Genomic DNA, 452,275 nt, shown 5'->3' with positions numbered 1-452,275 from the left:
GAAGCCGTCGATTGTTGCGACAAATCGCTCCCGATATTGCAAGAACAATCGACAAGAACAATAGAACAGGGAGTGACGTCGATGATTTACGAAACCCGGATTTATCGCTGTCTGCCGGGCCGGCTGCCGGCGCTGTTGAAGCGCTTCGAGAACACCACGCTGAAACTGTGGGAGAAGCACGGCATCCGGCCGGTCGGGTTCTTCACCACGCTGGTTGGCGAATCCAATCAGGAGCTGACCTATCTGCTGGCGTGGGAATCTCTGGCCGAGCGCGATAAGAAGTGGACCGCCTTTCAGACCGATCCGGATTGGATTTCGGCCCGGGCGAAGACCGAGGAAGATGGCCAGATCGTCGGCAACATCGTCAATCAGCTGCTGGTGCCCACCGCCTTCTCGGCGCTGAAGTAGCAGACGCCCCCCGCGCATAACCTCAGGTCCTCAGCCGGAATGCCCCACGGGCTCGACCACATCGTGCACGCCGTCCGCGATCTCGACGTGGCGGCGGACATGTATCGCCGCGCCGGCTTCACCGTCGGCGCGCGCAACCGCCATCCCTGGGGCACCCACAACCGCATTGTGCAGTTGAAGAACTGTTTCATCGAAATCCTGACGGTCGCCGAGCCGGACAAGATCCCGCCGCACGGCGCGCGCTCGTTTTCGTTCGGCGCGTTCAATCGCGACTTTCTGGCCGCGCGCGAAGGTTTGTCGATGCTGATTCTCAACAGCCGCGATGCCCGCGAGGATGCGCGTTCATTCGAAGCTGCCGGCATCGGCGGCTTCGAGGTGTTCGAATTCGCCCGCGAAGGGAAGAAGCCGGACGGTACGCCGGTCAAGCTCGCATTCTCGCTGGTGTTCGCAACCGATCCGGCATCGCCCGATGCGGGCTATGCCGCGTGCCAGCATCATTTCCCCGAGAATTTCTGGAACCCGGCGTTTCAGATCCACGCCAACGGCGCCATCACCGTGCCCGGCGTGGCAGTCGTCGCCGACAATCCGGCCGGCCATCACATCTTCCTCAAGGCCTTTACCGGCGTGAGCGACCTGCATGCGAGTTCGATCGGTGTCCGGGCCTCTACCGAAAACGGCGACATCGAGATCATGGAACCGGTGGCGTTTCGCGACCGGTTCGGCGTCTCGCCTGAGGTGAGGGGCGAGGGGATGGCGTTGCACGGCTTGCGCTTCGCCGTCACGGACATCGCGCCGGTCGAAGCGCTGCACCGGCAGAACGGAATTGCCTCGCAGCGCCATGGCGGGGCGCTGGTGGTGCCGCCGGATGCCGCTCATGGCGCAACCCTGATATTCGAGGGCGCGAAATAGGGTTGATCCCTCTGCCGCTGCCCGGCATGGTCGCGTCGCAAATTAAGGAACATGTCTTGAACGCCAACATGCGAGCTGCGCCGGTCGTCGCCGCCGGATCGGTCAAATTCGGCAATGATCTGCCGATTTCGATCATCGCGGGCCCGTGCCAGCTCGAGAGCCGCGCGCACGCGCTCGAGGTGGCGAGTGCGCTGAAGGAGATCGCGGCGCGCCTCGGAATCGGCATCGTCTACAAAACCTCGTTCGACAAGGCCAACCGCACCAGCGTATCCGCGGCGCGCGGCATCGGCTTGAAACAGGCGCTGCCGATCTTTGCCGAGATACGCTCGTCGCTGGGGATGCCGGTTCTCACCGACGTCCATGAGGCCTCGCAATGTCCCGAGGTAGCGCAGGCCGTCGACGTGCTGCAGATCCCGGCGTTCCTGTGCCGGCAGACTGATCTCCTGCTGGCGGCGGCGGCCACCGGCAGGGTCGTCAACGTCAAGAAGGGGCAGTTTCTGGCGCCTTGGGATATGGCGAACGTGGTCGCCAAGATCACCGGCGCGGGAAACCGCCATGTGCTGGTCACCGAGCGCGGCGTGTCGTTCGGCTACAACACGCTGGTCTCGGATATGCGGGCGCTGCCGATCCTGGCCCGCACCACCGGCGCGCCCGTGATCTTCGATGCCACCCATTCGGTGCAGCAGCCGGGTGGCCAGGGGACATCATCGGGCGGGGAGCGCGAATTCGTGCCCGTGCTGGCGCGCGCCGCAGTCGCAGTCGGCGTCGCCGGCGTGTTCATCGAAACCCACCCCGATCCGGACCGCGCGCCGTCGGACGGGCCCACCATGGTGCCGCTGCGCGAGTTCGAAGGCCTGGTGCGAAAGTTGATGGCGTTCGATGCGCTTGCCAAGGGCACGGTGCGTTGAAGCCGCAAGCAGGACCGGCGCCACACGACCAGCGTATTCCACCGGCCATCAACGTTATTGCGCTCGCCAGCTTCTCCGCCAGCCTGTCGGCGCGGGCGCTGGATCCGGTGCTGCCGCACGTTGCCGAAGATTTCAGCGTCACCATTGCGACCGCGGCGGGCTTCTCGGCCGCCTTCGCCTTCACCTTCGCCATCATCCAGCCGGTATTGGGCGCGGCCGCGGACTTGTTCGGCAAGGCGCGGCTGATGGTGGTTTGCCTGGTGCTGCTAGGGGTTGCGAATGTTCTCGGCGCGCTGTCGACCTCGTTCCCGCTGTTGTTTGCGACGCGGATTCTCGCAGGCATCGGCTCGGGCGGCGTGTTTCCGATCGCGCTCAGCCTGACCAGCGATCTGGTCGGCGCCGAAAAGCGGCAGATCGCGATCGGGCGCACCCTGGCCGGCGCCATGACCGGCAACCTGCTGGGCGCGTCCGCCTCGGGCCTGATCGGTGACTTGCTGGGCTGGAGAGGGGTGCTTGCGGTGCTTGGCGTGCTGGTGATCCTGGCCTCGGTCGCCGTCGCGCTCGGTTTTCGGGGCGCCGCACTGGCGCGGCCGCCGAAGACCAACCTGTCGGCGCTCAAGCACGGCTACCGCACGATCTTCTCCAATCCCAACGCCCGCATCTGCTACTCGGCCGTCTTCATCGAGGGCTGCTGCGTGCTCGGATTGTTTCCATTCGTGGCGGCATTCCTGTTCGATCTCGGCGAAACCAGCCTGTCGATTGCGGGAATCGTGATCGCGGGCTTTGCGGTCGGCGGCCTGTTCTACAGCATGAGCGTTTCGCGCTTCCTGCCGCGGCTCGGTGTCAGGGGCATGATGATCGCGGGCGCCGCGCTGGTCGGCTTGCAGCTTGCCGTGGTGGCGTTCGGGCCGGGCTGGAAGATTCAGGCCCTTAGCCTGCTGTTCATGGGCTGGGGTTTCTACATGATGCATGGCTGCCTGCAGGTATTTGCCAGCGAGCTTTCAGTGGAAGCCCGCGCCACCGCGCTGTCGCTGCACTCGTTTTTCTTTTTCATGGGGCAGACTGTCGGTCCGATCGCGTATGGATTCGGCATCGAGAATCTCGGCAAGCTGCCGACCTTGCTGATATTCGCGGCCGTGATGGTTGCGCTGGGCTTTACCTGCGCGCGGCTGCTGCGGCAGACAAGGCCGGCGGATGCAAGCCCGGCCTGATGAGAGTACGGCATTCTCACCGAATGGATTGATGGCGACTGGCTTGGCGAACGGAGAGTGCAATGATTGAAACGCCTGTCTTGCTGATCGTTTTGTTCGCCGCCGCGCTTCACGCGACCTGGAATGCGTTGGTGAAGGGGGCATCGAACCAGCTGATCAGCATGACAGCCGTCGTTCTCGGTCACGTTCCGTTTGCCGTGCTGGCCCTGCCGTTTGTGCCGCTTCCCGACGCCGTGTCGCTGCCTTACGTCGTTGCGGGCGCGGCGCTTCACGTCGGTTATCAGTTGTTTCTGTTCTGGGCCTATCGGCAAGGCGATCTCACCCAGGTCTATCCGATCGCCCGCGGCACCGCGCCGCTGATCGTGGCCGGGTTTTCCGTGCTGGCCTTCCGTGAGACTCTGTCGACGATGCAGCTTGTCGCTATCACGACGATCGGCTGCGGCATCATGAGCCTTGTCCTGGTTCGCGGCAGCCAGGGACTGCACAATCCGCGTGGCGCTACGCTTGCGCTCGTCACCGGCTTTTTCGTGGCGGGGTATTCGATGGTGGACGGTTATGGCGCCCGGGCCGCCGGAACGGCCGTCGGATTCTACGCCTGGGAGACGATCCTGAATGCGCTCGCGTTTGCCGCGATCGTCGCGGTGGCCTCGCCCGGCGCGTTGCAGACGACCATCCGGAACCACAAGAGGATCATGGCGATCGGCGGCGGAGCGTCCTTTGCGGCCTACGCCCTTGTGGTCTGGGCGTTTACGCAGGCGCCGATCGCCGTCGTCACGGCGCTGCGGGAAACCAGCATCGTGTTCGCGCTTCTGATCGGGGTCTTCTTCCTCGGGGAGCGGCTTAGCCTGCTGAAACTGGCGTCGGCAATGTTCACGATGCTGGGAGCGTTGATGCTGCGCTTCTCGAAATGACAGAAATCCAAACGTCGGCTGGGAGGCGGTCGAGATAGGGCTCGCTGCGGCAGCAACGTGAAAGCGCAACCCGGCCGCCCCACGGGCGCGACGGGATCAGCTTGCGGCTGCCATGAGGTATTCCATTATCGTGACAACCGCCACATAGGACAGCGCGCCGATGGCCAACAAGGCGACCGCAAACCAGACCCATAATGGCGACGATTCCCTGATCCGTTTGACGACCATTGGATTTTCCCTTTCGATCGCAGCGGCTGCTTTGGGATGCGTGTCAATTTCCCCGGCCATGCTACCGCAAAGTCAAGCAATTCGGGTGCCATTCGCGGGGCAGATAGCCAGATAGCGTCAGGATGACGCACGACTGCGGCTTCATCCGGGCTGCTGTTATGGCATGCGGATTGCTTAGCAATTTCGATTGAACAAGGAAGAAATCGTGGACGCCCAAGTTACCCGTCCGACCAGCGCCAATTCCCAAACCAGAAATGCCGGATACGCCACGCAGCCGCCGCTGCAGCGATTCCTGGCCAGTTGCCACGAGGAATTCAAGGCGGACGATTCAGGGAATGTCGCCGACTATATCCCCGAGTTGAAACGAGCCGATCCGTCGCATTTCGGGATAGCGCTCGTAACCATCGATGGTCATATCTATGAAGTCGGCGACAGCGCCGTGCCTTTCACCATCCAGTCGGTTTCCAAGGCGTTCGTGTTTGCGCTTGCGCTCGAAATGGTCGGGGAGGAGCGCGTTGCTGCGACGATCGGCGTCGAGCCGAGCGGAGAGGCCTTCAATTCGATCCGCCTCACCAGCGACAACCGGCCGTTCAATCCCATGGTCAATGCGGGCGCGATCGCCTGCTCCGGACTGATCCACGAGGTCGATGGTGCCGATGCCTTCGAGCGCATCCGGGAAAAGCTGAGCCAGTTTGCCGGCCGTCAGCTCGGGGTCGACGACGCCGTGCATCAGTCCGAAGTCATCACCGGCAACCGCAATCGCGCGATCGCCTGGCTGTTGCGCAATTACTCGGTGATCCAGGGCGACGTCGATGCCGTGCTGGATACCTATTTCCGCCAGTGCGCGGTGCTGGTCACCGCGCGCGATCTCGCCGTCATGGCGGCTACCCTGGCCAACCGGGGCATCAATCCGGTGACGGGTGTGCAGGTCATCGCGCCCAACGTCGTCGCGCGCACGCTTTCGGTGATGACGAGTTCGGGCATGTACGATTACGCCGGCGAATGGGTCTATCGCGTCGGCATGCCGGCCAAGAGCGGCGTCGGTGGCGGCATCGTCGCAGCACTGCCTTCGCAGATCGGGCTCGGTACGTTCTCGCCCCGGCTCGACAGCCATGGCAACAGCGCGCGAGGGCTCAAGGTATGCGAGGCGCTGTCCTCGCGGTTCGATCTGCACATGCTCAACCGCAGCGCCGACGTGCGCACCTGCGTCATCGCCGACTACGACCTGTTCGGCATTTCCTCCCGGCGCAGCCGCCAGCCGCATGAACAGCAGATCCTGGACGAGCACCACAGCGATATCCGGGTGATCGAACTCGTCGGTGCGCTCAATTTTGCGGCGATCGACTACGTCACGCGTCGGCTCGCTGGCGAGCCGCCGAACGCGCCGCTCCTGGTACTCGATTTCCGCCGCGTGCCCGACCTCACCTCGGCGGGAGCGCAGTTGCTTGGCGAGAACCTCACCATCCTCGGCAATGCCGGCGTCACGGCGATCCTGACGGGCATCGAAGCGACTTCGGCGGTGTGGCTGGCGATCCGTGCGCGCACCGGCGAACCGCACAGGCTGCGGCGCTTCGCCCTGCTCGACGAGGCGATCGAATGGGCCGAGGACCAGATCGTTTATCGGTATGGCGGCTTCACTGTTTCGAAGGAAACCTCGCATCTCGGCGAGCAGGCGCTGCTGGCGGAATTGACGCCCGATGAAATCGCAGCACTCGCCGATCTGTCGACCGCCCGGCGATACGAGGCCGGCCAACGCATCATCAGCGCCGGCGAGCCGGCCAACTCGCTGTTCTTTCTGCAGAACGGCATGGTCAGCGTGAAGCTGCCGAGCGGCGTCCGGCTCGCTTCGCTCGGACCCGGCATGGAATTCGGCGAGATGGCGATCATCGAGCAGAGGCGCAGCGCCGATGTGTGGGCCGACACGCAGGTCAAATGCCTCGAACTGCCGCTCGACAGCTTTGCCGATTACCGCCAGCTCCACCCGCAAATCGCGATGAAGATCATGCGCAATCTGTCTGCGCTGCTGGCGCGGCGTCTGATCCTCGCCAACGCCAAGGTCGATCTGCTCAGCGCGTATTAGACGTCAAGGACGGAACAGCATCAACCCCGGCCGCGATAGGGCGCGACGCCCTGATCGGGAATCCACATGCCCTTCGGCAGCTTGCCGGTTTGCCAGAACACGTCGATCGGAATGCCGCCGCGCGGATACCAGTAGCCGCCGATGCGCAGCCATTTCGGCTTGATCTCGGCCGTGATCCGCTTGCCGATGGCGACCGTGCAGTCTTCGTGGAACGCGCCGTGATTGCGAAAACTCGCGACATAGAGTTTCAGCGATTTCGATTCCAGCAGCCATGGCCCCGGCACATAGTCGATCACCAGATGCGCGAAATCCGGCTGGCCGGTGACCGGGCAGAGTGAGGTGAATTCCGGGGCGGTGAAGCGCACCAGGTAATTGGTGTCCTTCTGCGGGTTGGGTACGCGGTCGAGCTTCGCCTCGTCAGGCGTCCCGGGCCATTCCACGGCGCGGCCGAGCTGCAATGATTTTCGAGCCATCTTCGTTGTCCTGTGCGAGCGTTGACATGGACGCAAGCGGGCGTCGCCGTCAACCGTCAGCGCGACGCGGGGTCGGCCGGAAAGCGCACCAGCGCGCCGCGCTCGGCCGCATCCGGCGGCGGCCGGGACGCCGCCGGGATCGCGAGCAGCAACAGGAATGGGAACACTCTCACGCGGTGGTCTTGATCATAACCAGCCGGTCGGTGCCGGATTCGCCGCCCCAGGCTTCGCCCGGCCTGCCGGCCATCTGCCTGATATTGGCGCCGGGCTTGTCGCTGGGGAACGCGTTGAATTTCTCCGTCGCGGGATCGAAGCGCACGATCGCATTGGCCGCGAAATCGGTCAGCCAGACCTTGTCCTTGTCATCGACATAGACCGAATAGGTGCGGGGGGCGCTGCCCGGCAGTTTCCAGGCCTTCCAGGAACCGTCGGCAGGATCGTGCACCGACACGTTGCCGCTGTTCCATTCGCTGACCCAGAGCCGGCCTCTTGAATCCGACCACACCCGCCGCGCGCCCTGATGCGGCGTCGGCGGCTCGACCACGGATGCGTTGCCGGTCGACGGATCGATTTTGGCGATGTGATTGCCCGCGAGCGAGGCGTACCAGACGTCGCCCTTCGGTGTCACCGTGATGCCGTAAGGTCCGTGGCCGCGCGGCGCCTTGAACACGGTCATGTCACCCGACTTCGGTTCGAGCCGGCCGTAGATGCCGGACTGGCCGGTGAACCAGTACACACCGCTCTTGTCGAACGCGCCGGTGTTGAGGTTGGCGTAGGCTTCCCTTTCGGGCAGGCGGAACAGCGTGACCCTGTGATTGCTGGGGTCGACGCGGGCAATGGCATTCTGCCCGCCCTCGGTCACCCAGAGCGCCCCATCGGGGCCGATGACGACCCCGTGGGGGGCGGCGCCCTTGCCGAGATCGACCAGTTTGAACGAGCCGTCCCGCGGATCGAGCCGCCCCAGGGCGCCATTGTGCTGGCCGCAGAACCAGACCGCGCCATCAGGGGCGGGCGCGACGTCGCGCGAGCCCATGCCGGCGGCGACCGGATAATATTTCACCCGGAACGGGCCTTCCTGGGCGAGGGCCCCGCGCAACAGCGCCGGCGCGGCGAAGATTCCGGCGGCGGTTGAAACGAGAAACTGACGGCGATTCATTGCGTTACCTTGGGCTCATAAGAAGGAAGGTTTGGACGCTAAGATCAACCTTTAGGCAGCATAGCCCGACCATGTCCCCCCGTCAGGGCAAGCCGCGGGGCAAGCGTTCACATTTGCTTGCGCGCCGTGTAAGACGCGCCCCAACCAAGCCAGCACTATCAAGGGAAGCACAGGACATGACAGCCATCGTCGACATCATCGGCCGCGAAATTCTCGACAGCCGCGGCAATCCCACGGTCGAAGTCGATGTGGTGCTGGAAGACGGCTCAATCGGCCGCGCAGCGGTACCGTCGGGCGCGTCCACCGGCGCGCATGAGGCGGTCGAACTGCGCGACGGCGACAAGGCGCGCTATCTCGGCAAGGGCGTGCAGAAGGCCGTCGCTGCCGTGAACGGCGAAATCTTCGAGGCCCTGAGCGACATGGCGGTCGAGGAGCAGATCCAGATCGACCAGATCATGATCGATCTCGACGGCACGCCGAACAAGAGCCGGCTGGGTGCCAACGCGATTCTCGGCGTTTCGCTGGCCTGCGCCAGGGCGGCCGCCGAATCCTTCGACATGCCGCTTTATCGCTATGTCGGCGGCACCTCGGCGCGGACGCTTCCGGTGCCGATGATGAACATCATCAACGGCGGCGTGCATGCCGACAACCCGATCGACTTCCAGGAATTCATGATCATGCCGGTGGGCGCTGCGACGTTCGCAGAGGCGCTGCGCTGCGGCTCGGAAATCTTCCACACCCTGAAGTCGGAGTTGAAGAAGGCCGGCCACAACACCAATGTCGGCGACGAGGGTGGCTTCGCGCCGAACCTGCCGTCGGCGGACGCCGCGCTCGAATTCGTCATGGGCGCGATCGGCAAGGCCGGCTACAAGGCAGGAGGCGACGTCATGCTGGCGCTGGACTGCGCCGCCACCGAGTTCTTCAAGGACGGCAATTATGTCTATGGCGGCGAGAAAAAGACGCGCTCGCGTTCGGAGCAGGCCAAATATCTCGCCGATCTCGCCTCGCGCTATCCGATCGTCTCGATCGAGGACGGCATGTCCGAAGACGACATGGACGGCTGGAAGGAACTGACCGGTTTGATCGGCAGCAAGTGCCAGCTGGTCGGCGACGACCTGTTCGTCACCAACGTCACGCGGCTTGCCGACGGCATCAGGAACGGCCGTGCCAATTCCATCCTGGTCAAGGTCAACCAGATCGGCACGCTGACGGAAACGCTTTCCGCCGTCGAGATGGCCTACAAGGCCGGCTACACCGCCGTGATGTCGCATCGTTCGGGCGAGACCGAGGATTCCACCATCGCCGACCTCGCGGTCGCCACCAATTGCGGGCAGATCAAAACCGGCTCGCTGGCGCGCGCCGACCGCACCGCCAAGTACAACCAGTTGCTGCGCATCGAGCAGGAACTGGGCGGACAGGCGAAGTATGCGGGCAGGGCAGCGCTGAAGGCGCTGGCGTAGCGCCTTCCGCAAATCGTCAGATCGTTCGCCCCTTCGACGATCTTGCGACGACCGGCCGTTTCGCTGCTGTTGGTTTGACGTGCGCGGCCTGCCGGACGCGCTTCTTCACATCCGCGTCCGCGGTCTTCGCTCCGCCGCGGCGCGAGGCGTATTCCTGGCCGTCGATCGGCCCCACATGCGGGGGATCGCGACCGAGATACGGTCGGCCGATTCCGAACTGCTTCCCGTTCGCATCGACCCATTTCCAGAGGATTTCGGTCGAAGCCCAGCGTTGCGCCCGGTTTGTGCCGTTGACGCTCACGATGTCGGCCGCAAGCCCGCGGCCATAACCGCCGCGGAAACTGCCGCCATGGTACGACCTGTCGCTCGCCGCTTTCAGGCCGCTTGCGATCGATTGACGATAGTCGTCGCGGAACGCGCTGGTGATGCCGGGTTGCAGTCCGGCGGCTTCCGCGGCGTAAAGCGCATGAAACAGCTTCATCTTGAAGCTGCGATCCATGCCGCCGATCACGTAGTCCATCATCGACATGCCGGCTCGCTCCGCCGCTTTGGGATCCTTCCACGTGAAATCGTTATCGACCAGTCTGGTAAAGCTTCTGGTGACAGTCACCAGTTTGCCCTTCCTCTTGACGGTTACCTTCCGCTTCTCGATCTCCTTGATGGTGTCTTCCTTGGGTGTCCGCTGGTAGAGCGCCCAGAGGAACTGGTCGATGCAGGGCTCGGCCACCAGGCACTCGCCGACAATTTCAATGCGGCCGGCTGTTGTCGCGGCGTCCTCGGGCGGCGCATCGGCCGTGCTTGCGGCGGGCGCCTGCGCGGGCGGGATTTCCGGAGGCAGAACTTCCGCCGGATCGGTCAGTGCGGCCACCACGACCGGTTGCGGTTCTTCCAAAGCTGCCGTCTCGGAGACCGGCCTTGCCAGGAATTCGTCGGCTGTCGCAACATCTGACTTGCCGACCGCGGCGTAGCCCATGGCAGCTGGCTGCGGAGCGGCCGCCAGTTCGACGTTGGCGGCCAGAGACGGCGCAAGCCGTTCCACGACGTGCGCCGCACCGGAGGCCTCGATACGAGTTGAACCAATGCCGCCGAGGCTGACGACAGCCCAGCCTGCGATGACGACGGTTGGATAAAACGCCGCTGCTACGGTTGCCGATCGTCGCGGGTTCATGGTTCTAGCCCCAGAGGCTCCAAGCGAGCCAGGTTGCACATAGCCAAGCATCCGACGCCTGCGAGTTTCGGGTCACAATGTGGACGCGCAAGGGCGAATTCATCAAGTCATGACTGTTTCCGGGAATGTGTTGCCAGAGTGCAACGCGTCTCCGTGGCCGATTTTGGGGCGCGCTTCGCAGAGCGGATCGCCGGGAGCCGGGAGAACATACGGCTGGACATCATTGCCGACCGAGACCATACCGCCGATGGTTCTGGACAAGCTAAGCACGGATCGGCAACAGGAAGCTGGACCGCAGGCAGGGAGGAAATGAGTATGGGTGACGGCAAGACCGGGCTGCAACTGCGCTCGCTGCTGAAGAAGAGCGGCGAACTCGAACTGTCGCTGGTGAATATCCCGACGCCCGAACCGGCCGACGACGAAGTCGTGGTCCGTGTCGAGGCCGCGCCGATCAACCCGTCCGATCTCGGGCTAATGATCGGCCCCGCCGACATGTCGACCGCCAAGGCTTCAGGCACCAGGGACGCTCCCGTCGTGACGGCCAGAATGCCGGACGCGGCTATGAAGATGATGTCGCCGCGGCTCGATGAATCGATGCCGGTCGGCAACGAGGGCGCCGGCGTGGTGATCAAGACCGGATCGTCGGATGCCGCCAAGGCGCTGATGGGCAAGACGGTGGCGATGATCGGCGGCGCCATGTACACGCAGTACCGGGTCCTGAAGGTCAGGGACGTGATGGAGCTGCCGGCCGGCGCTTCGCCTGCCGACGGCGCATCATGGTTTGTCAATCCGCTGACCGCGCTCGGCATCACCGAGACCATGCGGCGCGAAGGTCACAAGGCGCTGGTGCACACCGCCGCCGCATCGAACCTCGGCCAGATGCTCAACAAGATCTGCATCAAGGACGGCATCGGCCTCGTCAACATCGTGCGCAGCAAGGAGCAGGCCGACATCCTGCACAAGATCGGCGCCAAATATGTCGTCGATTCAACCGCGCCGACGTTCATGGACGACCTCACCGGCGCGCTGGTGGAAACCGGCGCAACGATCGCGTTCGACGCCATCGGCGGCGGCAAGCTGGCAGGCCAGATTCTCACCTGCATGGAGATCGCCGCCAACAAGACGGCGAAGGAATACAGCCGCTACGGCTCGAACGTGTACAAGCAGGTCTATATCTATGGCAGCCTCGATAACCGTCCGACCGAATTGAGCCGGGCGTTCGGTTTGACCTGGGGGGTCGGCGGCTGGCTCCTGACGCCGTTCCTGCAGAAGATCGGCCCGGCCGAAATCGGCAGGCTGCGCCAGCGCGTGGCTTCCGAACTCAAGACCACCTTCGCCAGCCATTACACCCAGGTGGTGTCGCTGCAGGAGGCGCTGCAGCTTTCCCACATCGCCATCTATAACAAGCGCTCCACCGGCGAAAAGTACCTGATCAATCCGAACAAGGGCGGTTGAGGACAGCTGATTCCGGCGCCGTCGAATTCGGTGATTTGATCGGAACTCGCGGGATCTGAAACGACAGGCTGTCCCGGGTGGGGCAGCCTGTTTGCTTTCGGGCGGCGCTCCCCTCACTCGTTCAGATTTGATAATTCATGCACTTGCATCTTTATACGAGATAGCTAGGCTGGGGCCGAGCCGTTCCGGCACCCTGCGTCAAAAGGAAATTCCATGGCCACCCCGTTCAACGTCGTCGTTATTGCCGGCAGCCTCCGCAAAGAGAGTTTTTCACTCAAGATCGCCAACGCACTGGCCAAGCTCGCGCCGGCGACGCTCAAGCTCGACGTCGTCACCCTGCACGACATTTCGTTCTTCAATCAGGATCTGGAAGCCGCCCCCCCGGCCGACTGGGTGGCATTCCGCGAAAAACTGCAGAAGTCGAACGGGGTGCTGTTCGTGACGCCGGAATACAATCGATCGATCCCCGGCGTGTTGAAGAACGCCATCGACGTCGGATCGCGCCCTTATGGCAAGAGTTCGTTCCTCGGCAAACCGATCGGCATCGTCGGCAACTCACCGGGCGCGCTCGGCGGCGTCGCCGCCGTCAAGCATCTGCAAAACATCCTTCCGGGCATTTGCGGCCCGATCATGGGACAGCCGGAAATCTATCTGAACGGCGTCGGCGATGCCTTCGACGACAAGGGCAATCTCACCAAGGAATCGGCGCAGAAGGTGCTGCAGCAATATATCGACGCCTTTGCGGTGTTCGTCGAAAAGCAAAACAAATAGGCAAGCGCGGGGGCGGCGCGGGCGGGTATTAGTTTTCCGTTAACCGCGCCGCCGCATGGTATGTGCCATGGTCTCGCGCTCCCGACTCAAATCCCTGCTGACCGGGCTTGCCCTCTACACGATGGCGGCGGCCATGGTCGGTTATTTCGGCGTCAACGCCTATACCGGCAAATACGGCCTGAATGCGCGGCAGGAACTCGACCAGGAGATCATCGCGTTGACGTCGGAGCTGGCGCGGTTGAAGCGCGAACGCGCCGAGGGCGAGCAGCGGGTATCGCTGCTCAGGTCCGATCGGGTCGACCCCGATATGCTGGACGAGCGCGCGCGCTACCAGCTCGACTACGCCAATCCGCGCGATCTGGTCCGGACCGTCCACCCGAAGTAATCGTCATATTTCAAAATCCATCGAAATCGGTTTCGAAAATGTCGCATCGCATTGCACTGCGGCATAGCGAATTATTCGCCGCGTCACGCAATCCTTTCATGGCGGTTTGAGTTGGGATAGAGAGGGCTATTCGTTCTCTCATCCGGAATTGCCATGGCCGCACCGAAGAAAAGCGTCACGAAGGAAACGGGACAGGAAAAGGCTAACGGCTCGCCTCCGGAATTCACCAGGCAACAGGAACTCAGCGCACTGCGCGACATGCTGCTGATCCGGCGCTTCGAGGAGAAGGCCGGCCAGCTCTACGGCATGGGCGCGATCGGCGGCTTCTGCCACCTTTACATCGGCCAGGAAGCCATCGTCGTCGGCATGCAGATGGCCCTGAAGAATGGCGATCAGGTCATAACCGGATACCGCGACCACGGGCATATGCTGGCCTGCGGGATGGAAGCCAAGGGCGTGATGGCCGAATTGACCGGACGCCATGGCGGCTATTCCAAGGGCAAGGGCGGCTCCATGCACATGTTCAGCAAGGAGAAGAATTTCTTCGGCGGCCATGGCATCGTCGGCGCGCAAGTGTCGCTCGGCACCGGACTTGCCTTTGCCAACCGCTACCGCGGCAACGATAACGTCAGCCTCGCCTATTTCGGTGACGGTGCCTCGAACCAGGGCCAGGTCTACGAAAGCTTCAATATGGCGGAGCTGTGGAAGCTCCCGGTGATCTACATCATCGAGAACAACCGCTACGCCATGGGCACCTCGGTGACGCGGGCCTCCGCGCAAACCGATTTTTCCAAGCGCGGCATCTCCTTCAACATTCCCGGCAAGCAGGTCGACGGCATGGACGTCCGCGCGGTGAAGGCCGCCGGCGACGAAGCGGTCGCCTGGTGTCGCGCCGGCAACGGGCCCTACATCCTGGAAATGCAGACCTACCGCTACCGCGGCCATTCGATGTCGGATCCCGCGAAATACCGCACCCGCGAGGAGGTCGAAAAGGTCCGCCAGGATCAGGATCCGATCGAGCAGGTCCGCAACCGGCTGCTGGCGGCCAAGATGAGCGAACAGGACTTGAAGGCGATCGACGCCGAGGTGCGCGAGATCGTCAATGCATCCGCCGACTTCGCGCAGCACGACCCCGAGCCTGATGCGTCCGAATTGTGGACCGACGTTTATCGCTGAGCGCAGTTGAGAGAGCGAATTTCCTGGAGTTACCATGCCAATTCAAGTGCTGATGCCTGCGCTGTCGCCGACCATGGAGAAGGGCAACCTTTCGAAATGGCTGAAGAAGGAAGGCGAGGCGATCAAGTCGGGCGATGTCATCGCCGAGATCGAAACCGACAAGGCGACGATGGAAGTCGAGGCCACCGATGAGGGTACCCTCGGCAAGATACTGATCCCGGAAGGCACCGAAGACGTCGCCGTCAATACGCCGATCGCGACCATTCTGGCCGACGGCGAGACAGCAGCCGACCTCGGCAAGGCGCCGGCGCCGAAGGCCGCTCCCGTCGCGCAGGAAGTGGTCGAGTCGCGCCCGCCGGCCGGCGAAGGCAAGCCGGTGATGTCGGCCCCCGCCGTCTCCGTTGCTCCCGCGGCTGTTGCCGAACCCGACCCCGAAGTGCCGGCCGGTACCGAGATGGTGACCATGACCATCCGCGAAGCACTGCGCGACGCGATGGCCGAGGAGATGCGGCGCGATCCCGACGTCTTCGTGATGGGCGAGGAAGTCGCCGAGTATCAGGGCGCCTACAAGGTCACGCAGGGACTGCTGCAGGAATTCGGCGCCCGGCGCGTCATCGATACCCCGATCACCGAACACGGCTTCGCCGGCATCGGCGTCGGCGCGGCGATGGCGGGCCTGAAGCCGGTCGTCGAGTTCATGACCTTCAACTTCGCCATGCAGGCGATGGACCAGATCATCAATTCCGCGGCCAAGACGCTATACATGTCGGGCGGCCAGATGGGTTGCGGAATCGTGTTCCGCGGCCCGAACGGCGCCGCCGCCCGCGTCGCCGCCCAGCACAGCCAGGACTACTCGGCCTGGTATTCGCAGATTCCCGGCCTCAAGGTGATCGCGCCGTATTCGGCCGCCGACTACAAGGGCCTCTTGAAAGCCGCGATCCGCGATCCCAACCCGGTGATCTTCCTCGAAAACGAAATGCTGTACGGCCACACCGGCGAGGTGCCGAAGCTGGACGATTACGTGATCCCGATCGGCAAGGCGCGCGTGGTGAGAACGGGCGGACACGTTACCCTCGTGTCGTGGTCGAACGGCATGAGCTACGCGCTGAAGGCGGCCGAGGAACTGGCGAAGGAAGGCATCGAGGCCGAGGTGATCGATCTGCGCACGCTGCGTCCGATGGATACCGAAACCATCGTGGCGTCCGTGAAGAAGACCGGCCGCGCGGTGACGGTGGAGGAGGGCTGGCAGCAGAACGGCGTCGGCGCCGAGATCGCCGCCCGCATCATGGAGCACGCGTTCGACTATCTCGATGCGCCGGTGGCGCGGGTGTCGGGCAAGGACGTGCCGATGCCCTATGCTGCCAATCTCGAAAAGCTGGCGCTGCCCTCCGCGGCCGAAGTGGTCGCGGCCGCCAAAGCCGTTTGTTACAGGTAGGCCATGGCCGGGCCCAGGGAGCAGCCATTGCCTCCGGACGTCATGGGCCGCGATGACGCCACGGAGGTGTTGCGCGCCTTCGTCGTCGACGGCGGATTGTCCATCGCGTTCCAGCGCGCGTTCGAGGAGCCGGATATGTGGGGCCTGCTTCTCGTCGATATCGCGCGCCATGCCGCGCGCGCCTATGCGCGCGAGAGCGAATACACCGAGGAGGATGCGCTGGCGCGCATCGTCGACATGTTCGAATCCGAAATCGCGCGGCCGACCGACCTGGGCAGCACCACGCCGCGGTCGCAACAGGGTCACTGACAATGCCAATCAATATTCTGATGCCTGCGCTGTCGCCCACGATGGAGAAGGGCAACCTTGCCAAGTGGCTCAAGAAGGAGGGCGACAGGGTCAAGTCCGGCGACGTCATCGCCGAGATCGAGACCGACAAGGCGACCATGGAAGTCGAGGCGGTCGACGAGGGTACCATTGCGAAAATCCTGGTGCCCGAGGGCACGCAGGATGTGGCGGTCAACGACGTCATCGCGGTGCTGGCCGGTGACGGCGAGGACGTGAAGTCGGCGGGGGCAGGGGCCGCCGCCGCGCCGAAGGCGGCACCCGCCGCGAAGCCGGCGGCACATCCAGCCGCCTCATCCTTCGAGACGCCCGCGGCGCGGGCTCCTCAGGATGAGGCTCGAACCGCGAGTCCCGCTCCTCGCCCTGAGGAGGGCGCGAATGCGCCCGTCTCGAAGGGCGTGCAGCAGAGCAACGGCCATGCCCGCACGTTTTCGTCGCCGCTGGCGCGCCGGTTGGCAAAAGATGCCGGCATTGAACTCGCGCGCATCAGCGGAACGGGACCGCGTGGCCGCATCGTTGCGCGCGACGTCGAAGATGCAAAGTCCGGCAAGGGACTGAAGGCGCCTGCTGCCGCGCCCGGTGTTGCGCCGTCCATCGCTCCGTCGATGTCCGACAAGCAGATCCTGGCGTTGTTCGAACCGGGCAGCTACGAAGTGGTCCCGCACGACGGCATGCGGCGCACGATTGCGCAGCGGCTGACGGCGTCGGTGCAGACCGTTCCGCACTTCTACCTGACCATGGACTGCGACATCGGCAAACTGCTCGCCGCCCGCGAGGAGATCAACGCCGCCGCGCCCAAGGACAAGGAGAAGAAGCCGCTCTACAAGCTCTCGGTCAACGATTTCGTCATCAAGGCGATGGCGATCGCGCTGCAGCGGATCCCCGACTGCAATGTGAGCTGGACCGACAGCGGCATGCTCAAGCACAAGCATTCCGACATCGGCGTTGCGGTCGCAATGCCCGGCGGCCTGATCACCCCGATCATTCGCAAGGCCGAGACCAAATCGCTGTCGACGATCTCGGGCGAGATGAAGGATTTTGCCGCGCGCGCGAGGGCGCGCAAACTCAAGCCGGAGGAATATCAGGGCGGCACCACGGCGGTGTCGAACCTCGGCATGTACGGCATCAAGGATTTCACCGCGGTGATCAACCCGCCGCATGCGACGATCCTGGCGGTCGGCACCAGTGAGGAGCGCGCGGTGGTGCGGGGCGGCAAGATCGAGGCCGCGCACATCATGAGCGTGACCCTGTCCTGCGATCACCGCGCGGTCGACGGCGCGCTCGGCGCCGAGCTGATCGGCGCCTTCAAGATGCTGATCGAAAATCCCGTCATGATGATGGTGTGAGAAGCACGCCGGCACAGGGGGCAACGTTGAATGTCCGAACGCAGTGGCCCTGGATATCGATGCTGCTCGCAGGCATTGTTGCGCTCAATCCGCTTGGGCTCGACGTGATCCACGCCGCGTTCCTTTCAGGCGAGGCGCTGTCGCGAAACATCTGGGGACCGATTGCGCTGACCGGCATGGCGGTCATGGCTGTGGTCGTGCTGCTGGAATGGCGGATACGAACGTTCATCCTCAATCGTGGTGCGCGAGACACGACGACCACCTGAGTTAGACGGGAACCCATATGGCCGACACCTCCTTCGACATCATCATCATCGGCTCCGGCCCCGGCGGCTACGTCACCGCGATCCGCGCAGCCCAGCTCGGCTTCAAGACCGCGATCGTGGAGAAATCCTATCTCGGCGGCATCTGCCTGAACTGGGGCTGCATCCCAACCAAGGCGTTGTTGCGCTCGGCGGAAATCTATCACTACATGCAGCATGCCAAGGACTACGGGCTGTCGGCGGAGAAGATCTCTTACGACCCGAAGGCGGTGGTGCAGCGCTCGCGCGGGGTCTCGAAGCGTCTGAACGACGGCGTCGGCTTCCTGATGAAGAAGAACAAGGTGACGGTGATCTGGGGCGCGGCCTCGATCGACGCCCCCGGCAAGGTCACCGTGAAGAAATCCGCAGTCGAGGCGCCGAAGGGCGCTTTGGGCGAGGGTGCCTACCAGGCCAAGCACATCATCGTTGCCACCGGCGCGCGGCCGCGGGTGCTGCCGGGGCTCGAGCCCGACAAGAAACTGATCTGGACCTATTTCGAGGCGATGGTGCCGGAGAGAATGCCGAAGTCGCTACTGGTGGTCGGCTCCGGCGCGATCGGCATCGAGTTCGCGTCGTTCTTCCACACCATGGGCGCCGACGTCACCGTGGTCGAGGTGCTGCCGCAGATCCTACCCGTCGAGGACGCCGAGATCGCCGGCCTCGCGCGCAAGCGCTTCGAGAAACAAGGCATCAAGATCCTCAGCGGCACCAAAGTCACGAAACTCGAGAAGAAGAGCGACAGCGTGGTCGCCACCATCGACGACGGCAAGGGCAAGCCGCAGACGGTCGAGTTCGAGCGGGTGATTTCGGCGGTCGGCGTGGTCGGCAACATCGAAAATCTCGGGCTCGAAAAGCTCGGGGTCAAGACCGACCGCGGCTGCGTCGTGATCGACGGCTACGGCAAGACCAACGTGCCGGGCATCTACGCCATCGGCGACGTCGCTGGCCCGCCGATGCTGGCGCACAAGGCCGAGCACGAGGGCGTGGTCTGCGTCGAGGCCATCAAGGGCCTGCATCCGCATGCCATGGACAAGAACCTGATTCCCGGCTGCACCTATTGCCATCCGCAGATTGCCTCGGTCGGCCTCACCGAGGCCAAGGCGAAAGAGGGCGGCCGCGAAATCCGGGTCGGGCGCTTTCCCTTCGTCGGCAACGGCAAGGCGATCGCGCTCGGCGAGGACCAGGGGCTGGTCAAGGTGATCTTCGACAAGAAGACCGGCCAGTTGCTCGGCGCGCATATGATCGGCGCTGAAGTCACCGAATTGATCCAGGGCTACGTGGTGGCCATGAACCTCGAGACCACGGAAGAAGAGTTGATGCACACCGTATTCCCGCATCCGACGCTGTCGGAGATGATGAAGGAAGCGGTGCTGGATGCCTATGGCCGGGTGCTGAACGTCTAGCTCGTCATGCGCGGGCTTGACCCGCGCATCCATCGCGCTTCACAAGAGTCTTCAGTTATTGATGGATTGCCGGGTCAAGCCCGGCAATGACGAGATGAAAAGAAAGAATAATCCGTGAAAGACAATGACAATCTGACCGCCGAACGCCCGACCTTCGTGACCCATCTCGAATGTGCGATGGAGGGCGATCATTATCCCGCCGACCAGATTCACAACCTTTCCAGGGCCGGCAAGCCGCTGCTGGTGCGCTACGATCTCGCCAGCGTGAAGAAGGCGTTGACCAAGGACGCGCTGGCGCAGCGGCCGGCCGATCTCTGGCGCTACCGCGAGATGCTGCCGGTGCGCAAGGCGGCCGACGTCGTCAGCCTCGGCGAGGTGACGACGCCGCTGATCCGGCTGCCGAAACTGGCGAAGAAGATCGGCGGCGGCGAGATCATCGTCAAGGACGAGGGCCGGCTGCCGACCGGCTCGTTCAAGGCACGCGGGCTTGTCATGGCGGTGTCGATGGGCAAGGCGCTCGGCATCAAGCACATGGCGATGCCGACCAACGGCAATGCCGGCGCGGCGCTGGCGGCCTATGCGACCTCCTGCGGCATCAAGACCACGATCTTCTGCCCGGCCGATACGCCGGAAGTGAACGTCAGCGAGATCGAGCTGCAGGGCGCCACCGTCTATCGCGTCAATGGATTGATCGACGATTGCGGCAAGATCGTCGGCGAGGGCAAGGCCAAGGCCGGCTGGTTCGACACCTCCACCCTGAAGGAGCCCTACCGGATCGAGGGCAAGAAGACGATGGGCCTCGAACTCGCCGAACAGCTCGGCTGGGACGTGCCGGACGTGATCTTCTATCCGACCGGCGGCGGCACCGGCCTGATCGGCATGTGGAAGGCGTTCGCCGAACTCGAAGCGATCGGCTTCATCGGCTCGAAGCGGCCGCGCATGATCGCGGTGCAGGCGGCAGGCTGCGCGCCGATGGTGCGCGCCTTCGAGGCCGGCACCGAGCACGCGCCGCGCTGGGAGGATGCCCACACCATTGCATCGGGGATCCGCGTGCCGCAGGCGATCGGGGATTTTCTTATCCTGCGCGCGGTGCGCGAGAGCAAGGGATTTGCGATCGCGGTCGATGACGAGAAGATTTCTGCCGCGCTCAACGAAGTCGCGCGTGAGGAAGGCCTGTTGCTGTGTCCGGAGGGTGCTGCAACCTATGCCGCCTACAAACAAAGCCTGGCCGATGGTCGCGTGACGAAAAATGACCGGGTGATGCTGTTCAATTGCGCGACAGGGCTTAAATATCCGCTGCCGCCGGTCACGCGTACGCTCGATCGCCACCAGCCGATCGACTACGCTAAGCTGTAATCCGTCGTAAGAGCCGTAATCCATCGTCAGAATGGTGCGGCGCAAGGGGAGGGTGTGATGCGAAGAACAATCCTGACTGCTTTGATCTCGATGCTGTTATTCGGTGGCGTCGCGCGCGCCGATAATTTCCCGTCGCATCCCGTCACCATCGTGGTGCCGTTTGCCGCCGGCGGTCCGTCCGACGTGATGGCGCGGATACTGGCCGAGCGAATGAAGACAACGCTCGGCGAAACCGTCCTGGTCGAGAACGTGACCGGTGCGGGCGGTTCGATCGGAGTCGGGCGCGCATTGCGCTCGCCGCCCGACGGCTACACCATCAGTTTCGGCCATCTCGGCACCCACGTCGCCAACGGCGCGATCTACAAGCTCGGCTACGACCTCGTGGCCGACCTCGAGCCGGTGGTGCTGCTGCCGAGCAACCCGATGATCGTCGTCAGCAAGAATGCGGTTCCGGCCAAATCGCTTGGCGAATTGATCGCGTGGCTGAAGGCGAAGCCAACCCCCGCCGCCGCCGGCACGGCGGGAGCCGGTTCGGGAAGTCACATCGCGGGGCTCTATTTCGAGAACGTCACCGGCGTCAAACTGCAATATGTGCCGTATCGCGGTACTGGGCCGGCGATGAACGATCTCGTCGCCGGACAGATCGATCTCATCGTCGATCAGCTTTCCAACTCCATCAACCAGGTGCGCGCCGGCAACATCCGCGGCTATGCCATCACCGACACCAAGCGCGCTGAATCGGCGCCGGATATTCCGACGACCGACGAGGCAGGCCTGCCCGGATTCCACATGACGTTATGGTCGGGCATGTGGGTGCCGAAGGGGACGCCGAAGGATATCGTGACAAAGCTCAACGCCGCGGCGGTCGATGCGCTGAACGATCCCGCGGTGCGCAAGCAGCTGGAGAATCTGGGGCTGCAGATGCCGCCGAAGGACAAACTGTCGCCGCAGGCGCTCGGTAGCTGGCAGAAGGCCGAAATTGCAAAATGGTGGCCGATGATCAAGGCCGCCGACGTCAAGGTGAACTGAACCGGCGAATTGCCGACCTCGCCATGAGGTTACAAAGCGGTGAGTAGTCCTTACGGCGGTGCCGCTGCGGCAAATTAACCCGACGGGCAAAGTATCGCTTAACCTGTCGGGCAAATCACACTTACAAATTCGCCCGTCTCACCCGACAAGAGGGGCGGCTCGAGATCGTCACGAACGCGGGTTGAGATGCGGTGGACGCGGCAGCGTCGGGCGTGCAGGTGATCGCAGGGCGGATTTGCATAAGATCTGTGAGCGATCGGACGTCGCGCAGACGAACGGCGCTTATGCGTACGGCAAAACCGTGTGGTCCTGGCATCCGTTGCTGATGTCAAATTGGCGGAGGCGCGTCGGCCCAACCGGGCTTAGACAACCCATATCCGCCGATGACGGTGACAAGACGAATTCGTCGCCGAGGAGAGCGCGGCATAAGCTGTAGAACCATTGCGCAGGGAAGGCCGGAGTGTCTCCGCTGAACCTGTATGCTCGTGTGCGGTTTTTTCGCACAATTTTGCGAGACCGCGGGTGCAGCGCGCACCCGGTCTTCTCCACACCTCGGGCGGCTCGCGCCGCGGGAAGACACATCCTGTGGATGCATAACGAGCCACGCTCACTGGAAGCGATCAGCTCCGCAATGGTTGCCGATGCGCCACGATTGTTGCTTGGCCGCAACAGTCAGCGAAGATTTAACCGTCATGGCAGCAAGCGCTTGCGCGCGCCGCTATTTGGCCACACCCCTCAATGAAATCATTCCTTCGTAGGCTTATAGCCACGGCGCTCGCGAAGGCGAAGGGAACTTGCTCAATTCCCGGGTCTGACAAGAGTTGGCCGGGGAAACAGGTTCGCGATGGACGCCAGGACCGACATCAAGAAGCGACTGCCGAGCCGTCATGTGACGGAGGGCCCGGAGCGGGCACCGCACCGGTCGTATCTTTATGCCATGGGACTGACGACCCAGCAGATCCACCAACCGTTCGTCGGCGTGGCGTCGTGCTGGAACGAGGCCGCGCCCTGCAACATCTCGCTGATGCGGCAGGCCCAGGCGGTCAAGAAGGGCGTCGCCTCCGCCGGCGGCACCCCCCGCGAATTCTGCACCATCACCGTCACCGACGGCATTGCCATGGGCCATGACGGCATGCGCTCGTCGCTGCCTTCAAGGGAATGCATCGCCGATTCCGTCGAATTGACCATGCGCGGCCACGCCTACGACGCCCTCGTCGGGATCGCCGGCTGCGACAAGTCGCTGCCGGGCATGATGATGGCGATGGTCCGGCTCAACGTGCCCTCGATCTTCATCTATGGCGGCTCGATCCTGCCCGGCAATTTCCGCGGCCAGCAGGTCACGGTGCAGGACATGTTCGAGGCGGTCGGCAAGCATTCGGTCGGCGAAATGTCCGATGCCGATCTCGATGAAATCGAGCGGGTGGCCTGCCCGTCCGCTGGCGCGTGCGGTGCACAATTCACCGCCAATACCATGGCAACGGTTTCCGAAGCCATCGGGCTGGCGCTGCCGTATTCGGCCGGGGCGCCCGCGCCCTATGAGATCCGCGACTCGTTCTGCATGACCGCGGGCGAGAAGGTGATGGAGCTGATCGCGCTGAATATCCGGCCGCGGGACATCGTCACCCGCCGCTCGCTGGAAAACGCCGCGGCCGTGGTGGCGGCCTCCGGCGGCTCGACCAATGCTGCACTGCACCTGCCGGCGATCGCCCACGAATGCGGCATCAAGTTCGACCTGTTCGACGTCGCCGAAATCTTCAAAAAAACACCATATGTCGCGGATTTGAAACCGGGCGGCCGTTATGTCGCCAAAGACATGTTCGAGGTTGGCGGCATACCGCTTCTGATGAAGACGCTGCTCGATAATGGCCACCTGCACGGGGATTGCTTGACCGTCACGGGCCGGACGATCGCCGAAAACCTCAAAAGCGTGAAATGGAATCCGCACCAGGACGTGGTGCGTTCCGCCGACAAGCCGATCACCGTCACTGGCGGTGTGGTCGGCCTGAAGGGGAATCTCGCGCCCGAGGGCGCGATCGTGAAGGTCGCGGGCATGTCGAATTTGAAATTTACCGGGCCGGCCCGCTGCTTCGATCGCGAAGAGGACGCCTTCGAGGCCGTCCAGAAGAAGACCTACAGGGAAGGCGAGGTCATCGTGATCCGCTATGAGGGGCCGCGCGGCGGCCCCGGCATGCGGGAAATGCTCTCGACCACGGCGGCGCTGACCGGGCAGGGCATGGGCGGCAAGATCGCCCTCATCACCGACGGCCGGTTCTCCGGCGCGACCCGCGGGTTCTGCATCGGCCATGTCGGGCCGGAGGCGGCGATCGGCGGGCCGATTGCGCTGCTGCGGGACGGCGATATCATCGAAATCGACGCCGATGTCGGGACTCTTAACGTAAAGTTGACCGACGCCGAGCTCTCCGAACGTAAGACCAAATGGCAGCCCCGAGAGACCAATCATACATCGGGTGCGCTCTGGAAATATGCCCAGCAGGTTGGGCCGGCGGTGGATGGCGCTGTAACCCATCCGGGCGGTGCGCACGAGAAGCAGTGTTATGCGGACATCTAGGCGTATCATTCTTGCGTTGATTTTGGGGGCCGCCCCGGTGGCGGCTCCGGCGCTCGGATTCGACGGCGCGCCGGTCAACGCGGATACGGCTATTCCGGTGGTTTCGGCTCAGCCCGGCGCCGCAGCGGCCTTGAAGAAGGCGGTTCCGCCGGCGGCCTCGACCACTTCGCTGACTTCGCTGCAATATGCCGCCGAAGGCGGCCACCCGATCGCGCAATGGAAACTGGGCCGGATGTACGCCGACGGCGATGGCGTCGCCCAGGACGACCTGCGCGCCTTCGAATATTTCAGCCGCATTGCCAACCAGCACGCCGAAGACAGTCCGTCGGCGCCGCAGGCGGGGGTCGTTGCCAACGCCTTCGTGGCGCTCGGCCGCTACTACCTCAAGGGCATTCCCAACTCGAAGATCAAGTCGGATCCGGACCGGGCGCGCGAGATGTTCTCGTACGCCGCTTCATATTTCGGCAATGCCGACGCGCAATACGATCTGGCCCGGCTCTATCTCAAGAGCGCCGGCTCGTCGCGGGACGATTTCCGCTACGGCGCGCGCTGGCTCGGCCTTGCCGCCCAGAAGGGCCAGCACCAGGCGCAGGCGATGCTCGGCCAGATGCTGTTCAACGGCGATCAGATGCCGCCTCAGCGCGCCCGCGGATTGATGTGGCTGACGCTGGCGCGCGACAGCGCAGCCCCCGACGAGACCTGGATCAAGGAAAGCTACAACAAGGCGATTGCCAGGGCGTCCGAGAACGACCGGGCGATGGCGCTGCAGATGCTCGAGCACTGGGTGCAGGGCCGCAAGGACTGACGTCGAACTCAGTTGACGTCCATCTCAGTCCGCGGCGCGGCGAGACGTGCCCGGCAATCCCCTCAAATCGCTGCCGTCAGGCCGGCTCCAGATCCAGGTCGATCCAGACCGGCACGTGGTCCGACGGCTTCTCCCAGGCGCGCACATAGCTATCGATGCCGGCGTCGATCAGCCGGTCGCTGGCCTGCGGCGACAGCAGCAGATGATCGATGCGCAGGCCGTGGTTCTTCTGCCACGCTCCTGCCTGGTAGTCCCAGAAGGTGTACTGGCCGGGGGCATCGGTGACCGCGCGCAGCGCGTCGGTCAACCCGAGGCCGAGCAGCGACTGGAAGCTTTCGCGGGTCTGCGGGCGGAACAGGGCATCGTTGACCCAGGCGGCGGAGTTATGGACATCCTGCGCCGCCGGAATGACGTTGAAGTCGCCGGCCAGCACCAGCGGCTCCTCGGCTTTAAGCCGTTGCTTCGAATACTCAAAAAGTCGCGACATCCACTTGAGTTTATAGGGATATTTCTCGGTCTCCGGCGGGTTGCCGTTGGGCAGATAAAGGCAGGCGATCCGCAACACGCCGCGTTTCAGCGGGACCACTCCCTCCAGAAACCGGGCGTGGGCATCCTCGTCGTCGCCGGCCAGGCCCGATTTGGTTTCGTCGAACGGCAGCTTGGACAGCAGCGCCACCCCGTTGAAGGTCTTCTGGCCGTGGGTGACCACGTTGTAGCCGAGTGCTTCGATTTCCAGCCGCGGAAACGCCTCGTCGACGCATTTGATCTCCTGCAGGCAGACGATGTCGGGCGCGCAGTCCTTCAGCCAGACCAGGAGATGGTCGATCCGCTGCCGGACCGAATTGACGTTCCACGTGGCAATACGCATCAGGGGTTTCCGGGCAGGTAACGACAAATTTTGGGTTCACTGGCATACCATGCGCGGCGGCGCTGTGATAACCGTTTAGAACAAGGCCGAAGGTCGCCATCAAGGGGCAGGAACGGACCGTCCCGGTCGCCGTGGACCGGCTGACGTGAAATGCGATGAAAAAACGAAACCTCATGATTCTGGCGGGCGCGCTCGGTATCGCGGCGCTGGCGGCCTATGTAACCCGTACGGCGTGGATGAGCGGTGGCGGCAGTGTCCAGGGACCGCCCCGGGCCCGCGTGGTGTCGGTTGAAGTGGCCAAGGCCGAGCGCAAGCCGGTGCCGGTCGATGTCGATTCGATCGGAACGGTAACGCCGATTTCCAGCGTGGCGCTGAAATCGCGGGTCGAAACCACCATCGTCTCGGTCCACTTCGAGGACGGCGCCAAGGTCAACAAGGGCGATCTGTTGTTTACGCTCGACGCGCGCCAGATCGACGCCCTGATCGAGCAGGCCGAAGGCGTGCTCGCCAAGGACCAGGCGCAGCTCGAAGCCGCGCAACGGGATGTCCGGCGCTACGGCGACCTGATCGGCAAGGGCGCGACCACGCAGGTTAACCTCGATAACGCCAAGACCCAGGCCGATATCCTGACCGGAACCATCAAGGCGGACCAGTCTGCGTTGGACAATCTGAGGGTCCAGAAGAGCTATACCACCATCCGCGCTCCGTTTTCAGGACGGATCAGCGCCGCCAATGTAAAGGTCGGTAATTTCGTCCGGCCCGCCGATACGGCGCCGCTCGCCGTCATCAATCAGATGGCGCCGGTCTATGTGACCTTTGCCATCCCGCAGCGCGCCTTGGTCGAGCTGCGCGATGCCATGGCGGCCGGGGGCTCCAAGGTGACTGCCACCATCCCGGGCCACCAGCGATCCGAGGACGGCAAGGTGGCGATGGTCGAAAACACGGTCGATGCCACCACCGGCATGGTCACCGTGCGCGGCATCATGAACAATGAGAACGAGACCCTGTGGCCGGGGACGCTGGTGAACACCAGGCTCATCATTCGCACCGAGGACGGCGTGACGGTGCCCACGGCCGCCGTGCAGCGCAGCCAGAGCGGCAATTTCGTTTTCGTCATGAAGGACGGCAAGGCCCACGTTCAGCCGGTGACGGTCAGCCGCACCCTTCAGGGATTTTCCGTGATTGCGAGCGGGCTGTCAGGCGGCGAGGATGTCATCGTCGATGGGCAGCTGTTGTTGTCGGAGGGGACTCCGGTCGCGCCGCGCGGCGCCAAGGCGGGGGCCTGACCGATGACCCTGTCGGAGCTCTGTATCCGCCGCCCGGTCATGACGGCCCTGATGACGGCTACGATCATCGCTTTCGGCGTGTTCGGCTTTCGGCTGCTGCCGGTCTCAGCGCTCCCCAAGGTGGATTTCCCGACCATCGCGGTGACCGCGACCCTGCCGGGCGCCAGCGCCGACACCATGGCGGCTTCGGTTGCCGGTCCGATCGAGCGCCAGCTCTCGACCATTGCCGGTATCTCGTCGATGTCCTCGACCTCCTCGCAGGGCACCACCGCGATCATCATTCAATTCGATCTCAACCGGAACATCGACGCCGCCGCGCTGGATGTGCAGACCGCGCTGACCATCGCGCAGCGCCGGCTGCCGATCGAGATGATCATTCCGCCGACTTTCCGGAAGGTCAATCCGTCGGAATTCGCAGTGCTGTTCATTTCACTGAGGTCGGAAACGTTGCCGCTGTCCGCGGTCAACGAATATGGCGACATCACCATCGCGCAGGCGTTGTCGCAGATTCAGGGCGTCGCCCAGGTGGTGATTTTCGGCAGTCAGAAATTCGCCGTTCGCGTGCAAGCCGATCCGGAAGCCGCCGCGGCGCGCGGCCTGACGCTGGACGATATCAGGACCGCGGTCGCGCGCGCCAATTCTTCCACGCCGGTCGGCACGCTGAACGGGCCGAAACAGGACGTGGCGCTTCAGGCCTCCGGCCAGATGGCCAATGCGGCCGACTACCGGCATGTGATCGTCGCCTGGCGCAACGGTTCGCCGGTGCGGCTCGACGAGGTGGCGCGCGTCTATGACAGCGTCGAGAACGACAAGATCGCAAGCTGGTTCAACGGCACCCGTTCGATCGTTCTGGCCATCTACAAGCAGCCGGACGCCAACACGGTAGCCGTCGTCGACGGCGTGCTGGCGAAGTTACCAGCGTTGCGCGCGCAGATTCCGCCATCGGTGACGATCCAGGTCGCGATGGATCGTTCGCAGTCGATCCGGCAATCCGTCGCCGACGTCGAAGAGACCCTGCTGATCGCCATTGGCCTCGTGATCCTGGTGATCTTCCTGTTCCTGCGCTCGGCGTCTGCGACCTTTATTCCGGCATTGGCGGTGCCGATCTCGCTCTGCGGCACCTTCGCCGTGATGTATGTGCTGGACTTCTCCGTCAACAACATGACGCTGCTGGCTCTGACCTTGTCGGTCGGTTTCGTGGTCGACGACGCCATTGTCATGCTGGAAAACATCGTCCGCCACATCGAACACGGCATGCGACCGTTCGAGGCGGCCCTGAAGGGCGCGCGCGAGGTCGGCTTTACCATCATTTCGATCACCTTCTCGCTGATCGCGGTGTTCATTCCGGTGCTGCTGATGGGCGGCATCGTCGGCCGCGTGTTCCGCGAATTCGCGGTCACGATCGCGGTTGCGATCATGGTTTCCGGATTCGTTTCGCTGACGTTGACGCCGATGCTGTGCGCGCGCGTGCTGAAGGCCCACGACGAGACCAGGAAACCGAACATCGTGCTGCGGGTGTTCGAGCGGATGTTCGATTCCTGGCTTCGTGCCTACGAGTGGTCGCTCGACTGGGTGCTTGCCCGCAAGCCGATGATGCTGGTGGTGACGCTGGCGACGCTCGCCGGCACCGTCGCGCTCTACGTCGTCGTGCCCAAGGGATTCTTTCCCCAGGAAGACACCGGCTTCCTGTTCGGTACGACCGAAGCCGCGACCGACACGTCGTTCGAGGCCATGACGGTACGCCAGAAGGAACTGGCCGATCTTCTCAGCAAGGATCCGGCGGTACAGTACATCAACAGTACCGTGGGCGCGGGCGGCCCGAACACGACGACCAATTATGCGCGACTGTTCATCGCCCTGAAACCGAGGAAGGAGCGGGAAGCCGCCCCGGTGGTGATGGCGCGCCTGCGCCAGAAGGCGGCCGAGGTGCCGGGGATGCAGGCGTTTTTCCAGAGCGTCCAGAACCTCAACATCGGCGGCCGGCTGTCCAAGAGCCAGTACCAGTACGCCCTGCAGAGCGGCGATACGGAATCGCTGTACCGGGTGGCGCCGGAAATGCGCGACAGGATCGCCAAGGTCCCCGGGCTGCTCGACGTCACCACCGATCTCTACATCAAGAATCCGCAAATGACCGTCGAGATCGACCGCGAGAAGGCCGCGGTCTACGGCATCACCGTCGATCACGTCCGCAACCAGCTCTACAACGCCTATGGCGGCCGGCAGATCGGCACCATCTATATGCCGTCGAACGACTATCAGATCATTCTCGAGGTGCAGCCGCAGTTTCGCGTCGACCCCTCGAACCTGTCCAAGCTCTACATGAAGACCGCCAACAACCAGACCATCCCGCTGGATGCGGTGGCCAAACTGGTGCCGACGGTCGGCCCGCTGCAGATCAATCACCAGGGCCAGCAGCCCGCGGTGACGGTCTCGTTCAACCTCGCGCCCGGCTATTCGCTCGGCTACGCCGTGAACGAGATTACCAAGATCGAGCAAAGCTCGAATCTTCCCGCCACCATCGCCACCGGCTTCTCCGGCACCGCGCAGGTGTTCCAGGATTCCTTGCGCGGGCAGGGGGTGCTGATCCTTGCGGCGGTGTTCGCGGCCTTCGTGATCCTCGGCATTCTCTACGAAAGCTTCATTCACCCCATCACGATCATTTCCGGCCTGCCGTCGGCCGGCATCGGCGCGATCCTGACGCTGATGGCGTTCAGCATGGAACTGTCGGTCATCGCCATGATCGGCATCGTAATGCTGGTCGGCATCGTCAAGAAGAACGCCATCATGATGGTGGACTTCGCGCTGGAGCGCCGCCGCGTCGGGTTGAGCGCCGAGCACGCCATTCGAGAGGCCGCGTTGCTGCGGTTCCGCCCGATCATGATGACGACGTTCGCGGCGATCTTCGGCACGCTGCCGATCGCGATCGGCGCCGGCGCCGGCGCCGAGCTGCGCCAGCCACTCGGCATTGCCGTGGTCGGCGGGCTCTGCGTCTCACAGCTGCTGACGCTGTTCATCACGCCGGTGATCTACATCTATCTCGACCGGATCGACCGCCGGCTGAAGCGCCGTCTCGAACCGCAGATCGAGGAGGGCGACAATGTCGAGCGGCCGCATGTCGCCGCGGCGGAGTAATGACGCCGGGCCGAAGATGACGCCGCACCGTGTGGCGGCTCTGATCGTGGTGAGCCTGCTCGCCGGCATGGCCGAACGCGTGCTGGCCGACGAGCCGATCGAAATCTTCGACGCGCACCTGCACTACAACTGGGAACCGAAGCCGTACTACCAGCCCGATGAGGTGCTGGCGCTGCTCAAGAAAAATCGCGTGACCGGTATCCTCGCCACCAGCCGCCCCAACACCGGCACCCATGCGCTGATGGATGCCAAGGCCGAGGGCCTGCAGGTGGTGCCCTTCATCAGGCCGTACCGGGTGCGTCCCGATATCCAGACCTGGTTCAAGGACCCCGTCATCTTCGAACTGGTGCAGGACGAGTTCAAGCGCGGCTATTATCGCGGCGTCGGCGAGTTTCATCTGTCGGGACAAGCTGCCGACACCGAGGTGGTCAGGGACACCGTCAACTTTGCCGTGGCGAACGATCTCTATCTGCACGCCCATGCCGATGAGGCCGCGCTCGAGATCCTGATGCGGCACAATCCCAAGGCGCGGATCATCTGGGCGCATACCGGCTTTGGCATCCCCGGCGAGCGCGTCGCCGCGATGCTGGCCAAATATCCCAAGCTGTGGGGTGAATTGTCGTACCGCAGTGGCATCACCGACGGGGCGGGGAAACTGACGCCGGAATGGCGCGCGTTGTTCGAGCGCTATCCCGACCGTTTCCTGCTCGGTTCGGACACCTGGGTCCCGGAGCGCTGGGCAAGCTACGGTGAAATCATGGCCGGCTATCGCGCCTGGCTGGCGCAATTGCCGCCCGATGTCGCCCGGCAGATCGCGCACGGCAACGCCAGGGCGCTGTTCGCAGGCCGCTAGATGTTCTCAGATCGAGAAGCTGGTGCCGCAGCCGCAGGATGCGGTGGCGTTCGGATTGACCACCCGGAACGAGGCGCCGATCAGGTCGTCGACGAAATCCACTTCGGAGCCGGCCAGGAAGGGCACCGAGGCCGGATCGACCAGCACCACGGCGCTGTCGCGCTCGATCACCAGATCATCCTCGGCCTTCGCGCGCTCGACGTCGAATTTGTACTGGAAGCCCGAGCAGCCGCCGCCTTCGACGCTGATCCGCAGCATGGCGCCGTCACCCTCGGTCTTGAGGATCTCTCCGATGCGGCGGGCGGCCCGCTCGCTGATGGTGACGGCAGTCGTCATGTGAGGTCTCCGGTCGCCGGTGCCATAGCCAATTTATTTGGTATCCGGCGCTCACCATAGTTAAGTGCGCCGGCCACGGGAATCAAACCATCAGGGGATCAATACATCGTGTCGGTCGGAATGGCTGCTCCTCGCTCGGTCTATGCCTGCGACCCCGACCGCAGCCGCGGGCGGCTGTTCGGGGAGCCGCCGAGCCAGACCCGCAGCCCGTTCCGCCGGGATTGCGACCGGGTGATCCATTCCACCGCCTTTCGCCGCCTGAAATACAAGACCCAGGTCTTCGTGTTCCACGAAGGCGATCATTACCGCACCCGGCTGACCCACAGCCTCGAGGTGGCGCAGATCGCCCGCGCGCTGGCCCGGCAGCTCGGCCTCGATGAGGACCTCACGGAAACCCTGGCGCTGGCGCATGATCTCGGCCATCCGCCGTTCGGCCACGCCGGCGAGCGGGCGCTGGACGCCTGCCTGCAGGCCCATGGCGGGTTCGATCACAACGCGCAGACCCTGCGCGTCGTCACCGCGCTGGAGCATCGTTATCCCGATTTCGACGGGCTCAACCTGACCTGGGAATCGCTGGAGGGCATCGTCAAGCACAACGGCCCGCTGACCGACCGCGGCGGCGCCGCCGTCGGGCGCTATCGCGACCGCGGCGTTCCCGCAGGGATATCCGACTATGTCGGAACCTATGACCTGGAACTGTGGAGCTTTGCCTCGCTGGAGGCACAGGTTGCGGCGATCGCCGACGACATCGCCTATGACGCCCATGATATCGACGACGGCCTGCGCGCCGGGCTGTTCGGGGTTGACGACCTCAAGGTGATGCCGCTTGCCGCAGACATGATCGCGGAGATCGCGCGGCATTATCCCGATCTCGACGACATCAGGCGCGGCGCGGAACTGGTTCGCGAACTGATCTCCTATCTGATCGGGGCCGTGGTCGCGGAAGCGCGCCGGCGTCTGCAGATCGCCCGGCCGCAATCGGTCGACGACGTCCGCAACCATGGCGAGGTCTTGATCGCGTTTCCCCCCGGCGTCGCGCAGGCGGAAGCCGAGATCAAGGCGTTCCTGAAGCGGGGGATGTACCGCCATCCCCGCGTCATGCGCGTGATGGGCGATGCCGAACAGATCGTGTCCGACCTGTTCGCACGCTATCAGCGCGTGCCGGGCGACCTGCCGGCGGAATGGCTGCCCGACGCTGCCGGCCATGAGACCGAAACCGGGCGCGCGCGGCGGATCGGCAACTTTATCGCCGGGATGACCGACCGCTTCGCGCTGACCGAGCATCACAGGCTTTTTGACTCGACCCCGGATTTGCGTTAGGCGGCGGCCTCAAGCCGCATGCGCGGCGCAATCCCCGGTCCAGTCACGCCCATGGTCGATTCCAGACAGCCGCAGCATCTTTTCGCCAACGTGCTCGCGCGCGTCCATGCGGTTTGCGGCGCGCTCGCATCCGAAGGCGGCTGGCCCGCCAATATCGACCTGTCGCGCGTCGTGGTCGAGCCGCCGCGGGATGCCTCGCACGGCGACATGGCGACCAACGCCGCGATGGTATTGGCCAAGGAAGCGAAGGCAAAGCCGCGCGATCTCGCCGAACAAATCGCCGCAAAACTGCGTGCTGACAATCTTATTGCGTCCGTCGATGTCGCCGGTCCCGGCTTCATCAACCTCACCCTGAAGGCGTCGGCCTGGTCGGATGAACTGCGCACGGTGTTGCGTGAGGGGGCGTCCTACGGGCAAAGCGCGATGGGCGCGGCCGAGAAGGTCAATGTCGAATATGTTTCGGCCAATCCCACCGGGCCGATGCATGTCGGACATTGCCGCGGCGCGGTGTTCGGGGATGCCTTGTGCAGCCTGCTGCAGTTCGCGGGCTACGATGTCACCCGCGAATACTACATCAACGACGCCGGCGCCCAGGTCGATGTGCTCGCGCGTTCGGCCTTTCTGCGTTACCGCGAAGCGCTCGGCGAGAACATCGGCGAGATTCCGGAAGGGCTGTATCCCGGCGACTATCTGAAGCCGGTCGGGCAGGCGCTGGCCGCCGAATATGGCGACAAGCTCACGACGATGCCGGAGGGCGCGTGGCTGCCGGCCGTGCGCGACAAGGCCATCGCCATGATGATGGACGAGATCAAGGGCGATCTCGCCGCGCTCAACATCCGGCATGACGTGTTCTTCTCGGAGCAGTCGCTGATCGAGAATGGCAACAACAAGGTCACAGAGACCATCGATTTTCTCCGTTCCAAGGGCGACATCTACGAAGGCCGACTGCCGCCGCCCAAGGGCGGCGCGCCGGTCGAGGACTACGAGGATCGCGAGCAGACGCTGTTCCGCGCCACCGCCTATGGCGACGATGTCGATCGCCCGCTGATGAAGTCGGACGGCAGCTTTACCTATTTCGCCTCCGATATCGCCAACCACAAGAACAAGTTCGACCGCGGCTTTGCCAACCTGATCGACGTGTTCGGCGCCGATCACGGCGGCTACATCAAGCGCATGCAGGCGGCGGTCAAGGCCGTCACCGCGGGCAAGGCCACGCTGGACGTGAAGGTGGTGCAGCTGGTGCGGCTGCTACGCCATGGCGAGCCGGTGAAGATGTCGAAACGCTCCGGCGATTTCGTCACCCTGCGCGAGGTGGTCGACGAGGTCGGTTCCGACGCGGTGCGGTTCATGATGCTGTTCCGCAAGAACGACGCGGTGCTGGATTTCGACCTCGCCAAGGTGATCGAGCAGTCCAAGGACAATGCGGTTTTCTATGTCCAGTACGGCCATGCCCGCGGGCATTCGATCTTCAAGAACGCCCGGGAGACGATCCCCGGCCTGCCGGAAGATACGCGCGCGCGCGCCGCATTCCTGGACGATGCGGCGGTGGAACGGCTGACGGACCCCGCGGAACTCAGCCTGCTCAGGCTGCTGGCGCTCTATCCCCGCATGATCGAGGCGGCGGCGGTCGCGCACGAACCGCACCGAATCGCGTTTTACCTGTATGATCTTGCCAGCGAATTTCACGCGCTGTGGACGAGGGGCCGGGATTTGCCCTATTTACGCTTCATTATCAATAATGATGCAGAGATCACTAAGGCGCGGCTGGCGTTGGTCCAGGGCGTCGTCTCGGTCCTGGCATCTGGGCTCGCCGTTCTCGGCGTCCATGCTCCGGACGAGATGCGATAGGCGGGACGCGAAGCCCCTCACATGGGGACCTGTGAGGGCATCCAGCAGGGGCTGGTTCGTTTGTACCTGGTTCGTTTGTAAGGGCGGGTTGGCAGCTTTCCCGAAGGGGACGCATCATCACGATGGCTGATCGATATCAGGACAGACCTTTTTCAGCGGGCGATGACTACGATCGCAGCGCAGACCCGCACGCGCAGCCGCCGAGGGCCGAGAGCGATCCGCTGGCCGAGTTGGCGCGGCTGATCGGCCAGACCGACCCGTTTGCGATGGGCAGGGCCAATCAGCCGGTGCAGCCGCGTGGCGTCGAGCGCGCGCAATATCAGCCGCCGGCGCCTGTCGACCATGAGCCTCCCGCGGGCCCGCCGCCGTGGATGCGGCGAGCCACCCCGCAGCCGGCGCCAGCCCCAACTTCAGCCCCGGCCCCGCAGGAAGATTACGCCGAGGATTACCCGAGCGCCGTGCATCCGCTGCATCGCTACGCAGCCCAGCATGCCGCGCCGGAACCGGACTACCAGCAGCCGCCAGCCTACGCCGAAGCCGACTACCAACCCGATCCGTCGCGCTATGACGATGCGCTGTACGGTCAGCTCGATCCCGGCGCGCAGCAGGCCCAGCACGATCCGGCCTATGCCGACGATGCCTATGGCTATCAGGACGGCTACGACGATGGCATCGAAGACGATCCGGTCCGGAAGCGCGGCGGCGGCATGGTCACCGTTGCGGTGGTGCTTGCGCTGGCCGTAGTGGGAACGGGGGCTGCCTTTGCCTATCGTACCTATGTCGGATCGCCCCGCAGTGGCGAGCCGCCGATCATCAAGGCCGACAACAGCCCGACCAAGATCGTTCCGGCCCCATCGGACGGCACCGCCAAGGTGCCGGACCGCATGGCGACCGGCGATGGCGCCGAGAAGATCGTTCCGCGCGAGGAGGCCCCGGTCGACGTCAACCGATCCGGCCCGCGCGTGGTGTTTCCGCCGCTGAATCCGAATAGCAGTCCGCCGCCGGTCGCGAGCGTCACGCCCAGCGGCCCGCCGCCTGCGGGCACCGGCAATGGCACGCTGTCGAGCAGTGAGCCGCGCAAGATCAAGACGCTGGCCGTCCGCGGCGACCAGGCCGATGCAGCCGCGGTGCCGGTCAATGCACCGCCGCCGGCCAAACCGGTTGCCGCGCCCAAGGCAGCTGCGCCGGCCACGCGAAACCCGCCATCATCGGCCAATGCCAGCGCCAATGCGCCGCTGTCGTTGACGCCGCAGGGCGGTCCGCCGGCTCCGGCCCCCGGAACCCGGGTTGCGGCCACCAATCCCGTGCAGACCGCGCCCAGCGGTGGCGGGGGATACATGGTCCAGGTCGCCTCGCAGAAGAACGAGGCGGATGCGCAGGCCTCCTATCGGGCGCTGCAGAGCAAGTATTCGTCCGTGCTCGGGTCGCGCTCGCCGGTGATCAGGCGCGCCGACCTCGGCGACAAGGGCGTCTATTACCGCGCCATGATCGGTCCGTTCGGGTCCGCGGATGAAGCGTCGCATTTCTGCAGCAATCTGAAGACTGCCGGCGGGCAGTGCGTCGTCCAAAGGAATTAACGGCCGTTTCCTTGACCCCTGGGCGGCGCGCGGGCTAATCGGCCCCATGGGCAGCCGCGCATTCATCACAGGCGTATCCGGATTGGAACTCAGCGCCGCCGAGCGCGAATTCATCCGTCAGGAGCGGCCCTGGGGCTTCATTCTGTTCAAGCGGAATATTGAGACGCCCGCACAAGTCACTCAGCTTGTTCAGGAGTTGCGAAATGCCATCGGCGGTGCGGATGCGCCGGTCCTGATCGATCAGGAAGGCGGCCGGGTCCAGCGCCTGGGGCCGCCGCATTGGCCGGTCTATCCGCCCGGGGCCGTCTTCGGGGCGCTGTACGACCTCGATCGCGCGGCCGGCCTGTCCGCGGCCCGCCTGAGCGCCCGGCTGATCGCAGCAGACCTGACGGAACTCGGGATTACCGTCGATTGCCTGCCGCTGGCGGACGTCCCGGTTGAAGGCGCCGATGCGGTCATCGGCAACCGGGCCTATGGCACCGAGCCGGCCAAGGTCGCCGCGATCGCTCGCGCCGTGACCGAGGGGTTGGTGCAGGGCGGCGTCTTGCCGGTTCTCAAGCACATTCCCGGCCATGGACGGGCCACCGCGGACACCCATTTCAGGCTCCCGGAGGTCGATACGCCGAGGGGGGAGCTGGAACGGACCGATTTCGCCGCATTCCAACCGCTGGCGGACCTGCCGATGGCCATGACCGCACATGTTGTGTTTAGCGCGCTGGACCCCGCCCATCCGGCGACGACTTCTGCGACAATCATCGAACAAGTGATTCGCGGCGTGATCGGGTTCCAGGGTTTGTTGATGAGTGATGACGTGTCCATGAACGCTTTGGCCGGATCGATTGCCGAGCGGACCCGGGACATCGTCGCCGCAGGCTGCGACATGGTTCTGCATTGTAACGGCAAGCTCGACGAAATGCGCGAGGTCGCCCGTGAGACGCCTGAATTGTCGGGTAAGGCGCTGGAGCGCGCCGGCCGGGCGCTGGCGTCGCGCGGGGCGCCGCGGCCGCTGGACCGGCTGGCGGCACGGGCTGAACTGGACGCATTGATCAATCGGGCAGGGATGGCGGGCGCATGAGCGCGGAAATTCTATCGTTTGAAACCGGCCGGCCAGCCGAACTCGCCGACGATGAACCGTCGCTCGTCGTCGATGTCGAGGGCTATGAGGGGCCGCTCGATCTGCTGCTGGCGCTGGCGCGGCAGCAGAAGGTCGACCTGCACAAGATCTCCATTCTGGCGCTGGCCGACCAGTATCTGGTGTTCATCGAGGCGGCCCGGAAGATCCGCCTCGAGCTTGCCGCCGACTACCTGGTGATGGCGGCCTGGCTGGCGTTTCTGAAATCGCGGCTGCTGCTGCCCGAACCCGCCACAGCGGACGGGCCGAGCGCCGAGGAAATGGCGACCGCGCTCGCCAACAGGCTGCGTCGGCTCGAGGCCATTCGCGAAGCCTCGAACCGGCTGATGAACCGCCCGCAATTGATGCGGGACATCTTTCCGCGGGGAAATCCGGAATCGATCGCGGAAATCAGGCATCCCAAGTTTACCGCGACGCTGTTCGACCTGCTCACCGCCTATGCCGCGCAGCGCCAGCAGCGGGTGTTGGCGACGGTGCATCTGGCCAAGCGGACGGTGTGGTCGCTGGCGGAGGCGCGCGCGTCGCTGGAGCGCCTGGTCGGGATGGCCGAGGATTGGAGCTGCCTCGGCGAATATTTGCTCAATTACGTCGTCGATCCCTCGCAAAAGGCCACGGTCTTTGCGTCCAGCTTTGCTGCGGCGCTGGAACTGGTCCGGGAAGGCGAGATGGAACTGCACCAGAAGGAGGCGTTCGCGCCTTTGTTTTTTCGAAAGCGTCCGCCGCAACCAGTATCCGACGCGATGACCGCGCCGGATCTGCCGGCTGAGTAAGTGGAAGAAGGAGACCGAGCCATGGCAAGCCTGGCGGAAAAACGCGTAGCGGATGCCGAGGAGCCTTCTATGGACCCGCAAGCGCGCCCCGAGGAACTGCGGTTGCTCGAAGCTCTGCTGTTCGCTTCTTCCGAGCCGCTCGATCAGGCCGCGCTTGCCAAGCGGATGCCCGACGGCGTCGACATCAAGGCGGCGCTGGCGCAGCTGCAGGCGGACTACGCCCCGCGCGGCGTCAATCTGGTTCGCGTCGCCAACAAATGGACCTTCCGCACCGCCGGCGATCTGTCCTGGCTGATGACGAGGGAGAGCACCGAGACGCGGCGGCTGTCGCGTGCGGCGATCGAAATGCTGGCGATCATCGCCTACCACCAGCCGGTGACGCGCGCGGAGATCGAGGAAATCCGCGGCGTCATCACCTCCAAGGGGACGCTGGATGTGCTGCTGGAGACCGGCTGGATCAGGCCGCGTGGCCGTCGCAAGACGCCGGGACGTCCGCTGACCTTCGGCACCACCGAGGCCTTCCTGTCGCAGTTCAGCCTGGAGGCGCTTGGCGACCTGCCGGGCCTCGAGGAGTTGAAGGGCACGGGCCTGCTGGATTCGCGGCTGCCTTCCGGCTTCAGCGTTCCGACGCCGTCGGACGACCCCACCTTGCGCGATGACGAAGATCCGCTCGAGGTCGGCGATCTGGAACTCGCGCTGGCGCCGGCGGTCGAGCCGGAACGGGACGGCGAAGGCTAGCGCCGGCCGAAAGCTGCGACAGGTCGGCGTCGACGTGCCGCGCCGGTTAACGGTAGTGCGTTAACGCCGATTTGACGCGGCTTAAGTCCTTGTTTTTGACACCTCCTGAGCCTACTTTCCGGACAGATTGGGCCGGGTCGCCGGCCGCGTGTTTGGAGGGATGCAGGATGGGTTCGCTTAGCATTTGGCACTGGATCGTGGTGATCGCAGTGGTCCTGCTGCTGTTCGGTCGCGGCAAGATTTCGGACCTGATGGGCGACGTCGCGCAGGGCATCAAGGCCTTCAAGAAGGGCATGCAGGACGATGACAAGACGGCTGAAAAGCCGGCCGAGCCCGTGAAGACGATCGATCACAATGCCGCGCCGTCCGCGGCACGCTCGGATGTCGGCAGCAAGGCTGTCTGAGCTAGAAGCCGGTTGAAGAAGGACGCGGGCAGCCCCAATCTTGGCTACAGGGATTGGGGCGGGAATGCCTCGCGTGAGCGGAAGTTTTCATGTTCGACATCGGGTGGAGTGAACTGGTCGTTATCGGCATTGTCGCGCTGATCGCGATCGGCCCGAAGGAACTGCCGGGCGTGCTTCGCATGGTCGGACAATGGATGGGCAAGGCGCGCAAGATGGCCTCTGAATTCCAGGGCCAGTTCCAGGAAGCCATGCGCGAGGCCGAAATGGCCGACCTCAAGAAGTCCTTCGACGAGGTCAAGGATGCCGCCACCGGCTTCACCACCGACAACGTCATGACCTCGCTGCAGAAGGACGTCGGCGACGCCCTCAAGATCGACGACATCGACAAGCCGGCGGCGATCGAACCGCCGGTGACCGCGACGTCGGATGCCGACGTACCGGTGCCGCCGACGCCGCAGAGCTTCGTCGAGGCGGAAGCCCACACCGCGGCAGCCGAGCCGCTCGTGATTACCCGCGAGGCGTCTCCGGAGCCGGAGCGCCTGGGTATCATGCCTGAAGATGCCGACGTCCTGAAGGACGCCAAAGCGTCATGAGCGCCGAAGACATCGAGGCCAGCAAAGCGCCGCTGATGGATCACCTGATCGAGCTGCGCTCGCGGCTGATCAAGGCGCTGCTCGGATTCGGCATCGCCTTCATCTTCTGCTTCTTCTTCGCCAAGCAGATCTACAACGTGCTGGTATGGCCGTTCGTCTGGGTGGCGGGACCGGAGAATTCGAAATTCATCTACACGGCGCTGCTGGAATACTTCCTGACCCAGCTGAAGCTGGCGCTGTTCGGCGCAGGGTTCATCTCGTTCCCGATCGTGGCGACGCAGATCTACAAGTTCGTGGCGCCCGGCCTCTACAAGCACGAGCGCGGCGCGTTCCTGCCGTATCTGATCGCGACGCCGTTCTTCTTCGCGCTGGGATCGATGCTGGTGTACTTCGTGGTGCTGCCGATGCTGGTGCGGTTCTCGCTCGGCATGCAGCAGGTCGGCGGCTCCGAAACCGCCCAGATCCAGTTGCTGCCGAAGGTCGGCGAATATCTGTCGCTGATGATGTCGCTGGTCTTTGCGTTCGGTGTGGCGTTCCAGCTGCCGGTGATCCTGACGCTGCTCGGCCGGATCGGCATCATCACCTCGAAACAGCTGCGCGAGAAGCGCCGCTATTTCATCGTCGTCGCCTTCATCATCGCCGCCATCCTGACGCCGCCCGACGTCATCAGCCAGGCCTCGCTCGCGCTGCCGCTGCTGCTGCTCTACGAAGGCTCGATCATCGCGGTCGCCATGGTGGAAAAGAAGGCCGCTGCCGCCAAGACCGCCGCCGGCACCCCGCCGTCGGCGAGCCCGCCGCCGCCCGAGGCCAATCCGGCGGAGTAGGGGCAGGCAGCCCGGTTTCCTCTATCGTCGCTCCACGTTGCCCATGATTCGTCATGCCCGGGCTTGACCCGGGCATCCACGACTTGTTCTAAGGCAGCAAAGACGTGGATGGCCGGGATTTTGGGTAAAGACGCGCTTCGCGCTTTTGCCCGGCCATGACGGGAAAACTGCCATGCACGACATCAAATCGATCCGCGACAACGCCACCGCTTTCGACGCCGCGCTGAAACGGCGGGGCCTGCGGCCGCTGTCGCCGTCGTTGCTGGCGATCGACGAAAAGCGCCGCGCGGCGATCCTTAAATCGGAGCAGGCGCAGGCGCGGCGCAATTCCGCATCGAAGGAAATCGGTGAAGCCAAGAAGGCCAGGGATGAGGCTCGCGCCGCGGCGCTGATGGCTGAGGTCGCCGAACTGAAGACCACCATGCCGGAACTCGAATTGGCAGCGAAGGAAGCGGATGACGAACTCGCCAGGGAGCTCGCCGCGATTCCCAACCTGCCGGCGGACGATGTGCCCGAAGGCGCCGACGAGCATGGCAACGTGCAGCGCCACGTCTTCGGCGCGGTGCGGAACTATGCATTCGCACCGAAGCCGCACGACGATCTCGGCGGCGCGCTCGGCTACATGGATTTCGAAGCGGCGGCGAAGCTTTCCGGCGCGCGCTTCGTGGTGCTGAAAAAGGGCCTCGCCCGGCTCGAGCGCGCGATCGGGCAGTTCATGCTCGATCTCCACACCGGCGAGCACGGCTACACCGAAATCAATCCGCCGCTGCTGGTGCGGGACCACGTGATGTTCGGCACGGGGCAGTTGCCGAAGTTTGAAGACGATCAGTTCTGGGCCGTCAAAGGCGAGTTGCTGACAGCGGGCGATGCAGACGCCGTGGGCAAATTGAGGAGCGAACGTCTCGGCCTGATCCCCACCGCCGAAGTGCCGCTTACCAATCTTGTGCGCGAATCCATTCTCGACGACAAGGAATTGCCGATGCGCCTCACCGCGCTGACGCCGTGTTTCCGCGCCGAGGCGGGGGCCGCCGGCCGTGACACCCGCGGCATGATCCGCCAGCACCAGTTCACCAAGGTAGAGCTGGTCTCAATCGCGACGCCCGAGAACGGCAAGGACGAGCACGAGCGCATGCTGGCCTGCGCAGAGGAAGTGCTGCGGCGGCTCGACCTGCATTACCGCGTGATGACGCTCTGTGCCGGCGACATGGGCTTTTCGGCGCAGAAGACCTACGACATCGAGGTCTGGATGCCCGGGCAGGGTGAGGGCGGCGCTTACCGCGAAATCTCGAGCTGCTCGCTGTGCGGCGATTTCCAGGCCCGCCGCATGGACGCCCGCTATCGCGGGGCGGACGGCAAGCCGCGCTTCGTGCATACGCTGAACGGCTCCGGTACCGCGGTCGGCCGCGCGCTGATCGCGGTCATGGAAACCTACCAGCAGGAAGACGGTTCGATCGCCGTGCCCGAGGTGCTGCAGCCCTATATGGGCGGGCTGAAGGTCATCGCGCGCGATCGGTAGTCCCAGTTTATTGACCACAATCCGCGCGCCCGCTGTTGCCTGCGCGGCAGCGCCGGATATCTTCGTTTCAGCCGGCGGCGAGCCTCCGAAGGAAACGAATACCGACAATGGCGTTGCATCGCGACATCTTCTGGGTTGGCCGGCAGTGGGCCGTCACCGGCTATGGGGTGCAGGCGGTCGATCCGAAGTTGAAGGGCCAGTTCGATATCGAGGTCTCCCGGCTATGGGACGACGGCCTTGCGGACAGCCTGCATCGCGATGGATGGCTCAATCGCGGGGATTTCGACAAGGCGCTTTCGGTGGCGCGGGCGCGATATCCGGAGCCGCCGCGAAAGGCCGCGCCGCCGGTGCCGCCTGCGCCACTTGGACCGCCCGCGGCATCCGGACCATCACCCGCGCCGCCTGAGCCGAGTGCCTCGCGCGTGATTGAAAGCGCCCCGGCTGAACCGCCGAAACCTGTGGCTCGGGAATTCGCCATGCGGGTCCAGGGCTGGCCGGCGAAATTCGTGCGCCCGTGGCGCGCGCGTGTCCGGCGGTAGCGGCGTTTGGCCCGCAACATTGGCGGCCTGAAAATTAACCGGCAATTTGAATTGAAGTGTTGCACGGCCGGCATCAATCCGTTCACCCTGCTCATTCATGTTTTGCAACCTGCGCGGCTTTGGCCTCGGCATGCACAGCTGGAAGCGGTATTCTTGGTTGTAATGCGGCTAGACCAGCGCGGGGGGGGGGCGCGCATGCCCGAATACCAGCCGGTATCGTCACCGCTCATTTGGGCCGTTGAACGGCCACGCTGCCCGAATTGCGGGCGTGACCGCATGTTGCCGTCGAAGTTCGAGGCGAGCCACCACCGCTTTGAGTGCCAGAATTGCGGTCGCGTCGAAATGATGGTGGTCGAGAGCGACCCCATGACCTCAGGCGCGCTCGGCTGGCTTGCCGGTGAACTGAAGCCACCAACTTGAGGTGCTGCGCGACCCCTGCGCGGCCCGCTAGATCACGCCTTCGACGCCTCATGGATATGCGGCAGAAGGGCGATTTCGCCTGCATTTTTCCGGGTTTGCCTCAGTGGCGATAGCCGGATAAAGACTGCGCAAGCGTTATGGAATCGACGCAGGAGGCGACCAGGCGGATGCGAATTCTCTGCACCAATGACGATGGCATCCATGCCCCCGGCCTGAAAATCGTCGAGGAGATCGCGCGCGCGCTGTCGGACGACGTCTGGGTGGTGGCGCCGGAACTGGACCAGTCCGGGGTCTCGCATTCGCTGTCACTGAATGATCCGTTGCGGCTGCGCGAGGTCGGCCCGCGGCATTTCGCGGTGCGGGGAACGCCGACCGATTGCGTGATCATGGGCGCGCGCCACATCCTCGGTACCACCATGCCGGATCTGGTGCTGTCGGGCGTCAACAAGGGCCGCAATGTCGCCGAAGACGTCGTTTATTCCGGCACCATTGCCGGCGCGCTGGAAGGCACCATTCTCGGACTGCCGTCGTTCGCGCTGTCGCAGGAATTCAGCCTGGAGACCCGCAATGCGCCGCTCTGGGAGACGGCGCTGAAATTCGGCCCGCAAATCCTGCGCAAGGTGATCGCCGCCGGCGTTCCCAGGAACACCGTGATCAACGTCAACTTTCCCGCCTGCGCGCCCGAGCAGGTCGCGGGCGTGCGCGTGACGCGGCAGGGCAAGCGCAACCTAGGCTTCCTCAAAGTCGACAAGCGCCACGACGGCCGCGGCAATCCCTACTTCTGGATCGGCTTCGAACGTGCGGCGATGATGGACACGCCGGCCGAAGGCACCGACCTCGCGGCGCTGGCGGCGCGCTATGTCTCGGTGACGCCGCTGCGGCTCGACCGCACCGACGAAGCCTTTTCGGATGCACTGACGGCGACGCTGAAATGACGCGTCATCCTCCGCGAAAGCGGGGGATTCAGTACGCAGCGGCTTCACGGTTCCATGACGGCGTCTTTATGCGGGGAGAGCCACGCTAAACCGTCGCGCTCTTCAGCGCGGTGTCGATCATCTTCGCGAGCGTCTCGAGCTGGAACGGTTTCTGCAGCGCGGGACGGTCGCGAAATTCCTGCGGAAGCCCCGAAGAGCCATAGCCGGTCGCGAAGATGAATGGGCGGTTGCGCGCCTGGATCAATTCGGCAACCGGCGAAATCACCTTGCCGTTGACGTTGACGTCGAGAATGGCGAGGTCGAATTCGGTGCACTGGGCCAGCCTGATCGCCTCGTTGATCTCGCCGGCCTCGGCCACGACGCTGTAACCCAATTCCTCCAGCATGTCGGCGACCATCATCCGGATCATGACCTCGTCCTCGACGAGAAACACTGAACCGCCTCGCGGCCTCGTCGCAATCATGACGATGTCCTTGCCCATCCCTTTGGTAAAGATCGCAAATAGCGCTATCAGGCGCAATGTCAAAGTAGACCGGTACGCTACCTGCGCCGTTGCGGGCGAGCGGCCGGAACGCCAGGCTGGACGCCGGGTTCCGTTGGAGGGAACCTGGATTCGAAAAGGTATTCTGCGTTCTTTGATTCAAACTGTCCGGCCGGGGCGCGCTAGGGTGCGTCGGTGGAGATTGCGAGGCCGAAATGCATGCCGCTCAAAATCCGCCCGAAAAGATGATGTTTCAGCTCAACCTGCGGCGCCGCGGGATCAGCGATCAGGCGGTGCTGCGTGCCATGGAGGAGATTCCGCGCGACGCGTTCGTGGCGCCGGCCGATCGCGCCGATGCCTATCGCGACAGCGCGCTCGGCATCGCCTGCGGACAGACCATCAGCCAGCCTTTCGTGGTGGCCTATATGACCGAGCAGTTGCAGCTGCAGAAGCACCATCGCGTGCTGGAGATCGGCACCGGCTCCGGTTATCAGGCCGCCATCCTGTCGCGGCTCTGCGGCCATGTGCTGTCGATCGAGCGTTACCGGACGCTTGCCGACAGCGCCCGGACGCGGCTTGAGAAGGTGGGATGCGACAATGTCGAGGTGATGCTGGGGGACGGCTTCGAGATCCCGGCCGGCGGCGGCGATTTCGACCGCATCATCGTCACTGCCGCGATGGAGCAGATTCCGGAAAGCCTGACGCAACGGCTCGAGCCTGGCGGTATCCTGATCGCGCCGATCGGTCCGCACCATGGCGTCCAGACTCTGGTCCGCCTGGTCAGGACCGACGCCGGTTTCGAGCGCAAGGAGCTGGTGGAGGTGCGTTTCGTGCCGGCGCTGCCGGGTATCGCCCGGGAACTGTAGAAATCCGGATCGGCTGTTCCGCCAACGTCTTATTCCCAGGGTTAAGCGGTTGTTTACTGGGGAGGTGTTTACTCAAAACAGTAATTTGTTGCGTACGAGTGAGTAACCATGTCCCGTGTCGTCGAGTTGCTTTGCTCGCGTCGCGTACCGCACGTCGCGGCGCTGGCGCTGATGTCATTTGGTTTCGCCGGCTGCAGCGCCGACATGTCGACGCGGCTTTCGCAGAGTTCATATTCCAATCCCTTTGCCTCGCAAGAAGCTACCGGCTCCGTGCGGACCCCCGCGGTCGAGCGCCGCGAACTGCCGCAATACGCCCGCCCGCATTCGCAATACCAGTCGCAGCCCTTGCCACCGCCGATCGCGGCGCCGCAGTCCTATCCGGCCGCGAACGCCGGCGTGTCCGGAGGAGGGCGCGGATTGGCTTCTTACGCTCCGCCTGCCCATCCGCCGATCGAGACCACCGGTACCGTGCCGCGCTCGGTCGCGGCGACCCGTACTCCGGGGCAGGGATCGTCTCATGGCGGGACCACGATCATCGTCGGCACCAGCGATACGCTCGAAACATTGTCGCGCCGCTACAACGTTTCGTCCGCCGCGATCCTGCAGGCCAATGGTTACAAGGGGCCGCGCGCGCTGTCGCCGGGCCAGCAACTGATCATTCCGCGTCCGACCACGGCCGCTGCCGTGCCCGCCTTGGCGGCGCCCGCCAGCAAGCCCGTGGCCGCTGCGCCGACGGTTCATGTCGTCAATCGCGGCGACACCCTGCTCAGCATCGCGCGCCGCAACCATGTGCCGGTGGCGGAACTGGCAAGGGCCAACAGCCTGGATGCCTCCGCCAAACTCAAACTCGGCCAGAAGCTCACGGTGCCCGGCGCAAAGACCGCGGCTGCCGCACCCGCTGCGCAGCCGTCGGCTCAGTCCGCTGCAGTGTTGACGCCGCCCGCTACCCGAACGGCTGCCCTGGCCGGTTCGCCTCCGCAGAGCGCGCGGCTCGCACAGGCCACCGCGAAGGTCGAGGAGGCTCCGGCAACGGCCGAGGCCCCGGTCAAGGCCAGTGAAGCCACCGGCGCGCTGCCGACCTTCCGCTGGCCGGTGCGTGGCAAGGTGATCACGAGCTATGGCGCCAAGACCAACGGCAAGTCGAATGACGGCATCAATCTGGCCGTCCCGGAAGGCACGCCGGTGAAGGCGGCGGAGGACGGCGTCGTTGCCTATTCAGGGAACGAACTCAAGGGTTACGGCAATCTGGTTCTGGTTCGGCACTCCAACGGTTACGTCACCGCATATGCCCATGCGAGTGAACTGCTGGTGAAGCGCGGCGACACCATCAAGCGCGGCCAGATCATTGCCAAGTCGGGTCAATCGGGCGAGGTGGGGTCGCCGCAGCTCCACTTCGAGATCCGCAAGGGATCTTCTCCGGTTGACCCGCTGCAATTCCTCAACGGGGCGTGAAGCCGCGTTGCGAGGCACGGTTAGTCCATACCTCTGACTCCGATCGCCCGGCCTGGTGTTTGGCCGGGCGATCCCGTCTTCCGGCTCAGTTGCGATTGAATCGCGCGAGGCGGGTTACCGTCGTCTCTCCCGGCCGTGCACCTGACCAAAGGTGTACATTGTCGCCCCGGTCGGCTATTTCCCCAGGACGTTTTTTGTCGGAGTAGATTTCAGGACGCTCGGTTTGCGTTGCACGCAGCAAATCGCGTCTGGCGCCCCGCGTGAGACCATGCTGCGCGACGTAAAATGATCTGGCGGACCACCAAGGCAACAGTCGCCACCTGGTTCGGTTTCGTCCTGATGTGCCTCGGCATGTTCATGGCGATCCTCGACATTCAGGTCGTTGCGACGTCACTGCCGACGATCCAGGATGCGCTGGCGATATCGCCTGACGCGATGAGCTGGATTCAGACCGCCTATCTGATCGCTGAAATCACTGCGATTCCGCTGACGGGCTGGCTGACGCGGGTGCTCACTTTGCGCTGGCTGTTCGTTCTGGCCATCATCGTGTTCACCCTGACATCGGTCGGCTGCGCCTTTAGCAGCACCTTCGCGTCCCTCGTCAGCTTTCGCATCTTGCAGGGGTTTTCCGGAGGGACGCTGATCCCTGCGGTGTTCTCCGGCATCTTCCTGTTGTTTCCGGCGCGCGCTCACCCGTTCGCGGGCACCATCGCCGGCATCATGGCCGTGCTTGCGCCGACGGTCGGACCTGTGGTCGGCGGCTGGATCACGCACCATTATTCCTGGCCGTGGCTGTTTCTCGTCAACGTCATCCCCGGCGTCATCGCCGCGATCGCCACGCCATTCCTGCTGCCGCGCGGCAGGCCGCGGCTCAACAGTCTGAAGAATTTCGACGGGTTCTCGCTGGCGCTGATGGCGATGGCATTGGCGAGCCTGGAGATCGGCTTGAAACAAGCCCCGCAGCAAGGCTGGTTCTCCGCAGTCTGTTTTGGGCTGTTCGCGCTCTGCGCGGTCATGACGGCTCTGTTTTCGATCCGAACGCTGAAGGCCGTGCAGCCGGTGGTGGAACTCGCAACGCTGAGGGTGCGGCCCTTTTCCGTCGGCTGCGCGCTCAGTTTTTGCCTCGGCGTCGGATTGTTCGGGGCGGTCTACCTGATGCCGGTGTTTCTCGCCTATGTCCGGCAGCACGACGCGCTGCAGATCGGCTCGATCATGCTGGTGACTGGCGCCGCCCAACTGGTGGCCGCGCCGATCGCGGGCGCGCTGGAGAGCCGGCTGGATCCACGCTGGCTGTCGGCGTTCGGATTCGGTCTGTTCGCCATCGGACTGGGCTTGAGCGCGTTCGAAAGCCGCACCGCCGATTTCGACGAGATGTTCTGGCCCCAGGTCCTGCGCGGCTTCGCCGCGATGTTCTGCCTGCTGCCGCCGACGCGGATGGCGCTGGAGACCTTGCCGCACAAGCAGGTGCCGGACGCCAGCGGCCTGTTCAATATGATGCGAAACCTCGGCGGCGCGGTCGGCATCGCGCTGATCGATACCATCCTCTACGGACGCATGTCGGGACATGCCGAAGCCATCCGTCAGCGCCTGATCGCGGGCGATGCGACCGCCGCGCGGGCGATCGGGCTCGACCGGATTCCTCCCGATCTATCGGCGGCTCGTTCCATGATCGAGCAGGCCGCGCTTGCCACCAGCGTCAATGAAGCCTGGGCGCTGCTGGCCTCGGTGGCGCTGCTCGGACTGCTGCTGATTCCGCTGGCGAAGCCGCCGCGCACGGATGCCGCCGCCGGCTGAAGCGTTCAGTTCGGCTTGAGCCTGACCCCGAGGCGCCCCGCCAATTCCTGCGTGAACTGCCAGGCGACACGGCCGGAGCGCGATCCGCGCGTAGTCGACCATTCCAGCGCTTCGCGCTCGAGTTCTTCCTCGGCGAGCTTGATGCCGAAATGGCCGCAATAGCCCTTCACCATGGCGAGGTACTCATCCTGGCTGCAGCGGTGAAAGCCGAGCCAGAGACCGAACCGGTCCGACAGCGAGACCTTCTCCTCGACCGCTTCGCCGGGATTGATCGCGGTCGAGCGTTCGTTCTCGATCATCTCGCGCGCCAGGAGATGCCGGCGGTTGGAGGTCGCGTACAGGATCACGTTGTCGGGACGTCCCTCGATGCCGCCCTCCAGCACCGCCTTCAGCGACTTGTAGGAGGCATCGTTGCCGTCGAACGACAGGTCGTCGCAGAACACGATGAAGCGGAATTCGGAGCTGCGCAGCATGTCCATCAGCGCCGGGAGGCTTTCGATGTCCTCGCGGTGGATCTCGATCAGCTTGAGGCGGTCCGCCGGCTTGCGGCTGACGTTGAGGCTGGCATGCGCCGCCTTCACCAGCGACGATTTGCCCATGCCGCGGGCGCCCCACAACAGGGCGTTGTTGGCGGGCAGGCCGTCGGCGAAGCGCTCGGTGTTCTCGATCAGGATATCGCGCATCCGGTCGATGCCCTTGAGCAGGCCGAGATCGACCCGGCTGACGCGGGGCACCGGCGCCAGCCGGCCGTTCGGGTGCCAGACGAAGGCGTCGGCGCCGGCAAACGAGTTGGCGGCGTCCGCGGCCGGCGATGCCGCGGACAGGTGGGAAGCAATGGCCTCCAGCGCGCGCGCGATCCGCGCCGCACTATCGTTCTTGGGCGCGGCGGCCGGACGTTTTGTCGCGGCTGTTGCGGGCTTGCGCGCGGCCACCCTGGAGGCGGCCCGGGGCCCGGTTTTTTTGGCTTTTTTCGACATTTGTGAAGTTCCTGATCCTGCAGCCATATCGGCCCTTTGAACGTCCCGCAAGCGGTGTAAATGAGGGGGCTGGCAGCGTTGCAATTGGGGCGCTGGTCGCTATAGTCCGCGCGAATTTGCCCGAACCGGCCTGACGCCGTTGGGTTGCCGGTTTACCCCCGTTTCACGAGGATTGTCCGAATGCTGATTACTCCTGCGTTTGCCCAGGCCGCGGCCGGCGGCGATACCAACAGCATGTTGATGTCGTTGCTGCCGTTCGCGCTGATCTTCGTGATCATGTATTTCCTGATTCTGCGGCCGCAGCAGAAGAAGGTGAAGGACCATGCCGAACTGGTGAAGAACATCCGCCGCGGCGACACCGTCGTCACTTCGGGCGGCCTCGTCGGCAAGGTGACGAAAGTGGTCGACGACGACCAGATCGAATTCGAAATCTCCGACGGCGTGCGCGTGCGGCAAATGCGGCAGATGATTTCGGGCGTCCGCGCCAAGGGCGAGCCGGCGAAGGAAAAGAGTGAGCCCGCCAAGGACGAGACGTCCGCGAGCTAGCTTCCTGCGCGCCGCTCTTCCCCAGATCTGACGGGTCAACTCGATGTTGTATTTCACGCGGTGGAAAGCGCTGGCGATCATCCTCACGGCGCTGGTGGTGTGCCTTTGCGCCGTTCCGAACTTCTTCCCGGAAGCCAAGGTCAAGACCTGGCCGAAATGGGCGCAGCGCCATCTCGTGCTCGGCCTCGACCTGCAGGGCGGTTCGCACATCCTGCTCGAGGTCGATTCGAACTCGGTCAAGAAGGACAAGCTCGACCAGGTCCGCGACGACGTTCGCCGGACGCTGCGCGATGCGAAGATCCCCTATACCGGGCTTGCCGTGCGCAACGACAATGTCGAAGTGCGCATCACCAAGGACACCGACCTGTCGACCGCGCTGTCGAAACTGCGCGAGCTGTCGCAGCCGCTCGGCGGCTTGCTCGGCTCCAGCGGCCAGCGCAGCCTTGAGATCAGCGATGCCGGCGGCGGGCTGATCCGGCTCAACGTGCCGCAGGCCGCGATCACCGAACGCGTCCGCCAGTCGGTCGAACAGTCGATCCAGATCGTCGAACGTCGTGTCAACGAACTCGGTACCGTCGAGCCGCTGATCCAGCGCCAGGGGGTGGACCGCATTCTGGTGCAGGTGCCGGGCCTGCAGGATCCGACCCGACTGAAGGAATTGCTCGGCAAGACCGCCAAGATGGAATTCCGGATGGTCGACCTCACGGTGCCGCCCGACCAGGCGGCGAGCGGCCGTGTACCGCCCGATTCGGAATTGCTGCCGAGCGCCGAAGCGTCAGGCGCGCCCCAAGTGATCAAGAAGCAGGTTCTGGTCTCGGGCGGCGATCTCACCGACGCCCAGCCGGGATTTGACCAGCGCAACGGCCAGCCGATCGTGTCGTTCAAATTCAACACATCGGGCTCGCGCAAGTTCGCGCAGGCGACGACGGAACACGTCAAGGAGCCGTTCGCGATCGTGTTGGACGGCAAGGTGATCTCGGCGCCCGTCATCCAGGAGCCGATCACCGGCGGACAAGGACAGATTTCCGGCAATTTCACCGTTCAACAGGCCAACGATCTGGCCATTCTGTTGCGTGCGGGCGCGCTGCCGGCGCCGTTGACCATCATCGAGGAGCGCACCGTCGGTCCCGGCCTCGGCCAGGATTCGATCGAGAAGGGCGAACTTGCCGCCTATGTCGGCTCGATCCTGGTCATCGTGTTCATGCTGGTGACCTACCGGCTGTTCGGCGTATTCGCCAACATCGCGGTCGCGATCAACGTCGCCATGATCTTCGGCGTGCTGTCGCTGCTCAACGCCACGCTGACCTTGCCCGGCATCGCCGGCATCGTGCTCACTGTCGGCATCGCGGTCGACTCCAACGTGCTGATCTACGAGCGCATCCGCGAGGAATTGCGCGGCGGGCGCAACGCGATCTCGGCGATCGACGCCGGCTTCAAGCGGGCGCTGTCGACGATTCTGGATTCCAACATCACCACCTTCATCGCCGCGGCCGTGCTGTTCTATATCGGCACCGGACCGGTGCGCGGCTTTGCCGTGACGCTCGGTATCGGCATCATCACCACGGTTTTCACCGCGTTTACGCTCACCCGGCTGATCGTCGCGACCTGGGTCAGGTGGAAGCGTCCGCATAGCGTGCCGATCTAGGGCATGATCCCGAAAAGTGGACACCGGTTTTCGGAACAGATCATGCCCCTACAAAATAACGGGACCAATATGATCCAGCGCAGCTCGATCATGTTCCAGGGAATGCGGAGCCGGCTTTGACACAACTCGTTCTCATCGGACTCGGCGTCCTGATTGCCGTGCTGACGGTCGTCAGCTGCTTCGGCTGGCTGCCGTCGCTGCGGATCGTGCCTGACGATACGCACTTCGATTTCACCCGTTTTCGCCGCATCAGCTTTCCGATTTCGGCGTTGCTCTCGATCTTCGCGATCGTCCTGTTCTTCACCCACGGGCTGAATTTCGGCATCGACTTCAAGGGCGGCACGCTCCTGGAAGTACAGGCCAAGTCCGGCACCGCCGACATCGCCGCGATGCGCAGCACGCTGGGCGGTCTCGGTCTCGGCGACGTGCAGCTGCAGCAGTTCGGCGGACCCGCCGACGTCCTGATCAGGGTCGCCGAACAGCCGGGCGGCGATACCGCCCAGCAGGCGGCGGTGCAGAAGGTGCGCGGCGCGCTCGGCGACGCCGTGGAATACCGCCGCGTCGAAGTGGTGGGGCCGCGCGTCTCCAGCGAACTGCTGGCTTTCGGCATGCTCGGCCTGATGCTCGCGATCTTCGCGATCCTGATCTATCTCTGGTTCCGGTTCGAATGGCAGTTCGCGCTCGGCGCCATGATCGCCAACGTCCACGATATCGTGCTGACCATCGGCTTCATGTCGATCTCCCAGGTCGATTTCGACCTGACCAGCATCGCGGCGCTGTTGACGATTCTCGGCTATTCGCTGAACGACACCGTCGTGATCTACGACCGGATCAGGGAAATGCTGCGGCGTTACAAGAAGATGCCGATGCCGCAACTGCTCAACGAGTCCATCAATTCGACGCTGTCGCGCTCGATCATCACCCACGTAACGGTGACGCTGGCCCTGCTGGCGCTGCTTTTGTTCGGCGGTCACGCCATCCACAGCTTCACCGCGGTGATGATGTTCGGCGTGGTGCTGGTCGGCACCTACACCTCGATCTTCATCGCAGCGCCGATCCTGATCTATCTCGGCGTCGGCACCCACCGGGATGCGCCGGAAAAGCCAGCCAAGAAATAGCCATGGCGGATCGCTCGGACGCCCCGCATCTTCCGAGGTCGGCGCCGATCGAGGCCTACGGCAAAGGCGGTTTCGCCTTCGCCGGGATGTCGCATCGCGGCTCGCTGTTGTGCCTGCCGGATGCGATCTGGGCCTGGCCGGTCGAGAGCGCCGCCGGCATCGATGAAGCATCGCTGCAACGGGTGTTCGCCGCCGCGCAAGGCATCGATACGTTGATCGTCGGCACCGGCAATGAGGTCTGGCTGCCGCCGCCCGGCCTGCGCGAGGCGTTGCGCGCCGTGAAGGTGGTGCTGGATCCGATGCAGACGGGACCGGCGATCCGAACCTACAACATCATGATCGGCGAGCGGCGGCGCGTCGCAGCCGCATTGATCGCGGTGCCATGAGCAGCATGGACGGCAACAAGGAAGATGCGGCCTTTTGCGCCGATCTGGTGCGGACCCATGATTTCGGCCGCTACGCTTCCGCGCTGTTCGTCCCCGCCGGCCAGCGGCGTGCGCTGCTGGCCTTGTTTGCCTTCAATGTCGAGATTTCCCGCGTCCGCGAGCAGGTGAGCCAACCGCTGCCCGGCGAAATGCGCCTGCAATGGTGGACCGACATGCTGGCGGGCGCCGGCCATGGCGGCGTCGAGGGCAACCCGGTCGCCGCCGAACTGAAGCTGGCGATCCGCAACCATCGTCTGCCGGTCGAGCGGCTGTCGCGCCTGATCGACGAGCATCAGTTCGATCTATACAATGACCCGATGCCGACCATGGCGGCGCTGGAAGGCTACATCGACGACACCTGCTGTGCGCTGCTCTCGTTCGGTGCTGCGATCGCCGGGCGGCAGTCCGGTGACGTCGAGCACCTCGCGCGCCACGCCGGGCTGGCGCAGGGCATAGCCCAGGTGATCGCCGCATTGCCGCTGGATGCCTCGCGGCGGCAGCTGTTCGTGCCGCTGCAGCTGCTGGAGAGCCACGGCTGCGGAATGGAAGAGGTGTTTGCCGGCAAGCAAACCCCGAAACTGCGCGCGGCGCTGGATCAGCTGATCGCCGAGGCGCGGGGGCACCTGAAGACCGCGTTCGCGCTGCTGGCGAGCGCGCCGCCGGAGGTGCGGCAGGTATTTCTGCCGCTGGCGCTGGCGCGCAGCGACCTGCAGCGGATGGCACGCGCGGACAATGATCCGTTCGTGCCGCAGGTCAGCTCGAGATTCCGGACGTTGTGGACGTTGTGGCGGGCATCCAAGTCGCGGGAGTTTTCGTGAGGCCGGGCAACCGCCCGATCTGAGGTCGTCATACCCGCGAAAGAGAGTGGTACGACGCGGCCTCTCGACTGAATCTCGAATGCCTCTGGAATACCGGATCACCCGCCTTCGCGGGTGATGACGCCGGTTGGCGCCGGCGGCACGGTCGCCTCGAAATTGAACCGGTCCCGCAAGTTCTTCCGCGATTCCAGAATGCTCTTGAGGAAAGCTCGATCCGTCTCGCTGCTCATCATCGGCTCGATCAGGTCGAGCTGGTTCATCGCGACCAGTTGCAGAATCTCGGTGCGGGGTTTGCCGGCCGCGTCGCGCGGCAGGGCCTGCACCACCTGAATATGCTCCGGCGGTTTCGGACCCTTCGCCGCCGTAAGGTCGTTGCGCAATCGCGCTTCGAGCGCGGTTTGGTCGGCCTCGACGAAGGCATAGAGCCCGACTCCGCTGCGCCGGTCGGCAAACGCGACGATGGCGACGTCGTGGACGTCAGGGTTCTTCCGGATCAGTTCGATCAGGGCGGGGGCGTCGTTGACCAGCCGCCGGCCGCCGCCTTCGCGGTCGGTGAAATTGAACAGGCCGCGGGTGATGGCGCGGTAGACCTTCTTGCCGGTCATGAGCCAGACGCTGGCCACCAGCGACTTGCGCGCGAGGATCTGGCGTTCTTTCGCCGTCAGCGCCTGCGGCGCATAGCTGCGCTTGTGCTTCAAGAGATGCCGGAGGTCCTCGTATGCCGCGATCCGGAACAGCCGGCCGCGTGTCTTGAAACAGTGCGCAAGCTGAAAATCGGTGAGATAGGCGCGGCCGTCATTGCCGCGCAGCCAGTTCTGTTCCTTGGCAAGGTCGTTGTGGCAGATGCCGGCCCGGTGCAGCTTGCGTAGCGCAGTCTTGGCGGAACGGAAATAGGCGAGGTCGCCGTGCGGCTTGGCCAGATGCAGCGCCACGCCGTTGATGAAGCCGCGCACCAGCGCCTGCTTGCCGGCCCACAGCAGTTCCGGCCCGACATGGAGGTCGCGCGCCAGCGCCAGCGCGCGGCGTTCGCGTTCGAACAGATGGCGGGCCGGGATGTAGGACCACCACGGCACCTGATCGAGCCGGCGCAGAACCGCATCGACCTCGCCGGCATCGCTGCGAAAACGGCCGCGTTCGACGGTCGAGAACACGTCGCGCTTCAGGAGCACGCCTTCGGTCCATCGCGCCGACAGCGCTGCTGCGTCGTCTCTTGGCAGGCTCATGAAACGCTCACGCCGCCGCTGCAACGCGCAAATGATCGGCGATCCAGCGGTCGAGATCGGACAGCGCGCGGGCGCTCATCGCCTGTTTCCTGGCCACGGTCTTTTCGTTGCCGCGCAGTCGCGTGCCGTCGGGCTTCCTGGTGGGCGGACTGGTGAGCGGAGGAAACAGCCCGAAATTGATATTCATCGGTTGGAACGAGCGCGGCCCGGCGTCGATGGTTTCGATATGGCCGCCGGTGATGTGGCCGAGCAGCGATCCCAGCGCCGTGGTCGCGGGCGGCGCCGCCAGAGCCGTTCCGCGTGCATCGGCGGCGGCATAAAGGCCGGCGATCAATCCGATGCTGGCGGATTCCACATAGCCTTCGCAACCGGTCATCTGACCGGCAAAGCGCAGTCTCGGTTGCGCGCGCAACCGCAACTGGTTGTCCAGCAGTTTCGGCGAATTCAGAAAGGTGTTGCGATGCAGGCCGCCGAGCCGCGCGAATTCGGCGTTCTCGAGCCCGGGAATGGTGCGGAAGACGCGCTGCTGGGCGCCGTGCTTCAGCTTGGTCTGGAAGCCGACCATGTTGTAGAGCGTGCCGAGCTTGTTGTCCTGGCGCAGCTGCACGATGGCGTAGGCCTTCACGGTGGGATCGTGCGGATTGGTCAGCCCGACCGGCTTCATCGGCCCGTGGCGCAGCGTCTCGCGGCCGCGCTCGGCCATCACCTCGATCGGCAGGCAGCCGTCGAAATAGGGCGTATTGGTCTCCCAATCCCTAAAGTCGGTCTTCTCGCCGGACATCAGGGCATCGACGAAGCCGTCATACTGTTCTTTGGTCATCGGGCAGTTGATGTAATCGGCGCCGGTGCCGCCGGGACCCACCTTGTCATAGCGCGACTGAAACCACGCCTTGGACATGTCGATCGAATCCTTGTGCACGATCGGGGCGATCGCATCGAAGAACGCCAACGCGTCTTCGCCCGAAAGCGCCCGGATCGCGTCCGCCAGCGGCGCTGAGGTGAGGGGGCCGGTCGCGACGACGACATTGCTCCAGTCCCCAGGCGGCAGGCCCGCGACTTCGCCGCGGTGGATCTCGATCAGGGGATGGTCCTGCAGCGCTCTGGTGACGGCGGCGGAAAATCCGTCGCGGTCCACCGCCAGCGCCCCGCCCGCGGGCACCTGGTTGGCGTCGGCGGCGCGCATGATCAGCGAGCCCAGCCGTCGCATCTCGGCGTGCAGCAGGCCTACGGCGTTGTTGGCGGTGTCGTCGGAGCGGAAGGAATTGGAGCAGACGAGTTCGGCGAGGCCGTCGGTGCGATGGGCCTCGGTCATGCGGTCGGGGCGCATCTCATGCAGCACCACGCGAATGCCGGCGCTGGCGGCCTGCCATGCGGCTTCCGAGCCGGCGAGGCCCGCGCCAATGATGTGGACGGTTTCCGAGGACGATTTTTTGGCTGTCATGGCGAGACAGGTAGCGCTTTTCCGTCCCGAGTGGAATGCGCCAGAAACGACAACGCCCGCAGCGAGCGGGCGTTATCCGTTCGTCAGTCGGCTGAAAACAGATCAGCCGTTGTAGGTACCGGCTGCAACGCGCGGAATGTCCGAGCGATCGAGGCCGATATCGGCCAGCTCGCGATCGCTGAGCTGGGACAGTTCGCTGACATTGCGCTGATAGTCCCGGAACGCCTGGATCATGCGGATGAGCGAGAGCAACATGGGTAGTCTCCTTGTATTGACGATTCAGCCCTTGGAGGAAGCCTCATCGTTAAAATGAATATAGGGAAACATACCGCAGTGCAGAAGTTCCGATGTTGCGATGCAGCTAGGTAGAAAACGCATGGCAAGTGTAAGAATCGATTAACCTTTCGGGATAGCTCTCGAGACCGCAGCCGATGAAGCCCCGTCGTGACGCCATCACGCAAAAAATGGCCGTACAATCGCAGGATTGTCGGAATGGCGACACATCGGTTTACGGGAATTGAGATGGCCTCGAAGGCGTTTGTTTCAAGGGTGGACCGTAAAATCTGGATCATTCTGGGCTGCGCATATCCAATCACGCATGCGTGATTCGCATGCAACAATCAAGACAAAATGAATAGTAATTCATTATATGGCGATTCCGCTCGGTATGGGGAGCCGGAGGCTGGTCTGTTCAGGGCGCGCGCGACAACTGGCTTGCGAAATGAGCGATCGTCTTCGAATAGACCTCGCTCTTGTTCCATTGCTGGATCACGGCGAAGTTGGCGCTGCCTGGCTCCCAGTCCTTGCCGCGCTGCCAGCCATGGCCGGCGAGGTAATTGGCGGTCGACGCCAGCACGTCAGGCGCGCTGCGCAGCAGGTCGCGGCGGCCGTTGCCGTCGAAATCGACCGCGTATTTGATGTAGGACGACGGCATGAACTGGGTCTGCCCGAGTTCGCCCGCCCAGGCGCCGCGCATTTCCGACGGCGCGAGATCGCCGCGCTCGACGATACGCAACGCGTCCAGAAGTTCGGCCCGGAACATCTCCGTTCGCCGGCAGTCATAGGCCAGCGTCGCCAGCGAACGCAGCGTCGAAAATTTTCCGATGTTGGCGCCGTAGTCCGTCTCCAGCCCCCAGATCGCCACCAGCACCTCGCCCGGCACGCCGTAATCCTTCTCGATGCGCGAGAGCACCGAGCCGTATTGCTTCAGCATGTTGGCGCCGCGTCCGAGGCGGGGAGGCACCATGCGGCCGGAAAATTCCTCAAAGCTCTGGCTGAACACGCGCTGCGAATGATCGCGCGAGAGCACGCTCCGGTCCAGGGTCACGCCGCCTAGTCCCGCGGCAATTGCGGTTTGCGAAATTCCCTTGGTCGCGGCTTCGGTCTTGAAGTCGTTGAGCCACGCCTCGAAACTGCCGGTGCCGCAAGGCGCTGCAAATGCCGATGCCACAGGCGTCGTCAGGACAGCGCCGATCGCGATCGCTCTGAAGAGAGATTGCAGACTCATGCTGCAAAATGTCAGCGCCAACCGCGGCCAAAACAAGGCTCGCGCGGGCGCCGATCGATCGCAACTTCGCGTGATGAAAAGCTCGGCGGCCGGATGAGGCGGCGAGGGCGTTCGGGATCGGTGATGTCAAATTGACTCAATTCGTCTTTGCGTAACACCTGCGCGAACCAGCGACCGCCGGTCGACAGGCAACCGACGGTCGGATCACAATAGCGCATTGAGCGGCCTTCGCGCGCGTTACGCGTCGGTCTTGCGACGCCACGGGAACAGGTTGGCCGGGAAATCCGCAGCCGGACGCCGCTCGCGATGCGGCCGGGGAGGCAGCGGTTGCGGATTGAGTTCGGGCGCGATCACCTTGCGATAGAGATGCCAGGTGGCGTGGCCGAGCAGCGGGATGACGACGGCAAGCCCCAGGAACAGCGGCAGCGATCCTGCGACCAGCAGTACTGCGACGATCAATCCCCATGCCGCCATCGGCACCGGATTCTGCGCCACCGCGCGGAGCGAAGTGACCATGGCGTCGCCGACGCCGGCGTGACGGTCGAGCATCAGCGGGAACGAAACCACGCTGACGCACAGCGCCACCAGCGCAAACAGGAAGCCGGTGCCGCAGCCGACCACGATCAGCCACCAGCCCTGCGGCGTGGTCAGAACGCGTCCGGCAAAGTCGGGCATTCCGGCCGCCGTTTCGTACCCGAACGCCGCGACATAGATCGCCTGTGCGGTCGCTACCCAGGTCACGAACAGCGCGAGCAGCAGCGTGCCGAGCCCGAGCATGGCGCCGAAGGACGGCGAGCGGAACACGTCGATGGCGTCAAATGCGGAGGCAGGTTCGCCTCGCTCGCGGCGCCGGCTCAATTCATAGAGGCCGAGTGCCGCGAACGGGCCGAGCAGGGCGAAGCCCGCCGCCAACGGAAACAGCAGCGGCAATACCGAATAACCCAGCACCGTGCGCGCCAGCACCAGCCCGAGCACGGGATAGATCAGACAGAGCATGATGGCGTGGCTGGGTATGGCTTTGAAGTCCTCCCAGCCGAGTTGCAAGACCCGGTGCAGATCGGAAAGCCCGATCTTCCGTATGATCGGAGCTGCCGCGCTGTCTGGCGCGGGTTGAGCGAGTTGAGTGACATTCCCAGGAAAGGTGGCCATGGTCGTCGTCTCCCTTGCCGCAACGACCATTTTCGCGCCGGTTGCGGCGCGAAGGCGATTGCGGAAACGATCACGATCAGACCAGACGACAGGAAACCAAAGCTGGCCGTGTCGCGAACTGAGTATGTCATCGTAGCGTAATCAGCCGATGCCATTGCTCACGGTTCGGTGAATGCCGCATTGGCAAGCCTCGGCGAGGAGGTTAAGGTCCGGATGGGGTCATTACGCGGTGTGAAACGTCCATTGGAGAGAGAACGATGAGCATTTTCGGAAAAATCATGAGCGCGATCTTCGGCACCAAGGCCGACGCGGCCCCGGCAGCCGGCGGCGGCGCGGCAGGCACCGCATCGGGCGGATCGACGCCCGCGGCCACCGTCGATGTAGCGCCGATTCTCGACGCGGCGGTGAAGGCCAAGGGCGAAAAGCTCGAATGGCGCACCTCGATCGTCGATCTGATGAAGGCGCTCGATATCGATTCCAGCTTCACCGCGCGCAAGGAGCTTGCCAAGGAGCTCGGTTACACCGGCGACAGCAACGATTCCGCGAGCATGAACATCTGGCTGCATAAGCAGGTGATGACGAAATTCGCCGCCAACGGCGGCAAGCTGCCGCCGGAGATCAAACACTAGGCGGCCGGCGACAGACCGATCGTCAGCCGAAATCAAAGGGCCCGCCGGACGGCGGGCCTTTTTTTCCGATCCGAAGTGAAGCCTGTCCTGGTCGCGCGCGCCCGCGCCCCGCGAGGGCGGTTATTTCCGGGGCTCGGCCTCGAAAATGCGGAAGATCGCCGTCGCCGTGACCAGCAGTCTGTCACCCGCGAAAGCCTCGGCGTCGACGAAGGCAAAGCTGCGGGTCAGCTTCTTCACCGTGGTGCGGCCGCCGACCCATTCGCCCGGCGCCGCCGTGCCGATGAACCGGCTGTCCAGCGAAATGGTGGCGCAGGGCCGCTGCGTGCCCGTGACCACCGCGTGGCCGAGGATGGTGTCGAGAAAGCTCAGCACGGCGCCGCCATGCAGGACGCCATTGGGGTTGCCGTGCCGCTCGTCGGTCTGGAAGCCGAATTCGAGCTGGCCGGTGGAATCCTGACGCCAGTAATACGGGCCGTTGTGCCCGATGAAGCCGTCGGTCACCCCGAACGGCTGAAACCCCGCCGGGGGTGAATCGGTCATCGCCGGATTGTCCCTGAAACGTTGCTGCCCAGGGGAAAGTGAGTGCCACACGGCGTCATCGAGGGCAACGGGCCGCGGATTTCAGCTGCTGTCATTCGTTCACCCGGCCAGATCGGCAAACGCCGGATTCTTGTGCAGGTAATCGACCACGAAACTGCAGCCGGCGATCACCTTCAGCCCATCGGCGCGGATCAGCTGCAGCGCGCCATGCACCAGTTGCGAGGCGATGCCGCGGCCGCGCAATGCACGCGGCGTTTCGGTATGGGTGATGATGACAGCCGAGGGCGTCAGGCGGTAATTCGCGAACGCCAGCGTGCCTTCGACATCGAGTTCGAACCGGCTCTGCGCCTTGTTGTCGCGAACGGAAGCTGCAGCCATGCCCAAAACTCTCTCGAAGCGATTCCAGGAGGTCATTTAGGCGGGTGAACCCGCCGATGCAAACCTGCGACCAAGCGAAGTGGCGCATGGAGACATCGAAATATGCATATTTGGACCGGCCTGACCGCAGCTCTGCTCGGCGCAGCATTGACGCTCTCGTACCCCACCACCGGTTCTGCCCAGGCCGACCAGACATGGCAGGCTTGCATCGGCAGGACGTCAGCGCCGGATGACAGGATATCGGCCTGCTCGGCGGTGATCGACGCCAAGGCGGAGACCGGCCGCAGGCTGGCTGCGGCCTACTGCAACCGCGGCCACGGCTTCACTGAAAAGCGCGAACTCGACCGTGCGCTGGCCGATCTCGACGAGGCGGTCCGCCTCGACCCGGCCTATGTCTGCGCCTATACCAACCGCGGCCGCGTCTATGCCTTCAAGCGCGACATCCAGCGCGCGATGGCCGACTATGACGAGGCGATCCGCATCGACCCCACATTCGCGCTGGCCTACAACAACCGCGGCGACGCCTGGCTCGGCAGGGGTGACATCGAGCGCGCTTTGGCCGATTTCAATGCGGCGATCCGGCTCGACCCGGCGCTGGCCATCGCCTACGGCAATCGCGGCTATACCTATTATCGCAAGCGCGACATGGCGCGCGCGATCGAGGACTACACCATGCAGATCAAGCTCAGGCCCGATCTGCTCGCCTACATCAACCGCGGCAATGCCTGGCGCGATTCCGAACAGCTCGACCGCGCCGCCGCCGACTATGCCGAGGTGATCAGGCTGGCGCCGACCGACGCGCGCGGCTGGCGCAATCGCGGCATGATCCGGCTGTACAAGGGTGACAACAAGGGCGGCCTCGCCGACTACGACAAGGCGCTGCAATATGATCCCGCCGATGTGTTCTCCTGGAACAACCGCGGTCAGGCCAGGTTGCGGCTTGGCGACAAGGCCGGTGCGATCGCCGATTTCAGGAAAGCCCTGGAGCTTCGCCCGGATCTCGCGACGGCGCGCGCCAGCCTGCAGAAGCTTGGCGTCACGCCGTAGCTGCAAAATTGCTGGTCCGGGGCTTGCAAGAGCCGGGGCCTTCCCCACGTCTTTGAACAGACATACGCCCCCGATGCGGCCGGACCGGTCGTTTGACAGTCGGAGTGTCAGGCTCGCCAGCCGCTGACGTATGCCTCTTTTAATGGGAGGTTTACTATGTCGGACTTTCGGTTTTTTGGCATTCATCGAACATGGGAGGACTGGTGCGGCATGCTGCTTGGCGTGCTGATCGTGCTGTCGCCGTGGCTTTCCACGCAGACTGGCCAGGAAACTGGCGGCGCGGAGCGTAGCTACGTGATCCTGAATACGCTTACGATCGGCATCCTGGTGTTCGGCCTCGCCCAGCTTGAATATGTGGCGCTGCAGCGTTGGGAGCAGGTGGCGGAGGTCGCCGCCGGTCTTTGGCTGATCGCCTCCCCTTACATGTTCGGCTATTCCGGCGAGGGTGCACTGCGGTTCTGGCATTCAATCCTCGGCGGATTTGTCGTGCTGCTGGCGGCCCTGCAGCTGTGGCAGGACTGGGACCTGAACGATCAGGACATGCTCAAGCACGGGCAATAGCGCAAACGGGTCTGCCGGCCTCGCAACGGGCCGGCAGGCTGCCCGCCCCTCAGGGGATGCCGATAGCGTCTAGCGTCGCGTGCATGGACCATGGCCGGCCCTCGGCCGCGCCCCCTGATATCGCCGATCTTCCAACCGCGACCTTCACCCACGAAATCATAACGCCGGTGGAAATCGCCCGTCCGGCGGGTGATCATGCGGCTCCTGAATCCGTCTTGAGTCGACTTATGAGGGGCATTCCGCCGCCGGTTGATGCTAAGGCGTAGCCGAGCACGTCCATTTCCGGCGCGCTGGTCTGGAGGCGATCATGGCCAATGACAAGGGCCCCAACATCAAGAAGAAGCAGAAATGCAAGAATTGCGAAGGCAAGGGCTTGCTGAAGAAGGGCGACAAGGTGGTGAAATGCCAGCGCTGCGGCGGGACCGGGTTGCGCTGACTTATCCTCCGTGTCGCATGAAGCATGGCGCTCGCTCAGGGCTACTGGGCATTGAGGCGCGGCCGCTGATAGACTTCATACAGCGCGTTATCGATAGAAGGTGGTCCATGCCGGATGGTTTGACAGGAATTGCGATGGGGTATGCGGGGTGACCGAGGCTGTCAGCACAATCGCGCCGACGGGCGGCGTGGCGCGGATGTCGCGCCGGGTCATGAACCTCGCGCATCTCTTGACGCAAAATGCCCGCCGCCACGGCGACCGGCCCGGGTTGATCTGGGGCGACAAGTCCTGGAGCTGGCGCGAGATCGACGCCCGGGTTTCGGCGCTGGCGGCGGCGCTCGCCGAGCGCGGCATCGCCAAGGGCGACCGCATCCTGGTGCATTCCAAGAATGGCGACGAGATGTTCTGGTCGATGTTTGCAGCCTTCCGGCTCGGCGCGGTCTGGGTACCGACCAATTTCCGCCTGATGCCGGACGAGGTCGCCTATCTGGCCACGGCATCCGGCGCCAAAGCGTTCCTGTGCCATGGCGACTTTCCGGACCACGTGGCCGCGGTGAAGGCCGCGAGCCCGGCGCTCGAATTCACCTGGCGGATCGGCGAGGGCGCATTCGGCGAAAGCTCTGTGAGCGAAGTGATCGCGGCTCATGCGGGTGCGAAGTTCGGGAACACAGCGGTCGATTATGACGACCCCTGCTGGTTCTTCTTCACCTCCGGCACCACGGGGCGATCCAAGGCGGCGGTGCTGACCCATGGCCAGATGGCGTTTGTCGTCACCAACCATCTCGCCGACCTGATGCCCGGCACCACGGAGAAGGACGCATCGCTGGTGGTGGCGCCGCTGTCGCACGGCGCCGGCGTGCATCAGCTGGTGCAGGCCGCGCGCGGCGTGCCGACCATCCTGCTGTCGACCGAGCGCTTCGATATCGACGAGGCGTTCCGGCTGATCGCGACCCACCGCGTCAGCAACATCTTTACCGTGCCGACCATCTTGAAGATGATGGTCGAGCATCCCGCCATCGATCGCCACGATCATTCCTCACTGCGCTACATCATCTATGCCGGCGCGCCGATGTATCGCGAGGACCAGAAGGCGGCGCTGAACAAGCTCGGCAAGGTGCTGGTGCAGTATTTCGGGCTCGGCGAGGTCACCGGCAACATCACGGTGCTGCCGCCCGCACTGCACGACCCCGAGGACGGTCCGCAGGCGCGGATCGGCACCTGCGGCTTCGAGCGCACGGGCATGCAGGTCTCGATCCAGGGCGACGACGGTCAAGAATTGAAACCGTTCGAAACCGGCGAGATCTGCGTGATCGGTCCCGCGGTGTTCGCCGGCTACTACGATAACCCCGAGGCGAACGCCAAGGCGTTTCGTGACGGCTGGTTCCGCACCGGCGACCTCGGCCACATGGACGAGGAGGGGTTCGTCTACATCACCGGCCGCGCCTCCGACATGTACATATCGGGCGGATCCAACATCTATCCGCGCGAGGTCGAGGAGAAGATATTGACCCATCCCGCGATCGGCGAGGTCGCGGTGCTCGGGGTGCCCGACCCGTTCTGGGGCGAGGTCGGCGTCGCCGTCTGCGTCGCGCGCGAGGGCGCAGGCGCAGTGACCGAGGCCGAGATGGCCGCGTTCCTGGCGCCGAAGGTGCCGCGCTACAAGATGCCGAAGCGCTTCTTCTTCTGGGATGCGCTGCCGAAATCCGGCTATGGCAAGATTCCAAAACGGCTGGTGCGCGATGAGCTGGAGGCGCGGGGACTGCTCGACCTCACGAAGCAAGCCGATGGCGGTCGCTGAGAAGATGCGAAGCATCCAGCAACCCGGCCCGCCCGTGGCCGCGCGCATCCAGTGGGTCGAGGCGCGCGGCCGCGCCTTTTCCTTCACGCTGCAGGCGGGCGTGCCGCTGCTGGAGGCCGCGCGCCGCGGCTTTGCGGCAGAGGGTTTTGCCGGCGGCACCTTGAACATCCGGGGCGGGGCGCTCGGCCCGTTCGCCTATGTGATGCCGGCCCTGTCGAAGACTGGCGAGAATGCCGCCTTCTACAGCGACACGTTTAGGCCCGCCGGCGTCACCCGCCTCAAGATGGGCGCGATGACGCTGGGTAGCCGCGACGGCGCGCCGTTCTTCCATTGCCACGCGCTGTGGGTTGAGGCCGACGGCCGCGCCGGCGGCGGCCATATCCTCCCCGAGGAGACTATGGTCGCCGAGCCGTTCGAGGTGGAGGCGTTCGGCATCGACGGCGCGCTGTTCATGGCGGAGCTCGATCCCGAGACCAACTTCAAACTGTTCGGGCCGGTGCCCATAGCGTTTTCGAGCGAAGTGGGTACCGGTTCGCGTGAAGAAAACGCGTCAAGAGATGCGGCTGCAGGTGCGGAGACAACGAGCCGCGCCTTCGTGCTGCGGCTGCGGCCGAACCAGGACTTTGCCGGCGCGCTGGAAGCGTTCTGCCGAGAGCGCGGCATCACGCGGGCGAAGCTGCATGGCGGCGTCGGCAGCACCATCGGCGCCCGCTTCACCGGCGGCGGCATCGTCGAGCCGTTCGCGACCGAGTTGATGATCCGCTCGGGTGTCATTTCCGCCGGGGCAGGCGGCGCGCTCGAAGCGGAGCTGGACATAGCCCTGGTCGACTACACCGGCGGCCTCGCCGAGGGCCGGCTCGAGCGCGGCGACAATCCGGTCTTGATGACGATGGAGCTGGTGGTTGAAGTGCTTGACGGCTTTTAGGGCGGGCAAGAGCGCCTCGCGCCGTCCCCACCATCACGCCATGCTCGCCCCAAACTAAAATGTCGAAAACAACCCCATGCAAAGTAAGAATTGCCGGGCCGGGGACGATTTGAGAGATCCTGCGAAAACATTTTGACACGTCGGGCAAATCACCGGCACTATTCCATTATTCCGCAACTTGTAGAGCGCTGCCGGAACCTGATCTTCAGAGAAGCACGGGCAAGCGATCCGTCTTGACGGGATGGCCGGGGACGTCAGCCGTGCAAGACGCTACCCTTTGAATTCAATTCACGGCACCGTCCGGGCAATGCGACACTCGATCCACCATACATCGTTCAGAAGGTGCATTGCCGGGTTGACGCTCGGTCGATTGCAGCGGTTCGCCAGGTTGTCCCGGACCTCATCCCCGCGCAACGGCTTCGCCGTTGTCGCTGGAGGAGCCCGGCTTCGCTACGCCTCGCCGGGCTCCTCAGAGTCTGACTGAAAAAGTAGCCGACGAAATAGGCATCTCAAGCAAAGCTCGTCATGCCCGGCCAAAAGCGCGAAGCGCGTCTTCGCGCTAGACGTGCCGGGCATCCACGTCTTAGCCGCGTCTAGCAAGTGAGACGTGGATGGCCGGGACGAATCCCGGCCGTGACGGAAAGTGAATCATCTTGGTCGGACCTGCAGGGCCAGTACGAAATTGGCGTAGTCGAGCGGGACAAGGGCGCCGTGATCGCCATGCGGGTCAGGCCGGCGGATGCGGTTTGAGCGGACAAACCCGGCCAAGACCGCACTTCCATATGTATCATGTTCCTGTTATGTTCTAGATTAGGAAAGCGACGTCTTAAGGTCTCAACAGAGCGGTGCGGAGCGGGGGCATGAGTTCGAAACGAAAGCGCGACATCAATCTGCCTGCGCCGTATCTCAGGCGCGTCTGGCTCGAGCCGTCGCGCATCGCCGACCGCGAGGCCTATCCGTTCTGCCTGCCGTTCCTGGGCGATGAGTTCGAGCTGAGTTTCGATCGCGCCATCACCATCATCGTCGGCGAAAACGGCACCGGCAAATCCACCTTTCTCGAAGGCATCGCCGTGCTCGCCGGATATGACGAAGCCGGCGGCGGCAAGGGCTACCGGCCGGTCGATCATTCCATGGCGCTGGAGAAGATGGGCGGGCAGCTTTCGAAAGCGCTGCGCGCGAGCTGGCTGCCGAAGATCACCAACGGCTGGTTCTTCCGCGCCGAGAGCTTCTTTTCGGTCGCCAGATATCTCGACGAGGCCGCCCGAGGCGGCGGCGGTATGCCGCCCGACTTCCTCTCCCATTCCCATGGCGAGGGCTTCCTGCGCTTCTTCGAAGAGCGCTGCCAGCGTCAGGGCATCTTCATCTTCGATGAGCCGGAATCCGCGCTGTCGCCCTCGCGCCAGATCGAGTTTCTCAAGCTGATGCGGCGGATGGAAAATTCCGGCCATTGCCAGATCATCATGGCCACGCATTCGCCCATGCTGATGGCCTATCCCGATGCGCGGCTGCTGCGGTTGACCAAGGACGGGCTGGAGCCGGTGACCGTGAAGGACACGGATCACTACAAGGTCATGCGGGAGTTCTGCGATGATCCGGCGGGGTTTGTGGAGGCAGTGATGGAGGAGTGATCGCCCTGATTTTGCGTCCCGCGCTATTTCGGCAACAATTCCGGGGTATATGCGCGCGGCCCCGATTTAGCGGCTTGTGAGTATACATGCCGCCAAGTAGCGTAGAGACAATATACAACCTCGGGGCGGGTCCGATGCGCAAGTTGGGGTTTGTTGTCGCGGCGTCGCTGACGCTTGCGGGATGCGTCTCGCCGTACCTGATCGCTAAGACCGGCAGGATCGGCGGTTCTGTCGTCACCATGTGGGTCGGCGCGGATAAGTTCGTTTACGTGCCGGGCGGTGAGGGAAAGAATTTCGCGTTCGAGACGGCATCGACCGGACGCGTGATCGCTCCTGGCTTGATGTACACCGATGGCGGTTCAATTCCGCGCATCGCCCAGATTTTCAACGGCCTTTCGCCCTGGGGTTTTGGCCCGGCCTATATCGTACATGACTGGATTTTTTTACGGTCGCAACTGCTACGTCGACCAAGAGCCCGCAAAATACAACGACGTGGTGCGTTTCGACGACGTGAACGGCAAGGATGGATCGAAGCCGATCGAGTTCGACGAATCCGCACTCATCCTTGCAGAAGTCATCAAAACGCTGGTCGACTATGGACAGGTTCGCGAACAGGCGCTCGCCGCGGAAATCATCAGCAGCGGAGTCGACGGCCCGATTGCGGCTGGGTTGTGGAACCGGCAGGGCAATTGCGGCGCGCACCGCGTCACCCCGTTCCATATAGCGGTGGTGTGGCTAAGCAACTTCGGTGAGAATGTAACGCCGCCGAAGACATGGAAATTGTCGGAATGGGAAAAGGCGGAAGCGCGCAAGGAATTTCCCCGCGCTTGGCAACATATCAAGTCATTGAGCCAGCAGCAGCCGCCGCCCGACAGAAAACGCAAATTGCTGGGTGACACCATGGTGAGGAGCTAGCGCGGCGCAAAGTATCGCTACCAGCCTACTCCGCCGCCTCGCTCGCCCCGCTTTTCCGCGGCTTCCCCGCCTTCGCCAGCACCGGCGCCAGGAACTTGCCGGTATAACTCCGCGGCGCCTTGACGATATCCTCCGGCGGGCCCCAGGCGACGATTTCGCCGCCGCCGTCGCCGCCTTCGGGGCCGAGGTCGATCACCCAGTCGGCGGTCTTGATGACCTCGAGATTGTGCTCGATCACCACCACGGTGTTGCCCTGCGACACCAGCTCGTGCAGCACTTCCAGGAGCTTCTTGACGTCGTGGAAATGCAGGCCAGTGGTCGGCTCATCCAGGATGTAGAGCGTGCGGCCGGTGGCGCGCTTTGACAGTTCCTTCGCCAGCTTGACGCGCTGGGCTTCGCCGCCGGACAGGGTGGTGGCCTGCTGGCCGACATGGATGTAATCGAGGCCGACGCGGTGCAGGGTCTTGAAGGTTTCGCGTACCCGCGGCACCGCCTTGAAGAAGTCGGCGGCTTCCTCGACGGTCATGTCGAGCACGTCGGCGATGCTCTTGCCCTTGAACAGCACTTCCAGGGTTTCGCGGTTGTAGCGCTTGCCCTTGCAGACGTCGCAGGTGACGTAGACGTCGGGCAGAAAGTGCATCTCGATCTTGATGACGCCGTCGCCCTGGCAGGCTTCGCAGCGGCCGCCCTTGACGTTGAAGGAAAACCGGCCGGGCTCGTAGCCGCGCGCCTTGGCTTCGGGCAGGCCGGCGAACCATTCGCGGATCGGGGTGAAGGCGCCGGTATAGGTGGCGGGATTGGAGCGCGGGGTGCGGCCGATCGGCGACTGGTCGATGTCGATGATCTTGTCGATATGCTCGAGCCCCTCGATGCGGTCGTGCGGGGCGGCGCCCTCGCTGGCGTTGTTGAGTTTGCGGGCGATCGCCTTGTACAGGGTGTCGATCAGCAGCGTCGACTTGCCGCCGCCGGAGACTCCCGTGACGCAGGTGAACAGGCCCAGCGGAATCTCCGCCGAGACGTTCTTCAGATTGTTGCCGCGGGCGTTGACCACCTTGATGGTGCGGCGATGGTTCGGCGGCTTGCGCTCGGGGATTTCCACCGATAACTCGCCGGTGAGATATTTTCCGGTCAGCGATTTCGGATTGTTCATGACGTCGGCAGGCGTGCCCTGGGCGACGATGTTGCCGCCATGGACGCCGGCGCCGGGGCCGACGTCGACGACGTAGTCGGCCAGCCGAATGGCGTCCTCGTCATGCTCGACCACGATCACGGTGTTGCCGAGGTCGCGCAGCCGCTTCAGGGTTTCCAGCAGACGCGCATTGTCGCGCTGGTGCAGGCCGATCGAGGGCTCGTCCAGCACATAGAGCACGCCGGTCAGCCCGGAACCGATCTGCGAGGCGAGGCGGATGCGCTGGCTTTCGCCGCCGGAAAGCGTGCCGGAGGCGCGCGCCAGGGTCAGGTAGTTGAGGCCGACGTCGAGCAGGAACGACAGCCGCTCGCGGATTTCCTTCAAGACGCGGCCAGCGATCTCGTTCTGCTGCGCGTTCAGCGCCTTCGGCACGGTCTCGAACCATTCGCCGGCGCCGCGCACCGACATTTCCGAAATCTCGCCGATATGCTTGCCGCCGATCTTGACGCACAGCGCCTCCGGCTTGAGCCGGTGACCGTGGCAGCCTTCGCAGGGAACGTCGGAGAAATATTTTGCGAGTTCCTCGCGGGCCCATTCGCTCTCGGTCTCGCGATAGCGCCGGTTGATGTTGGTGACGACGCCCTCGAACGGCTTTTTGGTGTCGTAGGAGCGCACGCCGTCTTCATAGGAGAACTTGATTTCATCCTCGCCGGAGCCGTGCAGCAGCGCCTGCTGCACCTTCTTCGACAGGTCCTTCCACTTGGTGTCGAGCGTGAACTTGTAGAACTTGCCGAGCGCGGTCAGGGTCTGGATGTAATAGGGCGAGGACGATTTCGCCCACGGCGCGATCGCGCCCTTGCGCAAGGTCAGTTCCTTGTCGGGAATGACCAGGTCCTCGTCGATGTGCTGCTCGACGCCGAGGCCGCCGCAGGCCGGACAGGCGCCATAGGGATTGTTGAACGAGAAAAGTCGGGGCTCGATTTCGGGAATGGTGAAGCCGGAAACCGGGCAGGCGAATTTTTCCGAAAACAAAATCCGCTCCGGCCCGCTCTTGTCGTGGATCTTTGCGACTTTCTTTGTCGCCTCCTCACCCTTCGAGACGGCGCTACGCGCCTCCTCAGGGTGAGGGAGAGAGCCCCGCTTGGTTGCCTTCGATCGTCGCGCTCCGTCCTCATCCTGAGGAGCGCCCGCAGGGCGCGTCTCGAAGGATGATGGCTGAGGAGCCGGCGCGTCGGCATATTCGATCACCGCGAGGCCCTCGGCGAGCTTCAGCGCAGTCTCGAAACTTTCCGCCAGCCGCTGGCCGATGTCCGGCCGCACCACGATGCGGTCGACCACGACATCGATGTCGTGCGGGAATTTCTTGTCCAGCGTCGGCGCTTCCGAAAGCTCGTAAAACGTGCCGTCGATCTTGACCCGCTGGAATCCCTTCTTGAGATAGTCGGCGAGCTCTTTCCTGTACTCGCCCTTGCGGCCGCGCACGACCGGCGCCAGCAGATAGAGCCGGGTGCCCTCGGGCAATGCCAGCACCCGGTCAACCATCTGCGAGACGATCTGGCTTTCGATCGGCAGGCCGGTGGCCGGCGAATAGGGCACGCCGACGCGGGCCCACAACAGCCGCATGTAGTCGTAGATCTCGGTGACGGTGCCCACCGTCGAGCGCGGATTCTTCGAGGTGGTCTTCTGCTCGATCGAGATCGCCGGCGACAGGCCGTCGATCTGGTCGACGTCGGGCTTCTGCATCATCTCCAGGAACTGGCGCGCATAGGCCGACAGCGACTCGACGTAACGCCGTTGTCCCTCGGCATAGATGGTGTCGAAGGCGAGCGAGGATTTGCCGGAGCCGGACAGGCCGGTGAACACCACGAGCCTGTCGCGCGGGATCTCCAGGTCGACGTTCTTGAGATTGTGCTCGCGAGCGCCGCGGATCGTTATCGCGCGCGTGGCGGATGCGGCGTTCTGTTGGCGCTTCGCCCTGATCACTTCATCCATATCGGATTCCCAGGCGCGTTGATCGCGCCGCGTTCAGGCGCGCATCTTCCGGAAGCCGGGGATCGGACGCCAATGGGTGAGTTCGGAACATAGGAAGAACGCGCAGCGATTTCCAGTGTTCCGTGCAGGCCATCAACGGATAGTTTTGCAATCAACCGCAATGGCAGCAGCTGGCAGCGTCCCGCAAACAAGCAGCGTCCCGCCAACAAAAAGGCCGGCGCGAGGCCGGCCTTTCGTAGCTCAATCGGGAAGCGGTCGAGAAGATCAGTACTTCGCGACGACCGGGCCACCCCAACGGTAGTTGATGCGGGCGGTGACGATATCCAGGTCCTGACCGATGCGGTCGACCGGCGAAGCAACCGGGGTGATCTGGTTGAAGGTGATGTCACGACCGCCCATGAAGGCGTGATCGTACTCGATGCCGACCGACCAGTTCGGAGCGAAGCCGTACTCGAAGCCGACGCCGACCACGCCACCCCAGCGGGTCTCGGAAGCGGTGCCGTTCACGGCGCCGCCGGTCAAACCGTAGCTGTACTTGTCGCTGACGACAGCGGCGCCGCCCTTGACGTAGAGCAGGGCGTTGCTGAAGGCGTAGCCGACCTGGCCGGTGAAGAGACCGAACGCTTCGACCTTGGTCTTGTTGGTGATGGTGGGGAACACGAGGCTGACATTGGAGCCAGTCAGGTCAGCCCAGTTGCCCTGCGCTTCCAGGCCGAACACCCAGGAAGCAGCCTGCCAGCGATAGCCGATCTGTCCGCCGACGGTGCCGCCGGTTGCATCATGGCAGCCTTCCGCGACGTTGGTGGCAAGGCGCGCAGTGGCCTGGCCGGAGAAATCCCAGCACTTGTGGCTCCAAGCGCCGCCGCCGTTGACGCCGATGTAGAAGCCGCTCCAGTCATAGACTGCGGCGATCATCGGGGGGGCCTTGGCGTAGGGGCGGGCAGCGAGATCGGCGGCCGATGCCGGAGCCGACAGGCTCAGCGCCACCAGACCAACAGTACCCAGCAAAATCTTCTTCATCGTAGTCTCTCCAGTTTTGATCCGCTAACTTTGGTCCCGAAGCGGTTTTGAATAATCGGTGCGAGCGCCCAAGCGATCTAAGTTCCTGCATACCTATACCCGATTCCGCGCAAAAAGCCGTCTCCCAAATGCAACACTCGCCAGCGAAGTGAATTGTGGCAAGTTAGTGATTTGTTTACCGAATTCCGGAGCCGGCAGGGAACCCAAGGTAACTGCGACCGCTGCCGGTGCTGATGGCGCCGCCAGAGTAGAGTATGGTTTGTGCTCTGCAGCACAAGAACAAAACTGGAACGCGCGATCCGGGAATGCTATAATGTGGATAACCGGGGATCGCCGGGCTCGCGGGACCGGTGAGCGTATAGGGTCGTCCCCAATGTGGCCCCGAGAGATCTCGAAGGCGCGGCGGCGGCTCAGCCGGCGTCCGGATCGGGCGGGGCTTGTGGTTTTGCCAGTGGATTCGAAGAGTGGAGAGCGGCGATGGCGGGAAGCGTGAACAAGGTGATTCTGGTCGGTAACCTCGGCAAGGATCCGGAAATCCGGCGGACCCAGGACGGGCGGCCGATCGCCAATCTGAGCGTGGCGACCTCCGAAAGCTGGCGCGACAAGGCCACCGGCGAGCGCAAGGAAAAGACCGAGTGGCACCGGGTGGTGATTTTCAACGAGGGCCTTTGCAAGGTCGCCGAGCAGTATCTGAAGAAGGGCGCCAAGGTTTACATCGAGGGCCAGCTGCAGACGCGCAAATGGACCGACCAGAGCGGTGTCGAGAAGTACTCCACCGAGGTGGTGCTGCAGGGCTTCAATTCGAACCTGACCATGCTCGACGGCCGCAGCGGCGGCGGGGGCGGCAATTTCGGCTCCGATGATTCCGGCAGCGATTTCGGCTCCAGCGGGCCCTCGAGCGCCGCGCCCCGGCGCGCGGTTGCGGCGGCCGGCGCGCGCAACAGCGACATGGACGACGATATTCCGTTCTGACGGCTCCGGCGAGGGTCGCCGGCAGGCGGCCTTCGCCGGCGGCGCGGAGAGGGCGGAACCGTGCGGCGATTGATCTTGACATTGGAAAGATAGATGTAAATACTCCTTACATTGATCTTCCGGCCATGACGCGTGGTTTCAGATGGCCTCTGAGGTGTCCCGAATGTCGCTCGCACCGCTGTTGAATGCTGCTCCCGAAGTCCAGATTCACGCCTTTGCCGCGATGGCGGCCTTTGCCCTCGGCGCGGTCCAATTGGCTGCGCCGAAAGGCACGCTGCCGCACCGGACGCTGGGCTGGATCTGGGTGGTGCTGATGCTGGTGATCAGCGGATCCTCGTTTCTGATCCACGGCATCAAGATGTGGGGACCGTGGAGCCCGATTCACCTGCTGTCGGTGGTCACGCCGATCATGCTGGTGGCCGCCGTGCTGGCGGCCCGCGCCCACCGCGTCCGCGCTCACCGGATCGCGATGACATGGATCTTTGCCGGTGCGCTGCTGCTCGCCGGGCTGTTCACGCTGGTGCCCGGACGGATCATGCACGACGTCCTTTTCGGCTCATAGGGAGCCCGCCAGGGGGAGTGGGGCGCCTTGCGGCTTTCGGCCGGTTTGGGAGCTGGATTCTCGGGCCCGGCGGGGCCCCGCGCTGGTGCCATAAGTCCATGAAAAAACAAAGGGAAAAACCTCTGGCGTAAACCACTTAAGGGTGGTTTGAAGGCGTTTGAACTGCTATATGATTCGAAGCCAAAACTGACCGGATTTCCCCTTTGTCTGACCCTGAAGATACGAAGCCCGGCGAGCCGCCGGCGCCTTCGGATATTCGTCCCGTATCCATCCTCGACGAGATGAAGCGCTCCTACCTCGATTACGCCATGAGCGTGATCGTGGCGCGTGCGCTGCCCGATGCGCGCGACGGCCTGAAGCCGGTGCATCGCCGCATTCTCTTCGCGATGTACGAGAACGGCTTCGAATGGAACAAGCCGTATCGCAAGTCGGCGCGCACCGTCGGCGACGTCATCGGTAAATACCATCCGCACGGCGACCAGTCGGTCTACGACGCGATGGTCCGCATGGCGCAGGAATTCTCCATGCGCGTGCCGCTGATCGACGGCCAGGGCAATTTCGGTTCGGTCGATGGCGATATGGCCGCCGCGATGCGGTACACCGAATCCCGCCTGACCAAGATCGCGCAGTCGCTGCTCGACGACATCGACAAGGACACCGTCGATTACCAGGCCAACTACGACAATTCGGAGAAGGAACCGTCGGTCCTGCCGGCCAAGTTCCCGAACCTGCTGGTCAACGGCGCCGGCGGCATCGCGGTCGGCATGGCGACCAATATCCCGCCGCACAATCTCGGCGAAGTGATCGACGCCTGCGTGGCGCTGATCGAAAATCCCGCGCTCACCATCGACGAACTCATCAACATCGTTCCGGGTCCTGATTTCCCGACCGGCGGCATCATCCTCGGTCGCCAGGGCATCCGCTCCGCCTATCACCTCGGCCGCGGCTCGATCGTGATGCGCGGCAAGGTTTCGATCGACACCATCCGCAAGGACCGCGAAGCGATCATCATCTCGGAAATTCCCTACCAGGTGAACAAGGCCACCATGGTCGAGCGCATCGCCGAACTGGTGCGCGAGAAGAAGATCGAGGGCATCTCCGACCTGCGCGACGAATCCGACCGCGACGGTTTCCGCGTCGTCGTCGAGCTGAAGCGCGACGCGATGCCCGACGTGGTGCTGAACCAGCTCTACCGGTTCACGCCGCTGCAGACCAATTTCGGCGCCAACATGGTGGCGCTCGACGCCGGCCGCCCGCTGTTGATGAACCTCAAGGATCTCTTGACGCTGTTCATCGCCTTCCGCGAACAGGTGGTCACGCGCCGTACCAAGTTCCTGCTCAACAAGGCCCGCGACCGCGCCCATATCCTGGTCGGCCTTGCGATCGCGGTGGCCAATATCGACGAGATCATCCGCGTCATCCGGACTTCGCCCGATCCCAACACCGCGCGCGACACCCTGATGTCGCGCGACTGGGCGGCCAAGGACGTCGCGGCGATGATCACGCTGATTGACGATCCGCGCCACCGGCTCAACGCCGACGGCACCGCGCGGCTGTCGATGGAGCAGGCCAAGGCCATTCTCGACCTGCGGCTGCAGCGGCTCACCGCGCTCGGGCGCGAGGAGATTTCCGAAGAGCTGGACAAGCTGGCGGTGGAAATCGCCGATTACCTCGAGATCCTGCGGTCGCGGGCCCGGGTCCAGGCCATCATCAAGACCGAACTGGCCGATGTGAAGTCGGAATTCGCGACCCCGCGCAAGACCGTCATCGTCGAGCAGGAAGGCGAGGTCGAGGACGAGGACCTGATCCAGCGCGAGGACATGGTGGTCACGGTCTCGCATGCCGGCTACGTCAAGCGCGTGCCGCTGTCGGCCTATCGGGCCCAGCGCCGCGGCGGCAAGGGCCGCGCGGGGATGCAGACCCGCGACGAGGATTTCGTTTCGAGGCTGTTCGTGGCCTCGACCCATACGCCGGTGCTGTTCTTCTCGTCGCGCGGACAGGTCTACAAGGAAAAGGTCTGGCGGCTGCCGATGGCGGCGCCGAACGCGCGCGGCAAGGCGATGATCAACATCCTGCCGCTGGAGCAGGGCGAGCGCATCACCACCATCATGCCGTTGCCCGAGGATGAATCCTCCTGGGGCAATCTCGACGTGATGTTCGCCACCACCGGCGGCAATGTCCGGCGCAACAAGCTGTCGGATTTCGTCGACGTCAGGCGTTCCGGCATCATCGCCATGAAGCTCGACGACGACGAGGCGATCGTCGACGTGCAGATCTGCACCGAACGCGACGACGTGCTGCTTACCGCCGCCGGCGGCCAGTGCATCCGCTTTCCCGTCACCGACGTGCGGGTGTTTTCCGGCCGCACCTCGATGGGTGTTCGCGGCATCGCGCTGTCCGGGGGCGACAGGCTGATTTCGCTCTCGATCCTCAGGCATGTCGAGGCGACGTCGGACGACCGGTCGGCCTATCTGAAGATGCGCCGCGCCGTGGCGGGCGAAGCTGTGGCCGAAGAGGGCGCGGAAACCGACACCGAGGAAACCTCGGGCGCCATCCAGCTCAGTTCCGAGCGTTATGTCGAGATGTCGGCGCAGGAGCAGGTGGTGCTCACGGTGTCGGTCAATGGATACGGCAAGCGCACCTCGTCCTACGAATACCGGACCACCGGCCGCGGCGGCAAAGGCATCGTCGCGATGTCGGTCAACAACCGCAACGGCAAGCTGGTGGCCTCGTTCCCGGTCGAGGATGGCGACCAGATCATGCTGGTGACCGACAAGGGCCAGCTGATCCGCTGCCCGGTCGAGGGCATCCGGATCGCGGGCCGCTCGACCCAGGGCGTCATCGTGTTCGACACCGCCGAGGACGAGCATGTGGTGTCGGTCGAGCACATCGGCGAGGACGCCGAGAACGGTAATGGCAGCGCGAGTGGCGATTGAGCGAATGGCGAATAGCGAGTGGCATTCCAATTCGCTACTCGCCATTCGCCTCGCCAGAATCAATGAGACCCTCGGGGGGCATCCCGAGGGTCTCAATCCAGAGCAACCTGGCAGACTAAATCGGTATGGGCGGCGCCGTTATGGCGTGCGGTCGGCGGTGACCAGCCGGGCTTCCCGGATCACGGTCTTCTTGCCGGCGACGCGCAGGCAGGAGGCCTCGAAATTCGGCCAGGCCTGCTGCGAGCAGCTGGCGCCGACCGGGCGGATGTCGAGGCGGTCGCCCTTGGCGAGGGCTTGCGGCACGCTGGCTTCGACCTGCGGGGCAAAGCCGGGCAGAACGGTCAGTCCTGCTGCAATAAGCGCAGCGATAGCGATGGCTGAAAATGCCTTGATCATGACGGTCCCCTGTCATTGGGCCTTCTTGGCCCGCCGTTTCGTTGGTTAATGGATAGCCAGCGCCGGTTTCCGGACGTCTTCGCGGCTATCGAAAATGGTTTCGTCCGGCCGGAGTTTTGTTTCGTGGCCCGTCCGGGGACGAAACATTGCCGGCCCGCCCAATGAGACGCCGCGACGGCGGGGGTGGTTCGGTGGCCGACCTGAAATAGAACCCGCATCCGTGGGGAACCGCCCGGCTTGCCCGGTCGCCCGGGGCGGGGTAGACGGGGTTTATGCCCCGCATTGCACTGTATCCCGGCTCATTCGACCCCGTTACCAATGGCCACCTGGACGTGGTTAGCCACGCCGTCGGGCTGTGCGACCGCCTGATCGTCGCGATCGGCGTCCATCCCGGCAAAAAGCCGCTGTTTTCGATCGAGGAGCGCCTGAACATGGTCCGGGCGGTATTCGAGCCGGTGGCCCGAAAGGCCGGCTGCGCGTTCGACTGCACCACCTATGACAACCTCACCATCACGGCGGCGCAGAAAACCGGGGCGGCGATCATGATTCGGGGCCTGCGCGACGGCACCGACCTCGACTACGAGATGCAGATCGCGGGCATGAACGAGACCATGGCGCCCGGGGTGCAGACGGTATTCGTTCCGGCCTCGGTGGCGGTCCGCCCGATCACCGCCACACTGGTGCGCCAAATCGCAGCCATGGGGGGCGACGTCTCGGCGTTCGTCCCGCCGGCGGTCGCGGCCGGCCTCAAGACTAAATTCGCCACCTGACCCGCTTTCTCTGATCCGGAGTTTTCATGATCCGAATTCTTGGCCTGATCGCCGCGCTGATCCTTGCGGCCCCCGCGGTCGCGCAACCGCTGCCCGCCAATCTCGACAAGGCAAATGCCGTTGTCATCGATACCACCAAGGGCCGCATCGTCATCAAGCTGCGCACTGACCTCGCTCCGCAGCATGCCGAGCGGATCAAGCAGCTTGCGCGAGAAGGCTATTACAACAACGTGCCGTTCCACCGCGTGATGGATGGCTTCATGGCGCAGACCGGCGACGGCCAGAATTTCAACGGCACCGGCGGTTCGAAATACCCCAACCTGAAACAGGAATTTTCCAAGGTGCCGTTCACGCGCGGCATCGTCGGCATGGCGCGGCGCGGCGACAGCGTCGATACCGCGAACTCGCAATTCTTCATCATGTTTGCCGATGGCTCCGGTCTCAACGGCCAGTACACCGTGATCGGCGAAGTGGTTTCGGGAATGGACGTGGTTGACAAGCTCAAGAAGGCGCCGCCGGGCTCGAGCAGCGGCGCGGTCACCGACCCCGACAAGATGGTGAAGGTGCAGGTCGCATCCGACATCAAGTGAACCATGGCGCCGCCGCGCAGCAAGCCGGTTCTCTGGTTTGCCGCGCTGCTCCTGCTGCTGCCGCTGTCGACCGCCCCGGCGCAAGGCCGGCCAGAGCGGCTCGACACCATCAGGGACGTGTTTGCAAGGCTGCATTCCTGCTGGAAACCGCCGCCGGCCTCGCGCGCCAATCCGATCGACATCACGGTGATCGTCAGCTTCAACCGCGAGGGCGCCATCCTCGGTCACCCCAGGATTACCTATGAATCGGCAAACGCCACCGACAAGGACCGTCTGGCGTACCGCATCGCCGTCATGGAGGCGTTGCAACGCTGCACGCCATTGCCATTTACCGAAGGACTGGGCGGCGCCGTAGCCGGCCGGCCCTTCGCGGTTCCATTCAGATACCGTAAGAAAACCCCACTCAAACCCGCAGAGCAGAGAGCATGGCTGACACCGAAAATACTTTGATCCTCGAAACCACCCAGGGGCCCGTCACCATCGAGATGCGTCCCGATCTTGCACCCGGCCACGTCGCCCGGATCAAGGAACTGGTGCGCGAGGGCTTTTACGATGGCATCGTGTTCCATCGTGTGATCGAGGGCTTCATGGCGCAGACCGGCTGCCCGCAGGGCACCGGCACCGGCGGTTCCGGCAAGAAGCTCAAGGCCGAATTCAACAAGGAGCCGCATGTGCGCGGCACCACCTCGATGGCGCGCGCCGCGAGCCCGGATTCCGGCGACAGCCAGTTCTTCATCTGCTTCGACGACGCCTCGTTCCTCAACGGCCAGTACACGGTCTGGGGCAAGGTCACGTCAGGCATGGAGAACGTCGACAAGATCAAGCGCGGCGAGCCGGTGCAGAACCCGGACAAGATCGTCAAGGCGCGCATGGCGCTCGACGCGGCGTGATATAAACCGTCATTCCGGGGCATGCGAAGCATGAACCCGGAATCTCGCGCTAACAACCTCTAGATTCCGGATTGCCGCGCTCATGCGCGGCCTCCGGAATGACGTGCCAGGCTCATGCGCACCGATCTCTTCGACTTCGAACTTCCCGCCGACAGCATCGCGCTGCGCCCGGCGAGTCCGCGCGATTCCGCACGGATGCTGGTGGTGCAGGGCGACGGCGTGTTGCGCGACCGCATCGTCGCGGATCTTCCGCAATGGCTCGAGCCCGGCGATCAGCTGGTCGTCAATGACACAAGGGTGATACCGGCCCAGCTGCGGGGCCGCCGCATCGGCCGCGATACCGAACCGAAGATCGAGGCGACGCTGATCAAGCGCCTCGACGGCTCGCGCTGGCAGGCGCTGGTCAAGCCGGCCAGGAAGCTGGCGCCGGGCGACGTGATCCGCTTCGGCAATGAGGGCAAGGTCTGCCTGCTCGGCCATCTCGACGCCGAGGTCGAGGCCAAGGGCGAGGAGGGCGAGGTCACGCTTTCCTTCTCCTTCCACGGGCCGGCGCTCGACCAGGCGATATCGGATCTCGGCAGCCCGCCGCTGCCGCCCTATATCGCCTCCAGGCGCGCGCCCGACGAGCGCGACGCCGCTGACTACCAGACCATGTTCGCGGCCAACGAGGGCGCGGTCGCGGCCCCCACGGCAGGGCTGCATTTTACCGACGCGCTGCAGGCAGGCTTGCGCGAGCGCGGCGTCGGGATCCACCGCGTTACCCTGCATGTCGGGGCAGGGACCTTCCTGCCGGTCAAGGTCGAGGACACCGCCGGGCACAAGATGCACTCCGAATGGGGCTCGGTGTCGCGGGATACCGCCGAGGCGCTGAATGCGGCTCGCGCCGATGGCGGCCGCATCGTCGCCGTCGGCACCACCTCGCTGCGGCTCTTGGAAAGCGCCGCCGCGGAAAACGGAACGATCCAGCCGTTCGAAGGCGAAACCGCGATCTTCATCACGCCGGGCTACCGGTTTCGCGCGGTCGATATTCTCCTGACCAATTTCCACCTGCCGCGTTCGACGCTGTTCATGCTGGTGTCGGCGTTCTCGGGCCTCGACACCATGAAGCGCGCCTACGCCCACGCCATCAAAACCGGCTACCGATTTTACTCCTATGGCGACGCCTGCCTGTTGTTTCGCTCTCGTGACTAGGGCCATTTCCACTTCAGATGCTCCATCCTTCGAGACGCATCGCTTCGCGATGCTCCTCAGGATGAGGTCTCAGTCCCTCATGGTGAGGAGCGCGTCTTCGCGCGTCTCGAACCATGAGGCCCCGCGAGAAGCGTACTGGTTCGGGCAAGCTGGAAAACGCTCTAGCGATTGCGCAGCGCTATCCGACCGACAACAGATCAGAGCGCGCCGAGGATGGCCCATCGGGGATCGCAGAACTCCCTCACGGCCGCGGTGACTCCGCTGCTGATGATGTCCCGGCGTTCAGGCGAGTCCATCTTGAGCTCTTCGTCCCGATTGATGATCGAGCCCGCCTCCAGGAGAACGGCAGGCATCCGGGTCGTTCGCAGCACGACGAGCTCATCGTAGCTGTAGACGCCGGTTTCCTTGTTCAGCAACGGACGCCGGTGCCGGCCCATGATGGCCTGGCTGTATTGCTCGGCATATTGCAGGCCCTGCGCCTTCATTTCCTTGCCGAGCAGTTCGGCGAACGAAAGGCTCGTCTTGAAGTCCGGATTTCTGCGCGAGACGAAGACGGAATAGCCGCTGAAGCGGTCGCTGAAACGGCTTTTCCTGCCTTCGAACTCCCATTCCTCGAGGAATTTGTTGGGCACGGAATCGTGGTGGATCGACAGGAAGAGATTGGCCTGCAGATCGTTGGCCGCGGCGACGCGCTTGACCAGGCTGCGCCTGGCCTTGCCCTCGGTCAGTAGCAACATGGTCTCGGCAAAGCCTTCGGCCTTCAATTTCTGCTCGATCCGCTGCGCAAGGCGATGATTGAAGACGAACTCGGCGACGTTGCGGGCGCTCATCGCGCCTTCCGACTCGGCGGTATGTCCTACATCGAGAACGATCCGGAATTTCGAGGGATCGCATGTTGGTGCGCCCGGCCTCAGGGCGGAAGGGCTCAAGGTGACCGGACCCAGGGCGGCAAGCCTCACATTGCGGGGCTTTGACGAGGCGGCAGGCTTCGCCGGGGCAGTTCGCTTCACCAGGGCGGCTCGCCTTGGCGAGGTGGCGTGCTTTGGCGAGGAATGATGCTTGGGCGATTTACCGGGCTTTGCCGAGCTTTTGAAGACATCCGACAGCCAGCCGGCATCGCTGACCTCGATGGGCAAAAGCGCCAATGCGGCCATCGCGGCGATGATGGTGCGGCGGCGGTGCCGGACGCCAAAGCCTGACCCGGTGAATTTTCTCGCTAGCGACAGCAATCCCTGCTTTCCCCCGGAGCGATGATCTGTTCGCGCCTCATGACGGCGTGGCGGCCCTGGACGAATTCCAGCAGGAATTATGAACCATGAACGGCTGAAAACCTATTGCGCGCCGGATTGGGGCGGATGGGTCAAGAAAACCTCTTTAAGAGCAAATAGATATCGCTCCTGCCGGGCGCGCTTTTTCGCCCCTGCCGGATTGGCGCCGGCCGACTTCAACCCCTTGAGCCCTTCTTGATCTCGTCGAATTCAAAAAGCGCTCGTTCAAACTTGGCGTTGAAAAGCCACATCGCATCGAGAATTTCGAGGAAGGTCGCGGATGTTCGTGCCCGGTCGGCCTGTCCGAAGGCGAAGACGCTGTTGTTTCGCAGATACCCCATGATCGTCGGGTCGGAAATTCGATAGCTGAGCAGGTCGCCTGACCTCAGTGCGGACCTGGTCGGGGTCGGAATGATCTGGATCAGTTCAAACAGCTTCATTTGATCGATCGGACCTGGCAGCGTCTTCACGATTGCCGGAACTTGCGGGAAAATATCCGCGTGTGCGTTCATGAGGGCGTCCCGCACGGCGGTCCAGTGGTTGAACCGATGGTCCAGATGGTCAACCCGCGCCTCTTCCTTGTCGTCGCGAAGGCTCAGTGCGGGATCAAGGGCTGCGATCGATTGCTTTATTGCTGCCCACTTCCTTCGGCCATTTTGATCTTCGGATGGGCCGGTTTGAAAACTTCCCTTGTATTTGTTCGAGCGCGCATTCCCCACGTTCTGATGGCCATTCGTCTCGGCAAAGAACAGCCCCAGGGCGATACGGCCTGCGGCTTCGGCATTCGCCGCATCGAGGCCCTTGGCTCGCGCAATGACCATTGCCAGATCGACAACGTCCTTGAACGGCGTATCTGATTTCTGCGCGTTGCCGGGCGGCGCTTCCATGTGGTCGAAAAGCTTCCTGTACTCGTCGATCAAGGGCTCGTTGCCGGCGTCAAAGTACGCCGGAGGGATTCCGAATTTGTTGGGCCGTCCGATCCTGGACGGAAGCACGTCGGTGAGGTCCTTGTAGGCGCTCATCATGCCGTTGCGTGCAAGATAGAGAGCCTGTCCCGGCAAGTTCGGCAGCCCTTGTCTTGCGTTGATCTGCGCGCGCCGCTGGCCCAGGATCGACTCGAAGTTTTTCAGTGTGTTGTCGTAGGTATTGAGCGCGTCCGATTGCTTTTTTGTCAGTGCGCCCGGCTGCGCCATGGCAGGGGACATCAAGCCGAGATTGCCGATGGCGATGGAAACCGCCGGCGTGAACAAAAGTCCGAGCGCGAGCGCTGCCGCGGGCGCAGCGGTATGACTTCTTGTCTCCATGGCAATCTCGCAATGCCTGTGTTTCACCGGATACCACTCATCGGATCGTAGACAACGAACGCGCCGCTTGGCGAGGCCAAAGCCCCCAAATCCGATGCAATGTCCGCTATTGGGCGCGAACCGGAGGTGACGGGCGCGCTGCCGGCGAGTGGCGGATCACGCTTCGCTGATCCGCCCCACGGACTGCTTTGTGTAGAATTGGCGGTGCCTTGCATCAGTTACATCACACCGCGGTACAGTATCCATAGATGCGTCGTGCCATCTCTGAGCCTATCGATGGCTCGGTGAGCGGCGATCTCATCACGCGTCACGCCGATGTCCTTCAACTCCCTGTCACTCAGGTCGTGCAAGCTGGCTCGTAACCTATGGCGTTGACGCTGCTCCTGAAACGCACGCCAATATCCCTTGAGCAAGCTCAAGACGCTCCGCGTCGATGCGGCCGGTGGTCCAGCCGCTTCCTTTTCCGACAAGGCGTCTCTCAGCGCCACGATGGACGCATCGGGGCGCGCCGCTGCCAAAGCTTCGCCCATCGCGTCTTTCACCAACGCGATGGAGAGGTCGGGGCCGAGCCCTGCGGCATCGCGCCCGATCTCGGATGTGAGGTTCGTCTGTTGGGGTGGCATCGGATGCTCCTGCTGTTGCGCCGGCAGGGAGCGTGGCCAAACAAAAGGCCCCGTCCGATGCCGGCGGGGCCTGGTGAAAAGATCGCGTCGTCGAATTCCTAGCGCACGACTCCTTCCACGGCCCAGCAAACGCGGGACGTGTGTTGACGGCTGACGATGCGCACTGATCTAATCATGAGACGCAGATACCACGGACATCGCGCAAGATCAAGGGATGTGGCTGGCGTTGCTCACATCCTCAAGGCGAGCTCTCCTGAGCTGACTCGAAGTCTCCCTCGGGGTCATATGGTCAGAGGATCTGGCGAGGCAGTTCCTGCGAGCTTTCTTTATCGCTTCCTGCGTCTTTGGAGGGAATGGAACGTCGGGCAGGTCCGGAATTGGCACTAAGCGGAACTCCCGCCGTGCCCGACGAGAGTCCGCAATGCTCAGCAAAACGGACATCCGTCAACGCCATGGACTGATGAGTTCACGCCCTAAGAGTCTGACCGAAAAAGCAGTCAATATTTTCAGACTCTTTCCAAGCAGTTGAAAACGATTCACTTTCCGTCATGGCCGGGCTTCGTCCCGGCCATCCACGTCTTACTTGCCTAGATGCAGCTAAGGCGTGGATGCCCGGCACATCTAGCGCGAAGACGCGCTTCGCGCTTTTGGCCGGGCATGACGACCTTTGCTTGAGAAGCCTATTTCATTGGCTACTTTTTAAGTCAGCACCTCACGCCGTCACGCGCTGCGGCAGCAGTTCCGCGATCTGGACCGCATTCAGTGCGGCGCCCTTGAGCAGCTGGTCTGCGGATACGAACATCGAGATCGAGTGGCCACTGGGGTCGCTGAGATCCTTGCGGATGCGGCCGACCAGGACGTCGTCCTGGCCCGACGCGTCGATCGGCATCGGGAAGTAGTTCTTCTGCCGGTCGTCCACGATCCTCACGCCGGGCGCGCCCGACAGGATCTCGCGCACTTCCTGCTCGGTGATCGGTTTCTCGCATTCGAAGGTGATCGCCTCGCAATGGGCGCGCAGCACCGGCACCCGCACGCAGGTCACGCCGATGGCCATGCGGTCGTCTTCGAAAATCTTTCGCGTCTCCTTGATGACCTTGGTCTCTTCGTCGTTGTAGCCGGTCTCGGGATCAACAGCCGTGTTGTGGCTGAACACGTTGAAGGCGTAGGGATGCGGGATCACCTTGGGCGTGAAGGGCCGCCCGTCGAGGCTGGCGCGGGTCGATTCCAGCAGTTCCTCCATCGCTGCCGCGCCGGCTCCGCTGGCGGCCTGATAGGTCGACAGGATCACGCGCTTGATGCGGTTCGCCTTGTGGATCGGCCACAGCGGCACCAGCGCTGTAATCGCCGAGCAGTTCGGATTGGCGATGATGCCTTTGTGGTCGCGAATCCTGATAGCGTTGATCTCGGGGATCACCAGCGGCACGTCGGGATCCATCCGGAACGCCGACGAATTGTCGACCACGACGGCGCCGGCCTTGACCGCGATCGGCGCGAACTTCCTGGAAATGCCGCCGCCGGCCGAGAACAGCGCGATGTCGACGCCGTCGAAGGAGCGTTCGTTGAGCTCCTCGATCAGGATCTTCTGCCCGCGGAAGTCGACGGTCTTGCCGGCCGAGCGGGCGCTCGCCAGCGCCTTCAGCCGGCGAACCGGAAATGCGCGCTTGTCCATGGTGGCGATGAATTCGGCGCCGACGGCGCCGGTCACGCCGACAATGGCAACAACGGGTTCGTTCTTCACATGTATCTCCATTTATTTGAGCATGCCCTCCGCGCAAACGCTTCGCGTTTGTCGCTGGGAAAACCGGTGCCCACTTTTCCGGGGCATGCTCCAGGCAATAAAAAAGCCCCGGTCCTTTTCAGGCGGGGCTTCGGTTCAAGATGATGCGGTGGTGTACCTACGTGCGCACGTCTCCCGAAGCCCGGCAGGGCTTGGTGGTTTTCGCGGTGCGTTTGGTGGTGGTCGTCATGGGGCGGGCTTATGCGGGAGATTTCTGACGGCGTCAACGCCTTTCGCACCGAAAATCTGATGCAACGAGGTTGAACAGGGCGTCCCTGTCACGCCATAAGCTGACGCATGAGCCTTGCCAATCACTTCGACCTCATCGCGACCGACGGCGCCGCGCGCACCGGCAGGCTGACCACGCCGCACGGCGTGGTGCGGACGCCGGCGTTCATGCCGGTCGGCACCGCGGGCGCCATGAAGGGGATCCACTGGCGCGAGGTGCGCGACGCCGGCGCCGACATCGTGCTCGGCAACACTTATCATCTGATGCTGCGGCCGGGCGCCGAGCGCATCGCCGCGCTGGGCGGATTGCAGCGCTTCACCGGCTGGAATGGCCCCATGCTGACCGATTCCGGCGGCTTCCAGGTGATGTCGCTGTCCGAGCTGCGCAAGGTCACGGAAAACGCCGTGACCTTCCGCTCGCATCTCGATGGCGCCAAGGTCGAATTGTCGCCGGAACGCTCGATCGAGGTGCAGCGGCTGCTCGGCTCCGATATCGCCATGCAGATGGACGAATGCGTGCGGCTGCCGGCCGAACGCGCCGACATCGAACGCGCCATGCAGCTGTCGCTGCGCTGGGCCGAGCGCAGCAAGCGCGCCTTCGAGAGTGCTGCGCCCGGCTACATGCTGTTCGGCATCGCGCAGGGCGGCGACGTGCCCGAACTTCGCCATACCAGCGCACGCGGCCTGGTCGAGATCGGATTCCACGGCTATGCGATCGGCGGCCTCGCGGTCGGCGAACCGCAGGCGGTGATGCTTGCCATGATCGAGGAGGTAGCGCCGATCCTGCCCGAGGGGCGGCCGCGCTATCTGATGGGCGTCGGCACCCCCGAAGACATGCTGGAGGCGGTCGCGCGCGGCATCGACATGTTCGACTGCGTGATGCCGACCCGCAACGGCCGCCACGGCGTGGCGTTCACGCGGTTCGGCCAGGTCAATCTGCGCAACGCCCGCCACGCCGACGATCCGCGGCCGCTGGATGAGGAAAGCGAGTGGCCGTCGACGCGCGATTGCGCGCGCGCCTATTTGCATCATCTCGTGAAGTCGGGCGAAACCTTGGGCGCTATGCTGTTGTCGGAAATCAACGTCGCCTATTACCAGCGCCTGATGCAGGACATCAGGGACGCGATCGCGAAGGGAACGTTCGAGGAGTTTCGTCAGCGCACCCGCGCCGATTGGGCGCGCGGCGACATCGCGCCGCGCTGAAAGGTGAGCGCATAGAAAGTCTTCGAGCGAGGTGGGACCCGGTCCGCGTCAAGCGAACGCGTCAAACAAGGCCCTAGTTACAGGCAAACCTCTTGACCGAATGCCTGGTGACGAAGCCGTAGCCGCAGGTGTCGCAGGTCCAGAGATAGCTGATGACGTGGTCCGACAGGTAGGCGGAAGCTTCGGCGGCCACCATGGAATCGGCGCAGACAGGGCAGCTCGGTAAATCACAGCCGCGCGGGGCGGGGTTGGACGCGACGGTCGGCAGGAATTCAGCGACTGCTGGCATCGTGACCTCCTTGCGATCTGGACCTCTTGGGCGCTCTGAAATTAGATTGCTGCACTCTCAAATTAGACTTTAGCATATACCGATCTGTTTGACGATGTCGCAACAGAAATGCGTTGGTTTTATGCTGTTTGGCCGCGCTTCTGTTTTGCAATGCAGCGAAACTCTGGCGCAGCCAGTTCCGGCTTGCATGCCGCCTCAAGCTCACCCTAATGAGGGAACAGCTTCTATCTTCATACACATTGCTTGCACAGGAGTTTGCCATGGACGCCTCGTCAGCCACGAGTGCAGTGCACCGTCCCGGCCGGGGCCGGGTTTTCGACTCGATCGTCGATGCGGTCGGCGACACGCCGATCGTTCGTCTGCGCAAACTGCCGCAAGCCCATGGCGCGCACGCCACCATCCTCGCCAAGCTGGAGTATTTCAACCCGGCGGCGAGCGTGAAGGACCGCATCGGGGCGGCGATGGTCATCGCGATGGAGAAGGCCGGCCTGATCAACGCCGACACCGTGCTGATCGAGCCGACGTCGGGCAATACCGGGATCGCGCTCGCCTTCGTCGCCGCCTCGCGCGGCTACCGGCTGAAACTGGTGATGCCGGAATCGATGTCGATCGAGCGCCGCAAGATGCTGGCCTTCCTCGGCGCCGAGATCGTGCTGACGCCGGCCGCCCAGGGCATGAAGGGCTCGATCGCCACCGCCGAAGAACTGGTGCGCACGACGCCGAACGCGGTGATGCCGCAGCAATTCAAGAACCTCGCCAACCCCGAGATTCACCGCCGCACTACGGCGGAGGAAATCTGGAACGACACCGGCGGCAATATCGACTTCTTCGTCGCCGGCGTCGGCACCGGCGGCACCATCACCGGCGTCGGGCAGGTGCTGAAGCCGCGCAAGCCCGGCTTGCGGGTGGTCGCGGTGGAGCCGGAGGAAAGTCCGGTGCTGTCGGGCGGACAGCACACCCCGCACAAGATCCAGGGCATCGGCGCCGGATTCATTCCCGACATCCTGGACCGCTCCGTGATCGACGAGATCATAAAGATCAACAGCGCGACCGCGATCGAGACCTCGCGCGCGCTGGCGCGCAACGAGGGCATTCCCGGCGGCATTTCCTCCGGCGCGGCGATCGCAGCCGCGCTGCAAATCGCCAAGCGGCCGGAGAACGCGGGCAAGACCATTCTTGCGATCGTGCCGTCATTCTCCGAGCGCTATCTGTCGACGGCGCTGTTCGAGGGGATATAGCGCCATGGCGGATCAGCCGAGACGGCCGCGAACCCTAAACGACGCACGCACCGAGGCGGAGGCGGCGTTCAAGAAGACCACCACCAAGGTTCCGGAGGCGCCGCCGAAGAGGGCCGCGCTTCCGGGAGTGAAGGAACTGGTGTCGCTGCGGATCGATCAGGACGTGCTCGAGCACTTCCAGGAGGATGGACCGGGCTGGCAGGATCGCATCAATGACGCCTTGCGAAAGGCCGCGGGCAAATAGGCTGCGCTTTGCCGCGACGCCTGCTCGGAAAGCGACCATGCGCCGGCGCCCGGCCGACCGACAACCGGTTCCGCTCGTCGCGCTGTGGCTCGGACTTGGCCTGCTAGGGCCCGGCCTGCTGACGGCGCCGGCGCTGGCCGAACCGGTGCCGTTCTCCTGCGTGATCTTGCCGGGTGACGAGATCGCCAGCATCACGCTGACGAATTCGCTCGCCGGCGACGCCTCCTGCATCGTGACCTGCAGGTTCCAGACCACCAAGTACAACAACAATCCGCAGATTACCTGCGCCAAGCCGGTTCCGGCCGGCAAGGAAGTGCAGATGTGCCGGCTGACGTCGGGCGGCGGCGACAAGATGGTGAAGCTGCGGGAAGGGCACGCCGAGTGCACGAGATTGCCGCGAGCCGTGAACTAAAAAGCCTGGCACGAGCCGGGCTTTTTGCTGGTTGATGTGATGGCCCTGGACCGGACGATCAGCGACGGAACATGCCGCCCACCATGCCGCCGACCACGCCGCCGACGAAGGCTGCACCGGGATCGCCGCCGCTACGCTGCGGGGCGGGGGCGCTGCCTCCGCTGCTCCGCTGCGGCTGCGCGCGGCGGACCGGCTTCTCATCGGAATCGCTGGAGGCGGTCGGCACCGCGGCGACGATTTCCGTCAGCAGCGCCTTGTGCTGCAACCTGTTGAGGTAGCCGCTCTTGGGATAGCCGCGGGCGGCCTGCCAGCGCGTGATCACCGCGCGGGTCGAGTCGTCGAACTTGCCGGTCACCTTGGTGTCGAAGCCGAGACCGTTGAGCCGGCGCTGCACGTCGCGGCGCTGGCCCTTGTCGAGGCCGATCTGGTCTTCGGTGGTCTGATTGGCTTCGTCCTTGAACGTTGCGGGATCGATGCCGGCGGTGAGGTTGCGGGTCGCCGTCGATGAACTGTCCTTCAGGGAGGCGATCCGCGCCAGCGCCAGCGACCGGAATTGACCATTCGGATAGCTGCTCAGGTAGGCGTTGAGCTCTTCGGGCTTGTTCGATTCCCGCACCGAGCGCCAGAACTCGACTTCGACGTCCGAATTGCCGGAGGAGGCAACGGCAGCGGGCGCCGACGAAGCCGCGGCCGTGGCCGCCGGCGCCGCAGCCCCGTTCAAATAGACCGCGCCGATCAGGTTGGTGTGTCCCCAGGGCAGTTGGCCCTTGTTGGTTTCCTCGTTGACCTGGGCGCGGACCTTGGTCATCGCCTGCTGGATCTCGACGCCGGGTGTCGTGATGTTGGCGATCAGCGCACGGGTGAACGGGCTGTTGGTGCCTTCCTTGCCGTCGAGCGCGGTTTGCCCGGGACCGGTTGCGAATGCGATCAGCGTGCCTTCGCCGGATTTCATTTCCGCAAGACCGGTCTGCACGTTGACGCTGCGGGTCGCGGCATTCGACTTGATCTTGGCGGCAAACGGGTTGTCGCGGCAGGCGTCGAGGAACACCAGCTTGACCTTGGCGTCGCCCATGGTCTGTTCGAGCGTCAGGTCGATATTGATGGCGGCGCCGAGCTTGACGTCCATTTCCGATTTGATGTCGGCGTCGATCGGCAACAGATAGTTGGTGCCGCTGATGGCGATGCCGTGGCCGGCATAGAAGAACACCGCGACGTCGGCGCCTTGCGCCTTCTTGCCGAACTCGAGCAGCCGCTCGGTCATCTTGTCGCGGGTCAGATTGGTGCCTTCGACAACCTCGAAGCCGACATTGCGGAGCACGCTCGCCATCGACTTGGCGTCGATCGCGGGATTCGGCAGCGGCTGGACATTTTTGTAGACGCCGTTGCCGACGACAAAGGCGACACGCCGGTCGGCCTTGGCCGACTGGGCGGCGAATACCATGCAAATCAGGGAAAGAATCAGGGTGAGGTAGCGCATCAAAAATCCCCCAGTGGAATCGGGCGTCTCAGGCAGCGACGCGCCGTGCAAGTTTACACGAAAAGACCATGCTTCGTGCCACAAAAAATTGAGCCCTTGCCCAATTTTCGGCGATGGTCGTCCGGCGGAATCAACGGTAGCAAGCCGGCATCCGCGCTTGCGTGATCTAGATCACAATCCGGCGCGAGCGGTCCGAAAAAAGCACCGGCCGGCGCTGAACCGCTCAGGTTGCGCGCGCGGCAACCGATGCTGGCGCTTTCAGGTTCAACAGATTGCCGGCGAGGATCAGCGAGGCGCCGAGCACGGTGAACATGTCGAGCCGCTCCGAATAGATCAGCCAGCCGGCGGCGGCGGAAAGCGGCACCCGCAGGAAATCCATCGGGATCACGACCGTCGCATCGGCGTGCAGCATCGCGCGCGCCATGCAGTAATGTGAGAACGTGCCGCAGAATGCGATCACCACGATCCAGCCCCAGGCCCAGGCCGACGGCCAAATCCAGACATGGATCGACGGCAAGAATCCGGCCGCCGACTGCACCGCCAGCATCCAGAAGATGATGGCGAGGGTATTTTCGGTGCGGGTCAGCGACTTGACCATGGCGATGGAGATGCCGAATCCGACCGCCGCGGCGAGCGCGATCAACTGGCCCGGATTGATCTCGCCGGTCGAGGGCCGCACGATGACGATGACGCCGACGATCCCGAGCACGATGGCGGCCACCTTCCACACCGTCATGCGCTCGCCGAGAAAGGCCGCGGCGAGAATCGCGGTCCAGATCGGCATGGTGAATTCGATCGACACCACCTGACCGAGCGGAATCAGCGTCAGCGCGAAGAACCAGCCGAGCTGCGCGCCGTAGTGAATGAGATTGCGCGCGACATGCTGCAGCGGCCGCGACGTCTTCATGGCCGCAAAGCCGCCGGCGCGGCGGATCAGCGGGTACAGCATCAGGAAGCCGAGGACCGAGCGCACCTCCATGATCTGGAACACGTTCAGTTCGCGCGTCGTCTCGCGGCCGGCCACCGCCACGATCAGCATCAAAGCGAGCCATCCGGCCATCCACAGCGCGGCCCTTGGTATGGAAGGGGTTCGGTCCATCGTTATGTGATTGCCAGGCATCCCGCGCGGCGCGCGGCGCATAGAGACGGTGAGGGCAGGCCGGTATCGGCGACATCTGGCGAATATGCAACGCGCAAATATGCCGATGCAGTGATGCGCGGCGCCGAAATCGGGGGTGGGAGAGCCCGCATAAACGGTGCTAAGGAGCGGGTGAAATCAATTCCGGGGGAACTCTTCATGCTCACCTTGCAACCGGCCGAATGGTCGAAGCCACGCGGCTTTTCGCACGGCGTCGCCGTCGATGGTCCGGGCCGATGGATCGTGCTGGCCGGCCAGACCGGTGGCGACGAGAAGGGCGACTATGCGCCCGACATGGCCGCGCAGGTCGGCACGGCGTTGCGACGCATCGTCAAGCTGCTCGGCGAGGCCGGCGCGGGACCCGAGCATATCGTCCGGCTGACCTGGTACCTGACCAGCCGCGAGGAATACCAGGCTGCGGGAGCGGGAATCGGCGCGGCCTGGAAGGAGACGCTCGGGCGAAATTTCCCGCCCTCGACGCTGCTCTACATCTCGGGCCTGGTCGATGAGCGCGCCAAGGTCGAGATCGAAGTCACCGCATTCGTACCGAAGGCTTGAAGGAAAATCCCAAGATGACAAAGCGATCCACATCCGCAGACTATGTGACGGCCTTCGCCACCGGCTGGCCCGAGCAGCAGCCCGATATCATGGTGCTTTCGCTGACGACGCATAAGGGCGTTCAGGATTTCGCGATGAACAAGGAACAGGCCCTGCTGATCGCAAAGACCATGAAGGAAACCGCCGCCCGGCTGGTGGTGCCCAAAGGCGGCAAGACCAGCTAGATCTGGGCCTCATGGTTCGAGACGCGCGAAGACGCGCTCCTCACCATGAGGGACTGAGACCTCATCCTGAGGAGCATCGCCAACGGGTCGCGCGAATGCGCGCCCGATGACAGGCTCCGCGATGCGTCTCGAAGGATGGAGCATCTGAGGTGGAAATGGCTCTGGCTGGGCCGATCGCGGCGAGGCAAGGCTATCTGCGGGACAGCGAAATCGATGTCACCCGGAACGTGCCCTGGGAGCGGATCACGACGGATTGCTTGTTGCCGCGCGTCGTCAACGCAATGCTCGCGGTGAATCCGGGGCCGCTGGCCATGACCTGAAAATTGCCGCCGCCACCGCGGCCGTCGAGGTTGCCGCTGACATTGCGAATGCTTTCGCTCCAGGTCCCGGACAGCGTGCCGGCCTGGGCGATGACGTTGCTGGCGAGATTGAATTTGTAGCTGTCGCTGGCGCAGGTCAGGGACTGGTTGAGACCGTTGCCGCCGGCGCCGACGGCATAGCTGGCGCGGCACCTGATACGCTCGGTCGATCCGTCGTCCAGCGTGATGGTGCCGCCGCCGGACCAGTTGCCGGCCATCCCGGCGAACGGCCCGGACTGCGCATAGCCGGCGGAGCCGGACGCTGCCACCAAGAAAAACGCGACGGCTGCGAATGTCAGCCGTCGCGTGAGCGCGAAGAATTCCGTTGTTGGGTTCGGCTTATTGCCGCGATGCTTCCCAGCGACCGCTGCACGGTACACCCGCGGATGCCCCATTCCACTTCCCCGATCCGGTCTTGCCGCTGAGCTGGCCGTTGGCATATGCACCATTGATCGAGACTCGCACAAGACCCTCGCGGCCGACGGTTCCGGCGGGCGCGCCACCGGCGGAGACCTTGCCGTCCGACACGGTCAGGGTGGAGCTGGTGCTCGGCTCGCAGCTGCCGCTCTTGGTCACAACCGTGACATTCCAGAGCCCGTCATATGAGTTGTCGGCGGCCGTGGCCGGAGCGGCGCCGAGGGCGCCTGCAGCGGCGAAGGCGAAAAAAGCGGCGCGAATGCGATTGTGGCGCATAAATCAAATCCCCGTGTGTGTGATGAGCGGCTTATTCACGTACAATGTGTTCAAAATTTGCTGCATCGCGATAGTGAAAAAATTACCAATTATATCAGATGGTTAATGGACGGATTTATTCCGCTGCGGGAGCGGAATTTGTTCCGAATGGCCACCGTTGCCGGTAAAATATTACTTTGGTAGATTCGGGGCGTTGGTCGCGAACTGCTCGTCCTGCGGTTTGGCCGGCAGGGCGTGGTGGGCCTTGGCGTAGTCGATGACCTCGGCCAGCAGCTTCTGGCCGAGCGGCGCCAGGGCGCGTTCCCACAATTCGCGCGCCGTTTCGCCCTTTTTGACGAAGCACCATTCCTGCGCGGCGATCGCACCGGCGTCCATGCGGTCGGCGAGATGGTAGACGGTGCCGCCGGCGATCGGATCGCCTTCCCGGATGGTCCATTCGACCGCGGCGATGCCGCGGTGCCGCGGCAGCAGCGAGGGGTGGTAGCCGATGCCGCCGAACCTGGCCGCGGCCAGCGCGTCCTCGCCGATGCGGGCGTGGCTGTGCGCGGTCACGATCAGGTCGGTACCCGCTGCGATCTCCGAGGCGACCACGAGCCTGGGATCGGCCTGCACGATGACCTCGATCCCCGCCGCCTTGGCGGCGGCGGCAAGCCGGTCCTCGGCATCGGCGACCACCACCCTGACGATATCGACGCCGTGCTGGCGCAGCATGTTCAGGGTCGTGACGCCGAAATGGCGGGAGCCGACGAGGGTAATCCGCATGGTGTTCCGTTCCGTCCTTTGCAAAGGCGCCCCGTCGATAACACGTCGCAGCCCACTGTCACCCCGCCCGCATCGGGACGGTCGGGTTATCAACAGGCCGGGGGATCCCGACGGATTGCCCAACTCCTCACAAAAACATCATTCGCAGGCGGCTTGCACCGCGCAACGCCGCGGGATTACGCTGATTGCATTGCGGGCCGGGTCAATGTTGGAGTTTTTTCCATGCAAAGAGCTTCCCTTGTCGCAGTACTGATTGCTTTCGCATCCTTGCCGGCCGGTGTGGTGCTGGCCCAGACCTCATCCGGCAGCGGCACGGGGGCGACGACGACAGCACCGGCGGCCGCAACAACGCCACCGCCTGCCGCAACGACGACACCGGCGCCCGCGGCCACAACGACGACGCCGCCCGCGGCATCGACCACGCCACCGGCTGCCGCCTCAAAGGATGCGACGACGACCGAACCGGCCAAGACCAAGAAGAAGGCCGCAAAGAAGGAAACCAGGCAGCAGGAGATCGACAGGTCGATCGACCAAGGCACCGTCCCCTCGCGCTATCGCAGCCAGGTGCCGAAGGAGTACCAGCAATATATTCCGTTCGATAAGCGGTAGCCGGCGCGGTCGGCGGGCACTCCGCAATTCAGCCACAGAGCCGCGATCAAAACCGGTCTGCACCTTGAAGCGAGGCTGTCCAGATGCCGAAAAAGGGAATTACCGGACACGACGAATGGGTTGTCACGGAAGCCTTGGCCACGGCGCTGGTCGCGCTGGAACAGCTGCCGCCGGTCAACCAGCCGCGCGCCCACATGGAAGATGTCAAGAAGCTGCTGGCCGCGGGTTGCCAGCCCGGCAGCGTGAACCTGCATCTGGCGCAGGCGAAATGCCGATTGTTTCCCGACCGCGATCCGCTGACGATCTATCGGGAGTACGGGCTGGAGGACGGGCAGGGGTAAAGAGCGATTCCACCGTGAGGTCCGCAACGCCTTTGCCGCCGCATCGGACCCGTGCGGTCTCCTCACGCCGTACCCAGGAGATCGCCGGGGAGGGATTTGAGAAAGCTGCGGAACGGTCGCGTCGTGCCCACGCCGCGTGAGAAAACCAGACTGCCCTGAAGCATCATCACGCCGCGTTCGGCGCGTTTTCGCGCAATCGTCCTGTTCACGCCGGCGTCGGTCAACACGGTGGTCAGCGCATCGATCCAGGCATCGAAGGTCTGCCGGATCAGGTCGGTGAATGGCCCGTCGTGAATCCGCGCCGATGACAACATGTTGAGCAGGCAGGCCTGCTTGCCGCCGGAATAGAAGGCGTCGAGTTGCCGGACCATGTCGCCGATACGGTCTTTCGGCGCGCCACCGCCCTTGAGCGGCGACAGGATGTGTTTGTCGAGCCAGGCTCCGGCGGTCTGCAGCACTTCGCGGGCCATCTGCTCTTTGCCTCCGGGAAAGCGATGGTAGAGGCTCGCCTTCTTCAGGCCCGACGCCTCCGCCAGCAGGGTCAGCGACGCGCCTTCATAACCGACATCGCGAAACACCCGGCCCAGCCGGTCCATCAATTCCGCGTCTTCGACCGCTACCTTGCGTCCCATCGGGATCACTGCTCCGCTTCGTTCAAATCATTGTAACCGAACGACCGTTAAAATGGAACTTGACAGGGGCGCCCCGCGACTGCCAATTGTATTATACCGAACGTTCGGTAATTATACAATCGATCAACAGGAGCTCCCATGTCGAAAACAGCCATCTTCATCTATTCGGACCCCAAGGCCGGCTCCGACGAGGCGCTGGGCCGCCTCTTCAATGCGATGTTCGTCGCCTACGAACTTCAGGAGAAGAAGCAGGAGGTCGCGCTCATCTTCCAGGGGGCGGGGGTGCGCTGGGTGAACGAGGTCGTCAAGCTCGACCACCCCGCCCATGCGCTCTACGACGCCGTGAAGGATACGGTGGTCGGCGCCTGTCGCGGCTGCGCCGATGTCTTTGGCGCCACCGACGGCGTCCGGGCGGCGGGGCTGTCGCTGATCGACGAGAAGGCGATCCCCGGCACATCCGGCATCGTTGACGTCTCCAAGTATCTCGACGCGGGCTACCGTGTCCTGACGTTCTGAGCCGTCGTCACGGCCAGAGGTGCCGCATCCTGATGCGGCACCCACGTCGCGGCGAATACGACGGCGGCGTCGCAAACCGTCGCGTCAAGCCGCATCTCCGCGAACTGTCGGAGCAGCAAGCGGTCCTCGAGCAGGTATCGCTGCCGGGCTTCGGCGATAGGCGCCCGGGGAGACTCCAAAACTGCGCTTGAATGCCTTGCTGAAGGCTGCCACCGAGTCATAACCGCAACGTTCGGCCACGCGGTCGATGGTCATGCCCGATTCCTTCAGCCATTGGGCGGCGATCTGCATTCGCCAATCCTTGAGGTATTCGACCGGCGAAGCCCGATCAATTTCCTGAATTTGTCAGTCAGCACGGTCTTCGACAGTCCGACGCGGGTGCAGAATTCGGCGATCGTCCAGGGATGCCATGGCTCCTGGTGAATCAAGTGCAGCACGGTCGCCAGCCGTCGATCCTGCATCGCCGCGAACACTCCCTGCCTAACCAGATTTGCTTCGATGCAATGGCGGATGACGAGGATGAAGAGACTGTCGCATAGCCGCTCGATCACCGAGTCGCTGCCGAAACGCGGGCTCGCCGATTCCGCAATGACGAGTTCGATGAGCCGCGCCGATGTTTCGCCGGCTTCGGTTTTCCGGATGACGATCTCGGCGGGTAGCGTGCGCCACAGCGGGGACTGCGGTACGGCCAGTTCGATTTCCCCGCAGACAAAGCCGGCCTCGCCTTGATCAAAGTTGGTGAGGCGCGTGCCCTCCATGTCGCCGGGAAGGTGGGCCGGGCTGTAGGAGAGGAAGTGTTGCGCGGCGTGCGGCAGAAACAGGATCAAATCGCCGTCCGCCAATTCCAGCGGCGCCGCCCATGCCGGCGAGTGGACCCAGCCCCGGCCCTTGCTGACGAGATGAAACCAGATCGACTTGTCGGAGTTGTGGTCCATCAGCCATTGCCCGCACACGCCGCCGGCATAGACCAGCTTCGCCCGCAGATTGAGACCGTTCGCCAGCGCCGTCAGTGCGTCCAATTTCATCCTCCGAACTTACGGACATGAATTCCGGAATCTCGCGCATGGTCGCGCGCGTCAGGCTGCATTAGCTCTGCCTTACTGTCACGCAGACATGCAGAGCAATCGGCAAGCTGGATCTGCTTCCTTCCCGACGCCCACCAGGAGAGCCAACACCATGACTGAGATCGCAAGACTGACGCTGGAGAAGAAGAGCCGCGACAACGCCGAGCCGCGCGCGAAGGCCGCTCTCGAGGCCGTGCAAAAGGGCCTCGGTTTCGTCCCGAACATGTATGCCAACATGGCAAACTCGCCGGGCGCGCTTGAAACGTATGGCGTCGGCTATGGTTTCTTCCGCGGCGAGGGCGGCTTCACGCCGGCGGAGCAGGAGGTCGTGTTCCTCACGATCAGCCATGAAAACGGCTGCGAATACTGCATGGCCGCGCACAGCATGGTCGGCGAGAAGATGTCCGGGGTCCCGGCGCCCGTTCTTCATGCATTGCGTTCGGGTCTGCCGCTGCCGGATGCAAAGCTGCAAGCGCTGTCCGTCTTCACGCGCGTCATGGTGGCGAGCCGCGGCAAACCGACCCGCCAGGACCTCCAGCTGTTCCTCGCCGCAGGCTTCAGCGAACGGCAGGTGCTGGAAATCATTCTCGCCATCGCCGTGAAAACCATCAGCAACTACTCGAACCACGTCTTCCATACCGAAGTCGATCCGGTATTCGCGGCGTATCGCTGGGAAACGCCGAAGGCGGCATAGCGCCGGAAATCTGCAGTTGGCGCGCGTGCCGGACGGTCTACCGCTCCGGCACGCGCCTGGTTTCCGCGCCGCCGTGCCCGGGATCAGGCTTCCAATGACGTTGCGCGTTGCGTAATCGATAGCAACGATGCAATCCGGGGGACGTCTCGATGAACAAGCTCACTGGGATTCGCGCCTGCGTCTTCGACGCCTATGGCACGGTGTTCGATTTCGCCACCGCTGCCTCGCGCTGCCCGGATATTCCGGAACAAAGTCGCGCCGCCCTGACGACGCTTTGGCGCGACAAGCAGCTTCAATACACCTGGCTGCGGACGCTTCAGGGCCGCTATGTCGATTTCTGGCAGGTCACCGGCGACGCCCTGGATTTCGCGCTGGATAGTCTTGGAATTCGAAAACCGGGTCTGCACGAAACGTTGATGGAGCTCTATCGCACGCTCGCCGCCTTCCCGGAGGTATTCGACGTGCTTCGTTCCCTGCGCCAGTCCGGCTTTTCGACGGCCATCCTCTCCAACGGATCGCCGGCGATGCTGGAGGCGGCCGTCGCCGGCGCCGGGCTCGGCGGGCTGTTCGATGCCGTGCTCTCCGCCGATGCGGTCGGCGCATTCAAGACCCATCCCAAGGTCTATCAATACGCGCTGGATCGACTGGGAGTGCCTGCCTCCGCCGTATCGTTCCAATCCTCCAATGGATGGGACGCCTATGCGGCCTCGGATTTCGGCATGCGGGTGGTCTGGTGCAACCGCTACGGACAACAGCGCGAACGATTACCGGGCGCGCCGGATCATGAAATCCGCACGCTGGCTGAACTGCCTGCGCTGCTGTCCCGGGCGGGGGACTGACCCCGAGAGGCCTGCGACCATCTGTACCGGCGGCCGGGCATCGCATGTCGCGGACGGATGATTATCTGGGAAACTTCGACGTCAGGAGTCTCCCATGCGCTGGATCGCCGCGGTATTCGCAGCGCTGCTCGTGCTGCTGCTGGTGTATGCGGGCTCGGCTTACGTCTCGCTGAACGGGTTGGTCAAGGCCGCACGCGCGGCCGATATCGACGAAGTCATGGCCCGAACCGACCTGGAGCGAACAAAGCGTTCGCTGGTCGATCAGATCGTCGGCGCGTACCTGAAGCGACTGGGCGAAAAGCGGCCCGTTAAGCCCCTGGAGCGAATGGTGGCCCATACCTATGGCGCGTCGATCGCCGACGCTCTCGTCGGAAAAATGCTGACCAAGGAAAATCTGGCCTCGTTGCTGCAAGATGGCAAAGTCAGAGGTGTCGACGGGGTCACGAACCTATCGCTGGAACCGCTGAAAACGATCGAGCTGTCGGACCTCGGCCAAGTCATCCGCAGGATCTCGTTGGTGAAGCCAGTCGAGTTCGCTATTCGACTCGGAGACGCCGAAGATGCCAGCGGAATCAGCCTTCATTTCAACGGCGCGGGATGGCAACTCTCCGGAATCCAGCTGCCCGCGAAGGTCGCCCAAACGCTCGCGGCGACGCTGCCGGTGAGATAGAGGGCGCGACGCGCCGCCATTGCACTTGATCAAGCTGACGAGCGGCCACGAAATCACGCCGTAGCTTTGGGTAAATCCGGACAGGAGAGGTGAGGCCGGTCCGGAAAATTCCGCGTACTAGTCACACATCACCACTGAGCCGTCGCGGATGTTTGACCCACAGGGTTTTGTCCAGGTTCCCCTGAAGCCGTCATCTGTTTTTTCCCCCGAGATTCGGCCGCCCCCGGCGTTGATGCCAACATCAGCTTTTTCGGGCCTGTCCGGCTTCTCGACTGGCCCAGTCGCGAACCGGGAGCAAAACAGTCCACTTGGAAGGGCTGTTTGGGCTTCACGCTGGTGCAGGTAATCAATTCGGACGATGCTAACGCTTCGAAAGCTCTTGATATGGGCTAAGCCATTTGACACTCTTTGGGACGGGAGTGTCCTGAGATCGAGGGCTATCATGCAAAGATCATTGATTGGCGCCGCTGCCTTTTCGATTGTCGTCCTTTGTAGCAGCAGCGCATACTGCGGACCTTATCCCTTCGGCGATGAACCGTACCGGCTGAACTGGGGATACGATCCCGAGATCCAATCGGGCTGCTGGAAGTGGAATTGGCAGCAGCATCATTGGGACAACTACTGTCCTGTCTATGTTCATCCCAAAGCATATATGTACCCGCGCTCATCGCGCGTGGTGTTGCGAACCAGAGGTTGACGGTCAGCTGCTAAGGGCGAGGCTACGCTCGCGTGGCCTCGAGATTTGGTGTCAGGAATGCTGAATCGTACAGGCGACCTGGGTATGCTTGCCGAAATTCAGTAGTGCATTCTCGCGGAAGCCGTCCAACCAGACCCCTCGGCCGGCGTAGCGATAACCCACACCCATCGGTACAAGCCGAACGTGCATCGCATTGCGAGGCGACGTGAAGAGGGAGGCGGTAACAATCTCCCCGACGACGCTGACGGCGATCGGACAAAGCGGATACTGCCGGCCGTTTTCGCAAGTGAAGACAATCTCGGAACAGCCGCCTTGGCCCGACGTCATCAGGCCGAGATCCGCCGCAGCACTCGGCCGCGAAGCGGCGCCAATGGCAAATCCCATGAAGGCTGCGATCAAAATAAACTTGCGAAATCCCGCATGCATGGCCGCCCCCAAGGCTGATGTAATGTCCGTTATCAGAGCAAAAATGGCCTACAAGGTCAAACAGATATTGAGCGGATCAACTGGTTCGAGAGGTAGCCAAAAGGGCCTAATCGGGCGCAGTTGGGCCGGCGACTTCTGCCGGCCCGTCAAAAAACGATAAGGCGTTACACCCTTCGAAAATCGCGGTGAGCTTAATTGGCGTCAGCCACTTCGCAGGCAACGCTTGGGCTACTCCCGACGGGTCCAATATTGACGCGAGAAAACTGTCGCACTTCGTGAGCCAAGATCGGTCCCGGGCTCGGCCAAACCATTACCTTTGTTCCTCCTGTTCGGTCTTCGCCGACCCAACAGATCAGTTCGATAGAATCTATCGCCTTGTCCGTATTGTTTGAGATTTTGAAACTTGCGATGCCATTGTCGTCCTCGCGCCTCTGCCACTGGAACGAACTAATCGGGACTTGCTCGGCAATGCCAGCCGCGCCCGCCGCTGGCGGCGTTGAGGTCTGGCAGATCGCGGGACCGATCAGGCCAACCAGGGAAATTGCGGCTGCTATGAACTTCATTTCGGCCGTTCCCCAGCTCAAGAATGAAATCATTCCGCAGTCCGCGATACCGCGCAAGGGTTTGGAGGTCGTCACTTCCCGCGCGCTCCCAAGCCCCTGCTTGGCGGCGTCTGGCCCGCACGGGCCGGTCGCGATGCAATTGAGAGTGGATCGCAAAGACCTTTGTGCTTTGGCGCGGTTTTCGATTCGGTCGCCTTTGTTAATCCTTGATTCAGTGGAAGACACCTTTAATGCTGGGTCGCTGAGTCACCAACGACGAGCGAGGGGCGCGACAGGGTGGTTCGGGCAAGGACGGGGGGAAGTTCAGGAATGTCGTTCGGGGATCGTGTGACTAATTCAAGAATATCCGCTCGATGCCTTTGCCTCGTAATCGCATTGGTCGCAGTCGGGCCGCTTGCATCCCGAGCCAGCGCAGAGGCGCTCGAAGGTCCCACTTTTCGAAAGGGGATGTGGCACTTTGTAAGGACGCTCGAGCTGGTTGTGTCCTCGAAGATCAGGCATAAATTGCTGGCGCGAGAAATGACGCGCTGTGTTGATCCCACACAGGCCATGAAGGTCACTTTTTCGCAGGCCCCTGTTGGAAGCTGCGTTTCGGCAAAGCCGGAAAAGTCGGGCAATAAGTACACCTTCTCCAATCGGTGCGACTATATGGGGCCGGTCAGCACCGTCATAACCGTTCACAGCGATGAATCTTACACCGAAGCCAACGAACTCACCGTCGGCAAGATTCCGAGGTCGGAATTGGTCGTGGCGCGGAGGGTAGGGGATTGCGACGGTGATGCAGGAAATTCCGGCCGGCAGGCTGTCTTGTCACACTGACCGCGGGGTTTGGGGCAGATCCGAAGTATTTGACGGAAGCCCCGATCGCCTTCCTGCGCGGAGGGGCGACCGGTAAGCGACTTCTCGGGGTTGGTGGGTCGACGTAGTCCGTAAATGTCTTAAAAGGTGCATTTGTCGAAAGGTGCACCTTTGACGAGATTTCCTGCAAGGCAAGAGGCGTACTTCTGCCTCTCAAATGGCGGCGATCGTTCCGTCGACCAGGACGGTGCTAGATCTTCTGCTGGGCTCCGGCTCCAGCAACTTTAACGGTGATTTTCTGGATTTCCGTGCGTCCGCCCGGGTATTTGACCTCAATCGTCAGAACGTCATCGCCCAGGAATTCCGGCGGCGACTTATAGAACGCAATATAGGCCGGCACTTCCAGAGCCAGGCATGCCTTGTAGTTGGTAGCTTTCACCTTGGCGGTCTTGACCACAACCTTGCCGGAGGTGGGCGGCTTGGCCAGCCGGATGGTCGGGAGTGGGCCGGACGTACAGTCGGGCAGCACGTTGAGGTAGACACCTATTCGGGTGTCCTGGTTTGGCACGGCCTTGACCGAGCGTTCCACCATCTGGGTCTGCGCATTCGCCGCGCCTGCCCAGCCTGCGCATGCGGCTACCCCAAAGACCAGCAAAACCCCCCTCATTAACGGCTCCATTCAGCAACGACGCCTTTGGCAGGGCTCGGATGCGAGTGCCAAGCCATGCCTAAGGGCAGGCCATCCAATTGACCTTTCCTCATCCGACTCCGCCCTGTCCCCCCTTTACCACATTGGCGCTGAAAGCATTGATTAACCAAACACTTTTCTTGACCCCCCTTGGGGTTAACAATACTTTAACTCGAAATTTTGCAGCAAATTTGATGGGCAGTTGATTCAACAATTCCAGTCGGCGGAGACAGATTATGAACGCGCAATTTCAGATAGCTCAGGCCACCGGCACCGGCACTGGAAATTCCGCTAGCGCAGCAAAGCCGCGAATCTTCAAGCTGACGAAGCCGCTGACCGATCAAGCGGTCATCATCAATCTCGGCTACGACCAAAAAGTTCAAGTCGACTTCTCGTCGATCGCCAATGAGAAAATCACGCTCGTCCACGTCGGCGAAAAGCTGATCATCCTGTTCGACAACCAGTCGACCGTGACGGTCGAGCCGTTCTTCGATTCTAGGCACGATGCGCAGCAAAATCTTTCGATCGAAGTGGCGCCGGGCCGCCAGGTTACGGTCAATGAATTTGCCAGCCTGTTTCCGATCACCACCGATCAATCCGTGTTGCCGGCAGCCGGCACCGAAGGCGGCAACGCGCAGGCGAGCGGCGCGAACTTCAGCCCTTACGAAGTGGACCCGTTGCCGCCTGTCCCAACCAATAAACTGGCGCCCCAGGAAGCGCTGGGCAATTTTGTCCTTACCCCGGAGACCTTCGCGGGCGTGCCGACCGAAGAACCAGCGCCACCAGCCGGCCCGACAATCGTGGCGGGCATTGGGCTGCCTCTGTCGGTGGATGAAAGCTTCATTCCAGTCGTCGGATCGCAGCAGGCGCCGGCCGGATCGAATGTCGATACCGAGGCCTTTGCGTCAGCGTTCACGGTGGATGCGCCGGCCGGCGTACAGTCGGTGACCTATGCGCTGACGATCAACAACCCGACGACCAATTTGATCGATTCGATCAGCGGCGAGCAGGTGCTGCTGTCGCTGAATGGCGCCATGGTCGAGGGGCGGACGGCGATCGGCGGCGACCTTGTATTCACGCTTACGGTCGACGCCGCCGGCAACGTGACGTTCACCGAGCTGCGCGGCGTGCATGAGGGCACACCCGGCGATTTCAACGAAGGTATTTCACTGACGTCAGGATTGGTTTCGCTGACCGCAACGGTGACGGACGTTAATAACGTCAGTGCGAGCGCGAGTATCGATCTTGGGCCGCAGATTACGATCAATGACGACGGTCCGCATGCGGTAGCGGATACCAATTGGACCGTTGAGGACTCGGCAGGTTCTATTGTCGGCAACGCTCTTCTGGATATTTCGCATTCTGGCGATCCTTCCCCCGTGCTTGATTTCGCCGATGTCGGCGACATTGTTGGTGCGGATAGCGGCTTTGTTACGGGGATCGCCGCGGGTGCGGGGTCGCCGGTGGTCGTTCCATCTGGACTCGGCGGTGTGGACATCACGGGTGCATACGGGCACTTGGTTATCCATGAGGATGGATCTTATAGCTATTCGCTTGGTGGAAGCGGAGTAGACACGGCGGCCGTACAGGCGTTGGACGATGGAGATGTGCCGCTTCTGGACGTCTTTACCTATACGGTCACAGATGGCGATGGAGATGCATCCTCTGCTTCATTAACTATTTCGGTGTTCGGCACCAACGACGCGCCGGTTGCCAATGCGGACACCAACTGGGCGCAGGAGGACACCACGAATGCGACCGGCAACGTGCTGCAGACGATTGCGCATGCGGGCGCGCCGTCGGGCATCTTCTCGGACGTTGCGGATACCGATGTCGACATCGAGACGCTGACGGTCACCAATGTCTCGGACACCAACGAGAACCTGGCGGTTATCGCCGGGACGACGTCGGCGAACGGCACGGTGATCGTTGGCCAGTACGGCACGCTGACGCTGGGTGCGGACGGCTCGTACAGCTATGTGGTCGACAACAGCAATGCGGCGGTGCAGGGGCTGGATACCGGCGAGTCGCTGGTGGACAACGCGTTCACCTATACGGTGACGGACGGCACGACGACGACGACGGCGACGCTGACGGTGACGGTGTTCGGCACCAACGACGCGCCGGTTGCCAATGCGGACACCAACTGGGCGCAGGAGGACACTACGAATGCGACCGGCAACGTGCTGCAGACGATTGCGCATGCGGGCGCGCCGTCGGGCATCTTCTCGGACGTTGCGGATACCGATGTCGACATCGAGGCGCTGACGGTCACCAACGTCTCGGACACCAACGAGAACCTGGCGGTTATCGCCGGGACGACGTCGGCGAACGGCACGGTGATCGTTGGCCAGTACGGCACGCTGACGCTGGGTGCGGACGGCTCGTACAGCTATGTGGTCGACAACAGCAATGCGGCGGTGCAGGGGCTGGATACCGGCGAGTCGCTGGTGGACAACGCGTTCACCTATACGGTGACGGACGGCACGACGACGACGACGGCGACGCTGACGGTGACGGTGTTCGGCACCAACGACGCGCCGGTTGCCAATGCGGACACCAACTGGGCGCAGGAGGACACCACGAATGCGACCGGCAACGTGCTGCAGACGATTGCGCATGCGGGCGCGCCGTCGGGCATCTTCTCGGACGTTGCGGATACCGATGTCGACATCGAGGCGCTGACGGTCACCAATGTCTCGGACACCAACGAGAACCTGGCGGTTATCGCCGGGACGACGTCGGCGAACGGCACGGTGATCGTTGGCCAGTACGGCACGCTGACGCTGGGTGCGGACGGCTCGTACAGCTATGTGGTCGACAACAGCAATGCGGCGGTGCAGGGGCTGGATACCGGCGAGTCGCTGGTGGACAACGCGTTCACCTATACGGTGACGGACGGCACGACGACGACGACGGCGACGCTGACGGTGACGGTGTTCGGCACCAACGACGCGCCGGTTGCCAATGCGGACACCAACTGGGCGCAGGAGGACACTACGAATGCGACCGGCAACGTGCTGCAGACGATTGCGCATGCGGGCGCGCCGTCGGGCATCTTCTCGGACGTTGCGGATACCGATGTCGACATCGAGGCGCTGACGGTCACCAATGTCTCGGACACCAACGAGAACCTGGCGGTTATCGCCGGGACGACGTCGGCGAACGGCACGGTGATCGTTGGCCAGTACGGCACGCTGACGCTGGGTGCGGACGGCTCGTACAGCTATGTGGTCGACAACAGCAATGCGGCGGTGCAGGGGCTGGATACCGGCGAGTCGCTGGTGGACAACGCGTTCACCTATACGGTGACGGACGGCACGACGACGACGACGGCGACGCTGACGGTGACGGTGTTCGGCACCAACGACGCGCCGGTTGCCAATGCGGACACCAACTGGGCGCAGGAGGACACCACGAATGCGACCGGCAACGTGCTGCAGACGATTGCGCATGCGGGCGCGCCGTCGGGCATCTTCTCGGACGTTGCGGATACCGATGTCGACATCGAGGCGCTGACGGTCACCAATGTCTCGGACACCAACGAGAACCTGGCGGTTATCGCCGGGACGACGTCGGCGAACGGCACGGTGATCGTTGGCCAGTACGGCACGCTGACGCTGGGTGCGGACGGCTCGTACAGCTATGTGGTCGACAACAGCAATGCGGCGGTGCAGGGGCTGGATACCGGCGAGTCGCTGGTGGACAACGCGTTCACCTATACGGTGACGGACGGCACGACGACGACGACGGCGACGCTGACGGTGACGGTGTTCGGCACCAACGACGCGCCGGTTGCCAATGCGGACACCAACTGGGCGCAGGAGGACACTACGAATGCGACCGGCAACGTGCTGCAGACGATTGCGCATGCGGGCGCGCCGTCGGGCATCTTCTCGGACGTTGCGGATACCGATGTCGACATCGAGGCGCTGACGGTCACCAACGTCTCGGACACCAACGAGAACCTGGCGGTTATCGCCGGGACGACGTCGGCGAACGGCACGGTGATCGTTGGCCAGTACGGCACGCTGACGCTGGGTGCGGACGGCTCGTACAGCTATGTGGTCGACAACAGCAATGCGGCGGTGCAGGGGCTGGATACCGGCGAGTCGCTGGTGGACAACGCGTTCACCTATACGGTGACGGACGGCACGACGACGACGACGGCGACGCTGACGGTGACGGTGTTCGGCACCAACGACGCGCCGGTTGCCAATGCGGACACCAACTGGGCGCAGGAGGACACCACGAATGCGACCGGCAACGTGCTGCAGACGATTGCGCATGCGGGCGCGCCGTCGGGCATCTTCTCGGACGTTGCGGATACCGATGTCGACATCGAGGCGCTGACGGTCACCAATGTCTCGGACACCAACGAGAACCTGGCGGTTATCGCCGGGACGACGTCGGCGAACGGCACGGTGATCGTTGGCCAGTACGGCACGCTGACGCTGGGTGCGGACGGCTCGTACAGCTATGTGGTCGACAACAGCAATGCGGCGGTGCAGGGGCTGGATACCGGCGAGTCGCTGGTGGACAACGCGTTCACCTATACGGTGACGGACGGCACGACGACGACGACGGCGACGCTGACGGTGACGGTGTTCGGCACCAACGACGCGCCGGTTGCCAATGCGGACACCAACTGGGCGCAGGAGGACACTACGAATGCGACCGGCAACGTGCTGCAGACGATTGCGCATGCGGGCGCGCCGTCGGGCATCTTCTCGGACGTTGCGGATACCGATGTCGACATCGAGGCGCTGACGGTCACCAACGTCTCGGACACCAACGAGAACCTGGCGGTTATCGCCGGGACGACGTCGGCGAACGGCACGGTGATCGTTGGCCAGTACGGCACGCTGACGCTGGGTGCGGACGGCTCGTACAGCTATGTGGTCGACAACAGCAATGCGGCGGTGCAGGGGCTGGATACCGGCGAGTCGCTGGTGGACAACGCGTTCACCTATACGGTGACGGACGGCACGACGACGACGACGGCGACGCTGACGGTGACGGTGTTCGGCACCAACGACGCGCCGGTTGCCAATGCGGACACCAACTGGGCGCAGGAGGACACTACGAATGCGACCGGCAACGTGCTGCAGACGATTGCGCATGCGGGCGCGCCGTCGGGCATCTTCTCGGACGTTGCGGATACCGATGTCGACATCGAGACGCTGACGGTCACCAACGTCTCGGACACCAACGAGAACCTGGCGGTTATCGCCGGGACGACGTCGGCGAACGGCACGGTGATCGTTGGCCAGTACGGCACGCTGACGCTGGGTGCGGACGGCTCGTACAGCTATGTGGTCGACAACAGCAATGCGGCGGTGCAGGGGCTGGATACCGGCGAGTCGCTGGTGGACAACGCGTTCACCTATACGGTGACGGACGGCACGACGACGACGACGGCGACGCTGACGGTGACGGTGTTCGGCACCAACGACGCGCCGGTTGCCAATGCGGACACCAACTGGGCGCAGGAGGACACTACGAATGCGACCGGCAACGTGCTGCAGACGATTGCGCATGCGGGCGCGCCGTCGGGCATCTTCTCGGACGTTGCGGATACCGATGTCGACATCGAGACGCTGACGGTCACCAACGTCTCGGACACCAACGAGAACCTGGCGGTTATCGCCGGGACGACGTCGGCGAACGGCACGGTGATCGTTGGCCAGTACGGCACGCTGACGCTGGGTGCGGACGGCTCGTACAGCTATGTGGTCGACAACAGCAATGCGGCGGTGCAGGGGCTGGATACCGGCGAGTCGCTGGTGGACAACGCGTTCACCTATACGGTGACGGACGGCACGACGACGACGACGGCGACGCTGACGGTGACGGTGTTCGGCACCAACGACGCGCCGGTTGCCAATGCGGACACCAACTGGGCGCAGGAGGACACTACGAATGCGACCGGCAACGTGCTGCAGACGATTGCGCATGCGGGCGCGCCGTCGGGCATCTTCTCGGACGTTGCGGATACCGATGTCGACATCGAGACGCTGACGGTCACCAACGTCTCGGACACCAACGAGAACCTGGCGGTTATCGCCGGGACGACGTCGGCGAACGGCACGGTGATCGTTGGCCAGTACGGCACGCTGACGCTGGGTGCGGACGGCTCGTACAGCTATGTGGTCGACAACAGCAATGCGGCGGTGCAGGGGCTGGATACCGGCGAGTCGCTGGTGGACAACGCGTTCACCTATACGGTGACGGACGGCACGACGACGACGACGGCGACGCTGACGGTGACGGTGTTCGGCACCAACGACGCGCCGGTTGTTGTCAACACGCACAACTGGATGTCCAGCGATCCGGCCCAACAGACTGCCACTTCACCAAGCTACCCGAACGGATATCCACTGCTCGTTACTATTCCGACCGACGTCGATGGGGAGAATCTTGTCGTAACTGCAAATACCGTTCCGGGCGGTGTTTATTATTTCGACGGGATAAATTATGTGCCGGTCGTGGCAGGCGTCACCGTGTTGTATGACCCTTCATCGGGTATCAATTTTCTCGATGATCTTGTCTATCGGCCGACGGTCACTGTGGACGATACGCTGAATGCGAGCCTGGTTCTGAATGTCACCGATGGAACGGCGACGGTCCAGCAAACGGTTTTCATCCATGAGGTTCCGCCGAACAGTTTGCCGACTGAAGTCCACACAATCGGAAACGGAAGTAGTCCTCTGAACTTTGGCAACGCTCAAACCCTGCCGATCACACTTTCGCAGGCAACGGTGGACGGCATTCTTAATGATCCGTTCAGTAGCACCATTCGTGTTTCTACCGATTTTCAAGAAGCTCCGTTTGTGGTCCCCATTCCAGTGGCTGAGCGAAATCCTGGCGTATTCCACGACCACAGCGCCGGCTCAGAACGCGAGGAGGAGGTGCAGGTCGAGATTGTGATCGGAACCAACCATTTCGTTATTGTAGAAGACGACCTGACCGCCGCAACTTTTGAGCAAAGCTGGACTTATAACTCTCTAACCGGTCTAATGGAGGCCACAGTCAGCTATGGCAACATCTTCTTGCTTGATTCCCTGGGGAACGCGACGACAACGTCGCTGGCTGATTATCTGATCCTCCATCCACCCTCTGTGGGCGACACCTGGACGCTTTCGTATAGGGACAATGACGGCGGGAACTATCAGGCTCGTCTCGCCCAATTTGATTTCTTCACGAATAATCCGGGGGACCCTGGCATTGTCGTCAACGGTGACACCAATCTGCCAGACCAGATTTACGGTACCTCCGGCAACGACAACTTGTCCGGAAATGGGGGTGACGACATCATTCTCGGCCGCGGTGGCAATGATCTCCTTAGTGGCGGCCTTGGCGACGACACGTTGGATGGCGGGACTGGAACCGACACTGCTAGTTATTCAAGCGCAAGCGTCGGCGTCGTTGTCGACCTCAACGTTGTCACTCCGCAGAATACTGTTGGAGCGGGTATTGATACGCTCTTGAATATCGACAATCTCATCGGCTCTGGATCTGCGGATACGTTGACAGGCAACGGTAACGCCAACTCCTTGTCCGGAGGAGGCGGCGACGACATCTTGGTCGGAGGAGGAGGTATTGATACTCTGACAGGCGGCGCGGGGGTTGATCACTTCCAGTATAACGCGACGTCGGAAGGGCTCGATCACATCATCGACTTCAGCGGCCATGGTGGCCAGCTCGATGTGCTAGAGTTTGACAACGCTGCCTTTGGAAGTCTGGGCGTGGGAACGCTCGATGTGTCTCACTTCGCTTCGAACGCGTCGGGCACAGCGACGGCGGCAACGGCGCAGTTCGTGTATAATACTACCTCGCACACGCTTTCCTATGACTCGGACGGTACGGGAGCGGCGGCTGCCATAGCCATGGCGGTTCTCGAGAACGGTTTTGCTCTCAACAATACGGACATTCGCATCGTCTAAGTCGAGCACCCACGAAAACATGGCCCGCCGGACAGCCGGCGGGCCGTTTTGTTACATCAGGAGGGGCAGCGTGAAGAGCTGAAAGCTGCCGTCGCTCGATGCCTCCGCGCCGGTCCATTCCGTGACGTCGCCGCCTGCCGCCGCCGGTGCTGCCTCGACTTCGTCTGCCAGTAGCGGTCGTTTCGCATAGGGCGCCGCGAACAGATGCACGCCCCGCTGGTTGATAGCGAACAACGGCGTAAGGCTCGAGGCATCGGAGTCCTCAACCAGCGTGGAATGCCGGCTGTCTAGGATCAGCCAGCGGCCGTCGAGGCGTGCGGCCAGCACCGCATGATCCTGACGGACCGCGCGATCGCGAACCAGCACCAGCTGGAGATCTTCACGGGGAAAGCCCGCCTCGCTCAAGGCCACATATTTGGCAATTGCGTAGTCCTCGCAGTCACCTTTCGCGGTCGCAAAAGTCGCGAGCGGCGTGCTCCATCGATCCGCTTCACCATGCAAGGCATAGTCGCTGACATAGCGGATCGCCGTGTTGACGGCGCGATTGGCCTCGTCGAGTTGGACGCGGCCGGACTTTGACTTGACGGCGTGGATCAGCCGCATGAATTGCGCGGCGTACGACGGGCAGTTCCCGGCATCCGCCCGGCATTGATCCAGAACGGCTTGCTCCTTCGCCATGGCGGCTTCGACGCCGCGCCACTTGCGCCAGAGCAGGCCTTCGGGCGCGCGAAACGTGAACAAGCCAAAGGGATCTTTGCCGGCCGGCGCAGTTTCCCTCGACGCGGGTTGCGCGTCCGTCGCGGAATTCGACGGGGGAGTGAGCGAGGCCAGACGAATGGCACCAGGTCCGCGGCCGCGCTGCTGGTCGTGTTTCGCGAGGACGGCGTTGATACTGAAAAACGTTGCAGGAGGGCGCATCGACGTCCGGTCGGCGCCGGGGCTAAAATCAGCGGCAGTTTCGGCGACGACGACTTCCTCGGCCGCGAATGAACCGGAGGTCGCACATGCGATAATCGAAACAGTGAGCCCCGCAACAAACGCAAACGAGCGAAGCACCCGCAATTCCAAACGCGGCGTCATGACGTCCCCTTGTCCGGAACGTCAGCCAACGTCTTTGCGTCGATCTTCCGTCCCAATCTGTTATCGGGACGGAGCCTGCGGCCTCTGCTGCTTATGCGGAGTTAAGAGGGGGCAGGGGACGGCGGTAATGTCGGAAAGGCGGTCAATTGCCGGTTTGCAGGACCATTCAAAATTGAACGATCGAAAATGACGGTTTGTTAAGCAAACCGCCGCGCGCTCAACGTTCGCGCAGGGCCTCGTCACGCAAGGTGCGGGCAGGCCTGAGCAGGTAGTCCAGGACCGATTTCTCACCGGTGAGGATTTCGACCGTGGCGACCATGCCGGGAATGATCGGCAGTGAATTCTTGGCTGTCCCAAGATGGTTCTTCTCGGTTCGAACCATCACCCGGTAAAAAGTCTCCTGGCGCTCCGATTTCTCGGCCTTTTCGTCGACGATGGTGTCGGCGCTGATGCGCTCGACCTTGCCTTTCAGCGAGCCATAAACCGAGGGATCATAAGCAGAAATCTTGACCACCGCGTCCTGGTTGGGGCGAATGAAGGCGATATCCTGCGGGCGGATCCGGCCCTCAACCAGCAATGAATCGTCGAGCGGAATGATGTCCATCACGTTGGCGCCGGGCTGGACCACCGCGCCGATCGTGGTCACGTTCAATTTGTTAACGATGCCATGTACCGGGGCCTTCAGGTCGGTCCGTCGCACGCGGTCCTGCGCAGATTTGATGTTTTCATCCAGGACGGCCAGATCCCCTTTCGACTTGGCGAGATCCTCATCCGCCTGCGATCGGAAAGACGTTATGGCGTAATTGATTTTTGATTGAGTCTCGGCGAGTTGGCCTCTCATTTCGGTCGCCTGGCGGTCCAGCCGCAGCATCTCGATCTCGGGGACTACCTTCTGTTCGTAAAGCTTGCGGGTGAGGGCGAGTTCGCGGTCCAGCAATTTGAGAGTGCCGGTGAGCCGGGTTACCTGCTGGTTCAACACGTCGACGTCTTGCGACAATTTCTGCGCGCGCATCTTGAACACGCTGGTTTCGGTAGCGACCGAAGCCGGCACTACCTTATCGAGTTGGTCGGGAAACGTGACATCGTTTCGTCCGCGCGCCTCCGCCTCGAGCCGGGCAACACGGGCAGCCATCGCCGCGCGCCGCTCCCTTATTTCACCGAATTCCGAAGCAAATTTGGTGTCGTCAATCCGCATCAGGGACTGACCTTGCTGAACGATGGCGCCTTCCTGCACAAGGATATCGCCGACAATGCCACCCTCAAGGGTCTGGACAACCTGGGTCTGGCGTGACGGCACGACCTTGCCATTGCCGCGTTTGACCTCGTCCAGAACCGCGAAGTGGGCCCACACCAGAAACGACATCAGGAGAGCCAGGAACGTCAACAACAGCATGCGTGACGTCCGCGGCGTCCGCAGCGCCGCCGCCGCCCGGATGTCGTTGGCGAAGGCAAAGTCAGATGGCGGCATTAGGCTTTTGCACCAAAGTTGCTCTTTGCGTGGGATTAGGCTGGGCCGCTTTATCGGCAGGTGGCGCAGCATGTTTCCCTTGGAGGAGGGCCAACACCTTGTCGCGCGGCCCGTCGGCGACCAAGCGGCCGTTGTCGAACAGCAACAGTCGATCCACCATGCTGAGGAGCGAAAGCCGGTGCGTCGAGATGATGATGGTCATCCGCTCACCACCGATCGCTTTCAGTCGCTCCAGGAATTCGGCTTCACTGCGGACATCAAAATGCGCAGTCGGCTCGTCCAGGAACAGCACACGTGGCTTCCTGATCAGTACGCGGGCCAGTCCAATGGCCTGTTTCTGGCCGCCGGACAGACTGCGACCGCCCTCCGAGATAGGCATATCGTACCCCATCGGATGTCCGGCGATAAAACTCTCTACGCCCGAAAGCCGCGCAGCGGCGAGAACTTCTTCATCGGTCGCGTCAGGCTTGCCCAACGCAATATTGTCGCGCAATTTTCCGAAGAACAGGTCGGTATCCTGCATCGCAAATCCGATGCCGGTACGCAGATCCGAAGGATCATATTGACGCGAATCGACGCCATCGATCAGGATTCGACCTTCTTGGGCTTCATAAAAACCGAGCAAGAGCCGGCCGACTGTCGTTTTCCCGGACCCTACACGTCCGATAATGCCGATCCGTTCGCCACCCTCGATTTTGAAGGAAACTTTCTCCAGCGCCTTGGCAGGGGCGTCCGGATAGGAAAAGCTGACGTTCTCGAAAGCAATCCGTCCTTGGTCGATTTTCCTCGCGACGTAAGCGCGCTGCGGCGATCGTTCGCGCTCCAATGACATAATGCGATCGATCGCCTTCAGCGCTGACAGGGTCTGGGTCCCGCGCGTAATTACCGATGCGATGCCCGCGATCGGCGCCAGAACGCGCCCCGCCAGCATATTGGCGGCGACCAGAGCGCCGACAGTCAGTTTTCCGTCGAGGATGAGAAAGACACCGATAATCACCAAAAGGAGGCTGGTGAGCTGCTGTGCAGCGTTGGCGCTCGTCAATGTAAGCGAGGCCCAGAAATGCACGTCTTCTCCCGATCGCGCGGTCGCGGCAACCGAGCGCTCCCATGCGGTCTGCATGCGGGCTTCAGCGCCAGTCGCACGAACCGTTTCCAGACCGGAAAGGGACTCCACGAGAACGCCGTGACGTGCTGCTGATTCAGCCTGCAGCCGCTTCATTGCGCGATCGAGCGGACGCTGCATCGTCAAGCCGAGCGCGATCATGATCGGCAACATGGCGAGCGGAACCCACGCCAACGGTCCCGCGATAATGAAGAGAACACCCACGAACAGGATGGCGAAAATCAAATCCGTCGCGGATACCACGCTACCGGAAGTGAAAAACTCGCGAACCGAATCAAAGTCGCGGAGCTGATTTGCGATGATGCCGACAGAAGCCGGCCGCTGCGCCATCTTCACCGCCATTACGTGTTCGAAAATATTTGCCGCGAGAACGACGTCTACGGTCTTGCCGGTCATGTCAATCATGCGGCTTCGTACCGTGCGCAGCACAAAATCGAAGACAATGGCGAGGCCCATCCCGATCGATAATGCAATCAAGGAAGGAATGGCGCCGTTCGGTATGACCCGGTCGTAGACGCTCATGATGAACAATGGTGTCGCAAGCGCGAGCATGTTGACCAGGAAAGCGGCGAGCGCAATGTGTCCGTAACTGCGCCAGTGCACCTTGACGACGGACCAAAACCAGTGGTTTCGCGGGAGGTCTCCAGCAGCGACTGCGCGCGCATCGGATTCAGCCGCAGCCCTGACCAGAAACGCGTAGCCCGTATAATCCGCTGTCACCGCATCGACGCCCGCAATTCGCGGAGTGCTCGGCTTCACCGTGGGGTCGAGGATCTTGACGCTCTGGTTATTCGCATCAATCCCGAGGAGAATGAGCGCAGTCCCGTTTTTCATAATCAGAACGGCGGGAAGAACCATCGCTGGAATGTCGGTAACGGCTCGCTTGATGGCCTCGGTTTCGAGACCAGCGCGCTTGGCCGCCCGGTCATACAATGCTACCGATAGCCGCCCATCAAGGATGGGAAGGCCCCCGAGGAGAGCCTCGCGACTTATCGCCCGGCCATGGTGTGCGGCCAGATAGGTTAGAGAGGCGGCCAGTGGATCGTGTCGAGGAGTGTTCGTCTCAGGCGGCGCAACGATCTTCCGTTCCGGCTCATCCTTGGATGGCAGGCCCTTAGCCGACTTGCGTCTCCGGAACAGCAAAATCCAAAGCCTCTGATCGTAAGTGGACAAGACCTGCGGAAATATCGGACGCAGGAGCAATAACTCTTACAATACAGCAATTTGCGACCCGAATCATTCGCTCTGTCGGATATCCCGCCGGACAGTTAATCGGGACGGCGTGCTAACCGTCTTCCCGCGGCAGCCATCCTGGCACCGGTCGGCAGTCCCGGAGGTTACTTTGGCGCGAAGGCCGTCAGCAGCCAAAATGGCTTGCCCTTATCAGCCGCAGCATAGGACATAGCTCGCTGCTCCGTCGGGTCTACATGCGCGACGGCGGACTCGGGACTGCGGCCCTTTTTCTGGGCGAACCATTCTGGCGCGCCCAGCATCCTCGCCGCGAACGCCCAGTGCGGCCAGCGATCCCTGAAACCATCCTGAGGCTCGACGGCGGCATAGGCATTGGCACCGGCCGAAGCTCCACCAATGGCAGCGTCGGAGACGCGGAGCGGCTCCGATCCGGTCTGCGGTAACGTTACTCGGATCGTGGGGAACTTGTACGGGACAAAGCCGCCCGCAAGCGTATCAAGCGGAGCAGCATCCACCGGCGGAGGGGCCTTGAGGTATTCAAGAAGCGTCCCCATGGCGGCCAGCAACTGGTAGTCGGCGAACACGATCACGCCGCGCGAGGAGGTGAGCGAAACGGCCGCATTGAAATACTGGTTTTGCGCATTCAGAAGGTCAATCAGGGAGCGCTGACCAAGTTCGTATTCCTTATCGAAAGCGGCGATGGTCTTCCGGTCCGCCTGCAGTTGCCGCGTCAATGCGGCGACCCGAGTTGCGGTAATGGTACGCGCCGACCAGGCCTTGTCGATCGACTCGAGCGCGTCGCGCTGCAATCGAGCATGACGCATCGTTGTTTCGGTATGACGCTCGGCCATTTCCGAACGGCGCCAAACGTCCTGTCCGCCACGGAAGATATCCCAGGACATCACCACCTTGCCGCTATAGTCGTCGTGCGTGACGCCCAGATAGGGATAGGTATTGTCGTTGTGAGTTGCGCGGGCTTCGAGCGAGAACGTCGGGACAAACGCGCCATCCGTTACCCGAAACGCATGCTTCGCCGCGTCAGCATCTGCCTGGGCGGCCTGAATGGTAGGGTTGAAGCGAATCGTCACGGCAAGGGCTTCATCCTTTGAGCGCGGCAATCCGGCGAGGGGGCCTGGGAATCGCAAATTGACCGGCTCCAGCCCTACAACTTTGCGATACTTTGCCCGGGCGTCATCAAGGCTCTTGCGAAACTCCGCAAGCGTAGCGCGAGCGTTTTCGACTCGCTCCCGGGATTGTTCGAGGTCACCCTCGCCGGCTCGCCCGCCGGAAAATCGCGAATTCACATTCGAGAATATCTTCTCGTGATTGGCTACGTTTTGCTCGCTAAGGCCCACCAGCCGCAAATACCGCACGACATCGACGTACGCCTCAGCGGCGTCCAGTGCGATCAATTCCGTTCGCTCGCGAACGCGAAACGCGGCAGCATTGACCCTGGCGGATTGGCGCCAGATATCGTGGATTGACGCAAATCCATCGAAAAGAATTTGCCTGACAACCACGGATTCCTGCGAACCGTTCCGCCAGGCGCCATTTCCCACAACAGGAACGGGCAGGGCACTGGAGCTGCCTACAGCCGCGCTCTGGTCGAACTTTTCGGGACCGTACCGAGCCTCTATCCGTACTTGGGGAAGCAATGTGCTTTGAGTCTGTCGAAGCTCGGATTCAGTGGCGCGGCGGTTCGCCGAAGCCTCACCTACGCCCGGATTGGTCTGTACAGCTTGTTTGAGCGCCTCATTGATCGAAAAAGGTTCGGCCGCCAGAGGGCTGGCGACCAATACGAGACCGGCGATCGCAAAGTATGCGGATTTCATTTGCCCCGTCCCATTACAATACCAAAATGCACTCGCGACCAATTCTCAAAAGAACAAAGGGAAGCGTAGCAAAGGGGCACCACATCACCTATGACATTTCGGCCACAGGTCTCGGCGCATTTATCTATTGTTAACAAAGTGACCTCAGTCGGTGAGAAGTGTCATATTACCATCATAGGGCTAGCTGGCTGGTCTGCCGACGCGCCAGTTTTGCTGCTCGTGCAGGTTGCGGAAATCACAGGGTTTTCAGGGCCTGGGGGACGATGAATTATCAAGCCTTCACAAATGACAGCCTCACCATGATGTACGAGGGCATCCGCGGGGCGCTAGCGGCGGATGACGGACGCAGCGGTCTTGGCGAGGAGCCAAGATTTCGTGTTCGGGAGACCGCCGAGTGGAAAACGCATGCCGCAGAGATTGAGGCGGAAATGCTGAGGCGCGGGATGTTTTTCGAGGTTATCGACTGGTCCGAGGATCAGGCAACGCTGCCCTTTGAATGAACCGTTCGTCCTGCGTGGTCTCGGCAAACTTAGCCGCGCGCGTGTCCGCGTCGGTTTATCGGGCAAGGTGGCATCAGGCGTCGGTGTGACCAGATTTTTCGAGGCCATGCACGGCTGAAGCAGTTCAGCCCAAGAATTTGATGCCTAATGTCCTCCCATGACGCCAAACAACTTCGCAACGCCGCTTGGGTGCGTGGGGCACGAGAGTAATGTCGAACTGACTTCCAACTTCTGCGGCAACGCCAGTTATCTTCGCGCCGCCTTGTGAAACATCCGCGACCCAGCATTCGCGATCTGTTGCCTCGCCGTCGAACGTGATCCAGGCCGATTGACGGCGACGCCTGCGAATCTGCTGACGCTCTTGCTGGAGCCGTGATCTGTCCTTGAGCATGCCGAGTATTCTTGCCGCTGAACGGTTAAGCTTCGTTCATCACATTGCGTAACTTTGTGCAGATCGGACCTTGAGAGGAATACCTCAAGCGGCTGGCGGTCGCCTGCGGGTTGAGCCGCTTGATAGCGGCTTTGACGCTGCCGGCGTCGGCAGCAACCCGGAGAACCAGCTCTTTGAAATCACCGAACGTCATCATGTCATCGCCGTGCCGAACCGCAACTTCTAACATTAGGCGGGACACCTCGCCGATATGTCGCCGAGTATCGAGCACGACTCGGCAATCGACGGCGTCGATCCTCACCTCGGCGTCATCGCGAACAGCATGCGGGCGATACTGGCGGACTGTCCGCCAGCGTCTCATGACTCGAACTCATCACCAGCGGATGCAGGCAGCGGGGCTGACACTAGTGGGCCGTCAAGGTTACCCCTGACGGCTCGTTGACTTGAGGTTAGTCGCGTCAGTCGGGTGTGGCTCTGAGCCGCACACCACGTGAAGACGACGAAACCTCGGCGCGCCTGATGCGTTGCCATTGTTGATCAGGGGAGAGATCGGCTTGGCGTATGCAAGACAGGGATACTGACGGAAAATGAACTATGTTCGGGGCTCGAGAGACGTCGGTTGCGTGCTCTTCATCCCACGTCAGGATCCAATGCGAGTAGTCTTTAGTCTCGACATCAAGCCGCTGATGCAGACCGCCTTGCAGGGCGCTCAAGGTCGTCGCGCGCCCATCGAGATTGGCTGAAATAGTCGAAATGAGTTTCGCAAGTTGGCAATGCGATCCTGCTCAGCGGACCAGCTCCCGAAGATGAGTCCGGGATCCAGATGATATTCATGGATTTCGTCCACGCTGAAAACGCCGACGGGACAGATATCGGACAGCGCTGCGCGAACGTCATTTTCATCGAGCACGCGGGGGTCTTTTCCGTTCTGGAACGGAGTTGAGAAAGTTGCACCACTAGCCGGAAGTCTGTGTGCACAGTGTGCGCAAGCGGCAAAATAGCGGCCGAAATGCGGGGACAAGATCACGCCTAAGCTATTGATTTGATTTTGTCATGGTGAGCGCGGAGGGACTCGAACCCTCGACCCCATGATTAAAAGTCACGTGCTCTACCACCTGAGCTACGCGCTCACTGCCGCGCTGTGTAGGGGGCGGCTGGATGCGGGTCAATAGCGCGGCGAAGCGCAAGTGCCCCGTTGGGGACGGCCCGGATTTCCCAGCCGGTACCGGCCGTTAGCGGCAATTCTTCATGCCCCGCGGATGCCGGAAAACTGGCTCCCGTCAACTGGCTTCGCGGCGAACCTCCGACGCCACCGGCTGCGAGGTGCCGGTGACCGTCGGCATCGCCACCGGGCGCAGCCCGATCAGTTCGGCGCTGCGCACCCCGGCATAGCGCCAGAACTCGAACGAATTGATCCGCGAACTCTCGAGAATGGCGATCGCCACCGCCGACAGGAACGGCAGGCTTTCCAGCACCAGCACGGCCGCGAATATATAGATTTCGCGGACTTCCTTCTGGCTGTTGGTGACGACCAGGACCGCGGCGCCGACCAGCAGCAGCACGCCGATCACGGCTTCCCAGAACGCCTGGAATTCGATCGACATCCGCGACAGGCCGCCCTTGGAGGTGCGGGCGAAGGGCAGGTGTTCGGTGATCAGGCCGTTGGCGACCGCGCGCGACACCGTCCACTGCACCGACATCGCCGCGACCATGGCGCCCAGCATCTGGCCCCATTTCACCGGCACCCGCAGCCGGTACAGGATCATGAAGTGCAGCAGCGAGACGACGAAGGCGGCGATGATCGGCAGCGTCAGGATCTTGTCGGGAATGGCGATGCCGGCAAACGCCACGATCGGCACCCAGATCAGGTTGAGGATCGCGACCAGCACGCCGAGGCTTTCGGCGCCGAGCCAGTTCAACCAGCCCAGCGAAAATTCGCGTTTTTGATCGGGCGAGAGCCGGCTCGCGCCCGGCAGGAACCGCCGCCAGTGCTTCTTGACGATCTGGAAGCCGCCATAGGCCCAGCGATGGCGCTGCTTCTTGAAGGCCTCATAGGTGTCGGGCAGCAGGCCGTGACCGTAGCGGTGGTTGGTATAGTGCGTCAGCCAGCCGTGCTCGATGATGGCGAGGCCGAGATCGGTGTCCTCGCAAATGGTGTCGCCGGCCCAGCCGCCGGCCATATCCATCGCCGCGCGCCGGATCAGGCACATGGTGCCGTGGACGATGATCGAGTTGGCCTCGTTGCGCTGGACCATGCCGATGTCGAAGAACCCGGCATATTCACCGTTCATGATGTAGTGCATCAGCGAGGTATCGCCGTCGCGATGATCCTGCGGCGCCTGCACGAGGCCGACGCGCGGATCGGCGAACACTGGCACCAGGTCCTTCAGCCAGTCCGGCTGCACCACATAGTCGGCGTCGATGATGCCGATGATCTCGGCGTCCACGGCGGTGCGCGCCATCGCGATACGGAGCGCGCCGGCCTTGAAGCCCTCGACCTTCTCGGCGTTGATGAACACGAAGCGCTCGCCGAGCGCCCGGCAGTGATCCTGGATCGGCTGCCAGAATTCCGGATCCGGCGTGTTGTTGATGATGACGACGCATTCGAAGTTCGGATAGTCCAGCCGCGCCACCGCATCGAGCGTCTGCTTCAGCATCTCGGGCGGTTCGAAATAAGCGGGGATGTGGATCGATACCTTGGGGAAGGAGATGTTCTCGCCGATCGTCGCCGGCGCTACGGGGTCGCCCTTGACGATCAGCCGGCGCGGCTTGCGGCCGAAGGCGATGGCCGCGATTTCCTCGATCCGCGCCATCGCGATCAGCACCAGCGGAATCAGCAGGATCAGTCCCAGCGTCAGCGCGAAGGCCGAACCGAACACGAAGTAATGGCCTTCCCAATAGGCGAACACGGTGGCGGCCCAGGTGCCGACGCCGGCGGACGCCGCCGACAGCAGCAGCGCCTGCATCACGGTGGGTTGGGCGAGCCGCAGAATCGGCAGCGACAGCAGGATGCCGACCAGCACCGCTATCGTCGCGAGTTTCCAGTAATTCTCGTTCACGACCGGGCCGGTCCAGGCGAATTTGGGCTCCCGGGCTGCGTTGAGAATGCCCCAATAGGGCCCGACGCCGCCTTCGAAGAACTTCCAGGGCTGATCGATCGCCTCGACGATGTTGTATTCCATGCCGATGGCTTCGGCGCGGGTCACGAAGTTGCGCAGCACCACGGCCTGCTCGAAGGTGCCGGGTTCGGCGTTCTTCAGATTGTAGCCGGCGCTGGGCCAGCCGAATTCGGCGATCACGATCCGCTTGCCGGGAAACTGTTCGCGCAACAACCCATAGAGATAAACGGCCTGATCCACCGCCTGCTTGTCGGTGAAGTTCTCCCAATACGGCAGCACGTGCGCGGCGATGAAGTCGACCGAGGAGGCCAGCTTCGGATTGTCGCGCCAGATATTCCAGATTTCACCTGTTGTAACAGGGACATTGACCGATTTTTTGACCTGCTTGATGAGCTCGATCAGGTCGTCGACCTTTTGCTCGCCGCGGTAGATCGTCTCGTTACCGACGACGACGCCGTTCACATTGCTGTTCCGCTTGGCGAGGCTGATCGCGGCCTGGATCTCGCGCTCGTTGCGTTCGGAATTCTTGTCGATCCAGGCGCCGACGGTGACTTTCAGTCCGAATTCCGCGGCGATCGGCGGCACCAGTTCGACGCCTCCGGTCGAGGAATAGAGCCGGATCGCCCGCGTCGTCCGCGACAATGTCTTGAGGTCGGCGCGGATTTTCTCGACGCTCGGAATGTTGTCGACGTCGGGATGCCCGGTGCCTTCGAACGGCGCGTAGGAGACGCTCGGCAGGATGCCCTTGAAGTCCGGGGCTTGCTGCTTGTCCCGCAGCAGCCCCCACATGGCAGCGTGAACGGCAGTCACAAACAACAGAACGGCGACGACGGCGCGCATCGCGACTAAACCATACGGGGCCTGCATTGAAAAGAAAGCGAACCCGTCCCCTAGGTCCGACCGACACGGCGGCATCTCAAAGGATAATCCTGCCACGCGATTTAACAACTGGTATGACGCCGTGGCGTTTTAAGGGCGCAGCCGATTCAAAATCGCGGGAAGAAGGTCTGGTTGGGTTTCGGTTACTTCGCCGGCGCGGCGGCCGGTGCGGGTGAGGCCGCCGGTGCGGCGGCCGCACTTCCGGCCGTCGTGGCGGCCGGAGCCGTCGTTGCCGCCGCTGCGGCCTGCGGTTGCGCCGCGGGATTGATCCAGCAGGCGTGAATGCGGCCGGAAAGCGACTCCGGAACCTTCGAATCGATCGACGCGCCGAACCGGGTCAGGCAGCGGAAGGTCGCCTGGATGTGGCCGCCGGGGCAGCCGAAACGGTCGTAAAGATCGAGATGGCGGAAGGCGGTATCGAGATCGTCGAGCCACATCAGGCGCACCATGCGGCGGCCGAGCCAGACGCATTCCGGGTTTCCGGCCGGGCCGTTGATGGCCTGCGACGCCTCGACGAACTGGTCGGTCTTGCGCTGGTCGTCCTTGGCGGTATCGGCGGGATTGGCGGCGGGCGCCTTGGGGTCCTGGGCGCGGGTATCGCCGCTCTGGGCGAGGGCGCTGCCGACACCGATCAGGAGGGCGAGCACGGGAATGGCGAGGTGGCGCAAAACCGCATTTCTACTCTGAAGCACCCGTCGACGCATAGATTCCCCGATGTGTTGCCCGTCCGCGCTCGGTCCGGACGGCTGGTGTGATGCCGCCTAAATGGGTCCCCAATGCGGCGGCGACCCTGCCGGATTCCCATGACGGACATTTCAGATTTTGTCCAGCAAACTCACAACTTTATCGCGCCGTTTCGAGCCGCCCGCATCGGCGGGTCCCGAATTGCGTCCATCCTGCCGCTATCCTGCTCTTGGCAGACGGCCGGTGACAAGCTAATCGACGGTCCCGGCCCGGAGGATGGAACCGATTTCTCTTCGTACGCCACTGGCGCTTCTCCTGATATCCCTGAGTGCGATCGCCGCCACCTGGTGGTGGTTGGCCACGCCTATCAATCTGGCGCGCGCGCCGATCGACCCCAACGCCAAGCTGTTGTGCGTGTCCTACGCGCCGTTCCGCGGCGACCAGACGCCGCTGGTGCAGACCACCCATATCGCGCCGGAACAGATCGCCGAGGATCTGGCGCAGCTTGCCAAGATTTCCGACTGCGTGCGCACCTATTCGATCGAAAACGGCCTCGACCAGGTTCCGGCGCTCGCCGCCAAGGTCGGGCTGAAGGTGATTCAGGGGATCTGGCTCGGCAGCAACCGCCTGAAGAACCAGGCGCAGATTGCGACGGTGGTGGGGCTTACGAAGGAATATCCCGGTGTCATCACCTCGGTCGTGGTCGGCAACGAGGTGCTGCTGCGCGGCGAGATGACCACCTCCGACCTCGCCGCCATCATCCGCTCGGTCAAGGCGCAGGTCGCCGTTCCCGTCACTTATGCCGACGTCTGGGAATACTGGCTGCGCAACCGCGAAGTCTATGACGCTGTCGACTTCGTCACCATTCACATCCTGCCTTACTGGGAAGACTTCCCGATCCGCGCCAAATATGCCGCGATCCACGTCGACTCCATCCGTAAGCGGATGGCGGTGGCGTTTCCCGGCAAGGAAATCCTGATCGGCGAGACCGGCTGGCCGAGCGCGGGGCGGATGCGCGAGTCGGCGCTGCCGTCGCGCGCCAACCAGGCGCGCGTGGTGTCGGAGATCCTGGCGCTGGCGAAGCGGGAGAACTTTCGCGTCAATCTGATCGAGGCCTACGACCAGCCGTGGAAGCGCCAGCTCGAGGGCACCGTCGGCGGCTACTGGGGCCTGATCGATTCGGTCAAACGCGCCGTCAAGTACCCGCCGGGCGAAGCCATCACCAACTATCCGTTCTGGAAGCTGCAGATGGGAGGCGGAATGGCGCTGGCCGTCGTCGTGTTCGGCGCAGCCTGGCTGACGCTGCGCCGCCGGCCCTGGACGCCCCGGCCGGCAGCCTGGATTGCGGTTGCCGTATCCGCCACCACGGCCGGCATCCTGCTCGGGATCGCCGGGGACAAGCTGGTTTACGAAAGCTACGGCATCGGCGGCTGGCTCAAATGGGGTGCACTGCTGGCGGCTGGCATCGCCGCGCCCCTGCTTGCGACCAACGCCTTGATGTCGGGGCGTTCGCTGCCGACCTTCCTGGAACTGCTCGGTCCGCGCGACGACAATCCCCGCCCACTCCTGGGCACGCTGCTCGCCGTGGTGCTGGCGATCACCACGCTGATCGGCGCCGAGACCGCGCTCGGCTTCGTGTTCGACCCGCGCTACAAGGATTTTCCCTATGCGGCGCTGACCATGGCGGTGGTGCCGTTGTGGACGCTGATGGCGCTGAACCGCCCGCAGGAGGGCGCCCGCCCGATCGCGGAGGCCGTGTTCGCCGGCCTCCTGGCGGCTGCCGCGCTCTACACCGGGTTCAATGAGGGCAGGGACAACTGGCAGTCGCTGTGGACCTGCGCGATGTACTTCCTGCTGGCGATCACGCTGTGGCGGGCGCGGGGCGTGCAAAGCCCAAAATGAGCAGGCCGATCGCCAGCCCTGACAGGCTGATATTGTAGAGCACGATCCCGAACCCGGCGGCGACCAGCCCGCCGGTCAGCAGCACGATCGACGGCCGGATGACGTGAAGTGCTGCGATGATCAGCGCGACGATGCCGAACACCGAATTCTTGAACAGCGACGTCACCAGCGTCCGGGTCTTGCACAGCATGGTGTGCAGGCCGGCATCGCAGGCCAGCGCCACGGTGGAAAACTCGATCGCGAGATAGCGCAGATAAAGCGCATAGCCGACGGTGACGAAGCCGACGACCAGAAGCCATTGCACCTGATAGGGCGTCAGCCGGAACGGGGTCTTTTTCATTTCGCGAATATGCTCGGGAACGCGTTGCGGGACAACCCGGCACAGGCCGTCAGGCGGCCAGCCGCGCGAAATCGCATCAAGAATCGGATACAACACATTGTTATTACACGATTTATTGACTGCGTCGGGTGAACATCGACGTCAGCATCGAGGAGGATTCCGGCTTCTTGGCCGGCTCCTCGACCGCCGCCACCGGCCGCTTCGGGCTGGCGCGCTTGCGCGGCGCGGGCTTGACGGCGGCAGCGGGCGGCTCGCTGCCCGTCAGGGCCAGACGCTGGCCGTCGAACACGGTGGTCTCGCAGGTCCGCTCGTTCTCGATCATGACCGCGCAGATTTTCGCCGCGGCGGCGGCATCGCCGAGCGGACCTGCGACCAGCCGCAGCTGCATGCCGACCCCGCCGCTTCCTTCCTTCACCACGATGATCGGCCGCAGCGCCGCCAGCGGCGCGTTGGACTTCGACTTCAAGAGGCCGCGCCACAGCGCGCGCAAGCCGCCGACCGTATTCGCACGCCCGACATCGACGCCGAATTCGGTGCGCTGCACCGCGAGTTTAGCCGCCGCCGGCGCGCCCGGCTCGGCGTCGGCGGCGACCGACGCCACTTCCGGCATCGGCGCAGCGGTGACGGCCTGCTTCGACGCCTCGGGTTCGATCAGTTTTCCTGCCGCGGCATCGGGCGGAGCCATCATCGATTTCGCCGGCATCAACGGCGTTGAAGTGCCTGCCGCCGGCGGATTCAGCGTTTCCCTGGCAACCGACGACACCGTGGTCGGCACGGGCTCGACCGCCGCCATGGCCGTGCGCGCCTTGTCGGTTGCGGCCGCAGCCGTCGTCGCCACGGGTGCTACAACCGGGGGCGGACTTGCCGGCACCGCGGCCGTCTCGGCCGCCGGCCAGGCGGGAACCGGCGGCATCGTGGCGCTGTTCTGCCGTCCGATCGAGCCGGTGACGGTATCCAGTCCCTGTTCCAGAACGGTGACGCGGGTATAGAGCCGGTCGCGATCGCCGTTCAGCGTCTCGATCGCGGACGCCAGCCGCCTAGCCTCGCTGTGGCTTTCCTTGGCGACCGACTGAATCTGCTGCTGCGCCTGCCGCGCCAGATCGGCGGCGGCGACCTGCTCGCGCCGCGATCCGATCGAGGACTGGTTGACGATCACAGCGAGCACGAGGGCGCCGACCGAGGCGACGCCCCACGAGCCGAGCCGCCACAGCGTGCGGCGGTCGAATTCGTCTTCCTCCGCCAGAAAACCCGACAGCACGCCGCCGGTGTTTTCGGCCTCGAAGCCGTCAGCCAGATGGTCGGTATTCTTGGCCATACGAAATTGCCGGCCCTCCCGAGGCCCACCCGAATCACACGGCAAACATTAACAGGAAATACGTCCTCATCTTGAATCCCCCCGGTTGGCCTGACGGCGAATCGGGTTTCCAAGAGGGAGCAAAACGCTCTAAGAGGGCGGCGGCGCTGGCGTCAGCCGCCATTGAACAGGGAACAGGATGACTGCTCGTTCCAGCCTTACCATCGTGCTCGCAGCCGGCGAGGGCACGCGCATGCAATCCTCGCTGCCGAAGGTGCTGCATCCCGTGGCGGGCCAGTCGCTACTGGCCCATGTGCTCGGCGCCGCCCCGAAGGGAGCGGGCGCCACGCTCGCCGTGGTGATCGGCCCCGACCACGAGGCGGTCGCCGGCGAGGCCCGACGCGTTCGTCCCGATGCCGCCACCTTCGTGCAGCGCGAGCGTCTCGGCACCGCGCATGCGGTGCTCGCCGCACGCGAAGCGCTGGCGCGCGGCGCCGACGATCTCCTGGTGGTGTTCGGCGATACGCCGCTGATCTCGGCCGAGACGTTTTCGCGCCTGCGCGCGCCGTTGAAAAATGGCGCGGCGCTGGCGGTGCTGGGCTTTCAAGCCGCCGACCCCACCGGCTACGGCCGGCTGCTGGTCGAGGATGGGCGGCTGGTGGCGATCCGCGAGCACGCGGACGCAACGCCTGCCGAACGCGCGATCACGCTCTGCAATGCCGGCGTGATGGCCTTCGATGGCCGCCGGGCGCTGCAAATCCTCGACCGGATCGGCAATGCCAACAGCAAGGGCGAATATTATCTGGTCGATGCAGTGGCCATCAGCCGGGACATGGGATTGGAGGCGGTCGTGATCGAAACCAGCGAGGACGAAGTGCGGGGCATCAACACCAAGGGCCAGCTCGCCGAGGCCGAACAGGTCATGCAGGCGCGGTTACGCAAGGCGGCGCTCGAGGCCGGCGTGACCATGATCGCGCCCGACACGGTCTATCTCACCGCCGACACCCGCTTCGGCAAGGACGTGACGCTCGAGCCGTTCGTGGTGATCGGCCCCGGCGTTTCCATCGCCGACGGCGCGGTGATCCACTCGTTCTCCCACATCGTGCAGTCCTCGATCGGCAAGAACACGTCGGTCGGCCCCTTCGCGCGGCTGCGGCCGGGGACCTCGCTCGGCGATGGCGCCAAAATCGGCAATTTCGTCGAGACCAAGGCGGCGACGCTGGAGGCGGGCGTCAAGGTCAATCACCTCTCTTATATCGGCGACACCCATGTCGGCGCCAAGGCCAACATCGGCGCCGGCACCGTCACCTGCAACTATGACGGCTTCTCCAAGCACAAGACCACGATTGGCGAGGGCGCCTTCATCGGCACCAATTCGTCGCTGGTGGCGCCGGTGAAAATCGGCGCCGGCGCCTATATCGGTTCGGGCTCGGTGATCACCAAGGACGTGCCCGACGACGCCATGGCGGTGGAGCGCAGCCCGCAGACCAACCGCGAGGGCGGGGCGAGGCGGTACCGCGAGTTGAAGACCAAGGCCAAGACGCCGAAGGCTTGAACCTGCCGCGGCGTGATGGGGAACGCTGTTGGCGCGAGCGCACTACTCGTCGTCGGCGAATTCCGAAAAGATCGCGCGGGTCAGCCGCCAGCCGCGCGGTTTGGCGCGCTGGACCGGCTCGCCTGGCTGGTGCTTCACGAGTACGGGCTTCGATTCCTGCCCGCGCATCGGCGGCGGCCAGTGGGCCAGGTGGGTGCCTGCGGTCTCGCTGGCCTGCACATGCAGGGAAGCAAGGCCTCGGTCGCCTGGTCTGTGGTCGCGCGTGTCTGTCACGATCCTGTCTCCGGATCGCCTAGCCTTCCGAAAAACAGTTGATCTCGGGTTAACGTGCTGTCCCGATCCGGAAGAAACGGGTATTCCGCGGGCTCCGCGGACAGGCTTGTTAAGGCTTACACTTTACCCTGTCGCAATCCGCAATAATTATTGAGTATCTGGGAACAGGCGATTTTCGTTAAGAGGGTCGCGCGCTGTTTGCGAAATCTTTCGACGATTTGGGGATATTGATCCGCATGTGCGGCATTGTCGGCATTCTCGGACGCGCTCCGGTCGCGGAGCAATTGGTGGATTCGCTCAAGCGCCTTGAATATCGCGGCTACGATTCCGCCGGGGTCGCCACGCTGGAAGGCGACCATCTCGAGCGCCGCCGCGCCGAAGGCAAGCTCAAGAATCTGGAAGCCCGGCTGCGCGCCGAACCGCTCGGCGGTCATACCGGCATCGGCCACACCCGCTGGGCCACCCACGGCAAGCCGACCGAGAACAACGCCCATCCGCACGCCACCGACAACGTCGCCGTGGTTCACAACGGCATCATCGAGAATTTCCGCGAATTGCGGCAGATGCTGGAAAAGCAGGGCGCGAAATTCACCAGCGAGACCGACACCGAGGTGGTGGCGCATCTGGTCAATTCCTACATCCTCAAGGGCGCGTCGCCGCAGGACGCGGTGAAGGCGTCGCTGCCGCAGTTGCGCGGGGCGTTCGCGCTGGCGTTCCTGTTCCGCGGTCACGGCAATCTGATGATCGGCGCCCGCAAGGGCTCACCGCTGGCGATTGGCCATGGCGACGGCGAGATGTATCTCGGCTCGGACGCGATTGCGCTGGCGCCCTTTACCGACACCATCAGCTATCTCGAGGACGGCGACTGGGCGGTGCTGACCCGCGAGGTCGGCGTGATCTATGACGAGCACAACACGGTGGTGAATCGCGAAGTGCTGAAATCCGGCGCCTCGTCGTTCCTGGTCGACAAGGCGAATTACCGGCACTTCATGGCCAAGGAAATCCACGAGCAGCCGGAAGTGGTCGGCCATACGCTGGCGCGCTACGTCGACATGGCGACCGAGCGCATCGCGCTGCCGGTGAAACTGCCGTTCGACTTCAAGGACATCCAGCGCATCTCGATCGTCGCCTGCGGCACCGCGAGTTACGCCGGTTACGTCGGCAAATACTGGATCGAGCGTTTCGGCCGCCTTCCGGTCGAGCTCGATGTTGCCTCCGAATTCCGCTACCGCGAGGCGCCGTTGCGCAAGGGGGATCTGGCGATCTTCATTTCGCAGTCCGGCGAGACCGCTGACACGCTGGCCGCGCTGCGCTATGCCAAGGCGGAGGGCGTGCACACGCTGTCGGTGGTCAACGTGGCGACCTCGACGATCGCCCGCGAAAGCGAGACCGTGCTGCAGACGCTGGCCGGCCCCGAAATCGGCGTCGCCTCGACCAAGGCCTTCACCTGCCAGCTGATGGTGCTGGCCGCGATCGCGGTCGCCGCCGGCAAGGCACGTGGCGAATTGTCGGACGCCGACGAAAACAGGCTCGTGAAAGGGCTGGTGGAAATTCCACGGCTGATGGCGGCCGCACTTTCGACCGAGCCCCAGATCGAGAAGCTGGCGCGCGAGATCGCCAAGCACAAGGACGTGGTCTATCTCGGCCGCGGCACCAGCTATCCGCTGGCGCTGGAGGGCGCGCTGAAGCTGAAGGAAATCTCCTACATCCACGCCGAAGGCTACGCCGCCGGCGAGCTCAAGCACGGCCCGATCGCGCTGATCGACGAGAACATGCCGGTCGTGGTGATCGCGCCGCACGACAAGGTGTTCGAGAAGACTGTCTCCAACATGCAGGAGGTCGCCGCCCGCGGCGGCAACATCATCCTGATGACGGACGCCAGGGGTGCGGCGGAGGCGACCGTGGACTCGCTGGTGACCATCGTGCTGCCCGATATGGGCTCGGCCTTTACGCCGATGGTCTATGCCGTTCCGGTACAGTTGCTGGCCTATCATACCGCCGTGGTCATGGGCACCGACGTCGACCAGCCGCGCAATCTGGCGAAATCGGTGACCGTGGAATAGGGGACCGGGGAACAAGTGTCACACCTCAGGCGGTGGTCGCGGTCTTCAAAAACCTGCTAGGATGGCTTAGCTGGCACTGTACGGTAGCCGCTCCGACCAACCTGGAACCCTGATGAATTCAGACGATTTGCCTCCGCCCGTGCCCACGGACGAAGTCCCGCCGGAAGTCCACAGCGGCCTGATGGCCCGATTCCGCAACTACTTCCTGACTGGCCTGATCGTGGCCGGTCCGGTCGCGATCACCTTCTATCTGACCTGGTGGTTCGTCACCTGGGTCGACGGCATCGTCCGGCCGTTCGTTCCCCTGGCGTACCGGCCGGAAACCTATCTGCCGTTCGGGCTGCCGGGCTCCGGGCTGATCGTCGCCGTGTTCGCGCTGACACTGCTCGGCTTCCTCGCCGCCAACCTGATCGGGCGAACCCTGGTCGATCTCGGCGAGCGGCTGCTCGGCCGCATGCCGGTGGTGCGCGCGATCTATCGCGGCCTCAAGCAGGTGTTCGAGACGCTGTTCTCGGGGCAGGGATCGAGCTTCCGCAGGGTAGGCCTGGTCGAATTCCCTTCGCCCGGGATGTGGTCGATCGTGCTGATCTCGCAGTCGCCCAGCGTGGAGATCGCCAACAAGCTGCCGGGCCAGGAGGAGCACATCTCGGTGTTCCTGCCCTGCGCGCCGAACCCGACCACCGGCTTCTTCTTCTACGTGCCGAAGAGCAAGATCGTCGATATCCAGATGAGCGCGGAAGACGCCGCGACCCTGATCATGTCCTGCGGCGTGGTGCAGCCCGGCTCCGACCAGCAGAAGAAACTTGCTGCATTGGCGGGCATGGCGAACGCCGCACGGGTGGCGAATTCAACCCCGCTGCAGCCGGAACCGGCGAAGGTGGAGTAGGCTTCGCTACAGTCCTCAGCCTGAGGAGCGGCGCTTGCGCCGCGTCTCGAAGGATGCGCCGCAGGCGGGCTTCATGGTTCGAGACGCCGCTTCGCGGCTCCTCACCATGAGGGACAGGAGTTACCCCGCCCCGATCAGCGGTATCGCTTCATCGCGTTCGAACAGATAGAGCAGGCAGCGCAAGGCTTCGCCGCGGTCGCCTTTCAGCTTCGGATTGTCCTTCATGATACGCAGCGCCTCGTCGCGTGCTTGCGTGATGAGCTGGCCGTGCACTTCGGAGCGCACGATGCGGTAGCCGGGCAGGCCGCTTTGTCTGGTGCCCAGGACGTCGCCTTCGCCGCGCAGTCGCAAGTCTTCTTCGGCAATCCGGAAACCGTCGGTGGTTTCGCGGATCACTTTCAGCCGTGCCGTCGACATCTCGTTGAGCGGTTCCTTGTAGAGCAAGAGGCAGGTCGAGGCTTCGGAGCCGCGGCCGATCCGGCCGCGCAACTGGTGCAGCTGCGCAAGCCCAAAGCGTTCGGCGTTCTCGATCACCATGATGGTGGCGGCGGGCACGTCGACGCCGACCTCGACCACGGTGGTCGCGACCAATAGCCCGATCTCGCCGGCGGCGAACTGCTCCATGACGCGGTCCTTTTCGGCGCCCTTCATCTGGCCATGCACCAGGCCGACGCGGCCGCCGAAGCGCTCTCGCAGGCTTTCGAACCGTTCGGTCGCGTTGGTCAGATGTTCTGTGCCCTCGGCTTCGGATTCCTCGACCAGCGGGCAGATCCAGTACACCAGCTTGCCCTTGTCGAGCGCGCGGCCGACGGCCTCCATCACCTCGTTGAGGCGACTGTTCGGCACCGCCCGGGTATCGATCGGCTGGCGTCCGGCCGGCTTCTCGCGCAATTCCGAGACGTCCATGTCGCCAAAATAGGTCAGCACCAGCGTGCGCGGGATCGGGGTTGCGCTCAGCACCAGCACGTCGACGGCGTCGCCCTTGTTGGTCAGCGCCAGCCGTTCGCGCACCCCGAAGCGATGCTGCTCGTCGACCACGGCCAGCGCCAAAGCCTTGAACACCACGTCGTCCTGGATCAGCGCGTGGGTGCCGACCAGGAAATCAATCTCGCCGGCGGCGAGCCGCGCCAGCAGTTCGCGCCGCTCCTTGCCCTTTTCGCGCCCGGTGAGGATCGCGACCCGCAGGCCCGCGCGTTCGGCCAGCGGCGCAATCGTCTTGATGTGCTGGCGCGCCAGGATTTCGGTCGGCGCCATCAGCGCGGCCTGCTTGCCGGCCTCGGTGACGGCGGCCGCCGCCAGCAGCGCCACCACGGTCTTGCCGCTTCCAACGTCGCCCTGCAGCAGCCGCAGCATACGCACCGGCTGACGCAGATCCTCGGTGATGGCAGCGACGGCTTCGCGCTGCGACGTCGTCAATGCGTAAGGCAAAGCGTCGATGATCCGGCTGCGCAGGTGACCATCGCCGACGTGGCGGTCGCCGGCGGGACGGCGCAACTGCGCGCGCACCAGCGCCAGCGCCAGTTGCCCCGCCAACAATTCGTCGAAGGCCAGCCGCGACCAGAACGGCCTGTCCGGTAGGATATCGGTGAGCTCGACCGGCACGTGCACGCGATGGAGCGCTTCGGCGATAGCAGGAAACTTGCAGCGGCGGATCACTTCCGGGCTGATCCACTCGGGAAGATCCGGCAGCTTCTGCAGCGCCTGCGCCATCGCACGCCGCAGCGAGCCCAACGCCAGCCCCTCGGTCAGGGGATAAACGGGATCGATGCCCGACAGCTTGGCGAATCCCTCTTCATCAACGACGCGGTCGGGATGCACGATCTGCGGGACGCCGTCATACATCTGCAGGGTGCCGGAGACGTAGCGCTTGGCGCCGACCGGCAGCAGCTTCTCGACGTAGCCCGGTTTGGCCCGGAAGAAGGTCAGCACCACGTCGCCGGTGTCGTCGCTGGCATAGACGAGGAACGGTGCGCGCGCATTGCGCGGCGGTGGCGGGCGGTGACGGTCGACGGTCACCTCCAGCGTGACGATGGTTCCCTGAGCGGCGTCCCGGATTTTCGGCCGCGCCCGGCGGTCGATCACGCTCGCCGGCAGATGCAGCAGCAAATCGACCAGCCGCGGCGTCTCATGGCGGTCGAGCAGATAGCGAAACAGCCTGTCCTGCTTCGGCCCGACGCCGCTGAGGGTCGTGACCGGCGCAAACAAGGGATTGAGCAGAACAGGGCGCATCGGGAAATCTAAGTCCGTTCCTGTTCGTCATGCCCGGCTTTGCACAGCTTTGCACCTGGCATCCACGGCTTTTTTCGAAGGCGACGTTGCAGGCAGGACGCCGCCCGCCGGAATATCCGGCGCGACGACGGGCTGAGACCATCAACCCGCCCGACGGGTTTGCGCCAAAAAACGAATTTGTTGAAGCCGGATCATGACGGTGGCAAGAAAGCCCGGTCGCTGGGGAGCGCGGAGCAAGCAGCAAAACCATTGCGGCTCGGCGAAATCCGGGACAGCGAAATCCGATATGCCTGCACTGCAGGCGAAACACCGGGGCTGACATTCGCCACAACGAACGCTATATCAACCCCGCCCGGCACGTCCGGGCTTTTGGCGTTCGGATGGGAATCGGAAAATGACGGGATCGGCACGATCGAGCGAGGGCCTGGACGACCGCCGCAAGCGGCTCTTGTTTCGCTGCTGGCATCGCGGCATCCGCGAGATGGACCTCATTCTCGGCCGGTTCGCGGACGCCGAGATCGCGAATCTCTCGGATGAGGAACTGACTCAATTCGAGTATCTGATGGATGTGCCCGACCCCGATCTCTATGCCGCGCTGACCGGCCACATGCCGCCGGCGCCGGAATATGCCAACCGCCTGTTCGACCGCATCCAGTCGTTTAGCTCGGCGGATCACGGCGCATGAAATCGCCCGTTCGATCGCCGGCTGAATTGCTGTCGCCCGGGCGGGCGCTGACCTTTGCCAACGTCGCCGAGGGCGCCGAAGGGCTTGTCGTGTCGGATCTGGCGCGCGCGGTGGCGGCGCGCCCCAGACCATCGGCGGTCAGCCTCGCCGTGGTCTGCCGCGACGGCCCGCGCATGCAGCAACTGGCGCGCGCGCTGGAATTCTTCGCACCCGATTTGCCGGTCATGCAATTCCCGGCCTGGGACTGTCAGCCCTATGACCGGGTGTCGCCGCATGGCGGCATCCTGGCGCAACGGCTGACCACGCTGGCGCGGCTGTCGCGGCTTGCCGGCAGCGACAAGCCGCTGATCGTGCTGACCACGGTCAACGCCGTCGTGCAGCGGGTGCCGGCGCGGGAAACCGTCGCGGCGCAAGCGCTGTCGGTCGCTCCCGGCCACGTCGTGCCGATGGACTCGATCGTGTCGTGGCTGGAGCATAACGGCTACAACCGCTCTTCCACCGTGCGCGAACCCGGCGAATACGCCGTGCGCGGCGGCATCCTCGACCTGTTTCCGGCCGGGCTCGATCAGCCCGTCCGCTTCGACTTCTTCGGCGACAGCCTGGAATCGATCCGCACCTTCGATGCCGAAACCCAGCGCACGCTGCTCGACATGCGCGCGCTCGACCTTGTGCCGGTCTCGGAATTCCAGCTGGTCACCGAAACCATCCGCCGCTTCCGCATGGGCTATGTCGCAGCCTTCGGCGCGCCGGAGCGCGACGATCCGCTGTACGAGGCGGTCAGCGAAGGCCGCCGCCATCCCGGGATGGAGCATTGGTTGCCGCTGTTCCAGGAGCGGATGGATACGCTGTTCGATTATCTCGACGGCGCGCCGATCGCGATCGAGCCGCAAAGCGAGGACGCCGCGCGCGAGCGCTTCAAGCAGATCGCCGACTACTACGACGCGCGGCGCGAAGCGCTGGAGCATCCCGGCGGCGGCGCGATCTACAAGCCGTTGCCGCCGGACCGGCTTTATCTGACCGAGGACGAGTGGACCAGGCGGCTGGAGCAGTCGGCGCTGGCTCGTCTGACTCCGTTCGCCATGCCCGACGCCGGCGCCGGCGTGGTCGATGCCGGCGCGCGGCAGGGACGCAACTTTGCGCCGGAGCGCACCGATACTTCCGTCAACGTGTTCGAGGCTGTGGTCGCACATGTGCTGGCGTTGCAGGCCCAGCGCAAGAAAGTGGTGATCGCGCTGTGGAGCGAAGGCTCGCGCGACCGCATGCGCAGCATGCTGCAGGACCACAAGCTGGTCCACCTCACCAGCGTCAACAGCTGGCGCACGGTGCAGGCGACGCCGCGCAACGAGGCCATGCTGGCTGTGGTCGGCATGGAATCCGGTTTCGAGACCGACCACGTCGCCGTCATCAGCGAGCAGGACATTCTCGGCGACCGGCTGGTGCGGCCGCGCAAGGCCAGCCGCAAGCTCGACAATTTCATTTCCGAGGTCACCAGCCTCGCCAGCGGCGATCTCGTGGTGCATGTCGAGCACGGTATCGGCCGTTTCGTCGGACTGCAGACGCTCGAGGTCGCCGGCGCGCCGCACGACTGTCTGGAGCTGCATTACGCCGCCGACACCAAACTGTTCCTGCCGGTGGAAAACATCGAACTGCTGTCGCGCTACGGTTCCGACCACGCCAATGTCGAACTGGACCGGTTGGGCGGCAGCGGCTGGCAGGCGCGCAAGGCAAAGCTCAAGAACCGGATCCGCGAGATCGCCGGCGAACTGATCAAGATCGCCGCCGAGCGGCATCTGCATGAAGCGCCGAAGCTGCCGGTGCAGCCCGGGCTGTACGACGAGTTCTGCGCGCGCTTCCCCTATGATGAAACCGAGGACCAGCTTGGCGCCATCAATGCCACGCTGAAGGATCTCGAAAGCGGCCGGCCGATGGACCGGCTGATCTGCGGCGATGTCGGTTTCGGCAAGACCGAGGTGGCGCTACGCGCCGCTTTCGCGGTCGCGCTCGACGGCAAGCAGGTCGCCGTCGTGGTGCCGACCACGCTGCTCGCGCGACAGCACAGCAAGAATTTTGCCGAACGGTTCCGCGGCTTCCCGGTCAATGTTGCGCAGGCGTCGCGCCTGATACCGGCCAAGGAACTGACGCAGGTCAAGAAAGGTCTGGCCGACGGCTCGGTCGATATCGTCATCGGCACCCACGCGCTGCTCGGCAAATCCATCAAGTTCAGGGATCTCGGCCTGCTGATCGTCGACGAGGAGCAGCATTTCGGCGTCAGCCACAAGGAAAAGCTCAAGCAATTGCGCGCCGAGGTGCATGTGCTGACGCTCTCCGCGACCCCGATCCCGCGCACGCTGCAACTGGCGCTGACCGGTGTGCGCGATCTCTCGATCATTGCCTCGCCGCCGGTCGACCGTCTGGCGGTCCGCACCTTCGTGGCGCCGCACGATCCCCTGATGATCCGTGAGGCGCTGCTGCGTGAACGTTACCGCGGCGGGCAGGCGTTCTACGTCGTGCCGCGGATCGAGGATCTCGCGGGAGTAAAAGACTTCCTCGACAAGAACGTGCCGGAGATGACGGTCGCGGTCGCGCATGGCCAGATGCCGCCGACGGTGATCGAGGACATCATGTCGGCGTTCTACGACGGCAAATACGACATCCTGCTTTCGACCACGATCATCGAGTCCGGGTTGGATATCCCGACTGCCAATACCCTGATCGTGCACCGCGCCGACATGTTCGGGCTGGCGCAGCTCTACCAGCTGCGCGGCCGGGTCGGGCGCTCCAAGCTGCGGGCTTACGCGCTGTTCACGCTGCCGGCGCAGCAGAAGATCACGGCGCAAGCCGAACGCCGGCTCAAGGTGCTGCAGTCACTGGAAACGCTGGGAGCCGGATTCCAGCTCGCCTCGCACGATCTCGACATCCGCGGTGCCGGCAATCTGCTCGGCGAGGAGCAGTCCGGCCATATCAAGGAAGTCGGCTTCGAGCTTTACCAGTCGATGCTGGAGGAGGCGATCCTCAACCTAAAGGCCGGCGTGGTCGAGCCCGCCGCCGACCGCTGGTCGCCGCAGATCACCGTCGGCATGCCCGTCTTGATCCCCGAGGATTACGTCGCAGACCTCTCGGTGCGGCTGTCGCTGTACCGGCGGCTCGCCGATCTCGATACCGACGACGAGATCGACAATTTCGCCGCCGAGCTGCGCGACCGCTTCGGCGTGCTGCCGGACGAGGTGCGCTATCTCTTCAAGATCGCCGCCATCAAGGGCTATTGCCGGCGCGCCAATGTCGAGAAGGTCGATGCCGGGCCGAAGGGCGCGGTCATCACCTTCCGCGACAACAAATTCGCGCAGCCGGACCGGCTGGTCTACTTCATCCGTCAGCACGGCCAGGCGGCGAGGGTGCGGCCCGACATGAAGGTGGTGTTCTTCCAGGATTGGCAGACGCCGGAGGAGCGGCTGATGGGCACCACCGAGATCTTGCGGCAGCTTGCCAATCTCGCCGAGGACAGGAAGGCGGCGTGACGTTCAGGACGCGGCGCGACGCGCTTGCTCGTAGAGCCGCGTCAGCAACGACTTGGCCGAATCGTTCGGCATCAGGCTCGCGACCGTCACGGCCGGCTCCGATCGCGGGTCGCGTTTGCCGTAGCTGGTATGGCGCATCACGCTGGAAAGCCGCCGCGCGATCATGTGGGCGGTGCGCAGATCGGTATCGGCGAAAGCCACGATGACCGATCCGTCCGGCTGGGTGGCGCCGAAATCCATCTGCCGCATCAGCCGGCTCAGTATCCGAGCGCCATCGAGCTGGGCGCGGGGGTGGGCGGGATCGAAGGCGAAGCGCGCCACCGACAATCCGCCGCCGCGCGACAGCGTTTGGTAGACCGATGTCGCGAAGTCGCGGCTGAACGCTTCCGGCGTCAAGAGGCCGGTCCGCGGATCGAGCAGGCCCTCGGCGTCGATCGATTTGAGGGTTCGGGTCAGATGGGCCTCGAAGGCATGCTGACGGATCAGCGGCAGCGCATTGGCGGCAATATACGCGGGTTCGCCGGATATGATTTCGAGATTGGGCAGCTCATAGTCCGGCGCCAGTCCCTCCGACGTCACCACGACCGGCAGGCTGCGGAAGCGCGCATCCTCGGCCAGTACCGTGAGGAACGCGTCTTCAACGCGCGGGGTAAAGCCTTCGCCGAGCACGATGCCGTCGATGTCGCGGGTGTTGAGATGCTTCGCCGCGGCTTCGATCGAGAGCGCGCCGACCACCCCCATCCGCTCGCCGAGCGATACTGAAAGCGCGGGGTAAGCGGCGCCGCGGCCGATCAGGAGCACGGTGGCGTCGCGGGTGGGATCGAAGTCGGGCAGCGCGGTTCGCGCCAGCGGCGCGCCGTCGAGCCTGCGCATGACCGTGATGTGCAATGTCCGCACCCGCAAGCTGGCCCGTAGTCGCGCGATCAGGCGGTCGTAATTGCCGCCCGTCTGCGAGAAAGGCAGGGCGGTTTCCGGCAGGCGCGTCGTGGGATCGACCGCGATCAGCGGCAGATATGGCTGCAGCAGGGCGATCCGTTTGGCCAGCGCGTCGAAACCGGGTTCGGCGGTCGCGGACGTCGCAACCAGAACCGCGGCCGGGTGCATCTGTTCGACTGCGCGTGCGGCATCGGCCAGGCCGGTATCGATGACCGGGAAAATCCTGGCATCGTCCAGCGCGCTCGCGAACGGCGGCCGCCCGGCGGTCGATACGACGATGATCGGGCCTTGCTGGGACATCTGATACTCGGATCGGCGCTCTGGGATGAGCGCAGAATCCTAGTTGGGCGGTCTTAATGCCGCGTCAACGGAGCCCCCGGATTTCTATCAAGCCTGACTTGCCCGATCGCGAAACGCTTCCACCATCAACGGGTTAAGGCCGAGTTCGGCAAGCGCCTCGCGGGCGCGGGCATTGTCCTGGGCGCGTCCGGCAAGCCGGTGACCGCTGAGCCGGTCGGGCAACGCGGTCAATAGCGCGCCCTGGCCGAGCCGCCGGGCCCACTCCTGCAGGTCCTGCGACAAGAACCGGTAGCCGCCGACCGCCATGGTGCCCGAGGGCGGCGCAGTAATGCAGATCGTGCCGGTCGAACGGTCGAGCCGAGCGGCGTAGTCGGTATCGACGTAATCGCGCGGCGGCTGCGCAATCAAAGAGTCACTCGACGGCGGCGGCGGCGCGTAAGCCGACGGGGATATCATCGGTCCGCGCAGGGCCAGCGTTCCCCGCGGCGTCAGAAAGATCTCGCCTGAAATCGACGAGCCCGGAACCTCCCGCGGAGCGCTATGCGGCCCCGGCAGGATCGCCGCGGGCGAGCCATCGGCCGCGGTTCGGCGCGCCCCGAACAATCCGGCTTCACCGAACAGATAGACGTCGGTCAGCGCGGCGTGTTGCGGTGTCCAGGCCGGACTCGATGCGACCTGTTCCGGCGCGCGCCACAGGCCGATCACATTGCGCAAGGCCGGCAGCCGCGACGCCATGTCGATCTCGGCCAGCCGCAACGCCAGTTGCGCGGGCGCCACCAGGGTATCGCAGCAATGCTCGACGATCTGCTGTTCGAGCGCGTCGCCGTCGTAGGGATGATGCAGCGCCAGCGTTCCGCCCGACAACAGCCAGATCACCAGCGACGAGGTCAGGCCCGCAAACGACGACGGCGCGAATGCCGACATGATCGTCGCGCCCTGCGGCACGTCGCTTTCGAGCGACAATGCGAGGCCGCCGGCGATCAGATTGAGATGCGTGCGCGGCACCGGGCGAAAGCCGTCCGAGGTCACGTCGAAGGAGATCACCGCCGCCTTGCGGCCGTCCTGCACGACCGCGCGCGACGTGGTGGAGCCATTCGACATTGCCAGATCGAGCGAGGCCATGCCTTCGGGCAGGTCGGTGCCGAAGCCGCAGACGTGGCGGATCGAGAAGGCCTCGGCCGCGGCGTTCATGGCGAGATCGGCGTGAACCACTCCGTCGATCCTGCTTGACGTCACGATCGCACGCGCCCCGGTGCGATTGAGCGCGACGGTCAGTTCCGCCTGCCGCCACAGCAGCGGAAACAATGCCACCACCAGGCCGGCGCGATGCGCGGCAAGCACCGTCAGCGCGAACTCGACCGTGTTCGGCAATTGCACCGCGATCACGGAATTGGACGGCAATCCGGATTCGATGAAATGCGCCGCCAGCGCCGTTATCGCCCGGTCGGCCTCGGCGAAGGTCAGGCGTTTCGGCGGCTGGCCGGTGACGCGCGGCTTGTTGACGGGATCGAGCAGCGCCGGCGCGTCCGGCTTGCGCGCCAGGATCCGCTTGAACAAGACGTCGAGCGTCGGCGATGCGTTGGTCTGGATCACGGGATCACTTCGCTTGCGGGGCCGGCTTCTGCCACCAGGTCTCCGGGAGGTAACCCGTCAGCGCGGTAGCCTTTGGCCGTTCTATCCGATTCCACCGCGCGATCCATTGCTCTTGAACGTTAAACAGCGGAATCGCGTAGAAGCCGGACATCAGGGTTCGGTCCAGCGCCCGCACCGCCGAGACGAAGCCGGGATGCTCGCGCGCCTCGAGCAATGCCGCGATCAGGACGTCGATGGCGGGGTCCCTAGCGCCCATGTAGTTTCGCGTGCCTTGAATTCCGGCGGCCTCGCTGCCCCAGTAGAACGACTGCTCGTTGCCGGGCGACAACGATTGATCCCAGCGGTTCTGGAGCATGTCGAAGTCGAAGCCGAGACGGCGCTGGTCGAACTGAACGGCGTCGACCGCACGCACCGAGGCCTCGATGCCGGCGCGCTTGAGATCGCGCTGATAGGCCAGCGCGATCCGTTCCTGGTCGCGCGTCGTCACCAGGATTTCGAAGGTGAGGGGAGCCTTGGTCGAACGCTGCCGCAGCACCGTGCCGTCGAGATCGTAGCCGGCCTCCGACAACAGCGTCAGCGCGCTGCGCAGCGTGGCGCGGTCGCGGCCCGAACCGTCGGTGACGGGAAGGCGGTAGCTGCCATCGAGGATATCCGGCGGCATGTGCGACGCGAAAGGTTTCAGCAGTTCCCGCTCGCGCCCGTCGGCGGGACGGCCGTAGGCCGACAGTTCGGAGCCGGCATAGAAGCTCGCCGAGCGCCCATAGAGCCCGAAAAAGTAATTGCGGTTGATCCATTCGAAATCGAACAGCAGCGTCAGCGCCCGGCGCACGCGGATGTCGGAAAATACCGGACGCCGGGTGTTGAACACCAGGAATTCGGACGGCTGCGGCATTCCGGTCTTGATCGCATCGCGGATCACCTCGCCACTGCGGGCTGCGGCAAAGTCATATCCGTCGTGCCAGCGCAGCGGCTCGGTCTCGACCCGGAAATCATAGAGGCCGCGCTTGAACGCTTCGAACTGGCCGTTGGCCTCGCGATAGAAGTCGAGCCTGATCTCGTCGAAATTCCACAGGCCGCGGTTGGCCGGCACGTCGCGGCCCCAATAGTCGGGATTGCGCGTCAGCGTGACGCTGGCACCGGGTTTGACCGCCGTGACGCGATAGGGGCCCGAGCCGATCGGCGCCGCCATCGAGGTTTCCTCGAAGGTCGCGATGTCGACGGCGTGCTTGGGTAGCACCGGCATCAGGCCGAGGATCAGCGGCAGCTCGCGGTCGTTGGCGCCTGCGAGGTCGAACCGCACGGTCAGCGTATCCGGCGCTTCGGCCCTGGCGACTTTCGAATAATACTGGCGATGATTGGGACGCCCCTTGTCGCGCAGCAGGGCCCACGAAAACAGCACGTCCTCGGCCCGCACCGGCTGACCGTCGGAGAAGCGCGCTCTGGGATCGAGATGGAAGGTGACATAGCTTCGGCTGTCGTCCGTCTCCACGCTTTTGGCGAGCAGGCCGTACAGCGTGAAGGCCTCGTCATTGCCCCGCGCCATCAGGCTTTCGACCACGAACCCCCTGATCTGCTGCACGGCAAGGCCCCTCACGATCAGCGGGTTGAGGCTGTCGAAGGCACCGAGCATCCCCCACACCAGGCGGCCGCCCTTCGGCGCTTCGGGATTGGCATAGGGCATGTGGACGAAATTGGCCGGCAGGGCAGGGGCGCCGTGCATGGCGATGGCATGGCTCGGCTCTGCCCGGAGCGGGTCATCGGCCGCGAGCAGGAAGCCGCCAAACAGGGTGAGGAAAGCACAGAGGCAGGCACGAACGCGCGAGCACCGGGAAATTCGCAACGCAGCGCTCGATTTTGATTCGATATTGGTCACAGGCGCATTTTACCATAGCGGCCGCATCCGGTCCCGGCAGGTGGCAAATATGCCTGTCGGCATTGATCTTTTCGCCCGCCGCTGTATTGAAGGCGGGCAATTGACCAAGACGGCAGGGCCTGTCACGTATCCGCCTCAATTGGCACAGAGACAGCCGCCCCAACGGCTAGGTGTCGGTACCTGCAGCGGTTTCGGCCGTCTCCGTTCAGAAAGGGTTTTCCGCAATGAATTTCCGTATCTTGGCCGCGACGGTTTGGCCGCGTGGGCGGGTTATCGCCCTGCTCGCGGCGACCGCACTGTCCGCCTCGTTGCTGGCTCCCGGCGCCCAGGCCCAGCAGCCGGCTCCGGCCCCCGGAGCCCCCAAGGCGGCGCCCAAGGCCGCACCGAAGGCTGCGCCGAAGGCGCCAGCCCCGGCTCCGCAGGCCCAGCAGGCACCCGCCGCCCCGCCGGCAGGCGCTGCACAGCCCGCCGACCAGCAGGTTCAGCTGATCTATGCGCCGTGGACCAAATTCTGCCTGAAGGGCCAGGATGCCGGCGCCAAGCAGGTCTGCTTCACCGGCAAGGACGGACGTATCGAATCCGGCCAGCCCGTGATCGCCGCCGTCATCATCGAGCCGGAAGGCGAGCCGAAGAAGATCCTGCGTGTCACGCTTCCGCTCGGCATGCAGCTCGTTCACGGAACGCGTGTGATCGTCGACACCAATGCCCCGCTGCAGAGCCCCTACGTCATTTGCTTCCAGAATGGTTGCATGTCGGATTACGAGGCATCGCCGGAATTGATTGCCAGCATGAAGAAGGGGCAGAATCTGGTGGTTCAGGCGATCAACTCCAACGGCGCGCCGCTCACCTTGCCGCTGCCGCTGGCTGGCGAATTCGCCAAGGCCTTTGACGGCCCGCCGACCGACCCGAAGGTGTTCGAGGAAACCCAGAAGAAGCTGCAGGAAGAGCTGCAGAAGCGCGCCGAGGAAGCGCGCAAGAAGCTCGAGGCCAACCCGCCCGCCGGCACGCCCGCGGCCAATCCGGCTGCGAAGTAACAGGCAGGGCGGTCCTGTCGACCAGCAAAAAGGCGCCCGGATCGGGCGCCTTTTTTTGATGGGTAACAACTTTAATGGGCAACAACTGGCGGCGGCGCTAGTTCAGCGACGAATTGCGCGGGCGATAGCCGCCCGATTTGTCCTTCACGAAAATCTCGGCGACCTGCGAATGCCGGATCGGCTCGCCCGACTCGTCGGGCAGCAGGTTCTGCTCGGAAACGTAGGCGACGTATTCCGATTCAGAATTCTCGGCGAGCAGGTGATAGAAGGGCTGATCCTTGCTCGGACGTACTTCCTCGGGGATCGACAGCCACCATTCCTCGGTATTGTTGAATACCGGATCGATATCGAAGATCACGCCCCGGAACGAAAAGATCCGGTGACGGACGATCTGTCCGATCTGAAACTTGGCGGTCCGCGCTTTTATCATAGCTCGTCGAATAGACCATGATTGTGGCCGATGCTAGAGGCAACGGGCGAATTAACCTTTGCCGTGCCGGTCCGTTCAGGGTGCCGATCGGGGCCAACCATGCTGAAAAAGACGCCACCTGATGATCGACATTCTCAATCTCGCGTTACCGTATTTCGGCTTGATTTTCATCGGGTTCGCCTGCGGCAAGGCCAAGGCGATTCCCGAGGGCGGCCTGGCGTGGATGAACTTCTTCCTGCTCTATGTTTCGCTGCCGGCGCTGCTGTTTGGAATCATGGCAAAGACGCCGTTTGCCGAACTCAACAATCCGCCGTTCCTGATCGCGACCACCCTCGGCACCATGAGCGCCTTCGCCATTGCCATGGCGGTGGGTCGCGGGATCGGCCGGCTGTCGTTGCGTGAGGCGACGCTGGCGGGGCTGTCGGGCGGCTACGGCAATATCGGCTATATGGGCCCGGGCCTGGCGCTGGCCGTGCTCGGCGCCAAGGCCGCGGCGCCGACCGCGTTGATCTTCTGCTGCGACAGCATCTTCCTGTTTTCAATCGTGCCGCTCTTGATCGCGCTCACCGATCGCGAACACCAGTCACTGCTGCACACGCTCGGCCAGGTGGTCCGACAGATCGTCCTGAATCCGCTGATCATGTCGGCGGTCGCCGGGGCGCTCGCGGCTGGGCTCCATATTCATCCGCCGGTCGCGATCGACAATACGTTACTGTTTCTGCAGAACGCCGCTGCGCCAGTGGCGCTGTTCGTGCTCGGCGTGACGGTCGCGCTGCGCCCGTTCGAACGCATGCCGTGGGAAGTCCCCGGTGTCATCGCGGTCAAGCTCCTGGTCCATCCGCTGGTCGTTTTCGGATTGATGCTGCTGTTCGGCCCCTTCGCGCAGCCCTGGGCGGCGACCGCGGTGCTGATGGCGGCGCTGCCGCCGGCGCTGAATGTGTTCGTCATTTCCCGGCAGCACGATACCTGGGTCGAGCCCGCGTCCGTCGCCGTATTGATTGGAACCTTCGCGTCGGTCGTCACGCTCACCAGCGTGATGTGGTTCATTCAGATCGGTCGGCTTGCGTTTCCGTGAGATAGCGTTTTCGAGCGAAGTGGGTACCGGTTCGCGCAAAGAAAACGCGTCAAACAAAAAAACTTCTAACTGTGCCTGGATGACCGCCACGACGGCGCCAGGCCCTCGCGCATGGCGAGACGGCGGAGCGGGCCGACCGAGCCGATCAGATGCATTCCGGCCGCGCGCAGCGACTGCACGGGCAGGAAATCGCTGAGCAACGAACGGTTCGCCAGATCGATCGCGAAAGTGCGGCTGGTCACATCGGTGCGCCGGGCTGAGTCGTAGCGCGTGAGCACCTGCGGCGCGCCGGGATCTTCGCCTGACGTCATCGCCTCCCGCACGATATCGGCGATGTCGGCGGCGTCGCGCAGACCCATGTTCAGGCCCTGCGCACCGATCGGCGGGATCACATGCGCGGCTTCGCCGACCAGCACGATACGGGCCTTGGCGAATTGCCGGGGCTGCTCGATGCCTAGCGGAAACACGTACCGTCCCGGTTCGACCGCGATGCGGCCGAGAATGGAATGCGATTGCCGTTCCGCGGCCTCCGACAGTTCGTCATCGCTCAGCGCCCTCAGCCGTTCGGCCTCCTTCGGTGCGGTGACCCACACCACACTGCTGCGGTCGCCCGGCAGCGGCACGAATACGCACGGGCCATGCGGGGTGTGAAACTCCGTGGAGATATTTCGATGCGGCCGCGAATGGCTGATATTGAAAGTCAATGCGGCCTGATTCAGATTGCGGCGCGTAACCTCGATGTGGGCGGCTTCCCGGCACAGCGATTGCCGCCCGTCGGCGCCGACGACGAGGCGGGCCGCTAGCGAATTTCCGTTGTGCAACCGGATCGCAACAACGGCGTCGCCAGGGTCGATCGCATCAGCTTCATCGTCGAACCGGGTCAGACCGGGAAGCTCGGCGGCGCGTTCCTCCAAGGCGATCATCAGCGCGCGGTTCTCGATGTTGTAGCCGAACACCTCGAGACCGATTTCGTCGCAGGAGAACCGGACCTCCGGGGCCCGGATCAGCCGGCCGGTATCGTCGACCAGCCGCATCACATGCAGGGCCGCCGCCTTGTTCTTGCAGCGAGGCCAGACTTCCAGCTGTTCGAGCAGATCGATGGAGCCGCCCAACAGCGCCGTGGTGCGATTGTCGGCATAGGGGACGCGGCGGGCCACCAGGGCCGTGTTCGCGCCGGTCTCCGCCAGCGCGACCGCCGCCGCGAGCCCCGCAGGGCCGCCGCCGATCACGACGACGTCGTAGGTACCGGATCCATCATTCATACCGGGACAATTGACGTTCCCGGCAGCATTTTCAAGGCACATCATGGAGTAAATGTTCCGGCGATTTGCGCGACCGAACGCCGCAAGCATGGATGTGCAAATCACAGCGATTCCTGATAGCAGTGCGGTCCGATGGACCAGTCGAACCAGCCAATTTCTCCACCGGCATCGCCGGCCACGCGGGCGGCTGCATTTTCCGTGCATGTCTTCACGGCGATGGGAGCGGGCATTGCCCTGATCGCATTGCTGGAGGCAGTGCGCGAGCACTGGGCGGCGATGTTCGCCTGGCTCGGGCTCGCGCTGGTGGTCGATGCGCTCGATGGCCCGATCGCGCGCCGGATGGATGTCGTGCGCGTGCAGCCGAACTGGTCGGGCGAGGTGCTCGATCTCGTGGTCGATTTCGTCACCTATGTTTTCGTGCCGGCCTATGCGATCACCGCAAGCGGCCTGCTGTTGCCGCTGGCCGCGCCGATCCTGGGCGCCGGCGTAGCCATATCGGGCGCGCTCTATTTCGCGGATCGCCGCATGAAGACGTCGGACAATCATTTCCGCGGTTTCCCGGCGCTGTGGAATGCGGCGGCGTTCTATCTGTTTCTGCTGCATCTGCGGCCGTGGCTGTCGAGCCTCCTGGTCGCGGCCCTCATCGTGCTGACCTTCGTGCCCTTCAACGTGCTGCATCCCTTCCGCGTCGTGCGAATGCGAGGGCTGACCTTGTCGCTGATCGGGATCTGGGCCGTGCTCGCGATTGTCGCGCTGGCCAGCGATTTCGCCGTCAGTGCGCCCGTAACCATCGGACTCTGCGCGATCGCCATCTATATCGTGGCGAGCGACGCTGCCATCCGTATCGTGAGGTCCTTCAAAGCATGATCGAATTGTTAACCAGTCCGGAAGCCTGGGCGGCGCTGTTGACCCTGACGGCGCTTGAAATCGTGCTCGGCATCGACAATGTCATCTTCCTGTCGGTGATCGTCTCGCGCCTTCCCGAACTGCAGGCGAAGCGCGCGCGGCAGATCGGGCTTGCGCTGGCGCTGGTGTTCCGCATCCTGCTGCTCAGCGTTCTGGTGTGGCTGATTGGTTTGACGCAGCCCGTCCTCACCGTGAGGGATATCGGGTTTTCGTGGCGCGACATCATCCTGATCGGCGGCGGGCTGTTCCTGATCGCGAAGGCGACCCACGAGATCCACGGCGAAGTGGAGGCGCGCGACCACGAGGACGGTGGCACGCCGACGGCCAGCGCGTTCTTCTGGGTGATCGTCCAGATCATCATCATCGACTTGGTGTTCTCGCTGGACTCCATCATCACCGCGATCGGCATGGCGCAGGATCTCGAGATCATGATCGCCGCGGTCATCATCGCCGTAATCATCATGTATGTATCGGCTAACCCGGTCGCGCGGTTCGTGGCGGAGCATCCGACCACGAAAATGCTGGCGCTGGCGTTTCTGGTGCTGATCGGCGTCGCGCTGGTGGCGGATGGATTCCAGTTTCATATCCCGCGCGGTTACATCTATTTTGCCATGTTGTTTTCGGCGGCGGTCGAAGCCTTCAACGTGCTCGCCAAGCGCAACCGCAAGAAGGCCGTCAAATAGCCCGTCGGCGATGCTCCCTCTCGCCTCGAGTTGACAACGCGGCCTCGATGGCTATCGCTTGAGTGCTAAGAAATGAAGGAGAGCCTGAGATGACCATGGCCGTGCGCGTGCACAAGGTAGGGGGCCCGGAAGCCCTAGTCTACGAAGCCGTGGACGTGGCTGCGCCGGGACCCGGCGAAGTCCGCATCCGCCAGCATGCCGTGGGTCTGAACTTCATCGACGTGTATTACCGCACCGGCCTCTACAAGGCGCCGGGGCTGCCATTCATCGCCGGCAATGAAGCCGCCGGCGAGGTTCTGGCAGTTGGGTCCGGCGTGACCAATTTCCATCCCGGCGATCGCGTCGCCTATTATTTCAATCTCGGCGGTTACGCCACCGAGCGCAACATCCCCTGGGACAAGCTGGTCAAGCTGCCCGACCATATCACCTACGAGCAGGGCGCCGTCCTGATGCTCAAGGGTCTGACGGTCTGGTATCTGCTGCACAAGACATTCCAGGTCGAGCCGCACCATCGGGTGCTGATCCACGCCGCTGCCGGCGGCATCGGCCTGCTCGCGTGCCAATGGGCGAGGGCGATGGGCGCGCATGTCATCGGCACTGTCGGCTCCAGGGCCAAGGCCGATCTTGCCCTCGCCAATGGCTGCGATCATGTCATCCTCTACAATGAAGAGGATTTCGTCGCGCGGGTGAAGCAGATCAGCCGCAACGAGCTTTGCGACGTCGTGTACGACGGGGTCGGCAAGACCACCTTTCCGGGTTCGCTGTCCTGCCTCAAGCCGCGCGGCCTGTTCGTGAGCTTCGGCAATGCGTCGGGCCCGGTGCCGCCATTCGCGATTGCCGAACTCAACAATCACGGCTCGCTGTTTGCGACCCGGCCGAAGCTCAACGACTACATCGCCAAGCGCTCGGACCTGCTGGAAGGCGCCGACACATTGTTCTCGGCCGTTATCAACGGCAAGCTGCACGTGCCGATCAACCACGCCTATGCGCTGAAGGATGCGGCGAAAGCACATATCGACCTGGAGAGCCGGGCCACGACCGGCGCGTCGATCCTGAAGCCGTAGAAGGGCACTGTCATTCCGGGCTGGTGCGCTAGCACCAGACCCGGAATGACGCGAGACTTCGAACTACGCCACCCGCCGCGCCGCGCCCATTCTGGTCAGGATCTCGTCCAGACAATCGATCATCAGGGCGATCTCCTCGCGCGTGACATTGAGCGCCGGCATGAAACGCAGCGCGTCGGGCTGCGGCGAGTTCAGCAGCACGCTGTCAGCCCGCGCTTCCGCAACAATGGAGGCGCCGATCGGGTGCTTCAGGTCGAGCGCCAGCAACAGTCCGCGGCCGCGGACCTCGCCGAGGCCGTGCCGGGCGGAGATCCGCTGCAACTCGCTCTCCAGAAACAATCCGGCATCGGCGGCCGATTTCAGGAAGTCCGGTTTGCTGACCTCGGCCAGAACGGCGAGCCCAGCCGCGCACATCAAGGGATTGCCGTTGAACGTGCCGCCCTGGTCGCCATGCTCGAAACAGGAAGCTTTGTCGGTCGCCAGCAAGGCCGCCAGCGGCACGCCGCCGCCGATACCTTTGCCCAGCGTCATGATGTCGGGTGTGATGCCGGCATGCTCATAGTGAAACAGCTTGCCGGTGCGGCCCATGCCGGTCTGGATTTCGTCTGATATCAGCAGCAGGCCGTGCTCCTTGGTCAGCGCCCGCAACTCCCGGAGGAATTGATCGGTCGCCGGCCAGACGCCGGCTTCGCCCTGGATCGGCTCCAGCATCACGCCGACGGTCTTGTCCGAGATCAGCCGCTTCACCGAGTCGAGGTCGTTCAGCTTCGCCTTCGGGAAGCCGGAGACCTTCGGCTCGAACAGCGGCTCGAACGCCTTCTTGCCGGATGCCGACATGGTCGCGAGCGTGCGGCCGTGAAAACCGCCTTCGAAGGTGATGATCTCGTAAGCGCCGCCTCTGTGCAGGGCGCCGTACTTGCGGGCGAGCTTGATCGCGCCCTCGTTGGCTTCCGCGCCCGAATTGGCGAAGAACACCTGATCGAAGCAGCTGTGCTCGGTGAGCGCCTTGGCGAGCTGGAGGCTGGGGCCGTTGTAGAATGCCGGGCTCGGCGTCAGCAGCAGTTTGGCCTGCGCGGCCAGCGCTTCGGCGACCTTAGGCGGCGAGTGGCCGAGACAATTGACCGCCCAGCCCTGGATGAAGTCGAGATAGCGCTTGCCGCTGTCGTCCCACAGATAGGAGCCTTCGCCGCGGACGAAAACGGTCGGCGGCCGCGCGGTGATTTCCATCAGCGCATCAAACGGATGGGTGGCGATGTTCATGTCGAATTCCTTGCGGGTTGAGGTTGAGGAAGCGGGCCGAAACGCAAGAAGGCCGCACTTTTCAGGGTGCGGCCTTCTCGAAAACGTTGCTGATCTATCTGTTCAGCGTTGTCGTCGGACACGGCGCGACCCATCATCGTCGACAGAGCGACGACGGAAAGCTGCGCGGCGGATGGTCCGGTTCAACATCATGACGCCGCCATACAGCCGAAGGGCGCGGGCTGTCAAGAGCCTTAGCCAAGTCAACAACCTGACGATGGGGCGAGGGTGCCCAGTTCAAATATCAAGGAGGGTTGCTTCCGATGAACGTAGCCGACGCCGAAAGGTATCGATTGTTGGAAAGTGTATGCGTTTTCGAAGTTCCATCAAGATCACCCACAGGCAAGCCAACCCAACAAGAAAACCCGCAACGGCTTTCGTCACCCTCTTTCCAACACGCCTCGAGCATCAGCGGTTGAGCCTGCGGCTCGTGAAGGGGAGAAAATCCGGCGTCCGGCTTCTGCGTCTTGTTTCTTATCTCATTAGGCAAAAGGATCGCCGTGGCTTCTCCCAACTTCTCGTTTTTCTTCCAGACGACAAGTGGCTTAACTTTGTTCCAAACATCAAACACGCCTAGTTCAAGATAATCAGGTGTATCGCGGACAAGCTGCCGTTCGCCAAGGACGTCGCGTGCTTGCTGAACAACGTGGCGAAGAGGGCTTCCTTTTGGACAACCGGTCAAAAGGGCCTGAATGGCCTTTGATTTTGCTTCTGGCTGTAAATGAGTAATGCGAACGCCAAAGAAAAACCGCTCACTGCTGGCGAATTCAAACAGGGCCTCGAAAGCAATATTGTTGGTCGCCTGTTGGTCGAGCCAGCGCTGGATCCGTACTGCAGCCCGATCCGGTGAATGCTCAAAGAAAATACGCTCCGCTCCATCCCAATCACCGTCGGCTGCAAACTGCCAGCCTATCAGGCCAGCTTCCCCGAAAGCTTCTTCAACTCTGGAAATCGGATCCTTGTCATCAGACATCTAGGTTACCAGATCGATCCACTTGAGACCGTCCCGCGCCGGGCCGTGCGCAGCAAGTGCGTCAGAACCCCGCGACGCTGCCGTGGAGATCGTATTCGTCCGAGCGTTCGATCTTCGCGGTGACGATTTCGCCGACCTTCAGCGGGCGACGGCTCGACAAATAGACCGCGCCGTCGATCTGCGGGGCGTCGGCTTTGGAACGGCCTTTGGCCACTGTCGGACCGACCTCGTCGATGATGACCTGCTGCCGCGTGCCGACCTTGCGCTTCAAACGGCGTGCGGAGATCTTCTGCTGCCGCGCCATCAGCGCGTTCCAGCGTTCCTGCTTGATCTCTTCGGGCACGGCATTGGCAAGCGCGTTCGACGAGGCGCCGGCGACCGGCTCATATTTGAAGCAGCCGGCGCGATCGATCTCGGCTTCCTCCAGCCAGTTGAGCAGATAGGCGAAATCGGAATCGGTCTCGCCGGGAAAACCCACGATGAAGGTCGAGCGCAAGGTGAGATCGGGGCACTGCTCGCGCCAGTTCTTGATCCGCGCCAGCGTCTTGTCGTGCGCCGCCGGGCGCTTCATCGCTTTGAGGATTTCCGGGCTCGCGTGCTGGAAGGGAATGTCGAGATAGGGCAGCACCTTGCCTTCGGTCATCAGGCCGATGACCTCGTCGACATGCGGGTAGGGGTAGACATATTGCAGCCGGACCCAGGCGTCGAGCTCGCCGAGCTCTTTCGCGAGGTCGAAGAATTTGGCGCGGACCTCGCGGTCTTTCCACGGACTGGCGGCATACTTCATGTCGACGCCGTAGGCCGAGGTATCCTGCGAAATAACCAGCAACTCCTTGACGCCGGCGCTAACCAGCTTTTCCGCCTCGCGCAGCACGTCACCTGCCGGCCGCGACACCAGGTCGCCACGCAACTTCGGGATGATGCAGAAGCTGCAGCGGTTGTTGCAGCCTTCGGAAATCTTCAGATAGGCGTAGTGCCGCGGCGTCAGCTTGATGCCCTGCGGCGGCACCAGGTCGAGGTGGGGATTGTGCACCGGCGGCAGCGCGCGGTGCACGGCGGCGAGCACGCTCTCATATTGCTGAGGCCCCGATATCGACAGCACGCCGGGATAGGCGGCCTCGATCTGCTCGGGTTCCGCGCCCATGCAGCCGGTGACGATCACCTTGCCGTTCTCGGCCATGGCTTCGCCGATGGCGCCCAGCGATTCCTGCTTGGCGCTGTCGAGAAAGCCGCAGGTGTTGACGATCACGAGATCGGCGCCGTCATGCTTGCGCGCCAGCTCATAGCCCTCGGCGCGCAGCCGGGTGATGATCCGCTCGGAATCCACCAGCGCCTTGGGGCAACCCAAGGAAACAAAGCTGACTTTGGGCGCGGCGGCCTGTTGCATGTTTGATTTGCCTGATTGATGGGCAGGAGCTAGTCCCAATTGTCCACAATTACAAGACTTTGAGGCAGGCTGGAGCGTGGTAAGAGGTGTTTTGCCGGAATGCGAGTGACCGATGGGCGCCGAGTCGTCTCCTAAGATCGTCATTGTCGACGAAAGCCCGATCCGCGCGGCCATCCTCGAGGAGGGGCTGCGGGAAGCGGGCTTTATCGGCGTCACTCACATCAGCGAGATGCACAATCTGCTGGCCCGGATCTATTCGCTCGATCCCGACGTCATCCTGATCGACCTCGAAAACCCCAGCCGCGACGTTCTGGAACAGATGTTCCAGGTCAGCCGGGCCGTGCGCCGGCCGATCGCGATGTTCGTCGACCAGAGCGATGCCGCCTCGATCCAGGCGTCCGTCGATGCCGGCGTCTCCGCCTATATTGTCGATGGGCTGAAGAAGGAGCGCATCAAGCCGATCCTCGATCTCTGCATCTCCCGCTTCAACGCCTTTTCCAAGCTGCAGGGCGAACTCGATCGCGCCAAATCCGCACTCGAGGACCGCAAGGTGATCGATCGCGCCAAGGGCATCCTGATGAAGCTGAAGGGGCTCACCGAAGACGAGGCCTACGTCCTGCTGCGCTCCACCGCGATGCGCGAGAAAAAGAAAATCGGCGAGATCGCGCAGTCGATCCTGACCGCTTCGGAGATGCTGAAATGACCACACCGCTGCGCATAGGCTTCATCCCGCTGGCCGACGCCGCGGCCCTGATCGTCGCCGTCGACAAGGGTTTCGCCGCCGCGGAGGGACTCGATGTGACGCTGGTCCGCGAGGTGTCGTGGTCGAACGTTCGCGACAAGCTCAACATCGGCATATTCGATGCAGCACATCTGCTGGCGCCGGTCGCGATCGCCTCCAGCCTCGGGCTCGGGCACGTCAAGGTGCCGATCGTGGCGCCCTTCAATCTCGGCATCAACGGCAACGCGATCACGGTATCGCCGGCGCTGCATACGGCGATCATGGGCGAGATCGAAGGCGATCCGTTCGATCCGATGGCGACGGCGCTGGCGCTGTCCCGCGTGGTGGCGGCGCGGCGCAGGAGCGGCGCCGAGCCGCTGACCTTCGGCATGACCTTTCCGTTCTCGACCCACAATTATCAGCTGCGGTTCTGGATGGCGGCCGGCGGCGTCGATCCGGATGAGGACGTTCGCCTCGTGGTGCTGCCGCCGCCCTATATGGTGGACAGTCTCGCCAACGGCCATGTCGACGCCTTCTGCGTCGGCGCGCCCTGGAACTCGGTCGCCGTCGACCTCGGCGTCGGCCATATCCTGCATTTCGTCGCCGACATTCTGGTGCATGCGGTGGAGAAGGTGCTGGCCGTCAGACAGGACTGGTCGGAGAAGAATCCGCAAGTACTGGCCGCGCTGGTGCGGGCGCATGATCGCGCCGCCGACTTCATCGAGCAGCCGCAGAACCGCGCCGAGGCGGCGCGAATCCTCGGCGCGCCGGAGCGGATCGGGATCGATGCCGAGGTGATCCGGCGGACGCTGGATGGCCGCCTCAAGATTTCACCCGATGGAACCATGCGCGAAAGCAGCCGCTATCTGCTGGTGGGACGGGAAGGCGCGGCGCGGCCCGACCCGGTGCAGGCCGCCTGGCTCTACGCCCAGATGGTGCGGTGGGGGCAGACCACGATCAGCCCCGAGGCGCTCAAGACCGCCATGGCGGTGTTCCGGCCCGATCTGTATGACGCAGCGCTGGGGCGGGAGGCGACCGCCCGGGCTCCCGACGCCATCGGCGCGTTCGCCGGCCCGGCGTTCGACGCCAACGACATTGCCGGCCATTTGGCGGCCTTCAAGATCGGACACTGGAAGGCCTGACACCGAAGCCCTGACGGAAATCCCTTGGACAATCGTTGGGCAGCTACCTAGAGTGGCTAATTCCTAGGCAATTTGCTTGAAATTGGCGGTGGCGTCCGCCCATCGAGTTCCCACTCAAAAACATAACCAATTGAAAGAGATAAACTTTTTATTGATATCGGCGTGGCACGCAACTTGAATGTTGCAGTGCGGCCGGCCGTCGCAGATGCCGCTGGCCTACGTCCAAGATGGATTTCCGCTGCAACGAAGCTGGGCGGACCGCTTCCTTTGGTTTGAGCGGGTCGTATTCCCTTTCCGTTGAATGCCACCAGTCGTGGCCGCAGGAGTTTCGTCGCGCACCATGAAAATCGAAAGTCTCTCATTCGACTTTACCGACGAGCAGAAGCGCTATCTCGAAGGGTTCACGACGGGCCTGCAGATCAGCCGGGTCGGGCGAGGCCTCGGCGCCGCGGCCGCCGGCAAGACCACGAGCCATCCGATCGGACCCGACGCCGCGCATTTCAAGGCGCAGGACAAGGTCATCGCGTCCGGCAAGAAACTGGCCGACCCGGAGAAATTCAAGCGCGAGGAGCATCCGTTCGACGCCTATTCGCGGCTGAAGGAGCAGGCGCGCACCAACGCGCCGCCGTCGACGGCGGATAATTTCCGCTGGCGCTATTACGGCCTGTTCTATGTCGCGCCGGCGCAGGATTCCTACATGTGCCGCTTGAGGATCCCGAACGGCATCCTCAAGCATTGGCAGTTTTCAGGCTTGGCCGACCTGATCGAACCGCTGTGCGGGCCGTTCTGTAATGTCACCACCCGCGCCAACCTGCAGGTGCGGGAAATTCCGCCGAAGAATGCCGTGGCCCTGATCGAGGGCATCCAGGACCTCGGCCTGTGCTCGCGCGGCTCCGGCGCCGACAACATCCGCAACGTCACGGGCACGCCGACCGCCGGCATCGATCCGCAGGAATTACTGGACACCCGCGAGTATGCCCGCGAATGGCACTACCATATCCTCAACGACCGCTCGCTGACCGGGTTGCCGCGCAAATTCAACGTCGCCTTCGACGGCGCCGGCAGGATCGCGGTCCTCGAAGACACCAACGACATCGCGTTCGCCGCGGCCGAGGTGAGGGATGGTTTCGGCGCCGAGCCCGGGGTCTGGTTCCGGCTCGGGATCGGCGGCATCACCGGCCACAAGGATTTTGCCAAGGAGACCGGCATCATCGTCAAGCCTGATGATGCGACCAAGGTCGCCGACGCCATCGTCCGCGTCTTCATCGATCTCGGCGACCGCACCAACCGGCTCAAGGCGCGGTTGAAATACGTTATCGACAGCATCGGCATGGAGAAGTTCCTTGACCTGGTCGAGGAAAGGCTCGGCTACGCCTTCACGCGGGTGCCGCCGGAGGCGCTGGCGCCACGCCCGGCTTTCGACCGCATGGCCCATATCGGCACGCACAAACAGAAGCAGGCCGGCCTGAACTGGATCGGCGTCGCCCTGCCGCTCGGCAAGGTGACCTGCGAGCAGATGCGGGGCCTTGCGAAAATCGCGCAGGATCTCGGCGACGGCGATATCCGCCTCACGGTCTGGCAGAACCTCTTGATCTCCGGCGTGCGCGACGACAACGTCGAACTCGCGGTCGCCGCGATCAAGAAGATCGGGTTGGCGGTCGAGGCCTCGCAAATCCGCGCCGGACTGATCGCCTGCACCGGCAACGCCGGTTGCAAGTTCGCGGCGTCCGACACCAAGCGGCACGCGGCTGCGATCGGCGACTGGTGCGAACCGCGGGTCGAACTCGATACCCCGCTCAACATCCATCTCACCGGCTGCCACCATTCCTGTGCGCAGCATTACATCAGCGACATCGGCCTGATCGCCGCCAAGGTGCCGGTGGGCGAGGAGGACGACACCGTCGAGGGCTATCATCTGTTCGCCGGCGGCGGGTTCGGTCCGAATGCGGATGTCGGGCATGAGGTCTATCACGACCTCAAGGCGGAGGATGCGCCGAAGACGGTCGAGAAGCTGTTGAAAGCCTATCTCGCGCATCGCGCCTCACCTGACGAAACCTTCCTGACATTCGCGCGCCGCCACGACGGCGAGACGCTGCGCAAGCTTGCCGAGGCTTCCACATGAACCAGATGACACCGCCTCCGAAGATCGAGATCATTCCGTCGAGCGCACCGTTTTCCGAAGCGCAGCGTTCCTGGCTCAACGGCTTCTTTGCCGGGCTGTTGTCGACCGAGGGCCCGACGGCGCTGTCGGCGGAGCAGGGCGCCGCCGTTCTGCAAGGCCCTGCCGGCGACGGCGATGACGGCGAGGCGCCCTGGCATGACCAGACCATGCCGATTTCGGACCGCATGAAGCTCGCCGCAGGCCGACCGTTGCGGCGGCGGATGATGGCAGCGATGGCACAGCAGGATTGCGGCCAGTGCGGCTACAACTGCCATGACTATTCGGAAGCGATCGCGGGCAAGACGGAAGCGCGTCTCAACCTCTGTGTCCCCGGCGGCAAGGAAACCGCTCGGATGCTGAAGACGCTGCATGAGGAACTGGAGAAGGCGCCGGCCTCAACGGGTCTGGCGGCCGCGCCCGCGGCAGCTGCGCCGGCCGTCGCGGCGGAGCCCGGCCGTTCGCGGGACAATCCGGTGACCGCGACCTTCGTCTCGCGGCGGCTGCTCAACAAGCCCGGCTCGGAAAAAGAGACCTGGCATATCGATTTCGACCTCTCGGGCGCCGGTCTCGATTATGTCGTCGGCGATTCCTTCGGCATCTTTGCCCGCAACGATGTCGGCCATGTCGATCAGATCATTGCCCTGCTCGGCGCGTCCCATACCACCAAGGTGAGAGGCAGGACGCTGCGCGAGGTATTGATCGACGACGTCTCGCTGGCGCCGGCCCCCGACAGCCTGTTCGAGCTGTTGTCGTTCATCGCCGGCGGCGCGCTGCGCGAAAAGGCGCGCGCGCTGGCGCAAGGCGAGGATCCCGACGGCGACGCCGCAACGCTGGACGTGATGGCGGCGTTGCAGAAATTTTCCGGCGTCCGTCCGCATCCCGAAGCCTTCGTCGAGGCGCTGGAGCCGCTGCAGCCGCGGCTCTATTCGATCTCCTCGTCGCACAATGCGACGCCCGGCAAACTGTCGCTGACGGTGGACTGCGTGCGCTACGTGATCGGCAAGCGCAAGCGCCTCGGCCTGGCTTCGACCTTCCTCGCCGAACGCATCAATCCCGGCGACGAGGTCAAGGTCTATGTGCAGAAGGCCCATGGCTTTGCACTGCCGCGGGATCCGAATACGCCGATCATCATGATCGGGCCGGGCACCGGCGTGGCACCGTTCCGCGCCTTCCTGCTCGACCGCAAGGCGACCGGCGCGCCTGGCAGGAACTGGCTGTTCTTCGGCCATCAGCGCAGCGACTGCGATTTCTTCTATGCCGACGAGCTCAACGCCCTCAAGACCTCGGGCGTGCTGACGCGGTTGTCGCTGGCGTGGTCGCGCGATGGCGACAGGAGATTCTATGTGCAGGACCGCATGCGCGAACTCGGCCGCGAGGTGTGGACGTGGCTCGCCGACGGCGCGAACCTCTACATTTGCGGCGACGCCAAGCGGATGGCGAAGGATGTCGAACGCGCGCTGGTCGATATCGTCGCGCAGTTCGGCGCGCGTTCGACCGACGAGGCGGTGCAGTTTGTCGCCGATCTCAAGAAGAAGGGACGGTTCCAGCAGGATGTCTACTGATCGGGTTCCAGACCGATTCAATTCGAACGAATAATATTCTCGTCCGAATTCGCTGCAGAGAATTTTTGACTGCAATCGGAGTCTGTCGAGGCGTTCACGTCGCTATTTTCGGGGACGGTCTTGCATCCGGCAGCGAACGGCCTTTCATTATGCCCTCATGCTGCGTTGGAGATCGACCATGCGCGAACTATCGGCGGAAGCCCGCCTGCACCTTTACGCGCGTTCGCTGTCCAGGCGAAACGGAACCGGATTTCACGCAACCGCCCTCTACGGCGCCTTCGCGGTCATTGCCGGCATCCTGTTGGGTACGCTCTCGGTCCACCCGTTCTAGGGCAACTCCCTAATTCGCCTTCTTGAACGGCGCCACTTCAATCCCCCCGGCCTTCAGCGCTTGCCTCACGCCGCGCGCGATATCGACGGCGCCGGGCGTGTCGCCGTGAATGCACACCGTGTCGGTGCGCATCTTGATCGCCTTGCCCGTCACCGAGACCACGGCGCCGTCCTGCACCATCCGCACCACGCGATCGGCGATTTCCTTGGCGTCATGCAGCACCGCGCCGGGCTTGCGGCGCGACACCAGCGAGCCGTCGTCTTCATAGGCGCGGTCGGCGAACACTTCGTGCACCATCGGCAGGTTGGCGGCTTCGCCGGCCTGCACCAGTTTCGAATTGGCGAGCACCACGAAGACCAGATTGGGATCGACCGCCTTGATGGCTGAGGCAATCGCCTTCGCGGTCATGTCGTCCTCGCAGGCGACATTGGACAGCGCGCCATGCGCCTTGACGTGGGTGACCTTGTGACCGGCCGCAGTCGCGATAGCCTGCAGCGCGCCGATCTGGTAGGCGACCAGGTTTTCGATCTCCGACGATTTCAGGCCGACCATCGGCCGCCGGCCGAAGCCGTGCAGGTCGCGGTAGCCGGGATGGGCGCCGATGCTGACGCCGCGCGCTTTCGCAAGTTCGACCGTCCTGCGCATGATATCGGCATCGCCGGCGTGAAAGCCGCAGGCGATATTGACCGAGGTGGCCAGTTCGATCATGGCGGCGTCATTGCCCATTTCCCATGCGCCAAATCCTTCGCCGAGATCGCAATTCAGGTCGATGGTCTTCATGATGTGTCCGCTTCGCGTGAGTGGATCTTGAATTCGTCGTGCGCCGGCTAGTCCGGAACCTCGACATCCGCAGCCGATGGCGCATGCCAGGTGCCGGCATCGACCGCGCTGACGGCGGCGCCGGCGACATTAGCACCATGCAGGGCTTCGATGTTGAGATCAAAATTTTCGATCGGCTGGAGCCGGTCGGGCAGGGAGCGCAGCAATTCTGCGGATTTCCGCAGTTCCGCCTGGGCTTCCGCCATGCTGACGGCCTTGAAGCGGAAAACCTTTCCCGCCGGAATCTGCGCGAACCGCCCGAGATCGGCGGAGATGACGGTTGCGATCTTCGGATAGCCGCCGCTGGTGCCGCGGTCCGGCATCAGCACGATCGGCTGGCCGTTGCCCGGGACCTGGATGCTGCCGTTCACGGTGCCGTCGGAGACGATGTTGTGGCCGTGCAGATGCTTGATCACGGGGCCTTCCAGGCGGTATCCCATGCGGTCGCTGGTCGCCGATATCTTCCATTCGCCGTCGAGAAACAATTTGGTGGCGTCGCCGAACTCATCGTCCTGCGGGCCCATCACCACCCGGATCGGCGCGTCCGCCGCCGCAGGCAGATCGAGCCGCCGCTCGGCCGCGCCGCTTGCCGGCGCGGTCTGCAATTCGTCGCCGGCCTGCAGCGGCCGCGGATAGGGACTGCCGAGGCCGGCCCGGGCGTTGACCGCGAGGCTGCCGAACATCGGCTCGCCGGCAATGCCACCCTCGATCGCGAGGTAGCTGAACGAGCCGCCGCGTGCAAAGCCCAATGTCAGCGTCTCGCCGTCCGCGAGCGTCATCGACGTATTGAATGCGACTGCGCGGCCGGAGATGTCGGCGTTACGCGAGGCGCCGGCGAGCGCGACGCGAACCGCGCCGCCGCGCGCCTTGAACGCCGCGCCGAACGGACCGATTTCGATCGCCGCGGCCAATGGCGGGTTTCCGGCCAGAACGTTCGCTGCCGCCAGCGCGAGCATATCCATCGCGCCGCTCGGCGTCAGGCCGTAGCGCTGGGTGCCGTGGCGGCCGCCGTCCTGCACCGAACTCGCAGGGCCGATCGTTGAAATGACGAGCTTGCTCATGCGGCGATCAACTCGGCGACGATTTCGCCGGCTTCAGCAGCGCGATCCTGCTCGGCGAAGGTCTTCGCATCGATCGCCGAAAACGTCACGTGATCGCCGGGCTCCAGCAGAAAGATCGGATCGCGATGCAACTGATAGGTCCGGACCGGCGTCCGCCCCAGGAGGTGCCAGCCGCTCGGACCGGCCAGGCACTGCACGCCGGTCTGCACGCCGCCGATCGAGACCGTGCCGGCCGGCGTCAGCAGGCGCGGGTTCTGCCGCCGCGGCAGATGCAGCGACGGATCGAGGCCGCTGAGATAGGACCAGCCCGGCGTGAAGCCGATCATGGCGACGCGGTAGTCGCCGGCGACGTGCCGCGCCACGATCTCGTCCGGCGTCGTGTTCAGCGCCTTGGCGACGTCCTCGAGGTCGATGCCGTGCTCGCCGCCGTAAACCACGGGAATCCGCCAGCGCCGGGCTTTTGCCGTCGGCGGAACCGGCAGTTGCGCCAGCACAACCAGCTTCTCGCTCAGCGCGTCGAAGCCGATCTGCAGGGGATCGTAATGCACCAGCAGGGATCGATAGGTGGGTACCGTTTCGGTCACGCCGGCGACCGGTTCACGCGCAAGAATGCGATCGAGCGCCAGCACCCGCCGGTTTGCGGCGTCATCGATGTTGCGGCTGAATTCGACCGTGATGGCGCTGTCGCCACTCGGCAAAATACGGGGAGGGGAGAGTGTCGCGGCCATGGCCTCACAAATTCATCGGCGGACACCAAGCTGTAACGTGTTTCGCGGCGAAGTGGAATTCGCTTTGCGCAAATGGGCCTGCAAATTCAATAAATTAATCAGCATACTGGTGATAAGGGAATTTGATTGCACTTGGCGATGCATCCCGCCCGCTCGTGGGCTAGTGTCGCCCCTTGACGCGATGCCCGCGCGCCGCAAGATGCGCGCCCAATTCATCCCCCACCGGAGCCACCTTTTCGATGTCCCTCACCCCCGAAGCGATTGCGACCCTGTCCCGCGTGTCCACCGCCACGATCACCACGGTTCTGCTCAAGAAGGGCCTGCGCAACGTCTGGATGCGGGGCTCGCGCCCGCTGCGACCGGGACAGCCGCGGCTGGTCGGATCGGCCTTTACGCTCCGCTTCGTGCCGGCGCGGGAGGATCTGGCGACGCCGGAATCCTGGTCGTCGCCGATATCGACCCGCACCGCGATCGAGGCCATGCCGGCGGGCTGCATCGCCGTGGTCGATGCGATGGGCGTCAACGATGCCGGCATCTTCGGTGACATCCTGTGCGCGCGCATGGTCAAGCGCGGCGTGGCGGCGCTGGTGACCGACGGCGTGGTGCGCGATCTCGAAGGTGTGCTCGGCACCGGCCTGCCGGTGTGGTGCGACGGTTTTGCCGCGCCGCCCTCGGTCGCCGGGCTGACTTTTGTCGGCTGGGGCGAACCGATCGGCTGCGGCGGGGTGGCGATTTTTCCCAATGACGTCATTGTCGCCGACCAGGACGGCGCCGTGGTGATCCCGCAAGCATTCCTCGACCTCATTCTGGCCGAAGGCGCCGAGCAGGAGCGGATGGAAGCCTGGATCGTTGAAGAGGTGAATGGCGGTGCTGCGCTGCCTGGACTCTATCCGATGAATGCCGAGACCAAGGCACGTTACGCCGCCACGAAGAAATAGCCGCGCTTCAGCGGCGCTGCGTCCGCAGCAAGGAGGACTTCATGGATATCCATCTCGCCGGGTCACGGCCGACACGCCGCGCGCCCCAAGAGTATTTCGTCGGCACGGTGTGGCAGGATCCGATCATTGCCGCCGAACCGCCGGCACGGATCGTCTCGACCCGCGTCTCCTTCGAACCGGGCGCGCGGACGAATTGGCATTCGCATCCGCTCGGCCAGACGCTGTACGTGATTTCGGGGGTGGGGCGGGTTCAAACCGCGGGCCAGCCGGTGCGCGAGATCCGGCCGGGCGACGTGGTCTGGATCCCGCCGGGCGAAAAGCATTGGCATGGCGGTTCGCCCAGCAATGGCATGACCCATATCGCGATGCAGGAATCGCTGAATGGCAGCTATGCCACCTGGATGGAGCCGGTGAGCGAAGCGGACTATTCGGCCAGGGTCGGATAACGGTTCATCGTTTGGTCAAATCCGCTGCGCCGTCCAGGTGCCGGAGCACATGGCGCCGCGCCACGTGCCCGATCCCGACGTGGCGGTGAGTCTGCCCGAGCCGACCGCCCGCTTCATGCCGCTCGAGAGCGTGACGCTGATGGTGCCGGCGTCGGCGACGCGGCCTGACGCGGTAACCGAGGCGTTGTTGGACTCGACATGACCGTTGTTGATGTCGATCGAGACGCTCGTCCCGCTGGGGCAAGCCGCGTTGCTCGAAGCAATCTGGACATTCCACGCGCCGTCAAATGTCGACGCCGCAGCCGGTGTGACGGCCGACATGCCGGCGAGGATCAGGATTCGGCTGGCAATAAGCATCTTGCGAAACGGTTGCATGGCGCGACCTCATGGTTGGACGCCGGCATGGTTACAGAGGCCTGAGCCGGGGAATGTGATGGCAGTCACCCGATTTTGCCGTGAACGCCGCGCGGTCCCGGCCCGACGTGACGTGCCGCACACCCAAAGGTTAATTCCGGACCGATGGCACGATCCTCGCAAACCTCCGATCGGCAGGAGGCCGGCTGTTCCGGGACGACACAGCCCTTGCCCAAAAGGATACGACCGATGATCAGATCGCTAGCGGCACGTAATTTATCGGCACGGCAGAAATCGAGCATTCGCAACATCGCCTACCGACTGGGCGGCTATACCAGGCGCCCGGTAGAGGTTCTGGTGGAAGACGTGGTGCTGAATGACGGCGCGCGGACCTTTCTGCAGATCGGCGCCAATGACGGCTATCTCTCCGATCCGCTCAACCTCGCGATCTTCCGCCACAGGTTAACGGGCACCTTCGTCGAGCCGCAGTCGAATTACTATCGCGAGCTGCAGCGAACCTATCGCAATTTCCCCGGTATGGTCTTTCTGCAATGCGCCATCGCCGCGGAGAAGGGCGCCATGACCATGTACACGCTCGACTGCAGCGGCGGCCGGCTGCCCGGCTGGGCCCATGGCGTCGGTACGCTTTCGCACGAACAGATCCGCAAGTTCGGCGACCAGATCGACAATATCGAATCCTACATCCGCTCCGACGAAGTCCAGTGCATCACGGTTGCCGATCTGCTCGATCGCGCCGCGCATCGCGACCCTGATGTCATCGTGGTCGACGCTGAAGGCTTTGATCACCTGATCCTGTCGCAGTTCGATTTCGCCCGGCTTTCGACCAAGCTCGTGATCTACGAAACCGAAAGCATGACCAAAGCCGATGCCGCCGACTTGGCGCGGAAGCTGGAGGAGGGCGGCTTTGCGATCTTCGAAGCCGAGCAGGACACCATCGCGCTGAAGCGCGATACCGAAACCTTTCGCAGGAAGAACGCGGCCGGCAGCAGGGCGGCATAACCCGTCCTGGCCTTGGTCGTTTAGAAGTCCGCACTCGCGAAAACGGCGCCGTTACCGGCGCCGTTTTGCCGACGACTGCGATGAAAGACGCGACCTCGAGCATGCTTCAATCGAATTGAATCATGCTCCTCGTCCATGTTCTTGTTTGCGCATGATCTTTTCGGAAAACCGGTTCCCACTTTTCCGGATCATACTCTAATTCAGCCGGCTCCAGGTCTGACCGCCGCAGAACATGCCGCCGAACGCGCAGCCCTGAACGCGCAGGCTGTCATTGCCCTTCAGCGCGATCGTCGAGTCATAAGTGCTGCCGGAATTCGGGTCGAGGATTCGCCCGCTCCATTTGGAATCCTTGGTGGGCTTCATATTGATCAGAACCTGCTCACCGTTCTGGTTCGACCTGGCGTCCACGGAATATCCGCAGAGATTGGGACCGCATTGCTCGATCCGGACCTTGCCTTCCTTCTCCTCGGTCAGCCAGACGCCGAGCGGCGAGTTGGCCGCCGCGGGGGCGGGTGCCTGCGGTTTCGGAGCGGGGACTGCTGCCGGCGCCGGGGGAGCCGTCGCCACGACCGGAGCCGGGGCGGGTTGGGCAGCCGGCGCGGGTGGCGCAGCGGGTGCCGCATTCTGCTGAGGCTGCGTCGCGGGCGCGCTGGCTGGAGGTTGGGTCGCAGGGGCGGTACCCGCCGGTGCGACATTCGCGGTTGCCCTGGAAGGCTCGGCTGAAGGCGCGGCTGCCGCAGGGGCTTGTTGAACGGGCGCAGGCGCGGGCTCGACGACAGGCGCCTGCGGATCATTCTTCGCCTGTTGCGGCGCCTGCTTGGGCGTACGGTCCGTGTCCTGATCGTCGCGCGGGCGCTTGGCCTTGCGTCCGGTGTTGTCGTAGACGCCCGGGATCGAAACCGTGCCGCGATCCGGATCGATGCGGATGGTGCGTCCGCCATATTCGAAGGTGTACTGGGCCTGCGCGGCCGTGCTCGCCAGCAACAGCGCCGCGACAGCAAAAAGCTTCTTCATCATGATCCCCTGAGCAGTGAAATCTCAGTGTCGACCGTACGTTGCCGTGGTGTTCCGCAACGTGATCCAGGTCACTTTCATGGCTATGAGTCGTGTGTCCAGCGAGTTTGGTTCAAAAGCGTCCCTGCAAGTCAGGCCAATTTAGGATCGCAAATCACATTTCGCCGCTATCTCTCCGGAGCAGGTTGGCGGCTGCGGCGCGTCCCGCCATTTCGCTTCGAAGCTGTTCGAACCGCTGCCGCGCCTCGCTTGCGCGATCGTCCACCAGCCTGATGGCGGCATCGGCGGGCAGCGGCCCGGTGACGACAGGTACGGAACTCTCGCCGATCGTCTCATGTACATAATATTCGCCATCGTCGTCGCGGCGAACGGTCCATTTGAAGCGGAGCGCCGCCATCGGACCGGGACCGATCTTCGAATAGCCATCGGCTTCTACTGTTACGGGCGCGACAGGCTTCTCCTCGACCGCGGCTTTCTCCTCCGGCTCGCGATGAGGCTCCGGGTGATCGAGGATGCTGGCAATGGCCGCCAGCGCATGATCGGTCGGGTCGCTCTGGCTCACTATTCGCCTCCGGATAAAAATTCCGTCAGCGGAATCGGTGTCCCCGTTACCGTGCCGGTGGCTTTTCTTCGCGCGCGAATGAGGCTGAGTTTTGTCCGTGGCAAGTGCGCGCTTACGCGCATACCGGCGGCAATTTGTCCTTCCAGGGCCGCGCCTGTTCGAGTTGGCCCGCCAGACGGAATAAAGTTCCCTCGTCGCCAAATCTGGCGGAGAACATCATGCCGAGCGGCAATCCGGCCGCATTCCATGCCAGCGGCACCGACATCGCGGGCTGGCCGGACATGTTGAACATCGCGGTGGCCGGCATATAGCGCCGCAGGATCGGAGCGATGTGCGACAGATCCTCCGACATGGTGTTCAGTTCACCGATCCGCAGCGGCGGCGAACACAGCGTCGGACACAGGAACACATCGCAGCTCTCGAAGAAGGTGGCCAGCGCCCGCGAAATCTGGAACGCGCCCAGCTGCGCGGCCACATAATCGGTTGCGGTCGCCTTTTGCGCGTTGTGGGCGCTCGCCAGCGTCAGCACCTCGAAATCATCTGCCGTCATCGCGCGCTTGAAGCGCTGCTCGGCAAACCGCACGTTCAGCGCGGTGTTGGCAGCCACGATGGTCGACATCACGACCGCCGGATCGGCGGCGAGTGGCGGCGCCCGTTCCTCGACGTGATGGCCGAGGCCGGCGAGCAGCGCCGCGATCTCGCGGGTGGCTGCGGCGATTTCCGGATCGATGGCGTCACCATAGGGCGACTTGTCGGTGAAAGCGATGCGCAACCGCCCGGGATCGCGTCCGGCCTCCTCGAGGAATGGCCGCGCCGGCGGCGGCGCCACATAGGGACTCGACGGTTCAGCCCCGTGGACCGCGTCCATCATTGCGGCGCTGTCGCGGACACTGATGCTCACCACATGGCCGCAGGAAAATCCGCCCCAGCCTTCGCCGCGATCGGGCCCGAGCGGATTGCGCGCCCGGGTCGGTTTCAATCCGAACACGCCGGAGGCGGAAGCGGGAATGCGGATCGAGCCGCCGCCGTCGCTGGCATGCGCGACGGGAAGAATACGCGCAGCAACCGCAGCGGCGGCGCCGCCGGACGAACCGCCCGAGGAATGCGCCAAATTCCACGGATTCCGGGTGGGGCCAAACAGGCGCGACTCGGTGGTCGGCATCAATCCGAATTCGGGACTGGCGCTCTTTCCAAAGATGGTGACGCCGGCGGCGAGGAAACGCTGGGCGAGGGTGCCGGTATGATCGGCGACATCGTCCTTGAATACGCTGGCGCCGAAGGTCGTCCGCGTGCCCTCCAGGATATCCAGATCCTTCAGCAGAAACGGCACGCCGGTGAAGGGCCCGTCCGGAAGCCCCTTGTCGATCTGCCGCTTCGCATAGTCGTAATGCTTGACGACGACGGCGTTGATCTGCGGATCGACCTTGGCGGTGCGGGCGATCGCCTCGTCCAGCAATTCGCCGGGGCTGACCTGCTTGTTGCGGACGAGATCGGCAAGACCGGTCGCGTCATAGCTGCCGTATTCCTTGAAAGCCATCTTGATACCCGTAAAGCCGCTGAAGGGGTCTGGTGCCGCCAAGTCGTGCCGGCCGGCGAGGTCTCGGGCTCAGCCGAGCACATCCTGATTGATGACGTTCTGGCGTATCGGCTGGCCGTCGAGCGCGCTCAGGATATTGCGCGCAGTCTGCTCGCTCATCCGGTCGACCGCTTCCCGCGTCACCCCCGCCACGTGCGGCGCCATGATGACATTGGGAAGCTCGAACAGCGAATGCCCTGACGGCGGAGGCTCCTGCTCGAATACGTCGAGACCGGCGCCCGCAAGCTTGCCGGACGTCAACGCGTCATACAGCGCCGGCTCGTCGACGATACCGCCGCGCGCGGTGTTGATCAGGTAGGCGGTCGCCTTCATCCGTTTCAGCCGCGCCGCATTGAACATCCCGACCGTTTCCGGGTTCTTCGGGCAGTGGATGCTGACGAAATCGGCGCGCGGCAGCGCGGCATCGAGATCGGCGACCGGCTCGCAGCCGGCCGCCTTGATTTCGGCGGCAGGCTTGTAGGGATCGTAGACCAGCACGTCCATTTCCATGGCCAGGCAGCGCTTGGCGGTGCGGGTGCCGATGCGGCCGAAGCCCACGATCAGCACGGTCTTGCCGAACAGATCATAAGGCAGCATGCCGAGCCGGCTGGCCCATTTGCCGTCCTTGACGATGGAATGCATTTCGACGGCGCGCTTGGCCAGCGTCAGCATCATGAACAACGCCTGTTCGGCGACCGACGGCGAATTCGCGGTGCCGGCGACCATCAGCGGCACCTTGCGGCGGCTCAGCGCCGGAACATCGACGGCGTCGTAGCCGACGCCGATCCGGGTCACCACCTTCATGTCCCTGGAGGCCTCGAGCTCCGGCTCGCCGAACCGGGTGGCGCCCAATGCCACGCCATGTACCGGCGCCTGCTCCTTGAGCATGGCTTCGAAATCCCCGGCGGATATCATATTCGGGAATTCGACGAGGTCGATGTCGTCGCGTTCCCGTAGCAGAGCTCGTCCCGATTGCGAAAACGATTCAGTGATGAGAATTTTCTTCTTGTTCGTCGCCATTCCGGAGCCCCCGGTCCTTTTCTTGTTATGCGGCCGTCACAACACGGCGCCGGTGGCCTCATTTAGCAGGTGCATATTGTTGAGGTCCACTGCCAATCGGAGCGGGGCGCCATCGCGCGCGCCGGCATTGGGATTGACCCGTCCGCAGATCTGCGCGCCTTCCATCGTGAAATAGATCAGCGTCTCCATGCCCATCGGTTCGGTGACGTCGAGCATGGCCTCGAAGGTTTCGACGCCGGGCTCGGCATGCGCGCTCGCTTCGGTAATGTGCTCGGGCCGCAAGCCGAGCTGCAGCTTCTCGTTTCGCGGGACGCCCTGATACCTTGCCGCGCGAGCCGGCGGCAGCGGGAAGGCGAGGCGGTCGGTCAGGCGGATGTGCAGCTTGCCGGCGATGTCTTCGATGCGGCAGGGCACGAAATTCATCGCCGGCGAGCCGATGAACCCGGCGACAAAACGCGTTGCCGGGTGGTGATAGAGCTCGTTCGGCGTCCCGATCTGTTCGATGCGGCCGTGGTTCATGACCACCACCCTGTCGGCAAGCGTCATCGCCTCGACCTGGTCGTGGGTGACGTAGACCGTCGTGGTGCGTACCTTCTGATGCACCTTCTTGATCTCGATCCGCATCTGGACCCGCAGCTTGGCGTCGAGGTTGGACAGCGGTTCGTCGAACAGGAACACCTTGGGGTTGCGCACGATGGCGCGGCCCATGGCGACGCGCTGGCGCTGGCCGCCCGACAATTGCTTCGGCTTGCGGTCGACCAATTCGACGATATCCAGCATGCGGGCGGCCTCGTCGATCCGCGTCTTGATCTCGGCTTTCGGATAACGCTTCAGGCGCAGTCCGAACGACATGTTCTCCGCGACCGTCATATGCGGATAGAGCGCGTAATTCTGGAACACCATCGCGATGTCGCGGTCCTTCGGCGGCACGTCGTTGACGACGTCGCCGCCGATCATGATGTCGCCGTCGGTGATGTCCTCGAGCCCCGCGATCATCCGCAGCGTGGTCGATTTCCCGCAGCCCGAAGGCCCCACCAGCACGACAAACTCATGGTCGGCGATGTCGAGATCGATGCCGCGCACCGCCTCGACCTCGTCATAACGCTTGATAACCTTGCGCAACGTGACGTCAGCCATTGATATCAACCCTTTGTCGCGCCGGCGGTCAGGCCGGCAATGTAGTAGTCCATCAGGAACGCGTAGATGATCAGTGGCGGCGCAGCCCCGAGCAGGGCGCCGGTCATGATCTGTCCCCAGGCGAACACGTCACCCTTGATCAAGGAGGTGATGATACCGACCGGCAGCACCAGTTGGTCGGTCGAGGTCGTGAACACCAGTGGATAGAGGAACTGCGCCCACGACACCGTGAAGGCGAAGATGGTTGCCGCGATCAGGCCGGGCAGGGCGACCGGGATGAAGATGCGGGTCAAGGTCTGAAACCATGACGCGCCGTCGATGATGGCGGCCTCGTCGAGCTCCTTGGGAATGGACGCGAAGTAACCGATCATGATCCAGGTGCAGAACGGCACGGTCAGCGTCGGGTAGACGATCAGCAGCACGTACCATTTGTTGATCAGCTGGATCCCGGTCAGTTCGCCGAACATCGCGAACATCTTGAACAAGGGGAGAAACAGCAGCGTCTCGGGGATAAGATAGGTCAGAAACACCCCGGTCGCGAGCGTTGCCGAGCCCCAGAATCGCATTCGCGCCAGCGCAAATGCGGCAGGCACGCTGATCAGCATGGTGATTGTCACGACGAAGATCGAGACCAGCGCCGAATTGCGAAAGAAGGTCAGGAACTGGTTCGATGTCAGCAATTCGACGTAGTTTGACAGCGTTGGATGGAATATCCACCAGGGATTTGTAGCCGCGGAAATCTCTGCGCTGGTCTTCAATGACGTGATCAGCATGTAGAGCGGCGGCACCAGCGAGAAGATCGCGTACAAGGTGAGAAAAAAGTACGACCACTTGAGCGCCCAGGCGCGGTCACGGCTCATGCTGCCATATTTGACCGTGCGGGTCGGCGCGGCCTTGTCTGTCACCACGGTGCTTGTCATCAGGCTTCATTCCCGCGGTTGTTGATGTCGCGCAGGATGAAGATCGCTGCGATTGCGAGGATCGGGAACATGAACAGCGACACGCTGGCGCCGAGCGGGATGTCGCCGCCCTCGATACCCACGCGGAACGCCCAGGTCGCGAAGATATGGGTGTGATCGAGCGGACCGCCCGAGGTCAGCACGCGCACAATATCGAAATTCGCAAACGTCACGATCAGCGAAAATAGCGTGGTGATCGCGATGATGTTGCGCATCATCGGCAGCGTCACGTACCAGATCCGCTGCCACCAATTGGCGCCGTCGATGGCTGCGGCTTCATAAAGCTGGTCGGGTACCGACTTCAGCGAAGCCAGATACATGATCATAAAGAACGGAGCGCCAAACCAGATATTCACCAGGATGACCGAGAACCGGGCCCAGCCGGCCTCGCCGGTCCAGGGAATCCGGTCGACACCGATACCGGCCAGCAAATAATTGAAGGCGCTGTACGACGGATCGAACAGCCACAACCACGCCAGCGTGCTCATCGCCGGCGGAATGACCCACGGCACCAGCAGCATTCCGCGCCATTTGCGCTGGCCTTTGGTCGGAATGTTGTGGACGAAGTGAGCGACGATGAAGCCGATCAGCGCCTTGAAGACCACGGCCGTGATCGCGAAAATGCAGGATTGCTGGACTACAAGCCAGAACGTTTCGCGCGTGAACAGGAACTGGAAGTTCCCAAGCCCGACAAAACGTTGCATCGACTTGTTCAGCGTTGCCAGGTGCAGCGAGTAGAAGGCGGGATAGATCACCAGGAGCACGATCAGCAGGATCAGCGGCAGCGTCATGAGAAACGCCGCAGTGGATTTTCGCTTCAACGCGGTCCGCAAACTGGCGCGTTTCCTCGCCGTTCGTGGACCGGCAGCGCTGTTCGGCTGAACCGCGACATCAACCATAATGCATCTTCCTCGCGTGTTTCAAAGGGAGCCGGCAACCGGTCAGTTCCGGATGTTTCAACCGGAAGCCGGCGCAGGGCCGGCCGCCAATCGTGTTGACCGAAAAAGGGTCATTCGGAGTTTCATCGCAGCGGCCACGCAAGCAATTTGCGTGGTCGCTGCGCAAAATCCGCCGCTTCAGCTCCGCATGAAGCCTTCCAGCTCGCCTTGTGCCCAAGACAGCGTCTTCTCCATGGCTTCGCCCTGGTAGTAGCGCACGCACATCTTGGTCAGGGTCGCCTGCGTGTAGATTTGCTGGGCGATCTTCGGCGGGGCCGGAGACGCCGAGATCGACAGGATCTGGTGCTTGTGCGGATTCGGATAATGATAGAGCGTCCCCTTCGGCGGGGCTTCCTCCGCCCAGGTCTTCAGGGTCGTGAGCTTTTCGTACGCCGGCAGATCGTAGCCGCCGCTCGCCGCGACTAATTTCTCGACCGCCGCCGGCTGCGACATATGGGTGAGCAGACTCTTGGCCGCTTCCTTGTTCTTGGAGAAATTCCACACGCCCCAGAAATAGGGAAGGAAGGGCGCAAAGCGGCCCTTCGGACCCACCGGGAACCCATGCGTCCAGCATTGCTCGGCGACTTGCGGCGCGTCACGCTTGGCCACCGCCCATGCGCTCGGCGGATTCATGATCAGTGCGCCTTTGCCCGAGATCAGCCACCTGTTGTTGGATCCATCGTCCCAAGCCGGCGCGTCGGGCGGCAGGAATGCCATCAGTTTCTTGTAGTATTCGAGAACCTGCCGGACGTTGTCGTTCTTCACCACGACGTTGCCCTTGATATCGACGACCTCCGCGCCAAAGGCGAGGAAGAACGCGCCGACGGTATCGACGGAGTCGCTGGTCTCGCCGAGACCGATGCCGAAGGGAACGCCGCCCTTGTGGCAGGCCTCGGCCGCCTTCAGGAAGGCATCCGTGGTCCAGGCGTCGGCTTGCGGCGGCGCACCCGCGGGGTACATCGCCTGGACGTCGATGTTGGCGTGCTTCTTCATCAGGTCGATGCGGGAGCAAGGCCCTTTGATCTGGCTGCCGATGCAGGTCGGGACGGCCAGCCACTTGTCGCCGGATTTGCCGAGGTATTTGACGGTCCCGTTGACATCGCCGTTCTGCTTGATGAGCGGCTCGACAACGTCGTTCATCGGCTCGAGCAGGTCGGCTTGCGAGTGCGGCCACCATGACGCCATCGCGAGAATATCGTGCCCGGACTTTGCCTGCGCTTCGGCTGCGATGGTTATCTCGTTCTTCCTGCCCTGGCTCGGGATGTAGTCGATCGAAACCTCGACCTTCTCTTTGGCGGCCCATTCGTTGACCAGCTCGGTTGAGGTCTTGTTGGCGCCGGGCACCCAATGATCCCAGAAACCGATGCTGAGTTTGCCGGCGGCATTGGCCGATCGAATATACGGCGCTGATATCAGCGCCGCGGAAGACAGTGCGGTAGCAGCTACGAATTGTCGTCGAGAAAGCTTGTTCCGTGACATTACGTTCTCTCCCTGGTGAACCAATCGCGGTGCGAGGCTGGTCTCGTTGTTGTTTTTTATTCGCCGCCAGGCAGGCCGAGATGGCGTTGCAAGACGTCGCAGAGACCTTCGTTATTGACGATCAGAGCAGAATTGCCGGCGTCTGTCGAGAAATCAGGTGGCGCCATCTATAGAACTAGCGTTGTGCTCAAATCGGCGGCAGGAGATTGTCTATGATCCGCCAATGATTGCAGAGCCCGTGGCGCGTGGCCGACCTGCGCGGCCTGGGGAAGCATATTGCGCCGCACACATGCCGTGCGCGCTGTGATCGAGGGGCGCGCAATAGGCGCAGGTTCCGTCGCGGTTTTGCTCTTGCAATGAGCGGCTCTGATCGAGACGCGTCACTTTGCGGCGGTAGACTAGCTTGATGCGAAAACGATAATGTCCGATTCAACGTGAGCACTGCCAGATTCCCCGCCAGCCCGTCGAAATCATCATGGAGAGCGACGAATGATCAACCCGACACCAGCAGCGCGTGCGCGATTGTGCTTTGCGCTTGGCGCAGTTGTTGCGGTGCTTCTCTGCGCTCCCTCTGCTGCGGATGCACAAGTGGTTGAGGGCGTTCAAAAAGGCGCCCGCGAAGGCAACAAGGCCGCCGGACCGGTCGGTGGCGTGTTGGGCGGCGCGATCGGCGGCGTGGTCGGCGTGTTCACCGGCGTCCTCGGCGCCGGGAAGAGCGCATCGACGCCGCCAGCCAACGACAAGCAAGGCAGCTCGGCCAAACCCGCAAAGGGCGCCAAAGGCGCGAAGGGAACCAAGCAAAACGCCGTGCTCACCCAGGATGGCGCTCCGCAGCTGACGGCCGAACAGATCGTCGCCAACAGCGATGCCAACATCGAACGGATCAAGACCGAATTGAAACTGACGCCCGAGCAGGAGAAGCATTGGACCGGCTTCAACAGCGCCATGCACTATCTCGGCCACAATGGCGCCGACCGCCTCAACCTGCGAATTGCCCGCGCCAAGCGCGACCCGCCGGACGATATTATCGAGCAGATGCGCAACGAAGCCCAGTTCCTCAACGATCGCGCGGTGGACCAGCGCAATGTCGCGGACTCCGCCGAACCGCTGTTCGCCAGCCTCGACGACAGGCAGAAGCAGATTTTCATCAATGAAATGGTGCGGCTCAGCCGCGAACGCGGGCTGGATTAGCGCGTATCCGACCGATCAAGCTCCTCAGACATTCGCGGCGGCCGCCGCGAATAGCCGGGCACACGTGCCCTGGGGTAGGTTGAGAGGCCCGGTACCCGGCTATCCTGCCGCAGCGGCGCGGCCCTTCCAATCGTCATGCAATGATGAAGAAACCCTGTCCGACTCGCGCCCGACTGATGGCGCAGTCGGGGCCTTGTAGGGAATGCCTGTTTTTCCCATCCAGGTGTTGCGCGGATACATCGTTTGCGCTCGGCACGGCGTAGCGCCGGCGCGCGGCGCGCGAGCTTGCACAGGTCGGCTTTGGACGGCGCGATCGAAGATTGCGACAATCGCAAAGCGCGCGCTCAGGTCGCTTCGGCACCGCGCCCGATGTCCGCCTTCGCAGGCGCGAAACGCGATGGAGCCCTTTATTTAGGGTTTGGCGCTAGGCTTTCCCGCAGCTGCCAGCCAAGGCCGACGTCGATGGAAGAAAAGCGAAAATATCCGCGCTCCGAAATCAATGAACCCGCCTACGTATCGTCGGGCGGCTCGGTCATGAGCTGCACCGTCCGGAATATCTCGCCCGAGGGCGCCGCCATCGATGTCGAGAACGCGGCTTTCGTGCCGGCGCACTTTCGTCTGGTGATGGCCAACGACTCCTCGGTCCGCGAGTGCCGGGTCGTCTGGATCCAGCAAAACCGGATCGGCCTGACCTTCGTTGCAGTGCCGTAAGGACAGCTCGCACCACGCGCAGCCGTCAGCGCTTCAGCAGCGATTTGACCTTGGCTTCCAGTTCCTCGAACGACATGGCGCCCTTCAGCCTCTCGCCGTTGACGAAGAAGGTCGGGGTTGAATCGACCTTCACCGCGTCGAGAGCGAACCGTTGGTCGGCGGCGAGCTTGTCGAGCAGGGTCTGATCCTTCCCGCAGGTCTCGACGGCCTGTTCGCTCAGCCCGGCCTGCCTTCCGATCAGCATCAGAGTATCCTTGGTCTGCGCCATCAGCCGCTCCTGCTGCTGGAACAAGAGCTGGACGGTGCCGAAATATTTCTCGGCATCGCCCTCGGCGATGCAGCGCGCCAGCATCGAGGCCGCCGCGGCCTTGATGTCGAGCGGGAATTCCCGGAACACGAAACGCACCTTGCCGGTGTCGATATATTTCGATCGCAGCATCGGAAAGACGTTCTGGCCGAAGGCGGCGCAATGCGGGCAGCTCATCGACGAATATTCGGTGATGGTCACCGGCGCTTTTGCCGAGCCGAGCACCATGTCCGGCAGCGACACCGGCCTGGCCACAAGCACGGCGAAGGCGTCCTTGGCCTTGGCCTCGCCGACCGGAGCGGCGGACATCAACCCGAACAGAGAGGCAAGGCCGGCCAGCAGCAGCGCGGCGGCGTAGTTCCGATGTGGAGCGGTCAACTGAAAACTCCGAACCCGCAAATCAGTTCTTCGATATGCCGAGAATGCTGGCCACCGCTTTCGTTGTGACGGCAAGCCGCTCGGAGGTAATCTCGGTTTGCAGCCTTTCCCTGGCGCGCTCTTCGATCAACAGGTCGATAAGGGCGAGCCGCGTGGGCTCGTCGACCGCTTCAGCCAGCAGCTTTCGATAGCGATGGAAATCGTATCCCGCATCCGGCTTCGCCATCCCACGCCCCCACAGCGCGTATTCCCGACTAAATTGTTTCTCAACCTGCGGACGAGTGCAATAGCCTGACGCGAAGAGGGTCAGTTGCCGTTTTCGCCAACGCCGCCGCGGCGGCAGCCGAGACAGACGAACCGGCGAGGGTGGCGATCGCGACGCGCCATAGGGACTGAAGGGACGACGGATATTCCGAGTAAGGTTCCGTTAACCATGCGCGTGCCCTAAACTGGTCCAGGCATTCAAGATTCGCCGAGGCGGCTATGAATACTTCGGGTCGATCAGTTGTTGCGTGGGTTGCACTGCTGGCGGTCACGGGGAGCGGGCCCGCGTTGGCCCAGTCCTGGACTGGACCTTTCGTCGGTTTGACCGCGGGCTATGGCAGCGGCCACTCCGACCAGACCGACTCCGGCATCCCGCCCGCGATCGTACCGCTCGGGGACGGCAGTTTTCGCGTCAGCGGCGGCCTCGCCGGCGCGACCATCGGCTACAACTGGCAACAGGGCTCCTGGGTTCTCGGCCTCGATGGCGATTATTCGTGGGCCAATATCAGCGGCAGTTCGCCGGTTTGCGCCGCCAACACCGCAACGCCTCACCCCTGCGGAACGAAGCTGGACGCACTCGGCACGCTTCGCGGCCGGGTAGGCTATGCAATGGGGCCGTCGGGCTCGGTGCTGCCATACATCACGGGTGGCCTCGCGGTCGGCAACATGCAGGGTTGGGATAGGCTGACGCCGTCGGAAGGAAGCGGATTCCGCGCCGGCTGGACCGCGGGCGCCGGCATCGAGGCGCGGATCGCGCCGCAATGGACGGCGAAGCTCGAATACCTTCACGTCGATCTCGGCCACAGCGTGCTGTTCGATGTGGTTCCGCTGGTGCCGGAAACCGTCAGCTTCCGCGCCGATATCATCAGGGTCGGCCTCAACCGAAGTTTTGGCGATCCGGTCGTCGCCGCGCCCGCGCCGATGTACACCAAGGCCCATGCGAAAGCGCCGGTGCTCGCGCCCGCCGCCTACGACTGGAGCGGCTTCTACGTCGGCGGCGATATCGGCGGCATGGCGCAAACCGGCTCAGGCACCTCCGACTTCTTCCAGAACGATCCGGACCCGGCGTTCGCCAATAATGTCCAGGCGCAATCGCCCAGCTCCAGCAGCTTCATCGGCGGCCTGCATGCCGGTTTCAACTGGCAATTCGCGCGGTCGCTGGTGGCGGGCGTGGAGGGGGATTGGCAATGGATGAAGGCGCACTACCTGTTTTGCCGCCAGACCGACATCGCGGGCGTTGCCTGCGCCGATAACGGCCGCGGCTTCGTCTATGGCAGCAGCGAAGCGAAATCGCTGGCGACGATCAGGGGACGACTGGGCCTTACCTTCGATCGCCTGATGTTCTACGGCACCGGCGGCATTGCGTTTGCCGAGGTCAATTCGTCGCTCGGAACCAATTGTCTGGTCAACGGCTGTGCCGACCAGGGCGGCGCCAGCGCGGCGCTGTCGAATTACGCCACCAAGAAGACCGGCTGGGTCGCCGGCGGCGGTATCGAGTGGATGCTCGACGCCAACTGGGTGGTGCGCGGCGAGTACCTGCACGCCGACCTCGGCAACGTGACCAACCTCCTGGTCCTCGACCCCGTCAACAGCTGTTTCGCCGGCGGGCCGTGCGGGGCGACATTCTCGCGCGAGGTCCGCTACGACATCGTGAGGCTGGGGGCGAGCTACAAGTTCGGCGGCCCGGTGGTGGCGCGGTACTGAGGTGGCGGGCCACGAACGACGATGATGAGCAGTATTTCTACGCCATAGCACTATGGCAGCCATCAGCCTCGGGCTGGGATAGAGACTGGGAAAGAGAGGCGAGGGCGGTTCGAATGCCGGTCCCTCCGCCTTACCGGCGTCGGGTGCTGCGCTAAGATTTCCGGCATGGGGAACATCAAGGTCAGGCCAGAGGAAGAAATCAGGGCGCGGTACCGCAAGCTGGCGAAGCGGGCCAAGAGCAAGCGCGGCCCGCAAAGCAAGAGCGTCCGGGCCATTTCCTGAGGGTTGCCAAGTCTCGGCAAGCGCCGCTGACCGGGCGAGCGCCGGTCATACCTCCATCACTGATTCGGTACGGTTCCATCTCCACAGCCCGAAAAGAGCTTTCCAAGGCGCGCGCTGGGCATTCTGCGCGCTCGACCCCGCCAATGGCATGACTCAACCTAGCCGGGCGCTATGTTCGGCTGAATTTGGGCTAATGTGATATTTTCGTTACAGGCACGCCGCAGCGGTTGAGTTAAAGATTCGTGTGCCAGCTTAAATTGCACCACAGGAACCGCCATGAAGAAAATCATCGTCGCGACTGTCGCAACACTGGGATTCATGGGCCAATCGTTGGCCGCCGATCTGCCGGCGAGAATGCCGATGAAAGCAGCGCCGATGGTGGCGCCCGCATACAACTGGAACGGCTTCTACCTTGGTGCCAATGTTGGCTACGGCTGGCTCAAGTCCGATAACGACGCGTTCGACAATGCGGGCGTATTCATACAGAACACGAAAACCGATGCGGCGGGTATCTTTGGGGGCGGTCAAATCGGCTACAATTGGCAGTTTGCGCCAAACTGGCTTCTGGGCATTGAAGCCGATGCGCAGGCAAGCGACATTAAGGGGTCGAGCCTAAATTGTTCGGCGACAGGCTGCGCATCGAGCGATGGAAAAACCGATAGATTCGGCACCGTTCGGGGCCGAATTGGATATGTCGCGAATAATGTGCTGTTGTATGGAACGGGAGGCTGGGCTTGGAACCACGGTACGACCGACCGCACGATTACTGCGGCTCCTAATGCCCCAGCTCTCGTAGGTCTGGTTGCGAATTCCTCCGGTACTCACTCAGGCTGGACGGCAGGTGCTGGCATCGAATGGGGCTTCCTGCCCAACTGGACCGTCAAGGTCGAATACCTGCACTTGCAATTCGACAATGTTGGACGGGACTTTACCTATGCTGGTTTCCCGGCGGCCTTTCGACATGTGAACGCGAATGTCAGCATAGATACGGTGCGCGTTGGCGTGAACTATCTGTTCAACACCGGGCCGGTCGTCGCGCGATACTGATTTCCACGTTCTACTCCAGCAAACCTAAGCCCCGGCATCGTCCGGGGCTTTTTTGTGCCGCATCGATCCGAGACTATGACGGCTGAACCCGTCGGATATGGTTGGGTCACGTCTGCGCTTGGCAGAAAGTGTTGCAAGAGTCCCAAAAGGCGCTGCGGAAGTGGGTGCGGGAGCCGTCGGTTGTGATATCCCCTTTTTGCACTGGGTCGAGGAAAGCCCTTGACGTCCCCAGCAGGGCGGATGGCCTCGGATAACGCCCGACCTTAAGCTTGATTTTCGGCTCCGGGGCAGATGCAGACCTAAGATGGCAAGATTTGTAGATATTGAAGCGCTTGTTTCCGATCTATTCCGACAGCGCTGGGCAGCATTGGACCGCGAGGCACTGGCCCGGCCTGATTTGATCTATCCCGGCGTCTACCTTCTGGCCTTCACGTCCGAGAAGATTGCGGGCGAAACGGTGAAGCCGGATCAGGTGCTCTACGCTGGGATGTCTAATTCAGCGGGAGGCGTTCGCGCCCGCCTTAAGCAATTCATCAAGGGCATCGAGAAGAACGATTTTCACAGTGGCGCAATGCGCTTCTATCGTGAGTACTGCGGCGGCAAGCCATTCTCGCAACTCAGGACGCGCAGGCGGCTCTACGTCGCGGCGCTAGCGATCGAATGCAAAAGCGACAAGGTCGATGCCCAGCCCGATGACCTCAGACTGATGGGGCATGTCGCCTGCCTCGAATATTACGCAATCGCCCGGATAGCGCAGAAGACCGGCAAGAAGCCCGCGCTCAACAAATACGGCCCACGGGAGGCGGCTTAGGAGGCCAACGCGTGGGATCGGCTCCAATCGGGGCAGCCCCCGCCGCCGAATGACTTCGGGAACGGCAACGGCGGGATTCCCATCTGCCGGGCCGCACAGCATCACCATGCGCTGCCCGGCTTCCTCGGATCATGGCGGTGCAGAGCGCCAGCCGGGAATTTGAAATTGAGATGGATACCAGCCGCGCCGTCGGCGATTGTGGCGGAAGGGGTGTCCGTAATTTTCATGTCCAGCACCGTCCGATAGAATTCAAACTAGCCCCGATTCTACGGGGCTTTTTTACATCTGCATAGTCCGAAACTGTCCGTTGCAATTCGGTATAATCCAGCGCATATTTGTGCGTAGGATCGTACATAGGGGATATGCGATGGCCCGCCCGAACAACAAGCTTTCCGTCAAGTTCACCGAAAAAGACGACCTGAAGCCCGGCCTCTATGGCGACGGCGGCGGGCTCTATCTGCAGGTCAGCGACTTCAAAACCAAGGCCTGGGTGTTTCGCTACATGATGGCCGGCCGCGCCCGTAAGATGGGCCTGGGTGACTTCGATCTCGTTTCCCTCAAGGATGCCCGCAAGAAACGGGATGCGGCCTACGGGCTCGTTGTGGACGGTATAGACCCCATTGAGGAGCGGAAGGCCCGGAAGGCTGAGCAGGCCGTTGAAACCGCAAAGGCCGTGACCTTCAAGGAATGTGCCGAACGGTACATCAAGGCGCACAAAGCCGGATGGAAGAGCGACAAGCACGCCGGCCAATGGGAAGCGACCCTCAAGACCTATGCCTATCCCGTGGTCGGCAATCTGCCGGTGGCGGCGATCGACGTCGGGCTGGTGCTCAAGGTCATTGAACCGATCTGGACGACCAAGACCGAGACGGCCAGCCGCGTCCGCGGCCGGATCGAGACGGTTCTGTCATGGGCGAGGGCGAGGGGCTACCGCAAGGGTGAAAACCCGGCGACGTGGCGCGGGCATCTGGATCAACTCTTGCCAGCCCGTTCCCAGGTGGCGCCGGTCGACCATCATGCGGCTTTGCCCTACAGCGCATTGCCGGCGTTCATGGCGAAGCTTCGCGCCAATGCCAGCATCAGCGCGCGGGCACTGGAATTTACCATCCTGACCGCAGCCCGAACGGGCGACACGATCGGCGGCAAGTGGCCTGAGATCGACAAGGCAGAGAAGCTTTGGACGGTGCCGAAAGAGCGGGTGAAGGGAAAGAAGGGCGCCCGCAAGCGGGACCACGTTGTACCGCTCTCGAAACAGGCGATGGCCTTGCTCGAGGATCTTCCGACAGAAGGCGATTATCTTTTCCCCGGCGGCAAAAAGGACGCCGGCCTGTCAAACGCGGCCATGTCGGAATTGCTCAAGGGCATGGGCTATGCGCCGGACGTCGCGACCGTGCACGGCTTCCGATCAACGTTCAAAGATTGGTGCATGGAACAGACCGCCTACGGTGACGAGCTCTCCGAAATGGCGCTGGCGCACACCATCAAGGACAAGGTGAAGGCCGCCTATCACCGCGGCGACATGCTGGAAAAGCGCCGGCGGCTAATGGCCGATTGGGCGAGCTATTGCGATCGGCCGCCGATCGTGGCCGGCCAGAACGTCACCGCGATACGCGAAGCGAGGGCGTGAGATGCTGCCGCATCTCGACAAGCAAATCGCAGCCCACGAGCGCGCGGCGCGGCGGTATGGTCTGGCCACGGGAAAGCAGCTGCTGAAAAGGCCAGGAAAATATCGATGGGATCTGATCGATCGCGACATTCGGACGTTGCTCGCTCGAAAGCGCGATCTGCCCGCCGGCCGGCCCGGCTCGATTCCGCAAAAGGTTGTGGATTACATGGCGGGCCGCTACCTCTCGTGCGCAGCGATAGAGGGCGTTCCGGTTTCGGAGCCGCTTCTACATCTGATCTGTCAGCAGCTGCAGGTAGCTTCCTTCGGAATTCGCGGCGCCGCTCAGAAGCGTGACGCAATCGAGGAGGCGCGCGAAATGTTCGAGAACGATCCCGCGATCGCCGACAAGGAAGTCGCGCGTCGGGTAAAGGTCACGCCCAAGGCAATCCGCAATTGGCGAAAAGAGGGACAACTGCCGGCCCGGGGAGGGGGCGACGCAGAAAGTTAAGTCCCCCGCTTAACGGGTCGATCGAAGCATGAACTTATCCGAGCAACGCCGAAACGGTTCGGCATTGCTTGGAGCGACACACAATGGCTGAAAGATTCCTGCGGCTGCGCGACGTCATCGAAAAGACCGCGCTTTCCCGATCGACCATCTACGAAAAGATGCACGCCGGCACGTTCCCGAAATGCTTCCAGATATCGACCGGCCGCGTCGCCTGGCGCGAATCCGACGTTGAGGTCTGGCAGCAAGCGCGTCTGCGGGAAGCCGGCAAGCTGGATGCCGCTTGATCGGGGCGAGCAATGGCAAACCTGCCGAAATCACTGAGGCCGAGCGATCCCGACGAGTTCACGCCGCTCGGGGATCAGACGGATTTGCTGGCCGAACTCGGCCGGCAGCTTGAAAGGTTCAATGCGTCGATGGCCGCGGACGCGGTGACGTTGCGGGCAATGACGCTTGATGAAATCGGAAAGGTGACAGCCGCGAAGTCCGCGGACAGCGCCCGCGAAAGACGCTTCGAGGATTTTGCCAAGAAACACTGCCCGCCGACAATGGGCCTGGAACAATTCGTTCAAGAGCTTCGCGAACTTCGCGCGCTTGCCGTCGAATGGAAACAGTACGAGGAACTGGCGCTAAACGGCCCGCGGATAACATCGGCCGGGGAATATTTCGATGATGGCGATATGGCGTTTCTGCATCAGATCGTCGATCGACCATTACGCAGCGGGACGAGCCGAATCGTTATCGACAAAGCCACCGCGCGGCTGATGCGCCGCCGCATGAAGCGGATGGGCCGCGACAACGCCGCCGGCGCCCTGGCCGAATACATCCCGAGAGATAGTAGGCCGCGCAAATGTTCGGCGCAGGCCGTGTGCGACCGAATGCGAATTTTTGCGAAAACGATTTTGAAGCATCCGCATCGGCGCCGCAAAACCGAAAGCCTGAATGAGTTTCACCGGATCCTGATCGACGATTTTTATGACGGCCCGTTGATCGAACTCAAGAGCGATCGGCCAAGCGTCAGGATGTCGAAAAGGTCGGAAAGCCGCATTGCAAAATACTGTGACGACTTATGTGCGCCAACTCGATCTGGCGAGCCTTCAAAATGGAGCGCACGAGCCTGAAAAACGAACGCCGCCCCGGGCGGGAGCGGCGCCGTCAACCCAAATCGCGAAAGGCGCAGGGCTAATGCGCAACACTGAAATAGGCCAAGGGGCCGAATCCGTCAACCGCAACCGGTTGCCGAACCGGCGGGCCAGCGAAACCATCGGCTTCAAGCGCGGCAATCTGCATTTTTGCATGACGGTCGGCACCTATCCCGACGGCCGGCCCGGCGAAATCTTCCTGAATGCCGAGCATTCGAATTCGTTTCTGGACGCCCTGACCCATGACGCGGCAATCCTGGCGAGCCTCGCCCTGCAGCACGGCTGCACGCTGGAAACCATCGCTCACGCCTTGAAGCGGGATGCCCAGGGCATCGCGGCCAGCCCGATCGGCGCCGCGGTGGATCTCATCACATGACCGAGAAACCGTCACCGCTCGCCGAGCCGATCGAGATCGTCAAATTCTGGAAAAATCGCCGCCGGGGCGAATCCATTCACGTCACCCTGAGCGAATACGAGGGGCACGCGCTGATCAATGTCCGCGTGTACGCCACCGGCGCCGACGGGATCGACCGCCCGACACCGAAGGGCGTCGCGATGGGCATTCGCAAACTGCCCGAGCTCGCCGCGGGCATCACAAAGGCGATGGCAAAGGCGCGGGAGCTCGGGCTGATCGACGACGACGCGAGCGCCGACGAGGCGGGGAGGGCAACCCAAGATGCATAGCGTCGCCGCTGAAAACCTCGAATCCGACGAGCCACCGCCGATCGACATTGATCCGCGACCCTGCAACGTATGCGGGCAGACGATCGACAGGCATATTCGGATCGATACGCCGGAGGGCCCCGAGTTCGAATGCGACCCGGCCGAGCTCGAAATTCAGGCCGCCGCCACCGCAACACGGCTGCGGATGGAATTGAGCGATCCGCGCGACCGCGATCTTGCCCGCCTTGAGATCGGCATCACCAGCGGCACCGAACCGCCAGCGCCTGAGAGCCTGGCCGACTATGGCCTGGCCGACGGCGTGCAGGACTTCGAGCCGGCTCCCGTGGTTGCAGCGCCGCCGCTCGCCCTCGTTACCCCGCCGGCCTGGCGTGGCGTGCCGCTGCCGCCGATGCGATGGCTTGCCACGCACCGGATCCCGGCGGCCGACGTCACGATCCTTTCGGGCGACGGCGGGGGCGGCAAAACCACGGTCGCGCTGCAGTGCGGCGTTGCGGCCGCATGCGGCCTTGGCGATTGGCTCGGCACCGTTTGCGAACCGGGCCCTGTCATTTTCGTCAGCGCCGAGGAGCCCGAACACGAAATGCGCCGGCGCCTGGAGCGCGTCGCCCGAAAGCGCGGGATAGAGCCGGACACGATCGAACGCCTGCACTTCCATTTTGCCAGCCCCGAAAACTGCCTGCTGGCCGTGGCGCGTGCCGATGGCACCATGGCGCCGACACCGCTATTCGAATCGCTGGCGATCGCCGCGGCCACCATCCGGCCGGTGCTGATCATCGTCGACAGCATCGCCGCGACGTTCGGCGGAAACCAGAATGACCGCACGCACGCCCGAACCTTTGTCAGTCTGTTCCGCCGGCTCGCCCAGGACGTCGACGCCGCAGTGCTCCTGCTCGACCACCCGAGCCTGTCCGGCATCACCAGCGGCACCGGGCGAGGTGGGTCAATGGATTGGCAAAACGCGACCCGGGCGCGTCTGCACCTCGAAACCGTGACCAACGACGACGGCACCACCGGCCGCGTGCTCGAGATGAAGAAATCGAACTATGGCCCCGCCGGCGAGAAGGTCACGCTGCATTGGGAGGATGGTTGTTTCGTCATGGAGGGCAGCGCGCCAGCGCCGCAGCTGGCCGCAGCCCAGGCCGGCGCGGATCAGCGTTACCTCGAATGCCTGGACGCGATGACTGCGCAGGGCCGCAACGTCTGCCCCGCGCCTGGCCGCGGCTACGCTCCGAAGGCATTCGCCGCCATGCCGCAGGCGAACGGGATGACCGCCCGCGCATTCCAGCAAGCCCAGGAGCGGCTATTCGCTGCCGGCGTGATTGCCGTCGTGCCGTATGGACCCGCCTCGAAGGGTGCCAAATGCATCGCCCGCAAGGCCTGACAACAGCCTGCTATCCCCCTGCTATCCCGGTCGATCACCCTGCTATCGGCCTGCTATCGGGGTGGGTATCAGCCTTCGATCCGCCTGCTATCCCCTGCTATCACCCTGCACCTTTCCCCCCTTATACCCCCGGGGGATAGAAGCGCCTCGCGCGCATTCCTAGCCGTGCTCCGACCGGCTGCGCTGGCGCTCCGCTCGGTCGAAACACTCCCGAGGGATCAGGGCCAGTCGGGAAGTGGGCCAGGAAGGAGACGGGTCAGGGACCATGACCTATCATGGGTGCAGATCGGGAAGGGGCGGGGAAGTACCGGAGCCCGATTGTGTGTGTTTGTGGCGATCGGGACGGGGTTGCCGGCTGGGACCGGCCTCGATCGTGGGGTTTCGTGGCCCGTGGGTTGCCCGGGCCGACGCGCCGGCGGATGCATTGTCCGCCCGTCGTCAGCCTAAGCGATTGCAACGCCTCTCATTTTCGTTGTGAACATGATGCACTCACAATCCTACGCACAAATGAGGATGGTTGTGGATGGCATGGGAAGGCGATGCTTCGCGCCTGGATGCCTGCCGGACCAGGCCGATCGCTACCATCAGGCCGTGACCGAGCCCCCCGGGCCACCCCCTGGCGCCCGCGGGATCGTGTTCTAGTCCATCCATACCAACTCCGCGCACCCCTGAAGTTGCCCCGCCTGTGAGCCGATCGCCACGGCGGTGGCGCGGGTTGGTTGCACCGGCAACTTTCCGCGGTGCTCCGCCGCCATAGCACCCGCCGTGACGACTTATGTACCGCCGCGCCGGGTCGCCTCGTCCCATTGTGGGCGCATGAGCGACAAAGACGACACAGACAGTGCCCCATCGAAGTCCGTTGCCCCGCGGTCGCACACCGATGTCGATGCAATCATTGCCGAGGGGCGCGCGCAGCAAGGCGGCGACTTCGATGCCTGGAAGGTTGGCCGCTCGCTGGGGATGAGCGACCAGAAAATCCGGATGGGCATCGGCCTTCTTACCGGGATGAACGCGACGGCGGCGGCGAAAGCGGCTGGCTATCTGGGCGAGGGGAACGCCCTTCGATCGGCTGCGAGCAAGACGGCGCGCTCGAAGGGGATGCAGAGTTTCCTCAAGGCGGCCGCGGATCACCGGGCGGGCAAGCCGGACGCGCCGCTGACGGATGCGGAAAAGCTGAAAGAGCTGGCGCGGCTGGCGCGCTCGAACAATCCGCAGATGCAGGTTCGGGCGATCGAGGCACATACGCAGCTGCAGGAAGACATGGGGATGCGGGAAAAGGCCCCGGTCGACCATGACCCGGTGAACACCTTGCGCGAGATCGCGGCGCTTAGCCCGCTCTGCGCGGTGGTCGCGGACGAGCTCGCACGAATTCACGGGATCAATTTTTCATCGGCTCAAACGCTGGCAATGCCGAGCGCGGAGGCCAAACAGCAAGACGCGGTTATCCCGATCAAAGCCCATTCCCTGAATGGAGCGGCGAGCGGCGACGCGCGGGGAGTCGGACAATGATGTTTCCGGGACGTCAAACCATTGGAGGTGAATTGATGACGAATGAAGGAATTGCGCCGGTTCAACCGAGCCACGCCAAAACGTCACACGACGGCTTGCCGTGGCCGGGCGGCCGGACGCTGGGCAACGTTGCGCCGGGCGAGTTCACAAGCGCGCTGATGGCCTGGGGCATTCCCGGCGCCAGTCATGCGAACGGCCGCAGCGCGAATGCGGAAGCCTACGCGAAGCACATCCAGCGGATTCGCACCGAGGGCGCCCAGGCGGCCGAAAACGCCTTCATGGCAGAGGCGGCGGCGAAATGATGAAGCCTGGCGAGATGCGCGACGAAATGCGCGACGAGATGTCCGACGGCAAAACCAGTTTGGCGGATGTGTCGGACGCGCTCCAGCGCCTGGCCGATGACAAGCACAGCGAAGCAAGGCTGAATTTTTCGGAACTGCCCGACCACCGCAAGGTCGCGGACTTGTCGCGGGATGAACTGAACGCGGCACTCAAGGGACTGAAGATCCCCGGCGCGTCGACCGGGAATTCGCTTGAGGCGAGCGTTGCGCTCTATGAGAGATTTCTGCAGCGCATGGAAGACGACGACGGCGGCGAATTGGCCGTTCTGTTGTGGTTCCTCGATCACGAAGACGACGAGCCGGACGATTCCGAAAAGGACGACGACCGATGACGAACTACATCCAGCGCGACGTCGACCGGAAAAATCTGTTGCTGCCTGATGGGCAGCGCGCGGACCAACTGCGCATCACGCCTTTGCGGAAAGAACTGATCCGGCTCGGCGTCCCCGGGATCAATCACGAGATGGGCAAATGCGCCTTGCTCGATCAATACGCGGCGCACGTTTCGGCCGTTGCTGATCGCCTGCCGAAATCCGGCGGGATGCAGGGCCGGGACATTTCCCAGACCGTGGCGAAACAGGCCGCCGCACTCATTGCGCAGCAAGCCGCGGGAATCGATACGTTGTCCCCGCCCGGGCCGTCCGCGCCAATTGCAACGATGAGGGTGTGATGGCCGATCGGTTGGAAGCAATGATCGCGGCGGCAATGGACGACGTTTTCGGCGATCGGTTCGAAACCGCTGATAGCGGGAAGCCGCCCTACAACAGCGATCCGCATTTCCTGCACATGCTGACGGTTGCCGGCGACCAGGACGACGACGCTTGCGAGCTGATCGAACGTCATCTGACGATGGAATCCGAGATCACCGGCTTTCGGGATTCGATCGCGAAGCTGATGACCGAGCACGACGACGACGAAAATTACAAGGCGCGGTGTCGCAAGGCATTCAAAGCGCGCGCCGATCTGATCGGCCTGCAGCAGCGAATGTTGCTCTTGGATTGGTGGCCCGGCCTTCGACACGCCGGCCGGCCGATGTGAACCCCACGAACAGAAAAGGAAACGACATGGCAAAGAGCGATCTCGAGCAGCGGTTGGTTGAACTTCCCGAAGATCAGTTTGCGCAGGCCGCGCAGGCGTTCGAAGCGGCGAAGTCCGCGCGCCGCACCGGCGGGAATGATCCCGAACAGAGCAAAAAAATCGCGATCCTGACGGCAGGCCAGTTTCAGGCCCTCAAAGACAAGCTGATGGGCTGATGGAGTTGCAACCGATGGCATCGGAAAGCGATCCCTTCTCTGGTGGCGACAATGGCGGCGGTGCACCGGCGACACCATCGGACAATTCAGCGCCGACGCCGGCAAGCCATGAAGGCGGCGCCGCGAGCGGTGCCGGCACTGTTGACGATATCGATTCGCATATCACGCTTGATTCGCTTATCGCGGAGTTTGAAGCCCGCGTTCCCCTCAAGGCGCCGGCAACCGATGCGCCGGCGGCCGGGGATCAGGCCGCGCCCGCGCGAATCAACCTGAATGACATCAGGGGATTTTCCGACGACGATATTCTGAAACTGGCGATGCAGAACGATCAACATCGCGTCGTCCTGGACTCGTTTTTGCAGCATCAATATCAGCAGCAATTGCAGCAGCAAGAAACGGCCGATTTCGACATGATCGTTGGCCTGGCCAATGATCACCTTGAAGGCCTGCCGGTCCCGGACGATTTCGCAAAACGCTATCTGGCGGCGGAATATCAGATGAACCCGGAGCTCAAGAAGGCCTGGGATGAGCGGCGCGCTAGTCCGGATCACGATGAATATGCGACGCGCGTCATCAAGCGCGTCCTGAAGCAAATGCATAAATCGGCAAGCCGGATTCCCGATCTGCAGGCGACGGAGGATCGCGCCGCAGTCACCGCGGCCGTGCGCGGCGCATCGCGCGCGGCGCCCGAACCGGCGCGCCCGAATTACAACCGAATGACCGACAACGAGTTCTCCGCGGAGAAAGACAGGCTGTTCCGATGACTTCCCAATCAACCGATATTGTCCGCACGGAATGTGCGTGTGTACTTGGCGAAGCCGGTCTTGCGGACGTGGAGGCGTATTGCGCTGCCAATGGCATGACTTTGGCCGACTACCTCGAGGCGATAGCGACGGCGCCTGGCGGTGCCTGTGACATGTTTGGTGTCCATGTCGACGAGGCCACGGCCCCACGGATTGCAATGGTTCTGAGGTCCGCCCGCATGTTGCGGATGGCCAAAACGCTCCAGTCCGTGTTTTCCAAAAATCCCGGGGCAGTGTTCGACAATCCGAGAGAGGCGTGACATGGCCGATCCATACAGTGGCGTATCCATTACCGGATACAATTCGAACCCGCCGGTTGACGACGGCACCGCGACGGAAGCGAACCGGGTCAAGTGGTCGACGATCAAGTCCAAGCTGAACGATCCGGTAAAGGACCGGCAGGACTCGATCAATACGGCGCTGATCGCTGCGTTCGGAAAAATTGACGGCGGCGTAACGTCGACCGGGATCAGCTACACCGTGATTTCGACGGACCAGGGAAAGCTGGTTCGTGGCACGGCGGCCGGCATCACGATTACGTCGCCTGATGCAACAGATGTCGATGCGCCGTTCGTATTCGGCCTGCTGAATGACTCGACGGGCGATATCACGTTCGACGGTTCCGGGTCGCAGACCATCGACGGCGACGCCAGCGTGACGGTACCGGCCGGTGCCGGCTTCCGGGTGCGAACCGACGGGACCAACTGGTTCACCGAAGGCCAGAATTTCCAGCGCACGCTGGTTCAGCCGCAGGGCTATCTGACGCTGGTCTCCGCAGCTACAGCTCCGCTTTCGCCCGTTCCCGCATCCGACCAGTCCGCAAAGACGTCGGTCTATTATCGACCGTACAAGGGAAACCTGATCCCGATCCCGAACGGCACGCTGTTTTCCGTCCGTGAATTTTCCGAATTAACGCTGTCGCTGAATGCTAACCACGTTGCGAGCAGCATCTATGACGTGTTCATTTTTGCGGACAGCACGGGCGCGATCACAATCGGCACAGGCCCGGTATGGTCCGTCGTGACGGCCGGCAGTTGCGCGCGGGGCACCGGAGCCGGAACGACGGAACTTGATATTCTCAAGGGCCTTCCCGTCAACAAGGTTGCGATGACCGCCCGCAACGGCGCGACGACCTACAGCGTAGCGGCAGCTTCAGCCGTGTATGTCGGATCGATCTTCATTGACAGTTCTGCGGGGCTGATCACCTGTCACGTCGACTGGGGCCAGTCTCGTAAATGGGGCGTCTGGAACGCCTTCAACCGCGAGCCCATCATGTTGAAGTGCGGTGATTCCACCAGCTCGTGGTCTGACACTCCGACCACATGGCGGCAATCTCAAGGGGACGCGAATAACTTCATCCATGTGTTCAGTGGCCTTGCGGAAGAATTCTACAATCTCGACTTCGAGCAGACCCTGAAAACGAGCATCAACAACGATACGTCCAATTCGCAAATTTCCATTGGCTACAATTCCACGACGACGGAATCAGGACGTGTCGGGAAGCTGATTTTCAGCTCCGCTGCCGCTGGCTTGTCCAGCATCACACAATCCATTCGGGCCACCCATATTGCGCCTCCGTCAATCGGCATCAATAAGGTGAATGCGATCGAGCAGGCTCCGTCCGGGACCACGAACAACACTTATACGGGCACGCAGAGCGACATGATCCTCAGCGCGAAGTGGCGCGGCTGACATGGCGTCATTTCTCGACAACTGCGACTTCAACGCGACATCGACCGGCACGGGTGATTTCGTTGTCGCGTCTGCAATCACCGGGCATCAGACGCCGGCGAGCGCTGGCGCAGTCAACGCCGCAGTCTATCGATATTTTGCGAGAAGCGCCGACCTCTCGCAGTGGGAGGTCGGATACGACGCCTATACGTCGGCATCCGTCACGCTTGGACGAACCAACGTTCTTTTCAACTCTGCCGGTACCGGGACAGGATCTGGACAGACCGGGGCAGGTAGCAAGGTCAATTTTTCGACCGTACCGAAGGTCGCAATCGTTCCTCTAGCAGAGGATATGATTTTCCCACCTGCAAGCACGACAGACAATGCGGCGCTACGGGCAGATGGGACCGGCGGCAGGACATACCAAAACTCTGCGCTCATTATCGCGGATACGACGGCCGCGCTTTCGCGGTCTGGCGGCGGAGGCGTTCCTGTTGAGGGGACAAACACCAACGACGATGCGGCGTCTGGCTATGTCGGAGAATATATCGTTGCAACTCTTGGCTACGCCAGCCGGGTCACGCTCACGAATACGACTGGCGTCAGCCTCACCAGCATTTCACTGGGCACGGGCGACTGGGAGGCATCGGGTACCGGCTACACCGAAGTGACCGGCAGTCCGGCCAACAACAATTACAACATCGTCAGCCTTTCAACGACCAACAACACGCTGGACACTACCGAAGGGCTTTACATCTACATGGCCCCGATGACGATCTCGGCAACGGTTGCAAATGGCGTCGGGCCGGCGCGCAAATCTCTGAGCGGAACCACGACGCTCTATCTCGTGTCGCAGTCGGCATTCACCGCAGGCACCTTCAAGGCGTGGGGTCAGGTCAGGGCACGGAGGCCGCGCTAGCATGACGCCGCAAGACGCAAAGACGCTGATAGAAAATTTCGTCTCCGGAACGCTTGCGAACCGGTCTGATAAATCCTGGATCCCGCGCTTGTTCGCTTCGGCTGATATCGCTGAGCTTTGCCCTACGATCGGCGGCGAGAGCGTGGAAGCTGATCCCGACTTGCAGGGAGCGATCGAGATCAGGCTGTCAGTGGACGATTTCACGAGGATGCGCGTTGAAAGCCCGCTTCATGTCACATCGAATGTGGCGGCGAAGTTGGAAGGTATCCGGATCAATAACCTGGCGCCTTGAATTCAAGTCAGCAAAGAAAGGGAAGCACGAATGCGCGGCGCTATCGTTCTTTTGAATACGCTTCAGCAGATTCCGAATTCTCACAATGATGGGGCGTGGCAGCAACTCACGTTCGATCCCGCTGCTCTTTATGACAGTGACGGCATTTACGATACGATCGGTCGCAAGAAGCTGATCATCCCACCCGCACTCGATGGTAAGTGGGGGATTGTCAAAATATCGGTTCGATGGGAAGGCGGAAAGCCAGGCAAGTGGGTGCAGATCCTGCCCGGCTACTACAACGCTGCGAACAATTCCTACGCCGCATCAGGATACGCCGCCTGCGACCCCGACAACCGGCCCGTGATCTTCAACACGACCACTGACCACGGCAGCGAAACCCATCCGATACAGTTTCACACGGGGGATTATTTCGTCGCCGAAGCGTGCCAGCAGCAGACGACTGGAGACCCGGTGACGCTTGGCGTCATGGCGGGGACATTCTCACTGCGAGTGCTGGGCTAGGCGGCGCAGCCATCACTGGGCCTTAAACCCCCCGGGCCAAGCATTCGCGATGAGGGCTGCAATCACGATCAGCCCCATGCAGATCAGCGTCCCCGGCGCCCGCCGCGGTTCATGGCGCGAGAATAGCCGGTAGCCCGGCGGCGGTAAGCCTTATCTTCCAGCCAATAAATACCGAGCAGCACGCCCGATCAGCCAGACGATCACCGCCGGCGCAAACACGAAGACAATAAACCCCGGTCGACGGTCACCAGTCTCCAGCAACACCCAGCCGGCGCCGATCGCCAGCACACCTGCAATCAGTAGGCCGCCCCAGTAAAGCACATCCGCTAGCCGCGCGAGCATATTGGATGCCCTTGTTCGCGGGAGACGGGCCCCGCGTATCGTTTAAGCATGTCCGCCAGACGGGTGCCTCTCAGAGTATCATACCGCTGGTTGAGGAAACGCCAAGGCGCCCCAGAAGGGGGAATTGTTTTTTAAGCAAATCAGGCGCAGCATGTCCGTGGGTGTAGGAACCCGGACCGAAATAGGCTGGCCGTCGATTCATTCGACCGCTGCCGAAAGCGCAAACAGCCTTGGCGGGCTGTCTAGGCGCTAAGGAGCGCCTTGGCGGGCGCGCCGTTCTGGCTTTATGCCGGGGGCGTTGCGCCATGTCCAGAGCCGCGAGGCTTAAAAGCGCAGCGACCTGTCTTTCGGCAGGTTCCTACCCCCCGGCTGCCCGGTCCGTTTCCGGGTATCGGCTGTAGGAAGCCAAACCGAAAGCGACAAACCCATGACCATCGAAAGATCCATGTTCCCGCCCCGTAATGCAACGCGGCGCGGTTTCCTGACCGTTATTGCCGGCGGCGCTGCAGCCGCTGCGACCGTATCGCCGCAACCGGCCCTGGCCTTCGCAGGGAGGCCGCTGGATTCGTCCAAGGCCAGCCCCGCGCTCCGAGCCGCCGTCATTGCGTTGGCCGAATCCAGCGAGGCCGTAGAGGCCGCAAAAGCCCTCGTCGTCGCCGACGATGCCAAGATCAAAGCTTGGGTTGCCGAGAACCCGAGGCCGCATAGTCGACGGGGTAAGAAACGCTGGCAGCGCAAGTATGGCGATGCGCGGTTTTCGATCATGGAAAAAAGCTGGGACGCGCGGATGAACGCGGAAACCGATTTTCGGAAAAAGCAAATGGCGGTTGCCGAGATCCAGGCGGCCGATATGGACGAACTCGGATTTATCGCAGCGGTGGCGGCGGTCTATGACCGGACGGAGCTCGCCACCGGCGCGAGGCCCATAATCAGCTACAGCGTGGCAATGGACTTCCTGCGGTTGAACCTGCCGCAAGAGGTGCGGTCATGAACGTCGTCAATTTCCCCGCCCCCGCCATTCCGCGCCCCGAGATCGCCGCCGGCGCCGCCGAGCAAGCGGCAGATTTTCGCTCACGCGATCTGGTAGCCCATGACATTCGCCAACACGAAGCCGCTCGAGCGCATTATGCCCAGGCCGTGGCATGGACCGCAGCGGCGGAAGAATCCAACCTGCCGCCGGCGCAGATAGAGGATGCGCGCAAAGCGGTTGTGGAAGCCTTCGAGGAAATGAACTGGCGCGGCCGGTGCCTCGTCGTTTCCATGCCGACCGACCTTCGCGGGCTGGTCGACCTGACGATGTATCTGGAAAAGCACTTTTCCATTTTGCCGCCGGAAGTCGGCGGTAAATCGCTGGCGCTCGAATTGCTGAAAACCATGCGGCTATCGTTGCGCGCCGTCGCTAAGTACGGGAAGCACCGAAGAGACACCGAGGAGGGCGCGCTGTGACGGTCCTCAAATTCCCCTATGACGCTTCGCGCCGCCTGCACTCACGAAAGCCGCGGCGATCGAGAAACGGAACACCGGCCGAGCGCGCGGCCAAGGCCGCCGCAGAGGTAGGGACGCCGGCAACCGTCGTCACCATGCCGAAGGCCGCAGCGCCCAGGCTGACTTACACAACCCGCGAATTGATGCAGAAACTCGAAACGCTCACCGGGCCAAACCGGCTATATTTGGAGGGCTATATTCAGGGCCTCGTCGACGGGCAAAAATGCAAATAGCTGGATAGCTGACCTGACCTCGAAGCCCGCCGGCTCACCACCGGCGGGCTTTTCGTGCCGCCGGCCGCGCCAGCAGACTCGCCAAGGCGCTGGCGCCGATCGGCCCGGCACCCGTGGCCCCGAAAGTCAAAACCCGCATCAGCGGCCTTCCCTGAGTCATGCAGGGGCGGTCCCGTCGGTTCACCCCGGCGGGGTTTTATCTTTGACTATTTGTGCCTTCAATTGTGCGCAGGCCCAATCAAAAATAATAAATGCTGTAAAACGTAGTACTTTCAAATACTTAATTACAGACCTGGCGGAAGGGGTGGGATTCGAACCCACGGTACCCTTGCAGGCACGCCGGTTTTCAAGACCGGTGCCTTAAACCACTCGGCCACCCTTCCATCCGTAGAGATCAGCGACTTAGCAGGGGCATGCGCCCGGGGAAAGCATCAATTGCCGGTCGAACGGGCCCGGCGGACGCGCTCGATTTGTCGATGCGCCGAATAGCGCTGAGTCCGGGAGTTCTGAGCTGGCCTGCCCCGACTAGGTGAACGCGAAAGCGAGCAGACTGGAGCACAGCAGTGCAAAGCCGGCCGCTGTCAGTGCGAGGAACCCGTCGGAGACCAAGTCATGATTGCGCATGTTACACCTGCCACTTTCGATGCTCGCCCGAATTAATTAAGGCTTTCGGAATCGGCTTCCCTGAAAGAGGTGCTGCTCTCGCAGGCTTCAGGCCCTCGAGCGAAAACCCTCGAAGGCGTGGGCCAGGAAAATGCCCGCGCTAAACAGACCCAAACACGCTGTAACCGTCTCAATCATCGCAAATATCCTTGCGCCCCGGCTCCGACACAACGATACGGCACCGCGCACAGTCAAAGGGATTCCTTGCCGGAATCGAAAATCGGGCCGGAGTGATGCTTTCGCACAACAGATTCGTTAACGGCGCGCCGCGGACGAGCATGCGACGGCTACGGGTGAGGGCTCTACCCCGCAAGAGCCCGGGACAATCCACGGGCACTGCCCCGGCAACCATTGATTCACCACCTCGGCGCTCACCCCATTTCCGCCGCGTTCGGGATGCGATATCGTTATTGCTCGGTGCGGAGGTGGGCTGCATCGGGGCGGACCGGCGGCGCCGTGACGTAGGCGTGTGACCGGTGAAATGGTATTTTGGGCGGATGGGGATTCGACTGTCAGATCCAGCGGTACGGGTGGCGCGAAGCGCCGCTGCCGTGGCTGTATGCTTCGTCCTCGCCAACTGCGCCTCCTCGGGCAAGTTTGCCAGCCGGGTAGATCCCAAATACGGCGTTTCCAGTAGCCCCCGGGTGGTGGCGCTGGGTGAACCCGTGCCGAAGGGCGGCGGCACCTACCGCGTCGGCAAACCCTATACCGTGGCGGGACGGGTGTACGTGCCGGAGGAGGACCCCAACTACCGCGCCGAGGGGATCGCCTCCTGGTACGGCGACGATTTCCACGGCCGGCTGACTGCCAATGGCGAAGTGTTCGACATGACCTCGCTGACCGCCGCCCACCCGACGCTGCCGATCCCGTCCTACGCGCGGGTGACCAATCTCTCCAACGGCAAATCGCTGATCGTCCGTGTCAACGACCGTGGCCCATACCATGGCAACCGGCTCATAGACGTCTCGAACAAAGCTGCCGAACTGCTTGAATTCAAAGGCCATGGCGTGGCCCGCGTGCGGGTCGAATATGTCGCCCGGGCGCCTCTCGAAGGTTCCGACGACCGTCAACTGGTAGCGACCTTGCGCACCGGGGTGCCGGCGCCATCGCCGTCGCTGGTCCGGGTCGCCTCGGCCCGTCCGTTCGTTCCGGAAACGTCGAGCCGCGCGATCCGCGGCGAGGTTCCGATGCCGGAGGGGCGGCCCTATAGCCTCGGCAATACGTCCCAGGATCTGGCGTCGATCAACGCGACCTCCGAGCTGTCCGCCTCGAGCCGCGCCCGTCCAGCCGGACGCGCGATCGAAAATCCCCGCGCCGTTTCCTATGAGAACGACGCTCGCTATGCCCCCAATGTCAGGCCGGTCAGCGCCTATGCGCCGGTCGACCCGCGCGGCCCCAGCGAACTGCTGAGCGGGCGCGGGCTCTACTGAATCCACCCGATCCTGAAAAACGTCAGCTAACCCGCATTCGCTTTGAGGAAAGCGACCAGGGCGGCGTTGACCTCGTCGGCGCGTTCCTGCTGGATCCAGTGACCGGCGCCGTCGATGATGAGTTTTTGCCTGAGGTTTGGCAGCACCCGTTCCATATCGGCCACCCGTTTGTTGCCGATCAGCCCGGTGATGACGGAATCCCTGGAACCCGCAATGAACAGCGACGGCTGACGGATCTGCGCGCCCTGCCACGGCGAGGTCAGCTCCCAGTTGCGATCGATGTTGCGGTACCAGTTCAGTCCGCCGCGGAAGCCGGATTTCCGGTAGGCCTCGCTGAAATAGACGAGGTCGGCCTCGCTAAGCCAACCCGGCAAGGGCAAATCGGCGCGCGGATTGCCGAGAAATCCCTTGCCGTCCTCGACGAACATCGAAGCCGAGGGATCGGAAAATCCGCGTCCCAGCAGGGTTCGCATCGACAAATTGACGTCGCGCTCGAACTCGGCCTCGGCGACGCCGGGCGTCTGGAAATACTGCCAATAGAAATTGCTGATGCCGCTCTCGCGCAAGGTATCGAGCGGCCGGCCGCGGCCCCGAAGCGGCGGGGGCACACTGAGGCCGGCAACGGCAGTGAAGATATCGGGCCGGAACAGCGCCGCGTGCCAGGCGACCGGCGCGCCCCAATCGTGGCCGATGATCACCGCCTGCTTTTCGCCGAGCGCTTCGACCAGCGCGACCATGTCGCCGACGGTGTCGAAAATGGTGTAGGCGCCGATGTCGGCGGGCGCGCTGGTCTGCCCGAAACCGCGCATATCCGGCGCAGCGACCCGGAAGCCTGCCGCCGCGATCGCGGGAATCTGGTGCCGCCAGGAATAGGACAATTCCGGCCAACCATGGCAAAGCACGACGAGCGGACCCTGGCCCTGTTCGCGCAGAAAGATATCGATCCCATTGGCGGAAACTGTACGTGACGATGGCATCGCTTTTCCGCCTTGTTTCGGGGATTTTGTTTGAGCAAACCGGCAAAGCCGCACGATAGGGTCGTTTGAATGGCACCGCAATCCGACCGGACCGCGGCATCGGCCAAAACCCGTGTTGTTTGCGATACTTCCAACTGGTAGAACGCCGGCTTCAAGGCATTACCGATGGCAGTCGAAATCTCATCCTCCCGGAAGCCCGGCTCCTCGACGGGACGCTGGTGGCGCCGCCTGATTGCGGCTGCGTTCGCCGGCGCCATTGCAGTCACCCTGGGGTGGAGCGGCGTGGTCTACGCCGCCAACAACAGCGTGCAGGGCGCCAAGAAGGAAGTGGAGGGCGGCTTCGACGGCGACGCGCCGACCGCGATCCTGATCGAAGCCAGCAGCGGCAGCGTGCTGTTCGAGAAGAACGCCGACGAGCTGCGGGCCCCCTCCAGCATGATGAAGCTGATGACGGCCGAGGTCGTCTTCAACGCCATCAAGAAGGGCGAGATCAAGCTCACCGACGAATACCGCGTCAGCGAAAATGCCTGGCGCAAGGGCGGCGCCCCCTCGGGTGGGTCGACGATGTTTGCGGCGATCCACAGCAAGATTGCCGTCGACGACCTCTTGCGCGGGGCCATCATCCAGAGCGGCAACGATGCCTGCATGGTGCTGGCGGAAGCCATGGCCGGCAATGAACGTATCTTCGCCGCGGAGATGATGACCAAGCGCGCGCGTGAGATCGGTTTGGAGAAATCGACCTTCGGCAATTCCAACGGGCTGCCCGATCCCGCCAACAAGATGACGGTGCGCGAACTCGCCAGGCTCGCCCGCCACATCATCCAGACCTATCCCGATTTCTACAAACTGTTCGGTGAGCGCGAATACACCTGGAACAAGATCCGGCAGCAGAACCGCAATCCGCTTCTGACCTCGCTCGAGGGCGCCGACGGGCTGAAGACCGGCTTCACCAAGGAGGGCGGCTACGGCATGGTCGGCTCGGCGGTGCAGAACGGCATGCGGCTGATCGTGGTCGTCAACGGCCTCAACGATCCCGACGACCGCGCTTCCGAAGCCAAGAAGATGCTGGAATGGGGATTCCGCAATTTCGAAGCGCGCACGCTGTTTGCGGCCGAGCAGCCGGTCGGCTACGCCAGGGTGTTCGGCGGCGAGAGCCGCTCGGTCAAGCTCGCCAGCCCCGAACCGATCAAGGTGATGGTGCCGAAGAACGGCAGCGAAAAATTGATCGCGCGCATTGTCTACAGCGGGCCGGTGCGCGCGCCGATCGAGTCCGGTCAGCGGGTCGGGGTCGTCAAGGTGTGGCGCGGTCCGAACGTCGCGATGGAAACGCCGGTCTATGCGGCCGAGCCGGTCGCCAGGGGATCGACGATGCGGCGGGCGATCGATGGCGCGAGCGAACTCGTGATCGGGATGTTTCGCGCCGGCGCCGAGAAACTCTGACGATGTCCGAGGCAGCGGTCAAACGAACTTCCGGGCGCGGACGATTCATCTCCTTCGAGGGCGGCGAAGGATCGGGAAAATCCACCCAGATCAAGACCCTCGCGGAACGTCTCAACGCGGCCAAGCTGCGCACCCTCGTCACGCGCGAGCCCGGCGGATCGCCCGGTGCCGAAATCATCCGGCATCTGGTCCTGTCCGGCATGGGCAAGCTGCTCGGTCCCGAAGCGGAAACGCTGCTGTTTGCCGCGGCGCGCGACGACCATGTGCGCACGGTGATCGAGCCGGCCCTCAAGCAGGGGATATGGGTGCTGTGCGACCGGTTTTCGGATTCGACGCGCGTCTATCAGGGCAGGCTGGGGCAGGTGGCTCCCGAGGTCCTCAACGCCATGCAGCGGGTCACCATCGGCGACCTCAGGCCCGATTTGACCATCATCCTCGATGTGCCCGTCGAGATCGGGATGAAACGCGCAGCTATGCGGCGCGGCACCGGCGCGCCGGACCGGTTCGAATCGGAAGACCTCAAATTCCATCAGGACTTGCGCGAGGCCTACCGGCAGATCGCAGCCGAAGATCCGCAGCGCTGCGTGCTGATCGATGCCAACGCTGACGCAGCGACCGTCGCCGCCAGCGTCTGGGCGGCCTTGCGCGACCGCTTCTTCAGGGTCGATGCCGGCAGCATGGCCAATCTCGCATGAGCGCCCGCAAGGTCGAGCCCGAGGTCGCTGTGCCTCATCCGCGCGAAACCACCGCGCTGTTCGGCCACCACGACGCCGAAATGGCGCTGCTGAACGCCTATCGCAGCGGGCGCATTCCGCATGCCTGGCTGGTCGGCGGCGCGCAGGGTATCGGCAAGGCGACGCTGGCCTACCGGATGGCGCGGTTCGTGCTCGCTCATCGCAATCCGCTTGGCCCGGAGGTGCAGCGCGCCGGGACGCTTCAGATCGATCCGTCGGATCCGGTCGCGCGCCTAGTCGCGGCCGGCGCCCATGGCAGCCTGCTCACGCTCGAACGCAGCCTCAACGACAGGGGCGTGTTGCGCACGGTGATCACCGTCGACGAGACCCGGGAAACGATTTCGTTTTTCGGCTCGACCGCGGCGGTGGAGGGCTGGCGGGTCTGCATCGTCGATACCGTCGATGAACTTAATCCCAACGCCGCCAACGCGCTGTTGAAAATTCTCGAGGAGCCGCCGCAGCAATCGCTGTTCCTTCTCGTCAGTCATGCGCCCGCGCGCGTGCTGCCGACGATCCAGTCGCGCTGCCGCAAATTGCCGCTGCGGCCGCTCTCGACCGATGACGTCATCCGTGCTGCCGCTGCGGCCGCCAATATCCCGATCGACGATCCCGCGCTATCGGAGGCGGCGGAAGCTGCGGAGGGCAGCGTCGCCCGCGCGCTGACCCTGCTCGGCGGCGACGCCCTGAAACTCCACCAGCGCACCGCTGCGCTATTGGCGACCCTGCCGCGGGTCGATCCGCGCGAGCTCCATGCCCTCGGCGATGCGCTCGGCGGCAGCGACCGGGTGGCGCTGGCGGCGTTCATCGACAGCGTCGATCGCTGGGTCAGCGCGCGGCTGCGCGCCGATGACGCCAACGCCAATGCGAACCTGCCCCGCCTTGCACGGCTGGCGGAGGTGTGGGAAAAGATCAACCGCGCCGCGCGCGACACCGAATCCTATAATCTCGAGCGAAAACCGCTGGTTTTCTCGGTGTTCGGGATGCTTGCGGAAGCAACGCGATAAGCGTTCCCGGCAACTATCATCCCCCGGCATTCCGGTTTGAGCCAAAAAGGAAATTGTGGTGGCGACACCTAAGAAGAAAACTTCCAGCAAGCGAAAAACGAAGAAGGTTCGCAAGACCTCCGGGGCCAGCGCCGCCAAGGCTGCGGCCGCGAAAAAGCGCGCCAGGGGCACGGTGAAGAAAGCCAGGAAGGCCGCCCGGAAAACGGCGAAGAAAGCGGCCAAGAAGACGACGAAGAAAACGACGAAGAAAACGGCAAAGAAAGCCCGAAAGCCGGCTGCGAAAAAGCCTGCCAAAAAGTCGGCGAAGCAGTCCGCCAGGAAGGCAAAATCAAACACCGTTACGACGCCGAAGCAGCTGCCCGTTGCCAAAGAGATTGCCAGGAAACCCGCCGCCGGCAAGGTGAAGAAGAAGGCCGCCCCGGTCGCGATCAAGCCGGCTTCGAACGGCAGGAACAGCTTCTACATCACGACCGCCATCGCCTATCCCAACGGGGTGCCGCATATCGGCCACGCCTATGAGGCGATCGCGACCGATGCGCTGGCGCGTTTTCAGCGGCTCGACGGCAAGGACGTGTTCTTTCTCACCGGCACCGACGAGCACGGCCTGAAGATGGTGCAGACCGCGCAGGCCGAAGAACTTCCGACCATGGAGGTTGCGACCCGCAATGCGCAGCGGTTCAAGGACATGGACGAGCGCCTCAACGTCTCGTTCGACCGCTTCATCCGCACCACGGAAGAACAGCATCATCGCTCCAGCCAGGAGATCTGGAAGCGGATGGCGGCCAATGGCGACATCTATCTCGACAGCTATGCCGGCTGGTACTCGGTGCGCGACGAAGCCTATTACGCCGAGGACGAGACCGTCGTCGGCGAGGACGATGTGCGGCGCGGGCCGCAGGGCACGCCGGTCGAATGGGTCGAGGAGAAGAGCTATTTCTTCAGACTGTCCGCCTATCAGGACAGGCTCCTCAAGCTGTACGAGACGCAGCCGGATTTCATCGGGCCGGACTCGCGCAAGAACGAAGTGATCAGCTTCGTCAAAAGCGGACTGCGGGACCTGTCGATTTCGCGAACCACGTTCGACTGGGGCGTCAGGGTTCCCGGCGACCCCGAGCATGTGATGTATGTCTGGGTCGATGCGCTCACCAATTACATCACCGGCGTCGGCTTTCCGGATGAAAACGATGCCAACTGGCGCTACTGGCCGGCCGACGTTCATATCATCGGCAAGGACATCATCCGTTTCCACGCGGTGTACTGGCCGGCGTTCCTGATGTCGGCGGGCATTCCGGTGCAGAAGCGCGTCTATGCCCACGGCTTCCTGTTCAGCCGCGGCGAGAAGATGTCGAAGTCGCTGGGCAACGTCGTCGACCCCTTCAATCTCGCCGACCAATACGGCGTCGATCAAGTGCGCTATTTCTTCCTGCGCGAGGTGCCGTTCGGGCAGGACGGCAACTACAATCACGAGGCGATCGTCGCGCGCATCAATGCCGATCTCGCCAACGATCTCGGCAATCTGGCGCAGCGCTCGCTGTCGATGATATCAAAGCAGCTCGACGGCGTGCTGCCGGAGCCGGGCGCCTTCACCGACAACGACAAGGCGATCCTGGCGCAGGCCGACGGCATGATTGCGCTGGCACGCACGGCGATGGCGACCCAGCAGATCCACCAGGCGCTCAATGCGGTCTGGGCCGTGGTGGCGGAAGCCAATCGCTATTTCGCGGGCGAGGCGCCTTGGGCGCTGGCCAAAACCGATCCGGCCCGTCAGCGCACGGTGCTGTACGTGACCGCCGAAGTGGTCCGCCAGATCGCCATATTGGCGCAACCGGTGATGCCGGCATCGGCGGCGAAGCTGCTGGACAGTCTCGGGGTGCCCGCGGAAGCGCGCAACTTCGCCGCACTCGGCGGCGCGACGCGGATCAAGCCAGGTACCAAGCTGCCGGCGCCGACGGGCGTATTCCCGCGTTACGTCGAACCGACCGCCGGCTGAACGGTTGGATTGCGATGCTCGTCGATAGCCACTGCCATCTCGATTTTCCCGATTTCGCCGAGGATCTCGACGGCATCGTCGCGCGCGCGGAAGCGGCCGGGATCGGGCGCATGGTCACCATCTCGACGCGGGTGAGGCGCCTTGCCGGATTGCTCGAGATCGCCGAGCGGTTTCCGAACGTCTATTGCTCGGTCGGTACCCATCCGCATCACGCCGACGAGGAAGACGGCATTCCGGCCGCCGAACTGATCGAACTGACCAGGCATCCGAAGGTGGTGGCGCTCGGCGAGGCGGGGCTGGATAATTTCTACGACAACGGCTCGCCGGAAGCGCAAGAGCGCGGCTTTCGCGCCCACATCGCCGCGGCGCGGGAGACCGGCCTGCCGCTGGTCATTCATACCCGCGAGGCCGACGAGGCCTGCGGCCGCATCCTCGAAGATGAAATGGCCAAGGGACCGTTTCGCGCCGTGCTGCATTGCTACACCGGCGGGCGCGATCTGGCGATGAAGGCGATCTCGCTCGGGCTTTCGATTTCGTTCACGGGCATCCTGACCTTCAAGAAATCGCAAAGCTTGCGCGAGCTCGCGGCCGAGCTTCCCGCCGACCGCATCATGGTGGAAACCGACGCGCCGTATCTCGCGCCGGGAAAGTTCCGCGGCAAGCGCAACGAGCCTTCTTACGTGGTCGAAGTCGCCAAGGTGCTGGCGGAAGCGCGCGGCGTCTCGTTCGAAGAGATCTCGCGCCAGACCACCGAAAACTTCTTCCGCCTGTTCTCCAAAGTGCCGGCGACGAAAGCTGCGGCATGACGCTGACCCTGACAGTGCTCGGCTGCGGTTCTTCCGCCGGCGTGCCGCGTCCCGCGCTCGGCTGGGGCGCCTGCGATCCCGGCAACCCGAAAAACCGGCGCCGTCGCTGTTCGCTGCTGGCCGAGCGGGCATCGGAAGACGGGATCACCCGGATCGTGATCGATACCGCGCCCGACCTGCGCGAGCAGCTGATCGACGCCAATGTCGATCATATCGACGCGGTGTTCCTGACCCATGAGCACGCCGACCAGACCCACGGCATCGACGATCTGCGTTCCGTCGTGATGCACCAGCGCCGGCGCATTCCGGTCTATCTCAACCGGTCGACCGCCGACCATGTCCTGCTGCGGTTTTCCTACTGCTTCGTGACGCCGCCGGGCAGCGAGTATCCGCCGATCCTCGACCAGCATGGAATCGAGGCCGGCGAAAGCCGCACCGTCGAAGGGAGGGGCGGTGCCGTGACGCTTTCGGCATTTCTCCTGCAGCACGGCAATATCCAGGCGCTTGGCTACCGGATCGGCGACGCCGCCTATACGCCCGACCTCAGCGACATTCCGGCCGAGAGCTGGCCGTTCCTGAAGGATCTCGATCTCTGGATCATTGACGGGCTGCGCTATGCCGGCCACCCCAGCCATTTCAGCGTCAACGACGCGCTGGCCTGGATCGATCGCTTCAAGCCGCGCCGGGCCGTCATCACCAACATGCATTCCGACCTGGATTACGAAGTGCTGCGGCAGAGCCTGCCCAAGGGCGTGATCCCGGCCTATGACGGGTTGCGGCTGACGGTGGAGCAGCCGGGCTAGACTGGATGTGAGCTCTCAATAGAGAGGGCTCCACATCCAGGGCGCGATAGAGATCGTCCTACTTCTTATAGGCGGTGATCACGGCTTCACCATCGGAGCCGGCCTTTTTCGACCAGTCGGCCGTCAACTGCTCGCCGATCTTCTCGAGGCCAGCCTTCAGCGCCGGAGGTGGCGGAAGCACCTTCATCTTGTTGGCCTGAAGCTGTTCGAGATACCACTTCGCCTTTTCTTCCGCGAGCTTCCAGCCGCGTTCTTCGGCGACAACAGCCGCCTTGAGGACCGCATCCTGAGTCGGCTTGTCGAGCGCGTCAAAAGCCGCCTTGTTCACGAAGGTCACGTTCTTCGGAATCCAGGCCTGCGTATCATAGAAATGCGTCATGGTTTCCCAGGCCTTGCTGTCATAGCCGGTCGAGCCTGAGGTCATGAATGCGTTCACAACGCCGGTCGCCAGCGCCTGCGGCAATTCCGCCGCCTGGATGGTGATAGGCTGCGCGCCGACAAGTTCGGCGATGCGCGAGGTACCGACATTATAGGCGCGCCACTTCAAGCCTTTCATGTCCTCAACGGTGTTGAGGTCTTTCTTGGCATAAATGCCCTGCGGACCCCACGGCACCGCAAACAGCAGCAGCAGCCCCTGCGATGCGAGCTTCTTTTCGATCGCGGGTTTCGACGCCAGCCACAGCTTCTTGGCCGCCGGATAGCTCGTCGCCACGAACGGGATGACATCGACGCCGAAAAGCGGGTCCTCGTTCTCATGCAGAGAGATCAGAACCTCGCCCGCCTGCGCCTGCCCGGTTGCGACCGCGCGCTTGATTTCCGGTGCCTTGAACAGCGAAGCCGCGGCATGCACGGTGATTTGCAGCTTGCCGCCGGTGGCATCGGCAACGTCCTTGGCGAACGCAATCAGATTCACCGAATGCGGATTGTCCGCCGGATAGGCCGCCGGAAGATTCCATTTTGTCTGCGCCATCGCGGGAACGACAAGTGCGGGGACGGCAAGCGCCGCGACGCAGGCAGCCATTGCGCAGGTTTTAACAAGCCTCAACATGACAACACCTCTCTCTAGCCAGGGAACGCTATCCGCGGCAGCACCATCACGATATCAGGAAACACCGTGATGATGGCAACCGCCAGAACGAGCAAAAAGAAGAACGGCAGGGCCGCTTTGGCGACCGTGTTGGAATCCTTGCCGCTCATGGTCTGCAAGACAAACAGATTGAATCCGACGGGAGGAGAGACCTCAGCCATTTCCACCACCAGGACCAGGAAAATACCGAACCAGACGAGATCGAAGCCGGCCTGCTTCACCATCGGAATGACGATGGCGGTAGTTAGCACGATCATGGAAATGCCGTCGAGTGCCGTACCGAGCACGATGTACATGACGGTAAGGGCGGCGATCAGCGAATAGGGACTGAGCTGGAGGCTGTTCACCCAGTTCGCGAGCGCCGATGGGATGCCGGTATAGGCCATCGACGTGCCCATGTAGGAGGCGCCCGCCAGAATCAGCAGGATCATGCAATTGACCCGCGTTGCGCCCATGACGCTCGCCCAGAACGCCGACCAGGTCAGCGCGCCTTGCCACCAGGCGATCGCGAGCGATCCCAGCACGCCCCAGGCTGCGCATTCCGTCGCCGTCGCCCAGCCCATCAGCAACGATAGAAAGACGAAAGCGATCAGCAGCAGACAGGGAATGAGATTGAGCGATTCCGCGATGCGCTTGCGGAGACTCATGGGCGGATCGGCCGGCGGCGTCCGCTTCGGATTGGCAAGCGACCAGGCCGCGATGTAGCCGGAATAAAGCGCCATCACCAGCAAGCCCGGCAGAAATCCAGCGAGGAAGACCTGAATGATGGAGACGTTGGCCTGGACGGCGTAGACCACCATGGTGATCGACGGCGGAATCAGAATGCCGAGCGTGCCCGCACCGGCCAGGGAGCCGAGGCTCAAGCCTTCGTCATAGCCGCGCTTCTTCAGTTCGGGCAGGGCGATCTTGGCAACCGTGGCGCAGGTCGCGGCTGACGATCCGGAGACCGAACCGAACACGCCACAGGCGAGCACATTGACATGCATGAGCCGGCCCGGCAGCCAGTTCAGCCAGGGCGCAAATCCGCGAAACATTTCCTCCGATAACCGCGTGCGGAAGAGAATCTCGCCCATCCAGATGAAGAGCGGCAAGGCTGCCAGCGACCACGAAGCGCTGTTGCCCCACACCGTTGTCGCAAGCACGCTGCCCGCCGGAATGCCGCCGGCGGCGAATTGCATGCCGGCCCATCCCGTCGCCATCAAGGCGACGGCGATCCAGACGCCGGCGCCAAGCAGCAGCGCAAGAAATCCCAGCAGAATCGCGGCGATGGAGAGCAGCTCCATGTCAGACCCCGCTCTGTATGGCGCGCTCGACGATTTCCTCGGCACTCTCTGGTTTTGGCAATTCGTAGCGCGGGGCGAAGCCGCGCAGGACATGGACCAGCTCATCCACAAAAGCGATGAAGAGAATCACGAGGCCGCTGCTGTAGCCGAGCTGCGGAATCCACAGCGGCACCGCGATGACGCCTTGCGAAATGTCGGAGAATTTCCACGACTGCCAGGTCATGATCGCGGCATGCCAGGCGAAAAAGCCGATGAAGCCGGTGCCGACGAGGAGTGCTGCGATCTCTACATAATGGCGGACGTTGTCGTTGAGGCGGTCGATCAGAAGACCGACCCGGATCATCTCGCCGTGCTTGAACGTATGCGCGAGCCCGAGGAAAGCCGTTGCCGCCATGCACCAGGAGATGAAATCGTCGCCCGCCGGAATATTGATGCCGAGCGGCCGGCCGGCCGAAAGCAACATCATCAGCACAAAAATCGCAATGAGGAAGACTCCGGCGAGATAGCCGGAGAAAAGGTAGATTCGATCGAGAAACAGGCGGATCATAATGTGTCTTTCCCCCTCACACACGCATATTGCCCGGAAGCAATAGACGTACCACTTCCGGTAACGGTCCCCCTTCCGGAAAGGGCCTGTCGATCCCGGCCGCGCCGAAAACGGGCTACCTGAAATCAGTCCGGTAGAAGGGACAGGTTTTGCTCGGGACCGTCAAGGCAAGGGAGGAAAATCCTGCAACTCCCGCGTCAGGCCTGTCGCGAGCCGACGGTTGATTCAATTGCGACCGGGCCCGCCGCCGGATCGGTGACGCCCGGACCGCCGCCGAGGCGCCGGCCAGTTCATTTGAACGCGTGCGCGCTGACGATCCCGGCGAGCAGTATGAGAGCGATGGCGCTCGCCCGGTAACCGATACTGGGAGGAATCACTCCACGTAAGCCGCGCCTCAACCAAGCGCCGGTAGCGATCCAGGCGCTACCGATCGCAACTATCTGAACCGCCAGCGCGGCAAGCCACGGACAAAGCGGCAGAAGGTCGATCCCCTGCGGGAGAAGCGTAAACGCAAAGATGATCGCTTTGGGATTCAGGAGTGTGGTCACGAAGACACGCGAAATCGTAACGGGGCTGGACCCACTAATCTCGGCCGCTCCGTGCAGCCAAAGCTTGGCCGAAAGATAGAGCAGGTACAACACCACGGCTGTGCGCAGGAGAATTTCGAACGCCGGGATCGCGGCGACAACCGGCCCGACCAGGACCCGAAGCAGCGTTATCGCAGTCATGTAGCCGCATAGCTCGGCGGCAAGCAGGGGGATCGACCGGCGAACGCCGATGGCGGCACCGGATGTGGCAAGCAGGGTGTTTGTCGGCCCTGGTGTTGCAAGGAGCGCTACGCTGGCGGCGACGAATGCTATGGGTTCCATAAATAGACCATGGAAGCGCCAGAGCGCGACAGCATTGATCTGAATCAGGGTCGAAGGCACCACCGGTGCGCAATCACTCCGTCACGCCGATATTGCCTTCGCGCCGAAGCGCCACAGTACCGCCCGCCGGCCGGGCGGCGCGTCTGATCATGGCGCGCAGCGCGGAATTTCGTCCACGATGGCGCGGTCCCGCATGATCGTGCGCAGATCGACATCGCGCGCCAGCGTGACATAGTCGCCAGTCTCAGCCGTTCGCAGGTATGTGGTGAAATAGACGGGGCCGTTGGGCAGTTCTCCTGCCTGGCAGGCCTGCGGCTGTACCGAGATCGAAATCGAGCCGCCCTGGCCGCTGTTCTTTTTCGCGATCAGTTCAGCACGAAACGTGGCGAGGCGGGTGAGGTCAGTCTCGTCGATGCGGTAGGCAAAGACGTGGACGTTGCTGCCGGCTTCGCGCGTCAGCTCGGGCGGCGCGGGAATTTCCCGCAACATAAAATCGCGCGCCTCCTCCGGCGCGCGTCCGACCCGCACGGCGATGCGGAGCAACACGCCATTCGGCCTCGGCCGCAAGCCCGGCGGCAATTTGATCGCGGCACGCAGTTGCGCAGGATCCGAGGTCTCGAAATCGACCCGCGCGAGCTTCACCATTGACGTCACCGGCATATGGCCGCAGCCGGCGAGTCCGATCGTGACGCAGGCGCGCAGGAAAACGTGCAGCAGGAGTTTGGGAGGCATGTGGAATCAACCATCTTGACGATAATAATTTATCGTATTACGATAATTATATCTCGCGTCAATAGCAGGATACGACCATGACCGCTTTCGCCCATTCGGACCGCTTGCGTCGCTTCTCCAACGCCATGGTGATCGTCACCACACTCGGCATCGTGCTGATCGCGGTTGCGATGTGCCTGGTGTTTCTGGTGCCGGAATGGACGCGCAATCTGCTGCTGGCGCGGCTGGGCGAGGCCGGCCGCGACCTCGCACTGACGCCGGGGCGCCTTGCCGCCGGCGCCGTCATATCAGCCGTTCCCGTCGGCGTGATGCTGTTCGGGCTATGGCAGGTGCGGGCGCTGTTTGCGGATTTCGCTGCCGGTCGCGTGTTCACGCTGAACAGCGCACGGCGGCTGCGCGATTTCGCTGCATGCGTGCTGGCGCAGGCGATCCTCGGTCCGATCTCCTCGACCGCACTGTTGCTTGCGTTCACGCTCAGCAATCCGCCGGGCAGCCGCCAACTCGGGATTTCGCTGTCGGTGAACGACTATCTTGCCCTGATCGTCGGTGGCGTGCTGCTCGCGGTCGCCTGGGTCATGGTAGAGGCGACACGGATCGCCGACGAACACGCCTCCTTCGTGTGAGCCGCGCCATGCCGATCGTCGTCAATCTCGACGTCATGCTGGCACGGCGCAAGATGCGCTCCAAGGAGCTCGCCGAGCGCATCGGCATCACCGAGCAGAACGTCTCGCTGTTGAAGAGTGGCAAGGTGAAGGGCGTACGCTTCGACACGCTGGCGCTGATCTGCGAGACGCTCGACTGCCAGCCCGGCGACATCCTCGAATATCGCGACGAGGTGGCCGGCACCGCGCCGGTTCGGGCGCGGGCGTAAAGCCAGAACCGTCATTCCGGGGCACGTGAAGCGTGAACCCGGAATGACGAAAGTGGATCAGGCCGAAATCGCCTTCGCCGAGTCCACCTGGTTGCGCAGCATGAACTTCTGGATCTTGCCGGTGGATGTCTTGGGGATCGGCCCGAACACCACGGCCTTGGGCGTCTTGAAGCCGGACATGTGACTGCGGCAGAACGCGATGATCTCGGCTTCGGTCGCGCGCGCGTTTTCCTTCAGTTCGACGAAGGCGCAGGGCACTTCGCCCCATTTTGAATCCGGCTTCGCCACCACGGCGGCGAACAGCACGGCGGGGTGCTTGTAGAGGATGTCCTCGACCTCGACGGAAGAGATGTTCTCGCCGCCGGAGATGATGATGTCCTTGGAGCGATCCTTGATGATGACATAGCCGTGCTGGTCGAGCACGCCGAGGTCGCCGGTGTGGAACCAGCCGCCGGCGAAGGCCTCCTGGGTGGCCTTCTCGTTCTTCAGATAGCCCTTCATCACGATGTTGCCGCGGAACATCACTTCGCCGATGGTCTCGCCATCGCGCGGCACAGGCTGCATGGTTTCGGGATCGAGCACGGTGACGGCTTCCTGCAGCGGGTAGGGCACGCCCTGCCGCCGCTTCAGCTGCGCACGCTGATCAGCGGGCAGGTCGTCCCAGCCCGGCTGCTCGGCGCAGACCGACGCCGGGCCATAGACTTCGGTCAGGCCATAGACATGGGTCAGCTTGATGCCGATGCTTTCGGCGCCTTCCAGCACCGCGACCGGGGGCGCTGCGCCCGCGATCAGTCCGACCACGGGACGCGCCTTGCCGCCCTTCGGCGCATCCGGTGCGTTGATCAGGGTGTTGTAGACGATCGGCGCGCCGCACATGTGGCTGACGCCGTGCTTCGGGATCAGCTCGAAGATCTTCGAGGGATCGACCTTGCGCAGGCAGACGTTGACGCCGGCGGCCGCGGCCACCGTCCAGGGAAAACACCAGCCGTTGCAGTGGAACATCGGCAGGGTCCAGAGATAGACCGGATGCTGGCCGAGTTGGCCTGCAAGGATGTTGCTGACGGCATTAAGGTAGGCGCCGCGGTGATGGGTCACGACGCCCTTGGGATTGCCTGTGGTGCCCGAGGTGTAGCTGAGCGCAATGGCGTCCCACTCATCTTCCGGCAGCTGTGCGGCGAAGCTTTCATCGCCTTGCGCCACCGCGTCCTCGTATTCCAGTTCGCCGATCCGTTTTCCGCCGGCGAACGAGGCATCGTCGACGTCGATGACGAAGGGTTTCGGGCCTTTCATCAGGGTGAGCGCCTCGCTGATGACGCCTGCAAATTCCGGGTCGACCAGGATGATCCTGGCGCCGCCGTGATCGAGCTGGAAGGCGATCGAAGGGGCATCGAGCCGGATGTTGAGTGCGTTCAGCACCGCGCCCGCCATCGGCACGGCAAAATGCAGCTCGTTCATCGCGGGGATGTTCGGCAGCATCGCCGCCACGGTGTCGCCGCGGCCGATGCCCCGGCCGGCAAGGTAGGACGCGAAGCGGCGGCAGCGTGCATAGGTCTGCGACCAGGTGAAGCTGCGGCCCTCGTAGACCGCGCTGAGGTGATCGGGATAGACCGCGGCAGTGCGCGCCAGGAAGCTCAACGGCGTCAGCGCCACGTAGTTGGCGGGCGTCTTGTCCAGACCGATACTGTATTGATTCTGCGCAGCGCTCATGGGCGTTCATCCACTTCGCGAGATTATCGTTACAAGAACCCGATCGAGATCCATGGGAATATCGCCACGACGATCAGTCCCACCATCAGGGCCAGCAGATAGCCCCAGATCGGCCTGATCCCCTCGGCAGGATCGACGCGCCCGATGGCGCAGGCGGCATAATAGCCTACTCCGAACGGCGGCGCGAACAGTCCGATGCCCATCGCCAGGATGACGATCATCGCATAATGGACCTCGTGAACGCCAACGGCCCGGGCGATCGGAAACAGCAGGGGACCGAACAGCACGATTGCCGGAATCCCCTCCAGCACGCTGCCCAGAATGGTGAAAGCCACGATCGATACCGCGATGAAGCTCGCGGAGCCGCCGGGCAGGCCGGTCATGGCGGCGGCGAGCGAGCGCGAGAAGCCGGACTGGGTCAGGCCCCAGGCCATGCCGGTCGCAGTCCCGATGATCAGCAGGATTGCCCCCGACAGGCAGGCCGTCTCGATCAGCATCGGCAGGATGCGCCGCCAGTCGAAGCTGCGGTAGATCAAGAGGCCATAGATCAGGAAACCGACGAGGAAGGCATAGACGATGCCGATCGTGGAGACCTCGGTGGCGGTGGCAATGCCTTCGACCACGGCGTAGCGGATCACGAACGGCAGCGCCAGCGCGGGCAGGGCAACGGCAAAGGATCTGGCGATCTGCCCGCCATCGGCCTTCCTGACATGACTGAGGTCTTCGTCGCGGTAGCGCCACCACACCAGCGCCGACAGCGTGATCGCCAGCACCACGCCAGGCAGCAATCCGCCGGTGAACAGTGCTGCGATCGAGACGCCGGTCACCGAACCGATGGTGATCAGGACGAGGCTTGGCGGAATGGTTTCGGTCTGCGCGCCGGTGGCCGCGAGCAGGGCGACGAGATCGCCCGGCTTGGCCCCGCGCGCTTTCATCTCGGGAAACAGCACCGGCGCCACGGCGGCCATGTCGGCGGCTTTCGATCCCGAGATGCCCGATACCAGATACATGGCGCCGACCAGCACGTAATGCAGGCCACCGCGGACATGGCCCAACAGACTGGCCAGGAACGCCACCATGGCGCGCGCCATGCCGGTCATCTCGATCAGCAGCCCCAGGAAAACGAACAGCGGCACCGACAACAGGATGAGGTGGCTCATGCCCTCGTCCATGCGGCCGACCAGCACCATCAGCGGCGTATTCGTGGTCAGCGCCAGATAGCCGTAGGTCGCCAGTCCAAACCCGAAGGCGATCGGCACCCCGGCGAAGACGCAGAACCCGGCCACCCCGACAAAGAAGATGATCAGGTTGATATTACCGAGCGGCCGCAGCCACGGCTCCGCCAGCCAGAGCACCGCCATCAGCAAAGCGACCGACAGCACCGCGCCCAGCACTGTCCGGACATCGCCGGTCCGTGCCAGCCGCAGCAAAGCAAACAGCGCCATCAGGCCGATGCCGACCGGCAGCGCCGCCGCCCGCCAGATGTTGGCGATTTGCAGTGCCGGTGTGGTGATGAAACTTTCCTCGTAAGCATACTCGTAAGCGGGCCAGGCGATCAGCAGCAGGAAAGCCAGCGCCGCCGCCGTCGCGACCAGATCGAGAAAGGCACGTACCGCGGGCCTCGCGCCGGCGACCACCGCCGTCATCCGCATGTGCTCGGCCCGGCGGAACGCCACCGCCGCGCCCAGCATCGCCAGCCACAGGAACAGGATCGACGCCAGTTCGTCCGACCAGATCAAGGGCCGGTGCAGGCCGTAACGCGCCACCACCCCGGCGAACAGGATGACGATTTCGGCGACGACCAGAAGTGCAGCCGGAATCTCCACCAGCATTCCCAGGAACGCTTCCAGCGAGCCCGCAAGCGAACGGCGGCGAGGGGGCTCGACACCCTCCTCGCCGGCCGCCGCGATTGAGCCTTCGGCCTGAACCATGACGGTCTTTACGACAGCTTGCCGACGGATTTCTCCAGCAAATCCCACGCCTGCTCGCCGTACTTGCCCTTCCATTCGGCATAGAAGCCGGCTGCGCGCAGTTTCTCGCGGAACGGCGCCACATTGGGCTGATTGAAGGTCAGGCCCTTGCCGGCCAGTTCCTGCTGCAATCCGGCATTCAGCTTGGCGACGTCGACGCGCTCCTTGACGCCGGCCGCATTGATATTCCTGGCGACGACGGCGCGGACGTCCTGCGGCAGCTTTTCCCAGGCGCGGCGGTTGGCCAGGAACCAGAAGCCGTCCCACATGTGGTTGGTCAGCGAGCAGAACTTCTGCACCTCGTAGAGCTTGGCGGTCGAGATGATGGCCAGCGGATTTTCCTGGCCCTCGACGATCTTGGTCTGCAGCGCGGAATAGACCTCGCTGAAATTGATCGAGGCGGGGGAGGCGTCCAGCGCCTTGAACATCGAGGTCCACAACGGCGAAACCGGCACGCGGATCTTGAAGCCCTTGAAATCCTCGGGCCCGTTGATCGGCTTGCTCGACGACGTGGTCTGGCGGAACCCGTTGTCCCAGATCTTGTCCATCACGACCAGATTGGCCTTGGTGATCTCGCCACGGATATAGGCACCGAGATCGCCGTCCATGGCCTTCCAGACCGTGTCGTAATCCGGGAATGCGAAGCCGATGCCGTTGATCGACGCCGCCGGAACCAGCGTCGCCAGGATCAGGCCCGACAGCGTGAAGAATTCGACGCCGCCGGAACGGATCTGGCTCAGCATGTCGGTGTCGGAACCGAGCTGGTTGTTCGGGAATATCTGCAGGTCGAACCGGCCGTTGGTCTCGGCCTTGATCGCCGCCGCCATCTCCTTGGCGCGCATGTTCATGGGATGCGCGTCGGGAAGATTGTTGGCGTATTTGTAGGTGAATTCGGCCGCCTGGGCACGCGCCACCAATGGCGCGCCGATACCGCCCAGAACCGCCGATGCGGCGGATGCCTTGAGTAGCGTGCGTCGTGAAAAGCTCATCAGGTTTTCTCCCTTGTTGTTCTTGCGCGAGACCATTTCGCGGAACCGATGCTGCCGGGTCATCTGCCGTGCCGCGGCAGCGCTTATTGCAGTGTCCGTTGGCCGCGGCAATATCGGGTTCGAGCAGACCTGCGTAACGCTGGACATGGGTATGTCGGCGGCTTCGGGTTGGGCCGTAGCGCACGGAAGCAGCGCTTGTTGCTAAGCTGATTTGTCGCGATTTTTATCTAACTAATTGATCTCACGATGGATAAATATATTCCATAATATACCTTATGCGAATCTTGGATACGAGGGCGTCAACCGAGCACAGCCGGGCCCGCCCATCAGTCTGCACCCCACTGCCGTCCACTGATGCGACCGATCCGTGAGCTGGCGCATGCTGCGAGCCGGGGTCCGGCTCTACTTTGCATGGGGTTGTTTTCGCAATTTTTGTCCAGGCCCTGCGGCGCACCGCCGAAGGACCGATTATGCCGGGTCCGGCACGCAAGATCGTTAGTGTCTTTAGCGCCCCCTGAACCGCGGCTTGCGCCGGCCGAGAAAGGCTTCGACGCCCTCCTTGTGGTCCTCGGTCAGGCTCGCCAGCGCGAACTGGTCGACGTCCATGTGGCTGGCAAGATCGTCGAGCGCATGCGCCAGGCGATTGACGGTCAGCTTGGTCATGGCGACCGACAGCGGCGGCTGTGCCGCAACCTTGGCGGCGAGCGCCATGGCGGCGTCGAAGGCCTTGCCGGGATCGGCCACCTCCTCCACCAGGCCCCACTCATAGGCCTCCGCCGCCGAGATGCGCTGATCGGCCAGGATCACCGCCTGTTTGGTGCGGGCCGGTCCGATCAGATGCAGCATGCGCGGCACGCTCTGCCAGCTCATGTTCATGCCGAGGCCGATCTCGGGCACCCGCATGTGGCCGTCGCTGGCCATGACACGAAAGTCCAGCGCCACCGCCAGCGCGACGCCGCCGCCGACGCAAAAGCCTTCGATGGCGCCGATCGTGATCTGCTCCATCTCCTGCCAGGCGCGGGTCAGCCGCGGCCCGAGCTTCAAGTGCCGGCGCAGCGCGCCGAGATCCATGGCCCGGCGCGCGCGGCCTTCGGGGTCCTTGAGGTCGAAGCCGGCGCTGAAGGCCTTGGCCCCGCCGGTCAGCACCACGACCGAGGTTTCGCCGTCGTCCTCGAAACTGCGCGCGGCGTCGGTGAGCTGGCGCAGCGCTTCCGGCGACAGCGCGTTGATGCCGTCGCCGCGGTCGAAACGCACCACGGCGATGCGCCCGTCGGGCCCGAGGCCCTTTTCGATACTCACAAAATCCACCAACTCGACGCCTCCCTGCCCGCTATTGCCTGCAACGATGGCTCACAGGTGTCCCGAACGCTCACGCGCGGGTCTGCCCTGCGGTACAGGAAAACGGATGGTGGTGCCAATGGTGATCCAGTTGGCGGTTTCGCCTGAAATGTTGTGGCCGAAGATGACATCGAGCGAGAATATCTCGTTCGGCCGGTAGCGGATTCCGGTTTGAAACCGGGGGCGGATGACGCTCGGGGTATCCGATGCCCCGGCCTGGCCGAACGCCTCGATCGTCCACTGCAAGGTGTCGGTGAATTTCCAATCGAACCCCAGGCCATAGGTCAGGTAGTGCCGGTCGACGCTGCGATCCCATAGCCAGCCGCCATTGAGGTTGATCCGCATGGCTTCGGACAGCCGGAACGTCGCCGGCACCACCGCGAATGCGGTGAGGTTTTCCCCGGTCATCGCGTCGAACGACCCGCCGGCATAGACCGAAACTCCCCATCGTCCGATACCGGTGGGAACGATGTTGGTCTTGGCCTTCGGCGCAAGCGTCGTGCTCCACTCGCCGTCGCTGCGTGACCTGATTGTCTGCATGCTGAATTCCACCGGCCGCAAGACATTCACCACGCAGGATGGATTGGCCACGGCGGAAAAATCGGTGTTGGTGGCCGTGGACAACCAGCTCTCGACCTTGCAGGAGCCGGTTTCGCCAATGTCGGCGGCATCGACCGCATAGGCGCCGTTGGCCGCCCGGGCGCCATCCGATGGCAGCAGCGCCGCGATCACCGCCAGGCCCGTGAAGGCTATGCGTCCTGCCCCTTGCCCCATGAGCGAACGCTAGCAGAGTCCCTCGGCCTCGACATACCCATAATCTTGCGTATCTTCCCGGTATGACCAGCCATGACCACGACCACCATCATCACGATCACGACCATTCGGAATTGTCCGAGACCCAGCTGCGGGTACGCGCGCTCGAGACCATCCTGACCGAAAAGGGCTATGTCGATCCGGCCGCGCTCGATCTCTTGATCGAGACCTACGAGACCAAGGTCGGGCCGCGTAACGGCGCCCGCGTGGTAGCGCGGGCCTGGTCCGATCCAGCCTTTCGCGCCCGCCTGCTCAAGGACGCTACGCCGGCGATTGCGGAACTCGGCTATGCCGGACGCCAGGGCGAGCACCTCATGGCGGTCGAAAATACCCCGCGCCTTCACAACATGGTCGTGTGCACGCTGTGCTCCTGCTACCCATGGCCGGTGCTCGGGCTGCCGCCGGTCTGGTACAAATCCGCGCCCTATCGCTCGAAGGCGGTGAAGGACCCGCGTGGCGTGCTGGCGGATTTCGGTTTTGAATTGCCCGAAGGCACCGATATCCGGGTCTGGGATTCGACCGCGGAAATCCGCTATCTGGTGCTGCCGATGCGTCCCGCCGGCACCGAGGGCTGGAGCGAGGAACGGCTGGCGGACCTCGTCACCCGCGACAGCATGATCGGCACCGGTTTGCCGAAACAGCCGCACGAGGTCGCCTGATGGATGGCGCGCACGATATGGGCGGCGTCGCATGGTCCGGTCCGGTGCGACCTGAGCCGAACGAGCCGGTGTTTCACGCTGAATGGGAGCGGCGCGCCTTCGCGATCACGCTGGCGATGGCGATGCCCGGCGGCTGGAACATCGACATGTCACGCTTTGCCCGCGAGAACCGTCCGCCCGAGGATTATCTGAGCAAGAGCTATTACCAGATCTGGCTCGCAGGCCTCGAACAACTGATGCTGGAACGCGGACTGATCGCGGCCGACGAGATCGAGGCCGGCAAGCCGCTGCATCCGGCCAAACCGGTGGCGCGGACACTGTCGCGCGACGGCGTCGCGGCCATGCTGCACCGGGGCGGGCCGACCGAGCGCGAGGCGAAGGGCCCTGCTCGCTTCGCCGTCGGCGATCGCGTCCGCACCAGGATGATCCATCCGCCGACGCATACGCGGCTGCCGCGCTATGTGCGCGGGCATGTCGGCACCATCGAGATGCTGCATGGAGTTCACGTATTTCCGGACAGCAACTCGCTGGGCGAAGAGAATCCGCAATGGCTCTACACCGTGACCTTCGACGGCCGCGAATTGTGGGGCCCTGACGGCGATGCCTCGGTAAAGACGTCGGTCGACGCCTGGGAATCCTATCTGGAGACCGCCTGATGCCGCTCGATCCGCAAGCCGCGCAACATGCGACCAGCGCCGTCCCCGGCATTCCCCGCGATGCCGATGGGCCGGTGTTTCGCGAACCCTGGGAGGCACAGGCCTTCGCGATGGCGGTGGCGCTGCATGCCCGCGGCCTGTTCACCTGGCCCGAATGGGCGGCAACGCTGGCCGATGAAATCAAGCGCGCCCAGGCGGCCGGCGATGCCGATACCGGCGAGACCTATTACCGGCACTGGCTGGCGACACTGGAACGGCTGATCGCCGAAAAGGGGGTAACGACACCAGAGACCCTGCATCGCTACCGCGACGCCTGGGACCACGCCGCTGACCGCACGCCGCATGGCTCGCCGATCGTCTTGCAGCCGGAAGATTTTGCGAGCTAGGCGGTCCGCGCCGCATATTCGCGCCAACCCTTGGCGCGCAGCGCGCAGGCCGGGCATTCGCCGCAGCCGTAACCCCAGTCGTGCCGCGCGCCGCGTTCGCCGAGATAGCAGGTGTGGGAATGCTCGCGGATCAGGTCGACCAGCCCTGCCCCGCCCAGATCATGCGCCAGCTTCCAGGTCGAGGCCTTGTCCAGCCACATCAGCGGCGTGTGCAGTTCGAAGCCCCTTGCCATGCCGAGGCTGAGGGCTTTCTGCAGCGCCTTGATGGTCTCGTCGCGGCAGTCCGGATAGCCGGAATAGTCGGTCTCGCACATGCCGCCAATGATATGGGTGATGCCGCGCCGGTAGGCGAGCGCGGCGGCGAAGGTCAGGAACACCAGATTGCGGCCGGGCACGAAGGTGTTGGGCAGGCCGTCCGCCCCCATCGCGATCGCGACATCGCGGGTCAGCGCGGTGTCGGAGATTTCAGCGAGCGTCGGAATGGCCAGCGTATGGCTCTCGCCGAGCTTGGCCGCCCAATCCGCGCGCAGCGATTTCATGCCGTCGAGCAGACGGGCGCGGCATTCGAGTTCGATGGCATGGCGCTGCCCGTAATCAAAGCCGAGCATTTCGACGCGCGCAAAGCGCTGCAGCGCCCAGGCGAGACAGGTGGCGGAATCCTGTCCGCCGGAAAACAGCACCAGCGCGGTTTCGGATTGAAATTGGTCGCTCATGGGCTGCCCCATAGCACTCATCGCCGCCCAGGCCAATCGGTGGAAAGTGCCGCCTGGCCGGCTCGTTTCGCTGGGATCGACACGCCTCATGCGGCATAAAGCCTGATCCTCCCTCAGGCCTTCGGTAGCGCCATGACCCCTTCCCGCGATATTTCACGCCTGCTCGAGATCATGGCGGCGCTGCGCACGCCCGGCAGTGGTTGTCCATGGGACCTCGAGCAGGATTTTGCGACCATCGCGCCCTACACCATCGAGGAAGCCTATGAGGTGGCCGACGCCATTGCGCGCGGCGATCTCGACGATCTCAGGGACGAACTTGGCGATCTCCTGCTGCAGGTGGTCTATCATGCCCGGATGGCCGAGGAGCAGGATGCGTTCGCGTTCGGCGACGTGGTCGAGGCGGTCACCCGCAAGATGATCCGGCGGCATCCGCACGTCTTCGCCGACAGTGACGGCCGGCTGACGCCACCTGGCGTCACGAGCGCCTGGGAGCGCATCAAGGCCGAGGAGCGCGCCGAACGCGCGGCGCGGCGGCCGGACGAGGAAGCCTCGCACCAATCGCTGCTGTCGGGTGTCAAGGCGGGACTGCCGGCCTTGACGCGCGCGATGGAATTGCAGCGCAAGGCCTCCAGCGTCGGCTTCGACTGGAACGATCCCCGCGAAGTCCTGCGCAAGATTCGCGAGGAAGCCGACGAGATCGAGGCCGCGCTCGATCGCGGCGACGCGCAAGAACTCGCGGAAGAAACCGGCGATCTCCTGTTCGCGCTGGTCAACCTGGCGCGCCATGTCGGCGCCGATCCGGACCTGGCGCTACGCGGCACCAACGCCAAGTTCGAACGCCGCTTCGGCTATATCGAGCGCACGCTGGCGGCGCAGGGGCGTTCGCTGCAGGACGCCTCGCTCACGGAGATGGACGCGCTGTGGGACGAGGCGAAGGGCCAAGAATAGATTTCCGTCGTCCCTGCTTTCGCACCAACAACAAATCGTTACTCACAATGGATGCGGCACCGCGTCGAAACGGTTGACGACGATGTCGCGCTTGGTCTCGTCGACGCGAACGGTCATGTCGTAGCGCCCGTCGTGAAGCTCCTTGTTGAGCACTTCCGAGTTGCGGTGCAGCCAGCTGATGCCGGCGCCGTCGGCGGCGTCGATCGACAGATCCAGCGTCATCCGCGTCGCCGCCAGCCGGTCCTCGATCGCGGCCAGCAGCGCATCGACCCCCTCGCCGGTTTCGGCGGAGACCAGGAAGCACGGCCGCTCCGGCGGGCGGCGGGCGGCGATATTGGTCAGGTTCTCGCGCATCTCGGGATCGAAGCGATCGATCTTGTTCCAGACCTCGAGGATGCGGCCGGCGTCGGGATCGATCCCGAGCTGGCGCAGCACGGTATCGACGTCGCGCTGCTGCGCTTCGGCGTCTTCATGCGAGATGTCGCGGACGTGGAGAATGACGTCGGCTTCCAGCACTTCCTCCAGCGTGGCCCGAAACGCCGCCACCAATTGGGTCGGCAAATTGGAGATGAAGCCAACGGTATCCGACAGCATCGCCTTGCCGCCATGCGGCAGGCTGAGCGCGCGCAGGGTCGGATCGAGCGTCGCAAACAGCATGTCGGCCGCCTGCACCTCGGCGCGGGTCAGGCGGTTGAACAGCGTCGACTTGCCGGCATTGGTGTAGCCGACCAGCGCCACCACGCGGTATGGCACCCGCTTGCGGCCCTCGCGATGCAGCCGGCGGGTCGCCTGGACCTTCTTCAGTTCATTCTCGAGCCGGGAAATGCGGTCGCCGATCAGGCGGCGGTCCGCTTCGATCTGCGTCTCGCCGGGCCCGCCCATGAAGCCGAAGCCGCCGCGCTGGCGTTCCAAATGGGTCCACGACCGTACCAGGCGGCTGCGCTGATAGTTCAGATGCGCCAGCTCGACCTGCAGCGCGCCTTCCTTGGTCTTGGCGCGGCGGCCGAAGATTTCGAGAATCAGGCCGGTGCGGTCGAGCACCTTGGTGTTCCAGGCCTTCTCGAGATTGCGCTGCTGGATCGGCGACAGCGCGCAATCCATCACCACGAGTTCGATCTCGTGGCCGGTGATAAGTCCGACGATCTCCTCGACCTTACCCTTGCCGAGATAGGTCGCGGGCCTGATCTGGCTGATCGGCGCGATCAGCGCATCCGCGATCGTGAGGTCGATGGCGCGCGCGAGTCCAACGGCCTCCTCCAGCCGCGCTTCGGAGCCGCGTATGACATGATCATCCGTTTGCGCCTCGGGGTCACCGCGGCGCATACGCAAATAAGGGCCGATGACGATCACCCGCCCCGATTCTTTGCCCCCTGCCGACCGCGGACGGTCGGCGCCCCCTTCAGGATTTCGGGGTTCCAATCAGATCAACCTCAAGCCGGTGCGTCCTCGCCGCCTTCGAACAGCTGGATCGGAGCGCCCGGCATGATGGTCGAGATCGCATGCTTGTAGACAAGCTGCGAATGACCGTCGCGCCGGAGCAGCAGGCAGAAATTGTCGAACCAGGTGACAATCCCCTGCAGCTTTACCCCGTTGACCAGAAAGATCGTCAGTGGCGTTTTGGTTTTACGAACGTGATTAAGGAAGGTGTCTTGTAGATTTTGTGCGCGGTCTGCCGCCATTGTTTTTATCCCGCAGTCTTGTTTGCTTCTTTTTATTGAACCGATTGCTGCTCTCTAGCGGAGCGTCCCCCGGTTGCCGGCTTCCCCTGAGATCCCCCTCCGAGGGCGCGGTAGTGCGATTAGAAGGCAGGCGCGCTTTTTAGGCAAGCCAGTTCGCGCGTCAGGCCGGTGGAACACCGGGGCAATTCTCCGTAAAGGCCCCGAAAGAGATGAAATTTCTCAAGCAAATGCATGGAATAAGCGATCCAAGCCCGGCTTAGCCAACTCCAAGCGCCTTGAGCTTGCGATGTAGCGCCGAGCGCTCCATGCCGACGAATTCCGCTGTTCGAGAGATATTGCCGGAAAAACGGCTGATCTGCGCGATCAAATAGTCGCGCTCGAACACTTCCCGCGCCTCGCGCAGCGGCAGGCCCATGATGTGTTCCCCGTTGTTGCTGGTCGGCATCGCCGGCACCATCGAGCCAACATCCTGCGGCAGCATGTCGGCGGTTATGATGACCTCCGGACCGCCGCTGGCCAGAATCATCACGCGCTCGACATTGTTGCGGAGCTGCCGGACGTTGCCGGGCCAGACATGCGACTGCAATACCGCCATCGCATCCTGGCCGATCTGGCGTTTCGGCAAGCCGGTCGCCACCGAGATCTGGTCCATGAAATAGTCGATCAGTTCGGGGATGTCCTCGCGGCGCTCCGACAGCGGCGGCACCCGGATCGGCACCACCGACAGCCGGTGATAGAGATCTTCGCGGAACCGGCCTTCGGCGATCTCCTCCTCCAGGTTGCGTGCGGTCGAGGAAATGATGCGAACGTCGACGTGGACCTTGGTGGTGCCGCCCGAGCGCTGAAACGTCTGGTCGACCAGGACGCGCAGGATCTTGTTCTGGGTTTCCCGCGGCATGTCGCCGATTTCATCGATGAACAGGGTGCCGCCATGGGCCTCTTCCAGCGCCCCCGCCTTGCGTTGTTGCTCGCCGTTGGATTGCTCGATGCCGAACAGCTCGACTTCCATCCGCTCCGGCGTGATCGCCGCGGCGTTGATGACGACGAACGGACCTTCGGCGCGGGTCGACATGCCGTGCAGCGTCCGCGCCGCCAGTTCCTTGCCGGCGCCGGACGGGCCGACGATCAGGATGCGGCTGTTGGCCTTGGCGGCCCGCTCGATGGTCTGGCGCAGCTGGTTCATGCAGGCCGAGCGTCCGGTCAGCACGCTGGCTGCCGGCGCCAGTTGCTTGAGTTCCTTCACCTCGCGCTTCAGCCGCGACGTTTCCAGCGCCCGCGTCGCCACCAGAATCAGCCGGTCCGACTTGAAGGGCTTCTCGATGAAGTCGTAGGCGCCGCGCTTGATCGCCGCGACCGCGGTCTCGATGTTGCCGTGACCCGAGATCATCACGACCGGCACGTCGCCATGGTCTTTCTTGATGGCCTCCAGGAGTTGCAGACCGTCGAGCTTGCTGCCTTGCAGCCAGATGTCGAGAAACACCAGATGTGGACGGCGATTGGCAATTTCCGCCAGCGCCGAATCGCTGTCGCGCGCGGTCCGGGTGGTGAATCCCTCATCCTCCAGAATGCCGGCGACCAGATCCCGAATATCCGCCTCGTCGTCGACAATCAGAATGTCATTTGCCATGGGTCGCGCCTGTCTCGTCAGTTGCCTGTTGCGGCTTCGATTTTTGCTTGGTTGTTAGTCGTTTCAGTGGGCTCAATGGTTCCGGCTGCCGGCTGTTTTGTTTCGGCCGCCGGTTCCTTGGCCTCGGCCTTCGGGGCATGGCCCGATATCGCAAACCGCAACCGCATCCAGGCGCCGCGCTGGCCCGGCCGGACGTCTGCGGCATCGTGCAGTTCGATCTTGCCGCCGTGGTCTTCCAGCACGCGGCCGACGATAGCAAGGCCAAGGCCGGTGCCCTTCTCCCGCGTCGTCACATAGGGCTCCAGCAGACGCGCCCGGCTCACCTTCGGCAGGCCGATCCCGTTGTCGATGACGTCGATCACGATGTCGTCACCGTCGCGCGCTGCAACGACCTCGATCCGGCCCTTGCCCAGCTCCTCAGCCGGAACGGCCTCGATCGCCTCGGTGGCGTTCTTGATGATGTTGGTCAGCGCCTGCGAAATCAGCCGCCGGTCGAACTGCGCCCGCATCGGGTCGTCCTTGATCTCGGCCTGAATGTCGATCTCGGGATGTCCGACCCGCATCAGGAATACCGCCTGCCGGACGGTGTCGGCGACATCCTCGCCTTCCATCACGGGCTTCGGCATCCGCGCAAAACGCGAGAATTCGTCGACCATCCGCCTGATATCGTCGACCTGCCGCACGATGGTGTCGGTGCACTGTTCGAAGATGGCCTTGTCCTCGGTGATGGCCTTGCCGAACTTGCGGCGAATGCGTTCGGCCGAAAGCTGGATCGGCGTCAGCGGATTCTTGATCTCGTGAGCGATGCGGCGAGCGACGTCGCCCCAGGCCGATGTTCGCTGCGCGGAGACCAGTTCGGTGATGTCGTCAAGCGTGATGATGTAGCTGTCGCGCGACTGGCTGGTCTGCTCGGCGCTGACCCGGACCGAAAGGTTGCGCTCCTGGCCGTCGCGGGTGATCGTGATCTGGCCCTGCACCAGCCGCTGCGTTCCCTCGCGCGCGGTCTTCATCATGTCGTCGAGCTCGGGCAGCACATCCGACAGCGGATGGTCCAGCGTTTCGGATTCCGCGTGCCCGATCAGCTTTTCGGCGGAACGATTGAGAATGCCGACGCTGCCGGAGGCATCAACGCCTATGATGCCGGCGCTCGCCGACGACAGCACCGCTTCGATGAAGCGGCGGCGGCTGTCGATCAAGTCACTGGCGCTCACCAGTTCGTCGCGCTGGGTGCGCAGCTCCTGCGTCATCTTGTTGAAGGTTTCGCCGAGCTGCGCGAGGTCGCCCTCCGACTTGTGGACCGGCACCTGCACGTGCAGATCGCCGGTCGAAACGATATTGGCGGCGTTCATCAGCCGCCGGATCGGCGCCACCAGCCAGTTGGCGAAATTCAGACCGATCAGTACCGACGCCATCAGGATGGTCAGCGCGATCACCGCGAACATCAGCGCGAAGGCCACCTGAATGCCGAGCTTGCGCGATTCGAGTTGGGCGTATTCGGCGACGCTGGCCTGGGTTTGTCTGAGTTGGGCGACCACGCGCGGATCGAGCAGACGCGCGACATAGAGGAAGGTGTCGTTGAACGCCCGCAGCCGGATCACCGCCGCGACATAGTTCGCCTCGATGAAAACCGCGATCTGAGGTTCCGTTTCATCGACGCCCTTCAGAAATTCCGGCGCCGGCGTCGTGAAGGCGTGCTTGATGCCGGTCTGCGCCGTTTCCAGGATATTGCGGTCCTTGTCGATCAGCATGGCGCCCGGCAGGTTGCGCGAGGCCGCGCTCTGCGTCAGCAGCTGACGAAAGGTTCCGCGATCCTGGTCGAACAGCGGCCGGGCATTGGAGATATCGTTGGCCATTCCCAGAATATCGCCGCGAATGAGCTGCGCGTGCTCGTGCAGATAGGCATTGGCGACGATCAGCGAATTCTGGATCACTTCCTTCGTCGGACCGGAAAACAGCCGGTCGAGGCCGCGGTCGATGGTGATATTGGCGACGATGGCGACCAATACGGCCGGCAACACCGCGATCACGGAGAACAGGCTGACGATCTGGACGTGCAGTCTCGCCGCAGCACGGCCGCGGCGCCGGGCCTGGACCACTTGCCAGACCTCGCGAACGATGATGCCGACCAAGAGCAGGATGGTGGCGGCATTGATCAGCAGGAACGAATAGACGACCTCGCGGGTCGGTTCGATCGGCGTCAGCCCGGTGAGCACGACGAAGGTCAGGAACGCCGACAGTAGCGCGGTGCCGACCGCAAACGGCGCCAGCCACCTCCGAAGGGGCGATCCCTTGGATTCGGCCAACGACGGATCGAACGATGGGACCGAGGTGTCTGCGCTGGTCATTCCGGCAAAGGTGTGAGCTGAAGGCCTTACGTCCGCCCGGCAGCGGACTGATGCATTCATATCACAATGTTGCCGAATTGCGACAATTCCGCGGCGCACTTTGCGAGCGGGACGCGCAATCGCCAGATCTTCACAACAACCGCGCGAAACGAACGAATTCCGCGCGCGAGATCGCTAACTGCCGCTCCGATAAACCTGAATGTCGAGATCCCGAATCTTCTTCCGCAGTGTGTTGCGGTTGAGGCCGAGCAGATCGGCGGCGCGGATCTGGTTACCCCGTGTCGCCGCCAGCGCGGCCGTGAGCAATGGAATCTCGATTTCCTTGAGGATGCGGTGATAGAGACCCGGCGGCGGCACGCCGTTCGGGAAGCCCGAGAAGTGCGACGACAGATAGGCTTCGACCGCGCCGCCGAGATTGTCGACGTTCTGGCTGGAACTGCCGCCCGAGGTCACGGCCGGCGGCGCCAGCTCGCCATCGATCACCGAACCGGTGATGACGTCCTGCGGATACAGCGCCGCGAGCCGGCGCGCGAGGTTTTCGAGCTCGCGCACGTTGCCGGGCCAGCGGTGCTGCTTCAGCCGCTCCAGCGCCAGCGTGTCGAGCTTCTTCGGCGGCAAGCCGTCCTTCTCGGCCAGCGAGAAGAAGTGCCGGATCAGATCGGGCAAGTCCTCGATCCGCTCCCGCAGCGGCGGCAGCCGTAGCGGCACCACGTTGAGACGGAAGAACAGGTCTTCGCGGAACAGGCCCTGCTGAATCAGGATGCGCAGATCCTTGTTGGAGGCCGCGACAATGCGCACGTCGGTCTTGATCGGGGTGCGGCCGCCGACGGTGGTGTACTCGCCCTGCTGGAGCACACGCAGCAGGCGGGTCTGCGCTTCCATCGGCATGTCGCCGATTTCGTCGAGGAATAATGTCCCGCCTTCGGCCTGTTCGAACCGGCCGGAGGCGCGGGTGTTGGCGCCGGTGAACGCGCCGCGTTCATGGCCGAACAGTTCCGACTCGATGAGATCGCGCGGGATCGCCGCCATGTTGACGGCGACGAACGGGCCGTTGCGCCGCTTGCCGTAATCATGCAGCGCGCGCGCGACCAGTTCCTTGCCGGTGCCGGACTCGCCGGAGATCATCACGGTGAGGTCGGTCTGCATCAGCCGCGCCAGCACCCGATAGATTTCCTGCATCGCCGGCGAGCGGCCGACCAGCGGAATCGAATCGAATTCGGAGTCGTCGGGGTGACTGGCCACCCTTTCCTTGGGCTCCGCCAGCGCGCGGCCGACGATGGTGATCAGTTCCTTGAGGTCGAACGGCTTCGGCAGATATTCATAGGCGCCGCGTTCCGACGCGCGGATCGCCGTCATGAAGGTGTTCTGCGCGCTCATGACGATGACCGGCAGATTGGGCCGCATCTTCTTGATCCGCGGCAACAGATCGAAGGCGTTCTCGTCAGGCATCACCACGTCGGTGATGACGAGATCCCCCTCGCCCTGGCTGACCCAGCGCCACAAAGTCGCGGCGTTCCCTGTCAATCGCACCTCATATCCGGCGCGCGAGAGGGCCTGGTTCAGAACCGTACGGATGGCGGTGTCATCGTCGGCTACAAGTATGCTACCTGCGGGCATTGTTATTCCTCATCTTGAGTCCTGTGAGGCAGGCAACGGCGTCCCCGAAACGTCGTTGCGGTTGCTTTGGTCGAAATGCTTGGCGGTATTGAACATCGGCAGCAGCACGCGGAAGGTGGTCTTTCGCGGTTGGGATTCGCATTCGATGATGCCGCCGTGGTCGCCGACGATCTTGGCCACCAGCGCGAGGCCGAGACCGCTCCCGGTCGGCTTGGTCGTCACGAACGGATCGAACAGGTTCGGCAGCAGGTCTTCCGGCACGCCGGCGCCGTTGTCCTTGACGCAGAATTCGAGCGGCAGCGACACCCGCGACTTCTTGCCAGGCACCGACAGCCGCACGCCCGGCCGGAACGCTGTGGTGAGCTGGATCTCCGCGTCGCTGCCGAGATCGACAACGGCCTCGGCGGCGTTCTTCACCAGATTGAGAAACACCTGGATCAGCTGGTCCTGATTGGCCAGCACCGGCGGCAATGACGGATCGTAGTCTTCGACGAAACGGATATTGCGGGCGAAGCCCGACTGGGCGAGCCGCTTGACGTGGTCGAGCACCGAATGAATGTTGACCGGGCCGCGCGCCACCGGCCGATCGTCGCCGAACACTTCCATCCGATCGACCAGCGTGACGATGCGGTCCGCCTCGTCGCAGATCAGCCGTGTCAGCATGCGGTCCTCCGACGAGGCCGCCTGCTCCAGCAGTTGCGCCGCGCCGCGGATGCCGGACAATGGGTTCTTGATTTCATGCGCCAGCATCGCGGCCAGCGCTATCACCGAGCGCGCCGCACTTCGATGCGTCAACTGCCGGTCCATTTTGTCGGCGATGGTGCGTTCCTGCAGCATGACAACGATGTGGCCGGGCCGCTCGGTGAGCGGCGCGACATGGAGATCGACCTGGCGATCGCCGCCGATCCGCGGCGTACCCAGATCGACCTTGTATTCGTTGACCGGCGAACCGCTCGAGCGCACCTGCTCGATCAGCGCTAGCAACGGACTGCCGAACGGCACCAGTTCCTTGAGCGACTGGCGCTTCAGAAACTGGGTCGATATCTCGAAGAAGGATTCCGCCGCCATGTTCGCATCGACGATCTTGCCGTCGGGCGCGACCAGCAGCACCGGATTAGGCAGGGCGTTGAGAATGGCCTCGCTGTCCGAGGGCACCGGCCGGCGATGTTCTGCGGCTGAACTCATGCAGCAGCACTCCATGCAAAGTCGTCGAATGCATCCCCGAGAGAGCGGTGCACGCGGTGCGGATTGTCGGCGGTGAGAATCTTCTGGCGCCAGGTCTTCAGCGTCATCGCAGGTGCGCGGCTGCACTGGGCGGCGACTTCGAGGGCCCAGCCGAGGTGCTTGCGCGCATGGCGCAGGCCGATGCGCAGGCCGTAATGGCTGCACACGTCATCGTAGAGGGCGCGGACATAGCCGAGTTGATCGGCAAGTGATGGCGCCGATTCGGCCACGCCGGTTTCGAGCCGGCGTCCGATCTGGCCGGGCAACCATGGCTGCCCCTGCGCGCCACGGCCAACCATGACCGCGTCGGCGCCCGACATTTCGAGCGCGGTCACCGCTTTCTCGAATGAGGTGATATCGCCGTTGACGACGAGCGGAATGCCGATCGCATCCCTGACCGCGCGCACCGCGCCCCAGTCCGCCTCGCCCTTGTAGAACTGACAGCGGGTGCGGCCGTGCACCGTGATCATCTGCACGCCGGCGGCTTCCGCGCGCCGCGCCAGTTCGGGCGCGTTGAGTGAACGGTCGTCCCAGCCGAGTCGCATCTTCAGCGTCACCGGCACCTTCACCGCCGCGATCGTCGCTTCGATCAGCGTCAACGCGTGATCGAGATCGCGCATCAGGGCGGATCCCGACTGGCCGCCGGTGACGTGGCGCGCCGGACAGCCCATATTGATATCGATGATGTCAGCGCCTGAGGCCTCCGCGACCCGCGCGCCTTCTGCCATCCAGCTGGCCTCGCAGCCCGCGAGCTGAACGACGTGAGGACCGATGCCGGTCGCCTCGCATCGCAGCACTGACATCGCGCGGCCGTTGACGAGATCATCGCTGGCGGTCATTTCGGAGACCACGAGTCCCGCCCCGAGGGCGGCGGTCAGGCGTCGAAACGGAGCATCGGTGACGCCGGACATCGGCGCGAGAAGAGCCCGGTTGGCGACATCAATACCGCCTATTTTCAATGGCTTAGGATGTGAACATTCCAGGCCGGTCACGGACTTCTCGTCTTTCTGGCGGATACAACATCGCGGCCGCCGGGGACCATAATGAGCACAATTCTTGTGCAGTCAAGCGTCATGCCTACACTTTAGACAGTTCCGGCAATTACGCAAGTGCACTGCAACAAAAAAGGCTTTTCCCACAGTTATCGGGAATCGGTCTGTTCTTAACTCCCTGACATGATAAGGGCATGGCGCAGCGAACCATCGCTCCCTCCATCAACCCCGAATCGTCAGTCATTGAAGCCAAATGCCCAGACCTGAGCGGACTGCAGCCATCCTTGTCGCAGCCGGACGCGGGCTTCGAGCCGGTTCGGGAGGACCCAAGCAGTATCGTTCGATCGGCGGCAAGACCGTGATCTTCCGGGCGATGGAGCCGTTCTGCCGGCACCCGGACGTGTTTGCCGTGCAGCCGGTGCTCAATCCCGACGACACCGCGATGTTCAACGATGCGGTCAGCGCGTTGCGCCACGAACCGCCGGCCAATGGCGGGGCCACGCGGCAGGCCTCGGTGCATGCCGGCCTGGAGGCGCTCGCCAGCCAGAAGCCCGATGTCGTGCTGATTCACGACGCGGCGCGTCCGTTCGTCACGGCGGCTTTGATTTCGCGTGCGATCGACGCCGCCGGCCGCACCGGTGCGGCGGTTCCTGCCATACCCGTCACGGACACCATCAAGCTCGTCGGCGAGACCGGCAATGTCGAGGCGACGCCGGAGCGCGCGCGGCTGCGTATCGCGCAGACGCCGCAGGCTTTCCGCTTCGACGCCATTCTCGACGCCCACCGCCGCGCCGCGCGCGAAGGCCGCAGCGATTTCACCGACGACGCGGCGCTGGCGGAATGGGCGGGATTGACGGTGGCGACATTTGAAGGCGATCCTGCGAACATGAAACTGACCACCCCGGAAGATTTCGTCCGCGAGGAAGCCCGCCTCGCCGCCCAACTCGGCGACATCAGGACCGGCACCGGTTACGACGTGCACGCGTTCGGCGACGGCGATCATCTGATGATCTGCGGCGTGCGCGTGCCGCATACGAAGGGCTTTCTCGCGCATTCCGATGGCGATGTCGGCTTGCATGCGCTGGTCGACGCCATCCTCGGCGCGCTGGCGGACGGCGATATCGGTTCGCATTTTCCGCCGAGCGATCCGCAGTGGAAAGGGGCTGCGTCCGACCGCTTCCTGAAATACGCGGTCGATCGCGTCACCGCGCGCGGCGGCCGGATCGCCAATCTCGAGGTCACGCTGATCTGCGAGCGCCCGAAGATCGGGCCGCTGCGCGACACCATGCGGGCGCGGATCGCCGACATCACCGGGCTGAACATCTCGCGGATCGCGGTGAAGGCGACCACCAGCGAGCGGCTCGGCTTCACCGGCCGCGAGGAAGGCATCGCTGCGACCGCGAGCGCCACCATCCGCCTGCCTTGGGACGCCAAAGGTTGGAGCGATTAAGATGAGCGGCAGCGACGCCCGCGCCCTCTCCCGCTCGCTGCTCGACCTGTGCCGGATGCGCAAGCTGACGATTGCGACCGCCGAATCCTGCACCGGCGGCATGGTCGCCGCCGCGCTGACCGACATTCCCGGTTCCTCCGACGTCATCGACCGCGGCTTCGTCACCTATTCCAACGACGCCAAGCGCGCGATGCTCGGCGTCAAGACCACGACGCTGGCGACCTTCGGCGCGGTCAGCAAGGAGACCGCGACCGCGATGGCGTTCGGCGCGCTGGAGAAGGCCGGCGTCGATCTCGCCGTCGCCATTACCGGGATCGCCGGCCCCGGCGGCGCCACCCCCGGCAAGCCGGTGGGCCTCGTCCATCTCGCCGTCGCCGCGCGCGACGGCCGCATCCTGCATCGCGAATGCCGCTTCGGCGCGATCGGCCGCAGCGCGGTGCGGCAGCGCTCGGTGGTCGAGGCGCTGCGCATGCTGACGGAGCTGGCGCGCGGCCCGCAGGCGCCCGCCAAGCCGCGGCGCGAGGCCGCCAGCCGCCTGCGTCCGCGCGTGGCGCGCTCGCCGCGCCGCAGCGCCGTCAAACGCCGGCGGCCGCCGCGGGCTTAGCTAAGGCGACTTTCCGTAAACCGCGTCCGCGCGTTTTTCGAACGCCGCGGCAAAGCGATGGAACGCGGTGTCGAACATGGTTCCCATCAGGACGGCCAGCATCCGGCTCTTGAACTCGTAGGCGAGGAAGAATCCGACGACGCAGTCGGTTTCGGATTTCGGTTCGAAACTCCAGCGGTTCTCGAGGTTGCTGAACGGTCCCTTCAGATATTCGACCAGGATCTTCAAGTTAGGACGGTCGAGCGTCACCCGGCTGGTGAAGGCCTCCCGCACCAGCTTGAACGACACCGTCATGTCGGCGATCACGACCTCGGTACCGTCGGGCTTCGGCGTGCGTTGCCGGATCTTGAGCGACTGGCACAGCGGCACGAATTCCGGATAGCGCTCGACATCGGCGACGAGGTCAAACATCTGCGTCGCACTGTGATGAACCCGGCGCTTGCTGGAGAATTTCGGCATCGCCTGGGACTCAGCGGGCAAGCGCCGCGCGCGCCGCCTGCAGCTTCGCGAAATCATCGCCGGCGTGATGCGACGAGCGGGTCAAGGGACTCGCCGACACCATCAGGAAGCCCTTGGTGTAGGCGACCTTCTCATAGCCCTGGAATTCATCGGGAGTCACATAGCGCATCACGGCGTGATGCTTGCGGGTCGGCTGCAAATACTGCCCGATGGTGAGAAAATCGACATCTGCCGAGCGCAGATCGTCCATCACCTGCAGCACTTCATGCCGCTCCTCGCCGAGGCCAACCATGATGCCGGATTTGGTGAAGATGGTGGGGTCGATTTCCTTGACCCGCTGCAGCAGCCGGATCGAATGGAAATAGCGCGCGCCGGGGCGCACCGTGAGATATCTCGACGGCACCGTTTCCAGATTGTGGTTGAACACGTCGGGTTTGGCCTTCGCCACCACTTCCAGCGCGCCCTCCTTGCGCAGGAAGTCCGGCGTCAGGATTTCGATCGTGGTGGAAGGGCAGCGGGCGCGGATGGCGCGGATGGTCCGCGCAAAATGTTCGGCGCCGCCGTCGCCGAGATCGTCGCGATCGACTGAGGTGATCACGACATGGGCAAGTCCGAGCTTGAAGGTAGCTTCGGCGACGTGCTCCGGCTCGGACACATCGAGCGCGCCGGGCATGCCGGTCTTGACGTTGCAGAAGGCGCAGGCGCGGGTGCAGGTATCGCCCATGATCATGAAGGTGGCGTGCTTCTTGTCCCAGCATTCGCCGATGTTCGGGCAGCCCGCCTCCTCGCACACCGTGACGAGGCCGTTTTCCTTGACGATGTTGCGGGTGTCAGCATAGCCGCGGGTATTCGGCGCGCGCACCCGGATCCAGCCCGGCTTCGGCGGCGACAGGGCGTCGGGCCGATTCACCTTTTCGGGGTGGCGCGGGCGGAGCGGCGTGGCGGAGATGGTATCGACGACAACGACCATGGAATGTCCATATCTTGGAAGCGCTTAGCTAATCCCCTTGAAGGGGAATCGCAACCGCCCGGCTTGTTGGCTGCCATGCTTTAGCATATTGGCTTCGCCCACGCATTCCGCCTCCCCAAGCCGGATTTGCAGACCTGATTTTGAATGGCTCGAAGTCGCATGTCCGCAACGCCACCCGTTCTCGGCAAACCGCTCAAGCGGGCGTTTTTTGCCCGCAGCGTGCACGAGGTTGCGCCGGACCTGATCGGCGCGACGCTTTTGGTCGACGGTGTCGGCGGCGTTATCGTCGAGGTCGAGGCCTATCATCACACCGATCCGGCGGCGCATTCCTTTCGCGGGCCGACGCCACGCAACCTGGTAATGTTCGGTCCGCCCGGCTTCGCCTATGTCTATCGCTCCTACGGCATCCATTGGTGCGTCAATTTCGTCTGCGAGAAAGCGGGCTCGGCCAGCGCGGTGCTGATCCGCGCGCTGGAGCCGACCCACGGCATTGCCGCGATGCGCCGCCGCCGCAGCCTGCAGGACGCCCGCGCGCTGTGCTCGGGACCGGGTAAGCTGACCGAAGCGCTCGGGATTACAGGCAAACACAATGGACTGCCGCTCGATGCTCCGCCGATCGCGCTGCATGCGCGGGCGACAAAATCCGACGTCGTCGCGGGCGTGCGGATCGGGATTACAAAGGCGGTCGAACTGCCGTGGCGGTACGGACTGAAGGGCTCGAAGTTTCTCAGCAAGCCGTTTTGATACGAGGCGCGCGCCGTCGCGATCCTGCGACCGCCATGACCACGGAGGGCGTGAAAATCCGGTATCGCGCCGCCGATTAAAACGCGGATGGGCTGGCGTCGACGAACGCGCGGTCGCGTCTCTCGCCGACCGCATGGACTATCCGGAACAGCAACCATGCCCATGCGGCACAACTTGTTGCGATCTTGCGACTACGCGACGCGAATATTGCGTTTGCAACGTTGCAGACCAGCGAATGTTTTGAATTCGGCGTCCGGGCCTGCGTAGGGTGCGACAGTACATGCCAATAGCTGCCCGGAGACATCGATATGAAGAGGATTTTTGTCGCGTGCGTCGCGGCCGTTGCGATCTGGAGCGCGCCCGCTGACGCCGCCGATCCCGGCTGGACCGGTTTCTATGTCGGCGCGAACGGCGGCTACGGCTGGAACAGCGCCCGCATATCCGATGCGCCGGGCGACCAGAACACCAGCTATGTCTTTCAGGGACAACCCAACGTGGCATCGTCCTCGGCATCCTTCGACGGCAAGGGATGGCTGGGCGGCGTGCAAGCCGGCTACAACTGGCATCTCAATCAGCGGTGGTTGGCCGGCGTCGAAGCCGACTTCGACTGGTCCGACATCGGCGGCAACGGCTCGGCGCCGACCGTGATCTTTCTCGGCAACAACCCGGCGACGCTGAACGTCAGCCAGAAGGTCGAGTGGTTCGGAACTCTGCGCGCCCGCGTCGGCTATCTGGCGACCGCCGACCTCTTGCTGTTTGCGACCGGCGGCCTCGCCTATGGCAAGGTCAACGAAAGCGCGAGCATCGTGCTTCCGCCCGGTGTCGCGAATTCGCAGGGCAATTTCGGCACCGGTTACGCCTGCGGCGGCGTATACGGCGACTCTACCTGCTTTGCCGGCGCCGGATCCCGCACCTCGGCGGGATGGACAGCGGGCGCAGGCGCGGAATACCGGTTCAGCCAGCACGCCACGGTGAAGCTCGAATATCTCTACGTGAACCTCGGAAGTGGAACGTTTCTGGTTCCGGCGGCGCATGCCGGCTCCTTGAGTCCAAGCATCCTGAACGCTTCCGGAGAGGCCGCCTTCAATCTGGTACGCGTCGGGCTGAACTACCGGTTCTAACCTTCTCACACAGGATGATGGCAGACCGCCTCGATCCGGTTGCCATCGGGATCCCTGAGGAACGCGGCGTAATACGAGGCGTGGTAGCTGCGCAGGCCCGGTGGGCCGTCATCGCTGCCGCCGGCAGCGATGCCCGCATCCCAGAATGCGTCGACCTGGGTCCGCCATTTCGCCTTGAAGCACCAGTGGCGGCCCGGCGCATCGTCGGGCTTCTCCCCCTTGCGGATCGAAAAATAGACCCGCTCGGGATGGGCGAGCCGCGCCCGCTCGCCGTAGCCAAGCCAATCGTCGCGGCGGCCGACCTTGACCACGCCGAGCACCTTCATGATCGCGTCGTAGAACGGCTCGGCAACGGCGATATCTGATACGGTGATGGAGACGTGGTCCAGCATCGAATCCGTCAGCTCGCGTTCTTGAGCCGCTCCAGCGCCTCGAGAATCTTTGCCTTCCGCGCCACCGCGGCCTCGCGCTTTTCCTTTTCTTCCTCGACAATTTCTTCCGGCGCATTGGCGACGAATTTCTCGTTGGCAAGCTTGCCATCGACGCGCTTGATGTCGCCTTCCGCCTTCGCCAGTTCCTTGTCGAGCCGGGTTTTCTCCGCCGAAAGGTCGATCACGCCCTTCAGCGGCAGCGCCGCGACCTCGCCGCGCACCAAGAGTTGCACCGCGCCTTCCGGTGCGCGGTCGGCAAAGGAGATATCGGCAAGCCGCGCCATTCGCTTGACGACGTCGTTCCAGCGTTGCGCGCGCGCCTTCGTTTCAGGCGATGCGCCTGAAAGCACCAGCGGCGTCAGCGTCGCCGGCGTGATGTTCATTTCCGCGCGCACCGAGCGGATCGCGGTGACGAGGTCGACCACCCAGCCGATCTCGGCTTCTGCGGCGGGATCGCTGAAGTCGGCGGTCTCCAGCGCCAGCAGCAACGGCGGCACCAACGCATCGTTCGGGCTGGTCGTCGTCACCACGGCCAATTGCTCCGCCGTCAGGCCGCCGGCCTTGCGCGGCCATTCCGTCAATACCAGAAGCCCGTCGCGCCTGGCCGTCACCGCCCAAAGCTCCTCGGTGATGAAGGGCATGAACGGGTGCAGCAGCTTGAGGATTTCGTCGCGCGCCCACGCCACCATGGCGCGGGTCTCGGCCTTGGCAGCGCCCTCCTCGCCCATCAGCACCGGCTTGGCGAGTTCGAGATACCAGTCGCAATAGACGTTCCAGACGAAGCGGTAGATCGAGGCGGCGGCGTCATTGAAGCGGTAGGCTTCGATCGCTTCGGTCACCTCGCGCGCGGCGCGCGCGGTCTCGTGCGCGATCCAGCGGTTCAGCGTCTCCTTCGCCTCGGTGGCGTCGAAATCCCGAGGCAAGGCGCAGCCGTTCATCTCGGCGAAGCGGCAGGCGTTCCACAGCTTGGTCGCGAAATTGCGGTAACCCTCGACCCGGCTCGAGGCGAGCTTGATGTCGCGGCCCTGCGCCGCCATCGCGGCCAGCGTGAAACGCAGCGCATCGGCGCCGTAATCGTCGATCAGGTGCAGGGGGTCGATGACGTTGCCCTTCGACTTCGACATCTTGGCGCCCTTCTCGTCGCGGACAAGGGCGTGGATGTAGACGGTCGGGAACGGCACGTCCTTCATGAAATGAAGGCCCATCATCATCATGCGGGCGACCCAGAAGAAGATGATGTCGAAGCCGGTGACGAGAACGTCGGTCGGGTAATAGCGGTTCACATCCGTCTCGTCGTCGGGCCAGCCCAGGGTCGAGAACGGCCACAGCGCCGAGGAGAACCAGGTGTCGAGCACGTCCTCGTCGCGGGTGATGAAGCCTTCGCGCTTGGCCGGATCGAGCGCCATCTCGCGCCCTTGTTCCGGGGTGATGACCTCCTGCTCGGCGTAATAGCCTAGCGCGTTGCCGACCGCTTCCTCTTCGGTCTCGGCGACGAACACCTTGCCGTCGGGCCCGTACCACGCCGGAATCTGGTGGCCCCACCAGAGCTGGCGGGAGATGCACCAGGGCTGGATGTTTTCCATCCACTCGAAATAGGTCTTTTCCCAGTTCTTCGGCACGAAGGTGGTCGCCCCCGAACGCACCGCCGCGATCGCCGGCTGCGCCAGGGTTTTCGCGTCGACATACCACTGGTCGGTGAGGTACGGCTCGATGACGACGCCGGAGCGGTCGCCATGGGGCACCATATGCGTGTTCGGCTCGATCCGCTCCAGGAATCCGAAGTCTTCCAGTCGCGCCACGATCTGCTTACGCGCGGCGAAGCGCTCGACGCCATGCAGTTCGTCGGCAAACTGGCCAGCGCCTTCCGGCAGTCCGCGCAGATAGTCATCGTTATCGGCAAGGGCGAGGCAACCCTCCTGATCGAGCACGCTGATCTGCGGCAAATGGTGGCGGCGGCCGACCTCGAAATCGTTGAAGTCATGCGCCGGGGTGATCTTCACCGCGCCCGAGCCCTTTTCGGGATCGGCGTAGTCGTCGCCGATGATCGGGATGCGGCGGCCAACCAGCGGAAGGATGACGTGCCGTCCAATGAGATGCTTCAGCCGCTCATTCTCGGGATGCACCGCGACCGCGCTGTCGCCGAGCATGGTTTCGGGGCGCGTGGTGGCGACGACGATGAAGGTCGCGGAATCGTCCGGGTTGAAGGTCTTGCCCTCAATCGGATAGCGCAGATACCACAGGCTGCCCCTGACCTCGGTTTGCTGCACTTCGAGATCGGAAATCGCGGTCAGCAATTTCGGATCCCAGTTCACCAGCCGCTTGTCCTTGTAGATCAGGCCTTCGCGATGCAGTTCGACGAACACTTTCGCGACCGCGCGCGACAGGCCCTCGTCCATGGTGAAACGCTCGCGCGACCAGTCGCAGGAGGCCCCGAGCCGCTTCAGCTGGTTGACGATGACGCCGCCACTCTCGGCCTTCCACTGCCAGACCCGTTCGAGGAATTTGGCGCGGCCCATGTCGCGGCGGCCCGGCTCCTGCCGCTCCATCAATTGCCGCTCGACCACCATCTGGGTGGCGATCCCCGCGTGATCGGTGCCGGGCTGCCACAGCACGTCGCGGCCGCGCATCCGCTCGAAGCGGCAGAGAATGTCCTGCAGGGTGTTGTTGAGCGCGTGCCCCATGTGCAGCGAACCCGTCACGTTGGGCGGCGGGATCACCACGGTGAACGGCCTGGCGTCGCGACGCTCGGGCCGCCCGGCCCGGAACGCCCCGCTTTCCTCCCAGATCCGGGCCATGCGGGTTTCGATATCGGCGGGCTGGTAGTTCTTCTCGATCATCGGGGTGCAATTCTTTGGGGCTATGGAACGGGCTAGAAAGCCGCCGGAACGCGCCAAGTCAACACGACAGGCGCGCCGAAAGCCGCATTAGGCCGGATCTGGGACTGAACGAGGGCCGGCAAGGGTCCGCGGCGGTGCCGGAAAATACCCTAGCGCCCGCGCGAAACCCGCTCGATTTCCGCCTTCACGATGCGCTCCACGAGACCCGGCAGATTGTCGTCGAGCCAGGATTTCAGCATCGGGCGCAGCATTTCCTTGACGAGGTCTTCCAGCGTCCGCGCATTGTTGCTCAGCACGGTGTTGGCGAGCGTGTTGAAGGCGGATTCGACCGCCGACACGGTCGAGCGCGACAGGATCTGCTGCGGCGGCGCCGTTTCGAACGGCGGCGGCTCGAACGCGGGCGGCTGCTGCATTGCTCGGGTAGCGGCGGTTTCGGTGAATTCCAGATCGTCCCTGGGTTCGATCTTCTGGAACGCAGGTTGCGGCGGCGGCTCCGGCACCGCCATCTCGTCGGTCAGTTCAAACACGTCGCCGTCGGGCTGCGGCGGCCTGATCTCCTCCGCGGAGGTTGCTTCATCGAGCCCGTTCAGCAGCGCGTCGATGTCGTCCTGGCTGTTCGAGGCGGCCGGCGCCGGTGCGGCGGGAGGCGGCACAGGCTTGGCCGGCGGCGGCGCGGCCTTCGCCGCAGCGGCCTGGGCCGCGGGGATGGCCGACGGCGGAATATCCTTAATCACGGGGGGCTTGGTCACCGGAACCTTGGCTGCAGGTGCCGCAGGCGTCTCCGGCTTTGCAGCGGCGGGCTTTTCGGCGGCCGGCGGCTTCGCCTCATCGTCGGCGATGATGCGACGGATCGACGCCAGAATCTCCTCCATCGAGGGTTCTTGGACCTTTGCAGGCTGCGTCATCTCCGACTCCACATCATCAACGCCCTCCTGCGCGTTTTACACCAAGCAAGACGGGATTCGCCGGTCCCGGCAACGCCGGCCGGAATTTTCATCGCACAAGCCCGACTTGTCCCCAGATCAAGCGCCATCAGCGACACCGCGCGGGATCCCGCCCCTGCTCAGGCACCGAAGAGCGTCGCGGCCGAGTGGTGCAGGCTTCGGCGCGAATCGCTCTGCTGCCTCATGCAAAGGTATGTCAGGGCAATAATTGATTGCAACGCTCAAGCATACGGCGCTGACGCGTGCCCTCGGACGGCAACGCAAACCGCGTTTTCCCGCCAGACGATCCGAGGACATGCGCGGCCTGAGCCACGGATGTCGACGAAGCGATCAGCGGCCGTCGGGATTGCGAACGCCGAACCAGCTGTCGCGAACCTGGTGATAATGCACGCTCGGATCGTAGACGGTGGTCGGCAGATTGAGCACCTGCGGCGACAAGCGTCCCACGGCGTTCAACACGGCGTATGAGGCGACCACGCGATCATGCTGCGCGGTGACCAGCGCAACGCGGGCGTTGACCAGCGCCTGCTGCGCGTTCAGCACGTCGAGCGTGGTACGCTGGCCGGCCTTGGCCTCTTCGCGCACGCCGTTCAGCGCGATCTCGGAAGCCGTCACCTGCGCTTGCGCGGACTGGACCTGGGCCTTGCCCGCGACCAGCTGTCCCCATGCCGTCACCACGTTGGCGCGGGCCTGGTCGCGGACCTGCTCGAGATTGAGGCGCTGCTGCGCCAGGGTTTCCTTGGACTGGCGGATCAGCGAGTACTCGGCGCCGCCCTGGTAGACGGGGACCGAAAGCTGCGCGACCGCCGCAGCGCTGAACGACCGGTAGATCGTCATGGTCTGCTCGTAGGACTGCTGCACCGAAGCCTGCAGTGACACCGTCGGCAGCAGCGCGCCCTCGTTGACCTTGACTTGGAGATAGCTGACGTCGATGCCGAACATGGCGGCGGTCACGTTCGGATTTTGCGTCAGGCCCACTTCGACCGCCGACGGCAGCGTTGCCGGCAGGAAGCGGTCCACCGGCGAACCCGGCGCGAGAGCCTCGGGCTCGTTGCCGATGATTTGGCGGAATTTCGATCGCGTCGTCGTCAGGTTGGCTTCGGCCGTCAGCAATTGCGTCTTGCCGGCGGCGAGTTGCGCCTCCGACTGCGCGACGTCGGTACGCGTGACCTCGCCGACGTTGAAGCGGTCGCGGGTCTGCTTCAAGGTCTGTTCGAGAACGCGGACGTTGCTCTTCTGAACCTCGACGATCGCGGAGTCCCGGAGGTAATCCATGTAGATCGTGGCGCCCGAGAGCAGCACCGTCTGTTCGAGCACCCGCAACGCTTCGCGCGCGCCCGAGACCTGGCTCTCCGCCGCGCGGGTCTTGTTGGCGGTTTGCTGGCCGTTGAACAGCGTCTGCGAGACGGTGGCGCCGAGGCTGCGCGGCGCGTTGGCGCCGTGAATGTTGGTCCTGACGATGTTGGTCGGCGTGCCGCCCGAAGTCGTCAGCGTATCGGTGTACTGATAGCCGGCGCTGCCGGTGACCGCGACGCGCGGGCGATAACCCGACAATGCCTGCGGCACGCTCTCGTCGGTCGCCCTGACCGAGGCGCGCTGCGCATTGAGCTGTGGATTGTTCTGATAGGCGCGCACCAGCGCGGCCTCAATCGTATCGGCCAAGGCAGGCATCGGGCCCGCAAGAGCCAACAGAAGGGCCGCAGCCGCAGCTCCGGTAACGACCTTCACCCCACGCATCCCGTGTAATCCATTCGTGTTCCCCGCCGGTTCGAGCGAGCGAACCGGACGTCGTCATTGCAGGTGAGTCCCACCTCACCTTATGCCGGGGGCAAGCGCGACGGAACCCTAGGGCGACGGAACCCTGCGGAAACTCTTCACATGGGGCATCCGGGCCACACTTCTGATTCAGAACGGGATTTTATCAGCCATCGGGCGCTGGGAAGGCCCGAATCGGCTAGAAAACGAAGGCCGGGAGCCGCTCCATCCCGGGCAGAACCGGAACCGCGGCGTCGAACAGCGCCCGATGCCCGAAATCGCCATGCGAGCGGGTCACGATCGTAGCCCGCTGCGGCTGCGTCGTGGCGAAGATGCCGACCAGCCGGCCGCCCTCCTTGAGCTGCCCGCAGAGCCGGTCCGGCACGATCTCGGTCGCGCCATTGAGCACGATCACATCATAAGGTGCGTTGGCCGGATCCCCTTCGGCGGCCGCGGTCACGCGGACCGTCACATTGCCGAGCCCAAGCTGGAGAAGCGCGTCCTTGGCCTTGGCGGCAAGCGCGGAATCGCCTTCGGTCGCCGTCACCTGCCCGGCCAGTTTGGCAGCCACGGCCGCCGCATAGCCAGTTGCGCAACCCACCACCAGAACGCTGTCACCTGCCTTGATCTCGGCTGCCTGCAGCATCTTCGCCGTCACCACCGGCTTGATCAAAAAGCGCTTCGCGGAAGGCCCCTCGCCGACATCGAGATCGAGGTCCAGATAAGCCAGTGCGCGCTGATTTTGCGGGACAAATGCTTCGCGCGGCACCGCCAGCATGGCGTCGAGGATCCTGATATCGGTGACGTCGCTGGGGCGAACCTGACCATCGACCATCTTCTGGCGCGCGGTTGAAAAACCGGACGAAAAACCGGGCATGGGCGAACCTTTGAGCGAACCTTGGAAAGCGGCGGACATAGCCCCGCGGGGTGAGCGAAACCGCGCCATCTTTGGAACAAGGCTCGCCAAAACGCAACACGGCGCTGGCGCAGGCCGGAACCAGCATTCCGTCCTGCTTCCCGCGCTACCTGCGCGCTGGCGATGCCTATTCGATCGTCGCTATCAGCCGCCCGATCAGCCGCGCCACCTCGTCCAGATGCTCGGAATCGTGTTCGGCGACAGCCCGGGCGAGCCGGCGCAGGCATTCGTCGTCGCTCAGCATGGGGATGTCGCTCGGGACGATCGACGGCACCGGTTTCAGCAGGTGGGTCAAGACGTCTGGCATCGAATCACCTCAGGGGTTCGAGTCCGGCAGCGCCAAACGTCGTCTGCGAATGGGTCGATTTGGCGGCAGTCATGACGCGGGCGCGCCGACAGCCGCGGCGACCGGCTACCGGCGCCGTGTCCTCGCCGGGCCGGAAACCGCAAAAAACCTTGCGCGGCAAGTGGTTTCGGCGCCCGCCCGAGACCGCGTCAGAACGGGATATTTCGTCCTTTGCAAGCCCGGAAGGCTTTGTTATACGCTGCCCGTCTCGCGAACGACTGGTTCGCCTGTTCCTCGGTAGCTCAGCGGTAGAGCATTCGACTGTTAATCGAATGGTCGCTGGTTCGAATCCAGCCCGGGGAGCCAGAATCTCTCAAGAAATCTCTCACATGGCACGAGATCGACGCGACGCTTCGGGCAAACAGCGTCTCATGCGGCTGCGCCGCCCCTTCATCACACGTTAACCACTTCAGCCGCTAGCTCCACTATCGTTAATGGACGAATCTGGACGATTCGCTGGATTGGAGGGTCGTGTCATGAGCCTTTCCGAGGTCAATGCCACAAGGGCCATTTTCGGCTGGCCGCTCTATTCGACCTTGAACGCGGTGACGTTTTCCGGTGCGCAACCGGATTGGCGGACCAAGGTCACGACTTTCACGCAATTCCTGCCGGTGCTTTGCATCACGACGGCAATCTGGGCGATCGGTTGGGCAACGTCGATCTGGTTGCTGGCCTCGATCGTCGCTTGAACCGACGTGCAAAGGCCCCGTCATCTCACTGTTCGAACACCGCCCGGCAGGCCTCGCTGAGGCTCGCCTTCTGGCGCCGCAGACAGTTGGTGATGGCGCGGACGTTGGGGATTTCGCCGGGGCAGAGACGGTAGACGTCCGGAGTGCAGGCCTTGCGCTGCTCCGGGCTCGCCAGCGCGGCCAATGCCGAATGCGATGCCGACAGCGCCAGCAGGAAACCGACCGTACCGGCCAGATTGGCGCGGCTCGCTTTGGCCCAGGCGCGCTGAAACTTCGCTGTCATCGCCGTTCTCCCTCGCTCGCTTAACGGCTCGCCGGAGCCGTGGTGATTTTGGGAATACGAGAAAATTTTTCGGGAAAAAGTGATTTTTCTCACATTTGGACGCGGATGGAACCGCCTAGTCTGCCGGCGGGGAATTTAGGGCAATAGTAACCAATACGGCTGGGATTACGGGATCGATACAATTTGATCGATCCGTTCAATCTGGAAACAAAACACTTTTGAGATCGTGCGCTCTCGAACCAGGAGAGCGCGCGATGAGCGAAGCTGAATACAACCGATTGCTGGAGAGCGTCAGGATGGCGATTGAACCCGCGCCGCAGGAAGACTTCTTGGCCGGACTGCCGCTGTTCGAGGAGGCGCCGAAAGCCGCTAACGACAACCAGCACGCCTGGCCGATGGTTCCGTTTCCCGAAGGCTGGTATGCCGCCTGCTGAGAGGACGCCCAAGCGGCCTCTTTCGGCCTCTGAGATAATCAATGCAAGGCATTGATTATATTAATGGAGGCCACGACCAGAATTGAACTGGTGTACACGGTTTTGCAGACCGTTGCGTAACCACTCCGCCACGTGGCCCCTTGGGGGCGAACTCATATACGGCCTGCCCGCCATAGGCAACCAAGGCGCTGGGAGCCTCGCCCGAAACGCCTTGTTCAGGCCCGCTTGCGCCGCCGGTAATCCTTCTTCTTCGGCTTGGGCGCGAGTTCGGGCATCGTGCCCTGCACCTGTCGATACCTCGCCAGCATCCGCTCGAAGCTTGCGTGCAGCGTTTCCGCGATGTCGGGCCGCTTCTCCAGGCTCGACAGCAGCATCGCCGCCGCCTCGATGGTCGAAAGACCGTCGCGGCGCGGCTCCTTGCGCAGCCTGCCGTAGCGCGAGGGATACGCGGGGCCCAGGATGACGCGCTGGCATTTCAGCATCCATGCATTGCGCCACCACAGCGCCTTGGCCTGACTCCAGGTGCCGTCGAGCAGCACGATGCCTTCGATATCCCGCAAGATACCGCGCTGGTGATCCTCGACCTCGCCCTTGCGGTTGATGGCGACGATGTCCTGGTCGGTGTCGAGGTCGGCGACTTTCGCCGAGCCGAGATAGAGCACCGCCCAGCGCGAGGGATCGGCGACGGGCCGTCCCAGCGCCTTGGACAGGCTCGGCCATGACAGCCCGATCTTGAGCACCGCGTTCTTGAAATGCAGCGCGGTCAGCCGCGCGGTTCCGAGTGCCCTGTCCTGCTCCTGCGGATGCTGCAGGATCAACAGCTCGATCCTGTTTTCGATCGGCGTGATGCTGTCACAGATGCACAGCGGCATCGGTTTATGGCACTGCGGACAGTCCGGCACCGCCTCCGCGGCGGCGCCCGTTTCAGGCTCGGATGGTTTTGACATGGGCCCGCTATACGCTTCGCAGGCCTGCGCTTCAACAACGCAAACGCCCGTCCGGCGGGGCTATTCCGCGGGCGCGGCGGCCGCGACCGGCCCGGATCGCCGCCGCCGCAGCCGGTCGATCAAGAGGTAAATCACCGGCGTCGTATAGAGGGTGAGGATCTGCGAGACGAACAGACCTCCGATGATGGTGATACCGAGCGGCCGGCGCAGCTCGGTGCCGGGACCGGTGGCTATGACCAGCGGAATACCGGCGAACAGCGCCGCCATCGTCGTCATCAGGATCGGGCGGAACCGGGCGCTGCAGGCCTCGAAAATGGCCTCGGCGGACGAGAGGCCGCGGTGACGCTCGGCGTCGAGCGCGAAATCCACCATCATGATGCCGTTCTTCTTGACGATGCCGATCAACAGAATGATGCCGACGAAAGCGATCACGGTCAGCGGCGTATTGGTCACCTGCAGCGCCAGCAGCGCGCCGAGCCCCGCGGACGGCAGCGTCGAGATGATGGTCAGGGGATGGGCGAGGCTCTCATAGAGCACGCCCAGCACGATATACATCGCCACCAGCGCGCCGAGGATCAATAGCGGCTGCCGCCCGCTGGTCTTGTTGAAGTCGCCGGCATTGCCGTCGAAACTGCCGCGGATGCCCTCGGGCATGTGCAATTCGTCGACCGCGCGCTGGATATTCGACGTGGCGACCTCGAGCGGCACGTCGGGAAGCAGGTTGAACGACACCGTGGTCGAGGGAAATGACTGCGAATGATAGACCGCCAGCGGCGACAATCCGCGGGTGGTGTGCACGACGGCGGATAACGGCACCTGCACGCCGCCTGAGCCTGCGACGAAGATCTGTTCGAGGTTGGACGGATCGGCCTGGAATTTCGGATCGATCTCCAGCACCACCATGTACTGGTTGCGCTGGGTGTAGACGATCGAAATCTGCCGCTGCGCGAACGCATTGTTCAGCGCATTGTCGATGTCCTGGACGCGGACGCCGAGGCTCGACGCCGCCCTGCGGTCGATCGCCAGCGTCAGCTGCAACCCGCCGGGGTCGCGGTCGCTGGAGACATCGGTGATGCCCTCGACGGTCTCCATCCGCTTGGCGACGATCGGCGCCCATTTCTGCAACAGGTCGAGATCGGTGCTCGACAGCGTGTACTGGTAGTCGGAATCGCTTTGGCGACCGCCGGCGCGGATATCCTGCGCCGCGAACATGAACAGCCGGATGCCGGCGACCCGGTAGAGATCCTTGCGCAGCCGGTCGATCACGAGCTGGGTCGAGATGCCGCCGCGCTCCTCCGGCGGTTTCAGGCTGATGTACATCACCCCGCGATTAGCGCCGCCGCCGCCGGGACCGCCAGGGCCGCCCAGCACCGAGCCGATCCCGGCCACGGCCGGATCGGCCATCACGATGTCGGCGAGCTGCTGCTGCAGCTTCAGCATCGCCTGAAACGAGGTGTCGGCCGAAGCCCGGGTCGAGCCGATCACGAAGCCGCTATCGTCGACCGGGAAATATCCCTTCGGGGTCTTGATGTAGAGCACCACGGTCAACGCGATGGTGGCGAAGAACACGACCAGGGTCAGCAGGGGAAAGCCGAGCGCGACCCGCAGCGTCCGCTCATAGAAGGTGACGATGCGCGACAACGTGCCTTCCACAGCGCGGTCGAACCAGGTGGCATGACCGGAGGTCGCCGCCTTGATGTAGTGCGCGCAGATCATCGGCGTGATGGTGAGCGACACCACGGTCGAAACCACGATGGCGAAGGTCAGGGTCAGCGAGAATGCCCGCAAGAGCCGGCCGACGATGCCGTCCATGAAGATCAGGGGAGTGAAGGCTGCGATCAGCGACAGAGAGATCGACAGCACCGTGAAGCCGATCTGCCTGGCGCCCTCGACTGCCGCTTCATAAGGCTTCATGCCCTGCTCGAGGTTGCGGTACATGTTCTCGATCATGACGATGGCGTCGTCGACCACGAAGCCGACCGAGATCGCCAGCGCCATCAGCGTCAGATTGTCGATCGAGAAACCCGCGAGCCACATGCCGGCGCAGGTGCCTGCCAGCGCCAGCGGCACCGATACGCCGGCCGCGATCGTCGGCGTGATCCGGCGCAGGAAGGCAAATACCACCACCATGACCAGGAAGGCGGTCGCCAGCAGCGTCCACTGCATGTCCCGGACGCTGGCGCGGATGGTGCCGGTGCGATCGACCAGGGTCGAGATTTCGACCCCGGCAGGAAGCCATTGCTTCAGTTCAGGGATCAACGCCTTCACGCGATCGACGGTATCGATGACGTTGGCATCGCCCTGTTTGGTGATCTGAATCAGCACCGCAGGCTGCTTGTTGAACCAGGCGATCGACCGGCTGTTGCGGACTGAGTCCTCGACCTCGGCGACGTCGGAGAGCCGGACGAAATTGCCGTTCGAGCTCTTGACCAGGATGTCGCGGAATTCGGCCGCCGTCCGCATCTGCCGGTTGGTCGACAAGGTCTCGCTCTGCCGGCCGCCATCGAAAATTCCGACCGGACCGAGCGGATTGGCGCCGACGATCGCGAGCCGGACGGCGTCGGTGGCAATCCCGGCATTGGCGAGCGCGACCGGGTTGAGAGCGATGCGCACCGCTGGCTGGTCGGCGCCGCTGACGATCACCTCGCCAACACCGGGCACCTGCGAGATGCGCTGGGCGATCACGGTATCGGCCGCGTCGTACATCGCGCTGGTCGTCAGCGTCTTCGAGGTCAGCGCCAGCACGAACACCGGCGCCGCCGCCGGATTGGCCTTGCGGAAACGCGGCAGCGACGGCAGGTCGCTCGGCAAATCCGCCAGCGAGGCGTTGATCGCGGCCTGCACGTCGCGGGCGGCGCGATCGATGTTGCGGCCGATGGCGAATTGCAACTGGATGCTGGTGGTGCCGAGCGAACTGGTCGAGGTGATCTGGGTGATGCCGGCGATCTCGCCGAGCCGCCGTTCCAGGGGTGCCGCAACGGTCGCCGCCATCACTGAAGGATCGGCGCCCGGCCGCGAGGCGAATACCCGGATCATCGGGAAGTCGACATTGGGAACCGCGGCGACGGGGAGAAACGCGTAGGCGACCACGCCGACCAGGAACAGCCCGACCGCCAGCAAGGTGGTGCCGACCGGCCGGCGAATGAACGGTTCCGAGATCGATGCCATTACTGCATCCCCTCGGTGGCCCCCGCGACCGGCGGTGACGGCAGTTCGGGCGCCGGCGGCACCACCTTCTCGATCCTTCGATTGATGCGGTCGAGCGCGAGATAGATCACCGGCGTCGTGTACAGCGTCAGCAACTGGCTCAGCAGCAGGCCGCCGATGATGGAAATGCCCAAGGGAAAGCGCAGTTCGGCGCCGGTGCCGCTTTCTACCGCCAGCGGCAGCGCGCCGAACAGGGCGGCCAGCGTCGTCATCATGATCGGGCGGAACCGCAGCAGGCAGGCCTGCACGATCGCGTCGGTCGCCGACATGCCCTGGTTGCGCTCCGCATCCAGCGCGAAGTCGATCATCATGATCGCGTTCTTCTTGACGATGCCCATCAGGAGAATGATGCCGATCAGGCCGATCACAGACAGATCCTGTCCGAACAACATCAGCGCCAGGATGGCGCCGACGCCCGCCGAGGGCAGCGTCGAAAGAATGGTGATCGGGTGAATGTAGCTCTCATAGAGCACCCCGAGCACGATGTAGATCGTGACCAGCGCCGCCAGGATCAGCCACGGTTGCCCGGCCAGCGACTTCGAGAACTCGGCCGCGTCGCCGGCATAGACCCCGACGATGCTGCCGGGCATGCCGATGCGCTGCTCGATCGATTTGACGGCGTTGACCGCGTCGCCAAGCGCCTCGCCGGGCGCCAGATTGAAGCTGAGCGAGACCGCCGGGAACTGGGCCTGATGCGAAATCGCCAGCGGCGCCGTAGTGCGCGTCAGCGTCGCCACCGCCGACAGCGGCACCTGCGCGCCGGCCACCCCGGGCAGATAGAGCTTCGACAGGATCGACGGATCGCGCTGATAGATCGGCATGGCTTCCAGCACCACCCGGTACTGGTTGGCCTGCCCGTAGATGGTGGAAATCTGCCGCTGCGCAAAGGCGTCGTTGAGCGTGTCGTTGACGCCCTGGATGCTGACGCCGAGCTGGCCCGCGCGCTGGCGGTTGATGTCGAGCGAGGCGCGCAGGCCGCCCTCCTGGGCCTCCGAGGAGACGTCGCGGAACAGGGGATCGCGGCGCAGTTCGGCAACCAGCTTCTTGCCCCACTCGCTCACCAGCGCGGCGTCGGTGCCCGTCAGCGTGTACTGGTATTGCGAGCGGCTCGACTGGGTCGAGATCTGCACATCCTGCACCGGCTGGAAGTAGATCGTCATGCCCGGGATCGAGGCGGTCAGCGCCTTCAGGCGCACGATGACGGCGGCAACGTCGTCGCGCCGCTCGCCGCGCGGCTTCAGCGTCATCACCAGGCGGCCGACATTGGTGGTCGGGTTGACCGAACCCGCGCCGATCACCGAGACGACGCCGGTCACGTCAGGGTCGGCCTTGATCGCCGCCGCGGCCCTGCTCTGCCGGCTCTGCATTTCCGCAAACGACACGTCGGGACCCGCCTCGGTCACCGCGGTGATGGAGGCGGTGTCCTGCAGCGGCAGGAAGCCTTTGGGCGCGACGACATAGAGGATCAGGGTCGCGGCGATGGTAGCGAAGGTCAGCAGCAGCGTCGCGCGCTGGCGCTGCAGCACCCAGAGCAGCGTGCGGCGATAGAACTCGACCATGCGGTCGATAGCGCGGGAGACCGCGGCAAGCCCTGGCACTGCGAATTCTTCATGGACATGCTTCAGCAGCCGCGAGCACATCATCGGCGTCAGCGTCAGCGACACGATAGCCGACGTCACTACCGCGATGGTGAGCGTCAGTGCGAATTCGCGGAACATGCGCCCGACCAGTCCCGACATGAACAACAGCGGGATGAACACGGCGATCAGCGACACCGTCAGCGAAATCACCGTGAAGCCGATTTCCTTGGCGCCCTTGAGCGACGCCTCCATCGCGGATTCGCCGTTCTCCATATGGCGGACGATGTTCTCGATCATCACGATGGCGTCGTCGACCACGAACCCGGTGCCGATGGTCAGCGCCATCAGCGACAGATTGTCGAGGCTGAAGCCGCAGAAATACATGATGCCGAAGGAAGTGATCAGCGACAGCGGCAGCGCCACGCCGGCGATCAGGGTGGCGCGCAGCGAGCGCAGGAACAACAGCACCACCAGCGTCACCAGCACCACGCTCAGAATCAGCGTGAACTGCACATCACGCACCGAGGCGCGGATGGTGACGGTGCGGTCGCTGACCACGGTCAGGTTGACGCCGGCCGGGATCGCCCGCTGCACCCTCGGAATCTCGCTGCGGATCTGACGCACCACCTCGATCACATTGGCGCCGGGCTGCCGCTGGATGTCGATGATGACGGCCGGCGTGCCCTGGTACCAGCCGCCGGTGCGGTCGTTCTCCAGCCCGTCGACGATGATGGCGACGTCGCCGATGGTGACGGGCGCGCCGTTGCGGTAGGCGATGATGATCGGCTTGTAGGCTTCCGCCGCCGCAATCTGGTCGTTGGCGGCGATGGTGTAAGCCTGCTGCGCGCCGTCGAGCGATCCCTTCGGCCCGGAGACGTTGGCGCCTGCGATCGCGCTGCGCAGATCCTCCATCGAAATACCGTAGGCGGCGAGCCGCGCCAGGTCGGCCTGCACCCGCACCGCGGGCTTCAGCCCGCCCAGCACCGCGACCCGCCCTACCCCCGAAATCTGGCTAAGGCGTTGCGCCAGGATGGTGTCGGCGAGATCGCTCATGGCGCGCAGCGAAATCGTCTCCGAGGTCAGCGCCAGCGTCATGACCGGCGCATCCGCCGGATTGACCTTGGCGTAGGTCGGCGGATACGGCAGGCTTTTCGGCAGGATTCCGGCCGCGGCGTTGATTGCGGCCTGCACGTCCTGGGTCGCGCCGTCGATGTCGCGGTTGAGATCGAACTGCAGGGAGATCTGGCTGACGCCGAACGAACTGGTCGACTGCATCGACGACAGCGACGGGATCTGGCCGAGCTGGCGCTCCAATGGAGCCGTAATCAGCGAGGCGATCACGTCGGGGCTGGCGCCCGGCAACTGCGTCGTCACCTGCACGGTCGGGAAGTCGACCTGCGGCAGCGCCGATACCGGCAGCGCCCAGTAGCCGAGTGCGCCGCCGATCAGGAGCGCGATCCCCAACAGCGAGGTCGCGATCGGACGGCGGATGAATGGTTCCGAGACGCTCATGGCTGCGTGCTCACGCTGGCGAAGTCAGGCATTCAAGTCGGGAGTTCTTCGGTCATGGCTGCGACTTCGCTCCGCCGCCAGACTGGGGGCCCCCTTTTGCGTCCTTGCTCTGAGCGTCCGCGCCCTGCGGGGTCCTGGTTCGCTTGCGCGGGGCGAGATCGACTGACGGAGTCTGATCGGACCTGCCGATAAAGACCTTGGCGCCATCAGACAGATTGGCAAAGCCTGTCGTCACCACGCGATCGGAAGCCGACAGCCCGCTCGCGATCACGGCTTCGGTTTCGTTCTGCTGCGTCACCACGACGGGCTTCGCCGTGGCGACATTGTCCGGGCCGATGACGTAGCTGAAGGTCCCCGCCGGACCGCGCTGCACGGCGGATGTCGGCACCACCACCGCCTTCGCAAGCGTTTCCACCCTCAGCCGCACATTGACGAACTGGCCCGGCCAAAGCTGGAAGTTCGCGTTGGGAAATTCGGCCTTGAGCTTGAGCGTGCCGGTGGTCGGATCGACCTGGTTGTCGATGCCTTTCAGGGTGCCGCTGTCGATCACAGTAGTGCCGTCATTGCCGAACACGTCGACTGACAGCGCGCCCGTGGCGGAGGCGGCATTGACCCGCACGATCTGCTGCTGCGGCAGGCTGAACTGCACCGCGATCGGCTGCAGCTGGGTGATGATGACGAGACCGGTCACGTCGGAAGCCCTGATGATGTTGCCCTGGTCGACCTGCCGCAGCCCGGCGCGGCCCGACAATGGCGCGATGATCTTGGTATAGCCGAGTGTCGCCTGGGCGTTGTCGATCACGGCCTGATCGGCATTGACCAGCGCTTCCTGCTGCGCGACCACGGCGCGCTGGGTGTCGGCCTGCTGCTTGGATCCGGCGTTGGAGGCGGCCAACTGCTGATAGCGCGCGAGGTCGATGCGCATATTGGCGAGCTGCGCTTCATCCTGCGCCTTCTTGGCGACCGCCTGATCGTACTGCGCCTTGTAGATGACCGGATCGATCTCGCCGAGAACGTCGCCCTTCCTGACGTCCTGTCCCTCGACGAAATTGACTGCGATCAGCTTGCCGTCGACCTGCGCGCGCACGATGACATTGTTCAGCGCGCGGACCGAGCCTACCCCGTCGAGATAGACCGGCACGTCCTGAATGCGCGGGGTCGCCGCCAGCACCGGCACCGGCAGATCGCGCGGCAAGCCGCCGCGATTGTTGGCGGCCTGTTTCTGCTGCAGCGCTTTCCAGCCGATGTAGCCGAGGCCACCGAGGATCAAGAGCGTAATCGCAATCGACACGATGCGGCGGCCCGCGCTACGCGCGACACCCTTGCCGGCAGTCTTCGCGGCATCCAAATCCGGCTTAAAGAGCATCGACCGGCCTTTCCATCCTTGGCTCCCAGCCGCCCCCCAGCGCCTGATACAGGCTGACGATCGCCAGCATCCGGGCCAACTGGGCCTGCGACAGCGAATCTTCCGCCTGGAATAACGTCAATTGCGTATTTAACACAGTCACGATGTCCGCTGTGCCGGCCCGCAGCTGTTGCTCGGAAAGTTGAAAGGCCCGCCGCGAGGCCGCCAACACCTCGCGCTGCAGCCGCAGCTTCTCGGTGGTCTGCCGGATCGACACCAGCGCGTTGTCGACGTCGGCGAAAGCCGAGACCACCGTCTTGCGGTAAGCCTGCAGCAGTTCATCCTGCCTCGCCTTGGTGAGCTCGAAATTGCCGAGAATCTGTCCGCCGTCGAAGATCGGCTGCGTCAGGCTACCAACCACGTTGAAGAAGGCGGCATGGGGCTGGAACAGCGACACCAGCGACGAACTCTGATATCCGCCCGACCCCGTCAACTTGATGCTGGGAAAGAACTGCGCGCGCGCGTTACCGACATTGGCGGTGGCGGTGGCAAGCTGTGCTTCCTGACGCCTGATATCCGGCCGCTGCGTCAACAGTTCCGACGGCAGGCCCGGCGTCACCCGCGGCGACGCAATCCGGTTCAGCGAGCCGCCGGTGACGCGCACGCTTTCCGGCGGTCGCGCCACCAGCGTCGCCAGCGCATTGATGTTCAGCGCCAGCGTCTGGCGCAGCGGCGGCACCGCCGCGCGCTGGCTGGCGAGCACGCTTTCCTGCTGGGCGACGTCGAGATCGGTTCCGGTGCCGGCCTGCAGCCGCTGCTTGATGGCGTCGAGGATGCGCGAGGCGCTGGCGATATTGCGCTCGGCGGTGCGAAGCCGGTCCTGCGCCGAAAGCACCTGAAAATAGGCGTTGGCGACGCTGACGAGCGCGGTCAACGCCACCACGTCGCGATCGAAGCGGGTGGCGATCGCGGTTTCCTCCGCCGCCTGCGCGGCGTCGCGGTTCTTGCCCCAGAAATCGAATTCATAACTGGCGCTGAGCGAGGCCTGGTAATTGGTGGTCTCGCGCCCGCCGTTGGTCAGGCCGCTGGCGCTCGAGCCGGAGCTGCGGGCATAGGTCTGCTGCCCCGTGCCGCTGAGGCTCGGCAGCAGCGGCGCGCCGGCGATGCGCGCCTGCGCGTCCGCCTGGATGAAACGCGCGGTGGCCGCCGCGATATCCAGATTGACGGTCTGGGCTTCCTCCATCAGCGTGGTCAGCTCCGGCGAGCGGAAGCCGCGCCACCAGTCGAGCGTCGGCGGCGCGTCCGGATCGGCCGATCGCGCGGCCTTGTAGCCTTGCGGGATGTCCAGCGCCGGATCGGGCAGGTCCCTGGTGAGAATGCAGCCGGCTGAACTGACCACCATGCACAGCGCGGCAAGCCATTTCGCCGCGCGGTCGAGGCCAAAAATCGCGGCAGGGCCGTCCTTGCCAGCATCAGTGGGGCCCTGTCTCACGTCCGCCCTCCGCCGGGAGCATCGCCCGGCATCCGACGATTCGAGGAGCACCCGACCGACTCGCTGATGACATTGATGGCAACGGCCTGCGACCCGGTCACGACTGTGATGCTTCCTCTGGAACTCCGGTCGCCATACTAGCCGGGCGTTCCGGGGGCGGACAGTCCTGTTCCGCTCCGCATCGCGCATGCCCCGATCGCGGCCGGGACCGCGAACCGCCCAGTTTCCCTTATTCCACGGGGGTTTCTGGCGATCGGCGCGGTCTTTGGGCTGCAGCAATCTTACCAAGATTTCATGTGGTTTTCCCCATTCGGACGATTCGAGGCCGCCTCGCCCGCGCCACCCGGGCGCTGCTGAAACTTCGCGAGCCACTTGCCGTATCTCGCATGGCAACCAATGGGGGCTATCGAATGCGAGTCGCAGTGATCGGAACGGGAATTGCGGGCAATGCCGCAGCCTGGACCTTGTCGAAACGCTATCCGGTCACGGTCTACGATCGCGAAATCAGGCCCGGCGGACACAGCCACACCGTCACCATCGACTACGACGGGACACAGCTTGCGGTCGATACCGGCTTCATCGTCTACAACGAGCTCAACTATCCGGACCTCACCGCCCTGTTCGCCCATCTCGGCGTCGAGACCGTGGCAAGCTGCATGAGCTTTGCGGTCACCGCCGACGCCGGCCGCTTCGAATGGAAAGGCGGCGGCAACAACTGGGGCGAGACCGCGAGGGGATTGTTCGCGCAGCCGCGCAACCTGCTGTCGCCGTCCTATCTGTGGATGCTTCGCGACATCCTGACTTTCAACACCCAGAGCACTGAAGACTATAAAGCGGGCAGACTGGCCGGATTGACGCTCGGCGACTATTTCCGCCGCAACCACTTCGCGCCGCGCCTTCTGACCGATTATCTCGCGCCGATGGGCGCCGCGATCTGGTCGGCGCCGGCACGCGAAATGCTGGACTTCCCCGCCGAGAATTTCGTGGCGTTCTTCAACAATCATCGCCTGCTGCAATACGATCGCCCGGTCTGGCGCACGGTGAAAGGCGGCAGCCGGCGCTATGTCGAGAAGCTGACCTCGGCATACCGGGACCGGCTTCGGCTCGGCTGCGCCGTGACATCGATCGAGCGGACGCCGCATGGTGTCGTCGTCAGCGACAGTCACGGTGGAAGCGACCGGTACGATCATGTCGTGATTGCCGCGCACAGCGACCAGGCGCTGAACATGCTGTCCGACGCCGACGACGGCGAACGCAGCATTCTCAGCGCGATCCGCTACTCGCCCAATACCGTCTATCTGCATCGCGACACCCGACTGATGCCGATGCGCAAACGGGCCTGGGCGTCATGGAATTTCCTGCGCTGGCAGCGCGAAGGCACAGCCGCCAACGATGTCGCCGTGACCTACTGGATGAACCGGCTGCAGGGCATCGACGACGACAAGCCGCTGTTCATCAGCCTCAACCCGCCGTTCGCGCCCGCTCCGAAGCTGACCTTCGGCACGTACAGCTGCGAGCATCCGCAATATAATGCAGCTGCTTTTGCCGCCCAGAAACGGCTCGGCGAAATTCAGGGCCGGCGCCATACCTGGTTCTGCGGCGCCTGGACAGGTTATGGCTTCCACGAGGACGGATTACGCTCGGGGCTCGAGGTGGCGGAAGCGCTGGGCGCGATGGCGCCGTGGCGCGAGCCGCTGCCCGAACTGGCGGAAGCCGCGGAGTGACGATGAGCGAGCCGATCGCCAGAGCTGACGCGCCATCGGCCGATGCCCCGGCCGCACTGTACTTCGGCGATGTGATGCATGCGAGGCTGAAGCCGATGGGTCATCGCTTCAACTATCGCGTCATGAGTCTCCTGATCGATCTCGACCGGCTCGACGACGCCGACCGCCTGTCAGCCCTGTTCGGCGTCAATCGGGCCGCGCTCTACAGCTTCCATGAGGCCGACCACGGCAGGCGCGACGGGTCATCCCTGCGCAGCCACGCGCAAGCCTGCGCCGCCGGACGCGGTATCGATCTCACCGGCGGACGGGTGCGATTATTGTGCTATCCGCGGCTGCTCGGCTTCACCTTCAATCCGCTGTCGGTGTATTTCTGCTACTCGAAGGCCGGCGAGCTGGCGCTCCTGATCTACGAGGTCCGCAACACTTTCGGCGACATCCACGCTTACGTGCTTGCCGTGGAGCCCGGCGAGATCAACGCCGCCGGCATCCGGCAGTCGCAGGACAAGCTGTTTTACGTTTCCCCCTTCGTCGAGATGGCGATGCGCTATCATTTCCGCGTTTTGCCGCCGGGCGAGCGCGTCAAATTGCGGATTCTCGAGACCGACCGCGAAGGTCCCCTGCTCTCGGCGGCCTTCAGCGGCCGCCGCCGGGCGCTGACCACGCTGACGCTGTTGCGTTCGTTTGTCGCGCTGCCGCTCGTCACCTTGAAGATCGTCGCGGCAATCCATTGGGAAGCCTTGCGGCTTTGGCTCAAGGGTGCGCGCCTGATGCCGCGACCGAATGCTGCACCGGCGAACGCGGCGAACCGTCTTGGCGAGCGGCGAACGTAGCGACTATACTGCGCAAGCGTTATCTGCCGCCGGGCGGAAGCCCGGAGCGTGGGAAAGCGCTCTGGTCCAGTGACCTTGGGACGACTTGGCTGGACACAGAGCCGCATCAATCGATGGGCCTGGCGATGTCTGCGTTGATACCTGTTACTCCCGATAATCTGGAGACGGCGCTGGCCGATTTGCCCCGTCTGGTCCGGTTGGCCCTGGGCTTCGCCTCAAGGCTGAGACGCGGCACCCTCGACATCACGCTTCCCGACGGCCGCACGCTTCGGATGGGCGGCATGGAGCCGGGTCCGGCGGCAGCCATGACGTTGTACAATTACGGCTTCGCCTCGCGGCTGCTCAACGGCGGCGATATCGGGATCGCCGAAGCCTATCTGCAGGGGGAATGGGACACGCCCGATCTGACGCAGTTCCTTTATCTGTTCTGCGTCAATCACGATCTGATTCAGCAGATGCTCGGCGACAAGCCGCTGATGCGTTTTGTCCAGATCGCCAGGCACTGGCTCAACCGCAACACCAGGCGGCAGGCGCGCCGCAACATCTACGCGCATTACGATATCGGCAACGCGTTCTACTCGGCCTGGCTCGATCCGAGCATGACCTATTCCTCGGCGTTGTTCGAGGACGGCACCTCCGATCTGACGGCCGCGCAAAACAACAAATACCGCCGGCTCGCCGAGGCCATCGATCTGAAGCCCGGCCAGAGACTGCTGGAGATCGGCTGCGGCTGGGGCGGCTTTGCGGAATATGCCGCCAAGACCTACGGCGCCAAGGTGGTCGGGCTCACCATCAGCAAGGAGCAACGCGATTTCGCGGAAGCGCGCATTTTCAAGGCCGGCCTCAGCGACAAGGTCGAGATCCGGCTGCAAGACTATCGCGACGAGCGCGACCGCTACGACCGGATCGCCTCGATCGAGATGATCGAGGCGGTCGGCGAGCAGTTCTGGCCGAAATATTTTTCACAGTTGCGCGACCGGCTGCTGCCTGGCGGCCTCGCCGGCATACAGGCCATCACCATTCAGGACAGCCTGTTCCAGACCTATCGCCGCGAAGTCGACTTCATCCAGCGCTATGTTTTTCCGGGCGGCATGCTGCCCTCGCCGCAGGTGCTGAAATCGCTCGGCGAGCGGTTCGGCGTTCCCGTTATCCGCGAGCGCATTTTCGGGCAAGATTACGCCAAGACGCTCGCGATCTGGCGAAGCAATTTCCGCGCGGCCTGGCCGAATCTGATGCCTTCAGGATTCGACGACCGGTTCCGGCGGCTGTGGGAATACTATCTCGCTTATTGCGAGGCCGGTTTCCTGTCGGGAAATATCGACGTGCGCCAGGTGGTCTTCGCCAAATCGTCCTAGCGGGGAGCGTTGCAGCGTCGGCTTGTGCCCCTCGCGGCGGTCCTTTAGGGTCGCCTCCGGTGAGGAAACAACTGGCAATTCCCAAGACATGACAATCAACAACGACGTCGTTCAGGCGATCGGCAACACGCCGCTCATCAAGCTCAGGCACGCCTCCGAGGCGACCGGCTGCACCATTCTCGGCAAGGCCGAATTCATGAACCCCGGCCAGTCGGTGAAGGACCGCGCCGGCAAATGGATGATCCTGGAAGCCGAGAAGCGCGGCGACCTCAAGCCCGGCGGGCTGGTGGTGGAAGCGACCGCAGGCAATACCGGCATCGGGCTCGCGGTAGTGGCGAGCGCGCGCGGTTACCGGACGCTGATCGTGATTCCGGATACGCAGAGCCAGGAAAAGAAGGACATGCTGCGGCTTTGCGGCGCCGAACTGGTTGAGGTGCCGGCGCTGCCCTTTTCCAATCCGAACTGTTACCAGCATGTGGGCAAGCGGCTGGCCGCACAGCTTCGCAACACCGAACCGAACGGCGTGTTGTTCGGCGATCAATGGAACAACCTCGACAACGCCAAGGCGCATTACGAATCGACCGGCCCGGAAATCTGGCAGCAGACCGGCGGCAAGCTCGACGGCTTCATCTGCTCGGTCGGCACCGGCGGCACGCTTGCCGGCACCAGCCGGTATTTGAAGGAAAAGAACAAGGACATCACCATCGCCTGCGCCGACCCGCACGGTGCGGCAATGTATGAATTGTTCAAGAACGGCACCGCCAAATCGACGCCAGGCGGATCGATCTCCGAAGGCATCGGCCTTGGGCGCGTCACGCCCGTGATTGAAACCGCCAAAGTGGACACCGCCTTCCTCATTCCCGATGAAGAATGGGTTCCGGTGATCTACGACCTGCTCGAGCATGAGGGGCTGTGCCTCGGCGGCTCCACCGGCGTCAACGTTGCCGGCGCCATCCGCCTCGCCAGGCAGCTCGGACCCGGCAAGACCATCGTGACCATCCTCTGCGATTCCGGAAACCGCTATCAGTCGAAGCTGTTCAATCCAGAGTTCATGCGCTCGAAGAACCTTCCGGTGCCGGCATGGCTGGAGAAGCACAGCAAGATCGACGTACCGTTCGAGAAGGTATGACCCGGCGGCGAGACTAGTCCGGCCCGACTGCCGCGTCACCATGGCGGAGATGTCAAAATCCCCGCTTGCCGAACTCGGTTCCGGCCGCCCGCGCGATGCGTTCCGCCTTCACGGACGCGGCGTCCGTCCCTTGCGGCGGCCGATCCGGCTTTCCGCGCAACTCGGGAAACGGCACGCCTTCCTGCTCGCTGCTCGGCCAGCACAGCAGGGCCAGCATCAGCGCAACGTTGAACAGCGCGCCGACGACGGTCCCGTGCTGGTCCTGGCCCAGCGACCACGCGGGAACCTTGACCGCGACCAGCTTGTCGACGATCAGGATCGCGATCCATGTCGGGATCATGCAGACAGGATCCCAGCCGATGTCCCTGATCCGCATCGATTGCAGCGTGAAGCTCGCCCATACGAACGCGATGCCGACCGCGATGGTCGGCCAGCTCATCTGGCCGACGGATGGAAACATGCCCCTGGGGTTGGATCGAATGGCATAACCGGCAATGGCGAAACTGACAGCGGTCGACACGACCGCCAGGCCGATGATGCCGAGGCAATAATGCATCCGGCTGAGCCGGGCATTGAAACCGAACAGGTAACCCAACATTGGCACGTCCCTTTGCGCCAACTGGACACGAACTACTTTCCGCCCGGTAAACAGGCACTGCCGCCTACAACCTTTGGTTTCCGATCGCTTTCTGGGGCTGATAAATTCGGCTGCAATGCTCAGACAGCATCGAAGTTCGAACGAGCGAAGCGATATCCGCGAAGTTATTGCGAGGGGCGCCGAATATTCACCGCAAAATCTGGCTGAGGAACAGCTTCGTCCGCGCGTGCTGCGGGTTGGCGAAGAATCTCGCCGGCGTGTTGGACTCGATGATCTGCCCGGCGTCCATGAACACGATGCGGTTGGCGACTTCGCGGGCAAATCCCATCTCGTGGGTGACGACCAGCATGGTCATGCCCTCATTGGCGAGGTCGACCATGGTGTCGAGCACCTCCTTGACCATTTCGGGGTCGAGCGCCGAGGTCGGCTCGTCGAACAGCATGACCTTGGGGCTCATGGTCAAGGCGCGGGCGATGGCGACGCGCTGCTGCTGACCGCCGGACATCTGGCCCGGATATTTGTTGGCCTGGTGTGGAATCTTCACCCGCTCCAGATATTTCATCGCGGCGGCTTCGGCATCCATCTTCGGGATGTTGCGCACCCAGATCGGCGCCAGCGTGCAGTTCTCCAGCACGGTCAGATGCGGAAACAGATTGAAACTCTGGAACACCATGCCAACGTCGCGGCGGACCTCGTCGACCCGCTTCAGGTTCGGACCCAGTTCGATGCCGTCGACCACGATCGCGCCTTCCTGAAATTCCTCCAGCGCATTGATGCAGCGGATCAGCGTCGATTTGCCCGAGCCCGAGGGGCCGCAGATCACGATGCGCTCGCCCTTGGCGACCTCGAGATTGATGTCGCGCAGCACGTGAAAGTCGCCGTACCACTTGTTGAGGCCGTTGATGCTGACGATCGAATTCGCGGTCATGGTCATTTTGCTCAATTGCGCCGATGCGCGTTCACCCTGTTCTCGACGAACAGCGAATAGCGCGACATGCCAAAACAGAAGACGAAGTAGATCATTCCGGTGAAGGCAAACCCGGTAAACAGGGTTGTCGGCGTCGACCATACCGGATCGCTGAAGGAAGCCTGCAGACTGCCAAGCAGATCGAACAGCGCCACGATCGAGACCAGCGAGGTGTCCTTGAACAGGGCGATGAAACTGTTGACCAGACCGGGGATGACGTGACGCAGCGCCTGCGGCATCACGATCAGGCCGGTGGTCTTGGCCCAGGACAGGCCGAGCGCGCTCGCAGCCTCGCCCTGCCCGCGCGGGATCGCCTGCAATCCACCGCGAATGACTTCGGCCTGGTAGGCGCCAGCAAACAGCGCGATGCCGATCAGCGCGCGGACCAGACCGTCGACCGTGAAATTGCCCGGCAGGAACAAGGGCAGCATGTAGGTGGCGAAAAACAACACCGTGATCAGCGGCACGCCGCGCCAGAACTCGATGAACGCGATCGAAAAGACCCGGATCAGCGGAATCGTCGAGCGCCGCCCCAGCGCCAGCGCGATGCCGACCGGCATCGAGGTGACGATGCCGGTGACCGACACCACCAGCGTCACCAGAAGCCCACCCCACAGCCGCGTATCGACCACCGGCAGGCCGCCGCGGTCGAGGCCCAGGAGCGCGATGACGATGCCGATGCCGGCAAAGACCGCAAGGCTGTTGATGAGGGCCCGCCATCCGGTGCGGACACCGCCATTGAGCAGGAACAACAGAATCGAGACGATCGCGGCGGTGGCCACGAAATCGGCCCATAGCGGCCGCGGGAATATCTGAGTCTGGTCGCGAAGCCAGGTCAACGGCCAGATCAGCCACGAGACGACCGTGCCGAGCAGCATCAGCAGCTTTCCGAGCAGCCACAGCAGCGGGCCGATTACCGCGGTCGCCTCGCCCATGCCGACCAGCTTGCGGCCGCCCTCGCCGATGTTGTCGCCAAATCCCGCCAGCAATCCTGCCGTCCAGCTGACGCCCAGTCCCTTCAGGCCGCCGCCATGCAGCAGGAAAAAGGCAACAATCGGGAAAGCGACGAAGAACAGCCCGGCGTTGAGGCCTTTGGCCGGCAGCCGCGGAATCAGCAGCGGCAACAGCAACAGCGCCGCCAGGAAAAACGTCAGGTTCACCCGCCAACGTTCTGCTTCCGGATAGAAGCCGTAGATGAACTGGCTGAATTTGGCCTGGATGTAGGGCCAGCAGGCGCCGACCGTATGTCCGGCATTTTCCGCAAGGCAGGCGTTGCGGTCCTTGCCGGTCCAGACCGCATCGATCAGGAGAAACTTCACCGCCGGAACGATGGTGAACCAGAGCAGCAGCACGCCCGCAATGGTCAGGAGAACATTGGTCGGTGAATTGAACAGGCGCGTGCGCAGGAAACCGACAAAACCGGTGGTCTTGACCGGCGCAGGGCGCTCGGGGACGAGTTCCTGGCGAACGAACGGCGAAACGGAGATATCGCTCATGGGCCGGCACTCCGGCCGAGCCGCCAGCCGTAGAAGCTCATGATCGCGCTGGTGACCAGCGAGATCAGGAGATAGACGCCCATCGTGATCGAGATGATTTCGATCGCCTGCCCGGTCTGGCTCAGCGCCGTGCCGGCGAACACCGAAACCAGGTCGGGATAGCCGATCGCCACCGCCAGCGACGAGTTCTTGGTGAGATTGAGATACTGGTTGGTGAGCGGCGGCAGGATAACGCGCAACGCCTGCGGCACCACGATCAGCCGCAAGGTCGACCCGCGTGACAGACCAAGCGAAGCACCGGCCTCCATCTGCCCCTTGTGAACCGACAGGATGCCGGCGCGGACGATTTCGGCGATGAAGGCCGCCGTGTAGGTCGAGAGCGCCAGCGTCAGCGCGACGAATTCCGGAATGACGCGCGAGCCGCCGGCGAAATTGAAGCCCTTCAGCGCGGGGAATTCGAAGGTGACCGGCCTGCCGAACAACAGCGACGCCAGCATCGGCAGACCGATCAGCAATCCCAGCACATAAGGCCAGATCCTGATCAGTTTGCCGCTATCGAACAGTTGCTTGCGTGCGTACCACCGCAGGCCCAGCGCCGCCACGACCGCAATCAGGACGGCAATCGCAAACGGCTCCAGCCCCGGATCGGCTATCGGCTTCGGGATTACGAGCCCGCGGTTACTGAGAAAAGCGCTGTCGAGTATCGAGTAGCTCTGTCGCGGGTTGGGCAGCGTCGCCAGCACGGCCCGGTACCAGAACAGGATCTGGAACAAGAGCGGCAGGTTGCGCACCAACTCGACGTAACCACCTGAAATCCGCGACAACAGCCAGTTCGGCGACAGCCGGCCCAGCGCGATGATGAACCCGATGATGGTGGCGAAGAAGATGCCGATGACCGAGACGATCAGAGTGTTCAGCAGGCCGACAAAGAACACGCGGATATAGGAGTCGGAACCGGAATAGGGAATCAGGCTCTGGCTGACGTCGAAGCCCGCCGTATTCTCCAGAAAGCCGAGGCCGGATGTGATCCGCTGCGCCTGCAGATTGGCCCGCGCATTGGCGACGATTTCAAAGCCGATCCACAGCAGCGCAGCGACGAACAGGAGCTGAACGACAAATCCGTTCCACCCTGCCCGACCGCCGAGCGCGCGTTGCAGCCTGAAAAGAAACTGCGACGGAGGCGCTCGGGCTTCGATGGACATCGCCGTGCCGGTGGCTTGCGATCAGCGGATCGGCGGCGCGTACTGGATTCCGCCCTTGTTCCAGAGCTGGTTGAGTCCGCGGGCGATCCCGAGCTTGGAGCCGGCGCCGACGTTACGATCGAACGATTCGCCGTAATTACCCGTCGCCTTTACGATCCGCGTCACCCAATCCTTGGTGAGGCCAAGCTGTTCGCCGAGATTGCCGTCGGTGCCGAAAACCCGTTTGAATTCCGGCTTGTCCGATTTCGCCATTTCATCGACGTTCTTCTGGGTGACGCCCATTTCTTCGGCGGTCAGCATCGCGAACAGGGTCCACTTCACGATATCGAACCACTGGTCGTCGCCATGGCGGACCATCGGGCCGAGCGGCTCCTTGGAGATCACCTCCGGAAGCACGACGTGGTCGGCCGGATTGGCAAGCTTCAAACGCTGGGCATAAAGCTGCGACACGTCGGTGGTGAAGACGTCGCAGCGGCCGGATTCATAGGCCTTGACGGTCTCGTCGGCGGTGCCGAACGCGATCACCTCATACTTCATGTTGTTGCCCTTGAAGTAGTCGGCGAGGTTCTGCTCGGTGGTGGTGCCGGTCTGCACGCACACCGAGGCGCTGTTCAGTTCCAGCGCGGAGTTCACCTTCAGCGCTTTTTTGACCATGAATCCCTGGCCGTCATAATAGGTGACGCCGGTGAAGTTGGCGCCGAGCGAAGTATCGCGCGACACGGTCCAGGTGGTGTTGCGCGACAACACGTCGATTTCACCGGACTGCAGCGCCGTGAAGCGGTCCTTGGCGGACAGCGGCACGAACTTGATTTTGGTCGGATCGTTCAGGACCGCCGCGGCAATCGCGCGGCAGACATCGACGTCGAGGCCGGTCCAGTTGCCCTTGTCGTCGGGAGACGAGAAGCCCGGCAGGCCCTGGCTTACGCCGCAGGATAGCTGGCCCCGGTCCTTGACCGTCTTGAGCGTCTGCGCGGTGGCCGCCTGGCTCGAAAAACCGGCGGCGAGTGCGAGTGTAAAAACCAGTGATACGCGTTTCATGGCAAAGCCTTTCAAGGGTCGTCCGGAACGTTTGCTTATTCTCGCTCGTGCCGATGGGCCTACCCGGTGATCCACTTTTCCTGCCGTTCCTGCAAATCGCTCCTGCAAACGGCATGCCGTAACAGGCAGTTGGACGCAGAATCGGTCAAGCAATGGATCGACGATCGCGGCAGGCCCCTCAACGTGCAGCGACTGAATAGCTCGCCTGCATCACAGAACGACTGGCGAGCCGGGTCAAGGGGTTGACGGCCGTCTTCTGTGTCCTGTTATTAACAAACCCAGCCCGAACCCGCCGCCCGGCGGGGCTTTCGATGGTCGCGGCTGTGGCAAAAAATCTTTTGGTGGCAGCCGGCGCATGAGTTTTTCAGGGGATGACGGAGCAGCGAACCCGCACAAGGCAGAAACCCTGCTGGTGACGGCGGGCCGAGACACCAAGGCGCAAAAGGGATTCGTCAATCCGCCGGTGGTTCACGGCTCCACCGTGCTGTATCCGACCGCAGCGGACCTGCATGCCCATCGCGGCGAGTTTCAGTACGGCCGCAGGGGAACCCCGACCACCAAAGCGCTGCAGGAGGCGCTGATCGCGCTCGAAGGCCCGCAATGCGCCGGCGTCGGCATCGCGCCGTCGGGGCTGGCGGCAATCTCCACCACCCTGCTCGCCGTGCTGAAATCCGGCGATCATCTACTGGTCTGCGACAATGCCTATCGTCCCACCCGTAATTTCTGCAACGGCATGCTGGCCCGCTACGGCGTCGAGACCACCTATTTCGATCCCCTGACCGGCGGCGGCATCGCCGCCTTGTTCAAGCCTAACACCAGGGCGGTGGTGGTCGAGGCGCCCGGCTCGCAATCCTTCGAAATGCCCGACATTCCCGCGATCGCCTCGGTGGCGCATGCGCGCGGCGCGCTGGTCATCGACGACAACACCTGGGCGACGCCGCTGTATCACCGCTCGCTGGAGCTCGGCGTCGATATCAGCATGCAGGCGGCGACCAAATATATCGGTGGCCATTCCGACATCATGTTCGGCACGATTTCGGCCAATGCCGGGGCCTGGCCCCTGGTGGCCGAGGTGATCCAGTTGCTCGGCGTCTGCGCCGGACCGGACGACGTGTTCCTGGCGCTGCGGGGCCTGCGCACGCTTTCGGTACGGCTGGCGCAGCATCACAAGTCCGCGATCGAGATGGCGCGCTGGCTCGCCGGCCGGTCCGAAGTCATCAGCGTGCTGCATCCGGCGCTCGAAAGCCATCCGGGCCACGCGATATGGAAACGGGATTTCACCGGCGCGTCCGGCCTGTTCAGCGTCGTGCTGCAGCCGAAGCCGCAAGCCGCCGTCGATGCCCTGCTCGACACCGTGAGACTGTTCGGCATGGGCTATTCCTGGGGCGGCTTCGAGAGCCTCGTCATCCCCTTCGACTGCGCGCCCTACCGCACCGCCACCACTTGGGCGCCGGGCGGCCCCAGCCTGCGGCTGCATATCGGGCTGGAGAATGTCGAGGATCTGAAAGCCGATCTGGAGCGTGGCTTCGCCGCCTTCAACGCCGCGTAGGGCCGAAGCCCTGATCAGCGGACATGTGCTGGATATGATTGTAGGTCAGTTTCTTGCCCACCGCGGTGCCATGCTGCAGCGCGAGTATGGACGCCAGCGGTATTTCGGCTTCTGGAAACGCAAACAGACGGGTATCCTCAACTCGATAGACTTACTGATGTTGGTATGGCCGTCACAGGAAGTCGGAAATGGCCGAACAGGAAATTCGCTTCGAGGACGGCGCCGGCTATGAGCAAATGATGGGAATTTGGAGCCGGCTCGCCGGCGACATCTTCCTCGATTGGCTGGTTCCGCCCCCAGGCTTGAGATGGATCGACGTCGGCTGCGGCAACGGAGCCTTCACCGAGTTGCTGATCGAGCGATGCGCCCCAGCGGAGGTGCAAGGGATTGATCCGTCCGAAGGGCAACTCGCCTTTGCACGCACCAGAGCCGCGGCGCGCTTGGCAAAGTTCTCCCAGGGCGACGCCATGGCACTTCCCTTTCCCGATGACAGGTTCGATGCAGCCGTCATGGCGCTGGTCCTTGTGTTCGTTCCCGATCCCGCCAAAGGCGTCGACGAGATGGTCCGGGTGGTTGGCCCGGGCGGCACAGTGGCGACCTACATGTGGGACATGTTGGATGGCGGATTCCCCCTAGATCCAATCCTGCTCGAGATGCGTGCGATGGGCCTTGCGCCCCCGCGGCCACCGCAGATGGGTGCGTCTCGAATGGAAGCACTGCGAGACTTGTGGACCGGCGCCGGTCTTGAGGCGGTGGAGACTCGGAAGATCGCAATAAACCGGACTTTCGCTGATTTTGACGATTTCTGGATGACCAAGCTGAAGGCTCCTTCGATCGGCCCCACAGTCGCCGCGATGGAATCCGCAGACGTCGAGACGCTCAAGAGACGGGTATGCGCGCGCCTACCCGCAGATGCTGGGGGGCGCATCACCTATGGCGCACGCGCGCACGCGATAAAGGGTTACAAGCCAAAGTAACCGAAGCAGTTCTGGGGCATTTCGGGACGTCGACGCGCGCGCGCGAGGTCCGCCTTGCTTCGTTGAACTGACATCTGCAGCTCGACAAGTCACTTCCGTAACGTGGCAGTCCCGGTCGCCGACCGGTTCAGTCATTCCCGTCCGTTAATGACCGCAGGGCTGACCCTATGCTTTGACGTCGACCAGGGCCTCCTGCTCGGCCTGCCGCTGAACCTCGATGACGGCTTGCACATCGCTGTTGATGACGGTCGCCGGCGCCTTCGCAGTCTCGTCGATGACAAGCTGGACTTTGGCCTGCGTCACCGCTGCAGGCACGGGATAAATGACCATAGAGCCCTCCCCTACACCTCCAAGTTGTCAGGGAGCCGTTTACGGTCTGTAAAAGGTTTGGGTTAATGACGATTCTTTAACCAGTCGCCCGAGCGCATTTTCGCGGACTCCGTTCGTTCTCCGTGAACAGAAGGAGTCCACGGGACCGCGCGGCGGCTCTCGAAAGCCGGTCGGCAGGCGCGATTCCAGGCGCATTTCCACAGCCAATCGCAAATAAAACGATTGATCCGCGGGTATTTAGCGATAGCCTGAGGTTTCGATTCAATTCCTGACGAGCAGACGAGCATGGGAAGCGTGGTTCTTCTCGACCTGATGGGCGGCGTGGCGTTGCTGCTGTGGGGCCTGCATATGGTCCACAGCGGCATTCTGCGCGCCTTCGGTCCCAATCTGCGTCAGCTGCTGGCCAGGGCGCTGCGCAACCGCTTCACCGCTTTCGCCGCCGGCATCGGCCTCACGGCGCTGCTGCAAAGCAGCACCGCGACCGCCCTGATTACGAGTTCCTTCACCGCCGAAGGCCTGGTCGGCCTGGTGCCTGCGCTCGCGATCATGCTCGGCGCCAATGTCGGCACCACGCTGATCGTGCAGATCCTGTCGTTCAACATCGCCGCGGTGGCACCGGTTCTCTTCATCATCGGCCTGGTCGCGTTCCGCAGCGGCGCGCGCTCCCGCATCAAGGATGTCGGCCGCGTCTCTATCGGCCTCGGCCTGATGCTGCTGGCGCTGCATATCCTGCTCGACACGCTGGCGCCGGCGGAAAACGCGCCCGGCATGCGCGTCTTCATGAACGCCATTACCGGCGACCCCGTGCTCTGCATTCTAATCGGCGCCATCGTCACCTGGGCGGTACATTCCAGCGTCGCCAGCGTCCTGCTGATCATGTCGCTGGCCTATGCACAGTTCATTTCGCCCGCGGCGTCGCTGGCGCTGGTGCTGGGCGCCAATCTCGGCAGCGCGATCAATCCGGTTTTCGAAGGCGCGCACCGCGACAACCCCGCGAGCTACCGGCTCCCGGTCGGCAATCTCATCAACCGGCTGGTTGGCGTGCTGCTGGTGGCGCCGTTCCTGCGTCCGATCACCGAAATCCTGCAGGCGTGGCAGCCCGACCTCGCCAGGCTGACGGCCGGATTCCATATCGCCTTCAACGTGGCGACTGCGGTCATCTTCATCGGCCTGCTCGACGGCATGGCGAGGCTCCTGAACAAGCTGCTCCCCGACCGGATCCGGCAGACCGACCCGTCGGGGCCGCGCTATCTCGACGAGAGCGCGCTGGAGACGCCTTCGCTCGCGCTGGCGGACGCCGCGCGCGAGACCCTGCACATGGGCGATCTGGTCGAGGTCATGCTGCGCAAGGTGATGGCCGCGATGATGACCAACGATCGCGCGCTGGTCGACGAAGTGTCCCGGATGGACAACAGCGTCGACAATCTCGACGAGGCGATCAAGCTTTACGTGACCAAGCTCACGCGCGGCAGTCTCGACGAGCGCGAGGGGCAGCGGGCGATGGAGATCATTTCCTTCGCCATCAATCTCGAGCACATGGGCGACATCATCGACAAGAACCTGAGCGAACTCGCGACCAAGAAGATCAAGCGCAGGTTCCAGTTTTCGCCCGAAGGCGCCGAGGAACTGTCGGCCTTCCACAAGCGGACCACGGATTCGCTGCGGATCGCGTTCGGCGTGTTCATGTCGGGCGACGTTAATGAAGCGCGCAAGCTGCTCGCGGAGAAATCGAATCTGCGCAATGTCGAGCTGGCCGCCACCGAACGTCATCTCGACCGGCTGCGCGAAGGCCGGCCCGAGAGCATCGAAACCACGTCGCTGCATCTCGACGTGCTGCGCGATCTTCGGCGCATCCACTCGCATATCTGTTCAGTAGCCTACCCCGTGCTCGATGCCGCCGGCGAGTTGCCCATCCGCCAGCGCGCGGAACCCGATCCGGCCTCGCTGCCCTCACCCGCAGCGCATCCCTCCTTGCCGCGGTAGCCGGTATTACTGGTACGCCGCGACGATGTCGGACACCGCCCGCTCGAGCTGTTTTGCAGTAGCGCACTGGCGCACCACGCTGCAGAAGGAGGCATAGCGCGGCATCTCGGAGTCGCCCCAGCCCCAGGCCATCCGCCCCTCCGGGTTGAGCCAGACCAGCCGCTTGGCCCGTTCCGAAATGGTGCGAAGGATGTCGGCGCGCGGATCGAGATTGTTGGTGCGGGCGTCGCCGAGCACGATCACCGTCGTCTTCGGCGTCACCGTCCGCATGAAATCCTTTTCGAAATCCCTGAACGAGCCGCCATAGTCGGAGGAGCCGAATCCGACCTTCGACATGATCTCGCTCATCGCCTCCTCCGGCGTCTTGGTGTCGAGGATGTCGCTGACCTCGATGAGGTGGCCGGAGAACGCAAACGAGCGCACGTCGTCCACCACCTCGTGCAGGCTGTGGATCAGCAGCAGGAAGAAGTCGGACACCTGCGCCACCGACCCGGAAACGTCGCAGATCGCCACGATCTTCGGCCGGTCGCGGTGGCGGCGTTTCCAGGAGGTGAGGAACGGGACGCCCCCCCAGGCGGCGTTGCGTCGCAGCGTCTTTCGGGTGTCGAGATGCCCGCGCCGCTGCCGCTTTCGCGGCTTGCTGTAACGCTCGCGCAGCCGCCGCGCGATGGCGCGAATCAGGGCCTTCATCTGCTCGACCTGCCGGCGCTCGAGCCAGGCCAACGGCGCGTTGCGCAGGATTTCATTGCGCAGGTTCTCGGTCTCTTCGCGTCCATAGAGCATGAGCGCCTGATTGACGACCTCCCGCACGTTCTCGCGCAGCCCCTGCAGCGCCGCCGCCAGCCGCTCGGCTTCCGCCGGATTGGCTGATGTCAGCGCGTCGAGGTCGTCGCGCAGCCGTTCAATGCCGAGTTGCTCGAGAATCCGGGTCGAGAAGATGCCGCGCTGGGTGAAATAGCGGATGTCGGACAACGAGGCGGCATTGGCGGCGGCGGCCATGGCGGCCGCGATCGCGTTGCGATCCCGCGACATCAGCATCTGCGCCAACTCGCCGAGCTCCGGCGCCGGCGCGCCCGGACCGCCTGGCTCGTTCTCGTTTGCCGCCGAGCCCGCAGCTTTGTGCTCGTCGGCATCCTCCGGCGCGGCCTGCTCCGGCACCTCGGGCTGGCTGAAGAAAAGATCGAAACACGCGGCCAGCGCCTGCTTTTCATCCTGGCTCTTGGCCAGCGTCAGCAGCAGCGTGTCACGCAGAATGCCGCGGTCGCCAAATCCGACATCGGCCACCGCCTTCATCGCATCGATGCTTTCCGCGGGCGATACCCGAACGCCGGCTCCGCGAGCCGCCCGGAAGAAACGATGCAGTTCCTCGCGCATCAGCCGAACACGCCCTGCCGGCCGGCCTTGGCGACGAAACTCGCCACCTGGGGCAGCGTGGTCTCGATGTCGGCCTCGTATTTCAGGAGCACGTTGAGGGTGTCCTTGACGGTCTCATGATCCAGTTCCGACGCTTGCAGCAGCACCAGCACGCGCGCCCAGTCGATGGTTTCGCTGACCGAGGGCAGCTTCTTCAGATCCAGCGCGCGGACCTGGTTGATGAAGCCGACGATCTGCCGGCGCAGGGTTTCCGAGATGCCGGGGACGCGGCTTTCGACGATGCGCTCCTCCAGCCGCTGCTCGGGAAAACCGATATGCAGATGCAGGCAGCGGCGCTTGAGCGCGTCGGAAAGGTCGCGCTCACCATTTGAGGTCAGGATCACCGTCGGCTTTACGACCGCCGCGACGGTGCCGAGTTCGGGAATACTGACCTGATAGTCGCTGAGAATTTCGAGCAGCAGGGATTCGAATTCAGCATCCGACTTGTCGATCTCGTCGACAAGCAGCACGCAGCCCTTGGCTTGCTCCAGCGCCTGCAGCAATGGACGCGGCTCGACGAACTCCTTGGAGAAGAACACGTCGCCGAAATCGTGCAGCTTGCCGAGCGCTGCCGCCAGCGTATCGGCGCCGCCGAGCACTTCGCCGAGCTTGTCCTTCAGGATCTGGGTGTAGAGCAGCTGCTTGGCGTATTTCCATTCATACAGCGCCTTGGCCTCGTCGAGCCCTTCGTAGCACTGCATGCGGATCATCTTGAGCCCCCGCCATGCCGCAAGCGCCTTCGCCAGCTCGGTCTTGCCGACGCCGGCCGGTCCCTCCACCAGGATCGGTTTCTCGATGCGCTCGGCCAGGTAGACCGCGGTCGCGATCTGCTTGCTGGCGATATAGCCCGCCGACGCCAGTCCACGGGTGACGGCTTCGATCGAGTCCGCCGGCAGATGGTTGTTCATTATTGTCTCTCGCTTCCTATGGAATTTCCAAGCCTGATCTGGCGCACCTTGCGCGGCTCGCGCGCGACCGAGGCCAACAGATCGAACGCGGCAAGTGCGCCCTCGATCGCTTCGTCTTGCCGTCGACCCTGCGCCAACAGTTCACGGATCTCGCCGACGATGTCGCGGGCCAGGAGCCGCACGCCGATGATCCGCGCCGGCGCCTCCTGGCCTTTGCCGTCGAGGGCTTCCACCGCGAGCCGGCTCGCCGCGTGAACCAGCGACACCAGGCCCGCGACACGGCCGAGCCGCAAGGCATTGTCTTCGGTGCGCTCGATCTGGGCGGCGGTCTTCTCCAGCAGCCAGCTCAAGAGCCCGGAAACGTTGGCGGTGCCGACGGTATCCTCGACATCGCGAAACGGCAATGCCATCGCCGGATAGGCATCATCCATCTTGCCGATCTGCGCCGTCGCCGGCACCTCGCAGCCGTCGAGCTCCAGTTCGCAATGCGAGGCCGGCGCCAACGTATCCAGCGCCGCCATCGGCTCGACGCTGAGGCCGGCGGTCCCTTTCGGGACCAGGAACAACCCGTATCGCTTGCGTCCATCCTCGATCGCGGTCACGGCCAGCACCAGAAACAGATCCGCGACCGGGCCATTGGTGACCCAGGCCTTGCCGCCGCTAAGAACAAATCCCGCGCCGCGGGATTTTGCCGTCGTCTTCAGAAGCTTCGGATGCGCGCCGGCGCCAGGCTCGGAGATCGCGATCGCCGTGCAGGCCTCGCCGGCCGCAATGCGCGGCAGCCACGCGGCGCGCTGATCGCCATCGGCAAAACCCGCAATGAAAAATCGGGCCGTCATCTGCCGCGCAGCGAACGCGCTCGCGAGGCCCAACAGTCCGGTTTTCGCGGCAATGGCCTGCTCGGCGGCTGCGATCGCGCGGTAGCTGTCGAGCGCTGCGCCCGCGCCGGGAAGGCCGATCTGGAACAGGCCCGCTTGCGCCATCGCTCCGAACGGGTCGGTCAGGACGTTGCGCCCGGCGCTTTCCCACCAGCGATCGACGCGGCGAGCGATTTCGAGACTCGAATTCTGCGGCATCTCATCAACGACCCGGATTCCAACGCGCGCCTTTCGCGACATCGGAACGCTTTTAGAGTAGTCGGCTGCCGCTCGCGAGTTCATTTTTGGCACGCAGTCCGGCGCTGGACGCAACGCTCAATCCTAGCTGGATGCCTGCCGTCCGTTGACGATGATGAAATACAGATTGCGGACATAGACCACGAGCCCGAGCGCCTGTCCTGCGATGAAGACCGGATCGCGGCGATACAGCGCGTAGACCAGCAGCAGCACGCCGCCGCCGATCGAAAAGAACCAGAACGCCACCGGGATCACGCTCTTGCGCGCGCGCTCGGAGGCGATCCATTGCACCACGAAGCGCATGGTGAAGAATGCCTGCGCGACAAATCCCAGGATGACCCAGCCGTCGAACTTGATGATGAATACGTCATGAAGGTAGGCAGCGAGTGTGTTGAACAGGTCAGTCATGACTTGTCACCTCGGTCGCAACAGGTGTCGGTTTCTTGCGGCGGATCAGCCACCACACGCCGGCGAGATCCATGATCCCGATCCATAGCCGATCGAAGAAGCCGTAATTTGACACGCCGGAATGGCGCGGCCGGTCGATCACGTCGACATAGGCGATCTCATAGCCCTCGCGGCGCACCAGCGCCGGCAAAAACCGATGCAGCCCGTCGAAATACGGCATCATCAGGAACACGTCGCGGCGGAACGCCTTCAGGCCGCAGCCGGTGTCGCGGGTGCCGTCGCGCAGGATCGCATTGCGCACGCCATTAGCAATGCGCGACTGCATCTTCTTGAAACCGGTGTCCTTGCGTCCGACCCGCTGGCCGGCAACCAGGCCTATGCGGTCGCCGCCCTTTTCGATCGCCGAAATCAGGTCCGGCAGGAACGCCGGATTGTTCTGGCCGTCACCGTCGAGCGTCGCCACGACGGCGCCGCGCGCAGCGCGGACTCCGCTGCGCACCGCCGCCGATTGCCCGGCCGAATTCGCATGCCGGATCTGCCGCAGGTTTGCGCGCGCCTTCATGAGCGCGGCGAGCCGGTCGGCGGTCGCATCGGTCGAGCCGTCATTGACGTAGATGATCTCGTAGGTCCATCGACCATCGAGCGCAGCGGCGATTTCCGCGATCAGCGGCGCCACGTTCTCGGCCTCGTTGCGCACGGGAACAACGATGGAAACGGCCACTTCTGTCGGGTCAGATGAAGGCAAATCGACGCTCGTCGTTGGAATTGGCGTGCAGCCGGAACCGCTGCGCCCGGTGCCGACCCATGATGTCTTGACGCGTTTTCTTCACGCGAACCGGTGTCCACTTCGCTTGAAAACGCTACGGCAACGTCCGCTTCTTATGGGGCGAACGGCCCGCAGGCAACCCTTTTGAGATGCCCCAGCGAGGGTCCCGGAAGCGGCACGATGGCCCCGTCATGGCGGATGGCAAAACCGAGCCGGCGCGCGGCGAACCAGTAACGCACGGCCATCGCACCGATCAGGCCGACCAGTGCGCCGGCCACCACGTCGCTCGGGTGATGGGCCAGCAGCACGAGGCGGCTGAGCGCGATAGCGATCGCGTACACGATCATCACCAGGCGCGCCTGCGGCCACAGCGCGGAAATCGCGAACGCCAGCGCGAAGCTCGTGACGGCATGACCGGAGGGAAAGCTGGCGAAGGCTTCAGTGCCGCCGAAATGCCTGAAGTTGAAGACATTGGCCTCGCCGCCGACGAACGGCCGCCCGCGCCCGACGATCCATTTGAAAACGTCGCCGACGAGGACCGGCACCAGCACCGCGAAGAACACAAATTGCAGACGGGTGCCGAGACCGAGCAGCAGGGATCGCGAATTGCCGCGCAGCGCTGCGGAAACAATCGCAACGACCAATAGCAGGCCTGCCAGCGCCCACAGCACATAGGCGGCTTTGCCGAAATCGGTCAGGATGCGGATCGGCCAAAGGCTGGCGGTGCCGCGCGGCGGCATCAGTGCGATCTCGCGCGCATCCAGCGCGTACATCAGCGCAATGATCGCCGCACTGAGAATGGCGGTGAGCAGCAGGACGTGGCGCGCCGATCGCCGCGCCGCCTCGGCGCGGCGCGAATGCGACGGCGAGCGCACGAGCTGCGCCAGCGACCGCCCTGCGATCGTAAAGAAGCGAGAAAAGTAATTCGAGTATTCGCCGTTACCGGCCCTGGCGGACATCCTATTCCGTTCCTTCGGAGCGGAAGATCGCGATCGAAATCGCCCTGCCCTGCGAGATGTTGTAGCCGTCGATGCGGGTGGCCACGTTGTAGCGCAGCCCAATGGCTTCGGCGCGCGCTGCAAAGCCACGCTCCGAGCGCGCCTCCACCAGTGCGAAGCGGCAACTGCCCTGCTTCAGGAAATCCGCAGCCCCCGATCCATCGGTCAGAAGCGTCGAGGTGCCGTTCATGAAGACCAGGCTCGGCTCGTGAAAACCGGCGGCGGCGGCCTTCGGTCCGACGCAGACGACATTGCGCAGTGCACGGGCAATCTCGGCGCTCGGGAACAGCGGCTTCAATGACGGCAGCACGATGCCGTAGACCGCCATCGCCAGGAACATCGCCGACACCACCGCGTTCAACAGCGAACGCTCGGCGCGGCCGTCCTCATACAGCCACCACGCGAACAGCCCGAAGATCAGCGCCGCCGCAATGAACGGCCACGCCAGGAACACCGGCTGGCGCGTCAGCGCAATCGCACCGACCACGGCAATGACTGACCCGCCGGCCGGAATCACGAACCACCAGGCGGCGCCGCGCATCAGCCATGATCGCGACAGCACCCTGCGCTCCAGCGCGCCGACGGTGAGGATCGCGATCGCCGGATAGAGCGGCAGGACGTAATGCGGCAGTTTGGTCAGCACCAGTTCGAACACGATCCACGACGGGATCAGCCACGCCAGCAGATACTGCGCGCCCGGCTCCCGCCTCGCCCGCCACACCGCCGGCGCCGCCATGCCCGCCAGCGCAGCACCGGGCCAGAACGTCACCCAGAACAGCAGCAGATAAAGGCCGGGCGGCGCGCCGTGGGATTCCTGCGCGGCGAATTTCGCGAGCATGTCACCGCCGATTGAATCGGTGAAGAACGTCTCGCCCGCGCGCCAGAAGATCGCGACGAACCACGGCAGCACCAGCACCAGCATCCACATCAGGCCCCAGACCGGGCGCAGCCGCCACAGCCAGGCCGCCGAGCGGTCGAGGATCGCCAGCGTGACGATCGTCAGCGCGACGAACATCAGGATCAACGGGCCCTTGAGCAGGATGCCGCCGGCCAGCGCGGTCCAGAAGATCGCGGGCCAGGACCATGGCGGGCGCTCGGGGTCCTCGCCGCGCTGCCATGACAGATAGACCCGCGCCAGCGCTCCCATCGCCGCCACCACCGTGAGCAGCAGCATGGCATCGGTCTTGGCGAGCCGCGCCTCGGCGCCGAGCAGCACCGAACTGCACATGATCAAACCGGCGAAGATGGCGCCGCGCCGCGTCACGAACGCCAGCGCGGTCCAGTAGGTCAGCAGCACCGCGCCGATGGCGCCGATCAGGGACGGCACGCGGTACAGCCAGATCCTCAGCTGCGCGCGCGGCAAGCCCAGCGCCGAGGCGGTTTCGACCACGGCCGCCTGCAACCAGTAGATGCCGACCGGTTTCTTGTAGCGGACATCGTCCTGGAAGCGGATGTCGACGAAATCGCCGCTTTCGACCATTTGCTTGGTCGCCTGCGCGAACCGCGCCTCGTCGCGATCGATCGGCGGGATGTTGAAAAAGCCGGGCAGAAACAGGATCAGGCCGCAGACCAGCAGGAAGGCCGCCGCGCGGACGTGGCTGGCCGCCACGAGGTCAATGACGCTGGCAAGCCGGCTACCCGGATTTGCCCGGTTCTTCGGCTCGCGCGGCTCTCCAAATCGGGGACGGGCATGGGTCTCGACCATTGGTTCCGCATACGCCGAAACCGCTATCGCTACAACCGGTTAGGTGTCCTCTATTGAATTCTGATGACAACTGTGTCCGCGGCGCCCACAGCGTCGATCACGGTCAGTCGGGCAAAGCCCGGCCCGGGCGGATCGACCAGCCGCTGGCGGCGGCCGTCGAATTCGCCCACCGAGACGCCGTTGACCAGCATGGTCATCGGAAGCACGCCGCCGGCGACCTTCACCGGCATCGCCGCGAACTGACTGCCGGCCGAGCGATCGACATCGATCCGCGATCCGTTAAGAGGAAACTGGATGCGCGGGGCCTGATCGCTGCCGGTGCGCACCAGTTCCCCGGCCGGGCGGAACCGGCGCAGCGGCAGCGGCAGCTTGGCATTGCTGGCCAGCAGCGCACCCTTGGGCGGCTTCGGCAGGGCTGCCGGCAATTTCCCGGTGCGGGCGAAGGCATCGAACAGGATCGGTGCTGCCGCGGTGCGCCCGACCAGACCCGGCACCGGCGCACCGTCAGGCCGTCCGACCCAGACCCCAATGGTGGTGCGGCCGTCGAAGCCGACCGACCAGGCATCGCGATAGCCGTAGCTGGTGCCGGTCTTGAACGCGATCCGATTGTGCGCGGCATTTTCCGGCGGCGGCGTACCGATCAGCACGTTGCCGACCTGCCAGGCCGCAACCTGATCCATCAGGCGCAGCGGCTCCCGCACGTCGTCCGTTGCCTTCACGATCTCGCGCAGCGGCCGCGTATGGCCGAGCCGTGCCAGCCCCGAATAGAGCTGCACCAGATCCTGCAGCGTGACGCCGACGCCGCCGAGGCCCATGGCGAGGCCCGGCGCCTCGTCCTTCGGCAGCACCAGATTGGCGCCGGCCTGCTTCAGCCGCGACGACAGCCGGCTCGAGCCGACGCGATCCAGCAAGGCGATCGCCGGCACGTTGAGCGACAGCTGCAGCGCCTTGCGCACCGGCACCGTGCCCTGAAAGGTCATGTCGAAATTTTCCGGTGCATAGGAGCCGAACCGGATCGGCCGGTCGTCGATCAGGCTTTCCGGATGGACAAAGCCGTCTTCGAAGGCGAGACCGTAGATGAACGGTTTCAGGGTCGACCCGGGCGAGCGCACCGCGCGGGTCATATCGACCTGTCCGGCGCGGCGGTCGTCGAAATAATCGGGGGAGCCGACATGCGCCAGCACGTCGCCGCTCTCATTGTCGACCGCGACGATCGCCACGGATATGTTCGGACCGAGCGCGGCCGCGCGGTCGCGCGCCAGCGCTTCCAGCACCTTCTGCAACCCGGAATCCACCGTCAGCCGGATCACCGGCGCATCCTTCACCGTGGCGATGGCCTGATCGGCGGAATGCGGTGCGAGTATCGGCATCGGCTTGCGCAGCCTTGGCACCGCAACCGCCTTCGCCTGAGCCGCTTCCTCCGCCGGCAGGCGGCCGTCCTCAACCATGCGGTCGAGCACGCGGTCGCGGGCTGTCCGCGCGACGTCGGGGTGACGATCGAGGCGGCGGGTTTCCGGCGATTGCGGCAGCGCCACCAGCAGCGCCGATTCCGCCAGCGACAGCCGTTTCGGCTCCTTGCCGAAATAGGCAATCGAGGCGGCGCGGACGCCCTCGAGATTGCCGCCGAACGGCGCCAGCGCCAGATAGAGATCGAGGATCTGGCCCTTGGTCAGTTGGCGCTCGATCTGGACCGCGCGGACCATCTGGCGCAGCTTGGCATGGACCGAGCGCTCGCGGCGCGGCTCGATCAGCCGCGCCAGCTGCATCGTGATGGTCGAGCCGCCGGAGACGATGCGACCGTGGGTGACGAACTGGAGCGCGGCGCGGCCCAATGCCTGCGGGTCGACGCCATGGTGCGAATAGAAACGCCGGTCTTCATAAGCCAGCAGCAGCTTGAGATAGGACGGATCGACGCCGGTTCGCGCGTCGACCGGCAGCCGCCAGCGGCCGTCAGCCATGGCATAGGCGCGCAAGAGCTTGCCGTTGCGGTCGACGATCGTCGCCGAAATCTGGCGGGCCTGCTGCAGCGGCAAGGGGCCGAGCGAGACGACCCATGCCGCGAAGGCGCCGGCGAGGATCAGGCAAGCCGCAGCCAACGCCGCCGCGACCAGCTTGATCCGCCGCCAGCGTCGCGCCGTCGGCACTATGGCAGTCTCTCCGCTCATTTTGCCGGACGCACCTCGATCGCGCCGGTGCCGGTGCGGCCGTAGCGCGAGGGATTGTACATGTCCTCGACATAGGCCTGCGGCAGCACATATTTGCCGGGCGACACCGCGCGGACCACATAGGCCACCGTGAACACCGCTTTGTCGTCGCTGGCGCGATCGATGGCTGCGGTGAAGCGGTCGTCGCGGAACTCGGTATTTTCCGGCTCCTCACCGTCCTCGATCCAGTCCAGCGTGCCGGTGTCGCCCGACGACACCAGATGCGGATTGTCGATCTCGAAGCCAGCCGGCAGATAATCTGCCACCATGATGTGACCGTATTCCGGCTTGGCCTCGGTGATCTTCAACACCACCGCGAAGCGATCGTTCTGCTTGGCCTTCGAGACGTCGGCCGGCTTGCCGTCGAGCGTGAAGTAATTGCGCTCGATCTTGAAGCCGTTCGATGCCGCCGGTTCCGGCGTGATCGGCGAACCGGAGACAGCGACCACCGCCTGTACCGGGGTATCGCCGGTGTTGGTGATCTTGATCGGCCCGCCGGCCACCTCCGCCGCCTTGTAGCTGCGATAAACCGCAGTCTTGGCCGACGCGCCGTTGATGTCGAGGGCCATGGTTTCCCTGGCCAGAGCGCGCGAGGCCAGCACCAGCCAGGCGTTCTCTTGCGTGGATGTGTAAGGCGTCAGCCCGCGCGCGGTCTCGACCCGGGCAACCGCCTGCGTCAGGGTCGCCTTCGGCGCATTGCCTTCGCTCGCGAGCGAAACCAGTGCCGCGGCATCGCGCAAGGCGCTGCCGTAGTCGACCCGGCCGAACTCGATCACCGGCTTCGGCGCGAGGCTTTCGAGCGCAGCCGCATAGACCCGCTCCGCCCTGCCCTTGTCGCCGACCAGCGCCAACGCCGCCGCCAGTTGCGACTTTGCAATCGGGGTGGCGAGGTTGCCGAGCTTGGTGTCGGCGAGATAGCGCAGATCGCCGATCGGCGCTGCGCCGTTGCGGGCGAGCACGTAGAGGCCGTAGGCCAGGTCGCGGCCGCCGTCCTTTTCAGGCTCGTTGGCGTTGACGACGGAGTTGCGGATGCGATCGAGCGCGCTCTTGAATGACACATCCGGCACCGCAAATCCCTTTTCACGGGCGCGGGTCAGGAAGTCCGTGACATAGGCGTCGAGCCAGGCGTCGTCGCCACCGGCCGACCACAGCCCGAACGAACCGTTCGAGCCCTGTCGCGCCAGCAGCCGGTCGATCGCATCCCTGATGCGCTGATCGACCGCGCTATCCATCGCCAGATGCGCGCCCGCCGCCAGATCGTTGACGTAGAGCAGCGGCATCGCGCGGCTGGTGATCTGTTCCGAACAGCCATGCGGATAGCGGTCGAGCGCCTTCAGGATGGTCGCGGCGTCGAGCGCGGTCGACAGGCTGACCGACAGCGACACGCCGCCGGTGCCCTGCACCAGATCCGAGAACATGTCTGACGTCAGCGTCAGGCTCTCGCCCTTGGCCAGCGTGCGGATCGAGCGGCGCGCCAATATCTGCGTCGCCGCCTTGACGTCGAGCGCATAGTGCCGCGCCAGCGTCAGCCCGTTCGGTCCCTTGATATCGACATCGATGTTCGCGGTTCCGGCGCCGCCGGCATCGAGCGCCAGCGACATCGACGTTCGCTGCTTGGCGGCGAGTTTTACGGTGGTGGCAGGATTGCCTGTGACTTTCACCGGACCTGTGGTCTTGACGCTGATGGCGTAGTCGCCCGCCGCGCCCTCGACGTTGTCGAGGTCGAAACTCATGGTGCCCTTGTCGCCATTGAGCAGGAAGCGCGGCAATGTCGCCGTCAGCACCACGGGATCGCGGATCGTGACATCTGTCGTGGCGCGGCCGAGCTTTGTCGATGTCCACGCCACCGCCATCACCCGTGCGGTGCCGGCGAACTCCGGTATTTCGAAATTGATCATGGCCGTGCCGTCGGCGGCGACCGTGACAATGCCGGAATACAGTGCCAGCGGCTTTTGCGTCGGCGGGCTGCCCTGCAGCTCGGCGCCGGCGGAGTCGCCGCCGGTCCTGATCTGGCCGCGGGTGCCCTGCATGCCGTCGATCAGCTGCCCGTAGAGGTCGCGGATTTCAGACGTCATCCGGCGCTGGCCGAGATAGTAATCGTCGGGCGCCGGCGGCTTGTAGTTGGTCAGATTGAGAATGCCGACATCGACGGCGGCGACCACGATCTTGGCGTCCTCGCCGGGATTGAGTCCGCCGAGCTTGACCGGAATCTTCAGCGCGGTTCCCGGCCGCACCAGGGCCGGCGGCGAGAGGTTGACTGCAAGCGTGCGGGTCTTCTTGTCGATGCTGAACCATTTCAGCCCGATGGCGCGACCGGGCATCCGCAGTGCGGCGGCCTCGAGCGGACGGCGCAGCGTCGCCACCACATAGGCGCCGGTGCCCCAGTCCTTGCCGACGGGAATCTTGACCTGAGCGGTGCCTTGCTTGACGTCAGTGGTTTGCGTGGTCAGCAGCCGGTCGCCCAGCACGTTGATGGTCAGCTTGCCGGAAGAGCGCGCGTTGACCGATACCACCATGGTGTCGCCGGACTGGTATTCCGGCTTGTCGATCGAGGTTTCCAGCAGGTCCGGCGTATCGGCGCTGCCATCGGAATACCAGCCGACATCGAACTGCACCGACGTGATCGGCCCGTCGGCCTCGGTGGACTTGACATCGAGGCGGTAGCGGCCGGGCTGCGGCAGCAGCGTCACGCGCGCAGGCTTGTCGGCGGCGAGGTTGAGGTCGCCGTCACCGACCCGCTTGGTCGATTTGACCGGCTCGTACTCCCAGGACGAATTCTGGCGGTACCATTGATAGCGGGATTCGATCTTCAGGAGTTCATAGCGCAGGCCGCTGCGGGCGAGCTGCTTGCCGTCGGGCGCGACGAACACCACGTCGAACTCGGCCTTGTCACCCTCGGCGACGCTCTTGTCGCCGAACAGCGGCTTGACCCCGATCAGCGCGGTTGAGGGCTGCACCGGCAACACCAGCTTGCGCTCGACGGCGCGGCCGCCGGCCTCCGTCATCCTGATGAATATCTGCGCTTCCTGCGGGCGCGTCGATGACGGCGGCTTGGCGAGGCTGACCGGGAAGGTCGCAATGCCATTGGCGTCAGCCTCGGGCAGGTTTTCGATCGGCGTGCGCTCGTTGCTGGAGGTCTCCTCGTCGGCGACACCGAACTGATAGCCGGGATAGCCAGGACGACCCGAGGCCGCCGGCGCGACCAGCATGTCGCCTTCCAGCTGAAGGCCGGAAGCCGGCGCGCCATAAAGGAAACGACCGGCCACCTTAAGTTCCACTGGAACTTCAGCTTTGATCTGTTTCTCCTTGCCGGTCAGCTCGAACTCGATCCGTTCGGGGATGTAATCCTCGACCATGAAGCTGGTTTCGCCCACGGAAGCGCCCTTGGGATCGGTAAAGGCGCGCGCCCGCCAGGTCCCGGTCGGGACCGCGGAATTGAGCGGCACGGCCAGGGACCGGCCGCCGGCGCCCTGGTCCGGCAACACGGCGCGGCGGTATTCGACGCCGTCGGGGCGTTCGATCACCAGCGTCAGCGGGCCGCCGGTGACGGCATTGCCCTGCCCGTCGCGCACCAGCGCGGTGAGGTAGACCGTCTCGTTGGAGCGATAGACGCCGCGCTCGGCGTAGACGAAGGCGTCGGCGCCTGCGGGCACCGCCCGGCCGGAAACGCCGCGGTCGGACAGGTCGAAGGCATTGGATTTCAGGCTGAGGAATGCATAGTCGGCCTTCTCGCCTGACACCGTCAGCATCGCCGGAGAAAGGCCGCCCTCGCCTCGCGCCAGCCCCGCCTCGAACAGCACATGGCCGCTCTCATCGGTCTTGCGGGTGGCGAGAATCTCGTTGTTGCGCGCCACCAGCCGTACCTCGGCCTTGCCCACCGGCTCGGTCGAGGCCAGCGAATTGACGAAGACGTGGATACCGTCATTGCCGGAGAATGCGGTCAGGCCGAGGTCGGAAACGATGAACCACTGGGTCGCCAGCGAGCCGTCGCTGTCGCTGCCCGGGCCTTTGGCTTCGGCGGTCATGACGTAGACGCCCGGCTGCAGGTCACCGAGGGCCTGGTCGACCGGGAACGCTGTCGTGACGTCCTGATTGAGGGTGGTCGCGGTGGCGAGTTCCCCCGACCAGACCTTGACGCCGCGCTCGTCGCCGAGGTCGGAGAGTTCGTATTTGCTGAGCGCCCGCTGGAAATCGGCGCCGATCACGGTGTTGATCAGATTGCGGTCGCCGATCCGGAACACATTGACGGACACCGCAGGCGTATTGACGCTGACCACGGGGATGCCGCGCTGGCCGGTGCGCGGCAACACATAGGCCCGCCCGGTGAAGCGCACGAACGGCTTGCGGTCGCGCACATAGATGTTGAACTCGGCCGATTTCGGCAGGGTTTCCTTGACCGTGGACGGCAGCCCAGCGCGCAGATTGATGTTGTAGCGCTCGCCGTGCTTGAGGCCGTCGATACACAACTGCTTGCCTTCCGCCGACAGCGCCGGCTTGTCGCTTCCTGCCAGCGCCAGGAATGGCGCGAAATCGACGCGCTTGGCGAGTTCTTCCGAGAACTGGAAACAGGCACGCGGCGAGGCCGCGTCGGAATCCACGGTGTAATCGAGCAGCCGGAAGCCGTGCTGGTCGCGCATTTTCTCGTACTGGCCGCGCACCTCGGCGACTTCGCGCAGGTCGAGCGACAGCCGCAGGCTATCGAGCGCCGGGCGCCACAGCTTGCGTTCGGACATCGCGCGGCCGAGCACCGCGAGCGCGTCGGCCTCTTCGCCGGCATTGCCGGCGCGCTGATAGGCGATATAGGCCGCGGTCGAGGCGCGCTCCAGCAGGAAGGTCTGTTCGCTGCTGCTGGCGGAGCGGATCTGGAAAATGGTCCGGGCCAACTTCAGCCAGTTGACACTGTCCTCCGGGGTCGTGGCGGCGATTTGCCCGAGGATCTGCAGCCCGGTGCGGAAATCGCTGCGCTTGAAGGCGGCATCGGCATCGGTTTTCAGGGTGGCGTTGGTCTTGGCCACCGCTCCGGCTTCGCTCTTGATCTGGGCTTCCAGCTTGACCGCCGAATCGGCCAGATCGTCGCGTTTGAAGGCCTTATCCGCCGCCTGCGCCGTGACCAGGCCAAGCGCCAGCGTTGCGCAAAGGGCTGCGGCGCGAACCAAACCAATCATGATGGAGCTCCTTGGGCCGCGGACAAACGCCGCGTAATGGACAGAAGTGCGCGAAAAGGTGACGGACTGATGGCCGCGAATGGGATCAGCGAAAAAGCCGCATAAAGCATCGGGCGAAGCGAGCCTCTGGGCGGCAGCCGGGAGCCGGCTGCGGCGCAGCATTGCGTTGAGGGCGGACCAGGCGCAACGGCCCACCGTTTGGCTATGTCGCCTGAAAGCGGAAAAGGGTTCGGAAAGGGCTTGGCCGGGCAGCGGATTTTTCATATTGGCAGTGCTATTGATACCCCGACGGTCCCATAGCTCAACTGGATAGAGTAACGGATTTCTACTCCGTGGGTTGCAGGTTCGAATCCTGCTGGGATCGCCAGTTGCGCCTTCGTTTTCAATCCCGCCGTTCGCACGGCCGACGCTCTCAAATACTCCGGACCGCCACCGCAACGTGCTCAGTCCGCTCTGTTCTGGCGTTCGCCTGGACATCGATGAAGGGATCGCGGACATGGCAGAACCGGGAAATGAGATGAGAAGGCCGAACCTCCCCTTCTCCAGCTGCGACGCCGCGATCATAAATTAACCATGTCGCCCCCCGCGACCTTCAAGAATGTCGCTTCACCGCATTGTTCGGATGAACGCGGGGGTGAACTTGCAAAAAGCGGAGCGTGGCGGCGGCGGCTTGGCCAAACTCTGCCAGTTCGTGCTAGATCTTGATGAATTTTGGGGCAGGACATGAAGCACGAGACCGGGCTTGGCTCGAAGCCAGACAAGAAGGCAATCGCCAACGCCATCCAGCGCCATCTGGACGCCAACGGTCTGGCGAGGAAGGACCTCATTCGCGAACACCTCTCGAAATCGTCGATCGAGAAGCTGTTCCAGGGCGACTTCACCGAGCGCACCCTGAACAAGGTCGAGGGCATCCTGAAGACCAGTTTTCAGAAGCCCCCCGCGGTCAAGGACACCGCCGCCAAATCGGTCGGCGGCTATGTCTTCGATGCCGTCGAATATCTGCAAGGCGACTATCTCTGCGTTCGTCCGATGTTCGCCAACCCCGCCAGCTTCAATGCCTATCTGATTACGATTGCCTGGAGCGACCAGCAGAATTGCCTCGTCTTCGAGGAGAAATCGCGCTTCGACGGCAAGTACCGGCAGCAGGGCACGGTCTACATTCCGTTCGGAACCTCGTTCATGAACTTGGTGAGTTCGAGCGCGGGCAACGTGCGGACCATCCTGCTGTCGCTTCCGGATTCCGAAGACATGATGCGCGGCATCATCTCGACGCTGAGCAACCCCAAGGGCTCGATCTACATTCCCGTTGCCGCCCCGATCGTGCTGCGCAAATTGCAAACTGGGGAAATGCCGGAACTCGGTGTGATCTCAAAGGACAACAGCCGCTACGGCGAATACCAGTCCTGGCTGGCGACCGTGCTGACCGAGCAATTCGGGATCTTCGCGGTCCCGCAGCCGTCCGCGCCACGGAAGACTAAGCGCGTCGCCAAACGCTGATCGCGACTGCGCCCGCACGAAGTCCGCCAACGCCAATCCTTGCACCGCCAATGAAAAGACCCCGGATCGCTCCGGGGCTTCTTGCCTATCATCAAGCCCCGCGGGCGATTTCGCGCGATGTCAGTAGCCGCAGGAGAAGCAGCGCGGCGGCGTCGCCACGTAATATTCGCGCGCGGGCGCGACCATCTCGACGCGCTGGCGGGTGGCATATTGCGGCGGGGTCCGCTCGTACTGCACGCCTTCAGGCGCCACCATCACGGTCTGCGGCACCATGACGGTCCGGTACTGCGCGGGCGTGCGATGCGCGATGACAGCGCCGGGCGACACCATCACGGTTTCCTCGACGGTGCGATACTGCGGCGGCACGACCTGACGCTGATAGCAGGTGGCGCAGGGCTGCGGCGGCGGCACATAGCATCCCTGGCATTGCGCGGACGCCGCAGTCGGAAGCGCGATTGCTGTGACGGCCGAAGCGATCAGTGCTGCGTATACGCGTGACATAGTCATTGGGTGCCTTCCCCGTGTGGCTTGAAAAAATGCAGATCTGCAAAGTGTTTTGCGGCTTCGATCGTCAACGAGAGAGGCAAATTTCCCTTTAAGGGAAATCATTAACGAAGCGTTTCCGTCAGGTTTGTTGCCGGATTGAATGGCGCGAACTGGCCCTGCCCTCGGGAAATGTCCATACTGGACGAAGCGCTACCCCAAGGAACCCGATCGTTGGAACAGATGCCCTGCTCAGCTCCTCGCGTTCGATTCGTATTCGCGGTTTGCGCCGCGCTCATGTGCAGCCCTGCCGGCGTGATCGCGCAATCTCCGCTCCACACCCAACCCAATCAAAAGGAAAAGCAGAAGCTCGCCGAACAGATCGCCGCCGAGGGCCTCAACTGCCCCAGGGTCGGCGTGGTCGACGACGCCGGCAAGGACGACCGCGGCACGATGATCCGCATCCACTGCCGCTCCCTGAACGGCTCTGCCAGCTGGGACGTCCGCGGCATCGCCGCCAAGGGCACTGACGGCTTGCGTTTCGAGGCCTGGTGAAGCTCCTCAATCGCGCGCATTGTTTCCCGCCGTTGGACCCCAACGGCGATGATCCAAATCCTGCTATAGTCGGAGGCCGGCCGGACACGCCAACATGAAGAACGGGCTCTACTCGGTTCACATCCAGATGGGCGACGGCGTCAAGGGGCGGGCCAGCGGGGTGATCGTGCTTCGCGACGGCCGGATCTATGGCGGCGATCCCTATTTCTGGTCGGTAGGCTCCTACACGGTCAGGGATGGCACCTGGAAGGGCGATCTCGTCACCAACCAGCACACACCGTACCGCGACCCCACCGCGCGGCCGGTCTTCGGCGGCCGCGAGGTCACGACCGGCTTTTCCGGAACCTGGCGCGACGATACTTCGGAGGTGTTCGGCACCTCGCTGGTGGGCACGAGGAGCATCAGTTTTCACGCGACATTGCGCCGGTTGGCCGACTGACGCCGTTCGAGTCGGGAAGCATTGCTGCCGACGCAGACGGGCAGGATCACGCGTTTAGAATCCGGGATAACTTTCGCCGCCGCGTTGCGCCCGCGCACGGCTTGAGAAACACTGAGCGCCTGGGACGGGCGTGCGGGGGCGTACCATGAGCAAGCAGGACGCGGGTTACGACTACAATCGCTACAGGATATTGCTGGCTGAGGCGGTCGACGAAACCAAGCGGCTGGAGCTGATCGAGCTCATGATCAGGGAGAAGGCCCGCGAGAGGCTGGAGGCGCAGCGCACCTCCGATCGGGTTGCCATGACGGCGGCAACCGTATCCAGGATCCTCGGACCGATCGCCGGAAGCCGCCGCGACAGATTCAAGTTCGATTAGCGCCCGGATAGGGCGCCCCCTGACGCCGCACCATGCCGGCAAAGCGGGCGCTCGCCATCATTTTTCCGTCGCATACATCAGGACCGAGCCGACCAGAGCGACCAACGCCAGCGTCAACAGGCAATATTGCAATACCGCAAGCGCCTGCCTCGGCGCCTCGGTCGCGCTCGTCATGTCGTAAATGAGCCAGCCGGAAGTCACAGCACTCATCAGCATCACCTTCGGCCATCTGCCCTGCACGGAAGCCCCCCAAGCGTTATTGCAGCCCTTTGACGCTGGTATTTTGCCCCGGGTTCACCTAGTAAGCGCGAAAGCGATTATCCCCGGTCTCACAATCGACAAGGCCCGTTTAATGAGTGGATTCAAGGAACCGAGCTTTGCGGACCGTCAAAAGGCGGCGCAGCAGGCAAGGAAGGACATTTTGAACAAGTTCCGCGCCCAGCCGGGGCCGGACGATCCGGAGGTTGCCAAGCGGCGGGCCGAGCGCGAGGCGCAGGCTGCGGAGCGGGCCAAGGCCAAGGAGGCGCGCGAAGCCGCCAAGGCCGAGCAAAAGGCGCGCGAGGCTCAGGCCGCCGCCGAGGCCGCGGCGCAGCTCGCACGCGAAAAGGAAGAGGCGATCGCCCGCGAGGCCGCACTCGAGGCGGAACGCAAGGCCGCGCGCGACGCGCGTTATGCCGCCCGCAAGACCAAGGGCAAGAAGCGGTAGCGTTCGGGTCGATCGAAGGCATCACAGGCCCGCCGATCGAGGCGAGCCTGCGGAGTGCGGAAGCGGCGAGGCTTACTTCTTCATTCCATCGTCTTTCTTCATGCCGTCTTTGGACATGGCGTCCTTCTTCATGCCGTCCTTCGCCATGGCGTCGTCCTTCTTCATGCCGTCCTTGGACATGGTGTCCTTCTTCATGGCGTCGTCCTTGCCCATCTTGTCCTGGGCGAAGGCGGCAGGTGCCAGCGCCAGGCTGAGCGAGATGGCGGCGGCCGAAATTCCGAGTGCGAAGCGGGTGCTGATCGTCATTGGCTGGTCTTTCCTTTGAAACCGTTTTGAAAGCGACTGATGCCGCTATGGTTCAGGACGGACCCGCGATGATCTTTGTTACCTGCCGATTGAAAAATTATCGGCCTGACGGCTCTTAGCGCCGGCTACGGGGGTCAGGAAAAGTACCCCAATCCGTCTTCTTTCCGTCGAATCTGCCGGCAAGTGTGCGCTGCAACAAAATCAAGCCGGCGCTCTATCTATCAGGCTGGACAAGAATCCGGCATATGTCCTGAACGCCGGGCCGGCTCCAAGGAGAACGCCATGCTGACACGCCGCCAAACCCTCATGGCTGCGGTTGCTGCGCCCGCGATCCTGCGTTTCGGGGCCGGAACGGCGCAGGCCGCAACCACGCTGAAAATCTCGCACCAGTTTCCCGGCGGCACCATCGACAACGGCGATTTCCGCGACCGACTCTGCCGGATGTTCGCGGCCGAAGTCGCAAGGCGCAGCGGCGGCGAGATCGCAGCCGTAGTCTATCCGAACTCATCGCTGATGAAGACCCACGCGCAATTCTCAGCAATGCGCAAAGGCGCCCTCGACATCAGCCTGTATCCCCTGCCCTATGCCGGCAGCGAATTGCCGGAAACCAATATCGGCCTGATGCCGGGGCTGGTCTCGACCTACGATCAGGGTCTGCGCTGGAAGGGCCAGCCGGTCGGCAAGGCGCTGATGGATTTCTTGGCCGACAAGAGCATCATCATCCTGACCTGGGTGTGGCAGGCCGGCGGCGTCGCCAGCCGCTCCAAGCCGATGATAGCCCCCGAGGACGCCAAGGGCCTCAAGGTCCGCGGCGGTTCGCGCGAGATGGATATGGTGCTGCAGACCGCGGGTGCCGCGGTGCTGTCGGTACCCTCGAACGAACTCTATGCGGCGATGCAGACCGGCGCCTGCGACGCCGGCATCACTTCTTCCACCAGCCTGATCTCGTTCCGTCTCGAGGAAGTCGCAAAAAGCCTGACTTCGGGCGCCGACGCTTCCTACTGGTTCATGATGGAGCCGCTTTTGATGTCGAAGACGATTTTCGACAAGTTGCCGAAGAATCAGCAGGACATCATCCTCAGCGTGGGTGCCGAACTTGAAGCCTTCGGCAAGAATGGCGCGCAGGGCGACGACATCGAAGTCGCCAAGGTCTATGAAAAAGTCGGCGCCAAGGTCAGCAAGCTCGACAAGGCCATCGTGGGCAAGTGGCGCGACATTGCGCGCGATACCGCATGGCGGGACTATAGTGCCAGGACGGCGACCTCGGCCAACCTGCTGAAGCTCGCGATCGACGTCTCCCTGTGATGCCCTTTACAAAAATCGCGAAAACAACCCCATGCAAAGTAAGCGCGGAAAATGTTCCGATTTCATGTTGCAGGGCCATTCCAGGGCCGTCGGAAAGGCGCAGAAGCCTCGCCGCTTCCAGATAGGTCGCACTCCTCACCATCCGGGATCGGCTACCCCACCCGCCCCTTCGCATTCATCGCCGACGCCACCCGGCTCGCCGGCGGGCGGCCGATCAGCCGGCTGATCTCGTTGGTGGCCGCCACCAGTTTCGCCATATCGACCCCGGTGGCGACGCCCATGCCTTCCAGCATGTAGACCACGTCCTCGGTGGCGACGTTGCCGGTGGCGCCCGGCGCATAGGGACAGCCGCCGAGGCCGCCCGCCGCGGAATCGATCACGCGGCAGCCCTCTTCCATTCCCGCATAGAGATTGGCCAGCGCCTGGCCGTAGGTGTCGTGAAAATGCATCGCGAGCTTCGCCATCGGAACGCTGCCGGCCACCGCGCGCAGCAGTTGCCGCGCCTTCAGCGGCGTGCCGACACCGATGGTGTCGCCGAGCGAGACCTCATAGCAGCCGAGATCCCACAGCTTCCGCGCGACGTCGACGACGGCCTGCGGCCTGACCTCGCCGTCAAAGGGACAGCCGAGCACGCAGGAGATATAGCCGCGCACCCTGATGCCGTCGGCCTTGGCGCGCGCGATCACCGGCTTGAAGCGCTCGATCGATTCGGCGACCGTGCAATTGATGTTGGCGCGCGAAAAGCCTTCGGAAGCCGAGGCAAATACCGCGATCACCCGGGCGCCCGACGCGCACGCGGCCTCGTAGCCCTTTTCGTTCGGCACCAGCACGTGGAATTCGTTGCCGACATGATCGATGACGCCGCGCAACACCTGATCTGAACCAACCATCTGCGGAATCGCCTTCGGCGACACGAAGGCCCCGACCTCGATGGTGTGCAGCCCGGCGCCGATCAGCGCCTCGATGAAGGCGATGCGGTTCTCGACGCTGACGGGCGTCCTCTCGTTCTGCAGGCCATCGCGGGGGCCCACTTCGACGATGCGGACGGAATCGCTCATGGTGATCTCGCGAAGCTGTTCACGAAGCCGCCGGCTCGACCTCGGCGAGTTCGACACCCTCGCCGACGATATCGCCGACCTTGCACTTGATCGTCTTCAGCACACCCGCGAAGGGTGCGCGCAGGGTCTGCTCCATCTTCATTACTTCGAGCGTGAGGATCGGCGCGCCCTTCTCCAGGCTGGCGCCGACTTCCGCCAGCAGCGCCACCACGGTGCCCGGCAAGGGCGCCACGATCTTGTCCTCGCCGACCTGCTCTTCGGTCTCACCGCCGAACGGATCGACCCAATGCAGCTCGAAGCGGCCGTTGCGGGTGCGCAGATAGAGTTCATGGCCTTCGATCACGGCGAAGACGTGGGATTTGATGCCGTGCAGCCTGAGCTCAAAACCGCCGGCAGCGTCGGGCGAGGTGGTGAAGGCCAGTTCGCGCTCGCCGATCGACAGCGTCGCGGGGCCGTTGCCGTAGGTCAGGGTGACCCTATGTTCGGCCCCCTGCCCGTGCCGGAACGTAAACACCCGCTGCCGCCGGCCGACCGGCATCCAGCCCGACGTTCGCCACGGTGAATGCGCCTCGGCGCCCGCGGCCTTCGCTTCCTCGGCCAGGATCGTCACGACAGCCGCGCCGAGTTCGAGATCGTGCGGAGCCGGAGCCGCCGGCGTCAGGTTCTTCAGTTCGCGCTCGATGAAACCGGTGTCGATGGTGTTGGCGCGCACGTCGGGATGCGTCACCAGCGCCGACAGGAAGGGAATGTTGCTGACGATGCCGCGAACGTCGGTCTCCCCGAGGCCGCGGTTGAGCCGTTCGATCGCCTCGTCGCGGGTCGGCGCCCAGGCGATCACCTTGGCCAGCATCGCGTCATAATGCGGCGAGACCGCGTCCCCCGCGCGATAGCCGGCGTCAATCCGCAGGCCGTTGGTTTCCGCCGGCGTCCGCCAAGTCCTGATCCGGCCGACCGAGGGCATGAAATTCTTGTGCGGGTTTTCGGCATAGACCCGAGCCTCGATGGCGTGGCCGATGAGCGTGATCTGATCCTGCGTCAGGGGCAGCTTTTCGCCGAACGCCACCCGCAGCTGCCATTCCACGAGATCGATGCCGGTGATCAGCTCGGTCACGGGATGCTCGACCTGCAGCCGCGTGTTCATCTCGATGAAGAACACGTCCTTGCCGTCGGACACGAATTCGATGGTGCCGGCGCCGACGTAATTCACCGCAGCCGCAGCCTTGCGCGCGGCGGCGCATACCGTCTCGCGCTGGGTCGCATCCAGCGTCGGCGAAGGCGCTTCCTCGATCACTTTCTGGTGCCGCCGCTGCAGCGTGCATTCGCGCTCGAACAGCGACAAGAGATTGCCATGGCTATCGCCGATGATCTGCACCTCGATGTGGCGCGGATTCTGCACGAATTTCTCGATCAGCATGCGGTCGTCGCCGAACGCGGCCTTGGCCTCGCGCTTGGCGCTGACGATCGAAGCGGCCAGCTCAGTGGCCGAACGCACGATCCGCATGCCGCGGCCGCCGCCGCCGGCGGAGGCCTTGACCAGCACCGGAAAGCCGATCTTGTCGGCCGCCTGTGCCAATGTCGCCTCGTCCTGGGCGTCGCCGTGATAGCCGGGCACCAGCGGCACGCCGGCCTGCTCCATCAGCATTTTCGAACCGGATTTCGAACCCATCGTCCGGATCATGGCGGCGGTCGGGCCGACGAACACCAATCCGGCGTCGAGGCAGGCTTGCGCGAATTCGGCGCTCTCCGACAGAAAGCCGTAGCCGGGATGCACGGCCTCGGCGCCGGTCTTGCGCGCCACCTCGATGACCCGTTCGACGTTGAGATAACTGTCGCGGGCCCGCGCCGGTCCGAGCAGGACGGCTTCATCGGCCATGGCAACATGCATGGCCTCGGCGTCGGCCTCGGAATAGACCGCGACCGTGCGCAGTCCCATCGCTTTGGCGGAGCGGATCACGCGGCAGGCGATCTCGCCGCGGTTGGCGATCAGCAGGGTGTGAAACCGCCGGTACTGCGCTTGCGATTTCATCGTCACATCCTGAACAGGCCGAAGCGCGTCGGCTCGATCGGCGCATTCGCCGCCGCCGACAGGCCGAGGCCGAGCACCAGCCTTGTATCGGCTGGATCGATCACGCCGTCATCCCAGATCCGGGCGGTGGCGTAATAGGGACTGCCCTGGCTTTCATACTGGTCGCGGATCGGCTTGCGGAACTTGTCTTCCTCTTCAGTCGACCAGGTATCGCCCTTGGCCTCGATGTTGTCGCGCCGGACCTGGCTCAGCACCATCGATGCCTGTTCGCCGCCCATCACGGAGATGCGGGCGTTGGGCCACATCCAGAGGAAGCGCGGGCTGTAGGCGCGGCCGCACATGCCGTAATTGCCGGCGCCGTAGGAGCCGCCGATCACGACGGTGAATTTCGGCACGCCGGCGGTGGCCACCGCCGTCACCAGCTTGGCGCCGTCGCGCGCGATGCCGCCGGCCTCGTATTTCTTGCCGACCATGAAGCCGGTGATGTTCTGCAGGAACACCAGCGGGATATTGCGCTGGCAGCACAGCTCGATGAAATGCGCGCCCTTCAGCGAACTCTCGCTGAACAGGATGCCGTTGTTGGCGATGATGCCGACCGGATAGCCCCAGATATGGGCGAAGCCGCAGATCAGGGTCTGGCCGTAAAGCTTCTTGAATTCGTCGAATTCCGATCCGTCGACCAGCCGCGCGATGATGTCGTGCACGTCGAACGGCTTGCGGCCGTCGGCGGAGACGACGCCATAGATCTCTTCCGGCGCAAACAGCGGCTCGCGCGGCGCGCGCATGTTCAGATTAGCGCGTGTCGGCTGCTTCAGCGTGGCGACGATGCGCCGGGCAATGCCGATGGCGTGACTGTCGTTCTGGGCGTAGTGGTCGGTGACCCCGGATTGCCGCGAGTGCACGTCGGCGCCGCCGAGTTCTTCCGCCGTCACCACCTCGCCGGTCGCCGCCTTCACCAGCGGCGGACCGCCGAGAAAAATCGTGCCCTGATTGCGTACGATGATGCTCTCGTCCGACATCGCCGGGACATAGGCGCCGCCGGCGGTGCAGGAACCCATCACGATGGCGATCTGCGGGATGCCCTGCGCCGACATCTGCGCCTGGTTGTAGAAGATGCGGCCAAAATGCCGCTCGTCCGGAAAAATCTCGTCCTGCATCGGCAGGAAGGCGCCGCCGGAATCGACCATGTAGACGCAGGGCAGATTGTTCTGCCGCGCGATATCCTGGGCGCGCAGATGCTTCTTCACCGTCATCGGGTAATAGGTACCGCCCTTGATGGTCGCATCGTTGGCAACCACGACGCATTCGCGCCCCGATATCCGCCCGACGCCGGTGATGACGCTCGCCGAATGCACGTCGCCGCCATAGAGGCCGTGCGCCGCCAGCGGCGATAATTCGAGAAACGCCGTGCCGGGATCGATCAGAAGATCGACGCGCTCGCGCGCCAGCATCTTGCCGCGCGAGGTATGCCTGTTGCGCGAGACTTCGCCGCCGCCGCCGGCCACGGAATCGAGCTTTTGACGAAGTTCGGCGACCAGCGCGCGCATGACCTCGGCGTTGCGGGCAAAATCGGACGAGGTGGTGTCGATCGTGGAATGAAGCGGCATGTTTTTCCGCAGTTATGGTGCGCCGCAATCCGGCATCGGGCTTGCGTTAAGATGTCATTGGGTCGCCGTCTGGCGCAACCTCGACTTTGCGAAGGGATCGTGCCCGGGGCGACACTAGCGCTATTAGGTCAAAACGCCCCTCTGAAATGTCTTTTTCCCGACATTCCCTCCGGCAATTTCACGGCCTCGCCAAATGGATGCCGCCCCCTAGTGGGTCCAGGGTTCGCCGCGCCGGAATGCAAAATTGTCGGCATAGGCGGCCTGGCGGCGGGCCGGCTCCTTCGGCTCGATCACCTGGTAGGGGATGCCCTCGCGCTCGCAATAGGCTACGGCGTCTTCCTTGGTGTGGAAGCGAATGGTGAGCTGCTGCTTCATGTCGCCGGACGAGGTCCAGCCCATCAACGGCTCGATCGCCCGCGGCTGCTCGGGCTCGTAATCCAGCTGCCACTCCCTGGTCTTGGCCTTCCCCGATTGCATCGCGTTTTTGGCGGGCTTAGAGATGCGTGCGGTCATGGATGGTCGGGCCCCGTTGGATCTGCGGCATGTAAGCGCGTGGTGGAAACGGCCGGGATAGTATAGAGACACCTTTCAGGAATTTGATCGGTGATTCTGACCCCGGATGGTACATTTTCCGGATCGGTATAGTCATTATGCTGCGTTGTGACAATCTTGGCCGGCCGCGCGGCTGAGGCCCCCCTCGCCTGCGGCTCGATATCATCCAAAGCATCGCTTCGAAACGGACCCATGAAAATCAACGCCACCCTGCCCGAAAAAGGACGCGACCTCCGGCTCGATCTGTTTCGCGGCGTCGCGAACTGGGCGATTTACCTCGATCACATCCCCGACAATGTCGTGAACTGGATCACCACCCGGAATTATGGTTTCAGCGATGCCGCTGATCTGTTCGTCTTCATCTCCGGCTATACCGCCTCCTTTGTCTACGCCCGGATGATGATCGAACGCGGCTTCATCGTCGGCGCCACCCGCCTGACCAAGCGGGTCTGGCAGCTCTACGTCGCCCACGTCTTCCTGTTCGTGATCTACATCGTGGCGATCGGTTACGTTGCGCTACGTTACAGCGATCCGGAGATCATCAGCGAATTCAACCTCGCGGGCCTCGCCGGCGACCAGGCGATCGAAACGCTGCGCCAGGGCCTGCTGCTCAAGTTCAAGCCCGTCAACCTCGACGTGCTCCCGCTCTATATCGTGCTGATGGGATTGTTTCCGCCGGTGCTGTGGCTAATGCTGCGCCAGCCCGACCTGACCATGCTGGCATCGATCGCATTGTGGCTCGCGGCCCGCTATTTCGAATGGAATTTCCGGGCCTATCCTGCCGGGGCGTGGTACTTCAATCCATACTGCTGGCAGGTGCTGTTCGTATTCGGTTCATGGTGCGCACTCGGTGGCGCCAAGAGGTCTCGCTGGCTCATCGATCTACCGATCACGCTGTATCTGTGCATCGCCTATTTGATCCTTGCGCTGGTCATGACGATGGCCGGCAAATTCCCGGATTTCGGTGCGCTGTTCCCGCACTGGCTCTATTCGACCTTCAATCCGAACGACAAGACCTTCCTGGCGCCCTACCGCTTTCTGCATTTCGTGGTGATCGTGATCATGGTGATCCGTTTCGTGCCGAAGGACTGGCCGGGCCTGGAATGGAAGGTGTTCGATCCGCTCGTGGTCTGCGGCCAGCAGTCGCTCGCCGTGTTCTGCGTCGGCGTATTCCTGTCCTTCGTCGGGCATTTCGAACTGATGATGAGCTCGGGCTCGCTGTTCGCGCAGATTTTCGTCAGCGTGACCGGTATCGCGATGATGACCTGCGTCGCCTACTACATCTCCTGGTCGAAAAGGCAGGACAAGCCGCTGCCCAAACCCGCGGCGGCCAAAACCAGCTGATATCAGGCTGAATTCGCCCCGGGAGGGCCGCGCCGGCGGATCAGGCGGAGCGGCCGGTCATGCCGGGCGGGTGCTCGACAGCACCAGGTTGGCCACATCGGTGTAAATGCCGACCAGCGGTCCGACGACCCTGTGCCATGCGTTTTTCGAGACCACGGTGTCGTGCAGGATCAGGTTGTCGATCCCCGTCGTCAGGAAGCAGATCATGGCGTCGCGCGGCGTTTCCACGATCGGTTCGCCCTTGACGTTGAATGACGTATTGATCAGCACGGGAACCCCGGTCAGCGCCTCGAACTCCTTCAGCAGGCGGTACAGTACCGGATTGGTCTCCGCGCGGACGGTCTGAACGCGCGCGGTTCCGTCGACATGAACGATCGCCGGAATCCGGTCGCGCCACTCCGGACGGACGCGCTTGGCGATCAGCATGAACGGCGAATCCTCGTCGCCTTCGAATATCTCTCCGGCCCGTTCGGCGAGAACGATCGGCGCGAAGGGACGGAACGGCTGGCGGTGCTTGACGCGGCTGTTCAGGATGTCCTTCATGCCAGCCTTGCGCGGGTCGGCCAGCAGGCTGCGATTGCCGAGCGCGCGCGGTCCGAATTCGGAAGCCCCCTGGAACCAGCCGATCACCTTCTGCTCGGCCAATAGTTTTGCCGTGTCGCGGCAGATATCTTCGCTGCGCACCGCCGAGGTTTGAATGCGCACCAGAAACTTCGCGCCGGCGTCGCTGACGTCCTGATCGGTGTAGCGTCTGCCGACATAGGAATGATCCATCACGAAGGCGCGGCGCCGTTTCAGAATTTCGAGCCAGCCGTAATAGGCGCAGCCGATCGCGATGCCGTCATCGCCGGCCGCCGGCTGGATCCAGACGTTCTCGAACCCGGCCTCCCGCGCCACACGGCCATTGGCGACGCAGTTCAGCGCGACGCCGCCGGCGATGGTGAGGTTCTTGGCGCCGGTTGTTTCGCGCAGCCACCGGGCGCGGGCGAGCAGCACGTTTTCGGTGTCGTCCTGCACCCGCCAGGCAATATCCTCCCAATGCCGCATCGACGGGCTGGTTTCCCATTTCTCGTCGCCGTCCATGACGTAGGGCTGGTTGAATTCCCTGGTCCAGTGCGGGACGTGCAGCTTGCCGTCGGTCAGTTCGAGCAGATGCCTGACCTGCTCCTTCCGGCCATATGGTGCGAGCCCCATCAGCTCACCGCACTTGTTCCAATCGCCGAAAATGTAGGTCGAGGCCCGGCTGTAGAGCGCGCCAAGTCCGGGCATGTTGTAGAATTCGTCGCTCAGGAAGCCGCGATCGGGCTCCATCCAGACCTTCTTCAGGCATTCGAGTTTCGAGCCGCTGAACTTGTAATAGCTCTCGGACTCGCGGGCGAGCGGCGTGGCGGTGTCGGTCGGCGGATAGGGCTCCATGACGTCGGATTGATAGCTGCCGACGCCGTCGACGATCATGACGACGCCTTCCTCGAACGGCGATACCGCAAAGGCGCTGTAGGCGTGCGCCAGATGGTGGGAGATCGAGACAACTTTATCGGAATGCGACAGGTACAGCGGATGCTTTGGAGCCCCGGCACGCTCGTGTGGGGGCAGGAAGCCCGGCATGTCCTGATAGACCAGCCGTTCCTCCATTTCCGGGACTGGAAGAATGTAGCAATTGCGGACGACCAGATCGACGTCGTCAAGCGTAATGCCCTCGGCATTCAGGCAATAGTCGATCACCTCCTGGTAGAATCCCGTAGCGTGCTTTTCGCGCGTGATCCGTTCCTTGGCGATCGCGAAGGCAATGGCGCCGTCGCGCAGCAGGCAGGCACTCACATCGTGGTCGTAGGTATTCAGGCCGAGAACATAGGTGTGTTGTTTGGGCATCGGCACTCTTTTGAGGGGATCTGATTTGATCTGGATCAATGTCGGGACGCGAGGGGCAATCCTAGTTTTGCCAGGATTCGTTTGGGCAGGATTGGTGCACATTTTGGCGGAATCGGCGCATCGTCGAAGGCGGGGATGGCGCAATGCACAATTTGTTCAAATGCAGTCGGATGTTTGAACCTCTTTCCCATGTTCGGCCGACAGACACCGTAACTTGACCTCACTTGAGCTTCCCAATAGCATGTTGAAAAGTCACAAGAACAACATTTTTCTGGTGAACTTATAAGCTGCCGGAGAATTTGGCTGAGATCGGCTGAGAGTTGACGGCGATTGGAATGACCCAGGAGATCCCTAATGGCTAAACGCTACAATATCGTTTCGCGCATCATCGCCGCGGCGGCTTTGGTCTTCGTTTACATGGTCAGCGTCGTCGGCACGTCGGGTCTCTTCCTGGCGGCATCCACTTCGTCGGCGGAAGCCCAGTGGGGCCGCGGTCGAGGCCGCGGCTATTATCGTGGCAGGGGCTATTATCGCGGCAGAGGCTATGGTCGCGGCTATGGCATCTATGTCGCGCCCCCAATCGTGCGCGGTCGCGGCTGCTATTTCAGCCCGCGCTGGGGCCGGGTGATCTGCCCGTATTGATTGCAGTTTGAATCGGCGTATTCGCTACGCCCGATAGGAACAGAAAATCAGGTGCGTCGGTCAACCGGCGTGCCTGATTTTTTTTGGATTGGGCTCGACCAGCGTCGGGCGTCTGGCATGAGATAGATCAAAATGCCCCGGGCATCGGCGGGCATAATCGTTTCCTGTGAAATCAGGCCACCTAGCCAGAAAGCGACCCAGCATGTTGAACGATATCGCCGTCCTTCTTCCCGTCGATCGGCCGGCCGGCCCTCTGATCGACTGCGCCGCGGCAGTCGCCGGTCTCTTCGAAGCCCATCTCGACGGCATCGCATGCGCCTATCAGGCCCTGAATCCGATGATTGCGTTCGAGGCATCCGCCGTCGTCATGGCCGCTCAGTACGAAACCGGCGTCGAGCAGGCCGCCGTCGTGCTCGACCAGTTCGAGATCGTGACAAGACGCCTCAATATTCCACATGACGCCAAGAGCACGTTCAACGTTTCCTATGCCGCGACCCGCACCGTGACCGAACTGTCGCGCCTCTACGATCTGAACATCGTCGGTCAACCCGACAGCTCGAAGCCGAGCCAGACCGATTTCATCTCGGAGGCGGTGCTGTTCGGATCTGGACGGCCGATGCTGATGGTGCCCTATATCAACCGGGGTGCTTTCAAGGCCGATCGCGTGCTGATCTGCTGGGACGGTCGCGCGCCGGCGGCGCGGGCGGTCCAAAATGCCGGACCGTTTCTGCGCAAGGCGAAGGCCATCGACGTCGTGACCGTCAACGAGGATGAAGATACCGTCGGCGAAGCATCATTGGCGGCATTTATCACCCACCTCGCCCGGCGCGATTTGCCCGCAACCCCTCACCGGCTGACGGCAGCCACATCCAATATCCACAACGCGATTCTGTCACTGGCCGCCGACAACGACACCGATCTGATCGTGATGGGCGGCTACGGGCATTCCAGATTTCGGGAGTTCGTCCTCGGCGGCGCGACGCGCGGCATGTTCGAATCGCTCACCGTCCCGGCGTTGATTTCGCACTGAACCGGGAGGGCGGCGTGACGTACAAGACGGTCATGGTGCATCTCGACCTCGAACAATACAGCGAGCCCGCCCTGCGCGTGACCTGCGAGCTGGCCGACCGGTTCAAGTCGAAAGTGATCGGAGTCACCGCCGGCCTTCCCAACGTGCCGATTCATGCCGACGGCATGATCGCGTCGAACGTGCTCGAAGCCGATTACGAACAGCTGAACCAGGCCATCGGCCGCTGTGAGAGTCACTTCCGGTCGGCACTGAAGGACTTCAACGGTGCGCTGGAATGGCGCTCGGACGCCGCCTACCCCGCGGATTTTCTCGTGCAGGAAGCCCGGGCCGCGGACATCCTGGTGGTCGGCCGCGCCGAGAATTATAATCGGCTCGGACCAAACCATCTGCTCGAGATCGGCGACGCCGTCATGAAGGCAGGCAGGCCGGTATTGGTCGTGCCGCCCCACAGCACCTGCCTCGCCTTCAATCGCATCCTGATTGCGTGGAAGGATTCCGCCGAGGCGCGGCGGGCGCTTCCGGCGGCGCTTCCGCTGCTCAAGCGAGCCAAGGAACTGATCATCGTCGAGATCGCCTCCGACGAGAGCGAGCGGAGCGCTGCCAATGAGCGCGTCGCCGACGTGGCGAAATGGCTCCAGCGCCATAACGTCCCGGCGTCGGCGCGGGTCGAACCGTCCGCCGGCGCCCCCGGCAGCCAGCTCGAAGCCATCGCGTCCGAAGCGAGGGCCGATATCATCGTCGCCGGAGCTTACGGACACACCCGTCTGAGCGAGTGGATATTCGGCGGGGTGACGCGCCACCTTCTGCAGCACAGCTCGATCTGCACGCTTCTGGTCCACTGATCGCGGCAGGACATCATCGGTTCGATTGACTTGAATCAATCGACCGATTCCGCATTGCGGTATTTTTTCTTTTAATACGCCGTGGGGCTCAAAAATGCCTCATGCGCGCGTATCCATTCGGTTGATACCAGCCGATCGCTGCACAAAAAAGGATCGAATATGCCGACTCACTTCCACGCGATCGTCTGGATCGATCATGAGCAAGCCAAGATGTTCCATGTCGGACGCACCGGCGATGACGAGATGGTCATGCACCCGCATCTGCCCACCAAGCACCTGCACCACAAGGCCGGCTCGATCGGCAGCGGCCATGCGGCGCCGGACAAGGAATTTCTGACGCAGGTCATGAACGCCGTCAGCGACGCCAGCGAAATCCTGATCATCGGCCCTGCCGGCGCCAAGGCGGAGCTTGCCAAATTCCTCCGCGAGCAACATTCGAAGATCGGCGATCGCATCGTTGCCGTGGAGCCCGCCGATCATCCCAGCGATCGCGAGATCGTCGCCTATGCCAAGAAGCATTTCAAAATCGCTCCCCCGAGAGTAGCGGCGGCAAGCGGGGCGACCAATGGCTAACCCCGTGCCGCGATCAGCCGGGGTTTGATCGATCATGGACATGAGGGTGGCGCCAACCGAAACGACGGAAACCGCAACCGGGCCGGCGGCGGACGACCGGCGTCCATCTCCGTGGAAACTGCTGATGGCGGTGATGCTAGCCGCCGCGCTGGCGGCCGTCGCGTGGTGGATGTCGCGCGGTCCGGCCATCACGGTGGTTCGGGTCACCCGCGGCGCCGCCGCTGAAATCGTCTATGCCACCGGCGCGGTCGAACCCGAGACCTGGTCGCGCTCGACGCCGCTGGTTCGCGGCCGCATCATCGAACGCTGCCGATGCGAGGGAAAAAGCGTCAAGAAGGGCGATGTCCTCGCCCGCCTCGACGACAAGGAGGCGCTGGCTACGCTGAACGACCTGCGCGCGCTGGAGGAATTCCAGCGCCGGGAATTTGACCGCCAGTCGCAATTGCTGGCGCGCGGAGTCGCGACCTCGCAGGCCTATCAGCGCGCCGAAAGCGACCTTGCCCGGATCCATGCCCAGATCGCCGCACAGGCCCAGCGGCTGGAATACTTCAAACTGGTCTCGCCGATGGACGGCACCGTCCTCAAGGAGGACGGCGAAGTCGGCGACATGGTCGACCCCGGCACGATTCTCTACCGCGTCGGCCTGGAAAAGCCGCTATGGGTGGTCGCCGACGTCAACGAGGAGGATATCCCCCGCGTTCAGGTCGGCCAGAAAGCGCTGCTGCGCACCGACGCCTTCGCCAATCAAGTGCTCCCGGGCTTCGTGAAACAGATTACGCCGGCCGGCGACCCCGTCTCCAAAACGTTCCGCGTCCGCATTGGCCTGCCCGAAGACACGCCGTTGCGGGTCGGCATGAGCGTCGAAGCCAACATCGTCAGCCGGGAGAAGCAGGATGTCCTGCTGGTCCCCGCCAACGCCGTGGTCAGCAACAGCCTGCTGACGATCAAAAACGATCGGGCGCGCCTGCACAAGGTAGAGACCGGCATTCGCGGCACAGGTTTCGTCGAGATCGTCGCTGGCGCCAGCGAGGGTGAACTGGTCGCCTCGCCTGCCACCACCAATATCAAGGACGGGTCGCGGGTCCGGCCGTTGCTCGCCGAGCCGGCCGTGCGGTGAACCTGATCCTGTCCATAGCCTGGACTCATGTCCGCCACCGCGCCCGCCAGACATTGGTGGCGATTGCCGGCGTCATGACCGGCGTCGGATTCTCCGTGATGATGGCGGCAATGATGGAGGGATCGCAGGACGATTTCATCCGGACCCTGGTCGACGCGCTGCCGCATATTTCGATCACCGATGAACTTCGGCAGCCGACGCGGCAACCGGCGGATATCGCCTACGCCGCCGCCGAATTCCACGGCCTGACGCCGGACGTCCGGCGCCCAGGCATCAAGAATCCGATGGCCACAATCGCGTCGCTGCATAGCTGGGTGCCGGGCGCGCTGACGCCGTCGGTACAGTCGAAGGCGGTGCTGCGGTTTGCCGGGCGCAACCTGACCATCTCGATCATCGGCATCGATCCCCGCACCGAGGCCGATGTCTCCAATCTGGCGACCCACATGAAGCAGGGAACGCTGCACTCGCTGTATCGCTCGTCCAACGCCATCCTGCTCGGCGACCGCCTTGCCAACAAGATCGGCGCGCGGGTCAACTCCAACATTACGCTGGCTTCCGCCGAAGGCGCCACCATGAACGCCACCGTGGTCGGCACCTTCCATACCGGCTTCCGCATGACCGACGAGACCACCGGCTATGTCCTGCTCAAGACCGCGCAGATCCTGGAAAAGCAGACCGGCATCGTCAACGAGATCCGCGTGCGCACCCACGATCCGATGGCGGCCCGCCTGATCTCGGAGCGGATCGGTGAACAGACCGGCTATAAGTCAATCTCCTGGCAGGAAGCCCAGGAGGATCTCCTGTCGGCGATCACGCTGCGCAACGTGCTGATGTATACCATCGTCGGCGCGATCCTCCTGGTTGCGAGTTTCGGCACCTACAACATCATTTCCACCATCACTCATGAGAAGACCCGCGACATCGCCATCCTGAAATCGCTGGGCTTCAGGGAGCAGATCATCCGGACCGTCTTCATCGTCGAGGCACTGCTGGTCGGTCTGGTCGGCGCCGTGCTGGGCTGGATCTTCGGCTATCTCCTGACCCGCGGGCTGGCGTCGCTGGAATTCAAGACCCCGTTTTCCGACTACAACCACCTGCCGGTGCTCTATTCGGTCAAACACTATCTGCTCGCCACCGGCGTGGCGCTGGTGTCGAGCCTGGTGGCCGGCTATTTCCCGGCCCGATCCGCGGCGCGGCTGCACCCCGTCGATATCATCCGGGGCGCGACATGAGCACGGCGCTGATCGAGGCCCGTGGCGTGACCAAGGTCCTCTCCGGGATCGTCCCGGTCACCCTGGTGCAGGACATCGACCTCTCCATCATGCCGCGCGAGTTCATCGCCATCACCGGTCCGTCCGGCTCCGGTAAATCGTCGCTGCTGTACCTGCTGGGGCTGTTGGATATTCCGACATCGGGCGCAGTCCTGATCGACGGCCATTCCACCACCGCAATGACCGAGGACGCGCGCGCGAAAGTGCGGCTTACCCGCCTCGGCTTCGTCTTCCAGTTTCATTTTCTGTTGCCGGAATTCTCGATCACCGAAAATGTCGCATTGCCGATGCGGGCGCTGGGCAAATTGTCGCCGCGCGCCATCACCGCACGCGCCGAGGAACTCCTGGAATCGTTCGGGCTCGGCGATCATCGCCACAAGACCCCGGATCAATTGTCCGGCGGCCAGCGGCAGCGCGTCGCGGTGGCGCGGGCGTTGGCCAACGATCCCCCCGTCATCCTCGCGGATGAACCGACCGGAAGCCTGGATTCGGTCTCCACCACGCAGGTATTCGGCATGCTGCGCGACTTGGTGGCGCTGCGCGGAAAGACCGTGGTCGCCGTCACCCACGATCTCAATCTGGCTGCCCAGATGCACCGCCGGATTCATGTCGTCGACGGCCGGCTGGCGAAGGACGAGAAGGTCGCCGTGTCCGGCGCCCCGTCATAGGTCCGGGCACACGACGACGCTTTCAGTCCTCGAATGCCGGCGGATCGGGCCGCTGATGCGGCTCGGCGCCTTCGATGGGCTGATTGTCCTCCGCGGGGATTTCGCGCTCGACGTCGACGCGATCCTTGTCGATCAGGCCCGGTGCCTCATCGGTTTGCTCCGAAGGCGGGCCCTTTCGCGGCGGCGACGCCGCCGCGGAATTCCTCGCTCTGCTTGAGTCGCGCATGTGCCCCTCCGCCGGCCGCCGCGATGCCTCAGTGCGAATTGGCATCGCCGGTCAGATGCTTCTCGATTTCCCACACCGGGTGCTTGGTCAGATCCTTGTTGATCTCGGCCACGATACAGGCCTTCACGTCGGCATGGAAAGCCTCGCGCAAATCGGCAAGCGTCCTCGGCGGAGCCACCACCACCAGCGCCTGCACCTTGCGCTCGCGGATCACCTGCTCCAGGGCGGCCGCAACCTTTCGTGCAAAATTGTGCTCTTCGATGTCGTGCCAGTCGGTCGGCTCGACAGTGCTCCTTTGGCCCGATTGCGAAGCCTTGCTGACGCGGCCCGGGCGCTCGGTGCCCTGGTCATGGCTGGACGGATGTTCCTCCGCAAAGACCGTCTCGGTCTTGAGATTGGGAAACTTCTCATCGCCATCATTGCGCAGGAACAGGGCCTTGCGGCCATCGCCGACGAACACGAAAGCATTATGCGGGATCTTGAGGTTGTTCATGTGGTCCTCTCGGAAATTCTGGCTCTCGCCAGCACGTTAGTAACGCTAGGGCCGCCGCAGTTTCCCGGCTTGATCAGTATCAAGGCGCGCGGGGGAAAACATTCTCATGTCGGCGCCCTTACCCGACCGGGAGCACGGAGCGGACCTTCCATCAGGTCAGCTAACCCGCATGCGAATGCCCCGCCTTGACTTGCCTCGATAGAACCAGAATTTCGCTGCTTCCGTCGCGGCAATGTAGCCGATGACGATCACAATGACGGTACCCATTTGGAGAGCTGAGAGCGGCACAAAACCGAACACCGCACCCGGGGAGCCGAGGAACGGGATCGCGATAGTGGCGGCGGCCACCGCAAGCGTAGTCCACAACAGCAAGCCGCTGGGCTTGCTGCGAAACGCGGGTTTGTGCGTCCGCAGCACAAGCACGACGGCAAGTTCAGTCAGCAGCGAGACTATGAACCAAAACGTCTGAAACGTGGGCTGATCGGCATGAAAGACCAGGAGCAGCACCGCGAATGTCATGAGGTCGAACACCGAGCTGATCAGCCCAAAGACCACCATGAAACGCTGAATTTCCCCGATGTGCCAGCGCTGCGGCCGGCGGACGCGGTCGCGATCGACATTGTCGCTCGAGATCGCGATCGACGGCACGTCGGAAAGAAAATTGTTCAGCAGAATTTGCTTGGCCGCCAGCGGCAGGAATGGAAGCAGCGGCGCCGCCAGCGCCATGCTCAGCATGTTCCCGAAGTTTGCGCTGGTGGTGATCGAAATGTATTTGAGCGTGTTGGCGAAGGTCCGCCTCCCGTCCTCGACGCCAACGCGCAGGACGTCGAGATCGCGGCTCAGCAGGATAATGTCGGCGCTCTCACGGGCGACATCCACGGCCTCCTCGACCGAGATGCCGACATCGGCGGCATGCAGAGCCGGCGCGTCGTTGATGCCGTCGCCGAGATATCCAACCGAGTGACCGGTTTTCTGCAGGGCACGGACGATCCGCTCCTTCTGCTGGGGATCGATTTCCACGAAGAGATCGGTCCGCGGCGCGAGGTGCCACAACGCCTCATCCCGGAGTTTCCCGAGGTCGCTGCCGGTGAGTATCGACTTCGCATTGAGGCCTACGGCTGCCGCCAGATGTGCCGTCACAAAGCGGTTGTCTCCACTGATGACCTTGATGCGAATACCCAGCCGGGCGAGATCCTCGATTGTTCGTTGAGCTTCCAGCTTGGGCGGGTCCAGAAAAACGAGAAACCCGCGAAAAGTCATGCCTTGTTCGTCATCGCGACCATAGTGCGGCTTGGCCGCGACCCTGCGGGTCGCCACAGCCAGCACCCGGAACCCCTCGGCCCCCTTGGCTTGAAAGACCGCATCGAGTTGAGCGCGTATTTCGATCGTGAGCGGGATATCGACGGCATCCCGTTCGAGCGATGAGCAGTTGTCGAGCACGTTTGAGAATGCACCCTTGGTAACGATAAGGTGCTGCGTCGGATTGCCGTCTTCCGCGACGACGATGGTTAGCCGGCGGCGAAGAAAGTCGTAAGGAATTTCGTCGATCTTCGTAAAGCCATCCGTCGTCAGGCCCGCGGATTTTCCTGCTGCTATGATCGCGGCGTCAAGCGGATTTTCGATACCGGTCTCGAATGCCGCATTGAGAAAGGCCAGCCGGCTGACCTCCTGAGATGACCGACCTTCGGGGTCGAGGACGCCGTTGAGAACGATGGTGCCCTCGGTCAGCGTTCCGGTCTTGTCGGTGCACAGAATATCCATGCTGCCGAGGTTCTCGATGGCTTCCAGGCGGCGGACGATGACGCCGCGCAGGCTCATGGCCCGGGCGCCGGCGGACAGGGTGACGCTGACGATCGCCGGCAACAGTTCGGGCGACAGACCGACCGCGAGCGCAACGGCAAACAGGAGGGACTCGATTACCGGGCGACCGAGAAGCAGATTCACGGTCAGGACGAACAGAACGATGACGATCATCGCGCGGATCAGAAGGTATCCGAATTGGCGCACGCCGCGCCCAAAATCCGTCTCAGGCTCGCGGGTTCTGAGCCGTGCCGCGATCGCCCCGAACGCAGTACGGTGACCGGTTTCGACAACGAGGACCTTCGCCGTTCCGCTTCGCACCGACGCGCCGAGAAAGACTGCATTGGTCCGGGCCGAGAGCGCGGTCTCCGGCTTGACGATCCCGGGCCGCTTTTCGACGGGAAAGGATTCTCCCGTCATGCTGGCTTCGGTAACCAGGAAATCCTCCGCCTCGATCACCAGTCCGTCAGCGGGAATCAAATTGCCTGCCGACAGCAGGATCAGATCGCCGGGCACGACAGCGCTCACGGGCACAACCAGTTCAACGCCGTCCCGCATGACGCGGCAGGTCAGCGCCAGCCGCCGTTTCAATTCCTCGACCGCCGTCGATGCCCGGTATTCCTGAAAGAAGCCGAGCAGCGTGCTTCCGGCCACGATCGCCAGAATGATGGCCGAGTCCACCCATTGCTGTAGCAGCAGCGAAATTGCAGCGGCAAATATCAGAATGAGAACGAGCGGACTCTCGAATTGGCGCAGAAGCAAACGCAGTGCGCTCAGCTGCGATTCTTCCTCAACGCTGTTGGGGCCGACCAGGCGAAGCTTCGCCGCGGCGGCCTCCGACGGAAGGCCTCCGGGGCCAGACCCTAACGCCGCGCTGAGCGCGGCGGCATCCTGGCTCCAATAGGGGGCATCAATGCCTGGACTGCTCATTTCGATCCTGGACTCAGACTCTGCTGGAGCTTGGCAGCGCATCCAAAAACTGGATTTCGCAGACGCTCTACGGCTCCTCACGCCGCGGCTTTCAAGCAGTCGCCTTCTCAGCTTCCCGCCCGGCTACCGGGCGCAACGGCGCGAATTCTTCCCCGGTCAGGGTTTCTTTGGCGATCAAGAGTTGCACGCCGGCATCGAGATCGGCCCGCCGCCTTTCGAGAATGGCGCGCGCGCAGGTGTCGCCCGCCTCGATCAAATCGCGCACGGCCAGATCGATCTCGCGCCCCGTCGCTTCCGCAGCGCTGACGACCGTATCCTGAAGGGACGGCAGGAAGGCCTGCGGCCGGGGCGCATACGTTCGCTGCCCCACTTTCGCATCCATGCCGTATTTCGTGACCATCTCGACGGCGATCTCGGTCGCCCGCTGCAGGTCGTCGGCCGCACCAGTCGAGACGTCGCCATCGAAGATCAGTCGCTCGGAGGCGCGACCGCCCATCAGCACGGCGATGCGGTTCTTGAGTTCGCTGGCCGAAAGCAGAAAACGGTCTTCGGTCGGTCGCTGCATGGTGTAGCCGAGCGCGCCGACGCCGCGGGGAATGATCGAGACTTTCTGCACGGGATCGACGCCCGGCAGGCTCGCGGCGACGAGGGCGTGACCCATCTCGTGATAGGCGACCCTGCGGCGCTCCTCCTTGCTGAGCACCCTGCTCTTCTTCTCGATCCCGGCAACGATCCGCTCGATCGCGATCGTGAAATCGTCGAACGACACATCTTCGGCATTGCGTCTGGTCGCGGCGATAGCTGCTTCGTTGATCAAATTGGCGAGATCGGCGCCGGTGAAGCCGGTGGTGAGAGCCGCGACCTTGTCGAGATCTACATCCTTGCCGACACGGATTTTCCGGACATGCACCTTGAGAATGGCGACACGGCCGCCCTTGTCCGGACGGTCCACCAGCACCTGCCGGTCGAACCGTCCTGCCCGCAGCAGCGCGGGATCGAGGATTTCGGGTCGATTGGTCGCCGCCAGCAGGATGACGCCCGCTGAGGGGTCGAAGCCGTCAAGTTCGGAGAGCAGCTGGTTCAGGGTCTGCTCTTTTTCATCGTAGCCGCCGAAGGCGCCGGGCGAGCGGCTGCGTCCGAGCGCATCCAGTTCGTCGATGAAGATGATGCAGGGCGCGGCCTTGCGCGCCTGCTCGAACAGATCGCGCACCCGGGCGGCGCCGACGCCGACGAACATCTCGACGAATTCGGAGCCGGAAATGGAAAAGAACGCCACCCCGGCCTCGCCGGCCACGGCCCGCGCCAGCAAGGTCTTGCCGGTGCCGGGCGGCCCGACCAGCAATATCCCTTTGGGCACATGGGCGCCAAGCCGACCGTAGCTCTTGGGATCTTTCAGGAAGGAGACCACCTCCTGCAGTTCGAATTTTGCTTCGTCGACGCCGGCGACGTCGGCGAAGGTGACCTTGGTGTCCTTCTCGACATAGACCTTGGCCCGCGACTTTCCGATCGACATCAGGCCGCCAAAACCCTGGCGATCCGCCAGCCGGCGCCCGAGGAATACCCAGATCAGGTAAAACATCAGCCCGGGCACGATCCATGACAGGATGGTCTGGAACAGCCCGCCCGACGGCACGCCGGTGACCTGAACGCCCTTGGCCTCCAGCTTTTCCGCCAACGCCGCGTCGACGCGCGCGGTGACGAAGGCCGACTTGCCGCTCGGCAACTTGTCCTTCAGTTTTCCATGGATGGTATCCTGGCCGACGGCAACCTCGGTGACATGGCCCTGGGCGACGAGCTGCTCGAATTCGCTGTAGGGAATGGTGTCAACGGTATTGTAGGTCGCCAGAACCCACTGCAGCAGCAGCATGCCGATGCTGGCAGCGACAATATAGCCGACGGCAATGTTCTGCTTGCGTGACGACGGGTCCGATTCCATTTCATTCTCCGGCCGGAATTCTCCTGAAATTTCTAACAGCCACGGGTTCCGGCCGCTTGCTCTGGATCAATTGGCGCAATCACGTGGCGTTTATGTAGATTTTGAGGCGTCTTGATACCGCCCGGCGTCGCATCGAACGCGGAGGGTTGGCTTGCCCTACCTGACAGTCGAAGATCTCCCCCAACCAATTCAGGCCCATTTGCCGCTGCATGCGCAGGAAATCTATCTCGGCGCCTCCAACAGCGCCTGGACGCAATATGCGGATCGCGGCCCCGAACAACGCGAGAGTACCGCGCAACCGCGTCGCCTGGGCGGCGGTCAAGCTCAAATATGAAAAATCCGGCGACCGCTGGATTTTGCGCGAGTCCGACTGACGGCCGGCGGCTCGCCACGCATCCCGATTGATCCCGATCAACATCGCCATCGCCGAACGATGCCACTGAAGCGCCACCCAAGGAGGCGAGATCATGATTGGCATCACTTTGAGTTCGGAACAGATTCGCACCGCTCCCCCGGAAGTCCGGCGCTGGATCGAGCGCGAGGTGATGACGTCCCTCGGATTGCAAGCCCCGCCGGCAGAGGGCGGCAAGACCCATGCCGAGCATCTGGCGATCTGCAGCGAGGAACATGCTGCCGCCATCCTGTCCCAGATTCAGGGCGTGCTGCCTGCCGTGAACGTGTTCTTCGAATTCGGCCGCCAGGGTGCGGTCTTCGGCCAGCCCAACATCGAGGCGTTCCGGCTGATCGACATCGCCCACCATGTCCGTCTCCCTGATGTGGCTCAGGTCGTGGCCTGCCTTGACCTCATCAACCAGGCGTTCGGCCGCGCCTGCGGCGATGCGAGTGCGAAATTCTGCGGCTTCGACCGCGAAGGCCATTGCTTCATCGCGGCAGAAACCCAGCAAAATATCCTGCGGCTGTGGCAGAAGGTGATCGCCAGCCAGCAGCTCGCGCGCGCGAGCCAGCAGGAGCCTGCCCCGGTCCGAGGACCCAGCGGCGCGGTCTCCAGCGCGGAGGCAGAAACGGAAGCAGAGCGGCCCGACAAGGAAGTGGGAATCGCGGACTAACGCCGGCCTGCACTCTCAGGCGATCGAAGTCTTTCCCTTGACCGGAAAGCGCTTCAGCGTTTCCACGACCTCCTCATCCCCGACCTGCCGGAAGTCCCGATAGAAATAGCCGATCGCGCCAAACAATTCCGGCATCTCCAGGCAAATCAGGGCATCGACTTCCCCGCGCAATCGCTCGATCGTGTCGGGGGGAGCCACGGGAACGGCAAGCACCAGCTCTTTCGGTTTGCGGTTGCGGATCGCCTGCAGCGCCGCCCGCGTCGTCGCGCCGGTTGCGATGCCGTCATCGACGATGATGACAACCTGCCCCGCAACCGGAGCCCGGGTGCGTTCTCCCAAATAGAGCTTGCGCCGGCGTTCGATCTCCGCCAGTTCCTCCGCGCACACCGCGTCGAACTCCTCCGCTGTGGTGCCCGAAAGCTCAATCACCTCCTGATTGCGAACCACGATCGGCGCCGGGCCGTCCACCACGGCCCCCATCGCCAACTCCGGTTGGGACGGCACGCCGATCTTGCGAACAAGGATCAAGTCGAGGGGAGCATCCAGCGCCTCGGCAACCTCTGCTGCGACGGGAACGCCACCGCGCGGCAAGGCGAGAACGACGGCATTGCGGCCCTTGTAGGCCGAAAGCGCATTGGCCAATCGGCGGCCGGCATCCGATCTGTCCCTGAATGTCATCATCGATGTGCATCCGATTTGCGATTCTTGACGCCGAGATGACGCTCGAACCAGTTCGCGGCGAGTTCGATAACGGCATCCAGCGCACCGGCTTCCGGAAAGAGATGCGTTGCGCCCGGCACGATCTCGATCGCCTTTTCGGATTCGAGACGCTGCAGCGCCCATTGGTTGAGTTCGATCACGCCGAAATCCTCACCTCCGACGATCAGAAGCGTCGGCGCCTTCACATCGGCCAGGATGTCGCCTGCGAGATCGGGACGTCCGCCCCGCGAAACCACGGCGCCGATGCGGTCGCCGAGCACGCCGGCCGCGACCAGCGCCGCCGCCGCACCGGTGCTGGCTCCGAACAATCCGATCGGCAGAGCGCTCACATCCGGTTCGTCGCCGGCCCAGCGCACCGCCTGCGTCAGCCGCTGCGCCAACAGCTTGATGTCGAACACATTGCGGCGCTCGCCCTCTTCTTCGGGCAGCAGCAGGTCGAACAACAAGGTCGCCATCCCCCGGCGATTGAGCGCTTCCGCAACCTGGATATTGCGCGGGCTGAGACGACTGGAGCCGCTGCCATGCGCGAAGATAATCAGGGCACTGGCTTGCGCCGGATACCTCAGGGCGCCGGCCATGCCAAGGGGCGGAATCTGCACATCCCGGGCGAAAGCGGTCGATGGACCCTTGTTCCCATCATCGCGGCTGAATGCCGGGGCTCGACGCATGACCGGTTCACTCCGTTTGACAACAAATGCTATCTCCCGGCCCGGGAGCGATCTTGATCAGCATCAAACCGGGCGGAATAGATCGAAATAGGCTTGGAACAATGGAGCCTTTGCAAACGCTACCGCAGGCCGGCAGATCTCCTTGCGATCGGGCCGCACCTACGCTCGGCGACAAGGTGCGGTTTCTCAGCCGGCCAGAAGCGTATTCCGGCGCGCCAGCGCCAGTTGTCGCCCGCGAGACCCACATGTCCTGGGTCTTCATGGCGGGGAATCGCGTTTACAAGCTCAAGAAGCCCGTTCGCTTCGCCTATCTCGATTTTTCAACCCTGGAACGGCGTGCGGCCGCTTGTCGCGCGGAATTCCTGCTGAACCGGCGGCTCGCCCATGACGTTTATCTGGACGTCGTCCCCCTGACCATCTCGCCGTCCGGTCTCGCCATCTCCGGCGACGGACCCGTGGTCGATTGGCTGGTGGTGATGCGCCGGCTCGAGGAGAATGCGACGCTGGAGGAGGCCTTGCGTGGGGGCTGGCTCAAGCCCCAGCAGGTCGACCGGGTCGCGGCTCGGCTCGGCGCGTTCTACGCGCATGCGCCGCGGGTCCAGCTCGACCCCGAGCAGTATCTTGCCGGATGGCAGAAGGCGCTCCGGGACAACTGCCGTGTGCTGTTCGACGCCCGCCTCGGCCTTCCCCAAGGGCGCGTGGAGCGGATCGCGCAGGTCCAGCGCCGCTTTTCCGCGAAACGCGCCGCGCTGCTGCTCGCAAGAATTCGCGCGCGGCGATACGTCGATGCTCATGGCGACCTTCGCCCCGAACATATCTGGCTCCGCGACGGCGTAACCATCATCGACTGCCTGGAATTCGATCGCAATTTGCGGGCGCTCGACCCCCTCGATGAGGTCGCCTTCCTGCATCTGGAATGTGAGCGCCTCGGCGGCCTGTGGGCTGCCGAGCGGATCAGGCTGCATCTGGCGCGTGCCCTCGATGACGATGACTGCAGCGGGCTTTTCCTGTTTTATCGCAGTCATCGGGCGATGCTGCGCGCGCGCCTGTCGATCGCCCATCTGTTCGACGCCAATCCTCGCACTCCCGAGAAATGGCCTCGCCAGGCCCGCATCTATCTCGAGCTTGCGGCCGCCGACGCCGCGCGCCTCGAACGTCTTCTCGGCGACCGCCGCAGGGTTCGGTCAAGCCGCTGAGACCGCCTTCAAAATACCAGGAGATCGCCGAGCGCCTTGTCTTCATGGAGCCGGCGGATCGCCTCCGCCAACAGCGGCGCGGCCGGCACGATATCGAGCTTGTCGCGCACCGGGCCGGCGGGCAGCCGGAACGGCGGCACCACGTCGGTGGCAATGATGCGATCGATCGCCGGATCGGCGAGTGCCGTTTCGGCCCCCGGCATGAACAGGCCATGGGCAACGCAGGCCACGACCCCACGCGCCCCACGAGCACGCGCGGCCCGCGCCGCCCGCGCCAGCGTACCGCCGGTACTGATGAGGTCGTCGACGATGATGCAGGTGGCGCCGTCGACGTCGCCGACGAACAGGTCGCCGGAAACCACCCCGCCGCTGCGGCGTTTTTCGGCAAACGCCTTGCCGATCGGGCGGCCCAGCACGGCTTCCAGCGCTTCCCGCAGCAGGTCCGCCCGCTTTCCGCCTCCCAGATCCGGCGAGATCACGCAAAGCGGCTCGCTGCCGACGGTGGCCTTGATTCGGTCGATCATCAACGGCGCGGCAGTGAGCGCCACGGCGCGGCAACGAAACGCATTCTCGAACGCCGTCTCGTTGTGCACTTCGAGCGTGACCACGGCATCGCAGCCGATCGCCTCGAACAGCGCAGCGACGTAACGTGTCGTCACCGGATCATTCACCTTGGTACGGCGGTCCTTTCGCGAATAGCAGAGATAGGGCGCAACCGCGGTAACCCGCCGGGCGCCTGCGTCCTTCAGCGCCCCGATGAAGAACAGCAGCCGGCAGAGCTTGTCGTTGGCGCTTTGCTCCGGCCCGCCGTGAAGGCTGTGGATCACGTAAACGTCGGCGCCGCCGACGGGGTCGAGCGGCCTTGCCTTGTGCTCGCCGTCCTCGAACCCCCGCTCCTCATGCGCACTGAGGGAATGGCCGAGGATATTGCCGATCTCGCGGCCGAGTTCGTCGGTTCCGTTCAAGGCGAACAGCCGAAGCAGACGGTGACTTGCAACCGGCCCGGCGGCGGCGGGCGACCAGATCTTATTTTCCATCACGCGCCGCCCCAATCTTCAAACGAGAGTGAAGGGCCGGCACCAAGGCTCGGCCCGATCCCAGCGAAAATCCGGCTCTGGATTGTCATCTTTGATAGGCATTGGATCGAACCGGCGCTTGATTTGGGTCAATAACATCCCGGCGATGTGCCGATCTGCTGCAACCAATCCATTCGACCTGCGGCCGACATTTGGCAAAAGCCAAACGCATCCTATCTAGCCATTGAATGTGGACGGGAGACATGAATGCCCCCAAAGGACCCCATCAACTGGATGCTGTCCGACGCGATCGAGACGCTTGCCCGCGCCGAGCGTCTGCACCAGCAGTTCTTGAATCTGCAGCCCCTGGCCGGCTCGCGCGAGCCGAGCTGGGAGCCACCGATCGACGTGCTGGAGACCGACCGCGAGGTGCTGATCTTTATCGCCCTGCCCGGCGTCGATCCCAATGAAGTGGAAGCCGTGATCGAAAAGGGAGTTCTTGTCGTCAGCGGACACCGGGTGCTGCCACCGGAATTGCGTAACGCGCGGATCCTCCGTCTCGAACTGCCGCAAGGGCGTTTCGAACGGCGCATCAAATTGCCGCTCGGCCGCTACACCATCACCCGCTTCGCCGCCAACGGCTGCGTCGGCCTGCGCCTCGCCAAATCCTGAGGAATGCCCATGTCGGTCAATGATAGCAATGCACCCGCCCCCGGCCCGGCCTCCGAGCAACCGGTTTCGATACCTTCGGATGCTCTCATCATCGTGCCGGTGCGCAACACCGTGCTGTTTCCGGGGGTGGTGTTCCCGATCACGATCGGCCGGCCGCAATCGGTTGCGGCCGCCCAACAGGCCGTGCGCGAACAGCGGCAGATCGGCCTGCTGCTGCAGCGCGATCCCGAGGTGAACGAGCCCGGCCCCGACGATCTCTATCGTGTCGGCACGCTCGCCAATATCGTGCGTTACATCACCGGCCCCGATGAAACGCATCATATCATCTGCCAGGGCGTCCAGCGCATCCGGGTGCTCGATTTCCTGCCGGGCGCGCCGTTCCTCGCAGCCCGTGTCCTGCACGTCCCGGAGCCCACGACGAGTTCGCCGGAAATCGAAGCCCGCTTCCTGAATCTGCAGCGGCAGGCCATCGAAGCCGCCGAGCTGTTGCCGCAAGCGCCGCAGGATTTGATTGCCGTGCTGCAGGGAACCACTTCGCCCTCGACACTGGCCGACCTTGCGACTTCCTACATGGATATCAAGCCGCAGGAGAAGCAGGAGATCCTCGAGACCGTCGACCTTGCACTCCGCATGGACAAGGTTTCGCGGCACCTGGCCGAGCGCATCGAAGTACTGCGGCTCAGCGCCGAGATCGGCAAGCAAACCAAGGCGACGTTCGACGAGCGCCAGCGCGAGGCGATCCTGCGCGAGCAGATGGCCACCATCCAGCGCCAGCTCGGCGAAGGCGACGGCAAGGCGCAGGAGGTCGCGGAGCTGAACGAAGCCATCACCAGGGCCAAGATGCCGCCGGAGGCGGAAAGCCAGGCGCGCAAGGAAGTCCGCCGTTACGAGCGGATGCCGGAGGCAGCCGGCGAAGCCGGCATGGTCCGCAGCTATCTCGACTGGCTGATCGAATTGCCCTGGAGCCTGCCGGAGGAAAAGCCGATCGATATCGCCGGGGCGCGGCGCATTCTCGATGAGGATCACTATGGTCTCGAGAAAATCAAGAGCCGGATCGTCGAATATCTCGCGGTCCGCAAGCTGGCGCCGCAGGGCAAGGCGCCCATTCTCTGTTTCGTCGGTCCGCCCGGCGTCGGCAAGACATCGCTGGGGCAATCCATCGCCCGCGCGATGCAGCGGCCATTCGTGCGTGTCAGCCTCGGCGGCGTCCATGACGAGGCGGAAATCCGCGGTCATCGACGCACCTATATCGGCGCATTGCCCGGCAACATCATCCAGGCGATCAAGAAGGCGGGCGCGCGCAACTGCGTCATGATGCTCGACGAGATCGACAAGATGGGGCGCGGCATTCAGGGCGATCCTTCGGCCGCCATGCTGGAGGTGCTCGACCCCGAGCAGAACGGCACGTTCCGCGACAACTATCTCGGGGTGCCGTTCGATCTGTCACGGGTGGTGTTCGTGGCCACCGCCAATATGCTCGACAGCATCCCGGGGCCTCTGCTCGACCGCATGGAGATCATTAGTCTCGCCGGCTACACCGAAGACGAGAAGCTGGAGATCGCGCAGCGCTATCTGGTCCGCCGCCAGCTCGAGGCCAACGGACTGAAGGCGGAACAGGTCGAGATCGACGGGGATGCGCTGAGGCTCATCATCAGGGGATATACCCGCGAAGCCGGCGTCCGCAGCCTGGAGCGCGAAATCGGCAAGGCCTTCCGCAACGTCGCGGTCCAGGTCGCAGAAGGCAGCGCCAGCCGGGTGGTTCTCTCGGCCAAGGAAATCGCCACGGTCCTGGGCCAGCCCCGGTTCGAAAACGAGATCGCCATGCGCACCAGCGTGCCCGGCGTCGCCACCGGGCTCGCCTGGACCCCGGTCGGCGGCGACATCCTCTTCATCGAAGCCACCCGCACATCGGGCAAGGGCGCGCTGATCCTGACCGGCCAGCTTGGCGAAGTCATGCGTGAAAGCGTGCAGGCGGCCTTGACCCTGGTGAAGAGCCGCGCCGCCCAGCTCGGGATCGACCCCACACTGTTCGAAAAGAGCGACATCCACGTCCATGTCCCTGCCGGCGCTACGCCAAAGGACGGACCGAGCGCGGGCGTCGCCATGTTTACCGCCCTGACCTCCCTGCTCACGGATCGCACGGTCAGGAGCGACACCGCCATGACCGGCGAGATTTCGCTGCGGGGCCTCGTGCTTCCGGTCGGCGGCATCAAGGAAAAGGTAGTCGCGGCCGCCGCCGCGGGGTTGACCCGCGTCATGCTGCCAGCTCGAAACCGGCGTGACTTCGATGATATTCCGCTGACCGCCCGCGAAAAGCTGGAGTTTATCTGGCTCGAGCGGGTCGACGACGCCATCGCCGCGGCGCTGGAGACCAAGGCCGCGACGGCTACCGCAGCTTGACCTGAATCAACGACAGCAGCGGAGCTCGCCCTTAACTGGTATTGTCATTGATGGAGATTTGCCATGCTAGTGCGCGACGTCATGATTTCGCCGGTCATCACCGTCAAGCCCTCCACGACCGTGGAGGAGGTCGCAAGACTGTTTCTGGATAAGAAGATCAGCGCGGCGCCGGTATTGGACGACACCGGCAAGATAGTCGGCATCGTCAGCGAAGCAGACCTCCTGCATCGCGTGGAGGCCGGCACGGAGCGACAACGCTCCTGGTGGCTTCAGGCCTTTATCCAGAACGACACGCTCGCCACCGAATATGTCAAGGCTCACGGCCGCAAGGTCTCGGATGTCATGACCCGCAACGTCATCGCTACCGCTCCCGAAACGCCGCTTCACGAAGTTGCCACCTCCATGGAGAAGAACGCGATCAAGCGGCTGCCAGTGGTGGAGAATGGTCGGCTTGTCGGTATCGTCAGCCGATCCAACCTGCTTCAGGCGGTGGCCACCGGGCGCAAGCTGATCGACGTGACGCCGTCCGACCAGGCCATTCGCGAGCGTATCCTCTCCAGTCTGAGGAAGGAACCCTGGGCTCACACGGGACTGCTGAACGTCACCGTATCCGATGGCGTCGTCGATCTCTGGGGTGTTGCGGAATCGAAGGCCGAGCGCAAGGCCATCAAGGTCGCGGCGGAAGCCGCTGCCGGCGTCCGGGCCGTGAATGACAATCTGGTGACGTACTCCGGCGGCACGTGGGCCTGAATTACGGGCCTGAACTACAGTCGCCGCCAGCAACCCGTTGCCAGCGGCGGCGCTTCTATGCCTTATGGGTCTTGACCCTTCCCTCCATGCGCTGAGTAGTGTCCTGCAGTTGCCGGCGTGCCCGCTTGAAAGCGTCATTGATCGCGAACGGCAAATCTGAGTGTCGCTCGTCGGACTTCGGCGTCCGACCCACATTGACCTCGCGGCCATCCGGCAACGCCAGGCGAATGTTGACATCATACAGACCGCCGGTTTGATGCCGATTGCCGGGACCTTTGACGACGATTCGGCACGCCGTGATCCGGCCATAGCGCTGCTCGAACGTAGTCACCTGATCCGCTATCAACTGCTCGATCGCAGCATTGGCAGCGATCTCCTGAATTTCCAGTTCGACAGGGGTTTGCATGGTTTTCTCCATCATATTTTTGGACTGTGAGCCCTCCGTGCACCTGCGGTCGTTGATGCATGTCAAGGAAGAAGGCGCGGAGGTTTCTTCATCCAATGCACAATGCGCGGCCAGTATTCCTCCAGCGTCCGCTTGCCCATGAACAGACCCAGATGATTGGACCGCGCGACCTCCTTGACGATTTGCTCCGGCGGCGTTCCGACCAGCGGCGCCACTGCAAATAGTTGTTCGGAAGTGACCACCTCATCGTCGCTTCCGGCAAGGAGATACATCGGAATCCGCAACCGCGAGAGGTCGATCCGTTGTCCCAGGGCGACGAAGCATCCCGTGGCAAGCTCGTTGCGCTTGTACAGTTTCTCGATGATTTCGAGGTAATAGCTGCCGGGAATATCGATGGTCCAGGAATTCCAGTTCTTGAAGATGGTCTCGATCCTTGCGAATTCGGGTGAACCGGTCGGCTCAAGCGTCTGTAGCGCTTCGCGAATATCGTCTTCTGCGACGCTGTCGTTTCCCCAGAATGTCGCGACATGACGGCCGATCACACGACCTTCGCCGAGACAAACCAGGTTTCTGAACATGGCGAGCGGCGTCGCCTCGGCGACCGCCGACAGTGCCGATTGGCGCGCGGTGATATCAACCGGCGCCCCCGCCATCACGAGCTTGCGCACCTTGGCCGGAAACCGCGCGGCATAGACCAGGGATAGCCAGCCGCCCTGACAGAGCCCGACGAGATCGACCAGGCCGCCGAGATGATCGACCAGGACGTTGAGATCGGCGAGATAGTCGTCAATTCCACGAAAACGCATGTCGGCGCTGGCCGTGTGCCAGTCGGCCATGAACAGCCGTTCAAGCCCGGCGCCACGAAGGGCGGCAACGAGACTATGCCCGGTGGCAAGGTCGGCAACGGCGGCGCCATGCAGCGCGAGCGGTGTGCACAGCAGGGTCGGAACGCCGCTGCTGGCCAGGGCAAAATCACGGAGCCGCACCGTGTGCAGGTCGAGCGCAATCTCGCTGGGCGTCGCGCCTTCCGGCGGTTGTGGGGCGCCGGCACCGGCACTGCTCAAAACCTCCAAAAAATGCGCTGCCATCAGCGATGCGGTTTCACTGGCTGACGCGGCGGCAAGCGCCGGCCAGAAGAACGCCGCGTAAGGGAATTGCCCTCCAGGATGCCTGTACATTCCAAAATCCGGACGCTAAATCTGCTCCCGCCGTCTTGAGCTGGATCAATCTCATTGCTCGGGTGAGGCTACCGGGGAGGAAGCCTCTATTTTCTGACAGCGCGTCCCCTCGCAGGCTTTGCCGGCAACGCCATGCCCTTGAGCGAGCTCTCAAGCTTTCGCAGGCTGTTCGATTTGCCGATCGCGGATTCCCAGAGGTCACCTTTCATTCTGACCCTTCTGACCATCGATCTCAAATGATAGCGCGCCGGACTGCAGCCCGCCGTCAGTTCCCGCCAGTCGAGCGGCGCCGAAACGGTGGCCTTGGCGAATGCCCGCAGCGAATACGGGGCGACGGTGGTCTGGCCAAATCCGTTACGGGCGCAGTCGAGAAATATCCGGTTTTTCCGTCCGCTGAGCCTCGGCGAAACCGTCGTCAGCTTCGGCATCCGGCGGTTGACGATCTCGGCGACCAGCCTCGCAACCGCCCGCACCTCATCGAAATCGTAGATCGGACGTAGCGGAACATAGACGTGGATGCCCCTCTTGCCGGAAGTCTTGACCAGGCTTGTCCCGCCCGCGGCCGCGATGACCTTGCGGGTTTCCTTTGCCACCGCCACGATTTCGGCGAATGTGTTTCGGCCGGGATCGAGATCGATCACCATATAGTCGGGATAATCGAGCTTGCGGACCCGCGATCCCCAGCAATGCATCTCGATGCAGCCGAGGTTGGCGAGATAGAGCAGCGTCGCCTTGTTGTTGCAGACGACGTACTGCACGTTCCTGCCGGTGCTCTTGGCGCGAATTTTCACGGTTCGGACGAATGGCGGCAGGTGGATCGAGGCGACATTCTTTTGGAAGAAACTGCCTCCCTTGATGCCGTTCGGATGGCGCACCAGCACCATCGGCCGGTCTCTCAGATAGGGCAGGATGACGCCGGCCATACGCTCGTAGTACTGGATGACGTCGCCCTTGCTGTAACCCTCCTTCGGCCAGAATATCTTGTCGAGGTGCGTGAGCTCGACCTTGGTCATGCGAGTGACCTCCTCTCGCGCACGACACTCCGCGCCGGCTTGTCCGTCCTCAAGCCCAGGAAGGCCGGGTGCCGCATCTGCCCGTCATTGGTCCATTCGGTGAACTTCACTTCACACACCAGACGTGGGCGCACCCAGGTGGTGGTGCGTTCGCCCGGAACCTCAGCGTCGATAGGCTTCCGCGCCGACCGCAGCGGCGTCAGTTTCGCATGGATGAATTTGAGGCTGTCGCGGTCAAATCCGGTTCCTGCCCGCCCGACATACTGCCATTTGCTGCCCTTGCGTACGGCGAGCACCAGCGCACCGAAATACTGCCGTGACCGCTGCGGGCGGGTATATCCGACGATCACGGCTTCCTGCCGCAGCACGGTCTTGATCTTCAGCCATTCGCGGGTGCGCTTGCCGGGGAAGTAAGGGCCTTGCGCCCGCTTCGCCACGACGCCTTCGTAGCCGTGGCGCCTCGCGGCGCGGAACGCGGCCTTGCCATGACCTTTGACATGCCGACTGAAGCGGATCGCCCGGCCCGGCGGCAGCAGCGCCTTCAACAACCGCTTGCGATCGACCAGCGGCGACCGGCGCAGACTGCGGCCGTTCAGGAACAGCAGGTCGAAGACGTAGTAGACGAGCCGCGCCCGGGTGTTGCGCGCATTCTGCAGCAATTGAAACCGCGAACGGCCGCGGCTATCGAGCGCGACCAGTTCGCCGTCGATGACGGCCTGATGCGCGCGCTTGAGTTTTCCCAGGGCCGCGGCGATACCCGGATAATCCGGGGTAATCACGGTGCCCCGCCGAGACAGCAGCACGACCTTCCCGCGGTCGATCTTGGCAATGACCCGGTAGCCGTCCCACTTGGTTTCGAATACCCAATCCGGGTCATCGAACGGCGCGCCGATCAGGGTCGCGAGCATCGGCTTGAGTGCCGCCTTCGGGATCCCGGTTTTCTGCCTGCGTTCCGTCACGTTCTTCGCCGCTTTCGGGTTGCCTTCTCAGGTTTCGCATCCGGCAACCTGCGATGCGACTTCACCGAGCGATCGTCCAGCGTCACATCCCGCAGCGTCGCATATTGATCATTGGCCTTGATCAGGAGCCATCGCCGCGGCGTACCGAACCGCACCAGCGCAAATCCACCCCTGAGTTTGTGGCCCCGCAGCAAAATCTTGAGTGAACCCTTGCGCAATTGGCGGCGCATTGCAGCTTCGCTGTCCGCTTCGGCACACCGATAGGTCCCCCTGTCCCAGACGATGACATCGCCGGCACCGTAGTTCCCCTCCGGGATCGTCCCCTCGAAGTTCCGGTAGTCCCAGGGATGGTCCTCGACACGGATCGCCAGTCGCTTCTGCCTGGGGTCGAGCGAAGGTCCCTTCGGGACCGCCCAACTCTTCAGCACACCGTCCAACTCCAGCCTGAAATCGTAATGCAGGTGCGAAGCCCGATGCTTCTGCACCACAAAGGCGAGACTGCTGCGGCGTTTTCCGCGCCCCGGCTTCGGCTCCGGCGTGCTGGTAAAATTGCGCTTGCGGCGGTAGCGGCTCAGACTGCGGACGGGCATCGGCCGGTGTCCTCGGCGCGAAATTTATCTAAAAAATTAGAACGCCCGATTTCTTCCGACCTTGATCTATCTCACGCGCCGCTGCCAAGGCCCGCTCTATCAAGGTTCTCGACCAATACAAGCCGGCGTTGGCGATCGAACCCGCGAGGAACCCAGCGCAAGACCGCCGAGACCGGATGCCCGTCCCAGTCATGAATGCTCGTGTCCCGTTTCATCTCCTCCTCGCAACGCTGTTTGCCGGCTCGGCGGCCGATCGCGCCGGCGCCAGCGTCGCGGTCCGGATCCAGCTTTCGCAGCAGACCATGAACGTGGCGGTCGATGGCGCCGACTTTGCCACCTGGCCGGTGTCGACGGCCAGACGCGGCTATCGGACGCCGCCCGGCAGCTACCAGCCCTATTCGCTGCAGAGGATGCATTACTCCAGGCTCTACGACTACACGCCGATGCCGTATTCGATCTTTTTTCGCGGCGGCTACGCCATCCACGGCACCACTGAACTCCGCAATCTCGGACGCCCGGTGTCCCACGGTTGCGTCCGGCTCAGCCCCGACCATGCGCGGTCGCTGTTCGGTCTGGTGCAGAGCCACGGGCCAAGGAACACGACCATCGAGATCGTCGAGTAGCCCGGCTGGCGCAACCGGCACCCCTGATCTCTTGATGGAGATCAAAGCCGCCGGCAGCCCGAGGCATATCGTTTCCTGGTCCAAACGCCGGAGCCCCAACCGGCGAGCTCTGGCTCTAACTCCAAGGAGTGTTTGTCATGGCAGAAGCTGCAACAAAATTACCCATCAAGACCGAAGCTGGCCCGGCTGCGCCGGCCACCAAGTCCGCGGACTGGCAGCCCTTCGACGTGTTGCGCAGTCAGGTCGACCGGCTGTTTCACGATTTCCAGACCGGCTTCATGCAGGCCCCGTTGTTCCGCCCACTACCCGACATCGAATCGTTCTGGCGCCGCGACCTCGGCTTCAATGTCACGCCGGCGATCGACATCGTCGAAAAGGACAAGGCGTTCGAGGTGACGGCCGAACTGCCGGGGCTCGACGTCAAGGACATCGACATCCAGCTCGCCGACGGCGTGTTGACGATCAAGGGTGAGAAGCAGGAGCAAAAGGAAGAGAAGACCAAGGACCGCTACGTCTCCGAACGCCGCTACGGTTCCTTCCGCCGCTCGCTGCAAGTACCCGGCAGCGTCGACGCCGGCAAGATCGAGGCGAGCTACAAGAGCGGGGTCCTGACGGTGACGCTACCGAAGTCGCCGGACGCGCAGAACAATCAGAAGAAGATTCCCGTAACCTCAAAATAGACACACCGCCGGCCTCGCCGCATCACGATGCTGATCGGCGAGGCCGCACGTCATTCTGACGACCCGCATGCACCGAGAGGCAGCGAATGGCCCACAAGCAGATCCTGTTTCATTCCGCGGCCCGCGAGAAGGTGTTGCGGGGAGCCACGCTGCTTGCCGACGCGGTGCGGGTCACGTTGGGGCCGAAATCGAAATCGGTTCTGATCCAGAAGAGCTGGGGCGCGCCGATCGTCTGCAACGACGGTGTCACGATCGCCAAGGAGATCGATCTCAGGGATCCCGAGGAGAATCTCGGCGCCCAGATCCTTCGCCAGGCGGCGGAGAGGACCGGCGATGTGGTCGGCGACGGCACCAGCACCTCGACCATCCTCGCGCACGCCATCCTGGCCGACGGCGTGCGCAATGTCGTCGCGGGCGCCAGTGCCATCGATCTCAAGCGCGGGTTGGACCGTGCCGCCCGCGTTGCGATCGAGGCGCTGCGCGCCATGTCTCGCCCGGTGAAGACGAAAGCGGAGAAGGCGCAGGTCGCAACCTTGTCGGCCCACAATGACCCGGCGATCGGCGATCTTGTTGCCGACGCCATCGAAAAGGTCGGCGGCGACGGCGTGATCTCGGTCGAGGAATCCAAGACCACGGAGACCACGCTGGACGTGGTCGAAGGCATGAAGTTCGATCGCGGCTTCATATCACCCTACTTCGTCACCGACGCGGAGCGCATGGAAGCCGTGCTGGAAGATCCGTACGTGCTGCTGTGCGATCACAAGATCGGGGCGCTGCACGACCTGATCCCGGTGCTCGAACAGGTCGCCAAGTCCGGCCGCCCGTTGTTGATCGTGGCCGAGGACATCGAGGGCGAGGCGCTGGCGACGTTGATCGTCAACCGGCTCAGGGGCGTTCTCAAGGGCTGCGCGGTCAAGGCGCCCGGCTTCGGAGACCGGCGCAAGGCGATGCTGGAAGACATCGCGATCCTGACCGGCGCGCAGGTGATCTCCGAGGAGATCGGCCTGAAGCTCGAAAACGCGACCCTGCAGCAGCTCGGCCGTGCGGCGCGCGTGGTCGCCGACAAGGAAAACACCACCCTGATCGGCAGCGGCGGCGACCGTGCCCGGATCGACGGCCGGATTACGCAAATCCGGCGCGAAATTGAAAAGACCACCAGCGACTATGATCGCGAGAAGCTCGAGGAGCGGCTCGCCAAGCTGGCCGGCGGCGTCGCCGTGATCCGCGTCGGTGCGCCGACGGAAGCCGAGATGAAGGCCAAGAAGGAGGCGCTCGATGACGCCATCAGTTCCACCAAGGCCGCGGTGGCTGAAGGCATCGTGCCGGGGGGCGGTCTGGCGCTGCTCAAATGCATCGAGGCGGTCACCCGGGAAGAGGCCGCCTGCGAAGGCGACGAAAGGACCGGGGTCCAGATCCTGAAGCGGGCGCTCGAGGCCCCTGCCCGCCAGATCGCGGTGAATTCCGCCGTCGACGGCGGCGTCGTGGTAGCGCGGATGCTGGGCGGCCAGGGCAATTTCGGCTTCGATGCCGCGCGCAAGGAGTACGTCGACCTGGTCGAGGCCGGCATCGTCGATCCCGCCAAGGTGGTCCGTACCGCGCTGGAAAACGCCGTGTCGGTCGCCAGCGTGTTACTGCTCACGGAAGCGACGATGACGGAGATTCCGGAGCCGAAGCGCGAGCGGCCGGCCGAGCCGGAAATGGCCATGTGATCGGCGCGCCCGATGCCGCCCAACAGGATGCGCGCGAACGCGATCGTCTCAGCCGCCCTGATCGCGTCGGCTGCGTTGCCCGCCCATGCAGTGCCCCCTGAAGAAGCCTTCAAGGCCGGCTGCGGTGGCTGTCATAGCTCGGACAAGAATATCCTTCGCGAAATCCCGAAGGGTCCGGATGAGGTCCGGCGCGCCTGGATTCTGGAATTCACGGCTGGCCACCCCAATGAAATGGATTCGGTCAAACCTCAAATCGTCGAATACCTCGTGAAGAAGAGCGCCGCTGCGAAGAGCTGGTGGCAATTCTGGTGAGTTGCCGGGCGGCGACGCGGCACCGCCACCCGTTTGATCCAGCGCAACGACGCGGCACCTGAATCGACTCATCCTATTTTCGCGGATGTTCCCTTCCCTGGACATTGCCGCTCAACTTCCGGATGCTCCCGAGTTCTGCTCGGGAGCATCTTTTTCTCTCCGGGCCGATGCCTTGGCCGCAATCAGCGCCGCTCGTAGCAGTGGAACCCGCCGTAAATCCCCGAGCGGTCCCGCGCGAAACCGGTCGCGCTGCGTTCCTCGTCGCGACGCCATATCTGCCGCAGCGACGCCAGTTCCTCATTCTCCAGCGGAGATTCCTTGCCGGCGGTGCGGAAGATGATCCGAACGTCCTCGCTGCCGGTGCGATCGATGGCATTCCAGAGCGCGCGGATCTCCTCGGATGCCATCCAGTCCTGCGAGTCCAGCAGCACTACCGCATCGACCTCACGCGCCGGCAAGCCCTCCAGGAACTGCCGAAGATTGGCGTGCACCGGAATGATCAATCCCGCGCCGTCGCGCATGCGTTCGAATTGGCTGCGCTGCAGGTAAGGCGGCAGGCAGGCATCGCCGGGGCCGGGATAACTGCGATGCAGGGCCTGCCATGCGAAGTAATTGGTCGCATTGGGGTGGCCGTTGATCAGGCGCAGCAACCGCTCGTGAAGCACCTCGTTGAGCGGCGCGTCAGCTCCGAGCAGCGCCCGCTGCTGGGGCGGAATGCCGAGGCTGAACAGCAACGCGGGAGTTCCCGTGATCAGTCGAGCCAGCGGCGAATGAAACAGGCGATGCAGGCGATCCAGCGCCTGAATGCGTTCGGGCGCATCTGCCTTCCCGTTTAGCAGCGCCGCCAGGTCGATCCGCGCCAGTTTCGCCAGCAGGTGGGCAAGGCCGATGAAGCGGCCGAGCATGCCGTGGCGGTAGAATCCGTCGGTAAAATAGGCATGCCGCGGTCGCCCAAGGACGTTGCACTTGTCCCAGTAGGCGCGCGTCTCGGCGTCGAGCAAAGGCCGCAACCGCTCTAGGTAGAGGCCGGTATTGGAGAGCGAAGCGGCCTCGCCGAAGAACTGCCAGAATTCGGCGTAGCTGGAGAAGCCCCGAAGCCCGGCTAGCTTGAGGTTGAGCAGCGAGAGGTGCGCCTCGTTGAGGTCGACCGCATACACCTGCGCCGGTCGCGCAGTGAGATAGGACAGCGCGTTGCATCCGCCGGATGAGATGGTGACGATTGTCGAGCCGACCGGCAACCGAAGCGCGGCGAGGTCGGCTTCAGGGTCCTCCCAGATCTGGGTGTAGACCAGGCGCTGAAACCAGAACGCGAATAGCCGGTCCCAGACCGTCGCTTCGTCGTGCCCCCTGCTGTTGCGGACCGCGTCGGCGATAAGCTGCGTATTCATCCGTCCTCCGAATCAACAATCCAGTGACGGTATCGCGGGCACGCTGCAGTTTTGCGACAGCAACGACGGCAGGACCGCAGCTACCCGCGTTCGCTGTCACACCCTTGTCGCGCGAACATCGCAAGGAGAAGCCATTGCAGGCAATGCGAGGTGTTGGATGTCGGCCTATTCCCGGGATATCGGCGCGGATGGCTCGTGGCCGGTCGAGGCAACCGTTCGCATGAACCGGATGTACCGCCGGCAGCGCCACATCTATGACGGCACGAGGCGATATTACTTGCTCGGCAGGGACCGGCTGATCGCAAACTTACGACCGGAGGCCGGCGCGAACGTGCTGGAAATCGGCTGTGGAACCGGCAGAAACCTCGTGCACGCCGCCCGGCTCTATCCCCATGCAAGATTTTTCGGCATCGATGTCTCGACGGAGATGTTGACGTCGGCGATATCGGCGATCTCACGGAGCGATCTGACCGGACGAATTCGCGTCGCGCACGGCGACGCAACCGCGTTCGATCCGCAGCCTTTGTTCGGCGTTCCAGCGTTCGACCACGTCATGATCTCCTACAGCCTGTCGATGATCCCGGACTGGCGCGGCGTTCTGGCGGCGGCCGTGAGCCGCCTCCGGCCGGGCGGATCCCTGCACATCGTCGATTTTGGCAATCAGGAACGCTTGCCCAACTTGGCTCGGTCGCTCCTCACGCAGTGGCTCGCCATGTTCGACGTCACGCCGCGCGACGAACTCGAGCGGGTGCTGTCAGCCATGGCTGACGCCGCCGGCGCCGATCTGAGCTTCGAACGACCGTTCCGTGGCTATGCGCAATACGCCGTATTGGCGCTCCCGCCAGGGCCGACGCCGCCGTGAGCGCCTGGCTTGCGTTGCTGGCCGCCGGATTATTCGAGATCGCCTGGGCGTTCGGCCTGAAATATTCCGATGGCTTGACCCGGTTTTGGCCGACGGCCGCAACCCTGGTTGCGATAGCCCTCAGCTTCGGGCTGATGGCCGTCGCGCTCAAGTCGCTGCCGTTCGGCACGGCCTATGCGGTGTGGACCGGCATCGGTGCCACCGGCAGCATCCTTGTCGGAATGCTGATCTACAGCGAGCCGGCCGACCCGGTCCGGGTACTGTGCCTCACGCTGATCGTGGCCGGGATGGTCGGGCTCAAGCTCAACTCGCCGGTCTGAGAGACCGCTTCGCGCGCCAGCTCCGCCACCCTTCCACGGCACCGAACAGAACGAGCGCCATCACAAACGGAAGCAGGTGATACAGAACCCGGAATATCAGTAGGGCCGCAATCAGCGGTTCCCTGTGCTCGCCACCGAGTCCAACCAGTATCGCTGCGTCGAATACACCGATGCCTGCAGGCGCATGACTCGCAAAGCCCAGCAAGGTCGCCGCGATGAACACCGCGATGACGTGGAAGATCCCGACATCCATTCCAGCCGGAATCAGCACGTACATCGCCAGCGCGGCGGCGCCGAGATCGACGATCCCGATCCCGATCTGCAGCAGGACCATGGGCCCCGACGGCAACCTGACCGGCCACCGGCTGGTGCCGAAGCGCCTCGGCGCGAGCCAGGTCCAAAGCAGGAATGCAAATACCGCGGCGAGCAGCGCCGCCGCCAGCAGCCGATTGACCGCCGGCGGCAGAAAGTCGATCAGGCTGATGGCGCCGGGCTCGCCTAGCAGGCAGAGCGCGAGCGCCGTCAAATTGCCCAGCCAGAACGTCAGCCCGGTCAGAAAGCTGATATTGGCGACGTCGAAAACACCGAGGCCATAATGCGAATAGATGCGATAACGGATCACCGGCGCAATCAACGCGACCGCGCCGACGCCGTGTGCAATCGGATAGCTGGTGAAACTCGCAAGCGACGCGACCCGGTAGGGCACGTCGCCGCGCCTGATCGTACGCAGCGCCAGCAGATCATACAGCGTCAGGCTGAGGTATGAAGTCGCGACCAGCAACAACGTCAGCCCGACGAGGCCGGCACTTGTGCGTCGAACGGCTTCGAATACTTCAACATGGTCGACGTTCTTGAGCGCATGGGTCAACGCGTATATTGCCGCCGCAGCGATGGCGACGCTGACGACGACACCCAGCCCCCGCAATCGAGCGCCGCCGAGGGTCCTTTTCGGCACAATGGCTTTCAGCGGGCGTGTCCATTCGGGCAACGTCGTCAATGATCGTGCGGCCTGATTCGGGGTGATCGACACGATCCATTGGCATGTTGTCGTGACAGTCGCATTACCGTCGCTCTGCGGCACCGGAAAGCGCTGCAATCGAAATCGGGACGGCGACGGCCTGGCGTGCCTCCTACCACAGCGACTGCCGCGCGCGTTCCGGCCAAGCCCGGTCATAGTCCTCGCCGCCGACGCGGTTGTCGCTCATCTCGGCGAGAATCTGACCTGGCGTCGGCAAGCTCTTGGAGTCGACGCGCTTGTCCGGATTCCAGAGGTCGGAGCGCACGATGGCGCGGGCACACTGAAAATAGATCTCGTCCACCGTCAAGACGATGACCGTGCGCGGCGCCTTGCCGTCCATCCCGAACGACGCCAGCAAGTCCGCGTCCGCCGACAGCTGCGCGCGGCCGTTGACCCGCAGCGTACTGCCGGAGCCGGGAATCAGAAACAATAGCGCCACCCTGGGGTCGCGCACGATGTTGCGCAGCGAATCGACGCGATTGTTGCCGCGGCGGTCCGGCATCATCAGCGTCTTCTCGTCATGGACCCGGACAAAGCCGGGCAGATCGCCGCGCGACGAGCAATCCAGTCCCTCCGGCCCGCACGTCGCCAACGCCGCGAACGGCGATTTGTCGATCAGCATCCGATATGGCGGCGTGATCCGGTTCGCGACCTTGACGGTCGACGCCTCATTCGGCTGCCCGTAGATCGCCTCCAGTTCCTCGATCGTTGCAATCATCGGCATCGCTCAAATACCCCTGATGGCCAGCAACAGTTCACGCGCGTGATCCTCGGCGCGGCCGATATTCATGATCGTGACATCGGGCACAGCGGCATCATCTACAGCGCGATTGAGCCGATCCGCAACCTGTCCGTCGCTGCCACGCGCCCGCATGGCAAGCCGCTCGGCAAGGATTTCCGGCGGCGCCGTGATCGAGACCACAGTGACAGCGGCATAGGTGCAGCGCATCGCCTTGATCACCATGCGCGAGACGTTGGCGACTACGGTGCGCCCGGCCCGGATATCGCCGGCGATCGTGCGGCGCAATCCATAACAATGGCCATGCGCTTCCCAATGCATCGCAAATTCGCCTTGTGCCTGCGCCTGCCGGAACACCTCATGGCTCATCTGCTCATTGTCTTCGAATGGTGAAGCTTCCCGGGTCACCACGCGGCGCGGAAAGACGATGCCGGCGTCATCGGCGCAAGCGGCCCGGGCCAGCCCGATCAGAGTGTCCTTGCCGGCGCCACTCGGGCCGACCACCAGAACGAGCCTCCCGGGTCCCATCCCCATGCTCGGCCAGTCGCCGGATATCGTCGGCGCTCCCGTCACGCCACGCGATGTCCTTCGCGCCAGACGCTGCGCACCACCGGGACATCGCGGGCGACATGGACGCGGATCAGATCGGCACGCTTGCCGGCCGCGATCTCGCCGCGGTCGGCAAGACCGACCGCTTCGGCCGGCGTCTTGGTGACGGTGCGGACCGCGGAGGCCAGATCGATGTCGGGCACGCGCTGCGGCAGTTGCAGCGCTGCCATCAAGAGGCTCGAAGGGATGTAATCGGAGGACAGGATGTCGAGCAGTCCCTCGCGGGCGAGATCGACCGCGGCGATATTGCCGGAATGCGAGCCGCCGCGCACCACGTTCGGCGCACCCATCAAGATGCCGATGCCGGCCTCGTGTAATCCGCGCGCGGCTTCCATGGTGGTCGGAAATTCCGCTACCGAAACGCGATCCCTGATCGCATCGGTGACGTTTTCCTCGGTGGTGTCGTCGTGACTGGCGAGCGGGATCTCGTACTGATGCGCCAGCGCCACGATCTCGCGCATGTTGGTCGCAGCATAGGCCTTCTGATAGGCAAACCGCCGTTCGAACAGCGTGTCGAGTTCGGCGTCGGTCATGCCGGCGCCCTTGCCACGGTAATAGTCGCGCAGCTTGCCTTCGTCGCGAAACTGGCGCTGTCCGGGCGTGTGATCCATCAGCGACATCAGGCGGATGTCCGGCCGCCCGATCAGCTCCTTGGCTTCTTCGACCACGTCCGGCATCGGGATCTCGCAGCGCAGATGCAGGAAATGATCCGCGCGCAGCAAATTGGCGTCACGCGCCGCCGTGATTGCCCCGGCCAGCACGCCCGCCCTGCCATCGACGTCCTCGGCGCCGTCTTCGCGCCAGACCCGCAACGAATCCAGCACCGTGGTGATGCCCGACGTCGCCAGCTGTCCATCATAGGAGACGACGGCGGCGATCGGATCCCAGAACACCTTCGGCCGCGGCACGTAATGCGCTTCCAGATGATCGGTGTGCAGCTCGATCAGGCCGGGCAAAACCAGATCGCCTGCCGCGTCCTCGCTGCCAGCCGGACCATTGCCTTCGCCAACCTCCGCGATACGGCCGTCGGCAAAGGCGACCCAGCCGCGCTCGATCACGCGGTCCGCCAGAACGATCCTGGCGTTGCCTATGACGGTCTCGGAACCGGTCGAAGTCATGTCAATTCTCTTTCCTATGCCGCTGATGCGAATGACGTCACGTCGACGATCCGGTCGGCGATCAGATGGCGAATTTCGTCGTCATGGACGATGGCGACCATAGCCACGCCCGCGCGTTTCTTCTGGTCGATCAGATCCACCACCACGGCGCGGTTGGCCGCATCGAGCGAGGCGGTCGGCTCGTCCAGCAGCAGGATCGGCAGCTCGGAGATGAAGCCGCGCGCGATGTTGACGCGCTGCTGCTCGCCGCCGGAAAAGGTCGAAGGCGGCAGCGCCCACAGCCGCTCCGGAATGTTGAGACGGCGCAGCAACTGCCCTGCCCGCTCGCGCGCCTCGGCCCGCGCCGTTCCCGTCGCAATCAGCGGCTCGGCGACGACGTCGATGGTTGCCACCCGCGGCACCGCGCGCAGGAACTGGCTGACATAGCCGATGGTCTCGCGGCGAACGCCAAGCACCTGCCGCGGCTCGGCCCTGGCGAGATCGACCACCGCACCCCGGTGGCGGATGCCGATGCGGCCGCCGTCGCAGCGGTAATTACCGAAGATCATCTTCAGGATCGAGGACTTTCCGGCGCCCGAGGGGCCGGACAGCACCACGCACTCGCCGGGCTCGACCTTAAACGAGACACCGCGCACGACGGGAAGCTGAACGCCGCCCTGCAAATGCATGGTGAAGGTCTTTTCGGCATTGCCGATATCGATCATCGCAGTCATTGATGCACGCTCATGCCGGCAGTATCGAGGAAACGAGCAACTGGGTATAGGGCTCGCGGGGATCGTCGAGCACCTGATCGGTCAAGCCGGTCTCGATCACCCGACCGCCCTTCATCACCATCACCCGGTGCGACAGCAACCGCGCCACGGCGAGATCATGGGTGACCACGATGGCCGCCAACCCGAGCTCGCTTACCAGATTTCGCATCAAATCGAGCAGCCGCGCCTGGACCGACACGTCGAGGCCACCAGTCGGTTCATCCATGAAGACGAGCCGCGGCTCGGTCACCAGATTGCGCGCAATCTGCAGCCGTTGCCGCATGCCGCCGGAATAGGTCCGCGGCGCATCGTCGATGCGCGCGGTGTCGATCTCGACGCGCTCGAGCCAGGATGACGCAGTGTCGCGGATGCGGCCGTAGTGATTCCAGCCTACCGCCATCAGCCGCTCGCCGACATTGGCGCCGGCCGATACCGCCATCCGCAGCCCCATGGCCGGATCCTGGTGCACAAAGCCCCAGTCGGTGCGAAACAGGAACCGCCGCTCGGCTTCGCCCAGCGCCGCCAGATCGCGCATCACCCCGTCGCGCATCCGGTACGACACCCGCCCCGCGCTGGGCGCGAGCTGCGCCGACAGCAGTTGCAGCAACGTCGACTTGCCCGATCCGGACTCGCCGACGATCGCCAGCACCTCGCCGGGGTAGAGCGCAAAGGACACGTCACGGCAGGCGGCCAGCCGGCCATAGTCCTTGCCGAGGCCATCGGCCATCAGCAACGGCCGGTCGTTGTCCTGCCCGGCGGTGTAGGTCTCAGCCATGCGCCGTCTCCTTGTGCGGCGTCGCGCTTTCGCTGCCACGATGCCCCTGGGCCTGGCGGGTTTCGCAGTAATCGGTGTCCGAACAGACGAACATCCGGCCGCCCTTGTCGTTGGTGACGATTTCATCGAGATAGGAATCATCGGCCCCGCACAGCGCGCAGGGCGCGTCGAAGCGGTAGCGCGTGAACGGGTGATCCTCGAAGTCGAGCGAGGTGACCTGCGTGTGGGGCGGAATCGCATAGATGCGCTTCTCGCGGCCGGCGCCGAACAGCTGCAGCGCCGGGCAATTGTCCATCTTCGGATTGTCGAATTTTGGCGTCGGCGACGGATCCATCACATAGCGGGCATTGACCTTCACCGGGTAGGCGTAGGAGGTGGCGATGTGCCCGAAGCGGGCGATGTCTTCGTAAAGCTTGACGTGCATCAGGCCGTATTCGCCGAGCGCGTGCATGCGCCGGGTCTCGGTCTCGCGCGGCTCCAGGAAGCGCAGCGGTTCCGGGATCGGCACCTGATAGACCAGCACCTGGCCGCCATGCAGCGGCGCTTCGGGAATCCGGTGCCGGGTCTGGATCACCGAGGCTTCCGCCGTGGACGTCGTGGTCGCGACGCCGGCGGTCCGGGCGAAAAACTTGCGGATCGAAATCGCGTTGGTGGTGTCGTCGGAGCCCTGGTCGATTACCTTCAGTACATCCTGGGGCCCGAGGATCGCCGCCGTCACCTGCACGCCGCCGGTGCCCCAACCATAGGGCATCGGCATTTCCCGGCTGGCGAACGGCACCTGATAACCGGGGATCGCGATCGCCTTCAGGATGGCGCGGCGGATCATCCGCTTCGTTTGTTCATCGAGATAGGCGAAGTTGTAGGCGGGCGCGTTCATTCCGCGGCCTCCTGCATCGGCGGCAACGCTTCCGTCTCGCCGAACTCCTCCCGCAGTTTGCGCAGCAGACCGAGTTCGGACTGGAAGTCGACATAATGCGGCAGCTTGAGATGCTCGACGAAGCCGGTGGCCTGCACATTGTCGGAATGCGACATCACGAATTCCTCGTCCTGGGCCGGCGCGATAATTTCCTCGCCGAGTTCGCGGGCCCGCAGGCTCCTGTCCACCAGCGCCATCGACATGGTCTTGCGCTCGCTCTGGCCGAACGCCAGCCCGTAACCGCGCGTGAAACAAGGCGCCTCAGTGGCCGAGCCCTTGAACTGGTTGACCATCTGGCACTCGGTCAGCGTGACCGCGCCGAGCGGTACGGCAAAGCCGGCATCTTCGGCCATGAACTCCACTTCGACCTCACCGAGGCGAATTTCGCCGGCAAACGGATGGTTCCGGCCATAGCCGCGCTGCGACGAGTAGCCGAGCGCCAGCAGAAAGCCCTCGTCGGCGCGCGCCAGATTCTGCAGCCGCAGGTCGCGATCGGCAGGGAAACTCAGGGGCTCGCGGGTGAGATCGCCGACCGCCGAACCGGCATCGGCCTGCGGCGAAGGTTCGATCAGGCCGTCGCGGCCGAGAATGTCGGTGACGCGCGGCATCACCTCCGGCGACGCCTCCCCGGTCGCAGGCGCCTCCGGCATCGACACTCCCGCCAGTTCCGGATCGAGCAGGCGATGGGTGTAATCGAAGGTGGGCCCCAGAATCTGGCCTCCCGGAATATCCTTGAAGGTCGAGGAAATCCGGCGGCGCACCTGCATCTGCCCGGTATCGACCGGTTCGCTCGCGCCGAAGCGCGGCAAGGTGGCGCGGAAGGCGCGGACCAGGAAGATCGCCTCGATCATGTCGCCGCGCGCCTGCTTCAGCGCCAACGCCGCAAGCTCGCGATCATAGAGCGAGCCTTCCGTCATGATCCGATCGACGCCGAGGCTGAGTTGTCCGGATATCTGATCGAGCGAGAGTTCGGGAACATCGCGATCGCCGCGGCGCTCATGCGCCAGCAGACGATGGGCGTTCTCGATGGCGCGTTCGCCTCCCTTGACGGCGACATACATACTTCAATCTCCCTTCGCGGCGACCCGCGTGGTTCGTGGTATCGCGACAATGGCATCGTCGGCCACCAGGACGACATCGATGCCGCGCGGAAACAACGCGGCGTTGATGGTCAGCCGATCAAACAGGTCCACCGGCTGCAGCGCGGCCCGCAGGATGGCGGTGCCGTCGATGCCGGGGCCGCGCAGTTCGAAGGCGGGCCCCTGCGCCAGACTTTGCACCTGCAGGATCAACGTCGTCGAACGATCGGGATATTCGTTGCTGCCAAAGCCAAAGCGGTCGAGAGCCGGGAGGGTTCGCGCGTCTCCGATGAGCGCAAAACTGCAGACCGACGAATTCGCGATCACCGGCGCACCGGTGTGGAACCTGAGCCATTTGCTGACGTCCGATGTCTCCGACATCCGCGGATCGAGCCAGAGCGGCGTATCGTGATCGAACAGCGTCAGCGCAATCGCGGCGGTTCCGCGCATCATCGCGGCCGGCGCGCCGGCCACGGCCGCGATACGCTGGACACTGCCCGGGCGCGCCATCGCATCCATCACCGACCGGAAGGTCGCCTGCGCGGATAGAACCTTGTCGGCGAAGCCCGCGGGCAGTTCGGCAACCGTCGTCATCGTTCAGCCCTCACCGCGCACCAGCGTGTAGAAATCGACCCGCGTCGCAGCGGTCTCCTGCGCCCTGCGGTTCCGGTCGGAACTCATCGCCGCGCGCAGCGGCGCGACCACGTTTTCTTCCACCGTGCCCGCAAATTCATCCGACTGCACCAAAGCGTCGCACAGCGCTATCATCTGCGCCTTCCGCCTGTCGCGACCGAGCACATAACCAAACCCCACCTCGCCGGTCGAAAGCCGCACCGCGGCGCGCGAGACCGTGGCCTCGCCGAGATTGAACGGCGCGCCGTCGCCGCCGATCCGGCCGCGCAGCATCACGAGGCCATTCTCCGGCTCGCGCAGGCTTTGGTAGGCCGGTGCCGCGATCACGTCGAGACAACGGGCAATCTCCGTCGCATCGGAATTCGCCAGCACCGTCATGGCCGCCTTGCGTAGCGCCTGTTTGCCGTTTTCGCCCGCTGCAGTCATGTCAGCCTTGCCGGAATCAAGTTGTCTATGTTAATAGACAACCTGATAACCAAGCGCCATGACTGTTTCGTGACGGCGGGATGATTTTTCCGATGCCTTTCCCCAACCTTCCCACGCCATGACCATGCAGGATGCAGCCTCCGGGGTGGCGTTGTGGCGGCAGGTCGCCGACGGCATCGAGCGCGGCATCGCCGATGGCAGCTTTGCCTCCGGCGAACGGCTGCCGGGCGAGATCGCAATCGCCGAGACCTACCGCGTCAACCGCCACACCGTGCGCCGGGCGCTGGCGGCCCTGGCCGAGCGCGGCCTGGTGCGCGCCGAGCGCGGCAGCGGCACCTACGTCGAAGCGCCACGCATGGCCTATCCGCTGCGCTCGCGCACCCGGTTCTCCGAGATCGTCGGCGCCGGTGGCCGCGAGCCGCGCGGCCAGTTGATCGGCGCATCCGAAGAGCCTGCGACGCGAGAACTGGCTCGCCAGTTGGGCGTGAAGACCGGCGCGCCGCTGATCCGGATCGAGGCGCTGCGGCTCGCCGACCGTGCGCCGATCTGCGTCGGCACCACCTGGCTTGCAGCGGAGCGCTTCCCCGACGCCGGGCGGATCTATGAGCGCGTGCGCTCGACGACGAAGCTGCTGGCGCATTATGGTGTCCGCGACTATCGCCGCGCCTCGACCCGCGTGGCAGCCGCCATTGTCGACGCCACCGACGCTATCCGGCTCGATCTTGCGCTCGGACGCCCCGTCCTGGTGGTCGACAGCGTTGACGTCGATTCCGACGCCAAGCCGCTCCTGACGACGCACGCACGCTTTGCCGCCGAGCGGATCGAGTTCGTGGTCGAGAACGGCTAGCCTGGCTTTGAGACCTTACGCGATGGCCCGCTGCCCGATGATCGCGAAGCGGAGTTTGCCGGAAATCCAGTCAATCGCCGTTACCGCGATGAGGATCAGCAGAATCAGAAACGATACCTTTTGCCATTCCAGCACCCGGATCTGTTCGGCAAGCTGAAGCCCGATTCCACCGGCTCCGACGATTCCGATAATCGTCGCCGACCGCGTATTCGATTCAAAATAGTAGAGCACCTGACTCAACAAGATCGGAAAGACCTGCGGCAACAATCCAAACCGGACGCCATGGAGATGGTTGCCGCCCGCCGATCGGACCCCTTCAGAGGGGTTCTTGTCGGCAGCTTCGATGGCCTCCGAAAACAGCTTTCCAAAACTCCCAAAGTCGCTGCAGATGACCGCCAGGATACCTGCAAATGGACCCAATCCCACGACACCGACCCAGATGAGAGCCCAGATCAGGGTATCGACACCTCGGATGGTATCGAGGCTGCGGCGCGTCAAGACGTGGACGATCCGGTTCGCAACTACATTGCGCGCCGCCAGCAGGGAAACCGGCAACGCCAACAGTGCTCCGCCCAGCGTGCCCAGAAATGCAATCGACACCGTCTCCCCGAGCGCCCGCAAATATTTCAACGCTTCCGCCAATGACCCGGGATCAGGTGGCAACATAAGCCGAAGGAATCCACCCAGCCTGAACATTCCGTCCGAAAGCCGGTGAAACGGAATGTCGAGCTGGGAAATCCCGAACAGAAAAAGCGCGACGGCCGCGCCGAGGCCTATTGTGATTTTTCCCCTGAGCCACCAGTCCGGGCGGAAAACGTCCGGATAGCGTTCAACGATGGCGGTCTGGCTTTCAAGACTGAACGAATTCACGTGCAGGAGCCCTCCAGCCCAAGGAGGCGGTGGCGCACGCGCTCCGTGAGGAAATCGATCAGCATGACGGTGACGACAATGAGCAGAAGGATAGCGCTGACATCCGTGTAGTAGAATTTGCGGACGGCCTCGATCAAATCCTGTCCGATCCCACCGGCGCCGACGAATCCCATCACTGCCGCGCCGCGCACGTTGATCTCGAATCTCAGCAGGGCGTAGCTTACGAAATTTGAAAGAACCTGAGGCACCGCGCCAAACCGGACAATCTGAATCCAGCTTCCTCCACTCGCCGCCACGCCCTCGATCGGCTTGTTATCGATATTTTCGACAACTTCTGCGAACTGCTTGCCAAGCGCGCCTGTGGTGTGGATCGCAATGGCAAGCACGCCCGGTAGAGGCCCCAGACCGAATGCCAACACAAAGATCAGGGCAAAGACAATCTCCGGCACGGTCCGGCAAACTTCGAGGGCGCGCCGCGTGACAAAAACGATCGCGCGCGACTTGACGAGATTGGCCGATGCGAGGAAGCAGAGAACGAATCCGAGTAGTCCTCCTGCCAAGGTTCCCATATAGGCAATCAGCAACGTATCTCCGAGAAGCCGCGTCCAGCGAGGCAGCCCCCAAAGCCATTCCGAAAGATCCACCCACGCCGACGAGAACGAGAACTTTGGAGCCGTACCGGCAAAATAGGCCGGGAAGCGCCAGAAATTCTCGGAGAACTTCCACAGGTCGACATCGCCCATCCAGCCGGCGGCAAGCGCCGCGGCGATCAGGACCGCAGAGCCCAGCCATATGCGCCGTCGCTTGGCGGCAACCGCAGCCGCGTAGCGATCGGCAAGCTCTTGTAGCCTGGCTTCCGGGAATTCGGGGACCGCTGCTCGCATAGGATTTCCTGGAGAGATAATGGGCAGATCCCGCGATCTGCCCATATCATCTGCCCCCGCAGTTCCGGTCAGGACTTATGTTTGCGTATGCTGTCGACAAACTTGATCAGATCGACCACAGGCTCATAGGCCTTGTGATCCACCTCGACGAAGGGCAGCTGCTTCCCTTCGTAGATCTTGTCGAAAGCAGCCTTGTCCTTCACCGCAACTTCGAGCACGGCCTTTTTGATCGCCGCCTTGAGGTCGGCAGGCAGGCTGCCGAGATATGCCATCGGCGAATTCACAATCTGTTCGGACTTCAGGATGATCTTGAAATCGGCGGCCTTCGCCATGCCCTTGCGTTCCATTCGCAGCAGGTTCGATTCCTTTTCGTCGTTCCACCAGTTGAACGCCGCGTCGCAGGTCCCCTGGGCAAGTCCGATCACCGCGTTTTCATGGCTCCCCGAATAGACGACCTTGGAAAAGAACTTTTCCGGGTCGATGCCCATCTTGTCCATGGCGAAACGCGGCACGTTGTTGCCAGACGTCGAATTCGGATCGACCAGGCAGAGATTCTTGCCTTTGAGGTCCTTGATGTCCTTGTAGTTCGAATCGCTTTTGACATAGAGAACCGAGTAGTAGCCCTTGGTCCCGTCGCCATTTACTTCGATCGCGAACGGCTCGACCTTCGCACCGATAATGTAGGCTCGGGCGTAGGACGCCGGACCGTACATCGCAATGTGGATATTGCCGGCCCGCTGCCCTTCGATGACGGCGGCATAGTCGTTGGCGATCCGCAGCGTGACTTTGGTGCCGAGCTCGCGGGACAGATACTCCGCCAAAGGCGTCCACCGGTTGGTCGTGCCCGAGGCATTCTCATCTGGAACTTTTGCGAAGACCAGTTCAGGATATTTGGCCTTCCAGTCCTGCGCCGATGCGGCGGAAGCCGAGAATGCCAGTCCCGCCGCAGCGGCGAGAATCATACGACGGTTGATCATGACGTCTCCTGTTTTGCAGTGATGAAGCTTGCGGATTTCATTCCCGCACACCTTTTGATTTACAGACGCAGCACTCAGGCCGCAGCAACCGTGCCGAGAGCAGGAAGCGCCGAACCGGCCGGCACAAGCTCCGGCGCCACGCCCATCACCTCATCCGCCTCGAGATCGTAAAGCTCGCGCGCGATGCGGTCGGTCAGCGCCGCAGGCGCGCCGTCGAATACGATCCGCCCCGACGCCATTCCGATCAGGCGGTCGCAGTAGCTGCGCGCCAGATCGAGCGAATGCAGATTGCATACCACCGTGATACCGAAGTGCTTGTTGATGCGCAGCAGCGCATCCATCACGATCCGGGTGTTGCGGGGATCGAGCGAGGCGATCGGCTCGTCGGCAAGTATCATCGCGGGCTGCTGAACCAGTGCGCGCGCAATCGCCACGCGCTGCTGCTGGCCGCCCGAAAGCTGATCGGCGCGCTGCGCCGCAATCGAAGCCATATCGAATTGCTCGAGCGCCGACATCGCGATTGCCTTGTCGTGATCGGGCCACAGCTGCGCCAGCGAACGCCATGCCGGCACCGTTGCGAGCCTGCCCATCAGCACGTTGGTCAGCACGTCGAGACGGCCGACCAGATTGAACTGTTGAAAAATCATCGCCGACCGGGCGCGCCACTGCCGCAGATCCCTGCCGCGCAGCGCGGTGACATCGACGCCTTCGAACAGGATGCGTCCTTCGGACGGCTCGGCGAGGCGATTGATCATCCGCAGCAGCGTCGACTTGCCGGCGCCGGAACGGCCGATCACACCGACGAAGCCGCCGGGCGCAATCGAGAACGACGCATTGTCGACCGCCGCCTTCGTACCGAAACGGCAGGTCAGGCCTTCCACCACCAGCATGCAATGCTCCATTGCCCCAACTGGCACCACCGCTAGCGTCTGGATTCAACAGTTGTGTGACAGTCGCGATGCTGGGAGGTCGCCATCCACAGCCAGGCCGACCGTCATTCATTCGTCATGACACCGTCATCAAGCCCACCGATGACATGCGGACTTCTCCAGCAATCCGCTTCGCCTTCGGGAATCCGCATGACCGGCAAAATGCTCTCGGTTGAACCAACGATTGATCCCACGGCGAAACTGCATGACACGAAGCTCGGCGCCTACTGCGAGGTTGGCGCCCGGACGATCCTGCATGAAGTGTCGATGGACGACTATTCCTACGTCGTGAACGACGCCCAGATCACCTACACGACGATCGGAAAATTCTGCTCGATCGCGGCAATGACGCGAGTCAACCCGGGCAATCACCCCATGCAGCGGGCTTCGCAGGCCCACTTTACCTATCGCGCCAGCGCCTATTTCCCGGGGGAAAGCGACGATGCGGACTTCTTCGAATGGCGGCGCGGGCATCATGTCCATATCGGCCATGACGTCTGGATCGGACACGGCGCCGTCGTGCTGCCGGGCCGCAGCGTCGGCACCGGTGCCGTGGTCGCCGCCGGCGCTATCGTGACCAAGGACGTGCCGGCCTACACTATCGTTGCCGGAAATCCGGCGCGGATCATCAAGCGGCGGTTTCCGGAAGATGTCACCAACCGGCTGGCGGAGCTCGCCTGGTGGGACTGGGACCATGAAACCCTGCGCCGCGCCCTGCCCGACTTCCGCAAACTGGCCGTCGAGGATTTTCTTGGGAGGTATGAGGCTGCGGCGACCTCCGGGCGTTCGCACCCGAGGCAGCGAAGCGCCGCGTCATGACCAGCATATCGATCGAAGGCGGCCAGGCGCTGCTCGGTGGAGAGTTTGTCGAGACCACGTTGCGAATCTCCGGGCGCGACATCGCCGCTCTGGATTCGGCACCGCAACGAGGCACCTCCGGCATCGATGCCAGCGGCCTTAAGGTGCTGCCGGGCATTATCGACCTGCACGGCGATGCGTTCGAGCGCCAGATGATGCCGCGGCCCGGCGTCGACTTTCCCGTTGACGTGGCGCTGGCCGACAGCGACCGGCAGGCGATCGCCAACGGCATCACGACGGTTTTTCATGCCACGACCTGGTCCTGGGAGCCGGGCCTGCGCAGCGCCGACAACGCTCGGCAGCTGCTCGAAGCCATTGAGGCGCTGAGGCCGCAACTCGCGGCGGACACCCGCTTCCACCTGCGCCACGAGACCTATAATCTCGATGCCGAAGCCGAGATCGCCGAATGGCTATCCGGCGGCAGGATCGATCTGTTTGCGTTCAACGACCACATGAATTCCACGGTCGCCAACCTTGCCAAACCGCAGAAGCGAAGCCGCATGGTCGAACGCAGCGGCCTCTCCAGCGAGGCGTTCGATGCCCTGGTTGGGCGCGTCGTTTCCCGCGGTCACGACGTCCCGGCATCGATCGCGCGGCTGGCGCAAGCAGCGCGAGAAGCCGGCGTCCGAATGCTGTCGCATGACGACGAGAGCCCGGCAATGCGCAGGGCATTTAGGGCCCAGGGCGTCAACATCGCCGAATTTCCGGTCAACGAGGAAACCGCGCGCGAGGCGGCTGAAGCCGGCGACTTCATCGTGTTCGGCGCGCCCAATGTCGTGCGTGGCGGCAGCCATACCGGCTGGACCAAAGCCGCCGACATGGTCGCCAAGGGCTTATGCTCGGTGCTCGCCTCCGACTACTACTATCCGGCGCAGCTATTGGCCGCGTTCCGCCTCGCCGCCGACGGCGTATTGCCGCTTGCCGACGCCTGGCACCTGATATCGGCGGGTCCGGCCAGAGCCGCGGGCCTCGCCGATCGCGGGGTACTGGAAGAAGGCCGGCGCGCCGACATCATCCTCGTCGACGATGAGGTGCCGCTGCGGCCGCGCATCGTCGGCGTCCTCGCTGCGGGCCGGGTGGTTCAGCTCACCGAGGCCGACCGCTTGACCCGATTCACGACCTTTCCGCGCAAGGCGGTTGCAGCCGCGTGAGCCGGCTCTATTCTGCTGATATGGCCGACTTTCCGCGCTACGCGATCTACTATGCCCCGGCGCCCGGCAGCGGCCTCGAACGCTTCGGCACACGACTGCTCGGCTATGATGCCTACGGCGGCGAAGACCTGCCCTTTCCGGACGGCATGCTGCAGGAAGTACCGGATTGGCGCGAGCTGACCGGCGATCCGCGAAAATACGGCTTTCACGCCACGCTGAAAGCGCCGCTGGCGCTGGCGCCCGGCAGGAACGAGGCCGAGCTTGTGGCGGCCTGTGCGGCGTTCGCCGCAACGCCCCGGGCAATTCCGGTCATCAGTCCGGTCGTCGGTTCGATCAGCGGCTTTATCGCGGTGATCCCGGCGGATCCGTCACCGGAGCTGATCCGCCTCGCCGCCGATTGCGTCAGTGAATTCGATTCATTCCGAGCGCCGCTCACCGAATCGGATCGCGCCCGGCGCAATCCTTCCGAATTGACAGCGCGGCAGCGCGAACATCTCGATCGCTGGGGATATCCCTATGCGATGGAGGACTTCCGCTTCCACATGACGCTCACGGGCCGACTTGATGCCGCGCGGCGAGATCCGGTCCTGGCGATGCTGGCGGACCGCTTTTCCGCGTGCCGACTGACGACGCTGCCAATCGACCGGATCGCCGTTTTTCGTCAGGAGAACGCCGCCTCCCGATTTCGGGTCGTCGGCCATTGGCAACTGCGCCCAAGCCACACCTGACCGGCCGCCCCTCCTGCCGATGCCAAGCGCCGGCGCGAAGAGCGCGGCACCTTCGTATATGACGTTTCCGTGAATGATCTGGCGCAATGAAACTGTCGCCAATGCCGGGCATATCCATATCCCTCCTTTGGATTGACAAGCCATGAAATCTCAAATCATCGAGCAGCTCGGACAAGCCGACATTCTGCTGCCCTCGCTCGTTGCGGAGGGATTGGCCGCCAACGATCGCGTCAAGGTTCGCATGAGCGCGCTTCAGGCGGCATCACGCCACGCGCAGCAGCCCGACCGCCCGGCCACCGATTTGCATGTCGAATGTCTCGCCGCCGGCATCGCGCCTGCGGCGCTTACGACACTGATCGGCGGCGCGCATTTTGCCGGCGACGGCCGAATGGCTGCACCCAATCTCGCCAGGCTGATGAAGGAAATCCACGACGACGTGACGGCTATGATCCGGGCCGTGAGCGCCGGCAAGCCGTCCGAGGGCGAAACCATGGGTGCGCGGCTCGCGGCAATCCGCGCCGCCGGCACGCTCGAGGCGTCGAATGAAATCGAATTCGCGCGTATCGCCAAATTGACCGGTGTGGCGCAGGACGGCGCCGACAGCCTGCATCGGCTGGTGATGGACCTGCACAAGTCGCTCAACCGGCTGGCCGCCGGTTGCTCCGAGGAAATCCTGGCGGGCGCCCATGTTTTTGGCCTGCACCCCGAGGACCGCGCGCCGGTGGAAAGTTTCATGCAGGGGCTCAACGAGACCCGTGCCCTGAAGTTCGACCATCCTGGCCTCGATACCATGGCGACGCGGTCGGGCGGCCGATTGCTGATTCAAAACGATATCGGGACCACCGATGCCCATGTGGTGGTCATCGCGGTCAAGAGGAACTCAGTAACGGTCACCTATACGGACGTGCATCGGGCGCGTGCGAAGTTCTTCATCGCCCTGTTCGATAAATTCCAGGCGAAATGGAGTGGCCTCGATCGCCATAGCGCGGCCGGTCTCGGCGACGACGACGCCTTCTATCTCGTCACCGGGCAGTATCGGGCCGACAGCGCCGCGGATCGCAACGCCTTCCTGACCGCCCTTGGCGCGGCGCTGGTGTTCCTGATCGACTGGAACAAGGCGCGCAAGCTCCTGCGCAACTGGGTGGCGAAGGACGATGCGGCCCGTATTCTCGAATGGGCCGCCCAGCAACGATTCGGTCACCGCGCCTTCCTCGAGCTCGGCGGCAATGAATTGCTCGGCGCCGCGGTGCGTAATGCAGCACCGGCGCGAATCGGCTTCGGTGAGCGCCTGGACCAGGCGCTCGGACGCAACGCCGCGGTCGATTTCCTCAAGACCGCGATGCGTGTCTCGAGCGAGGCGCTTGGCGCGGGGCAATCGGTCCGGCTGGTGCGCGACCAGATTGAAGCGGATCTGGTCAGACATCTGGAACGCGTCGACAGCACCCTGCTCACCACCGTCCTCCGCCAAGTGGGGTTGGCGCACGATGTGGCCGCCGCCGTCGCTCACCACCTTGCCGCGCTGCAGGCGGGCCGCCCGGCCGACGGTACGCGGCTCGCGGCCCGTGCCGGCCTCATCGAGCGCAAGGCCGATCGCATCGCAATCGAGGCCCGCAAGGAAGCGACCCGTCTCAATGCCGGCCCCATCATTGAACAATTGGTGGACCGCGTCGAGGAAACCGTCGATGAGCTGGAACAGGCGGCATTCATCGCCTCGCTGGCGCCGGCCGGGATCGATCCGCCGTTACTACGGGCACTTGCCGCGTTGTGCGCCGTCGCCACGACAGCGACGGAGGCCGCCGCTTCGGGGCTTGCGGCCGCGATCGAAGTCCCGGAGGGCCGCCGCGCCGACTCCGAAGACGCGCTGGCCGCAGTCGTCCGTTTGATCGATGCCGAGCACGCCGCAGATTCACGGGAACGCGATGTCACCACGCAAGTCTTCGCCGGCGGCTACGACGTCGCGACGTCGCTCTCGGTTCTCGAGCTTGCCCGCGCCATCGAGCGCGCCACCGACCGGCTCGCAGGATTCGGGCATCTGCTGCGCCGGCACGTCATGACCGATCTGTCAGCCTAGGAAGGGCCAGCCTATGCATATTGTGCGTATCGGCGGTGTTTCGACCGAACAACATTCCGCCGACGCGATCGGCGCCAAAGCCGCCAACCTGGCGCGGATGGCCGCCCTCGGTCTGCCGGTGCCGCCGGCCTTCGTGCTCCCGGTCAAGCTCTGCGCTGCTATCATCGACGGGGATGCGCATGCCGAGCGCCACCTGCGCGACAGACTGAAGGAGGGCATCGAGTTCCTCGAGAGCGCGACCGGAAAACGCTTCGGCGACGTCCGTCAGCCACTGCTGGTTTCGGTGCGGTCGGGAGCGGCGCGATCGATGCCGGGCATGCTCGACACCGTGCTCGACGTGGGCTGCACGTCGACCGCCGTGCAAGGCCTGATCCGGTCCGGCGGCCGGCCGCGACTGGCATGGGATTGCCGGCGGCGCTTTCTCGAGAGCTACACCGAAACGGTGCTGGGCCTCGATCCCGGGCCGTTCGCGGCGCACCTCGCCGAACTCATCGCCAGCGAGGGCGTCACTGACGACCGTGAACTCGATAGCGAGGCGCTCGAACGTCTCGCCGGCGACCAACAGGCGATGATCGAGGATCGCGACGACGACTGGCTCGAGGATGCGACGGCGCAACTCGACAGCGCGGCGAGGGCCGTATACCGGTCCTGGATGAGCGAGCGGGCGCAGGCCTACCGCCGTCTCCAGAGACTCGACGATCTCCGTGGTACCGCGGTCACGGTTCAGGCCATGGTATTCGGCAATGGCGGGCTTTCATCCGGGGCCGGCGTCGCGTTCTCGCGGGATCCTTCAACCGGCCAGCCGCAGCCTATGATCGACCTCGTGCTCGATGCCCAGGGGGAAGACGTAGTTTCGGGGCGCCGGACGCCCGACACGGAAGAGACCTTCGCCCGCGCGATGCCGACGATCGCGGCCGCACTCAAGGAAATTCTCAAGCGCCTCGAACGCGAGTTCGGCGACGTCCAGGACGTCGAGTTCACGATCGAGGACGGCAAATTGTGGATTCTCCAGACGCGTTCGGCGAAGCGGACGCCGCGTGCGGCGATCCGGATCGCCATCGACCTCGTGAACGAGGGACTGATGACCCGGTCCGAAGCGCTGCAGCGGCTCGACGGCATCGATCTTGCCGCCCTCGTCCAGGTCTCGCTGGCATCGGCGGACGATCCCGTCACGGTCGGAATCGGCGCGTCGGGCGGCATCGCGGTGGGACGCGCGGCGTTCTGCTCCGAAAGCGCCCAACGCCTGGCAGCCGCAGGTGACCCGGTGATTCTGATGCGACCCGATACCAGCACCGCCGACGTCGCGGGTTTTGCCGTCGCGGCAGGCATTGTGACATCGGTAGGCGCCCGCACCGCGCATGCAGCGCTGGTCGCGCGCCAGATGGGGAAGCCCTGCGTCGTCGGATGCAGCGGCATGACGATCGACGGCGCCGCCGACCGCGCGCAGCTCGCAGGCACGACGATATCGGGAAGCGACTGGATCACCATCGACGGCGACAGTGGCAAGCTCTATCTGGGCCGACGCGAGACGATCGCGACGCGGCCCGAGGCAGAGCTTGCTGAAATAGCGAGCTGGCGATCCGGCACTGGTGACGACCATCTTCGGAAGTCAAAGGCGGTCCCGCCTCGGACCAGGCGAAAAGAGATGCAGGCCGGTCAATAGAACGCCGCTTCGGGGGGATTGCATCATGGCGAGCACGCGATTGGCGGTACCTGCCGTGGGGCTGCGCCAATCGGCTCAATACTGAGCCAAGGTTCGGGCCGGTCGCGCGTCCGGCCGCGGCTCGATGTCGACAGACCACAGGTCCCGATCGTCGACGTCCTTCAATGTCACCGTCATGACCTCCGATCGGCCGTCGATATCGACGCGGCCGAAGAACTGCAGTCCGAAACACGGCGCGAGGTTCTCGCCCTGCTCTGCGCTGCAGCCCTTTTGAAACGCCGCCACCGGACCGAATGTATTATCCAGTTGGCCGGGCGCCCAGGTCCCGGCATGCAGCGGGCCGGAGACGAATTCCCAGAACGGCTCGAAATCCCTGAATACCGCGCGGTTCGGATCGTAACGGTGCGCGGCCGTATAGTGCATATCGGCGGTCAGCCACACCGTATTCCTGATGCCGGCGCGCTTCATGAACGACAACAGATCGGCAATTTCGTTTTCGCGCCGCTCCGGCGGGCCATTGCCAAGTGCAATCGCATCTTCGCTGATCAACCCGATCGGCAGGTCTGCGGCGATGACCTTCCAGGTCGCATTCGAGGCCGCGAGCTCTCGCTTCAGCCAGGCCAGCTGGACCGCTCCGAGGACGCAGGTGTCGCTGCGGTCGTCGCGTTTGTTCCATGTCGAATCGCGGTAGCTGCGCATGTCGATCAGGAAGACGTCGAGCAGCGGCCCGTATCCGATCCGGCGATAGAGGCGGCCCGCCTGCGTCGGCACCTTGCGGATCGGCATGAACTCGTGAAATGCGCGGGCTGCCCGAGCCACCAGTTTCGACGTGCCGTCCTCGGCATATCCGGTCTCATCGGTGGTTCCGAGCGGCGACCAGTCATTGGTCACTTCATGATCGTCCCACTGCGCGAGCATCGGCACCTGCGCGTTGAAGGCGCGCAAATTCACGTCGAGCAAGTTGTACTTGTAGTTGCCGCGAAACTGCGCGAGGCTGTGCGCGACAACGGATTTCTCTTCCGTGACGATGTTCCGCCAGATGTTGCCGTCCGGCATTTTCAGTTCGGACGGGATCGGACAATCGGCGTAGATGTGATCGCCGGAATGAATGAAGAAGTCCGGATGATTTTCGAGCATGGTCCGGTAAGTTCGCATGCCGCCACGGGAGGGATCGATGCCCCAGCCCTGGCCCGCGGTATCGCCCGACCAGACGAACGAGATCGAGCGGCGCTCAACGGGCGCCGTGCGGAAATGCCCGGTCTGCGCTTCGCCCGCGATCCCGGTCTCGGTGATATCTTCGAAGCGCACCCGATAGAAGATGTCATGCCCGGGCGGCAGGCCCTCGATCAGCAATTTTGAAGTAAAGTCGGAATCCGGCAACGCTTCCGACGATGCGACGCCAATGATGGTCCTGAAACTTTCATCGGTGGAGCACTCCACCAGCATGCGCGCCGGCCGATCGGCTCTCGCCCATATGACAGCGGAATCGGCTGCGACATCACCCGATGCAATTCCGCCTGCAATCCGCGGGCGATCCGCGGCGCGGCTCAGATAGGGAATCGCGAGGCCTCCCATCCCCGCCAGCGCGACCGTCGATGCTGAACGGACCAGCAACTGCCGTCTGGTCAGAAAGTGTTTCGCGCGTATTGCAAAAGTCATCCCCGGCGCCCTCGTCGAATCGCGACGAAGGGTGCCCGCTCAACTTGACTCTGGGCCGAAGGTTTTGCGACAGGCCGATGACCCCTATGGCAGCAGGCTGCGAGAGTGAAAGAACAATTCCACGAGCTTTCCCTTCGCGCCGATCAGCGAGAAAATATACTCGGGCAGTTCAACGTCCATTTCCGTCACCACGACTTTCGCGATCCGATCGATGCGGCTTGACCCGTGCTCCCAGATAAACCCGATGCCGAGCTGGTTCGCCACCGCCTCCAGCATGCCTTCCCTTGTATTGACGACGATCGCGGGCTCGGGCCGCAGTCCTGCTGCACGGAAAGCCTTGTCTACGACGCGTTGGGTTGAGGAATTTCCGGTGCGGAACACCAGAGGGTACTGCATCAATTCGGCGATCGGCACCTGGCACCGATTTAGCGGATGCCCGGGATGGCAAATCGCGACGACCCGCTGGCTGAGGCAAACCTCCGATCGAAAGCGGCGATCCTGGGGTACTTCGGGGAGTACTGCGACGTCGACGCGCCGGTCGATAACGGCGGCCACGATGTCCGACCAGTTACCGATTTCAACGCGAATCTGGATTTTTGGATAGACCCCCTTGAACGAGGAAATGAGCGCCATTCCCGGCATCGAGTTACCGAGCCCGACGCGCAGTTCACCTCCCGCCAATTCCTCACGCTGCTCGAGGATCGCGACCGCATCGGCTTCCATCGCTTGGATTCGGTTGGTCGCCGCATAGAGCTGACGGCAAAGCGGGGTTGCCACCAGGCTATGGCCATGCCGATCAAAAAGCCTGACATCGAACTCGGACTCGAGTTCGCGAACCAACTGCGCGATCGAAGGCTGCGAGACGCCGAGACGTCTTGCCGCAGCCGAAAAATTACCGGCTTCAAAGACCGCATTGACGGCACGCACGCGCGAAGACGTCAAAGCCATTTCAATTCAAGCCTCCAGCACCGATCGCCTCCCATGGCGCTCGGGAATGAGCCAGAGGGAAAGGTTGGGTTGAAGATAGGGAAATCCTTTGACTGTTATGTGACTGTCAAGCGCCTCCCCTAATCATCGCCCATTGCTGCATTGCAGTTGGGGCACCGACGAAATGGCGAAGATCGAACTGAGAGCAATTCGCAAGACATTCGACTCGACGGAAATCCTGAAGGGCATCGATCTTGCGATCGAGGACGGCGAATTCATCGCGCTGATCGGCCCCTCCGGCTGCGGCAAGTCGACTTTGCTGCGTGTCATCGCCGGTCTGGAGCCCCAGAGCTCCGGTGAGGTACGTATTGAAGGCGTTCAGGTCGACGGTATCAGGCCCAGCGCCCGCAACCTCGCGATGGTGTTTCAGTCCTACGCGCTGTATCCGCACCTGACCGTGTTCGACAATATTGCCGTGCCGCTGCGGATGCGACGCCATTCCGCGCTGGCGCGCACGCCCCTGGTCGGCCGGCTCCATCCCGGCCGCGCCAGCACCGAACGCGGCATCCGCGAAGAGGTCGAGCGCGTTGCCGCCCAACTCGAACTTTCGGGGCTGCTCAAGCGCAAGCCGGGACAACTGTCCGGCGGCCAGCGGCAGCGTGTCGCCGTCGGCCGCGCCATCGTACGCCAGCCGGTCGGCTTTCTGTTCGACGAGCCGCTGTCGAACCTGGACGCCAAACTCCGGGTGCATATGCGCACGGAGCTCGCGCAACTGCACCGCCAACTGAAGGCCACCTTCGTCTACGTCACACATGACCAGGCCGAAGCGATGACGATGTCGAGCCGCATCGCGGTCATGATCGGGGGCCACATCGTTCAGATCGGAACGCCGGCCGAGGTCTACGAAAATCCCCAGGATATCCGGGTCGCGGAATTCGTCGGCAGCCCCAAGATCAACGCCCTGCCCGGTGTCGTCCGCGACGACGGCGGCCTGGAGGTACTGGGACGGCCGCTTGGCCTGAGCACCCCGGCCGCGGCGGGCCGCTGCTCGGTCTGCGTGCGCCCGGAGCGCATGGAGCTCGGCGCCGGCCCGGGCGCCATTACCGGCACCGTCGTGCATCTGGAAAACCTCGGCGCGGAGGCATTCGTTCACGTCCGGGTCGATCGCATCGACCTGCCCTTGCTCGCGCGGGTCAGCCCCGACCGGCCGCTGCCGGCGATCGGAAGCGCGATCCACCTCGGCTTTTCCGCCAGCGCCGTCAGGGTATTCGACACCGCCGGCAAGCGCATCGAGGTCGCGGCGCCGGTTCGCAGCGGGCGCGTGCGGGAGAAGGCCCTTGGCTGATACCCTCATCGCGACAGCGATTCCGGCCGGCCGCCGAGCGGTCGCAACGATGCAGCCAAGGACGCAAGGCCAAAACCGCTCGCGGCCTGCGCTGGCGATGGCGGCACCCGCCTTCGTCCTGATGTGCCTGCTGCTGCTCGGGCCGCTGCTCGGCGTCATCGCGCTGTCGTTCACCGACTACCAGCTCGGAAGCCCGCAATTCTCCTGGATCGGCCTTGCGAACTATCAGGAGATGTTTGCCGACAGGGTGTTCTGGATCTCGCTGCGCAACACACTGACCTATGTCGCGATCGTGGTGCCCGCAGCAGTGGCGCTGGGACTCGGCGTGGCGCTCTTGATCGAGAGCGGCAGCAGCTTGAGGGCGTGGTATCGCACCATCTACTTCCTGCCGGTGATGGCAACGCTGATTGCGATGTCGATCGTCTGGGAATTCATGCTGCATCCGCAGTTCGGCCTGGTCAACGGACTGCTGCACGGCATGGGGCTCGAGGGTCACAGCTGGCTGCAGGACCGCCGCACCGCGCTCTATGCGCTCTGCGTGATCGGCATCTGGCAGGCGCTCGGCTTCAACATGGTGCTGTTTCTCGCCGGCCTGGTGTCGATCCCCAAGCAGCTCTACGACGCCGCCGAAATCGACGGCGCGCACGGCGCCTGGGCGCGATTTCGGCTCGTGACTTGGCCAATGCTGGGACCGACCACCGTGTTCGTCGTGGTCATCACCGGTATCCGCTCGTTTCAGGTGTTCGACACCGTCCATGTGCTGACCAAGGGCGGACCGTCGAAATCATCCGAAGTTCTGATCCACACCATGTATGTCGAGAGCTTCGAGTTCTTCCGCTCGGGCTATGGCGCAGCACTGACCGTGGTATTCTTGGTGTTCGTGCTGCTGCTGACGCTGGTCAAGTCGGCGCTGGCGAACCGCGGAGTGCATTACGCATGACGCCGCACCGCCGCACCGTCGCCTGGTCCGCCGCGCGGCATGTGCTGCTGTTATGCGGCGCCGCGTTCATCCTGCTGCCGTTCCTCTGGATGATTTCGACGGCGTCGAAGCCGCAGACCGAAATCTTCACCACCAATATCCACTTCATCCCGCACAGCTTCGCGCTGTGGGACAATTTCGCCGTGGCCTTCGGCAAGGCCAATCTGTGGCGGTTCCTGATAAACGGCGTTGTGGTCACGGTATCGATCTTCACCCTGCAGGTGCTGATCGCGCTGCCCGCCGCCTATGCGCTGGCCAAGCTGCGGTTCGCCGGCCGTGAAGTGTTGTTCGCACTGGTGCTGTTCTGCATCCTGATTCCGCCGCAGGCGATCGCGATCCCGGTGTTCCTGCTGTTTCACAAGCTCGGAATCCTGGACAGCTATGCGGCGCTGATCGTGCCCTTCACGATCTCGGCGTTCGGGATCTTCCTGATGCGGCAATTCTTCAAGACCGTGCCGGACGACCTGATCGAGGCCGCACGGATGGACGGCATCTCCGAGTTCGGCATCGTCTGGCGCGTGATGCTGCCGACCGCGATTCCGGCCCTGACCGCCTTCGGCATCTTCTCGGTGGTCGCACACTGGAACGACTATTTCTGGCCGCTGATCGTGCTCAACAGCGAACATTTGCGGACGCCGCCGCTCGGCGTCGCCAGCTTCCGCAACGAGGAAGCCGGCACCAATTACGGCCCGCTGATGGCGGCCGCCATCGTCATCATCGCGCCGCTCGTCGTCGCGTTCCTGCTTGCCCAACGCCGGTTCATCGAGGGCATCACGCTGACCGGCATCAAATAGACCTCAGGTGCAATCGTAACGAAGGAGATATCGATGTTGAAGAGAATGACTGTCGCTGCACTAGCGGTGCTTGCCAGCGTCGCCGGCGCACACGCCCAGAGCCAGACCGAAGTGGTGCTGCAGTATCCCTACCCGGAACTGTTCACCGAGACCCACAAGAAGATCGCGGAAGAGTTCGCCAAGGTCAGGCCGGACATCAAGGTGACGCTGCGCGCACCTTATGAATCCTACGAGGACGGCACCCAGCGCGTGCTGCGCGAGGCCGTCACCAGCCAGATGCCCGACGTCAGCTTCCAGGGCCTCAACCGTATCCGCGTGCTCGTCGACAAGAGCATTCCCGCTCCGCTCGACGGCTACATCGCTGCCGAAAAAGATTTCGACAAGCAGGGCTTCCACCAGGCCATGTTCGACATCGGCACCTCCAGCGGCAAGGTTTACGCGCTGCCGTTCGCGATCTCGCTGCCGATCGTCTATGTCAATCTCGATCTCGCCACGAAGGCCGGCGCCGATCCTGAGAACCTGCCGACGACGTGGGACGGCATCATCGATCTGGCCAAAAAGATCAAGGCCAGCGCGCCCGACGTCAACGGCATCACCTATTCCTGGGACATCACCGGCAACTGGCTGTGGCAGGCGCCGGTGTTCTCCCGCGGCGGCTCGATGCTGAACGCCGATGAGACCAAGGTGGCGTTCAACGGCCCGGAAGGCCAGTTCGCTATCCGGACGCTGGCGCGCCTCGTCAGCGATGGCGGCATGCCCAACCTCGATCAGCCCGCAATGCGCGCGGCGTTCGCCGCCGGCAAGACCGGCATCCACGTCACCTCGACCTCGGACCTGAACAAGGTGACGCAGATGATCGGCGACAAGTTCAAGCTGAAGACGCATACCTTCCCCGACGTCGTGAGCCCGAACGGCCGGCTGCCGGCCGGCGGCAACGTGGTCATGATCCTCGCCAAGGACAAGGCCAAGCGCGACGCTTCCTGGGAGGTAGTAAAGTTCTGGACCGGCCCAAAGGGCGCGGCGATCATGGCCCAGACCACCGGCTATATGCCGCCCAACAAGGTCACCAACGAAGTCTATCTGAAGGACTTCTACGTCAAGAACCCGAACAACTACACCGCGGTCAAGCAGCTGCCGCTCCTGACCAAGTGGTACGCATTCCCGGGCGACAACGGCCTGAAGATCACCGACGTCATCAAGGACCACCTCAACACCATCGTCAGCGGCACGCGCACCAAGGAGCCCGATGCCGTGCTCGCCGACATGGCCGCCGACGTGCAGAAACTGCTGCCGCGATCGGTCGGCTCGGCGCGCTGATCTGCGCACCCGGGCACGCGCCCGCCTTGACCCAATACAGCGGGGTGCCACGGCGCCCCGCTGACGATCGCAGCGAGGTTCACCATGAAGCTCATCCATCTAAGCGACATCCATCTGACCGCCCCCGGAAGCACCATCGGCGGCCGCGACCCCCGCCATAATTTCGAACGGGCGCTCCGGCACGTCGTTGCGGACCACAGCGACGCCGAGCTGATGGTGATAACCGGCGATCTATCCGACTGGGGCGACCGGGCGGACTACGAGTGGTTGCGAGGCCGGCTCGACGGCTTTCCGCTTCCGGTCCGGCTCTGCATCGGCAATCACGACAACCGCGAGGACTTCCTCGGCGTCTTCCCCGAATATGCCGAGTCCGATGGCTTTGCGCAGGGATTTCAAGACACTGCCGCCGGCCGCTGCCTGTTTCTCGACACCACCGAACCCCAAACCCATGCCGGCCGCTATTGCCCACCGCGGCAGGACTGGCTCGAGCAGCGGCTGTCCGAACATGACGGGCCGTTTCTGCTGTTCATGCATCACAATCCGATGCCGACGCATCTCGGCCCGATGGACCAGATCCGGCTCCTGGACGACGCGGCGTTCCGCCGGATCGTCGGACGGCACCGCGACAAGATCCGGCACATCTTCTTCGGTCATTGCCACCTGCCGCTGGGCGGCTCGGTAGCCGGCGTACCCGCCACCTCGCTGCGCGGCACCAATCACGCCAGCTATCCCCTGTTTTCGGAGAAGCTGATGCTGAGCGCGTCCGACCTGCCGGAAGCCTATGGCGTCGCGTTCGTCGGCCTCGACTATGTCACCGTGCACATGGTCGAGTTCGGCTACCAGGGAGCAATCCGGACCGAGGGATCGCCGGATTTTGCAATGTGGAACCGGGAGACCATGCAGCGATGAAATTTGTCATCCTCACCGATACGCATTTCGTCCCGCGCGGCAGAAAGCTGTACGGGCTCGATCCGGCCCAACGCCTCGCTATCGCGGTCGAGAAGATCAACGCGACCCACAAGGACATTTCCTTCGTCATCGTGTCCGGCGACCTCGCGCATTGGGGCGAACAGGCGGCCTATGCCAGTCTCGCCGGCGTGCTCGCAGGGCTCGACGCCCCCACCATCCTGATGATGGGAAACCATGACAAACGCGCGGCTTTCCGGGCCGAATTTCCAGGCGCCGATCGCGATGCCGACGGCTTCGTACAGGCCGTGCATATCTTCGACGCCGCGACCATCGTCACGCTGGATACGCTGAACGAGGATACGCCTGACCATGCCGGAATCCTGTGCGATGTGCGGCTGCATTTTCTGGCCGATGCGCTCGGCTCCGCACCTGCCGACCGGCCGCTATTGCTGTTCCAGCACCATCCGCCGTTCGACAGCGGCCTGCGCTATATGGACACCATCAAGCTCGCCAACGGCGAGGCCGAATGGGACGTCATCGCCCGCACCCGCAAGCCCGACCATATGTTCATGGGCCATCTGCACCGGCCGATCGCCGGAACCTGGCGCGGCATACCCTTCCATATCCAGCGCGCGTTGACCCATCAGGTCGCGTTCGATTTCGAGACCGAGGGCCACATCCCGGGAACGCATGAGGCGCCGGACTACGCCCTCGTCAACGTGGATGCTGGAAACATCGTCATCCACCAGTGCTCGTTTCTTTACGATGGTCCTGCGTTTTCGCTGCACGACGCGAAGGCACAGCTCTCTCAGTCGCCCAACGAACTGGCCGAGGCTACTATCTGACAGCTAAAGCGCCCTGAAAATCCGCAGCGCCAACCATTTGAAGAAACGAAGCTATTTGGTCGGGGCAGCTGGATTCGAACCAACGACCTGCAGTACCCAAAACTGCCGCGCTACCAGGCTGCGCTATACCCCGATTGTTGGGAAACCATGTCGTTACACGCTTCAAGCCCTGCCAGCAAGGCGGCTTGCGGCTGGCCCTCAGCGGCGATTGAACAGCGGATGGGCCACCTTGTCGCCGGGCGCGATGCCGTATTTTTGCGCCGTGCCGGCGATCACCTCCAGCACCCCCTTGGCGAGCCCGCCCGACGAGATGATCTTGGTGGACTCCGGCTCAGTATTCTCGGCAATGCGCAGGATCCGGCCGTCGGCGCGAATGAAGATCATGTCGAGCGAGATGTAGGTGTTCTTCATCCACATCGATATCTGCTGCTCCGGCGAGAAGTCGAACAGCATCCCCTTCCCGTCCGGCAATTCCTTGCGGTACATCAGGCCGGTTTGCTTCTCCTCGTCGGTCGTCGCCATCTCGACCGAGAACACATGCACGCCGCTCTTGGTGACGATCTCCAGCGGCTGGATACTCGCTGCATGCGCGCCGAAACCGGCCAAAGCGCAAAATGCGAGCGCCGCGGCCAAAGGCCAGAACCATGCGTCGGCGCGACGCCGGGCAACGCTTGAATCAGAACTCATCGAAAACGCTCACCGAAAACCCAAGAGGAATTTCAAGAGAAACTTCAAGAGGAACCCGAAGAGGATCCGAGCGAATCCTAGCCCAACGATCATGGCAAATACCAGACCTACGGAACCGCGTGCGCCGGCATTTTCGATTGCCGGCTAACGCTTCCGTGAGGTGGCGTGCGATCAGTGGGAGGAAAGCCCGGGCGAGCCGGTTTCCGGCTGGATTTCGGCGGCCATCATGCCCTTGGAGCCGGGCCCGAACCGCACCAGCACGTACTGGCCGGGGCGCAGCTCGGTCATCCCGAAGCGGCGCAGGGTTTCCATATGCACGAAGATGTCCGGCGTACCCTCGCCGCAGGTCAGGAAGCCGAATCCGCGCAACCGGTTGAACCATTTGACCTGCGCCCGCTCCAGCCCGCTGGTCGGGGTGACGCTGACATGGGTCCGCGGCGGCAGCATCTGCGCCGGGTGGATCGCGGTGGACTCATCCATCGAGAGGATGCGGAACGCCTGATAGCCTTTTTGGCGCTGCACGCATTCGCAGACGATCCGCGCGCCTTCGTAGGCGGTCTGAAAGCCGTCGCGCCTGAGCACGGTAACGTGCAGGAGCACGTCCGCCCAGCCGTTGTCGGGGACGATGAAGCCGTAGCCCTTCGAGGCATCGAACCATTTGATGACGCCGGAGATTTCGACCAGGTTGGCAGCGGCATCGCCGAGCCCCGACAGGGCGTCCACCGCCGGGTCGCGCCCGCTATTAGCTGCAAACTCGCCAGGCCCAAGCCGGGCTGGTCCGGTCCCGACTGACGCCGGTCCCCCGAGCTTCTTGGACTCAAATCCGTCCGACCCCATGACCCCGGACCCCACTCATCATCGACGACCCCGTCACCGCTGCGACGCCGCCGGAACACGCGCCCATCAATGACAATTCATGATGACGCCACGCGAATCTCTCGAATCAAAAGATAACACTCCCGCTTGCGGCGCATAGATAAAAAACAAATTCATGTGGAACTATGAACAGCCTTGCGCGGCTGCGAATCAAACGGGCATCAATTGCCCACGAACGGTCCCAGCGTCTCCCCGATGTCGTGCCTGATCACGAGATCGGCAATGTCGTCCTGTTCGGTGGGCTCGTTGTTGATGATCACCAGCCGGGCGCCGCAGTTCTTGGCGATCATCGGAAAGCCGGCAGCCGGCCACACCACCAGCGACGATCCGATCGCGATGAACAGGTCGCAATGCTGGGCAAGCTCGGTGGCGCGCCGCATGGCGTCTTCCGGCATCGCCTGCCCGAAGGAGATGGTGGCGGTCTTGACCGGCTCGTCGCAATCGGCGCAATCCGGCGCGCCGCCGGTCTCCTCGAAGCGCAGCTTCGCCCACGCCAGATCGTAGGCCTTCCCGCAGCCGATGCAGCGGGCATAGGTGGTATTGCCGTGGAGTTCGATCACGTGCTCGTCGGCGAAGCCCGACATCTGATGCAGGTTATCGATGTTCTGGGTGACGATGGCGGGGATCTTGCCGGCCCTGTAGAGCGAAGCGAGCGCCCGGTGGCCGCGGCCGGGTTTCGCCGCGGCAAAGGTAGGCTCCATCGCAAAGCGCCGCCGCCATGCCTCGTCGCGGGCGTCCGGACTGGCGACGAATTCGTCGAACGGGATCGGGCGGTTCCTGGTCCACAATCCGCCCGGCGAACGGAAATCAGGAATGCCGCATTCGGTGGAAATGCCGGCGCCGGTGAAGGGAACGATAGTAGAGGCCTCGGCAAGCATGTCGCCGAGCTGTTCCACGCCGCTGCGAAGATCCTTGGCGATCATGAGCAAACATCCGAAAAACCGGCGGTGCTAATTATAGCACGGCCGGTCGGATTGCTAAGTCGAGCGCAGGACCGGCGCGCCAGCTCAGGCTGCCTTGGCAACCGGCTCCTTGGCCACGTCGGCCTTCTGCTCATCGCTCCTTTTGGCCTTAGCCACCGGAGCCGCCTGGGATTTCCTCGCAAGCTTGTCGTATTGCGACAGCTTTTCCAGTTCGGCCTCGAGTTCGGCCCGCCGCGCCGCGACCTTTTCCATCAATTTGTCGGTTGCGTTCTCGCGCAGGGCGGCGAGTTCCTCGATGCTCAGCAAGTCCAGATCGTTTTTTGCCATGGCGGTCCTCCCGTTTGTTTTTGGCTACCGGGAAGGCGCAGATGCCACAAGCGCGGCGCCACCTTTATCCACCACGAACGTGGGACGTCCCCAATTTCGTTGACGTCTTCATTGCCTTGCTGCGTTGCCGTTGGTCGAGCCCGATCGCGTCAGCTGACTTCACTTTGCCCGAGGGCCATCACAATCCCGCAACGTCTCGTCCCAATTCGCGCCCCAATCTCGAACCCCAATAGCCGCGGGACAAGAATCAAAGGGGATGGGCATGACCGAGCAGCTGAGCCACGCCGCGCGCGAGCGGGAAGAAATCACAGGCCGCCTCGCACACTTCAAAGCCACGCAGCAAAAATTCCAGCACGAGCGCGAAGAGTATTACGCCGCGACGCTGGGGAGTGCGTGGAGCGGATTTGGGCGAACGGTCCGCAGCGAATTCGAGGATCCGCCGTTCTGGTCGTAGCAAAGAGCGGGGCATTTCTCTTTCGCGCCGCTACACCCCGAAGGCTTTCGGGGTGATGACAGCCAAAGTTGGGGCGCGCCGCGGGCCCGCCCGATCGAGTCTTATTTGCCGAGAATCTCGCGGGCCCGGAGTTCGGGCGCGGGTTGGAAACGTCCGAGCGAGAATTGACCCTGGCGAATCCGCTTCAGCGCCGCCTGAAGGCTGAAGGCGATCAGCACTTCGTGGTGCCGCAGGCCCTTGCCGCCCTTCACGAGACCGAGGTCCCGTATCAGACAGTAGCGGCCGCTGCTCATGCGGGCGAGCCTGCAATTCCTAAATCCGAACATGCAGCGAGCATGCATTACCGCGCGATTCCGTCAATTCTTGACACGAATCGATTCCGTTTTGTTCCGGAAAGAACGAACAGGGGACACGTTTTCGCACTCAGACACATCTTAACAAAGCGAAAATTCTTTCGCGTGCGATACGCATCTCGATGATGCGGGAAATCAGCGACGGCGGGACGCCGATCTATTGGCGCAGGGTTTCGACAAGGCCGGTCGGATTGTTGCTGAAGGCAGCCAGCGAAACGAGGGGCCCTGGCGATACGGGTTCTCTTTTGAATGGATTGCCTGCATAGTGCTGCATGGCAAAAGCAAAAGTGACCTTCAAGATCATCCGAAACGCCGAGGACGACTGGAACATCCTGGCGGAATATCCGGGCGCCGAGCCCCGTCGCATCACCGGCCTGACAAGCAAGGCCGACGCAGACGACTGGATGAACGGAGACCGCCGCATCGGATGGCTGCGATCGCAGGGCTACGCGAAGTAGCCCCCGGACGGCCGGAACTGGGCGTCGGTAGTTCGACGCGCGACATCGCGCAACACGCTGCTCTTGCAGCATGGCGCAGCGCTGCCGTCGCATCGGAGAGGAATCCCTAACGCACCATCGTCGCAAGAAGTCCGACGACCACGTAAGCGACGGTCGAAAACAATGCGAAAAGGATCCCCAGGGCTACCGCCAAGGTTCGGACCGGCTTGTTTTCAAAATTCAGGAAAAATAGCGAACGCTCCATAACATGCGAAACCGAAGGATGCGTGCTCATGAATCGGATCAAGGCCACGATAAACAACGGAAGTGAGAAAATAATCGTCGCATACAGATAGACCGAGGTCAGGTTGCCGAAAGCGATTGCATCGCGGATCGTCGGCGCAACGGCCTTCAGCGCGCGCACGGGACTGCCGGTGAACGCGTCCGCATAAACGGCGTAAGCTACGTAGACGACGGCGGTAACCACAACGAAGATAACTATCTTCACCAGCATTTCGACCAGCAAGACCGCATATATCGTCGACGACCGAAACTGCGGCGCCACGCCAAATACCAGTTGATTCAGCAGGAGCCCGAAGTAGTTGGAGAGCAAGAGCACCACGATGCCGTTGCCGATCACCTGCCCGAAGAACAACCGACTGGCCATGGGGTCCGACAGTAACTGGCAAAACAGCCCGGGCGTCTGCGCGATGTAGAATGCCAACACCATCAGCATCGTTCCGACCGACATTCCCAGCAGAAAGCCGAAGAAGCGTCTTGCCGGAACCTTTCGCGAATAGAACCCGCCGAGAAAGTCGGAGAGTTCGGCCGCAAGCGCGGGATCATCGGGACGCGAGGCGGTCGCCATGATGCGTGCGTAAACGAGCTTCCTGCCCGAATCAGAGAAGAGACCGTCGGCCTTCCAGAACAGCAATCCCAGTATCGCACTGGCGGAGATGCCCGCCGTCACGTGCGACGACCACTCACAGGCCGACGAAAGAAATGGCGTCATGGTTGCCCCCGGGGCTAATACTACCCAAAATGGAGGCCAACAAAAGGCCCGGGAGGCCACTTCCGGGATATCCGGCTGAGAGGCGGACGTCGGCGGCGGAAAGAAATTCGTCTGTGCCGCCGCCCTGCCCCCGTCCGTATTTTGCTGCTATGAAGCGCCCCGAGCCAACAACAGCCTCTTCAATCCCAGGGAGCAAGCCGAACCATGCGTTATCTCCACACCATGCTGCGCGTGCGCAATCTCGATGCCGCGCTGAAATTCTACCAGGACGCGCTGGGCCTGAAGGAAGTTCGCCGCATCGACAACGACAAGGCGAAGTTCACGCTGGTGTTTTTGTGCGCGCCGGAGGACGAGCACCTCCTGAAGAACACCCCCAAGACCCGCGGCGCGCCGCTGGTCGAGCTCACCTATAACTGGGACGAGGAGAAATACGGCGAGGACCGCTATTTCGGCCATCTCGCCTACGAGGTCGACGACATCTACGCTACCTGCGACAGACTGATGAAGATGGGCGTCACCATCAACCGGCCGCCGCGCGACGGCAACATGGCCTTCGTCCGCTCGCCCGACCTGCACTCGATCGAGCTGTTGCAGAAGGGCGATCCCAAGCCGCCGGCCGAACCGTGGCTGTCGATGCCGAACACCGGCCACTGGTAGGTCTTGCACCACTTCTGCGTCCACCTCCGGCATCCCGACTACCGGCTGGTGATATCAACGGATGCGCCGCTCCGATCAGGCGCATCCGAGGCCGGCCGGCGCCGGCATCCGCCAGCAGATCACGTTGCGGTGACATCTCGCGAAGCAGCCGCCCAAGCCGTTCACCTTCGGTGAACCTTTTGCCCTCAGACTCGACCTAGATTCTGAGGTGTCACATGAGCCAGGCCAAGCACTACCAATTCCAGGCCGACCAGGCCAAGCGCCTGGCCCGCCAGGTCACGGATGAGGCGGTGCGCGAGCGGCTTCTGGAAATGGCCGGTGAATACAGCCGCTATGCGGAGCTGATGGAAGCCCGCGAGAGGCCGCTCGAACGGGCCGCGGGCTAAGCCACCCGACGACGCCGAGCCCCGACAATTGCCGCAGCACATGAGCTTCTTTCGTTCCGCCGGCAGGCCGCGATGAGACGGCACGCGCATTCCTGCTTGATATCCGCTATGAACGGCGAAGAGCCGATCTTGGGGAGAACAAACGGGTGCCGGACAACAATCAGCGCCAACTGACGGTCTGGGGCCGTGCCAATTCGGTCAATGTGCAGAAAGTGCTGTGGTGCCTGGCCGAACTCGACCTGCCCTACCGGCGCATCGATGCCGGCATGGCGTTCGGCAAGAACGACCAGCCCGAATATCTCGCGATGAACCCCAACGGGCGCGTGCCAACGCTGGTCGACGGCGACTACGTGCTGTGGGAATCCAATTCGATCATACGCTATCTCAACCTCGCCTATGGCAAGGGATCGTCGATCTATCCCGCCGCGCCGCGGGCGCGCGCCGGGGTCGACCGCTGGCTGGACTGGACATTGTCGACGCTGCAGCCGGTCGACCGCCCGGTGTTCTGGGCGCTGGTGCGGACCCCGGTCGAGAAGCGCGACATGGCGGCTATCCAGAGGGATGCCGACGCCGAAGCCGTGCAATGGCGGATCGTCGAGACGCAATTGGCGAGCCGGCGCTTCATCGAGGGCGACGATTTCACCATTGCCGATATCGCGCTCGGCGCCTATGCGCGGCGCTGGTTCGGCGTCGAAGGCATCGCCAAGCCCAGGCTGCCCCAGCTCGAACGCTGGTTCGCGCAATTCGCAGAGCGACCGGGATTCAAGCAGTTCATCGCGCCCCCGATGTCGTGAGAGGTTCCGGGCCTAAGAGCCCGACCGCTCGAACAACACGACGAGAACGATCACGGCCAGCGTCACCGCTGCCACCGCAAGCCGCGTAGTCCAGCTCATGCCGCGGCTGACCCACCACGCCAGCGCGCAGCTCATGATGACGGGAACGATGATTTCGAGCTGCATGCAGGCCTCGTAGCAGGTAACGCTCGCGAAGCTAGCGGCCGCCGCCGACCCCGACACTGACCGCGCCGCCTATTCTGACGCAGGTTTCGGTGCCCTCGACCTTGACGAAACCGGGACCATACGCCGCACAGGAATTGCGGGCGCCCGGATTTTTCGGCGGCAGTTGCCTGGCGGTGGATGCGGACTTGTTGGGCTTTGGAGCCAGAGGCTGTTCGGCGAGCGCTGACGCGGCCGGCAGCACCATGGCAAGGATTGCAATGAAGACGCTTCGCATCCGCCCTTTTATCGCCTGCGGACCGGCCGGGCTAGCTAGCGCACGAATTTGATGCCCACGGTCTTGCCGCGGCGCCAGACCACTTCGCAGTTCCGCCCGGTCCGGGCGTCGCGCGAGAACGCCAGCCGCAGCTTCGCGGGCAGCATGTTGGGATCGTCGATGGTGATCTTGGCGCCGGTCGAGGACATGTCCTGCACCACGCAAGGCCGCGCCGCAAAGCCGCCTTCGAGGGTGATCCAGCCGGGCTGGCGTATGGATTTGCGCGTTTCGCGCTTCTTGGCGGCTGCGGCCATAACGATATCTCCTGCGCGCCTACCCCTTACCCCGCGGGGGCTTTAGAAACCGTTGCGAGACGGTGAATATTCCCGGGCCCAATGGGTGCGGAACCGCTGTCCACCGGCCGCGAAAACGGGGCCTGCGATGGCTTGCCCGGCCGCGCAAACGCCACTATACGTTCGCCCGCTGCCTTGAACGTGTCGCCACGGTCGGGGACCGGCACGGCGCCATCGCCCCTCCAAAGCGTTGATTTGCCGGGCATATTTGAAGCGAGACGGCAGTGCCGCGGCCGAATTGGCTGTGGCGGGGCCTCAAGTTTCGCTCCCTTCGTCTATCGGTTAGGACGCCACCCTTTCACGGTGGAGAGAGCGGTTCGATTCCGCTAGGGAGCGCCAAACGTCCATTTTGGATGGACCTGCATCCGCCCAGCCGCCTTCCCCGCTTCCGCTGCACAGCCGAGCCGAGTTGTTGGTCCGCGAATTTGCCAGTGCGACCTTATTTTGAGACGGTGCTTGCAGGAATTCCCCGACATGAGAGCCAACCTTGCCTGACCATCGCCACCACGTCGACGGCGCCCGGGTCCTCAGGGATCTCCACACGCTGCGCGGCATCGGCGCCTACAAGACCGGCGTCCACAAGCCGACTTTCTCCGAGCCGCATCTGCGCTCGCTGAAGTGGCTTGCCGAGCGCCTGCCCGAGGCCGGACTTGCGGCCGAGATCGACGGCATCGGCAATGTGCTCGGCACATCCGCGAAACACGGACCGAAACTGCTGGCAGGCTCGCATCTCGAAAGCCAGAATTATGCGGGCTGGCTCGATGGGCCGCTCGGCGTGGTCTATGCGCTCGAAGCCGCCCGCATCATCAATCCCGATCCGAACACGACCGGCGCCGTCGAGGTCGCGGCCTGGTGCGACGAGGAAGGACATTTCGGCCATTTCCTCGGCTCCAGGTCCTATGTCGGCGCCGTCAGCGAGGACGACCTCGACGCCGCGCGCGACCGCAGCAGCGGCCGCACCATGCGCGAGGCCCTGCGCGACGCCGGCCTCGCCGGCCGGGCGCGAGCGTGTGTCGAACGCGGGCGCCACATCGGATACCTCGAGGCGCATATCGAGCAGGGCTCGACGCTGGAAAGCGGCGGTCTCTCGATCGGCGTCGTCACCTCGATCGTCGGCATCTGGCAATACCGGATCGTCTTTGACGGCGAGCAGAACCACGCCGGCACGACCCGGATGGCGGTCCGCAAGGACGCCGGCCTGGCGCTGGCGAGATTCTGCGTCGATATCGACGACCGCTTCCCGTCCCTATGCGGGCCGCGCACGGTCTGGACCACCGGCCGCATTACACTCGATCCCGGCGCACCCAGTATCATCCCGGGACACGCGGAAATGCTGTTCCAGATTCGCGACGACGATCCCCGCGTGATCGAACGCCTCGAAGACCGGTTGCGCGGCATGGCCGCGGACGTCAGCGCCAAGGGCCGCTGCACGGTCACGATAGAGCGTCTGCGCACCGGCGCGCCTGCGATGATGGATGCCGGCTTTCAGCATGCAATCGAAGCCGCCAGCGCAGCCTTGGCCGGCGGCCGGTCAGCGCGCATGCCCTCGGGCGCCGGTCACGACGCCCAGATTCTCGCCACCGTCATGCCGTCAGGCATGCTGTTCGTGCCCTCGATCGGCGGCATCAGCCATCACTGGAGCGAGAACACGGATGACGCCGACATCGTCACCGGCGCCGAAGTGTTCGTCGACGCCTGCCGGCGCCTGCTGGCGGGATGAGCGTCCGGCTTCATCCGGCTTTTCGACGGCCTCGCATCCGGGACGAACAAAGTCGGAAAACCCCTTGGTTGCACTCGACTATCGCCCTTGGGGCGTCAAAACTCCGCTGATCTCGCGGGGTTTTGTTTCCGACAAATGGGCTCCGAGCTGATATGGTTGTTCAGGCCGGATTGGCCGGCTGGGGGATATACGTGAAATTGATTGCCGTACTGACCGTACTTTGCACGTTTTCCGGAGCTGCTATCGCACAAAGCGCGCCATGCCAGTCAATCGCCAAGGCAAGCGATCGCCTCGCCTGTTACGACAAGGCCGCGCCGCCGATCGCGCTGGCCAAGCCTGCCGCGGCCAAAACGCCAGCTGCGCCGGCCAAGCTGGCAGTCTCCCAGACGTCGACCGAGCAGCAAGGCCATGTCGTCGATCTGCTCGCCGCCGAAAACGCGAAATTGGACGCCAAGCTCAAGACCATCTGCCGCGGCTGCTGAGCCGCGGGTGTTGCCCGGGCATGAGCGTCCCGGAACGCCAGAGGCCTGCTGCTTGCTGTCGCATGTGCGTGTTTCCGGCAGCGGACTAGATCGAAAAATGGCATATCTGCCGTCCTGATGCTGCTCCTCGAAGCCCTCCCTACCGTCATTGGCACCGCGGCGATCGCGCCAGCGCTCCTGATTCTATGGCTGGTGATCGCCGCCGGCGAGCGGCCGGGACCGCCCGCCAAGGTCTGGGCCGCGTTTCTGCTCGGTGCCGCCAGCATTTCGCTGCTCGGCATCGCGCGCGCGCCGTTTGCGGCTTTCCTCGTGGTCCCCGGACATCCCTGGCTCTCGCAGGTACTGCATTCGGTCCTCGGTGTCGCCGCGCCCGAGGAGATCGTCAAAATCCTCGTCATCGTCGCGGTCTCGACGCGGCGCCGGCCGGGCGCCGACCCGATGGACACCGTGGTCTATGGCGCCGCCGCCGGCCTCGGCTTCGCGGCCTATGAGAATCTGGCCTATCTCGTGCAGCACCAGGATATCTGGCGCTCGCTGGCGGCGCTGCGCAGCGTGCTGACCGTGCCGTTCCATGGCGCGCTCGGCATCATCGCCGGCGCCTATCTCACGCTTGCGCGATCCGGAACCGCGCTCGGCGCCCATCGGCACAACCGCGATTGGGCGCGCATCTCCAGCCGGATCCTGATCCTGCTGGCGCCGCTGGCGCTGCATGCGGCTTTCGATTTCCCGCTACTCGCGCTGCAACAGAATCCAGACCTCGAACAATCCACCCGCTTCGTGTTGGGTGCCACCAGCGTGCTGATCGGCTTCAGCTCGATCGCTTTTGCGGTGCGGCTGGTGCGGCGGGTCGGCCGCCATCACGCGCCACGCACCGACGTGGCGCGCGAGCGGCTCAGCCAGTTGCGGCGAATGTGGGCGCTTCTGGTGGCAGGCGGCGGTGCCGGATTTGCCGGCCTCGCCTTCGTGCTGACCTCGATCCACCACTGGCTGGTCAATCCCGAACGCAACGTGGCGCTGGTTCTGGTCCCGATCGGCCTGACGTCGATCCTGATCGGCGCAGCGCTCTTGCTGGCCACCACCGCGGTCTACATCCTCGGCCGCAATCGCATGCGCACGACACCGGAGGGGTTTTCCTCCATGCCCGGCCAATGACGAGGCCGGGCTGACCAAGGCTGGGTTGACAAGGGCGGCCGCCAACAAATTTGACCCGGCGGCGCCGGCACAAGCTATATTGCCCGAGTCACCTCAGTGTCGCCGGCATCGGGAGACTTTCCATGACCCTTCCCCAGGACATCGCCAAGCTGCAATCCGAAATGAACGCTGCGGTCCGTGAGCACTGGAAGGCCTTCCTGTTCGAAGGCATCCTGCTGGTGATCCTGGGCTTGGCCGCGATGATCGTGCCGCCGCTGGCGGGCCTTGCCATCACGATCTTCCTGGGCTGGATGTTTCTCATCAGCGGCGTAGCAGGATTAGCGATGACATTCTGGGCCCGGCAGATGCCGGGCTTCTGGTGGTCGCTGATTTCGGCGGCGCTGGCGATTGCGGCCGGCATCATTCTGCTGGCCAAGCCTGCGCAGGGCGTACTGACCCTCACGATCGTGATCGGCGCCTATTTCCTCGCTGAAGGCGTCGCCACCATCATGTACGCATTGGAGCACCGCCGCGAATTGTCCGAGCGCTGGAGCTGGATGGCGTTCTCCGGTGTATTGGACATCCTGATATCCGCGATGATCATCACGGGCTTGCCGGGCTCGGCGGAATGGGCGATCGGCCTTCTGGTCGGCATCAACCTGCTGTTCGGCGGCGCATCGCTGATCGGAATGGCGCTGGCTGCGCGCAAATCCTGAACCGGGCCTTTCGCCCATTTTTTGGGATGACAAGCCGTACCGCATGCGCTATAGGCCAGCCATGATTACCGTCGCCACCAGCTATTATTGGTATTTTAGCTTCGACAGCTCGCTGGCGGCGGGAGGATCGCGCTCAATCTGACAAATTGCAGCAGAATGTCCGAACAGCCGCCGCCCGATCTGGCGGCTTTTTGTTTGGCCGGCAGGTCCCTGAAAAACAAGGAGCCACAGCCGTGTTGAGCACGACAGACGACCTTCGCATCCAAGAGATTAAAGAGCTGACTACGCCGCAAGAGGTCATGCGCGAGATCCCGCGCACTTTGACCGCAACGCGTGTCGTGATGGCGGCGCGCAACGCCATCCACGCCATCCTCAACGGATCCGACGATCGCCTTCTGGTCGTCGTCGGCCCCTGCTCGGTCCACGATCCCGTCGCAGCCATGGACTACGCCGAGCGACTCGTCGCGCTGCGCGAGCGGCTTGCCGACCGGCTCGAAATCGTGATGCGGGTCTATTTCGAGAAACCGCGCACGACGGTGGGGTGGAAGGGACTGATCAACGATCCCGACCTCGACGGCAGCTTCAACATCAACAAGGGCCTGCGTCTCGCCCGCAATGTGCTTTCCGCCGTCAATAATCTCGGTCTGCCCGCCGGGACCGAGTTCCTCGATCTCACTACACCGCAATACATCGCCGATCTGATGGCTTGGGCGGCCATCGGCGCGCGCACCACTGAAAGCCAGATTCACCGCGAGCTCGCGTCCGGACTGTCCTGCCCCGTCGGCTTCAAGAACGGCACCGACGGCAATGTGCGGATCGCCGCCGACGCCGTCAAATCGGCATCGCATCCTCACCATTTCATGGCGGTGACCAAGGGCGGCCGTTCGGCGATCGCGGCAACATCCGGCAACGAGGACTGCCACATCATTCTCCGTGGCGGCAGCAGGCCGAACTACGACCAGGCAAGCGTCGCTTCGGCCTCGGCCGAACTTGCTCGCGCAGGCGTGGCGCCGCGGATCATGATCGATACCAGTCACGCCAACAGCAGCAAGAAGCCTGAAAACCAGCCGCTGGTCGTTGCCGATATCGCCCGCCAGCTTTCCGACGGCGAACAGCGCATCATCGGGGTCATGATCGAGAGCAATCTGGTCGCGGGCCGCCAGGATGTGCTGCCGGGAACGGCGCTGACCTACGGGCAGAGCATCACGGACGGTTGCATCGACTGGCAGACGACCGTGCCGGCGCTAAACCTGCTGGCCGACGCCGTCGCGGCAAGGCGGGACGCGAAGCGCCGCAAATTGCGGGAGCTTTCGGCCCAGGCATGATACCACCGTGAGCGGGACGCTTCGTTTCGCGCCCTGCTCCCGCCGGTGCGGCCTAGCAGCCGCGGCAGATGCTCTTGATCTTGCGGTCGAGCGCGGCGTTTTCCTTGCTCAAGGGATCGTTCGGATCGCTCAGGTTCTTCTCCGAGGGAACGTCGCTGGCGCGCGGCTGGCGATGTCCGATCGGGGCCTGTGGAATCGGCTGATTCTTCACGGCGGTGGACGATCCGCCGCTATTGCCGGTTTGTGCGACGGCTGCCGGCAGGCCGATCAGGATCAGCAGCGCCGTGGTCGTGATCAATCTTCGCATCCTGCTTCTCCCATTCTAAGAGATATCCATCCAACTATCGCGTCCGGTCGGGAACCTCGATCGTTGCGCAATTGCGGCGTCCCTGGGCGGCGCAGTCCTGAACCTTTCGCACGTCGGCCATGGTGCTCAGCAGCCATACGCCCGCCGCCGCCAGCACCGCTAAGAAACCCAGCAACACCGCGTTCTCGACGTGGCGGTTGCCTTCGTCCTCTGGCGGCTCCTTTCCTCCGTCCGCCGTCATCGGATCACGGCTTCGGAGGATAGAGATGAACGTCGCCGCAATAGTCGACGACACGATAGCGCGTTTCGGCTCCGACTTCACCTTCCGAGGGCGAATTTACCTGCGACAAGTAGCTCGGGCCGACCGGCGCCTTGCCATGGCCGCCGGGAATATCCAGCACGAATTCCGGCTGGCACAGTCCGGACACCCGGCCCCTTAAACTTTGCATCAATTGCTGGCCATGCTCGATCGTGCTGCGCAGGTGCGCGGTGCCGGGCGCGAGATCGCCGTGGTGCAGGTAATAGGGCTTGATGCGGCATTCGACGAAGGCCCGCATCAGCGCCTCTAGCGTCGCCGCGTCGTCATTGACGCCGCGCAGCAATACCGACTGGCTGACCATGGGAATGCCGGCATCGATGAGCCCGGCGCAGGCGGCGCGGGCCGCGCCGGTCAATTCGCGCGGATGATTGGCATGCAGCGCAACCCAGGTCGTGGCGCCCGCAACCCTCAGCGCCGCGATCATCTCTGCGCTGATGCGCCGGGGTTCGACCGCCGGCACCCTGGTGTGAATGCGGATGATCCGGACATGGTCGATGGCGGCGAGATCCGCCATGATCTCGGCGAGCCGCCGCGGCGACAGCATCAGCGGATCGCCGCCGGTCAGGATCACTTCCCATATTTCGGAATGCGCACGGATATAGGCCAGTGCGTTGTCGTAGGCGCCCTGCGATAGTGCAGTCGACTTGCCTGGGCCGACCATTTCGCGACGAAAGCAAAACCGGCAATACACCGCGCAGACGTGAACCAGCTTGAACAGCACCCGATCGGGATAGCGATGCACGATGCCCTGGAGCGGCGAGCGCGCATGATCGCCGATCGGGTCGGGATTCTCGCCGGGTGCTCGCACCAGTTCCTCGGCGCTTGGAATGAACTGCCGCGCGATCGGATCGGCGGGATCGTCGGGGTCGATCAGCGCCGCCATCTCGGGCGTCACCGCAACCGCATAGCGCGCCGCGACCTTTTCCAGGTCGCCGAGATCGGTTACCGCCGCAAGGCCGCGGCCGACCAGCTCGGCGGGCTCACGCAGCGTGGCCGCTGAAGTAAGCGACGTGACAGACGAAAGATTGATCCTGTTCATGCCTCACCTGCCGGCGGCGTCCACACCACCTGATCGATCCGCAGCGCGCCGCTCGCCAGCATCGCCAGCCGGTCGAAGCCGAGCGCGACGCCGCTGGCCTGCGGCATTTGCCCGACCGCGTCGAGGAAATCCTCATCCAGCGGATAGCGCTCGCCATAGCGCCGCTGCTTTTCGTCCATCGCTTCCGTGAAACGATGGCGCTGCTCCCGCGCATCCGTCAACTCGCCAAAACCGTTGGCCAGCTCGACGCCACAGGCATAGATCTCGAAGCGTTCGGCGACACGCGGATCGGACGATTTGGTGCGCGCCAGCGCCGCCTCCGGCGCCGGATATTCGAATAACACGGTCAAACGCCCCTGCCCCAGTTTCGGTTCGACGTGCTCGACCAGTACCTTGCTGAAAATATCGGACCAGGTGTCGTCGTCCGAAATCCGCACCTGTCCCTTTGCCGCAGCCGCAAGTCGCACGCGATCGCCTGCGCCGTGCGCGATGGTAGCGAGCAGATCGATCCCGGCAAAGCGCTCGAACGCGCCCGCGACCGTCAGCAGTTCCGGTTCGGCGAAGGGATCTGCGACCTTGCCGCGAAACGAAAACTGGCCGATGCCGGTCGCCTGCGCCGCATGCGCGATGACGACGACGCAATCGGCCATCACGGCGTCATAGGCTTCGTTGGCGCGGTACCATTCCAGCATGGTGAATTCCGGCAGATGCAGGTCGCCGCGCTCGCGGTCGCGAAACACCCGCGCCAATTCGAAAATCTTCCGCTCCCCCGCCGCCAGCAATTTCTTGCAGGCGAATTCCGGCGACGTCCGCAAGTATCGGCTGACGCGTTCGCCGTCGGCGCGCGTGAGTTCGGTGCGGGGCGCATGCAAGTGGGTCTCGTTGCCCGGCGAGACCTGCAGGATCCCGGTCTCGACCTCGACAAACCCCTGCTCGTCGAACCAGGCGCGCACCGCTCTGGTGATGGCGCTCCGCGCCATCAGGAACGGCCTGACGTCGGCATGCCGCGCAGGCGCCCACCAGGGCGACGGCAACTCGGCGGTTTCGGCGATGGGGTTGCTGTTCATCTGGGCCGTTTGTGTTGTGGCGTCATCTGCATGCGCCGATCTGAACCATCGGCGCGATCCCGCTGACTAACCGAAAATCCGGATTGCAGCCATGTTTGACCACAGATTCATTGGAACCTGGATTCTGCTCTTGCTTGGCATCGCCATGGCGGCGCCGGCGCATGCCGGCGGCCCGGTTTCAGGCTGAACGCCGAAGCGACGATTACCTCCCCGGATCAAACATTGCGGCTGGAGCAATATTCCAGGGAGCTCGGCGATCGGGGTTTCCTGTACCAGTTTTGGACCTTCGACAGGGATCACCGGCATCCCTTTCTCCTCAATCCCGGCGAGGGCGACGAATTGGCTGGTTATCAGGCGGGCTTTCGATTTAGCCCGGACAGCCAATGGTTGGTGCGAATGCAGAAACTGGGAGCGGGTTATCAGACGCTGTTCCTGTATCGCCGGAATGGGTACCAATTTTCACCCGCGACGACCAAGCCCCTTGGCGATCTGGCCTGGGATTATTTCTTCAGCTCGCCGGCGTCAAAAGGGATGCAGCGGGACCCAAGGGACCGCTATTCCCTCAATCATGCGCAGGTTAACCTGCTCAAGGGGATGGAAGAAAATTACGCATGGCTGGGGCAACAGTGGCCGGACAGCCGCTACGTCGTAATCAGCCTCTCCTTCGACACCCAGGGTCAAGAAAAACCGACGCCGTGGATCGAAGGCTGGCGCTGCGTCTATGACCTGAAGGCCGGGACGTTCTCGGTGCCCGCCGGCTTCGCCGAGCACAACGCGAAGGCCGTCAGGAATCCGCAACCTCGATCGGAGTAATCACACACCGGGACTGCCGGGAAGAAACAGCCCGATACCGACGTGGCAGCCGGCCCGGCCACGGCAAAATCCGGTCGTTTTGGGCCATCAGCGGGGCCCCCTCGAGAGCCCGCAAATCGCTGGCATCGACCGGCAAAATCAGTATGTTGCAGCCCGAAACCGCCTCAATGGCCGTAGGGCAACCTTGTCCGGATCGGGCCCGGGCCAGAATTATCAGGAAAAGCAGCTTTGAAAGTCATCGCCAGTTCTATTCGCAAGGGCAACGTCATCGAGCAAGACGGCAAGCTTTATGTGGTTCTGACCGCCGAGAACATCCATCCCGGCAAGGGAACTCCGGTCAGCCAGATCGAAATGCGCCGAATCAGCGACGGAGTGAAGATCTCCGAGCGCTACAAGACCACCGACCAGGTGGAGAAGGCGACCATCGAGGACCACAACTACAACTACCTCTATGAAGACGCCGACGGCTTTCACTTCATGAATACCGAGAACTACGACCAGGTTCAGGTGCCGAAGGACGTGATCGGCAACGCCGCCGCGTATTTGCAGGAAAACATGACGGTGAAGCTTTCGCTGCACGGCGTCCTTCCGGTGGCGATCCAGATGCCGCAGCGCGCGACGCTGGAAGTCGTGGAAACCGAACCGGTCACCAAGGGCCAGACCGCCTCGTCTTCCTACAAGCCCGCCATCCTCTCCAATGGCGTTCGTACTGCGGTGCCGCCGCATGTCGGCGTCGGCACGCGGATCGTGGTCATGACCGAGGACGGATCCTACGTCGAACGCGCGAAGGATTAGGGTAGCAGGACAGGTCTGGCGCCGGGGGGCGACGCATTGGGTACCAAGGCTGTCCGCTCCGTCACATGTTCGCTGGCATCTTTCGTCTTGCTTGTTGCCGGCACGGTCACTGCTACCGCGGATGAATTCCGGACGCCTTCGGTCTCCGCCGTGCGCGTCGAGTGGCCCGCCGTGCTCGATCAACTGCGAAGCGAGATCAACATCCAGCCGGCGGTGGCCTCGGACTTCACCTTCACCGGGCAGCGCCGGCTGCTCCCGCCGTTCGATCCGCGCACCATGCCGGCGCTGGTGCAACTCAACGCGGTGACCTCGCAGATCTTCAACGGCATCGGGCGCAGCCGGGTGCCGGTGTTGTTGCCGTTCGATGCCGCGGCGTTTCTCGAGGCACGGCGCAACGGTGGGCCCGACAGCCTGTCGCTGTCGCGCTATCAGGCTGACTTCCGGCCCGTCGACCTGTTCGACGCCGGTCCGGCCGGCTACGACGCGGTGTTTTCGCTTCAGCCCGGCGACGGCGACGGCATGCCGCAACGGACCTTTGCCAGGCCGGTCGAAGTGCAGATCACCGGCTCGATCCTGCTCTACGACATCCGCGATCCCCAGGGCGGCAAGGGCGAGCCGGTCAAGTCGCTGATGGCGCAATTCCCGGATCTGCGCCGCTTCATCAGGGAAGGCTATGTGCGCTATGCCTTCACCCGGTTCGGCGTTCCCTATGTGGTGTCGATCCAGTGCCTAGACTCGACGCCGCGGCCGCGGCGGCTGGCCTGCCGCGAGGCCTACCCCATAGCCGAGCGCTTCCTGAAGGCGCTGCGCGTCGCCGGCGGCCAGCCGTCGCGGTCGCGCATCGATGTTCCTTCCGTCGCGGCAGAACGACCGCTGCAGCGCGCTGCCGATTTCACCTATCGGCCGCCCGGCGACATCATCGCCAACACCGGCTTTCGCAAGCAGGGCGGCCGCGCCGATTTCACCACCTATTCGCAGATCCGCTTTCCGCTGGAAAAGCCCCCGGCCTTCGCCCATTCACAATCGTTCCGGAAGCGCCGCGCGACCGATGAGGCGGCCGGCAGCCATGCGGGATATCCCTGGCAGGATAATTTTTGCGAGGCCCGCAGTTTCAACGTTGGCCAGTGCGGCGGCGGCTTTGGCCATCAGGGCCAGGATATCCGCCCCGGGGAATGTGCGGCCGCAGGCGAAGAAAGCGGCGACAAATGCGATCCCAAGCAGCAGGGGGTGGTCGCGGTCCGCGACAGCGTCGTGATCCGCGCACCGAAGCAGCAGGCGGTGACGCTGCAGGTCAACAGCCGTACCGAGCACATCCGCTTCCGCTACATGCACATGAACCCGGCGAATCTGGATGCCGACGGCATCCTGAACGGACGCAACGTCGCGGAAGGCGAGAGGTTCGGTGTGGTTTCGAATTACCTCGACCGTCCCAACGGCACCAGCCGCCATTTGCACTTCGATGTCCAGGTTTTCACGCGCGACGGCTGGATCTGGGTCAACCCCTACGTCACCCTGATCTCGGCTTATGAGCGCCTGATCCGCGGTCGGGGCCGCGAGGTCGGACCGCAGGCCGCTGCTGCGGCGACGCCTGCGGTGGCCCATGCCCTGCCAGAGCGGGTTGCCGCTCCCAATGCAAGGGAAGACAACGAGAACTGACGCCTACGACGCCGCGGCCTGCGGGGCCGGCTTCCGCGCCGGCGGGGTCCAGCGATAGCCGGCGCCGAACCGGTTCCAGACATTGATCGAGGCGATCGCGGACGTCAGATACATCAGTTCCTTCTCGGAAAACTCGGCGCTCGCTTCCGCAAAGACCTCGTCGCTGACCCCGCCAGGCAGCAATGTCAGCGCCTCGGTCCACGCCAGCGCGGCGCGTTCGCGCGCGGAAAACAGCGGCGCCTCGCGCCAGACCACGACGAGGTTGAGCTTGTCTACGGACATGCCGAGCCTTTCGCCTTGCAGGATGTGAAACTGCACGCAGAAGGCGCAGCCATTGATCTGCGAGGCGCGGAGCTTGATCAGTTCGAGCAGTTGCTTGTCGATGCCGGCCTTGGCCGCGGCCTGGCCGAGCGCCATCACCGCGTCGTAGGCATCAGGCGCCAGCGCCTTGAAGTTTTCGTATTCGCTGCGAGCTTGTGACATTTCGATGTCCTCATGTTATCAGTGTTCTGATTTCTTATAAGAGCCCTTATATCATGCGCAAGATGGCAACGTCGGCAAAGTCGCGCCGGTCCCGAAAAGCGCCGAAACGGCGAAAATCGGGGCCCGCGAAAAAATCCGCGCCGGCGGCGAAAAGGCCCGCCCCGGCTCCGGCGCTGGCCGGCGTCCGCCCGCCGCCGCCCGGCCAGGGCAAGCGCGGCGAACAAGGCTACCTCGCCTATCTGCTGCGGCAAGCCCAGGCCGCGAGCCGGCTGACGATGGAGCGGGCGCTCGCCGACCTCGGCGTCACCCCGCCGCAATTCGTCGTGCTGATCATGCTCCGGGCCTATCCCGGCCTGTCGGGCGCGGATCTCGCCCGGGTAGCGCTGCTGACCCCGCAGACCGTCGGCGTCATCATCCGCAACCTGGAACGATCGGGCGCGATCCGGAAGACCCCCCACCCCGTGCACGGACGGGTGCTGATGTGGACGCTGACCCGCCGCGGCGGCTCCCTGCTCGAAAAATGCCGCAGGCATGTTCAGGCCGTGGAACGGCGGCTGACGGCGGGGCTTTCCGCCAGGGCGCAGGCGACGGTGCGGCGCTGGCTGTCCAAAATTGCCGCAGATCTGGCGCAGGAAGCCTAGTTCCAGCGGCGCCATGACATCTGCCGCGGCCCCTCCAGCGCCGCTAGACTGCCCCGATGAAATCATCTGATTCTCTGACGACACCGACCCGCCGCGCCTTGCTGCAGTCCGGCCTTGCCGTGGGAGCCCTGCTCGCGCAACCCATCGCGGCGTTTGCCGCGGCCCCGCCCGGCTTCGACCAGTGGCGCGACGGCTTTCGCGCCCGGGCGCTGGCGAAGGGCATTTCGGATGCGACCTGGACCCGCGTGATGGGCCGCATCGAGCCTGATATGTCCGTGTTCAAGAAGATGGCGAAGCAGCCGGAGTTCCACGAGCAGATCTGGCAATACGTCAACCGCCGCGCCTCCGACTGGCGCATCATCGCTGGCAAGGAAGCCCTACGGAAGAACGAGGCGCTGTTTGCGCGGATCGAACAGGATTTCGGCGTCGAGCGCGGCACGCTGTTGGCGTTGTGGGGCGTCGAGTCGGCTTACGGCGATCCGCTGGTGCAGCAGAACCATATGCGCCCGGTATTTCCCTCGCTCGCGGCGCTGGCCTGGAACGAGCCTCGCCGCCGCGCCTATTGGGAAACCGAGTTGATCAACGCCTTGAAGATCGTCGACCGCGGCTGGGGCACGCCGGAGGAGATGCGTGGCTCCTGGGCCGGCGCGATGGGCCATACCCAGTGGATGCCGGAAGTCTGGCTCAACGTCGGCATGGACTATGACAGGGACGGCCGGGTGTCGCCGTTCGGCAAGCCCGACGACGCGCTCGGCTCCAGCGCGCGCTACCTCGTCAATCGCGGCAAATATCATCGCGGCGAACATTGGGGCTATGAGGTGCAGGCATCCGGCGCGTCCAGCGGCAACCGCAGCTATGCGGCCTGGGCCAGCGCCGGGGTGAAGCGCGCCGACGGCCAGCCGTTTCCGCAACCCAATGCGAGCGCGCAGATGTGGGTGCCGGTATCAGGCGGCCCGGCGTTCCTGCTGGGTCCGAATTTCTACGCGGTGAAGAGCTACAATCCCTCGATGAACTACGCGCTGGCGATCTGCCATCTCGGCGACCGCATTCTCGGCGGTCCACCCTTCATCCAGCCGTTCCCGGGCTCCGAACGCGCGCTGACGCTCGCCGAAGTGCAGGAAATGCAGACGCGATTGACAAAAGCCGGCTTCGACACCGGCGGCACCGACGGCCGCGTCGGCAACGACACCATGAAGGCGGTGAAGGATTACCAGACCAGGATCGGGCTGTTGCCGGCGGATGGCTACGGCGGGCTCAAGGTGCTGGCGCGGTTGAGACAGGGCGGATAGCCACCTACCCCTGCCTCACCACCCCGCCCGCGTTCATGCCGCCGTCGATCACGAGCTCGGTCCCGGTGACGTAGCGCGACGCATCGGACGCCAGATACAAAACGCCCTGCGCGATCTCCATGGCGTGGCCGGCGCGGCCGAGCGGCGCGGCCAGCCGCGCGCGTTCTTCGGGATCGATCGGGGCATTGGTTCCGCTGCCCGACGCTTCCATCGGAATCTTGCCCCAGATCGGGGTGTCGATGATCCCGGGATGCACCGAATTGACCCGGATGCCGTCGCCGAAAGACGCGCACTCCATCGCGATCGCTTTGGCAAACAGCCGCACGCCGCCCTTGGTCGCGCAATAGCCGGCCAGCGTTTGCGCGCCGCGCAGGCCCGCCAGCGACGACATCATGATGATCGAGCCGCCGCCGCGCCGGCGCATCGCGGGCAGGCAATGCTTCACCGAGAGGAATACGCCGTCAAGATTGATCGCGGTCTGCCGCCGCCAGTCTTCCAGCGACATGTGCACGATCGACGGAACCGAAATTCCGATGCCCGCATTCGACACCAGGATATCCAGCCGGCCGAAGCGTCTTTCGACTTCGGCAACCACTTCCGCCCAGCGCGGCTCGCTGGTGACGTCCTGATGCAGGAACACCGCCTCATGACCGGCTTTCTTGATGCCGGCGACCACTTCGGGCCCCCTGAGGTCGTCGATATCGGTCACGACAACCGTGGCGCCCTCACGCGCCAGCAGCTCGGAGACCGCGGCGCCAATGCCCGACGAACCACCCGTGACCAAAGCGACCTTGCCCTGAACCTGCCCCGTCATTTTTGCTCCCATTGTTATCGTGGTTGTCGGTCTATCTGATTATCGCCGGGCCCGGATCCGGCACGGCGACGTCGATCACCCGGAACTGCACACGCTCGGTGCCTTGCCAGCGATCGACCGCGAGCGATCCCGCCACATGCAGCGGCTGGCCGCGATGTCCGATCAGGGCGTGGCCGAGCTTCTGCCCGACCGAGCGAAACGCGATGCCGTTGACGATGGCGCCGTCGCCGGCCTTGAAGCGCAGCCGCAAATGCGCCTGGCCGACTTCATCGGCGTAGACCAGCTGATGCGACGGCAGCGCCACCACCGGCTCCGGGTTGCCGGCGCCGAAGGGGCCGGCGCGGTTCAGGGTGGCGGCGAATTCCGGCGTCACGCTGCGCGCGCTCACCGCGCCGTCGATGAACAGCTCGTTGTCGTGCCGCGAATTGGCGACGTCGGCCGCCAGCGCAGTTTCCATATAGGCGCGGAATTCCGCCAGCTTCTCCTTGCGCAAGGTGACGCCGGCGGCCATAGCGTGGCCGCCGCCCTTCAGCAACAGGCCATCGTGGACCGCCTGCCGCACCGCCTTGCCGAGATCGACGCCGGAGATCGAGCGGCCGGAGCCGGTGCCGATCCCGCCCGGCTCCAGCGCGATCGCAAACGCGGGCCGTGAGAATTTTTCCTTCAGCCTGGAAGCGACGAGACCGACCACGCCGGGATGCCAGCCTTCCGAGGCGGTGACGATGACCGCGCCCTTGTCTTCCAGACCGAGCGAGGCCAGCGCCTCGGCTTCGGCCTGCGCCTCCGCCATCTGCTCGATGACGCGGCGCTCGGTGTTGAGGCGGTCGAGCTCGGCGGCGATCCGTGCGGCTTCGGAAACATCGCCTTCCAAGAGCAGCCGCACGCCGAGATCGGCGCGCCCGATCCGCCCGCCGGCATTGATGCGCGGCCCCAGCATGAAGCCGAGATGCCAGGCTTCCGGCGGGCCGTTCAGCCGCGACACATCCATCAGCGCGGTATGGCCGACATGATCGCGACGCCGCATCGCGACCAGGCCCTTGGCAACGAAGGCGCGGTTGAGCCCGGTCAGGGGCGCGACGTCGGCGACGGTGCCGAGCGCGACGTGATGCAGCATGCCCAAGAGATCGGGCTCGGGCATTTCGGCGGTCCAGAAGCCGCGAGATCGCAATTCCCTGTTCACAGCCACCAACGTGATCAACACGAGGCCGACCGCGGCGAGATGGCCGAGGCCCGAGAGATCGTCGGGCCGGTTCGGATTCACCAGCGCATCGACATCGGGCAATTCGTCGCCGCATTGATGATGGTCGATGACCACGACCGACATCCCCTGCCGCCGTGCTTCCGCCAGCGGCTCGAGGCTGGTGGTGCCGCAATCCACCGTCACCAGCAGCGTAGCGCCCTTGCCCGCGAGCATCCGGATAGCCTCGGTATTGGGGCCGTAACCTTCGAAGATCCGGTCGGGAATATGGATCAGCGGATCGAGCCCGCAATGGCGAAGGTGCCACGCCAATAGCGCCGCCGAGGTCGCGCCGTCGACATCGTAATCGCCGAAGATCGCCACCTTCTCGCCGCGGATCGCGGCGTCCGCGATGCGCTTGGCGGCGGCTTCCATCTGCGTCACGGTATGGGGATCGGGCATCAGCTTGCGGATGGTGGGATCGAGGAAGTCCTCGACCGCGTCGAGTTCGACACCGCGCCCCGCCAGCACCCGCGCCAGCATTTCCGGCAATTGATAGCGTTGCGCGATCGCCAGCGCCCGCGCCGCCCCCCGCGCATCGAGCCGGTCGCGCCACAGCTTTCCGGTCGCCGAGCGCGCGACGCCGAGAAACGCCGGGGGCGCTTCGACGGGCAATGCGGATGCGGGGAGCGTCATGATGCTTTCGAAAGATAGGGACAGCGATTACTTCCGCAACACAGGTCCGTCATCCGGCGAGCGCTGCGCTCATCCGGGGATGAGGGTAGAGCCTGCGGCCCTGGCCTAACAGCCCATCTTCTCCGCTATCCCGTTGAAATCCTTGGCGACGATATCCCAGTCGCCCTTGGCCTCGAAATCGTATTTCTGGAGCGGGCCGTATTCGGTCGGCCGCGCCACGAAAGCGGTCTTCAGCCCCAGTTGCTGTGCGGCCTTCAGGTCATTGTTGTGCGCGGCCACCATCATCACCTGCTCCGGCGGCAGGCAAAGCAGCTTTGCGGCGCCAAGATAGGTCTCGGGATCGGGCTTGTAATGCTCGAATAGTTCCGCCGACATGATCAGGTCCCAGGGCAACCCTGCGAACTTTGCCATGTCGGTGAGCAACGCCACATTGCCGTTGGACAGCGGCGAGATGATGTATTTCGTCTTCAGCCGCGTCAATCCAGCCACGGTGTCGGGCCAGGCATGAAGCCGGTGCCAGCCCATGGTCAGGTGATGCAGGTCAGCCTCGGTGAGGCCCGAGATCCTGAACTGCGCAACCAGCTTTTCCAGCGACTGCCGGTGCAGCGTGTCGAGGATCATGTAGCCGCGCTCGGGGTGCTTGCGCACCTCATCCATCGAGGCGGCATAGACCGCGCGCCAGCCATCGACCAGAGCGGTCCAGTCCGCCTTGATGCCGCGCGTCGCCGACCACTTGGTGAAATCATCGATCAGGCTGGTGCGCCAATCGACGCAGGTGCCGAACACGTCGAACACCAGCGCCTTGACAGCGGAAATATCGGACATTCGCTCCCCGTTTTCTTGTTCGTCATTCCGGGGTCAGCCCTGCGAGCTGCCCCGGAATGACGTTACCTAAAGCACCTTGCGGTATTGGATGAAGCCGAGATTGTCGGCGACCGTGTCGTAGAGAGCGCGCGCCTGCGTGTTGCTCGATTGCGTAAGCCAATAGACGCGGCTCGCATGCGCCGCCCTGGCCTTCTGGTAAACCGCCTCGATCAGCGCCCGTCCGAGCCCTCTGCCCCGCGCCGATTTCGCCACAAACAGATCTTCCAGATAGCAGTATCGGTGGGGAGCCCAGGTCGATCGATGGAACAGGTAATGAGCGAACCCCGCCAGGTTGCCGTCGACATAGCCGCCCAGCGCGAACATCGGCTCGTCCGGATCGTGAAACCTGGTCCAGGCGAGATCGCTGACGTCCTGTGCCAGCGCCGTCTTGTAGAAGGTGAGGTAACCCGCCCATAGCGGGTTCCACGCATCACGCTCGTCTTCGCCGATCGGCCGGACTACCACATTGCCAGCCATGTCAGCGCCCTCAATCGAGGTGGAATTTCTCGAGCTGCCGGTGTTCGGCCTTGATGTAGCGCACGGTGCCGGTGACCGAACGCATCACCACGGTCTCGGTCTGGATCACATCCTTGCGGAACTTGACGCCCGAGAGCAGCGAACCGTCGGTAACGCCGGTGGCGGCGAACAGGCAGTCGCCCTTCACCATGTCCTCGATGCCGTAAATCATGCGCGGATCGCTGACGCCCATCTTGTGGGCGCGCTCGCGTTGCTCCTCGTTGTCGAGAATGAGCCGGCACTGCATCTGGCCGCCGATGCAGCGCAACGCTGCCGCCGCCAGCACGCCCTCGGGCGCGCCGCCGGTGCCGATATACATGTCGACGCCGGTATTGTCAGGATCGGCGCAATGGATGACGCCGGCGACGTCGCCGTCGGTGATCAGGCGCACCGCGGCGCCCGTCGAGCGCACGCCGTTGATGATGTCGGCGTGACGCAGGCGTTCGAGCACCAGCACTGTGATCGCGGACGGCGGCACACCTTTCGCCTTGGCGAGGCGGTGAACGTTGTCGGCGGGCGATGCGTCGAGTTCGACCACGCCCTTGGCGTAGCCGGGGCCGACCGCGATCTTCTGCATGTAGACGTCGGGCGCGTGCAGCAGCGTGCCGCCATCGGCCATCGCCATGGTCGCGATCGCCCCCGGCATGTTCTTGGCGCACAGCGTGGTGCCCTCGAGCGGATCGACGGCGATATCGACTTGCGGCCCGGCATTGATGCCGACCCTCTCGCCGATGAACAGCATCGGCGCCTCGTCGCGTTCGCCCTCACCGATCACGATGGTGCCTTCGATCGGCAACTTGTTGAGCTCGCGCCGCATCGCGTCGACGGCGGCCTGGTCGGCCGCCTTCTCGTTGCCGTGGCCGCGCAGCCTGGCCGCCGATACCGCCGCGCGCTCCGTCACCCGCACGATCTCGAGCGTCAGGATGCGCTCCAGCAAAAGCTGCGGCGGAACGGAAATATGGGTCGACATTGGCGAACTCCTTAAACTTCACAGCGGGTCCCAAAACCCGCAACCACGCGTATCGCGCGCCGTCCGTACGGACGCCGCGCTAGTTCTTCTCGATCCGTATCACCTGCGGCCGGCCGCTGATCACCTTGTCGCGCTGGACCGCTTCCAGCGCGCGATAGACTGCGTCCTCGCTGGTGGCATAGGTAATCAGAATGACCGGAACCGGTGAAGCCTTCTTCGTCGCGCCGTTGGCGCCGACGCCGTCGGGATGGCGCTGCACGATCGACTCCAGCGAAATCTTCTGCTCGGCCAGCCGGGCCGCGATGGTGGCGGCGGTGCCGGCCAGATCGCGCGCCATCAGGCGAATGTAGTAGCCGCCCTCGTGACGCTCCATCGGCGCCTTCTTGGTCGCGCGCAATTTGTCGACCGGCCGGCCAAATGGCTTGGCGCGGATGCCGCGGGCGACATCGGCGATGTCGGCGAGCACGGCGGACGCGGTCGCTGCGCCTCCGGCGCCCGGACCGACCAGCGTGATCGGCGGTATGCCCTCGCCGTCGATGGTCACGGCGTTGGTGACCCCCATCACCTGCGCGATCGAGGACGTCTTCGGCACCATGGTCGGATGCACACGCTGCTCGATGCCCTTGGCGGTGCGCACCGCGACCCCGAGCAGCTTGACGCGGTAGCCGAGCTCTTCCGCGGCCCGCAGATCTTCCGGCGCGATCGAAGAGATGCCTTCGACATAGACCGCGCCCTGCGCCACCTTGGTGCCGAAGGCGAGACTGGCCAGAATGGCCAGCTTCTGCGCGGTGTCGTGGCCGTCGACGTCGAACGACGGGTTGGCCTCGGCATAGCCGAGGCGCTGCGCGTCCTTCAGGCATTCGGCGAACGACAACCCTTCCTGCTCCATCCGCGTCAGGATGTAATTGCAGGTGCCGTTGAGAATTCCGTAGACGCGATTAATGCCGGTGCCGGCCAGACCCTCGCGCAGGGTCTTGATCACGGGAATGGCGGCGCCGACCGCCGCCTCAAAATTCAGCGCGCCGCCGTGTTTTTCGGCGGCATGGGCCAGGCGCAATCCATGCTTGGCGATCAGCGCCTTGTTGGCGGTCACCACCGACTTGCCGGATTTCAGCGCCGCCTCGATCGCCGACAGCGCGGGATCGCCGGAGCCGCCCATCAATTCGACGAAGCAATCGATGCCGGGATCGCTGGCCAGCGCAAGCGGGCTCCTGGCCCATTCGATGCCGCGCAGGTCGAGCTTGCGCTTCTTCACCTTGGAACGCGCGGTGACGGCGACCACGCGCACGCCGCGTCCGCAGCGCGCCGACAGCGTCCGGCTCTGCTCTTCGATGAGGCGGACGACTTCGGCGCCAACAGTGCCGAGCCCCGCAATACCCACTTTCAGGGGTGCGACCATGACGTGAAAAACCTGCCGGAGAAACTTGAACTAGGCATGATCTGATCGGAAAACCGGAAGTCCACTTTTCGGGATCATGCCTACCGCCGGTTGGCGAGAGGAACCACGTTGTGCAACGTTTCAATGCCGCTTTCAAGGAAGCGGCGCACGCCGCGGGCGGCCTGGCGGATCCGTTGCTCGTTTTCCACCATCGCGATGCGGACATAGCCCTCGCCGTGCTCGCCGAAGGCGACTCCTGGCGACACCACCACGCCTGATTTCTCGACCATCAGGGTCGCGAACTGCATGCTGCCGACGTCGCGGAACGCCTTGGGCAGCGGCGCCCAGGCAAACATCGAGGCTTCCGGCGGCGGAATCTCCCACCCTGCCCGGCCGAACGATTCCACCAGCGCATCGCGGCGCTTGCGATAGGTTTCCCGCATCTCGCGGATGCAGTCGTCCGGACCGTTCAATGCCGCGGTCGCGGCCACCTGGATCGGCGTGAACGCGCCGTAGTCGAGGTAGGATTTCACCCGCGCCAATGCCGCGATGATGCGGTCATTGCCGACGGCAAAGCCCATCCGCCAGCCGGCCATCGAGAACGTCTTTGACATCGAGGTGAATTCCACGGTCACGTCGATCGCGCCGGGAACCTGCAGCACCGAGGGCGGGGGATTGTTGTCGTCGAAATAGACTTCCGCATAAGCGAGATCCGACAGGATGAAGATCTCGTGCTTCTTCGCGAACGCGACCAGATCCTTGTAGAAATCCAGGCTCGCGACGTAGGCGGTCGGATTGGAGGGATAGCAGACCACCAGCGCAAGCGGCTTCGGGATCGAATGGATAATGGCGCGTTCCACCGCCTCGAAGAATTGCGGGGTCGGCTCCGATGGAACCGAACGGATCACGCCGCCGGCCATCAGGAAACCGAAGGCATGGATCGGATAGCTCGGATTGGGACACAGAATGACGTCGCCGGGTGCGGTGATGGCCTGCGCCACATTGGCGAACCCCTCCTTCGAGCCCAGGGTGGCGACGATCTGGGTCTCCGGATTGAGTTTCACGCCGAAGCGGCGGCCGTAATAGGCAGCCTGCGCCTTGCGCAAGCCGGTAATGCCGCGCGAGGCCGAGTAGCGGTCGGTCCGCGGCTTGCCCAGGGTTTCCTTGAGCTTTTCGATGACATGCGCCGGCGTCGACAGGTCGGGATTGCCCATACCGAGATCAATGATATCGGCGCCGGCATTCCGTGCGGCCGCCTTGGCCCGGTTGACCTGCTCGAACACGTAAGGCGGCAAACGGCGGATGCGGTAAAATTCTTCCATCGGTCTCATAGCTCCGGAAGCGGGTCGCGGCAGGGATCGCCAGCGTAGCCTGCAGCGGAACTCGATTCCGCGCAGAAAGCACGCTCAATCAATGGTTTAGAGCAAATTCCGCGCCAAACCATTGAATCGGGCTTGTTTTACCACGCAAGCGCCGTCGCGCCAGCCGTAATAGCGCCCAGTTGCTCACTTTGCGGCGGAGTTTTTGGCCGCGGCGGAGGCCTGCCGGTCCCGAGCCGCAGCCAGTTCACGCTGGATCTGGGCCTGCGCGGCCGGCGGCAGCGCGGCCTCCTCGCGATCGGGAGGCAGATCATGGACCGGAAGGTAGGCGCCGGTTTCCTTCGGCCGCGCCGGTGCATCGGCCGGAGTGCCGACCAGCGGCAAATCGGCGATCGACGTCGAGCAGCCGCCGAGCGCCAGCGCCGACAGTAACAGCGCTCCCACTGCAATTGCCCTCATGTGCCGATTGGCCGTCATCCGTTCGAACATCCCCGGTCAGCTCTTGAGCCGCTGGTATGAGCCTTGCAGCGACAAAACGTCTAATTCTTCTGGTCTGGCGTTCAAACCATTGTCGCCCGAAACGATTAAAGCCGAAACAAGAAAGCGGAGCGTTGGGGCCTCAATATGTCGGAACCAAGAAATTCTATCGCAGTGCAGCAGCGCGGGTGCGGAAGATTAACCGCAAAGCCGTCCGTGCCGATTCCGCGCGGTGACGAACTTGAAATGAATCGGTAGTGTCCGCTCATGAGTGAAGTCACGACCGAGTCCCAGGCTGCGAAAAAATTCGACCCCGAAGCGTTCGCCGCGAACCTTGCGAAGGCGCTGGAGAGCAGTGGCCAGGCGCTCGCGGCCTATCTGAAGCCGCGCGAGAACGGCGAAGCCAAGGACAAGCCGCCGAGCGAACTCAACGAGGTGATCAAGACCTTCACCGCGGTCGCGCAATACTGGCTGTCGGACAACGACCGGTCGACTGACCTGCAGGCCAAGATCGCCAAGGCCTATCTCGACCTGTGGGGCTCGTCGGCGCGCCGGCTTGCCGGCGAGGAAGCGAAGCCCGCGATCGAACCCTCGCCGCGCGACAAGCGCTTCCAGGACCCGGAGTGGAAATCGAACCAGTTCTACGATTTCGTGATGCAGCTCTATCTGCTGACCACGCAGTGGGCGCAGGACCTGGTGCACAACGCCGACGGCCTCGATCCGCATACCCGCAAGAAGGCCGAGTTCTACGTCAAACAGATCACCAACGCGCTGGCGCCGTCGAATTTCGTCCTCACCAATCCGGAGGTGCTGCGCGAGACGCTGACGTCCAATGCCGGCAATCTGGTGCGCGGCATGAAGATGCTGGCCGAGGACATCGAGGCCGGCCGCGGCACGCTGCGGATCCGGCAGTCCGACCCCTCCAATCTCGAGGTCGGCGTCAACATGGCGACGACGCCGGGCAAGGTGATCTTCCAGAACGAATTGATGCAGCTGATCCAGTACACGCCGACGACGGAAACCGTGCTGCGCACGCCGCTCCTGATCGTGCCGCCGTGGATCAACAAATTCTACATCCTCGATCTCAAGCCGGAAAAATCCTACATCAAGTGGTGCGTCGATCAGGGCATCACCGTGTTCGTGATCTCCTGGGTCAACCCGGACAAGAAGCTCGGCCAGAAAACCTTCGAAGACTACATGAAGGAAGGCCCGCTGACGGCGATGGACGTCATCGAAAAGGTGACCGGCGAAATGAAGGTTCACACCGCCGGCTATTGCGTCGGCGGCACCCTGCTAGCCTCGACGCTGGCATGGCTTGCGGAAAAGCGCCGGGTGCGCGTGACATCCGCCACCTTCTTTGCGGCCCAGGTCGATTTCACCCATGCCGGCGACCTGCTGGTGTTCGTCGACGAGGACCAGATCTCGGCGCTGGAGCGCGACATGCGGGCGGCGGGCGTGCTCGAAGGCAGCAAGATGGCGATGGCCTTCAACATGCTGCGCTCCAACGACCTGATCTGGCCCTATGTCGTCAGCAATTACCTGAAGGGGCAATCGCCCTCCTCGTTCGATCTGCTGCACTGGAATTCGGATGCGACGCGGATGCCGGCGGCGAACCATTCCTATTACCTGCGCAACTGCTATCTGGAGAACCGGCTGTCGGCCGGCACCATGGTGCTCGACAACACGCTGCTCGACCTGTCGAAGGTGAAGGTGCCGGTCTACAATCTGGCAACCCGCGAGGATCACATCGCGCCGGCTGAGTCGGTGCTGTACGGCTCGCAATTCTTCGGCGGACCGGTGAAATTCGTGCTGTCCGGGTCCGGACACATCGCCGGCGTGGTCAACCCGCCGGCGTCGGGCAAATACCAGTACTGGACCAACGACAATATCAGGGACGTGACGCTCGCGGACTGGCTCAAGGGCGCGCAGGAGCACAAGGGCTCGTGGTGGCCGGACTGGCGCCAATGGCTGGAGAGCATCGACGCCGAGACGGTGCCGGCGCGGCAGGTCGGCAGCGACGCGCTGCCGCCGATCGAGGACGCGCCGGGCAGCTACGTCCGGGTTCGCGCGTAGACGGGATCTGGACAATAAGTGTGGGCGGCGGCGGCCGATGGGCTTGCAAGCGACCGGGAATTTTGATTGTCTAGCCTTAACGCCAGCCGTTCCGGCTGGCGTTTTTGCGTGTTGCGCCAGCCCCCGCGGCTGGCGTTGTCGTCTCTGGCGAACGCGCATTCGATAACACCTCTCGTCTCTCCCTATTGAAAGTGTTCGCGGTCGCTGCTGCTGCGGGCGCGAAACCTGCTGGAACTGTTCCGGAAAGCACCATCATGCTCGACCCGATGCTGCGCGCTGACTGCGCGCGATGCGCGGCGCTTTGCTGCGTTTATCTCGCCTTCGATCGCTCCGAACTGTTCGCGATCGACAAAGCCTCCGGCGAACCCTGTCCACACCTGGTTTCGGATTGCCGCTGCGCCATCCACGCGGAACTGAACCGCTGCGGGTTCGGCGGCTGCGCGCGCTATGACTGCCTGGGTGCCGGCCAACATGTGGTCCAGCACCTGTTTGGCGGGCGTTCCTGGCAGGAAAATCCCGTACTCACCCGGTCGATGCTGGAGGCATTCAGGGCAATGCGCAGGGTCCATGAGCTGCTGCATCTACTACACATGGCCGGCCGGCTGCCGCTGACGACCGCGCAAGCCGTTGCACACGACGAACTCAGAAGTCGATTGCTGCCGGCTCACGGCTGGACGCTCGAGCTGCTGGCTGATTTCGAGTGTGGCACCCTATCGGCCGAAGTCCGGCAGTTCCTGTCGACGCTGCGCGATTGCGTTCCACCGCAGCGCCGGCCCGACACGGTGTCGTCGCGCCAAGGCGTTCCGGAAGGGACGGCGATGGAATGAGGAAGGCGCCAGCGGCAGCGCTTGTCCACCGAACGCCTCGTCAACCGCATTGGCGTCGTCACAACAAGCGTCTATGATTTAATCGAAGGCCGTCGATCAAAATCGGGCGCAGATTTCTCTGATCGGGACGTTGAGCGCCTGGATTGAGCACAGGAAGGAAACATCTGATGACGCGCGAACTGTTCTGGCTGACGCTGACGGTGATTTTGACGGGGTTGATGTGGATCCCGTACGTGCTCAACCGCTGCCAGGTGCGCGGCCTCATGGGCGCGATGGCCAATCCGTCGCGCAACGACAAGCCGCATGCGGAATGGGCCAATCGCATGATGTTCGCGCATGACAATGCGGTCGAGAACCTCATCATCTTTGCGCCGCTGGTGCTGATCCTCAACTCGATCGATTATTCGACCCAATGGACCGTTCTGGCCTGCGCGGTGTATTTCTGGTCCCGCGTCGCGCACCTGATCGTCTATACCCTCGGACTGCCGGTGTTCCGCACGCTCGCCTTCACCGTCGGCTTCTTCGCCCAGGCCGTGCTGGCGCTGGCTATTTTCAAGATTCTTTGATCTTCGTATCCCGGACGCGGAACAGCGTAACACGCTGCACCGCGTCCGGGGCACTCCCGCTCACGGGAACAGCGCGATCTGCTCCAGCCCGGCGGTTTCCGGAAGCCCGAACATCAGGTTCATGTTCTGGATCGCCTGCCCGGCCGAGCCCTTCACCAGATTGTCGAGCACCGAGATGACGATGGCGCGGTTCTTGATGCGGTCGGCGAACACGCCGACCTGCACGTAGTTCGAGCCGCGCACGTTCTGGGTCTGCGGCATCACGCCCTTCTTCGCCACATGCACGAACGGCTCGTCCTTGTAGGCCGCAGCCAGCGCCGCCCGCAGATCGTCGGGGCTGGCGCCATTGAGCCTGACATAGGACGTGCAGAGCTCGCCCCGGCTCATCGGAATGAGATGCGGCGTGAAATTGACGGTCACGTTGCTGCCTGCGGCGGCGCCGATCTCCTGCTCGATCTCCGGCGAGTGCCGGTGGGTGCCGACCGAATAGGGCGAGAGCCCCTCGCCGGCTTCGCTGAACAGCGTGTTCTGCTTGAGGCCGCGCCCGGCGCCGGTGACGCCCGATTTCGCGTCGATGACGATGTCGTCGACGTCGATCAATTTTGCCTTCGCAAGCGGGACCAACGCCAGCAGTGCCGCGGTCGGATAGCAGCCGGGACAGGCGACGAGCCGCGCCGCCGCGATCTTCTCGCGATAGAATTCGGTCAGGCCGTAGACGGCCTCCCCCTGAAGCTTTGGCGCGCGGTGCTCATGGCCGTACCATTGCGCGTAGGTTTTCATGTCGCGGAGCCGGAAATCCGCCGACATATCGAGGATCTTGATGTTGGGATTGGCCGCCAGCACGGCGGCGATGATCTCCTGCGTGGTGCCATGCGGCAGCCCGCAGAACACCGCATCGAGCTTGGCCCAGTCGACCTTTTCCCATTCCACCAGCTTCGGCAGGTCGAGCATGAAGAAATGCGGAAACACCTCGTCCATCGCCTTGCCCGCATGCGTGTTGGCGGTGAGCGCGGTGATTTCGGCATCAGGGTGCCGCGCCAACAGGCGCACCGCGTCGGCGCCGGTGTAGCCGGAGGCGCCGAGAATGCCGATCTTCTTCTTGCTGCTCATCACTTCGCTCCTTCCGATGTCGTCTTAGCATCCAATGGTGTCGTCTGGCTCTCGAACAATTGCGGACGCAATGCGCGCATTTCGTTTGCCAGAACCTGCGCCGCGGCCTCCGGCTGCCGGGACAGCCCGGCCGCAATCGCCACATGGTCGGCGTCGGATTTGTGCTGGTTGAGCTTAAAACTGCCCTCGACCTCTTCGACCGTCATGACAAGACCCACGATCGCCTTCTTCATCGCATCCAGGCGGCCTGCCGTCATCTTCGAGGACAGCCATGGCGGTTTCGGCGCCAGCTGGCCCTCGAACCTGGCGCTCAGGGCGTCGAGATGCCGGCCGAGTTCATCGCCGGACAACGGCCGCACGGTGCCGGTGAGATGCACCGCCTTATAAAGCCAGGTCGGCACCTGATCCGGCGAGGCGTACCAGTCCGGCGACACATAGGCGTCGGCGCCGTTGACGGCCATCAGCCAGGGCGATGCCCCGTCCGCTAGGCTCGCCAGCGGATTATGGCGCGCAACGTGAAACAGCGCCTGCGGCGTGCCGTCATCGGCCGAAGTGAGAAAGAACGGCAGCGAGGACGCGACCGGCCGCGAGCCGTTCCACGCGCAGACCGTGCCGAATCCGCGCGCTTCCGCAAAGGCCAGGCTTGCGGCGCGATCGGTCTTGAACATGGGAGGCGTGTACATCTTCGGACTCCGGCTTGACGTTGGGAGCCGCCGGGTCAGATCACGCTGCAGTGAAGTAAATGCCGCGGACCGGATCCGGCGGCAGGGGCGACAATCTCAGACGCAAACGTCCGCCCATACCGCGAAACTGCGGCGGCGGCGAGCGAAAACGATGGTCGCGGCGTTGATCATGGGGCGGGGCTATAAGGCCGGGCGATCCCGGGGTCAAGCCAAACGTAACGTTGCGTGTACCGTCCTGCAGTTCAACACCAGCGAACGTGATCGCCACCCGTCGTGTCCCGCCTCAAAAGTCTCTAAAAATGAACCGGAATTTTCGAACGGACCGGGGGTTTTAAGCCCCGGAACGAGTGGAATCTCTCCAGACCGGCTATCTCTTCGACTTCATGTCGCCACCAACACGAGGACACCACAAATGATAGAACTCACCCGCCGTGCGGCCCTGGTCGGCGTCGCTGCAACCACCGTTGTTCCGCTCGCCGGCATAACATCAGCCCGCGCCAACGCGCCGTTAGCCGACAAACAAGCTCCGAGTTTCTACCGGTACAAGATCGGCACGCACCAGATCACGGTCGTGTCCGACGGAATTACCGTTACCCCCCGACCCGACAATTATGTTGCCAATGCATCGAAGGACGAGGTCAGCAAGCTCTTCGAGGACAACTATCTGCCCCCGGACAAAGCGACCCACAGCTACAGCCCAATTGTTATCAACACCGGGTCGAAGCTTGTGGTGGTGGATACGGGTCTCGGTCCGGCCACCTTCGAACAAAGCAAAGGCAGGGTCGGACAGTTTCAGACCAATCTCGCGGCAGCAGGCATCGACCGCAACAGCGTCGATACGGTGATCATCTCGCATTTTCACGGAGACCACATCAACGGGCTCCTGACCGCGGACAACAAGGCCGCTTACCCGAATGCCGAGATCATGGTGCCATCAGCCGAGTGGAAATTCTGGATGGACGACGGCGAGATGAACAAGGGCGCCGGAAATCCCATTCTGGAAGGCAACTTCAAGAATTCGCGGCGCGTGTTCGATGCTCTCGGCCGCAAGGTGACGCAGTATGACGCCGGCAAGGAGATTGCTCCGGGCATCACCTCCCTCGCCAGCCCCGGTCATACGCCGGGCCATACCTCTTTCATCGTTGCGTCCGGCTCGGAAAAATTGCTGGTGCAGGTCGATATCACTGCCGGGGCCGCCTTCCTGTTCGTGAAGAATCCCCATTGGCAGTTGCTGTTTGATGTCGACAAACCGCTCGCCGTCGAGACACGGCGCAAGCTTTATGACATGGCGATTGCGGAAAAGATGCCGATCCAGGCGTTCCATGCCGGTTTCCCCGGACTCGTGCGAGTGGAAAAGGACGGGAACGGCTATCGCTGGGTTCCAGCGCTTTGGAATCCGGCGCTGTAAACCGGGATCGCGACGGTGCTGACCCTCTCCAACACCAAATGGAGAGGGTCAAAACCTACACCGCCCGCCAAAGCCATCCGGCGGTCAGCGCCATCACGTCGCCAAACAGCAGCAGTACCGCCGACCAGACCAGCGCGGATACGAAATTGGCGATTTGAAATTGCCAGTAAGGCATCTCGAATATGCCGGCCGCGAGCGGGACCGAAGCCCGCAGCGGTCCGAAAAATCGCCCGATGAAGATGCTCGGCACGCCCCAGTCCTTCACAAAGACCTCGCCGCGCTCCAGGATCCCCGGGTAGCGCGACAGCGGCCACATCTCGGCGACGTGCTCCTTGTACCGGAAGCCAACCCAGTAGGAGAGCCAATCGCCGAGCGCAGCGCCAATCCCGCCCGCCAGCCACACCGGCCAGAAGCTGATGCCGCTGACCCCGATCAGCGCGCCGATCGCAACCAATGCCCCCCAGGCCGGGACCACCAGCGAGATGAAGGCGAGCGATTCGCCGAATGCGAGCAGGAGCACGATGGGAGCGGCCCAGGCCTGATGATCGCGCACGAAGTCAGCCAAGGTGCGCGTAAAATCTTCCATGTCTAGAGAGCCTTCCCCGGCTGCCAACCTGATCGAGCGGGACATCGGACCTTTTTGGGATTCCGATGCCGGAGGACAGGTAAGCCAACCCCTTCCGTGACATCAAGTCACAAAGGCGGGGACTGCGCGTGAGCTCCTCGTATCGGGGCTAACTGCCGCCCTCAGCTCTGAGGCGGCGGCGGCCGTTTCGGCGACCGCGGCTTGGTCGCGCGCGGAGGCGCCGGCGCAACCGGCTGCAAGGTCACGATCACCGGATTTGGCTTGTGATCCAGCGCAGCGCCGGTGACGGCATCCACGCCCATGCCGACCAGCCCACCCAGCAGAACATTGCCCGCGAAGCCTGCCGCGCCGGTGCCGGGAATCTCCTTGGTCAGGGGGATGACCTGTGGCTCGTATCCCTCCTTGTTGAGCGTAACGGTGATGTCGGCGCTGCGCTTGGCCTGGACCACGCAGGGCGTCACGCAGGTCATTGGATTGTCGAGTCCGGATATTTCGGCAGTGGCGCCCGCCGGCGTCGACGAAATCGAAATGTTCTCGGTCGTTCCGCGCGTCACCGAGGCGCAGCCGATGCACGGCGATGCGATCGCCGCGGCCACAAGCAATCTGATCATTGAAAATTCCCCCGCGAAAATCTTTCACGCAACCGCAGCGCGAATGCAAGGGGCCGTTCGCGATAGCGTTGGGTACTGTTAATTGCGCTCCGCCTCCGGGCGGCAAAGCTGCTGACCTCGCGCGTCCCGGGCGGATTTGCGGCTGGCGACGTTATGGATGCCGCCCGCCGTCACTTTTTGAGCTCATCCGTGGCATAGTCAGAGAAACCGATTCGCCGCGCCCGACGCGCGCGCAACATATGAAGAACCATGTCCAAGCCATTGAAATCTGCTGCAAAAACCAAATCCGGTGACGATCTATTCGGGGCCGCGGCGCCGAAGGGCCGCGCCCCGCTCAAGGTCGCCTCGCGCGCCTCCAGCGCCGAAGCCGGCTACACCGCGGCCGATATCGAGGTGCTCGAAGGCCTCGAACCGGTGCGCCGCCGGCCCGGCATGTATATCGGCGGCACCGACGAGAAGGCGCTGCACCACCTGTTCGCGGAAGTGATCGACAATTCCATGGACGAGGCGCTGGCGGGCCATGCCTCCTTCATCGAGGTGGAGCTTTCCGCCGACGGGTTTCTGACCGTGTCGGACAACGGCCGCGGCATTCCGGTCGACCCGCATCCGAAATTTCCGAAGAAGTCCGCGCTCGAAGTCATCATGTGCACGCTGCACTCCGGCGGCAAATTCGACTCCAAGGTCTATGAGACGTCAGGCGGTCTGCACGGCGTCGGCGTGTCCGTGGTGAACGCGCTGTCCTCGCGGCTCGAGGTCGAGGTCGCCCGCAGCCAGAAGCTCTATCGGATGAGTTTCGAGCGCGGCCATCCCAAGGGCAAGCTCGAGGATCTCGGCAAGATCAACAACCGCCGCGGCACCCGCATCCGCTTCAAGCCGGATACCGAGATTTTCGGCGCCAAGGCCGCCTTCAAGCCGCAGCGGCTGTTCAAGATGGCGCGCTCCAAGGCCTATCTGTTCGGCGGCGTCGAAATCCGCTGGCGCTGCGATCCGGCCTTGCTGAAGGGCATCGAGGGCGTGCCGGCCGAGGACAGCTTTCATTTCGCCGGCGGATTGAAGGATTATCTCGCCGCGGCCGTTCATGCCGACACCCTGGTGCATCCGGATATCTTCTCCGGCAAGTCGGGCCGGGTCGGCGCCCATGGCGCCTGCGAATGGGCGGTGGCGTGGACCGCGGATGCCGACGGTTTCCTGTCCTCCTATTGCAACACCGTGCCGACGCAGGATGGCGGCACCCACGAATCCGGCATGCGCAGCGCGCTGCTGCGCGGCCTGAAGGACCACGCCGAACGCGTCGGCCAGGGCAAGCGCGCCGCTTCCATCACCTCGGAAGACGTCATGGTCGGCGCCGCCGTGATGCTCAGCGTGTTCGTGCGCGAGCCGGAATTCCAGGGCCAGACCAAGGACCGCCTCGCCACATCAGAAGCCCAGCGCATCGTCGAGCAGGCGATCAAGGACCCGTTCGACCACTGGCTGTCGGGCAATCCGCTGCAAGCCAACAAGCTCCTGGATTTCGTCATTGAGCGCGCCGACGAGCGGCTGCGCCGCCGCGCCGAGAAGGAAATCTCGCGCAAGACTGCGACGAAGAAAGCGCGCTTGCCGGGCAAGCTCTCCGACTGCACCAATTCAGCCGCCGAAGGCTCCGAGCTGTTCATCGTCGAAGGCGACTCGGCCGGCGGCAGCGCCAAGCAGGCGCGCGACCGCAAGACCCAGGCGATCCTTCCCCTGCGCGGCAAGATTCTCAACGTCGCCTCCGCCACCAAGGACAAGCTCATCGCCAATGCGCAGCTTGCCGACCTGATGCAGGCGATCGGCTGCGGCACCGGCGCGAACTACCGCGAAGAGGACCTGCGCTACGCCCGTATCATCGTCATGACCGACGCCGACGTCGACGGCGCGCATATCGCCTCGTTGCTGATCACATTCTTCTACCGGCAGATGCCGCGGCTGATCGACGAGGGCCACCTCTATCTCGCGGTGCCGCCGCTCTACCGCCTCACCCACGGTTCAAAGACGGTCTACGCCCGCGACGACGCCCACAAGGATCAGCTCCTGAAGAGCGAATTCAACGCCAACGCCAAGGTCGATGTCGGCCGCTTCAAGGGCCTCGGCGAAATGATGCCGGCGCAGCTCAAGGAAACCACCATGGATCCGGCCAAGCGCACGTTGCTGCGCGTGGTGCTGTTGGCCGACGACCGCGAGGGCACCGCCGATTCGGTCGAGCGGCTGATGGGCTCCAAGGCGGAAGCGCGCTTTGCCTTCATTTCCGACAAGGCCGAATTCGCCAGTGAGGATTTGCTGGACGTCTAGGTCGCCGCTGCGATGCCGTATTTGGCTATCCCGGAGCCAATTTACCCCGATATCAGCCGGGTTTGCTGACTTTCCACATGCGTCGTTTTCGGAGGGGTGTGTTCCCCCAGACACAGCTTTTCGGATGAGACTGGTTATAGTTTCCTGACAGTTTGAGATTCTAAACGCGCGAATTTGACGCTGGTTACGGCCGACCGCCTATCAACTGGGGAATTGAGATGAAGAAGCTGGTCGTCACGTTGTCCGCGTTCGCGGCATTTTCCGGATCGGCGCTTGCCGCCGATATGGCACCCCGCGCCTACACCAAAGCTCCGGTACCGGTCGCGGCGGTCGTCAACTGGACCGGCTGCTACGTCGGCGGCGGCTTCGGTTTCGGCATGTGGAACCAGGAAAACACCCGTTACAACGACGTCGCGCCCGGCGTCAGAGTCCAAGCCGGCGAAACCGCGACGACCGGAGGTCGGGGCTATCTCGGGACCGTGCAGGCCGGTTGCGACTATCAGTTTCCGGCGCTGGGCACCGGCTTTGTGGTTGGCGTCTTCGGTGACTACGACTTCGCCAGCATGAAGGGCACGCTCAACTATCCCGTTTCGACCTTGTACGGCGACGAGAAGCTGAGCTCCGCATGGTCGGTCGGTGGCCGCATCGGCTGGTTGGTGACGCCCAGCCTGCTGACCTATTTCTCGGGCGGTTATACGGAAGCGACATTTGATCGCACCGATTTCCACGTTAACCTCGCCGTTCCACCGGTATCCGTCAATTATATCAACCAGCAGACTTACAAGGGTTACTTCTTGGGGGCCGGCGACGAGTACGCACTGAGCTTCCTGCCCGGCCTGTTCTGGAAGACCGAATATCGGTTCTCGGAATTCAATACCAAGACCAACCCCGTCTATACTACGGCGACCAATACGTACGCCGACAGTTCAATTGACTCCAAGAAGTACACCCACTCCATCCGCAGCGAGCTGGTTTACCGCTTCAACTGGGGTGGTCCGGTCGTCGCGAAGTACTGATCTCTCCTGGACTTGAGCATCTCAAAAGCCCCGGCATCGCCCGGGGCTTTTTTGCTTGGAGATGATGGTGCCCTCCTCCAACCGAGGCATCCAGCCGTGCCCTCGCCGGGCGCGCGTCAATGTGGCGACCGTAGTTTGGTGCCGATTTTTCTCGATATCGGCCCAGTTTGCTGACTTTCCGCATGCGTGTTTTCGGACGGGTGTGTTCCCCCAGACACAGCTTTTCGGATGAAACTGGCTATAGTTCCCTGACAGTTTGAGATTCTAAACGCGCGAATTTAACGCTGGTCTGGGTCGACCGCTTATTTACTGGGGAATTGAGATGAAGAAACTGGTCGTCACATTGTCAGCGTTCGCGGCATTTACCGGATCGGCGCTTGCCGCCGATATGGCGCCCCGCGCCTACACCAAGGCTCCCGTGCCGGTCGCGGCGGTGGTCAACTGGACCGGCTGCTACGTCGGCGGCGGCTTCGGTTTCGGCATGTGGAACCAGGAAAACACCCGTTATGACGACCGCACGCCCGGCGTCAGAAACCGACTTACCGAAACCGCGACGACCGGCGGTCGGGGCTATCTCGGGACCGTGCAGGCGGGCTGCGACTATCAGTTCCCTGCGCTGGGCACCAGCTTTGTGGTTGGCGTCTTCGGCGACTACGACTTCGCCAGCATGAAGGGCACGCTCAACTATCCCGTTTCGAACTTGTACGGCGACGAGAAGCTGAGTTCCGCGTGGTCGGTCGGTGGCCGCATCGGCTGGTTGGTGACGCCCAGCCTGCTGACCTATTTCTCGGGCGGTTATACGGAAGCAACATTTGACCGCACCGATTTCCACGTTAACCTCGCCGTTCCCCCAGTATCCGTCAATTATATCAACCAGCAGACTTACAAGGGTTACTTCCTCGGCGCCGGCGACGAGTACGCACTGAGCTTCCTGCCTGGCCTGTTCTGGAAGACCGAATACCGGTTCTCGGAATTCAATGCCAAGACCAACCCCGTCTACAATACCGCGACCAATACGCTCACTACTGAGTCTCTCGACTCCAAGAAGTGGACCCACAGCATCCGCAGCGAGCTGGTTTACCGCTTCAACTGGGGTGGCCCGGTCGTCGCGAAGTACTGATCTCTCCCGAGAGTGAACAACTCAAAAGCCCCGGCATATTGCCGGGGCTTTTTTGTGCCTGTGGGATCTGTTAGCGCCCCACCGGGAAGCCTCCGGCCCCGCCCTTGCCCTCGCTGCTTCCACACGTCAGGGTGGCAGCGTTGCCCGCGGGACCACGGCCAGCGAGGAAGAGCGATGCGCAGATGGCTTTTGATCGCCGGTGTCCTTGCATCCGCGATGGGACTGCTCTGGATCGGCCAGGGCACCGGTGTGATCGCCTGGCCGGCATCGAGCTTCATGATCAGCCAGATCCAGTGGGCCTGGTACGGCGCGGCGCTGGCCGCGCTCGGACTGATCCTGATCTGGCAGGGATGGCGGTAGAAAATTAAGATGAGAATCGTCATGCCCGGCCAAAAGCGCGAAGCGCGTCTTCGCGCCAGATGTGCCGGGCATCCACGTCTTTCTTGCTGCCATGATGGTCAAAGACGTGGATGGCCGGGCATAGGCGAGCGGAAGCGACGCCGTCCTTCGGACGGCTATGCCCGGCCATGACGATGGAAAGAAGGACGTCACCAATGACAACAAGACTGTTCGATCTCAGCGGCAAGGTGGCTGTGGTCACCGGCGGCAATGGCGGCATTGGGCTCGGCATGGCGCGGGGATTGGCAGAAGCCGGCGCCGATATTGCCGTGGTCGGACGCGATCAAGCGAAGTCGAACGCTGCGGTCGCCGACCTCAGGACGCGTGGCGTCAAGGCGATATCCGTCACAGCCGACGTCACCGACCAACCGGCAGTCGCGGCCATGGTGGAGCGCGTCGGCAAGGAGCTCGGCCGCATCGACATTCTCGTCAACAATGCCGGCATCAATATCCGCAAGGCCCCGCACGCGCTCGCGCTCGCGGAATGGGACAGCGTCATCAGGACCAACCTCACCAGCGCGTTCCTGTGCTCGCAGGCGGCCTACCCCGCCATGAAGGCCGCAGGCGGCGGCAAGATCATCAATATCGGCTCGATGATGTCGATCTTCGGCGCCAGTTTTGCGCCGGCCTACGCCGCCAGCAAGGGCGGCATCGTGCAGTTCACCCGCTCCTGCGCGGCGGCCTGGGCCGCCGACGGCATCCAGGTCAACGCCATTCTGCCGGGCTGGATCGATACCGACCTGACCAGGCGCGCCCGCGTTGAGATCGACGGCCTGCACGACAAGGTGCTGGCGCGCACGCCTGCGGCGCGCTGGGGCGCCATCGCCGACTTCGCGGGCATCGCGGTGTTTCTTGCCTCAGGCGCCTCCGATTTCGTCACCGGGTCAGCTATTCCCGTCGATGGCGGCTTCTCGATCATGGGCTAAACTACTGACAGCGCTGGTATTTAAGCGAACGGCATTTGAGTGCCAACCGCCGATTTGCCTCGGCATGTTGCGTCAGGGTGACAGCATTTTCCCGATTCCCCAGCTAGAAAAGATCAGACGTATTTATCGCTGCCTGCGCAGGGGAGAATCTCATGAAAAAGGTTATGCTGGCAATTTCCGCCCTCGTCTTGGGCACCGTGGCTGCTTCGGCTGCCGACATGGCGGTCAAGGCCCGCCCCGCGCCGATGGTTGCGCCGCTCTATGACTGGTCCGGTTGCTACATCGGCGGCCAGCTCGGCGGAACCTGGGGCCGTTCGAATGTCAATATCCCGAACTATCCGGCCAACTTCGATACGGATTCTTCGGGTTTCTCCGGCGGCGTGCTGGCTGGTTGCCAGTTCATGACCCAGAGCCGCATCGTGTTCGGTATCGAGGGTGACTACAGCTGGATGGATCTGGACAGCACCCACCTCACGACGGGACTTGGCAATACCGAGCTCTACCACGTTCACTACGACCAGATGGCTTCGATCCGCGGCCGGCTTGGCTACTCGCCCATGACCATGCCGAACGTGTTGCTGTACGTGACCGGCGGCTATGCGGCGGCGAATCTGAGCCAAGCCAATTACATCCCGCTGGCACCCGCGGCGAATGCTTTCCGGAGCGGCTGGTCCAACGGCTGGATCGTTGGTGGTGGCGCCGAATGGGCGTTCGCTTCGAACTGGATTGCAGGCGTCGAATATCTGTACTCATCGTTCGATCGTCAGGACTTCGTCTACAACGGACCGACCTCGGTCAAGCTCACTGACGTCAGCACCGTGCGGGCGCGCCTGAGCTACAAGTTCAACTGGGCAACCCCGGTTGTCGCGAAGTACTGAGCGACGCTCCACTGAAAAACCGAAAGCCCCGGCATCGTCCGGGGCTTTTTGTTTGCGGGGAGATCATCATCCACGAGCCCCGATAGCGCGCGGGGCATCAGGCGGACAGACAGTCCGGTGAGCGCACATGGTCCGGCCGCGCACCCCAAGGCCGCCGTGCAAACACGTTCTCGCCCTCATCGGCGAATGACGGCAGCCCGTGAATCACTCGGGTCTCCTTGCGGGGGTCCTTCGTGCATACGGACGCACGCATACTTAGGAGAGCTGCGAAGCTTGGGTGCGATACCCGCAAGCGGTCCCGGGCAGCCTGCCCCGCCGGGGAGTCCGCTTCCGTGAGCGGTCACCCCATTGCCAGCGTCGATTGCACTTACCTGTGGCAGATCGGTGACGGACAGGTGGGCCGAATTCCGCTTAGGGTACGTCCAAGATTTCGCTCATTGGCAAAAAATTCGTAAGAAGTAAGGGGCATCTCCGTGAAAAAATTTGCACTGGCAGCGGCTGCCATTTTCGCGCTCTTCACCGGAGCGGCCTCCGCGGCCGACATGGCAGTCAAGGCCCGGCCCGTGGTGGCCCCTGCCCCGGTGTTTAGCTGGACCGGCTTCTATATCGGCGTCCACGGTGGCGGCGCGTGGTTCGACAAGGCCTGGGCCGCTCCCCTGACGCCCCTCAACATCGCAGGAGGTTGCCCGGGCTGTCCGATCTCCGTGGGTGGCCATACCGGTTCAAGCTGGCTCGCCGGCGCGCAAGCGGGCTTCAACTACCAGACCGGAATGTGGGTGCTCGGCGTCGAAGTCGATGGCTCCTGGACCGATCTGAGGGGATCGAACGCCAACGCATTGGCACCCGCTTTGCTCCGCAACAATTCCGAGACCCGCGCCTTCGCAACCGCCGCGGGCCGTGTCGGTATCGCTGCCAACCGGGCCCTGTTCTACGTGAAGGGTGGCGGCGCCTGGGCCGACGACACCTTCTTCGTCAGCTCCGCCGCAGCGCCGAACGTCCCGCTTCAGCTGAGCGACTCCACGCGCTGGGGCTGGATGGTTGGCGTCGGTGTCGAGTACGCTTTCACGAACAACTGGTCGGTGAAGGCGGAGTACAACCACCTCGACTTCGGCACGCACACCGAGACCTTGCAGCCGCAACCGAACTGCGCATGCGCTGCCTTCCAGTATGACGTGCGGCAGACCGTCGATCTGGTGAAGGTCGGCCTCAACTATCGCTTCGGCTGGGCCGGGCCGGTGGTTGCCAAGTACTGACCAAGTACTGACGGCCACGAAGCACGGATCGTTCAAACATCAAGCCCCGGCGCAAGCCGGGGCTTTTTGCTGTGTGACCGGCATTCAGCTCAGCCGCCGGGCGGCGACTGGACATGCTCCGGCCGCACCCCAAGGCCGACGAACCGCGCGGTGATGCCCTGCAGCCAGGGCACCGCGCTGATCAGCCGCAATACCGCGGGGACCTTCATCCGCGCGTTGCCCGGCTTCAGCGCGGCGCTGACGATCCTGTTCTGGACAACGACCTGCATCCGCTGCGTCATCCGCACGGGAAACTCGCGGCGCCGCCGCACCGCGTCGAGTTCGTCCTCCGACGGGCACGCGTTCGCCAGCTTCGCCGCCAGGAGGTTGGCGGTCGCAACCGCATCCTGCACCGCGAGGTTGACGCCGACCCCGCCGACCGGCGACATCGCATGCGCGGCGTCGCCGATGCACAGCAGCCCCGGCAGGGTCCAGCGCTTCAGCCGGTTGATCGCAACCGTCAGCAGCTTGACGTCGTCCCAGCCCTTCACCTCGGCGAGCCCCGATTTGAGGACCGGCGCCATTCGCGCGACGTCGTCGAGCAGGGCCGGCAGCCCCCTCGCCTTCACCGCGTCGTACCGCCCCTTGGGAATGACGTAGGCGCATTGCCAATAGTCGCCGCGATCGAACGTCACCATCATCTTGCCGGGGTCGACGCGCGCGAACAGGTTTTCGGTCTCGCCCTCCCGCTTGCCGGCGCGAAACCACAATACATCCATCGGCGCGCCGATTTCCTCGACCGCAAGTCCTGCTCGTTCTCGCACCAACGAATGGCGGCCGTCGCAGGCAATGGTGAGATCGGCGCGGATGTCGATGACGCCATCCGGCGTCTTCGCCTTCACGCCTTTGATGCGATCGCCGTCATGGAGAAGATCGATCGCCTCGGTGCTCATCATCACCTTGAGCGAAGCGAACCGCCTGCCGCTCTCGCGCAGGAAGTTGAGAAAATCCCACTGCGGCATGAAGGCGATGAACGGATACTTCGCACGGAGCCGGCGCAAATCGGCGATCCGCACCCGCTCGCCGCCGAACATTCCCTCCAACTTCTGCAAGCGCTGATGCGGCAATTTCAAAAACCCGTCGATCAGCCCGAGTTCGTCCATCACCTGCAGCGTCGAGGGATGCACGGTGTCGCCGCGAAAATCGCGGAAGAAATCGGCGTGTTTCTCCAGCATGATCGTATCAACGCCAGCGCGGCCGAGCAGATAGCCCAGCATCATGCCGGCCGGGCCGCCGCCGACGATACAGCACCGCGATGTGATGGTGCGCGGGAGTTGTTCCGGAGTAGAACTCGCGTCCAAGGCTTGCCCTCGCCGATCAGATCAGCGCCTGAAACTCTTGATCTCGGAAACGCTGCCGTCGCGATAGGTCAATTCCACCGAGACCGATTTGGTCGCGGGCGCGAGCTTCAGGTAGGGCTGCGCCTCGTGCGGAATGACGCTGGGATCCCTGGGATCGCACGGCGGCATCTTCAGCACCTTGTCCGGCATCGCCGTATCGATGCCGACGCGCACTTCGCGGATCGCGCAGCGATACGACATCAGGTGGGTATAATAGACCAGGAGCCCGTTGAACTCGCGGAACGACAGCCAGCTGGTCGCGGTCATGTCGAGGATCTTGCGCTGGTCGCGGATCAGCGCCGCTTCCGGATCGAACCGGATCGGAAACGGCCCCTGCAATTCGCCCTGGATGTCGACATAGCGGACCTGGATCGTCGCCGCCAGCGCGTCGGCGGGCAATTCGATCGACGGGTTGGGCATCCGCTTGCGGGTGCGCGGATCGAGCGTGTCGATGAAACCGGTCTCGCGGAATTCGCTGGTCTCGCCGATCCGCCATGAAATCCCGAGCGTCGGATCGGCGATCGAGAACACCACGGTCCAGCCGCCATTGTGGCGGGAGAATGCGGCGATCGGCGCATTGACGCTTTCGTTCGACGGCGCAAGGCGCTGCACCGGCGGCAAGGCAGCGACCTTCTGCAAGGGCTCGGCGGGTTTTGCAGTTTCCCCGGCGGTTTCGGCCTGCCCCTTCGCAACGCCGTTCAGAAACACGTCGTCGACCATCTGGTCGAAATAAACCGGGATCTGCTTGTGGCGCACGGTCTCCGCCGCCTCGCTGACGAGGCGCCGGGTGCGCTGCGCGACCTGCACGAGATTGGCGCCGGGCTGCGTCAGCTCCCTGGCGAAGGTCCGCGTGAACACCGAATTGGGATTGTCGTCGTTGTTGGAGAGCCGGTCGAGCGCGGTCTGCCGCGGGCCCGCCGAAAATACCGAGAACACGCCCTCCGGCAATTGCGTCATCGGCGCCAGACCGCCGCCGCCGGCGACCGCGCGGGTGCCGGCGCGTTCGAACGGATTGTTGCGGCAGGCGTCGAACACCAGAATGGCGGTACGCGCCTTCTTGTTCTGCAGCCGTTCGATGACGCGGTCTGCCAGGATCGAGGCGTCGCGCACCAGTTCTTCCTGGCCCTCGGTCGCCGCGGGCACGTCGGTCGGCAACAGAAAGTTCTGTCCGGCGATCTCAAAGCCGTGGCCGGCGTAGAAGAAGAACGCGGTGTCGCCGGGCTCGACCGCCTTGTCGAACGCCAGCAGCGTCTGGCTGAACGCCGCCCGCGTCTGGTTCTCCGCCACCATCACGGAAAAGCCGAGCTGCTTCAGCGTATCGCCCATGGTGCGGGCGTCGTTGACCGCCTTCTGAAGTTTTGGAACGTTCCTGTAGTCGTTGTTGCCGATGACCAGCGCGACGCGCTTGGCGGCCTGCGCGGATTGAGCGAACGCCAGCAACGACGCCGCCAGACACCACGCCAAAGCGGTCCTCAAGGACAACCAGCTATTCATCCGCGTTCCCCGACTGCACGAATCATCCGCGGCTCGTGCGATCCGCTCTATGCCATAGTCGATAAACGAACAGCGCCGGTTCAATGGCGGCAATGCCCGTGGGAGTTGCGAACTGGCGCGCCAGAGAACCCGCCTCGCCCTGCCAATCCCCCGGCGCGGCCTTGTCACTTGACCGTTAAATGACGATGCGCCCCTTATTTGAGCGAAAACGTTAAGCTTTTTCGGCCATTTGGCCGGTTCCAAGATTGACTTTGGCCGTTTCACCCCTATGTTCCATTTCAACGCGGCCCTGGATCGAAACGCGATTCCCTTGGGTTAGCCGCTCGTCTGCGTAAGTCAGAACCCCCAGCTTCATAAAGCGCGCCGTTTCGGGGTTGAACGCGACAGCCTTTCTATCCTCGATTCCGAACGGCGGTGTCGACTAGAGGCTCAATGTCTTTTTCCCATCTCGGACTTTCCGACAAGGTGCTCGCCGCGGTTGCGGCCACCGGTTACACCACCCCTACCCCCATTCAGGAACAGGCGATCCCCCACGTTCTGGCCCGCCGCGACGTTCTCGGCATCGCCCAGACCGGCACCGGCAAGACCGCGGCCTTCGTCCTTCCGATGCTCACCCTGCTGGAAAAGGGCCGCGCCCGCGCCCGAATGCCCCGCACCCTGATCCTGGAGCCGACGCGCGAGCTCGCAGCCCAGGTCAAGGAGCAATTCGACAAATACGGCGCCGGGCAGAAGCTCAACGTGGCGCTCCTGATCGGCGGCGTTTCGTTCGGCGACCAGGACACCAAGCTGACACGCGGCGTCGATGTGCTGATCGCGACCCCCGGCCGCCTGCTCGACCATACCGAACGCGGCGGGCTATTGCTCACCGGCGTCGAACTGCTGGTGATCGACGAAGCCGACCGCATGCTCGACATGGGCTTCATTCCCGACATCGAGCGCATCTGCAAGATGATCCCGTTCACGCGGCAGACGTTGTTCTTCACCGCAACGATGCCGCCGGAAATCGCCCGCATCACCGAAGCCTTCCTGCACAATCCGCAGCGGATCGAGGTTTCCAGGCCCGCCACCACCGCCGTCGGCGTGTCGCAATTCCAGATCAGTGTCGGTCGCGAGCCGCACGAGAAGCGTGAAGTGCTGCGCCGCCTGTTGCGCGACGCCAAGGATCTCAACAACGCGATCATCTTCTGCAATCGCAAGCGCGAGGTCGCGCTGCTGTACAAATCGCTGCACAAGCACGGCTTCAGCGTCGGCGCCCTGCACGGCGACATGGACCAGTCGGCGCGCACCGCAGCTCTCGATCAATTCCGCAAGGGCGAGATTCCGTTGCTGGTCGCTTCCGACGTCGCTGCCCGCGGCCTCGATATTCCGGCCGTGAGCCACGTCTTCAATTTCGACGTCCCGCATCATGCCGATGACTACGTCCACCGCATCGGCCGCACCGGCCGCGCCGGCCGCGCCGGCACGGCGATCTCCATCGTGACGCCGCTCGATCAGAAATCCATCGTCGCGATCGAAAAGCTGATCGGCCAAAGCATCCCCCACATCGAGGGCGGCAGCGCCGTTGAGCCGATTGAGGGCACCGCAGCTGCGCCCGGCGGCGAATCCGAGCAGCCGCGCCACTCCCGCGGACGCGATGGCGCAAGAGAAGGTTCAAGAGAAGGTTCGAGAGACGGATCAAGAGAAGGTTCGCGCGGCGGCCGCAAGCCGCGGCGCGAACGCGAACCGCGGCGTTCAGGCGGCGGCCGCAGTTCGGGTCCGCAGCCGCAAGCCGCAGCGGCGGCGTTCACGCCGCCGTCGGCTCCGCCTCCCTCGCGCGCACCTTCGATCGGCCGCCCCGAAGCGCCCCCGGCGCCACGCGACGCGTCATTGGAGCCTGCCGATCACTCGCACCTTCCGGCGTTCCTGTTGCGCCCGGTTCGCGCCCGAATCTAAATTTTTGTTCCGAACTTCAGTTAAAGGCCGGTAGGAACCCGTTTACCGGCCGTTCATTCTCCTACATTAACCTGCCGCCGATAATTTTATTGATTGCTGCGGGATGGCGGGCAACGCTGCCTGCCATGTGGGGACGAGACCTGTGATTAAGGTGCTGGACGAACATGAACGCACGATGGCCTTCGCCGAAGTCGCGCTGGGCCAGATCAAATCCCTCCGGCAAACCGCCGTCCCCCGCAACTATGAAATCTGGTACGTCTACGCCACCGGATACAATTCCCCCCTCAACAAGATCATCAACGAGACGCTGGCGCGCAACGGCAAGCTGACCGAGGCCGATCTCGAGCAGATCTACGAGACCTATCTCTCCCAGATCAAGACCACCGACCGCATCGACAAGGTCGGATCGCGCGTGATCGGCGAAATCGACGACGTGATGACGCTGATCGGCGAAGCGCTCGGCATGGCTGCGAGCTATGACGACAGCCTGACGGGTGCGACCCTGAAGCTTTCGGTCGCCCAGAAACCCGACCAGATCAAAGCGATCGTCGAATCGCTGGTGAAGTCCACCCGCGAGATGCGCGAGACCAACAAGGCGCTGGAAGACCGGCTTTCGCTGTCGAAGAACGAAATCAGCAACCTGCAGCAGAGCCTCGAGGCGATCAGGGCCGAAAGCCTGACCGATCCCCTGACCGGACTCGGCAACCGCAAATATTTCGACCGCTCGATTGAGACGGCGGTCCAGAACGCGCTCGCCAGCGGCGAACCGCTTTCACTTCTGATGTTCGATATCGACCACTTCAAATCGTTCAACGATTCCTATGGTCACCTCACCGGCGATCAGGTGCTGCGGCTGGTCGGCATGTCGCTGAAGCAGACTATCAAGGGCCAGGACATCACCGCCCGCTACGGCGGCGAGGAATTCGCGGTGGTGCTGCCCAACACCGCGTTGCGCCAGGCGCTGACGGTCGCCGATCACATCCGCCGCGCCGTCATGGCGAAGGAACTGAAGAAGAAATCCACCGGCGAAATTCTCGGCCGCGTCACCATCTCGGTCGGCGTTTCCATGCTGAAGCCGGGCGACGATACCGACGCGCTGATCGAACGCGCCGATGCCTGCCTCTACGCCGCCAAGCGCAACGGCCGCAACCGCGTGATCTGCGAAGTCGACCCGGAATACGCCGCCGAGACCCAGAGCCAGGTCCAGGTGGCGTGACGTTTCATTGCACGGATTCCGTTAGGTCCTCATGGTGAGGAGCGCATCTTGCGCGTCTCGAACCATGAGGCCGCGGGTGTCATTTGCAGCCATCCTTCGAGACGCGCCCTGGAGCGCGCTCCTCAGGATGAAGACTTTTTGCTCTTCGCCTTCTCAGGTTTCTTCGACGCCGGTTTCTTCCCTGCCGCCGTCTTGTTGCTCACAGCTTTCCTGGCGACCGCCTTCTTCGCCGGCTTGCGCGGCTTCGGACGCTTGCGCAAGGCAGCGCGCTGCGCCGCCGCCAGCGCCGCCTTCGCCCACACGCTCAGTTCCTCCGAATCGTCGAACAGCCGCGCCGGCAACTGCCAGTACGAGTTGACGGTAACGGTCTTCGCCCGCGTCTGGTACTGAAACGGCGTCGCCCCCTCGGCCTCGAACTGCGGTATCGTCGCCTCGTCAGCCCGGAAATAGAGTCCGGATCGCAGCGCGAGCGCGAAGTTGATGCCGTCGGCGGAAATGCCGAAGCCCGAAAACATCCGGCGGATGGTGACCGGGCCAAAATCCGAAAACAGATCGATCAGGAAATCGCGGTCCATGGCTGCCGGTCCATAGCGGGTATGGCTTGGCTTACATCAAGTCGTCATTGCGAGCCAACGGGTCGGCGCAGCCGGGACCTAGCCGTCCACGATCTTCGCAGGCGTCAGTTGCACGGATTCGCCGCAGCCGCAGGCGCCTGTCTGGTTCGGATTGTTGAAGATGAACTGCGCCGACATCTTGTCGACCTTGTAGTCCATCTCGGTTCCGAGCAGGAACAGCACCGCCTTGGGATCGACCAGGATCTTGACGCCCTTGTCCTCGACCACCTCGTCGGTGGGCCGGATCTCGTGGGCGTATTCGACCGTGTAGGATTGCCCGGCGCAGCCGCCGTTCTTGATCCCGACGCGAAGACCCACAATTTCGGAATCGGCGCGCCTGGTGAGTTCGGCAATGCGCTGCGCGGCGGCCTCGGTCAGTTTCATGACCTGCGGCCGCGGACGCGGCTTCGGCTTGGAGGCCGGTGTCGGAGAAATGGGCGTCATATCTGTCATGTGGTCGATCCTCGCGGCAAATCAATGCCGGCTGTTTCGCCGTGAACTAACAAGATCCAGGCCAATAACGCTTCACCACATATTGAGAACGAGGCGCGCCTCGTCGGTCATGCGATCCGGCGTCCATGCCGGCTCCCAGACCAGATTGACATTGACCACGCCGACGCCGGGAACGCTGGCGACCGCGTTCTCCACCATCTGCGGCAACTCGCCCGCCGCCGGACAGTTCGGCGTCGTCAGCGTCATCATGACGTCGACGGAGCGGTCGTCCTTGATATCAACCTTGTAGATCAAGCCTAATTCGTAGATGTCGGCGGGAATTTCCGGGTCGAACACGGTCTTCAGCGCGGCCACGATCTCGCCGCCGAGCCGCTCGGTCTCCTCCGGCGGCAGCGCCGAGTTCGTTTCCATGTTGCTGGTCTTGGCTTCCAGATTCTGGAGTTCCAGATTTTTGGCTTCGACGGTGTCGCTCATGAAAACAATTCCCGCGCCTTGATCAGCGCCTGTGCCAGATGGTCGACTTCTTCACGGGTATTATACATCCCGAACGAGGCACGGCAGGTGGCCGTGACGTTGAACCGCTCTAAAAGCGGCATCGCGCAATGGGTTCCGGCGCGCACCGCGATGCCCTGGCGGTCGATCACGGTGGCGATGTCGTGGGGATGGGCGCCCTTCATCTCGAACGAGATTACCGGGCCCTTGCCGCGTGCGGTCCCGATCAGCCGCAGCGAGTTGATCTCGCGCAGCCGCGCTTCGGCGTAGGCCAAAAGATCGTGCTCATGCGCGGCGATCCGCTCCTTGCCGATCGAATTGACGTAGTCGATCGCGGCGCCGAGCCCGATCGATTCCACGATGGCGGGCGTGCCCGCCTCGAACTTGTGCGGCGGATCGCCATAGGTGACCCAGTCCCGCGCGACCTCGCGGATCATCTCGCCGCCGCCGTTATAGGGCCGCATCGCGACCAGGTGCTCGTGCTTGGCGTAGAGCACGCCGATGCCGGTCGGGCCGTACAGCTTGTGGCCGGTGAAGACGTAGAAATCGGCGTCGATATCGCGCACGTCGATCGCCAGATGCACGGCGGCCTGGCTGCCGTCGACCAGGACCGGGATGCCCCTGCTATGCGCGAGCTTCACCACTTCCTTGACCGGAACGATGGTGCCGAGCGCATTCGACATCTGCGTGATCGCGACCAGTTTGGTGCGCGGGCCCAGCAGCTTTTCGAATTCGTCGATCAGGAAGTTGCCTTCGTCGTCGACATCGGCCCATTTCAGGACGGCGCCGTGACGCTCCCTCAGGAAATGCCAGGGCACGATGTTGGAATGGTGCTCCATGATCGAGAGCACGATCTCGTCGCCCTCGCCGATATTCGGCTCGCCCCAGGACGAGGCCACGAGGTTGATCGCCTCGGTGGCGTTGCGGGTGAAGATGACCTCTTCGTTGCGCCCGGCATTGATGAACTTCGCAACCTTGGCGCGGCCGCCCTCATAGGCTTCCGTCGCTGCATTGGCGAGGTAGTGCAGCCCGCGATGCACGTTGGCATATTCGCTCTTGTAGGCCTGCGTCATGCGGTCGAGCACGGCGGTCGGCTTCTGCGCCGAGGCGGCGTTGTCGAGATAGACCAGCGGCTTGCCGTAGACCTTCAGCGCCAGCGCGGGAAAGTCTTCCCGGACCCGGGCGACGTCGTATGAACCGTTCAGGACTGCCGGATGCATGGTCATCCCCGTGCCTCCAGCCAGCGCTGCGCCGCCGAGATCGCGAGTTCGCGCAGGCCGTCATTGACGATGGATTCGATCGCCTCGCCGACGAAGGCCTGGATCAGCAGCGCCTGGGCCTCCTTCTCGGGCAGGCCCCGCGCGCGCAGATAGAACAACAGGCTCTCGTCGAGCGCGCCGATGGCGGCGCCATGGCCGCAGGTGACGTCGTCGGCGAAAATCTCCAGCTCCGGCTTGTTGTCGGCCTCAGCCTCGTCGGACAAGAGCAACGCCCGCGTCATCATCTTGGCGTCGGTCTTCTGCGCGTCAGGGCGGACGATGATGCGGCCCTGGAACACCGAATGGCCGCGGTCGTCGACCACGGCGCGGAAGATCTCGCGGCTGACGCAATTCGGCACCGCGTGGTCCATGAACAGCGTGGTGTCGGCGTGCTGATGGCCGTTCAGCAGATTGACGCCGTTGGCCTCGACCTTCGAACCCTCGCCGGCAAAGGCGATGACGGCCTGGTAACGGCTGACGCCGGAGCCGGAGGTCATGCCGAAGGTGTTGAAATGGGCGTGGGCGCCGAGCCGCATCACCGATGAGGAGATGTTGAAGGCGTCGCGGCCATCCTCGACCAGGCGGACATGGTCGAGCCGCGCGCCGTCGCCGATCGAAAGTACCAGCGCGTCATGGACCTGATAGGCCTTGGCGCCATCGGCACTGATGTAGCTTTCCACCAGCGTCGCGCCAGCGGCCTTGCCGAGGCGGAGCAGCGAGCGGGTGAACATCGCCGCGGGCACGGCGCTGCTGGCGATATGGACGATATGCAGCGGCTGCGCCAGCACGGCGCCGTCGGCGATCTCGATCACGAGGCCGTCGGTCATCATCGCGCTGTTCAGCGCCACCATGGAATCGGAATGGTCGGGCGCGAACAATTGCGCCTGCAGCGCCGCATCGCCGGTTTCCAGCGCCTCGCACAGCGTGCGGATGGCGAGGCCTTGTTCGGGATTGGCCGTTTCCGACAGTTTTGGCGCGAACACGCCGTCGACCAGTACCAGCCGGCGCGCGCCGTCGATCGCATGCAGTTTCAGCGCGGCGGCTGCGCGGTTCAGCGCCGCCGCGTCCGGTGCGGGCGCAAGCGGCAACACCTCGCGCATCAGTGCGCGCAGGTCGGTGTATTTCCAGTCCTCGATCCGCCGGTGCGGCAGGCCGGCGCGCTCGTAGGCCTCGAACGCCTGTCGCCTCTGATCCGCGACCTTGCCCGCGCCGGGCAGCCGGTCACGCGCGACCGCGAAGCTGTCGCTCAGCGCGCGTCCGGTCTCGGTCTTTGCCAATGCAACGTTCATTACGACATCCGCTTCAGGTTCAGGCCGCGGCTTCGAACTGCGCGTAGCCGGAAGCCTCGAGTTCCAGCGCCAGTTCCTTGCCGCCGCTCTTCACGACGCGGCCTTTCGACATCACGTGCACGAAATCCGGCACGATGTAATTCAACAGCCGCTGATAATGCGTGATCACCACCATGGCTCGGTCAGGCGAGCGCAGCGCGTTGACGCCGTCGGCGGCGACCCGCAGCGCGTCGATGTCGAGCCCGGAATCCATCTCGTCGAGGATGCACAGGCTCGGCTCGAACAGCGCCATCTGCAGCACTTCGTTGCGCTTCTTCTCGCCGCCGGAGAAGCCGACATTGACGCCACGGCGCAGCATGTCCTGCGGTATGTTGAGGGACTTGGCGACCTCGCGAACCTTCTTGAGGAAATCCGGCGTCGAAAATTCGCTCTCGCCGCGCGCCTTGCGCTGGGCGTTCAGCGCGGTGCGCAGGAAGGTCATGGTGGCGACACCCGGGATTTCCACCGGATACTGGAACGCCAGGAACACGCCCTTGGCGGCGCGTTCGTCCGGCGACATCTCCAAGAGGTTCTCGCCCTTGAACAGGATCTCGCCGCCGGTGACTTCATAACCGGGCTTACCGGCGATGACGTGCGACAGCGTCGACTTGCCGGAGCCGTTCGGCCCCATGATGGCGTGCACTTCGCCCGGGTTCACCGTCAGCGACAGCCCGTGGAGAATCTCCCGATCGTCGACACGGACCTGCAGGTTCTTGACTTCGAGCAGTGACATTACGTTGTTCCGTCTTTCTTTCGTTTTCCTCGTCCTGAGGAGCGCCGCAGGCGCGTCTTGCAAGGACGTGGCCGACAATCTTTCCTCTCACCCTTCGAGACGGCCGCTCACGCGGCCTCCTCAGGATGAGGCACTTCCTATCCAACCGATCCTTCGAGGCTGATCGAGATCAGCTTCTGCGCTTCCACCGCGAATTCCATCGGCAGCTGCTGCAGCACGTCTTTGACAAAACCGTTGACGACGAGGCCGACGGCTTCTTCCTGGCTCAGCCCGCGCTGCACGCAGTAGAACAGCACATCCTCGGAAATCTTTGACGTGGTGGCCTCATGCTCGAACAGCGCCGAGGAATTCTTCGCCTCGATATACGGCACGGTGTGCGCACCGCATTTGTCGCCGATCAACAAGGAATCACACGCCGTAAAATTACGCGCGCCGGTGGCTTTGCGATGCGCGGTGACGAGGCCGCGATAAGTGTTCTGCGACACGCCGGCGGCGATGCCCTTGCTGATGATCCGGCTCGTCGTGTTCTTGCCGAGGTGGATCATCTTGGTGCCGGAATCGACCTGCTGGTGGCCGTTCGAAATCGCGATCGAGTAGAATTCACCGCGCGAATTATCGCCGCGCAGGATGCAGCTCGGATATTTCCAGGTGATCGCAGAACCCGTCTCGACCTGGGTCCAGGAAATCTTCGAATTGTTGCCGCGGCAATCGCCCCGCTTGGTGACGAAATTGTAGATGCCGCCGACACCTTCGGAATTGCCGGGGTACCAGTTCTGCACCGTCGAATATTTGATCTCGGCGTCGTCGAGCGTCACCAGCTCGACCACGGCGGCGTGCAACTGGTTCTCGTCGCGCTGCGGCGCGGTGCAGCCTTCGAGATAGCTGACGTATGCACCCTTGTCGGCGATGATCAGGGTGCGCTCGAACTGGCCGGTGTTGCGCTCGTTGATGCGGAAATAGGTCGACAGCTCCATCGGGCAGCGCACGCCCGGCGGCACATAGACGAACGAGCCGTCGGAGAACACCGCCGAGTTCAGCGTAGCGAAATAGTTGTCCGAGGTCGGCACCACGGTGCCGAGATATTTCTGCACCAGTTCGGGATGCTCGCGGATCGCCTCCGAGATCGGCATGAAGATCACGCCGGCTTTCTTCAGCTCTTCCTTGAAGGTGGTCGCCACGGAAACCGAATCGAACACGGCGTCGACGGCGATCCTGCGTTCGCCCTCGGGGCGGGCGACGCCCTCCAGCACTTCCACCTCGCGCAGGGGAATGCCGAGCTTCTCGTAGGTCTTGAGAATTTCCGGATCGATCTCGTCCAGCGACGAGACCTGCTTCTTCGGCTTCGGCGCCGAGTAGTAATAGAGATCCTGGTAATCGATCTTGGGGTAATTGACCCGCGCCCAGGTCGGCTCGGTCATGGTCAGCCAGCGCCGATAGGCCTCCAGCCGCCATTCCAGCATCCAGGCTGGCTCGTTCTTTTTCGCCGAAATGAAGCGGACGGTATCTTCCGATAACCCCTTCGGGGCCTTGTCGGACTCGATTACGGTCTCAAACCCATAACGATATTGATCGACGTCGATCCGGCGCACCCGATCGACGGTCTCTTGTACGGCCGCCATTCCATCCTCCGCTCGCGGTTTCAAGGACCGCGGTGTGGATCATTCTGAAGAACTATTACGATGTTTCCTGGAGGAAATCACCTGCTTAGAACCGTTCAAGCAGTGTTTCGTCGCTTCTCTTAAGTAAGGTATTGGCGAGCCTTCGCCAAGCCTCAAGGGTCCGATCGACGTCCGCAGGCGTCGTGGACCAGCCCAGACTGAGCCGCACGGCTCCCTGGGCCAGTTCGGGGCCGAACCCCATCGCCTCCAGCACGTGCGACGGCTGCACCTTGCCCGACGAACAGGCGGAACCCGAGGATACCGCAATCCCGGCGAGATCGAAGCCGATGACGGCGGTTTCCGCCTTGAGCCCGGGAACCGTGAACAGCGTGGTGTTGGGCAGCCGCGGAGCGTCGCCTGAGAACACCACCAGTCCGGGGGTCTGCCGCAGGCCTTCTTCAAGCCGGTCCCGCAAGCCCTTAAGGCGGCGCGCATCGCCCTCCAGCGCAGCCATGGCGGCCTTGGCGGCGGCGCCGAAGCCCGCAATTCCCGCCACATTCTCGGTCCCCGCCCGGCGGCCGTGTTCCTGACCGCCACCGCGCAGCACCGGCTCGAGCCCGAGCAGGTCCTCGGCCACAACCAGGGCGCCGACGCCCTTGGGACCGCCGATCTTGTGCGCCGAAAGCGTCAGCAGATCGGCACCCAATGCATTGATATCGAAAGGAATCTTGCCAAGGGCCTGGATCGCGTCGACATGCAGCAGTCCGCCCGCTTCGTGCACGATCCCCGCAGCCTCCATGACCGGCTGCACCGCCCCGGTTTCGTTGTTGGCCAGCATCACCGAGACCAGCGCCGGCGGCCCGTCAGCGAGCATCGCCCGCAGGCGGTCGAGGTCGAGCAGGCCCGACCGGGTGACGCCGACGACGCTAATGGCATCGGTCGGGAATCGCCCGCCCGCGAGCACCGAGGCGTGCTCGACGGCGGAAACCAACAGCCGCTGCACGGGAACCCCGCTCGCCCGCCGCAGGCCCTGCGTCAGCACCAGCGCATTGGCTTCGGTTCCCCCCGAGGTGAAGACGACGACGTCTCGTGCCGGTGCGCCGACCGCGCCCGCAATCGCGGCCCTCGCCCCCTCGACCAGCCGGCGGGCCTGGCGGCCCTCGGCATGGACCGAGGACGGATTGCCGGCGAGCTCCCATGCGGCAACCATCGCTTCCCGGGCTTCGCGGCGAAGCGGCGTGGTGGCGTTCCAGTCGAGATAGACCCGGTCAGGCATGGAGTAATATATTACCTGGAAAGAGAAATGCGTTGCCGGCAGCACCCTACACCGTCCCGGCCGACCCTACCGCAATTGGGGATCGCGCCGCCGCCCGGCAATCGCCAACGCCAAGGTTGTGAAGGCCCCCGCGAGATGCTCAAGAAGCTTGCTTTTTGCCCCTCGCCTCATGCTAGAACGCGGCGACCACTTCACCAGGCGCCGTTCGCGCATCGCCCAACGACGTCTGATCAGCCCTTATCTCTCTGCAAGACTTCATCTGCCAAAGCGCCGGATGAAGCCAGCACAAAGTCGGTTGATTTTGCCAAGGATCACCAATGCCTGAAGTCATTTTCACCGGCCCCGCAGGCCGTCTCGAAGGCCGTTATCATCCGGCCAAGCAGAAGAACGCGCCGATCGCGATGGTGCTGCACCCGCATCCGCAATTTCGCGGCAGCATGAACCACCCGATCGTCTATCAAGTCTACTACGCCTTTGTGGCGCGCGGCTTTTCGGTGTTGCGGTTCAACTTCCGCGGCGTCGGTCGCAGCCAGGGCACGTTCGACCATGGCACCGGCGAACTGTCGGATGCGGCGTCGGCGCTCGATTGGGCGCAGACCATCAACCCGGAAGCGCGCGCCTGCTGGGTCGCGGGCTTCTCGTTCGGCGCCTGGATCGGCATGCAGCTCCTGATGCGCCGGCCGGAGGTCGAAGGCTTTATCTCGATCGCGCCCGAACCCAACCGTTACGATTTTTCGTTCCTGGCGCCCTGCCCCTCGTCCGGCCTGATCGTCCACGGCGACAAGGATATCGTGGCGCCGGCGAAGGACGTCACTACGCTGGTCGAAAAGCTGAAGACCCAAAAAGGCATCGTCATCGACCAGCAGACCATTCCGGGCGCCAACCATTTCTTCGAGGACAAGCTGGAGCCGCTGATGGAGACGGTGACCGGCTATCTCGACATGCGGCTCGCCAACGTTCGCTAGGCCGATGGGCGCGTTCGTGGCGCTGCTGCGGGCCGTCAATGTCGGCGGCACCGGCAAGCTGCCGATGAGCGACCTCAAGGATATCTGCGAGGAACTGGGGTTCGGCGCCGTCCGCACCTTCATCGCCAGCGGCAATGTCGTCTTCACCTTTGGCAAATCCGAAGCCGCCATCAAGTCCGCGCTGGAGAAGCGCCTGCAAGCCTATGCCGGCAAGCCGGTCGGCGTTCTCGTGCGCAGCGCCGCCGAGATGGCGGAGGTGCTGTCGGACAATCCATTTCCGAAGGCCGCGCCCAATCGCACCATGGCGCTGTTCCTCGACCGCGCACCGCCGGCGGATACGCTGGCCGGCATTCGCGGCCGCCGCGACGAAGAAATCCGGCTGGGCCGCCGCGAGATCTACATCCACTACGGCGAGGGCATGGCCAAGTCGAAGCTGGTGATACCCGCCGCCAAAACCGGCACCGCGCGCAACATGAATACGGTTGCGACACTCGCCCGCATGGCGTCGGAACTCTGAAAGTCTCGGTCTTCGTCATGGCCGGGCATGACGGACGTTACGCCGCGGCGCGGGCCTCGGCCTGCAATCGCGACAGCCACGACCTCCGCCGCTCGATGAAATCGCGCAGCAGCGCCGGATAGTCCGCGCCGACCGCCGATTGCACCGACGGCCGCGCGGCGAGCGACTTGCGCCAGCGCGCAAGCTTCGGCTTGTCGGACAGGATGCCGAAGTCGCCGATGTCGTCGAACACGTCGAAGTAACGAAACACCGGACCGAACACCGCATCGACCAGCGAGAAGTTCCCGCCGTCGAACCATGGCGCGGCCACCACGCGCGCCTCGAGCCGCGCAAGTTTCCGTTCGAGCTGCGCCGCCTTGGCCTTGAACGTGGCTACGTCCGGCGCAGCATAGAAGCCGGCGATATCGTTCAGCACCGCCGAGCCGAATTCGATCCAGCCGCGGTGTTCGGCGCGCGCAAGCGGATCGGCCGGGTGCAACGGCTTGGCCTGCGTTTCCTCCAGATATTCCAGGATGACGGCGGACTCGAAAATCGCCTTGTCGCCGACCTGCAACACCGGCGTCTTGCCGAGCGGCGAGATGCCTAAGAACCAATCCGGCTTGTTGGCGAGATCGATATCGATCCGCTCGAACGGGACACCCTTCTCGGTCAGCGCAATCACCGCGCGCTGCACATAGGGACAGAGCTTGTGGCTGATCAGTCTGAGCGGCGCAGTCATGGCACGACCTCGTGGTTTCATGCAGATGCATGTAATTACATGCGCCTGCATATAACGTCAAGGTCGATGCATTTGCATCTTGATCACGGCCTCGCGATCAGCCCGCCGGTCATCGGCATCGGCACGCCGGAGAAAACCGCGCCCCTGCCGAACTCTTGGGAGAAATCAGCAGTGTTTAAATCGCCACCGTTCTTGTTAAAGTTGTAAGATGGGTTCCCAGCACCGACACATCTTCATGATAGCACTAGCTGCATTGGCGGCTTGGCTGTTCATCTGTCTGCCGCTGCTTTATTCGCCGGCTTGGCCGCCATTCGACTGGCTGGCTTCCCTTTCGGTCGCGGCCAATATCGCTCAGACGCTGACCGGCATCTTTGCGGCGTTAGCGTTCTTCGGATACTTGCAACAAAAATTGCAGCGCCGATGGAAGATCGAACGTTACCTTGAAGATGAAAGACGTTCCGCTGAGAATGGCGGGCTCGGCATGGGCGCCAAGAGCATCATACATTTGATGGGCAATTGTTCGATGACCGAGGCGCAGGTTCTAGAAGCCGTCCTAGGAAGTACGAAAATCAGATCATGGGTCGCGGCAGACGATGAGGGTAGAGCGGAACGCTTGTTCTTCCAATTTAGCGATGATGCCTGGAGAAAAGTCAGAAACCAGCCGAGTAGACGGATAACACGTCGCTGATGTCCAGGGCGACCCGCCGTACCATGCTTTTCGAGGAAGTGCTCTTCGGATGTCTAATGTAATGCCACCCACTCGAGAACTAACAATCGTCGACGGCGTTATCGATGCCGGCGGCCATAAACGATGGACCGCCAACGTGGCTGATACACCTCTGAAAACGTTGGATACTGCGTTAGCCAGGGAATACGCCGAAAACCTTATCCTTCAGCAAGATATGCAAACAAGCTTGGAGACGATGAAGCTTTGGCACGAAAAATATGCTTCGACGACTGAGACCGAAGCCCGCATCATTGGAAAAAGTCTATTCCGCGATGCAATCGTCCAATTTGTTGGCTGCTTCGACAAGACCGCGCAATACCCTCTGTCGGCCGAGGCCATCTACGGTCATGACCCCAATGGGGTAAGTTCATTTCGATGGTTCAAAGACGTTAGAGACGCCTATGCCGGCCACAAATTCGGGGCATGGCGACAATGCGTCGTCGGTGTAATCGAACACGACGGTCAGCGTGGCGTTGGTCACATCCTCGCGACCTTTCTCGGTCCACAAAAAGAGGATGGAGATCAACTTAGAGGATTCATGCAGACAGCCGCGAATTATCTCGATGCAAACGTTGATCGCCTCCGCCAAGCGGTCATGAAACATGTGGAATCTATGAAGCCGGAGGAGATCGCGTCTCTAAAAGAAGCATCGGCACGAACGCTTAGAATGCCGGAGGCCAGATTCACGCGTGCCGACTTGAATCGAGAAAAGCCGGCCCCAAAGAGATGATGCATTTGCATGGAATTAAATTCCAATGCACCTGCATCTTGATCACGGTCGCGCGATCAGCCCGCCGGTCATCGGCATCGGCACGCCGGTGGTAGTCGGATAGCTCAACGGCAGGCCCTTCAGGCCGCGGGCGGCCAGGAAGCCGAAGGCCTGCGCCTCGAGGGCGTCGGCCGCCCAGCCCAGCGCCTCGGCGGGCTCGACGGTGGCGGGCTGCAGCCGCTCGCGCAGCATCCGCAGCATGGTGAGGTTGCGGGCACCACCGCCGGCGACGATCCAGCTCTTCGGCTCCTTCGGCAGCAGCGGCACGATCCGGGCGATGGCTTCCGCCGTGAACGCCGTCAGGGTCGCAGCACCATCGGCCGGAGACATGTCGCGCAGCACCAGCGAAGCGAAGTCGTTGCGGTCGAGCGATTTCGGCGGCGGCAGCGCAAAGAACGGATGCTCCAGCGCGCGGATGACCCATGGCACATCCACCGCGCCTTGCGCCGCCATGCGGCCCTCGCAGTCGAACGACTGGCTCATGGTGCGGAACATGTGATCGTCGAGCAGCGCGTTGCCCGGCCCGGTATCGCAGGCGATCAGGATATCCGGCCCGTCGATATAGGTGATGTTGGAAACGCCGCCGATATTGACCACGACAATCGGGCCCTCGCGCTCCAGCGATTGGGCCAGCGCGCGGTGATAGACCGGCACGAGCGGCGCGCCCTGCCCGCCGGCGGCGACGTCGGCGGCGCGAAAATCATGCATCACGGGAATATGGATGGTCCTGGCCAGCGCGGCTGCGTCACCGATCTGCACGGTCATCTTTTGCGCCGGCCGGTGCAGCACGGTCTGGCCGTGAAAGCCGACGATATCGATGTCCTGGCAGGAGATGCGGTGCTGCGCGTTGAAGGCGGCGACCGCCTCGGCATGGGCCAAAGTAACGGCGCGCTCGGCCTCACGCAGGATGCCCGGCCGGGCATCGCGCTGCGGCAGGTGGACGGCCTCCGTCAGCGCCTGGCGCAACAGACCACGTTCCTGGTTCGTGTAGGCCCGGTAGCCGGATGGGCCGATCGACTTCACCCGCCGGCCGTCGGTTTCGATCAAGGCGACGTCGACCCCGTCGAGCGAGGTGCCGCTCATCAGACCGAGTGCCGTCAGCATCATTGCCATGTCGTGACGCCCTGCCCTCGACGCCCGCTGGTGTCAAACCTTGTGTCAAACCAGCACATCTTATAATGCCACAGCGCGCCGGCCTGCGGCAGCCTAATCCGACAGGGTTCCGCAAACCCGTGCAGATACCGTGAAGCAAGCATGATCAGAGTCGCACACAAATGACTGTATTTAAATCTGATTTTCTCAATGTGCTGCAGAGCCGCGGCTTTATTCATCAGATCTCGGATCCGGGCTCGCTGGATGCGCTGGCGGCCAAGGGCGAACTGACCGCCTATATCGGCTTCGACTGCACGGCGCCCTCGCTTCACGTCGGCTCGATGGTGCAGATCATGTGCCTGTACTGGCTGCAGCAGACCGGCAACAAGCCGATCGCGCTGATGGGCGGCGGCACCACCCGGGTCGGCGATCCCTCCGGCAAGGACGAAACCCGCAAGATCCTCTCGATCGAAGACATCGAGCGCAACAAGGACGGCATCAAGCAGGTGTTCTCCAAGTTCCTGCGCTTCGGCGAGGGCAAGCACGACGCCGTGATGCCCGACAACGCGGAATGGCTGACCAAACTGAACTGGATCGAAATGCTGCGCGATATCGGCCGGCATTTCTCGGTCAACCGCATGCTGGCGATGGACTCGGTCAAGCTCAGGCTCGAGCGCGACCAGGAAATGAGCTTCATCGAATTCAACTACATGATCCTGCAGGCCTATGACTACGCCGTGCTGAACCGGCGCTACGACTGCCGGCTGCAGATGGGCGGCTCCGACCAGTGGGGCAACATCGTCAACGGCATCGATCTCGGCCGCCGCATGGGCACGCCACAGCTGCACGCGCTGACCACGCCGCTGATCACGACTTCGTCGGGCGAGAAGATGGGCAAGACCGCCAGCGGCGCGGTCTGGCTCAACGCCGACATGAAGAGCCCCTACGAATACTGGCAGTTCTGGCGCAACACCGAGGACGCCGACGTGCCGCGATTCCTGAAACTGTTCACGACGCTGCCGCTCGCCGAAGTCGGGCGGCTCGCCGCCTTGCAGGGCGCCGAGATCAACGAAGCCAAGAAGGCGCTCGCCGACGCCGCGACCACGCTGCTGCACGGCGCGGAGGCGGCCCGCACGGCCGCCGAAACCGCGCGAAAAACCTTCGAGGAAGGCGCGATCGCGGAAAACCTGCCGCGGGTCGAAATTCCGCGCGGCGAACTCGAGGCCGGGCTCGGCGTGCTGGCTTCGTTCGTCAAGGCGGGCCTGGTCGCCTCGAACGGCGAGGCACGGCGCCAGATCAAGGGCGGCGGCCTGCGCGTCAACGATATCGCGGTCAGCGACGAGAAGATGATGCTGGCGCCCAAGGACCTCACCCCCGAAGGCGTCATCAAGCTGTCGCTCGGCCGGAAGCGCCACGTCCTGCTCAAGCCTGCATAGGCGCATTCGCTTTACGCGCTTGCTCGGAGCCGCGGAAACGCGCTCCCTGCTGATATGGACAAGAATACGCCACGGGAGGATACGCCGACCCAGCCGCCGAAGCCGGCGCGCGTGGCGTTGAATGTGCTGGCGCTGTGCTTTGCACTGTCGGTGCTCGGCCGCGGTCTCGGCGAAAGCTTCACCGTGTTTCTCAAACCGATCTCTGAGGATTTCGGCTGGGACCGCGCCCAGGTGGTTTCGGTCTATTCGCTGACATGGCTTGCGGGCGGACTGACGGCGCCGCTGGTCGGACGTCTGTTCGACCGCTCCGGGCCGCGCATGGTTTACTCGCTTGGACTGCTGCTGCTCGGAGCCGCGTTCCTGATCGCGTCACATGCACAGCATCTCTGGCAGGTCCAGTTGAGCGTCGGGCTGTGCGTCGGCCTCGGTATCGCCCTGATCGGCAACGTGCCGAATTCGATCCTGCTCGGCCGCTGGTTCGGCCCGCGGCTGCCGACCGCGATGGCGATCCTGTATTCCGCAACCGGCGCCGGCATCCTGGTGCTGCTGCCGGCGTCGCAGGTCTTGATCGACCACATCGGCTGGCGCGACGCCTACCAGTTGTTCGGTATCGCGGCGCTGTGCCTGCTGCTGCCGCTGCTGGTGCTGCCGTGGCGGCTGTTCGCCACCGGCTCCCCGCACATCGCCAGGAAAGCCGATGCGGGTTTCGTCGACAACGGCTGGACGCTTGGGAGCGCGATACGCCACCACGCCTTCTGGGCGCTGTTTTGCACCTTCTTCTTCACCGCGGCCGCGATGTACGCGATCACGGCGCAGATCGTCGCCTACCTGATCGACGCCGGCTTTCCGCCGCTGCAGGCGGCGACCGCCTGGGGCTTTTCCGGCATCCTGACGCTGGTTGGCATGCTCGGCATCTCCACGCTCGACGGCATCATCGGCCGCAGGCCCTCGGTGCTGTTCAGCTACGGCGTTTCCATCGTCGGGATCATCCTGCTGTGGCTCATTCAATACTATCCGAACTACTGGCTGCTGACGGGCTTCGTCATATGCTTCGGCAGCATGATCGGTTCACGCGGGCCCCTGATCACGGCGACCGCGCTCAACATCTTTCGCGGCGAGCGGGTCGGCACCATCTACGGCACGATCTCGATCGGCAGCGGGCTCGGCTCGGGACTGGGCTCGTGGAGCGGCGGCCTGATCCATGACTGGACCCACAGCTACAATTGGCTGATCGTGTTCGCGCTGGTCAATGTGGTCTTGGGATTGATCCCGTTCCTGGTGGTGCCGGCGCTACGGCGCTAGCCGACGAAACGTCGATCAGTTGCTGTTCGGAAACTCCACCGGGTTGTTCTGCCTGCCGGTGCCGAATTCAAAAATCTTCCGGAGCACGCCGGGCGCCATCGCCGAGATCGGATTGACGCGCAGCACCGGCGCGCCGGGCGTGCCGACGATCTCGTAGGTCACCCCGATCAGCCCCTCATTGCTGCCGCCGCCGAGGAACAGGCCGACGATCGGAATCTGGCCGAACATGTTGTTCAGCCCGTACATCGGCACGAAGGTGCCGCTCATGCGCACCTGGTTGCCGGGGATATCGATGCTGCCTTCGATGGTCCCGCCAATCATCGGGCCTTTCAGGACGCCCTCCCGGATCTTGAGCTGCCCGTTCTGCCGGGTAAATTCGGCGCGCACTCGCGAGAAAGAAACGCCGTTCTGCGGGCCGGCCGTCCCGCCGGCGGCCACGCGATCGAGCGAAGCTTCCCCCTTGATGGCGAAGTCGCGGACGTTGATTAAGCCCTCGCGCGGGCCGGGATCGGCCGTCGGCGGATCCATGGCCAGGGTGAGCTGGCCGCCGACCGCCTTGGAGTAGGTGTCGGTGAATCGCAAAAATGCGCCGGCGTCGTTGGTCTCGAGATAGATCACCTCGCGGCCCTGGGCGCGGCCGCGCAGATCCGCCGTCAGCGGCGTGTCGCGGCCAAGCTTGCCGCTCAGCGTAAAGCTCCTGATCACACCGTTGCGCCGCGATAGCTTGGAATCGACGCTGCGCACCGCCTCGCCATTGAAGCCGGCCACCGCACCGAGTTTCACGTCCACATCGAGATCGACGCTCTTGGCCTTGCTCCTGGCGTCGGCGTCCTTGCCCGAAATGGCCGACTTGAGGAAGCCGCGGCCGTCGAACACGTCGCCGCGCATCATCACTTTCAGCGTGCCATCCGGGGCGCGCTCGGCCTTCAGCGAGCTCTTGTCGCCTTCGGAGGGCGAATAGGTCGGGAAGTTGGCGCTGATCAGGTCGCTGTTCTGGTCGACCTCGAGCGAGCCCTTGATCGATACGCCGCCGCCGTCGATGACGATGTCCTCGAGCCGGGTGGATTGCGGCTTCTGCACGACGTTGAACACCGCGCGGCTCGACTTGCCCGGCAATTTGACCCAGCCCGGCAGGATATTGTCGAGTTTCAACGCAGTCAGATCGGCCTCGATACCGAGACGGCTTTCGCGATCAGGACCGCCGATCTTGCCGATCAGCTTGACCGGCAGGGCCCCGCTGACCGCTGGTCCGAGGTCGAGACCAAGGCGCGCCCGGCTTGCATCGTCGAGGGTCGCCTGCAATCTGACATCCGCATCGCCCTCGCTCGGCTTGCGATAATCCAGCGAGGCCGCCTGCCCGTTGATCTTGACGTCGCCCTTGACCTGATAGCCGGCATTGTTGGCGGTCACTTTCAGCGTGCTGGCTTCGAGCTTCTGGTTCATCACCAGCTTGTCGGCGGCAAACCCGCCGAGATCGGCCGTGATGGAATAGGTGGTGTCGGCCTTGGTCAGTTCGCGCTTGATCGGCAACCCGAGCGTCACCACGGCGGACATCGTCCCCTTGCTCAGATTGGGATCGATCAGGGTGCCGGAAAACTCGCTCAGCCGATCGGAGGCGAGAATTTCGGCCGCGGCCGGCACCGGGCCGTCGATCCGGAACTTGACCCGCGCCGGCGCGGGCTTCGGCGCCATATCCGGCACCTCGAATACGAGGTCGGTAATGTTGAGCTTGCGCCCCGCAGGCGTATCGGACACCGCCTGCCCGATGGTCACGGTCGCGGTGCGGCCGGTGACGCGGGCTTTCAGATCGGCATCGCGCACCAGCGGCATTTCATCCACCGGCCGCAACGTCACGCCTGTTGCGACGATATTGACGGCAAGACCGTCATCGGGGATCGGCGGTCCCCGGCGCGACAGGTTTCGGACCGGCGAATTGACGCCGACCTCGATGCGCTGCAGCGAACCGCGTTCGATACGCTCGATTACCCATTCGCGCACTTCCGGAACGATCAGGATCGGCCACATCCGTTTCAGCGCCGACGCCGACATCGGCGTACCCGCGAAACCCAGCGTCAGGCGCGCCTCGCCCGAATAGTCCACGCTGCCGGTTCCGGCGATGCCGATTTCGCCGTTGCTGATGTCGGCCTGCGTCAGCAGCACGCGTTTCCTGTCGGTATCGAAGCGCAGCCCGATGGCGATGCGATTGAAGATCAGGGGTTGCTCGTTCTCCAAACCCGCCAGCACGATGGTGCCGCCGGAAAATCCCAGCTGCCAATCGGCGATGCTGCCGTTCGGCGGTTCGAGATGGGCCAGCAGCGTGATCCGGTTGGAACCGGAAATGATCTTGAAGGGAGCGACCAGCACGCGCCGTCCGGAATCCCATTCGACGTTGACGTCGGCCGAGTCGATCGCCATCGGATAATCCGGCGTGTCGCTGTCGATGATGTGCCCGGCGCCGGCGGTAACCTTGCCGCGGAAATAGGTCGGCAGGCCGTCGCGGCCGAGTTCGCCCTTCAATTCGCCCGACAGCGGCAAGTCCGCGCTGTAGGTGAGGTCCTTCACCCGCATCGCCAGCAGGATATTGGCGGTCGGTACCTTGTCGGCGCGGATGTCGACCGATCGCACGCCGTTGGCGGGAGGTCCGACCACCACGCGAAGCGACCAGGCACGCGCGCCCTCTTCGCCCAGGCTCAGCGCCACCCCGCCGCCGCTCGGCCGGCGCAGACTGAGGCTGATGTTTTCGAACGTCCATTTGTTGCCGCGCTGCTGATCGTCGACGACGAGGTTCCCGTTCTTCAGGCCTATCTCGTTGAGGTTTTGCCCGTCAAGTCCGGTCAGGCTCAGGCTGTCGAGCCAGTCGAGGCCGGCAAGCAGGCCGCTCTGCGTGCTGTCCGGAGCGGGCGCAGATGGGGCGCCAGGCGGCAGTGGCGCAACGGTTCCGAGCGGCTGCGGCGCTCCCGGGATTTGCCTCGGAAAGGTCGGCGCCAGGCCTGCGTCCTTTTTCGAAGCCACGCCGGTGGCGAGTGGCTTTGCGGTGTCGCCTGCGGAAACCGTCACGGTGCCGTCCGGGGAGATGCGCACCGCGAGTTCGGCATCGACCAGATTGAGGCTTTCGGCACGAAGCCGCCCCATCAGGAGCGCGGTGCCGGAAAGCTTCACCTCGGCCTTCGGCGCGCTGGCCACGATGGCGCGGTCGCGGTCGCGAACGATGATATCTCGGATACGCACCGCGATGCGGATCCGCCCCGCCCGCTCGATCTGGGTGCCGCCGATCTCGACCGTATTGCTGTGGCCGATATTTTCCTCGATCGCCGATGCGAGCCACGGCGTCGCCATCTCGAGATTGATCGGCCCGGCGCCAAGCCGCCACCACAGTCCGCCGAAGCAGCCGGCGAAGATCACCAGCAAGACCGCAATGACGACGGCAAGGCGCTTGACCCAGCGTTCGCCGGCGATCCACCGGCGGAAGCTCCCGACGCGATCGCCTAACCGGTGAAAGCCGGAGTTCGACCGCGACAACAGCCGGCGCGCGCGATAGCCCGCCGCCTCGTCCTGGTCCTGATCCCAACCGGCATCATCCCACTGCGAGGGCTGGACGTCAGCACGCGGATTCGATCCCTTGGGCGACGTATTTCTTGCCATTGCCTCTCGGTGCTGGCGCTGATTGTAAGATTGATCGCCGCCAAGACCGCGCTCGTCCACACGTAACGAGCGCTCCCGTGCCGGCATCGCTGCCAATCCTCGATTAATACTGTTACTCGTCACCGGGCCCAAGGAGCACATTGAACGAGCGGACGGGTGGTGCCTCGAATTCCCTTTAACCATACTCCGGGGTCGTCGGATTTGCCCAGCAGTCGGACCGTATCCCGCTTGCCCGGACAACACCCGCAATACCCCAATGATTGATCCGCCGAAAGCGACGAAAGGAAGGCGTATGTCCAAGAAAACGCGCAAGAAATCCCCCAAAACCCCGCCACTAAGGGCGGTCCGCGCCAAGTCCGGGAAATCGGCCAAAACATCGACCAAGACGTCGGCCAAGGCATCGGCCAAAAAGCCTTCCGCGAAGACCAGCAAGGCGGCCGCCGGAAAATCGGGCAAGGCCGCGGGCAAACCACATGGCGCCGCTTCAGCGAAATCATCCCATAAGGCCCCCTCGAAACCGTTAAGGAAGACCGTCCCGGCCGATTCGCCCGCGCGGACCGCGGCGGCATCGAAAGCGCCCGCCGCCAAGCCTGCGGCGCCGACGTCGCGCGCGTCCGGCTTGACCGAGGGGGCAATGGCGCCCGCCTTCCGCCTTCCCCGCGACGGCGGCGACACCGTCTCGCTCGCCGATTACCGGGGCCGGAAACTGGTGCTGTTCTTCTATCCGCGCGCGGACACGCCGGGTTGCACCAAGGAGGCGATCGACTTCACCCGCTTGTCGAGCGCCTTTGCCGAACACCAGACCGCGGTGCTGGGCGTCTCTGCCGACCCGCTCAAGGCCCAGGAAGCCTTTCGCGACAAGCACGGGCTTGCCACTCCTCTGGTTTCGGATGAGCAGCACGAGATGCTGGAGGCCTATGGCGTCTGGGGCGAAAAATCGATGTATGGCAGGACCTTCCTGGGCATTGTTCGCACCACGGTTCTGCTCGGGGCCGATGGCCGGATCCTCAAGGTCTGGCGCAATGTGAAGGTCGACGGCCATGCCGACGAGGTGCTCGCAGCCGTGCGTGCGCTCTAATTTGTCCGGCTCCATTCGCTAAAAATTAACCATGAGACGGTCAAATCACCCCTGCAAAAGAGGCCGTACGGAACCCCACTCCGACCGGCGCGGGAGTGCTGATGTCGCATCGTTCCGGACATTATTCCGAGTATCCCCAACACCATCCGCATGACCACGCCAGGCCGTCCCCTCGCCGCGCGGCGGCCGGTCGTGCGGCGGTCGCGGCGGCGTCCCGCGGTCAGGACGGCTATACCCTCGTCCATGCCGGCAAGCAGGTCCGCTTTGGCCCGGTGGCGTTCTGGATCGTGGTCGGCACGGTGACCGTACTCGGCATGTGGTCGGCGGCGACCGCGACCTATTTCGCCTTCCGCGACGACGTGCTCACCCGACTGATCGCCCGCCAGGCGGAGATGCAATACGCCTATGAAGACCGGATCGCCGAACTGCGCGCCAGGGTCGACCGCACCACCAGCCGCCAATTGCTCGACCAGGAGCAGTTCGACCAGAAGCTCGACCAGATCATGCGCCGCCAGACCACGCTGGAATCGCGCGCCACCGCGCTCGGCGCGATGCCCGACGTCGCGGTCACCGGTTCGATCAGGCCGCCGGCGCGCGGCGCCTCCGGCGACGCGGCGTCCTCAGGCACGCCAAAACCAAACCCGATCAGCGATACCGTGATCTTCGTGGCGCCGCCTGATCGCGAGGCGCGGCTGGAATCGCGCGCGCCGGTCACCGTCAAGGCGCAGCCGAACCAGTTCGCCAAAGTCCAGGGCTTCGACAACGTTCTGGTGCGTTTGCAGACGTCGCTGGACCAGGTCGAGCGGCGCCAGATGGCGGCGCTCTCCTCGGTCGAGGACGGCATGGAATCGCGCGTTCGCCGGATGCGCGGGGTGATTTCCGATCTCGGTCTCGACATGGCGCAGCTCGAAGCCGCAGCGCCACGCGCCGCCGTCGGCGGCCCCTTCGTTCCGGTCAAACTTCCTCCTGACGCCGGCGCCTTCGAGCGCCAGCTCTACCGGATCAACAGCACCCGCGCCCAGGTGGATCGCCTGAACCGCACGCTCTCGCTGGTGCCTTATCGCAAGCCGGTGATCGGCGAAGTCGAGTTCACCAGCGGCTTCGGGGTCCGCAGCGATCCGTTCCTCGGCCGTCCCGCCATGCACACCGGCCTCGATTTCCGCGCCGCATCGGGCGACCCCGTACGCGCCACCGCGGGCGGCAAAGTGGTGACATCGGGATGGATGGGCGGCTATGGCCGCATGGTGGAGATCGACCACGGCAATGGTCTGTCGACCCGCTATGGCCACCTGTCGGAAATCAACGTCAAGGTCGGCGATCACATCAAGATCGGCCAGGTGATCGGCGCGGTCGGCTCGACCGGCCGCTCGACCGGACCGCATCTGCATTACGAAACCCGGATCGACGGCGACGCGGTCGACCCGCAGAAATTTCTGCGCGCCGGCGTGCGGCTGAGCGCAGGCTAGAGCCGCAGGCCCAACTGCCCGCCCGAGCCGCCGATTCTAGTGGCCGACCTCACCCGTAATGATTTCACCGAACAGCTCCCAGCTGGCGCCGTTGAATTTCATCAGCTGCATCTGCTCGATCGGGAAGTAATCGTTCGGACTCGTGTTGATACTGATGCCGGGCAACAGCACGTCGCTGGTAAATCCCTTCAGGCTGGCGGCCTGCTTCATCACGTTTTCGCGCGTGAGATCGTCGCCGCACTGCTTCAGCACCTGAACCATGGTCTGCGCCGTGGCGTAGCCATAGACGTTGTTGTTGTTGGTCTTGTCGCCATCGGGGAAATACTTGTCCATGAAGGTCAGCCAGGTCTTGATCCCCAGGTCGTCCTTCCACAGGGGATCGGTCGGATCCTTGATGTAAGCCGTCGAGATGATGCCCTTCGCATTTTCGATACCGGCCGGCTTGAGCACGGTGGCCACTGACGTCGAGACGTTGCCGATAAAATAAACCGGCTTCCAGCCGAGTTCGGCGACCTTGCGGATCGCCTGCGCCGCCCCCTTTGGCGCCGCCCACGTGGTCAGGATATCGGCGCCGGAATCTTTCAACGCCACGATCTGCGAGTCGATGGTGGGATCGCCGATTTCATAGGACTTGTCGGCGATGATCATGCCGGCCTTGTCGCCGAGGCCGTCGCGCAAGCCCTTCATCTGGTCCTTGCCGGCGTCGTCGTTCTGCCAGAGCGCCGCGATCTTGCCGTTCGGGAAATTCTTCAGGATGTAGGCGGCGTAGATGCGGCCCTCGCTCTGGTAGTTGGGCTGCCAGCCCATGGTCCAGGGGAAGTTCTGCGGATCGCCCCATTTGGTGGCGCCGGTCGCGACAAAGAGCTGCGGCACTTTCTTGGCGTTCATGTATTTCTGGATGGCCGAGTTGGACTGGGTGCCGAGCGACTGGAAGATCAGCAGCACCTCGTCGCTCTCCACCAGCTTGCGCGCCTGCTCCACCGCTTTCGGCGGGCTGAAGGCGTCGTCATAGCTGATGAAGTTGATCTTGCGGCCGTTGATGCCGCCCTCATCGTTGATCTTCCTGAAGTAGGCCGCCTGCGCCTTCCCGATGGTGCCATAGGCGGATGCCGGACCGCTGTAGGGCATGATATTGCCGATCCTGATTTCGCTGTCGCTGGCGCCGGGATCGTATTTCTTCTGTGCGGTTGCTGCCGTCGTCAACGCGGCGGCCGCAATAAACGTCAGGGCGACAACACGTATCGCGCGATCCAGCATCGTTTATTCCCCCTGTGACTTTCATTGGCTGAAGTGTCGCAAGTCAGACCCGCGCACGCAAGCGCCGGCTTATTCCGCCGGATGAAACAGCCATTGTTGCGCCGCTCCAATTATGATTGATGCGTCACAAACATTCCCCTGCGCCCCGAGGCCCGCCGTTGAGCCCACCGAACAAGCGAATTGGTCCGCGACATCCCGGACTCGGCAATGCCGGATTTCGCGCCGCGCGATGGCTCAGCGCGCAGCTGTTCGCAGCCGCCGGCTTCCATCAGCTCGGCTCGGAGTTCGCCAACGAGCGGGTGGCGCGGGTCCGCGAAAAGCTGCAGCGCGGCGAGACAGTCTATTTGGCCGGGCTGGGGCCGCCCGGCACGCACAATTCAGGCGTCGCGCTGGTCGAGGTGACGCGGGCCGATGGCCCGCGCCTGATCGTCAACAACGAGGAAGAGCGCTTCTCCGGCAACAAGCACACCACCGAATATCCGCGGACCTCGATCGACGCGATGGTCGCAACGCTGCGCGCGATGGGCCGCGATATCGGGAATATCGACGCCTGGCTCACCAGTTGGGATTACCCGACCTTGGCCGGCACCATTGCCCGCTCGGTGCTGGAGGAGGTGCCGCAGAGCCTGAAGCTGTTGCGCACCACCGAGGCCGCCGGCTTCGACGGCCGCCGGCTCGACCAGATGACGCGCACGCCGAAGATCCTTGCGAAACAGCTCGGACTGCCGGAACGTGTGCCGCTGATCTGCCTGCCGCACCATGACAACCATGCCTGGTTTTCGTTTGCGGCGTCGCCCTTCGCCGGTGATGGCGAGCCGGTCGCAATCGCGGTGCTCGACGGCACCGGCGACAAGGGCTCGATCTCGCTCTACGTCGCCGAAAACGGCGCGATGCGGCCGCTCTATTGCAACGACAGCATGTTCGACTCGCTCGGCGCCTTCTACAGCGTGATTTCATCGACGCAGGGCGGCTGGACCTGGCTCTCCAGCGAGGGCCGCTACATGGGCGCCGCTGCCTGGGGCGACATGGACCGCGCCAGCAATCCCTATTACGCGCGGCTGAGAGAGGTCCTCGATCTTGGCGCGGATGGCGAGATCCGGCTGAATCGTGCCATGGCCAACTGGTACTGCGACCCGTTCGAGCATCCCTACAAGGCGCCGCTGATCGATATTCTCGGTGAACCGCTCAAACCCGACCAGCTCTGGAATCCGGACGCGGTGCTGCGGGTCGAGGACATCGAGCACCGGCCCGACACCCGGGACCGCCTCGACAAGGCCGCCGCCACCCAACTGGTGTTCGAGGACGCCCTGATCCATGTCATCGATCATCTGCTGCGCCAGACCGGTGCGCAGCGGCTGGTGCTGACCGGCGGCGTGGCGCTGAACGCGGTCGGCAACATGCGGCTGCTCGAACATTTCGACGACGCCTGGTTCGCGCAGGCGCAGCAGCGCAAGGCCCGCCTGCACCTGTGGGTGCCGCCGACGCCGGGCGATCCCGGCGTCACCATCGGCGCGGCCTGGCTGTTGGCCCATCTCGCGGGCGCGCCACGCGGCGCACCCATGACGCATGCCTTCTGCTGCGGCTTGCCGCCGAAGGAGCAGGACATCGCGACGGCGCTCAAGGCCGGCGACGTCGCGTCACTGCGGATCGGCGACATCTCGACGCCGGATGGACGCGACGCGATCGCCGATCTGATGGCCTTCATGGTGGCGCATGACGGCATCATCGCGCTCTATCAGGGCGCGGCCGAGACCGGGCCGCGCGCGCTCGGCCATCGCTCGATCTTCGCCAACCCCTGCGCCCCCGACGCGCGCGAACGGCTCAATGAGCGCGTCAAATACCGCGAGGCGATCCGCCCGCTGGCGCCGATGGCGACGCTGGAAGCGGCGCGCGAATATTTCGAACTGCACGAGGGCGCCTCCGACGGCAACTACAATGCCTACAATTACATGGTGCTGACCGCGCACTCGAAGCCGCCCGCGCGCGCGAAGATCCCCGCAGTGATTCATGCCGACGGCACCGGGCGGATCCAGATCGTGCGCGAAGAGGACGATCCCCTCACCTACGCCTATCTAAAAGCGCTCGGCCGCCGCATCGGCGTCGAGATCTCGGTCAATACCTCGTTCAATGTCGCAGGCCCGATCGCGCAGACGCCGCAACAGGCGATCGACACGCTGCGCCGTTCCAAGGGCCTCGACGCGGTGCTGCTGGTGGCCGATGACGGCGCGGTGTACGCCGCCTGGCATGGCGGCGAACGCGACAGCGGCCGGTTTACGGGGTGGCTTTCGGAGTGGAAGCAACGCCGCTGACGAGATTGAACACGCGGCCGTCGATCACCAGCAGCGCGCTGCCGATCACCAGCGCGCCGACGATTTCGGCAAGCGAGATGCTCTCGCCCAGCAGGAGCCAGCCGAGAAAAATCGCGGTGACCGGTATGAGCAGCGTCACCAGCATGACATTGGTCGAGCCCGAGCGCCGCAGGATCTGAAAAAACACGATGTAGGCCAGCGCGGTCGACAACGCCGCAAGACCGAGCAGCGCCAGCCAGGTCGCCGTTCCAGGCATCGGCAGTTGCCAAGGCCGCTCGAACACGCCGGCGATCACGATCATCATCGCCGTGGACGCCAGCATCTGGAACGTCGCGGTCGCCAGCGGCGGCGAGTCCGACAGCCGGCGCCGCGCATACAGCGCCGACAGTCCGTAGCTGAAGGCCGCAGCGAGGCAGAGCAGAATCCCAAAACCCTGGCCGCTGCCGAAACCGAGGTGCTGGCCGTGGAGAATGGCGACCCCGATCAGGCCGATCACGACACCGGCGACGCGCCGGGCATGCAGTCTTTCGTCACCGGCGGCCGCCATTACCAGGACGGTGAACAAAGGCGTCGTCGCATTCACAACCGAGGCCAGCCCGCTGGAAATATAGATCTGTCCGGTGACCATCAGGGAGAATGGCAACACGTTGTTGAGCAGCGCGATGACGAAGAATGGTCTCCAGCCCATCAGCCCCTTGGGGAAACCTGTGCGATAGGCCCACAGGATCGGCAAAAGAATGAGTGCCGCGAGCGCCACCCGCAGCAGGACCACCGTCAGTGGCGGCAATTCCCGGATCACGACGCCGACAAAGAAGAACGAGCCGCCCCACAGCACCGACAACACGGCAAGCAGCGACCAGTCGCGGGCATCAATCCGATGGTCGTTGGAGGTCATTTGCGGCTCATGTCTGCGATTGCGCCGACGCTTACCGCAGAATCCGGATCCTTGGCCACCCGGTTTCCGGGCATGCCCGCTGCGCCCCGCCTATTTCGGCCGCGACACGATCTCGATCATCCTGCCTTCGTCGTCGTCGGGCGCATGGGCTTTGGCCTCGTCGTAGGCCGCCAGCGCCGCGCGGCTGACGGGGACGCCAGGAAGCAGCGTCTCCGCCAGCGCGACGGCGTAAGCCGCATCCTTGTGGCGCAGCGCCGCGGTGAAGGAGGCTCCCGAGAAATCGCGCGCCACCATCCGCCTCGAATGCCGGATCACCTGCGGACTTGCAACCGCGCCGGTCGCCATCGCTTCCGCCACCAGGTTCATGTCGAGCCCGGCCCGCTCGGCGATCGCAATGCCTTCCGCGAGGCTTGCGATCTGCACGGCGCCCATCAGATTGTTGATCAGCTTGTAGACCGTGCCGCCGCCGACCGCGCCGAAATGCCGGATCGTCGTGCACAGCGGCGCGAGAAAGGGGCGCGCCTTTTCCAGATCAGCAGGCTCGGCGCCGACCAGCAACGTCAGTTTTCCGCTGGCCGCCGCTTCCGGCAGGCCGGTCACTGGGCAATCGATGTAGACGAGGCCGCGGCCCCGCAGTTGCCGCGCCAGATCGAGCACGTGCTGGTACGACACCGTGGAACATTCGATCGCCAGGGTGCCCGGCTTCATGGCTGAGGCCGCGCCGTCCTTGCCGAGCCACACCGCCTTCGACGCCGCGTCGTCGGCGACCATGGTCACGACGGCGTCGGCGCCCTCAGCGGCATCCGCAGGCGACGCGGCCCATCGCGCGCCGCGCGCGATCAGGTCTTCCGCCTTCGCCTTGCTCCGATTCCACACGGCGACCGCAAAGCCGTTGTCGAGATAGCGGCCGGCCATGCCGTGGCCCATGCGGCCCAAACCGATGAAGGCGACCGTTGCCATCGGCTAGTCCACATCCTCGACCGCGGCGGGGGCGGTTCCGAACGCGCGCTGCGCCAGGGTTGCCGCCATGAACTCGTCGAGGTCGCCGTCGAGCACGCCTGAGGTATCCGACGTCTGCACGCCGGTGCGCAGGTCCTTCACCATCTGATAGGGCTGCAGCACGTAGGAGCGGATCTGGTGGCCCCAGCCGATATCGGTCTTGGCGGCCTGGTCGGCGGCGGCCTGCTCCTCACGCTTCTTCAACTCGATCTCGTAGAGACGCGCGCGCAGCATATCCCAGGCCTGCGCCTTGTTCTTGTGCTGGGAGCGGCCGGCCTGACAGACCACCGCGACCCCGGTCGGAATGTGCGTGAGCCTGACCGCGGATTCGGTCTTGTTGACGTGCTGGCCGCCGGCGCCGCCCGAGCGCATGGTGTCGACGCGGACGTCGGACTCGGCGATATCGATCTTGATGCTGTTATCGACCACCGGGAAGATCGCGACCGACGAGAACGAGGTGTGCCGGCGCGCGTTGGAATCGAACGGCGATATCCGCACCAGCCGGTGCACGCCGGCTTCGGTCTTGAGCCAGCCATAGGCGTTGTGACCGCTGATCTGGATGGTGGCGGACTTGATCCCGGCTTCTTCTCCCTGGGTCTCTTCCAGATATTCGATCTTGAAGCCGTGCTTCTCGGCCCAGCGCGTGTACATGCGCAGCAGCATCGAGGCCCAGTCCTGGCTTTCGGTGCCGCCGGCGCCGGCGTGAACCTCGAGATAGGAATCGAAACGGTCGGCCTCGCCCGACAGCAGGGCTTCGAGTTCGCGGCGGGCGACTTCCTTCTTGAGGGCTTTCAGGGCATTCTCGGCTTCGGAGACGACGCCCTCATCGTTCTCGGCCTCGCCGAGCTCGATCATGCCGATATTGTCCTCGAGCTCGCGCTCGACCCTGCCGATGCCGCCAAGCGCATCCTCCAGCGAGGTGCGCTCCTGCATCAGCTTCTGCGCCTTCTGGGGATCGTTCCAGAGATTCGGATCTTCGGCGAGCTTGTTCAGCTCGGCCAGACGCGCCGTGGATGCATCGACGTCAAAGATGCCTCCTCAGCAGCCCGACTGACTGCTTGATCTCTTCAACGAGGCGTTCGACTTCGGCGCGCATGTTCTCTTCTCTGACCTGCGGCGCAAGCCGCATTTGGCAACGATGGTGGGATGTAGCGGCGACTGCGCCAAAGCGCAATCGCGTGAGGCCTGTTTCCGGGGTTTTCCCGGGCCGCGACGCGCGCTCAGTAGAGCCTGCCGGTTCCCGGAAGCATGATATTGCCGGCGTCCGGCGGCGCCATCAGGGTGCGGCCGTCCGCATCGGCAACGCCGATGACGCTGTAATTATCCGGCGGCGCGGTGCCCGGCTTGAAGGCTTCCAGAATGCCGCCGCCGCCCGGACCGGCGCGCATGCCGGACTTGGAGTCGACGCGGATCAGCTTGATGCCGGCGGGAACCTTGAACGGGATCGCCGGCTTGTCGGCGAGCGCGAGCTTGAGGAAATCCTTGGCGATCGGGGCCGCCAGATGGCCGCCGGTGGCGCCCTTGCCGAGATTGCGCGGCTTGTCGTAGCCGACATAGATGCCGACCACGATATCCGGCGAAAATCCGATGAACCAGGCGTCCTTCTCGTCGTTGGTGGTGCCGGTCTTGCCGGCGATCGGTTTGCCGACTTCCTTCACCACGGTTGCGGTGCCGCCCTGCACGACATCTTCCAGCATCGAGGTGATCTGGTAGGCCGTCATGGCATCGAGCACCTGCTCCCGGCGATCGACCAGCTGCGGCTCGGACTGGTTCTTCCAGCCGCCGGGCGCGTCGCAGCCGCGGCATTCGCGCGCGTCGTGCTTGAAGATGGTGCGGCCGTAGCGATCCTGGATACGGTCGATCAGCGTCGACTTCACGCGCCGGCCGCCATTGGCGAACATCGAATAGGCGGTCACCATCCGCATCACGGTGGTTTCGCCGGCGCCGAGCGCATAGGAAAGATAGTTCGGCAACTCGTCATAGACCCCGAAGCGCTTGGCGTATTCGCCGATCAGGGGCATGCCGACGTCCTGCGCCAGCCGCACCGTTACCGTGTTGAGCGAGCGCTTCAGCGCATTGCGCAGCGTGGTCGGCCCATAATATTTGCCGGTCGAATAGTTTTCCGGGCGCCAGACGCCCGCACCCTGCCCCTGGTCGATTTCGATCGGCGCGTCGACCACGATGGTGGACGGCGTATAGCCGTTATCGAGCGCCGACGAGTACACCAGCGGCTTGAACGACGAACCCGGCTGCCGGTAGGCTTGGGTCGCGCGGTTGAACTGGCTCTGGTCGAACGAGAAGCCGCCGACCATCGCCAGCACACGGCCGGTCCAGGGATCCATCACCACCATCGCGCCGGAGACTTCCGGCAGCTGGCGCAGCCGGTACTGGCCCTCGACAATATTGCCCTCTTTGGCGATCAGCGGATCCGCATAGATGACGTCGCCCGGCGCCAGCACCTGGGCGACGTTGGTCGGCGTCTTGAAGCGCGTCGGCCCGGAGGCGGCCTTGGCCCATCGCACGCCATCGAGCGTGATGATTCCGGTCTGCCGTTCCTTGGCGACGGCGCCGCCCAGTTCGCGGCCGGGCTGAAAACCGATTCGAGCCGACTGATCGCTGGTCTCCAGCACCACCGCCATCCGCCACGGCGAGATATCCGACAGCGACTTGACGTCCGCGAGCTTCACGCCCCAGTCGCCGGATATATCGAGCTTGCTGATGGCGCCGCGGTAGCCGGTCGCCTCGTCGAACTTCACGAGGCCGGCGGTCATGGTCTTGCGCGCCATCACCTGCAGCTTCGGATCGAGCGTGGTCCGTACCGACAGCCCGCCTTCATACAGTTTCTTCTCGCCGTAGCGCTCGAACACGTCGCGGCGGACTTCCTCGGCGAAATACTCGCCGGCGAAGATGTGCGCGGCGTTGCTGCGGCTGGTCACGGTCAAGGGATCCTTGCGGGCCTTGTCGGCATCGGCCTGCTTGATCCAGCCGTTTTCCAACAGCCGGTCGACGACATAGTTGCGCCGCTCGACGGCGCGGTCGCGGTTGCGCACCGGATGCAGCGCCGCTGGCGCCTTCGGCAGCGCCGCCAGGTAGGAGGCTTCGGAAACCGTGAGTTCGTTCACCGATTTGTCGAAATAGACCAGCGAAGCGGCGGCGACGCCGTAGGCGCCGAGGCCGAGATAGATTTCGTTGAGATAGAGTTCGAGGATCTTGTCCTTCGAATAGGTGCGCTCGATCCGCATCGCCAGCAAGGCTTCCTTGATCTTGCGGGTGAACGACACCTCGTTGGTCAAAAGAAAGTTCTTCGCGACCTGCTGGGTGATGGTGGAAGCGCCCTGCGGCCGGCGGTTGGAGCCGTAATTCTGCGCATAGAGCACCGCGGCGCGCGCCATGCCGGTGAAGTCGATGCCGCCGTGCTCGTAGAAGTTCTTGTCCTCGGCGGCCAGGAACGCGTTGATGACCAGCTTCGGCACCGCCTGGATCGGCAGATAGAGGCGGCGCTCCTTGGAATATTCGCCGAGCAGCGCACCATCCGACGCATGGACGCGCGTCATCACCGGCGGCTCATAATCCTGAAGCTGTGAATAGTCCGGCAAGTCCTTGGAATAATGCCAGATCAGCCCCGCCACGGCGGCGACGCCGACCAGGAACACGACGGTTCCGGCGGCGAACAAGAAACCCATGAACCGCACCAGCAAGCGCATTATCGAAGTTCCGTTCCAACCCTTGCGCCGCAACAGCCGGCGCTTTCCTCAGCAAATACACCGGCGCGGCGATCTGCCGTCTCGCACAGGTAGATAATACGTTGGCCGGGAGGGAATTTAGATCGATTCCGACGCCCTCGCGGTGGTTTTTTATAGTGCCGCCGCTGTGGCCAAACTAGGGCTTCCAGCCACGGAGGCGCGCTTTTCAGTGGGCCGGCCCCGCCGTCGCCAGCCGCTTGGCAAGGAAGGCGTCGATCGCCTGCGCCATCGATCCGACAGTGCGGTTGCGCCAGTTCTCCGAGACCAGGTGCTGGAGGTCGCCCTTGTTGGAGACATAACCGAGTTCGACCAGAACCGACGGTACGTCCGGGGCCTTGAGAACCCTGAAGCCGGCGGATTTCAGCGGGTGCTTGTGCATCCGCACGGTGGTCTTCATCTCGCCCATCAGGAGGCGCGCGAAGCGGTTTGAAAAGGTGCGGGTTTCGCGCTGCGCCAGATCGATCAGGATGTCGGCCACCTCGACCGGCTCTTCGGTCAGGTTGACCCCGCCGATGGCGTCGGCCTTGTTTTCCGCTTCCGCCAGCCGTTCCGCCTCGGCGTCGGAGGCCTTGTCGGACAGCGTGTAGATCGTCGCGCCCTGCGCGTCGCCTTCTCGGCGCGGTAAGGCGTCGGCATGGATCGACACGAACAGCGCCGCCGACGCGTTGCGGGCGACCTTGACCCGGTCGGCGAGCGCAATGAACGTATCGTCGGTGCGCGTCATCACGACCCGGTATTTGCCTGTTTTCTCGATGCGGTCGCGCAGCGCCAGCCCGAATCCCAGCACCAGCTCCTTTTCCATGGCGCCATTGGCCTGGGTGCCATTGTCGATGCCGCCGTGGCCGGGATCGATCACGACCAAGGGGCGTGAATCCGCCGGTGCAGCGGGCTTGGGCGCGCTGACCGCCTCAGTGGGCACGGCGGCTTTGGCGTCGGCGATCGCGGGCTTCAGCTCGGGCCGGCTTTCGGGCGCCAGCAACTGCACGAAAGTGGTGCGGTCGACCTGCTCGAGTTCGAGCACCAGCCGCGGCGGCTGGCCGTTGGCGGCCTCCAGCACGTAGGAATTGGCAATTCTGGCCGGGCCGGTCAGGTCGAACACGATCCGCGAGCCGCCCGGCATCACCAAGCCATAACGGAAGGCCTTGACCAGCCCGCGCCCGGCGGTGCCGACCCCGGCGGGAAGCTGAAAACTGACCTGGGGAATGTCCACGACCACCCGATAGGGATCGGCCAGCGCGAAGGCTCGGAACTGGATCGGCCGGGTGAGGTCGAGAACGAAGCGGGTTTGCCTGGCGTCGCCGGCCAGCCGGACATCGGAGGCGATCGGGAAGCTCGAGGCTGCGGTGGGATTCGGCGCCTCGCCCTCTGCGGCACGGCCGATGGCGGGAACCGAACACAGCAATGCTGCGGCGCACAACAGCGCCCGACCCTGCAAAACACAATGATTTGCGCGGCTCGCCAACGAATCCATGCCTCCGAGCAGCCTTCTTATCGCATTAAAACCACAGGGTTAACGAGAGCTTAAGTCGCTTACAACGAATAAGACCGGGTGTTGCCATGCTGTGACGCTTCCCTTGCACGCGGGCCCCAATCAACGTATGTATAGGGGGCTGACGGCTAAAACTCCCGGTTGTGTCGCGTTCAGCCTCCCGGTGCAGCGCCGGAACTCTCTGATATCAGAGGATTCCAGCGTCTTTCCGATCCCTCCACGGCCAGCGCAGCGCGCGGCTGACAAGGAGCGGCGGTTTCGAGCCCGAGCGGCGTCCGGTCCCAGGTTACCATCTTGTTCCAGGGACGGCTTCAGACACGGCATGACTGATTATCCGGACCGCACTCGGTCCGATATGCGATGGCCGGCGAGCGCTTTGGCGCCGCGCCGGGTCGTCAGCGACAGAAAATAAGGCGGCGCTTCCTGCCGCCCACGTGTTCAGACGGGCCGACGCTTGATGCGCCAGACTGTGTTGCCGACCAAGATCCATGGAGAAACCGCGACGACGCGGAGCGCAAGCTCGGCACGTCGCTTTGCTCCGATGCGATCCCGTTCGGCGTGGCGCCCCGGGTTGCGTTTTGGCCTTCCCCTCACCCCCGAATCAGGTGGACCGTCGCGTCACCCGGCGGCGCGATACGCGCTCACGGAAACACGCGCCCGCCGCCGTCATGAGTTCCAAAATGCCCAACAAAATGTTGATCGATGCTACCCACCCGGAAGAGACCCGGGTCGTTGTAGTCCGCGGTAATCGCGTCGAAGAGTTTGATTTCGAGACCGCCCAGCGCAAGCAACTTCGCGGCAACATCTACCTCGCCAAGGTCACGCGCGTAGAGCCGTCGCTGCAGGCGGCCTTCATTGAATATGGCGGTAACCGCCACGGCTTCCTCGCCTTCAGCGAAATCCATCCCGACTACTATCAAATTCCGGTCGCCGACCGTCAGGCGCTGATCGAAGCCGACGAGCGCGCCCATCGCGAGGCCGAGGAAGAGAGCGAGAACCGCTCCAACCGCCGCCGTCCGCGGCACCGCAATTCGCGCCGCCGCGGCAATGGCGAGCGGGTCCAGAGCGAGATCGTGGAGAGCGCGAGCCCCGACCTGATGCAGGTCGCTCCGCCGCTTGAAGGCCAGGAACACGGCGAAAGCTTCCACGCCGAAGACGGCCACGCGCACGACGCCGAACATCACCACGATGCGGAGCATCATGATCATGAAGGTCATGATCATGCACATGAACATGAACATGCCCCCGATGAGCACGATCACGCGCAGGACCGGGGCACCGAGACCCACGCCAGCGAGACGCTGGCCGCGGTAACGCTGCCCGATACGGCTGCCGTCGAGGCGTCCGCGGCAGAAGTTCGCGAAGAAGATGAAGAAGAGCACGCGCATCGTGAAGCGCACGCGCTCGAAAACGCGGCCTATGCAGACGACGCCCCCCACGCCGAACACGCTGACGGCGAGACCGCCGCGTCGGATCAGGCGGAACATGCTGCCGCCGGTGGCGACGAGCATCACGACGACGAGGACGAAGGCGAGGACGCCGAAGACGAAGTCGTCGAATCCGTCGGCGGCGACGATGTCATGGAAGAAGTGCCGGAGCGCGCCTTCCGCCCGCGCCGCCAGTACAAGATCCAGGAAGTCATCAAGCGCCGCCAGGTGATGCTGGTGCAGGTCGTCAAGGAAGAGCGCGGCAACAAGGGCGCGGCGCTGACGACGTACCTGTCGCTGGCCGGCCGCTACGCCGTGCTGATGCCCAATACCGCGCGCGGCGGCGGCATCAGCCGCAAGATCACCTCGGCGCAGGATCGCTCGCGCCTGAAGGAAGTGGTGCAGGATCTCGACGTGCCCGAGGGCATGGGCATCATCCTGCGCACCGCGGGCGCCTCCCGCACCAAACCGGAGATCAAGCGCGACTTCGAATATCTGATCCGCATGTGGGAAACCGTGCGCGACATGACGCTGAAGTCGCAGGCCCCGACCCTCGTCTACGAGGAGGGATCGCTGATCAAGCGCTCGCTGCGCGACCTCTACAACAAGGAAATCGACGAAATCCAGGTCGCCGGCGAAGCCGGCTATCAGGAAGCCCGCGATTTCATGAAGATGCTGATGCCCTCGAACGTGCGGGCGGTGAAGCAGTATCGCGACGGCCAGCCACTGTTCTCGCGGATGGGCGTCGAGAGCCAGCTCGATGCGATGTTCTCGCCGACCGTGCAGTTGCGATCCGGCGGCTACATCGTGATCAACCAGACCGAGGCGCTGGTTTCGATCGACGTCAATTCCGGACGCTCGACCCGCGAACACCACATCGAGGATACCGCGCTCAAGACCAATCTCGAGGCTGCCGAGGAAGTCGCAAGGCAATTGCGCCTGCGCGATCTCGCCGGCCTGATCGTCATCGACTTCATCGACATGGACGAGAAGCGCAACAACCGTTCGGTCGAGCGCAAGCTGTCCGATTGCCTGCGCCAGGACCGCGCGCGGATCCAGGTCGGACGCATCTCGCATTTCGGCCTGCTCGAGATGTCGCGCCAGCGCATTCGCGCCAGCGTGCTGGAGAGTTCGACCGAGCCCTGCGCGCAATGCGGCGGCAGCGGCCATGTGCGGTCGGTATCGTCGGTGGCGCTGCAACTGTTGCGCGGCATCGAGGAAATCCTGATGAAGGGCGCCACCCATAATCTCGTGGTGCGCACCCGGACCGAAGTGGCGCTTTACGTGCTCAACCACAAGCGCGGCCATCTGCGCGATCTCGAAAACAGCTTCAAGGTCGCGCTGGCCGTGGTCGCCGATCCCTCGGTGAGCGGCCAACAGTCGTTCATCATCGACCGCGGCGAACAGGTGCATACGCTGGAAGCCGCCAAGGCGCTGCTGGCGGCGCAGGTCGCAGCCTTCCCGCCGCAGACCGAGGAAGCCTTCGACGAGGAGGAGGTGTTCGACGTCGAAACCGAATCCGAAATCGAGACCGACGAGACCGAAGGGCTCACCGATGAAGCCGCCGGCGAAGAGACCGGCAGCGAGGCGGATGGCGGCCCGAGGCGCAAGCGTCGGCGGCGGCGGCGTGGCCGTTCCGGCGAGCCGCGTGAAGGCGGGCCTGCGCGCGATGACAGCGATAGCATCCGGGTCCCGTTTGAGGCGGCCGCGGTTGCCGCTGCCGTCACGGACGAAGGCGAAATCGACGAGGACGAGTCCGACGAACAGCCCGGTCTTGCGCGCGGCGATCAGGCGCCGGGCGGCGAGCGCCGGCCACGCCGTCGCGGACGCCGCGGCGGACGCCGCCGGCGCGGCGGACCGGAAGACGGTCTGGTCGGATCGATCGCGGACGAACTCGGCCCGAGGTCGGCCCCCGAGGTCAGCAACGCGGTTGCCGATTTCGACGGATATTCAGCCGGGCCAGCCCCGCTGGTCGTTCAATCCGAACCGGTTGCGCAAGCGCCGGCGCCCGAACCGCAACCTGCGGAACGCGCTCAGCCGGAGCCGGCTCAGGCTTCTGCCGAGACTGAGACGGCGCAGGAGGCCGAACGGGCCGCCGCGCGCCGGCGTTCGACCGTGCGCGAAAAGGTGAGCTTCCTGATCAACGCCCAGCCTGAAGCGCCCGCGCCCGTCAGCCACAGCCAGCCCGAACCGCCGGCCCCGGCCCCGGCGCAGAACGCCGCTGAAACGACGACCGACACCCAGCCCCGCAAGGCCGGCTGGTGGTCGCGGCGCTTCGGCAACGGCGAATAAACGCGAGGATTTTCGAGACGGAAAAACCGCCCGGCAAAACCGGGCGGTTTTTTGTTAGGGTGAAAGATGGCGGTCCTGGCACCTCGCCGGTCTCGCGCACCGTGCCGCTCGTCAAACCGAAATATGAAAGCCGCCGTCCACCGCGATATGCTGGCCGGTGATATAGGACGCGCCATCCGAGAGCAGGAAGCAGACCGGCTTGGCCGCTTCCTCCGGCTGCGACCAGCGACCCATCGGAATCCGTGCCAGGATGCCGTCGCGAAACTTGTCGCCCCGGATGGTTTCCGTCATCGGGGTCTCGACCACGCCGAAACACACCGAATTGGTGCGGACGCCGAACTTCGACCACTCCTTGGCGGTCGACATGGTCATTCCGAGCAGTCCGCTTTTCGCCGCGGCGTAGTTGATCTGGCCGATCGAGCCGGCCCGTCCGGCATCCGAGGAAATATTGACGATCGAGCCCGGGCTCGGCCGGTCGGCCTTGCCCTGCGCCACCATGATCCGCCCCACCGCCTGGGTCCACAGGAACGCGCCGGTGAGATGCACCGCGATGACCTCGTTCCACTGCTGCAGCGTCATCTTCTCGATCATCGCCACCCGGGTAATGCCGGCATTGTTGACGAGGCCGTGGATGGCGCCGATCCGCGCTGTGACGTCGCGTACCGTCGCCTCGGTGAAGTCCGGATCGGCGACGCTGCCGACATAGGGCAGCAGCCGGCCGTTCATCGCAGCCGCGAAAGCGTTGAGCTTGTCACCGTTGAGATCGACACCGATCACCCGCGCTCCGAGTTCGACCGCGAGCGTCGCGATCGCGCGGCCAATTCCCTGCGCGGCGCCGGTGACGACAACGGTTTTTCCCTCCAGCGACATGACGTCTTGCATCTATCGATCCCCCCTCGCTCGTTTCTTGATTCATTCGACCGCCGTCCTGTGTGTACCGGAGCTTTTGGTTCCGCAACCAAATAGTTCCGCCTGGTCCGGGGCCGCTGCCGAAGCGGATATGCACTCGGCGATTCATCCGCACTTCGGATGACGGTTAACGAATTCTTAGGGATGATATTTTTCCACCGGGCGGAACCCGGCCGAACAACCCTTTTAACACCTTTGAGCCGGTACGCTTTCCGGCAAAACGATGCCTCGCCACCGGCGATCTGCCCCCGTTGGCTTCCAAGCGGCATCGGAGCTGGATGATGCGCACACGCGATTGCCCTGTGGTCGAAACCCCGGATTTCCTGCTGGCGGCGCTTGAGCAGGCGAACGACGCCGTGGTGATCTTCGATAGCGACCTTCACGTGAGCTATTTCAACGCAGCGGCCGAACTCATCTGGCGGCTGGATCGCACCGAAGTGCTCGGTCGTCACGTAAGCTGTCTGGGGCTCGAGGAGCTGCGACAGCACCCGGTCGCGACGCCGACTTCGGATCAGATCGGCGGCGACGACGCCATCCAGGATCGCTGCTCCGAGATCAGGATCGAGCGCAGGGATGGCAGCCGGATTCGTGCCGCACTGTCGCTTTCGCATGTCGAGGCCGGCGGTCAAGGCCGCACCATCGCCTTCGTCCGGGACATCACCCGGGAGGTCGAACGGCGGGAAAGGATGGCGCTGCTCACGTTGGTCGCCGACAGGACCAACCGCGCAGTTATCGTCACCGATCGCGATCTGAAGATCATCTATACCAACGCTGCGTTTGCAGGATTGTTCGGGTACTCGATCGGGGAAGTGAGCGGGCGGCAGGCGATCGATCTGCTTGCGGGGCGCCATACCGACCGCAGGACGCTGGCAAGGTTACGGCACTGGATCGGCGAGGAACGCGGCGGCGAGGAGGAAATCCTCGCCTACGACAAGAGCGGCGACGAGATCTGGATCTCGGCCAACGTCAAGGCATTCCGCGACAGCCGCGGGCGGATCAAATACACGTTCGCCCTGCTGACCGATATCTCCGAGACCAAGCAGCTGCGATCGCTGCAGCAGTTGATCCTGAGCGAGCTGGCCGATGAAATCCCCATTACGGAGATCGCGGATCGGCTGTGCAGGCGTGTCGAGGAAATCGCGCCCGACGTCGTTGCCTCGCTGCTGCACATCGACGCCGGCGGATTGGTCCATCCGCTGGGCGGCCCCAGCCTTCCCGAAGACTATTCGCGGGCGCTGGATGGCGTCGCGATCGGTCCGGATGTCGGCTCGTGCGGATCCGCGGCATTTTACGGCAAGCCGGTCCTTGCGACGGACATCGATACCGATCCGCGCTGGCAACCCTACAAGACCCGGCCGCTCGAGGTCGGCTTGCGCGCCTGCTGGTCCACGCCGATCAAGTCGAAGGATGGCCGGGTGATCGGAACCTTCGCCTTCTATTTCAGGGAATGTCGCCCGCCGAGCCGCTGGCACGAGCGTATCGTCGAGGCCTGCGTGCATCTCGGCGCGCTCGCGATCGAGCGCTGGGAAGCCCGCGCCCAGATCGCGCGGCTCGCCTATTACGATATGCTGACCGGCCTGCCGAACCGCGCGCGCCTGCGGGACTTGATCGCCGAGGCGATCCGGGCCTGTCACCCGGGAAAGCACGTTGCGCTGGCATTCCTCGATGTCGATAATTTCAAAGACGTCAACGATACGCTCGGGCACTCGGCCGGCGATGAATTGCTTGTCGAGCTTGCCCGACGCCTGCGCGCGCAGATTCAGCCGGACGACATGCTGGGGCGCCTGGGCGGCGACGAATTCGTGATTGTGCTGCCGAACCGTGACGCCGGCGAAGCCGCGCTGGTCGCCTCGCGGATCACCGAATCCCTGGTCGTGCCGCTCCAGATCGGCACCAGGCAGGTGCCGATGTCCGCCAGCATGGGCATCAGTATCTATCCGGACAATGCGACCGACATCGACGCCCTGATACAGCAGGCCGATGCGGCGATGTACCATGCCAAGCGCGCCGGCCGCTCCACCTATCGATTCTTCAGCGCCGACATGAACCGGCTCGCCGAGCAGCGGCTGGCTCACAGCTCCGCACTTCGCACGGCGATCGCAAACGATGCCCTGAAATTGCATTATCAGCCGCAGATCCGGACCAGCGACGGCGCCATCCATGGCGTCGAGGCGCTGGCGCGCTGGCGTGACCCGGTGCTCGGCGAGGTGTCGCCCGCGAAGTTCATTCCGCTGGCCGAAGAGTGCGGACTGATCGAGCAGATCGGCCACTGGTCGATACGCGAGGCCTGCCGGCAGATGGCGGAGTGGCGTGAAGCCGGGCTGGATATCCCCTGTGTGTCGGTCAATCTGTCTCCAATCAATTTCCAGAACGCGAGCCTGGCATCTGTCGTCACCGGAATCCTCGCAGACCACGGCCTGTCGCCCGAAATGCTCATGCTCGAGGTTACCGAGGGCGTGATCCTGAACGAGCGCTCGGTCGCGATCGAGACGATGAATGCCCTTCGCAAGCTCGGAGTAGGCCTGTCGCTGGACGATTTCGGAACCGGCTATTCGAGTCTCAGCCGGTTGGCGCATCTGCCCATCCGCGAGCTGAAGATCGACCGCAGCTTCGTGCGCGACGTCGAGGCAGACCCCAGCGCGCGGGCGATCGTTACCGCGGTGGTTCGCGTCGGCCAGAGCCTGCAGCTCACCGTCATCGCCGAAGGCGTCGAAACCGACGGGCAGCGGGATCTGCTGACGGAACTGGGATGCGACGTCATTCAGGGATTCTTCTACGCGCCCGCGCTGTCGGCCGCTGCGTTCGGGCGCTGGCTGCTTGACCATAGTGCCAGGCGGGCCAGTGCGATGCTCAGGCGCGTCGGCCGATCCCTGGCCCAGCCACCGGCCGGGCCTTCGCCTCACGTCTCCGCCAGCAAGGGGCTCGGTTAGCGTCCCCGGCGAATCTCCGCATGGTGGCTGCGGAGCGGACATTCGCCCCCTCGCGCCCCCTCGCCATCTCAGGCCCGGTTGCAACTCATCCTCGCGCGGTCAACCGATCCTGTTGAGGGTGCCCCTTATCGTCGTGAAGATCCCGCCGATATCCTTTCGTATCGAATCGAGTTTTGCGAAATGGTCGAATACCTGGACAATTCTCTCATCGATCTCGCGCTTGCTGTTGGAGAGCACTTCCACGCGCGAGGAGAGCTGGTTGTCACCGTTCGCTTCGATCTCGCCGAGGGTTTTGGTCACGAGATCGCGAATGGCATGCACCTCCGCGATCAGGGCCTCGATGCCGAATACCGGTGCCTGCAGGGGCACGAGGTCCGCCTGCGACTGGGCCAGTTCGTCCCTGAACCGGCTCAGCATCGCGGATGAATCCTGCAGCGTCCGGAGACGCAAACGGGACTCTATCACGAATTCGTTCAACGCGTTCTGGCGATCCGTGAGGCTCGTGCCGCTGGAGTCCGTCTCCACCTCCGCAATCGAACGCTCCAGGCGCGCCTGGCGTTCCCTGAGTTCTTCGAGATCGAGACGAATCGTATCCAGGATATTGAAGCAATCATCGAGGCGCGCGACCCTCTGCTCGATCTCGAGTTTGTTCCTGGAGAGCGCTTCCACCCGCAAACCAAGCGGTTCATCGCCGCTCGCTTCGAATTCATCGAGAGACTTGGTCAGCCGGTCGCGGCTCAGACGCAGTTCATCGATCAGGGCGCTGATTCCTGCCTCCGGCGACCGCAGGGGCACCAGCTCAGCCTGGGCTTTGGCCAGTTCCTCCTTGAAGCGGTTCAGCGTCGCCAGCGATTCCTGCAACGCGTTCAACCGTGCCTGGATCAGCGATACGTCGCCGTCCAGTTCCTTCATCCGAATGGCAAGACTGTTCTTGCTGTCGTCGGTTTCGAGTTCCGTCAGCGACCTCTCGATCTGACGCTGACGATCCCTGAGTTCACCGAACACAGGCTCCATGACCCGCCGCTTTTCGGCCACTGCGCCGACCATCTCCCGGAGCAGATGCTGGCGGCGCCGGATGTCGCTCAGCCGATCCGGCATATCGGCGGCTTCGTTCCGGCTCTGCTGCAGGACTGCCCTTTGCTCGGAAGCCGTCAGCTTCTCCTGCAGGGACGAGATCGCTTCCTCGGGGTCGCTGTCGACGAGGTGCTGGACAGCCGCGTCGAAGCGGTTCTGCGAGTCGTGCGCGGCCACAGCGTCCTGCCGGAAGCCCTTGAGGCGACCGCGCAGCAAGTTCAGGTTTCTTTCCTGGCGTGCAATTCTGTAAGCTTGAGCGATGGTTGCCCCGATCAGCGATATTGCCATGAAGACAATAGTGCCGGTCGCGAGACGCTGCATTGCGGGCAACGCAGAGTAGTGAGCCGACATCCTCGCGAAATCATAACCGAATGCCTGCTGCGCAAAGAGCGCTATCACGGCCAATAAGCCTAACCAGGCAAGCACGAAAAACATCCACATCTTAAATTCCTCAGTTCAGCAAATATTGGTTCGCCTCCGCATCGGCCGTGGCGCCGCCGAATCCCGCGCCGGGACGCGCCAGGTTTCCGGCGACCGGGCCGAACCCGAGCGCGAAGGTCGAGACGATCTCAAGATGGATTAGGGCCGTGACGCCGATACGACCGACTGTCCTGGCATCCTGGATATGCGCGATACCGGAAACCACCGCGCAGAGGACGATCGGCGCGATCACCCTCCTGATCGGCTTGATGAAGCCGTCGCCGGGCGCCTTGATCCTCACGCGGGTTGCGTGTCTTGCCGCCACGACAGGCCCCCCCTCCAGAATTCGCCGTTCTGCCGGTCGTTCCTGCAAAAACGGCCATTTCCCCGTCCATAGCCAAGATCAACTAGGTCATGGAAGTCAATGGCGCGGAGATAGCGATTGATCCCGTTTTTCACCTGGCACAGTCGCCATCCGGGGACCGCCCCGTGCCACCCGCACGCTGACGTGGGCATCGAGTACCCGCGCCGGACGGGGCCGTGTCGCTCGGATCCGCCACGGGCCGGCAATGAGGCACACCCGGGCTGGAACGGCCGTATTGATTCTGCGATAGATGATGCGCGGCGACACTAGCACGGGCCGCGTCGGACTGACGGGGTCAGACCGACAGCGCGAAAGGAGGCTGGCCGCGCGCCATGTTGATCCGCATCCGGGAGTTTCGCAACGGGCCTCGCGGCCGCTGGCTGCGGGAGCAGCTTGCAGGTGTTCTTGTTGCCCTGCTCATCGTTGCGGTGCTCACCGCCTCGCTCGCGGCAGCATTCCTGTGGCTTCCGATCGAGCACGTCACCATCGTCTACCTGATCCCGGTCATCGTCGCGGCGTTGCGCTGGGGCGCCATTCCGGCGCTGTTCGCCGGAATTTCGGGCATCGCTGCGGCGGCATTTTTCTTTTATGCCCCGTATTACGATTTCCGTGTGCACAGTCCCGCGCAGATCGTCGACATCGTGCTGTTCATCACCGTCGCGACCATTACCGGCCGCATGGCGGTCGCCGTTCGGGAGGCCAAGGTTCGCGCGCAAGCGGAAAGTCTGCGCGATGCTCTGATCGGCTCGGTTAGTCATGAGTTGCGTACGCCGCTGGCCTCGATCGTGGGTTCGACCTCCATTCTCGCCCAATCGCCGGCGATCGATCGGGATGTGCACCTGTCGTCTCTGGTCCGCGTGGTACGCGACGAAGCCGAACGGCTCAACGGCGACATCCAGAACCTGCTCGACGCGACGCGCATAAGCAGCGACGGAATCCGGCCACATTGGGAATGGGTCGATCCCGAAGACGTCGTCAACGGCGCTCTGGTTCGCAAGCGGCGGCTGCTTGGCGACCGTCAGGTCTCGCTTGCCATCGCCGACGACTTGCCGCTGGTCTATGTCGACCCATCGATGATCGAAAGCGCCCTTGCCCAGTTGATCGAAAACGCCGCGAAATACTCCGCTCCACGCGCCTCGATCGCCATCGGCGCCGTGCAAGAGGGCGGCATGATCCAGATCAAGGTGGTCAACGAAGGGGAGAGACTTGCGTCCGGCGAAATCGAAAAAATATTCGAGCGATTCTATCGCAGCCCGCGTCACGCCGGCGCGATCCCCGGGTCGGGTCTTGGGCTCTGGATCGCACGTGCCCTGATCGAAGCCTGCGGCGGACGCGTGCAAGCCATCAGTTCCAGCCACGACACGACGTTCCGCATCGATCTGCCGGTCGGAGCCCAGCCACCATCCGACGAGCACGCCGATGAGTGACGCACCTCCTGTCGTTCTCATCATCGACGACGACCCGCAAATCCGGCGCTTTCTGCGCGCCGGTTTCGATCTCGAGCACTTCAGCGTGCTCGAGGAACAGACCGGCCAGGCCGGGTTGCGTTCTGCCACGTTGCGCCAGCCCGATCTCATCGTGGTCGATCTGAATTTACCCGACATGGACGGCGCCAGCATCGTGGAACGGATACGGGCGTGGTCGAGTGTTCCGATCATCGTGCTTTCGGTGCGCGCGAGCGACGAAGACAAGGTGAAGTTGCTGGAGTGCGGCGCCGACGACTATGTGGTGAAGCCATTCAGCATGGTTGAGCTGGTGGCGCGGGCGCGGACGGCGATCCGCCGGCAAACGCGCGGCGCCAAAGGCGAGGTGGTCGTCAAGCTCGGACCACTATCCATCGATCTTGCGAACCGAGCCGTGTTTCTCGATGGCGTGCGCGTTGTGCTCTCGCCCAAGGAATACCGCCTGCTCCAGGTGCTGGCGCAACACGCCGGTAACGTGGTGACCCATAATATCCTGTTGAAGGAGGTATGGGGTGTGCACAACCTGCACAATGCGCATTACTTGCGGATTCTGGTGCGCCGGTTGCGGGGCAAGATCGAGCAGAACCCCAAGCAGCCGCGCATCCTGGTAAGCGAACTCGGCGTCGGTTACCGGCTGACAAGCGGCGGCTGTTCCGACTGACGGAGCCGCTGTTACCGAAATGTTACCGACAATTCCTTCTTAGTTACCGGTCCCGTTACCGGCTCCGCTTCTAGGCTCAACTTGCCTGATTTGCGCACGAATTTCTTGCGCCCCGGCAATGGAGCTTTAGAGCGTGCCAGTTCGACGGCGTCTGATCCGCAAGCCACCGCCCCCAACGTCGCCGCCGCTGAAAGGGCACCGCAGGTTTGCGTCGATTGAAGCCAGGCGGGATCAGCTCTTCGCCGAAATGGCGCTGTTGAGCGAAGTGCACGGACCTTCCATGCGCTCGCTCCAAACGGCCCGCGTCCTGCTCACGAAATGGTGGAGCCGGGGAAGCTGGCAGACTCGCGAGAAATTAATCAAGGCAGCGGATTTGCTGGTTCACAACGAACGCAATCGCGCAATGCAGCCGTCCCCTGATTCGGGCAACGGCCCGTGGTGAACCCTCTCGATATCATGCCGGTGCTGGCGCTGGCGTTCGCGATCATGTGCATCCCGATCCTGGGAGATCGGCCGTAGCGGAGCGGCTGAAGCCGGCGCGCGCAAGCGGCACTTGAAGCTGACGACGCGCTTCTGTAGATCGAGACCGTCGCAGGCATGGCGGCGGTCTTGGCGCGAACGGGCGCAAGCAACCGGGCCGCCAACGCTAGATCGACGATACCCGTCGCAAATCGAAAGTCGTCCAGCGGCTAGCCGTGCTGCAGGCGGCCAGTCGACTGATCGACGGACTCGAGCGAGTCACATTTGGGCTGTGATCCAGCCACTTTTTCGGACCATCGCCACGGGCCCCGGCTGCTCCATTTTTAATTGTTATTTCAATGGCTTGCGCGCCACGATTTCGCCCTTCGGCGTAAGACTTGAGGCGCACAGACGCCAGCCGCGCGTGCGGCGTATCCGTAAAATTCCGGGGCAGTTCGAGGCGGACACGCAGACGACTGCGCCCGGTCAAAAGAAAACCGGACAAGAGGGAGGACACGCATGGCAACGTTAGTGCAAACCTCGGAGCGTGGCCGGGGCATGACAGGCGAGGAGAAGTTCGTCATCTTCGCCTCGTCGCTCGGCACCACATTCGAGTGGTACGACTTCTACCTGTACGCCACATTGGCGCCGTTCTTCGCCTCGCTATTCTTTCCGCCAGGCAACGACACCGCCGCTCTTCTTTCCGCCTTCGCGACATACGCGGCAGGCTTTCTCGTGCGTCCGTTCGGCGCCATCATCTTCGGGCGCATCGGCGATCTGGTCGGCCGCAAATACACCTTCCTGGTCACCATCGTGGTGATGGGCAGCGCCACCTTCCTGGTCGGCGTGCTGCCGACATTCGCCTCCGTGGGTTGGCTGGCGCCGATCATGCTCGTCTCGTTGCGCCTGTGCCAGGGCTTGGCGCTCGGCGGCGAGTACGGCGGGGCGGCAACCTATGTGGCCGAACATTCCCGGCCGCACGAGCGCGGCTACACCACGAGCTGGATTCAGACCACGGCGACGCTGGGCTTCTTCCTGGCGCTGGTCGTGATCGGATTGTGCCGCATCTACATGGACGCCAAGATGTTTGCCGACTGGGGTTGGCGCATCCCGTTCCTGGTCTCTCTCATCCTGCTGGTGTTCTCGGTCTATATCCGGCTCCGGCTGTCCGAGACCCCGGTCTTCCTGAAGATGCGCGATGAGGGCAAAGGCTCCAAGGCGCCGCTGACCGATAGCTTCTTCCGCTATCCGAACAACAAGTACGTGCTGCTGGCGCT

427 protein-coding genes, 7 tRNA genes and 1 pseudogene (1 of these 435 cut by a window edge) are annotated in these 452,275 nt (G+C 63.7%); 229 read left to right on the top strand and 206 right to left on the bottom strand.

Annotation, left to right across the window (positions count from 1 at the left end):
- Positions 1-81 precede the first annotated feature (81 nt).
- The 5 genes from KMZ68_RS14705 to KMZ68_RS14685 all read left to right on the top strand — a co-directional run bounded on the left by KMZ68_RS14705 (position 82) and on the right by KMZ68_RS14685 (position 4,347).
- Entirely contained in the window at positions 82-408 is a 327-nt protein-coding gene (locus KMZ68_RS14705; protein ID WP_215612016.1) for an NIPSNAP family protein, read from the top strand.
- Between the two features lie 39 nt (positions 409-447).
- Complete coding sequence (locus tag KMZ68_RS14700; protein WP_215612015.1) at positions 448-1,317, top strand: VOC family protein; 870 nt, start codon at positions 448-450, stop codon at positions 1,315-1,317.
- A 68-nt stretch (positions 1,318-1,385) separates the two neighbouring features.
- The gene (gene kdsA / locus KMZ68_RS14695) at positions 1,386-2,225 is read left to right on the top strand and encodes a 3-deoxy-8-phosphooctulonate synthase (protein ID WP_371741476.1); all 840 of its coding nucleotides are present in this window, start codon (positions 1,386-1,388) and stop codon (positions 2,223-2,225) included.
- Positions 2,222-3,436: an MFS transporter gene (locus KMZ68_RS14690; protein ID WP_215612013.1), complete on the top strand. Its 1,215-nt coding sequence runs from the start codon at positions 2,222-2,224 to the stop codon at positions 3,434-3,436. The genes kdsA and KMZ68_RS14690 overlap by 4 nt, the downstream gene beginning before the upstream one ends.
- Positions 3,437-3,528: 92 nt before the next feature.
- Positions 3,529-4,347: a DMT family transporter gene (locus KMZ68_RS14685; RefSeq protein WP_215612012.1), complete on the top strand. Its 819-nt coding sequence runs from the start codon at positions 3,529-3,531 to the stop codon at positions 4,345-4,347.
- 96 nt (positions 4,348-4,443) lie between these two features.
- Here KMZ68_RS14685 and KMZ68_RS26145 read toward each other — a convergent pair whose 3' ends face one another.
- A complete protein-coding gene (locus KMZ68_RS26145; protein ID WP_256443681.1) occupies positions 4,444-4,575 on the bottom strand; it encodes a hypothetical protein in 132 nt (43 codons plus the stop codon).
- 205 nt (positions 4,576-4,780) lie between these two features.
- Between KMZ68_RS26145 and glsA the strand changes: the two genes are divergently transcribed.
- Positions 4,781-6,655, top strand: a complete 1,875-nt coding sequence (gene glsA / locus KMZ68_RS14680; protein WP_215612011.1) for a glutaminase A — start codon at positions 4,781-4,783, stop codon at positions 6,653-6,655.
- A 20-nt stretch (positions 6,656-6,675) separates the two neighbouring features.
- Here glsA and queF read toward each other — a convergent pair whose 3' ends face one another.
- Positions 6,676-7,128 (bottom strand): preQ(1) synthase, encoded by a 453-nt coding sequence (queF, locus tag KMZ68_RS14675; protein WP_215612010.1) that lies wholly within the window; start codon positions 7,126-7,128, stop codon positions 6,676-6,678.
- A 169-nt stretch (positions 7,129-7,297) separates the two neighbouring features.
- Positions 7,298-8,284: a Vgb family protein gene (locus tag KMZ68_RS14670; RefSeq protein ID WP_215612009.1), complete on the bottom strand. Its 987-nt coding sequence runs from the start codon at positions 8,282-8,284 to the stop codon at positions 7,298-7,300.
- Between the two features lie 176 nt (positions 8,285-8,460).
- Here KMZ68_RS14670 and eno point away from each other — a divergent pair, with 176 nt between their 5' ends.
- Complete coding sequence (gene eno / locus KMZ68_RS14665; RefSeq protein ID WP_215612008.1) at positions 8,461-9,744, top strand: phosphopyruvate hydratase; 1,284 nt, start codon at positions 8,461-8,463, stop codon at positions 9,742-9,744.
- 16 nt (positions 9,745-9,760) lie between these two features.
- Here the strand turns inward: eno and KMZ68_RS26030 are convergent, their stop codons facing one another.
- Positions 9,761-10,912 carry a peptidase M15 gene (locus KMZ68_RS26030; protein ID WP_249779363.1) on the bottom strand — a complete coding sequence of 384 codons (1,152 nt, stop codon included), beginning with the start codon at positions 10,910-10,912 and terminating at the stop codon, positions 9,761-9,763.
- Between the two features lie 315 nt (positions 10,913-11,227).
- Between KMZ68_RS26030 and KMZ68_RS14655 the strand changes: the two genes are divergently transcribed.
- The 13 genes from KMZ68_RS14655 to KMZ68_RS14595 all read left to right on the top strand — a co-directional run bounded on the left by KMZ68_RS14655 (position 11,228) and on the right by KMZ68_RS14595 (position 25,289).
- Positions 11,228-12,367 (top strand): zinc-binding dehydrogenase, encoded by a 1,140-nt coding sequence (locus tag KMZ68_RS14655; protein ID WP_215612007.1) that lies wholly within the window; start codon positions 11,228-11,230, stop codon positions 12,365-12,367.
- A gap of 213 nt (positions 12,368-12,580) precedes the next feature.
- Positions 12,581-13,138 (top strand): NADPH-dependent FMN reductase, encoded by a 558-nt coding sequence (locus KMZ68_RS14650; RefSeq protein WP_215612006.1) that lies wholly within the window; start codon positions 12,581-12,583, stop codon positions 13,136-13,138.
- Positions 13,139-13,205: 67 nt separating this feature from the next.
- Positions 13,206-13,523, top strand: a complete 318-nt coding sequence (locus KMZ68_RS14645) for an FtsB family cell division protein (RefSeq protein WP_215612005.1) — start codon at positions 13,206-13,208, stop codon at positions 13,521-13,523.
- Positions 13,524-13,676: 153 nt separating this feature from the next.
- A complete protein-coding gene (pdhA, locus tag KMZ68_RS14640) occupies positions 13,677-14,699 on the top strand; it encodes a pyruvate dehydrogenase (acetyl-transferring) E1 component subunit alpha (RefSeq protein ID WP_215601825.1) in 1,023 nt (340 codons plus the stop codon).
- A 34-nt stretch (positions 14,700-14,733) separates the two neighbouring features.
- On the top strand, positions 14,734-16,134 hold the full coding sequence (locus KMZ68_RS14635) for a pyruvate dehydrogenase complex E1 component subunit beta (protein WP_215612004.1): 1,401 nt from the start codon (positions 14,734-14,736) through the stop codon (positions 16,132-16,134).
- A 3-nt stretch (positions 16,135-16,137) separates the two neighbouring features.
- The gene (locus tag KMZ68_RS14630; protein ID WP_215601827.1) at positions 16,138-16,443 is read left to right on the top strand and encodes a DUF5076 domain-containing protein; all 306 of its coding nucleotides are present in this window, start codon (positions 16,138-16,140) and stop codon (positions 16,441-16,443) included.
- Between the two features lie 2 nt (positions 16,444-16,445).
- Entirely contained in the window at positions 16,446-17,825 is a 1,380-nt protein-coding gene (locus KMZ68_RS14625) for a pyruvate dehydrogenase complex dihydrolipoamide acetyltransferase (RefSeq protein ID WP_215612003.1), read from the top strand.
- 26 nt (positions 17,826-17,851) lie between these two features.
- Entirely contained in the window at positions 17,852-18,091 is a 240-nt protein-coding gene (locus KMZ68_RS14620) for a hypothetical protein (RefSeq protein ID WP_249779362.1), read from the top strand.
- Positions 18,092-18,108: 17 nt separating this feature from the next.
- Positions 18,109-19,530 (top strand): dihydrolipoyl dehydrogenase, encoded by a 1,422-nt coding sequence (gene lpdA / locus KMZ68_RS14615; RefSeq protein WP_215612002.1) that lies wholly within the window; start codon positions 18,109-18,111, stop codon positions 19,528-19,530.
- A gap of 114 nt (positions 19,531-19,644) precedes the next feature.
- Complete coding sequence (locus KMZ68_RS14610) at positions 19,645-20,886, top strand: threonine synthase (protein ID WP_215612001.1); 1,242 nt, start codon at positions 19,645-19,647, stop codon at positions 20,884-20,886.
- A 57-nt stretch (positions 20,887-20,943) separates the two neighbouring features.
- Positions 20,944-21,915, top strand: a complete 972-nt coding sequence (locus KMZ68_RS14605; protein ID WP_215612000.1) for a tripartite tricarboxylate transporter substrate binding protein BugD — start codon at positions 20,944-20,946, stop codon at positions 21,913-21,915.
- Between the two features lie 844 nt (positions 21,916-22,759).
- On the top strand, positions 22,760-24,484 hold the full coding sequence (ilvD, locus tag KMZ68_RS14600; protein ID WP_215611999.1) for a dihydroxy-acid dehydratase: 1,725 nt from the start codon (positions 22,760-22,762) through the stop codon (positions 24,482-24,484).
- Positions 24,471-25,289, top strand: a complete 819-nt coding sequence (locus KMZ68_RS14595; protein WP_215611998.1) for a tetratricopeptide repeat protein — start codon at positions 24,471-24,473, stop codon at positions 25,287-25,289. Before ilvD ends, KMZ68_RS14595 begins: the two co-directional genes overlap by 14 nt.
- Before the next feature lie 76 nt (positions 25,290-25,365).
- Here KMZ68_RS14595 and xth read toward each other — a convergent pair whose 3' ends face one another.
- On the bottom strand, positions 25,366-26,157 hold the full coding sequence (xth, locus tag KMZ68_RS14590; RefSeq protein WP_215611997.1) for an exodeoxyribonuclease III: 792 nt from the start codon (positions 26,155-26,157) through the stop codon (positions 25,366-25,368).
- A 155-nt stretch (positions 26,158-26,312) separates the two neighbouring features.
- On the opposite strand from xth, the gene KMZ68_RS14585 reads away from it, so the two are divergent.
- Genes KMZ68_RS14585 through KMZ68_RS14575 form a run of 3 tightly spaced genes read left to right on the top strand, consistent with a single transcriptional unit; the run spans position 26,313 to position 31,428 of the window.
- Positions 26,313-27,443: an efflux RND transporter periplasmic adaptor subunit gene (locus tag KMZ68_RS14585; protein ID WP_215611996.1), complete on the top strand. Its 1,131-nt coding sequence runs from the start codon at positions 26,313-26,315 to the stop codon at positions 27,441-27,443.
- A gap of 3 nt (positions 27,444-27,446) precedes the next feature.
- Positions 27,447-30,575, top strand: coding sequence for an efflux RND transporter permease subunit (locus tag KMZ68_RS14580; protein ID WP_215611995.1), 3,129 nt, complete (start codon positions 27,447-27,449; stop codon positions 30,573-30,575).
- Positions 30,541-31,428 (top strand): amidohydrolase family protein, encoded by an 888-nt coding sequence (locus KMZ68_RS14575; RefSeq protein ID WP_249779361.1) that lies wholly within the window; start codon positions 30,541-30,543, stop codon positions 31,426-31,428. The genes KMZ68_RS14580 and KMZ68_RS14575 overlap by 35 nt, the downstream gene beginning before the upstream one ends.
- Positions 31,429-31,434: 6 nt before the next feature.
- Here KMZ68_RS14575 and erpA read toward each other — a convergent pair whose 3' ends face one another.
- Complete coding sequence (gene erpA / locus KMZ68_RS14570) at positions 31,435-31,764, bottom strand: iron-sulfur cluster insertion protein ErpA (RefSeq protein ID WP_215611994.1); 330 nt, start codon at positions 31,762-31,764, stop codon at positions 31,435-31,437.
- 108 nt (positions 31,765-31,872) lie between these two features.
- On the opposite strand from erpA, the gene KMZ68_RS14565 reads away from it, so the two are divergent.
- The 13 genes from KMZ68_RS14565 to surE all read left to right on the top strand — a co-directional run bounded on the left by KMZ68_RS14565 (position 31,873) and on the right by surE (position 44,380).
- The gene (locus KMZ68_RS14565) at positions 31,873-33,084 is read left to right on the top strand and encodes a deoxyguanosinetriphosphate triphosphohydrolase (RefSeq protein ID WP_215611993.1); all 1,212 of its coding nucleotides are present in this window, start codon (positions 31,873-31,875) and stop codon (positions 33,082-33,084) included.
- A gap of 51 nt (positions 33,085-33,135) precedes the next feature.
- On the top strand, positions 33,136-34,932 hold the full coding sequence (argS, locus tag KMZ68_RS14560) for an arginine--tRNA ligase (protein ID WP_215611992.1): 1,797 nt from the start codon (positions 33,136-33,138) through the stop codon (positions 34,930-34,932).
- A 122-nt stretch (positions 34,933-35,054) separates the two neighbouring features.
- Positions 35,055-36,509 carry an SPOR domain-containing protein gene (locus KMZ68_RS14555; RefSeq protein ID WP_215611991.1) on the top strand — a complete coding sequence of 485 codons (1,455 nt, stop codon included), beginning with the start codon at positions 35,055-35,057 and terminating at the stop codon, positions 36,507-36,509.
- A gap of 46 nt (positions 36,510-36,555) precedes the next feature.
- Complete coding sequence (gene nagZ, locus KMZ68_RS14550) at positions 36,556-37,584, top strand: beta-N-acetylhexosaminidase (RefSeq protein ID WP_215611990.1); 1,029 nt, start codon at positions 36,556-36,558, stop codon at positions 37,582-37,584.
- Positions 37,581-38,411 (top strand): segregation and condensation protein A, encoded by an 831-nt coding sequence (locus KMZ68_RS14545; protein ID WP_215611989.1) that lies wholly within the window; start codon positions 37,581-37,583, stop codon positions 38,409-38,411. Before nagZ ends, KMZ68_RS14545 begins: the two co-directional genes overlap by 4 nt.
- Before the next feature lie 21 nt (positions 38,412-38,432).
- A complete protein-coding gene (gene scpB, locus KMZ68_RS14540; protein ID WP_215611988.1) occupies positions 38,433-39,149 on the top strand; it encodes an SMC-Scp complex subunit ScpB in 717 nt (238 codons plus the stop codon).
- A 167-nt stretch (positions 39,150-39,316) separates the two neighbouring features.
- Positions 39,317-39,553 carry a twin-arginine translocase TatA/TatE family subunit gene (locus tag KMZ68_RS14535; RefSeq protein WP_028165598.1) on the top strand — a complete coding sequence of 79 codons (237 nt, stop codon included), beginning with the start codon at positions 39,317-39,319 and terminating at the stop codon, positions 39,551-39,553.
- An 89-nt stretch (positions 39,554-39,642) separates the two neighbouring features.
- On the top strand, positions 39,643-40,146 hold the full coding sequence (gene tatB / locus KMZ68_RS14530) for a Sec-independent protein translocase protein TatB (protein WP_215611987.1): 504 nt from the start codon (positions 39,643-39,645) through the stop codon (positions 40,144-40,146).
- Positions 40,143-40,970, top strand: a complete 828-nt coding sequence (gene tatC / locus KMZ68_RS14525) for a twin-arginine translocase subunit TatC (protein WP_215611986.1) — start codon at positions 40,143-40,145, stop codon at positions 40,968-40,970. Before tatB ends, tatC begins: the two co-directional genes overlap by 4 nt.
- A gap of 172 nt (positions 40,971-41,142) precedes the next feature.
- Positions 41,143-42,486, top strand: coding sequence for a serine--tRNA ligase (gene serS / locus KMZ68_RS14520; protein WP_215611985.1), 1,344 nt, complete (start codon positions 41,143-41,145; stop codon positions 42,484-42,486).
- Positions 42,487-42,593: 107 nt separating this feature from the next.
- Positions 42,594-43,025: a hypothetical protein gene (locus tag KMZ68_RS14515; protein ID WP_215611984.1), complete on the top strand. Its 432-nt coding sequence runs from the start codon at positions 42,594-42,596 to the stop codon at positions 43,023-43,025.
- Positions 43,026-43,031: 6 nt separating this feature from the next.
- A complete protein-coding gene (locus KMZ68_RS14510) occupies positions 43,032-43,445 on the top strand; it encodes a hypothetical protein (protein WP_215611983.1) in 414 nt (137 codons plus the stop codon).
- A 167-nt stretch (positions 43,446-43,612) separates the two neighbouring features.
- On the top strand, positions 43,613-44,380 hold the full coding sequence (gene surE / locus KMZ68_RS14505) for a 5'/3'-nucleotidase SurE (protein ID WP_215616339.1): 768 nt from the start codon (positions 43,613-43,615) through the stop codon (positions 44,378-44,380).
- Positions 44,381-44,465: 85 nt separating this feature from the next.
- On the opposite strand, the gene KMZ68_RS14500 is transcribed toward surE, so the two are convergent.
- Positions 44,466-44,843, bottom strand: coding sequence for a response regulator (locus KMZ68_RS14500; RefSeq protein WP_215611982.1), 378 nt, complete (start codon positions 44,841-44,843; stop codon positions 44,466-44,468).
- Positions 44,844-45,076: 233 nt separating this feature from the next.
- On the opposite strand from KMZ68_RS14500, the gene KMZ68_RS14495 reads away from it, so the two are divergent.
- The 3 genes from KMZ68_RS14495 to KMZ68_RS14485 all read left to right on the top strand — a co-directional run bounded on the left by KMZ68_RS14495 (position 45,077) and on the right by KMZ68_RS14485 (position 48,973).
- A complete protein-coding gene (locus tag KMZ68_RS14495) occupies positions 45,077-45,727 on the top strand; it encodes a protein-L-isoaspartate(D-aspartate) O-methyltransferase (RefSeq protein WP_215611981.1) in 651 nt (216 codons plus the stop codon).
- 108 nt (positions 45,728-45,835) lie between these two features.
- Complete coding sequence (locus KMZ68_RS14490; protein WP_215611980.1) at positions 45,836-47,179, top strand: peptidoglycan DD-metalloendopeptidase family protein; 1,344 nt, start codon at positions 45,836-45,838, stop codon at positions 47,177-47,179.
- 285 nt (positions 47,180-47,464) lie between these two features.
- Entirely contained in the window at positions 47,465-48,973 is a 1,509-nt protein-coding gene (locus KMZ68_RS14485) for a DHA2 family efflux MFS transporter permease subunit (protein ID WP_249779360.1), read from the top strand.
- Positions 48,974-48,978: 5 nt separating this feature from the next.
- On the opposite strand, the gene KMZ68_RS14480 is transcribed toward KMZ68_RS14485, so the two are convergent.
- The gene (locus KMZ68_RS14480) at positions 48,979-49,950 is read right to left on the bottom strand and encodes an ATP-binding protein (protein WP_215611979.1); all 972 of its coding nucleotides are present in this window, start codon (positions 49,948-49,950) and stop codon (positions 48,979-48,981) included.
- Between the two features lie 180 nt (positions 49,951-50,130).
- On the opposite strand from KMZ68_RS14480, the gene yajC reads away from it, so the two are divergent.
- From yajC to KMZ68_RS14455, 5 genes are all read left to right on the top strand, one after another.
- On the top strand, positions 50,131-50,496 hold the full coding sequence (gene yajC / locus KMZ68_RS14475; protein WP_215611978.1) for a preprotein translocase subunit YajC: 366 nt from the start codon (positions 50,131-50,133) through the stop codon (positions 50,494-50,496).
- Positions 50,497-50,539: 43 nt separating this feature from the next.
- Positions 50,540-52,141 (top strand): protein translocase subunit SecD, encoded by a 1,602-nt coding sequence (gene secD, locus KMZ68_RS14470; RefSeq protein ID WP_215611977.1) that lies wholly within the window; start codon positions 50,540-50,542, stop codon positions 52,139-52,141.
- A 116-nt stretch (positions 52,142-52,257) separates the two neighbouring features.
- Positions 52,258-53,259: a protein translocase subunit SecF gene (gene secF / locus KMZ68_RS14465; RefSeq protein ID WP_215611976.1), complete on the top strand. Its 1,002-nt coding sequence runs from the start codon at positions 52,258-52,260 to the stop codon at positions 53,257-53,259.
- A gap of 2 nt (positions 53,260-53,261) precedes the next feature.
- Positions 53,262-53,645 (top strand): Mth938-like domain-containing protein, encoded by a 384-nt coding sequence (locus KMZ68_RS14460; protein WP_215611975.1) that lies wholly within the window; start codon positions 53,262-53,264, stop codon positions 53,643-53,645.
- The gene (locus KMZ68_RS14455; RefSeq protein WP_215611974.1) at positions 53,642-54,502 is read left to right on the top strand and encodes a phytoene/squalene synthase family protein; all 861 of its coding nucleotides are present in this window, start codon (positions 53,642-53,644) and stop codon (positions 54,500-54,502) included. Before KMZ68_RS14460 ends, KMZ68_RS14455 begins: the two co-directional genes overlap by 4 nt.
- A 98-nt stretch (positions 54,503-54,600) precedes the next feature.
- Here KMZ68_RS14455 and KMZ68_RS14450 read toward each other — a convergent pair whose 3' ends face one another.
- The 5 genes from KMZ68_RS14450 to KMZ68_RS14430 all read right to left on the bottom strand — a co-directional run bounded on the left by KMZ68_RS14450 (position 54,601) and on the right by KMZ68_RS14430 (position 59,822).
- A complete protein-coding gene (locus KMZ68_RS14450) occupies positions 54,601-55,725 on the bottom strand; it encodes an AMP-binding enzyme (protein WP_215611973.1) in 1,125 nt (374 codons plus the stop codon).
- A 7-nt stretch (positions 55,726-55,732) separates the two neighbouring features.
- Positions 55,733-57,166, bottom strand: a complete 1,434-nt coding sequence (trmFO, locus tag KMZ68_RS14445) for a methylenetetrahydrofolate--tRNA-(uracil(54)-C(5))-methyltransferase (FADH(2)-oxidizing) TrmFO (RefSeq protein ID WP_215611972.1) — start codon at positions 57,164-57,166, stop codon at positions 55,733-55,735.
- A gap of 102 nt (positions 57,167-57,268) precedes the next feature.
- The gene (locus KMZ68_RS14440) at positions 57,269-57,421 is read right to left on the bottom strand and encodes a DUF1127 domain-containing protein (RefSeq protein WP_016846063.1); all 153 of its coding nucleotides are present in this window, start codon (positions 57,419-57,421) and stop codon (positions 57,269-57,271) included.
- A gap of 436 nt (positions 57,422-57,857) precedes the next feature.
- Positions 57,858-58,673, bottom strand: coding sequence for a lytic murein transglycosylase (locus tag KMZ68_RS14435; RefSeq protein ID WP_215611971.1), 816 nt, complete (start codon positions 58,671-58,673; stop codon positions 57,858-57,860).
- A 237-nt stretch (positions 58,674-58,910) separates the two neighbouring features.
- Positions 58,911-59,822 carry a DUF2189 domain-containing protein gene (locus tag KMZ68_RS14430; RefSeq protein ID WP_215611970.1) on the bottom strand — a complete coding sequence of 304 codons (912 nt, stop codon included), beginning with the start codon at positions 59,820-59,822 and terminating at the stop codon, positions 58,911-58,913.
- A gap of 257 nt (positions 59,823-60,079) precedes the next feature.
- Between KMZ68_RS14430 and KMZ68_RS14425 the strand changes: the two genes are divergently transcribed.
- Positions 60,080-60,451 carry a DUF3597 domain-containing protein gene (locus tag KMZ68_RS14425; RefSeq protein WP_215611969.1) on the top strand — a complete coding sequence of 124 codons (372 nt, stop codon included), beginning with the start codon at positions 60,080-60,082 and terminating at the stop codon, positions 60,449-60,451.
- Between the two features lie 120 nt (positions 60,452-60,571).
- Here the strand turns inward: KMZ68_RS14425 and KMZ68_RS14420 are convergent, their stop codons facing one another.
- Together KMZ68_RS14420 and KMZ68_RS14415 are read right to left on the bottom strand one after the other, a co-directional pair.
- Complete coding sequence (locus KMZ68_RS14420; RefSeq protein WP_215611968.1) at positions 60,572-60,991, bottom strand: PaaI family thioesterase; 420 nt, start codon at positions 60,989-60,991, stop codon at positions 60,572-60,574.
- A gap of 99 nt (positions 60,992-61,090) precedes the next feature.
- On the bottom strand, positions 61,091-61,369 hold the full coding sequence (locus KMZ68_RS14415) for a GNAT family N-acetyltransferase (protein WP_215611967.1): 279 nt from the start codon (positions 61,367-61,369) through the stop codon (positions 61,091-61,093).
- A gap of 102 nt (positions 61,370-61,471) precedes the next feature.
- Here KMZ68_RS14415 and KMZ68_RS14410 point away from each other — a divergent pair, with 102 nt between their 5' ends.
- The 7 genes from KMZ68_RS14410 (at position 61,472) to KMZ68_RS26235 (ending at position 68,516) form a co-directional block, all read left to right on the top strand.
- Entirely contained in the window at positions 61,472-62,416 is a 945-nt protein-coding gene (locus tag KMZ68_RS14410) for a tetratricopeptide repeat protein (protein WP_215611966.1), read from the top strand.
- 156 nt (positions 62,417-62,572) lie between these two features.
- Positions 62,573-62,977 carry an SPW repeat protein gene (locus tag KMZ68_RS14405; protein ID WP_215611965.1) on the top strand — a complete coding sequence of 135 codons (405 nt, stop codon included), beginning with the start codon at positions 62,573-62,575 and terminating at the stop codon, positions 62,975-62,977.
- Positions 62,978-63,284: 307 nt separating this feature from the next.
- Positions 63,285-63,413: a hypothetical protein gene (locus tag KMZ68_RS26140; protein WP_256441534.1), complete on the top strand. Its 129-nt coding sequence runs from the start codon at positions 63,285-63,287 to the stop codon at positions 63,411-63,413.
- Positions 63,414-63,609: 196 nt separating this feature from the next.
- Entirely contained in the window at positions 63,610-65,211 is a 1,602-nt protein-coding gene (locus KMZ68_RS14400) for an acyl-CoA synthetase (protein WP_215616337.1), read from the top strand.
- A 4-nt stretch (positions 65,212-65,215) separates the two neighbouring features.
- Complete coding sequence (locus KMZ68_RS14395; RefSeq protein WP_215616336.1) at positions 65,216-66,136, top strand: PCC domain-containing protein; 921 nt, start codon at positions 65,216-65,218, stop codon at positions 66,134-66,136.
- An 860-nt stretch (positions 66,137-66,996) separates the two neighbouring features.
- Positions 66,997-67,764: an AAA family ATPase gene (locus KMZ68_RS14390; RefSeq protein ID WP_215611964.1), complete on the top strand. Its 768-nt coding sequence runs from the start codon at positions 66,997-66,999 to the stop codon at positions 67,762-67,764.
- 86 nt (positions 67,765-67,850) lie between these two features.
- The gene (locus KMZ68_RS26235; protein WP_215611963.1) at positions 67,851-68,516 is read left to right on the top strand and encodes a DUF1353 domain-containing protein; all 666 of its coding nucleotides are present in this window, start codon (positions 67,851-67,853) and stop codon (positions 68,514-68,516) included.
- A 188-nt stretch (positions 68,517-68,704) separates the two neighbouring features.
- Here the strand turns inward: KMZ68_RS26235 and uvrA are convergent, their stop codons facing one another.
- Together uvrA and KMZ68_RS14375 are read right to left on the bottom strand one after the other, a co-directional pair.
- Positions 68,705-71,800 carry an excinuclease ABC subunit UvrA gene (gene uvrA, locus KMZ68_RS14380; RefSeq protein ID WP_215611962.1) on the bottom strand — a complete coding sequence of 1,032 codons (3,096 nt, stop codon included), beginning with the start codon at positions 71,798-71,800 and terminating at the stop codon, positions 68,705-68,707.
- A 264-nt stretch (positions 71,801-72,064) separates the two neighbouring features.
- A complete protein-coding gene (locus KMZ68_RS14375; RefSeq protein ID WP_215611961.1) occupies positions 72,065-72,820 on the bottom strand; it encodes an outer membrane protein in 756 nt (251 codons plus the stop codon).
- A gap of 477 nt (positions 72,821-73,297) precedes the next feature.
- Here KMZ68_RS14375 and KMZ68_RS14370 point away from each other — a divergent pair, with 477 nt between their 5' ends.
- From KMZ68_RS14370 to gyrA, 3 genes are all read left to right on the top strand, one after another.
- Entirely contained in the window at positions 73,298-73,792 is a 495-nt protein-coding gene (locus KMZ68_RS14370) for a single-stranded DNA-binding protein (RefSeq protein ID WP_215601875.1), read from the top strand.
- Positions 73,793-73,955: 163 nt separating this feature from the next.
- Positions 73,956-74,354: a DUF2306 domain-containing protein gene (locus KMZ68_RS14365; protein ID WP_215611960.1), complete on the top strand. Its 399-nt coding sequence runs from the start codon at positions 73,956-73,958 to the stop codon at positions 74,352-74,354.
- A gap of 203 nt (positions 74,355-74,557) precedes the next feature.
- Positions 74,558-77,290 carry a DNA gyrase subunit A gene (gene gyrA / locus KMZ68_RS14360; RefSeq protein ID WP_215611959.1) on the top strand — a complete coding sequence of 911 codons (2,733 nt, stop codon included), beginning with the start codon at positions 74,558-74,560 and terminating at the stop codon, positions 77,288-77,290.
- Positions 77,291-77,428: 138 nt separating this feature from the next.
- On the opposite strand, the gene KMZ68_RS14355 is transcribed toward gyrA, so the two are convergent.
- On the bottom strand, positions 77,429-77,686 hold the full coding sequence (locus tag KMZ68_RS14355; RefSeq protein WP_215611958.1) for a hypothetical protein: 258 nt from the start codon (positions 77,684-77,686) through the stop codon (positions 77,429-77,431).
- A 272-nt stretch (positions 77,687-77,958) separates the two neighbouring features.
- Between KMZ68_RS14355 and coaD the strand changes: the two genes are divergently transcribed.
- From coaD to queA, 5 genes are all read left to right on the top strand, one after another.
- Complete coding sequence (coaD, locus tag KMZ68_RS14350; RefSeq protein WP_215611957.1) at positions 77,959-78,456, top strand: pantetheine-phosphate adenylyltransferase; 498 nt, start codon at positions 77,959-77,961, stop codon at positions 78,454-78,456.
- Positions 78,457-78,482: 26 nt separating this feature from the next.
- Positions 78,483-79,046: a peptidylprolyl isomerase gene (locus KMZ68_RS14345; RefSeq protein WP_215611956.1), complete on the top strand. Its 564-nt coding sequence runs from the start codon at positions 78,483-78,485 to the stop codon at positions 79,044-79,046.
- A gap of 3 nt (positions 79,047-79,049) precedes the next feature.
- On the top strand, positions 79,050-79,496 hold the full coding sequence (locus tag KMZ68_RS14340) for a TonB C-terminal domain-containing protein (protein WP_215611955.1): 447 nt from the start codon (positions 79,050-79,052) through the stop codon (positions 79,494-79,496).
- Complete coding sequence (locus KMZ68_RS14335; protein WP_215611954.1) at positions 79,472-79,936, top strand: peptidylprolyl isomerase; 465 nt, start codon at positions 79,472-79,474, stop codon at positions 79,934-79,936. The genes KMZ68_RS14340 and KMZ68_RS14335 overlap by 25 nt, the downstream gene beginning before the upstream one ends.
- Before the next feature lie 114 nt (positions 79,937-80,050).
- On the top strand, positions 80,051-81,127 hold the full coding sequence (gene queA / locus KMZ68_RS14330) for a tRNA preQ1(34) S-adenosylmethionine ribosyltransferase-isomerase QueA (RefSeq protein WP_215611953.1): 1,077 nt from the start codon (positions 80,051-80,053) through the stop codon (positions 81,125-81,127).
- A gap of 197 nt (positions 81,128-81,324) precedes the next feature.
- Here the strand turns inward: queA and KMZ68_RS14325 are convergent, their stop codons facing one another.
- The 4 genes from KMZ68_RS14325 to KMZ68_RS14310 form a co-directional block, all read right to left on the bottom strand.
- Positions 81,325-81,957 (bottom strand): N-acetylmuramoyl-L-alanine amidase family protein, encoded by a 633-nt coding sequence (locus KMZ68_RS14325; RefSeq protein WP_371741330.1) that lies wholly within the window; start codon positions 81,955-81,957, stop codon positions 81,325-81,327.
- Positions 81,958-82,571: 614 nt separating this feature from the next.
- Positions 82,572-83,699: a hypothetical protein gene (locus tag KMZ68_RS14320; RefSeq protein ID WP_215611952.1), complete on the bottom strand. Its 1,128-nt coding sequence runs from the start codon at positions 83,697-83,699 to the stop codon at positions 82,572-82,574.
- A gap of 218 nt (positions 83,700-83,917) precedes the next feature.
- Positions 83,918-84,322 carry a DUF1127 domain-containing protein gene (locus KMZ68_RS14315; RefSeq protein WP_215611951.1) on the bottom strand — a complete coding sequence of 135 codons (405 nt, stop codon included), beginning with the start codon at positions 84,320-84,322 and terminating at the stop codon, positions 83,918-83,920.
- 712 nt (positions 84,323-85,034) lie between these two features.
- Positions 85,035-86,072, bottom strand: a complete 1,038-nt coding sequence (locus KMZ68_RS14310; RefSeq protein WP_215611950.1) for an aspartate-semialdehyde dehydrogenase — start codon at positions 86,070-86,072, stop codon at positions 85,035-85,037.
- Positions 86,073-86,396: 324 nt separating this feature from the next.
- On the opposite strand from KMZ68_RS14310, the gene tgt reads away from it, so the two are divergent.
- Positions 86,397-87,530: a tRNA guanosine(34) transglycosylase Tgt gene (gene tgt / locus KMZ68_RS14305; protein WP_215611949.1), complete on the top strand. Its 1,134-nt coding sequence runs from the start codon at positions 86,397-86,399 to the stop codon at positions 87,528-87,530.
- Positions 87,531-87,603: 73 nt separating this feature from the next.
- Here tgt and KMZ68_RS14300 read toward each other — a convergent pair whose 3' ends face one another.
- A complete protein-coding gene (locus KMZ68_RS14300) occupies positions 87,604-87,819 on the bottom strand; it encodes a hypothetical protein (RefSeq protein ID WP_215611948.1) in 216 nt (71 codons plus the stop codon).
- A 260-nt stretch (positions 87,820-88,079) separates the two neighbouring features.
- Here KMZ68_RS14300 and cysK point away from each other — a divergent pair, with 260 nt between their 5' ends.
- The 3 genes from cysK to KMZ68_RS14285 are packed head-to-tail and all read left to right on the top strand — an operon-like array spanning position 88,080 to position 89,713.
- Positions 88,080-89,057 carry a cysteine synthase A gene (gene cysK, locus KMZ68_RS14295; RefSeq protein ID WP_215611947.1) on the top strand — a complete coding sequence of 326 codons (978 nt, stop codon included), beginning with the start codon at positions 88,080-88,082 and terminating at the stop codon, positions 89,055-89,057.
- A 4-nt stretch (positions 89,058-89,061) separates the two neighbouring features.
- Positions 89,062-89,301: a BrnA antitoxin family protein gene (locus tag KMZ68_RS14290; RefSeq protein ID WP_215611946.1), complete on the top strand. Its 240-nt coding sequence runs from the start codon at positions 89,062-89,064 to the stop codon at positions 89,299-89,301.
- A 37-nt stretch (positions 89,302-89,338) separates the two neighbouring features.
- Positions 89,339-89,713 (top strand): hypothetical protein, encoded by a 375-nt coding sequence (locus tag KMZ68_RS14285; RefSeq protein ID WP_249779359.1) that lies wholly within the window; start codon positions 89,339-89,341, stop codon positions 89,711-89,713.
- 58 nt (positions 89,714-89,771) lie between these two features.
- Here KMZ68_RS14285 and KMZ68_RS14280 read toward each other — a convergent pair whose 3' ends face one another.
- Both KMZ68_RS14280 and KMZ68_RS14275 read right to left on the bottom strand, forming a co-directional pair.
- Positions 89,772-91,190 carry a caspase family protein gene (locus tag KMZ68_RS14280; RefSeq protein ID WP_215611945.1) on the bottom strand — a complete coding sequence of 473 codons (1,419 nt, stop codon included), beginning with the start codon at positions 91,188-91,190 and terminating at the stop codon, positions 89,772-89,774.
- 223 nt (positions 91,191-91,413) lie between these two features.
- Positions 91,414-92,289, bottom strand: a complete 876-nt coding sequence (locus KMZ68_RS14275; protein ID WP_215611944.1) for a DMT family transporter — start codon at positions 92,287-92,289, stop codon at positions 91,414-91,416.
- A gap of 198 nt (positions 92,290-92,487) precedes the next feature.
- Between KMZ68_RS14275 and KMZ68_RS14270 the strand changes: the two genes are divergently transcribed.
- Both KMZ68_RS14270 and KMZ68_RS14265 read left to right on the top strand, forming a co-directional pair.
- Complete coding sequence (locus KMZ68_RS14270; protein WP_215611943.1) at positions 92,488-92,886, top strand: RidA family protein; 399 nt, start codon at positions 92,488-92,490, stop codon at positions 92,884-92,886.
- Between the two features lie 14 nt (positions 92,887-92,900).
- Positions 92,901-93,110: a hypothetical protein gene (locus tag KMZ68_RS14265; RefSeq protein WP_215611942.1), complete on the top strand. Its 210-nt coding sequence runs from the start codon at positions 92,901-92,903 to the stop codon at positions 93,108-93,110.
- Between the two features lie 190 nt (positions 93,111-93,300).
- On the opposite strand, the gene KMZ68_RS14260 is transcribed toward KMZ68_RS14265, so the two are convergent.
- From KMZ68_RS14260 to KMZ68_RS14250, 3 genes are all read right to left on the bottom strand, one after another.
- Entirely contained in the window at positions 93,301-93,864 is a 564-nt protein-coding gene (locus KMZ68_RS14260) for a hypothetical protein (protein ID WP_215611941.1), read from the bottom strand.
- Complete coding sequence (locus tag KMZ68_RS14255; protein ID WP_215611940.1) at positions 93,809-94,162, bottom strand: hypothetical protein; 354 nt, start codon at positions 94,160-94,162, stop codon at positions 93,809-93,811. Before KMZ68_RS14255 ends, KMZ68_RS14260 begins: the two co-directional genes overlap by 56 nt.
- Before the next feature lie 171 nt (positions 94,163-94,333).
- Positions 94,334-94,924, bottom strand: a complete 591-nt coding sequence (locus KMZ68_RS14250; RefSeq protein ID WP_215611939.1) for a formyltransferase family protein — start codon at positions 94,922-94,924, stop codon at positions 94,334-94,336.
- Positions 94,925-95,146: 222 nt separating this feature from the next.
- Here KMZ68_RS14250 and KMZ68_RS14245 point away from each other — a divergent pair, with 222 nt between their 5' ends.
- Positions 95,147-95,533, top strand: coding sequence for a hypothetical protein (locus tag KMZ68_RS14245; RefSeq protein WP_215611938.1), 387 nt, complete (start codon positions 95,147-95,149; stop codon positions 95,531-95,533).
- Between the two features lie 83 nt (positions 95,534-95,616).
- On the top strand, positions 95,617-95,874 hold the full coding sequence (locus KMZ68_RS14240) for a hypothetical protein (RefSeq protein WP_215601903.1): 258 nt from the start codon (positions 95,617-95,619) through the stop codon (positions 95,872-95,874).
- 62 nt (positions 95,875-95,936) lie between these two features.
- On the opposite strand, the gene KMZ68_RS14235 is transcribed toward KMZ68_RS14240, so the two are convergent.
- Positions 95,937-96,506 (bottom strand): TetR/AcrR family transcriptional regulator, encoded by a 570-nt coding sequence (locus KMZ68_RS14235; RefSeq protein ID WP_215611937.1) that lies wholly within the window; start codon positions 96,504-96,506, stop codon positions 95,937-95,939.
- Positions 96,507-96,644: 138 nt separating this feature from the next.
- Between KMZ68_RS14235 and KMZ68_RS14230 the strand changes: the two genes are divergently transcribed.
- Positions 96,645-97,022 carry a DsrE family protein gene (locus KMZ68_RS14230; RefSeq protein ID WP_215611936.1) on the top strand — a complete coding sequence of 126 codons (378 nt, stop codon included), beginning with the start codon at positions 96,645-96,647 and terminating at the stop codon, positions 97,020-97,022.
- Positions 97,023-97,106: 84 nt separating this feature from the next.
- Here KMZ68_RS14230 and KMZ68_RS14225 read toward each other — a convergent pair whose 3' ends face one another.
- Both KMZ68_RS14225 and KMZ68_RS14220 read right to left on the bottom strand, forming a co-directional pair.
- Positions 97,107-97,313, bottom strand: coding sequence for a helix-turn-helix domain-containing protein (locus KMZ68_RS14225; RefSeq protein WP_215611935.1), 207 nt, complete (start codon positions 97,311-97,313; stop codon positions 97,107-97,109).
- The gene (locus KMZ68_RS14220) at positions 97,289-98,041 is read right to left on the bottom strand and encodes a cupin domain-containing protein (RefSeq protein WP_215611934.1); all 753 of its coding nucleotides are present in this window, start codon (positions 98,039-98,041) and stop codon (positions 97,289-97,291) included. Before KMZ68_RS14220 ends, KMZ68_RS14225 begins: the two co-directional genes overlap by 25 nt.
- A 157-nt stretch (positions 98,042-98,198) precedes the next feature.
- On the opposite strand from KMZ68_RS14220, the gene KMZ68_RS14215 reads away from it, so the two are divergent.
- The 3 genes from KMZ68_RS14215 (at position 98,199) to KMZ68_RS14205 (ending at position 100,289) form a co-directional block, all read left to right on the top strand.
- Positions 98,199-98,780 (top strand): carboxymuconolactone decarboxylase family protein, encoded by a 582-nt coding sequence (locus KMZ68_RS14215; RefSeq protein ID WP_215611933.1) that lies wholly within the window; start codon positions 98,199-98,201, stop codon positions 98,778-98,780.
- Between the two features lie 149 nt (positions 98,781-98,929).
- On the top strand, positions 98,930-99,619 hold the full coding sequence (locus KMZ68_RS14210) for a haloacid dehalogenase type II (RefSeq protein WP_215611932.1): 690 nt from the start codon (positions 98,930-98,932) through the stop codon (positions 99,617-99,619).
- Positions 99,620-99,713: 94 nt separating this feature from the next.
- Complete coding sequence (locus KMZ68_RS14205; RefSeq protein WP_215611931.1) at positions 99,714-100,289, top strand: DUF2939 domain-containing protein; 576 nt, start codon at positions 99,714-99,716, stop codon at positions 100,287-100,289.
- A 748-nt stretch (positions 100,290-101,037) separates the two neighbouring features.
- Here KMZ68_RS14205 and KMZ68_RS14200 read toward each other — a convergent pair.
- Both KMZ68_RS14200 and KMZ68_RS14195 read right to left on the bottom strand, forming a co-directional pair.
- Positions 101,038-101,412, bottom strand: coding sequence for a hypothetical protein (locus tag KMZ68_RS14200; protein WP_371741329.1), 375 nt, complete (start codon positions 101,410-101,412; stop codon positions 101,038-101,040).
- A gap of 191 nt (positions 101,413-101,603) precedes the next feature.
- Positions 101,604-102,050, bottom strand: a complete 447-nt coding sequence (locus tag KMZ68_RS14195; RefSeq protein ID WP_215611930.1) for a hypothetical protein — start codon at positions 102,048-102,050, stop codon at positions 101,604-101,606.
- A gap of 372 nt (positions 102,051-102,422) precedes the next feature.
- On the opposite strand from KMZ68_RS14195, the gene KMZ68_RS14190 reads away from it, so the two are divergent.
- Positions 102,423-102,794, top strand: coding sequence for a DUF3617 domain-containing protein (locus KMZ68_RS14190; RefSeq protein WP_215611929.1), 372 nt, complete (start codon positions 102,423-102,425; stop codon positions 102,792-102,794).
- Between the two features lie 229 nt (positions 102,795-103,023).
- Here KMZ68_RS14190 and KMZ68_RS14185 read toward each other — a convergent pair whose 3' ends face one another.
- Positions 103,024-103,428 carry a hypothetical protein gene (locus KMZ68_RS14185; RefSeq protein WP_371741328.1) on the bottom strand — a complete coding sequence of 135 codons (405 nt, stop codon included), beginning with the start codon at positions 103,426-103,428 and terminating at the stop codon, positions 103,024-103,026.
- 269 nt (positions 103,429-103,697) lie between these two features.
- Between KMZ68_RS14185 and KMZ68_RS14180 the strand changes: the two genes are divergently transcribed.
- Positions 103,698-111,407, top strand: coding sequence for a beta strand repeat-containing protein (locus KMZ68_RS14180; protein ID WP_215611928.1), 7,710 nt, complete (start codon positions 103,698-103,700; stop codon positions 111,405-111,407).
- Between the two features lie 51 nt (positions 111,408-111,458).
- On the opposite strand, the gene KMZ68_RS14175 is transcribed toward KMZ68_RS14180, so the two are convergent.
- From KMZ68_RS14175 to KMZ68_RS14160, 4 genes are all read right to left on the bottom strand, one after another.
- Complete coding sequence (locus KMZ68_RS14175; RefSeq protein ID WP_215611927.1) at positions 111,459-112,487, bottom strand: transglutaminase-like cysteine peptidase; 1,029 nt, start codon at positions 112,485-112,487, stop codon at positions 111,459-111,461.
- Between the two features lie 217 nt (positions 112,488-112,704).
- On the bottom strand, positions 112,705-113,955 hold the full coding sequence (locus KMZ68_RS14170; RefSeq protein WP_215611926.1) for an HlyD family type I secretion periplasmic adaptor subunit: 1,251 nt from the start codon (positions 113,953-113,955) through the stop codon (positions 112,705-112,707).
- On the bottom strand, positions 113,942-116,158 hold the full coding sequence (locus KMZ68_RS14165) for a type I secretion system permease/ATPase (protein ID WP_215616331.1): 2,217 nt from the start codon (positions 116,156-116,158) through the stop codon (positions 113,942-113,944). The genes KMZ68_RS14170 and KMZ68_RS14165 overlap by 14 nt, the downstream gene beginning before the upstream one ends.
- Before the next feature lie 257 nt (positions 116,159-116,415).
- Positions 116,416-118,101 carry a TolC family outer membrane protein gene (locus KMZ68_RS14160; RefSeq protein WP_215611925.1) on the bottom strand — a complete coding sequence of 562 codons (1,686 nt, stop codon included), beginning with the start codon at positions 118,099-118,101 and terminating at the stop codon, positions 116,416-116,418.
- Positions 118,102-118,364: 263 nt separating this feature from the next.
- On the opposite strand from KMZ68_RS14160, the gene KMZ68_RS14155 reads away from it, so the two are divergent.
- Positions 118,365-118,601 (top strand): hypothetical protein, encoded by a 237-nt coding sequence (locus tag KMZ68_RS14155; protein ID WP_215611924.1) that lies wholly within the window; start codon positions 118,365-118,367, stop codon positions 118,599-118,601.
- Positions 118,602-118,725: 124 nt separating this feature from the next.
- Here KMZ68_RS14155 and KMZ68_RS26230 read toward each other — a convergent pair whose 3' ends face one another.
- From KMZ68_RS26230 to KMZ68_RS14130, 5 genes are all read right to left on the bottom strand, one after another.
- Entirely contained in the window at positions 118,726-118,992 is a 267-nt protein-coding gene (locus tag KMZ68_RS26230; protein WP_215611923.1) for a PilZ domain-containing protein, read from the bottom strand.
- Positions 118,993-119,017: 25 nt separating this feature from the next.
- Positions 119,018-119,353 carry a hypothetical protein gene (locus KMZ68_RS14145; protein WP_215611922.1) on the bottom strand — a complete coding sequence of 112 codons (336 nt, stop codon included), beginning with the start codon at positions 119,351-119,353 and terminating at the stop codon, positions 119,018-119,020.
- A gap of 693 nt (positions 119,354-120,046) precedes the next feature.
- Positions 120,047-120,122 (bottom strand) — tRNA-Lys (locus KMZ68_RS14140).
- 150 nt (positions 120,123-120,272) lie between these two features.
- Positions 120,273-122,951 (bottom strand): glycosyltransferase, encoded by a 2,679-nt coding sequence (locus tag KMZ68_RS14135; RefSeq protein ID WP_215611921.1) that lies wholly within the window; start codon positions 122,949-122,951, stop codon positions 120,273-120,275.
- A 182-nt stretch (positions 122,952-123,133) separates the two neighbouring features.
- Positions 123,134-123,694 carry a beta-1-3, beta-1-6-glucan biosynthesis protein gene (locus tag KMZ68_RS14130; RefSeq protein WP_215611920.1) on the bottom strand — a complete coding sequence of 187 codons (561 nt, stop codon included), beginning with the start codon at positions 123,692-123,694 and terminating at the stop codon, positions 123,134-123,136.
- A gap of 256 nt (positions 123,695-123,950) precedes the next feature.
- Here KMZ68_RS14130 and KMZ68_RS14125 point away from each other — a divergent pair, with 256 nt between their 5' ends.
- Positions 123,951-125,576: a glycoside hydrolase family 17 protein gene (locus KMZ68_RS14125; protein WP_215611919.1), complete on the top strand. Its 1,626-nt coding sequence runs from the start codon at positions 123,951-123,953 to the stop codon at positions 125,574-125,576.
- On the opposite strand, the gene KMZ68_RS14120 is transcribed toward KMZ68_RS14125, so the two are convergent.
- Together KMZ68_RS14120 and KMZ68_RS14115 are read right to left on the bottom strand one after the other, a co-directional pair.
- Positions 125,536-125,916, bottom strand: coding sequence for a hypothetical protein (locus tag KMZ68_RS14120; RefSeq protein WP_215611918.1), 381 nt, complete (start codon positions 125,914-125,916; stop codon positions 125,536-125,538). The two genes, KMZ68_RS14125 and KMZ68_RS14120, sit on opposite strands and share 41 nt — an antisense overlap.
- Positions 125,917-126,028: 112 nt before the next feature.
- Positions 126,029-127,231, bottom strand: a complete 1,203-nt coding sequence (locus KMZ68_RS14115; protein WP_215611917.1) for a hypothetical protein — start codon at positions 127,229-127,231, stop codon at positions 126,029-126,031.
- Between the two features lie 178 nt (positions 127,232-127,409).
- On the opposite strand from KMZ68_RS14115, the gene glmU reads away from it, so the two are divergent.
- On the top strand, positions 127,410-128,765 hold the full coding sequence (gene glmU, locus KMZ68_RS14110; RefSeq protein ID WP_215611916.1) for a bifunctional UDP-N-acetylglucosamine diphosphorylase/glucosamine-1-phosphate N-acetyltransferase GlmU: 1,356 nt from the start codon (positions 127,410-127,412) through the stop codon (positions 128,763-128,765).
- A 42-nt stretch (positions 128,766-128,807) separates the two neighbouring features.
- On the opposite strand, the gene KMZ68_RS14105 is transcribed toward glmU, so the two are convergent.
- On the bottom strand, positions 128,808-129,038 hold the full coding sequence (locus tag KMZ68_RS14105) for a hypothetical protein (RefSeq protein ID WP_215611915.1): 231 nt from the start codon (positions 129,036-129,038) through the stop codon (positions 128,808-128,810).
- A 236-nt stretch (positions 129,039-129,274) separates the two neighbouring features.
- Between KMZ68_RS14105 and glmS the strand changes: the two genes are divergently transcribed.
- Both glmS and KMZ68_RS14095 read left to right on the top strand, forming a co-directional pair.
- Positions 129,275-131,101 carry a glutamine--fructose-6-phosphate transaminase (isomerizing) gene (gene glmS / locus KMZ68_RS14100; protein ID WP_215611914.1) on the top strand — a complete coding sequence of 609 codons (1,827 nt, stop codon included), beginning with the start codon at positions 129,275-129,277 and terminating at the stop codon, positions 131,099-131,101.
- A gap of 109 nt (positions 131,102-131,210) precedes the next feature.
- On the top strand, positions 131,211-131,987 hold the full coding sequence (locus KMZ68_RS14095; RefSeq protein ID WP_215606699.1) for a DUF502 domain-containing protein: 777 nt from the start codon (positions 131,211-131,213) through the stop codon (positions 131,985-131,987).
- A gap of 120 nt (positions 131,988-132,107) precedes the next feature.
- On the opposite strand, the gene recG is transcribed toward KMZ68_RS14095, so the two are convergent.
- On the bottom strand, positions 132,108-134,216 hold the full coding sequence (recG, locus tag KMZ68_RS14090; RefSeq protein WP_215611913.1) for an ATP-dependent DNA helicase RecG: 2,109 nt from the start codon (positions 134,214-134,216) through the stop codon (positions 132,108-132,110).
- 394 nt (positions 134,217-134,610) lie between these two features.
- On the opposite strand from recG, the gene KMZ68_RS14085 reads away from it, so the two are divergent.
- A complete protein-coding gene (locus KMZ68_RS14085) occupies positions 134,611-134,901 on the top strand; it encodes an FAD assembly factor SdhE (RefSeq protein WP_215611912.1) in 291 nt (96 codons plus the stop codon).
- Positions 134,898-138,416, top strand: a complete 3,519-nt coding sequence (mfd, locus tag KMZ68_RS14080; RefSeq protein ID WP_215611911.1) for a transcription-repair coupling factor — start codon at positions 134,898-134,900, stop codon at positions 138,414-138,416. The genes KMZ68_RS14085 and mfd overlap by 4 nt, the downstream gene beginning before the upstream one ends.
- Before the next feature lie 3 nt (positions 138,417-138,419).
- On the opposite strand, the gene KMZ68_RS14075 is transcribed toward mfd, so the two are convergent.
- The 3 genes from KMZ68_RS14075 to KMZ68_RS14065 all read right to left on the bottom strand — a co-directional run bounded on the left by KMZ68_RS14075 (position 138,420) and on the right by KMZ68_RS14065 (position 142,965).
- The gene (locus KMZ68_RS14075; protein ID WP_215611910.1) at positions 138,420-139,652 is read right to left on the bottom strand and encodes a GGDEF domain-containing protein; all 1,233 of its coding nucleotides are present in this window, start codon (positions 139,650-139,652) and stop codon (positions 138,420-138,422) included.
- A gap of 87 nt (positions 139,653-139,739) precedes the next feature.
- The gene (locus KMZ68_RS14070; RefSeq protein ID WP_215611909.1) at positions 139,740-141,245 is read right to left on the bottom strand and encodes a class I adenylate-forming enzyme family protein; all 1,506 of its coding nucleotides are present in this window, start codon (positions 141,243-141,245) and stop codon (positions 139,740-139,742) included.
- A gap of 4 nt (positions 141,246-141,249) precedes the next feature.
- The gene (locus KMZ68_RS14065; protein ID WP_215611908.1) at positions 141,250-142,965 is read right to left on the bottom strand and encodes an extracellular solute-binding protein; all 1,716 of its coding nucleotides are present in this window, start codon (positions 142,963-142,965) and stop codon (positions 141,250-141,252) included.
- Positions 142,966-143,342: 377 nt separating this feature from the next.
- On the opposite strand from KMZ68_RS14065, the gene KMZ68_RS14060 reads away from it, so the two are divergent.
- Entirely contained in the window at positions 143,343-144,152 is an 810-nt protein-coding gene (locus tag KMZ68_RS14060) for an invasion associated locus B family protein (protein ID WP_215611907.1), read from the top strand.
- Between the two features lie 97 nt (positions 144,153-144,249).
- Here KMZ68_RS14060 and hspQ read toward each other — a convergent pair whose 3' ends face one another.
- A complete protein-coding gene (gene hspQ / locus KMZ68_RS14055) occupies positions 144,250-144,582 on the bottom strand; it encodes a heat shock protein HspQ (RefSeq protein ID WP_215611906.1) in 333 nt (110 codons plus the stop codon).
- Positions 144,583-144,703: 121 nt separating this feature from the next.
- Here hspQ and KMZ68_RS14050 point away from each other — a divergent pair, with 121 nt between their 5' ends.
- Positions 144,704-145,657 (top strand): AEC family transporter, encoded by a 954-nt coding sequence (locus KMZ68_RS14050; protein ID WP_215611905.1) that lies wholly within the window; start codon positions 144,704-144,706, stop codon positions 145,655-145,657.
- A gap of 65 nt (positions 145,658-145,722) precedes the next feature.
- On the opposite strand, the gene KMZ68_RS14045 is transcribed toward KMZ68_RS14050, so the two are convergent.
- Positions 145,723-146,919 (bottom strand): UbiH/UbiF family hydroxylase, encoded by a 1,197-nt coding sequence (locus tag KMZ68_RS14045; protein WP_215611904.1) that lies wholly within the window; start codon positions 146,917-146,919, stop codon positions 145,723-145,725.
- Between the two features lie 132 nt (positions 146,920-147,051).
- Between KMZ68_RS14045 and pcsA the strand changes: the two genes are divergently transcribed.
- The 3 genes from pcsA to KMZ68_RS14030 all read left to right on the top strand — a co-directional run bounded on the left by pcsA (position 147,052) and on the right by KMZ68_RS14030 (position 149,572).
- A complete protein-coding gene (pcsA, locus tag KMZ68_RS14040) occupies positions 147,052-147,786 on the top strand; it encodes a phosphatidylcholine synthase (protein WP_215611903.1) in 735 nt (244 codons plus the stop codon).
- Positions 147,783-148,508: a TerC family protein gene (locus tag KMZ68_RS14035; protein WP_215611902.1), complete on the top strand. Its 726-nt coding sequence runs from the start codon at positions 147,783-147,785 to the stop codon at positions 148,506-148,508. The genes pcsA and KMZ68_RS14035 overlap by 4 nt, the downstream gene beginning before the upstream one ends.
- Positions 148,509-148,597: 89 nt before the next feature.
- Entirely contained in the window at positions 148,598-149,572 is a 975-nt protein-coding gene (locus tag KMZ68_RS14030) for a quinone oxidoreductase family protein (protein ID WP_215611901.1), read from the top strand.
- A 63-nt stretch (positions 149,573-149,635) separates the two neighbouring features.
- On the opposite strand, the gene KMZ68_RS14025 is transcribed toward KMZ68_RS14030, so the two are convergent.
- The 3 genes from KMZ68_RS14025 to rimO all read right to left on the bottom strand — a co-directional run bounded on the left by KMZ68_RS14025 (position 149,636) and on the right by rimO (position 153,231).
- Entirely contained in the window at positions 149,636-150,832 is a 1,197-nt protein-coding gene (locus KMZ68_RS14025; RefSeq protein ID WP_215611900.1) for an acetylornithine transaminase, read from the bottom strand.
- A gap of 283 nt (positions 150,833-151,115) precedes the next feature.
- The gene (locus KMZ68_RS14020; RefSeq protein WP_215611899.1) at positions 151,116-151,844 is read right to left on the bottom strand and encodes a hypothetical protein; all 729 of its coding nucleotides are present in this window, start codon (positions 151,842-151,844) and stop codon (positions 151,116-151,118) included.
- A gap of 61 nt (positions 151,845-151,905) precedes the next feature.
- A complete protein-coding gene (gene rimO / locus KMZ68_RS14015) occupies positions 151,906-153,231 on the bottom strand; it encodes a 30S ribosomal protein S12 methylthiotransferase RimO (protein ID WP_215611898.1) in 1,326 nt (441 codons plus the stop codon).
- Positions 153,232-153,343: 112 nt separating this feature from the next.
- Here rimO and KMZ68_RS14010 point away from each other — a divergent pair, with 112 nt between their 5' ends.
- The 5 genes from KMZ68_RS14010 (at position 153,344) to KMZ68_RS13990 (ending at position 159,148) form a co-directional block, all read left to right on the top strand.
- Entirely contained in the window at positions 153,344-153,934 is a 591-nt protein-coding gene (locus KMZ68_RS14010; RefSeq protein ID WP_215611897.1) for an ANTAR domain-containing response regulator, read from the top strand.
- Entirely contained in the window at positions 153,931-155,094 is a 1,164-nt protein-coding gene (locus tag KMZ68_RS14005) for a CmpA/NrtA family ABC transporter substrate-binding protein (protein WP_215611896.1), read from the top strand. Before KMZ68_RS14010 ends, KMZ68_RS14005 begins: the two co-directional genes overlap by 4 nt.
- 340 nt (positions 155,095-155,434) lie before the next feature.
- Positions 155,435-157,216: a NirA family protein gene (locus KMZ68_RS14000; RefSeq protein ID WP_215611895.1), complete on the top strand. Its 1,782-nt coding sequence runs from the start codon at positions 155,435-155,437 to the stop codon at positions 157,214-157,216.
- On the top strand, positions 157,213-158,817 hold the full coding sequence (locus tag KMZ68_RS13995) for a sulfite reductase subunit alpha (protein WP_215611894.1): 1,605 nt from the start codon (positions 157,213-157,215) through the stop codon (positions 158,815-158,817). The genes KMZ68_RS14000 and KMZ68_RS13995 overlap by 4 nt, the downstream gene beginning before the upstream one ends.
- 178 nt (positions 158,818-158,995) lie before the next feature.
- The gene (locus tag KMZ68_RS13990) at positions 158,996-159,148 is read left to right on the top strand and encodes a hypothetical protein (RefSeq protein ID WP_215611893.1); all 153 of its coding nucleotides are present in this window, start codon (positions 158,996-158,998) and stop codon (positions 159,146-159,148) included.
- Between the two features lie 9 nt (positions 159,149-159,157).
- On the opposite strand, the gene KMZ68_RS13985 is transcribed toward KMZ68_RS13990, so the two are convergent.
- Genes KMZ68_RS13985 through pxpB form a run of 3 tightly spaced genes read right to left on the bottom strand, consistent with a single transcriptional unit; the run spans position 159,158 to position 161,756 of the window.
- The gene (locus KMZ68_RS13985; protein WP_215611892.1) at positions 159,158-159,928 is read right to left on the bottom strand and encodes a LamB/YcsF family protein; all 771 of its coding nucleotides are present in this window, start codon (positions 159,926-159,928) and stop codon (positions 159,158-159,160) included.
- 47 nt (positions 159,929-159,975) lie between these two features.
- Positions 159,976-161,028 carry a biotin-dependent carboxyltransferase family protein gene (locus KMZ68_RS13980; RefSeq protein ID WP_215611891.1) on the bottom strand — a complete coding sequence of 351 codons (1,053 nt, stop codon included), beginning with the start codon at positions 161,026-161,028 and terminating at the stop codon, positions 159,976-159,978.
- On the bottom strand, positions 161,025-161,756 hold the full coding sequence (gene pxpB, locus KMZ68_RS13975) for a 5-oxoprolinase subunit PxpB (RefSeq protein WP_215611890.1): 732 nt from the start codon (positions 161,754-161,756) through the stop codon (positions 161,025-161,027). Before pxpB ends, KMZ68_RS13980 begins: the two co-directional genes overlap by 4 nt.
- A gap of 239 nt (positions 161,757-161,995) precedes the next feature.
- Here pxpB and KMZ68_RS13970 point away from each other — a divergent pair, with 239 nt between their 5' ends.
- On the top strand, positions 161,996-162,694 hold the full coding sequence (locus KMZ68_RS13970; protein ID WP_215611889.1) for a ribonuclease activity regulator RraA: 699 nt from the start codon (positions 161,996-161,998) through the stop codon (positions 162,692-162,694).
- A 41-nt stretch (positions 162,695-162,735) separates the two neighbouring features.
- Entirely contained in the window at positions 162,736-163,140 is a 405-nt protein-coding gene (locus tag KMZ68_RS13965) for a (R)-mandelonitrile lyase (protein WP_215611888.1), read from the top strand.
- Positions 163,141-163,155: 15 nt separating this feature from the next.
- Here the strand turns inward: KMZ68_RS13965 and KMZ68_RS13960 are convergent, their stop codons facing one another.
- Positions 163,156-163,515 carry a hypothetical protein gene (locus KMZ68_RS13960; RefSeq protein ID WP_215611887.1) on the bottom strand — a complete coding sequence of 120 codons (360 nt, stop codon included), beginning with the start codon at positions 163,513-163,515 and terminating at the stop codon, positions 163,156-163,158.
- Positions 163,516-163,743: 228 nt separating this feature from the next.
- Between KMZ68_RS13960 and KMZ68_RS13955 the strand changes: the two genes are divergently transcribed.
- A complete protein-coding gene (locus KMZ68_RS13955; RefSeq protein WP_215611886.1) occupies positions 163,744-164,514 on the top strand; it encodes an FkbM family methyltransferase in 771 nt (256 codons plus the stop codon).
- 195 nt (positions 164,515-164,709) lie between these two features.
- Here the strand turns inward: KMZ68_RS13955 and KMZ68_RS13950 are convergent, their stop codons facing one another.
- From KMZ68_RS13950 to KMZ68_RS13915, 8 genes are all read right to left on the bottom strand, one after another.
- Positions 164,710-165,528 (bottom strand): DUF2147 domain-containing protein, encoded by an 819-nt coding sequence (locus KMZ68_RS13950; protein ID WP_215611885.1) that lies wholly within the window; start codon positions 165,526-165,528, stop codon positions 164,710-164,712.
- Positions 165,529-165,682: 154 nt separating this feature from the next.
- Complete coding sequence (locus tag KMZ68_RS13945) at positions 165,683-166,090, bottom strand: hypothetical protein (RefSeq protein ID WP_215611884.1); 408 nt, start codon at positions 166,088-166,090, stop codon at positions 165,683-165,685.
- 112 nt (positions 166,091-166,202) lie between these two features.
- A complete protein-coding gene (locus KMZ68_RS13940; protein WP_215611883.1) occupies positions 166,203-167,627 on the bottom strand; it encodes an amidase in 1,425 nt (474 codons plus the stop codon).
- 69 nt (positions 167,628-167,696) lie between these two features.
- Positions 167,697-168,686: a hydroxyacid dehydrogenase gene (locus KMZ68_RS13935; RefSeq protein WP_215611882.1), complete on the bottom strand. Its 990-nt coding sequence runs from the start codon at positions 168,684-168,686 to the stop codon at positions 167,697-167,699.
- Between the two features lie 36 nt (positions 168,687-168,722).
- Positions 168,723-169,823, bottom strand: a complete 1,101-nt coding sequence (locus KMZ68_RS13930) for an ABC transporter ATP-binding protein (protein ID WP_215611881.1) — start codon at positions 169,821-169,823, stop codon at positions 168,723-168,725.
- Positions 169,824-169,828: 5 nt separating this feature from the next.
- Positions 169,829-170,743: a carbohydrate ABC transporter permease gene (locus tag KMZ68_RS13925; protein WP_215611880.1), complete on the bottom strand. Its 915-nt coding sequence runs from the start codon at positions 170,741-170,743 to the stop codon at positions 169,829-169,831.
- A complete protein-coding gene (locus tag KMZ68_RS13920; protein ID WP_215611879.1) occupies positions 170,743-171,681 on the bottom strand; it encodes a carbohydrate ABC transporter permease in 939 nt (312 codons plus the stop codon). The genes KMZ68_RS13925 and KMZ68_RS13920 overlap by 1 nt, the downstream gene beginning before the upstream one ends.
- 177 nt (positions 171,682-171,858) lie before the next feature.
- Entirely contained in the window at positions 171,859-173,199 is a 1,341-nt protein-coding gene (locus KMZ68_RS13915) for an ABC transporter substrate-binding protein (protein ID WP_215611878.1), read from the bottom strand.
- A gap of 489 nt (positions 173,200-173,688) precedes the next feature.
- On the opposite strand from KMZ68_RS13915, the gene KMZ68_RS13910 reads away from it, so the two are divergent.
- Together KMZ68_RS13910 and KMZ68_RS13905 are read left to right on the top strand one after the other, a co-directional pair.
- Positions 173,689-174,390: a Spy/CpxP family protein refolding chaperone gene (locus tag KMZ68_RS13910; protein WP_215611877.1), complete on the top strand. Its 702-nt coding sequence runs from the start codon at positions 173,689-173,691 to the stop codon at positions 174,388-174,390.
- 462 nt (positions 174,391-174,852) lie between these two features.
- Positions 174,853-175,101 carry a PilZ domain-containing protein gene (locus tag KMZ68_RS13905; protein WP_215611876.1) on the top strand — a complete coding sequence of 83 codons (249 nt, stop codon included), beginning with the start codon at positions 174,853-174,855 and terminating at the stop codon, positions 175,099-175,101.
- 25 nt (positions 175,102-175,126) lie between these two features.
- Here KMZ68_RS13905 and KMZ68_RS13900 read toward each other — a convergent pair whose 3' ends face one another.
- Both KMZ68_RS13900 and KMZ68_RS13895 read right to left on the bottom strand, forming a co-directional pair.
- The gene (locus tag KMZ68_RS13900) at positions 175,127-175,786 is read right to left on the bottom strand and encodes a DsbA family protein (protein WP_249779358.1); all 660 of its coding nucleotides are present in this window, start codon (positions 175,784-175,786) and stop codon (positions 175,127-175,129) included.
- 22 nt (positions 175,787-175,808) lie between these two features.
- A complete protein-coding gene (locus KMZ68_RS13895) occupies positions 175,809-176,012 on the bottom strand; it encodes a hypothetical protein (RefSeq protein WP_215611875.1) in 204 nt (67 codons plus the stop codon).
- A gap of 326 nt (positions 176,013-176,338) precedes the next feature.
- Between KMZ68_RS13895 and KMZ68_RS13890 the strand changes: the two genes are divergently transcribed.
- The 21 genes from KMZ68_RS13890 (at position 176,339) to KMZ68_RS13790 (ending at position 192,504) form a co-directional block, all read left to right on the top strand.
- Positions 176,339-177,754, top strand: coding sequence for an outer membrane protein (locus KMZ68_RS13890; RefSeq protein WP_215611874.1), 1,416 nt, complete (start codon positions 176,339-176,341; stop codon positions 177,752-177,754).
- 558 nt (positions 177,755-178,312) lie between these two features.
- A complete protein-coding gene (locus KMZ68_RS13885; RefSeq protein WP_215611873.1) occupies positions 178,313-179,083 on the top strand; it encodes an outer membrane protein in 771 nt (256 codons plus the stop codon).
- A 304-nt stretch (positions 179,084-179,387) separates the two neighbouring features.
- Complete coding sequence (locus KMZ68_RS13880; protein WP_215611872.1) at positions 179,388-179,894, top strand: hypothetical protein; 507 nt, start codon at positions 179,388-179,390, stop codon at positions 179,892-179,894.
- Between the two features lie 367 nt (positions 179,895-180,261).
- The gene (locus KMZ68_RS13875) at positions 180,262-181,521 is read left to right on the top strand and encodes a tyrosine-type recombinase/integrase (RefSeq protein ID WP_215611871.1); all 1,260 of its coding nucleotides are present in this window, start codon (positions 180,262-180,264) and stop codon (positions 181,519-181,521) included.
- Between the two features lies 1 nt (position 181,522).
- Positions 181,523-182,008, top strand: a complete 486-nt coding sequence (locus tag KMZ68_RS13870) for a MerR family transcriptional regulator (RefSeq protein ID WP_215611870.1) — start codon at positions 181,523-181,525, stop codon at positions 182,006-182,008.
- 83 nt (positions 182,009-182,091) lie between these two features.
- On the top strand, positions 182,092-182,292 hold the full coding sequence (locus tag KMZ68_RS13865; protein WP_215611869.1) for a helix-turn-helix transcriptional regulator: 201 nt from the start codon (positions 182,092-182,094) through the stop codon (positions 182,290-182,292).
- A 12-nt stretch (positions 182,293-182,304) separates the two neighbouring features.
- Positions 182,305-183,126: a hypothetical protein gene (locus KMZ68_RS13860; RefSeq protein ID WP_215611868.1), complete on the top strand. Its 822-nt coding sequence runs from the start codon at positions 182,305-182,307 to the stop codon at positions 183,124-183,126.
- Between the two features lie 64 nt (positions 183,127-183,190).
- Positions 183,191-183,523 carry a TSCPD domain-containing protein gene (locus KMZ68_RS13855; RefSeq protein WP_215611867.1) on the top strand — a complete coding sequence of 111 codons (333 nt, stop codon included), beginning with the start codon at positions 183,191-183,193 and terminating at the stop codon, positions 183,521-183,523.
- Positions 183,520-183,831, top strand: coding sequence for a PC4/YdbC family ssDNA-binding protein (locus tag KMZ68_RS13850; RefSeq protein ID WP_215611866.1), 312 nt, complete (start codon positions 183,520-183,522; stop codon positions 183,829-183,831). Before KMZ68_RS13855 ends, KMZ68_RS13850 begins: the two co-directional genes overlap by 4 nt.
- The gene (locus KMZ68_RS13845) at positions 183,824-185,212 is read left to right on the top strand and encodes an AAA family ATPase (RefSeq protein WP_215611865.1); all 1,389 of its coding nucleotides are present in this window, start codon (positions 183,824-183,826) and stop codon (positions 185,210-185,212) included. Before KMZ68_RS13850 ends, KMZ68_RS13845 begins: the two co-directional genes overlap by 8 nt.
- Positions 185,213-186,028: 816 nt before the next feature.
- Positions 186,029-186,721 carry a hypothetical protein gene (locus KMZ68_RS13840; protein ID WP_215611864.1) on the top strand — a complete coding sequence of 231 codons (693 nt, stop codon included), beginning with the start codon at positions 186,029-186,031 and terminating at the stop codon, positions 186,719-186,721.
- Between the two features lie 35 nt (positions 186,722-186,756).
- Positions 186,757-187,023: a hypothetical protein gene (locus KMZ68_RS13835; protein WP_215611863.1), complete on the top strand. Its 267-nt coding sequence runs from the start codon at positions 186,757-186,759 to the stop codon at positions 187,021-187,023.
- A 14-nt stretch (positions 187,024-187,037) separates the two neighbouring features.
- Positions 187,038-187,394, top strand: coding sequence for a hypothetical protein (locus KMZ68_RS13830; RefSeq protein WP_215611862.1), 357 nt, complete (start codon positions 187,038-187,040; stop codon positions 187,392-187,394).
- Entirely contained in the window at positions 187,391-187,732 is a 342-nt protein-coding gene (locus tag KMZ68_RS13825) for a hypothetical protein (protein ID WP_215611861.1), read from the top strand. Before KMZ68_RS13830 ends, KMZ68_RS13825 begins: the two co-directional genes overlap by 4 nt.
- Positions 187,732-188,100, top strand: a complete 369-nt coding sequence (locus KMZ68_RS13820; RefSeq protein ID WP_215611860.1) for a hypothetical protein — start codon at positions 187,732-187,734, stop codon at positions 188,098-188,100. Before KMZ68_RS13825 ends, KMZ68_RS13820 begins: the two co-directional genes overlap by 1 nt.
- A 26-nt stretch (positions 188,101-188,126) precedes the next feature.
- Positions 188,127-188,315 carry a hypothetical protein gene (locus tag KMZ68_RS13815; RefSeq protein ID WP_215611859.1) on the top strand — a complete coding sequence of 63 codons (189 nt, stop codon included), beginning with the start codon at positions 188,127-188,129 and terminating at the stop codon, positions 188,313-188,315.
- 14 nt (positions 188,316-188,329) lie between these two features.
- The gene (locus KMZ68_RS13810) at positions 188,330-189,079 is read left to right on the top strand and encodes a hypothetical protein (RefSeq protein WP_215611858.1); all 750 of its coding nucleotides are present in this window, start codon (positions 188,330-188,332) and stop codon (positions 189,077-189,079) included.
- Between the two features lie 300 nt (positions 189,080-189,379).
- A complete protein-coding gene (locus KMZ68_RS13805; protein WP_215611857.1) occupies positions 189,380-190,810 on the top strand; it encodes a hypothetical protein in 1,431 nt (476 codons plus the stop codon).
- Position 190,811: 1 nt separating this feature from the next.
- Positions 190,812-191,708 carry a hypothetical protein gene (locus KMZ68_RS13800; protein WP_215611856.1) on the top strand — a complete coding sequence of 299 codons (897 nt, stop codon included), beginning with the start codon at positions 190,812-190,814 and terminating at the stop codon, positions 191,706-191,708.
- Position 191,709: 1 nt separating this feature from the next.
- Complete coding sequence (locus KMZ68_RS13795) at positions 191,710-192,000, top strand: hypothetical protein (protein ID WP_215611855.1); 291 nt, start codon at positions 191,710-191,712, stop codon at positions 191,998-192,000.
- Positions 192,001-192,030: 30 nt separating this feature from the next.
- Positions 192,031-192,504, top strand: a complete 474-nt coding sequence (locus KMZ68_RS13790) for a hypothetical protein (RefSeq protein ID WP_215611854.1) — start codon at positions 192,031-192,033, stop codon at positions 192,502-192,504.
- Positions 192,505-192,654: 150 nt separating this feature from the next.
- On the opposite strand, the gene KMZ68_RS13785 is transcribed toward KMZ68_RS13790, so the two are convergent.
- A complete protein-coding gene (locus KMZ68_RS13785) occupies positions 192,655-192,846 on the bottom strand; it encodes a hypothetical protein (RefSeq protein ID WP_215611853.1) in 192 nt (63 codons plus the stop codon).
- 427 nt (positions 192,847-193,273) lie between these two features.
- On the opposite strand from KMZ68_RS13785, the gene KMZ68_RS13780 reads away from it, so the two are divergent.
- From KMZ68_RS13780 to KMZ68_RS13770, 3 genes are read left to right on the top strand one after another with little or no spacing between them, the layout of a single operon-like run.
- On the top strand, positions 193,274-193,837 hold the full coding sequence (locus tag KMZ68_RS13780; protein WP_215611852.1) for a hypothetical protein: 564 nt from the start codon (positions 193,274-193,276) through the stop codon (positions 193,835-193,837).
- Entirely contained in the window at positions 193,834-194,292 is a 459-nt protein-coding gene (locus KMZ68_RS13775) for a hypothetical protein (protein ID WP_215611851.1), read from the top strand. Before KMZ68_RS13780 ends, KMZ68_RS13775 begins: the two co-directional genes overlap by 4 nt.
- Positions 194,289-194,564, top strand: coding sequence for a hypothetical protein (locus KMZ68_RS13770; protein WP_215611850.1), 276 nt, complete (start codon positions 194,289-194,291; stop codon positions 194,562-194,564). The genes KMZ68_RS13775 and KMZ68_RS13770 overlap by 4 nt, the downstream gene beginning before the upstream one ends.
- Positions 194,565-194,857: 293 nt before the next feature.
- Here the strand turns inward: KMZ68_RS13770 and KMZ68_RS13765 are convergent.
- Positions 194,858-194,947 (bottom strand) — tRNA-Ser (locus tag KMZ68_RS13765).
- Positions 194,948-195,724: 777 nt separating this feature from the next.
- On the opposite strand from KMZ68_RS13765, the gene KMZ68_RS13760 reads away from it, so the two are divergent.
- Positions 195,725-196,657 (top strand): septal ring lytic transglycosylase RlpA family protein, encoded by a 933-nt coding sequence (locus KMZ68_RS13760; protein ID WP_215611849.1) that lies wholly within the window; start codon positions 195,725-195,727, stop codon positions 196,655-196,657.
- Positions 196,658-196,683: 26 nt separating this feature from the next.
- On the opposite strand, the gene KMZ68_RS13755 is transcribed toward KMZ68_RS13760, so the two are convergent.
- Positions 196,684-197,634 (bottom strand): alpha/beta fold hydrolase, encoded by a 951-nt coding sequence (locus KMZ68_RS13755; RefSeq protein ID WP_215611848.1) that lies wholly within the window; start codon positions 197,632-197,634, stop codon positions 196,684-196,686.
- 165 nt (positions 197,635-197,799) lie between these two features.
- Between KMZ68_RS13755 and KMZ68_RS13750 the strand changes: the two genes are divergently transcribed.
- From KMZ68_RS13750 to KMZ68_RS13725, 6 genes are read left to right on the top strand one after another with little or no spacing between them, the layout of a single operon-like run.
- A complete protein-coding gene (locus KMZ68_RS13750) occupies positions 197,800-199,074 on the top strand; it encodes a D-alanyl-D-alanine carboxypeptidase family protein (protein WP_215611847.1) in 1,275 nt (424 codons plus the stop codon).
- 2 nt (positions 199,075-199,076) lie between these two features.
- A complete protein-coding gene (gene tmk / locus KMZ68_RS13745; protein ID WP_215611846.1) occupies positions 199,077-199,769 on the top strand; it encodes a dTMP kinase in 693 nt (230 codons plus the stop codon).
- Complete coding sequence (locus KMZ68_RS13740) at positions 199,766-200,812, top strand: DNA polymerase III subunit delta' (protein ID WP_215611845.1); 1,047 nt, start codon at positions 199,766-199,768, stop codon at positions 200,810-200,812. Before tmk ends, KMZ68_RS13740 begins: the two co-directional genes overlap by 4 nt.
- Before the next feature lie 58 nt (positions 200,813-200,870).
- Positions 200,871-202,802, top strand: coding sequence for a methionine--tRNA ligase (gene metG, locus KMZ68_RS13735; protein ID WP_215611844.1), 1,932 nt, complete (start codon positions 200,871-200,873; stop codon positions 202,800-202,802).
- A 14-nt stretch (positions 202,803-202,816) separates the two neighbouring features.
- Positions 202,817-203,608 carry a TatD family hydrolase gene (locus KMZ68_RS13730; RefSeq protein ID WP_215611843.1) on the top strand — a complete coding sequence of 264 codons (792 nt, stop codon included), beginning with the start codon at positions 202,817-202,819 and terminating at the stop codon, positions 203,606-203,608.
- Positions 203,605-204,411: an MBL fold metallo-hydrolase gene (locus KMZ68_RS13725; protein WP_215611842.1), complete on the top strand. Its 807-nt coding sequence runs from the start codon at positions 203,605-203,607 to the stop codon at positions 204,409-204,411. The genes KMZ68_RS13730 and KMZ68_RS13725 overlap by 4 nt, the downstream gene beginning before the upstream one ends.
- Positions 204,412-204,469: 58 nt before the next feature.
- Here the strand turns inward: KMZ68_RS13725 and KMZ68_RS13720 are convergent, their stop codons facing one another.
- The 5 genes from KMZ68_RS13720 to KMZ68_RS13700 form a co-directional block, all read right to left on the bottom strand.
- Entirely contained in the window at positions 204,470-205,432 is a 963-nt protein-coding gene (locus KMZ68_RS13720; protein ID WP_249779638.1) for a TRAP transporter substrate-binding protein, read from the bottom strand.
- A 41-nt stretch (positions 205,433-205,473) separates the two neighbouring features.
- Positions 205,474-206,781, bottom strand: coding sequence for a TRAP transporter large permease (locus KMZ68_RS13715; protein WP_215611841.1), 1,308 nt, complete (start codon positions 206,779-206,781; stop codon positions 205,474-205,476).
- A 1-nt stretch (position 206,782) separates the two neighbouring features.
- Entirely contained in the window at positions 206,783-207,328 is a 546-nt protein-coding gene (locus tag KMZ68_RS13710; RefSeq protein WP_215611840.1) for a TRAP transporter small permease, read from the bottom strand.
- A 290-nt stretch (positions 207,329-207,618) separates the two neighbouring features.
- A complete protein-coding gene (locus KMZ68_RS13705; protein ID WP_249779357.1) occupies positions 207,619-208,260 on the bottom strand; it encodes a LysE family translocator in 642 nt (213 codons plus the stop codon).
- Positions 208,261-208,344: 84 nt separating this feature from the next.
- Positions 208,345-208,929, bottom strand: a complete 585-nt coding sequence (locus KMZ68_RS13700) for a hypothetical protein (protein WP_215611839.1) — start codon at positions 208,927-208,929, stop codon at positions 208,345-208,347.
- A gap of 77 nt (positions 208,930-209,006) precedes the next feature.
- On the opposite strand from KMZ68_RS13700, the gene KMZ68_RS13695 reads away from it, so the two are divergent.
- Positions 209,007-209,552 (top strand): DUF2975 domain-containing protein, encoded by a 546-nt coding sequence (locus KMZ68_RS13695; RefSeq protein ID WP_215611838.1) that lies wholly within the window; start codon positions 209,007-209,009, stop codon positions 209,550-209,552.
- Positions 209,553-209,560: 8 nt separating this feature from the next.
- Positions 209,561-209,800, top strand: a complete 240-nt coding sequence (locus KMZ68_RS13690) for a helix-turn-helix domain-containing protein (protein ID WP_215611837.1) — start codon at positions 209,561-209,563, stop codon at positions 209,798-209,800.
- A 57-nt stretch (positions 209,801-209,857) separates the two neighbouring features.
- Here KMZ68_RS13690 and KMZ68_RS13685 read toward each other — a convergent pair whose 3' ends face one another.
- From KMZ68_RS13685 to KMZ68_RS13665, 5 genes are all read right to left on the bottom strand, one after another.
- Positions 209,858-211,507, bottom strand: a complete 1,650-nt coding sequence (locus tag KMZ68_RS13685; protein ID WP_215611836.1) for an acyl-CoA synthetase — start codon at positions 211,505-211,507, stop codon at positions 209,858-209,860.
- 29 nt (positions 211,508-211,536) lie between these two features.
- A complete protein-coding gene (locus KMZ68_RS13680) occupies positions 211,537-213,438 on the bottom strand; it encodes a TRAP transporter large permease (protein ID WP_215611835.1) in 1,902 nt (633 codons plus the stop codon).
- Positions 213,439-213,446: 8 nt separating this feature from the next.
- The gene (locus KMZ68_RS13675) at positions 213,447-214,466 is read right to left on the bottom strand and encodes a TRAP transporter substrate-binding protein (protein WP_215611834.1); all 1,020 of its coding nucleotides are present in this window, start codon (positions 214,464-214,466) and stop codon (positions 213,447-213,449) included.
- A 504-nt stretch (positions 214,467-214,970) separates the two neighbouring features.
- A complete protein-coding gene (locus KMZ68_RS13670) occupies positions 214,971-215,777 on the bottom strand; it encodes an enoyl-CoA hydratase/isomerase family protein (protein WP_215611833.1) in 807 nt (268 codons plus the stop codon).
- Positions 215,778-215,816: 39 nt separating this feature from the next.
- Complete coding sequence (locus KMZ68_RS13665; protein ID WP_215611832.1) at positions 215,817-216,578, bottom strand: hypothetical protein; 762 nt, start codon at positions 216,576-216,578, stop codon at positions 215,817-215,819.
- 62 nt (positions 216,579-216,640) lie between these two features.
- Here KMZ68_RS13665 and nthA point away from each other — a divergent pair, with 62 nt between their 5' ends.
- From nthA to KMZ68_RS13650, 3 genes are read left to right on the top strand one after another with little or no spacing between them, the layout of a single operon-like run.
- Entirely contained in the window at positions 216,641-217,276 is a 636-nt protein-coding gene (gene nthA / locus KMZ68_RS13660) for a nitrile hydratase subunit alpha (RefSeq protein ID WP_215611831.1), read from the top strand.
- On the top strand, positions 217,276-217,932 hold the full coding sequence (gene nthB, locus KMZ68_RS13655) for a nitrile hydratase subunit beta (protein ID WP_215611830.1): 657 nt from the start codon (positions 217,276-217,278) through the stop codon (positions 217,930-217,932). Before nthA ends, nthB begins: the two co-directional genes overlap by 1 nt.
- Positions 217,932-218,318, top strand: a complete 387-nt coding sequence (locus tag KMZ68_RS13650) for a nitrile hydratase accessory protein (RefSeq protein WP_215611829.1) — start codon at positions 217,932-217,934, stop codon at positions 218,316-218,318. Before nthB ends, KMZ68_RS13650 begins: the two co-directional genes overlap by 1 nt.
- On the opposite strand, the gene queC is transcribed toward KMZ68_RS13650, so the two are convergent.
- On the bottom strand, positions 218,315-219,031 hold the full coding sequence (gene queC, locus KMZ68_RS13645; protein ID WP_215611828.1) for a 7-cyano-7-deazaguanine synthase QueC: 717 nt from the start codon (positions 219,029-219,031) through the stop codon (positions 218,315-218,317). The two genes, KMZ68_RS13650 and queC, sit on opposite strands and share 4 nt — an antisense overlap.
- A gap of 132 nt (positions 219,032-219,163) precedes the next feature.
- On the opposite strand from queC, the gene mazG reads away from it, so the two are divergent.
- A complete protein-coding gene (gene mazG / locus KMZ68_RS13640; RefSeq protein WP_215611827.1) occupies positions 219,164-219,979 on the top strand; it encodes a nucleoside triphosphate pyrophosphohydrolase in 816 nt (271 codons plus the stop codon).
- A gap of 42 nt (positions 219,980-220,021) precedes the next feature.
- Here the strand turns inward: mazG and hflX are convergent, their stop codons facing one another.
- The 7 genes from hflX to dusB all read right to left on the bottom strand — a co-directional run bounded on the left by hflX (position 220,022) and on the right by dusB (position 229,430).
- A complete protein-coding gene (gene hflX / locus KMZ68_RS13635; protein ID WP_215611826.1) occupies positions 220,022-221,398 on the bottom strand; it encodes a GTPase HflX in 1,377 nt (458 codons plus the stop codon).
- An 11-nt stretch (positions 221,399-221,409) separates the two neighbouring features.
- The gene (hfq, locus tag KMZ68_RS13630) at positions 221,410-221,658 is read right to left on the bottom strand and encodes an RNA chaperone Hfq (protein ID WP_006020546.1); all 249 of its coding nucleotides are present in this window, start codon (positions 221,656-221,658) and stop codon (positions 221,410-221,412) included.
- 256 nt (positions 221,659-221,914) lie between these two features.
- On the bottom strand, positions 221,915-223,285 hold the full coding sequence (ntrX, locus tag KMZ68_RS13625; RefSeq protein ID WP_215611825.1) for a nitrogen assimilation response regulator NtrX: 1,371 nt from the start codon (positions 223,283-223,285) through the stop codon (positions 221,915-221,917).
- Between the two features lie 17 nt (positions 223,286-223,302).
- Positions 223,303-225,630, bottom strand: coding sequence for a sensor histidine kinase NtrY-like (locus KMZ68_RS13620; RefSeq protein ID WP_215611824.1), 2,328 nt, complete (start codon positions 225,628-225,630; stop codon positions 223,303-223,305).
- 174 nt (positions 225,631-225,804) lie between these two features.
- Positions 225,805-227,247, bottom strand: coding sequence for a nitrogen regulation protein NR(I) (gene ntrC / locus KMZ68_RS13615; RefSeq protein ID WP_215611823.1), 1,443 nt, complete (start codon positions 227,245-227,247; stop codon positions 225,805-225,807).
- 9 nt (positions 227,248-227,256) lie between these two features.
- Complete coding sequence (locus KMZ68_RS13610; RefSeq protein ID WP_215611822.1) at positions 227,257-228,432, bottom strand: two-component system sensor histidine kinase NtrB; 1,176 nt, start codon at positions 228,430-228,432, stop codon at positions 227,257-227,259.
- On the bottom strand, positions 228,429-229,430 hold the full coding sequence (dusB, locus tag KMZ68_RS13605) for a tRNA dihydrouridine synthase DusB (protein WP_215616327.1): 1,002 nt from the start codon (positions 229,428-229,430) through the stop codon (positions 228,429-228,431). The genes KMZ68_RS13610 and dusB overlap by 4 nt, the downstream gene beginning before the upstream one ends.
- 286 nt (positions 229,431-229,716) lie before the next feature.
- Between dusB and KMZ68_RS13600 the strand changes: the two genes are divergently transcribed.
- A complete protein-coding gene (locus KMZ68_RS13600; protein ID WP_215611821.1) occupies positions 229,717-230,913 on the top strand; it encodes a bifunctional 2-C-methyl-D-erythritol 4-phosphate cytidylyltransferase/2-C-methyl-D-erythritol 2,4-cyclodiphosphate synthase in 1,197 nt (398 codons plus the stop codon).
- Position 230,914: 1 nt separating this feature from the next.
- A complete protein-coding gene (locus tag KMZ68_RS13595) occupies positions 230,915-231,517 on the top strand; it encodes a CinA family protein (protein WP_215611820.1) in 603 nt (200 codons plus the stop codon).
- Here the strand turns inward: KMZ68_RS13595 and KMZ68_RS13590 are convergent, their stop codons facing one another.
- Together KMZ68_RS13590 and lipA are read right to left on the bottom strand one after the other, a co-directional pair.
- The gene (locus KMZ68_RS13590) at positions 231,518-231,976 is read right to left on the bottom strand and encodes a type II toxin-antitoxin system RatA family toxin (protein WP_215611819.1); all 459 of its coding nucleotides are present in this window, start codon (positions 231,974-231,976) and stop codon (positions 231,518-231,520) included.
- Between the two features lie 10 nt (positions 231,977-231,986).
- Positions 231,987-232,946, bottom strand: coding sequence for a lipoyl synthase (gene lipA, locus KMZ68_RS13585; protein ID WP_215611818.1), 960 nt, complete (start codon positions 232,944-232,946; stop codon positions 231,987-231,989).
- 159 nt (positions 232,947-233,105) lie between these two features.
- Here lipA and KMZ68_RS13580 point away from each other — a divergent pair, with 159 nt between their 5' ends.
- Together KMZ68_RS13580 and KMZ68_RS13575 are read left to right on the top strand one after the other, a co-directional pair.
- Positions 233,106-233,690, top strand: coding sequence for a DNA-3-methyladenine glycosylase (locus tag KMZ68_RS13580; RefSeq protein ID WP_249779356.1), 585 nt, complete (start codon positions 233,106-233,108; stop codon positions 233,688-233,690).
- A gap of 308 nt (positions 233,691-233,998) precedes the next feature.
- Entirely contained in the window at positions 233,999-234,811 is an 813-nt protein-coding gene (locus tag KMZ68_RS13575) for an outer membrane protein (RefSeq protein WP_215611816.1), read from the top strand.
- 5 nt (positions 234,812-234,816) lie between these two features.
- On the opposite strand, the gene KMZ68_RS13570 is transcribed toward KMZ68_RS13575, so the two are convergent.
- The 6 genes from KMZ68_RS13570 to KMZ68_RS13545 form a co-directional block, all read right to left on the bottom strand.
- A complete protein-coding gene (locus KMZ68_RS13570; RefSeq protein ID WP_215611815.1) occupies positions 234,817-235,203 on the bottom strand; it encodes a VOC family protein in 387 nt (128 codons plus the stop codon).
- 8 nt (positions 235,204-235,211) lie between these two features.
- Positions 235,212-238,079, bottom strand: a complete 2,868-nt coding sequence (locus KMZ68_RS13565) for a valine--tRNA ligase (protein WP_215611814.1) — start codon at positions 238,077-238,079, stop codon at positions 235,212-235,214.
- Positions 238,080-238,228: 149 nt separating this feature from the next.
- Positions 238,229-238,984, bottom strand: a complete 756-nt coding sequence (locus KMZ68_RS13560) for a PopZ family protein (protein WP_215611813.1) — start codon at positions 238,982-238,984, stop codon at positions 238,229-238,231.
- 369 nt (positions 238,985-239,353) lie between these two features.
- Entirely contained in the window at positions 239,354-240,760 is a 1,407-nt protein-coding gene (locus tag KMZ68_RS13555) for a TolC family outer membrane protein (protein WP_215611812.1), read from the bottom strand.
- A gap of 217 nt (positions 240,761-240,977) precedes the next feature.
- Entirely contained in the window at positions 240,978-241,655 is a 678-nt protein-coding gene (locus tag KMZ68_RS13550) for a protein-L-isoaspartate O-methyltransferase family protein (protein WP_249779637.1), read from the bottom strand.
- A gap of 166 nt (positions 241,656-241,821) precedes the next feature.
- Positions 241,822-242,001: a hypothetical protein gene (locus tag KMZ68_RS13545; protein WP_215601990.1), complete on the bottom strand. Its 180-nt coding sequence runs from the start codon at positions 241,999-242,001 to the stop codon at positions 241,822-241,824.
- Between the two features lie 270 nt (positions 242,002-242,271).
- Between KMZ68_RS13545 and KMZ68_RS13540 the strand changes: the two genes are divergently transcribed.
- Both KMZ68_RS13540 and KMZ68_RS13535 read left to right on the top strand, forming a co-directional pair.
- Positions 242,272-242,346, top strand: a tRNA-Asn gene (locus KMZ68_RS13540).
- Positions 242,347-242,516: 170 nt separating this feature from the next.
- Positions 242,517-242,729 carry a hypothetical protein gene (locus KMZ68_RS13535; protein ID WP_215611811.1) on the top strand — a complete coding sequence of 71 codons (213 nt, stop codon included), beginning with the start codon at positions 242,517-242,519 and terminating at the stop codon, positions 242,727-242,729.
- Positions 242,730-242,754: 25 nt separating this feature from the next.
- Here KMZ68_RS13535 and KMZ68_RS13530 read toward each other — a convergent pair whose 3' ends face one another.
- Positions 242,755-243,012: a hypothetical protein gene (locus KMZ68_RS13530; RefSeq protein WP_215611810.1), complete on the bottom strand. Its 258-nt coding sequence runs from the start codon at positions 243,010-243,012 to the stop codon at positions 242,755-242,757.
- A 254-nt stretch (positions 243,013-243,266) separates the two neighbouring features.
- On the opposite strand from KMZ68_RS13530, the gene KMZ68_RS13525 reads away from it, so the two are divergent.
- A complete protein-coding gene (locus KMZ68_RS13525) occupies positions 243,267-243,446 on the top strand; it encodes a hypothetical protein (protein ID WP_215611809.1) in 180 nt (59 codons plus the stop codon).
- 64 nt (positions 243,447-243,510) lie between these two features.
- Here KMZ68_RS13525 and KMZ68_RS13520 read toward each other — a convergent pair.
- The 6 genes from KMZ68_RS13520 to KMZ68_RS13495 all read right to left on the bottom strand — a co-directional run bounded on the left by KMZ68_RS13520 (position 243,511) and on the right by KMZ68_RS13495 (position 253,439).
- A tRNA-Cys gene (locus KMZ68_RS13520) sits at positions 243,511-243,584 on the bottom strand.
- Positions 243,585-243,661: 77 nt separating this feature from the next.
- Positions 243,662-244,393 carry a tRNA-uridine aminocarboxypropyltransferase gene (locus KMZ68_RS13515; protein WP_215611808.1) on the bottom strand — a complete coding sequence of 244 codons (732 nt, stop codon included), beginning with the start codon at positions 244,391-244,393 and terminating at the stop codon, positions 243,662-243,664.
- A 60-nt stretch (positions 244,394-244,453) separates the two neighbouring features.
- The gene (locus KMZ68_RS13510) at positions 244,454-247,561 is read right to left on the bottom strand and encodes an efflux RND transporter permease subunit (protein ID WP_215611807.1); all 3,108 of its coding nucleotides are present in this window, start codon (positions 247,559-247,561) and stop codon (positions 244,454-244,456) included.
- Positions 247,561-250,692 carry an efflux RND transporter permease subunit gene (locus tag KMZ68_RS13505; protein ID WP_215611806.1) on the bottom strand — a complete coding sequence of 1,044 codons (3,132 nt, stop codon included), beginning with the start codon at positions 250,690-250,692 and terminating at the stop codon, positions 247,561-247,563. Before KMZ68_RS13505 ends, KMZ68_RS13510 begins: the two co-directional genes overlap by 1 nt.
- Before the next feature lie 52 nt (positions 250,693-250,744).
- Positions 250,745-252,058: an efflux RND transporter periplasmic adaptor subunit gene (locus KMZ68_RS13500; protein WP_215611805.1), complete on the bottom strand. Its 1,314-nt coding sequence runs from the start codon at positions 252,056-252,058 to the stop codon at positions 250,745-250,747.
- Positions 252,048-253,439: an efflux transporter outer membrane subunit gene (locus KMZ68_RS13495; protein ID WP_215616325.1), complete on the bottom strand. Its 1,392-nt coding sequence runs from the start codon at positions 253,437-253,439 to the stop codon at positions 252,048-252,050. Before KMZ68_RS13495 ends, KMZ68_RS13500 begins: the two co-directional genes overlap by 11 nt.
- Before the next feature lie 500 nt (positions 253,440-253,939).
- On the opposite strand from KMZ68_RS13495, the gene KMZ68_RS13490 reads away from it, so the two are divergent.
- The 4 genes from KMZ68_RS13490 (at position 253,940) to KMZ68_RS13475 (ending at position 258,567) form a co-directional block, all read left to right on the top strand.
- Complete coding sequence (locus tag KMZ68_RS13490; RefSeq protein WP_215611804.1) at positions 253,940-255,253, top strand: NAD(P)/FAD-dependent oxidoreductase; 1,314 nt, start codon at positions 253,940-253,942, stop codon at positions 255,251-255,253.
- A gap of 2 nt (positions 255,254-255,255) precedes the next feature.
- Positions 255,256-256,083 (top strand): DUF1365 domain-containing protein, encoded by an 828-nt coding sequence (locus KMZ68_RS13485; protein ID WP_215611803.1) that lies wholly within the window; start codon positions 255,256-255,258, stop codon positions 256,081-256,083.
- 125 nt (positions 256,084-256,208) lie between these two features.
- A complete protein-coding gene (locus tag KMZ68_RS13480; RefSeq protein ID WP_215616324.1) occupies positions 256,209-257,438 on the top strand; it encodes an SAM-dependent methyltransferase in 1,230 nt (409 codons plus the stop codon).
- An 88-nt stretch (positions 257,439-257,526) separates the two neighbouring features.
- Positions 257,527-258,567 carry a cysteine synthase A gene (locus KMZ68_RS13475; protein ID WP_215611802.1) on the top strand — a complete coding sequence of 347 codons (1,041 nt, stop codon included), beginning with the start codon at positions 257,527-257,529 and terminating at the stop codon, positions 258,565-258,567.
- 52 nt (positions 258,568-258,619) lie between these two features.
- Here KMZ68_RS13475 and KMZ68_RS13470 read toward each other — a convergent pair whose 3' ends face one another.
- The 5 genes from KMZ68_RS13470 to KMZ68_RS13450 all read right to left on the bottom strand — a co-directional run bounded on the left by KMZ68_RS13470 (position 258,620) and on the right by KMZ68_RS13450 (position 263,868).
- The gene (locus tag KMZ68_RS13470) at positions 258,620-259,165 is read right to left on the bottom strand and encodes a DUF805 domain-containing protein (RefSeq protein WP_215611801.1); all 546 of its coding nucleotides are present in this window, start codon (positions 259,163-259,165) and stop codon (positions 258,620-258,622) included.
- 187 nt (positions 259,166-259,352) lie between these two features.
- Positions 259,353-260,093 (bottom strand): amino acid ABC transporter ATP-binding protein, encoded by a 741-nt coding sequence (locus tag KMZ68_RS13465; protein WP_305853262.1) that lies wholly within the window; start codon positions 260,091-260,093, stop codon positions 259,353-259,355.
- Between the two features lie 11 nt (positions 260,094-260,104).
- Entirely contained in the window at positions 260,105-261,628 is a 1,524-nt protein-coding gene (locus tag KMZ68_RS13460) for an amino acid ABC transporter permease (protein WP_215611800.1), read from the bottom strand.
- Positions 261,625-262,830, bottom strand: coding sequence for an amino acid ABC transporter permease (locus tag KMZ68_RS13455; RefSeq protein ID WP_215611799.1), 1,206 nt, complete (start codon positions 262,828-262,830; stop codon positions 261,625-261,627). Before KMZ68_RS13455 ends, KMZ68_RS13460 begins: the two co-directional genes overlap by 4 nt.
- Positions 262,831-262,851: 21 nt before the next feature.
- Positions 262,852-263,868, bottom strand: coding sequence for an amino acid ABC transporter substrate-binding protein (locus KMZ68_RS13450; protein WP_215611798.1), 1,017 nt, complete (start codon positions 263,866-263,868; stop codon positions 262,852-262,854).
- Positions 263,869-264,223: 355 nt separating this feature from the next.
- Between KMZ68_RS13450 and metC the strand changes: the two genes are divergently transcribed.
- Positions 264,224-265,417: a cystathionine beta-lyase gene (gene metC / locus KMZ68_RS13445; RefSeq protein WP_215611797.1), complete on the top strand. Its 1,194-nt coding sequence runs from the start codon at positions 264,224-264,226 to the stop codon at positions 265,415-265,417.
- A gap of 188 nt (positions 265,418-265,605) precedes the next feature.
- Entirely contained in the window at positions 265,606-266,394 is a 789-nt protein-coding gene (locus KMZ68_RS13440) for a class I SAM-dependent methyltransferase (RefSeq protein WP_215611796.1), read from the top strand.
- Between the two features lie 165 nt (positions 266,395-266,559).
- On the opposite strand, the gene KMZ68_RS13435 is transcribed toward KMZ68_RS13440, so the two are convergent.
- Positions 266,560-266,724: a hypothetical protein gene (locus tag KMZ68_RS13435; protein ID WP_215611795.1), complete on the bottom strand. Its 165-nt coding sequence runs from the start codon at positions 266,722-266,724 to the stop codon at positions 266,560-266,562.
- A gap of 285 nt (positions 266,725-267,009) precedes the next feature.
- Here KMZ68_RS13435 and KMZ68_RS13430 point away from each other — a divergent pair, with 285 nt between their 5' ends.
- Positions 267,010-268,707 (top strand): Na/Pi cotransporter family protein, encoded by a 1,698-nt coding sequence (locus KMZ68_RS13430; RefSeq protein WP_215611794.1) that lies wholly within the window; start codon positions 267,010-267,012, stop codon positions 268,705-268,707.
- Positions 268,708-268,713: 6 nt separating this feature from the next.
- On the opposite strand, the gene KMZ68_RS13425 is transcribed toward KMZ68_RS13430, so the two are convergent.
- The 9 genes from KMZ68_RS13425 to KMZ68_RS13385 all read right to left on the bottom strand — a co-directional run bounded on the left by KMZ68_RS13425 (position 268,714) and on the right by KMZ68_RS13385 (position 283,389).
- A complete protein-coding gene (locus tag KMZ68_RS13425) occupies positions 268,714-270,081 on the bottom strand; it encodes a vWA domain-containing protein (protein ID WP_215611793.1) in 1,368 nt (455 codons plus the stop codon).
- A complete protein-coding gene (locus KMZ68_RS13420; protein ID WP_215611792.1) occupies positions 270,081-271,028 on the bottom strand; it encodes an AAA family ATPase in 948 nt (315 codons plus the stop codon). Before KMZ68_RS13420 ends, KMZ68_RS13425 begins: the two co-directional genes overlap by 1 nt.
- Complete coding sequence (locus KMZ68_RS13415) at positions 271,028-272,104, bottom strand: acyl-CoA dehydrogenase family protein (RefSeq protein WP_215611791.1); 1,077 nt, start codon at positions 272,102-272,104, stop codon at positions 271,028-271,030. The genes KMZ68_RS13420 and KMZ68_RS13415 overlap by 1 nt, the downstream gene beginning before the upstream one ends.
- A 123-nt stretch (positions 272,105-272,227) precedes the next feature.
- Positions 272,228-272,551 carry a lipid-A-disaccharide synthase N-terminal domain-containing protein gene (locus tag KMZ68_RS13410; protein WP_215611790.1) on the bottom strand — a complete coding sequence of 108 codons (324 nt, stop codon included), beginning with the start codon at positions 272,549-272,551 and terminating at the stop codon, positions 272,228-272,230.
- Complete coding sequence (locus tag KMZ68_RS13405) at positions 272,544-273,272, bottom strand: glycosyltransferase family 2 protein (protein WP_371741327.1); 729 nt, start codon at positions 273,270-273,272, stop codon at positions 272,544-272,546. The genes KMZ68_RS13410 and KMZ68_RS13405 overlap by 8 nt, the downstream gene beginning before the upstream one ends.
- Positions 273,273-273,430: 158 nt before the next feature.
- The gene (locus KMZ68_RS13400) at positions 273,431-274,276 is read right to left on the bottom strand and encodes a phosphatase PAP2 family protein (protein ID WP_215611788.1); all 846 of its coding nucleotides are present in this window, start codon (positions 274,274-274,276) and stop codon (positions 273,431-273,433) included.
- 1 nt (position 274,277) lies between these two features.
- Positions 274,278-276,020: an ArnT family glycosyltransferase gene (locus tag KMZ68_RS13395; protein WP_215611787.1), complete on the bottom strand. Its 1,743-nt coding sequence runs from the start codon at positions 276,018-276,020 to the stop codon at positions 274,278-274,280.
- Positions 276,021-276,070: 50 nt separating this feature from the next.
- Positions 276,071-278,185 carry a penicillin-binding protein 1C gene (gene pbpC / locus KMZ68_RS13390; protein ID WP_215611786.1) on the bottom strand — a complete coding sequence of 705 codons (2,115 nt, stop codon included), beginning with the start codon at positions 278,183-278,185 and terminating at the stop codon, positions 276,071-276,073.
- Positions 278,182-283,389: an alpha-2-macroglobulin family protein gene (locus tag KMZ68_RS13385; protein ID WP_215611785.1), complete on the bottom strand. Its 5,208-nt coding sequence runs from the start codon at positions 283,387-283,389 to the stop codon at positions 278,182-278,184. Before KMZ68_RS13385 ends, pbpC begins: the two co-directional genes overlap by 4 nt.
- A gap of 290 nt (positions 283,390-283,679) precedes the next feature.
- Here KMZ68_RS13385 and KMZ68_RS13380 point away from each other — a divergent pair.
- Both KMZ68_RS13380 and KMZ68_RS13375 read left to right on the top strand, forming a co-directional pair.
- Positions 283,680-283,756 (top strand) — tRNA-Arg (locus tag KMZ68_RS13380).
- A gap of 356 nt (positions 283,757-284,112) precedes the next feature.
- The gene (locus tag KMZ68_RS13375; RefSeq protein ID WP_215611784.1) at positions 284,113-284,886 is read left to right on the top strand and encodes a hypothetical protein; all 774 of its coding nucleotides are present in this window, start codon (positions 284,113-284,115) and stop codon (positions 284,884-284,886) included.
- A 120-nt stretch (positions 284,887-285,006) separates the two neighbouring features.
- Here KMZ68_RS13375 and KMZ68_RS13370 read toward each other — a convergent pair whose 3' ends face one another.
- Positions 285,007-285,387, bottom strand: a complete 381-nt coding sequence (locus tag KMZ68_RS13370) for a hypothetical protein (protein WP_215616322.1) — start codon at positions 285,385-285,387, stop codon at positions 285,007-285,009.
- Positions 285,388-285,666: 279 nt separating this feature from the next.
- Between KMZ68_RS13370 and KMZ68_RS13365 the strand changes: the two genes are divergently transcribed.
- The 3 genes from KMZ68_RS13365 (at position 285,667) to KMZ68_RS13355 (ending at position 286,739) form a co-directional block, all read left to right on the top strand.
- Positions 285,667-285,924, top strand: a complete 258-nt coding sequence (locus KMZ68_RS13365) for a hypothetical protein (RefSeq protein WP_215611783.1) — start codon at positions 285,667-285,669, stop codon at positions 285,922-285,924.
- A gap of 94 nt (positions 285,925-286,018) precedes the next feature.
- On the top strand, positions 286,019-286,363 hold the full coding sequence (locus KMZ68_RS13360) for a GrlR family regulatory protein (RefSeq protein ID WP_215611782.1): 345 nt from the start codon (positions 286,019-286,021) through the stop codon (positions 286,361-286,363).
- Positions 286,364-286,508: 145 nt separating this feature from the next.
- Positions 286,509-286,739: a hypothetical protein gene (locus KMZ68_RS13355; protein WP_215611781.1), complete on the top strand. Its 231-nt coding sequence runs from the start codon at positions 286,509-286,511 to the stop codon at positions 286,737-286,739.
- A gap of 57 nt (positions 286,740-286,796) precedes the next feature.
- On the opposite strand, the gene KMZ68_RS13350 is transcribed toward KMZ68_RS13355, so the two are convergent.
- Positions 286,797-286,949 (bottom strand): hypothetical protein, encoded by a 153-nt coding sequence (locus KMZ68_RS13350; protein ID WP_215611780.1) that lies wholly within the window; start codon positions 286,947-286,949, stop codon positions 286,797-286,799.
- 142 nt (positions 286,950-287,091) lie between these two features.
- Here KMZ68_RS13350 and KMZ68_RS13345 point away from each other — a divergent pair, with 142 nt between their 5' ends.
- Positions 287,092-287,445 (top strand): DUF6481 family protein, encoded by a 354-nt coding sequence (locus KMZ68_RS13345; RefSeq protein WP_215616321.1) that lies wholly within the window; start codon positions 287,092-287,094, stop codon positions 287,443-287,445.
- Positions 287,446-287,517: 72 nt separating this feature from the next.
- Here the strand turns inward: KMZ68_RS13345 and KMZ68_RS13340 are convergent, their stop codons facing one another.
- Entirely contained in the window at positions 287,518-287,751 is a 234-nt protein-coding gene (locus KMZ68_RS13340) for a pentapeptide MXKDX repeat protein (protein WP_215611779.1), read from the bottom strand.
- Between the two features lie 282 nt (positions 287,752-288,033).
- Between KMZ68_RS13340 and dctP the strand changes: the two genes are divergently transcribed.
- Positions 288,034-289,056 (top strand): TRAP transporter substrate-binding protein DctP, encoded by a 1,023-nt coding sequence (gene dctP, locus KMZ68_RS13335; RefSeq protein WP_215611778.1) that lies wholly within the window; start codon positions 288,034-288,036, stop codon positions 289,054-289,056.
- Positions 289,057-289,208: 152 nt separating this feature from the next.
- Here dctP and KMZ68_RS13330 read toward each other — a convergent pair whose 3' ends face one another.
- The 4 genes from KMZ68_RS13330 to KMZ68_RS13315 all read right to left on the bottom strand — a co-directional run bounded on the left by KMZ68_RS13330 (position 289,209) and on the right by KMZ68_RS13315 (position 294,260).
- Complete coding sequence (locus tag KMZ68_RS13330) at positions 289,209-290,114, bottom strand: hydroxymethylglutaryl-CoA lyase (RefSeq protein ID WP_215611777.1); 906 nt, start codon at positions 290,112-290,114, stop codon at positions 289,209-289,211.
- 19 nt (positions 290,115-290,133) lie between these two features.
- Positions 290,134-292,140: an acetyl-CoA carboxylase biotin carboxylase subunit gene (locus KMZ68_RS13325; RefSeq protein WP_215611776.1), complete on the bottom strand. Its 2,007-nt coding sequence runs from the start codon at positions 292,138-292,140 to the stop codon at positions 290,134-290,136.
- Between the two features lie 2 nt (positions 292,141-292,142).
- Entirely contained in the window at positions 292,143-293,747 is a 1,605-nt protein-coding gene (locus KMZ68_RS13320; RefSeq protein ID WP_215611775.1) for a carboxyl transferase domain-containing protein, read from the bottom strand.
- 207 nt (positions 293,748-293,954) lie between these two features.
- The gene (locus tag KMZ68_RS13315; protein ID WP_215611774.1) at positions 293,955-294,260 is read right to left on the bottom strand and encodes an ETC complex I subunit; all 306 of its coding nucleotides are present in this window, start codon (positions 294,258-294,260) and stop codon (positions 293,955-293,957) included.
- Positions 294,261-294,491: 231 nt separating this feature from the next.
- On the opposite strand from KMZ68_RS13315, the gene KMZ68_RS13310 reads away from it, so the two are divergent.
- Complete coding sequence (locus KMZ68_RS13310; protein WP_215611773.1) at positions 294,492-295,643, top strand: OpgC domain-containing protein; 1,152 nt, start codon at positions 294,492-294,494, stop codon at positions 295,641-295,643.
- Positions 295,644-295,700: 57 nt separating this feature from the next.
- Here KMZ68_RS13310 and KMZ68_RS13305 read toward each other — a convergent pair whose 3' ends face one another.
- A complete protein-coding gene (locus tag KMZ68_RS13305) occupies positions 295,701-297,512 on the bottom strand; it encodes a carbamoyltransferase family protein (RefSeq protein ID WP_215611772.1) in 1,812 nt (603 codons plus the stop codon).
- A 354-nt stretch (positions 297,513-297,866) separates the two neighbouring features.
- On the opposite strand from KMZ68_RS13305, the gene KMZ68_RS13300 reads away from it, so the two are divergent.
- The 7 genes from KMZ68_RS13300 to KMZ68_RS13270 all read left to right on the top strand — a co-directional run bounded on the left by KMZ68_RS13300 (position 297,867) and on the right by KMZ68_RS13270 (position 303,655).
- Positions 297,867-298,154: a hypothetical protein gene (locus tag KMZ68_RS13300; RefSeq protein WP_215611771.1), complete on the top strand. Its 288-nt coding sequence runs from the start codon at positions 297,867-297,869 to the stop codon at positions 298,152-298,154.
- Positions 298,155-298,356: 202 nt separating this feature from the next.
- Positions 298,357-299,184, top strand: coding sequence for a universal stress protein (locus KMZ68_RS13295; protein ID WP_215611770.1), 828 nt, complete (start codon positions 298,357-298,359; stop codon positions 299,182-299,184).
- 14 nt (positions 299,185-299,198) lie between these two features.
- A complete protein-coding gene (locus KMZ68_RS13290) occupies positions 299,199-300,026 on the top strand; it encodes a universal stress protein (RefSeq protein ID WP_215611769.1) in 828 nt (275 codons plus the stop codon).
- Between the two features lie 159 nt (positions 300,027-300,185).
- Positions 300,186-300,599 (top strand): translational machinery protein, encoded by a 414-nt coding sequence (locus tag KMZ68_RS13285; protein ID WP_215611768.1) that lies wholly within the window; start codon positions 300,186-300,188, stop codon positions 300,597-300,599.
- A 124-nt stretch (positions 300,600-300,723) separates the two neighbouring features.
- A complete protein-coding gene (locus tag KMZ68_RS13280; RefSeq protein WP_249779355.1) occupies positions 300,724-301,716 on the top strand; it encodes an efflux RND transporter periplasmic adaptor subunit in 993 nt (330 codons plus the stop codon).
- Positions 301,713-302,948, top strand: a complete 1,236-nt coding sequence (locus KMZ68_RS13275) for an ABC transporter permease (protein ID WP_215611766.1) — start codon at positions 301,713-301,715, stop codon at positions 302,946-302,948. Before KMZ68_RS13280 ends, KMZ68_RS13275 begins: the two co-directional genes overlap by 4 nt.
- On the top strand, positions 302,945-303,655 hold the full coding sequence (locus KMZ68_RS13270) for an ABC transporter ATP-binding protein (RefSeq protein ID WP_215611765.1): 711 nt from the start codon (positions 302,945-302,947) through the stop codon (positions 303,653-303,655). Before KMZ68_RS13275 ends, KMZ68_RS13270 begins: the two co-directional genes overlap by 4 nt.
- 22 nt (positions 303,656-303,677) lie before the next feature.
- Here the strand turns inward: KMZ68_RS13270 and KMZ68_RS13265 are convergent, their stop codons facing one another.
- The 4 genes from KMZ68_RS13265 to ftsH all read right to left on the bottom strand — a co-directional run bounded on the left by KMZ68_RS13265 (position 303,678) and on the right by ftsH (position 309,040).
- Positions 303,678-303,881 (bottom strand): hypothetical protein, encoded by a 204-nt coding sequence (locus KMZ68_RS13265; RefSeq protein ID WP_215611764.1) that lies wholly within the window; start codon positions 303,879-303,881, stop codon positions 303,678-303,680.
- Positions 303,882-303,909: 28 nt separating this feature from the next.
- Positions 303,910-304,374: a baeRF12 domain-containing protein gene (locus tag KMZ68_RS13260; protein WP_215611763.1), complete on the bottom strand. Its 465-nt coding sequence runs from the start codon at positions 304,372-304,374 to the stop codon at positions 303,910-303,912.
- A 156-nt stretch (positions 304,375-304,530) separates the two neighbouring features.
- Positions 304,531-307,104 carry a magnesium-translocating P-type ATPase gene (mgtA, locus tag KMZ68_RS13255; protein ID WP_249779354.1) on the bottom strand — a complete coding sequence of 858 codons (2,574 nt, stop codon included), beginning with the start codon at positions 307,102-307,104 and terminating at the stop codon, positions 304,531-304,533.
- 91 nt (positions 307,105-307,195) lie between these two features.
- Positions 307,196-309,040, bottom strand: a complete 1,845-nt coding sequence (gene ftsH / locus KMZ68_RS13250; protein WP_215611762.1) for an ATP-dependent zinc metalloprotease FtsH — start codon at positions 309,038-309,040, stop codon at positions 307,196-307,198.
- A gap of 151 nt (positions 309,041-309,191) precedes the next feature.
- On the opposite strand from ftsH, the gene KMZ68_RS13245 reads away from it, so the two are divergent.
- Together KMZ68_RS13245 and KMZ68_RS13240 are read left to right on the top strand one after the other, a co-directional pair.
- Entirely contained in the window at positions 309,192-309,374 is a 183-nt protein-coding gene (locus tag KMZ68_RS13245; protein ID WP_371741326.1) for a ChaB family protein, read from the top strand.
- Between the two features lie 133 nt (positions 309,375-309,507).
- Positions 309,508-310,107 (top strand): hypothetical protein, encoded by a 600-nt coding sequence (locus KMZ68_RS13240; protein ID WP_249779353.1) that lies wholly within the window; start codon positions 309,508-309,510, stop codon positions 310,105-310,107.
- 15 nt (positions 310,108-310,122) lie between these two features.
- Here KMZ68_RS13240 and KMZ68_RS13235 read toward each other — a convergent pair whose 3' ends face one another.
- Positions 310,123-310,785 carry a phosphoribosyltransferase gene (locus KMZ68_RS13235; protein ID WP_215616320.1) on the bottom strand — a complete coding sequence of 221 codons (663 nt, stop codon included), beginning with the start codon at positions 310,783-310,785 and terminating at the stop codon, positions 310,123-310,125.
- Positions 310,785-311,405, bottom strand: coding sequence for a dienelactone hydrolase family protein (locus KMZ68_RS13230; RefSeq protein WP_249779352.1), 621 nt, complete (start codon positions 311,403-311,405; stop codon positions 310,785-310,787). Before KMZ68_RS13230 ends, KMZ68_RS13235 begins: the two co-directional genes overlap by 1 nt.
- Before the next feature lie 335 nt (positions 311,406-311,740).
- Between KMZ68_RS13230 and KMZ68_RS13225 the strand changes: the two genes are divergently transcribed.
- Positions 311,741-312,691: a hypothetical protein gene (locus KMZ68_RS13225; RefSeq protein ID WP_249779351.1), complete on the top strand. Its 951-nt coding sequence runs from the start codon at positions 311,741-311,743 to the stop codon at positions 312,689-312,691.
- An 8-nt stretch (positions 312,692-312,699) separates the two neighbouring features.
- Here KMZ68_RS13225 and KMZ68_RS13220 read toward each other — a convergent pair whose 3' ends face one another.
- Positions 312,700-313,728, bottom strand: a complete 1,029-nt coding sequence (locus tag KMZ68_RS13220; protein WP_215611760.1) for a ribose-phosphate diphosphokinase — start codon at positions 313,726-313,728, stop codon at positions 312,700-312,702.
- 246 nt (positions 313,729-313,974) lie between these two features.
- On the opposite strand from KMZ68_RS13220, the gene KMZ68_RS13215 reads away from it, so the two are divergent.
- The 3 genes from KMZ68_RS13215 (at position 313,975) to KMZ68_RS13205 (ending at position 317,529) form a co-directional block, all read left to right on the top strand.
- On the top strand, positions 313,975-314,379 hold the full coding sequence (locus KMZ68_RS13215; protein WP_215611759.1) for an Hsp20/alpha crystallin family protein: 405 nt from the start codon (positions 313,975-313,977) through the stop codon (positions 314,377-314,379).
- Positions 314,380-314,388: 9 nt separating this feature from the next.
- Positions 314,389-316,779 (top strand): endopeptidase La, encoded by a 2,391-nt coding sequence (gene lon / locus KMZ68_RS13210; RefSeq protein WP_215611758.1) that lies wholly within the window; start codon positions 314,389-314,391, stop codon positions 316,777-316,779.
- Between the two features lie 63 nt (positions 316,780-316,842).
- The gene (locus KMZ68_RS13205; RefSeq protein ID WP_215611757.1) at positions 316,843-317,529 is read left to right on the top strand and encodes a CBS domain-containing protein; all 687 of its coding nucleotides are present in this window, start codon (positions 316,843-316,845) and stop codon (positions 317,527-317,529) included.
- A gap of 55 nt (positions 317,530-317,584) precedes the next feature.
- On the opposite strand, the gene KMZ68_RS13200 is transcribed toward KMZ68_RS13205, so the two are convergent.
- From KMZ68_RS13200 to KMZ68_RS13180, 5 genes are all read right to left on the bottom strand, one after another.
- Positions 317,585-317,935, bottom strand: a complete 351-nt coding sequence (locus KMZ68_RS13200) for an HPF/RaiA family ribosome-associated protein (protein ID WP_215611756.1) — start codon at positions 317,933-317,935, stop codon at positions 317,585-317,587.
- Between the two features lie 62 nt (positions 317,936-317,997).
- Positions 317,998-319,113, bottom strand: a complete 1,116-nt coding sequence (locus KMZ68_RS13195; protein WP_215611755.1) for an alpha/beta fold hydrolase — start codon at positions 319,111-319,113, stop codon at positions 317,998-318,000.
- 86 nt (positions 319,114-319,199) lie between these two features.
- Positions 319,200-320,126: a non-homologous end-joining DNA ligase gene (gene ligD, locus KMZ68_RS13190; RefSeq protein ID WP_215611754.1), complete on the bottom strand. Its 927-nt coding sequence runs from the start codon at positions 320,124-320,126 to the stop codon at positions 319,200-319,202.
- Positions 320,123-321,034, bottom strand: coding sequence for a non-homologous end-joining DNA ligase (gene ligD / locus KMZ68_RS13185; RefSeq protein WP_215611753.1), 912 nt, complete (start codon positions 321,032-321,034; stop codon positions 320,123-320,125). The genes ligD (KMZ68_RS13190) and ligD (KMZ68_RS13185) overlap by 4 nt, the downstream gene beginning before the upstream one ends.
- Positions 321,035-321,081: 47 nt before the next feature.
- The gene (locus KMZ68_RS13180; protein WP_215611752.1) at positions 321,082-321,675 is read right to left on the bottom strand and encodes a DNA polymerase ligase N-terminal domain-containing protein; all 594 of its coding nucleotides are present in this window, start codon (positions 321,673-321,675) and stop codon (positions 321,082-321,084) included.
- Positions 321,676-321,866: 191 nt separating this feature from the next.
- Between KMZ68_RS13180 and KMZ68_RS13175 the strand changes: the two genes are divergently transcribed.
- From KMZ68_RS13175 to KMZ68_RS13160, 4 genes are all read left to right on the top strand, one after another.
- Positions 321,867-322,298: a L,D-transpeptidase gene (locus tag KMZ68_RS13175; protein WP_215611751.1), complete on the top strand. Its 432-nt coding sequence runs from the start codon at positions 321,867-321,869 to the stop codon at positions 322,296-322,298.
- A 137-nt stretch (positions 322,299-322,435) separates the two neighbouring features.
- Positions 322,436-322,978, top strand: a complete 543-nt coding sequence (locus KMZ68_RS13170; protein WP_215611750.1) for an Hsp20/alpha crystallin family protein — start codon at positions 322,436-322,438, stop codon at positions 322,976-322,978.
- A gap of 86 nt (positions 322,979-323,064) precedes the next feature.
- Positions 323,065-324,687 (top strand): chaperonin GroEL, encoded by a 1,623-nt coding sequence (gene groL, locus KMZ68_RS13165; protein ID WP_215611749.1) that lies wholly within the window; start codon positions 323,065-323,067, stop codon positions 324,685-324,687.
- A gap of 27 nt (positions 324,688-324,714) precedes the next feature.
- The gene (locus tag KMZ68_RS13160) at positions 324,715-324,999 is read left to right on the top strand and encodes a hypothetical protein (protein WP_215611748.1); all 285 of its coding nucleotides are present in this window, start codon (positions 324,715-324,717) and stop codon (positions 324,997-324,999) included.
- A 182-nt stretch (positions 325,000-325,181) separates the two neighbouring features.
- On the opposite strand, the gene KMZ68_RS13155 is transcribed toward KMZ68_RS13160, so the two are convergent.
- Positions 325,182-326,387, bottom strand: a complete 1,206-nt coding sequence (locus KMZ68_RS13155; RefSeq protein ID WP_215611747.1) for a DUF3419 family protein — start codon at positions 326,385-326,387, stop codon at positions 325,182-325,184.
- A 157-nt stretch (positions 326,388-326,544) separates the two neighbouring features.
- Here KMZ68_RS13155 and KMZ68_RS13150 point away from each other — a divergent pair, with 157 nt between their 5' ends.
- A complete protein-coding gene (locus KMZ68_RS13150) occupies positions 326,545-327,249 on the top strand; it encodes a class I SAM-dependent methyltransferase (protein WP_215616318.1) in 705 nt (234 codons plus the stop codon).
- Positions 327,246-327,569, top strand: coding sequence for a DMT family transporter (locus KMZ68_RS13145; protein WP_215602057.1), 324 nt, complete (start codon positions 327,246-327,248; stop codon positions 327,567-327,569). Before KMZ68_RS13150 ends, KMZ68_RS13145 begins: the two co-directional genes overlap by 4 nt.
- Here the strand turns inward: KMZ68_RS13145 and KMZ68_RS13140 are convergent.
- The 10 genes from KMZ68_RS13140 to phnG are packed head-to-tail and all read right to left on the bottom strand — an operon-like array spanning position 327,553 to position 335,634.
- Positions 327,553-328,665 (bottom strand): lysylphosphatidylglycerol synthase transmembrane domain-containing protein, encoded by a 1,113-nt coding sequence (locus KMZ68_RS13140; RefSeq protein WP_249779350.1) that lies wholly within the window; start codon positions 328,663-328,665, stop codon positions 327,553-327,555. The two genes, KMZ68_RS13145 and KMZ68_RS13140, sit on opposite strands and share 17 nt — an antisense overlap.
- A gap of 34 nt (positions 328,666-328,699) precedes the next feature.
- Entirely contained in the window at positions 328,700-329,311 is a 612-nt protein-coding gene (locus tag KMZ68_RS13135) for a pyridoxamine 5'-phosphate oxidase family protein (RefSeq protein WP_215611746.1), read from the bottom strand.
- 3 nt (positions 329,312-329,314) lie between these two features.
- Entirely contained in the window at positions 329,315-329,860 is a 546-nt protein-coding gene (phnN, locus tag KMZ68_RS13130; RefSeq protein ID WP_371741475.1) for a phosphonate metabolism protein/1,5-bisphosphokinase (PRPP-forming) PhnN, read from the bottom strand.
- A gap of 35 nt (positions 329,861-329,895) precedes the next feature.
- Positions 329,896-331,053, bottom strand: a complete 1,158-nt coding sequence (locus KMZ68_RS13125) for an alpha-D-ribose 1-methylphosphonate 5-triphosphate diphosphatase (RefSeq protein ID WP_215611744.1) — start codon at positions 331,051-331,053, stop codon at positions 329,896-329,898.
- A 14-nt stretch (positions 331,054-331,067) separates the two neighbouring features.
- Positions 331,068-331,766, bottom strand: coding sequence for a phosphonate C-P lyase system protein PhnL (phnL, locus tag KMZ68_RS13120; RefSeq protein ID WP_215611743.1), 699 nt, complete (start codon positions 331,764-331,766; stop codon positions 331,068-331,070).
- Positions 331,767-331,776: 10 nt separating this feature from the next.
- Positions 331,777-332,580, bottom strand: coding sequence for a phosphonate C-P lyase system protein PhnK (gene phnK, locus KMZ68_RS13115; protein WP_215611742.1), 804 nt, complete (start codon positions 332,578-332,580; stop codon positions 331,777-331,779).
- Positions 332,573-333,457, bottom strand: a complete 885-nt coding sequence (locus KMZ68_RS13110) for an alpha-D-ribose 1-methylphosphonate 5-phosphate C-P-lyase PhnJ (RefSeq protein ID WP_215611741.1) — start codon at positions 333,455-333,457, stop codon at positions 332,573-332,575. Before KMZ68_RS13110 ends, phnK begins: the two co-directional genes overlap by 8 nt.
- On the bottom strand, positions 333,454-334,557 hold the full coding sequence (locus KMZ68_RS13105) for a carbon-phosphorus lyase complex subunit PhnI (protein WP_215611740.1): 1,104 nt from the start codon (positions 334,555-334,557) through the stop codon (positions 333,454-333,456). The genes KMZ68_RS13110 and KMZ68_RS13105 overlap by 4 nt, the downstream gene beginning before the upstream one ends.
- Before the next feature lie 3 nt (positions 334,558-334,560).
- Positions 334,561-335,169, bottom strand: coding sequence for a phosphonate C-P lyase system protein PhnH (gene phnH / locus KMZ68_RS13100; RefSeq protein ID WP_215611739.1), 609 nt, complete (start codon positions 335,167-335,169; stop codon positions 334,561-334,563).
- A 3-nt stretch (positions 335,170-335,172) separates the two neighbouring features.
- Positions 335,173-335,634, bottom strand: a complete 462-nt coding sequence (gene phnG, locus KMZ68_RS13095; protein ID WP_215611738.1) for a phosphonate C-P lyase system protein PhnG — start codon at positions 335,632-335,634, stop codon at positions 335,173-335,175.
- 118 nt (positions 335,635-335,752) lie between these two features.
- On the opposite strand from phnG, the gene phnF reads away from it, so the two are divergent.
- Positions 335,753-336,481, top strand: coding sequence for a phosphonate metabolism transcriptional regulator PhnF (gene phnF, locus KMZ68_RS13090; protein ID WP_215611737.1), 729 nt, complete (start codon positions 335,753-335,755; stop codon positions 336,479-336,481).
- Positions 336,482-336,496: 15 nt separating this feature from the next.
- Here the strand turns inward: phnF and phnE (KMZ68_RS13085) are convergent, their stop codons facing one another.
- The 4 genes from phnE (KMZ68_RS13085) to phnC form a co-directional block, all read right to left on the bottom strand.
- A complete protein-coding gene (gene phnE, locus KMZ68_RS13085) occupies positions 336,497-337,351 on the bottom strand; it encodes a phosphonate ABC transporter, permease protein PhnE (protein ID WP_215611736.1) in 855 nt (284 codons plus the stop codon).
- Positions 337,348-338,235: a phosphonate ABC transporter, permease protein PhnE gene (phnE, locus tag KMZ68_RS13080; RefSeq protein WP_215611735.1), complete on the bottom strand. Its 888-nt coding sequence runs from the start codon at positions 338,233-338,235 to the stop codon at positions 337,348-337,350. The genes phnE (KMZ68_RS13085) and phnE (KMZ68_RS13080) overlap by 4 nt, the downstream gene beginning before the upstream one ends.
- Before the next feature lie 68 nt (positions 338,236-338,303).
- The gene (gene phnD / locus KMZ68_RS13075; RefSeq protein ID WP_215611734.1) at positions 338,304-339,212 is read right to left on the bottom strand and encodes a phosphonate ABC transporter substrate-binding protein; all 909 of its coding nucleotides are present in this window, start codon (positions 339,210-339,212) and stop codon (positions 338,304-338,306) included.
- Between the two features lie 74 nt (positions 339,213-339,286).
- Positions 339,287-340,102 carry a phosphonate ABC transporter ATP-binding protein gene (phnC, locus tag KMZ68_RS13070; protein ID WP_215611733.1) on the bottom strand — a complete coding sequence of 272 codons (816 nt, stop codon included), beginning with the start codon at positions 340,100-340,102 and terminating at the stop codon, positions 339,287-339,289.
- Between the two features lie 189 nt (positions 340,103-340,291).
- Between phnC and KMZ68_RS13065 the strand changes: the two genes are divergently transcribed.
- From KMZ68_RS13065 to KMZ68_RS13045, 5 genes are all read left to right on the top strand, one after another.
- A complete protein-coding gene (locus KMZ68_RS13065) occupies positions 340,292-340,960 on the top strand; it encodes a transferase hexapeptide repeat family protein (protein WP_215611732.1) in 669 nt (222 codons plus the stop codon).
- Entirely contained in the window at positions 340,957-342,150 is a 1,194-nt protein-coding gene (locus KMZ68_RS13060) for an alpha-D-ribose 1-methylphosphonate 5-triphosphate diphosphatase (protein ID WP_215611731.1), read from the top strand. Before KMZ68_RS13065 ends, KMZ68_RS13060 begins: the two co-directional genes overlap by 4 nt.
- 20 nt (positions 342,151-342,170) lie before the next feature.
- Positions 342,171-342,878 (top strand): DUF1045 domain-containing protein, encoded by a 708-nt coding sequence (locus tag KMZ68_RS13055; RefSeq protein WP_215616316.1) that lies wholly within the window; start codon positions 342,171-342,173, stop codon positions 342,876-342,878.
- Positions 342,879-343,020: 142 nt separating this feature from the next.
- Positions 343,021-344,949: a hypothetical protein gene (locus tag KMZ68_RS13050; protein WP_215611730.1), complete on the top strand. Its 1,929-nt coding sequence runs from the start codon at positions 343,021-343,023 to the stop codon at positions 344,947-344,949.
- A 13-nt stretch (positions 344,950-344,962) separates the two neighbouring features.
- Entirely contained in the window at positions 344,963-346,612 is a 1,650-nt protein-coding gene (locus KMZ68_RS13045; RefSeq protein WP_215611729.1) for a PEP/pyruvate-binding domain-containing protein, read from the top strand.
- Between the two features lie 75 nt (positions 346,613-346,687).
- Here KMZ68_RS13045 and KMZ68_RS13040 read toward each other — a convergent pair whose 3' ends face one another.
- Both KMZ68_RS13040 and KMZ68_RS13035 read right to left on the bottom strand, forming a co-directional pair.
- On the bottom strand, positions 346,688-348,271 hold the full coding sequence (locus tag KMZ68_RS13040) for an alkaline phosphatase D family protein (protein ID WP_215611728.1): 1,584 nt from the start codon (positions 348,269-348,271) through the stop codon (positions 346,688-346,690).
- A gap of 84 nt (positions 348,272-348,355) precedes the next feature.
- Positions 348,356-349,219: a LysR family transcriptional regulator gene (locus KMZ68_RS13035; protein ID WP_215611727.1), complete on the bottom strand. Its 864-nt coding sequence runs from the start codon at positions 349,217-349,219 to the stop codon at positions 348,356-348,358.
- Positions 349,220-349,382: 163 nt separating this feature from the next.
- On the opposite strand from KMZ68_RS13035, the gene KMZ68_RS13030 reads away from it, so the two are divergent.
- The 6 genes from KMZ68_RS13030 (at position 349,383) to KMZ68_RS13005 (ending at position 355,387) form a co-directional block, all read left to right on the top strand.
- On the top strand, positions 349,383-350,543 hold the full coding sequence (locus KMZ68_RS13030; protein ID WP_215611726.1) for an ABC transporter ATP-binding protein: 1,161 nt from the start codon (positions 349,383-349,385) through the stop codon (positions 350,541-350,543).
- Positions 350,544-350,592: 49 nt separating this feature from the next.
- Positions 350,593-351,483, top strand: a complete 891-nt coding sequence (locus KMZ68_RS13025; protein ID WP_215616315.1) for a carbohydrate ABC transporter permease — start codon at positions 350,593-350,595, stop codon at positions 351,481-351,483.
- Positions 351,480-352,316: a carbohydrate ABC transporter permease gene (locus tag KMZ68_RS13020; RefSeq protein WP_215611725.1), complete on the top strand. Its 837-nt coding sequence runs from the start codon at positions 351,480-351,482 to the stop codon at positions 352,314-352,316. Before KMZ68_RS13025 ends, KMZ68_RS13020 begins: the two co-directional genes overlap by 4 nt.
- 33 nt (positions 352,317-352,349) lie before the next feature.
- Entirely contained in the window at positions 352,350-353,633 is a 1,284-nt protein-coding gene (locus KMZ68_RS13015) for an ABC transporter substrate-binding protein (RefSeq protein WP_215611724.1), read from the top strand.
- Between the two features lie 84 nt (positions 353,634-353,717).
- Complete coding sequence (locus KMZ68_RS13010; protein ID WP_215611723.1) at positions 353,718-354,542, top strand: phosphodiesterase; 825 nt, start codon at positions 353,718-353,720, stop codon at positions 354,540-354,542.
- Positions 354,539-355,387, top strand: a complete 849-nt coding sequence (locus tag KMZ68_RS13005; protein ID WP_215611722.1) for a phosphodiesterase — start codon at positions 354,539-354,541, stop codon at positions 355,385-355,387. The genes KMZ68_RS13010 and KMZ68_RS13005 overlap by 4 nt, the downstream gene beginning before the upstream one ends.
- 56 nt (positions 355,388-355,443) lie before the next feature.
- Here KMZ68_RS13005 and KMZ68_RS13000 read toward each other — a convergent pair.
- From KMZ68_RS13000 to KMZ68_RS12980, 5 genes are all read right to left on the bottom strand, one after another.
- Positions 355,444-355,520, bottom strand: a tRNA-Pro gene (locus KMZ68_RS13000).
- A gap of 65 nt (positions 355,521-355,585) precedes the next feature.
- Positions 355,586-356,074, bottom strand: a complete 489-nt coding sequence (locus KMZ68_RS12995) for a DUF192 domain-containing protein (protein WP_215611721.1) — start codon at positions 356,072-356,074, stop codon at positions 355,586-355,588.
- Positions 356,075-356,245: 171 nt separating this feature from the next.
- Positions 356,246-356,911, bottom strand: coding sequence for a cold-shock protein (locus KMZ68_RS12990; protein WP_215611720.1), 666 nt, complete (start codon positions 356,909-356,911; stop codon positions 356,246-356,248).
- Positions 356,912-357,111: 200 nt separating this feature from the next.
- Positions 357,112-357,873, bottom strand: a complete 762-nt coding sequence (locus KMZ68_RS12985; protein ID WP_215611719.1) for an SIR2 family NAD-dependent protein deacylase — start codon at positions 357,871-357,873, stop codon at positions 357,112-357,114.
- 84 nt (positions 357,874-357,957) lie between these two features.
- On the bottom strand, positions 357,958-358,200 hold the full coding sequence (locus KMZ68_RS12980) for a hypothetical protein (protein WP_215611718.1): 243 nt from the start codon (positions 358,198-358,200) through the stop codon (positions 357,958-357,960).
- A 262-nt stretch (positions 358,201-358,462) separates the two neighbouring features.
- Between KMZ68_RS12980 and KMZ68_RS12975 the strand changes: the two genes are divergently transcribed.
- Entirely contained in the window at positions 358,463-358,654 is a 192-nt protein-coding gene (locus KMZ68_RS12975; protein WP_249779349.1) for a hypothetical protein, read from the top strand.
- Between the two features lie 101 nt (positions 358,655-358,755).
- Here the strand turns inward: KMZ68_RS12975 and KMZ68_RS12970 are convergent, their stop codons facing one another.
- Complete coding sequence (locus tag KMZ68_RS12970; RefSeq protein ID WP_215616482.1) at positions 358,756-358,947, bottom strand: hypothetical protein; 192 nt, start codon at positions 358,945-358,947, stop codon at positions 358,756-358,758.
- Positions 358,948-359,294: 347 nt separating this feature from the next.
- Between KMZ68_RS12970 and KMZ68_RS12965 the strand changes: the two genes are divergently transcribed.
- Positions 359,295-359,465: a hypothetical protein gene (locus KMZ68_RS12965; RefSeq protein WP_249779348.1), complete on the top strand. Its 171-nt coding sequence runs from the start codon at positions 359,295-359,297 to the stop codon at positions 359,463-359,465.
- Between the two features lie 106 nt (positions 359,466-359,571).
- Here the strand turns inward: KMZ68_RS12965 and KMZ68_RS12960 are convergent, their stop codons facing one another.
- A complete protein-coding gene (locus KMZ68_RS12960; protein WP_215611715.1) occupies positions 359,572-360,456 on the bottom strand; it encodes a hypothetical protein in 885 nt (294 codons plus the stop codon).
- A gap of 204 nt (positions 360,457-360,660) precedes the next feature.
- Between KMZ68_RS12960 and KMZ68_RS12955 the strand changes: the two genes are divergently transcribed.
- The 3 genes from KMZ68_RS12955 (at position 360,661) to KMZ68_RS12945 (ending at position 362,293) form a co-directional block, all read left to right on the top strand.
- On the top strand, positions 360,661-361,113 hold the full coding sequence (locus KMZ68_RS12955) for a VOC family protein (RefSeq protein WP_215602089.1): 453 nt from the start codon (positions 360,661-360,663) through the stop codon (positions 361,111-361,113).
- A gap of 215 nt (positions 361,114-361,328) precedes the next feature.
- Positions 361,329-361,499 (top strand): hypothetical protein, encoded by a 171-nt coding sequence (locus KMZ68_RS12950; RefSeq protein WP_215611714.1) that lies wholly within the window; start codon positions 361,329-361,331, stop codon positions 361,497-361,499.
- A 146-nt stretch (positions 361,500-361,645) separates the two neighbouring features.
- Entirely contained in the window at positions 361,646-362,293 is a 648-nt protein-coding gene (locus KMZ68_RS12945) for a glutathione S-transferase family protein (RefSeq protein ID WP_215616126.1), read from the top strand.
- Between the two features lie 12 nt (positions 362,294-362,305).
- On the opposite strand, the gene KMZ68_RS12940 is transcribed toward KMZ68_RS12945, so the two are convergent.
- Genes KMZ68_RS12940 through KMZ68_RS12930 form a run of 3 tightly spaced genes read right to left on the bottom strand, consistent with a single transcriptional unit; the run spans position 362,306 to position 363,025 of the window.
- Entirely contained in the window at positions 362,306-362,458 is a 153-nt protein-coding gene (locus KMZ68_RS12940) for a hypothetical protein (protein ID WP_215616125.1), read from the bottom strand.
- 31 nt (positions 362,459-362,489) lie between these two features.
- A complete protein-coding gene (locus tag KMZ68_RS12935; protein WP_215616124.1) occupies positions 362,490-362,732 on the bottom strand; it encodes a porin in 243 nt (80 codons plus the stop codon).
- 35 nt (positions 362,733-362,767) lie between these two features.
- On the bottom strand, positions 362,768-363,025 hold the full coding sequence (locus KMZ68_RS12930; RefSeq protein WP_215616123.1) for a PilZ domain-containing protein: 258 nt from the start codon (positions 363,023-363,025) through the stop codon (positions 362,768-362,770).
- A 303-nt stretch (positions 363,026-363,328) separates the two neighbouring features.
- Here KMZ68_RS12930 and KMZ68_RS12925 point away from each other — a divergent pair.
- From KMZ68_RS12925 to KMZ68_RS12900, 6 genes are all read left to right on the top strand, one after another.
- Positions 363,329-363,403, top strand: a tRNA-Glu gene (locus tag KMZ68_RS12925).
- Between the two features lie 148 nt (positions 363,404-363,551).
- A complete protein-coding gene (locus tag KMZ68_RS12920) occupies positions 363,552-364,784 on the top strand; it encodes a Zn-dependent hydrolase (RefSeq protein WP_215616122.1) in 1,233 nt (410 codons plus the stop codon).
- 191 nt (positions 364,785-364,975) lie between these two features.
- Complete coding sequence (locus KMZ68_RS12915) at positions 364,976-365,266, top strand: hypothetical protein (RefSeq protein ID WP_215616121.1); 291 nt, start codon at positions 364,976-364,978, stop codon at positions 365,264-365,266.
- A gap of 117 nt (positions 365,267-365,383) precedes the next feature.
- Positions 365,384-366,418 (top strand): PrsW family glutamic-type intramembrane protease, encoded by a 1,035-nt coding sequence (locus KMZ68_RS12910; RefSeq protein WP_215616120.1) that lies wholly within the window; start codon positions 365,384-365,386, stop codon positions 366,416-366,418.
- A 122-nt stretch (positions 366,419-366,540) separates the two neighbouring features.
- Positions 366,541-367,113, top strand: coding sequence for an HdeD family acid-resistance protein (locus tag KMZ68_RS12905; RefSeq protein WP_215616119.1), 573 nt, complete (start codon positions 366,541-366,543; stop codon positions 367,111-367,113).
- A gap of 233 nt (positions 367,114-367,346) precedes the next feature.
- Positions 367,347-368,438, top strand: a complete 1,092-nt coding sequence (locus KMZ68_RS12900) for a 3-deoxy-7-phosphoheptulonate synthase (protein ID WP_215616118.1) — start codon at positions 367,347-367,349, stop codon at positions 368,436-368,438.
- Positions 368,439-368,490: 52 nt separating this feature from the next.
- Here the strand turns inward: KMZ68_RS12900 and KMZ68_RS12895 are convergent, their stop codons facing one another.
- Genes KMZ68_RS12895 through epmA form a run of 4 tightly spaced genes read right to left on the bottom strand, consistent with a single transcriptional unit; the run spans position 368,491 to position 371,170 of the window.
- Entirely contained in the window at positions 368,491-368,745 is a 255-nt protein-coding gene (locus KMZ68_RS12895; protein WP_215616117.1) for a hypothetical protein, read from the bottom strand.
- Between the two features lie 34 nt (positions 368,746-368,779).
- Positions 368,780-368,986, bottom strand: a complete 207-nt coding sequence (locus KMZ68_RS12890; protein WP_215616116.1) for a hypothetical protein — start codon at positions 368,984-368,986, stop codon at positions 368,780-368,782.
- A gap of 4 nt (positions 368,987-368,990) precedes the next feature.
- Positions 368,991-370,103, bottom strand: a complete 1,113-nt coding sequence (locus KMZ68_RS12885; RefSeq protein WP_215616115.1) for a lysine-2,3-aminomutase-like protein — start codon at positions 370,101-370,103, stop codon at positions 368,991-368,993.
- On the bottom strand, positions 370,100-371,170 hold the full coding sequence (epmA, locus tag KMZ68_RS12880; RefSeq protein WP_215616114.1) for an EF-P lysine aminoacylase EpmA: 1,071 nt from the start codon (positions 371,168-371,170) through the stop codon (positions 370,100-370,102). Before epmA ends, KMZ68_RS12885 begins: the two co-directional genes overlap by 4 nt.
- A gap of 222 nt (positions 371,171-371,392) precedes the next feature.
- On the opposite strand from epmA, the gene KMZ68_RS12875 reads away from it, so the two are divergent.
- From KMZ68_RS12875 to KMZ68_RS12865, 3 genes are all read left to right on the top strand, one after another.
- The gene (locus KMZ68_RS12875) at positions 371,393-371,983 is read left to right on the top strand and encodes a hypothetical protein (RefSeq protein ID WP_215616113.1); all 591 of its coding nucleotides are present in this window, start codon (positions 371,393-371,395) and stop codon (positions 371,981-371,983) included.
- Positions 371,984-372,211: 228 nt separating this feature from the next.
- Entirely contained in the window at positions 372,212-372,778 is a 567-nt protein-coding gene (efp, locus tag KMZ68_RS12870) for an elongation factor P (protein ID WP_215602105.1), read from the top strand.
- 36 nt (positions 372,779-372,814) lie between these two features.
- Positions 372,815-374,434 carry a M23 family peptidase gene (locus KMZ68_RS12865; RefSeq protein ID WP_371741455.1) on the top strand — a complete coding sequence of 540 codons (1,620 nt, stop codon included), beginning with the start codon at positions 372,815-372,817 and terminating at the stop codon, positions 374,432-374,434.
- Positions 374,435-374,437: 3 nt separating this feature from the next.
- Here the strand turns inward: KMZ68_RS12865 and KMZ68_RS12860 are convergent, their stop codons facing one another.
- Positions 374,438-374,917, bottom strand: a complete 480-nt coding sequence (locus tag KMZ68_RS12860) for a carboxymuconolactone decarboxylase family protein (RefSeq protein ID WP_215616112.1) — start codon at positions 374,915-374,917, stop codon at positions 374,438-374,440.
- 53 nt (positions 374,918-374,970) lie between these two features.
- On the opposite strand from KMZ68_RS12860, the gene KMZ68_RS12855 reads away from it, so the two are divergent.
- Entirely contained in the window at positions 374,971-375,558 is a 588-nt protein-coding gene (locus tag KMZ68_RS12855; RefSeq protein ID WP_215616111.1) for a MarR family winged helix-turn-helix transcriptional regulator, read from the top strand.
- A gap of 56 nt (positions 375,559-375,614) precedes the next feature.
- On the top strand, positions 375,615-376,847 hold the full coding sequence (locus KMZ68_RS12850; protein ID WP_215616110.1) for a lytic murein transglycosylase: 1,233 nt from the start codon (positions 375,615-375,617) through the stop codon (positions 376,845-376,847).
- A 4-nt stretch (positions 376,848-376,851) separates the two neighbouring features.
- Here KMZ68_RS12850 and KMZ68_RS12845 read toward each other — a convergent pair whose 3' ends face one another.
- The 8 genes from KMZ68_RS12845 to KMZ68_RS12810 form a co-directional block, all read right to left on the bottom strand.
- Positions 376,852-377,661: an SDR family NAD(P)-dependent oxidoreductase gene (locus KMZ68_RS12845; RefSeq protein WP_215616109.1), complete on the bottom strand. Its 810-nt coding sequence runs from the start codon at positions 377,659-377,661 to the stop codon at positions 376,852-376,854.
- Positions 377,662-377,692: 31 nt separating this feature from the next.
- Positions 377,693-379,534: a single-stranded-DNA-specific exonuclease RecJ gene (gene recJ, locus KMZ68_RS12840; protein ID WP_215616108.1), complete on the bottom strand. Its 1,842-nt coding sequence runs from the start codon at positions 379,532-379,534 to the stop codon at positions 377,693-377,695.
- A 105-nt stretch (positions 379,535-379,639) separates the two neighbouring features.
- The gene (locus tag KMZ68_RS12835) at positions 379,640-380,359 is read right to left on the bottom strand and encodes a haloacid dehalogenase type II (protein ID WP_215616107.1); all 720 of its coding nucleotides are present in this window, start codon (positions 380,357-380,359) and stop codon (positions 379,640-379,642) included.
- 66 nt (positions 380,360-380,425) lie between these two features.
- The gene (locus KMZ68_RS12830; protein WP_215616106.1) at positions 380,426-380,875 is read right to left on the bottom strand and encodes a GNAT family N-acetyltransferase; all 450 of its coding nucleotides are present in this window, start codon (positions 380,873-380,875) and stop codon (positions 380,426-380,428) included.
- Between the two features lie 10 nt (positions 380,876-380,885).
- Positions 380,886-381,884: a class II fructose-bisphosphatase gene (gene glpX, locus KMZ68_RS12825; RefSeq protein ID WP_215616105.1), complete on the bottom strand. Its 999-nt coding sequence runs from the start codon at positions 381,882-381,884 to the stop codon at positions 380,886-380,888.
- A gap of 79 nt (positions 381,885-381,963) precedes the next feature.
- Positions 381,964-383,283 carry a homoserine dehydrogenase gene (locus tag KMZ68_RS12820; protein ID WP_215616104.1) on the bottom strand — a complete coding sequence of 440 codons (1,320 nt, stop codon included), beginning with the start codon at positions 383,281-383,283 and terminating at the stop codon, positions 381,964-381,966.
- 80 nt (positions 383,284-383,363) lie between these two features.
- Positions 383,364-384,584 carry an LL-diaminopimelate aminotransferase gene (locus KMZ68_RS12815; RefSeq protein WP_215616103.1) on the bottom strand — a complete coding sequence of 407 codons (1,221 nt, stop codon included), beginning with the start codon at positions 384,582-384,584 and terminating at the stop codon, positions 383,364-383,366.
- Positions 384,585-384,767: 183 nt separating this feature from the next.
- Positions 384,768-385,058 (bottom strand): hypothetical protein, encoded by a 291-nt coding sequence (locus tag KMZ68_RS12810; protein ID WP_215616102.1) that lies wholly within the window; start codon positions 385,056-385,058, stop codon positions 384,768-384,770.
- Between the two features lie 267 nt (positions 385,059-385,325).
- Between KMZ68_RS12810 and KMZ68_RS12805 the strand changes: the two genes are divergently transcribed.
- From KMZ68_RS12805 to KMZ68_RS12795, 3 genes are all read left to right on the top strand, one after another.
- On the top strand, positions 385,326-387,131 hold the full coding sequence (locus KMZ68_RS12805) for a PHA/PHB synthase family protein (RefSeq protein WP_215616101.1): 1,806 nt from the start codon (positions 385,326-385,328) through the stop codon (positions 387,129-387,131).
- Between the two features lie 254 nt (positions 387,132-387,385).
- On the top strand, positions 387,386-387,958 hold the full coding sequence (locus KMZ68_RS12800; RefSeq protein WP_215616100.1) for a hypothetical protein: 573 nt from the start codon (positions 387,386-387,388) through the stop codon (positions 387,956-387,958).
- 167 nt (positions 387,959-388,125) lie between these two features.
- Entirely contained in the window at positions 388,126-388,524 is a 399-nt protein-coding gene (locus KMZ68_RS12795; RefSeq protein ID WP_215616099.1) for an MAPEG family protein, read from the top strand.
- Positions 388,525-388,584: 60 nt separating this feature from the next.
- Here KMZ68_RS12795 and argC read toward each other — a convergent pair whose 3' ends face one another.
- Positions 388,585-389,634 (bottom strand): N-acetyl-gamma-glutamyl-phosphate reductase, encoded by a 1,050-nt coding sequence (gene argC, locus KMZ68_RS12790; RefSeq protein WP_215616098.1) that lies wholly within the window; start codon positions 389,632-389,634, stop codon positions 388,585-388,587.
- Positions 389,634-390,317, bottom strand: a complete 684-nt coding sequence (locus KMZ68_RS12785) for an FMN-binding negative transcriptional regulator (RefSeq protein WP_215616097.1) — start codon at positions 390,315-390,317, stop codon at positions 389,634-389,636. The genes argC and KMZ68_RS12785 overlap by 1 nt, the downstream gene beginning before the upstream one ends.
- Positions 390,318-390,732: 415 nt before the next feature.
- On the opposite strand from KMZ68_RS12785, the gene KMZ68_RS12780 reads away from it, so the two are divergent.
- Entirely contained in the window at positions 390,733-391,725 is a 993-nt protein-coding gene (locus KMZ68_RS12780; RefSeq protein WP_371741474.1) for an MBL fold metallo-hydrolase, read from the top strand.
- Between the two features lie 55 nt (positions 391,726-391,780).
- Here the strand turns inward: KMZ68_RS12780 and KMZ68_RS12775 are convergent, their stop codons facing one another.
- Positions 391,781-392,311 (bottom strand): DedA family protein, encoded by a 531-nt coding sequence (locus KMZ68_RS12775; RefSeq protein ID WP_215616313.1) that lies wholly within the window; start codon positions 392,309-392,311, stop codon positions 391,781-391,783.
- A 161-nt stretch (positions 392,312-392,472) separates the two neighbouring features.
- Positions 392,473-392,922, bottom strand: a complete 450-nt coding sequence (locus KMZ68_RS12770; RefSeq protein WP_215616095.1) for a PEGA domain-containing protein — start codon at positions 392,920-392,922, stop codon at positions 392,473-392,475.
- A gap of 249 nt (positions 392,923-393,171) precedes the next feature.
- Here KMZ68_RS12770 and parE point away from each other — a divergent pair, with 249 nt between their 5' ends.
- From parE to KMZ68_RS12735, 7 genes are all read left to right on the top strand, one after another.
- Complete coding sequence (gene parE, locus KMZ68_RS12765; protein WP_215616094.1) at positions 393,172-395,229, top strand: DNA topoisomerase IV subunit B; 2,058 nt, start codon at positions 393,172-393,174, stop codon at positions 395,227-395,229.
- A 218-nt stretch (positions 395,230-395,447) separates the two neighbouring features.
- Positions 395,448-396,245, top strand: coding sequence for an outer membrane protein (locus KMZ68_RS12760; protein WP_215616093.1), 798 nt, complete (start codon positions 395,448-395,450; stop codon positions 396,243-396,245).
- Between the two features lie 322 nt (positions 396,246-396,567).
- Positions 396,568-397,365, top strand: a complete 798-nt coding sequence (locus KMZ68_RS12755) for an outer membrane protein (RefSeq protein ID WP_215616092.1) — start codon at positions 396,568-396,570, stop codon at positions 397,363-397,365.
- Positions 397,366-397,539: 174 nt separating this feature from the next.
- Complete coding sequence (locus tag KMZ68_RS12750; protein WP_215616091.1) at positions 397,540-397,725, top strand: hypothetical protein; 186 nt, start codon at positions 397,540-397,542, stop codon at positions 397,723-397,725.
- Between the two features lie 194 nt (positions 397,726-397,919).
- Positions 397,920-398,690, top strand: a complete 771-nt coding sequence (locus tag KMZ68_RS12745; RefSeq protein ID WP_215616090.1) for an SDR family NAD(P)-dependent oxidoreductase — start codon at positions 397,920-397,922, stop codon at positions 398,688-398,690.
- A gap of 152 nt (positions 398,691-398,842) precedes the next feature.
- On the top strand, positions 398,843-399,568 hold the full coding sequence (locus KMZ68_RS12740; RefSeq protein ID WP_215616089.1) for an outer membrane protein: 726 nt from the start codon (positions 398,843-398,845) through the stop codon (positions 399,566-399,568).
- Between the two features lie 473 nt (positions 399,569-400,041).
- Complete coding sequence (locus KMZ68_RS12735; protein ID WP_215616088.1) at positions 400,042-400,821, top strand: outer membrane protein; 780 nt, start codon at positions 400,042-400,044, stop codon at positions 400,819-400,821.
- An 89-nt stretch (positions 400,822-400,910) separates the two neighbouring features.
- On the opposite strand, the gene KMZ68_RS12730 is transcribed toward KMZ68_RS12735, so the two are convergent.
- Together KMZ68_RS12730 and KMZ68_RS12725 are read right to left on the bottom strand one after the other, a co-directional pair.
- On the bottom strand, positions 400,911-402,161 hold the full coding sequence (locus tag KMZ68_RS12730) for an FAD-dependent oxidoreductase (RefSeq protein WP_215616087.1): 1,251 nt from the start codon (positions 402,159-402,161) through the stop codon (positions 400,911-400,913).
- A 21-nt stretch (positions 402,162-402,182) separates the two neighbouring features.
- The gene (locus KMZ68_RS12725; RefSeq protein ID WP_215616086.1) at positions 402,183-403,694 is read right to left on the bottom strand and encodes a caspase family protein; all 1,512 of its coding nucleotides are present in this window, start codon (positions 403,692-403,694) and stop codon (positions 402,183-402,185) included.
- A 432-nt stretch (positions 403,695-404,126) separates the two neighbouring features.
- Between KMZ68_RS12725 and KMZ68_RS12720 the strand changes: the two genes are divergently transcribed.
- Both KMZ68_RS12720 and KMZ68_RS12715 read left to right on the top strand, forming a co-directional pair.
- Positions 404,127-405,626, top strand: coding sequence for a DEAD/DEAH box helicase (locus KMZ68_RS12720; protein WP_215616085.1), 1,500 nt, complete (start codon positions 404,127-404,129; stop codon positions 405,624-405,626).
- Positions 405,627-405,768: 142 nt separating this feature from the next.
- Positions 405,769-406,842 carry a GGDEF domain-containing protein gene (locus KMZ68_RS12715; protein WP_215616084.1) on the top strand — a complete coding sequence of 358 codons (1,074 nt, stop codon included), beginning with the start codon at positions 405,769-405,771 and terminating at the stop codon, positions 406,840-406,842.
- A gap of 122 nt (positions 406,843-406,964) precedes the next feature.
- Here the strand turns inward: KMZ68_RS12715 and KMZ68_RS12710 are convergent, their stop codons facing one another.
- The 8 genes from KMZ68_RS12710 to KMZ68_RS12675 form a co-directional block, all read right to left on the bottom strand.
- Positions 406,965-407,417, bottom strand: a complete 453-nt coding sequence (locus KMZ68_RS12710) for a TfoX/Sxy family protein (RefSeq protein ID WP_215616083.1) — start codon at positions 407,415-407,417, stop codon at positions 406,965-406,967.
- Positions 407,418-407,495: 78 nt separating this feature from the next.
- The gene (locus KMZ68_RS12705) at positions 407,496-407,909 is read right to left on the bottom strand and encodes a HesB/IscA family protein (RefSeq protein WP_215616082.1); all 414 of its coding nucleotides are present in this window, start codon (positions 407,907-407,909) and stop codon (positions 407,496-407,498) included.
- A 72-nt stretch (positions 407,910-407,981) separates the two neighbouring features.
- Positions 407,982-408,383, bottom strand: a complete 402-nt coding sequence (locus tag KMZ68_RS12700; protein ID WP_215616081.1) for an SUF system Fe-S cluster assembly protein — start codon at positions 408,381-408,383, stop codon at positions 407,982-407,984.
- Complete coding sequence (locus KMZ68_RS12695; RefSeq protein WP_215616080.1) at positions 408,380-409,627, bottom strand: cysteine desulfurase; 1,248 nt, start codon at positions 409,625-409,627, stop codon at positions 408,380-408,382. The genes KMZ68_RS12700 and KMZ68_RS12695 overlap by 4 nt, the downstream gene beginning before the upstream one ends.
- The gene (gene sufD / locus KMZ68_RS12690) at positions 409,624-410,949 is read right to left on the bottom strand and encodes a Fe-S cluster assembly protein SufD (RefSeq protein WP_215616079.1); all 1,326 of its coding nucleotides are present in this window, start codon (positions 410,947-410,949) and stop codon (positions 409,624-409,626) included. The genes KMZ68_RS12695 and sufD overlap by 4 nt, the downstream gene beginning before the upstream one ends.
- A gap of 19 nt (positions 410,950-410,968) precedes the next feature.
- Positions 410,969-411,721 (bottom strand): Fe-S cluster assembly ATPase SufC, encoded by a 753-nt coding sequence (sufC, locus tag KMZ68_RS12685; RefSeq protein WP_215616078.1) that lies wholly within the window; start codon positions 411,719-411,721, stop codon positions 410,969-410,971.
- A gap of 137 nt (positions 411,722-411,858) precedes the next feature.
- Positions 411,859-413,340, bottom strand: a complete 1,482-nt coding sequence (gene sufB, locus KMZ68_RS12680) for a Fe-S cluster assembly protein SufB (protein WP_215616077.1) — start codon at positions 413,338-413,340, stop codon at positions 411,859-411,861.
- An 85-nt stretch (positions 413,341-413,425) separates the two neighbouring features.
- The gene (locus KMZ68_RS12675) at positions 413,426-414,595 is read right to left on the bottom strand and encodes a cysteine desulfurase family protein (protein WP_215616312.1); all 1,170 of its coding nucleotides are present in this window, start codon (positions 414,593-414,595) and stop codon (positions 413,426-413,428) included.
- Positions 414,596-414,912: 317 nt separating this feature from the next.
- On the opposite strand from KMZ68_RS12675, the gene KMZ68_RS12670 reads away from it, so the two are divergent.
- Both KMZ68_RS12670 and KMZ68_RS12665 read left to right on the top strand, forming a co-directional pair.
- On the top strand, positions 414,913-415,560 hold the full coding sequence (locus tag KMZ68_RS12670) for an alpha/beta hydrolase (RefSeq protein WP_215602141.1): 648 nt from the start codon (positions 414,913-414,915) through the stop codon (positions 415,558-415,560).
- A 4-nt stretch (positions 415,561-415,564) separates the two neighbouring features.
- Entirely contained in the window at positions 415,565-416,077 is a 513-nt protein-coding gene (locus KMZ68_RS12665; protein WP_215616076.1) for a DUF1697 domain-containing protein, read from the top strand.
- A gap of 37 nt (positions 416,078-416,114) precedes the next feature.
- Here KMZ68_RS12665 and KMZ68_RS12660 read toward each other — a convergent pair whose 3' ends face one another.
- Positions 416,115-416,795 (bottom strand): glutathione S-transferase family protein, encoded by a 681-nt coding sequence (locus KMZ68_RS12660; protein WP_215616075.1) that lies wholly within the window; start codon positions 416,793-416,795, stop codon positions 416,115-416,117.
- Positions 416,796-417,030: 235 nt separating this feature from the next.
- Between KMZ68_RS12660 and KMZ68_RS12655 the strand changes: the two genes are divergently transcribed.
- The gene (locus tag KMZ68_RS12655; RefSeq protein ID WP_215616074.1) at positions 417,031-417,483 is read left to right on the top strand and encodes a hypothetical protein; all 453 of its coding nucleotides are present in this window, start codon (positions 417,031-417,033) and stop codon (positions 417,481-417,483) included.
- A gap of 136 nt (positions 417,484-417,619) precedes the next feature.
- Positions 417,620-418,252: a hypothetical protein gene (locus KMZ68_RS12650; protein ID WP_215616073.1), complete on the top strand. Its 633-nt coding sequence runs from the start codon at positions 417,620-417,622 to the stop codon at positions 418,250-418,252.
- 42 nt (positions 418,253-418,294) lie between these two features.
- Here the strand turns inward: KMZ68_RS12650 and KMZ68_RS12645 are convergent, their stop codons facing one another.
- Positions 418,295-419,398 (bottom strand): anhydro-N-acetylmuramic acid kinase, encoded by a 1,104-nt coding sequence (locus KMZ68_RS12645; RefSeq protein WP_215616311.1) that lies wholly within the window; start codon positions 419,396-419,398, stop codon positions 418,295-418,297.
- A gap of 167 nt (positions 419,399-419,565) precedes the next feature.
- Here KMZ68_RS12645 and tyrS point away from each other — a divergent pair, with 167 nt between their 5' ends.
- Together tyrS and KMZ68_RS12635 are read left to right on the top strand one after the other, a co-directional pair.
- Positions 419,566-420,819: a tyrosine--tRNA ligase gene (gene tyrS, locus KMZ68_RS12640; RefSeq protein ID WP_215616072.1), complete on the top strand. Its 1,254-nt coding sequence runs from the start codon at positions 419,566-419,568 to the stop codon at positions 420,817-420,819.
- A 54-nt stretch (positions 420,820-420,873) separates the two neighbouring features.
- The gene (locus tag KMZ68_RS12635; protein ID WP_215616071.1) at positions 420,874-422,121 is read left to right on the top strand and encodes an MFS transporter; all 1,248 of its coding nucleotides are present in this window, start codon (positions 420,874-420,876) and stop codon (positions 422,119-422,121) included.
- 15 nt (positions 422,122-422,136) lie between these two features.
- On the opposite strand, the gene KMZ68_RS12630 is transcribed toward KMZ68_RS12635, so the two are convergent.
- Positions 422,137-425,850 carry an AsmA-like C-terminal region-containing protein gene (locus KMZ68_RS12630; RefSeq protein WP_215616070.1) on the bottom strand — a complete coding sequence of 1,238 codons (3,714 nt, stop codon included), beginning with the start codon at positions 425,848-425,850 and terminating at the stop codon, positions 422,137-422,139.
- Between the two features lie 205 nt (positions 425,851-426,055).
- On the opposite strand from KMZ68_RS12630, the gene KMZ68_RS12625 reads away from it, so the two are divergent.
- Together KMZ68_RS12625 and KMZ68_RS12620 are read left to right on the top strand one after the other, a co-directional pair.
- Positions 426,056-426,841: a peroxiredoxin gene (locus KMZ68_RS12625; protein ID WP_215616069.1), complete on the top strand. Its 786-nt coding sequence runs from the start codon at positions 426,056-426,058 to the stop codon at positions 426,839-426,841.
- 101 nt (positions 426,842-426,942) lie between these two features.
- A complete protein-coding gene (locus KMZ68_RS12620; RefSeq protein ID WP_215616068.1) occupies positions 426,943-428,307 on the top strand; it encodes a M23 family metallopeptidase in 1,365 nt (454 codons plus the stop codon).
- 36 nt (positions 428,308-428,343) lie between these two features.
- On the opposite strand, the gene KMZ68_RS12615 is transcribed toward KMZ68_RS12620, so the two are convergent.
- On the bottom strand, positions 428,344-429,564 hold the full coding sequence (locus tag KMZ68_RS12615) for an ABC transporter substrate-binding protein (protein ID WP_215616067.1): 1,221 nt from the start codon (positions 429,562-429,564) through the stop codon (positions 428,344-428,346).
- A gap of 158 nt (positions 429,565-429,722) precedes the next feature.
- Between KMZ68_RS12615 and KMZ68_RS12610 the strand changes: the two genes are divergently transcribed.
- A complete protein-coding gene (locus KMZ68_RS12610) occupies positions 429,723-431,873 on the top strand; it encodes a carbamoyltransferase C-terminal domain-containing protein (protein WP_215616066.1) in 2,151 nt (716 codons plus the stop codon).
- On the opposite strand, the gene KMZ68_RS12605 is transcribed toward KMZ68_RS12610, so the two are convergent.
- From KMZ68_RS12605 to KMZ68_RS12585, 5 genes are all read right to left on the bottom strand, one after another.
- Positions 431,836-432,768, bottom strand: a complete 933-nt coding sequence (locus KMZ68_RS12605) for a DMT family transporter (protein WP_215616065.1) — start codon at positions 432,766-432,768, stop codon at positions 431,836-431,838. The genes KMZ68_RS12610 and KMZ68_RS12605 overlap by 38 nt on opposite strands.
- A gap of 90 nt (positions 432,769-432,858) precedes the next feature.
- On the bottom strand, positions 432,859-433,728 hold the full coding sequence (locus tag KMZ68_RS12600) for an NAD(P)-dependent oxidoreductase (RefSeq protein ID WP_215616064.1): 870 nt from the start codon (positions 433,726-433,728) through the stop codon (positions 432,859-432,861).
- A 3-nt stretch (positions 433,729-433,731) separates the two neighbouring features.
- A protein-coding gene (gene prfB / locus KMZ68_RS12595) for a peptide chain release factor 2 (RefSeq protein ID WP_215616063.1) occupies positions 433,732-434,863 on the bottom strand; the annotation gives its coding sequence in 2 pieces (ribosomal slippage) (positions 433,732-434,793 and positions 434,795-434,863; 1,131 coding nt in all).
- A 124-nt stretch (positions 434,864-434,987) separates the two neighbouring features.
- On the bottom strand, positions 434,988-437,471 hold the full coding sequence (locus KMZ68_RS12590; RefSeq protein ID WP_215616062.1) for a penicillin-binding protein 1A: 2,484 nt from the start codon (positions 437,469-437,471) through the stop codon (positions 434,988-434,990).
- A 205-nt stretch (positions 437,472-437,676) separates the two neighbouring features.
- Positions 437,677-438,972 (bottom strand): N-acetylmuramoyl-L-alanine amidase, encoded by a 1,296-nt coding sequence (locus KMZ68_RS12585; protein ID WP_215616061.1) that lies wholly within the window; start codon positions 438,970-438,972, stop codon positions 437,677-437,679.
- A 707-nt stretch (positions 438,973-439,679) separates the two neighbouring features.
- Here KMZ68_RS12585 and KMZ68_RS12580 point away from each other — a divergent pair.
- Complete coding sequence (locus KMZ68_RS12580; protein ID WP_215616060.1) at positions 439,680-442,718, top strand: Rne/Rng family ribonuclease; 3,039 nt, start codon at positions 439,680-439,682, stop codon at positions 442,716-442,718.
- Positions 442,719-442,829: 111 nt separating this feature from the next.
- On the opposite strand, the gene KMZ68_RS12575 is transcribed toward KMZ68_RS12580, so the two are convergent.
- A complete protein-coding gene (locus KMZ68_RS12575) occupies positions 442,830-443,600 on the bottom strand; it encodes an SDR family NAD(P)-dependent oxidoreductase (RefSeq protein ID WP_215616059.1) in 771 nt (256 codons plus the stop codon).
- A 308-nt stretch (positions 443,601-443,908) separates the two neighbouring features.
- Here KMZ68_RS12575 and KMZ68_RS12570 point away from each other — a divergent pair, with 308 nt between their 5' ends.
- A complete protein-coding gene (locus KMZ68_RS12570; protein ID WP_215616058.1) occupies positions 443,909-446,557 on the top strand; it encodes an EAL domain-containing protein in 2,649 nt (882 codons plus the stop codon).
- Between the two features lie 99 nt (positions 446,558-446,656).
- On the opposite strand, the gene KMZ68_RS12565 is transcribed toward KMZ68_RS12570, so the two are convergent.
- Both KMZ68_RS12565 and KMZ68_RS12560 read right to left on the bottom strand, forming a co-directional pair.
- The gene (locus KMZ68_RS12565) at positions 446,657-448,072 is read right to left on the bottom strand and encodes a hypothetical protein (protein WP_215616057.1); all 1,416 of its coding nucleotides are present in this window, start codon (positions 448,070-448,072) and stop codon (positions 446,657-446,659) included.
- 31 nt (positions 448,073-448,103) lie between these two features.
- Positions 448,104-448,361 (bottom strand): annotated as a pseudogene (locus tag KMZ68_RS12560) (cation:dicarboxylate symporter family transporter); the annotation flags it as partial.
- A 386-nt stretch (positions 448,362-448,747) separates the two neighbouring features.
- Between KMZ68_RS12560 and KMZ68_RS12555 the strand changes: the two are divergent.
- The 3 genes from KMZ68_RS12555 to KMZ68_RS12545 all read left to right on the top strand — a co-directional run.
- Positions 448,748-449,842: a sensor histidine kinase gene (locus tag KMZ68_RS12555; protein WP_215616055.1), complete on the top strand. Its 1,095-nt coding sequence runs from the start codon at positions 448,748-448,750 to the stop codon at positions 449,840-449,842.
- Positions 449,835-450,539, top strand: a complete 705-nt coding sequence (locus tag KMZ68_RS12550) for a response regulator (RefSeq protein WP_215616054.1) — start codon at positions 449,835-449,837, stop codon at positions 450,537-450,539. Before KMZ68_RS12555 ends, KMZ68_RS12550 begins: the two co-directional genes overlap by 8 nt.
- Positions 450,540-451,517: 978 nt before the next feature.
- Positions 451,518-452,275: the beginning of an MFS transporter gene (locus KMZ68_RS12545; protein ID WP_215616053.1), read on the top strand. It continues 904 nt past the right edge of the window; 758 of the gene's 1,662 nt are visible here — the first part of the coding sequence; its start codon is at positions 451,518-451,520; its stop codon lies beyond the right edge, outside the window.

Origin of the sequence: Bradyrhizobium sediminis (genome assembly GCF_018736105.1) — a bacterium.
Classification (GTDB): Bacteria; Pseudomonadota; Alphaproteobacteria; order Rhizobiales; family Xanthobacteraceae; genus Bradyrhizobium.
The sequence above is the reverse complement of the archived record's forward strand: the minus strand, read 5'-3'. Positions and strand labels throughout refer to the sequence as shown.

What these genes read in the sequence shown, in the direction of transcription:
- KMZ68_RS14705 (WP_215612016.1), top strand. Translation starts at nt 82, where the DNA reads ATGATTTACGAAACCCGGATTTATCGCTGTCTGCCGGGCCGGCTGCCG.
- KMZ68_RS14700 (WP_215612015.1), top strand. Translation starts at nt 448, where the DNA reads ATGCCCCACGGGCTCGACCACATCGTGCACGCCGTCCGCGATCTCGAC.
- kdsA (WP_371741476.1), top strand. Translation starts at nt 1,386, where the DNA reads ATGCGAGCTGCGCCGGTCGTCGCCGCCGGATCGGTCAAATTCGGCAAT.
- KMZ68_RS26145 (WP_256443681.1), bottom strand. Translation starts at nt 4,575, where the DNA reads ATGGTCGTCAAACGGATCAGGGAATCGTCGCCATTATGGGTCTGGTTT.
- queF (WP_215612010.1), bottom strand. Translation starts at nt 7,128, where the DNA reads ATGGCTCGAAAATCATTGCAGCTCGGCCGCGCCGTGGAATGGCCCGGG.
- KMZ68_RS14670 (WP_215612009.1), bottom strand. Translation starts at nt 8,284, where the DNA reads ATGAATCGCCGTCAGTTTCTCGTTTCAACCGCCGCCGGAATCTTCGCC.
- eno (WP_215612008.1), top strand. Translation starts at nt 8,461, where the DNA reads ATGACAGCCATCGTCGACATCATCGGCCGCGAAATTCTCGACAGCCGC.
- KMZ68_RS26030 (WP_249779363.1), bottom strand. Translation starts at nt 10,912, where the DNA reads ATGAACCCGCGACGATCGGCAACCGTAGCAGCGGCGTTTTATCCAACC.
- KMZ68_RS14655 (WP_215612007.1), top strand. Translation starts at nt 11,228, where the DNA reads ATGGGTGACGGCAAGACCGGGCTGCAACTGCGCTCGCTGCTGAAGAAG.
- KMZ68_RS14650 (WP_215612006.1), top strand. Translation starts at nt 12,581, where the DNA reads ATGGCCACCCCGTTCAACGTCGTCGTTATTGCCGGCAGCCTCCGCAAA.
- KMZ68_RS14645 (WP_215612005.1), top strand. Translation starts at nt 13,206, where the DNA reads ATGGTCTCGCGCTCCCGACTCAAATCCCTGCTGACCGGGCTTGCCCTC.
- pdhA (WP_215601825.1), top strand. Translation starts at nt 13,677, where the DNA reads ATGGCCGCACCGAAGAAAAGCGTCACGAAGGAAACGGGACAGGAAAAG.
- KMZ68_RS14635 (WP_215612004.1), top strand. Translation starts at nt 14,734, where the DNA reads ATGCCAATTCAAGTGCTGATGCCTGCGCTGTCGCCGACCATGGAGAAG.
- KMZ68_RS14630 (WP_215601827.1), top strand. Translation starts at nt 16,138, where the DNA reads ATGGCCGGGCCCAGGGAGCAGCCATTGCCTCCGGACGTCATGGGCCGC.
- KMZ68_RS14625 (WP_215612003.1), top strand. Translation starts at nt 16,446, where the DNA reads ATGCCAATCAATATTCTGATGCCTGCGCTGTCGCCCACGATGGAGAAG.
- lpdA (WP_215612002.1), top strand. Translation starts at nt 18,109, where the DNA reads ATGGCCGACACCTCCTTCGACATCATCATCATCGGCTCCGGCCCCGGC.
- KMZ68_RS14605 (WP_215612000.1), top strand. Translation starts at nt 20,944, where the DNA reads ATGCGAAGAACAATCCTGACTGCTTTGATCTCGATGCTGTTATTCGGT.
- ilvD (WP_215611999.1), top strand. Translation starts at nt 22,760, where the DNA reads ATGGACGCCAGGACCGACATCAAGAAGCGACTGCCGAGCCGTCATGTG.
- KMZ68_RS14595 (WP_215611998.1), top strand. Translation starts at nt 24,471, where the DNA reads ATGCGGACATCTAGGCGTATCATTCTTGCGTTGATTTTGGGGGCCGCC.
- xth (WP_215611997.1), bottom strand. Translation starts at nt 26,157, where the DNA reads ATGCGTATTGCCACGTGGAACGTCAATTCGGTCCGGCAGCGGATCGAC.
- KMZ68_RS14585 (WP_215611996.1), top strand. Translation starts at nt 26,313, where the DNA reads ATGAAAAAACGAAACCTCATGATTCTGGCGGGCGCGCTCGGTATCGCG.
- KMZ68_RS14580 (WP_215611995.1), top strand. Translation starts at nt 27,447, where the DNA reads ATGACCCTGTCGGAGCTCTGTATCCGCCGCCCGGTCATGACGGCCCTG.
- KMZ68_RS14575 (WP_249779361.1), top strand. Translation starts at nt 30,541, where the DNA reads ATGTCGAGCGGCCGCATGTCGCCGCGGCGGAGTAATGACGCCGGGCCG.
- erpA (WP_215611994.1), bottom strand. Translation starts at nt 31,764, where the DNA reads ATGACGACTGCCGTCACCATCAGCGAGCGGGCCGCCCGCCGCATCGGA.
- argS (WP_215611992.1), top strand. Translation starts at nt 33,136, where the DNA reads ATGGTCGATTCCAGACAGCCGCAGCATCTTTTCGCCAACGTGCTCGCG.
- KMZ68_RS14555 (WP_215611991.1), top strand. Translation starts at nt 35,055, where the DNA reads ATGGCTGATCGATATCAGGACAGACCTTTTTCAGCGGGCGATGACTAC.
- nagZ (WP_215611990.1), top strand. Translation starts at nt 36,556, where the DNA reads ATGGGCAGCCGCGCATTCATCACAGGCGTATCCGGATTGGAACTCAGC.
- KMZ68_RS14545 (WP_215611989.1), top strand. Translation starts at nt 37,581, where the DNA reads ATGAGCGCGGAAATTCTATCGTTTGAAACCGGCCGGCCAGCCGAACTC.
- scpB (WP_215611988.1), top strand. Translation starts at nt 38,433, where the DNA reads ATGGCAAGCCTGGCGGAAAAACGCGTAGCGGATGCCGAGGAGCCTTCT.
- KMZ68_RS14535 (WP_028165598.1), top strand. Translation starts at nt 39,317, where the DNA reads ATGGGTTCGCTTAGCATTTGGCACTGGATCGTGGTGATCGCAGTGGTC.
- tatB (WP_215611987.1), top strand. Translation starts at nt 39,643, where the DNA reads ATGTTCGACATCGGGTGGAGTGAACTGGTCGTTATCGGCATTGTCGCG.
- tatC (WP_215611986.1), top strand. Translation starts at nt 40,143, where the DNA reads ATGAGCGCCGAAGACATCGAGGCCAGCAAAGCGCCGCTGATGGATCAC.
- serS (WP_215611985.1), top strand. Translation starts at nt 41,143, where the DNA reads ATGCACGACATCAAATCGATCCGCGACAACGCCACCGCTTTCGACGCC.
- KMZ68_RS14515 (WP_215611984.1), top strand. Translation starts at nt 42,594, where the DNA reads ATGGCGTTGCATCGCGACATCTTCTGGGTTGGCCGGCAGTGGGCCGTC.
- surE (WP_215616339.1), top strand. Translation starts at nt 43,613, where the DNA reads ATGCGAATTCTCTGCACCAATGACGATGGCATCCATGCCCCCGGCCTG.
- KMZ68_RS14500 (WP_215611982.1), bottom strand. Translation starts at nt 44,843, where the DNA reads ATGATTGCGACGAGGCCGCGAGGCGGTTCAGTGTTTCTCGTCGAGGAC.
- KMZ68_RS14495 (WP_215611981.1), top strand. Translation starts at nt 45,077, where the DNA reads ATGCATGCCGCTCAAAATCCGCCCGAAAAGATGATGTTTCAGCTCAAC.
- KMZ68_RS14490 (WP_215611980.1), top strand. Translation starts at nt 45,836, where the DNA reads ATGTCCCGTGTCGTCGAGTTGCTTTGCTCGCGTCGCGTACCGCACGTC.
- KMZ68_RS14485 (WP_249779360.1), top strand. Translation starts at nt 47,465, where the DNA reads ATGATCTGGCGGACCACCAAGGCAACAGTCGCCACCTGGTTCGGTTTC.
- KMZ68_RS14480 (WP_215611979.1), bottom strand. Translation starts at nt 49,950, where the DNA reads ATGTCGAAAAAAGCCAAAAAAACCGGGCCCCGGGCCGCCTCCAGGGTG.
- yajC (WP_215611978.1), top strand. Translation starts at nt 50,131, where the DNA reads ATGCTGATTACTCCTGCGTTTGCCCAGGCCGCGGCCGGCGGCGATACC.
- secD (WP_215611977.1), top strand. Translation starts at nt 50,540, where the DNA reads ATGTTGTATTTCACGCGGTGGAAAGCGCTGGCGATCATCCTCACGGCG.
- KMZ68_RS14460 (WP_215611975.1), top strand. Translation starts at nt 53,262, where the DNA reads ATGGCGGATCGCTCGGACGCCCCGCATCTTCCGAGGTCGGCGCCGATC.
- KMZ68_RS14455 (WP_215611974.1), top strand. Translation starts at nt 53,642, where the DNA reads ATGAGCAGCATGGACGGCAACAAGGAAGATGCGGCCTTTTGCGCCGAT.
- KMZ68_RS14450 (WP_215611973.1), bottom strand. Translation starts at nt 55,725, where the DNA reads ATGAGCCTGCCAAGAGACGACGCAGCAGCGCTGTCGGCGCGATGGACC.
- trmFO (WP_215611972.1), bottom strand. Translation starts at nt 57,166, where the DNA reads ATGACAGCCAAAAAATCGTCCTCGGAAACCGTCCACATCATTGGCGCG.
- KMZ68_RS14440 (WP_016846063.1), bottom strand. Translation starts at nt 57,421, where the DNA reads ATGTTGCTCTCGCTCATCCGCATGATCCAGGCGTTCCGGGACTATCAG.
- KMZ68_RS14435 (WP_215611971.1), bottom strand. Translation starts at nt 58,673, where the DNA reads ATGAGTCTGCAATCTCTCTTCAGAGCGATCGCGATCGGCGCTGTCCTG.
- KMZ68_RS14430 (WP_215611970.1), bottom strand. Translation starts at nt 59,822, where the DNA reads ATGGCCACCTTTCCTGGGAATGTCACTCAACTCGCTCAACCCGCGCCA.
- KMZ68_RS14425 (WP_215611969.1), top strand. Translation starts at nt 60,080, where the DNA reads ATGAGCATTTTCGGAAAAATCATGAGCGCGATCTTCGGCACCAAGGCC.
- KMZ68_RS14420 (WP_215611968.1), bottom strand. Translation starts at nt 60,991, where the DNA reads ATGACCGATTCACCCCCGGCGGGGTTTCAGCCGTTCGGGGTGACCGAC.
- KMZ68_RS14415 (WP_215611967.1), bottom strand. Translation starts at nt 61,369, where the DNA reads ATGGCTGCAGCTTCCGTTCGCGACAACAAGGCGCAGAGCCGGTTCGAA.
- KMZ68_RS14410 (WP_215611966.1), top strand. Translation starts at nt 61,472, where the DNA reads ATGCATATTTGGACCGGCCTGACCGCAGCTCTGCTCGGCGCAGCATTG.
- KMZ68_RS14405 (WP_215611965.1), top strand. Translation starts at nt 62,573, where the DNA reads ATGTCGGACTTTCGGTTTTTTGGCATTCATCGAACATGGGAGGACTGG.
- KMZ68_RS26140 (WP_256441534.1), top strand. Translation starts at nt 63,285, where the DNA reads ATGGCCAATGACAAGGGCCCCAACATCAAGAAGAAGCAGAAATGCAAG.
- KMZ68_RS14400 (WP_215616337.1), top strand. Translation starts at nt 63,610, where the DNA reads ATGTCGCGCCGGGTCATGAACCTCGCGCATCTCTTGACGCAAAATGCC.
- KMZ68_RS14395 (WP_215616336.1), top strand. Translation starts at nt 65,216, where the DNA reads ATGCGAAGCATCCAGCAACCCGGCCCGCCCGTGGCCGCGCGCATCCAG.
- KMZ68_RS14390 (WP_215611964.1), top strand. Translation starts at nt 66,997, where the DNA reads ATGAGTTCGAAACGAAAGCGCGACATCAATCTGCCTGCGCCGTATCTC.
- KMZ68_RS26235 (WP_215611963.1), top strand. Translation starts at nt 67,851, where the DNA reads ATGCCGCCAAGTAGCGTAGAGACAATATACAACCTCGGGGCGGGTCCG.
- uvrA (WP_215611962.1), bottom strand. Translation starts at nt 71,800, where the DNA reads ATGGATGAAGTGATCAGGGCGAAGCGCCAACAGAACGCCGCATCCGCC.
- KMZ68_RS14375 (WP_215611961.1), bottom strand. Translation starts at nt 72,820, where the DNA reads ATGAAGAAGATTTTGCTGGGTACTGTTGGTCTGGTGGCGCTGAGCCTG.
- KMZ68_RS14370 (WP_215601875.1), top strand. Translation starts at nt 73,298, where the DNA reads ATGGCGGGAAGCGTGAACAAGGTGATTCTGGTCGGTAACCTCGGCAAG.
- KMZ68_RS14365 (WP_215611960.1), top strand. Translation starts at nt 73,956, where the DNA reads ATGTCGCTCGCACCGCTGTTGAATGCTGCTCCCGAAGTCCAGATTCAC.
- KMZ68_RS14355 (WP_215611958.1), bottom strand. Translation starts at nt 77,686, where the DNA reads ATGATCAAGGCATTTTCAGCCATCGCTATCGCTGCGCTTATTGCAGCA.
- coaD (WP_215611957.1), top strand. Translation starts at nt 77,959, where the DNA reads ATGCCCCGCATTGCACTGTATCCCGGCTCATTCGACCCCGTTACCAAT.
- KMZ68_RS14345 (WP_215611956.1), top strand. Translation starts at nt 78,483, where the DNA reads ATGATCCGAATTCTTGGCCTGATCGCCGCGCTGATCCTTGCGGCCCCC.
- KMZ68_RS14340 (WP_215611955.1), top strand. Translation starts at nt 79,050, where the DNA reads ATGGCGCCGCCGCGCAGCAAGCCGGTTCTCTGGTTTGCCGCGCTGCTC.
- KMZ68_RS14335 (WP_215611954.1), top strand. Translation starts at nt 79,472, where the DNA reads ATGGCTGACACCGAAAATACTTTGATCCTCGAAACCACCCAGGGGCCC.
- queA (WP_215611953.1), top strand. Translation starts at nt 80,051, where the DNA reads ATGCGCACCGATCTCTTCGACTTCGAACTTCCCGCCGACAGCATCGCG.
- KMZ68_RS14325 (WP_371741330.1), bottom strand. Translation starts at nt 81,957, where the DNA reads ATGAGCGCCCGCAACGTCGCCGAGTTCGTCTTCAATCATCGCCTTGCG.
- KMZ68_RS14320 (WP_215611952.1), bottom strand. Translation starts at nt 83,699, where the DNA reads ATGGAGACAAGAAGTCATACCGCTGCGCCCGCGGCAGCGCTCGCGCTC.
- KMZ68_RS14315 (WP_215611951.1), bottom strand. Translation starts at nt 84,322, where the DNA reads ATGCCACCCCAACAGACGAACCTCACATCCGAGATCGGGCGCGATGCC.
- KMZ68_RS14310 (WP_215611950.1), bottom strand. Translation starts at nt 86,072, where the DNA reads ATGGAGATACATGTGAAGAACGAACCCGTTGTTGCCATTGTCGGCGTG.
- tgt (WP_215611949.1), top strand. Translation starts at nt 86,397, where the DNA reads ATGAGCCTTGCCAATCACTTCGACCTCATCGCGACCGACGGCGCCGCG.
- KMZ68_RS14300 (WP_215611948.1), bottom strand. Translation starts at nt 87,819, where the DNA reads ATGCCAGCAGTCGCTGAATTCCTGCCGACCGTCGCGTCCAACCCCGCC.
- cysK (WP_215611947.1), top strand. Translation starts at nt 88,080, where the DNA reads ATGGACGCCTCGTCAGCCACGAGTGCAGTGCACCGTCCCGGCCGGGGC.
- KMZ68_RS14290 (WP_215611946.1), top strand. Translation starts at nt 89,062, where the DNA reads ATGGCGGATCAGCCGAGACGGCCGCGAACCCTAAACGACGCACGCACC.
- KMZ68_RS14285 (WP_249779359.1), top strand. Translation starts at nt 89,339, where the DNA reads ATGCGCCGGCGCCCGGCCGACCGACAACCGGTTCCGCTCGTCGCGCTG.
- KMZ68_RS14280 (WP_215611945.1), bottom strand. Translation starts at nt 91,190, where the DNA reads ATGCGCTACCTCACCCTGATTCTTTCCCTGATTTGCATGGTATTCGCC.
- KMZ68_RS14275 (WP_215611944.1), bottom strand. Translation starts at nt 92,289, where the DNA reads ATGGACCGAACCCCTTCCATACCAAGGGCCGCGCTGTGGATGGCCGGA.
- KMZ68_RS14270 (WP_215611943.1), top strand. Translation starts at nt 92,488, where the DNA reads ATGCTCACCTTGCAACCGGCCGAATGGTCGAAGCCACGCGGCTTTTCG.
- KMZ68_RS14265 (WP_215611942.1), top strand. Translation starts at nt 92,901, where the DNA reads ATGACAAAGCGATCCACATCCGCAGACTATGTGACGGCCTTCGCCACC.
- KMZ68_RS14260 (WP_215611941.1), bottom strand. Translation starts at nt 93,864, where the DNA reads ATGGGGCATCCGCGGGTGTACCGTGCAGCGGTCGCTGGGAAGCATCGC.
- KMZ68_RS14255 (WP_215611940.1), bottom strand. Translation starts at nt 94,162, where the DNA reads ATGCGCCACAATCGCATTCGCGCCGCTTTTTTCGCCTTCGCCGCTGCA.
- KMZ68_RS14250 (WP_215611939.1), bottom strand. Translation starts at nt 94,924, where the DNA reads ATGCGGATTACCCTCGTCGGCTCCCGCCATTTCGGCGTCACGACCCTG.
- KMZ68_RS14245 (WP_215611938.1), top strand. Translation starts at nt 95,147, where the DNA reads ATGCAAAGAGCTTCCCTTGTCGCAGTACTGATTGCTTTCGCATCCTTG.
- KMZ68_RS14240 (WP_215601903.1), top strand. Translation starts at nt 95,617, where the DNA reads ATGCCGAAAAAGGGAATTACCGGACACGACGAATGGGTTGTCACGGAA.
- KMZ68_RS14235 (WP_215611937.1), bottom strand. Translation starts at nt 96,506, where the DNA reads ATGGGACGCAAGGTAGCGGTCGAAGACGCGGAATTGATGGACCGGCTG.
- KMZ68_RS14230 (WP_215611936.1), top strand. Translation starts at nt 96,645, where the DNA reads ATGTCGAAAACAGCCATCTTCATCTATTCGGACCCCAAGGCCGGCTCC.
- KMZ68_RS14225 (WP_215611935.1), bottom strand. Translation starts at nt 97,313, where the DNA reads ATGCAGATCGCCGCCCAATGGCTGAAGGAATCGGGCATGACCATCGAC.
- KMZ68_RS14215 (WP_215611933.1), top strand. Translation starts at nt 98,199, where the DNA reads ATGACTGAGATCGCAAGACTGACGCTGGAGAAGAAGAGCCGCGACAAC.
- KMZ68_RS14210 (WP_215611932.1), top strand. Translation starts at nt 98,930, where the DNA reads ATGAACAAGCTCACTGGGATTCGCGCCTGCGTCTTCGACGCCTATGGC.
- KMZ68_RS14205 (WP_215611931.1), top strand. Translation starts at nt 99,714, where the DNA reads ATGCGCTGGATCGCCGCGGTATTCGCAGCGCTGCTCGTGCTGCTGCTG.
- KMZ68_RS14200 (WP_371741329.1), bottom strand. Translation starts at nt 101,412, where the DNA reads ATGCATGCGGGATTTCGCAAGTTTATTTTGATCGCAGCCTTCATGGGA.
- KMZ68_RS14190 (WP_215611929.1), top strand. Translation starts at nt 102,423, where the DNA reads ATGTGGCACTTTGTAAGGACGCTCGAGCTGGTTGTGTCCTCGAAGATC.
- KMZ68_RS14180 (WP_215611928.1), top strand. Translation starts at nt 103,698, where the DNA reads ATGAACGCGCAATTTCAGATAGCTCAGGCCACCGGCACCGGCACTGGA.
- KMZ68_RS14175 (WP_215611927.1), bottom strand. Translation starts at nt 112,487, where the DNA reads ATGACGCCGCGTTTGGAATTGCGGGTGCTTCGCTCGTTTGCGTTTGTT.
- KMZ68_RS14170 (WP_215611926.1), bottom strand. Translation starts at nt 113,955, where the DNA reads ATGCCGCCATCTGACTTTGCCTTCGCCAACGACATCCGGGCGGCGGCG.
- KMZ68_RS14160 (WP_215611925.1), bottom strand. Translation starts at nt 118,101, where the DNA reads ATGAAATCCGCATACTTTGCGATCGCCGGTCTCGTATTGGTCGCCAGC.
- KMZ68_RS14155 (WP_215611924.1), top strand. Translation starts at nt 118,365, where the DNA reads ATGAATTATCAAGCCTTCACAAATGACAGCCTCACCATGATGTACGAG.
- KMZ68_RS26230 (WP_215611923.1), bottom strand. Translation starts at nt 118,992, where the DNA reads ATGCTCAAGGACAGATCACGGCTCCAGCAAGAGCGTCAGCAGATTCGC.
- KMZ68_RS14145 (WP_215611922.1), bottom strand. Translation starts at nt 119,353, where the DNA reads ATGAGACGCTGGCGGACAGTCCGCCAGTATCGCCCGCATGCTGTTCGC.
- KMZ68_RS14135 (WP_215611921.1), bottom strand. Translation starts at nt 122,951, where the DNA reads ATGCGCGCCGTCGTCGCCGTTCTGTTGTTTGTGACTGCCGTTCACGCT.
- KMZ68_RS14130 (WP_215611920.1), bottom strand. Translation starts at nt 123,694, where the DNA reads ATGCGTCGACGGGTGCTTCAGAGTAGAAATGCGGTTTTGCGCCACCTC.
- KMZ68_RS14125 (WP_215611919.1), top strand. Translation starts at nt 123,951, where the DNA reads ATGGAACCGATTTCTCTTCGTACGCCACTGGCGCTTCTCCTGATATCC.
- KMZ68_RS14120 (WP_215611918.1), bottom strand. Translation starts at nt 125,916, where the DNA reads ATGAAAAAGACCCCGTTCCGGCTGACGCCCTATCAGGTGCAATGGCTT.
- KMZ68_RS14115 (WP_215611917.1), bottom strand. Translation starts at nt 127,231, where the DNA reads ATGGCCAAGAATACCGACCATCTGGCTGACGGCTTCGAGGCCGAAAAC.
- glmU (WP_215611916.1), top strand. Translation starts at nt 127,410, where the DNA reads ATGACTGCTCGTTCCAGCCTTACCATCGTGCTCGCAGCCGGCGAGGGC.
- glmS (WP_215611914.1), top strand. Translation starts at nt 129,275, where the DNA reads ATGTGCGGCATTGTCGGCATTCTCGGACGCGCTCCGGTCGCGGAGCAA.
- recG (WP_215611913.1), bottom strand. Translation starts at nt 134,216, where the DNA reads ATGCGCCCTGTTCTGCTCAATCCCTTGTTTGCGCCGGTCACGACCCTC.
- KMZ68_RS14085 (WP_215611912.1), top strand. Translation starts at nt 134,611, where the DNA reads ATGACGGGATCGGCACGATCGAGCGAGGGCCTGGACGACCGCCGCAAG.
- mfd (WP_215611911.1), top strand. Translation starts at nt 134,898, where the DNA reads ATGAAATCGCCCGTTCGATCGCCGGCTGAATTGCTGTCGCCCGGGCGG.
- KMZ68_RS14075 (WP_215611910.1), bottom strand. Translation starts at nt 139,652, where the DNA reads ATGTCCCAGCAAGGCCCGATCATCGTCGTATCGACCGCCGGGCGGCCG.
- KMZ68_RS14065 (WP_215611908.1), bottom strand. Translation starts at nt 142,965, where the DNA reads ATGCACGGCGCCCCTGCCCTGCCGGCCAATTTCGTCCACATGCCCTAT.
- KMZ68_RS14060 (WP_215611907.1), top strand. Translation starts at nt 143,343, where the DNA reads ATGAATTTCCGTATCTTGGCCGCGACGGTTTGGCCGCGTGGGCGGGTT.
- hspQ (WP_215611906.1), bottom strand. Translation starts at nt 144,582, where the DNA reads ATGATAAAAGCGCGGACCGCCAAGTTTCAGATCGGACAGATCGTCCGT.
- KMZ68_RS14050 (WP_215611905.1), top strand. Translation starts at nt 144,704, where the DNA reads ATGATCGACATTCTCAATCTCGCGTTACCGTATTTCGGCTTGATTTTC.
- KMZ68_RS14045 (WP_215611904.1), bottom strand. Translation starts at nt 146,919, where the DNA reads ATGAATGATGGATCCGGTACCTACGACGTCGTCGTGATCGGCGGCGGC.
- pcsA (WP_215611903.1), top strand. Translation starts at nt 147,052, where the DNA reads ATGGACCAGTCGAACCAGCCAATTTCTCCACCGGCATCGCCGGCCACG.
- KMZ68_RS14035 (WP_215611902.1), top strand. Translation starts at nt 147,783, where the DNA reads ATGATCGAATTGTTAACCAGTCCGGAAGCCTGGGCGGCGCTGTTGACC.
- KMZ68_RS14030 (WP_215611901.1), top strand. Translation starts at nt 148,598, where the DNA reads ATGACCATGGCCGTGCGCGTGCACAAGGTAGGGGGCCCGGAAGCCCTA.
- KMZ68_RS14025 (WP_215611900.1), bottom strand. Translation starts at nt 150,832, where the DNA reads ATGAACATCGCCACCCATCCGTTTGATGCGCTGATGGAAATCACCGCG.
- KMZ68_RS14020 (WP_215611899.1), bottom strand. Translation starts at nt 151,844, where the DNA reads ATGTCTGATGACAAGGATCCGATTTCCAGAGTTGAAGAAGCTTTCGGG.
- rimO (WP_215611898.1), bottom strand. Translation starts at nt 153,231, where the DNA reads ATGCAACAGGCCGCCGCGCCCAAAGTCAGCTTTGTTTCCTTGGGTTGC.
- KMZ68_RS14010 (WP_215611897.1), top strand. Translation starts at nt 153,344, where the DNA reads ATGGGCGCCGAGTCGTCTCCTAAGATCGTCATTGTCGACGAAAGCCCG.
- KMZ68_RS14005 (WP_215611896.1), top strand. Translation starts at nt 153,931, where the DNA reads ATGACCACACCGCTGCGCATAGGCTTCATCCCGCTGGCCGACGCCGCG.
- KMZ68_RS14000 (WP_215611895.1), top strand. Translation starts at nt 155,435, where the DNA reads ATGAAAATCGAAAGTCTCTCATTCGACTTTACCGACGAGCAGAAGCGC.
- KMZ68_RS13995 (WP_215611894.1), top strand. Translation starts at nt 157,213, where the DNA reads ATGAACCAGATGACACCGCCTCCGAAGATCGAGATCATTCCGTCGAGC.
- KMZ68_RS13990 (WP_215611893.1), top strand. Translation starts at nt 158,996, where the DNA reads ATGCGCGAACTATCGGCGGAAGCCCGCCTGCACCTTTACGCGCGTTCG.
- KMZ68_RS13985 (WP_215611892.1), bottom strand. Translation starts at nt 159,928, where the DNA reads ATGAAGACCATCGACCTGAATTGCGATCTCGGCGAAGGATTTGGCGCA.
- KMZ68_RS13980 (WP_215611891.1), bottom strand. Translation starts at nt 161,028, where the DNA reads ATGAGCAAGCTCGTCATTTCAACGATCGGCCCTGCGAGTTCGGTGCAG.
- pxpB (WP_215611890.1), bottom strand. Translation starts at nt 161,756, where the DNA reads ATGGCCGCGACACTCTCCCCTCCCCGTATTTTGCCGAGTGGCGACAGC.
- KMZ68_RS13970 (WP_215611889.1), top strand. Translation starts at nt 161,996, where the DNA reads ATGTCCCTCACCCCCGAAGCGATTGCGACCCTGTCCCGCGTGTCCACC.
- KMZ68_RS13965 (WP_215611888.1), top strand. Translation starts at nt 162,736, where the DNA reads ATGGATATCCATCTCGCCGGGTCACGGCCGACACGCCGCGCGCCCCAA.
- KMZ68_RS13960 (WP_215611887.1), bottom strand. Translation starts at nt 163,515, where the DNA reads ATGCAACCGTTTCGCAAGATGCTTATTGCCAGCCGAATCCTGATCCTC.
- KMZ68_RS13955 (WP_215611886.1), top strand. Translation starts at nt 163,744, where the DNA reads ATGATCAGATCGCTAGCGGCACGTAATTTATCGGCACGGCAGAAATCG.
- KMZ68_RS13950 (WP_215611885.1), bottom strand. Translation starts at nt 165,528, where the DNA reads ATGAAGAAGCTTTTTGCTGTCGCGGCGCTGTTGCTGGCGAGCACGGCC.
- KMZ68_RS13940 (WP_215611883.1), bottom strand. Translation starts at nt 167,627, where the DNA reads ATGGCTTTCAAGGAATACGGCAGCTATGACGCGACCGGTCTTGCCGAT.
- KMZ68_RS13935 (WP_215611882.1), bottom strand. Translation starts at nt 168,686, where the DNA reads ATGGCGACGAACAAGAAGAAAATTCTCATCACTGAATCGTTTTCGCAA.
- KMZ68_RS13930 (WP_215611881.1), bottom strand. Translation starts at nt 169,823, where the DNA reads ATGGCTGACGTCACGTTGCGCAAGGTTATCAAGCGTTATGACGAGGTC.
- KMZ68_RS13925 (WP_215611880.1), bottom strand. Translation starts at nt 170,743, where the DNA reads ATGACAAGCACCGTGGTGACAGACAAGGCCGCGCCGACCCGCACGGTC.
- KMZ68_RS13920 (WP_215611879.1), bottom strand. Translation starts at nt 171,681, where the DNA reads ATGGTTGATGTCGCGGTTCAGCCGAACAGCGCTGCCGGTCCACGAACG.
- KMZ68_RS13915 (WP_215611878.1), bottom strand. Translation starts at nt 173,199, where the DNA reads ATGTCACGGAACAAGCTTTCTCGACGACAATTCGTAGCTGCTACCGCA.
- KMZ68_RS13910 (WP_215611877.1), top strand. Translation starts at nt 173,689, where the DNA reads ATGATCAACCCGACACCAGCAGCGCGTGCGCGATTGTGCTTTGCGCTT.
- KMZ68_RS13905 (WP_215611876.1), top strand. Translation starts at nt 174,853, where the DNA reads ATGGAAGAAAAGCGAAAATATCCGCGCTCCGAAATCAATGAACCCGCC.
- KMZ68_RS13895 (WP_215611875.1), bottom strand. Translation starts at nt 176,012, where the DNA reads ATGGCGAAGCCGGATGCGGGATACGATTTCCATCGCTATCGAAAGCTG.
- KMZ68_RS13885 (WP_215611873.1), top strand. Translation starts at nt 178,313, where the DNA reads ATGAAGAAAATCATCGTCGCGACTGTCGCAACACTGGGATTCATGGGC.
- KMZ68_RS13880 (WP_215611872.1), top strand. Translation starts at nt 179,388, where the DNA reads ATGGCAAGATTTGTAGATATTGAAGCGCTTGTTTCCGATCTATTCCGA.
- KMZ68_RS13875 (WP_215611871.1), top strand. Translation starts at nt 180,262, where the DNA reads ATGGCCCGCCCGAACAACAAGCTTTCCGTCAAGTTCACCGAAAAAGAC.
- KMZ68_RS13870 (WP_215611870.1), top strand. Translation starts at nt 181,523, where the DNA reads ATGCTGCCGCATCTCGACAAGCAAATCGCAGCCCACGAGCGCGCGGCG.
- KMZ68_RS13865 (WP_215611869.1), top strand. Translation starts at nt 182,092, where the DNA reads ATGGCTGAAAGATTCCTGCGGCTGCGCGACGTCATCGAAAAGACCGCG.
- KMZ68_RS13860 (WP_215611868.1), top strand. Translation starts at nt 182,305, where the DNA reads ATGGCAAACCTGCCGAAATCACTGAGGCCGAGCGATCCCGACGAGTTC.
- KMZ68_RS13855 (WP_215611867.1), top strand. Translation starts at nt 183,191, where the DNA reads ATGCGCAACACTGAAATAGGCCAAGGGGCCGAATCCGTCAACCGCAAC.
- KMZ68_RS13850 (WP_215611866.1), top strand. Translation starts at nt 183,520, where the DNA reads ATGACCGAGAAACCGTCACCGCTCGCCGAGCCGATCGAGATCGTCAAA.
- KMZ68_RS13845 (WP_215611865.1), top strand. Translation starts at nt 183,824, where the DNA reads ATGCATAGCGTCGCCGCTGAAAACCTCGAATCCGACGAGCCACCGCCG.
- KMZ68_RS13840 (WP_215611864.1), top strand. Translation starts at nt 186,029, where the DNA reads ATGAGCGACAAAGACGACACAGACAGTGCCCCATCGAAGTCCGTTGCC.
- KMZ68_RS13835 (WP_215611863.1), top strand. Translation starts at nt 186,757, where the DNA reads ATGACGAATGAAGGAATTGCGCCGGTTCAACCGAGCCACGCCAAAACG.
- KMZ68_RS13830 (WP_215611862.1), top strand. Translation starts at nt 187,038, where the DNA reads ATGCGCGACGAAATGCGCGACGAGATGTCCGACGGCAAAACCAGTTTG.
- KMZ68_RS13825 (WP_215611861.1), top strand. Translation starts at nt 187,391, where the DNA reads ATGACGAACTACATCCAGCGCGACGTCGACCGGAAAAATCTGTTGCTG.
- KMZ68_RS13820 (WP_215611860.1), top strand. Translation starts at nt 187,732, where the DNA reads ATGGCCGATCGGTTGGAAGCAATGATCGCGGCGGCAATGGACGACGTT.
- KMZ68_RS13815 (WP_215611859.1), top strand. Translation starts at nt 188,127, where the DNA reads ATGGCAAAGAGCGATCTCGAGCAGCGGTTGGTTGAACTTCCCGAAGAT.
- KMZ68_RS13810 (WP_215611858.1), top strand. Translation starts at nt 188,330, where the DNA reads ATGGCATCGGAAAGCGATCCCTTCTCTGGTGGCGACAATGGCGGCGGT.
- KMZ68_RS13805 (WP_215611857.1), top strand. Translation starts at nt 189,380, where the DNA reads ATGGCCGATCCATACAGTGGCGTATCCATTACCGGATACAATTCGAAC.
- KMZ68_RS13800 (WP_215611856.1), top strand. Translation starts at nt 190,812, where the DNA reads ATGGCGTCATTTCTCGACAACTGCGACTTCAACGCGACATCGACCGGC.
- KMZ68_RS13795 (WP_215611855.1), top strand. Translation starts at nt 191,710, where the DNA reads ATGACGCCGCAAGACGCAAAGACGCTGATAGAAAATTTCGTCTCCGGA.
- KMZ68_RS13790 (WP_215611854.1), top strand. Translation starts at nt 192,031, where the DNA reads ATGCGCGGCGCTATCGTTCTTTTGAATACGCTTCAGCAGATTCCGAAT.
- KMZ68_RS13785 (WP_215611853.1), bottom strand. Translation starts at nt 192,846, where the DNA reads ATGCTCGCGCGGCTAGCGGATGTGCTTTACTGGGGCGGCCTACTGATT.
- KMZ68_RS13780 (WP_215611852.1), top strand. Translation starts at nt 193,274, where the DNA reads ATGACCATCGAAAGATCCATGTTCCCGCCCCGTAATGCAACGCGGCGC.
- KMZ68_RS13775 (WP_215611851.1), top strand. Translation starts at nt 193,834, where the DNA reads ATGAACGTCGTCAATTTCCCCGCCCCCGCCATTCCGCGCCCCGAGATC.
- KMZ68_RS13760 (WP_215611849.1), top strand. Translation starts at nt 195,725, where the DNA reads ATGGGGATTCGACTGTCAGATCCAGCGGTACGGGTGGCGCGAAGCGCC.
- KMZ68_RS13755 (WP_215611848.1), bottom strand. Translation starts at nt 197,634, where the DNA reads ATGCCATCGTCACGTACAGTTTCCGCCAATGGGATCGATATCTTTCTG.
- KMZ68_RS13750 (WP_215611847.1), top strand. Translation starts at nt 197,800, where the DNA reads ATGGCAGTCGAAATCTCATCCTCCCGGAAGCCCGGCTCCTCGACGGGA.
- tmk (WP_215611846.1), top strand. Translation starts at nt 199,077, where the DNA reads ATGTCCGAGGCAGCGGTCAAACGAACTTCCGGGCGCGGACGATTCATC.
- KMZ68_RS13740 (WP_215611845.1), top strand. Translation starts at nt 199,766, where the DNA reads ATGAGCGCCCGCAAGGTCGAGCCCGAGGTCGCTGTGCCTCATCCGCGC.
- KMZ68_RS13730 (WP_215611843.1), top strand. Translation starts at nt 202,817, where the DNA reads ATGCTCGTCGATAGCCACTGCCATCTCGATTTTCCCGATTTCGCCGAG.
- KMZ68_RS13725 (WP_215611842.1), top strand. Translation starts at nt 203,605, where the DNA reads ATGACGCTGACCCTGACAGTGCTCGGCTGCGGTTCTTCCGCCGGCGTG.
- KMZ68_RS13720 (WP_249779638.1), bottom strand. Translation starts at nt 205,432, where the DNA reads ATGGCTGCCTGCGTCGCGGCGCTTGCCGTCCCCGCACTTGTCGTTCCC.
- KMZ68_RS13715 (WP_215611841.1), bottom strand. Translation starts at nt 206,781, where the DNA reads ATGGAGCTGCTCTCCATCGCCGCGATTCTGCTGGGATTTCTTGCGCTG.
- KMZ68_RS13710 (WP_215611840.1), bottom strand. Translation starts at nt 207,328, where the DNA reads ATGATCCGCCTGTTTCTCGATCGAATCTACCTTTTCTCCGGCTATCTC.
- KMZ68_RS13700 (WP_215611839.1), bottom strand. Translation starts at nt 208,929, where the DNA reads ATGCCTCCCAAACTCCTGCTGCACGTTTTCCTGCGCGCCTGCGTCACG.
- KMZ68_RS13695 (WP_215611838.1), top strand. Translation starts at nt 209,007, where the DNA reads ATGACCGCTTTCGCCCATTCGGACCGCTTGCGTCGCTTCTCCAACGCC.
- KMZ68_RS13690 (WP_215611837.1), top strand. Translation starts at nt 209,561, where the DNA reads ATGCCGATCGTCGTCAATCTCGACGTCATGCTGGCACGGCGCAAGATG.
- KMZ68_RS13685 (WP_215611836.1), bottom strand. Translation starts at nt 211,507, where the DNA reads ATGAGCGCTGCGCAGAATCAATACAGTATCGGTCTGGACAAGACGCCC.
- KMZ68_RS13680 (WP_215611835.1), bottom strand. Translation starts at nt 213,438, where the DNA reads ATGGTTCAGGCCGAAGGCTCAATCGCGGCGGCCGGCGAGGAGGGTGTC.
- KMZ68_RS13675 (WP_215611834.1), bottom strand. Translation starts at nt 214,466, where the DNA reads ATGAGCTTTTCACGACGCACGCTACTCAAGGCATCCGCCGCATCGGCG.
- KMZ68_RS13665 (WP_215611832.1), bottom strand. Translation starts at nt 216,578, where the DNA reads ATGGGGCAAGGGGCAGGACGCATAGCCTTCACGGGCCTGGCGGTGATC.
- nthA (WP_215611831.1), top strand. Translation starts at nt 216,641, where the DNA reads ATGACCAGCCATGACCACGACCACCATCATCACGATCACGACCATTCG.
- nthB (WP_215611830.1), top strand. Translation starts at nt 217,276, where the DNA reads ATGGATGGCGCGCACGATATGGGCGGCGTCGCATGGTCCGGTCCGGTG.
- KMZ68_RS13650 (WP_215611829.1), top strand. Translation starts at nt 217,932, where the DNA reads ATGCCGCTCGATCCGCAAGCCGCGCAACATGCGACCAGCGCCGTCCCC.
- queC (WP_215611828.1), bottom strand. Translation starts at nt 219,031, where the DNA reads ATGAGCGACCAATTTCAATCCGAAACCGCGCTGGTGCTGTTTTCCGGC.
- mazG (WP_215611827.1), top strand. Translation starts at nt 219,164, where the DNA reads ATGACCCCTTCCCGCGATATTTCACGCCTGCTCGAGATCATGGCGGCG.
- hfq (WP_006020546.1), bottom strand. Translation starts at nt 221,658, where the DNA reads ATGGCGGCAGACCGCGCACAAAATCTACAAGACACCTTCCTTAATCAC.
- ntrX (WP_215611825.1), bottom strand. Translation starts at nt 223,285, where the DNA reads ATGGCAAATGACATTCTGATTGTCGACGACGAGGCGGATATTCGGGAT.
- KMZ68_RS13620 (WP_215611824.1), bottom strand. Translation starts at nt 225,630, where the DNA reads ATGACCAGCGCAGACACCTCGGTCCCATCGTTCGATCCGTCGTTGGCC.
- ntrC (WP_215611823.1), bottom strand. Translation starts at nt 227,247, where the DNA reads ATGCCCGCAGGTAGCATACTTGTAGCCGACGATGACACCGCCATCCGT.
- KMZ68_RS13610 (WP_215611822.1), bottom strand. Translation starts at nt 228,432, where the DNA reads ATGAGTTCAGCCGCAGAACATCGCCGGCCGGTGCCCTCGGACAGCGAG.
- KMZ68_RS13600 (WP_215611821.1), top strand. Translation starts at nt 229,717, where the DNA reads ATGCCCAGACCTGAGCGGACTGCAGCCATCCTTGTCGCAGCCGGACGC.
- KMZ68_RS13595 (WP_215611820.1), top strand. Translation starts at nt 230,915, where the DNA reads ATGAGCGGCAGCGACGCCCGCGCCCTCTCCCGCTCGCTGCTCGACCTG.
- KMZ68_RS13590 (WP_215611819.1), bottom strand. Translation starts at nt 231,976, where the DNA reads ATGCCGAAATTCTCCAGCAAGCGCCGGGTTCATCACAGTGCGACGCAG.
- lipA (WP_215611818.1), bottom strand. Translation starts at nt 232,946, where the DNA reads ATGGTCGTTGTCGTCGATACCATCTCCGCCACGCCGCTCCGCCCGCGC.
- KMZ68_RS13580 (WP_249779356.1), top strand. Translation starts at nt 233,106, where the DNA reads ATGTCCGCAACGCCACCCGTTCTCGGCAAACCGCTCAAGCGGGCGTTT.
- KMZ68_RS13575 (WP_215611816.1), top strand. Translation starts at nt 233,999, where the DNA reads ATGAAGAGGATTTTTGTCGCGTGCGTCGCGGCCGTTGCGATCTGGAGC.
- KMZ68_RS13570 (WP_215611815.1), bottom strand. Translation starts at nt 235,203, where the DNA reads ATGCTGGACCACGTCTCCATCACCGTATCAGATATCGCCGTTGCCGAG.
- KMZ68_RS13565 (WP_215611814.1), bottom strand. Translation starts at nt 238,079, where the DNA reads ATGATCGAGAAGAACTACCAGCCCGCCGATATCGAAACCCGCATGGCC.
- KMZ68_RS13560 (WP_215611813.1), bottom strand. Translation starts at nt 238,984, where the DNA reads ATGACGCAGCCTGCAAAGGTCCAAGAACCCTCGATGGAGGAGATTCTG.
- KMZ68_RS13555 (WP_215611812.1), bottom strand. Translation starts at nt 240,760, where the DNA reads ATGCGTGGGGTGAAGGTCGTTACCGGAGCTGCGGCTGCGGCCCTTCTG.
- KMZ68_RS13550 (WP_249779637.1), bottom strand. Translation starts at nt 241,655, where the DNA reads ATGCCCGGTTTTTCGTCCGGTTTTTCAACCGCGCGCCAGAAGATGGTC.
- KMZ68_RS13545 (WP_215601990.1), bottom strand. Translation starts at nt 242,001, where the DNA reads ATGCCAGACGTCTTGACCCACCTGCTGAAACCGGTGCCGTCGATCGTC.
- KMZ68_RS13535 (WP_215611811.1), top strand. Translation starts at nt 242,517, where the DNA reads ATGAGCCTTTCCGAGGTCAATGCCACAAGGGCCATTTTCGGCTGGCCG.
- KMZ68_RS13530 (WP_215611810.1), bottom strand. Translation starts at nt 243,012, where the DNA reads ATGACAGCGAAGTTTCAGCGCGCCTGGGCCAAAGCGAGCCGCGCCAAT.
- KMZ68_RS13525 (WP_215611809.1), top strand. Translation starts at nt 243,267, where the DNA reads ATGAGCGAAGCTGAATACAACCGATTGCTGGAGAGCGTCAGGATGGCG.
- KMZ68_RS13515 (WP_215611808.1), bottom strand. Translation starts at nt 244,393, where the DNA reads ATGTCAAAACCATCCGAGCCTGAAACGGGCGCCGCCGCGGAGGCGGTG.
- KMZ68_RS13510 (WP_215611807.1), bottom strand. Translation starts at nt 247,561, where the DNA reads ATGGCATCGATCTCGGAACCGTTCATTCGCCGGCCGGTCGGCACCACC.
- KMZ68_RS13505 (WP_215611806.1), bottom strand. Translation starts at nt 250,692, where the DNA reads ATGAGCGTCTCGGAACCATTCATCCGCCGTCCGATCGCGACCTCGCTG.
- KMZ68_RS13500 (WP_215611805.1), bottom strand. Translation starts at nt 252,058, where the DNA reads ATGCTCTTTAAGCCGGATTTGGATGCCGCGAAGACTGCCGGCAAGGGT.
- KMZ68_RS13495 (WP_215616325.1), bottom strand. Translation starts at nt 253,439, where the DNA reads ATGGTGGTCAGTTCAGCCGGCTGCATTCTCACCAGGGACCTGCCCGAT.
- KMZ68_RS13490 (WP_215611804.1), top strand. Translation starts at nt 253,940, where the DNA reads ATGCGAGTCGCAGTGATCGGAACGGGAATTGCGGGCAATGCCGCAGCC.
- KMZ68_RS13485 (WP_215611803.1), top strand. Translation starts at nt 255,256, where the DNA reads ATGAGCGAGCCGATCGCCAGAGCTGACGCGCCATCGGCCGATGCCCCG.
- KMZ68_RS13480 (WP_215616324.1), top strand. Translation starts at nt 256,209, where the DNA reads ATGTCTGCGTTGATACCTGTTACTCCCGATAATCTGGAGACGGCGCTG.
- KMZ68_RS13475 (WP_215611802.1), top strand. Translation starts at nt 257,527, where the DNA reads ATGACAATCAACAACGACGTCGTTCAGGCGATCGGCAACACGCCGCTC.
- KMZ68_RS13470 (WP_215611801.1), bottom strand. Translation starts at nt 259,165, where the DNA reads ATGTTGGGTTACCTGTTCGGTTTCAATGCCCGGCTCAGCCGGATGCAT.
- KMZ68_RS13465 (WP_305853262.1), bottom strand. Translation starts at nt 260,093, where the DNA reads ATGACCGCGAATTCGATCGTCAGCATCAACGGCCTCAACAAGTGGTAC.
- KMZ68_RS13460 (WP_215611800.1), bottom strand. Translation starts at nt 261,628, where the DNA reads ATGAGCGATATCTCCGTTTCGCCGTTCGTTCGCCAGGAACTCGTCCCC.
- KMZ68_RS13455 (WP_215611799.1), bottom strand. Translation starts at nt 262,830, where the DNA reads ATGTCCATCGAAGCCCGAGCGCCTCCGTCGCAGTTTCTTTTCAGGCTG.
- KMZ68_RS13450 (WP_215611798.1), bottom strand. Translation starts at nt 263,868, where the DNA reads ATGAAACGCGTATCACTGGTTTTTACACTCGCACTCGCCGCCGGTTTT.
- metC (WP_215611797.1), top strand. Translation starts at nt 264,224, where the DNA reads ATGAGTTTTTCAGGGGATGACGGAGCAGCGAACCCGCACAAGGCAGAA.
- KMZ68_RS13440 (WP_215611796.1), top strand. Translation starts at nt 265,606, where the DNA reads ATGGCCGAACAGGAAATTCGCTTCGAGGACGGCGCCGGCTATGAGCAA.
- KMZ68_RS13435 (WP_215611795.1), bottom strand. Translation starts at nt 266,724, where the DNA reads ATGGTCATTTATCCCGTGCCTGCAGCGGTGACGCAGGCCAAAGTCCAG.
- KMZ68_RS13430 (WP_215611794.1), top strand. Translation starts at nt 267,010, where the DNA reads ATGGGAAGCGTGGTTCTTCTCGACCTGATGGGCGGCGTGGCGTTGCTG.
- KMZ68_RS13425 (WP_215611793.1), bottom strand. Translation starts at nt 270,081, where the DNA reads ATGCGCGAGGAACTGCATCGTTTCTTCCGGGCGGCTCGCGGAGCCGGC.
- KMZ68_RS13420 (WP_215611792.1), bottom strand. Translation starts at nt 271,028, where the DNA reads ATGAACAACCATCTGCCGGCGGACTCGATCGAAGCCGTCACCCGTGGA.
- KMZ68_RS13415 (WP_215611791.1), bottom strand. Translation starts at nt 272,104, where the DNA reads ATGCCGCAGAATTCGAGTCTCGAAATCGCTCGCCGCGTCGATCGCTGG.
- KMZ68_RS13410 (WP_215611790.1), bottom strand. Translation starts at nt 272,551, where the DNA reads ATGACTGACCTGTTCAACACACTCGCTGCCTACCTTCATGACGTATTC.
- KMZ68_RS13400 (WP_215611788.1), bottom strand. Translation starts at nt 274,276, where the DNA reads ATGTCCGCCAGGGCCGGTAACGGCGAATACTCGAATTACTTTTCTCGC.
- KMZ68_RS13395 (WP_215611787.1), bottom strand. Translation starts at nt 276,020, where the DNA reads ATGGTCGAGACCCATGCCCGTCCCCGATTTGGAGAGCCGCGCGAGCCG.
- pbpC (WP_215611786.1), bottom strand. Translation starts at nt 278,185, where the DNA reads ATGAGCGGAGAGACTGCCATAGTGCCGACGGCGCGACGCTGGCGGCGG.
- KMZ68_RS13385 (WP_215611785.1), bottom strand. Translation starts at nt 283,389, where the DNA reads ATGATTGGTTTGGTTCGCGCCGCAGCCCTTTGCGCAACGCTGGCGCTT.
- KMZ68_RS13375 (WP_215611784.1), top strand. Translation starts at nt 284,113, where the DNA reads ATGAAGCACGAGACCGGGCTTGGCTCGAAGCCAGACAAGAAGGCAATC.
- KMZ68_RS13370 (WP_215616322.1), bottom strand. Translation starts at nt 285,387, where the DNA reads ATGTCACGCGTATACGCAGCACTGATCGCTTCGGCCGTCACAGCAATC.
- KMZ68_RS13365 (WP_215611783.1), top strand. Translation starts at nt 285,667, where the DNA reads ATGTGCAGCCCTGCCGGCGTGATCGCGCAATCTCCGCTCCACACCCAA.
- KMZ68_RS13360 (WP_215611782.1), top strand. Translation starts at nt 286,019, where the DNA reads ATGAAGAACGGGCTCTACTCGGTTCACATCCAGATGGGCGACGGCGTC.
- KMZ68_RS13355 (WP_215611781.1), top strand. Translation starts at nt 286,509, where the DNA reads ATGAGCAAGCAGGACGCGGGTTACGACTACAATCGCTACAGGATATTG.
- KMZ68_RS13350 (WP_215611780.1), bottom strand. Translation starts at nt 286,949, where the DNA reads ATGAGTGCTGTGACTTCCGGCTGGCTCATTTACGACATGACGAGCGCG.
- KMZ68_RS13345 (WP_215616321.1), top strand. Translation starts at nt 287,092, where the DNA reads ATGAGTGGATTCAAGGAACCGAGCTTTGCGGACCGTCAAAAGGCGGCG.
- KMZ68_RS13340 (WP_215611779.1), bottom strand. Translation starts at nt 287,751, where the DNA reads ATGACGATCAGCACCCGCTTCGCACTCGGAATTTCGGCCGCCGCCATC.
- dctP (WP_215611778.1), top strand. Translation starts at nt 288,034, where the DNA reads ATGCTGACACGCCGCCAAACCCTCATGGCTGCGGTTGCTGCGCCCGCG.
- KMZ68_RS13330 (WP_215611777.1), bottom strand. Translation starts at nt 290,114, where the DNA reads ATGAGCGATTCCGTCCGCATCGTCGAAGTGGGCCCCCGCGATGGCCTG.
- KMZ68_RS13325 (WP_215611776.1), bottom strand. Translation starts at nt 292,140, where the DNA reads ATGAAATCGCAAGCGCAGTACCGGCGGTTTCACACCCTGCTGATCGCC.
- KMZ68_RS13320 (WP_215611775.1), bottom strand. Translation starts at nt 293,747, where the DNA reads ATGCCGCTTCATTCCACGATCGACACCACCTCGTCCGATTTTGCCCGC.
- KMZ68_RS13315 (WP_215611774.1), bottom strand. Translation starts at nt 294,260, where the DNA reads ATGACCGCACGCATCTCTAAGCCCGCCAAAAACGCGATGCAATCGGGG.
- KMZ68_RS13310 (WP_215611773.1), top strand. Translation starts at nt 294,492, where the DNA reads ATGAAAATCAACGCCACCCTGCCCGAAAAAGGACGCGACCTCCGGCTC.
- KMZ68_RS13305 (WP_215611772.1), bottom strand. Translation starts at nt 297,512, where the DNA reads ATGCCCAAACAACACACCTATGTTCTCGGCCTGAATACCTACGACCAC.
- KMZ68_RS13300 (WP_215611771.1), top strand. Translation starts at nt 297,867, where the DNA reads ATGGCTAAACGCTACAATATCGTTTCGCGCATCATCGCCGCGGCGGCT.
- KMZ68_RS13295 (WP_215611770.1), top strand. Translation starts at nt 298,357, where the DNA reads ATGTTGAACGATATCGCCGTCCTTCTTCCCGTCGATCGGCCGGCCGGC.
- KMZ68_RS13285 (WP_215611768.1), top strand. Translation starts at nt 300,186, where the DNA reads ATGCCGACTCACTTCCACGCGATCGTCTGGATCGATCATGAGCAAGCC.
- KMZ68_RS13280 (WP_249779355.1), top strand. Translation starts at nt 300,724, where the DNA reads ATGGCGGTGATGCTAGCCGCCGCGCTGGCGGCCGTCGCGTGGTGGATG.
- KMZ68_RS13270 (WP_215611765.1), top strand. Translation starts at nt 302,945, where the DNA reads ATGAGCACGGCGCTGATCGAGGCCCGTGGCGTGACCAAGGTCCTCTCC.
- KMZ68_RS13265 (WP_215611764.1), bottom strand. Translation starts at nt 303,881, where the DNA reads ATGCGCGACTCAAGCAGAGCGAGGAATTCCGCGGCGGCGTCGCCGCCG.
- KMZ68_RS13260 (WP_215611763.1), bottom strand. Translation starts at nt 304,374, where the DNA reads ATGAACAACCTCAAGATCCCGCATAATGCTTTCGTGTTCGTCGGCGAT.
- mgtA (WP_249779354.1), bottom strand. Translation starts at nt 307,104, where the DNA reads ATGAGCAGTCCAGGCATTGATGCCCCCTATTGGAGCCAGGATGCCGCC.
- ftsH (WP_215611762.1), bottom strand. Translation starts at nt 309,040, where the DNA reads ATGGAATCGGACCCGTCGTCACGCAAGCAGAACATTGCCGTCGGCTAT.
- KMZ68_RS13240 (WP_249779353.1), top strand. Translation starts at nt 309,508, where the DNA reads ATGATTGGCATCACTTTGAGTTCGGAACAGATTCGCACCGCTCCCCCG.
- KMZ68_RS13235 (WP_215616320.1), bottom strand. Translation starts at nt 310,785, where the DNA reads ATGACATTCAGGGACAGATCGGATGCCGGCCGCCGATTGGCCAATGCG.
- KMZ68_RS13230 (WP_249779352.1), bottom strand. Translation starts at nt 311,405, where the DNA reads ATGGCCGGCGCCCTGAGGTATCCGGCGCAAGCCAGTGCCCTGATTATC.
- KMZ68_RS13225 (WP_249779351.1), top strand. Translation starts at nt 311,741, where the DNA reads ATGTCCTGGGTCTTCATGGCGGGGAATCGCGTTTACAAGCTCAAGAAG.
- KMZ68_RS13220 (WP_215611760.1), bottom strand. Translation starts at nt 313,728, where the DNA reads ATGGAAAATAAGATCTGGTCGCCCGCCGCCGCCGGGCCGGTTGCAAGT.
- KMZ68_RS13215 (WP_215611759.1), top strand. Translation starts at nt 313,975, where the DNA reads ATGCCCCCAAAGGACCCCATCAACTGGATGCTGTCCGACGCGATCGAG.
- lon (WP_215611758.1), top strand. Translation starts at nt 314,389, where the DNA reads ATGTCGGTCAATGATAGCAATGCACCCGCCCCCGGCCCGGCCTCCGAG.
- KMZ68_RS13205 (WP_215611757.1), top strand. Translation starts at nt 316,843, where the DNA reads ATGCTAGTGCGCGACGTCATGATTTCGCCGGTCATCACCGTCAAGCCC.
- KMZ68_RS13200 (WP_215611756.1), bottom strand. Translation starts at nt 317,935, where the DNA reads ATGCAAACCCCTGTCGAACTGGAAATTCAGGAGATCGCTGCCAATGCT.
- KMZ68_RS13195 (WP_215611755.1), bottom strand. Translation starts at nt 319,113, where the DNA reads ATGTACAGGCATCCTGGAGGGCAATTCCCTTACGCGGCGTTCTTCTGG.
- ligD (WP_215611754.1), bottom strand. Translation starts at nt 320,126, where the DNA reads ATGACCAAGGTCGAGCTCACGCACCTCGACAAGATATTCTGGCCGAAG.
- ligD (WP_215611753.1), bottom strand. Translation starts at nt 321,034, where the DNA reads ATGCTCGCGACCCTGATCGGCGCGCCGTTCGATGACCCGGATTGGGTA.
- KMZ68_RS13180 (WP_215611752.1), bottom strand. Translation starts at nt 321,675, where the DNA reads ATGCCCGTCCGCAGTCTGAGCCGCTACCGCCGCAAGCGCAATTTTACC.
- KMZ68_RS13175 (WP_215611751.1), top strand. Translation starts at nt 321,867, where the DNA reads ATGAATGCTCGTGTCCCGTTTCATCTCCTCCTCGCAACGCTGTTTGCC.
- KMZ68_RS13170 (WP_215611750.1), top strand. Translation starts at nt 322,436, where the DNA reads ATGGCAGAAGCTGCAACAAAATTACCCATCAAGACCGAAGCTGGCCCG.
- groL (WP_215611749.1), top strand. Translation starts at nt 323,065, where the DNA reads ATGGCCCACAAGCAGATCCTGTTTCATTCCGCGGCCCGCGAGAAGGTG.
- KMZ68_RS13160 (WP_215611748.1), top strand. Translation starts at nt 324,715, where the DNA reads ATGCGCGCGAACGCGATCGTCTCAGCCGCCCTGATCGCGTCGGCTGCG.
- KMZ68_RS13155 (WP_215611747.1), bottom strand. Translation starts at nt 326,387, where the DNA reads ATGAATACGCAGCTTATCGCCGACGCGGTCCGCAACAGCAGGGGGCAC.
- KMZ68_RS13150 (WP_215616318.1), top strand. Translation starts at nt 326,545, where the DNA reads ATGTCGGCCTATTCCCGGGATATCGGCGCGGATGGCTCGTGGCCGGTC.
- KMZ68_RS13135 (WP_215611746.1), bottom strand. Translation starts at nt 329,311, where the DNA reads ATGCCGATGATTGCAACGATCGAGGAACTGGAGGCGATCTACGGGCAG.
- phnN (WP_371741475.1), bottom strand. Translation starts at nt 329,860, where the DNA reads ATGGGGATGGGACCCGGGAGGCTCGTTCTGGTGGTCGGCCCGAGTGGC.
- KMZ68_RS13125 (WP_215611744.1), bottom strand. Translation starts at nt 331,053, where the DNA reads ATGACTTCGACCGGTTCCGAGACCGTCATAGGCAACGCCAGGATCGTT.
- phnL (WP_215611743.1), bottom strand. Translation starts at nt 331,766, where the DNA reads ATGACTGCGATGATCGATATCGGCAATGCCGAAAAGACCTTCACCATG.
- phnK (WP_215611742.1), bottom strand. Translation starts at nt 332,580, where the DNA reads ATGGCTGAGACCTACACCGCCGGGCAGGACAACGACCGGCCGTTGCTG.
- KMZ68_RS13110 (WP_215611741.1), bottom strand. Translation starts at nt 333,457, where the DNA reads ATGAACGCGCCCGCCTACAACTTCGCCTATCTCGATGAACAAACGAAG.
- KMZ68_RS13105 (WP_215611740.1), bottom strand. Translation starts at nt 334,557, where the DNA reads ATGTATGTCGCCGTCAAGGGAGGCGAACGCGCCATCGAGAACGCCCAT.
- phnH (WP_215611739.1), bottom strand. Translation starts at nt 335,169, where the DNA reads ATGACGACGGTTGCCGAACTGCCCGCGGGCTTCGCCGACAAGGTTCTA.
- phnG (WP_215611738.1), bottom strand. Translation starts at nt 335,634, where the DNA reads ATGACTGCAGCGGGCGAAAACGGCAAACAGGCGCTACGCAAGGCGGCC.
- phnF (WP_215611737.1), top strand. Translation starts at nt 335,753, where the DNA reads ATGACCATGCAGGATGCAGCCTCCGGGGTGGCGTTGTGGCGGCAGGTC.
- phnE (WP_215611735.1), bottom strand. Translation starts at nt 338,235, where the DNA reads ATGCGAGCAGCGGTCCCCGAATTCCCGGAAGCCAGGCTACAAGAGCTT.
- phnD (WP_215611734.1), bottom strand. Translation starts at nt 339,212, where the DNA reads ATGATCAACCGTCGTATGATTCTCGCCGCTGCGGCGGGACTGGCATTC.
- phnC (WP_215611733.1), bottom strand. Translation starts at nt 340,102, where the DNA reads ATGCTGGTGGTGGAAGGCCTGACCTGCCGTTTCGGTACGAAGGCGGCG.
- KMZ68_RS13065 (WP_215611732.1), top strand. Translation starts at nt 340,292, where the DNA reads ATGACCGGCAAAATGCTCTCGGTTGAACCAACGATTGATCCCACGGCG.
- KMZ68_RS13060 (WP_215611731.1), top strand. Translation starts at nt 340,957, where the DNA reads ATGACCAGCATATCGATCGAAGGCGGCCAGGCGCTGCTCGGTGGAGAG.
- KMZ68_RS13055 (WP_215616316.1), top strand. Translation starts at nt 342,171, where the DNA reads ATGGCCGACTTTCCGCGCTACGCGATCTACTATGCCCCGGCGCCCGGC.
- KMZ68_RS13050 (WP_215611730.1), top strand. Translation starts at nt 343,021, where the DNA reads ATGAAATCTCAAATCATCGAGCAGCTCGGACAAGCCGACATTCTGCTG.
- KMZ68_RS13045 (WP_215611729.1), top strand. Translation starts at nt 344,963, where the DNA reads ATGCATATTGTGCGTATCGGCGGTGTTTCGACCGAACAACATTCCGCC.
- KMZ68_RS13040 (WP_215611728.1), bottom strand. Translation starts at nt 348,271, where the DNA reads ATGACTTTTGCAATACGCGCGAAACACTTTCTGACCAGACGGCAGTTG.
- KMZ68_RS13035 (WP_215611727.1), bottom strand. Translation starts at nt 349,219, where the DNA reads ATGGCTTTGACGTCTTCGCGCGTGCGTGCCGTCAATGCGGTCTTTGAA.
- KMZ68_RS13030 (WP_215611726.1), top strand. Translation starts at nt 349,383, where the DNA reads ATGGCGAAGATCGAACTGAGAGCAATTCGCAAGACATTCGACTCGACG.
- KMZ68_RS13025 (WP_215616315.1), top strand. Translation starts at nt 350,593, where the DNA reads ATGCAGCCAAGGACGCAAGGCCAAAACCGCTCGCGGCCTGCGCTGGCG.
- KMZ68_RS13020 (WP_215611725.1), top strand. Translation starts at nt 351,480, where the DNA reads ATGACGCCGCACCGCCGCACCGTCGCCTGGTCCGCCGCGCGGCATGTG.
- KMZ68_RS13015 (WP_215611724.1), top strand. Translation starts at nt 352,350, where the DNA reads ATGTTGAAGAGAATGACTGTCGCTGCACTAGCGGTGCTTGCCAGCGTC.
- KMZ68_RS13010 (WP_215611723.1), top strand. Translation starts at nt 353,718, where the DNA reads ATGAAGCTCATCCATCTAAGCGACATCCATCTGACCGCCCCCGGAAGC.
- KMZ68_RS13005 (WP_215611722.1), top strand. Translation starts at nt 354,539, where the DNA reads ATGAAATTTGTCATCCTCACCGATACGCATTTCGTCCCGCGCGGCAGA.
- KMZ68_RS12995 (WP_215611721.1), bottom strand. Translation starts at nt 356,074, where the DNA reads ATGAGTTCTGATTCAAGCGTTGCCCGGCGTCGCGCCGACGCATGGTTC.
- KMZ68_RS12990 (WP_215611720.1), bottom strand. Translation starts at nt 356,911, where the DNA reads ATGGGGTCGGACGGATTTGAGTCCAAGAAGCTCGGGGGACCGGCGTCA.
- KMZ68_RS12985 (WP_215611719.1), bottom strand. Translation starts at nt 357,873, where the DNA reads ATGATCGCCAAGGATCTTCGCAGCGGCGTGGAACAGCTCGGCGACATG.
- KMZ68_RS12980 (WP_215611718.1), bottom strand. Translation starts at nt 358,200, where the DNA reads ATGGCAAAAAACGATCTGGACTTGCTGAGCATCGAGGAACTCGCCGCC.
- KMZ68_RS12975 (WP_249779349.1), top strand. Translation starts at nt 358,463, where the DNA reads ATGACCGAGCAGCTGAGCCACGCCGCGCGCGAGCGGGAAGAAATCACA.
- KMZ68_RS12970 (WP_215616482.1), bottom strand. Translation starts at nt 358,947, where the DNA reads ATGAGCAGCGGCCGCTACTGTCTGATACGGGACCTCGGTCTCGTGAAG.
- KMZ68_RS12960 (WP_215611715.1), bottom strand. Translation starts at nt 360,456, where the DNA reads ATGACGCCATTTCTTTCGTCGGCCTGTGAGTGGTCGTCGCACGTGACG.
- KMZ68_RS12955 (WP_215602089.1), top strand. Translation starts at nt 360,661, where the DNA reads ATGCGTTATCTCCACACCATGCTGCGCGTGCGCAATCTCGATGCCGCG.
- KMZ68_RS12950 (WP_215611714.1), top strand. Translation starts at nt 361,329, where the DNA reads ATGAGCCAGGCCAAGCACTACCAATTCCAGGCCGACCAGGCCAAGCGC.
- KMZ68_RS12940 (WP_215616125.1), bottom strand. Translation starts at nt 362,458, where the DNA reads ATGCAGCTCGAAATCATCGTTCCCGTCATCATGAGCTGCGCGCTGGCG.
- KMZ68_RS12935 (WP_215616124.1), bottom strand. Translation starts at nt 362,732, where the DNA reads ATGCGAAGCGTCTTCATTGCAATCCTTGCCATGGTGCTGCCGGCCGCG.
- KMZ68_RS12930 (WP_215616123.1), bottom strand. Translation starts at nt 363,025, where the DNA reads ATGGCCGCAGCCGCCAAGAAGCGCGAAACGCGCAAATCCATACGCCAG.
- KMZ68_RS12910 (WP_215616120.1), top strand. Translation starts at nt 365,384, where the DNA reads ATGCTGCTCCTCGAAGCCCTCCCTACCGTCATTGGCACCGCGGCGATC.
- KMZ68_RS12905 (WP_215616119.1), top strand. Translation starts at nt 366,541, where the DNA reads ATGACCCTTCCCCAGGACATCGCCAAGCTGCAATCCGAAATGAACGCT.
- KMZ68_RS12895 (WP_215616117.1), bottom strand. Translation starts at nt 368,745, where the DNA reads ATGCGAAGATTGATCACGACCACGGCGCTGCTGATCCTGATCGGCCTG.
- KMZ68_RS12890 (WP_215616116.1), bottom strand. Translation starts at nt 368,986, where the DNA reads ATGACGGCGGACGGAGGAAAGGAGCCGCCAGAGGACGAAGGCAACCGC.
- KMZ68_RS12885 (WP_215616115.1), bottom strand. Translation starts at nt 370,103, where the DNA reads ATGAACAGGATCAATCTTTCGTCTGTCACGTCGCTTACTTCAGCGGCC.
- epmA (WP_215616114.1), bottom strand. Translation starts at nt 371,170, where the DNA reads ATGAACAGCAACCCCATCGCCGAAACCGCCGAGTTGCCGTCGCCCTGG.
- KMZ68_RS12860 (WP_215616112.1), bottom strand. Translation starts at nt 374,917, where the DNA reads ATGTCACAAGCTCGCAGCGAATACGAAAACTTCAAGGCGCTGGCGCCT.
- KMZ68_RS12855 (WP_215616111.1), top strand. Translation starts at nt 374,971, where the DNA reads ATGCGCAAGATGGCAACGTCGGCAAAGTCGCGCCGGTCCCGAAAAGCG.
- KMZ68_RS12850 (WP_215616110.1), top strand. Translation starts at nt 375,615, where the DNA reads ATGAAATCATCTGATTCTCTGACGACACCGACCCGCCGCGCCTTGCTG.
- KMZ68_RS12845 (WP_215616109.1), bottom strand. Translation starts at nt 377,661, where the DNA reads ATGACGGGGCAGGTTCAGGGCAAGGTCGCTTTGGTCACGGGTGGTTCG.
- recJ (WP_215616108.1), bottom strand. Translation starts at nt 379,534, where the DNA reads ATGACGCTCCCCGCATCCGCATTGCCCGTCGAAGCGCCCCCGGCGTTT.
- KMZ68_RS12835 (WP_215616107.1), bottom strand. Translation starts at nt 380,359, where the DNA reads ATGTCCGATATTTCCGCTGTCAAGGCGCTGGTGTTCGACGTGTTCGGC.
- KMZ68_RS12830 (WP_215616106.1), bottom strand. Translation starts at nt 380,875, where the DNA reads ATGGCTGGCAATGTGGTAGTCCGGCCGATCGGCGAAGACGAGCGTGAT.
- glpX (WP_215616105.1), bottom strand. Translation starts at nt 381,884, where the DNA reads ATGTCGACCCATATTTCCGTTCCGCCGCAGCTTTTGCTGGAGCGCATC.
- KMZ68_RS12820 (WP_215616104.1), bottom strand. Translation starts at nt 383,283, where the DNA reads ATGGTCGCACCCCTGAAAGTGGGTATTGCGGGGCTCGGCACTGTTGGC.
- KMZ68_RS12815 (WP_215616103.1), bottom strand. Translation starts at nt 384,584, where the DNA reads ATGGAAGAATTTTACCGCATCCGCCGTTTGCCGCCTTACGTGTTCGAG.
- KMZ68_RS12810 (WP_215616102.1), bottom strand. Translation starts at nt 385,058, where the DNA reads ATGACGGCCAATCGGCACATGAGGGCAATTGCAGTGGGAGCGCTGTTA.
- KMZ68_RS12805 (WP_215616101.1), top strand. Translation starts at nt 385,326, where the DNA reads ATGAGTGAAGTCACGACCGAGTCCCAGGCTGCGAAAAAATTCGACCCC.
- KMZ68_RS12800 (WP_215616100.1), top strand. Translation starts at nt 387,386, where the DNA reads ATGCTCGACCCGATGCTGCGCGCTGACTGCGCGCGATGCGCGGCGCTT.
- KMZ68_RS12795 (WP_215616099.1), top strand. Translation starts at nt 388,126, where the DNA reads ATGACGCGCGAACTGTTCTGGCTGACGCTGACGGTGATTTTGACGGGG.
- argC (WP_215616098.1), bottom strand. Translation starts at nt 389,634, where the DNA reads ATGAGCAGCAAGAAGAAGATCGGCATTCTCGGCGCCTCCGGCTACACC.
- KMZ68_RS12785 (WP_215616097.1), bottom strand. Translation starts at nt 390,317, where the DNA reads ATGTACACGCCTCCCATGTTCAAGACCGATCGCGCCGCAAGCCTGGCC.
- KMZ68_RS12775 (WP_215616313.1), bottom strand. Translation starts at nt 392,311, where the DNA reads ATGGAAGATTTTACGCGCACCTTGGCTGACTTCGTGCGCGATCATCAG.
- KMZ68_RS12770 (WP_215616095.1), bottom strand. Translation starts at nt 392,922, where the DNA reads ATGATCAGATTGCTTGTGGCCGCGGCGATCGCATCGCCGTGCATCGGC.
- parE (WP_215616094.1), top strand. Translation starts at nt 393,172, where the DNA reads ATGTCCAAGCCATTGAAATCTGCTGCAAAAACCAAATCCGGTGACGAT.
- KMZ68_RS12760 (WP_215616093.1), top strand. Translation starts at nt 395,448, where the DNA reads ATGAAGAAGCTGGTCGTCACGTTGTCCGCGTTCGCGGCATTTTCCGGA.
- KMZ68_RS12755 (WP_215616092.1), top strand. Translation starts at nt 396,568, where the DNA reads ATGAAGAAACTGGTCGTCACATTGTCAGCGTTCGCGGCATTTACCGGA.
- KMZ68_RS12750 (WP_215616091.1), top strand. Translation starts at nt 397,540, where the DNA reads ATGCGCAGATGGCTTTTGATCGCCGGTGTCCTTGCATCCGCGATGGGA.
- KMZ68_RS12745 (WP_215616090.1), top strand. Translation starts at nt 397,920, where the DNA reads ATGACAACAAGACTGTTCGATCTCAGCGGCAAGGTGGCTGTGGTCACC.
- KMZ68_RS12740 (WP_215616089.1), top strand. Translation starts at nt 398,843, where the DNA reads ATGAAAAAGGTTATGCTGGCAATTTCCGCCCTCGTCTTGGGCACCGTG.
- KMZ68_RS12725 (WP_215616086.1), bottom strand. Translation starts at nt 403,694, where the DNA reads ATGAATAGCTGGTTGTCCTTGAGGACCGCTTTGGCGTGGTGTCTGGCG.
- KMZ68_RS12720 (WP_215616085.1), top strand. Translation starts at nt 404,127, where the DNA reads ATGTCTTTTTCCCATCTCGGACTTTCCGACAAGGTGCTCGCCGCGGTT.
- KMZ68_RS12710 (WP_215616083.1), bottom strand. Translation starts at nt 407,417, where the DNA reads ATGGACCGCGATTTCCTGATCGATCTGTTTTCGGATTTTGGCCCGGTC.
- KMZ68_RS12705 (WP_215616082.1), bottom strand. Translation starts at nt 407,909, where the DNA reads ATGACAGATATGACGCCCATTTCTCCGACACCGGCCTCCAAGCCGAAG.
- KMZ68_RS12700 (WP_215616081.1), bottom strand. Translation starts at nt 408,383, where the DNA reads ATGAGCGACACCGTCGAAGCCAAAAATCTGGAACTCCAGAATCTGGAA.
- KMZ68_RS12695 (WP_215616080.1), bottom strand. Translation starts at nt 409,627, where the DNA reads ATGACCATGCATCCGGCAGTCCTGAACGGTTCATACGACGTCGCCCGG.
- sufD (WP_215616079.1), bottom strand. Translation starts at nt 410,949, where the DNA reads ATGAACGTTGCATTGGCAAAGACCGAGACCGGACGCGCGCTGAGCGAC.
- sufC (WP_215616078.1), bottom strand. Translation starts at nt 411,721, where the DNA reads ATGTCACTGCTCGAAGTCAAGAACCTGCAGGTCCGTGTCGACGATCGG.
- sufB (WP_215616077.1), bottom strand. Translation starts at nt 413,340, where the DNA reads ATGGCGGCCGTACAAGAGACCGTCGATCGGGTGCGCCGGATCGACGTC.
- KMZ68_RS12675 (WP_215616312.1), bottom strand. Translation starts at nt 414,595, where the DNA reads ATGCCTGACCGGGTCTATCTCGACTGGAACGCCACCACGCCGCTTCGC.
- KMZ68_RS12670 (WP_215602141.1), top strand. Translation starts at nt 414,913, where the DNA reads ATGCCTGAAGTCATTTTCACCGGCCCCGCAGGCCGTCTCGAAGGCCGT.
- KMZ68_RS12665 (WP_215616076.1), top strand. Translation starts at nt 415,565, where the DNA reads ATGGGCGCGTTCGTGGCGCTGCTGCGGGCCGTCAATGTCGGCGGCACC.
- KMZ68_RS12660 (WP_215616075.1), bottom strand. Translation starts at nt 416,795, where the DNA reads ATGACTGCGCCGCTCAGACTGATCAGCCACAAGCTCTGTCCCTATGTG.
- KMZ68_RS12655 (WP_215616074.1), top strand. Translation starts at nt 417,031, where the DNA reads ATGATAGCACTAGCTGCATTGGCGGCTTGGCTGTTCATCTGTCTGCCG.
- KMZ68_RS12645 (WP_215616311.1), bottom strand. Translation starts at nt 419,398, where the DNA reads ATGATGCTGACGGCACTCGGTCTGATGAGCGGCACCTCGCTCGACGGG.
- tyrS (WP_215616072.1), top strand. Translation starts at nt 419,566, where the DNA reads ATGACTGTATTTAAATCTGATTTTCTCAATGTGCTGCAGAGCCGCGGC.
- KMZ68_RS12635 (WP_215616071.1), top strand. Translation starts at nt 420,874, where the DNA reads ATGGACAAGAATACGCCACGGGAGGATACGCCGACCCAGCCGCCGAAG.
- KMZ68_RS12630 (WP_215616070.1), bottom strand. Translation starts at nt 425,850, where the DNA reads ATGCCGGCACGGGAGCGCTCGTTACGTGTGGACGAGCGCGGTCTTGGC.
- KMZ68_RS12625 (WP_215616069.1), top strand. Translation starts at nt 426,056, where the DNA reads ATGTCCAAGAAAACGCGCAAGAAATCCCCCAAAACCCCGCCACTAAGG.
- KMZ68_RS12620 (WP_215616068.1), top strand. Translation starts at nt 426,943, where the DNA reads ATGTCGCATCGTTCCGGACATTATTCCGAGTATCCCCAACACCATCCG.
- KMZ68_RS12615 (WP_215616067.1), bottom strand. Translation starts at nt 429,564, where the DNA reads ATGCTGGATCGCGCGATACGTGTTGTCGCCCTGACGTTTATTGCGGCC.
- KMZ68_RS12605 (WP_215616065.1), bottom strand. Translation starts at nt 432,768, where the DNA reads ATGACCTCCAACGACCATCGGATTGATGCCCGCGACTGGTCGCTGCTT.
- KMZ68_RS12600 (WP_215616064.1), bottom strand. Translation starts at nt 433,728, where the DNA reads ATGGCAACGGTCGCCTTCATCGGTTTGGGCCGCATGGGCCACGGCATG.
- KMZ68_RS12590 (WP_215616062.1), bottom strand. Translation starts at nt 437,471, where the DNA reads ATGCGCTTGCTGGTGCGGTTCATGGGTTTCTTGTTCGCCGCCGGAACC.
- KMZ68_RS12580 (WP_215616060.1), top strand. Translation starts at nt 439,680, where the DNA reads ATGCCCAACAAAATGTTGATCGATGCTACCCACCCGGAAGAGACCCGG.
- KMZ68_RS12575 (WP_215616059.1), bottom strand. Translation starts at nt 443,600, where the DNA reads ATGCAAGACGTCATGTCGCTGGAGGGAAAAACCGTTGTCGTCACCGGC.
- KMZ68_RS12570 (WP_215616058.1), top strand. Translation starts at nt 443,909, where the DNA reads ATGCGCACACGCGATTGCCCTGTGGTCGAAACCCCGGATTTCCTGCTG.
- KMZ68_RS12565 (WP_215616057.1), bottom strand. Translation starts at nt 448,072, where the DNA reads ATGTGGATGTTTTTCGTGCTTGCCTGGTTAGGCTTATTGGCCGTGATA.
- KMZ68_RS12555 (WP_215616055.1), top strand. Translation starts at nt 448,748, where the DNA reads ATGTTGATCCGCATCCGGGAGTTTCGCAACGGGCCTCGCGGCCGCTGG.
- KMZ68_RS12550 (WP_215616054.1), top strand. Translation starts at nt 449,835, where the DNA reads ATGAGTGACGCACCTCCTGTCGTTCTCATCATCGACGACGACCCGCAA.